Origin of the sequence: Nostoc sp. (assembly GCF_036917315.1) — a bacterium.
Classification (GTDB): Bacteria; Cyanobacteriota; Cyanobacteriia; order Cyanobacteriales; family Nostocaceae; genus Nostoc.
In genome coordinates this window covers 1-461,373 of record NZ_JBALDR010000029.1, presented here as the reverse complement: position 1 = coordinate 461,373, position 461,373 = coordinate 1, and the positions used below count along the sequence as shown (strand labels likewise).

Sequence of the window (461,373 nt, the reverse complement as noted above, 5' to 3'; positions counted from 1 at the left end):
AAATTACTGAATTTGATTAGTGAGTAAGTGTGAGGAAGTCTGTGACCATTCAAAGAAGTTCGGCGGAAGAAAACCAGTCGGGAAAAGCCTCAAAGTCCAATAAAAAAATTCCCCAAAACTCGACATCAGGACGTTGGCTGTGGTTTTGGGTAGGTATGGGTGGTATTGCGATGGTATCTGCAACAGCGGGGGCGCTTTTAGCAGTGTCTTTGACCAGTACGCCTTTGCAACAAGCGCAGCTAACTCCAAAGGATGAGGCGGCTTTTGATAGCGATCGCATTTCTGGAGGTGTGCTGCGATTTTCAGAATTAACTCGTCCAGTGAATCTTTTGGTGATGGGAATGAGTGTGCTTCCCCCAGATATCCAAAACCCTCCTGAAGATACCAAAAATCTCAAATACCTGCCCCAAGTCAACTCCTTTGATGGTCTTTCTGATGTGATGCTCTTGGTCAAATTCGATCCAGAGACGAAAAAAATAAATATGCTCTCCATTCCCAGAGATACCCGCACACAAATAGAGGGTTATGGAGTGAAAAAAATTAACTCCGCCAACGTTGAAGGTGGACCCGCTTTGACTGCCAGAACTGTCAGTAATCTCTTAGGAGGAGCGGGAATCGATCGCTATGTCCGAATTAACGTTTTGGGAGTTGCCAAGCTGATTGATGCTTTGGGTGGCGTGACTGTCTACGTCCCTAAAGATATGAAATATCAAGATGATTCTCAGCATTTGTACATCAATTTGAAGGCTGGTAAGCAGCATCTAAATGGCGAGCAGACATTGCAATTGCTGCGTTTTCGCCATGACGAACTCGGTGATATTGGTCGGATTCAGCGCCAGCAAATGGTCATGCGTGCTTTGATGGAGCAAACACTCAACCCAGCTACTGTTGCTCAATTACCTAAAGTTCTTGATGTCGTGAAAGACCACATTGATACTAACTTGACGGTTGAAGAGTTAGTGGCGCTAATGGGTTTTGGAGTGCGGACAAATCGCTCTAATATGCAAATGTTAATGCTGCCTGGTCGCTTTAGCGAGAAAGGCGAGTATGATGCTAGCTATTGGTTGCCCAACAAAGATGGGATTGCCAAACTGATGGCTCAACACTTTGGTTTGGAGTCAGAACAGGAACAGCTGGCAACTACAACTAACCCCCGCTCTTTGCGTGTAGCAATTCAAGATAGTACAGGTGGCGATCGCTCTAACCTGCAACCGTTAATTAGAGCCTTGGAAAAATCTGGATATCGCAACATCTATGTGGCCAAGGCATGGGGCGAACCTCTAGACGTAACTCATATTGTCGCCCAACAGGGAGACGGTGACAGTGCCGAGTCAATTCGCGGCACTTTGGGATTTGGCGAAGTGCGCGTGGAAAGCACTGGCAACCTTGGCTCAGATATCAGTATCCAAGTAGGTAAAGATTGGTTGGAACAAAAATCTATTTTGGAGAAGTCGTTGACACCCTAAAAGGTATATCTGCTGACACTGAATGTATTACCTGGCTCAGTTCTTGGAGTTTAGCTGCTATTACACCATTGGTTAATAATTCTTCTGCTTTAGCTAAACCCTCTGCCATATCTGAACAAATACCACTCCGCCATAGATAAAATCCGCCATTCCACAAGGCTGTTTGCATCAATTCACCTGGTTTACCTGCCAAAACCTCTTGAATATCCGCCACCAGTTCTTCAGTAGTTCCAAGGGGTACGTTCTTGGTAGTAAAGCCGTAATCGCGCGGTACGAGGTGCAATCGTTCTACCTCTTGGGGTGCTACGGATGAAGATAAGCTGATGATTGCAGTGCGATCGCGCGGTAAGTCGCAACTACCTTCCAATCCTTTGACTAATGTAAATTTTGTCACTCCTCGCAGTCCTAAAGCTATCTGAAACATCCCTTCTGTCGGTGGATGGACAAACCCAGCAATTACGTGAGCATCCCCAGCATAAGGACACCAAATTAGCTCCATTGTCGCCAACGGCGGACGTTTGCCAAGTTGGTCGCGGTACTCCCAAATACTTGTAGTTAAGGGAAAATGCTGAGGTAGATAAATAAAGCCGATTCCCGTTTGCTCAAACACTTGTTGAGTTTGTGCTAGGGGTAAGGTAGTCCAATCGACTCCTAAACCCTGCCAAATATCTATCAGGGGTAAGCCGTACTTCGTGGGTAGGCGACCGCCACCATGCATTACCACTGGTTGTCCCACTCCGGCGAGTAGTAAAGCTGTTACGGGACTAATTGGTGCTGTGCGTGTCCTACCATCGTATGGTATGCCAAGAGCGATCACTGGTCGCCCAGAGGCTATGGGTTGCAATTTTGGCCCCAGTTCCTCATAAGCATCCAGCATTCCAGCTAACTCTTCTCCCGTTGGACGCTTAATTCGGTGAGCAATTAAAAAGGCTCCAATTTGGGCTGGTGTCGCTTCACCCAGCAGCATCATTTTAGTAGCGGTGGCTGCTTGGGCGCGAGTTAAATTCTCGGCTGTATGGTTTCCGCTGCCTACTTTTTGCAGAAATTCTCGAAATACATTGCTCATTTTTCCTTTGTCCTCCGTCCAGCGTCATTTGTCTATTGTCCTTTGTCTTTCGGGATAACCGAAAATGACTCATGACCGAATATTGGATTTTGGATTTAATAAATAAATGTGAGTTCGACTAACTAAAAATAGCAGGATGTTGAGCAGGTAAGTCTTAGGGGTAGATATTAAGAAATGGTTTTTAAGGCAAATAAGTATAAGCAATCAAACCTGCAATTAATTTGACAATTAAATTGAAAACATTACGATGTCTCTTGGATGACGCGATTGTCTACGCCAAGCACTGCAAGAAGAGGACAGTATTAAAATTAAGGTTAGTATTGCGAAACAATAGAAGCCAAGTGCGCGATTGAAAATCGCTGCAAGATGTATAGCACTTTATTGACTTGATTGTTAATAAACTCAGGACTCTTTCAAGTCCGTTAATTCTTCAAACCTATACCTGTCAAATTTTTCAGGCTTTATCAACAGTCGAACTCACATTAAATAAGTGAAATTTTACCTTCTCTACGTTCGCGAACAGCGTGTCGGAGACAGAGGCTATGCCAACATAAGGTAAATATATCACACTCCCTTTAGTAACTACGGTGTACATACAAGTCCTAAAAACCTAGATAAATCATCACAAAGACGCGATAAATCACCGTCTCTACAAAATGACTGATTATTGTAGAGACGGCGATTCATCGCGTCTCTTTCCAAAATAGAGAATGCTGATTATCAAATCAACTTTTTGCTACACTACGTATATAGTGAAATTAACTAGGTTGTCTTGACCAAATCGCAGCGAATCACCGTTAAGTAGCCGATACTGCATACCGGGAGTCAAAGGATTGTTGTTTAAATAAATACCATTTGTACTCATATCAACAATCATGTAAGAATTTTGCGACCAGTCCCAATCGACTCGCGCATGACGACGAGAGACTATTCCCTCACTGGGAATACCGGTCAAGTCAATTTCTGGCGGCGCTATTCCTGGACTCTGACTGCGGCGACCAATATAACCTCCTTCTCCAATGAGGTGAAATTCTCTGCCAGTGCTATGAATCAGCTTTAAGGCTGGCGCTCTTTGCGGAGGAGGGGTATAAACAGGTGGTGTTGGTTGATAGGAAACTCTTGGCTGATAGACTGTTGAATAATCAATGGGGGCTTGTTGGGGAGCTTGGTAGTTAGGTTGGTCTGTAGGCGGCCGCTGATACTGAACAGGTGGTTGACTAGGCTGTTGTTGAATAGGTGGAGGTTGACTAGGTGCTTGTGGCGTAGCAGAAACTACATTACCCACAGGCGTAGAACACCAGGGACAAACCTTAGCATTGTTAGGCAGGGCGCGGTTAAAATATTCGCAACTAGGATTAGGGCACCGATTTGCAGGCATAAGACTTTATATCATCAGGCATAGGTTGTAAAGCTACAAGACCTACTTTACTAAGTAAACATTGACCCTGACGAGTAGTTAGCATCTGGGCAAATGTAGAACCACCAGGTAGGCGGTTGCTGTCTTTAGGGTACACTACAAAAATAGGGTATCCCAAGGGGTAGCTTTGGAAGGTTGTGACATCAACATAATAATCATCATGTTGACACAAATCATCTGAGGGATTAATTGAGCGGCGATCGCGCTTTTGAAACAGAGGTTGAATAGCAGACTTTTTAGCATCTGCGATCGCTAAAGGATAGCCAGTACACTGACTCGAAGTTTTACTGATAATCCCAAAACTGATAATACCAGTAGTTCGCCCATCCAAAGTTTCACTGCGTATTAGATTTTGGGTTTTTGTTGTATCAAGTTTAGTAACTTTCGCTGCAAATAAAGCTTCGTCTTGAGGGGCATTTTGCAAAACTATTTGTTGAAATTTACTGATTGCTTCCGGTTCAGTTGGGGCAAAAGGTTTCACAGGCAGATTTGGAAGTTTGGGATTAATCTGCTGCCAATTAGTAATTTTGCCTGTGTAAATTTGACGCAATTGCTCAAGATTGATTTGCCCCCCAAGAGCATTGGCAAGATTTGAGTCTCTTTTATTAAATGCGACAAAAACAAGTAAACCATCATAGGCTACTGCTTTTTTCGCAAGTTTATCTGTAATGTTGTTTACCAAACTAGTAATGGCAAAATCTTTTTTGTTTGTTTGAACTTCTTCGATACTTTTAATCTGATTATTTATATTTGATGACAAAACAGATTTATAGTCAAATGTTGCTGTTGCATCTGGCTTTGGTCTGGTCAATAAATCTCCTAAACGGCTGTTGTCCACTAATTGCGTTAAAACAAAACTCCATGTACTATCTTTTTCTCCTGTGTAAGTAAATTGTCCAGAAGGAACGTTGGGTACTTCTGAGAAATTCCGCACAAGTCTAGACCATTGGATATATTGATTAGGGTTATCTGTTTTCCTGCCCCAAAGCCAATACCAAATTCCCCCACCAAGTAGTAATAAAAATAGGATTACTAGCAAAATTAAGGGCGTTGGCAAAGGCTTTTTTAGTTCTTGAGAAGCTGTAGAACGTGCCGAATTTTTAGCACGATCTTCTTGAGGAAGTTCTAGTAGTGCTTTACGAGCCGCTTCTGCACTCTCAAAAGGAGTTTCTAGCCCAATTAAACGATAAATAAACTGCTTTAAATGGCTATCGGTATCCGGCCATTGTTGATTATCTCTAGGATTGAGAGGCTGATTAGATGAAAAATTAGTTGTCCGCCCTACCCATAAATAAAAGGCTAATAATCCTAATGATTCTAAATCTTGGTCAGGTCTAGCGGCAGCAGGTTGAGGAATAATCGGGGGAATAAATAAGTTTTCCCAGATAGCTAAATCACAAAAATATATAGAAAACTTTTGATTATTGTCTACTTTAATTAAAGTACTATCTAAATTGATATTGCCGTGAGTGACACCCAGTTGTGTTTGATTGGAGGGAAAACGCAGCTTTTGGGTGTGGAGAAACTGGAGAGTTTGTAAACCTTGATTTAGCACCTCACGCACATCAAGAGATGTCATTGCTCCCTTTTCTATGAGATACTTACCTAAAGTTTGGGATGACTCTATTCCTTGAGTAATTAAATAACAGCGCTCTCCTTTTTCATCTGCGATCGCTTCTTTCGTTTCCACCAAACGGAAGTTTTGAATTCGACTATCGGCTAAACTTACTCCACCCACCCGTTTAAAAGTCTCTTTCCGCTTTTGAGTCTCACTTTCATTAAAAGAACGATTGGGGAGCAGGTATTCTTTGATGATTACAGGTTGTTTGTCTTTAAGTTGAACACCTGAATATAAACGGCCTAAACCCCGCACACCGACAAAACTAGTTATTTGATAAGTTCCCTGACTTCCTTTAATCTCACCCTCCTGTGGTAAAGTTGCTGGAAAACCACATTCCAAGCAAAACTTAGCACCCTTGATTTGCTGCGCCGTTTGGAAGGGGCGATCGCAACTTAAGGGAGAATTGTACGAGCAGGGGTATTCTTGATAAAAAGATTCAAATGAAGCCATATACAAAAAGTTTCGTGAATTGCGCCGACTACTTCTGTCGCGCTCAAGCATGAACTAATCCTAACTTGAGGGCAGTTACAATCGCTTGAGTCCGGCTAGTAACCTTCAATTTTTCAAAAATACTGGTGAGATGCGCCTTAACAGTAGCAACTGTTACATACAAATGTTTCGCGATTTCTTCATTAGAAGCACCTTGAGTTAACCAGTATAAAACCTCTTGCTCTCTTTCAGTTAAATGCACCTCATGACATGCTTTTACACAAGAGTCTGAATAAGCTTGAAAAAACCGGAAAAATCGACTAGCAACTTCTGAAGGTAGATAAATTTCTGACCTAGTTACAGTGTCAATAGCTTCACACAATTGGGTTGCTACACGATTTTTAAACACATAACCTGCGGCTCCTCCCTGCATCGCTCTAAAAATCCAGTCGTCTTCTTGATGAGCCGACAATACTAAAACCTTGCCAGTGTAAGCAGCTTCTTTAAGACGTGCCAGAACTGTAATTCCATCACATCCTTTCAATTGCATATCCAGCAAAATTAAATCTGGACACTTCTGAGTTGTAAACTTTAAAACCTGCTCAACAGAATCTGCATCACCAATAACTTCTACAGGTAATGCAGAATTAATACTATAAAAATTTAGGAGAGTACGTAACCCTTGACGGAAGCGTTCTTCGTCATCTACGAGTAAAACAGAAAGTTTATTATTATCATTAGCCATATCTTTAATTACGAATTACGAATTACGAATTACGAATTATAAATTAATTCACGCTCCTTGAACGAGGCAAAATCATCGAAAATTGTGCCCCACTTTCTGATAAAACTTGTGCCCAGATACTTCCTTGATGATCCAAAATGATTTTTTTAGCAATAGTCAAACCCAGTCCTGTACCTCCTTTGCGTCGGGAATAAAATGGGGTAAATATTTTTTGTAAGTCCTCTTGAGACAATCCTGGACCTCGATCGGAGATTTTAATTAAAACTTCATCTTGGAAAATTTGCCAGCTACAGGTAATAGTTCCTGAGTTAGGGCTGAAATGCGCGGCATTACTGAGGATATTATCAAAAACTTGTTTCATTTGTAATCTATCTATCTTCAGTATTGTCGATGTATCGGGAATCAATATTTTAAGTTTTTTCTGATTAATTAAAGGTTGTAAATTTGTAATACTTTCAACCACTAAACTTCTTAAATCTTGAAGTGTTACTCTTAATTTGGCACTTTGACCGCAATCAATTAGTTCATTTAAATTAGTATCTAAATCTTGGATACTTTCGCCGATGATTGTTGCTTGCTCTTGCCAAGGGCTATCCTTTAACCCTAAACATAGATTATGTGCATACAATCCTATGAGTCCTAGAGAGTTACGTAATTGATGACCGACTCGATGCAAGATATCTTCTAGGAGTTTAATTTCAGTTTTTTGTCTGCCATAGTCCAAGGAAATATCTACATACTTACTCAGCAACATAGCAGAGCGTTTTACATATAGTTGTAAACTCGAAGAGAGAGGTTCATGAGTAATGATTTGAATATATTCAGTTTTTTGATTTCTATAGGATATGGGGCAAATGTAAGAAATGGATGAGAAGTCCTTAAGCTTAAATTCCTGTAAAGTCAAAACAGGCGGAAAATCTATCAGCCATTCTTCTGAACGCAAATAAGCTAAAGTTTTTGGGGAAAAAGGAACTTGGTCTTGACCATAATTTATCACTTCTTGATTAGCTCTCAATAATGAATCATGATAGACAATTCGAGCGAAAAAAATTGGATACTGACTAGTTAACTGCTCAGACTCAAGCTGACAAAAGCTTTGGATCTCTGAGGAACTCAAATAATTAGAGCCATTGTCTAGTTTTTGTACAGAAAAGCCTAGTGTCATAGCTTCACTCGCTTTTTGCAACTAAATGATTTTACCCTTCTGCTGACCAGTATAAAATTATGCAGTCTCGGTAATGTTTATTTTTTTGTTAAGTTATCTTTTGAGATAATTCATACAAATAATTATTAAGGTTTGTATTCACATGTGTATCAAGCTAACTTTGCTGTGTAAACAAGTTTGTAGTCAGGACTTTAATCCTGATGTTAAGCACTGAAATACTTAGTACGTACCCAAGCTTTCGTTAGCTTAATGGACTACTTGGGTCGGCTTTTCAGCCATTAGTGTCAAGTTAAGATGAAATCACTGGGGTCAACTAGTATAGTTAGGGACTGGGGACTGGATGAAAAGTCTTTTTGTGTTTAGGTTTTGTCCTCCTCAAATTAAAATTGAACAAAAATAATAAACGACACCCCGAATTCAATAAACGACACCCCGAATTCAATAAACGACACCCCGAATTCAATAAACGGCTGCCCGAATTCGATAAACAACTGCCCGAATTCAATAAACGGCTGCCCGAATTCGATGAACGACTGCCCGAATTTAATAAACGACACCCCGAATTCGATGAATATACCTTTGAAATTTGGGCTTCTGCCTTAACTTGACACTAATGCTTTTCAGCCCACCCCACAAGAAAAAATGTAGTGTGTCTAATTAAGAACTGCTCCAGATTAATCTACAAACTGAAGTTGCTACTTTACGGATTTTCGACCCAATACCCGATTTAAAAAATATCGACAAAAGTCTAATTAACTTTAGAAGCCCGATACATATACTGTAGAGGCATCTGGATTAGCTACCAGCAGAACATCTTCATGCTTATCTTCGTTCTTCAAACTTTAGCCGAAATTCTCGCTGGAGGAACCTCACTTACCAGTACAGAGCAAATTGACTTTAGCCATCCTGGTAATCGGAGGGAAGAGGGAGCAGGCCCGACTCTCAATTTATACATTTTTGATATACGTGAGAGTAAGCAGGTACAACATTCTGGCAGGCAAGTAGAACGCAAGCTAACACGCGCTCTACAACCTGCCACTGTAAATTGGGCACCAGCTTGGTTTGATGTTTCGCTGCTATTAACAGCCTGGGATAGAACAGCTTTAGGTGAGCATCACTTTATTAGTGAGGCATTGACTGTGCTGTTGCGCCATCGCACCTTGGAAGAGGAGTTTTTGGTTCCTGAATTACGGGGCTATGGTAATTTGAACATGACAGTTGCCCTAGAGCCGCCAATTGAGATTGGCTCTTTATGGAGCGCTCTCAGTGTGCCATTGCGTTCAGCCTTATATTTGACAGTTACAATACCCTTCGAGCCACAACCGACTCCAGTGCCTTTGGTTTGGGAGCGAATTTTCAATTTGCGAAATCAATTGTCTCGCGATAGTGACAGTTTAGTATTAACCAGACGAGTTGCGATCGCGGGTATTGTCAAAAGTGCGGTGACAAATTTGCCGCTGGTAGCGACAGAAGTGGCTGTGAGAGGAACTGACAAGTCCATATCAACTACTAAAGAAGGGCTGTTCTTCTTTGAAGACCTTCATTTAGGTAATTATGTTTTGACTCTGAATCATCCTGGCTATTTACCTCAAAACGTCAATGCATTGGTAGATAACCAAAGTAATACTTTCAAAGAAATATTTCTAACTCCTGAATAATTAGATTTTTACTGACTTGGAGAAACTTTCATGGCTAGACTTGATTACTTTGCTCCTGGTGTTTACATCGAAGAAATTGACCGGGGTAGCCGACCAATTGAAGGTGTTAGCACAGCAGTTGCCGGATTTGTAGGCTTTACAGAAGACGTTCGCGGTGGGGCTGAATTATACAAGCCCATGCTAGTAACCACTTGGACGCAATTTTTAAACTACTTTGCGCGTCCCAACTCTGACGGCTTCACCGACTTCAACGCTTATTTACCCTTTTCAGTCTACGGCTACTTTATGAATGGTGGCGGTCGTTGCTGGGTAACAAGCATCGGGACTCAGTTACCAGGCGCACCCAGACCAGCAACTCCAGAACCGGCTAACTTACGAATTAACGCTCGAGGTAATCGTCCAGCCCTGCGCTTTACTTTGCGCCCCGAGCAAGCATCAGGTGGATTAGTAAATATCGTAATTATTGATGGTTCGCCCCGCGCTCTACCCGAAGGTACTGAAGGAGAAGCGCCTCCAAATACGGGTGAATATTTCACCATCGAAATTCGTCGGGGAGATGAACTTCTAGAAGAATATCAGAACTTGACAATGAACCGCGAGCCTGCTAATCAGGTAGCCACTTATGCGCTGACAGCATTGAGAAATTCGATGTATGTCACTTTAGAAGACATAACTCAAAGCGGACAACCTTTAGCTCGTCGTCCGGTTAATGGTCAATATGAACTAGCACCGCCCATTGTTGCTGCCACACCCGATAGATTTTCACAAAATTTAGAAGGGGTTAGAGACGATCGCACCGGGGTACGCGGTATCTTTGAAGTTGATGAAATCACAATGCTGGCTTGTCCTGATGTGATGCGGGCTTATCAAGAACAGGTGCTGAATTTAGATCAAGTTCACGGCATCATCGAACTGATGATTAGTATGTGTGAAGGTTCTGCCAGTGGCGATATTCCCAACCCGCCCAACCGGATGGTTGTACTTGATTCGCCACCAGAAGCCGTTAAACCGCAACAAGTGGTGGAATGGTTAAATAGATTTAACCGTCGTTCGATGTTTGCGGCCCTTTATTATCCTTGGATTAAAGTACCTAATCCACGCGATCGCGGTAATCCAATTTTAGTACCTCCTTGCGGTCATGTGATGGGCGTTTGGGCCCGCACCGACGAAACCAGAGGAGTTTACAAAGCCCCCGCCAATGAAGTTCCCAGAGGCGTAATTGGTTTGGGTTATGACACAAACTTCCGCGAACAAGAACTATTAAACCCCTTGGGGATAAATTGTATTCGCAGCTTCCCCAATCGAGGTATCCGCATTTGGGGCGCACGCACTCTAGTTGAGCCAGATAAAACAGAGTGGCGTTACATCAGTGTGCGTAGACTAATTAGCTATATCGAAAAATCCTTAGAATTAGGGACTCAGTGGGTAGTTTTTGAACCGAACGACCAAGATTTATGGGCGCGTGTAACCCGTACTGTGAGCAACTTCTTAGAGCGCATCTGGCGTGAAGGTGCTTTGTTTGGGGCATCTCCAGCCCAAGCATTCTACGTGAAGTGTGACGAAGAATTGAACCCACCAGAAACCAGAATTTTAGGACGTTTATATATTGAAGTCGGTGTTTGTCCCGTCAGACCGGCTGAATTTGTTGTTTTCCGCATCAGCCAATGGAATGGCATTGAAGATAGCGAATAGACCAAGAATTCTCCTCTTGTAGAGACGCGATTTATCGCGTCTTTCCTTTCCCCATTCCCCATTCTCCATTCCCCATTTCAAAATTAATTACACACAAAGGAGTCTAAAAGTATGGCAGGCGAATTTTTAACCTCTTGTAAGTTTTACTTCGAGGCTGACGGAATTACTGATAAATTCATCAAAGAAATTAGCGGACTAGGCGTTGAAAATACACCAGCGCAAGAAGTCCACGGTTCATCTAAAGGCGCTAAACTAATGCGTCAAGCTACACCAACTGTTGTTAAATTTACCAATATCACAGTAAAAGTCATCGCCACTGATGATATAGACCTTTATAAATGGTATCAAGACTGTAACGAAGACATGGGAGACCCTCGAAAGTGGGCACAGAATCGTAAGACTGGCTCGGTGGTTGCTTACGACCAACAAGGCTCTGAAAAGGCACGGTGGAACATTGTCAATTGTTATCCGTGTAAATACACCGGGCCTACCTTAACTGCCTCCGGTGGTGATATGGCAAATGAGACTGTTGAATTGGTTCACGAAGGAATTAAACGAATCAAATAATTAGCATTTGCGGTAATTAACAGTGGTACAATCCGCCAGCCGAATTCCAGAAGTTCTGACAGCCCATCGGTTCTATTTAGAACTGACACTAGAAGGTCAAAACGATGCCAATTGTTTCTTTTTGGAGTGTCAAGGCTTCAAAAGAACCCAAGAGGTTATTGAAATTACTGAAGTCACTTCTCAAAGTTGGGGTACAAAAGGGCAATCAAAAGGTCAGGTGGTGAGAACTAAGCTTCCCAGCAATCCCAAGAGTGGTAATCTCATTCTGCGTAGAGGTACCACCAACTCTATGGATTTTTGGAAGTGGTTTGAAAAAGTCGAAAAGGGTAATTGGTCACAGCAACGTAGACTTGTTGCTTTGTCTATTTATAATCAGGCAAATCAAGAAGTAGCTAGATTTGAATTAGCCGGTGCTTGGCCTGCAAGCTACAAGATTGCCGATGTCAGCGCCCGCAGCCATGACATCGAAATTGAGGAGGTGGAGGTTGCTTTTGAGGAATTTAAACGCGTGAAATAATTAGGAGGATTATGTTTCCCACAGAGTTTGAATTTACACTGCCAAAGGGGTATCTAGACTCTGAAGGCAACCTCCATCGCAAAGGTGTAATGCGTTTATCAACGGCGATAGACGAGATTGCACCCTTGCGTGACCCCCGCGTTAAAGCTAATCCCGTTTATGCCACAATTATTATCTTGTCGCGAGTGATTACCCACTTGGGTGCTTTATCAGAAGTGACACCTGCAATCGTGGAAAACTTTTTTTCCCAAGATTTAAATTATCTGCAAGATTTTTACCGTCGAATCAATGGATTGGAAGGCGAAACTTCCATACCAGAAGATACAGTAAATTCTCCCGAAGCACTTCTTCATAATTGAGTTGGGCATTGGGCATTGGAAATGAGAAGTAGGTAGTAGGAGAGCAGAGAGCAGAAAGTAAAAACTCATTAATGGAGTTCAAAGCCTCATTAATGGAGTTCAAAGACTCATTAATGGAGTTCAAAGACTCATTAATGGAGTTCAAAGACTCATTAATGGAGTTCAAAGCCTCATTAATGAAGTTCAAAGACTCATTAATGGAGTTCAAAGACTCATTAATGGAGTTCAAAGCCTCATTAATGAAGTTCAAAGACTCATTAACGGAGTTCAAAGACTCATTAATAGAGCTAAAAGCTTCATTAATGGAGTTTCCCCTATTGTCAATGCCCCATGCCCAATGCCCAATGCCCAATGCCCAATGCCCAATGCCCAATGCCCAATGCCCAAATTCAATAACCTATGCGCCGTAAAAAGGATACTCTCTGCACAGAATTTGCTTTCACTCTTCCTAGAGGATTGAGTGATGGCGAACAACGAGTACATCGTCATGGGGTGATGCGTTTAGCCACCGCTAAAGATGAAATTTTGGTGCAACAAGAGCGCAAAGTTCAGGAAAATCAGGCTTACGGTGTCTTGGTAATGCTTGCAAGGGTTATCACTCGCTTGGGCAGTTTCAACTCTGTTAGTCCTGATTTACTCGAAGGACTGCTCTTACATGACATTGCCTATCTCCGAGAATTTTACAATCGAATCAATCAACAAAGCAATGTACACATTCCGACACAATGTCCCCACTGCAATACTCAATTTTCAGTGGAGCTAAAACTAGCGGGGGAGTCGTAAGCTACCCCTCTGATACTTTATATGAGGAGGTAGCTTTTATTGCTTATCATTTCCACTGGTCACAAGATGATATTTTAAATTTAGAACATACTACCCGTCAGCGCTGGGTGGCAGAAATCAATAAAATTAACCAAAAATTAATATGAAAGTTAAAGTTAGCTACTCACCAAATCTAAGTGAAGTCAATGAAGTTGACCTTACCACAGAAACTCCAACGAGAGGAGAATGGCTAATAGGTCGTTCTCCTGATTCTGATTTAATCCTAGACAGCCCTGATATCAGTCGAGTACATGCTAAGTTTTTTGTTAAAGCTGGAAATTACTACTTCTCTGACCTTGGCAGTAGAAATGGCTCAATATTTAACGGGAAACAGGCTGAAAAAGATCGACCATATTCTTTGAGTGATGGAGATGTTATTCGGATTGCAGATTATGTTTTGATTTTGGAAGCAGTTGCTCCCGTTTATGAGCAACCAGAGACAGTCTTTAGAATTATAGATCCTTCACTGTTTTCTCGATCGCGATCGCCTGAAAATGTCAGCGCTGCCAATGCCGTTAATCCAGCGCCTATTAGCCAAGAAATAGAAACACCTTCCCCAGAAATCAGCGAAATCTCCGAAGTTGTTTCTACTCCAAGTGATGATGTCATCCCGGTTGTTGAGATAATCCCCCCTGAAAACATCATTCAGCCAGCAGAAGCAGTTAGCGAAGTTCCACACGATGTTCGTGATGAAATTGTGGATTTGCGGACATTAGTTGCAGCAGATAGTGAAGAAGTAGAGATTCCAGAAGTCAGCGAAGCCTCAGAAGTTTCTTTGCCTGAACCTGATGACGCCATCGCTGCACCTGAAAACATCATTGAAACTCCCGAAAATGAAAGTGTCCTTCCAGAAGCTAACCACGATGAGGCTGTAGACTTTAAAGCTGCACTGGTGACAGAATCTACTTTCGTACAACAGCGTGATATAAGTGCTATTCCAGAAACTACCTATGACGAGAATGCAGAGTTAGAGGCAGCACTAGAAGCAGAAGTCACCTTCGTACAGCCACGTGATATTTTCAACGAAGTTCCTGCACAAAGTGCTATTCCAGAAGCAACCTCTGATGAGAATGCAGAGTTGGAGGCAGCACTTGCAGCAGAAGTCACTTCCGTACAGCCACGGGATATTTTTCACCAAATATCTGAGGAAGAAAGTGACATTCCCGAAGCTACTCATGATGAAGTCGTAGATTTGGATACGCCAGTCGCAGAAGAAACCAGTGAAGTTGTTGAAGACGCAGAAATTCAGCCGCCAGAAACATTAAGCCAAGTCCCACCGGATATCATTGATGAAGCGATAGATTGGGATGCGTCAGTTACAACAGCAGACAGCGCAGATGTTGACGAATTAGAATCTACTTCTGCTGTTGATGAAACAGTCAATGAAGTTTCTGAAACATTGACTGCGCCTGATGAGAACATTGCAGAAATTTTCAGCAGTCAAGACATTGATTTGAGTAATACAAGTACTGAAGAAGTCGGTGTAGATGTTGATGATGTTTCTGCACAAGTAAGTGAAGTCTCTGACTCAGCTGATATTCAATCTTTGGAAACAACAGAAAGTGGAGTTACTGAGAACGTCAGTCAAACTATTGAACAAGTTTCTGAAGCAGAAGTAACTCAACCTGATGAAACTCCAGAAGAAACAAATGTCAGTGAGCCTCCTCAAGCAATCATTGAAAGAAATATAGTACTCATCGCTCATGAAAGCAAGAAATCAGAACTTGCTGAATTGGTTTCCGAACATCAGGAATTTTTCTCACAGAGTTTTACAATTACCTGGCCATCTGTTAGTGAAGTCTTACATCAACAGGCAGGAATAACGATTAGTCAACAAACTCCCGCACCAACTTCTGGAGGATATCAAACAATTGCTTCATTGGTTGGAGCCGGAGAAATTTTAGCAGTTATTTTCCTGCGAGATTTGCTGCAACCTCAGCCAGGTCAAGCAAATGAAGAAGCACTGTTAAGATTATGCACTATTAATCAAGTTTTATTGGCTACTAATTTGTCAACAGCAGAGGCGATTGTGCATTATCTCAAACACATATAGCAATTCTAAATTAGTCACGAACAACAAGATACCGGACTTATTAAATAAGTCCGGTATCTGACGTGTTGATGTTTGCAGGTAAAATATGATTACTATATTTTTTGAAAAGTTGCAAATTGCGTAGAATAATTTCAATATTAAAAATTAATCTCAAAATATACCTATATTTTAAAGTAAAATCTATTTAAAAAAATGGTTGTAACTTTTAAAAGTTTATTTAGACAGCCAGTTATTCTTTCAAGTGCGATCGCTACAATTTTACTAGTAGGAATTCAAAAACTGGGGGTTTTCGAGCCTCTAGAAATGAAAGTCTACGACCAAATGATGCAATTACGTGCCGACTCAGGTCCAGACACTCGTTTGTTGATTGTTGCTTTAAGTGAAAAAGATATCCAAAAATGGAATTGGCCCTTGTCTAGCGAACTTCTAGACCGACTATTAGGCAAACTTGAAGAATATCAACCGCGAGTCATTGGTTTAGATATTTTTCGTGACTTACCAGTACCGCCTGGACATGACAAGCTACTGCAACGCCTCCAACAAAGCGATATCATCATTCCTATCTGCAAACATTCTGGTTCTAACAATCCGGGAATAGCGCCTCCAAAAGGCGTTGAAGCAGAGCGAGTGGGATTTAATGATGTTGTAGAAGATACTGATGCTACAATTCGCCGCAACCTATTATTAGTAAGTGCAGAGGAATCCGATTCTTGTCAAAGTACTTATTCTTTTAGCTTACAACTAGCGCTCAAATATTTAGAAGTTGGAGGCATCCAACTAGAATTTACCCCCAAAAAGGAACTACAACTACGTAATACTGTATTTAAACCTCTACAAAGTAACGCTGGCGGCTATGAAAAAGCAGATACCAATGGCTACCAAATCCTGCTTAATTACCGTTCTGGTCATCAGGTTGCCCAGCAGGTAACTATTACAGAAGTACTTGCAAATCAAGTTAAACCAGATTTAGTTAAAGACCGCATCGTTTTGATTGGTTCAACAGCTAATAGTTTAAATGATATTTTTAATACGCCCTTTGCTAGTGGTAAATCAGATAATTCCGGCAAAATGGCCGGAATTGAAATTCATGCCCACAGCGTTAGTCAAATTCTCAGTGCTGTTCTGAACAAACAGCCTCTATTTTGGTTTTTGCCTGAGTGGGGTGAAGTCCTTTGGATATGGGGATGGACTGTAGTTGGTGGGTTCCTAGTATGGCGGATTCAACATCCGCTAGGCTTAGGATTAGCAGCCGCAACAGCCCTGGCAGTATTATTTGGAGCCAATTTTGTCATTTTTACCCAAGCTGGATGGTTCCCAGTCATACCTCCGGCGTTGGGGTTAGTATTTACCGCCGGCAGTGTCCTTGCCTATAGTGCTTATCAAACCCAGCAAGAGCAAAAAGAAATTACCCAACGAGTTCAAGAACACCAACAATTAATTCTAGAATTACAAAATCTTTTACGGCAGCGTGGCAACGCCTCAAATGAAGCGCCAACGGTAATTGTTGATTCCATTGGGCAAGAAATTGCACTAGGAACGGTACTAAATAACCGCTACAAAATTACTCAACCCTTGGGTTCTGGCGGATTTAGCAATACTTATTTAGCTGACGATATCCAGCGTCCTGGTAATCCGCAGTGTGTGGTTAAACAGTTGCGACCTCCTCGCCAAGATGCAGAATATTTAAATGTTGTCAGACGCCTATTCGATGCGGAAGCAGAAATTTTAGAAACTTTGGGTAAGCACCCACAAATTCCCCAACTGTTAGCTTTTTTTGAAGAAAATCGGCAATTTTCTTTAGTGCAAGAATTTGTTCGAGGGCACGCTATGGATAAAGAGCTAACTGCTGGAAAGCGACTAAAACAAGCTGAAGTTGTGGAGATACTGAAAGAAGTTTTAAATGTGCTGGTTTTTGTTCACAGCTATGGCGTAATCCATCGAGATATCAAACCTAGTAACTTAATTAGGCGAGAATCAGACCGGCACATTGTTTTAATTGACTTTGGCGCTGTTAAGCAGATTCAACCCCAGCAGCAAGAAGCTCAGACAATTTCAATTGGCACTCCTAATTATGCACCTTCTGAACAAATGAGTGGGTTGCCAAAACTCAACAGCGATATTTATGCGTTGGGAATTATGGCAATACAAGGCTTAACTGGGGTAGAACCTAGAGAGTTTCGTAGAGACACAAATACTGGTGAAATAATTATCCAAAGTGTAGCTGATGCTAATAAACAGATTTGGCAACATTGGCGCGAATTAACTGAGGCTACAGACGAGTTAGTGATGATTTTAAATAGAATGGTACATTTCGATTTCACTCAGCGATATCAGTCATCAGCAGAGGTGCTTAAAAATCTCGAAAGTCTTTAGTACTTTTTTCTCAACGCTAAATTGCTGAGAAAAAAGCTCGGTCACTCGCATGAACAAGCTCTTAACTATTTCAATCAATTATTGCAGGTAAAGTAGTGCGTAGGTGTAGCCCGTCGTAGACATCGCAAGCAAACCATTAGTTAGCAGATTGTTCCAAATTTACCTTGACAACTTTGTTCTTTTCTTGCTCAGTTTTAGGCAGTATTAGATTCAAGATGCCATCTTTATAATCTGCCGTAACGTTAGTATTTTTAATCCGAGCCGATAGAGGAATTACGCGTTTAAATTTACCGTAATGAAACTCACTTCTGGTAACACCTTTTTCCTCTGTTTTGGTTTCGGACTTCCGCTCACCGCTAACGTAAACAGCATTTTCTGTGACTTGCACATCCAGGTCTTTAGCTTCTATTCCTGGCAATTCTATCTTTAGATGAATCGCATCTTCAGTTTCTTGAATTTCAGCAGCCGGAACTTTGCTTAAGCCTTTGTCAAATAATCCAGACGGTACTCTGGTATCTTCAAATAAACTATTGATTTGGTATTGTAGAGTGTCAATCTCTCTCCAAGGATTCCAACGAACTAGTGTCATAACTCTTCCTCGCATTAGTTAGTATTGTTTAATAAGTTTTGCACTTAACCTTGTGCTTACATATTCATATTATGTATAGTTAAAGCTGGTGTAAATTCGGTTTTTGACACCAATTAATTGATGATTACCGTACGAAATTAGATAGAAAATTTTTACGGTTTACTCTAATTTGTCTGTTCGGTAAACCCGAATAGACAAATTAGATTCAATCATACTAAATCAATAAATCTGTTGTTGAAGGGATAGCGCAGAAATACGATGCTTCAGTTGGGCTATATCTACAACCGATTTACAACACTGCATAAATTTTTAGATAACCTCAGTTAAATATATATCTGTTCAAGTTTGTCTTGAACTTAGCTCCTGATTTATTAACCAACACAGCATCAATAATGAAACTCTTTCCTTGGCTTAATTTTGCACACATTGTTGATTCTAGTGTCCTACCTAGAATCGCTAGAACTCAAATAGCTACTCATGGCAAGAGTGACACATCAATCAACACAGGTATCAAATCTAATACTTTACGCAATAATTCCACAGATATCAATTGCCTCAAAACCTTTGATACTGCTGTTCTTGCTTATCAGATGATGGGTCTTAGCAACTTTGAATGAACCGTAGGATGCGCTCAATTAAATCACCCGAATGGGTGAGGAGCAAATCAACCGTTCAGGTGAACTAGGTGCAGGAAGTTAAGACAGATAAAAAATAAGACTCTATTACTCAAGAACACTAATTGCACTTTACTATAACTAAGGATAATCCTATGAAACTTTCTATCTTGATTGATTCTGTATTCATTGTTACTTCTATTGCTTTATTGCCTGGAATCGGTGGCACTCAAATAGCTACTAACAATAGTGGCGAACCTATAGCTATCAATTCTAACAATTCATCTAACGTCAGCTACCTCAAACCCTTTGATACTGTATTTCTAGCTTATCAAAGTAATCTGAAAGCACAGGGTAGTGCTTTGGTATCTCAATACCAAACAGGAAACCTAACTGCATTAAATGTGGTTAAGGCTGCTGTTAACACTAAAAAGTTACCAGCACGAGAAGCTTTGAATGATAAAGGTTATCTCAACGCTGTCGAGTCGCAGCTGACATCAGACAACAGCACTAATGATTTATCTTACTAAGTACAGACTTGCAGAGGTTCGTAATGGATTTATAAAATGCTGTACTATCATCTGGTTGCTTTGGCAAGTAAATGCGTAACCGAGGAGGAAAAGCTGCTCTCTCCACCTAATTACCATCTCATTGGCAAAAATTACTTTGACCCCTCCAACACCTTGGAGGGGTTTTTAGTTGGTGCTACGGTTGCTACTTGCTCCAGCGTCGTCCTATGCACAGTAGCACTGAAATGCTTTCTGCTCCCACAACGGCGTGACTCATCACACTTTTAGAAAAAAGGGACGGCTCATAAATTATTTACTGTTCTATCAAATTAACGTTGTTAAGTTACTCAGCAGGTGTAGTTTTCACCTCTAGGCTGTGTTAGACATTGTGACGCGAAACAGGAGTATAGATACGTTGCTAAAGCTTTCTCCCGAATCTCCTCTATTTATTGTATTAATCATTATTAGTTTTCTAGTAGTAACTTTGTCAACTTGGTTATCATCTAAACCATTCGTTTTAAAACCATTTGGAGTTAATGATATTGTCCAGCTACTCACATTACAATTATTTATTTCTTTGTTGTTAGAGCGTTCTTTAGAAGTTTTTATAACTACTTGGCGCGGCCCATTCGTTGAACAACTAGATATTAGTATTCAGCAAGAAAAAGCTCTAATCTCTGAGAAAATAAAAATTATGGAAGGACAACAGCAACAGTTTCCTTCTTTGGAATCAAATCAAATCAGTGGACTTCCACCAGAAGGAATGAGTTTAGAACAGCAAATCATCCAGAATTTTACACAAAATCAACAAAATTCATTAAAAATTTTCCAGCCACAAATGGATGATATAAATGAAAAAGAGCGCCAAAGAACAGCCTATAAATCTGATACACGAACAATTGCTCTATGGACATCTCTTTTATTCGGTCTTTTAATGAGCGCAATAGGTATTCGCTCAATCGAACCACTTGTAGTTATTGATTTAGATAATCCCATACAAGTAATTATTTTCCGTTGTTTAGATGCATTGTTGACAGGAGGTTTAATTGCAGGAGGTAGTGAGGGAATTCATAAGCTCATAAAAGTTTTTATCGACTTTATGGAAGCTACATCTAAACAAATCAAAAATCAGTCATCATCTTGATAAAACTCTGAATGCAGGCTAATATTACACTAATATCTATTCTAGGTATAGAGTACTATCTTCCCATAGATAATCTTTAATCTCTACAAAATTTTTGTTTAAGTTGCGTAATAAATCTGCTTCAGATAAAATCTGAACTCCTTCCATTTCTAACTTAATTTTTTGTTGGCTCACATAAGTTATCAAATAACCTTTAGAGTCTAATATTCTATGTAACGGATAATCCGCAGCCGAAGTTTTTTTCAGGTATATAGGAATAGCTCTTAGATAACTATTATCTACTCCTATGCCTTTGATTATCTGTTTATATGTAACTACTTTTCCACTTGGAATTTTGATAATAAAATTTAGGAATCGTTTATATGGATTTTCAGATAATGCTGGAAATCGATTAGCTTGAACTTGAAAATTACTACCAACCTTGATTTGACCTGATTTAATAACTACACCTAAAATTCCTCTTTTACTTTGGATGTTTTTTAATGATTTTACCAAGTGAGCTATTCGCTTACATGGTTCGCAGTAAAAAGTTAATCTAATTGCCGCGCCACTTTCAAAGTGTAGCAGAGAGCCAGGGAGAAATTTATCAATTTTTAAACCTTTAACCACGATATTTTCTCGCAATTCTCCTGGTTGAATTGATAAGTTTGCAATATCTTCGTACCTAACAATTAAAACTTGCCTGGGACTTATCGGCTCGGCATTAATATCTCCTTCTATACCATGATTTACCTTTAAATTTAATGTATTAAGCTCTACCATTGCAGAGCCTACTTTTACTTTGCTGAAAAGATGCATGATTGAGAGAGCCATATTCATTCAGCGGCGCAATCAATTTTCATTTGAGGTTGTGAATTCAGGTAAATTCTCAGATTTACTAAGAATAAATAAACTTCCATCTCCCCCACGTCCAATTCTTAAAGTTTCATCTAAGTAAGTAATATCCAATGTGGCAGTTCTGCTAGTAGGATTATTAGCTGAAACAATCTTAAATGGGTTAAATTGGGGAGTATTAATGCCAAGAATTTTTTCAATTGATAGATAGCGTTTATCAAAATAGACGTTGATACGTTTGTTCTGTAGAGGCTCTAAATCTTCTTTGGCTGGCTCAAAGCTAGCTGTAACTTTGACATATCCCGATACTAGTCCCAAAGGATGTTTAACTTTAGCTAGATTGAAAAACAATTTATTTGCAACATCAATCACTTGATAAACTTTACCCAGCTTTAATCCCAATGGAAGAGAAGCTAAAGAACGTATTTCTCTAGCTGTGGAGTATTGCAGTTGCCAAGCTCCTTCTAGCAAAGAAGTAGCGTATAGAAGAGGATTGAGATTGGGATTGACGCTCTCCAGTTCCGTCGTCAATTGTTCAATTTCTGCGACTAAGGTTTTGTCTAGCTGCAAATCGGTAATAGGAGAGCCATCGCTCTTGTTTTGAATATTCTCAAGCTTTGCTTGTAGTTTTTCCTTAATTAAAAGTTGATTAGTCAATGGTTAAATATTTTCCTTTATATATCCTAATTTCTTTAGTTCAACTTCTATGCGGGAAGTGCATAAAAGTTGAATTATCTAGATAAAATTAGTCAATGAGTTGTGGGGTGGGAATTTGCGTATCGATATCCACTTGGGAAAAAGTCGGGAGCAACCAAGTACTCTCACCCGCCTTAAATACTTTGGCAGGTTCAACATTCAATTCAATTGCACCAGTGGCTAGATTGGTTCTAGCAAGAGACTGTGTACCATCGACAAACTTAACGGCGATAGGTTCAGTTAGTTGTTGTGGTTGAGCGTTTGGGCCTAAAACCACTTGAGAACCTGCCGGTAAGTAAATGCCATCGCAATCCCAATCATCATCGGTGATTGTTCCTGCGCCCAGAAAGTAGAGTTGGGTTGGAATTTTTTTGGGTTTATTGGCATAGACAGCCAAAGTCTTTCCAGTTTCATTGCGGCACTGCGCCCGCTTTCTAGCTGTTTCTATGACATTTTTCTGAGACTGCAATTTTGCCAGTTGCTGCTGGAATTGCTCAGGTGTATAGCCAGCTTGCTCAGGTGTATTCTTTACAGTTAGAAGTTGATTGAGTGCCTGAGTTACCTCAGCATAGTCAGCCCCCTTAGTGAAATCCTTACCTGCCCAAGAGGGTTGAGCAATTAGCAGATTCACCATCAATACGAGAGCGACAAGAACAATTTTGAGAAATTGCATATATTTCTCCTTTTTTTGAAATTAGTGTTCAGTACCACTGAAACTTTACCAGATTTCAAATCCTTGAAAATTTTGCTCGCGATCGCACCAACAATACCCATATAGCGTTTCTCTACCCTTGTAAGGTACAGCAACCCCACCCCCAACCCCCTCCCCGCAAGCGATGAGGGGGCTATGATTAGGAAACGCTATAAGATTAATTAATAGCTTTATCAGCTCTCCTCAATGTCCAAATAACTTGTAATAGTCTAAAAGGTGGTAGCAGTTAAGTATTAACTGATGGCTGATATCAAACTCTTAACTGGGTGACGGCGATATTACCGGAAAAACATACATCTACATCGCTGCCAGGAGTGCGATCGCGTTTGCCATATTCGCCTACATAATAGAAGTTATCGCCTTCAATTCGATAGTTCACGGGCAAAGGTTTGGTACAGGCTTGGCAAAATACCACTTCAGGATCTGGCTCTCCTGGTTGCAGATGCGGTAGATTCACATTCCAGAAGCTTCCTGGCTCTAAGGGACGCTTGAGTAAATCCGCTAAAACTTCAGCAGTGAATTTGGCAGCCAGATCCCAATCAAAATCCTGCTTGGCTTTGCGATACTGAGAAATGGCAATTCCGGGAATACCGTGCATCGCGGCTTCTCGCACGGCGGCAACTGTGCCAGAAATATAGGCATCGACTCCCAAATTTCCCCCAGCGTTGATACCTGAAAGTACAAAATTGACATCTGCGTGAATTTGTGTTATGGCAATTCTCACGCAATCAGCGGGAGTACCTGCGATCGCATACTCAGTCTCAGAACGCCGCTGGAGGTTGATAGCACGAGTAGTAGTAACTTGATGTCCACAGCCAGACTGATGATCGGCAGGAGCAGCGATAATAGAATTTTTGCCGTTTACAGCTTTGAGCAGCGCTTGGATACCAGGGGCATCAATGCCATCGTCGTTAGTTAAAAGTATAGTCATGTATATATGATATTGATTTAGCTAAAATATCAGAAAAATGCAGATATGAACCATCACATAGACATCTCTAGAAACTAAATATGCATTGTCTAGAACCCTTGTAGAGAGCTAACAGGATAACGTATTGACATTCTTTTTCACTCAGATATCTAAAGCTACTCGCAGATATGAAAAAATATGGCGTTGCTGAACCAAAATATAAATCATGCGATATGATTTCTAGATGGTTTGCAAATTCCGCCCTCAATATTTGGGTTAATTCCCAAAATGGGCGGTATTTCTTGTGAGTAGTAAGAGGTTTAGCCTCAGGTTAATGCTTGCAACCGCCCTCAGAACAAGTTTGTGTAATCAAAAATCCCGTACAATATACATATTTGCTGGGAATATCAGAAATTTTACACTGAAGAAAATCGGGAACGAGGTGATTTTTGCAGTGGTTCTGTAGTATTTTTGGTGCAAGTCTGTCTTAGGGATCACACGATGAAACAGCTCCTCAAACAAGTTTTTAGCAGTCAAAAATACCTCATCCGGCTAATTCTACCTTTGGTGACGGTTATTTTCGCAGCCTCGCTGTTTGCTACACCTGCTTTAGCCACAGGTGTGTATCAAATACCCAGCCTGACAGCAGGAAATGACACCTGGGTTTTGGATCGAGGTGAAGTGATCAGCCGTCTGAATGAAGGCAAGATTAGCAGCGCTTTTAAGGATTTGGCAAAGCAAACAGATAAGGAAGTCAGAATTGTTACTGTTCGCCGCCTCGACTACGGTGAAACACCAGAAAGTTTTACTAAAGAACTATTTGAAAAATGGTTTCCAACAAAAGCAGCCCAAGCTAATCAAACCTTGTTGCTTCTTGATACAGTTACCAATGGTACGGCCATTATTACTGGGGATCAAGTCAAGCCAATTCTTACTGACTCTATTACCGAGAGTATAGCTACTGAAACAGTAAGTGTGCCGTTACGCAATGGTGACAAATACAATCAGGCATTTCTTGATGCAAGCGATCGCCTTGTCGCCGTTCTCTCTGGCAAAACCGATCCAGGGCCACCCCAGATAACTGACAATGTGCAGGTTGGAGGCACTTTCAAGAAAGCAGAAGAAACCAACCAAGGTAACGCTACTGCTTGGGTAGTAGGATTGTTAATTGCTGCCACCGTTATTCCAATGGCAACTTACTATATCTATCAGATAAATCAGCCCTCTTCTAATGGGTAATGGCAGAGTTAGGAGTTAGGAGTTATGAATTTCTAACTCTTAACTTTTAACTCCTCACTCCTAACTTTAATCTTGAACATACTCTTGCCCTGTAACTAAAGCTACCTCAGCCCGAACAAATTCTCGACCCAGATAAGCTGCATGATCTAATTGAGTTACCAAAGTGGGCTGAGTTTCTTCAAAAATTTTCACGCAAAGTTCTTTCGCCGTTCTGGCGCTAAAAACTGTTGTATGAGTTCGTTCTACCTTTGCTCGCGCTGGAATAACCTTTCCCGTTTCGGGATCGACAGCTAAACCGCGATCGTCAATCACATTTGTAAAATGCTTGGCATAAATTAACCCTGCGTCTCTATCCAAGTAAATAATGAAATATCCACCGGGATCGAGGTCAATATGACGCTGGGAAAGTTTATCATCAATTGCGGCTAAATCTTCAACTATTAAATCCATAAGCATTATAAAAAGAAATTTTCTTTCTTGAGGGTTTTTACACTCTATATCAAGTGTAATTCCTATCTTCCTTAGTCTTCTTGATATCTTTCAGATATTTTTGATTCCTTTTACTTAAAATAAAATCAGAGAATTAGACTCAACTATTCCAAATAGTGCCATCTGGCATGATGGTGTTACGAAAAGTAGTGCGACGCAAATTAGATCCTTCCAAATTGGCTCCAGTCAAGTTAGCTTCGCACAGAATACATCCCCCCAAATCAGTTCCACTCAAATTAGCCCCGGTAAGATTAGCTCTATCGAACCTAGTGTTGGAAAATCTCGCACCTCTAAGGTCAGCGTTGGTCAAGTTAGTAACTCTGAGGTTCGCGTAAGACAATCTAGCACCTCTGAGATCGGCTTCGGTCAAATCGGCACCATCTAAACAGGATTGAGCCAATTGAGTATTGACGAAACTAGCACCCTTCAAGATGGCACGCTCAAAATAGAACTCATCCATTTTATTCCCAGTAAAGTCAGCACCACTCAGGTCAATCCCCGACAAATCCCCGTCCAAGTTGACTCCAGAAAAGTTTCTTTCCCCAGCAGCATATCTTCTAATCAACTCATCACGATTCACACGATCCATAAATATTTTCCTGAACTTATTAGGACTTACGCAGTGATGTTACGAAAGTAGTTCCTTTTCCTCAAGCATTTTTCTCACTAAATGGCAACTCTGCATTAATTGCCTCAATCTGCTGCTGTTCGAGTTGATTCACTTCCTTAATATAGGGACGGATAATTTGTCCTAAACGATTATTGTAAAAGCGGTGCAAACTGTGATTGGGCATAGCGGGGAAACCACGGCGTTTTTTGTGTCGCCCACCCGCACCAGGGTCAAAAAGTTGGATACCGTTAGCGATCGCCCACTCAATCGGCGCATAATAGCAAGCATCAAAATGTAAGCAATCTATTTCTTGAAAACTTCCCCAATAGCGTCCGTAGAGTTTGTCATCTTTAAATAAACAAAAAGACATTCCTAAAGGATGAGAATCATCTTCCTCGCTATATGCAGCAATAAACAAGACTCGATGGCGATAATCGGTGTGTAGCTGCTCAAAAAATCTCCGTGTAAGATACTTGCTACCCCACCAGCCAAACTTATCACAGGTGTCAGCATAGAATTGGTGCATTAAGGGAAACAAAGACTGAGGAATTTGATCCCCACTCAGCGGTTGCAATCGTAAACCTGCTTTCTCCACAGCTTTGCGTTCCCGCTTGATATTGCGGCGCTGATTAGCGTTAAACACCTTCAAGTAATCATCAAAAGTTTGAAAGCCAGCATTTTCCCAGATATAGCTGTGGTGCAGCCAAGTTGTAAAGCCATGCCGTTCCAGCATCGGACGCCATTGGGGATCGACGTAGAGAAAATGACACCCAGAAATCCGATTTTTGGAGCAAAAAGTGTCAATTTCATGCACCATCAGCGCTGTGATTTCATCCTCATCTTCTCCTAGGGCGATTAAGAACCGATAACCTTCTGCTGGGGTAAATGGTGTCATTCCCAGCAATTTTGGGTAATATTGGACTCCGATGCGATCGGCTAACTCTGCCCATTGGTGATCGAATACAAATTCACCAGAACTGTGTCCTTTAAGATAAAGTGGCGCAGCAGCAATCAGCGTTTTATCTCGCCACAGTGTCAAGTGATTTGGCAACCAACCAGTTTTAGCGGTAACACTCTGGGAAGTTTCGAGATTATTCAGCCATTCCCATTCTAAAAATGGCGTTTTGAGTGGCATTGCCAAAGCATTCCAGGCATTTTGGGGTACTTCAGCAATTTTGTTCGTCCAAACGACAGAATAGCGAGGCTTAAGTTGTTCCACCATCTTAGAGGAGTAGGGAGTAGGGAGCAGGGGAGCAGAGGAGCAGGGGAGCAGGGGAGCAGGGGAGCAGAGGAGAAGTAGCAGTAAGTCTTTCCCCTCTGCCCCTCTGCTTCTTGTGCCTCTCTGCTTCTTGTGCCCAATGCCCCATCTCCAATAAATAACTTAACTTAGCGTAATCTAATCTGCTGGTCGTTGCAGGCGATAGTGTAAAAATACCTCTTGCTCAACTGTATGAGCTTCTATGAGTTGTAACTTAGGAGCCAAATCAGGTAAAAATCCTTTCCCTTCGACGGGTGTAGGTGCAGTATTACCACCTAAAATCAGCGGACATACAGTTAGCCATAATTCATCAATTAAATCTAATTCCAGCAAAGAAGCGACTAATTCACCTCCACCCAAGACCGCCAAGCGTGTTATATGTAGAGTGGCTAGTTGCTTCAAGGCTACGAGAATGTCAATTTCTCGTGTTGGTGTTTCAAAAACCAGAATCTTCTCAAATTCTGGAGGATACTCTTGTACTCCGATTCCCAGAGTTGAGTGAAGCGTCTGTAAGCGTTCTTTCCACGAAAATTCCCCTGCTGTTGTGGTGAGTAGCCAGCGTCTAACTGGTTGCTTAAAAAAGTGAATTTCCGGATTAAGGTTTGCAGAGTTTGTAATCACTATATGAACTGGTTGCCGAGGCTTCCCTCCTTGCGCCCGGAGTTGCACTAGAGTTGGATCGGTTACAGTAAGTGTTGTTCCATAAGCATCCAGAGTCCTAGCACCGAACAAAACGGCATCAGAGGCAGCAATTTGTTTTTCTAAGTGCGCTTTATCAACCCTTGAGCCAAACCTAGCAGGCGATCGCTTAAAATCTGCTATCTTGCCATCTGCACTCATTGCTAAAACAACTGTAGTATGAGGACGATGTTGCAACATTAAATTGATTTTATAGTTTTAATATTTACTTTAGTCGTGTGTAGATTCTCAAAAAACCATACCGACAAGCTACTGTTTTATCATTTCACTACTGTATTGATATGCAACAAAAATCGCTTCTACATCTAGCATATACGAGTTTTGGTATACCACGTTTCTTTTTGAATTATAGCAATTTGTTATTTTTAAACATTGAAAATAAAATTCTGATAATTTAATAAAATGTCTCATCTAGCTGATTTAATTGCATATCTTTGGTGTTGTAGATTGCAGGTGCAAAGTGAGACACTTGATGACTAATTCCCGCCAATCTTCCTTCCGTCGAATTTTAGTAACCAGAATATTGCTGCTGTTTGTTCCAGTTTTACTAGTAGGGGAACTTGTTGCCTTGAATAAGGCACGTACTAGTATATTGAGAACTGCACGGCAAAACTTAACAGAAAGCGCCATCAGTAAAGGGGAGAGAATTGGTGATGCGATCGCAATCTTAAAAGCTAATTTGCAGAGTGTAAGCAAAACAACGGTTATTCCGTCGGGTTCGCCTATAAAAGAGCAAGAATTCCTCACGCAGTTAAGGCAACAACTTCCAGGCAGTATTGAGTGCATCCAATTAACAAATCTCCTAAACCACAAGATAATTGCCAGTAGCTGTGGGGATCGAGAAATTGGAGAATTGAGATTACCTTTGCCTAGTGATGGGATTGATGTCAAAGCAATCTTCCCGCCAAAGGCAGGAACGACTGGAAAAAGAAATGCACAAAATCAACTGCAAATAGTTTTATCTGCACCAGTTTCCGATAGCCGAAAAAATTTAATTTACAGCTTAAGTATTCAGTCTGCATTGTACCAACAAACCAGAAATCCGCCGGGATCGCTCACTGGTGCTATGGTAGTGATTGCTGAAGATGGCACAATTTTGGCACACCCATTCACAGATTGGGTGGGAACTAATATCACTCAGCACCCTCATGCTTCCCAAATCAAAAGCATAATTAAAAATGCAATTACGGGAAAAAACGATTCGATAAGTTTATCTTTTAGACAGGGAGAAGAATTAGTTGCTGGCTATACAGTTATTGCAAATCCACTTACTCAACAGCAACAGCAAAAATGGATAGTTTTAGCTGTTAGTAGTGTCGATAATGCGCTGTTTGGTTTAGAAGAAATCAAATTAATTCTGATCGTTCTGACAGTTGGTTTGATTGGCGCAAGTTTGTTAGCATCCCTATATTTAGCTCCTTACTTAGCCCGTCCTGTAGAAGAATTGCGAGACTATGCTCTCAATATTCACTCTCACCATGCCGCACAACCAGTTCCGCACAATTTTCAAATTCGGGAATTCAATCAACTGGCCCAAGCATTAGACCAAATGGTAGAACGGCTGAAAGCTGGATCGGAAGAACTGGAAATAGCTTGGAAAGAAGCAAAAAGTGCTAACCAGATTAAAAGCCAGTTTTTGGCTACGACTTCCCATGAATTGAGAAACCCATTAAATATTATTATTAACTGTATTCGCTTGGTTGAAGAAGGCTTATGTGATGACCGAGAAGAAGAAATGGAGTTTCTCAAACGTGCCGATGAAACAACGATTCACTTGCTAGGTATTATTAATGATTTACTCGATATTTCTAAAATCGAAGCAGGTAAGCTTTCAGTTATTTCCACGCCTCTTGACCTCCGACAACTATTGTTAGAGGTAATTAATTTACAATCAGTTAATGTCCAACAAAAGGGCTTGCAATTGAAATGTGAGTTAACTTCCAAAGCGATCCCAATTAAGGCAGACGCGGGAAAACTGAAGCAAGTGCTGATTAATGTTATCGGCAACGCCACCAAGTTCACCGACACCGGCAGCATCACGATTGCTACAGAAATTCAATCTAGTAGTGTGGTAATAGCTGTCAAAGATACAGGTATAGGCATCGATCCGACTCAACAGCACAAACTATTTCGCCCCTTTGTAATGGTGAATGGCACTACAACACGTCAGTTTGAAGGTACTGGACTGGGACTAGCGATTTCACGAAACTTAATCGAACTCATGGGAGGAAGTATTACTCTTGAGAGTGCGGGACTTCATCAAGGTACGACACTGAAAATTACCTTACCTTTGATTGATATCTCGCTGTTAGCTGTTCCAAATCAAGAACCAAATGTCGGAGATTTGGGATTCTCCTCTGGGAATGAGCCAGTAAAGGCAAGCCGCTACCCCAACCTACAGGAGTCTGGGGGAAGTCCGTCTTTGGGGATCGACAAGTCTATAAAAGTAGAGGTAGACAAAGAAAAGTTCCCGAAGTCCCAGTTGCTCTTTGGAAATGAGACTTGCGAGATTCGTCTTTCGCCCCTGCAAACTATCTTAGTAAGTCTTCCAAAAGCAAAAGTTTGTGCAAATGGGACTTTCAAGACGTAATTTAGTCAAAAGTCCATATTCATCACTACTCCTGAAACTTTTAATCCTTGACGATGCGATCGCTCAAAAAAACAGGTTTACCGCCTTGGCTAAGAGATAATGTTAGAGCAGCAAGAATTTCTACTAACTCAGTGCCTACCCAGCCAGACGAAATCTCTGAGGGAGTATTGTTGAGAATAGAGGCAACAAAGCACGAGCAAACCCGCCCCAATGGTTCTCCTGGCTCTAATTCCAGCACTATCTGCTTTTGATTAACAGGAATAAATTGATTGCCTTGCTGTTCAAACTCTCCATGTAGCAGGGTTAGGGGTGATGATATTGACATTTCATCAAAAATCAAGCTGCCAAGACTACCCACAATCCCCAGGCGTCGCTGTTTATCAGGATTCAGCCAACACAAATGAATATAAGCTTGAAAGCCATCTGGATATGTCAGTGTCAGCCATACTAAATCGGCCAAACCTTGAGGCAGAGCAGAATCTGTATATGGACTCACCTCTACTCCCCTGCTCCCTCGGTTACTGAGCGCAGTCGAAGTATGCCCCCCTGCTCCCTGTAGCCACACCGTACCCGTTGCTTGTACTTGCACAGGAATTTGACCCAGCCAAGCGTTAAATATAGCAATATCGTGAATAGCTAAGTCCCACAGCGCATCAACATCTTGCCGAACAGGCCCTAAATGGGTGCGCGTTGCGTAGCCATAGCGTAAATCACCTAATTTACCCGCTTGTACTACAGTTTTTCCTCGCTCAACCGCTGGATGAAATAAATAAGTGTGGTCAACCGTTAGTATTAAATGACCCTGTTCTGCTAACTGGCAAAGTTCCCGACATTCTGCGGGATCGAGAGTTAGGGGTTTTTCTGCCAAAACATGGTATCCCTGTTGGAGAGCGTCTTTAATTAAAGCATAGTGGGTGGTAGCAGGAGTTGCGATCGCCACTCCTGTCAACCCTGGCACTGTCTTTAAATCCTGCCATTGGGTTGTTAATAGTACATTTTCATCTAAGTTAAATTGCTGCTTTACCGCCGCTAATCGTTCTGGATGGGGATCTACTACAGCAACTACATTTACTTGAGGATGTGCTAAAAAATTCCGCAACAGATGCACTCCCCAACGCCCAACTCCGATGACAGCAATATTAATTTTATTTGTCATTTGTCATTTGTCACTTGTACTGAGTTTCGACTGCGCTCAACTACCGCGTTCGCGTAGCGTCTCCTAGAGAAGCCGTTGGCGCAGCCTCTCGTAGAGAAGTATTTGTCATTAGTTATTTGTATACAAAAGAAGAGGGACAAATGACCACTGACAATCAACTGATTATCGACTAATTCCCCTTCTTTTAAGCTCAGGGTATTTGCGGATTAGGAATTGCTAAAAAAGCTACTTTAGCTGCGGCTTGTTCGGCAGTTTTGATCGATCGCCCCTTACCTTCTCCGAGTTTGTTTCCGTGCAGCCACACTTCAGCCAGGAAACGTTCTTGATTGCGATGTGGTTGAGTTACTTCTATAACCCGATATTCTGGTAAAACTTTAAATTGCGCCTGAGTCCATTCTTGGAGAGCAGCTTTGTAATTAAGTCTGGCAGGATCGAGGCGAATTTCTGTGGCTAGTTGGTGGAAGTGGGGATCTAGCCAAGAGCGAATCAATTCCAGATTTTGAGTACTTAAGTAAAGCGCACCCAAAACTGCTTCAAAGGCATCTGCCAGTCGTGACTCTAGACCAACTTTATCAGCGGTAGCACTACCAGCGACTAGTAAGTATAACTCCAAACCATAAACTCTGGCCAATTGGGCGAGGATGCGATCGCTCACCAATACCGAACGAATTGCCGCAAAATCCCCTACTGGACAATCGGGATAATTTTCCCATAACACAACAGCCGACACTAGCCGCACCACTGCATCGCCAACAAACTCTAGCTGTTCATAATTTGCCGAGTCAGAGACAGTGGGATGAGTGAGCGCTAAATCCAGCAATTCCCACTTTATAGGTGCTTCTAGCGACAAACCTAATTTTTGGACTAAACTTTCGAGCTGCCGTTGGCGGCGTGGATAGGCAAGGGGCATTACATGATAAGGGGAAGGGGGCAGGAGGGGCGGAGGGGCAGGGGAGCAGGGGGGCAGGGGAGCAGGGGAGCAGGGGAAGGTAACTAGCTATTTATACTTATATATCTAAATCTCTTGGACTATTACTCTAACAACTTTTTGCTACTTCTCTCTATCTAGCTTTTCTTGGATAGCTTGACGGCAAAATTCAGGAGGATCGTCTTTAGCTTTCACTTCTTCCTTCATTTCTTTAGTGACACGCAAATGTAGATATTCAGTTAGTGGTCGCTCTCTGTCCGTGGTGAATGGCTTTAAGTTATCTGGATTACCTTTATTTTTAGACATTGTATAGAAATACAAATAAATTTATTCTCCACGTGTATATCAGTGGAAAATGTTAAATCGATGGGCATTTTAGCCTGAGAAACTTGTTGCCCACCGATTCCCACTTTCACAAGAGGTAACTCTATTTTATGTTTACGCGCACAGAATTAGAAGTTAAAAGCTTGAGAGCGTTACGCGATTTATGTCTGATACAGTACGGCATCCAAGCAATAGGAAACCCTGCTGATAAGGCATCATACATTAATGCACTCCTGACCTTCCCTGTTATAGCCTGCAAGCAAGTATCAGAAAATAAAGGATTGAAGTCTCCTGTATTCTCTCAAGTAGAAGCGCTAGAAGCGACACTAGAAGCTATGGGAACACCGACACCAGAGCAGTCAGCATTGCTCAAGGTGACGATGGAGGGAAGGAAACTAGAGTACCCAGCACGGTATAGCCAAGAGAAACTGTTTGGACTCTATCGGGTTAAATGGCATTTGGATACAGCATTAGAGATATTGGGAATGCTTTAGATAATGAATTAGCGATGTCTACGACGAGCTTCTCTACGAGACGCTACGCGTAGCTTGCTTCCCGAAGGGTACGCTTACGCACAAAACCCGTACAAAAAATAATAGAGTACAAACCGTGAAAGGTTCATACTCCATTAAAGGGGAAAGAGCAGTACATAAGCCGGGTTCTGTTCTCTTGCGAGGGCAGTTATCTATCTGGGACGCTTGTTACCAAACGCCTCTAGCGGCTCTCATTGAGCGGAACTGGTAAAAGACCAACCGTAGTTCCTATCGCCTTGCTCCCAACCGGGGTTTACCGAGCCAGCACCTCTCGATACTGCTGGTGCGCTCTTACCGCACCTTTGCACCCTTACCAGATCAATTAAAAATGTAAAATTAAAAATTAAAAATTGTTCATTTTACATTTTTAATTTTTAATTTTTAATTGATCTGGCGGTATCTTTCTGTGGCACTATCCTCACGATCGCTCGCACTGGACGTTATCCAGCAAGTTTGGTCTTTCGGGAGTCCGGACTTTCCTCAAACCAGTAACTATGACTGATCTGCAACCGCCTGCGTCTACTCTCTCCTTAGATCCAGTTTACTGTTGACATAGCATGTTGACATGCTATTGCTTTTTTTTATTCCAAGGTAGAGCGTAAGTCCAAGGTAGCTTCCTGACCGTGAAAGGACAATTGATAATACTAATGGGAGGAAAATCACGACCTGGAGCTAGACCTAAACGCACCTCAGATATCCGTAGCACCAGTTGCAGCGAAAAGTCCAACTCCTTTTTTCTATTAATAAAGTCGTTGTACAACTTTTTTTGCCCTTTTTGTAGCCCGTTGATATCAATTAGTGGTTTTTTTGCTAAATAGGTTCCAGCTACTTGATCGCGCTCGAAAACATCTTCTGCTGTCACTGTTTCAGAAAGTGTTTTCTTGGGAGCAATCAGGCTAGGACTTTGGGGTACAGCTAAATCACGAGTTAAGTCTGGTGATTTCCGAATTACGCGGCGCGATTGCTTACTATGTTCAACAACTAAAGAACTATTATCCCAGTCAACGTATACGGCAACATTATCAGATTTATTTTCAATGCTAATTCCTAAATCTTTCAAATCGTCAATTGGATATGAGGATTTGAGTTTAAAAGAAATTCCAATTTTATCGTCGAGATTGTGTTCTTTGAGTTGCTCGTCAACGGTTCCTTTTTTAAACTCAAATTTCACTTGGTCATCGATGGATTCAATCATGCGGTTGAAAACGTATGAAACACCGATAATATAAATCGTCAAAACTACTAAATTCTGGTCGCTACTCCTCATAACTTAAAAATCTTAACTCCCGGTGCTAATGAATATATATTTGACTCATCGTTAATCTACAATTTTTAATTGCGCTTGATTACTACAGAATTTTGTAGCCAGCCTCTTCGCCAAAAAAAGAATAGCAAACTAAATGCGATCGCTAACATCACTGCCCAGCAAAGTGGATAACCCCAATACGAATTCAACTCAGGCATATTATATGGTGATTTCTCAGTATTGAAATTCATACCATATATTCCGGCCACAAAAGTCAGGGGAATAAAAATTGTTGAAACTATCGTTAGTACCTTCATGATTTCATTCATTTTATTACTGACTGCCGAAAGGTACACATCCATTAATCCAGATGATAGTTCTCGGTAAGTTTCTACCATATCCATCACTTGCACTGTATGGTCATAACAATCTCGCAGGTAGATTCGCACTTCTTCAGAAATTAAATCGGGAGCATCTCGAATTAAGGAATTAATTGCATCCCTCTGGGGCCAGATAGCACGACGTAGTTGTAGTAATTCTCGTCTAATTTGATAAATACTTTGTAGTGTTTGGGGAGTAGGTTTAACTATTACTTCTTCCTCTAACTCTTCGATTCGCTCGCCATAAAGCTCCAGTACGGGGAAAAAGCCATCAATAATTGCATCTAATAGAGCATAAGCTAAATAATCCGCTCCCTGTTTACGGATGATACCTTTGTTTTTTTCAATTCGCGATCGCACCGCCTCAAAGCAATCATGTTCTGGTTCCTCTTGTACTGTCAGCAGATAATTTTTTCCTAAGATCAAACTCACTTGCTCGCTATAAAAACCACATGTTTTTTCCTTTGGCACTACCATCCGGGCAATGAAAAGTAATTGATCTTCATAATCTTCTGTTTTGGGACGTTCCGGTACATTGACTACATCTTCTAAAACTAGAGGATGTAACTTAAAAATTTTACCCAATCGTTGTAATATGTCTTGACTACCTAAACCTTGTACGTCTACCCAAGAAACCGATTCCGATTCCAAATAGGGGAGACACTCCTCTGGAGTTTCTATTTGTTCGCGGATGAAATTGGTTTGGTTATAGTCAATCAAAAAAATTATTGGCGGTGGAGCATCTGCATCAATAAAAATAGTTCCAGGTATAGTCCCTGGTTGGTGATAGAACTCGTCTTCATACAGCTTGGTGAGTATTTTAGGAAGGCGACGTAGTTTTCGTGCCATGCAATATTACCTAATAGTCATTTGTCATTGGTCATTGGTCACTTGTACTGAGCTTAGTCGTTGGCGCAGCCTCTCGTAGAGAAGTATTTGTCATTAGTAAATAACAAAGGACATAAGGATAACTTACACGTTATTTTGCAAAAATTAATATAAAGACGGTAATTTCTAAATTAGGCAATTATTTAGGTTGCTAATTTGGTCATCACCTAGATTTAATCTGACGAATTACGAATTGGTATAACATATTGCCTTTGAATCAGCAATGCTACAAAAAAACAGTTTGCCTTGGCAAGACAAACTGTTTAAAAAATATTTATCTGGGTCAGCAGAAATTAGAACATACCCATGCCGCCCATGCCGCCCATGCCACCCATACCGCCCATACCGCCCATACCGCCCATATCAGGAGCAGGAGCAGCGGATTTCTTCTCTGGCTTTTCAACAACGATCGCTTCGGTGGTTAAGACCAAACCAGCAATGGAACCAGCGTTTTGCAAAGCTGAACGCACGACTTTGGCAGGGTCGATAATACCAGCAGCAATCAAGTCTTCAAATTCGCCAGTAGCAGCGTTGTAGCCAATGTTGAAGTCGCTCTCCCGAACTTTCGAGACAATTACAGAACCTTCAGCACCAGCGTTGTCTGCGATTTGGCGTAAAGGGGCTTCTAGCGCTCGTTCGACAATATCAGCCCCAATTCTTTCTTCGTCATTTTGTAAGGTCTTTTTAATCGCTTCTACCGCCTTAGCTAAGTGAATCAAGGTTGTCCCACCACCAGGAACAATACCTTCTTCCACAGCAGCTTTAGTAGCGTTGAGCGCGTCTTCAATCCGCAGTTTACGGTCTTTGAGTTCGGTTTCGGTTGCCGCACCCACTTTAATCACTGCCACGCCGCCAGCGAGCTTGGCGATGCGTTCTTGGAGCTTTTCTTGATCGTATTCAGAATCGGTTTCTTCTAACTGTCTGCGAATTTGACCAATCCGCTTTTGTACTTCTGGCTTGGTGACACTGCCAGCGACAATTGTGGTGCTTTCTTTGTCAATGGTGATTTTGCGGGCAGTTCCCAGCGCTTCTAAAGCAGCAGTATCCAAGCTTAAGCCGATTTCTTCCGAAATCAACTGTCCATCGGTGAGAATAGCAATATCTTCTAACAAAGCTTTGCGGCGATCGCCAAACCCAGGCGCTTTAATGGCAGCGACAGCCAGTACACCCCGCGCTTTGTTCACCACCAGAGTTGCCAAAGCATCACCTTCGACATCTTCAGCAATAATTAGCAAAGGCTGACCAGAACGGGCGACTTTTTCCAAAATCGGTACTAAATCTTGGATGCTGCTGATTTTTTTATCTGTCACTAAAATCCGAGCATTTTCAAATTCGACGATTTGCCGTTCGTTGTTGGTGACGAAGTAGGGTGAAATGTAACCCCTGTCAATCTGCATCCCCTCAACTACTTCTAGTTCGGTGGTGAGGGATTTAGATTCTTCAACGGTAATTACACCATCTTTGGTGACTTTTTCCATTGCTTGAGCTAACATTTGACCAACTTCTTCATCGTTACCAGCAGAGACAGTGGCAACTTGAGCGATCGCACTTCCTTCTACTGGCTTGGCTATTTTGGCAATTTCTAGTACCAATGCCTCAATAGTTTTGTCGATCCCGCGTCTCAAGCTAACAGGGTTACTACCCGCCGCCACGTTCTTCAAACCTTCTCGAATTAAGGCTTGTGCTAAAACTGTGGCGGTGGTTGTACCATCTCCAGCGACATCTTTAGTTTTTGAGGCCACTTCCTGGATGAGTCTTGCACCAGTATTTTCCAAAGGATCTTCTAATTCAATTTCCTTGGCAACAGTGATACCATCGTTGACAATTTGAGGTGCGCCAAATTTTTTCTCTAAAAGGACATTGCGACCTTTAGGCCCCAAGGTGATTTTTACAGCATCGGCAAGGGCGTTAACACCCCTTTCTAGAGCTCTCCGAGATTCCTCGTCAAATGCAATAATTTTCGCCATGTTTCATTTCTCCAGCGCTTCCATTAGACAATTTAGCACTCACAGCGCCAGAGTGCTAATCTCTCCCACCGCTCAAGTTACAAATGGAAATAAAAAAATTGATTAATATACAGGTGATGCTCATATTAGATACTGGCAGTAATGCTTGAATTGGGAGATGAATCTAGAGAACTCCCTTAAATCCCTTGGTATTGCCGACCCTGGCGGCACCGGCTGGTTGGCAGTAGTATTTACGTTCCTTTTAGCTTGGGTTGTAACTTGGCGTTTAATTCCGACAGTACGCAAATTCGCCTTGCGGGTAGGTTGGGCTGACCAACCCAACGCCCGGCGACTCAACCGAGAACCTTTACCCAATGCCGGGGGGCTGGCTATCTACGCGGGCGTGATTGCCGCGCTGGTATTAGCTAGCCTTTTACGACCGATCGAACTCCAAAACGTATTGGCTCAGGTGCTCACTATTCTGTTGGGGGGTTCGATATTAGTCCTTGTGGGCTTTATTGACGATCAGTTTGGCTTACCGCCCTCTGTGCGATTGTGGGCGCAAATTGTCACGGCACTGTTATTGGTAGCTAATGGTATCAGTGTCAAAGTCCTGTTTGGCACTCCCATCGACTCACTTCTGTCCATGTTGCTAACAGTACTATGGGTAGTAGGGATTACCAACGCCATCAACTTGATGGATGGTATGGATGGCTTGGCAGGAGGAATCAGCTTTATTACCGCCATGAGTTTGTTGGGCGTTGCAGCTCAATTTAACAATCGTGCCGCGGCAATCTTAGTACTTGCAGCTTTGGGAGGTGCTGCACTAGGATTTTTGCGCCATAATTTCCATCCGTCACGAATTATTATGGGTGATGCCGGAGCATACTTTTTCGGCTATGTCCTGGCAGCAACTAGTATTTTAGGCAAACTGCAACAAAACACAGTTTATGCCCTAATTCCTACGGTTTTATTTCTGTTGTTACCGGTGCTAGACACCACTCAAGTATTTGTGCGGCGGCTACTAGCAGGAAATAACCCTCTGAGTACTCCTGGCAAAGACCACCTGCACCACCGCTTACTTGCTTGGGGACTCTCCCAGCGCAATGCTGCGTTTACGCTTTGGTCAATTACCTTAGTTTTCAACTTGTTGGCGATGAGAATACAAGGTATGAGTTTGGCTGTGATGCTGACAACCGCCAGTAGCATTATCCTACTTTTGGGCTTTACAGTCTGGCAAAGGATACGCCAACAGCCTTAGTTACTGGTAGGGTGGGCATTGCAGTGCTAGCCCTACTATGTTTATTCTGTCCACAAAAAATTCAAGCTTGAGTTAAATTGTCTTGCAACCAAGCAACTAAATCTTTTTCTGTGGACAAATCTAACAGTGCTTCGGCTAGATTTTCAAGCTGTTCGATAGATAACTGACTGATGCGCTCTGACAATTGCTGACTCAAATTACCAATGCGTCGTCGCAGCAGACGCATAACCACTTCTAGAGTCTGTTTCTGTCTGACTTCATTACGCACTTCCTCAATGATATCATCACGCACTTCCTCATAAATTCTGGTAGTTTTGATATCAAAATCACCGAGTCCAAACATTTTTATCAACTCCTGACGACTGATACGCGGTAGTTTGTAAACTACAATTGTTTCTATTAAATCTAGCACTTTTTGTTGAAGTGCTTTATCGCTCACTTCCGAACGTGTCTTTGTAATCAAACTTTTGACTAATATGGGAGTTTGTTTTTTATTTACAACTACTAATTTGATGATCCCAACTCCCAAGGAATATTCAGTTACTTCTCCAAGCTCATTTAGATATAGCCTCGTTACCAGTTGGCTTTCGAGTAAGACTCGATACGGTTGTACTTGGGTTGGTTCAAGGCTGCGGCGAGGGAATATAACTACTGCTCGCCAATCTGAAGTAGGTGCGTAAAGTCGTAAATACAGAAATATTTCTGAAAATAAACGAGCGTAAAATTCGTTATCTTTTTGAAATTGAACCTCTACAAAATAAATCGGCTGACTACTAGTATCAGCAACAGGAAGAAAGACTCCATCAATCCGAAATGCCGTTTGCTTTAATTCTACTGAAGCGAAATTATATGCATTTGCTTCTGATGGTTGCAGATTAATTAATTCAAAAAAAGCACTGGGGAAAGTTTGAAATAAACGATAAAAAATGGAGTCTGTTTTCATATTAGTTTGTCGAATTTGATTTAATAAGTTCGTAGTTGGAGCTAAAGCTCCAACTACGAAAAATCGCTACCCCTCAATTATTTAGCTCAACTATTTAGGCCATTACCATGCCGCCATCGACGTTAAAGACTTGTCCGGTGATGTAGGCGGCGGCGGGATCGGCGGCGAGGAAACGCACCATTCCAGCGATTTCTTCGGGTTGACCGAAGCGACCGAGTGGAATGTATTTGAGAATATCTTCAGGGTTGTTGAGATCGCTGGTCATGTCGGTGGTGATGAATCCAGGGGCGACGGCGTTAACGGTGATGCCGCGAGTAGCTAGTTCTTTGGCAACGCTTTTAGTGAAGCCGATTACACCTGCTTTGGCGGCGCTGTAGTTTGACTGACCTGGGTTGCCCATTAGCCCAGCAACGGAGGTAATGTTGATAATCCGCCCCGATCGCTGCTTCAGCATAATTTTACTGATTGCACGTGTACATAAGAAAACACCAGTTAAATTCAGGTCTATCACAGCTTGCCAATCCTCTGTCTTCAAACGCAAAAGCAGATTGTCGCGAGTAATACCTGCATTGTTGACTAAGATATCCACACGGCTGAACTTTTCCATGACGGACTTAACTAGTGCGTCTACTTGCTCAATTTTAGAAACGTCTGCTTGGATAGCGATCGCCTGACCTCCCGCTGCTGTAATTTCTGTAACAACTGCTTCAGCTGCTGCACTAGAATTGGCATAATTGACAACTGCGATCGCTCCTTGTGAGGCTAATTCAATTGCGATCGCTCGGCCAATTCCTCTTGATGCACCTGTGACAATTGCGACTTTATCTTGTAATAGTGTCATTTAATGTTCCTCAATCTTAGAAATACCGCGCTAATTATCTTATGGTGATTTCGGGAACATCTGAATATTGTCTGAATAAAATCTAACTCTTGCAGGATGACAATCTTGCTGTCATGCTGCAAATTAGATAGCTAATAGATAAACTTATATGTCGTATTTAGGTAGATATAGCTATCGTGAATCAAATGCACAGAAACAAGATCCCGACTTGATAAAGTTGTCGGGGACGCGGGTTGCAATTCTCACAAATCAAATAGGATTACTATATAACTCGAATAACAAGAATTAACCTTTTACTATAATTAAATATCTATAGTTATTTCTCTGCTAATGGAGCAATAACTTGAAACAATATATTCACCTGGCTGGATAGACTAGAAAGTTTTGCAGCTACAACCTTCGTAGATATCACTCTCGTGAACGTCTTGATAATTATTTGCTTGGTCAGGATAGGTTTAAATACATATCTAATGCAGATGCACAACCTCACAAAAATACGTATTTTATTATAATTATTTAATATTTTCGGCTGTAAAATCATTCTATATTAACTAATCTAATCTTTTACCAACAAAAACCCATGAACCTATACCGATTTTATTTTCTAAGAACTACTATTGAAACAAACAATTGAAAATCGGTGTGTGTCACATGGCAACTAAAAAGCAATTCAACAGCTTTGAAGAGATGCTGTCTGCTTCTGATGTACCTGTATTAGTAGATTTTTATGCTGACTGGTGTGGTCCCTGTCAAATGATGGTGCCAATTTTAGAGCAAGTCAATGCCCAACTTAAGGATCGCTTAAGGATTGTCAAAATCGACACAGAAAAGTACACAGATTTGGCTACTGAGTATAAAATTGCCTCTCTACCAACCTTAGTACTGTTTAAGCAGGGTAAGCCTGTGGATAGGATCGAGGGAGTGATGCAAGCACCGCAGTTAGTTCAATATCTACAAACAAAGGTTTAAGCTAATACTTAGAATTTTGATTTTAGTTCTTAGAGGCGCGAAATATCGCGTCTCTTTCAATAGATAGATAATAATCTGCGCCCATATTAATCAAATCACTGTTTTATTCAACTTTTAGGAGCTATAGGACTCCTATTTGATTGGGTGAAAAACTCCTTACAACTCGAAAAGCCTGATTCCCTATTACCTGCTTATGGCGCTTGCACTGTACTTTGAGTAGCACGCAAATAAGTTTAAAAATCAAATCGGATTGCGAGCAAACCTTAAGTAAATGTTAAGCATATTTACTTATATGTCTAGAGAAAGTAGTTTAGAAGTTGAGATGTATATATTGTATAGATATAACAAAATATCTTGACAACTAAAGCAATATATGAATTATAAGCAGCAAAAACCTGATAAAGCCTATATTTGGGTGAATATTGACTTTGATAAAGTTAAACATAGAATAGATGCGGTGACTTGCCAGATTGAGCGGGTTATACAAAAGCACCAAATTTCAAACCAAACTGCTAACTCAGGTAGAAGAAACAATTAGGTTATCTGTAGGGTGATGTCTTTTGCTTATAAAGTTGGATGGCTAACAAGTCTTGCCAATAGTGAATGGGTTAAATATGAAGAATATACTTTCAGTTTAGACGCACCTAAAGGACACTTTCCATCTATATCTCGGTTAGTGGGTTTAGATTCTACAAACCTTGGTGGGGTTCAGCATCGAAGAAAGATTTTTTTGTCACGATACTAGTGAAAGAGGACAATATTTTTCTTACTGTGAATTTGTTATCCAATCTCAAAATCCCCCAATTTCTTGGGGGATTTTGACTGCTTACTCCCAATCTTTTAAAACGTAAAAGTAGTCCGAAGTACACCTACAGTCGTAGTCTCATTGTTGCTGTTACCTTCTGGGTTAAAGAGAACAAATGCACCAGGGGTAATGCTGATATTATCGCTAACTTGAAGGCGGTAATAGGCTTCCAAATGGTAAGGAGTTGCCCGATTGTCGCCTGTGGGCGAAAGTTGAGCAGAACCACCAGTATCACTACGGAAAAGCGGCTGACCAAAAAGAATCCCAGCAGTGTTTCCTGACTTGAATAAATCTCTGAAGTGAATTCCCGCCATCCAACTTGTAAAGGTGGTGGAAGCATCCACGCTATTGGAAGCAGCATCAACAAATATTGCTGCACCGTAGCCAGATAAGGCTATCTTGGGAGATAATCGCCATGTTACCGTACCGCCAACAGAGTTGAGTGTGAGCGGTGTTCCAGTTGCAACCCCTGCTAAAGCACCGATATCACTACTAACTAATCCTGTAGCCAAAATATTGATTTCGTGATAACTGTGGGCATAGTTTAAACCAATATCCAGAGCGGGAATTGGCTTGAAGGTTAACTGTGTGGCAATAATACTACTACCACTAAATAAACCTGCTCCCAAAGGTGTAGTAGAAACTCCTGGTACTGCCTCATTAGCAGATTTTTCGGGTAAATTGGCATTTACGCTGCCGTATAAAGCTCTTAAATCCAAATTTGGCGAAATATTAAAAATAAATCCCGCCGCCGATGCTAAACCAGTACCCGAAGTTCCACCAGAAACCCGTAGCACAGGATTCAAGTTGGCGAAACGAGATATTGACTCTTGTCCTTCACCATTAAAAGGCGTAATTGCTGGGAAAGCATCTGATGTTTCCGCCGCAGTTCCCGCAAACAAGGTTAATTTATTAGCGACGGGAAAAATATACAGCAATTTGTAAAGCTGAACGCTGTTTGCACCAACACTCGACAAAGTATTGACATTTAACCCCGGAAATTGCGGCTCAAAACTGGTACGAGCGCTACTTGCACTTAAAAGCGGTGAAGCTAATCCTAAACCTTGTTGTAAGCTACCCTCTCCAGTGGCTCCACCCAAAAAGTTATAGGCTTGCAATCCAGTAATTAATGAATCTTTACCAGTAAAGCTAGTGGTGAGATTTAACCGCACTCTATTGACTAGGATGATATTCGGGTCACTCTGATTAGGAGCGCCACCGCTAGCACCAACACCAGCAATAATTACCTCACCATTGAGTTTGGTCGTAGTAGAAAACTGATTTGCTTCTAGTTCTGCTGTGCGAGCTTCTACAGAATCTACTCGACCTCGCAAGGTTGCCAATTCCGCCGCAAATTGTTCTTGTAGTTTCTGCAACGTGGCTAAATCTTCTTTCTTGACCAAATCACCAGTTGCAGTCGCAATCAGTTCGTTGATTCGCTCTAAACAAGCATTTAAGCCAGCAGCAAACTCATAGCGAGTCATCGCCCGATTACCGCGATAGGTTTGATTGGGATAACCTGCGATACAACCATAGCGCTCGACTAAAGATTGGAGTGCCTGAAAAGCCCAATCCGTCGGCTGTACATCAGACAATTGGGATACGGATGTTACTTGTGCAAGTTTGTATGAGGTTGGAGATGAACTTGCAGGTTCTGGTGTGATTGGCTGCCACAAGTTAACAGCAGAATCTACTTCTAAATCTTGATTTTTTTGCTGTTGATTGATTGAGGGTAAATTTTTTTGACTCTCATTAGCTATCAGCAATTTACTGGAGATATTATTTGCTAAATCGCTTTGATGAGAATCATTTTTTTGATAGCTGCCGTCATCTTGATTAACAACTACGTTTTTATCTGCAATTTCTAAACTAGGAAGGGCTTGCACAGGTGATAACCCAGCAATTAAACATAAAAATCCCATCCCACTAGCAGAAGCTAGTAGATACTTTGCCATCATAACTCCCAACACCTATAAAATAGTGAAAAAATTGATTGCGATTTTGAAATGGATTGATAAGTAAATTTAAAGTAGATTTAGCAAGAGAGTCTTGTTAACTTTAAATTTTGGATTTCAGGATTTTTTCTGAATTAACTTACCAAAACATCAGCTTATATCGCAAGTATTAAATAATAGTAAATACTATTTTTGGAAAGAATTAACAACAAGTTATATTGATAGTTTTTATAGTTACCATAGTAAATCATGAATGGCTTGTGAACAGTACGTTCCGTAGAATGCCTGATTCATAAGTCTTCCAAATTTTCTCTGTTCAAATATAAAATCGGATTGCTATATTGACAAAAAAGTAATTTACATCAGTCTGATTTTATGATAAAGAATACAGGTATTGAGCCGAAATCCTCGGCTCAATACCTAACAAAGAATAATTTACTTAAAAAAATTAAGAGCCTGCGATCGCTGCTCAATTTGGGTGTAAGCTAAGATCGGGAATAAAAAAGCATATTGTAGTCCACAATTTCTCTAATTGAGATACTTCAAGAATTCAATCCCACCAATAACAAACAACGACCGCATCAGAATATCGGCGAACATCTTCACCTGATAGCTCTCCTTCCAATCTAGTTCTCAGTCGGCGTTTCAGGCGCAAACCATAGTCTTCATTCGTGCCATCACTTATCTCTACTGAATCAGCCCGCCATTTTTTGCCCAAGTCTAAAAGCTCTGATACTTTTGTGTCTTGGTTCTCTGTCAGAATGTACATTGTATCGGCAGGATAGGCAATGAAATGAATGATGCTGGTTTTAGGCATGGGACGATAGTTTGCCATTGCAAGTAGGGTATCGACCATACCACCAAAGCTTAAACTGTTTTCATCTGGTGCAAAGATTGGTTTGGTGAACAGAAAGCTTGACCATAAATTTCTGTGGTTGGAAAGGTCAATAATTACTTCTTCGCCATCAAACTCATTGAACCGATGCTGCCAAACCAAGGCAGCGAAGAGTTCTTGAGGAGAATAGGATTCCGCAATCGATTGGATTTTGCCTAAATCAAGGATTATATTGACGGTAAGTAATATTTTTAACAAAACATTTGTAACTACCCTTGCAGTTTATTTACCCAGTGCCTGCTATTCTTATAGTTACTTCGGTCTGTCATAGCAGATAGATTATCCTCGATAATGTTTTATTCGTGAGCGCTCATATACCATCCTGGTAATATGGGTGCTTTTACTTTATCAAGAAAGGCAGAAGGCAGAAGGAAATATTACCCTCTGCCTTCTGCCTTCTTCACGCGATGTCTAGTGTTTGGTACACTAAGCTGATAATGAAGCTTTAACTTGACCAAAACGGCGATCGCGATTTTGATAGCTCAACAAAGCTTGATGAAATGCTTCTCGATTAAAATCTGGCCAAAAAATATCGGTAAAATACATCTCTGTATACGCCATTTGCCACAAAAGAAAATTACTCAATCGCATCTCACCGCTAGTACGAATGAGTAAATCGGGTTCTGGAGTATCTGCTGTGTAGAGATGTTGTTCTACAAGACTTTCATTCACTTCTTGGGCGTTGAGTTTGCCCTGTTCTACGAGTTGAGCTACTTGACGGCAAACTCTGGTAATTTCGTTGCGGCTACCATAGTTGACTGCAACAGTAAAGTGGATTGCTTGATTGTTCAATGTCTCTGCCATTGAACGCTCCATTTCTGTCTGTAGAGATTTGGGTAAAGCTGATAAATCTCCAATAAACGAGATGCGTACTCCTTCTTGATGCATCTGAGCTAACTCGCGGTGTAGTAATCGCTCAAACAAATGCATCAGAAAATTCACTTCTTCAACGGGACGCTGCCAATTTTCTGTTGAGAAAGCGTATGCTGTCAACGCTTTGATTCCCCAATCTTTGCAGCAACGCAATAGTTCTTTGAGTGTCCTTGCTCCTTGGCGATGTCCAGCAATGCGCGGTAATCCTCGACTGGTTGCCCATCGGCCGTTACCATCCATGATGACAGCGATATGTTGGGGGATTTTTTGGGGGTTTAAATCTATGGGTAATTTTGATTTGTCACTTGTCATTTGTCATTTGTCCTTTGTCATTTGTTTTGACTAATTAGTTTCAAATAAATTTTGTAAGTACTCTGCTGTGAGGCTATTGTTCCAACTCCACAAGCGATGCATTGTGTAAGTGAAGGTAAATAGGAGAGTTGTTTTGTTGGTTAATGACCAAGCATTCCAGTTAAGGGTACCCATCATGCGGCGGAGAGTACGCATGAGGTTGTTACGCTGATAGTTTTGCGATCGCGTTTTGATTAGCGTGCGTCCAATTCGCATCAACCCAGTATCAGGGAAAGCCCAGACTCCAAACCCCCAGAATTTGGTCATGTGATTGATTTCATCCTGTGCTAGTTCTTCTAGAACATCCTGGAGTGCGCCAGTGGTATGAGCCATCAACCAAATATAAAGACAGGTAGCACCGTATTCTGTGGCAATGCGATGTAAGCCGTGGCGATATAAGTCTTCGTTAGCATCATCTGTGGGAAGATAGCTTCTAACAGTCCGAAGTTTTGGGGTAATTTTCTCGCCTGTTAATTGAGTGTAGATTTTGATTAATGCGGGTGTGTGCTGACGTTCTTCCTTTTCCCACAAACCAAGTTCCAGCAATTCGCCATCTTTACCGACAGTTCCACCAACAAACCGAGCCATCTGAGGATGCAATTTTTCCAAATATTGCCGACTTGTTTGGGTATAGCCGCGAATGGGGGCTTCTGTGTCCATCGCACCTATCAATATAGATAAAAATACCTCTGCGTCTAAGCCGATAATTTGATTGCGGTTAATTGTTTGCCAGTCAATGGGTTTCCAGGGACGCGGTTGGGGATTGGCAAACTGTATCGGTAAATCTTGCAGACGGTCATGTAGTTTTTCGACTGCAATATATTTATCTATGAGGGAACGAATGCGGCGCTGTGTTTGTAAGTAATGAGGACTGGGATAGCTTTGACTTACTAAGTCTTCTGTGATTGGGTTGAGGATATTAAGCATCTTTTTATACTTAAATTTTTATCTCTATGCCCAATAGCCTAAGCGATCGCACTTCGTTTTGTCAGTCGGCTGAAGTCGGCAGTTTTATGTGATGGAGTTTAAAGAGGCGGAGAAAAAGTCGGTTGTAGGATGTACAAGTTCTTACTCTTAAAAATTAAAATTGTGAGTTATGCTGGCTTTGTTCTTACTTAGTTAGGGTTAATCTGACAGAACTATAGTGTGTGTTAATACACAATAGACATTATAGTTATTTATTTGTAGTATAAAAGTATTATGTATCGTGTTTTTAAGTATGAATGTGTTTGATATATACTCAAAACGCCAAAAAAGATTTATGGGAGAAGTTCCTGATGTTTATCAGTATGAAAATATCCCTAGTTCACTTCGCGTACAGATTGTTTATATTATGAACGATGCTTTAGGCGATCATGAGAATAATAAAACTATAGAAAACTTCAAATTTATTCACGATACCTTATGTCGTGAATATGGTAAATTCTCTCTAATAGAAAAAGAATTTTTCGACTACGAAAATTACATTGGTGATGTAATTAATTTTATTATACAGTGCAACAACACTAATCATATTCTTGATGTTGTAGAATTGAGCTTCAGATTGATAGACACATTTTACAGACAAAATAATATCAAATACTTGTGTAAGCCAAAAATTACACCTGATGCAGCAATTGAAGAATTAAACTTCAGGTTTAGGGAACACGGGGTAGGCTATCAGTATGAGTCAGGCGAAATTATCAGAGTTGATTCTCAGATCATCCACACTGAGGCAGTTAAGCCAGTTTTGCTTTTGCTAAGTGATACACGATTTAAAGGAGCAAATGAGGAATTTTTGAAAGCACACGAACATTATCGGCATGGACGATACAAGGAATGCCTTGTTGAATGCCTCAAAGCTTTCGAGAGTACTATGAAAACTATTTGTGATATTCGAGGCTGGATTTATCAACCTGGAGATTCGGCGAAAAATCTGATTAATCTTTGCCTCCAGAATAATCTGATTCCTACTTACTTACAAACCCAAGTAACCTCACTCAAATCAAGTCTTGAAAGTGGAGTTCCTACTATGAGAAATAAAAATGCAGGTCATGGTCAAGGTTCTCAGCCACTTACTGTTCCACAATACTTTGCTGCTTACCAGCTTCACATGACGGCAAGCACAATTTTATTTTTGCTAGAAGCAGAAAAGGCGCTACCTTAAAGCTAATGCTTGCTTGATTCGGGCAATTCTGCAAATTGTTGACAATATTTTTCGCTAATTCAAGCTGTTCTTTTGACGTTTGATAGCGCTTTCCTTGTCGGTCATACCAATACAAGACCTGACGCTGGATATTACCAGATATCTATTGCCCTCTACCAATTCCCAAACCAATTTCTGGCATCCAAAAGGGTTCGCCAATTTGCAATTGATAGCTACCATCTACTAAGCGATAAACTTCAAAAGGTTGGTGGCGATCGCTGAGGATTAAATTTATCTCAAAGGCTTTATGCATTCGTTGATGAGATATCGCCATTAATGTAACGCTGATATATTTCCTCGCATATTCTTGAAACTGCTGCTCCTTTTCGGGTAATTGAATTTGCGAGATAATCTCTTGCCATATATTTGACATCAAGCAAACAGCTCATTTCTTCATTTATAATATCCCAAGCTTTTTCCTTCTCCACAAAGTAAGCTGCTTCATACCAATCTGCTCCATGCAAAATTAAGTTAGTCAAATTGTCGTAACGCAGTGAATAATCATTACATTCTGAGTCGTATATGCGTATGATGCTATTTCTTTGTGGATTAGGCACAACTGTATACAAAACACCGCCGTTACACCAAAGCTGGAAAATAGGGAAACTATGTTCAAACCAGTATGCTTGTTCACGCTCGTGATAGCGAATTTCACCCATTTGCTCGTGGTAAGCACTTACAGCTGCATTCAAAGACATGAATTCATAATTTTCAAATAGAAAGTCATATCCTGATGAACCATTACGCCATTGATACAGTTCATAAACCTCTTCAGGTAATTTGAATGGCAAAAATCTAGTACTTTGTTCAATATATTCACGCGAAAGTCCTGGAGCTAGACAAGAAATTCGCTCAGGTCTATTTTTTGTAAACCATGTATGAATTCGTTTCAGTCCTTCAGTTAGTTCTGACATTTTATGCTCAAATTTTCCCAAACTAAAGAATCTAGTCTATATACAGAACAATTTTGTAGGTTTTTTAACACCAATTGTGCAACTTCTTTCCCATTTTGGCAGGATGAGGCTTAGAAGGGTTTAGCCCATCTTGCATAGGTTTATATCAGTTTAGCTGGAGGTTTCCAGCCAAGGTCGGAAAAGTCGGGAAAAAAGTCGGGTTTACAGAATCTTATCCGAAAACTCCAGCAACATAACTGTAGAGTAATTTATAGTTGTCCTTAAAATCTGAACTACCCTTGTCGTTACCCAATGGACGCTGAAGCAGCATTAGCATGGTTAGACGCCACAATTCCCCCTCAGACTGGGGAACGGTTGAGCGATTTGCAAAAAGTGATTCTTGTGCAAGTTTGGTTGGGTAGAAAATACTTGGATATCGCTCATTCTTACGGTTGTACCGAAGGACACGCCAAGGATGCTGGTTCTCAGTTATGGAAGTTGCTTTCTAAGGTATTGCGAGAAAAGATTACTAAAAGTAATTGTCGCGCTACTTTAGAACGGGTTTTGAGAAAAACTACTGCGATATCATCCAGTCTGATTGATTACTCGCGATCGCCCCAAAATCCCACCCCAAAATTAGAGGATACCAATTTTATTGGACGAACAGAAGCGATCGCTCACCTGAATACTTTGGTAAATCAAGGTTCAAAAGTCATTGTCATCCAAGGTGAGGGCGGTTTAGGCAAAACTACTCTAGCGCAGCAATATCTTCAAACTCAGGGGTTTGACTTGGTTTTAGAACTGCTAATGGCGAAGGAAACGCAAAATATCACCCCCGCCGAACGTGTAGTAGAGGAATGGCTTAAACAAGATTTCGATCGAGAACCTGGGGTAGAATTTGGCGTAACTTTGGGACGACTCAAGCGCGAACTCCACAATCGGCGGATTGGGGTGTTAATTGACAATCTCGAACCTGCATTAGATCGACAAGGTGGGTTGATTGCTTCTCACCGCAACTATGTAGAACTATTGCGGGTTTTGGCTGATGCCAGGGTGCAATCTGTTACCTTAATTACCAGTCGCGATCGCCTTTGTGAACCTGGGTTAAATGTGAATCACTATCGGCTTCCTGGCTTAGATGAAAGTGCATGGCAACAGTTTTTTAGCAACCGGGGATTAGCCATCAACTCGCCAACTTTGCAAATCATGCATCGCACTTATGGCGGTAATGCTAAAGCAATGGGAATTCTCTGCGGTTCGATTCAAGAAGATTTTGACGGTGATATGGCTCTTTATTGGCAAGAAAATCATGCCGATCCGTTAGCAGCAACCGACTTAAAAAATTTAGCAGTTAGTCAAATCAATCGCCTGCAAGCCCTCGATCCTCAAGCTTATCGCTTGCTTTGCCGTTTGGGATGTTATCGTTACCAAGATATACCCACCATCTCATCACAAGGGTTGTTTTGTTTACTCTGGGATGTCCCAGCCGATCAACATCGCCAAATTATTGTCTCTTTGAGAAATCGGTCTTTGGTGGAGTGTGAAAAAGGTGAATACTGGTTGCATCCCGTGATTCGTGCAGAGGCGATCGCGCGTTTACGCCCTAGCGATGAATGGGAAATTGCCAACCACAAAGCCGCTGAATTTTGGACAACTAGTGTTAAACAAATTGAAACTTTTAAAGATGCTTTGCAAGCTTTAGAAGCATATTATCACTACATAGATATTAATGAATTTGAGTTGGCGGGTAAGGTCATTTTAAAAAGCCGAAATAATCAATGGCAGCAATTTTTGCCTCTTGGTAGTACCTTGTATCGGATGGGTTTAATTCAACCGATACTTGCGGCAATCGATCGAGTTGTTAATAATCTGGAAAATGACCAAAATCTCAGCGAACTTTATAATATACTGGGCGATTTATATTGGATAACAGGTAAAATTAGTCAAGCGATCGCTTGTCAAGAAAAGACTATTACTCTGGCAACCCAAGCACTCAAATCACTTGTACCTCAGCCAGAGAATAAACATACAGTTTACTATCTGAGAATGCTAGAGGTAGATTCTTTATTAAGTATTGGCCTTTACAAGATAGATTTGTGGGAACTAGAGGTAGCCGCAAAGTTATTTCAACAGGTAATTTACTTAGCTCAAAATACCGAGCATCATCGCTGGGCAGAGAAAGCTTCAGTCTGTTTAGCTTTGGTGTATTCTTATTTGGGTTTGCGCGATCTCTCATATCAATTAGCAGATGTAGCGTATCAAAATATTACGAACGAAAAACTGATAGAACAGACTGGAAGATTTGTCTATTTTATGCAAATTTTGGGTCAAACCTACGTCAATTTAGGCAAATTTTATCAGGCAAATCAGATATTTCACCAAGCTTTGACTTTTGCTGAAGAAAGTCATTATACGCAAGTAAAAGCAAAAACACTCAATGGTTTAGCAGAAATCCATCGGCAAAAAATAGATTTTGCATTAGCTATTGCTAATCATACAGAAGCAATCGAACTTTTGGATAAAATAGGCGCTAAATGCGATCTAGCTGAAGCTTATTTTCAATTGGGTTTAACTAATCAAAAGATGTCGAAGCCTGATGAAAGTCAAATAAATTTCGAGCGAGCGATTCAGCTATTTACTGAAATCAAAGCACCAAAACAAGTTGAAAAAGTTTTAAAGTGTGCCACTCAAATCTATATCACCAGTCGGGGATTGGAAACGATATAAAAATCTTTGATTTAGTAGACGGCTCTGCAAACAAATCAAAGTAAATAATTAAAAGTTGACTCAAGGACTCGGTGCAGTCCATTGAGAAGTCGTTTGATCGTACTTCCCTTTTATGGTTGCAGCGCGAGGACGAGCTGCTGCTAAAGCCGCTAGCTCATCGTCTTCTGAGGTATAGTCTCCAAAATCTACACCTAATAAACCACCATTACCTAAAATTCCGATACTCTTCAAATGATCCTCAATATTATCTAAATCAAGAATGTCAGAGTCATCATTACTTAAAGTTCCCATCCACATAATCCAAATATCTTTTTCTATTTGAGCGACTTCAGGTTTAGTAGGGTCATAAGCCAAAATAGAATTGCCAAAGGCACTCATCGCAGTTGATTTCTGTCTCAATTCGCTAAAGACACTTGCCATTCCATTAATGCGCTCATTCATAGCATTAGTTGCTGTTAGTATATCTGCTGGCGAATATGACGATGCACCACCAGCAATTTGTACCCTGATTTCCGCAATTAATCGCTCAAGAATAACGGTATTTTTATGTAAATTGGCTAATACTTTATTGGTTTGCAATGCACCACGATACATTGATGCAACGTGTTGCCAAATATTACTTCGCAGCATATCAGGTGAAAGACCACCAGGTTGTAAATCACTGCCTCGTGTTGTGATGGCATCTGATACAGCAAGAGCTACTGCTGAAGACGCAGCTCCTTGTAAAAATGAAGAACCGGCTGCTGTACCTGCATCCGCTAGCGTGAGAGCAAACCATCCGGCAGCAGTAGAAGGAGCAATATAGGCGGCGGCAAGACCTGCTAAAACACCCGTTCCTATTCCTAAAAATATTCCTCTCCAAAGAGTTTGATTTTGTGCTTCTGCTCTTCCTTGACCAATTACTCTTGAGTAATTGCTGTAAGCCATATCGTAATTTATAGAGAAAATTCTTAATTTTGTACTGATTAAATCAGTATTTGCTACAGATAAATCCACATAAATACTACCTAAGTTATGACAAGCATCAATTAATCTTGCATTGGCTTCTGTCAGTGGCAGTTTTGTCGAAAGTTCTGTAACTATTGGGTTTTTTGGCGCTCTTTGCAACACTTCACCTTTCTGTTGTACTACATGAGTCAACTGATTATTCCCTGGCGATTTCTTTTGCCCAAAGTAAACATCGAGAGGTTTAGTTTGCACTTCTCTCTCTTGAGTCTGTTTTTCCTGCGGTTGCATCGCAGTATTAGGCATTGACATGACTTGATTAGCCACCCTATCGGCTTCCTGCTCATACTGGTCTTCTGGTTCTTCAACAGTCAGTTTTGCTTGTGGACGACGCAATGCTATGCTACTAATGTCGTGAACAGGCTTTTTTTTGATAGCTTGTGATTCCCAAGATTCTTCGCCAGCAGATTGTGCAGCTTGCAGGTCGGTTGATACCTCAGAGGATGCTTGGATTGGAGCTTTATTTGCGATGTCAAAGCCGCGCACTGGATTTGCCAGCGTTGGAGTTGTTGCTGAGAGCAACGACGGATTTGAAGTGGATATACCTACTTTCTTAGACCCAAATATGCGATCGCTCATCTCACATCCTCAAGCATATTTTTGAATCAAATTATACAATTTGTTTCGTGGCGATCGCTATCGACTTAAGTATAAATTATTATTTGCCGACAGTGGCTCTGTGTGAGCGAGACTTGTAATCGTAGAAAGATAGGATAGAAAACTGGGGCGATCGCTTTTGCAGGTGAATGAATTGGGTTAAGTTAGATTTATCTTGTAAAAATAGAAATTATTATGTCTTCTGCTCAAGATTTAGGAATAATTTTAGAAGACACACCAGAAGATGTTATATTTCCTCCTGGTGATTTATACAGTGATGAACCACCTTTGGAAACAGAACTTCACTTGCGGCAAATACTGCTGTTGATTCAGTGTTTGGAATGGTTGTGGCAGGAGCGTCAAGATTTCTACGCTTGCGGTAACATGACGATTTATTACAGTCCGCGTCAGCGTAAGTCTGAGGAATTTAGAGGCCCTGATTTCTTTGTAGTTTTAAATACCCAACGTAAAACACGCAAAAGCTGGGTAGTTTGGGAAGAAGAGGGCAAATATCCAAATGTGATTGTAGAGATTCTTTCTGACAAAACAGCTGCTACTGATAGAGGCTTGAAAAAGGAAATCTATCAAGATATTTGGCGGACTCCTGATTATTTTTGGTTTGATCCGGTAAGTTTAGAATTTAAAGGATTTCATTCATTAGATGGTCGTTATCAAGAACTGCAAGCAAATGAAGCAGGTTGGTTATGGAGTCAGCAATTGCAGTTATATTTGGGAGTTTATCAATCGAAATTGCGCTTTTTCACTCCTGATGGACAACTGACACCCACGCCTGAAGAAGTAGCACACCAAGAACAGCAACAGCGTCAACAAGCCGAGCAGCAACGCGAACAAGCCGAGCAGCAACTTGCTCAAATGGAGTCTATGCTTGCTCGCTATCGCGAAAGATTTGGTGAATTACCAGAGTAATTTTGTTTGCTATGGAGTTGGCGTAGATACAGCCTGCTAGCTACCAGCATTTTCTACTAAGGTCAAAATTATAAAATCACATCCATCCACCAACTTCTGCATCAGTCAAGGGTTTCTCCAACTTACTATATTCTGTTTGAGCCGCTCGCAATACGTGTTTCATTTGCACTGGTTCCCCGGCATCGGCAGCCAAAAAAGCTGCATTTAAGGCAATATTACGGATATTACCCCCAGCCACATTGAGCCGTGCTAGTTGCAAAGCATCTAAGTCTGCGGTTGGGGTTTCATCTGGAAAGACGCGTCGCCAAATCTCGGCTCGTTGTGTTGTATCGGGGAAGGGAAACTGCACCACAAAGCGAATCCGCCGCAGAAAGGCTGTATCAATTGCACTCTTCAAGTTCGTAGTCAAGACTGCTAAACCTGGGTAACTTTCCATACGTTGCAATAGATAGCTAACTTCTATATTGGCATAGCGATCGCGCGCATCTTTAACTTCACTTCGTTTACCAAATAAAGCGTCGGCTTCATCAAATAACAAAATCACTCCACCTTGTTCTGCGGCATCAAATACCCGGCGCAAATTCTTCTCTGTCTCGCCAATATATTTGCTGACTACCGATGATAGGTCAATACGATAGAGGTCGAGGCGCAATTTATGAGCCAGTACTTCTGCTCCCAAAGTTTTACCAGTGCCGCTACTACCTGCAAATAAAGCGCTGATTCCCAATCCCCGCGCACTCTTGCCTCCAAAACCCCAATTGTTATATACAGTACTACGTTGGCGCACGTGAGCCGCAATTTCCCGGAGAACTTGTTTCTGTACCTCTGGCAATACTAAATCATCCCAATCACCAGATGGCTCAATTCGTTGGGCGAGTTCATCTAGGCGCGGACGTGCTTGCACGCGGCAGGCATCCCATAAAACGCTAGCGATCTCGGTTTCTGGTGTTTGTGCTAATTGTCCTGCGGCTTCTGCACAAGCAGCACGAATGGTTGCAGCACTGAGGTTAAACTGATCCACCAAGGTTTTGACTTGCCCATTCATTTGCGATGCACTTGCCCCTAATGCATCTTGCCAAACTACACCTTGTTCTTTGCTAGTTGGTTGATGTACGTCAAAATTAACTACTAGGCGTTGTGATAAGCCGATCCGTTCCCGACTTGTGACTATTAAAAAGCCCTTTATGCGTTCGATGAAACGAGCGATCGCATTCAATCGCGCTGTATCATTAGTATCCAGTTCGTTGCAGTCTATCAGTAAGGCGCTCTTACTTAAAATCGTCTCACGAGTCCACAGGCGGATGAGATTATCCAACTCGCCTGGTGCTAAAGGAATGACTTGTGCAGGCATTACCCACAAGCTTAAACCCTGAAGTTGACAAACTGTGGCGGCAATATCACGTTTACTGGCAGTTTCACCACTAGATAACTGGACGATTGGCAAGCTATTAACCTTGTAAGCTTGTGACCAAACTGCTGCGATTCGCTCTGCTAAATCTTGGTGCGAGGGTACTAAATCGCTAACCTCTTGTAATGGCTCAATAATACCAGCTAGCCGTTCGTCAAGATATTGAATACCCGTGAGATAATGTAGAATCCGCTCGTCAATTCTTAAGGGACTGAGAGTCAGGGCATGACCATCACCAATTTGAATTAACCGCCAATGACGTAAGGGAGCATTTGGAGCGATCGCATCCCAGTGGACGTTAGGTAAAGCTGCCAAAGCTAAACCCAAAGTTGGGTAAGCTCGTTGTGAATCGCCGTGAACTATAGCACACAATTTGGCAAAATCCCCATTTAATTCCATACCTGCACACAACAGCAACAGTTCGCGCTCAAAGGATGAGAGACGAAACATTTTGCATATTCTCTCCAATGCCGATGGTGCAGGCATAGCAGCAGTAGCTTCCTGTAACTCCTGCTGTAAATGCTCTTGGTTGTTCTCTTCAGGTTGATTTTGCTCTTTTGCCGTGTGATTTTCCAAAATACCACGCACCACGGCTAGGGCTGCTGATAGGTAGCGGTAGTTTGCCTCATCCCAATTGTGATTAATTGTCGTAGCATTCATAAAATTGTCACCTGTGGCGAATCATATTCCCCAAACTGATTCTTTTGCAGTGGACTTTCGGCCCCATCTACCCGCGCCCGGACAATATAAGTTCCTGGTTTGACATTTTTGACCGGAATCGCGATCGCATCAGTGTCTTGGGTAAGTGGTGCAGCCAAAAAAGAGTAAGCTACCGGATTATCACCTGATACCTCATTGAGTAGCAAAACTACCCGCTGTTCCTTACCTACTTTCGGCTGGAATTTAACGGTAATTTCTGCTGCGCGTAAATTCTCACCGCTATTTTCTACTTGAGTGACGAATGCTGTAATTGTTGGATGTAAGACAAAAGCCGCCACGTTTGATTCAACTAGATGATTCGTTTGCCCTGCATTGCCCATTGTTAGATGTACAACTTGGACACCCTGTACGCTTGCGTATAAATCTGGCGGAACTAACAAGCTGATTTGCGTTTCTTTTACTTCTTGAGGTACTAGTAATGTCTCCCTATTACCGAAACGAACTCGTGCGATCTCACCGCGTAACCGTTTACCACGAATTACTAATGTTGTACCTGCAACAATCATAGGTTCAGTTTTTGTCTGAGCTATAACTTGCTCTATATTCGGTTGAGACAAGGGCATCATGTAAAAACTTTCAGACTTGTCATTGGTACTTTCAATCAATACCATTGACGCCAGATAGGTAGCTGAAGGTCGATAGTGTGTTTGTAAAGCAGACCATAACTTAGAAGTTTCTTCCATATTAAAAAACTCTGGAGTCAATTTGATCTGCCCAATTTGTTCGGCTAAAGCGGATACAGACACACTTGCTACAGCTTGCGAAAAAGCACTTGAGGTATTAGTTGTAGATGCATTTATCAAAGCATTTTCAATAATATCAGATGCGATCGCTGGTGTTTTGTGTAATAAATGCATTGCATAGCCGAGTAAAAGCTCCGCCTGAAAATCCTTGGCTCCGTAGGCTGTTAGTAAGTAATGGAGATCGAGAGCTAGTGGTGGAGTTGGAGAGCGTGGGTTTCCATTAATCCGTGAGTGCCTGCTGCGAAATTCTTGAGATACCCAATCGACATTGCGATTCTGCGTCACTTGATAGAGAAAGAGGTTGATTTGAGCGCGCTCGTCAGCTTCAACTGAAATTCGATCGGGCGGTAGGGCAGTTACAATCACATCACCAACACTAGCAGCGATCGGATCGCTGACTAAACCATTTTCCAGCAAGACTTTTAGTACTGCTGTCACTGCGGCTATAGAGAGCACATTACTCATCCTGATTCCTCATGGCAATAGCACATATTAATCATGTACGCCAGAGTACATTAATGGAATATATTTTGCAAAACTTTAAGTCTTGTTGTCGCCAAGACTATCAGCACGAACGCTTAAACTTAAACCTTTATGGGACAGTAGTTTTACTTTTTTCACTTCATCGATAATCTGTGATGTGGAAAAAGTATTTGCCAAAAAGCTAGGATTTTGCCGGATAAAGAAAACCGAGTTCTTAATTTTGGATCGAGTCGAGCTTAATTAAGATTTTAAATAATTAAAACTAAAGTGCCGATGACTACTAACCCAGTTCCTAAAAGGATCTTCCAGCTTAATGTTTCTCCCAAAAAAATGACTGAAAACAATAAAACTAGTACCAAGCTTGATTTATCAATTGGTGCAACAAGGGAAGCTTTTCCTGTTTGTAAGGCTTGGAAGTAAAAAATCCATGATAACCCTGTAGATAGTCCAGATAATAATAAGAAAATCAGGGTTTTTTGGGATATAGCTGAGATATTAACTACGTTACCCTGAAAAAATACAATCCCCCAAGCAACTACTAAGATGACAACAGTTCGGATTGCTGTTGCTAAATTAGCATTCACATTTTCTATGCCAATTTTGGCAAAGATAGTTGTCAATGCTGCAAAGCCAGCTGACAATAATGCATATATCCACCATGTTGTGGTGTTGCTTTCCATCTTAGCCTCCTGATTCGCTAGTCAAAATTAGCAGTGTAATTTAAGAAGAGTGTTAAATTCAATTACTTGTCTGTAAAGTTTGACTTGCTAGGTTCGTAGTTTGCGCTCTCCGGTTTCACTCTTTTAGTCACTCAGTACTACTGAAGCAGACCATTGTCGTCGGACTTGCGCTAACTTAAATATCAGGAACAAATTTCAACTGCTATTAGGTCTAAACTTTAAACATTTTATCAAAATTATCATATTACTTTAAGTTACTAATATGTTAAGCTGAGTATAATTAGACAAGTACTAGTAGTATATATTACTAATATTCATCTAGGTCATGAAGCAATCATATTTTGTAATACTAGTAATATCTCTGACTAAAATTAACACTTAAAGTAACTAGGATGGGTTGCCCCAGATGAAATCCCCACCTTCTTCAAATTCTTGGAATGGTCGCTTCGTCGGTGATAACCAGCGATACCGTTTAGACAGACGGTTGGGCGGGGGTGGCATGGGAGAAGTTTTCCTGGCAACGGATACCCGTGTTGGTCAGCAGGTAGCGTTGAAGTTGCTCAAAGATACGCTGGTGGCATCACTCGAAATGAGAAAGCGTTTTGAGCGGGAGGTGGCGGTTTGTGCTGCTTTGCAAAGCGACCACATTGTTAAGATTAGTGATTGTGGTGTAACCCCGGAAGGTTTTCCATTTTACGTCATGGAATATTTGCGGGGGCAAACGCTCAGGCAATTACTGCTGCGCGAAAAGCGCCTGTCTGTTGAGCGGACGGTGAAAATTATGGCGCAAGTTTGTAAAGGTCTACAGCTTGCCCATCAAGGAGTTACTCTCCAACGAGATGGCGGCAAAACCACTGAACATATTCAGGTAGTTCATCGCGATCTGAAGCCAGATAATATATTTCTAATATCAACAGATTTGGGAGAATGGGTGAAGGTTTTGGATTTTGGTGTTGCCAAAATTCGTAGTGAATCTTCAGAAAATTCCAATATTACAAATATAACTAGTACATTTATCGGTACATTTCGTTACGCACCTCCCGAACAAATCCAAAGCGATCGAAACCTGGATGCTAGAGGTGATATTTACAGCTTAGGGATTATCCTTTATGAAATGCTGAGTGCAGCCGACCCCTTTGGAATCAGCATTAAGGGTAGTCATATCAGTGAGGCTTCTTGGGTATTAGCTCATGCTTATGAGCCACCAAAACCACTGCGCGAACAACCAGGGTGTGAGCATTTACCCGTACAATTAGAAGCCGTGGTGATGAAATGTCTCCACAAGAACCCAGCCAACCGATTTGCAACGGTAGAAGAACTAAATCAGGCTTTGCAAGCTGCTGCCAAATTTGCCACAGAATCTAGCGTACCCGAACAAATGACTGGGCGATCGCAACCTTCTTCTAATCAAGGCTCAAATCACGAAACTCTTCCCAGACAATCGAACGACGACACAATTCTGCGTCCTCCATCTGGTTTCAATCAAGGTTCAAATCACGAAACTGTTCCCAGACAATCGAACGACGACACGATTCTGCGTCCTCCATCTGGTTTCAATCAAGGCTCAAATCACGAAACTGTTCCCAGACAATCAAACGACGACACGATTCTGCGTCCTCCATCTGGTTTCAATCAAGGCTCAAATCACGAAACCGTTCCCAGACCATTTAACCCAGTTGAGCAAAATCAACAGAGTCCTGTGAATAATCCGAACGCCAGCAAACCTGATGTGACGTTATATCAACCACGACCAGGAGCTGATCGAGGCGGGCAACAAGTACCACCAGATAAGACGTTGTTTCAACCGAGACCAGGAGCTAATCAAGGCGGGCAACAAGTGCCACCAGATAAGACGTTGTTTCAACCGCGACCAGGAGCTAATCAAGGTGGGCAACAAGTGTCACCAGATAAGACGTTGTTTCAGCCGCGACCAGCATCTAATCAAGGCGGGCAACAAGTGCCACCAGATGTGACTTTATATCAACCACGACCTGCATCTAATCAACGCAGACCACAAGCGCGAACGGATGACACTATTTACCAACCAAGGCTAAGTGAGCAGCTAACTACGAGAATTACTCCCAATTTCTTGCGAATCGTAGGGGTGGTGTTGGCTATTGGGCTGACTTTAGCAGTAGTGACCTATATATATACTCAATTGCAATCTGGTAAACAGCCAAACAACCAGCAAAATTTACCTAACAGCGATCGGCGCATTTAGAACTAATCAGTTTTCAATCAATACGGTTCGGTTAAGGTTTTTTGATGAAAATTATAGATCGCAAAGACGCGATAAATTATCATAAAGACGCGATAAATCGCCGTCTCTACAAAAGACTGATATTGTAGAAACGTCGATTTATCGCGTCTCCCGACTTGGGCGAATTTGCTGTGCCCCTATATTTCATCCCAAACCACAGGAAAAGAATAATCTGAAAACGGCGAGAAATCACGATTTTCGCTGCGGGTTTCTTCATCCAGAACTTTGACAACTTTGTTATAAATGTCTTGTGCTTGTTGCGGTGAATCACCGATGCTGGTTAATCCCACCTTGCCAAACTGCGAAAGGCAACCCATAAGATGAAACACTGTACCCGTTTCTGTACCGCTGTCAAACTGCAATCTGTGGTGAGCAATGATATCCATTAAATCATTAGGTAATAATCCCTGATAGCGCTCTTTTTGGAGATTATCAGTGGCAACGTAGTATTTTGGACGACCTTGTTGACTATAAAATAAACCCGTGGAAAGGTCATAGCGACCGTTTGTTAATAATTTCAGGGTCATGAATGGATGAGTTGTACCGCCTTTACGTAGGTTAATTTCGATCGCCTGAATATCCCAATCTCCATTACCCTTGTCAACGGCGATAAAATCTACACCAAACCGCTCTAAAGTGCCTTTATCTGCTAGCTTTCTGCCAACTTGAAGTCCCAATTGCTGTAATTGCAATCGATATCTTTCATCAGCAGGAAAGCTGCAACCAAGATAAATCTGACCGTCTGGGCCTCCGAGAATTTGGTCGTGAGTTGAAAGGATTTCCACTTCGCCTTGGGGCGTGATCCGTCCTTGAACGCTGGGCGATCGCTTAATTTCCCCTTCCACAAATGCTTCGGAAATTGCCCCTAATTCTGGAATTCTTCCCGAAAAATTATCCCACGTCTCAAGTTTTGCTTGAAAGCGCATTGTTGAAAGGCGATCGCTAATTGCGGCTATCCTTTCGGCATGAGTACCAGTGTTTGGTGCTAAATTCTCAATCGGTCTGAGATCCAACAATGCATTCCCCTCGCCAGAAATGCCCTCGTTGAGTTTTACTACTACCCGTTTTAATGTTGGTTGGCGTTCCCACAAATCAACGGTAGCTTCTGCCAAATCTGTGGGGTTCCAAACTTTTTCGCTGCCATCTGGATGCGGTACTTCGCTTTCCTTGAAAATTTGCCGACTGCCACTTTTTGTTCCCCAAATCTGTAAATCTGGTGCAGCAGCATACAGTGGTACACCTAATTTTAAAGACAATTCGCCTTCCCAGTGCGAAGAGTTATAGCAGATCATAAATGATTTGTCTAGCCTCAAAGATTGCTGAATCCGCTCTAGCAGACGGGGGCGTTCTAAAATCTTTTGGCTCAAAGGCTTAAGGGAGGAATCGTAAGTAGAAAGTAACAACAAGCGATTGCGAGCATGAGAAAAGGGAATTCCTGGCAACAGTTGCAAATAATAATCAATGATACTCGGATGCAGCGGTACTGATGTTACATAAATCAGCCGAGTTTGGGGATTCCGCAACCGAATTAAGGAAAATAGTAATCTTTCTTCATAATGTTCGCAGCCCTCGATCTTTTGGAGTTCGCGCTGGTCAAGACTCAAGGAGGGAATAATTAAAATATCCGCTTCGCTATTGTCAAATAGTTCGCTCGTTTTCCAGCGATCGCGCAGGGTTAATTGTAAGTGGCGAAACTTTTCAACCTGTTCTAACTCGGAAATATTTAATGTTGCCATAACCCATGCCCTCTAATGATCTCAATGTAGCGCACCACGCACCCTTTTGGACGATGTATAGTCGTCGTGTCAGGATTCAGATAGTTTTGCAAAAAATTTCTGGAAGTCCGCAAGGATCGATCGAGCTATAGCAACCCGCAGATCGCCGACTTTTTAATTTTTTTTCCCTCTTAAGGTTGAGCTAATTGCTGCTTACTTTACCTCTAGGGGGCGATAAAGTACAGCAATATAATAGTTAACTTGAAAACAGATGAAAAAGATAAATTCTTCATCACATTAGAGTTGTGTACTTGTTTTCATGGTCAGGCGTGAGCATAAATAATGTAAGTTGCGTAGAGTTGCTAGGAATAAGTAAGTTTGGCAAACATCCAGGATATAAATGTCTAAAATTGCAAATGGCTAGTGAGAGTCAAAGTAAAAAATAAACCTTGGGTTGAATTTTCGATCCAAGGTTTAGTTATGAAATAGGGAATAGGAGAAAGATGGAGTGTAACTAATTCCCAGTGCCCCTTTCTCAATGCCCCATTCAATATTCAATTACCAAGGTAAAACAGATGGCTAAAGCAAAAGAACCAAAAGAGAAAAAAGAGCAAAAATTGCAACCGCCGCAGCAACAAGAAGCACCAGGTGTTGAATCAGAAATGACACCAAAACCCAAAGCAGATGATGCTCAGTATCGGGGTAGTGGCAAGTTACAAGATAAAGTAGCATTGATTACGGGTGCAGATAGTGGGATTGGTCGTGCTGTTGCGATCGCATTTGCAAAAGAAGGTGCAGATGTGGCTATTCTTTACCTTAACGAACACGATGATGCCAAAGAAACAAAACATTTGGTAGAAAAGCAAGGGCGTCGTGCAGTAACCATTGCAGGTGATATTGGCAATGAAACTTTTTGTCAGCAAGCCATACAACAAACAGTTGGTGAGTTTGGCAAACTCGATATTCTGATCAATAATGCTGCTGAACAACATCCAAAAGAAAGTATTGAAGAAATCACCGAAGAACAACTAGAGCGAACTTTCCGCACTAATATCTTCTCAATGTTTTTCATGACTAAAGCTGCACTCAAGCATTTGCAAGCAGGCAGTTCTATCGTCAATACCACATCGGTAACAGCTTATAAAGGTAGCCCACAACTACTAGATTACTCCTCTACAAAAGGTGCGATCGTTGCTTTCACTCGCTCCTTATCAAAAAATTTGGTATCAAAAGGAATTCGGGTTAATGCTGTCGCGCCAGGGCCAATTTGGACACCTTTAATCCCCTCAACTTTTCCTGAAGAGAAAGTTGAAACTTTTGGCAAACAAGTACCAATGGAACGAGCCGGACAACCAGAAGAAGTTGCTCCTAGTTACGTATATTTAGCTTCTGATGATGCTTCTTATGTCTCTGGACAAGTATTACACGTCAATGGTGGAGATGTTGTCAATGGTTAAGTGAAAAATCAGTCATTAGTCATTAGTCATTGGTTCTTCACTTTGAATAAAGGACTAATGACTAATGATAAAAAAATAATTACTTCTAATTATACCCTGATGGTCTTCCATTGGAGGGATGAGTAAATGTGGGAATATTGATAGTCTATCTAGCAGCAAACATTTAATAAATAATAACTACGTCTATGGCATCTCCTACACCATTGAATGGCAGAGAACTAGTAGATTGTGCTAGAGCAAATGCCCAGCAAGGAATTGAAACTGCTGCTTATCAATGTGGCTATGGTCAAGACCTCAACAAATTTGCCAGAGAACTTAGACAAGCTTGTGAAGACATGAATTTACAAGTGAAGGAACTTACCGGATTGATTACTGACCAGGACATGATACTGCAATTGGGTACTGGCGAAATTGTTGCTCCAGCTACGGAATCAGAATTGTAAAAGTTAAGTTAGTCATTTGTCCTTTGTCTTTTGTCATTTGTAGTATGTTATTCACTAATGACCAATGACTAATGACCAATGACTCTTTTTATAACTTTAAAATTATCCGCGCCAAATTGAAGTAAATCAAAACACCTACGACATCAACTGCTGTGGTGATGAACGGCGCTGACATTAATGCTGGATCTAAACGAAGATAGCGAAATAGAAATGGCAGTGATGAACCGGAGATCGAAGCCAAAATAGAGATAGCTACCAAACTAGTGCCTACAGCGATCGCTACTTCTAATCGTCCTTGCAGAAAATAAGCCCAGACAGTAGCGATCGTACCTAACATTCCTCCCAATAATGCCCCAGCGATCGCTTCCCGGCCGATTACCTGCAATGCACCAAGCGATCGGATTTCATCGGTGTTCATCCCGCGAATCACTACTGTGGAAGATTGAGCGCCTACATTACCCCCAGTACCAGTCAACAAGGGGATAAAAGCCGTTAGTGTCACCACTTTTGCTAAAAGATCCTCTTGCGACTTAATAATTGTCCCTGTGACGGTATTGGTTATAAGTAAGACCAATAACCAGACAACTCGCTTCCGAGCAATTTCTAACAAATTCATTTGAAAATAATTGTCGCCCCCCGACTGCACACCACCACCCAAGGCATAGATATCCTCGGTGGTTTCTTGTTGCAGAATATCAATTACATCATCCACCGTCACAATACCTACTAGAAGCTGTTCTCGATCTACCACAGGCACAGCCAAAAAATCATATCTTTGGATTAATCTTGCAACTTCTTCCTGGTCTGTATCAGTGTAAACAAACACTACATCACGGGTCATAATTTCGCCAATAATTTGCTCAGGCTGAGACGTTACTAATTCCCGCAACGATACAATGCCCGTCAAGCGCCTTGCCGCATCCATGACATAAAGATAATAAATCATCTCACTGGCATTAGCTAAGTTGCGAATTCGCTCCAGAGCTTGAGATACTGTAAAATTTTCTTTCAACGAGATCAACTCTAGCGTCATAATTCGCCCAGCTGTATCAGCTTCATAACCCAATAATTGGGCTGTAGCTTGACGTTCTGCTGGACTCAGTTGTTCTAGCAAGCGATTGACGACTTTTGCCGGTAATTCATCAAATAACCTAGCTCGATCGTCCGGCGACATTTGATCGACAATATCGCAGACTTCCTGGCTTTTAAGTTCTTCAATTAACCGTTCTTGAACACTGTAGTCGAGATATTCATAAACCTCTATAGCTTCATCCTTAGAAAGCAAGCGAAAAGCCAAAGCGTGCATCGCTTCTGGCAAACCCTCAATCGCCTCGGCGATATCCGCAGGCTGCACGGGCACAAGAATAGATTTTGCTCCCTGCAAGTCTCCTGCTTCCAGGAGCATTTGCAGCTGAGTCCGCACTAAATCTCGCAATTCCCTGCGTGAGAGATTCTGGATGGTAGAGTTTAAATTGTTTGTCTCAGTCAAAGTCCACTTTCCTCAGCCAGTTTGAACAAGGTTGCTGCCCCTAGTCTAGGGGAAAGTGGGATGTACAAGGTCAAACTTGTAATTTTTCTGACTTGGAGTCGGGAAGAAGGGTGTGAGGTGTTGGGGACACAGCATTGGTCGTAGCTCTGAAACCCCGACCAATGCAATCGTCTTAAAAGACGTAGCTCTGTGACGATGCGGGTTGTTGGGGCTATTTCTAACCTACACCCAACACCCCGCCCCAACGGGGCATGGTCACGTAGCGATTGGCAGGATATATCCACTCACAACAAGGTTACTCAAAAAGTACGATTATTTTTTAATCCCAGTAAATTGTGTTCTCTAGCTTAAATGCATGACTGGTGAGGCTTTTGCAAAGTTTTTGTTCCACTGATTTTAGGTTATTACTATATTTATGCTAGTTCTGGTGACAAAGAGATGAAGTATAGATAAATATTAGTTTTTTAAATCTTTAAATATTAAAATTTCTCTTTATCTAATTTTTATATAGTTAATAAATCTGTAGATAAAATACATTAAATTATCCGGTAATTTGGCAATTTTTACTTAAACATCATCAAAACTTTTATATTCCTTTAAAAAAGAATAGATTAATGTGAATATTTAAACAAAGTTCTATAAACAAGATAGACATAACACCGCTATCTATTGTCAAATATGTAGAAGTAAAAGAATACTTAAGTAATCTATGTAAAGTTATTGCATTTGACTAATTACGCATGTATTTGCTTTCTTGAGCATTGCTTGCCTTACTGAATATGCATTTGCACATCAGTGAAATTTAGAAGGTCTCAAAAACTCAGCAATTTTTTGAAAGCAAACAAAGACTAATATGTTCTTCAAGTAATTATTCATAATTAGTAATTAATAAAGATATATTTATAAGCCAATCAATGATTAGCCGATCGATATATTTATATCAAGCTTTATGATGCATTCTTTGTTGAAATATTCATCAATGCAAAACTAATACTGAAACATTCATTAATTATGGCATCAAATCAAAACTTATCAACATCTGTAAGTCCAGTAATTACTACTAAATCATCTCTAGAAAGTATTGACCAAAAACAAAGCAGTATTTCTGCTCGCTCTAGCCTAATCTCTCAAGGAGATGGACTCAAGGCAGAGTATTACGACAACATGGACTTCACCAACCTGAAGGTAACTCGTACAGATCCGACGGTGAACTTTAACTGGCGCGCTGGTTCTCCCGATTCGTCGATTGGTGTAGATACCTTCTCAGCGCGGTGGACAGGTCAGGTAGAAGCCAAGTACAGCGAAGCTTACAAGTTCTACACCACTGCTGATGATGGTGTGCGACTGTGGGTGAATGGTCAACAAATCATCAATCAGTTTATCGATCAACCTGCCACCGAATCCAGTGGCTCGATCGCATTGGTTGCAGGTCAAAAGTACGATATTAAACTTGAGTACTATGAAAATAAATCCAATGCCGTTTCTCAACTGCGTTGGTCAAGCACCTCTCAGGCGAAAGAAATCATTCCCCAGTCGCAACTGTATAGTAATGTCAGCACACCTAGTACTGGCAACGGACTCAAAGCAGAATACTACGACAACATCGACTTCACTAACCTAAAGGTAACTACTACAAATCCGACGGTGAACTTTAATTGGGGCGCTGATTCTCCCGCTCCGTCGATTGATGCGGATACCTTCTCAGCGCGGTGGACAGGTCAGGTAGAAGCCAAGTACAGCGAAACTTACAAGTTCTACACCACTGCTGATGATGGTGTGCGACTGTGGGTGAATGGTCAACAAATCATCAATCAGTTTATCGATCAATCTGCCACCGAATCGAGTGGCTCGATCGCATTGGTTGCAGGTCAGAAGTACGATATTAAACTTGAGTACTACGAAAATAAAAACAATGCCGTTTCTCAACTGCGTTGGTCAAGCACCTCTCAGGCGAAGGAAATCATTCCTCAGTCTCAACTTTATTCACCATTTCTTGAGACCACTATCACCTTAGGATCGTCTTCGATGACTGTGAACGAAGGCAGTGATAGTGTTACCGTTAAATTACTTAGAACTGGAGATTTAAGTAGTACATCTTCAATCAAGTATGCGACTATAGCTAATACTGCTACAAAAGGAATTGACTATGGGAGTGAAGGCGTTGAAAGTGCTGGAATACTTACTTTTGCGCCGGGACAAAGCAGCGCGCAGATATCCATTCCGATCAATGATGATTCCTCGATAGAAGGAGATGAAACATTTAATTTTGCGATCGATCAGGCACAGGGGGCAACACTCGGAGTTCAAAGAACTCTCGCAATTACGATTCAAGACAACGATCGCTCTGGCCTCGATTTCAGTCAGCCAGTAGTTAATGAGGGTGACGGTACTGCTAAGGTGACAGTTACACGGGGCAATGCTTCGGCGGCTGCTAGCGTCAACTATATAACCCAAGATGGGACTGCTAAAGCTGGATCTGACTACCAGGCTGTATCTGGAAGCTTGAGTTTTGCAGCCGGACAAACCAGCAACACCATTGTTATCCCCATTCTTAATGACAACGTTGGGGAATCAAATGAAACATTTGCTTTGAAGTTCAGTAACGCAGTTGGAGTGCAGTTAACTAATCAACAGACAAGTATCACTATTATTGATAATGACTCTGGTAACTTTGCTTTAGATACGGTAGCTTCTGGTTTAAATCAACCCACAGCTTTTGAATGGGCACCTGATGGTAAGAGTATGTTCGTTGCCCAGAAAAATGGGGTAGTGCGAGTCATGAAAAACGGTACCTTATTATCAACACCATTTACTGATATTCGCGGAGAGGTAAATGATACGCGCGATCGCGGTTTGTTAGGCATTGCCGTACATCCAGATTTTGGCAAAAGTCCAAACGGCAACAACTATGTTTACTTGTTGTATACCTACGATCCACCAGAAACTAATACAAGCAATTCTAAGAACAATCCCAATAGCACATTAGACGATCCCGACCAGAATGGGAATCGGACTGCGCGGCTAAGTCGCTTTACAGCCGACCCCAACACTAATTACACTACTGCGATCGCTGGCAGCGAAGTTGTATTACTCGGCACAAATGGCACTTGGGCAAATATCAGCCACCCAGATGGAAATAGTACAAATGTCTCACTTGGCTATGCACCATCAGGAATTCTCAACAAAGATACTGGTAAGCCGTTTACCAGCTTGCAAGATTATCTTAATAATCTCGATAAAGTCCAAAATATCCAGAATTTTATAGCCAATGATAGTGAATCTCACTCAGTTGGTTCTGTGCGTTTTGGTACTGATGGTTCTCTGTTTGTTAGCTTAGGAGATGGTACTTCCTACAATGGAGTAGACCCCCGAGCAATTCGCGTCCAGGATAAGAATAATCTATCCGGTAAAATTCTGCGGATTGACCCGATTACTGGTAAAGGCTTATCAAGCAATCCTTTCTACAACGGTGACGGCAATAGCAATATTTCCAAAGTTTATGACTTAGGTCTGCGTAACCCCTTCCGTTTCACAATTGATAAAAAGACCAATACCCCCGTAATTGGTGATGTTGGCTTCGGTACTTACGAAGAGGTCAATATCGGAAAACCAGGAGCTAACTTTGGCTGGCCATTCTATGAAGGTGGCCTTGATGCAAATGGTAATGTCGTCAGTCTGAAACAACCAGCCTACGCTAATTTAGATGCAGCAAAAGCCTTCTATAATAGTGGCTCATCTGTTACAGAACCACTGTACACTTACAAGCATTCTGGTTCTAATTCGATCCTCGTGGGTGATTTTTACACAGGTAATACTTTCCCTTCAATCTATCAAGGTGCCTTATTCATTGGTGATTTCAGTCAAGGAACTATCGATGCTTTGATATTAAATAGTCAAGGTAAAGTTACCTCAGTTAAGCGGTTTGCTTCCCAAACAGACAGGCCTAATCTAGGACTGCCTACACAAATCACCACTGGCCCTGATGGTAATTTGTATTACGCAAACTTGACCGGAGGCGAGATCGATCGCTTCCGACCTGTTTAGAGATGACTTGAAGGAGGCACTGTTTCGACTACGCGGCAGTTGAGCGTAGTCGAAACTCAACAACCAGGCAGGAGGCAGAAGTAAATCTGATTTTGACTCCTGTACTTTATACTTCATCTAGTTGAAAACTGCTGTATCAGTTATCAGTGAACAGTTATGCGACTGTTCACTGATTTTGATTAAGATAACTTTGTCAGGAATCCCAACAGTTTTTTGGTATTTGATGTTAGGAGCGTTCGACGATAAGCATCAGCTGCTTTTTTAATCGCTTCGGCTTGAGTGGGATAAGGATGAATTACACTGCTTAACTTGCTCAAACCAATCTTATTCACCATTGCCGTAGTCACTTCTGAAATCATCTCACCCGCGTGACTGGCGACAATAGTTGCACCGATAATTTCATCAGACCCCTTTTTATGGTGGATTTTGAGAAATCCTAACTCTTCACCATCTGCGATCGCTCGGTCTACACTATTAAAAGGTATGTTGATGGTCGTCACCTCAATACCCAATTTCTGCGCCTCGTGTTCGTACAAACCTACGTGAGCAATTTCTGGGTCAGTATAAGTTACCCAAGGCATTACCAAACTACTGAGTTTCGAGCGTCCCAAGCCAAAGGGAGAAAACAGGGTATTTTTAATTACAATCCGCGCCGCGGCATCAGCAGCATGGGTAAACTTCCAGTTCATGCAGATATCGCCAGCTGCGTAAATTTTGGGATTGGTCGTTTGCAGGTAATCATTTACCTTCACGCCTTGGTGCTTGTCATATTCTACACCCACAGCTTCTAAATTTAGATTTTCGACATTTGGCGATCGCCCCGCACCAACTAAAATTTCATCGACTGTCACCGAATCTCGATGACCGTTGGAGGAAAAGTAAAGGCGTTTCCCTTCGGTGACAGTTACCACTTCCTCCAACTTGGAATCGAGTACTACGCGAATTCCTTCGTTAATCAAAACCTTTTGAAGAATTTTAGCGGCTTCAGCATCTTCTTTATTCAGAAGATGAAAACCGCTATGGAAAAGCACCACCTCACAACCCAAGCGCCGGAAAGCTTGCGCTAATTCGCAACCAATGGGCCCGCCACCAATCACCGCCAAACGTTCCGGTCGTTGAATTAAGGAAAAAACCGTCTCATTGGTTAGATAACCCGCCTGTTCAATTCCCGGAATCGACAGTTGTGCGGCTCTTGCGCCAGTCGCAATTACAGCTTTTTTAAACTTGAGGGTTTTGTCGCCAACTTCCACGGTATTTTTACTTGCAAAGCGACCGCTACCCAAAAAGACATCAACACCCAAGTTTTGAAACCGCTCCGCCGAATCATTAGGGCTGATACCAGCTCTTATCCGCCGCATCCTGGCCATAACTTTGGGAAAATCAACATCAATATTATGTTGGGGAATATTAACTCCCAAGTCTTTAGCATTCCAGATTTCGCCAACGACGCGGGCAGAACGAATAATAGTTTTAGATGGTACGCAACCAACATTTAAGCAATCTCCACCCATGAGATGCTTTTCAATTAACGCCACCTTTAAACCCAAATCCAGACCCGCAGCACCCGCAGCCACGACTAATCCCGCCGTACCAGCCCCAATTACTACCAAGTCGTAAACATCGGCGGGTTGAGGATTAACCCAATTTGGCGGATGGACGTAAGACACCAACTTTTGGTTATACTCGTCTATTGGGCGAACTGTGACTCTCTCTAAATCTGAATTGGTCATTGGCAAAACCTCTTTTAAAATTAAGAATCCCGATTAATTTAGGCGGCTCAGTCTTTTATTTTTATGCTTGTTTATAGCGTCGATTGAGTGAGCTACAAGAACCCCTCTTCCCTTGTGAGGCTACGGTGTACACACATCTTTGTATAAAACCCAAAATCGTTGAAGATCCCCCTAAATCCCCCTTAAAAAGGGGGACTTTGACTCTGCTTCCCCCTTTTTTAAGGGGGGTTAGGGGGGATCTAAACGCTGTGAGGCAACTGTGTGTACACCGTAGCCTTGCGGGGAGGGGTGCAATGGCTATGGGAATCATAACTAATTACGCGGACATGATATTACAGCAATTTGCAGTTGACATAGACTTGTACAGTAGTGCTACCCTACAATTCCTTTTCTAAAGCTTTCCGGGCAATCCGGGTTACATAAACTGTCACGGCGACTGTCGCAAATAAACCCAAGATGCGAATTGCCCATTGTAAAGTCGGGTTGGTAGGTTGAGTCTCAGTCCCAATCATCGCCAGATTACCTGCAAGGGAACCAATATAAACGTACATGATGGTTCCGGGAATCATACCCAAGGAGCCGATAAAGTAATCTTGAAGTGAAACTCCTGTGATGCCAAAGGCATAGTTGAGCAAATTGAAAGGAAATATCGGGGATAGTCGCGTTAACAGGACAATTTTTAATCCTTCTTTACCTACCGCTTCGTCTATGGCGGCAAATTTTTTGTTATTTGCGATTTTACCAGCAACCCAACCCCTTGCTAAATAACGTCCGACGAGAAAAGCAGCTGTAGCGCCAAGGGTTGCACCGATAAACACGTAAAGAGAACCCCAAACTGCACCAAAAATCACCCCAGCTCCCAAGGTGAGAATAGAACCTGGGAAAAAAGCAACGGTAGCGATAATATAAAGGGCAATAAAAGCTATGGCTCCCACGGTACCCAGGCCATCAATCCACTGCAAGGCTTCGCGTAAAATTGCTTGGGGATTAAAAGAATTTGAATTTACCGATTCTTGTGCTAAAGCTGGGTCTGCGTTTAATGAGAAACTACTTGCCAATATTAGTAATATTAATACACTGAGGCTAAAAAACTTTTGGAAATTTCTGGCATCAATACTTTTAACATTTCGGCTTCGCTCAGTGTTAAAGCCGAGCGGAGTCGTTCGCGTAGCGTCTCGCAGAGAGGCTTTAAATATCTGAATGATTGTTAGTTTTTTCATGGGTTGTGATTTCTTCTACTGCCACACTTTGAGCTAATGCTTTCTGAGCAATTTTTGTGATATACACAGTTACAGCAACGGTAGCAATCAACCCAACTACTCGCATTATCCATTGCCAGATTTGAGTTTCTGGAGTAATTGATTGATGAGAAGTGTTAATCATGGCAAGATTACCAGCTAAAGAACCAATATAAACGTACATCACAGTACCGGGAATAATGCCGAAGGAACCTAATATATAGTCTTTGAGAGAAACCTGTGTTATCCCAAAAGCATAATTTAATAAATTGAAGGGAAAAATAGGTGAAAGACGAGTTAGCAAAACAATTTTCCATCCTTCTTTCGCAACTGCTAAATCAATCGCTTTAAATTTAGGATGTTTTTCCATTTGTCGATAAACCCAATCCCGCGACAGGTAGCGTCCAATAATAAAAGCCAAGGTTGCTCCAATTGTTGCAGCAATTAGCACATATATCGATCCCCAAAATACACCAAACAGACAACCACTTTTGAGGGTTAGAAGAGAACCCGGTATAAATAGTAATGTTGCTAAGTTGAAAATAACTATGTAGGCAATAGGCCCTAAAGTACCAAGACTGTGAACCCAAATGACTAAGGTCTGTAAAAGTCCCTGAAAGTTTAACTGTTTAGCAGCAATTATTAGAGTGATAATCAGGCAACTTAGCAGTAGTAGTTTGAGTTTGGAATTTAATAAACGCTTGTTCATTTTTATAAGTTTCACCCTCAGAGGCTCGATGTTGACCTTTTGAAGCTCGGTGTTGACCTTCTGAGGCTCGATGTTGACCTTCTGAGGCTCAATGTTGACCTTTTGAGGCTCGACGTTGACCTTCTGAAGCTCGATGTTGACCTTCTGAGGCTCAATGTTGACCTTCTGAGGCTCGACGTTGACCTTCTGAGGCTCGACGTTGACCTTCTGAGGCTCGACGTTGACCTTCTGAAGCTCGATGTTGACCTTCTGAGGCTCAACTTTAAAATTTACACCTCAAATCCAATGCCCCTAAGATATACCACCTAAATGAGAAACAGCTTAAAGCCTCTTAAATTTTTCTCGGCAATACCAGCTACAAATTCGCTCAGGTGAAACGCCGAGCAAATAAGCAATAATTACTATTTGATTAAGCAGCGTAGTTTTCAATACTCCCTTTTGCAACCATCTACGCGCTGAGGTGACAACTGGTGTGGGAATAATTACAACACGTCCGATGCGTTTTAGACGACGCATGAGTTCAAAGTCTTCCATGATAGGCAATTCGGGAAAGCCGCCTATTTGCTGAAATATTTCCTTTGTTAAAAAAATTGCTTGGTCGCCATAAGGCATTTGGTAAAAATGCGATCGCACATTTACCCCCCACTCCACCCATCGTAAACTTAAAAGTGACGCATCAATCCGCAACTTAAAAGCACCAGCCACAATCCCAGGCTGTTGTAGTGCCGTGCGAATCATCTCATCAAACCCAGTTGGTAAACGGGTATCTGCATGGAGAAATAACAGAATCTCGCCACTAGCCGCTACAGCACCCGCGTTCATTTGCACAGCACGACCGGGAGATGATGAGATAACTTTGACATTTAAAGACTGAGCGATCGCTACAGTATCATCACTAGAGCCACCATCGATTACAATGACTTCTATATTTATATTGCCTTGAGTAGTAGCAATGGCTTTTTTAATATTCCTCGCTTCATTAATAGCCGGAATAATAATCGAAATTTTGGCTGCGTCAATACTCTCACTCATGATTGCTGAGTTTTCTTTTCCGGTTGGTCAGGAAACGAACACTCTACCGTTATCTTAAGATTGCTTTCAGCAGTGCCTTTAGTTACGTAAGGTATACCTGCTTCACCGCCAACTTTGATGCCAAATTCTAGAGTGACTTTATCAATATTAGCAACAGGGATTTTCTTAAAAGCATTGAGTGAATAAACAGTGTAAGCCCGAATTGTACCTTCAATTGCTTGGAAATTTTGTACTATCTGTTTTTGTGCAGCATCAGCATCCCATCCCTTATCAATTAGCGCTTCTTCTTCTCCCTCTGGAGAAACTTCGGTAATGACTGGTGGTGCATCTACGTTATTTGTGGCTTCAATGTAAATAATCGTGCCATCTTCTAACTGAATAGGTGTGAGTTGAGTCATAGGATTAAATCTCGCCTAAAAGAATTGCGTCTAGGGTAGCCCAGTGCTGCTTATCTACAAAATTTTACGGAAAATGCGGTAAATTTCTTGTAGAAGCTGGAAATAATTCGGCACAACTATCATAGGGCTTTGCAGGATGAGTCGAGACGCTTTGGTGGTGGGAATTAATACGTATGACCGCTTAAAGAGTCTCAACGCACCAGCTGCCGATGGTGAAGCGATCGCTCAAATTTTACAACAATATGGTGAATTTCGGGTAACGCGGCTACCAGCAGTCAAAGACAAGGAAAATGAGACGATTCGCATTGGTAAGCAAACTAAAGTTAGTTTAACTCAGTTGGAAAGAGCGATCGTCCAATTATTTAAGCCAGATGGGAAGCCGCCAGACACAGCACTGCTGTATTTTTCTGGTCATGGATTGCGGAAAAATCTAGGAATTCAGGAAGGCTTTTTAGCGACGAGTGAAGTCAACCCCGATGCGGGTAATTGGGGATTATCTTTGCAATGGCTGCGGCGACTGCTGCAAGAAAGTGAAGTAAGACAACAAATTGTGATTTTGGATTGCTGCTATAGCGGGGAAGTGCTAAATTTTGCAGAGGCAGATCCAGGCGATCGCGGTAAAGGCAGAGACAGGTGTTTTATTGCGGCTTCTCGTGACTTTGAAGTAGCTTTTGAAGAGATTAACAGCCAACACAGCGTTCTCACTGCTGCACTGCTGAAAGGTTTGGAACCAAAACAAGACCGTTGGGTGAGTAACTACACTTTAGTAGACTTGCTCAATCAAGAACATCATCCCTTTCCCCAGCGTCCCATATTTGCTAACTCTGGTGAAGCAATTAATCTCACCCGCAAATGGAGTTTCTCTCCTGTTAACTCCACTGTACAGGTATCAGCTATTTGTCCTTACAAAGGGTTGTCTTATTTTGATTGCACAGAAGCAGATGCCAACTTATTTTATGGCAGAACAGCATTAATCGACGAATTATTAGAAAAAGTGCGATCGGGTAATTTACTCGCAGTGTTAGGAGCATCAGGAAGTGGTAAGTCTAGTGTTGTCAGAGCGGGTTTACTTTATCAATTACAGTTAGGACGCAGGTTATCAGGTAGCGATACTTGGCAGTTGAAAATATTTCGACCAGGGATTAATCCCTTACAAAATTTAGCACTGGCATTTGTAGAATCAGAATTATCAGATATTGAACGCGCCTCACAATTAGCGAAAGCTGAAGAATTAATAGCTAAAGGCGCAGTTGGTTTAGGACAGTTGATTACTGCTAGTCAAACTCAGCGCGTAGTGCTAGTGGTAGACCAGTTTGAGGAAGCTTTTACTCAATGTCAAGACATTACAAAACGACAGCAGTTTTTTAAATGTGTGTTAGGTGCTTTGCAACGGGATGATAATAAACTCTGCCTAATAATCACAATGCGGGCTGATTTTTTTGGCAAATGTCTTGAACAAGAGTATGGCGGACTAGCTAAGAAGATTCAAGAGCATTTAGTAACAGTAACACCGATGAATCGGGAGGAATTAGAAACAGCAATTCTCAAACCTGCCCAACAGGTGAACTTAGCAGTAGAACCGGAATTAGTTTCTCAAATGATTGCAGATGTAGAAGATTCACCGGGGAGTTTACCGTTGTTGCAGTATACGCTAACAGAATTATGGCAGCAAAGAACTGAAGAACGGTTAACCCTGACTACGTATAGCAAACTAGGTGGAGTTAGGGGAACCCTGCAAACACGCGCTACAGAAGTTTATGAGTCATTATCACTTGAGGAACAGCAAGCAACAAAGCGGATTTTTTTAGAATTGACGCAGTTGGGAGAAGGAACAGAAGATACGCGTAGACAGGTTGTGCAACGAGATTTAGTTAGTTCGCAGTATTCAGAAGCTACGATCAATAGAATAATTCAACGGTTAGCTGATGAGAAGCTAGTTGTCACCAGTACCTTATCTAATAAAATTGCTGTGATAGATGTCGCACATGAAGCACTGATTCGCCATTGGTTGCTATTACGCAAATGGATTGAGGAAAGTCGGGACATACTGCGACAAAAGCGGAAAATTGAAGCGGCAGCTATTGAATGGCGAGATAGAGGGAAGGTGAAAGATTATCTGTTTCAGGGGAAACGTTTGATAGAGGCAAAGGTTTTTCAGAAAGAACAAGCTGAAAGTTTGAAATTATCCAACCAGGCTGAAGAGTTTATTCAAGCAAGTAGCAGACAAAAAATAAATACTCGCATTGAGTCCTTTGTTGTTTCCTTAATTATTCCGTTAGGTTTAGCAATAAATGTGACTCCAGGAGTTATAAAACAGACTCAGATAAATCTACTTTGGCAGACTCTCGATACTGTTAAGGGTAAAGAGTATAGTCAGGTAAGAATTCAAGCACTTGAAAAGCTAGTAAAAGCTGGTGAAAGTCTAGCTAGTATCAACCTCAGCAGTGCCGACCTCAGCAGTGCCAAACTCAGCAGTGCCAAACTCAGCGATGCCAAACTCGGCGGTGTCAACCTCTATAGTGCTAACCTCAGCAATGCCGACCTCAGAGGTATCAACCTCAACAGTGCTAACCTCAGCAGCACCGACTTCAGAGGTGCTAACTTCATCGGTGCTGATCTCAGAGGTGCTAACTTTACCGGTGCTGACCTCACAAATGCCAATCTTACCAGTGCCGACCTCTGGCGTGTCAACCTCAGCAATGCCAATCTCAGCAGTGCCAATCTCAGCAGTGCCAACCTCAAAGATGCTATTTACACCAAAGAAACTAAGTTTCCTCGTAATTTTGATTTTATTGGCAAACAAATATACTTAATTGCTCCTAATTCCAAACTCAATGGTGCTGACCTCAGCGGTGCTGACCTCAGCGGTGCCGACCTCAGGGGTGCTGATCTCAAAGGTGCTAACCTCAGAAGTGTTAACCTCTTCAGCGCTAACCTCAGCAGTGCTGACCTCAGAGGTGCATTGCTTTCGCGTACTGACCTCTTCAATAGTGATCTCAGCAATACCAACCTCAAGAATGCTGTTTTCATCGGTATCAAAAACCTGACCCCTGAGCAAGTTAAAGCTGCTAAAAATTGGGATAAAGCAAAATACGACAAGGATTTTCGTATCAAGCTCGGTTTACCAGCACAACCAGCTAAGTGAATACTTTGGGGTGCGTTTTTACTTTTGTCCAATCCTGTAATGCAATTTGACGCAAACTTTTTCTACATCATTATTCGACTAAAAGTACTTGTTTGCGTCTATGGGCAAAACAAAAAGATTTATTTGTCAGAGTAAGCAAGGATCAAAGATTGCTTTGCTCGCTATGAGTTTTTATAATTAAGCGATCGCACCAAACAAAAACATTTCTCGGCAGTCATCACCACAACCACGCCGAGGTTTGAGAAGGTGAATTATGTGCAACCTGAGTTACCCTTAAATCAATGGGAACAAATGAGTTGTGAAACTAATCAAACACAGGCGGTTAAAGTATATTGAAAAGCATTGCTTTCATCAAAATGGTTAACCGTTTACTAATGACTGTTAACTGATAACTGTCAACCACCAAGTATTATGTATAATTACAATCCCTTAGACTGCCTACCTTCATCGGCGGAATTACCAGATTCTGATGATACCCCTGTGGAGAACGAACTACAAATATTAATTCCTAATTTATTGTTAGCCATCTTAGCCTCGATTTGGCAAACCCGTGATGACTGGTTTTTCGGTATCAACATGGGAATTTACTATACACCATTACAACCAGCTATAGTCCCCGATGGGTTTTTGAGTTTAGGTGTTGAACGTTTTGTTGGAGAAAATGGACGTTCTAGTTACGTTTTCTGGGAAGAAGAAGGGATTACGCCCATTTTAGCTTTAGAAGTGGTTTCTCAAACCTACAATGGCGAATATGAACAAAAGAAAATAGATTATGCCCAATTAGGCATTTTATATTACGTCATTTATGCACCAACGCGGCTACGTCGTAAGCGTCAATGTTTAGAAGTTTATCGCTTAGTTGAAGGTAAGTATATTTTACAACTTGGCGATCAAATTTGGATGCCAGAAATTGGTTTAGGGATTGGACGAGAACAGGGTACTTATCAAGGAAGAACACGAGAATGGCTGTTTTGGTATGACCAAGATGGTAACAGATACCAAACTCCAGAAGAGGTAAACGCACAACAGCAACAACAGCTTCAAGAACTTTTAGCCAGATTACAACAACAAGGAATTGACCCAAATTTACTATGAACTACCCCAGGCTCAAACTTTTGCACAGCCAGAGGTAGTTCATTATCTGAGTTTTATACCTGCACAAGTCAGATAAAACCTATTACCTTCTAAGAGGATGTTTGAAAAGTTTTCTTCTCGGTAATAAAACGTTCTAGATCCCCCTAAATCCACGCCAGTTGCTCATGGGGGAAACCCCCAAGACCGCACTGGCTCCCCTTAAAAAGGGGGACTTTGATTCCGGTTCCCCCCTTTTTAAGGGGGGCTAGGGGGGATCAGTTAGTGCCTAAAATCACAGCCAACCACTTTTCAAACAACCTCTAAGTTTTGTTGACTTTTCATCCTCCAGAAGCAAGGAAATACACTGAGTTTGCAACCATTTAAAGCAGCAAAGCGGATTCAAATTTAAGGAGGGTTAGGGAGAATCAAGCCTTAACCCAAGTGTATTTGCAGATAATTAACTGCGATTATCTATCTGAGCGCGTTGCAAACTTCCAGAAAAGTCAACATAAACACTTTTCCATTCTGTGAAAACATCCAAAGCAGTAGTTCCAGCTTCGCGGTGTCCGTTACCGGTTTGTTTCACACCACCAAAGGGCAAGTGTACCTCTGCGCCAATAGTGGGGCCGTTGATATAGGTGATACCTGCTTCGATGTCGCGCATAGCAGTAAAAGCCCGATTGATATCGCGGGTGTAAACTGAAGAAGAAAGACCATAATTGCTATCATTGAGAATTGCGATCGCATCCTCAAAGGAGCTAACCTCAATCAATACCACCACTGGCCCAAATATCTCTTCACGGGCAACGCGCATATCGGGAGTTACATCATCCAAAATAGTTGGTTGAAAGAAGTAACCGTTTTTCAGTGAGCCTTCACTAGCAATTTCCCCACCAATTAAAACCTTTGCTCCTTCTTCACGAGCGATATCCAAATACTTGCTCACCTGTTGGAGTTGCTTTTCATTGACTATTGGGCCAATATCTGTATCAGAGTCATTGCCAGCACCCAAGCGTAACTTACTGGTACGCTCATAGAGCATGGTGGTAAATTTTTCTTTGATATCACGATGCAAAATCAGGCGACTCGTAGCCGTACACCGTTGACCGGTTGTTCCAAATGCTCCCCATACTGCACCATCTAAGGCAAGTTCCAAATCGGCATCTTCCATTACCACTTGGGCATTTTTACCACCCATTTCCAAACAGACACGCTTGTGGGTGCGTCCGCAAGTAGCGCCAACAAAAGCACCCGTTTCTGAAGAACCGGTAAACGACACCAAATCTACATTGGGATGCTCAACTAAAGCTTTCCCCGCCTCCTCTCCCACACCATGCACCAAGTTAATTACTCCTGGTGGTAAACCTGCTTGTTGAAAAATTTCAATCAATTTAGTTGCACAGGCGGAAGTATCTTCGGCAGGTTTGAGGATGACTGTATTTCCACACACCAAAGCTGGCATAGCTTTCCAGCAAGGAATTGCCACAGGGAAATTCCAGGGAGTAATTAAAGCACAAACTCCGATGGGCATCCGCACAGTCATGGCGAATTTATTGGACATTTCCGAGGGTGTGGTTTGCCCAAAAAGTCGCCGTCCTTCGCCAGCGCTGTAAAAGGCGCAGTCAATACCTTCTTGGACATCTCCCCTGGCTTCCGTCAAAGGTTTACCCATTTCCCGACTGATTAGTTGGGCAAGTTCTTCTTTATGCTGGAGTAATATTTCCCCAACGCGAAAGATGTATTCTGCCCTCGCTGGGGCGGGGACTGTGCGCCAACTGCGGTAAGCTTTACGGGCGGCGGCTACCGCTGTATCTACATCTTTAAGTTGAGAACGGGGAAATGTGGCCACCACTTCGGTTTTGTCGGCAGGGTTGCGACTTTCTAGGGTTGCTCCCTCTCCAGCACTCAACCATTGGCCATCTATATAATTACGGCAAGATAGCGGAGTTGTCATTTTGAAATCTCCGATGATCCACTGAAACTTGTGTATTAAGTTTGCTTGCTTTCTAGGTTATCCTCAAGTTTGGGAAATTGGCGCGATCAGCAAATATCGATATAAAAATTAAGGCACGAAGGCCAACACGCCCACAGGAGAACCAGAACCACCACGTAATCTTAGAGGTGCGATCGCTAGAGTAATACCTTTAGGTGGCAGTTGATCCAAATTTGTCAGATTCTCTAACACAATGCGCGGTTGTTCTAAAACTAGGCGGTTAATCGTAAAACTGTTATCCTGTCCGGGGTCTACACCATGAGTATCAATTCCTACCCCAAATATTTGCCGTTCATCAAGTAAAAATTGAGTTGCATCGCTGCCAAATCCGGGAAAGTGGGGAATCCCTTGAGCATCATGATTGAGGAATGCGCTTTTATCCAACCACTTTTTTTGCCAACCAGTATTCAGTATAACTACGCAGCCAGCAGAAATTTCACCATATTCTGCTTCCCAAGTCAAAACATCAGCAATAGTCAGTGCATAATCAGGATTAACTGCTGTAGCTTGACAAACATTTATGACCACCGCAGGTACAATTAAAGACTGGGCTGGGTATTGGTCAATTCCCATCGCAGAACTATGAAAACTATTAGGAGCGTTGATATGGGTAGCACTATGTTCCCCCAAGGAGAAACGCCGCAGGTAATAGCCATCATTATTTAGTTCAGCCACAGTTTCAAATTCGACTGTGGGATCTCCAGACCATTGGGGAATATCTATGTCAATTACATGACTTAGGTGGATAACGCGTGTGTAGGTGATACTATTTTGACTTTGGGGTTGTATCATCCCAGCCTTCTATTTTATTTGTACTCAGAGATTTTTTTGTTCGGTGCGTAGGTGCAGTTCATTATGTACATTGTCTGGGTTGGCTACGCCTACGCAAAGATAGTACTATTACAATGTTTTTCAAACCTAATTCCTTATATTAGAAGAAATAATCCCCTCAATTCCTGTAAATTTTAGGTTATTGAGGGGGTTAAAATGTTGCAGCAAAAAGTGAGTTGATCTTAGTTAACAACTATTAGGTTAAGCTTTAATTAAGCTTAGATTAAGATTAGACATCTCTAGAATTAAATATGCGTTATCTAGAACCCTTCTAGAGACGTAATAGTGCTACGTCTCTACATTTATTTCACTTTTATCTCTATTGCGTGATATCTAGGTTGAGGGTTCTTGCTTTAGTGGAATCATTACAACAAACTCGGCACCTTCTCCTGGTGCTGAAATACAATGGATCTTTCCACCGTGTTTTTGGACTACAATTTGGTAGCTAATTGATAATCCCATCCCTGTACCTTTACCCACAGGTTTTGTCGTGAAGAAGGGGTCAAATAGGCGTTTGCGTACTTCCTCACTCATCCCTGGACCATTGTCAGCAACTCTAATGATTACATAGTCTTCTTGAATGAGGCTGCGAATGTGAATTTGTGGAGAAGTCATTTGTCCTTGGGAGGCAGTGCGTTGGACGGGTTTCCCGGCTTGTACCCCTTCGGGCAAGCAAGCTACGCGCAGCGTCTCCGACAGGAGAAGCAACTGCCGTTCATTTGTCCTTTGTTCAGTGTTGTTTACTAATGACATAAACGCTTCTCTACGAGACGCTACGCGAACGCCTTTTTGCAGGGTATGACTATTGACATAGGTGCTTTGCTTTCCCGTAGAGTATGACTCTTCTAAAGCATCGATCGCATTTGTCAACAGATTCATAAACACCTGATTCATCTGTCCAGCGTGACACACTACTGGTGGTAGGTTGCCGTAGTCTCGGATTACTTGGATTTCGGGATGTCCTGGTTTGGCTTTGAGGCGATTTTGCAACAACAGCAAGGTGCTATCCATACCTTGATGAATATCTACTGCTTTTGTACCGTCTTCATCAAGACGAGAAAAATTGCGTAAAGATAGGACAATCTGCCGAATGCGTTCAGATCCCATCTTCATCGACTCCAGAATTTTGGGTAAATCTTGCCGGAGAAAGTCTAAATCAATGTTATTTATTTGTCGATCGATCTCTGGTATTGGTGGGCAGTAACTCTGTTGATAAAGTTCTACTAAGTGCAGCAAATCCTTAGTATATTCACTGGCGTGGCTAATATTGCCGTAGATGAAATTGACGGGATTATTGATTTCGTGGGCAATACCTGCAACCAATTGTCCTAAACTGGACATTTTTTCAGTTTGAATCAGTTGCGTTTGAGTTTGTTGAAGTTCTAGCAGCGCTGCTTCTAGTTGCTGGGCTTTGTCTTGGGCAGTTTGGGCGGTAATGCGACTTTGGGTGTAAAGTTTAGCTTGGTCAATGGCGATCGCTAGTTGAACTGTAACTGCTTGTAGTAATTCTACTTCGTTGTTCAGCCAAGGGCGAAAGCCACTAGAATAACCACAGCTAAATGCACCAATTTCGCCAGATTGGGTGTGTACGGGTAGCGACATAAAGGCAGTGAAACCAAAATCCTGCAAAAACTGCTGTGCTATGGAATCGCCCATAGTCTCAGTATCATCAATGCAGATGATTTCTCCGTTCAAGGTTTTGGCTGCGATTAGTTCGATTTCTCCATTAGTTGCTTCTTGGTCGTTAAGCAGACAGGGTAAAAAGGAATTTTTCACCTCATAGACTTTTTCCCAGTATGGTACATCAGCATCTCGCCGATACCAAAAGAAGACGCAGCGATCGATCTCGAATAAGTTATGAATCTCCTGTACTGCGGTTTCCACAATGTGATTGAGATCCAAAGAAGCTCGAATCTGATTAGAAAGACGATTGAGGAGTGCTTCTCGTTGGGCGCTTTCTCTAAGTGCTATTTCTGCTTCTTTACGGTCAGTGGTGTCATGACAAATACCAACGAAGTACAAAATATTACCATTAGCGTCTTTAATAGCAGATGAGTTGCTTGTATGCCATCGCCAACTACCATTTTTGTGTTGGACTCGATATTCAATTGCTTTTTGTTTTTCGCCTGTTGTCAAAATTCTTTGAAAATAATCGACACAGATATGCACATCGTCAGGATGTATAAAGGGAATAAAAGATTTGCCTTCAACCTCTGCAACCTCATGCCCAAAAATCTCAGTCCAGTTAGGAGAAACGTAGGAAAATATTCCTTCAAGTGTCAACGCAAAAATAACGTTGTTGGCATTTTCTACAATGCTGCGGAACTTGGCATTACTTTCTATTAAGGCTGCTTGGATGTTGTCGCTGGTGTCGCGGATCAGAACTATAATTTGTCGGTCTGGTAATGGTAATAATCTAGCTTCAAAATTATTATTTTCTTCCGGTAACGGTAATGTATATTCAAAACTGACTTCATATTGAGTTTCAAGTACTTGATTTATTGCTTGATGGAAGCGATCGCCCACAGCAGTCGGTAAGCATTCTCGCAAACTCTTGCCCTGACAATCTTCTGGTAGAATATACAGACTCTCTATCAACCCTTGCTTGTAATCCAGAATACTTCCATCAGCATCAAGACGAAAGTATGAATCAGGAAGTACTTGCAAAATCGCGGCAAATTCTGATGTTTTTTGGCGTAATTGTGCCTCAACTGCTTGGCGTTTGCTAATTTCAGCTTGCAGTTGCTCTAATGCTTTTGCTAATTCTGTTGCCCGTTCTCTATCTGTAATTTTACGTAGGCGACCAGAGGAATGTGTCGATGGCGAGCAGCTTTCTGTTAAGGAAGGTTGACCGATCCCTATCGGCACTCCTGTTAGATCGATACAATAACCGATGTAACCAACAAAGCTACCATCTGCCGCAAATCGTGGCGCGGCTGTATCTAAAATCCAGCGATATTCGCCATCAGTTCGACGCAGGCGATATTGCCTCTGGAAGGAATCATACGTCGCAAATGCTCTCAGGTATATATCTTCGCATCGCTGTCTATCTTCTGGATGGACGCTGCCAGTCCAAATATTGCCTATTTCCTCTTCTAGCGCAGATGCAGACGCGGCTTTTGTGAGATGTGTTCCAGTAAATTTCAGCCAATTAGAATTGAAGTAACAATAAAGTGCATTGCATCCAGACATCCAAATCATCAGAGGAGCAATATCCGCCTGCTGGCAGAATACTTTTTCATCCTGTTGTATTTCTTCCTCTTCAACTATGATTTGTTTAACGTAGCTCTGCACCTTTTTAGAAAACACTTTTGCCTGCCTGCTCTGCCTAAATTATTAAGGTAATATGCTGAAAATGCGACTTCTTAATACATGGATATAATCTTGTTTATGCCAACCTTATAACAATCTTAATACTTTATTTATTTTTATATGTCCAGAAAATCCTGTTTTACTGTAAATAAATTGAAAAAATGCTGAAGTTATCATTAAGATTAACTTGAGCATTTTTGGTGAAATTTAAACTATCTATATATCAAGGAGATTATTTGACTTTGTTTATTTTTAAAATAACTGATAAATTCATCTTAGCTATGTAATTGCATTCCTCAAAAACCTGATTTAGCTTTACGGAAACTATATGATTCTCTGTAAGGCATTTACATCTTTATAAGAAATTCACAATAATCAAGAATTCTATCCAAAATAAATATTGATTTTTTATCAAGAAGAATTCAGCATGAATTAAAATCTGGCTGATGGATCTATCTTGCTTAAAATCAGGGGGGTATAAAAGAGTTTGGGAGCCACATCTGTATTAAGCAGTCATTATCTGATTAATGGTATAAAAATCAACTTTATTTATTTGTAATTTTAGATAATGATGAATGTATTCTTTTTTATTATTCCCAACAAAACCCAATTTTTCAAAATAGTCTTGACTAGTCAAAATGCCTTATATAGCAATCTTATCTGAGTGACGATAAATCTAAGTGATGACGAACCATCTATCTACGAGATACTACATGTAGCTTGCTTACTCGTAGAGTTACGCACACTATCTTGTAGAGAAGTACGCTAAGAAAAAGAGAACAAATCTCACGAATGATTTAGGATTGCTATAGCAAAATCGCAAATTAAATGAGAGAAATGCTAAATGCGATCTCAACACCTTGCAACAATGGCTGGTAATTGCATTTTATATGTTATAAAGCTCACAGAAATTAATGTTAGGCGGAAACTACTTTATGGAACCAGATAAACTGGGCCGTTTTAAGGAGTACGGCGAATTCATCCTCCGAAAGATAGATTCTGTGCCCCAGTACCCTTCTAAACAAGAAGATTGGGTTCCAGCTAGTCTTGATGACTGTCTTCTTCGTTTGCGATCGGCTGCCCAGAAAACTGTAGACCTGGCAACTTCGCCTGTCAAAATTGGTGTAATGGGGGAATTTAGTAGTGGAAAAACCTTACTTTTAGGCAGTCTAATTGGATATGCAGATGCTTTGCCAGTCAGTGAAAACCCCACTACAGGTAATGTTACCGCCATACATATTATTCCGCAAGACGATTTTGCAACGACGCAATTAAGTAACTTTACGGTAGAATATCTTTCTCATGAGGGCGTACACGAGTGTCTACGCTTCATGCTAGGGGAAGCCAATAGACGAACAACAGCAGCAGGGCTTCCTCCGATACCAGTATCAAAACTCAACTCTGGCACAGATATTATTGGCTGGTGTGAAGAAGCATGGAATAGTAGTAACAATTTAGAGCTGCGTTATTTACTCCGGGAGTTGGTACTATTCCTGCGGGCTTATCAAGCTTATGGGGAGGTTATGTGTGGTGGGCACTACCAAATTGATGCGGTGACTGCCCGCGAGGGGCTACAGCTAGTCGAGCAGCCAATGGCAATCCAAACTCTGAAATTTGAGGATCTACCCCCAGCGCATATCCGATTACCGAGTCCACCCCAGAGGCTACCAACAAAGTTATTGCAAAACAGTTTCCCACTCATCCGCCGCGTCGATATCGATGTGAAAATCTCACGGGAAATTTGGGATTTTGCAGATGCAGCTAAATTTATTCTCATTGACTTTCCAGGATTGGGGGCTGCTAATTCGGGGGCTAGGGATACCTTTTTGTCATTGCGGGAATTGGCAGAAGTACAGACAATTTTGGTATTGCTAAATGGTAAATCTCCTGGAAGCGATCGCGCCAATAAAATCTTCACGATGATGCAGCAGCAGCGACCGGGACAAGACCTGAAAGATTTGATTCTCGTCGGTGTGGGTCGTTTCGATCAACTACCTCTAGACAGCGAGGGTGGCGAAAGAGAACTTGACCATCTGATTGAAGATAGCCATTTAGAAGAGGAAACGGTTCTCCAAAAACTCAAAGTTCTGCAAACTACCATTGACGGTGCAGCAGCATTTACAACCCAAAAAGACCGCATCGTTTTACTGTCGCCACTATTGGGATTAGCTGAATTAGCAAAACGTTCTAGTACAGTCAAAGCAGGCTCAACAGAGTTTTTAGCTAACCTAGACTATCCTGATTACCTAGACAGGTCTAAACGGCTACAACAGAAATGGGAGCTATTAAGTGAACGCCTGATAGAATCTAACACCCGTAGCTATTTGGGCAAACAGTTGGGTTATTTTAGTCAAGATGGCGGACTTAGTAAGCTGCGGGAATTAATTCAAACTCACGTAGCTACTCATGGTCTGAAGCAACTGCATGAAGATACCCGAAGAGCTGCTGATGTGGTTAGTCAGCAACAAGATCACTTGAAAGACATCATAGATGAAATTCACGAGCAAGGCATCCCCACAGGCGATAGTCCCGCTTTTATCGAGTTGCGCTTTGTAGTCGAAAGCTTAGATAAAATCTACAGAAATTTTCAAAAAGATATCGGCAAAGAACCACTCAAAGATCGGCGCGGTGTTGTTGTCAGCGATGTAGTAAAAGACGAACTTACCTTTAGAATTCTCAATTGGAACCAGTGGACTTTACTCTTCAACAAAGCCAATAATGGAGCGATCGCTCTGGCAGAATCTAAAGGTGCAGCAGGGAAATTATTCGATCGGGGAAACCGCGTAAATACTTCCCTTCCAACTAAGAGTGATGATTTTTATCCAGTATTTGAGAAAACCGTTAAAGAAGTAGAAGATTTTGCCCGCGATCGCATCCAGCAAGCCGTAGTAGATTTGTTGAGCCAATTATCAAATTATATAGCCCCAGAACGCGAACAATTGCAGGCATTTTTCCACCCAGAAATGGAACAAGAAATCGAAGAAAAATTTGGTTTTGAAGATGCCGATCTCTTTTACAAATTATTACTAGGATGCGACCCTAACGAATGGAAAGAAGCAATTATCGCTGAAATCAGTAGTAAAGACAAAACCGTTGCACCCGAAATTATCTTTCCCTTAGCACGTCAAGACGATAAACACAACGTCGGTCAAATATTTGATTGGGCACCAGAGAAAAGCCAAGGCTTACCCAGATCGAGCAATCACCAACTTTTAGTACTGCGACTGCGAGATGAAATTACTGCTAGTGCCAGTCTTCATCTTGTGCAGTATGTTAGTGAAGTTAATCAGCAAATTAATTCCGAACTAGAAGGTATTTTGGATCAAATTATTCCTAGTCTGCAAAACCTTTCAAAAAAAGAAACTTTGCTAAGATATTTGGCGGCTGGAGAATTGCCATCTGAGATCCAAATTCCTACTTGGTTGCAGATTATTTCTGAAATGGCGGCTGTTTCTCCCTCAGACGATTTGGATTTGAGATGACGCGATCGCGTCAAGATATGAGGATATATTTGTGAGACGTGATGCAATTTTTTATACAATTTTTAAGCGTGTCCCAGGATTGTTTTTTGAGTTAGTAGAACAGCCACCAGCCAAAGCTGCTAGCTATCGCTTTGAATCAGTTGAAGTTAAAGAACCAACATTTCGGATTGATGGGGTATTTTTACCTCCACCGGATGCAACCTCTCAGACGATCTTTTTTGCTGAGGTACAATTCCAAAAGGATGAGTTACTGTACCATCGCTTTTTCTCAGAATCCATGCTGTATATGTATCGTAACCCGTCGCTTTACGATGACTGGTACGGGGTAATTATTTTACAGTCTCGCAGCTTGGAACCGGAAAACATCACTATACACAGATCGTTACTGAACAGTTCTCAAGTACAACGAATTTATTTAGATGAGTTAGGTAGTCCTGATGAGTACAAAGTAGGTATCAGTTTGATGCTGTTGACTATTGCCTCAGATACTCAAATGGTTCGGGAAGCGAAACGTTTAATTGAGCGGGTGCAACAAGAGCAGATAACTGTCTTAGCTAAGAAGGAGATAATAGATGTAATCACAACAATTGCAGTTTATAAATTCGCAAACTTAAGTCGTGAAGAGGTAGAAGCAATGTTAGGAGTTAAGTTAGAAGAAACTAGGGTTTATCAAGATGCTAAACAAGAGGGACGAGAAGAGGGACGAGAAGAAGGACGAGAAGAACTAAAACTTGAACTTGTACCTCGGTTCTTAGCTCGTGGTATGTCGATGGAAGAGGTTTCCCAGTTACTTGATTTAACTATCGAACAAGTAAGACTTGCAACTGAGCAAGAGTCTTCAACATCAACTTAGTAACTACCGTAATTTTCATAGCAATGCCTAATTTGAGCTACGCCTACGTCCTTCATATAAAAGCGTAGGCGTAGATATCGTGCTAAATAAAAAGCCAGTGCTAAATAAAATCTGTGGTACAAGACCAAAAATTAAAAGTTTTTACCACAAGGATTCTCTAAATTTGTAATTTTATGATAAAAGATTACAGTTTTTAGCCAGCTATAAAATAAACAACAGAAAGCGATAATATAATGAACCCTTTTCAACTCAACAAATATAGCGATCGCGAACCAAGCGAGAAACAACAAAAAAGATTTCCGGGATGGTTTGCTTTAGATTTTGGTACATCAAATTCGACAGTTACACTTTTCGATCCAATTGAAGTGCCGATCGCAGAAATTCTCCCCAAAGAACAAGAAATTCGGTTGCGCGATCGCTTATCGCAATGGCTAAGTTCTCCCGCCTCCGTAGCTTTACCGGATGTCAGCGCTGATGATTGGGCAAAGTTTATCACAGAGATTAGCAAAAATTTGGAGATAGAACCCAGCAGATTGAGTGAAGTATTTGAAAGTGATAATAAAGAGCGATTTTTGGAAGCAATTCGCCAAATTGAACTTTCTTTAGGAAACAGCGAGAGATTCCGCCGTGCTGTCAGCAAAAAACTTTACCAAATCTATCATGAGGTGTTCCGCGTTCCTACCCTAGAGTCGCAAAATTTGATCCCAGTTGTGCTAGATATCGATCGCCGCGATACGGAAATTCCCAGCGAGTCGGAAATTTCGCACTTAGGGGATTTAAAACTGCGGATGGGAAGGGAAGCTAGAGATAACCGAAAAAAAGCGATCGCTCAAGGTACAAGCGGTTCTTTAAAGGAAATTATCAGCAGGTTTCACCATTCACCCAAACGCTATTTTGGACAGGAGCGATCGTTTTCAGTTATTTTAGATGGTGAAGAAGAAACAATTAGCGCCAACCAACTGATTCAATCTGCTTGGGCGCATTTAATCGAGTTAACTGAAGACTACCGCCAACACGCACGACGCAGATTTTCTGAAGGAGATTTTTTAACAGCAGTTGTCACCTATCCCACGGTCGCCCCACCAGTTGTTCGTAAAGAAGTTAGAGAACTAGTTGAGCAATTGGGGATCGATGATGTACAAACTGCTTATGATGAAGCCGTTTCTGTGGCGATATTCTTTTTATGGCGAGAATTTGGCGGTAATCTCAACATTGGGATCGAGTCATTCAAAACCCGTTGCCGTCAAGCAGGAAACAAATGGTCACAAAATGTCCTCGTCTTGGATATCGGCGGCGGAACTACAGATTTAGCTTTAATTGAACTGACTTTAGAAGATAAAACTCCTAATTTTGCCGATTATGAAGACCGGGGTTTAGGAGGACGTTACTATAAACTGACTCCCAAACTATTAGGTTCATCTGGTCATTTACAGCTAGGTGGTGAGTTAATTACACTGCGAATTTTTAGATTATTAAAAGTTGCGATCGCAGACTTTTTATTGACAGCAGTCACAACAGGCGATCTAGAAAATGAAAAGCTAGAAGATTTAATTAACTCCGAGTTAAACGAGCGCTTCTTAGAACAAGGCAAATTCAAAACTGGCAGTCTTTTAAAATGTCTGGATAGAGAAAATCCAGAAGGCGATATTGCTTACAAAGATGCCCTAGATACATCTGAAAAAGTATTACCCACTCGTTGGCAACAAGCACCTCAACGTCTGCAATCTTTTTATATTCTCTGGGATTATGCAGAAGCCGCCAAACTTAAACTTGGGGAAAAGCCACCAACAGAGAATTCTCTATTAACTTTCACACTTTCTGAGCAGCAAATTTCCGAATTGCTCACTCAAAGCGCCATTAAATTGCAAGTCACAGATCCAAATAACATCTGCGTTACCTTAGATAATCAGCAATTTGAACGAGCCGCCGCTTCGGGAATTAAAGAAGCGATCGGAATTGCCAAAGGATTAATGGAAAGTCGTTTGCGTCCTGACGATCTCACCAAAGATTCTTGGAATTCCCAAAAAGTTGATTGGTTAATTTTGTCTGGAAAAACTTGTAATTTAGACATAGTACAGCGCCAAATTTATCAAGAATTTAGTAAATCTCCATATTTTGTCTGGAATCCAGAACGGATCACTTTTGTGTTGGAATTTACCAAGCTAGCCACCTCCGCCGGTGCTTGCTATGCCGAAAAGTTACGAAGATTGAGATTCGATCCAGAAGAGTCTAAAAGCTTGCTGCGTAAGGGAGCCAACCAGCTAGAAATTGATGTTAAAAACCTATTTTATTATTTACCCTGCAACTTCAAACGCAAAACCCAAAGCAACGATTTACTAACTATATTCAAAGCTGGACAAGAACTCTATCAACTCGCACCTTGGGAAACTGTCGCGAAAGTTCGTACTCATTGGCAAGGCATACAATTAACTAATATTATCTACCGTCAAGATTACGAAGAGGGAGATTTACGACTATGGGGAAGCTTTGACGGCAAAAACCTCATGAATCAACTGGAGATGCAAGAAACAGAGTTTCTGAAAAAAATCAAAGTCCAGTTTGAAATTGACCAAACCCTCGAATTTAACGTATTGCTTTGTCAAGGAAATCCCCATTATTTAATTGATATTTCTGGCATTGATTTAGAATCGGTAGTTTCAGAAACATCAGGGCTATTTGCTGATGGCAAATTAAACTGGAATATTGCTGTAGAAGGCTTCAATAAAGACTTAAATGATGGTGATATTGCCGTCAATGTTATTGAGTCAGCAACTGTCGATCAACCAGATGCCTATCATCTTGTATTTGAAGTTGGAAATGATGGTAGTAAAACGTTTCACAAATTTCATTATTTGCGCGATGGAGTGACGCAACCAGGAATTGGGTTAATTAGTAATCCCTTACCTCCATTCCCACAAACTGGACAGCACACCTTCTATGTTTATCAAACAGATGCCGAAACCAACAGTAAAAAATGGATACGAATTGGCGCACTCAGTAAACCAGATATAACCACAGATTACCCTTGCCAATATCGTGTAACTCTCGACGATCGAGGTATTCTAAGAATGCACGCCGGTGAAGTACCTTACTGGACATCACAAAATCAAGAATGCCTGAAAGAAGAAGGATGTGTTTATCGTGCTGAATTAGAATTGCAACCTAATGAAGTTGATAAAGAACGCGATCCATTTTGCGGCATACATTAAACCTCTGCGTTCCTCTGCGCGAAACTTTGCGTTCCTCTGCGTTGAAAAAAATTAATATTTTTAAACGCATAGGCGCTTCGCCTTCCCGCAGGGTAGGGGCGCGGAGTAAACACAAAGGGGAGCAGAGGTTTGCCAAGTTTTATTCGCTTTGGAGGTGAGATTCATGCAGCACTTGCGTCAATTATTAGAGATAGAAAACTCAGAGTTAGCCCAGTTACTGCGGTTTAGTTTGTATGGACTAGAGGCTACTTTAAATCAGGCTCGCACAGAATTACCACTAGATCCAGGATCTAAAATATGCGATGAGGTGCTGCAAGAACTTCATAGTCTGTTGCAACCTGAACTCCCACAGCAAAATATTGGTTGGGAAGATGCGCCAGAAGAGTTAAAGCTAATTCACCTGCGGGAAGCTTTTAATTCTGACTCAGAACTTAATTATTATCTGGGTAATTCCCAACTGCAAAGCACAACGGACTCTGATTTGTGGAATGAGATTCAACGCAAACTGCTGCGAGTCCCAGAGGATTTAGCTGCATCTTGGCGATCGCGCACCTTAGATTTGGCTGAACAAGTTGGGGCGATCGCAGATAATTCTAACCTTTATCAACTTCCCTTTATCCGCGACGAAATTATCTACCCTGGACTTAGTGGTACTGTTCAAACTCAAGGATTGTGCTTATATCAACAAGCACTTTCAAATCCACTAGCTACCCAAGGGAATGCATCCGATTTACCAGCGGCATTCCTATTTTTATATATGAATTTTATCGAAATAGACCCAGATTTACATCATGCTTTAAAGAGCGTTTTTAGCTTCGATGTCGTTTCCTTACACTCTAAACCAGAACAGCGCGATCAATATATTGATGCTTTAAGCGATCGCTTCCAACGCACCCAAAAAGCAGAGAAAAACACCGATCCCCTATCAATTCTCCGTGCCTGGATTGACATGGACGAAGCGATACATTCCCTAGTATTCGTACCACCAGCTGAACGCTATTCTTGGTGGGGAAAGCTGCAACACGAATCACGGCGCTTCCTGAAGAAAGTCGCTGATGAAGCTATTAATGCAGGTAATGAAGTGCGAATTCGCCAATTATCGGGACTTTATGCAGATATCTGTGCTTTATCCAAGGATGATTTACAACTAGACTGTGGTGGTATTCCTGGCGAAGTCTTAACTTCTCTTCGGGTATATGCGCGAATTAATCAAGAAGAATCTCCAGGGCGTGTAATATTTCGCTCATCACGCTAGTTGCTAGCAACTTTTCTAATTCTTGAGATTACGAGGCAAGGCAGACAATTTTACTAATCCCCGCCTTGCCTCATAATCTAATGAAGGTAAAAACGTTTAAATCTAAAGGATGCCCCAGAAGTGTAAAATCCCTTGACCAGAAAACACTTCAAGTGCAACAGCAGATAAAAAGCCAATCATTGCAAAACGACCGTTCCAGTTTTCGCTCTGAGGAGTGAAGCCCCAGCGCAAAGCATTAGGATCTTCTGAAACCGAAGGCGTAGTCTTCTTAACGTCTGCCATAAATAATACTCCGAGCTTTTATGTTGTAACAGTTATAACTGCCTGTAAAGTAATGTAACAGACTTTTACGAAATTGCAACATAAACTCGATATAAAATTCAGTGAAGGTATTACGGGTACGTAGTTTTATGATAGTAGGTTTGCGATCGCCTACGAGGGAAAGCTACACTCCAACAGCCAATTACTTCAGAAAATTGTAGCCATTTCAGAAGAAAATTAACTCTTGCTTGGTCATTTCTATGCTTTAATAGCCAATGCTGAACTAAACTATGGCAAAGAGAAATATTAATAAAATTTGAATATATGGCAGAAGTTCTCCATTTTACAGGATTTATCAAAGGAGTAACCTATAAAACTTACTTGGATGATAATTTAAGTAGGATTAATTTAGATGTATTTGATGTCAATAAAGAAAGGGGTTATGGATTAATCCAGTCACCTACAACTGAAATTGCTTATTCAAAATGGGTATCACCTAAGAGAACCAGAAGTTATCCATTTGCCAGAATTTATAATACATATAATTCCTCGAAAGTTATAACTATAATCCCGGTGATTAAAGATGAGGGCAAAGATGGCGATATAGATAAAATCCAATACTCTACAATTTCTTGGATGAATTTGCTTAATATCTATATAGTACTTGCTTATTACGAAACGGCAAAAAAAGTACTAAAAAAGGTCAAGTTAATAAGAATAAGTTGAGTAATCAAAAATTTGCTAATGATTTTGTTAAATTTCAAATCAGTGAGATATTAGCATATCGCCAAAGCGCACTTCATTGGAATAAGAATCTATTTGAAGAAAGATTTACGCAAACTTTTGAAAAAGCTCTAGATTCTTATGATTCTATTTTTCATCAAACTGGAGTAATAATTCACTTACGAGAAGGAGCAGATAAATATTTACATAAAATCAGAGAAGAGTTTGAGGAATTTAAGAATATTTCTCTTAAAGGTTCTCAGAGTGCTAGTAAGAGAGAAGCGCTGACTTCTCATAAACTAGAATATTTAGTAGATGGATTAAAAGCAACTTTTAGTATTGAAAACTATCTTGGCGGAATTTACTATTTGACTCCTGATGAGATAATCTTCGAGAACAACATGTATATTATACAAGAGTCAAAAAATACTTCAACAGCATCTTTGCCAAAGCTCCCTGATATTCAAGATGGTTTATTTAAGCTAATTTTATTTTCTAATTTAGATTCTTTAATATTGAACGGTGAACCAGTACTATTTGTTACGAAGCTAAAGCTTACAGGTAACAACGTTGTTGGTTCTATTGTTTTTCCTGATGCATCACTAGAAGAACTAGAACTTTTTTTAGAAGTTAATATTAAAAATTTTAATAAAAATCAAAAATCAGTTATTAAAAAATTGGCTTTAGAAGCTCAAAATAATCAGAAACTTAAAATAGAAGTATCCAGTAATTTTTAAACCTTATAATTTTGAATTATGATCAAAAGTCCTCTCCGATATCCTGGTGGTAAGTCAAAAGCAATAAATCAAATAGTTGAATACTTGCCAGAGAGCTTTTCCGAATATCGAGAACCTTTTGTGGGTGGTGGTTCTGTATTTATTTATTTAAGACAAAAATTTCCTTATATCAAAATTTGGATTAACGATTTAAACCGCGAACTCTTCTTATTCTGGAAGTTTGCCCAATCTGATATAACTCAGTTAGTTAAAGAAATTCGACATATTAAAGTCAAATATACAAATGGCAAATTACTCTTTACAGAATTAACTAGTGTAGATGTCAATAATTTATCTGATTTAGAAAGAGCAGTTCGGTTTTTCGTACTCAATAGAATTACTTTTTCAGGAACTGTAGAATCAGGCGGTTTTTCTGAACAAGCCTTCCATAAAAGATTTACTGATTCTTCAATAGAACGGCTAGAAAAATTAGAAAATATCCTATCAGAAAATGTCCAAATCACTAATTTGGATTACAGCCACCTATTAAAATCAGAAGGAGAAGATGTATTTTTATTTTTAGATCCACCATACTTTAGCGCTACAAAATCAAAACTATACGGTAAAGATGGTGACTTGCATACTTCTTTTGAACATCAGAGATTTGCTAACCTTTTACAACAATGTCATCATCGCTGGCTAATTACCTACGACAACTCAACGCAAATTCGAGACAACTTTCAATGGGCTAATATCTCAGAGTGGGAATTACAGTATGGGATGAATAACTATAAGCAGAGTGGTGCGGCTAAAGGAAAAGAGTTATTCATTACAAACTACAAAGTTAAACTTGATTTGGAGAAAAAATCACAAGTTCAGGATCTTGCTAATCCAGCTTTGCAATTAAGTCTTGAGATTTAAACCTAACTTTGATCGCTTCCAATTTTCCGGTAGGATAACCCCATAGCTCTCAATATAGCTACAACATACAAACCTTAGCTATGGTAACTTCCCCAATCCCTGCTCAAGAATCCTCTGCTAGCTGGTATGTCCTGCTGCAACAATTAATAGATGGCCAATCTTTGTCCCGTACTCAATCTGCTGAATTGATGCAAGGATGGCTCAGTGAAGCGGTTCCCCCAGAGTTATCAGGGGCTATTTTAACAGCGCTCAACTTTAGAGGCATTTCTGCCGACGAGTTGACCGGCATGGCTGAAGTATTACAATCTCAATGTTCCCCACTCAGCACTCACCACTCATCACTCAGCACTGTAATAGATACCTGTGGCACTGGTGGAGATGGTTCATCAACCTTTAATATTTCTACAGCCGTTGCATTTGTCGCCGCAGCATCTGGTATACCTGTCGCCAAACACGGCAATCGTTCAGCCTCAAGTCTCACAGGAAGTGCAGATGTATTGGAAGCCTTGGGTGTAAACTTGAGTGCCTCTAGTGAAAAAGTACAAGCAGCACTACAAGAAGTCGGGATCACTTTCTTGTTTGCCCCTGGTTGGCATCCAGCACTCAAGGCGGTTGCGTCATTAAGGCGGACTTTGAAAGTGCGAACAATTTTTAATTTGCTGGGGCCGTTAGTAAACCCCTTGCGTCCAACTGGGCAGGTAGTAGGCTTATTTACTCCCAAGCTTTTGGCAACTGTTGCTGAAGCTTTACAGAATTTGGGCAAGGAAAAGGCGATTGTGCTGCACGGGCGAGAAAAACTTGATGAGGCTGGGTTGGGAGATGAAACTGACTTGGCGGTTTTATCAGACGGAGAAGTACAGTTAACTACTATTAATCCCCTAGATTTAGATTTAACGCCTGCTTCCATAGGTATGCTTCGGGGTGGAGATGTCCAAGAAAATGCACTGATTCTCAAGGCTGTACTCCAAGGTAAGGGAACTCAGGCACAACAAGATGCAGTTGCCTTAAATGCTTCGTTGGCGTTGCAAGTCGCGGGTACGATCGCACTCCTAAATCACGCCCAAGGTATTAAAATCGCTAAGGATATCCTACAAAGCGGGGCAGCTTGGACGAAGTTGGAGGAGTTGGTTGAGTTTCTGGGGAATTGATTTGCGATCGCAATTGCGGGCGAAACTCTACGACATTACGTTTAATAGTGACATCGTAGTTGCCAAAAAAGTCATGTCCTAGAAGTCCGGTTTCTAGTTCTGCACCTGCGATCGCTACTGGTATTTTATTCACTATTACGCCGCCAACGGCCATCGAATTAACATAGCCCACAGGAAATTCTACCGCTCTGGAACTCGCGGTATTTGCCTTAGCTTTTCCCACTGTCACGATTCCCAAAGCATTAGCCATATCTTGGGTAATTACAGTGCCACTTGCTCCCGTATCCACAATCATCTCAAATTGTTGCTGGCCATTAAACGTGACTTCCACAATCGGCGTACCACCAATTCGCCTTTTTATCGGCGCTGTGAATACTGCTTCATCGGGAATCACCACTGCTGATGAAGGCAAACCTGGCTCTGGTGATAACGGTTTTGCTTGTATAGGAGGTAAAGTGAACTTTGGTGTGGTTTCTCTTTGGGGAACAACAACGACTATTTTTTGAGGTTCTCTAACTGCAACTGGGCGAGGATTTGCTTGCTGTTGGGCATATTTAACCTGGCGGCGATATTCCTTAATTTTGGTTTGAGCGATCGCAAATTCTGGGCTTTGTCGCCGTATTTTTCGCATCAGCGCGATCGCCTCCTGATACTGACTCGCCACCAATTTCCAATCATCTGGAGATTGAGCCGATTGGCTGATACTCCAAGCGCCAACAGCTTTGTCTCGTCCGATCTCAAAAAGACTTGGTTCACTTTCAAACGGATCTAGCGGCTGCGCTTCTGGGCTAGCTGCTGGTCTTACTGGTTCAACGGTAGGCTTTCTTGATGCAAGATCCCCAACTGGTGTTGGTTGCTCATTGCCAACAATCGCAGTGTTTTGTTTGTCTTCACTACAGGCAACGCACAAAACCGCTAGAGCGCTTGATACAAAAATTAGGGTTGCACGGGATAAAAAAGACTGAAGCATAATTAATTTTAACTGCCCAAGCTTTGCCAAATCCACTCCCGCTACTTTAATTCCCTTTTAATTTTAATTAACTATCTTAAAAACTCCCAATTGCTCAACTCATGGGATAATTAACAATCGCAGTATTAAGGAATAGGGAGTGGGGAATAGGGAGCAGGGAGCAGGGAGCAGGGAGAAGAGTTTTCCCCTCTGCCCCTCGCACCCCGCCCCTCTGCCTCTTTTCAATGCCCCATGCCCAATCCCCAATCCTATCACCTATGCCCCTGACTGACTCAATACCAGCTTTACTTGTCCTAGCAGATGGAACCACTTATCGCGGTTGGTCTTTTGGTGCGACGGGAACCGCGATCGGAGAAGTAGTGTTCAACACTGGCATGACCGGCTATCAAGAAGTCCTGACCGATCCTAGTTACCGCGGTCAGATTGTGATTTTTACCTATCCTGAATTGGGGAATACTGGCGTAAATCTGGAAGATGAAGAATCAGATGGCCCCCAAGTGCGGGGTGCGATCGCCCGCAATATTTGTCACCGTCCAAGTAACTGGCGATCGACACAAACTTTACCTGATTACCTCAAACAAAACCAAATACCAGGGATTTACGGCATTGATACCCGCGCTCTCACCCGCAAAATTCGGATGTTCGGAGCGATGAACGGTGGCATTTCTACAACCATTCTTGATGAAGCGGAATTGCTAGAGCAGGTACAGGCAGCACCCAACATGGCAGGATTGAATCTGGTTCGGGAAGTCACCACCTCAACGGCTTATGAATGGTCCGATCCCACAATTCCAGCTTGGGAATTTAACTCTGAGGCTGGGGAAAATCTTGGAGAAGCCTTTACCGTTGTTGCCCTTGACTTTGGCGTTAAACGCAATATCTTACGTCGCTTAGTAAGTTATGGTTGCCGGGTAATTGTTGTACCTGCTGATACACCACCAGAGGATATTCTCAAATACAATCCAGATGGTGTGTTTCTTTCTAATGGCCCTGGCGACCCTGCTGCCGTCACTGAAGGGATTGCAACTGCCAAAGCACTCCTGTTAAGTGAAAAACCCATCTTTGGTATTTGTATGGGACACCAAATTTTAGGTCATGCACTAGGGGCAGAAACTTATAAACTTAAATTTGGTCATCGTGGTTTGAATCAGCCTGCCGGTTTACAACAACGGGTAGAAATTACTAGCCAAAACCATAGTTTTGCTATTGACCCAGATTCCTTACCTACGGCAGTTGTGGAAATTAGCCACCTAAACTTAAACGATCGCACCATTGCCGGGGTACGGCACAAATCTCTACCTGTGTTCTCCGTACAGTATCACCCAGAAGCTAGTCCTGGCCCACACGATGCTGATTACTTGTTTGAGCAATTTGTTCAATCCATGCGAACAGCACGTCAAGCCGTGGCAGAGGTGAGGTAAAAATAGGGAATGGGGAAGAAGCAGGGAGCAGGGAGCAGGAAGCAGGGAGAAAATTCCTCCCCTCTGCACCCTTCCCTCTGCCTCTTGTGCCCAATCCCCTATTTCAACAGATTGTAGACAACTTGCTCAAAAACCATCTATACTTGAGCGTTCACTTTAACTCATGAGGAGGGAATTATTGCTGAGCCACTGAATCTAACCGTTAGCCTGAGGGGCACTCGTGAAGTCCGGGATAACTGTCAGCTATTCCGCCTCACAGGTTTGTTAGATGCTTTTTCCGAGCCGACATTTCGCAAGACACTTGGCAGCAAGATAGACGAGGGTCCTAAGCACATTATTTTGGATCTCTCACAAATTGATTTTGTTGACAGCTCTGGCTTGGGCGCTCTGGTGCAGCTAGCCAAGCAAGCTCAAACTGCTGATGGCACTTTGCAAATTGTTACAAATGCCCGCGTAACTCAAACGGTCAAGCTTGTTCGCCTAGAGAAGTTTCTCTCCCTGCAAAAATCAGTTGAAGACGCTCTAGAAAACGTCAAGTAGTCTTGATTGCTCGATCTGAGAGTTAAATTTAGCTATCCAGATTTAATATCGGATAGCTTAATTTTTAAAACTTCTGGCATAAAACCTCTCTCCTTGTGGGAGAGGCATAAAGCCAGTTGAGCTATTATGTTTAAAGTTGAGTAATAACTAAAGATATAAACACCCAACTCTTGGGTATGTAATCGTTGGCTACAATATTGGATAAATAATCAAGTCTGAGATATTTGTTGTAAGAAATACAAAGCCAGCAGATTTGTTTATAGATAGACTTGACTTGATGCTGTATAGTTAAAAGTTGTCGTTTACTCAGTAAGTATGGCAATGCTACCAAGTAGAAGGGTGAATTTGATGTCAAAATTTTACCCTATCTTAGGCGCAGACCACAATAAGTAGGCGAAATTTGGTTTATAGATGTTGACATCAGGGTGATTTAAAATGCCAACTCTCCATCAAAAAGATGAAATTAGGAAGTAATTTTGATAGTATTGATTATGCTAAGTATACTATCACGGCATACTTCAGAAAAATCAGTCTTTGCGAAGAATGCCTGCCAAATGTAGCCCGTCAAGGAATGATTTATTTGTGAAGTCACAGGAGGAAGAGCTATTAGATGGACAAGATGAAACTCCCAAACGGAGCTTGTCTTGGACTGAAGCACTCTTGGCAACCACAGGGCCATTCCAACAGATTTCCCTCTCACAAGTGCAACAAATTTCTCCTAGTGCTTTAGCATATTTGGGGGATGCAATTTATGAGTTGTATGTTAGAATGTTCTATCTGCTGCCATTGCAGCGGTCAGGAATTTACCATCGTCTGGTAGTGGAGCAGGTAAGAGCAGAAACACAAGCGCTACATTTGCGATCGCTAATTCCTCATCTCAGGGATACCGAATTAGAAATTGTCCGACGGGGTAGAAACGCCGCAACAGGACGCCCTAAGCGACTTAATCCCGAAATTTATCAACAGGCAACTAGTCTAGAAACCTTAATAGGCTACTTATATATCACCGATTACCAACGTCTAACCGAACTGTTGCAAATACTTCATCTAGAAAAAGAGTGAAAACTCAATTTCGCAGTAGCCACAACACTAGATTAGGTTCAAAAAATTGAGGTAATCGGAACATTCAACCATACGCTATATCGATAACTCAAATGCAGGATAAACCCAGAAAAGTCAAAACTTCTAGCGAACCCAATCGGAGACAACCCGTAAAAATTAAAGGTAAGCGTGTTGTAACTAATCCGACTCGCAATCCCAGAAAAGTAGATAGCAACCCCATCTCTGTTGCAAATCCGACTCGCAACCCCAGGAAAATAGATAGCAATCCCATCTCTGTCGAGAATCCAACTCGCAACCCCAGAAAAGTAGATGGCAACACCATCTCTGTTGTTAATCCGAATCGCAACCCCAGGAAAATAGATAGCAACGCCATCTCTGTTGAGAATCCAACTCGCAACCCCAGAAAAGTAGATGGCAACACCATCTCTGTTGTTAATCCGAATCGCAACCCCAGGAAAATAGATAGCAACGCCAGTTATGGCAACTCCCGGCAAAGAAATAATAATTTCTCCCAGCCATCTGTATCTACACAATCTACAGAAGAAGATAACGATCTCATCTACGGTCGTCATCCAGTATTGAGTGCATTGCAAAATCAGCGCAATCTTAACCGTCTATGGATTACTACCCGTCTGCGGTACGATCCCAGCTTTCACCATTTTCTCTTGCAAGCAAAGGAAAATGGCACAGTTATTGATGAAGTTGAACCCAAGCGTTTAGACTATCTCACCAACGGCGCTAATCACCAAGGTGTGGCAGCACAAATTGCTCCCTACGCTTACATCGAATTGCCCGATCTAATTGAGCAATGCAAATCTGTAACTGATGCTGTAATTGTTGTAGCTGACGGAATTACCGATCCCCACAACTTGGGAGCAATTATTCGCACTGCCGAAGCAATAGGCGCTCAAGGATTAGTAATTCCCCAAAGAAGGGCATCTGGGATCACTTCCACTGTCATGAAAGTGGCAGCAGGCGCTTTAGAAAATTTTGCTGTAGCTAGAGTTGTCAACCTCAGCCGTTCCTTAGAAGAATTAAAAGAAGCTGGCTTTTGGATTTACGGTACTGCTGCAAGTGGCAGCGAACCTGTGCATACAGTCAATTTCACTGGCCCAATCGTTTTGGTAATTGGCTCAGAAGGTGAAGGTCTGGGTATGTTAACTCAACGCTCTTGTGATTTTTTAGTATCGATTCCTCTACAGGGTAAGACCCCCAGCCTGAATGCTTCTGTAGCAGCGGGTATGGCGCTTTATGAGATTTATCGTCAGCGATCGCTAAATACGCTGCACTTAGATAAATTGCAAAAATTCTCTTTGAAAAAATAACAGTAACAGAGTATAAAGAAATGTAAAAGATAATAAAGCAACATATCGTTTAACACCCTGTAGACGTTTAGAAATCGGCTAAAACCATGAAAACCATTTGGCATAACCTCAAGGAAGTGTTAATTAACACATTCGACTACATCGGCTTGGCTTGGTGGGTAGAAATTGTGACGCAGAATCCCCGTTGCACGTATTACTTCGGGCCATTTCTAAGTTCTTCTGATGCAACATTAGCAAGCAAAGGATACATAGAAGATTTGGAACTTGAAGGAGCGCAGGGAATTATTGTGAATGTCAAGCGTTGCAAACCTAGTAACTTAACAATTGCTGACGACTTGGGGGAAAGATTTGACCGCAAAGTACAGCCTGCCTTTGGCGGTCAAATTTAAGTTAGGCCTGAGAATGAAAAGGATGGTCTGATGCAAAGACGTAAAGACATAAAGACATAGAAAATCCTTTTACCGGGGGTTATTGCGTCTTTTTCATTCATTGCGTCACCACATCTTTCCTTTTCTTCTTCGTCAATAGTCAAAATTTTTTTAAATATTGTTTTTAATATTAAATATTTAGACTATTGACTACCAATTACCTGGGGATGAACTTCAAGCCAATGGTCAATATCATTTAGCACCTGCTGGGGAACTTCCCACGGAAAAAGATGGGCGGTGTTGGGATAGCACTGCCACTGAGAATTGTTGAGATGTTGAGCAGTTTGTAAGCTGGAATCAGATGTAATGTGGCGGTCTTGTTCGCCAGCAAGTACTAAACTGGGACATTGTATTTGTTGCAAATCTAGCACCCGATTGTATCCTGATTGAATTGCACTATAGAGGGCGCGAGTAGCAGCAGGAGAAGTTTGCAAATAAGCTGGTACTGCTTCTTTGGCAATGTAATTGTAAGTAATAGATGTATGTTGTTGGATTAAGTAGCGAAAAAGCGATCGCTTACCAAAAGTTTCAATATTCCATTGCCAACTCGGTTTTATATAGTTCAATAGCGCAGCAATGCCAGTATATAAATTATCCTGCCAAGTGATAGGAGGATGACTGCCACGGGGTTTTGCAGCTGTCGCCACTAAAATCAGCCCAGTAACGCGTTCTGGCAAACGTAATGCCATCTCCATTGCCAGGATGCCGCCCAGTGACCATCCTAATACTAAGCACTTTTCAATCTGCAAACGGTCTAGAAGCGCTTCTAAATCAGTCAAATGGTCATTCATCTCAAAATTGCCGTTGTAGCGGCTTTTGCCGTATCCACGTAAATCAGGGGCAAAAGTTTTGTAGCGTTTTGATAAATGATTGGTAAAGACAGAAAGACTACGACCAGTACCAGGATGACCGTGTAAGCCCAAAATTGGGAATCCTTGACCTTGGGTGTAGACATTGAGACGTGCAGCAGTTGTGGTGTGGCGATCGCTCATTACTCTCCCTTTTTCTGTCTATCGATAGTGCCAACTGCATCGATCGCAGCTTCGAGGGCGATCGCTACATGAGTCCAATGAGTCCCACCCTGGCAATAAACCACATACGGTTCACGCAAAGGCCCATCTGCTGATAATTCCAAAGTACTCCCTTCAATAAATGTCCCCCCAGCCATGACCACCTGGCTCTCATACCCCGGCATATCATCTGGAATAGGATCTAAGTAGGAACCGATGGGAGAATGCTGTTGTATCGCTTTACAGAAAGCAATTAGCTTTTCGGCAGAACCGAGTTTAATTGCCTGAATTACATCCCCACGGGGAGCAAGAGGTGCGGGATTTACTGGATAACCCAGTTTATCAAATACATAACCAGTAAGATAAGTCCCTTTCATCGCCTCTCCTACCATCTGCGGCGCGAGAAATAAGCCTTGGAACAGCAGGCGATTTTGGTCAAAAGTAGCACCGCCATAACTACCAATACCGGGAGCAGTGAGGCGACAGGCGGATGCTTCCACTAAGTCGGCACGACCGGCGACATAACCACCAGCGCTGACAATGGTGCCACCAGGATTTTTAATCAATGACCCCGCCATTAAATCGGCACCTACGGCTGTGGGTTCCCTGGTTTCAATAAATTCGCCATAGCAGTTATCCACAAAGCAAACGGTGTTCGGATTTTGCTGTTTGACTAAGTGGACGATTTTTTCAATATCAGTAATTGATAAACTAGGACGCCAAGAATAGCCACAAGAGCGCTGAATTAAGACTAAACGAGTGTTTTCAGCCACACTAGTAGTTAAAGCTTGCCAATCTATAGTTCCTCCTGGGGTTAGCTCCAATTGACGGTAATTTATGCCAAACTCGATAAGAGAGCCTTGACCTTGACCCCGTAAACCAATGACTTCTTCAAGCGTATCGTAGGGAGAACCGACCACTGCTAACATTTCATCTCCAGGACGGAGAACACCAAACAAAGCACAGGCGATCGCATGAGTTCCCGAAACGAACTGCACTCGTACAGCCGCAGCTTCAGCACCCATAACTTCGGCAAAAACTTTATCTAAAGTTTCTCGTCCTAAATCATCATGACCATAGCCACTTACACCAGCAAAGTGGTGTGCCCCTACACGGTGATTACGAAAAGCATCCAGCACTCGTTTTAGATTATGCTTGACCTGAGTGTCAATTCCAGAAAAAATTTCTAATAGTGCCTGTTCTGCTTGCCGCAGCTGTTCTAAGCTGTTCATCAGTTCCTCGTTCAAAAAAATTAAATTTATAGATATGCGGATTTTTAGATCGCGCAGACTAGGCTGGAAAATTCAAATTCAGGTTACTGCATGACAATTGCTACTTCAACCAAACCTCAAGTTAACTGGGTTAATACCCTGTTTTTCATTGGACTGCATATCGGCGCTTTATTTGCCTTTGTTCCTGGTAACTTTAGCTGGACGGCAGTTGGTGTGGGTTTCTTGCTGTACTGGGTAACAGGTGGTTTAGGAGTTACTCTCGGATTTCACCGTCTTGTTACTCACCGCAGTTTTCAAACTCCCAAGTGGCTGGAGTATCTCCTGGTTTTCTTCGGGACACTCTCCTGTCAAGGAGGCCCAATTGAGTGGATTGGGACACACCGCATTCATCATTTAAACTCAGATACTGATGCCGATCCGCATGATTCTAATAAAGGCTTCTGGTGGAGCCACATGGATTGGCTGATTCACTACTGTCCCGCTCACGCTGATGTTCCTCGTTTCACCAAAGACATTGCCGAAGACCCAGTGTATCAGTTTTTAGAAAAATATTTCATTTTAATCCAGGTTGCTCTGGGTGTATTGCTTTTGCTTCTAGGTGGCTGGTCATTCGTCATCTGGGGAATTTTTGTTCGCATTGTCTGGGTTTACCACTGCACTTGGTTGGTGAACAGCGCGACTCATAAATTTGGCTATCGGAGCTATGATTCTGGCGATCGCTCGACTAATTGCTGGTGGGTAGCTGTACTAGTTTTCGGTGAAGGCTGGCACAATAACCATCATGCCTTTCAATACTCAGCTCGTCATGGGCTGGAATGGTGGGAAATCGATTTAACCTGGATGACAGTTCAATTGCTACAAGCAGTTGGTCTGGCTACTAATGTGAAGTTGGCCCCAACGAAAGTTAGTTAGGAGAGACGCGACGCCAGTCGCTACAACGGGGGAAACCCCCCTTCGGGTGACGCTCCTAACGTCGCTACCGCTACGCTAACACCAGTCACCTACGGCGGGAAACCCGCCTACAGCGCTGGATTCACCGCAACGCGCTGGCTCATTAATCGCGTCTGTACAGGAGTTAGGATGTGTAACGTTTTTAATTGATCGCTCCTAACTCCTAACTTTTCAAAAAGCTATTTACTTACGGGTGCGCTTGTGTCGGTTAGGTTGCTATAATCCGAAGCGCTAATGTGAAGAATTTTTACGGCAAGTTACTTTTTGGTGACTTGGTGGAGGAGTTTGTTGTTTTTTAGGTGTCCATGACTACATCAATAATTAATAGCCAGAAACTAAGTGACGAGCCTAGTAATTCCGACTTTCGGCTCAAAGATATTGTTAAAACCCTGCCACGCGAATGTTTTCAGCAGAACCGTCGCAAAGCTTGGACACAAGCCCTACTGAGTGTCTTGGCAGTCGGCTTGGGCTATTACAGCCTGATTATCACTTTTTGGTTTCTCTTGCCCCTTGCTTGGATTTTTACGGGCACTGCTTTAACAGGTTTTTTTGTAATTGGCCATGATTGCGGTCACAGGTCTTTTGCCAAACGTCGTTGGGTAAATGATTTGGTAGGGCATTTCTTTATGATGCCGTTAATTTACCCCTTTCATAGTTGGCGCATTAAGCATAATTATCACCATACTCATACCAACAAGTTGGATGAGGATAACGCTTGGCATCCAATTAGACCAGAAGTGTTTGAAAATTGGGATAAAACCCGACAGTCTGCTTTTAAACTGTTCATGCGTAAACGCTTCTGGTGGGTAGGTTCCATTGGACATTGGGCTGTGGTGCATTTTGATTGGCGGAACTTCAAAACGAAAGACCAATCGAGTATCAAGCTGTCTGTAGCTGTAGTAGTTGTGTTTGCAGCGATCGCTTTCCCGGCTCTGATCGCTACAACTGGTATCTGGGGCTTTGTCAAGTTTTGGCTAGTACCCTGGATGATTTACCATTTTTGGATGAGTACTTTTACTATTGTTCACCACACTGCCGCAGATGTTCCTTTTGCGACAGCGAACAAGTGGAACGAAGCTCTAGCACAGCTATCTGGAACTATTCATTGTGATTATCCACGTTGGGTAGAAATCCTGTGCCATGATATCAATGTTCATGTCCCTCATCATATTTCCACTGCGATTCCTTCTTATAATTTGCGGCTAGCTTACAGCAGCATCAAAGAAAATTGGGAGCCTTATCTACATGATGAGTGTCAGTTTTCTTGGCCTTTAATGAAGCAAATTACAGACCAATGTCAACTATACACAACTGATGTTGGCTATAAGACTTTCGACGAACATTATACAGAGCAATAAATAGCACTGTGACTACACTCACGCTCTTGAACTCAACGAGAGCGTTTATCATGCTGTGTTTAAATAGAATTTGGCGACTTTTTACTAACTAAAAATTGTTAGCTAAATTGCCAAAAATTATCTTCTTTGGTGTTAGCGATCGCTAGTTTCGTGGGCATCCTAGAGGTGAGATTATCTTGTCTCAAATAAAGTTCCGATTTATATCCAACAAAAGAATCCAGTGCAATTAGATACCATCACGTTCAACAATCCTCCTGGCTGCGAAACGTCTGAGGATTCCACTAAATTACCTTTCACTCTTCAAGATTTAAAAGCTGCAATCCCCGCTGAATGCTTTCAGCCCAATGTAACAAAATCACTTTTTTACTTTTTTCGTGACATCCTAATTATCGGTCTGCTTTATGCAGTAGCTAATTACCTGGATTCTTGGCTTTTCTTCCCGATTTTCTGGCTCATGCAAGGAACGATGTTTTGGGCTTTGTTTGTAGTCGGGCATGACTGCGGACATCAATCTTTTTCTAAGCATAAATGGCTCAATGATTTGATTGGACATCTTTCTCACACACCAATACTTGTTCCTTATCATGGTTGGCGGATCAGCCATAGAACCCATCACAAAAATACTGGCAATATCGATAACGATGAAAGCTGGTATCCTGTGACGGAATCACAATATAAGGAGATGCCTTTAGCCCAAAAGATAGGCAGGTATTATGTTTTTCTCTTGGCTTATCCTGTGTATCTGTTTAAGCGTTCTCCTAATAAAGAAGGCTCCCACTTTATGCCCAGCAGTTCGCTTTTCAAACCATCGGAAAAATGGGATGTCCTCACTAGTACTATACTTTTGATTGGCATGGTAGGCTTGCTCGGTTTCCTCACCTACCAATGGGGTTGGATGTGGTTGCTGAAATATTATGCTGTGCCCTATCTTGTGTTCATAGTTTGGCTAGATTTGGTGACATTCTTGCACCACACTGAGCCAGAACTTCCCTGGTATCGTGGAGAAGATTGGACTTTTTTGAAAGGCGCAATTTCTAGTATTGACCGTGATTATGGTTTGGTTAATCATATCCATCACGATATTGGTACTCATGTTGCTCACCATATATTCCTTAACATCCCTCACTACAATTTACTGAAGGCAACTGAGGCAATAAAACCAGTGATGGGTGAGTATTTCCACAAATCGGAAGAACCTATTTGGAAGTCATTATGGCGTTCATGTGTCAGCTGCCATTTTGTACCTGATACTGGTAGTAAGGTTTACTACACATCCAACAACAAGTTAGCTAAAGACTAGAGCCTATTTCAAAAGCCCTCTCCCAAGCTTGGGGGAGGGCTTTTGATTTATAGAAGAAGTCTAATAACTTAAGCTGGCTTGCTTTTGATGTTGTTCACCATGATGGTTACAACCAGCCTAATGATTATGGTGATGATGACCATGACCGTGGGAACAGTTTTGCAAATCTTGCTTCAAAAGCTTGTCGCTGATTTCTTGCAAAGATTCATCCACAGCTTGTAAGCCAATCCAAGTATCAATCTTTTGGACATCAAATCCTACCTCACGCTGTTCGCCTACTTCTAACAAAGGACGGCGAATTAACAGTGGCTCTTTCAGCATCAGCGCCAAAGCGGTTTGTTCATCCACTTTTTCAGGAACCACCTCACCAGATTTTACTTTTGGGGCGGAAGGATTAAACCATTCGGCTACGGGGCGATCGCCAAAAAATGAGCGCAACCGCTCAACTGTCCAAGATTCTGTTAGCAGATTGCATGGTATCACTTCATGACCGGCAGCTGTGAGCAAAACTTTTTGCTTAGTACCACCTTTACAGCCTGGTTTGCTATAGAAAATTACTCTTGCCATTTAACTACCTCTTAGTAGAATACGATTGGTTTGTAAGGGCGCACGGCTGTGCATTGGTGTCAACTTAAGCCGAAAACTATATCGGACAGGCGTTTTGCAAATCCCTCACGCCCTCATCCCCTAACCCCTTCTCCCAAGGGAGAAGGGGAATTGAATGTCTAGCCTGGATTTCTCACTTGTGAGAAATCCAAGGGGTGTGGAAGGTGTGGGAGGATGGGGAAGAAGTCTTACCCCCCACACTCCCCACACTCCCCACACTCCTTTTCCTCCTCTGCCTACAATATGCGTGAGAAATCCGGGCTAGCTCCCCTCTCACGGATGGGAGAGGGGCTGGGCGTGAGGGCAAAACGTTGTCACCAAGCGGGTTTAGCGTTAAGTTGACACCAATGCACGCCTGTGAACCCCTACTGCGTGATGCTAAAAGTTTTTAGCACTATACTTAATCGGGTCAAACTCAAATCTCTCATTCGGATCGGTTTCACCGTAGATATTAAAAGTCACAGTTGGTTCATCACCCACTGCTTCTACACAGTGAATTGCATCGGGAGTAAAGCTAATAATGTCTCCTGGGGATAGAGTTACCTCTCCCGTTGCTTCAATTTTGTCCTGAAATTCGGGGCTATTAGTGCGTCGCCAAAAAGTATTTTTTTCCTGACCTTTTAACACCGCGACTATTCCCCATGTCCCATGATTATGAATGTTTGATCGGGTTCCCGGTGCAAATGTTACTGTTTGCACAGTCAAGGGAAAACCCAATTCATCGTATAGGAGTAAAACAGAGGTTCCCGTTTTGGGCGAAGGCTCTAAACGTTGACTTCGTACCCAGTAGGAATTTACTATCAAGCGCCTTACGAGCATCCGAATTTCTGGCAGACAACTGACTTCATCATCCCTGCTATTGAGAACATCTTCCACCTCAGTTAAAAACCGATAAAGGCGATAATTTTCTCTCAATAAATCCCAGGCTCTTACAGATTTACAAGCTTGATACTGACCATCCCCCGTTAGCAGCCAATCCCTACCTTTCATAACTTTTAAATTGATAACGGCGAAGATTGGACGATCAGAATCGGAGAGACATTAGGAATATTACCTACAGGAAGTTTAGTAGGTATAATGATAGGAGGAAAGATAGAGTTACTATCAGTAGCTGCTCCTAATAGGGAGTAAGAGGAATACGATCTGGTAGATAACCAATTGTTCATGATTTTTCACAAAAAGGGCTTTGGGCACTTGTACTGAGTTTCAACACTTCTCTTCGAGACGCTCCGCGAACGACAAGCTCAGTGCATCGCTGCGCGGAAATCGAGCGAAGTCGAGATTCAACTACCGCGTTCGCGTAGCGTCTCCAAGAGTTGTATTGGGCATTGGTTGTTTTACAGGCGCGATTAATCGCGTCTCTACCCACCCCCACTGTTTCTTGTCGAGAAGTACATTGACTAATTAATCATTTTCTTCTGCTGGACGTGTCAAAATATCCAGGAGAATTCCGGCACCAAAATCATGCTTTTCGTCTATTTCTTTGACTTTGGTGCTGATTTCTTTTGCTTCCTCAATTTCTCCTAAATTTGCTAGTACTAATCCAGAAGCAGCATAAGCATTTAAGTACAATCGAATTTGTGGTTCTTCTTTGCGATTGACTAGTATCGGCTTAAGTTGCTCCCAGTCATCAGGAAAATTTTCTAGTTCTTTAATTTTATCTAATAATTTGGCTGTTGTTTGTAGTGCAAGAGAATAATTATTTTTATAAAAGAAAAATCTATATGCTGCTACTAAGACATCTGTATTTTCACCAGTTTGTGCTAAAGCTTGTTGAATATATTTTTCTGATTCTGATGTATTTTCCCAGTTTTGTGCAGCTAAAACTAATAAGTTTTTAATGTCTTCTGGAACCTGGAACCATGAGAATTGGTTTGTATTAGCTTGCATAATGAAGTCCTGGCGAGTTAGGAGTTTGGAGTTATGAGTTATGAGTTAGGAGTTATGAGTTAGAAGTTGTGAATTACGAGTTAGAAGTTATAAATTCTTAACTCTTCACTTCTGGCTCCTCACTCCTAACTTTTGTTAAAACAAAGTCAGAATGTACACCAAGGTGAATAATACAATCCAAATAATGTCTACGAAGTGCCAGTAAATTTCTGTCATTTCGATGAAAGTATGATTGGTTGCAGAATATTCACCGGGAAGACGCGATCGCCACAATGCACGTAATATCAATAACAGCCCTACAAAAACGTGCAAACCGTGAAACCCGGTCATGATATAAAAGCAGTTGGCGAAGACGTTGGTAGTCAGTCCGTATCCTAATGTTGAATACTCATAAACTTGACCACCCAAGAAAATTGCCCCCATGATTGCAGTAATTGCATACCACAGTTGCATTCCCTTGAGGTTATTCTTTTTAATCGCCGTATCACCGAAGTGAATCACAAAACTACTAGACACCAGAATAATGGTGTTAATTGTCGGCACAAGCAGTTCTACTTCACTTCCTTCTGGAGGCCAAACCGCTGTAGTACCTCGGAAAAATAAATAGGTGGCAAAAAATCCTCCAAACATCAGGGATTCAGAGGCGAGGAATGTCAAAAGTCCCCAAACTCTTAAATCTGGATGTTCTTCGTGTCCTGCACTGCGATCTTCGCTTGTGGTTGTAGCTATAGTCATAGATTTTTTGACAATATTACCTACGTCTGTTGTGGAAGCTTGAATAAAGAATGAAATCTGAATCAGCAAAATTTCCATTCTTTATCCAAAATCCTTGTTTAGCCAAACTCTTGACTTGTTCAGGAATTCTCAAAATTCCGAGTTCCGTGTTCTGAATTCGGGTGTTCGTTTATTGAATTCGGGTGTTCGTTTATTGAATTCGGGTGTTCGTTTATTGAATTCGGGCATCCGTTTATTGAATTCGGGTGTCCGTTTATTGAATTCGGGCATCCGTTTATTGAACTCGGGTGTCCGTTTTCTGAATTCGGGCGTTCGTTTATTGAATTCGGGCGTTCGTTTTCCAAGCTTGAAGCTTTGGGTTCCAAGCTTGGAGTTTTGAGCTTTCAAATCTAATGACTAGAAGTTGAAGTTTCAGTGACTTTAAGTGCGATCGCATCACTCACTCTACGAACTAAGCACTAGCTTCCGGCGTCGCTGATGACTGTAATTCAGTTCTATGCTCCTGACCGTAGTCATAAGGGCCATGAGTGACAACCGGCAACACTTCCCAGTTTTCAATTGCGGGTGGCGAGCTAGTTGTCCATTCTAAAGTCAAAGCTTGCCAAGGATTATCACCAGCCAAAGGCCCCTTCAGCCAACTGTAGATCGTGTTGATGGCAAAGGGAATTACCGATATCGCCAAAACAAATGAACCAAAGGTACAAATCTGATTGAGGTCGATAAATTGGGGGTCATACATTGCCACTCGTCGGGGCATTCCTTTCAAACCTAACTCGTGCATGGGTAAGAAAGTAAGATTAGTGCCGATGAAGGTAAGGGCGAAATGAACCCGTCCCCAGTTTTCATTGAGCATTCGTCCGGTCATTTTGGGGAACCAGTGATAAATGCCGGCGTAAATGCCAAACACGGAACCGCCAAACAGAACGTAGTGGAAATGTCCGACAACATAATATGTGTCGTGGACGTGAACATCAAAGGGGGCTGTTCCCATCGTCACACCGCTTAAGCCGCCCATGACAAACATGGATAACAAGCCAATGGCGAAAAGCATCGCCGTGGTGAAGCGGATTTTACCACCCCAAAGGGTAGCAACCCAGGCAAAAATCTTCACGCCAGTGGGAACTGCAACTATGAGAGTGGAGATAGTGAAGAACATCCGCATCCAACCGGGTGTACCACTGGTAAACATGTGGTGTACCCAGACGAACAAACCGACAACGCAGATGGCGACACTAGAATAAGCGATCGCTTTATAACCAAAGATTGGCTTGCGGGCGTGTACTGGAATTACCTCCGACATGATGCCGAAGATGGGCAGAATCATTAAATATACTGCCGGGTGAGAATAAAACCAGAATAAGTGTTGATAAATTACAACGTTACCGCCTGCATCTGGTTTAAAGAAGGAGGTGCCAAAGTTGAGGTCAAACAACAACAGAACTAAACCGGCTGCTAATACAGGTGTGGAGAGAAGTGCTAGCAGTGAGGTAGCCAAGATTGCCCAGCAAAATAGGGGAACTTGATCCCATTTCATGCTAGGAACCTTCATCATCAAAATGGTGATCACAAAGTTCAGCGAACCCAAAATTGAAGAAGTTCCCACCAAAACGATCGCTAATATCCACATAGTTTGAGCGATTGGTGCTGTCACCAAGCTCAAAGGTGGGTAAGCTGTCCAACCAGATTGGGAACCGCCAAAGATGAAACTACCTAAAATGAGCGCACCTGCTGGGGGATTTAACCAAAAGGCGATCGCATTTAGCTTTGGAAACGCCATATCCCTGGCACCAACCATCAAGGGCACTAAATAGTTACCAAATCCCCCAATCGCGCTAGGGACAATCCACAGGAAGATCATGATCGTCCCGTGATTGGTCATGAAAGCGTTATACAGATTGGGGTCGAGTAAGTCTGACTCTGGTGTTGCTAATTCGGCACGGAGAGCAACAGCCATCAATCCGCCGATGAGATAGAACACAAACGCTGTTACTAGGTATTGGATACCAATAACCTTGTGGTCAACATTAAATGTGAAATAGTCCTGCCATTTCCACGCCTTCGGATGGGAGGTGTGGCCAGTCACCATTTCCGGTTTATTTTCTTCTGGTGGAGTATTCCGTGGAAATTCTACCTGCGTCATATTTTTATCCTTTGTCATTTGTCATTTGTTTTTTGTCCTTTGTCTTTTGTCCTTTGTCCGTTGTCATTTGTCAGTTACCAATGACTAATGACCAATGACCAATAACCAATGACCAATGACTAATGACCAATGACCATTGACTTTAAAGTTGCTGCACTAATTCCCATATCATGGGTGTGGGGCGCGAGAAACTCTGATGTTGATAAGTCGCTTGGATTAATTGCAACGACTTGATTTAGGTTGTGCTGTTGAGCAATCTGGTTTTCTGTCCGCCAGCTATCATATTCTTCTGGTGTGTGGACAATTACCTGTGTCCGCATTGAACCGTGATAACCACCGCACAACTCAGCACAAACTACGGGATATGTACCTGGTTTGGTGGCAACAAATCGCAGTTCGGTAGGGATACCGGGTATTGCATCTTGTTTCAGCCTAAAGTTTGGCACCCAGAATGAATGAATTACATCTTGTGCTGAAAGGTTGAGTTGGACATCAGCACCGACGGGTATGTGCAATTCCCCAGAGGTAATGCCACTATCGGGGTAGTTAAATATCCAGGCGTACTGTATGCCTTTGACATCAACAACTAAATCGGCTGGTTTGTTAAGGGTTTGAGGGGACGCGCCGATGCCAATTGTTGGGGCAATTGTCGGGGCAGTTGTTGCTTCAGAAGCATCGCTAAGTGTAGCAGCGATAGCAGTTCCCGACTTATGAGCAACATGAGCAGCTGAATGAGGATGACCCGCAGGCTCAAAGCCGCCCATTTGGTTAAAAACATCTACGCTGTAGATGCCCAAACCGAGGACAATCACTGTGGGAATTGCTGTCCAAAAGATTTCTAAGGGAACGTTGCCTTCTATTGGCAAACCATCGGTATCATCACCGCGACGGCGACGAAACTTCACCAAAAAAACTACAATAGTTCCTTCTACCACCAAGAAGAGTGCGATCGCAATGGTAAACATGACGTTAAAAAAACTGTCTACCAAAGGCGCTTGTAACGATGCCTGCACCGGCATGAGAGTGTGGTTGTGACCGATCCAAATGCTGATTGCTGTAACTACTATCCCAGCAACCAGAGTCCATAGTGAAACAGGAACTTGTTGCATACATGCTACCTGCTTTGTAAACCGTCTTTAGAGGTGTTGTTTTCTGAGTTGAGGTTTTAGGGGAGAGGTTACAGGTTACAGGTAATAGGAATTCATCTATTCCCTGTAACCTGTACCCTATTCCCTTGTTCTTTCCCCATTCCCCATTTCCTTTTCACTTATTAACTTTCTAACGTGCAGCCATTAAAAAAGGGGGAAACTTCCAGATTTTTTCCATATCTTTCCCCCACAAAATTACAAATTATATTTCAACTCATATCACAAAGTTAGCCCCCTGCTTTCCAAAAAGCTTGTTGTTCCAAGGGGCACTGTTAGTCCTAATATTGATTAGGCTATATTAGCAGCAAGTTTAAATTTGTTAATAACGAACAATTTACGATTTACGGATTTGTTTACTGCGAACTTTTTATTAGTTCCGGTAAACATTTAGTATTCCCCTCAAGTTACCTTGCCTAGCACATTTGCGCTGATTAGAAACAGTGCCTCCTTGAATTAACAACAATTTTGATTAACTCCAAAAACCTTAATTGTTTAATACAACATGGGTGTAGCAATTCTTGGGGCAAATCCGCGAACAAGCTTCACAACCAATACAATTCTCTGGAGAAGTAACTGCCATTACTTTCCGTTCAATTTCTTCATCATCTTCATCTTCCACAAATTCGCCTTCTTCATTGAGTGCCTTCAATCCAAGCACATTGTACCCGCAGACTTTAACACATCTGCCACAGCCGATACATTTATCTTTGTCAATTTCCTGAGCGAATTTTGGTGTCCAAGCCTTACCGCCAAATGTCAAACCTGTTAGTTGTGCCATGAATAAATCCTCGGCAATTTTGCCTGTCAATCTGTTTGTGCATTAATCATCATACTATCCTAATCTTTTATTCTTTTGTATTCAAAAATTACTTTTACCTCATCAAATTTCGATGACTTTGAACACAATCCTAAATTGTTTTTCTTTCAATTTATAGATGAAAATTATTGCCAGTAATTATTATAAATCTTTCTTATTCCGCATTCTCATGCAGAGCATGGGAATGCCTTCATCGAGTCTCTGACTCAATATCTGACTGGAGGCAGCACCTCACGATCAGCCTTCAGATGCAGAGTATATAGCGGTTCTCAGTTGCATAGAATACAACCTTCTAGCGTTGGGGAGTAAAATTCAAAACCTCTCTCCTTTTAGGAGAGAGGAATGGAAGTGAGGTCAAAGTGTATTGCATCCGAACGAGAAGCGCTATAAATCAGAAATTGAGGATTTGAAACCTAATGTGGTTTAGAACTGCTGATTTAACTATTATTTCCAGCAAATGCAACTATATCTATAAGAGTAATGATATTATTTTGCAAATATTTTTAGATTGAAGCAAATAATTTCACATAAACAGTATACATACATACCAGACTAGATGTTCATCAGTTACATTTTGATATCTGCAATATGTAGTTTAGAAAGCAACAATTTTCAAATTATTTTGATTCAAATATTTAGATAAATGGTGACAAAAGGAATATTATTACTTGACCTGAATAAACAGAATTAATTTATGAAGGAACTGTAAAGTTTATGGCAGAATATTGTCATGCATTAAATATTAAAATTGTTAACAAATCAGATGAAGTCCAATTCTAAGAGGCTTATTTTTTTCTAAAAAGACTTTGGATAAGGTTTTATGGTCAAAGCTAAATTGTTCATTAAATACGTAATTAAATAAATGTTAAGATTTTTTTCTAAGCTCGGCACGAACAAATTAATCATTTTTTTCATGAAATGTATAGTTAATAAGAAGTTTTATTAGGTCTGGTTTTAAAGCCTTAAATAGCTTCCAATTGGATACAAAGCCAAATATGGATGTGGGAAGTGAATGCGGTGAGAAAAAATAATTCTCGCTAGAAAGAGAATGTGGTAGCGAGTCATGAATAAACAGGACTCATCCAGGGGAGACCTGATACAGACATCTCAACGATTAGAGTGGGAAAAGAGCCAAATGCCTTATACAATTCCTAACAACAGTTGCGTTGGATGTGACAACTGCCGCCCCCAATGTCCTACGGGTGCAATCAGAATAGAGGACAATGAATACTGGGTCGATCCTGGTCTTTGTAATAATTGTGAGGGCTATTATTCAGAACCGCAATGTGTAATAGCTTGTCCAACTAATTCTCCCATTCCTTGGCAGTCTAAAAAGGGAAGATGCAAAGTTGAACCAAGAGATGCTAGCAGCTTAGACTTGTTTTCTAATGGTAAGAATAATCCATTTGCTTCAGCGATCGCAATTTGGGAAGCTTGTAATGTATTAGCGCAGCGCACATCCCTACATTGGGAAACCGATGAAGAAGGCTACATCAGTTACAGCCGACAAGTCAATCAAGGCCGAGGTGCGATCGCTTTTCACATCCAAGATCCCTTCAAAGTCAACGACAAGGCCACAGATATAGCAGCAATTGAGGGGCTTGACATCAGAGCCGCTTGCATACATCTAATTTTTGCAGCTTATGCTACAGCTTTAGAGCAACCTTGGGAGCAAGAATTTGCGATCGATGAGCGACAAATTGAGAAATATTTGGGGATGGAGAAACGCAAAGACTTGAGCAAAGCTGCCAAGCTAGCTTTAATGAAAAATATCGTTCAGCAAGCTTGCTCCCTAATTATCTCCATTGACTGGCCCCAACAAGGTCGAATTAATGGATTCTCTCTTGTCGGCAGCCGCTTATGGCACTTAGTAGATATTCAGCACCACTTCCAAGAAGACAATCTCGGATGCAAATATCTGATTGGGCTAACTTTTAAAGTCAAAGCAGGCTTATGGGCGCAATATTTCTTAAATAAACAAGCATGTAAAGAGCGAACCGCATTCTATCAATACGGCAGTCTCCCCAAAACGCTGCTAACCACAGTCATGAGTATTTGGCAGCAACATGAAGGCGCAGTTCGACTAATGCTGTGGTTGCTGTTTAAAACCAAAATGGGCAAAGAACAACGCATCACCATTCCTACCTTGCTGCGTATTGCTTACGGTGAAGAAAAAGTCGCCCTTGCATCCAGACAACGGGAAGAACGCAAACGTCTGCTGCGAACCTTTGAAAGCGATTTAGAAATTCTCAATCACTATGGAATGAAACCGCTTTTCGATCCAGTTACTTACCCACCAGAAATTCAACCTTTGTGGGCAAAATTAATCGATCTTCCCGAAGATCCAGATGAAGCATTAGAATTTTGGACTAATGACGGTGGTGCTGAAACTCGCCTCACAGATACAGGCCCCCGTGGTAAATGGAATCTGCTAATGAATGCGCGGATTTTAGCTTTTGAACTCCCACCAGAATGGGAACAGCAAATCTCAGAATCGGAAAAAAAGAAAACAAGAACTGCCAAAGCCAAAAAAAAGCCCAAAGCTACAAACGATTTACTAGGCGAACAGATTTTGCAAGCGCGAAAAAACTTGAATCTTTCTCAAAGAGAATTGGCAAAACTCACAGGTAAAAGCCAAAGCTGGATTCGAGATATTGAAAATGGTCGTTTAAAAGCCAAATTAGAAGACCAAATACTGTTACGAAAAGTCTTAAATATGGCTTCATCTTGATTTTGAATTTAAAAGCAGAGAGACGCAGATATTTTATTACGAATTTGTGCAGCATTATACTAAATACAGTATTTAATTAATTCGTAGCGAACTAGACTTAGTAAGACTCTGCGTTACTCTGCGCTTCCCTTTGCGTCCCTCTGCGTTTAAAAACTCTCCACTTCTATGTACTATAACTAATTACCTTACTAGAGGTAATCCAAAAACTACCGACAGCATATTTAGTAACTACCAACTCTCTTGTGGCATTACATGAACTCTTCAGTTGTTGAGTCTTGGTTTCATCTTTCACAAGTTTAGCCTGGTAAGTGTAAAGAGAACCACAAGGTTGTTCAAAACTAAGTTCAGCTAAAATAGTACTATTGTCTAAACTTTGCTCTAAAATTTTGCCTGCAACTTTGTAATTAAACCAATCCCACCCTTTATAAAGAATTAACTCTCTTTCTAAAACCTGAAGTGCAGCAGGTAAAATTCCCCAGCCTCGATAGACTTGATGTAAGCATTGAATATCGCCAGTACGAGTCAAAATCGATCTAAATGAATCTCGATCGAGACGACCGTAGTATCTTCCCTCTGGCAAGTCTATAACTGTTGGTGCAAACCGATGTCCACCAAAGTGCGATGATTTCCAAATTCGCACATTCTCTAAGCACAAATCAGCATTACTCGCTGTTATTTGGAAGTAAAAAGGAGCGCCATATCTCGCACAACACTTATCATGGCTGCCGTGGGTACAAACTAAAATATCTCTAGTTGTACTAGTTTCTACTTCCAAATTAGAATCGATACCCCGTATCCATTTTTGGACAACCCCTGCTACTTGCTCAATATTTGCTAGCTGAAACTCCTGCTTATGGTATCCATTACTTAGCCCCTCTTCTTTTTGATAAATCAAAAGCGTAGTGTGATTTACCTTGTGTGATAAATCATTAGCAATTAGAAGAAATCTAATCGGCAGTTTCGCACGCTTTACTTCTTCTACCAAAATCCTCAAATTCTGAGGCACCCACTTGGAGTTAAAGGCTTCTGATGTCCAAGGTAAAGGACACTCAACTAAAATATAAGTTTGATAATTGGTGGCACTACCAATAACATCTTCTCCTACTTGCCGCGAATCATCAGAACAAAAAAAAGTATTCATCTCGCTGTACTCATTAGCATATTTTATGGACAAAAGGTATTACAAAATACAATTGTGTTCTTAACTACAATATCCTTAATTCAAGGAGATAAAAAAGAACAATATTCATTTCCCAGTTAAAACTAGGTAGCCACTTTATAACATCATTATCGATTGAGGTCTTCCCGGTTAATAAATTCTCCACAATAAAGATAAACAGTGTCAAGAGATATTTTTCCGTATGAGTGGCGTTAATTTTGTATCTAGTTTTATTGTTATTTGGTATTTAATAAATTTTCATTAGCGGAAACTCAGTTTTTCTGAATTTGGTCTCTTTAGCAAAATCAAATATATTAAACCTAGTACATAGACACAAAGCGACTTGGAGAGTTACCGACGATTAACTTGCTGACAAGATTGATGTAGCTGATACTACAATCAAAAATGTTTCTAGCAGCAACCTAGTTGTTTAAAATTTTGCTGAAATTATTTACATAGCTAGTTACATATGCTGTTTTTACATATAAAGATATAATTTTGTGCTGCTCATGTGAAAAATATATTCCTAAAGCTAGATGCGGAAACATTTAACAAACAGTGCTAACTTTAGTAAGTCAATACTGTTTTAAGACTTCTTCCACACTATCTGCTTTCAATTTATCTATCCAATTATCCATATTGCAAATAATTCTCAATAGTTGGAGAAAATAAAAAAAGTCAAATTAGGGGTAAATATTTTACTTCCCCATACTCCATTTGCGATAAGTTAATAATTAAAAGTAGTGACTAATTATTAGCAGCGTCACTGACAATTAACATTAACAAATTTGGTATTTAGCGTTTTACTTAATCTAACTTCCCGAAGATAGTGTCAGGGTTTGATGATAGGCATCTGCTTTGACTGTAACTGAAGTCAATAAGAAATGCAAGTTTTTAAGAATCTTTATGACTTCTTTACAGTTTGTTGCCTCTAGGATATTGCTTAAATCAAGGTGAACAGGCATTTCATAGTAAGGATAGCCTACTACAACAAGCATTCAGAGTTTGAATATAATAGATAAAGTTTTGCAATTGTGACAAATTGTTGCTAGTAAAGGCGCACTTACTAGTTCAAATATCTCTAGCTATGGCGATCGCATATTTCTACTTTCATGCAGAATTGAATCATTTTTTACCACGACATCACAAACAGGTGAGAATCTCTCATGTGTTTGAGGAGAAAGCCTCAATTAAGGACATGATTGAGTCGTTGGGTGTCCCTCATCCAGAGGTGGATTCTATAAATGTTAATGGTGAATATGTAAATTTTTCTTACATAGTTTCCGATGGAGACACTATCAATGTTTATCCAATTTCAGCTAGGAATTTTATTATACCAAGCGTTTCTGTTCTGCCAAAACCTCTCAGTATTATCCGCTTTGTTTTAGATATTCATTTGGGGAAGCTGGCGACATCTTTACGACTTTTAGGTTTTGATACTTTATACCGCAATGACTACGAGGACGAGAAATTAGCCCAAATATCCTATACTCAAGCGCGGATTCTCTTGACTCGTGATAAAGGTCTATTGATGCGTAGTTTGGTAACGCATGGGTATTACGTTAGAAACACTAACCCCGAACAACAAATTTTAGAAGTACTGCAACGCTTCGACCTGTTTAAATTAATCTCACCATTTAAACGGTGTTTGCGTTGCAATGGATTATTAGAACCTGTAGATAAGCAATCCATTATTGAACAAGTGCCAGAAAAGGTGCGATCGCAGATTGATGAATTCCAGCGTTGCCAAGACTGTGATCGCATTTATTGGAAAGGTTCACATCATGAACGATTGCAACAGTTTATTGATGGAGTACTCAACTCACAAAAAGGTGAGTAACTATTTACCCAGCTGAAATATTCCCACTGATTATTTGACTACCCCCGATTCTGGGATCTTCATCTTCACGATTCAAATCATCAGGAGTGGGATTTTGCTTACTCTGTCCGCTAACTTCTTCTGGTTCAATGGGATCTGCCTCTTGAGCTTTATCAATATCAAGAGAGCGAAGAGGTTCTTTAGCATGAGAGAAATCGATAAGTGGATCGGGTTGCTCAGTAGTCATGAGTTGCTAAATAATAGTGTAGTTTTTCTAGTGTTAAATGTATCTTGAGTGCAAACATCTTTCTTCAGAAAGAAACTACGTTGTGTGATGGTGTAATAAAAGGTGAGTGAATGACATTAATTTTAGCTCTCGATTTTGGCGGAACTAAGCTGGCGGCAGCAACGGTAAATATCGGTTCGAGAAAGTGGTTGCGTTATGAACGTCGTCTCTCGCCAGCGAATGCAGATGCTAGTACTGACTTGGAAATAATGCGATCGCTCATTTACTCTTTGCTACAAGATACAAAACCTGCTGCGATCGGTGTCAGCTTTGGCGGACCGGTTGATGCTTCCACGGGAACGGTGCGACTATCTCATCATGTGGCTGGATGGGAAAATATTCCTCTCAAAGCGTTGTTGGAGGATGAGTTTGGCGTTGCTGTTGGTGTAGATAATGATGCCAATATTGCTGCTTTGGCTGAACACCGTTTTGGTGCTGGTCAAGGATACGATAGCCTATTTTACATCACTGTCAGCACTGGCGTGGGTGGCGGTTGGATACTCAACGGCCAGCCTTGGCGGGGTGCTGGTGGGATGGCTGGTGAAATTGGACATATCGTTGTAGATCCTGCTGGGCCACTTTGTTTGTGTGGGAAGCGGGGATGTGTGGAACGGTTGGCTTCGGGGCCTTATATGGCGCAAAATGTTAGGGAAATTTTGGAGAACGTAGACGCGCCAGCGGCTTCCCGCAGGGTACCGCCAAGTCGCCAAGTACGCCAAGGAGGAGAGATGTTGAGGGGTTTGGTGGGGAATAATTTAACGTTGCTGACGGGGCAGTTGGTAAGTGAAGCGGCGGCTGCTGGGGATGATTTGGCGAAGGAAGTATTGCACAAGGCTGCTTGGGCGCTGGGTGTGGGTATTGGCAATGTGGCGAACTTGATGAATCCGCAGCGCTTTGTGTTGGGAGGCGGTGTGACGAAGGCGGGGGAAGATTTTTGGCGGGTGGTGCGTCAGGTGGCGCGGGAGACGGCTTTACCGGAGGTTGATTTTGAAATTGTGCCGGCAACGTTGGGGGATGATGCACCATTGTGGGGGGGTGTGGCGATCGCTTCTATGACAATCCCGAATTTGTAAATGAGTGACGTGTGGAATGCATAAGTGCAAACAGAACTGGGTAGAGGATGTAAATTTAGGCGAATAAATCTTAATACTCAGGTGAAAGATGGAATGGTAAGTTTTTTACAGCTTATCTATCGATAGGTACTAGACAAAAATTCCCAAGTAGCTTTTTTCTTGCTTTCAGAGACGAGAAAGATTTCGCCGCCGTAGTATTTCTTACGGTAGAAAACATTCTATTCTCATTTCTCAGCTCCCTCCCCTCTTTTAAGTAATGATAAAGACTCTACGCTCCCTTCTTTCCTACACAGCTTTAGCTACTATTGTTTTAGTAGCTGTAGTCACAACCCAATTAGGAACTACGCAGAAAACTGTGGCTGCCGAATCTACCAGGAGCTTGTACGTCTACATATCTCCCACGGGAAGCGATACCGGAGGCAATGGATCGCTAGGCAAGCCATTGAAGACGTTGGCGTATGCAGCAAAACAAGTTCAACCGAATCAAAACTATACGATTTATTTGAACCCAGGCCTCTACAGGGAAACGGAAGCGACGGTACTTCCAGAGGGAGTAAATATCGAGGGAGCAGGTGAATCAAGTGTGACTATCACTAGCAACGGTGCTATTCCTGCTCCAGGAGTAAATACTGGCAGCAGTGACTGGAGTCTTTGGCATCATGGAAGCATTATTCAGCTTGTCTCGCCTAGCTACTCCGGCTCGAACCCTCGGTATGGCACAAAATGGCTAGTGTCCAACTCCAGTCAACTATTTCTTTAATCCGCTGAAAATGCTGGCGCAGTGATAACATTTAAGAATACTGAAAAAGTTAACTATTAGGCGTAGACTTATTTTGAGGTACTGAGCATTTCAAGAAAATAGGTTTAGGTCTATCTGGGTTACTTTTCAAATTTAAGTCTTGCTTATAAGGCTCACAAGAATTTTTATATATGCGAACTTTAACGTAATCTGTAGTTGGTATTTGAACTCGGAAAGCGCCTAAATTATCAGTTGTATCTGTATCAGATCCACCTTCAGATTCCATTATTACTTTTGCTCCAACTATAGGAACTTGAGTTGCTTCATCGAAAACGCTAACTTTTACACTGCTTGAATCTAGTACTATAGAAGGTTTATTTTCAGCGCTTTCTTTATTTGAGCCATTCAGTCCTGGAACGTGAGTTGCAGCACCATAGCCTATAGTCAACAAGAGAAATCCTGTAAGAGCGTACCAAATAGGTTTCGGTATATTACTCAGATCCATATAGTTGGCAGATGCGGATGTGTATTGATTAGCAAAGTTAAATTCTAAACATACTTATACTACCGCACGGCATGGATAGTTTATAGAGTCTTCACGAAACAAGCCCATCTGTGAAAAACTGGTTAAGAATGTGCTGAAATTGAAAAATCACTAGTCATTTTACCTGACTATTGCTGCTGAATACCCTGGCGAAACTCTCTAATAGCTTCCAAGGGAGACGATAACAAAACACAACGATTGAGCAGGGATAAATCTAATTCTGCTAATAGCTCACTTTTAACAACTTTCTCATATTTTTGTTCTCGTAAGCAGTAGACTTCAATTGTGCCATTTTCCCAAAACCAAACTTCCGGGACTCCCATTAATTTGTACTTCTGTAACTTTATGGGACTACCGCTAGTAATGACTACTTCAATACAGAGGTCTGGTATAGGTTTGTCCGTTCCAAAGCAATAAGATAAATCTGCTTGATATTCTACTATTTCAGGAATAATCTGGCTAAAACTCCCACTATGAAAAAATTCAATACCCTTGACTTCAAAGTAAGTGATTAGCAGTGCAGCAATTAAACACTTAATTACCTCATGAGGCTTACCAATACTCACAATTTCTAAAATTCCCTCACAATAAAACAACCGTACCCCTGGTACGTTTTCAAAGCTAGCTTGAATTGCTTTAAACTTTTCCCAACTTAACCCATGTCGAAAGAAGCGTTGTTCTTCTGGTAAGTTAACAGCATTTTCTAACGTTTGAGTCATAATATTTTTTACTCTCTTAGTTAGTAATCAAAAAAATTATTTCATTTCCATTTTAGGTCAAAACCAAATTATCCCGATGAATCACGGTTTCTGCACCGGCATAACCTAAAATTGTGGAAATTTCTCGTGAATGACAGCCGCGAATCTTTTGCAATTCATTGCTGTTGTAATTTACAAGTCCTCTGGCAATTTCGTTACCGTTGGTGTCACACAATAACACCGCATCCTGTGTATCAAATTCTCCTTCTACTAGCTTAATTCCAGCAGCTAATAACGATTTTCCTGCTAGAGAAATTGCCGCGATCGCACCTTCATCTAAATACAATTTCCCCGCAGGTACAAGTCCGTAAGCTATCCAACGTTTACGCGCCGAAGTTGGTTCGGGTTGCGGTTCAAAATGCGTCCCTATCAATTCACCTTGGATAATTTTTTCGATATTTCGGGGAAATCGCCCTTGAGTAATTACGGTACGTACTCCCGCCGTAATGGCAATCCTGGCAGCCGAAATTTTTGTCGCCATGCCGCCAGTACCCCACTGGGAACCTAGGGAACTTGTTTGTATTTGTAATTCTGTTAATTCTTTAATGCTACTAACTAAAGCGATCGGCCGCGCATCTGGCACGGAACGCGGATCTGCTGAGTACAACCGATCGACATCGGTAAGCAAAAATAGCCAATCTGCTTCTACTAGGCTGGCAACCAATGCTGAAAGGGTATCATTATCACCAAATTTTAGTTCGTCTATTGCTACGGTATCATTTTCATTAACTATGGGGATCACTCCCAATCCCAGTAGTTCCTTAAAAGTGTTGTAGGCGTTAAGATAGCGGCTGCGCTGTACCAAGTCACTGCGTGTTAATAATACTTGAGCGATCGCTTGTTGCAACGTAGTAAATAAATCATCATATATCCGAATTAACCTGCCTTGCCCAACTGCTGCTACAGCCTGTTTCAGTGCGATCGCTTTAGGACGTTCAGTTAAACCCAACCGCGCACAACCTACCCCCACAGCGCCAGAGGAAACCAAAATTACCCGATGTCCTTGGCGTCTTAAATTGCAGAGTGTTTCCGCCAAGGTAGCAATGGTAGAAAGTGCTAATTGTCCCGTTTCTGGTTGAGTTAGGCTGGAAGTACCGATTTTGACAACAATTGTTTTAGTCATTGGTCATTAGTCATTGGTCATTAGTCACTTGTACTGAGCGTTCGCGTAGCGTCTCGTAGAGAAGCCGTTGGCGTAGCCTCTCGTTAGAGAAGTATTGGTCATTAGTCATTGGTCATTGGTCATTAGTAACTGACGAATGACAAAGGACAAATGACAAAAGACAAATGACTAAAGAAATTGTAAAGCGCCAATCCCTCTATAGTGAAGGTTGACGCTTTACGGAAGTATATTTACTTAGTATGAGTTAGGGTCTTTTTTGGCTGACCCCATGTTATTAATACTTATGATCCCCGATTTTTTTGTTCCAGTAAGATTCCTTAATCATTTCTTTAGATTTACTTTCCTGACGATTTTTCAACTTTTGTGAATCTTGGTTTTCTTGGGGGTAATAGAGGCTCCCAGAATTTCAGATATCCAAACTTCAAAGTTGCGGACGGGATGAGAACGCAGAGCCTCGTCGGTATGAACAATCGGTTCGACTAGAATGGTAAACATTCCCAGACGATTACCAGCTAAAACATCGGTAAACAAGCGATCGCCTACCATCCCCACTTGATGCACTGGTAGATCCATTCCCCTCAGTGCGGCTCTAATTTTGCGTCGGGAAGGCTTGGCTGCACCTAAGTAGTAAGGTAAGTTGAGCGATCGCGCAATTCCACCAATTCGTGCTTCACTGAGGTTGTTACTTACTAAGCACAGTGCAGTACAGGTGCGGATTTGCTCTACCCACTCTCGTAGTTCTGGGGAAGCTATCCCGACTGTAAAGGGTACTAAAGTTTCATCTACATCCAATACCAGCCCTTTAAGGCCGTATTTTTGGATAATATCTGGTGTTAGGTTCAACACTGAACCCTCTAAAATCAAGTCAGGCTGTAAAAGATTGTTCCAGACCATAGTCAACAGTCAAATGTAGATAGGAAAGACAAATGAGCATAACCCAATATAGTTTAGTTAGTCGAACTCCATCCTGGAATGTCTCCCTGAACATTTTGAGATAAAATCCCTAAAATCTTATCTATTTCTTTGATGTAATAATTACTCAAATCAATAAATATATCGTTTTCTTCTAACTTCAAAAACTTCCAAATATCCCCTGTCGTTACCGCACCATAAATTTTTCTAATTTCATTTCCTTCTTGTTGATTAAATAATTGGGCTGCTAACATTGCGGCTGCACATTGACCTAATCCACCTTTAATATTTTAATTTTTGGCTTCAATAATCACCACCACTGGCACATTAATTGTTAGCTGCTCTTTAGAACGACTGATGATAAAGTCACAGTATCCATTCAGACCTTTTTACGCATCTACATTAAAGTCTGTTCCTGAAAATAAGCTAATTGGATAATTAGCTCTACGTCTTACCTCCAACAATATTGGAGTGATAATCATTTCTGAACGAGCTTTTTCAGTATTAATTGCTAAAGCCAGTTCTGTAGTTTCTTCTAAAGAATTTTTGAGTTTTTCACTTGCCTGTAAAGGTGCTATGTCAGCACATAAATCAGTTTCTTCATCAATGCGGATGCTGAACTTTTAAATTTACTTAATGTAAAATCGCTATAAGCCATTTTCAGCACCTCCTACCAATTTTAGATTTAGATAATGGAATTGAAAATCACAACCAAACTACTTGTTCCAGAATCTTAACAATACTAATTGTCCCAATTTCTTATCAATGTTTCATAGCTTCCACATTTAATGGGACATGGTAAAAGGTTTAAGTAGATTTTGATTACAATGAAAATTCCCAATTAAAAATTCAAAATGTAATATTTTCATTTTGAATTTTTAATTTTATTCCACTTCATTAAAAAGATGTTCTTCTAACAGAGGTTGCACTTTGCGGAACTCCTCTGGAGAAAGCAATTCAGGTTCACCTGTTTTTGTTATCCGTGCAAAAAACAACAGGGGATCTAGGGGTGTATAAATTGCATACTCCTGATCTTCCTCATAAAAGCTAGCAAGTAGCTGTAATTGCTCAGGCTCTAAATCTGCCTCTTCGTCTTCGATTTCTAAGGTGAAGAGTTCTGATTCTTCCACTGGCGGTAAATCGCCTGCAACTGTCAGAGCATAGGCTGTGTTCTTCAGTATCAAGTTCTGCTCAGATAGTACAGCTTGGGCATTAGCAAAAATTTGCTCAATGATGGTGTCATCTTCTACCAGAACTGCTTCTTCTTCCTCACCGTCACCTTCCCAAGAAAAAATTTCTACAGGTGAGTCTACAGGAAGAAGCAAAACGTATTCTTGTCCATCTACCTCTAGGGAATGCTCTATATAACAGTCGAGCGATCGCCCTTTGTCATCGGTTAAAGTGATGGAACCCGCATGAGCGTTATCATTTTCTTCAGGAAATGGAGAGGAAAACATAGCCGAAATGTAGAAATTTAATAAATACCAGCAAGTTTGAAAATCGCTTAACTATAAGTTAATGACATATTATTATGTCAAGCAAATAGCTTTATACGTAGATACAACTGCTGGCTAATCGTTTTCAGAATATCATGTTAAAAGGTATCAATATTCAATAGCCGCAATTGAACTGCGGGAGTTGGCACGCTTAACATCCAGCCATTGTTGCAAAATTAAAGCTGCTGCCTTGCGGTCAATCAAACCTTTATGGCGTGATGGGGAGCGGTTTTCAGCTATCAGCAGTTGCTCTGCTTGATATGAAGTTAATCGCTCATCCATATATTCCACAGGCAGTTTCAGCGCTTTAGCCAGTCTTTTAGTAAATTTCTGAACTTGACGAGCCTGAAATCCCAGTGAGCCATCCATTGAATAAGGTAAGCCCATAACTAGAACTTGCACTTCACGTTCATTAACTATTTGTTGGATTTGCTCGACATCCTGCTCAAAAGATGCACGCTCAATTGTGGTGATACCCGTAGCAATTAAACCCGTGCGATCGCACCCAGCCACACCAATCCGCTTGCGACCATAATCTAATCCCAAGGCTGAAATAAACGGTTTTGGTTGCTCCTGGGATATCACACTAATTCTCCTGCTGACCATCTGCTGATTCAGAAATCGGCGATGTTTCTATACTAGGGTTTTTTACCGAAAAGTTAATCGGTTCTGGCTTGCTTGGCAGAGGTTTATCTGAGGATGGCAACTTTCCTGGTTGTATCCATGACATCCCACCTGGTATAGGTTTACGAGTAGGTTGTAAACCTTGCAACATATCAGTCCACTGGATTCCTTCTAAGGAGACGAATTTAGACTCCCGTAGCTTGTGCCACACAGAGCGAGACATCACTAACGTATGTTCTATACGTTTTGCCCCAATACGCTCCAAATATTCTTCTCGCTCTGCCTGATAGTCTGAAGAGGCTAGTTGTAACCCTTGCTGGGGAAAATCTTGGGCAATACGAGCCAGTTGAGAGAGTAATTCTGGATAAAGCCAGGTGTAAGCAGGATGAACTGTCAGCGTTGCAGCATGGGGAACTTCACCCTTGCGATCGAGTTGTACCTGAAAATAGCCGATCGCAGCTTTGCGTTGCGGTTCAAATACGTAACCACTGACTACTTCTGTTTTAGTCAGCCATTGCTTCACTGCATCAGTTAAAGCGCCGAACAAGCTGGTTTTAAAGTCGCGGGTATTACGGTCAAAAACCTGACGTACCAAAGGTGGCATCGATGCCGTATCTAGTTGATATAGCAACTGGGCATCAGCATTACTTACTGGCAAGAGGTTGGGCAAGTCTGGCTCTGCTTGTGCCAATTCAGCCAGTAATTCTGGCCCAATTTCCCAGTATGTCATTTCTGCCAGACGCTGGAATCCATTTTGCCGATATAGTGCTAGCGCCTCTATGTCATTGATATTAACTTCTAGTAGCCAAGTACGAGCTTCCAAAATCGATTCAAAGCAATGACGCAAAAGTTGCGAACCAATTCCTTGTTTATCGACACCACGCTCTAGTAACACTTGATCGATCCGCCAAGTACTACGTGTGCGGTTAAAGGGTGACACTTGAATCATTCCTAAAAGTATCCGCCCTTGCTCTGCGACAAAAGCACAAAGACGATACTGTAGCGGGTTAGGAAACCAGCTTAAAAATTTGAGTAATCCATACCAGCGACGCAGCCTTTGCATCTGGCTGATGGCAAAACCCGCTCCCTGAGGAGTGAGGGCTGCGAATGACTCTTGAGTTATGCGCTCAATGCCGTCCAGATCCCGGTATTGGACTGGTCGGATAATAACGCTGAGGTTTCTGGGAAGTAATGAAGTCATTTTTATTCGAGCCGCCATTTAGCCTTAACTAACTGCTCTTGAAAGGAATAAACTGCTTGCAATAATCTTAACTAGTTTCTGCTCTCTACTATTGTGCCAAAAGTGTGATTTTAGTAACTTAATACTTAAAAAGCAGAAAAAGCAGACCTTGTGAGAACACCATTGGCATTGACCCAACAACATCTGCCCTTATTTTATTTGAATTTTGATTAAAATTTGTATATATTTTATAACCCTTGCCGAGAAACTAACTTTTCAAAGTGGGCTTGGGTTTGATGGAGTAATTGGTGGCGACTATCTACCAATGTTTGCTTCAGCGTTGGAACAAGATTACGAGCTTGCAGAGTCATGTGAAGTTGCAGATTAGCGACATATTCACTGAAATCTTGATTCACTTCATCTGCGCCTGCATCTGTTAATAAATTTGATTCCATTGCCACTGTGTTCTCCTGTGTTAATCCTGTGCTGTCTCTCTTCATGACCAAAAACTATCACGTTGTTTGGACTAACTTCTTAATTTGCAATGAAGTTTAACGCTTCTTAGGGATAGTGTACCCCTTAAAATCTTAAACCAACGCCACCTTGTACGGAGATAGCTGTACCACTGCTATCTCGGTAAGCATCAAAAGCAATAATGGCATTGCCAAAAAGGACAGTATTGCTATTTGGGATCATATAATCAATGCCCGGTTGTAAAGCAAAACTAATTTTGTCGCCCACAGGAGAAGAACCACCACCACCAGCCAACACTAACCCAGCGCCCAAGTAGGCATCAGCTTGCCAGTTGAGGGGGAAATCGTAAGAAACCGTTGGTACAACAGCCGTATTATTACCAATTAACACTTGAGTGCGGAGTGAAATTGGTGCTTCCAGAAGCTTGTAGCGCCCCGCGATTACTCCCCCAAATTGGATACCATCGGTAAAACCAACAGTGGGGCCGATACCAATATAACTGCCATAAGCTACTTGAGCTTGTGCTGGTTTCGTACTAACCAGACTCAAGACCAAACCAGCCCCCAAAACTGAAACCAAAGATGGAATATATTTCATAACCAACTCCTCACACCAATTTGTCATTTGTCATTGGTAATTGGGCATGGGGCATCGGTTATTCTCTCCATGCCCCTCTGCCCCTCTGCTCCTCTGCTCCCTCCATTCTACGGGCAACGGGGATGAATGCCTCCTTGAGTACAAATGTATGCTAATTGCTTGGCATCTAAATTTTTGGTTTGAGAAAAATCAACCCCTTGGACTACGGCAGATACTGAGCCTAAATCTGGGGTTTGGACAAATTGATCTGCTGGATCTTGTTTGCTAGGAGCGAGAATTGCTCCTTTAAAATCTGCTCCAGCGACATTTGCCCCTCGTAAATCTGCAAGGCTCAGGTCAGCATTTTGCAAGTTAACGTTTTCCATTTGGGCAGAACGTAAAACAGCACCAGTTAAACGAGTAGCACTGAGGTTTGCATTGCTGAGATTAGCACGATCCAAATAGGCTCCTGATAAATCTGCCCCTTGCCAATCAGTGTTAGTTAAGTTGGCAAAAGATAATTGCGTGCCGATCGCAGTGGCGCGACCTAAACGCGCAGCGTATAGATTGGCTTCGTTTAATTTGGCATCGCCTAAATCTGCCCCAGTCAAGCTGGCTTTTTCCAAAACTGCGTTTCGCAGATCGGCTCCTACTAGTTGGGTGCTGTTGAGTTTAGCATCATATAGACGCGCGTTGGATAAGTTGGCTCTGTTAAGAGTGGCACGGCTCAAATCGATCCGGTTCATCAAGACGCGACTGAGGTTAGCATCAGTAAGATTGGCTTGCTGCAACTGAGCTTGGCTTAAATCAGCCATTACATCGTCGTAGGTATCCCAGCGTCCATCTTCACCCACGCCCCGGAAGCGGCTACCCTTAAAGCTGGCTTGGTTAAGATTTGCAGATTTAAACTTAACTCCTGATAAATCAAGATTGTCCAGTACCAAGTTGAAGTAGGAACTTCCTGAAGTACCGCTTTGACCTAATTGGGTTCTACTAAGGTCAACACCCTCGATTTTACCGCTGTAAACAGAAAGAATCTTGTTGATTGTCCGCTGGTTTCTTTGTAGCCGCCCTTGCCGTAATTCTCGCTCTTTGGTTGCCGTGCTACCCACAGATTCCAGTTCGCTGACCAAAAACTGATTCTTATTTTTGAGTTCCGGGATGGCTTGGGGCCCGACAGTTGTCAAAGCTTGTTGAATTGTATCCAGAAGGCTGGGGTCAGTTTCGCTAACTAATAAATCCGCCAAAAATTTAATTGATTGTGGGTCATTAAGACCACCCATAGCCAGAATAGCAGTTTGGCGTTGCTCATTAGTCGCCCCAGAGTTGGGACTCAATGGTTTGACGAGTTCGAGGAATTGTTGGCTGTTGATTTGCTTGGTTGCTCGCTGGGATTGTTGAATTTGGATATAAACTTGAGTGCCGATTAAAGTTGCCAGCACAGCAGTCATACTCGTCAGTCCTACCCCAAACAAAGTCAGATTGGGATTTTGCTGTATTCGCCGCCACAAATTAGCTGACTGGCTGGTTTCGACTGCCGCAAATTCTTCATCTTCCCGTTCTTCTTCTGCTCGATCGTTACCGTCAGCAGACTGAGCTTGTCTGTTGCTAGCTAAGATTGCATCGATTGTATAAGTACCTGCGAGTCGATCGTGGAGTGCGCGACGCCCCCGACGTGACGGTAAGCCAATCCCTTCACCCACAATCATTAATAAAGACAAAAATGTGAATAATCCTAAATTCGGAAAAGCAAAGCTGTAGCGCCACAGCAAATAGGCGATGGAAATGGGTACAGTCCAACGCCCAACACCTTCTCTAATTACAACTGCCCCCAGTCCGGGCGGCTTTCCTTGCTCGTTGACAACCCGCACATTTAACCAACGTTTCCCAATTGTGCTACCAGTCTTAGCTAATAAATACAATTGCCACCACGAGAGAGTTACAGGCGCTAACAAAGCGATTGTCCACAAAATATTAGTCGGCCATGCAACGTTACGGATGCCATAGCTCACAGGTAGAGCTAAAGGTCTGGCGATCGCTCTTTCTGTGACTACCAGCACGGGGTTAAGCGGCACTCGGTTCAGATCGCTTCTAGAATTGGCATAGACACCAATGCCGAAGGGAATCAACCCACTAGTCACCACTAGTGTGATTTCAGCTGCCCAAGCAGCAAAACGCCTACTTCCTAGCAGCAGCGAATTGGCTCTTTCCGATTTTTTTGACTGACCAGATTGATTACTAGTTCTTCTGACAATTGGTGACGTCATCGTATAATTTCCTTTGATATTATTTCTACGCCGCGATCGGCACAATTAAAATAGACTAAGCTCGTCAGCAAAAAGAAAAGCATATTGAAATAGGATTTAGGAGTTATGCAGCAGAATTCAGGAGTCTGAATGGGCTGCGCTAACAGAAATAAAATAGGCTTTATACCTAGTTTTGACACTTGGTTTGTGTACTTCAACTTCCTTGAAATCCTCTGTAAGTCAGAAGCCGTTTTTATTTCGGCTCCTAACTTTCATAACGCCGGGCAGAGTGCATAGTAAATGCATATCAACTTATTGCTTACGTTGAAAGCTACCAGACACAAAAAATTTGTATCCAACATACACTAACACTGCCAAAAGTGCCAGACTGATTACAGATGCAACTAGTTTAAACACTGCTTGCAGTATCGCCAAGCCTACTAGCACCGTCACACCCGAAACTACCAGCTTTTTCACACCAGATAAGCTGTTGAACCAAATCTGAAATCGCTCTAGTTGCAAGTTGAAGCTGGCAAAAACAGACTGAGGTGTTTGTTTTTGTTCTTGTGAAACCACTCCAGGCGGGGAATTAATCTCTGCCTCTAGCTTATTGAGGCGACGCTGTAAGTCTTCTTCTGGTTGAGAATTCATCAATCTTTCTTACCTCATTAGCATACTTATTCAACAATAGACCAACCAAATTCTATTTTTGGTGGTTGTCTTAGTGATTTTAGCTAATGTTTGTGGGTGCAAGACCTTTCAGACATCAATTCTAGAGGCGTTGCAATGCAACGTCTCTACATACACCTATCAAATCTTCACAAATAATCTTTAATTAACTAGTAGTACTTTATACAGTAGTTTTTGGAACCAAGAGGAATTGCTGTCGTCTATATAAATAAATCAGACTGTATAACAATATTGCTCTAAAAAAATCTAGAGCATTAATTAAAATGAAGACTCTTAGGCTGCTTGCAATTATTCCCACAACTTTGGCGATGAATTTGGCTTTCACTGAGGCTAATTTGGCACAGACACCAACAATCCAAATTAATCGAAATTCCCAACCCGATCCATTGATTTTAAATGGAAAATCTGGGGGAACTGTCAAAAGTAATTGTGGCAATATTACTACTGAACCTAGCCAAGTTATCCAAGTAACAGAGTCACTACCTTATTTACGATTAACAGTAGAGAGTCAAGGAAAGCCAACACTGTTAATCGACGGGCCTGGGGGGCGCTTTTGTGTACTAGCAGATAGTTACTCTGGAGGTAAGTCAGAACTTTCTGGTTATTGGCAGCCAGGAAAATACTCGCTGTATGTGGGCGAACTATCCCCGCAACAGTATACTTACAACCTCTCAATCTCGCAAAAAAATAAATAGTCATTAGTCATTTATGTTTTGCTAATGACTAACGCTCCTTGACTATTCTTCCAGTGATTTGGCTGGAACTTCGACAGCAGTGACATCAATTGTGCCTTCTGGTGTGAAGCGCTGAAAATGACTATTTTGTACTAACAGTAATTCCTGACAGTTAGGACATTGCAACTGACTGTTATTTAAACCTGTAAATTCATATCCACAGACGGGACATTGATCGGCAACCAAGTTGCGTTGCAGCCACCAACGAAAGCCAAAAAAAGCCACAATAGGTGCCAACAACAGCAACCCGAAAATAATTAGCAATGAATTAACTAACCAACCCAAGCCTACTGATGCCAGCAGCCAAACAACTGCCAGCAAGGTGAGCCAAGGGCGGAGATTTAAAAGATTCAATTGAAATGACTTAAAGCTCATTTTTAATAAATTTTGTCCTGCTCTCCTTCTAGGATAGCGATTTTAGTCATTGGTCATTGGTCATTTGTCATTTGGACTCAAATGGACTTTATTACTGAGGATAGCAGCATTTTTTGTAAGTGCTGTTGAAAGGCATTGATGCCAAACAGAGCGATCGCCTGTTCTCGCAGCCACTCTCCATCACATCGCTGGTCATCTCCTTGAAGCATTTCTATACAAGCTGCTGCTACAGCATCAGGACTGCGGTGTGGGACTCGCCATCCCAGTTTACCATCCTGCAAGGGGTCAGCAGAACCATCGTCGTCACCGGATAACACCGGCACTCCACAAGCCATTGCTTCTAGATAAACTATGCCAAAGCCTTCTTGCGAAGGCATAATATAGGCGTCAGCAAGGCGATAATGTTCCATTAATTCTTCTGTGGCAACGAAACCAGCAAACACAACGCGATCGCTTACACCTAAATCTTTTGCAAGTTTAGCTAATCGCGGTTGGTCATCGCCGCGACCAATTACCAAATATTTCACTTCTGGGAAAACTTCAGCGATTTGTGGTAACGCTCGAATGGTGACATCTACACCTTTGTAAATATCTCCTGACCATAACCGCGCTACTGTCATTAACACTTTTGCGCCAGTTAAGCCATACTTCTGGACTAATTCTGGTTGTTTGGAACCAGGAGTAAATTTATCCGTATCAATAGCACAAGGCATCATCTGTACCATTTTTGAGTTTAGACTATTGGCAACACAAGCGCGATCGCGGCTGTAGCGACTAATTGTCCAAATTCTCTCTGCTGATGTCAGGGCGCGACGTTCCTGATTTTTCAACGGTTCCCAGACTTCTTTGCCGTAAGTTAGCACGGTGTAAGGAATCCCCAAGGGCTGGCAAAGTGTTTGGATTAATACTGCTAAGTTAATGTGACCGCAGAAAACCTGCTGCGGACGGCTCTGCAACAGACACTTCAGTAAAGCTGCTGCCATTTGCAATCTCCCCAAATAGGGAGACTGATTTTTAAAGTAATGAAATTTTAAGTTCTCGTCTTCAAACGGATTAAAGCTATCAGCACTATCTCGGAGCAAAAATACTTCTGCTTTGTAGTCTTGGCCCAACCCCAGATAGGCGCGAAAAATATCTTTTATATAAGATTGAATACCACCTTCATGAGCAAAAATTTCTAAAAACACGAAGACATGGTTAGTTTTTTTGTTAACTTTATCACCTAAATTCAGGTTTTTTGTCACTGTAGTGATTTGCATTTTAGATTATTTACACTTGCGGTAAGGGCGCGATTACACCGCTTTGTAACCGCTCCAAATCTGTTTTTACCATTTTTTCTAAAAGTTCTTCAAAGCTTACTTGGGGTTCCCAGCCGAGGTTTCTTTTAGCTTTGCTGGGGTTAGCTACTAGTTGAAAATGCTCATCTTGTCGCAAAAAGTCAGTATTTAAAACTACATACTGCTTCCAATCCAGGCCGACAGACTCAAAGGCTGTGGCAACTAAATCTCTCACACTGTGTAGTTTACCAGTGCCAATCACATATTCTTCTGGCTCATCAATTTGCAACATTAGCCACATGGCCTCTACATAATCACCTGCAAAGCCCCAATCACGTTTGGCATCCAGATTACCCATTTCTAAGGTGTCAGTTAAACCCAATTTAATTGATGCAGCCGCCAAAGAAACTTTGCGTGTGACAAACTGAGGTGGGCGTAGAGGAGACTCGTGATTATATAAAATTCCGCTACAGGCAAATAGTCCATAGCGCTGTCTATGATGCACCATCGTCCAGTGAGCGTGCATTTTAGCCGCAGCATAAGGATTTTTGGGACGAAAAGCGGTTTCCTCATCTTGAGGCGAGAGGAATACATCGCCAAACATTTCTGAACTGCTGGCTTGATAAAATCTGGTAGACAAACCAACTTTTCGTACTGCTTCCAAGAGCCTAGTAGCTGTACCAGTTATTAAATCCAGAGTTCCCAATGGGTCGTTCCAGGAGTCAGGTACAAAACTGGGAGCCGCCAAATTGTAAATCTCTTGAGGACGCAGTTGTTCAACTGCGGTCAACAGTGCCGCATTATCCCTCAAGTCAACCGTAAAAATTTCTACCTGATTTGCCAGTATTCCCAGTTTTGTCAAATTAGGTTGTCGATGTGGGGGTACTAATCCGACAACTCGATAACCACGGTTGAGGAGCAAATGGCTGAGATAGTAGCCATCTTGACCAGTAATTCCTGTAATTAGGGCTGTCTTAGTCATATTTTGTCCCCTATTCTGTCTATCTCTTTAAGCACGAAATGGCACTTGTTGGAGAACAAAGATTAAGACTCTCAACACTGCTGACAAATCTTAACAAGGGAGCTAGTGTAGCTCGAATGCTATTTTTACTATATTCACTAGTTATTTTTATACAAAAATCTTACTTAACATTTTACCAGAAAATCATAATGAATCAGCAATTTCACGTAAAAAATATATTTCTCCAAGTTCAATAATATTGAAAAACGAGTATAATTTTATCAATCAAATAACTATGTATTTCAGCAAAAACTGCTTCTGTTTGAAGGTGTGTAGCTCAACTTTGGGCAAAGTTTTCGTTAGCTTGGTGACGGCTATATGAGAAGTTTTATTTGTTTGACTCCTAAGTACAAGAGAGTATTGTAGAGAAGAAAAGCCCTCGTTTTTTGTCGATACTCCTTCCCTACACTCCACTCCGCTCACAAGCCAAAATTGACATCAGAATTATTCTTTCCTTCCTTTAGCCTTGACTATTTCACTGTTACTTTTGTGCTTCTACAGAGTACTTGACAATGAGCAGGCAATTTCTACCATCCGCACCACGTTCGTATACAACCTTGTCAGCCAACCGCCGGAGGAGAAACCATCCATACCCACCTACTTGCAGAGTACCTGGGACTGGCTCTGCGATCGCATCAGGATTGAAAGGTTTTCCATAATCCCAAATTCTAATCTCTAGTCGGTCAATCCACAGATAAACGTTAATCTCAATGGTTGTTTCTGGCGGTAAAGCATGATGAGCATGACGAACAGCGTTGGTAAAGCCTTCTGCTAATGCTAAATTGAGGCGATCGAGTTGGGTTTTTGACCAGCCAAGTTGAGACAAGTGTTGCAGACAAAATTGCTCAAACCATTCTTGCACCTGGTTTAAGAGCCTGAGTTCGCTCTTAACCGTCAGATGGTCTTGCTGCACTATACTAAGCATTAACTGTGAGTTGAATATAAGTAAACCCAAGTTGCTAGTTATTAAATTCTGCGCTGTTCGCAAAATTTCTCTGACATAAAAAAATCTAAATTGACATATTCTATGTACCAAAATACAAAACATGAATGATTTTGGCATTCTGAGGGTTGTAACTAGCAACTTACGTTAAGTAAGTAAGAAATGTTTGTATTTGTTGACTTTTGATGATTTGAGATTTTGGAATAGCTTTTCCATCCAAAACTGCAAATCCCAGATGCAATCTGAACTATTGAAGAAGAATTCAGAATAGAGAATTCAGAATGGGCTAAACCCTAGCTATCCGCTAACAGAAGGAAATCAGTGAGGGATACACTGCGGGATTTGGCTACAGATCCAACACTATCATTGTTGACCACTAAAAAAAAGCATATTTAGTGGGGAACTTAAACCCATTTATGCAGACACTATTTATAAGACGCTATGCATAACTTGCTTTCCCGTAAGATACACAAACTCGCTTTGGGTGGCGTTATCCGCTTTTTCGTTTAGAATTTAATTCTGTTAGCGGATAGCTAAGGTTTAGCCCATTCTGACTTCTGAATTCATTTCCTGTTAAAATTGACGCCTGTTGATTGTTTTCAAAAGCACATCTGCATCTGCTCTTGAAACTCACAGGCGTCAAAGCACTTTGTGGTGACTAATTTAGAATAGTCCCAAGGTCAAAGATTTATCCAATGGCAAAGCAGCACCAATACCCAGCCACACGGTGACAAGGGTACCAACGAGGAATACTGTGGTTGCGACTGGACGGCGGAAGGGGTTTTGGAACTTATTCACGTTCTCAATAAAGGGAACGAGGATTAGACCTACTGGTACAGAACCCATTGCTAACACTCCTAAAAGTTTGTTAGGAAGCGATCGCAAAATTTGGAAGACTGGATACAAGTACCACTCTGGCAAAATTTCCAATGGTGTAGCGAAAGGATTTGCTGGTTCGCCGGTCATTGCGGGATCTAGCACGGCTAGAGCCACAATCGCAGCGAAGGAACCCATGATCACGATTGGAAAGACGTAAAGTAGGTCATTAGGCCAAGCGGGTTCACCATAGTAGTTGTGACCCATGCCTTTAGCGAGTTTGGCTCTTAACTGAGGATCGCTCAGGTCAGGTTTTTTTTGTGTTGACATTTTGAAATGTGCTCTCCTGCTTAAGTTAAATTAAAGCATTTGTGAAAGCTATCAGCTACTAGGCAACCAAAAGGCGGGAAACAGCGTTTCTATATCTACAGTCATCCGCCTGAAGTTTTCTATAGCTTGAGGCTTCAGATACAAGTATTTGTTTTTTGGAACTTATGTGCAATTCATTTCTTGTGTTTCATAAGTTTAAAACAAACAACTCGATCTGAAAACTAACAAATGTTGCCTTTCGCTAATAGCTGAGATTACAAAGGCCCGGAAATGCCTTGCTTGCGGATCATCAAGAAGTGAAACAGCATGAATACTGCAATCAACCAAGGCAGTACAAATGTGTGTGCGCTGTAATAACGAGTTAGTGTTGCTTGACCAACGCTAGAACCGCCGCGCAATAGGTCGGAAATCAGAACTCCAACCACGGGAATTGCTTCTGGTACGCCGCTAACGATTTTCACAGCCCAGTAACCAACTTGATCCCAAGGTAGAGAATAGCCAGTGACTCCAAAGGAAACTGTAATCACAGCGAGGATCACACCACTTATCCAGGTCAGTTCACGGGGCTTTTTGAAACCACCAGTCAGATAAACTCGGAAGGTGTGCAAAATCATCATCAATACCATCATGCTGGCAGACCAGCGATGGATGGAGCGAATTAGCCAACCGAAGTTGACTTCATTCATGATGTATTCCACTGAGGAGAAAGCTTCAGTGACTGTTGGCCTGTAGTAGAACGTCATGGCAAATCCAGTAGCAAACTGGATCAAAAAGCAAACCAGGGTAATTCCACCCAGGCAGTAAAAGATATTGACGTGGGGAGGGACGTACTTACTAGTAACGTCTTCGGCGAGTGCCTGAATCTCCAGGCGTTCCTCAAACCAGTCGTAAACGTTGGCCATACAATCTCAAGTTCCTAAAAGTCGGTTGCGGTTGATAAATCCCGAAGTTCTGAATCGGCAGAAGCCTTCGCTCAGACTTCTCTCCCAAATAGTAATTTTGGGATTTTAGTAAAGGGGAGTTTTTTTCTTTGCTTTTCAGCTTTCAGTGTGCTAAGAGACTTCAGAAACTTTACACTCTGTAAAGATGGAATATATTGCGATCTCTTTACGCCCCTACACACAAAATGGTGGACACAAAGTAGATTTTATCCTTTGGTGAGTGGATACGATGCATCAGTTGACTGAACAACTTGATGAGAAAAATGCACCACTTCTATAAAAAAAGTAACATAATCGAGAGATAGATTTCATCAACAACAGAGGAAGTGGGCATTATCTAGGCAATTTGGGTTGAGGTGGAATTGATAATGGGGTTCATGAATAAACAAGTCTTTCGGGTTGGATTTTCATTGTTAATGGCGGTTTGCTTGGCGTTGGGTACGCTCACTCAGCCATCGCTGGCTTTGACTGGAGAACAAAAGCTGGTTTCGGAAGTTTGGCGAATTGTTAATCGTACTTATCTCGATGAGACATTTAATCATCAAAACTGGGCGGCTGTGCGGCAAAAGGTTCTGGAAAAACCACTGCCAGACTCAAATGCCAGTTATGAGGCAATTGAAAAGATGCTCAAGAGCCTCGACGATCCTTTTACTCGCTTTTTAGATCCAGAACAGTACCGCAGCTTGCAGGTCAATACTTCTGGGGAACTGACTGGGGTAGGATTGCAAATTGCCTTGAATTCTGAGAATGGGAAGTTAGAAGTAGTGGCTCCCATCGCCGGCTCACCGGCAGATAAAGCGGGGATTCGGCCACGCGATCGCATTCTCAAAATTGAAGGCGTTTCCACAGAAAATCTCACCCTTGATGAAGCTGCTACCAGAATGCGCGGGCCTAGTGGCAGCCTTGTGACTCTCCTTATCGAACGGGACGGAGAGGCAGAAACGGAAATTAGATTGACACGCGATCGCATTGCTCTTAACCCTGTGGTTTCAGATTTGCGTGTTTCTGCTGAGGGTACACCCATTGGCTACCTACGTCTTACACAATTTAATGCCAACGCTTCAACAGAATTGGCACACGCTATTTCTAGTCTAGAAAAAAAAGGCGCTGCTGCCTACATTCTAGATTTGCGAAATAATCCTGGGGGGCTATTGCAATCAGGAATTGAAATTGCCCGTCTGTGGTTAGACTCCGGCACTATTGTCTACACTGTTAACCGACAAGGAATTCAGGGTAGTTTTGAAGCCTCTGGGGCATCCCTAACAAACGATCCTCTGATTATTTTGGTGAATCAAGGAACTGCCAGTGCGAGTGAAATTCTCGCTGGCGCACTCCAAGATAATGGTCGCGCTCAACTGGTAGGCGAAACCACCTTTGGCAAGGGCTTAATTCAATCTTTATTTGAGCTATCAGATGGTTCGGGTTTGGCAGTCACAATTGCTAAGTATGAAACTCCTCAACACCGGGATATTAACAAACTAGGCATTAAGCCGGATAAAGTTATTTCACAACCAGCCATTAACCGCGAACAGATTGGTACTGAAGCGGATCTGCAATATCAAGCAGCACTGGAACTTTTGCTGCAAAAACGAGTGGTGGCGGGGAAGGCATGATGAGTGCTGAGTAATGAGTAATGAGTGATGAGTGATGAGTGATGAGTGATGAGTAATGAGTAATGAGTAATGAGTGATGAGTGATGAGTGATGAGTGATGAGTGATGAGTGATGAGTGATGAGTAATGAGTAATGAGTAATGAGTAATGAGTGATGAGTGATGAGTGATGAGTGATGAGTGATGAGTGATGAGTGATGAGTGGGGAGTCCTGAGTGCTGAGTTGAAAGACAACCCAGAAGGGGTAGGGCATTTACCAAGTGCGAAATTACTGAGTACTCTTCTGACTCAGGATTGAGTACGTTTTTTGTTTCCCCTTTTCCCTTCCCCTTAAGACCAAAGGTTATAATACAAACTTTTACTTGCTAAAAGTGCTTCTGCTGTGTTGTGGCTCATGGGTTTCGAGAATAGATACCCTTGACCGAATTTGTAACCAAGGTGTTGTAGGTGTTCGAGTTGTTCTTCAGTTTCTATTCCTTCAGCGATCGCATCGAGTTCTAAATGGTTGCTCAGTGCCACTATAGTTTCGACAATCTGATGATTTTTTTTGCCTGATTGAATTTGATTTACAAAGGAGCGATCGACCTTCAGACTATCCACAGGTAAACGGTGAAGATAGTTTAACGATGAATATCCTGTGCCAAAATCGTCAATGCTTATTTGAATTCCTCGCTCTTTTAACTGGCTCAGTACACTAATCGTAGACTCAATGTCTTCAATCAACATACTTTCGGTAATTTCTAACGTCAGGTAACGACCATTCAAGTGGGTTTGAGTCAGAATCCGATCGACTTCTTCTAGCAGATCGGACTGCTTTATATCTTGCGCCGAGAGATTGACACTCACTTTCATTGCAGAAAGTTCCGGGAAAGCAGTTTGCCAAGCTGCCATCTGATAACAGGCTGTACGAATTGCCCAATAGTCCAAAAGCGTAATCAGTCCTATTTCCTCAGCTATAGGGATGAATTCTCCGGGAAATTTCAACCCTTGGGTAGGGTGTTGCCAGCGAATCAGTGCTTCAAAGCCAACAAGATGTCTAGTGTCTAGAGCAACAATCGGTTGATAGTGAAGGACAAATTCTTCACACTTAATTGCTCGGCGCAGATCGTTTTCTAAATGCAGTCGATTCAAAGCTTGAGTGTGCATCTCAGTATCAAAAATTTCATATCGGGCTTTGCCCTTGTTTTTTGCCCGATACATCGCAATATCAGCATCTCGCAACAGGTGGGAGGCTTGAACGTAGTCTTTTGTACCCAAGACAATACCAACGCTAGAGGTCGTATATACTTCACGTCCTTCAATCATTATGGGTATTTGCAACTCTGCAAAAATCCGTTCTGCGATCCGAACTGCTTCCTGAATATCCTTGATTTCTTCAAGTAGGATCGCAAACTCATCGCCACCCAAACGAGCGGCCAGATCCATTGGCCGGATCGTAGCTTGCAGTTTTTCAGCAATGGCAATGAGTAATTGATCTCCTACCAAATGTCCCAGGCTATCATTGACGACTTTGAATCGATCGAGATCGAGAAATAAAACAGCAAAATGATAATTTTGGAGACGGTAGGCTCGTTGAATAGCTAATTCCAACCGTTTCATGAAGAAATGGCGATTGGGCAACCCCGTTAGCCCATCGTGTAGGGCATCATATTTCAACTGATTTTGCACCTGGATGCGTTCTGTTACATCGCGGGAGGTGGTTTGCAGTTGAACAATTTCACCCATCGCATCCAGAATGGGCTTAGTGAGGGTCTCAAACCAGACATAGTTGCCACGCTTCTGAAGCATTCGGTAGGTGATGGGTGTGGTTTTTTTGCGGAATACCGCTGTCCGAATTTCCTGGTAAACGCGATCGCGATCGTCGGGATGGATCAAGGTATAGATATCTTCTCTGAGTATTTCGTCGTGCCTATAGCCCAAGAGGAACTCACAAGATGGGCTAACGTAGAGATATCGACCATTCAACTCGTGAAGGCACACGAGATCGTTGGTATTTTCGGCTAACAAGCGATAGCGGGCTTCACTTTCTCGCATGCTTTCTTCGGCTTGTTTGCGTTCGCGTAGCGCCGCTTGCCGTTCGCTGACATCCAGAATCAGCCCATCCCAAATAATATCGCCATTGACTTGTCGCTGGGGTCGTGCCGAGGCTTGCAACCATTTTTGCCGACCCGATGGCGTTGTCACGCGCCATTCCCAATTCCACGGGTGTAAGGTCTTGGCAGAAACCATGACTGAATCTCGCATAGCGGGCAAATCGTCGGGATGCACCATCCGCCAGGTTACTTCGACATCCCGCTCAATATCTTGGGCTTCTAGTTCCCAGAGATATCGACAACCAGGACTGACATAAAGCATTGCATTCGATCCATCGGGATATAGCACATACTGATAAATCACCCCTGGGGTATTGGCTGCTAGGGTTTGAAAACGGTATTCGGCTTGTCTGCGTTCGGTTACATCCAGAATCAGTGTATCCCAAATAATATCACCATTGGCTTGGCGGGTGGGTCTGCCAGCAACTTCCAGCCATTTTTCTCGCCCTGATGGTGTGGTAATTCGCCACGCGCAGTACCACGGTTGTAATGTTTGTGCTGACTCCATCAGCGAGGCTTGCATTCCAGCCACGTCTTCTGAATGGATCGTTTGCCAGAGGATGGTGGCATCTGTAACAACATCTTGGGCTTCTACTTCCCAGAGAAGGTAACAACCCTGACTCATGTATACTACACCGTCAGAACCATCAGGGCGGATCAGGTAACGAAAAATCGCCCCCGGTACATTCGCCGCCATATTTTGAAACCGGGCTTCGCTTTCTCTCAGAGCCATCTCCACCCGACGGCGTTCCGTTAGTTCCAGTTGTATTTTTTGGTAAAGATTGGCCTGGTGAATCGCGATCTCCAATTGGTCTGCGACGGACTGGGCCAGTTTGATCTGGTTATCGCTCCAGGTAAACGGTTGTTCGGGCGCTATAATTGTAAAACTCCCCCACAGAGTGTCTTCAATCACTAGGGGAATGAGTAACCAAGCGCCGGCTATGATTTGGGCGACTTCGTAGTTAATCTGATTATCTAGGTTGGTTGTATTTTCCACCCTTACAATTTGCAACTGCTTGAGTTGAGCCGCAAAGGGATTACCCACATCGGGAATCTCCAAGCCAATAACTGTTGGTGCGTCTGGATTGTGGCGAAATTCCGCAATATGTTTCCAAATGCCCTGTTCTGGCAGATATTGCACCACAAAGCAGTCTAGGGTTTTCAAAAGTTTCGCCGTTTCTGCTGTTGCGGTGGCAAAAATCGTGTCTAAATCAAGGGAGTTGCGGATAGACTGGAAAACTCGATTTAGAGCTTGTTCGCGTTGAATTTGCTCCTGTAATGCGGTGATGTCTCGCCCGACGGATTGAATTTCGGTCAACTGTCCATGCTCATCAAAAATCCCCAAGTTAATCCACTGTGTCCAGCCAATCTGGTTGTTGGAGCGGTAGTCCTGATTGATGTTTTCAAAGATTGGGTTTTCTGGGGTGAGGGCTGCAATTTTGCGAGACAACTCGTCTAAATCCTCTGGCGGTACAAAGGTACTCCATCGCCATCCAATCACATTCTCTAAGGATTGACCGAGAGCAAGGCAAAGAGAATCGTTCGCAAAAGTAATGGTGGTGTCCGGTAGCGATCGCAGAATCAAGTCTGTTTGTACCTGGATTACCTGGCGGTAGCGGCGTTCACTTTTCACCAGGGTATTTTCGACCATCTGCTGTTTCAAATTCTGGCGTTTGCGATCGCTAATATCTTGAAACGCCACAATCGCATACGTCACCTCACCCCGATCGCCAAAAATCGGAGTCGCCCAAACCTCCAGAGGAATGACTTGATCGCCACGATGAATTTCTAGATCGTCAACCCAAATCGTTTCCCCAGCCAGAGACCGAGTACTTGGTAACGCTTCCAAGGGATAGAGAACCTGAGTACCCTCACGGTAAACTTGAAAGACTTCTGAGAGTCGATCGAGACTCAGTTCTAATGGGCGATCGATGCCTAGTAATGCCCGTGCGAGATGATTTATGTAAACAAGTTGCCCTGTTGAGTCGTGGACAGCGATCGCAATGGGGGTGGCATCTAGAAATTGAATGAGACGGCTTTGGCTTTCTGATAAAGCCGCACTTGCTAGCAGTGATTCTACTAGAGACTTCACTTTCTGCGGCGTATTTTCCCAATCCTCTGAAGAAATCTGCTTGAGGGAGAAGGGTTGCTGTTTTTCCATAAATGCAGCATTGGCAACCTAGTAAAACGTGAGTTCAACGACTGGAAAAAGGCACGGATATGATAAATTATAAGTTTATAAGTTATCGAAGCAGAATTTAGGTGGTCAGTTCGACTGCGGTTCCATCGAGCGGACTTGTACTGAGCGACTAGTGCCGAGCGGAGCCGAGGTAAGTCGAAGTAGTCGAGATGCTCACCGTAAACTCAGTGACCAAATGAATTTTGACTTCTTCAAGCCGAAAAAGGTAGCTGAATCACAAATTCAGTTCCGTCGCCAGGTTGAGAATTCACTGCGATCGCTCCGCCATGTTTTTCGACGATAATTTGCCGAGCGATCGCCAGTCCTAATCCTCTACCTTTACCCGATGCTATATAAACAGAGAAAATATTTACACCGGAATTTCAATGATAAACTCTGTCCCCTTACCGAGAATAGAGTTACAACTCAACTTACCATTATGGGTTTCTTCAACGATTTGACGAGCGATCGCTAATCCTAAACCTGTGCCTTTACCGACAGATTTTGTCGTAAATAAATGGTCAAAAATTTTATTTTTAACTTCTTCTTTGATACCCTTACCGTTATCACTTATTGCAATTTTTATAGTATTATTTTCTATTGAAGTCTTAATTAGAATCCTATTAAGATTGGCTTGAATTTCCTCAAATTTATGTCCTAGATTAAACTCATCTAAGGCATCAATTGCATTAGCAATTATATTCATAAATACCTGATTTAATTGTCCAGGAAAACATTCTACTTGAGGTAAATTACCGTAGTTGGTGACAACTTCAATAGCAGGACGTTGTTCATTGGCCTTTAGACGATGTTTCAAAATTAAAATTGTACTATCAATTCCTTGGTGGATATTGAAAGGCACTTTGTAGTCTTGATCGGCACGAGAGAAAGTTCTCAAACTAGTGCTGATGTTTTTTAGCCTGTCGCACGCCATAGACATGGAATCAATCATCTTAGGCAAGTCTTGTAAGCTATAATCCAAGTCAATTTCTTCAGCATGGTTTTTAATTTCATCATTTTTGTGGGGTAAGCTTTCTTGATAAAGCTTTAAGTGTTCAACAATATCAGCAACAGTGGGTTTAGCTTGCTTGAGACTGGCAGCAATAAAACCAAGGGGATTATTCATTTCGTGAGCCACACCAGCAACTAAGTTGCCCAGTGCTGACATTTTTTCGCTTTGAACAATTTGTAATTGGGCGTTTTGTAAATCGTTCAATGCTTGTTGCAAATCAAGTGATTTTTGCTGCAAGGCAACTTCAGCTTGTTTGCGTTCGGCTTCAAGCCGCGCCCTTTCGCTAATATCTCGCATTACAACGACTGCACCGAGTTTGTTACCCGAAGAATCGAAGATCGCTTGTCCGCTAGCTAACAAAATTCTCTTAGAACCATGCTTCGGTGCAATTACCATTTCAGCGTTTTCGACTATTTCCCCTTGCAAGGCGCGAAACAAAGGAATTTCTGTGGTTAATAGAGGTGTTTGCCCATCTGGTTGATAGAGATCGAAATGTTCTGTCCACTGTTCTGCTGGTAATGATTCTACTGGTAAGCCATGAAAGTCACGAGTTGCTTTGTTAAATAAAGTCAATTTGCCACTAGCATCACAAACAACAATTCCATCAGTAATATTATGAATGATGGCATTCAAAAACTCTCGTTCTTTAGCTAGAGATGCTTCGGCTTGTTTGCGTTCGCTAATATCAATCACCACTCCATCCCAGAGGATTGAGCCATCGGCTTGTCGCTCTGGCCGAGCACTAGAGCGAACCCATTTCACAGTTTCTGAAGGCAAGATAATGCGACATTCTAGCTCAAATGGCGTCAGAGTTTGGGCTGAGTAGGCGATCGCTTGGGCAATAGCTGGTTGATCCTCAGGATGATTCAGATCGTAAAGGCTATGCGTCCCTGCCATCACCAATTCTGGCGCTAATCCATACAAGTCGAAACAGCCAGAACTAACGTAGGGTGTTGAAGTTGAACCATCTACCTCCAAACGGAATTGGTACACCATCCCAGGAATATTATTTGCTAAATTTTGGAAGCGGATTTCACTAACCTGCAATTTGCCTAGAGATTGTGCCAATTGTTGGGCGTAGTTCTGAGAATTTTGGTAAATTCGGGCATTTTTCAGAGAAATTGCGGCTTGGGCACAAAGTAAGTTCAGCAGTTCGATGCGATCGCTTGTAAAGGCTCCGGTTGCCAAATTATTTTCCAGGTATAATACGCCGAGCAATTTACCCTGATGCAAAACTGGGCTGCACAAGATACTCTTGGGTTGCTGTTGCTGAATATACGGGTCATTGATTAATTGCGGATGCACCGTGGCATCAGTAATTACTGCTGGTTGTAAGTTGCGTTTGACATTATTAATTAAGCCAACTGGTACATCAACTGAGTCTTCAATAGGCTGTGGGTTAAGCAACATCGAGTAAAAATCGACGGCAGCCTGATTCTGTTCGCCGCTCAGGGAAAGCTGTGCTAACGCCTGAACTAGCAGCCGATCTGACTCCAAAAGCATGAATACACATTTATCGGCTCCAGCATTTTCAATGACAATATGCAGCAAAGCTGAAAGCAGCTTTTCGAGTTCGATTTCTCCAGAAAGGGTTTGGGAAGCTTTGAGAATGGTAGCTAAATCTAAAGCAACAGAGACGCTGGTATTATCGGAAGTGGCGGAACTGGTGGAGGTAAAACTCCCCAATGTGAAGATAGTTTCGTTAGTTGAGAGGGGAGAACGGGTTTGCTCTAAGATGGGGGCGAGGAGTTGGGGATAGCAGCGTTCCAAGTCGGCGACTTTGGCTTTAGCGCCCCAACGAGCATAGCCATAGTAGGCGTTCGTCATATATTCCTGGGCAATGCGCTGTTTACCCCAGTCGAGGTAGAACTTAGCGGCCAGTTCATTGGCAAGTGCTTCTTCTTGGGTGTAACCGTGTTCTTTAGCTAGAGTTATGGCGCGATCGTACAAATCTATTGCCTCTGATTTCTGCTCTAAGACTCGGTATCGGTCAGCTTCAACTAAATAAAATTTGTGCAGGTAATTTTCTGGAGCGCGATCGGCCCACTTTTTCATTTTTTCCTGGTTTTTAGCCACCCGTTGCAGAATGTGTTGCTGTTGTGCCTCACAAACCTGAGAATAGATTGCCAGATTGGCTAGAGAATCATAGGTGTAGCAGAGTGGAACTATGAATAAGCCTGTAGCACCACCTATATAGTTTTCAGCAGCGATCGCTGCTTCTATTGCCAACTCAAACTTGCCAAACATGTAACACAGACCAAGTTGGTTGGCATAGAAATAATACAGCGCAGTCTGATCGCCCGATCGCTGGAGGGCTGGCACAATTTCCTCTCGATTAAAGGCATTTCCAGTCAGCTGCCAAGGTTCAGCAGAATCGCCAAGCATATTCAAAATTGGTTGCTGAAAAACGGTCAGATGGCTGGTAAGACCTTCTTGGTTGAGCTGCTTAAGCTGATCTCGGAAGGCAGCACTCTCTCGGCTGAGATCGCTTAATTCTTTGCCCATAAACCAACAGTATGAGATGTAAATGAATCCGCAAATAGCAGCCGATTCTAAATCTCCCGTTTCCAATCCAACTTCGTAGCCTTCCCGGAGAAACGGTAAGGAGTTCTTGAGCGGCTCTTTCCAATGCCACACGCAACAGTAAATTCCGACATAGACTCTGGACTTCAGTTCTTTGGCATTGAAATGTTCCAGCAACAAGTGTGCTAGTTGTGCAAACTCATACCCAGAGTCAATCTCTCCTGTCATCCCACAAAGTATCATTCCATAGTAGGCATAACCTATTGCCGAAAATGAGCTATTGCCATATTGAACGGATAAATTGACCTGTTCGAGGACAATAAACGGTAGCAGCGCTGGAGTTACAACAAAGGCAGCAGAAGTGACCGCGGCGAGAATCCGTACAACAGCTAACTTATTAGGGTCTGACATCTGGGACAGAGTTATTAAGTCCAACGGTTGCCTTCCAGCCAGGATCGATTTAGTCGCCTCGAATGCCCGTGCAATATCTAATTGACTGGGTTGCTTGGGAAAACTCGTTCCTAGATGCTCTACAATCTTTAGGGCAATCTGCACTGCTTCTATAAATTGATGTTGGGCTTGAGCAGCTTGAATTTGAACTTCATAGACCTTGACCGTATCCAACAAATTTCTAGAGCGTTCTATTATGACTGCCGCCAATTGTGTCATCTGTTCAAAGTTACCGCTCAGGTAAGCGGCTTCAGTGGCAGTTTCGTAGAGGGCTAAGGTTAACTCATACTGCGTTTGCCACATATCTTCAGCTAACAAAGCGATGCCTATAATGCAATACTCAAATGCAGCTGTATAGGCAGTTGCGGCTCTGGCTTTTTGTCCAGCTTTCAGATTGAGTTGGGCGAGTTCTATTTGCTCAGATAGATCGACAATTAGGGATTTGCCGATATTAAGTTGGTTAACAATTTCAAATAATTTTTCGTCTTGTTTGGCAACAGGCGTATGAGTCAGTAATAGTTGCCCAATTTTTAGGTGAGCGATCTGTTTTTGTGCGTCTGGAATCAAGAAATAAGCAGCTTGCTGGACGCGATCGTGCAAGAATTTGTAAATCGTCATTGGTGATTGGTCACTTGTCATTTGCAAATGACCGATCGCCAATGAGGAATCCTGATAAAACTTGTAGATTTCATTGGTAGGAATGATAAATTCTTCTTGCAATGCTTTCCACAAGTCTGAAGCGGTTTCTGTCTGCGACTTTTCATAAACGATCGCTAACGTCGCCAAATCGAACTGATTGCCGATACAGGCTGCCAGTTTTAAAACATTTTGAGTGTTTGCTGGCAATTTCTGAAGTTGTTGTGCCATAAATTCCACCACATCATCAGTCAGAGCAAGCGATGTCTGACGACAAGCCGCTACGCGTATACGCACTTGTGCTACATCACACTGCCAAAAACCAACCTCCCAATTAAAGTTAATCAGTCCATCCTCATGTAGCGCTTTCAAAAACTGAGTTGTAAAAAAGGGATTGCCTTTGGCTTTTTGATAAACTAACTCTGTTAACGGTAATGCTTTTTCAGTTGCACAACTGAGCGAATCGGCGATTAAATGGTTCACATCTGCTTGACTCAAGGGAGCTAGACTCAAGGTGTTGACGCAGGAGGATGCCTTTTCAATTTCATCTACCGTTAACATGAGTGGATGAGCCGCAAACACCTCGTTATCCCGGTATGCACCAATAATGAATAGATAGCCGCAATCGCTCTGAGACATTAACAGCTTCAGCAAATTCAGCGATGCCGAATCTGCCCACTGCAAGTCATCGAGAAACATTACCAACGGATGCTCTCTTGTCGCGAACACCTGAATGAACTTTTGGAACAGCAGATTGAAACGGTTCTGTGCCGCACCGCCCGATAGTTCAGCGATCGCAGGCTGTTTGCCGATCAGCTGCTCCAGTTCAGGAATCACCTCGATCAGAAGTTGTCCGTTCTCTCCAACTGCCGCTAAAATCTTGCTCTGCCATTGCTTTAGCTGAGTATCGCTTTGACTAAGCAACTGTGCCATCAAATCGCGAAAGGCTTGTACAAAAGCAGACAGAGGAATGTTGCGGTTGAACTGGTCGTATTTGCCCTTGATGAAGTAGGCGTTCCAGCGCACAATCGGTTTATGCACTTCATTGACGACTGCGGTTTTGCCAATACCAGAAAAACCTGCCACTAGCATCAATTGAGAGCCACCATTGGCCACATCACCAAATGCTTCTAATAAAGTCTTTACTTCCAATTCGCGCCCGTAGAGTTTTTCGGGTATGAGAAAGCGATCGCTGATATCGCGCTGTCCTAAATCAAACCAAGTGTGTTTGCCTGTTTCTCGCCACTGTTCTAAGCAGGTAACAAGGTCATGTTTAAGTCCTAGCGCACTCTGATAGCGGTCTTCGGCGTTCTTCGCCATCAGTTTGCGGACAATTTCGCCCAGCATCAAGGGCAATTTGGGGTTGAAATCGCAGAGGCAGGGTGGAAGTTTCGCAATGTGGCAATGCACCAACTCCATTGGTTCATGGGATTCAAAGGGCAGTTTTCCACTCAGTAGCTCAAAGAAAGTCACACCTAAAGAATAAAAGTCGCTGCGGTAGTCAATGCCCCTATTCATCCGTCCGGTTTGCTCTGGCGACAGATAGGCTAGCGTTCCCTCCAATCCATTGAGGCTCTGGATTTCCTGGGTTTCTCGTGGTAAGAGCGAGGCAATACTAAAGTCAATCAGCTTGATTTGGTTTGTGTCAGGGTGAATCAAGATGTTGGCTGGCTTGATGTCTTTGTGAATGACGCGCTGTTGATGTAACTGGTGTAAAATTTCTAGTAGTTGCAGAGCTATGGGTAAAAATTGCTCTAATGTCAGTGTTTTTCCTTGAGTAAATTGCCGCAGGGAAACACCACCAAAGTCTTCCATGACTAGGGCATAGCCATTATGATGGGCTTCCAGGCTGTAGGGTTTGATAATGCCGGGAATATCTAGGTTTTTAGCGATCGCATACTGGTTGCGAAACTGTAGTAATTCAGTAAAAGTTGGGTATTCTCGTTTTAAGAGCTTGATGACAACTGGTAGGCGTTGGCGAAGCCCACCGAAGGTATCGCATACTCGAATTGCCCGATACACTTGAGTACGAGAACCTGAATAAAGTTGCTCGATGATTTGGTAGCCAGCAATCCTTAAAGTTCCATCAACTTTTGCGCTCATAAATTTTGACGAAAATTTCTTTATACTAGTGTTATATTTCCCAATACCATATCTTGGTTAACAACCACTAGCGCGATCGCATTTTTCAGTAACTATGTGCTACTCCAATAAATCAATTAATTTTAGTCTGGTTTAAGCTCAAAGATTTAGTTGATAAAACTGGTCAAACAATTTATCGAATCAAGCATAGATTGCTGTCAAATTATTTAGCTTTGCAATTAAAAGTCAAGACGTTACCATGTTTATCGCCTAGTTGTTTGGCGCGCAGCACGGTATAGCCGCGCCATTGCTTGTGATAGTTGCGTAAGTTCTGTTAAAAATCAAATAGATTTCTTAATTTTTATTATTTGAATTTAGATTTAATTGGGTGGCAATTCTAAACTCATTTCACCCAACAACCCTTTGCGAAAATCTGTTAAAAGTTGCCTTGCCGCTCGCTCTACATCACCTTTGTAACGATGTTCTGCTAAGGCGTGTAAATAGGTATCTCCGGTGTCTGATGTTGAATCGAGTTGGTAGCGAGACTGTAATGGTTTTTTTGGTAATAAATCTCCGGCTACAGCTTCTAAATAGTTGAGTAAATCCACTAAGGCTGCTGCTACTAGCTGGTTATCGTAAGATGCTTCACCGATATCATCACAAATAGCTAATTTCAAGGCTGCATCTTGGTCTTCTAATCTTAGAGGGATGACACCAGGAGCATCTAGCAATTCTAAATGTTCGGAAATTCGCACCCAGCGGAGTTGGCGAGTTACCCCAGGACGGGCTGCACTTTCCACGACTCGCTTTCCCAACAGGCGGTTAATTAAAGCTGATTTACCGACATTGGGAAAACCAATCACCACAGCCCGCACTGGACGGGGTAACATCCCGCGATCGCTTCTTCTTTGATTAACTTCTACCCCAGCGGCTTGCGCTGCCCGCGCTACTTCTGCTATACCTTTACCATGTTGAGCGTTGGTAAAATAGGGGACTTCTCCTTGACGTTTAAACCAATCGATCCATAGCGATCGCATTTGTGGTGTAATCATATCTACTCGGTTAAGTATCAACACCCGTGCCTTACCTTCTACCCACTCACCTATTTGGGGATGGTGAGTCGCTAAGGGAATCCGAGCATCTCGTACCTCAAACACCACGTCTACGCGCTTCAGTTGTTCTTTGAGCTTCCTTTCAGCTTTCGCAATGTGACCTGGATACCATTGAATCAGGTTTAATCTATAGTTTTGAGTTATAGCCATTTGTCCTTTGTCCTTTGTTATTTGTCCTTTGTCTTTTGTTATTTGTCCTTTGAAATGACCAATGACAAATGACTAATGACTCCCTCTAGCAGCTTGATGTAAAATCAGACGATTGCCATCAGGGTCATAAGCATATATTTCTCTGCCGTGGGAAGCAATGGAAATGTCTCCTGGTGGAGGATAGCCCAAAGCAGTTAGGTGAGCGATCGCATCTTCTAAGTTACTCACTTCTAAACACAAACTTATCTTACTTTTGGCGTCTACACAAAGTGGCTTGTCGTTAGACATCGCTTCAAATTCCGATTCGTTTGTGTTCTTTGGTTTAAAAATACCTAATTGCATACTAACTAAATTAAACTCAGCATAGACGTTCGGAACCAAAGAAACTGGCTTTTGCTCCAGCAATTTGGTATAGAAATTCACTAACATCTCAAAATTAACCGATGCTATGGTGACAAATGCGTTAGTGTATTGAAAAACCATATTATAAGCTTTAAGTTCTTTGATTTTTTTGAGACTCTCACTTTTCTAAAGTTCTTACACTCAGGACTTACGGCAGTGTCGAATCTCGTGGATAGAATCACATCTATGCAAAAATCTGCTGTAAATTTAAAACCAAACCAGGGAGAACATCTTCACCCGATAAACTTGTGGGAGATTGTAAAACTTCCGGTGCAAGATTTAGGCGATAAATTATTACTTGTTTATCTTTAGGATTAATTAACCAACCCAGTTGTAAACCATTTGCTAAGTATTCCTGCATTTTGGCTTTAGTATCTTCCACATCATCAGTTTCAGAAACTAATTCCACTGCAAAATCAGGACACAAAGGAAGAAAATTCTTTCTTTGTTCTAGGGTAAGAGCATCCCATCTTTCTATCTTTACCCAAGAAGCATCAGGTGAACGAGTTGCCCCATTTGGCAATTTAAACCCAGTAGAAGAATCAAAAGCTTTTCCCAAATTATTTTGATTGCTCCAAAACCATATCTGACCTAATAAATCAAAATTACGGTTTCCCGTTTCTCCGCCAGTCGGTGACATGATAATTAATTCCCCTTCAGCAGTTAACTCTAGTCGTAATTCTTTATTCACGGCTACAATTTGTGCAAATTCCTCATCAGTAAATTGCAGATTAGAAGGTAATTGTAAGGTTAAAGCAGTCATAATTAATTGCGCTCCACAAAAATCCTAGTTGCATCAAACCCATCTGCTGCTAATAGGGAAGATTTAGCCTCTACCTATACTTTAGGAATTCCCTCCAACAAATGCCCCATTGTTTGATTTTTTAAAACAAGTTTGGGGTAGGTAATAAAGGTGAGAGACTGAATGAGAAAACAAAATCTTTAGTATAGTGTTATATCAATCACCAGATACGTACACTAATTTTTGTATTCCAGACTAGCCGTTGCCATTCTGTCTCATAGGGTAAACTAGGTTTATCCCATGAGAGAAAATAACCTCTCAATTTTGTGGTTAGTCTTGTAAAGGTAACGAGCGCGGAGGGATTTGAACCCCCGACCCACAGAACCGGAATCTGTTGCTCTATCCACTGAGCTACGCGCCCTTAATCTTCAACATTATAGCACGTCTGTGATAAAATTCGCAGCTTTAAAGATAATTAGCTGGGTCTACAGGTGTACCATTGCGACGGACTTCAAAGTGGAGATGAGGGCCAGTTGAGAAACCTGTGGAACCGACAGCAGCGATCGCTTGTCCGCGTTCAACTGCTTGTCCTTCAGAAACATACAACTCGCTGGTATGACCGTAGAGTGTAGTCATGCCATTACCGTGATCGATAATTACCGCTCTACCATAGCCACCATACCACCCAGCAAAAATTACTCTTCCCGAATCGGCTGCCCGAATTTTACTGCCATAGCTAGCGGCAAAATCTAACCCGGCATGAAAGCGACGATAGCCAAGAATTGGATGTACCCGCCAGCCGAAGGGACTGCTAGTAGAAGCATCGCTAGGATATGCCATTACACCAGTTCCCCGAATAATAATACCTGTTCGGCTGTTGGTTTTTCCTTGGGCTTCTTCAGCTTCTGCTACCTTTTGTTGAATCAAGACTTCCAGATTTTTAGATTCTCTTTCTAGCTGATTTTGCGCGGCTTCTAAGGCGAGGCGATCGCTATTCAGGCGTTGAATCAATTCTGATTGTGATTGCGCCTGGGTTTGATAATCGGTTTTTTGTGCTAATAGTTGCTCGCGAATTAAGCCAATTTCGTTTTTTTGTTGTTCTACTTCCGTTTTTTGTTTATCAATTGAGTTTGCTTGGGTGTTGAGTTTTACCAAAATTTTCTGATCTGCTTGAAATACTAACTTCAACTGATGACGACGGCTGAAAAAGTCGCTGATATTTTCGCTTTCGAGCAAAACTGCCCATCCCGCAAAAGCAGGCGATCGCTGGAGATAACGCAATCGTGCTACTGTTGCGATTTGCCGCTCCTGATATGAACGTTCTGCCACATCTAAATCAGTTTCTAACTGCTGGAGGCGTTGGGTAGCAAGTTGTAATCGCGATTCGCTCTCTAGAAGATAGCTATCTGTAGTTTGCAGATTTTGCTTTAAACCAGTCAGGTGTTTTTGCGCCTCTTGTTGGAGATTATTTAAGCGATCGCGCTCTCCAACTACACCCTGACGCTGCTGGTTCATTTGTTGCTGCTGTTGTCGCAGAGTGTCAATAGTCCCTGTAGATGTTGCGTCGGCTGGAATTAATTCCAAACAAATCCACAAAATACAGCAAAATACAATAGATAAACAGCAATAAATCTGCTTTTTTTCTAGAAATCGCCCTCTCATAGTGCGAACCTAATCAAAACGATACTTTCAAACACTATGAGGATTATTCCCAAAATCTAATTCATCCACGCCAACACATTATTAAATTGGTATGCCAAGTTGTAACACAAGGATTCCAGCTATGTCAGCATTGAGCAGTTATGTAAGTGGGTGAGGTGTATGAACGCACGTATAGCAATTCTCTTAATTACCTTGGTTTTTCCAGGCTTGGCAGTGGTGGGAGTATCGTTGTATTGGTTTAATCTCGATTATGCAGCACTGATTAAAGCTGAAAAGTATGTGGAAAACCTGGTAGAGGTTGGAAAAATAAATGATAGACAGTTAGAGTATGCCTATCATCGTACCTACATTCATCGCATCAACGTATTTGCCGATGGTACCTGGGGATTACTGGGAGGTGTAATTACAGCACTAGGCATACATGGATTAGTCACTATTAAGACAAGTCAATTAAACGATCATAAATAATACAAAGTTACTTTTATTCCCTTTTCTTTGAAAAGGGAATAATCTAAATAAATGCTTGACTATACTGCTTTTCGTTAAAAATACAAAAATAGTATTTATCCCTATCTAGTGTAATTGCTGACATCATTACCAAAATGAGTTACAAATGAGCAGTCATTGACTTGGAAAGTGAACATCTAGTCAAGACACATTAGAACTATTCGTTGGGCAAAATTATTCTTTTCCAAAGGTAATACTTGCAGCCAGGGTTATTCATGCCCTGGCTATTCCCTCATTTTCATATCCGCATCAAAAAAACCGTAATTTCTGTAGGAGACACTAACTCATGGACTATCAAAACCCTTTCAGCAAAAAATCCTCCCGCCGTGGGGTAATAGTGAGTGGAGCAGTTGGTGGTATAGCGACTGCGTTAGGTTTGCCCCTGATTGCCCAGAAGGCTGATGCTCGGACAACAACTGCTGGGCGAAACGATGTAAAAATTCTGAACAATGCTCTTTATTACGAACATCAGGCAATTTGGGCTTATGGTGCTGCTGCTGGTAAACTGACTAATACTGAAGTTGGTAAAGCTGTTTTGGCTTTGGCGCTCCGCAACCAAGCGGATCATAAAAAGCATCGAGATGCTTTAGCAGCTACGATCGCCACTTTGGGGGGAACTCCAGTAAAAACAGAGTCTAATTACGATCTTTCATCTTACATCAAAAGGGGTGAGGGCAACTTGGATAGCGATGTGAATATTGCCAAGCTGGCTTTAGCTTTGGAGACTGATGCTGCGATCGCCTATAGCCACGAAATTGCTAAGTTGAAAACTCCAAAATTGATTACTGTCGGGGCAAGTATCGGTTCTACTGAGGCTGCCCATGCTGCGGCTATTCGTGCCACTTTCAAAGCACTTGGAGTAAATCTTGAAATCGTACCAGCGTCTTTTGTTAGCTCTGAGAATCGTGAAGCCTGGGTACTGAAGGTATAGATAGGGAGTGGAGAAGGTGGGGCCCCCTCTGGGGATAAGGGGTAATGGGGAAATCTCAATCCCCCATTCCCATTAATTATGATTAGCTTTCCAGTTTGCCAAATCAGTTAAAGAGCGATCGCGGTAACGTCCATAACGCTCTGGTTTACTTTTGATTTTCATTCCTAAATCGGGAAAAATCCCAAAGTTAGGCGGCATTGGTTGGAAATGCTTCGGCGAAGCGGAACTAATAAATTCTAATAATGCACCCATCATTGTTGTTGATGGTAAAACCAAAGCTTCTTTACCCAAAGCTAATCGCGCGGCATTAATTCCTGCCAAGCAACCACCCGCAGCCGCAGCAGTGTAACCTTCAGTACCAATCAATTGTCCAGCCGCTAATAATGTCGGACGCTCTTTAAATTGCAAGGTAGGATGCATTAATTGGGGAGCATTAATAAAAGTGTTGCGGTGCATCACTCCCAGCCTGACAAACTCTGCTTTTTCCAAACTGGGAATTAACTGAAAGATTCGCTTTTGCTCGCCCCAACGCAGATTAGTTTGAAATCCTACCATGTTCCACAGCTGACCAGCTTTATCTTCTTGTCGCAACTGCACCACAGCATAAGGACGTTCCCCTGTGCGAGTATCTGACAATCCCACTGGCTTTAGGGGGCCGTAACGCATGGTATCTTCCCCGCGCTGGGCTAGTTCTTCTATGGGTAAACAAGCTTCAAAAAATTTCGCCGTTTCTCGTTCAAAACCCTTGAGTTCTGTTTGTTCGGCTTTACAGAGTTCTTCTTGAAAGTGCAAGTACTGCTCTTTATTCATTGGGCAGTTGAGATAAGCGGCTTCACCTTTGTCATAACGTGATGCCATAAAAGCAATGTCACGATTAATCGATTCTCCCACGATAATCGGACTGGCTGCATCAAAAAAGCTGAGGTATTCCATCCCTGTAAAGCGTTGCAAATCTTCTGCTAAATCGGGACTAGTTAAAGGCCCGGTTGCTAAAACCACAATCCCTTCAGGAATTGCAGACACTTCACCCCGGCGGAATTCAACTAAAGGATGACTTGCTAAAGTCTCAGTTAAATCTTGGCCAAATTGTCCCCTGTCTACCGCTAGCGCCCCACCAGCAGGAACGGCGTGTTCATCAGCTTTTGAGATGACGATAGAACCCAGTTGGCGTAACTCTTCGTGCAATAATCCCGCCGCGCGATCGCTTGCCATTGCCCCAAAGGAATTACTACACACTAATTCTGCTAAATGTTCTGTATGATGAGCCGGACTAAATCGCTTTGGACGCATTTCATGCAGAATTACTGGCACTCCAGCTTGGGCTATTTGCCAAGCTGCTTCTGTCCCAGCTAGTCCACCTCCAATTACTTGTATCGGTTGTGTTTCCATAGTTAAATTTTAATTCCCATATTATAAGTATCCATCAGTATTACAAAAGTCAAATTAAATAAAAAGTGATGTTAAACCACAACAAGTGCAAATAAAGTATTGGGTCAATTGTAACGTTGAGAGTTTAGTCTCAAGGTTTTTTACAATCAGCCATCGTCAGCAGTGGGCTGAACATTTTCCAACTGGCACACTGGCAGCAAGTGCGATCGCGTCCTCAGCCCTTGTCTAATTGGATTAATCAAAAAAGTAGGAAAATTAGTCATAAAACTAGGATATTTTGTATAAAACCTTGATTTCTCCTTTTTCCAGATGATACATTAAGTATGCATCCAATAATTAGCTAACAATGCGTAATTGGGACGTGATTTATGACTAAAAACAAAATTAAAGATAACGTCGCTTTAAATCTAGCTCCAGTTATGTTTATTGAAGAAGTAACAGATGATGAAGAATTGAAAAGTGTATGCGGTGGCGCAACGCCTCCTGTTTCACGACTAACCCCTGAAATTATTGCTGCTCTTGCAAAGCGTGGTATTATATTGCCTCAAGATCCTAACAACCCAGATATATTAACAGAAGAGGCGTTATCTGCTTTAAAAGAAATTTTGCCTAATGAGACGTAGTAGATACAAACAATTTCCATCAACAATAGCGATGTGCAATACGAGGGCGTGTTTAAAAACACGCTCTCTTCTTAAAAATAGGCTAATGTAAGTAATCCTGGAATTATACAAATGGCTCATCAAAGTCATTTGATATTGTAATCAAATTTTTGGCACTACCAAATAACAGCAGTTTTCACTCCTTCCATGCTTGGGCGCACGTTCAACTTTGGCAGCAGACAATCAACCCAACAAATAAACAAGCACAAGCTTGTCTGAAAGAAAAGCGATCGCTATCCCCAAAAAAAAATTAACATTAACCTTAGAAGTGTTAATTTTTGATCGCATAAACTCATGGGTTACTACATCGCTCCCCGCTTTTTGGACAAACTTGCTGTCCACATCACCAAAAATTTCCTGAAGCTTCCCGGCGTGCGAGTTCCCGTGATCCTGGGTATTCATGGACGCAAAGGAGAAGGTAAAACATTTCAATGTCAATTAGTCTTCGAGAAAATGGGTATCGAAGTAACTCACGTATCTGGCGGCGAATTAGAAAGTCCAGATGCGGGAGATCCAGCGCGGTTGATTCGGTTGCGCTATCGGGAAACAGCTGAACTGATCAAAGTACGCGGCAAAATGTGTGTACTGATGATTAACGATTTAGATGCCGGTGCTGGACGCTTTGATGAAGGGACTCAATATACTGTAAACACCCAGTTGGTGAATGCCACACTGATGAATATTGCTGATAATCCCACAGATGTGCAGTTGCCGGGAAGCTATGATTCCACACCCTTACATCGCGTGCCGATTATTGTCACAGGTAATGATTTTTCTACCCTCTATGCACCGTTAATTCGGGATGGACGGATGGAGAAATTCTACTGGGAACCAGATAGAGACGATAAGGTAGGAATTGTCAAAGGGATTTTTGAACCGGATGGACTGTCACAGAAAGAAGTTGAACAGCTAGTTGATACTTTTGTCAATCAGTCTATCGACTTTTTTAGCGCTTTGCGATCGCGCATTTATGACGAACAAATCCGCAACTATATTCATAAAGTAGGTTTTGAGCAGATATCCTTGAATGTGGTTAACAGCACTCAAGGGCCACCAGAATTTAAAAAGCCAGATTTCAGGCTGTCTCACTTAATCGAGTCTGGTAATTTCCTCGTTGGCGAACAAAAACGGGTGGAAAGTTCCCATTTGGTTGATGATTACAATCGACTCAATCGAGGTAGAAATTCTCAATCAGCACCACCTGCTGTTGTAACACCAACTAGTCAGCCGTCAAATGGCGCAACCAAAGAAGTAAAAACTAATCAATTCCAGAAACAGGAAGCATCAAGTGCCCATTTGACCCTAGACACACAAGCTCAAATTAGACAATTATTAGCTCAAGGTTACAAAATTAGTATTGAACACGTAGATGAGCGCCGCTTCCGCACAGGTTCTTGGCAAACTTGTGTTCATAGCCACATCGATGCCGAGTCTGATGCCATCTCAAATTTGGAATCAACTCTGGCAGAATATAGCGGTGAGTATGTGCGCTTAGTAGGTATCGATCCTAAAGCCAAGCGGCGGGTGGTGGAGACAATTATTCAGCGTCCAAATGGAAACAATTAGGGACAGATACAGCAGAATCCGGGAGTTAACAATCGGAAGTTAAATCGACGGTTAGAAACTGCCTCTACACAGACAAAACCCGCGCAGGCGGGTTTAAAAAAGCTTTATTTTCTATGAACGCGCGACAAAAGAGCAATTTGACGAAATGCTCAAAATCGCACCTAGCGAGAACATCGTCGGGCATTTCTACACAGCCGCACGCTGCGCGTACAAAAAGTATCTAGCAATCATTTCTAGTAAGGACTCAGGGTAGGTTCTCCCGCGCCGTTAGTCCAGATGTCGTCTGGTAGCGATCGGTCGCGGTGACAAACCCGATCGAGGTCAGGATACGTGATTGTGTCTACTTCCGCTCTAGTGCCGACTATCAGGCATTTCGTTGCCTTGGAGCTACGATTCTCGAGAAAGTGGCCTATCGGCACTCCTGCTTGAAAAGTTGCGGCGTCGCCAGGACGTAGTACAGTCTCCGCGTCTCCTTCGATGAGCGCGATCTCGCCTTCGAGGACATAGACCATTTCATCCTCAGCACTATGCCAATGTTTGATCGACGAACGAGAGCCAGGCTGCAAGACTTCGATGAACGCGCCGAACTGGGTAAGTCCTCCTGCTTCGCTGATCCAAAGCGTACGATTTGGTTCGTGCGCGGCGTGAGAAGGGCTTTCCTCCACGATGAGACTATTAGGAGTGATAACAGTCATGTTGGCACCTTTGGGAATTCTGGAGCAATAGCTATTCCATTGTGTCTAAGGCACGAATCGACGCAAAACTTCGTTTGTGTACCCAAATGAAGCGTTACTTTCAATTCGGTTAAAGCAAGAGACGCGATGAATCGCCGTTTCTACAAAGCCAATTTTAAATCATTTGCGAACAACAAGAAAACCATAAATCTCTAATAAGTTGGGGATTTAAGGTTGCAAATTCGATTCGCCAGGGTTGTTGTTAATTCTTAAACAACTGGAAACAATATGTTTGCTCAATTTGAAAGCTGAATTTTTCCCTTTTACCTACAAGTATTGGCTGAAGCTGAGGTCATCGTTCTTAAATCGCTTGTAAATGCGGCTGTGTATTGATAAGGTGATGAACCAGAGCAATTCATGGAATTTGTATTAGTGCCACGAGGAGTCCACCATGACTGAGCTTTCACAGTTAAATTTGTGCCATTCCATGATAGATAATTGACAAGTAAAGAGTTAGTTTCTCCATTATCTGGCTTTTTAGAAGATAAAAATGTGGCATAATCAACCTGGCCATTAGATGGATTAATCCGGGCTATAATTGCAGCTTTTGCCCCACCTCCATTACCATAACTAGGCAACCACCGACCACTGGCAAAACGGCTAAAATTATTACCTGTTTGAGTGCCTGTAGAAGAGTAAATGCCATATAAAACATCACTTCCATTCCAATACAATCCGTAACCTGTACCATCGTCACCTGTTGTCTCGTAATCATTACGACACCATGCTTTTATCCCATTATTAAAGCGGACAGTTACAGGGTTTTTGTTATTTGATAATTGCTGATAACCAATGTAAATTCTTGCTGTTCCATTAACTACTTTGGGGCCATTTTTAGATGCAACTGTCGCTTCACTATCATCACAACTGAATGTCACAGCATTGCCAACCGATGTATTTATGGTTTCAGCTAAAACTGGAGCAGTTTTTTGTGTGAGAACTAAGTCACCTACTACAATTACAGACAAAGAAATGCCCGCAAAATACTTTTGTAATTTGCCAGAATAAATCATGTTATGAATCTGCCGAGACAAGGAACGGAAAACACCGTATCACTATAAACTCTAATCAGTATTTAGACAAGCAAAATAGTTGAAAACACTATGCAGCAAGAGTCTCAGTATTACAAAATATTAGTTATGACTACAAAATGCCCGATCTAATATGCATGATGATGCATGATAGTAGCTGTATATAATTATTGTTTATCAATGAGCGTTAGTAAATATAAAAAATTGCAATAGGTTATGCTTTACCATAAACAATTGCAGTAATTGATAAAATATTTTTAATCAGCCAAGTGCCTTTGTTGGTTCCCTATATCCCTTGTAAGAACATTGTTTTCTCTCTGTTTTATGCTTTTATCTGGGCTGTATTAGGTAGTTTTAGGATTTTTATCTGATGCTTCTCCAGCAGCAGCTTTCAGGCGACTCAATCTGCTTTTGCGAATCCGTTCACTATCGCGAACCCCACCCGCCATTTCATATTCGCTGCTATCTTTGCCATATTTAAAAGCAACCCCTCTTACCATCTTGTCTGTAAGATTACTGAGGGTTTTCTCCATCGCATCAATTTTAGTTTTAGAAGAATCAATTACAGTTAACGCAGTGTTATAAGCATCAAGCATGGTTCTTAGCTGTTCGATTGCTTGACTCAAGTTTTGCAAATCGCAATCATCACCAAAACTCATATTTGAATCAATTGCTTTTAGTCCAGCGGATCTTAACTCAGCTTTTTCGAGAACACGGGATGTACGTTTTTTACGAGACATCAATATATTCCTTAGAGAGGTTTCTAAAACTACTTTGGCTTACTAAAGCTATTTTTTGGTTCAGTAAAATTAGCGATCATTATATTTGTTACAAAAATCCCAACCAATTTGAGTAATTTCTCTGAAGTTTCAGTTTTTACCTGTTTTTCTTTGCAATTGCTTTAATGTTGATGATGAATATTGCAATATTGATGAGGAACATTTCAATATTGATGAGGAATATTGCAATGTTAATGGGGAACGTTGCAATATTTATGAAGAACGTTGCAATGTTGATGAGGAATATTGCAATGTTGATGAGAAATATTGCAATCTTGATGAAGAACGTTGCAATGTTGATGCGAATACAACCGAGATAATCTATCGGTATACATTCATCACCCAATGTTGAAAATTCTTGCCTCGATAGCCGCCATCAACCCAAATTGTGATTAGTTGATGGCAGAGATGCCTACAGCAACGCATACATCAGACAGAAAAAGCAAGCTAAAAGTATCGGTAATTACAACAGTCAATCCATGTACTACTGTTAGCTGATATAACTTAATATAAGATTTATGTAGGTTGGGTTGAGGCACGAAACCCAACATCCGCATGGGTTACTACGTTTGATTCCACCCACCTACTTACCAAGAGAAAACATAACCTGGCAAATAAAACCTCTTTTTATCAATTATGACCGAGAAATACTCAGATTTTAACTCTGGTTTGGCTTTTTTATAGATAATTATATTGGGGAATTATTAGCTAAATCCACTTACAAATAAAAAGCCATGAAAGAAAAAACTAAACAACAAATGCGTATATGGGCAATGTTGTGTCATCTCTCGGCTTTGTTAGGGTGGATATTATTGTGTTTTTTGGTATTTCTTGGCATTCCTTTATATTTACCTTTAAATGTTTTGCCTCCACTGATAATTTGGCGCTTTAAAAAATCTCAATATCCCTGGATTGATTTTCAAGGGAAGGAATCATTAAATTTTCAAATTTCTTTAACTTTTTACACTTTTATTGCGATAACTACATCCTTGATTTTAATATTAATTAGCTTTAGTTTAGCAATGACTAATAATGGTTCAATCAATGACCTGAAAAATACTTTAGACAGCTTATTGATTATACTTAGTTCATTAATTTTCTTCAAACTACTACTACAATCTTTTTTAGTGACTTTTGCTGCTGTTAAAGCTTACAATGGCGAGCATTATCGTTACCCCTTTACAATTAGAGTTTTACGATAATCCTATCTGATAGTATACTAGATTCAAAAGAGCGATCGCTAGATGTTATCAACTCAATATAGCAATCCTAAATCATTTGTGAAATCCTCTGTTTCTTTTCTTGGCGCTCTTGGCGACTTGGCGGTTCGATAGTTTTCACAACTCAAATAGGATTGCTATAGCAACCGCCAAGCAGGAGGAAAAAGATTGTCTACAAAGTTTGTTATAACTACACATTAGATATGAATTATCAAAGGATATTCAGTAAATAATAAGTTACATAAATAGGGGAATAAAAATTATATGATTGGAGTTGCGATCGCAGGCACTGGATTTGGTCAAAAAGTCCACATACCCGGATTACAAGCACATCCTCGCACTGAGGTAGTTGCTGTTTATCATCGAGATATAAATAAAGCCAAAGCTATAGCACAATCCCATAATATCCCTCACGCTTCCGACTCTCTGACAGATATTGTGGCATTACCAGAAGTGCAAGCAGTCAGCATTTCGACACCGCCATTTTTGCACTATGAAATGGCAAAAACCGTATTGCAAGCTGGAAAACATTTATTACTAGAAAAACCGACAACTTTAAATGCACTTGAAGCGAAAGAACTTTATCAATTAGCTAAAGCAAAAAGCGTTATTGCAACTGTAGACTTTGAATTTCGCTTTGTACCAGCATGGCAATTGTTTGCAGAGTTATTGTCAGAAAACTATGTGGGTGAGTTACGCTTAATTAAAATTGATTGGTTAGGTTCTTCTCGTGCTGATGTTTCACGCCCTTGGAATTGGTATTCTGATAAAGAGAAAGGAGGCGGTGCATTGGGATCTTTGGGTTCTCACGCCTTCGATTATATTCACTGGTTATTTGGGCCAGTGCGTAGATTAAACGCTCATTTAACTACTGCTATTCCTACACGAATTGACCCGATTAGCGGGGAATCTAAGGCAGTGAATACAGATGACAATTGTATATTAACGCTGGAATTAGCTAATGGTACACCTTGCCAACTTTGTATCAGTGCGGTTGTTCATGCAGCAAGAACGCATTGGGTAGAAGTATATGGCGATCGCGGTACATTAATAGTGGGCAGTGAAAATCAAAAAGATTATATACATGGTTTTCGTGTTTGGGGTTCCCAGCCAGGTAAACCTCTAACAGAAATAGAAATACCGAATCGGTTAATTTTTCCCAAAAATTATGCTGATGGCCGCATTTCGGCATTTATCCGCGTAGTAGACCAATGGGTGCAAGGAATTGACCGCAATCAAGAAATTACACCATCACTACGCGAAGGAATTTATTCTCAGTTGTTGATGGATTTATCTCATGAATCGCATCAAAAATCAAGTTGGTTAGATGTACCCAGTTTGGAAGAATTTCTGAGTAACTAGAAAACAAATGAGCAAAACTCCCCGCATTCGTATCCCACCGGAAGTCAAAAAATATGTTTTTCAACGCGACCAATATCAATGCCGAAGTTGCGGTAAAACTAATGTAGAAACTAACCTCAGTATCGATCATATCATTCCCCTCGCTCGTGGGGGTCAAAATGATATCAGTAATCTCCAAACTCTCTGTTTTACCTGTAATCAGCAGAAAACAGATAATATCGATCCGCGTTTTCGGCGATATTTTCAGCTTTAGGTTACGATGGGATGAGCTATTAGTTTCTCCTCATTTCTATGTCTCAAAATCACAATAGCAATTCCCGAAGATTTCTCAACATTAAAACTACAATTATCTACCTCTTCGCTATCACAGCTATGTTAGTAGTAGCCTTTCCCTGGTTATATGAGATTAAAACTAAAGCTGGGATCGATATATCACCTGGACGCCATGCAGGAACATTTTTTGAAAAACATACCCGTGGACTCTTTAAGTGTGAGTGGCTTTATCCCTACCATTGCGATCGCTCCCACGTTAGGTAAAAGAAAGTTACAGCATAATTCAGAATTCAGTAATAAAACAGGGTGCATTACCTGGACTTGAGACGAATCGTTGTGTACTTCACAAACTTGAAATTGACTGCCAAAAGCAAAGGGGATAATTATCCCCTTTTCTTTGTGTGATATCATGTCCGCATAAATTAGTTATGCTAACCACAGTCATTACACCCCACCCCCAACCCCTCCCCGCTTGCGAGGAGGGGAGAGTAAACCTGGATTTCTCACAAGAGAGAAATCCAAAGGGTGTGGGAGGTGTGGGAGGTGTGGGAGGTGTGGGAGGTGTGGGAGGATGGAGAAGAAGTCTTACCCCCCACACTCCCCACACTCCTCTTCCCCTGAAGCCTACACTATGCGTGAGAAATCCGGGCAATGGTACTGCTGTGCGCTACTACATCTATCCCAACTGATTGGAGATTGAGCTAACATCAACAGCTAACTTTTTACCTAACTTGAGCAACTGAAGACACTGATTATCTCCTTCATTCCCAACGCTAGTAATACACACCGGTGCTATCTGACTTTGCAGACAACTAAAATATAGTTCCTGCGATCGCTGTAGGGAAATGTCAATATTTAGTTGATCCCCGACATCAATCAATCGCTCCAATAGTTGGATATCTGCATTAAAACTACCATTGGCATCGTGCAACAATTGCCAGAGCGATCGCGCAATTAATTGTTCTAACATCTGCTTACCGTCGGGAATATTCAGCCGACAACGCAGATGTTTTGCTTCAGTCGCGATCGCCTCTAATTCTAAGATGTGATTCCAACTCTTTTGGGGATCGGCAATCTCTTGTTCAAGCGATCGCAATGTCATCAGACAGCGATGCCCTAAAGCAATATCTGCTGCCACCTGCAATTCTTGGGGTACTGCGATTTCATCACGATGAAACGCCATCAGCACACCATAATTATCGCGGTAGGCTTGGGTATACAACTGTCCTAAACGTGTCAGTGTTTCTTGACTCAGCAGCCCCATAATCCGGTGGCGTTCTTCAGCAAATAGATTTTGCAAGCTGAAAGCTTCTTCTCCAAATAGCTGTGTCATCGCCAAGATCGTATGAGCCGCACTAGCTTGTTTTAGCGCCCCAAACAACTTTTCTTTTAATTGGCTGTAGTTACGCCGCCCGGTAAATTGTTGAATGCCGCAGTGGAAATCCCAGCCTCCCAAATGCAAAACTGCAAAGACCAAATGCTCACTTTCCCAAGTAATTTCTGATACCAGCTTTAAATTTCCTATAGCCAGAGTTAGCGATCCCATCCGTTGCATTTGGTAATCTAGCTCATTGGCAGCATAGCAATAAACCTTTTTGTGGTAACGCCCAGACTGTTTGTCAGCAGCATCTTTTCTCGGTAGGGAATTGTGTGTCTCTGCTGGTTTCTGATTGGTAAACAGGGAAGTAATGGCGTAATGGGCTGCCACTTGCTTAAAGCCAAGTTGGGCAGTTAACACGAGTTGCCGATAAATTTCCGCACCGTGTTTGAACTGATCCACATTACTGGGGGCCATACCAAGACGTTTGACAAAGCCTTTTTCCAACTGCACGCCAGCCACATCCCCTGCCAATTCTAAAGCACGGGCAGCGTAGCGCAGAATTTGCGTCCCCTCTGGACGGGAAATTTCTTCAAAAAACCAACCGCAACTAGTGAACATTAACAACGCGTGACGCTGCATTTCTAATAGACGCAGAGCGTCTACTTGTTCTGCTGCTGTTAGTTTGTGGGTTTGATGACGGGAGAGGAAACGGTTGACATTGCTAGCAGAGCGATCGCGCATTACTTGGATATATTCATCTCGCGCTAGCCAAGGATCGCGAAATAACTGTCTACCATGTTCTTCATACACCTCAGTTAGCTGATCCCGCAGCCAATTTAGGGCATCCCGTAGGGGACGACGCCATTTCTGATGCCAAACACCACCTTCTCCACCACAACCACAGTCATCCTCCCATCTGCCGACACCGTGGGCGCAACTCCAGGCTGTGACTGACTTTAATTCCACTTCCCAACTGGGAGAATTTAAGCTCAGGTAATGGGCGAAGTTCGTCACCGTCCAACCTTGTTGAGGAAATTCTTTGGTAAAGGCGTAGGCTAAAGTTTTCTCTGTTCCCTTTTTGTGGTGTCCAAAGGTTTCCCCATCCGTCGCCACCGAGATTAACTGTGCCAGACGATGATCCCCACGCACCGCCGAACCAATACGTCCGGCAAAGTGACTGGAATTATAAACGACATCACTAAAACCCATGTCCCGCGATATCGGGCCATCGTAGAAGAAGATATCAATGTAGGGTAATTCTTCTCTAGTACTCTCGTTGAAGCTAGTGGCGATTGTACTCAGAGGTGAAGATGAAGTGTCTAGTGTGGGCTTCAAATAACAACGATAAGGACGGGTGGAATCAATCTGACTACCACCGACTTCGATCCATTCAGGATGGGGATGATCTGGAGTGGGGAGGGGACGGCAACGCAGTGCTTGAGACGGTGCCAGGACAATGAAGCGAATACCCTCAGCAACAAGAGCTTCTAAGGTTGCGTAGTCTACAGCAGTTTCTGCTAGCCACATCCCTTCGGGATCGCGGCCAAAGCGGGAGCGGAAGTCTTCTTTACCCCAGCGAATTTGAGTATATTTGTCGCGTTGATTCGCCAGAGGCATGATGATGTGATTGTATACTTGCGCGATCGCATTGCCGTGACCATGTAAGCGATCGCTACTCTTGGCATCCGCCTCTAAAATCCGCTGATAAACTTCCACATCGTAGCGTTCTAGCCACGACATCAGCGTTGGGCCAATATTAAAACTGAAATACTCGTAATTATTAACGATCCCCACCACTTCACCTTGGTCATTTAAGACTCTGGCAAAGGCGTTTGGACGATAGCATTCCCAATGAATCCGCTCATTCCAATCATGGAAAGGTGCAGCGCTCGGTTGGCGTTCAATTGCGTCCAGATAAGGGTTTTCCCTTGGTGGCTGGTAAAAATGACCATGCACCGTCACATAAACACCATTAGCCTTGTTCAGGGGATCGGTTTCTTTGGTGTTATTGGGATCTGAATGTAATGTTAACGTTGAGCCAGAGCTAGCTGGCATTTCAGCAGCAGAAGTCATGTATATTTATCCAAAACAAAAAACTTACAGTTGCACCGAAAACATTGTGCGTAAACCTTTCTACAATAGTTTGAACACAAAATCCGGTATAAATAACAACTATGATATCCAACTAAATTTTGACAAAGCTGTTTTATTGTAGTGGGAAATCTGCGTTATCGCACAGCCCTTTCCCTGAAGGCTTAAAGTAATTAGCCATTAAACAAAGCCTTAGTTAGGGGTTTTCTCTTCTTAAGCGCCAATCAAAAATTTAATTGTCTTTTAATATATTAAACCCCATTTTTGATGTAATATTTTGGCTCAAATTCATACTTTTGCAACAAAAGATTACAAGAACTGATTATATCGCAATTTTGCGTTACACAACATCCGCAGCGTTGAATGGAAAACAGTACAATCTCTGAATGGTTCTACAGGCGGTTGAGAGTACCATATCGGAGTGCTGAATGAAAATAATTGTTAATTCAACACTCCAAATTTGAAACTTAGGATTGCTCGCTGTGAATGATACCCTCAACTTAAGACAACAAATGTCAACCAAAAACATTATTCTTTTCGCTTTACTACTATTTATCCCGATTTCTGTAGCAGCCCACTTTCTGGAATGGGGAGAATTGACAGTTTTCATTACAGCTGGATTAGCAATTTTGCCTTTAGCAGCTTGGATGGGTACAGCGACAGAAGAAATTGCTGTCGTAGTGGGACCATCATTGGGGGGCTTGTTAAATGCCACCTTTGGCAATGCTACAGAATTAATCATTGCCTTAGTAGCCCTGAACGCTGGGTTAATAGATGTAGTCAAAGCTAGTATCACGGGATCGATTATTAGCAACTTACTACTGGTGATGGGTTTTTCCATGCTTTTGGGAGGACTGCGCTACAAAGAACAGACATTTCAGCCAATTGTGGCGCGGGTGAATGCTGCTTCGATGAATTTGGCAGTGATTGCCATTTTGATGCCAACGGCAATGAATTATACTTCTCAAGGAATTAACGAAGAAACACTGCAAAATCTTTCTATTGCGGTTGCCGTAGTCTTAATCTTGGTTTATGCCCTAACGCTGCTATTTTCGATGAAAACCCACTCCTATTTGTATGATGTAGGTGTAGCAGAGACAGAAGAACAAGAAGAAACCCCTCACGCAAAACCAAATATGATGTTGTGGGTTGGTGTGCTGCTAGTATGTACCTTACTAGTGGCAATTGAGTCAGAAATGCTAGTAGATTCTCTAGAAGTGGCCACATCTCAGCTAGGTTTGACGGCGCTGTTTACAGGGGTGATATTGGTTCCCATCGTCGGTAATGCGGCTGAACACGCTACAGCAGTCACCGTGGCAATGAAAAATAAGATGGATCTTTCCCTTTCGGTAGCTGTGGGATCGAGTATGCAGATTGCCCTATTTGTTGCACCCGTGTTGGTGATAGCAGGGCGGATATTAGGTAAACCAATGGATTTGGATTTCAAACCCTTTGAATTAGTCGCTGTGGTTGTGTCAGTGTTGATTGCCAACAGTATTAGTTCCGATGGTAAGTCCAATTGGCTGGAAGGCACTTTGTTATTAGCCGCCTATACAGTATTGGGGTTCGCCTTCTACTTCCACCCAGTGATGGAAGGTATGGGGTAGTACCGCAAGGCGGAAGTCAAAAGTTAAAAGTCAAAAGTTTTGTATATCAAGGCTTTTGCTTGTTTAAAATGGTGGCTTGATTTCCGCCGCGCTGTAGTAGTTAGTAGTGCATAGGCGTAGCCCATCGTAGAGATTGCTCATATTTTAACGGATTCGCAAAAGTCTCCACCCTTAACGCCAGTAAAATAAAGAGATATAAGAGCGATCGCCTGTATGAGCTACTGCCTTAACCCTCATTGTCCTAAGCCTGAAAATCCCAATCATGTCAATTTTTGCGTGACTTGCGGTTCCAAGTTACTCCTCAAAGAACGTTATCGTGCTATCAAACCAATCGGACAAGGGGGTTTTGGCAAAACTTTCTTAGCTGTGGATGAGGATAAACCCTCAAAACCACGCTGCGTAATTAAGCAATTTTATCCCCAATCCCAAGGCACTAACACTCTGGCAAAAGCCGTAGAGTTATTTAACCAAGAAGCGGTGCAGTTAGATGAATTGGGTAAACATCCCCAAATTCCCGAACTACTGGCATATTTTACCCAAGAAGCTCGGCAGTATCTTGTACAAGAATTTATCGACGGGCAAAACTTAGCCCAGGAGTTAGCACATAGAGGTGCTTTTAGTGAAATAGAAATCTGGCAACTATTAAACGATTTATTATCAGTATTGCAATTTTGTCACGCTAAACACGTAATTCACCGCGATATTAAGCCAGAAAATATTATTTTACGCGAGAGCGATCGCAAACTAGTCTTAGTAGATTTTGGTGCTGCTAAATCTGCCACTGGCGCTGCCTTAAATCAAACTGGTACTAGTATTGGTAGTCCAGAATATGTTGCTCCTGAACAAATGAGAGGTAGGGCTGTATTTGCCAGCGATATTTACAGTTTGGGTGCGACTTGTATTAATTTATTAACTAAGCGATCGCCCTTCGATTCTTATGATACTAACAACGATACTTGGGTTTGGGAGCAATACTTGAAAACTCCTGTTAGTAATCAGTTGAGCCGCATTCTCAACAAAATGCTAGAAAGTATTCCAATTCGGCGTTATCAAACAGTAGATGAAGTTCTCCAAGATTTAAATCAACAGTCACAAGTAGCAGCCACGCCAGCGATTTCACCAAAACCTATTCCTCAATCGCAACCCAATTCTCCACCTGCTTTTGTATCGCCATCTCCTAGTCAAATCGATCTAGAATTAGAACAAATGAAAACCCAGTTTTTGGGTAGTAATAAACCTCAACCAAATAAAATACAACCACCAACCCCTACATCTCAGCCTTCTAGTAAAAATGAAATAGATAAAGAATTAGAAGAATTAAAAGCCAAATATCTTGGTAATAATAATCCTTGAAATTCATCTACTCAAATAAACGCTATATTTTGCATTTACAATAATTTTAACTATTAGGAAGTTGGCAGTGTTTATCGAGTTCCGAAATTACACTACTTGTATTGAGTCAAATAATTTAGATTCTATCGAACTGGCCATAACTCGCATTTTTGAGCTTGAAGGTTGCCGTCGCATTTCCCAACCACCTCAAACCTTATCAAATGATGAATTGCGCCAAACTCCCTGGCTGCTATTACCCAACCTATGGATTGTCGGACTGTTCGTTAGCACTCCGGGATGGACTATAGTGAAAACCGAACCGAATGAACTACTATGCCGTCGAGCTAGGGATGCTGCTCGCCCTCGGCTATCAGAACTAGCTATGCAAATTGGTTGCAATGCTTTTCACTTCGGCGCATACGGTCACGATGGTATCCTTCTGGAAGCAGATGCTATGGGTCAGACGTTCATTTCTGGTAGCGTTGACCGTATAGAAGAAGAAGAAAACCAGTTTTATGACGAACAGATTAATGCAAATGGGTACTCACAATTCTTCTTACTAGATGTGCCAGAGGAAATACAGGCAGTTGTCAAAGCACCTTCCCCTGAACAACAACAGGAGAAAGAAAGAAGGTTGTCAGAATTAGATATGTTGATAGGAACCGAGGAGGAGACATTTGATACCCAGTCAGAAATAGGAGAATTACTCAAGGGTCATTCTTGGCGAATAGATGAAGCTTTAGAGCCTCTGCTGGGGGGTTCCCCCTCTTATTGGCATATCTGGAAGAATAATTTGTTTTATCTAGCTTACACCCAGCAACAGCAACTTGCTAAAAATGGGGCACGGTTGCTGTATTTCCAACCTGCCGAACATTATCGGCAGCTTGACCCTCTGTACGAAATTGAAGCATGTTATTAAGATTTCTGTGCTTGTTAGTTTGCAAATAGCCAGAAATACTTAGGCACGGCTATAACCTCCATTTAAGGCAAGTACACGCCTCCAAATTTTTTATTTAATGCTCATCTTTAAGAACTTTCTCAACGTGTCTGTTATTAATTAATTGTCCATCAGGTAAACTCAAGCAGCAAAAGCTTTATTGTCTTTCAGGTAAGTAATTAATAGCGCCATAGAAGCTTGGGAGCAAAACTGTTGTGAACAAGTCAGGGACAAAATCTGATGACTAAAGTTGCATTTGCGCGTATCTCTTAAGTAGCGATTCTTACCTTAAAAAAAGTGACTCTGAAACTCAGAGCCACCCTTAAAACTGTATTCTGAAACTTTTTAAGTTTTCACAATATCCTGGTGTAGATGTGTGAAAATTTACTTCTTAGCTTCAGCAATAGGAACCCATTCAGTGTGGAAGCTTCCAGGCTTGTCGAGACGCAGGTAGGTATGTGCGCCGAAGTAATCGCGTTGTGCTTGAGTCAGGTTTTGAGGCAAGCGATCGCGGCGATAGCTGTCAAAATAATCCAAGGATGCGCTAAATGCGGGTACTGGAATTCCCACTGTTGCAGCTGTCGCAATCACTTCCCGCCAAGCTGTCTGTCTATCAAGAATTGTCTGCTTAAATTCGGGAGCTAACAGCAAGTTAGGCAAAGCTGGATTTTCGCTAAAAGCCTTCTTAATCTTATTCAAAAAGCGAGCGCGAATAATACAACCACCTTTCCAAATCCGCGCCATTTCGCCCAGATCCAAATTCCAGTTATATGTTTTTGAAGCTGTGGATAGCAACGCCATCCCTTGAGCATAAGAACAGATTTTTGAACAATAGAGAGCATCACGGACTTTGTTGATAAAGTCCTTGGTTTGCCCGTCATACTTGCCACTGGGGCCTGTGAGGACTTTAGATGCTGCAACCCGCTCCTCTTTAATCGAAGATATAATCCGGGCATTAACTGCTGCTGTAATTGTAGGAATAGCAACTCCCAATTCCAATGCAGTTTGCACAGTCCAGCGTCCAGTTCCCTTTTGACCTGCTGCATCAACAATCAAATCCACCAGGGGTTTATTTGTTTCTGGGTCAAGATATGGGAAGATATTCTTCGTAATCTCAATCAAAAATGAATCGAGTTCATCGGTGGTGTTCCATTCAGCAAACACCTCATGTAGCTGATTATGGTCTAATCCAGCGACATTTTTCAGCAAGTCGTAGGCTTCAGCAATTAGCTGCATATCGCCATACTCAATGCCGTTGTGTACCATTTTGACATAGTGGCCAGAACCACCAGGGCCAATGTAGGTTACACAAGGGCCATCATCGACTTGGGCAGCAATTTTGTTGAAAATTGGTGATAAAAACTCGTAAGAGCTTGTTGTACCTCCAGGCATCAGTGAAGGCCCATTTAGCGCTCCTTCTTCACCGCCACTGACACCCATACCAAGATACCGAAGCCCAGCGGGTTCTAATTCCTGAGTGCGTCGTTCCGTATCTTCAAACCAAGAGTTGCCACCGTCGATAATGATATCGCCTTCCTCTAACAAGGGTTTGAGTTGAGCAATTACCGCATCCACTGGCTTACCAGCTTGCACCATTACTAGAATTTTGCGGGGACGTTCCAATAAGGCAACGAATTCTTCTAGAGTAAAGGCGGCTTTGACGTTCCGTCCTGGCGCACGCTGCGCCATAAACGCATCCGTTTTTTCTCGGGAGCGGTTGTAAACTGCAATTGGGAAGCCATTGCGCTCTACGTTTAGAGCGATGTTCTCACCCATAACGGCTAATCCAATCACACCAAAGCTTTGTAGTGTCATAAAAAATTTCTGGCTAACTCTTGCAGATCCTTTTACTTTAAGGGTAGTCCGATATTTTCCCTTCTCCCCTAAAGAAGACCTTAAGACTTGAATAAATGACAAAAATCCACAACTAACACGGCTAATTAATTTTAAATTGTATCTAAATCAACAATTGACTGGCAAAATTTGCAAAATTGAAATAATTAAAGGACGCAGTAAGGAGTAACCAAATAATGCTGGCATTTGTCCTAGCTTTGGTAGTGGGTCTTGGTAGTTTAGCCATTTACATAGCAGCTTTCTTTTTCCCAGAAATCCACCGCAAGAATGACTTTATCTGGAGTGGCGTAGGATTATTCTACGCTTTAGTCTTATGGGTGTTTGCACCACGCATTACTGGAGGTTTGTTGCTCGGTCATGTGGCTAGTGTGGCTCTTTTGGTCTGGTTTGGCTGGCAAACTCTATCATTACGTCGGCAATTGACTCCACAGGCACAACAAACCCAAGTACCCAGTGCTGAGACGGTAAAAACTGGCATTCAAGAACAGGTGAATAAGTTGTCCCTTCAGGAACGGCTGGGCCAGTTGCAAAAAGGTCTGGGTAGCACCTTCAGTGGCGCAAAAGACAAGGTGCAGCAGACTGTGAGCAAAAAGACACCCACAACCCCCAAACCTGAAGATATTACCTCTGTACTGTCAGAGAAACCTGCTGTTGAGATTATTGACAAAACTATTGTCATACCAGAACCACCAGCAGAGGAGACAGTTACAACCGACACCGAAGCAAAAACCGAAAGTGTACCGGAAGCGATTCCCCCACATCCCCCATCTCCTGAATTGGTGGAAGCAGCGCAACCAGATTTTGAAATTGAAGATAAGCAACCGATTTCTGTAGAAGAAATTGCGCCGGATGCAGTACTCGCTCCCCCAGCAGAAACGCCACCGGAAGCAATACCACCTAATCAAGGTAGTTGAATACTGTGAAACCCAACGTTAACCTAATATAATGTTGGGTTTCACTATTCTAACTTTATCAACCATGTGTTGCCGCTTTTTATTATGTTAATGCCTTCGCTAAAACAGCAGCAGCTTCAAAAGAATCATGTAAGCCAAGACGAGCTACTTTGTTCTCAGCATCCAATGGAACTAAACTTGATTCTTTCAACAATTCGGCTGCCAGGAAATGTATTAGTAAGAGTTTATCAGTGTGGGATAATTCTTTAACTATCGGTATGAGTTCGGTAAGAAGCATAAGTTAAGGCTTTAATGAATTTAGATAAATTTTAGAGCATAGTTTGGGGAATGCTCTTAGCTAACTAGGAATAACAATTATGAAGATCCAACTTAAGGCGGAATACGAGCAATTTATACAAACCCGAATTGCTACAGGTAGATATGAAAATGCTGAAGATGTGATTGCTAAAGCATTGAAACTGCTGGAAGAATGGGAGAAGGGTTATCAGGAATGGGAAGAAGAAACCTATAAAAAAATAGCTGTTGGGCTTGCTTCTATTGAACGTGGAGACGTAATAGATGGTGAAGTGGTGATGGCGCGACTGTCAGAAAAATTACGCAAAGCGCGTGAATTTGATATTTCTCAGACATCCTTTAAAGCATGAATTAAGTACTGTCCTGTTTCTTCGCTGCTCATCAACATCACCTTCATCAATCCAAGACTTAAGCACATTTATCAATTTAGACTGTTTCTCTTTTGGCAGAATATATTCTTGCAAAATCTGCAAAGTATATGTTTCAACAAAAAGCCCTTGCTGTTTAGCTTCTTGTGCAAGATACTGTTCTAATTCTGGTGGCAAGTGCAGGGTTAAGGTCATAAGTCTCTTTTGTGTGACACCATACATTTTAAACCTGCCAAACCAGAAACATTCAGATTACCTACGGATATAGAGACATTCTCTAAAATACTATCGTCTTATATTCTCTCTACGGGTTTTCTCTACATGGGCTTTACGTGTCAGCAATTGCAAATTATCGATGGTAGTTAAACCACTCTGAGACATAGGTTTAATGTGATCAATTTGGAAATCTCTCCGCATCTGAGTTTTAACTCCACTGAGCGCACAAGTTATAAATCCTTTTGCATCTGTTTGCTTGGCGAATACAGCATTTTTAATTTTTCTGTATTCAACAATATCTCGCTCTTTGATTTCATATAGAGTTAATTTCTCTATTGGTACAGTATCAGGAATTACAGTTGGTATTGATATGGATACATTACCGTATATATCTGGATTAGTAATCTTCCTAATTTCATCGTCCAATTGCTTCATGAAATATAACTGGTTGTAGCTGAATATAACTTGCCAAAAAGAGTTTTCATCATTCCAAATTGAGTTGATATAGTCCGACTCTGCTCTACGACCTAACGAATTATCGTAGATATGTCTTGCTACGATAGATAAATCACACTTTCTTCTCTCGCTAAAAGCTAGAAATGCTGGTGGAATTTGCTTTTGAGCATAGAAACGTAAGATATTTTTTACATCTTCATCTCTGTAACCAAGCAAAGTTTCATAGTCAGGAAAATAAATTTGCTTTGCAGTTTGCCAAAGCTTTTCAAGTTCTGCTTCGGTCAATATTTCCCTATTTTCTAAATCAATACTTTGGAATAGAAGCTTCAAATCGTTAACAAAATTATCGTATGCTTCTTCTGTATCGTCATATAACAATACATCATAAGGTCTAGGATTAGGCTCATATCCTTCGGATGGTTCGAGAATGGAAAAATGATAAATTCCAATAGGAATCCTCTTCAAAAAGTCTAGTTTTTCTAAACCACTAGTATCAATGGAGTTATCCATGATACGAGCGAATTCTTCGATCATCTCAATAGATATCAGCCGAGCAGTTCTATTATTTGATGGAATTCCTTTTATAATAAATTCTGCATCTTCTTCAAAATGAAGTTTTTCTGGGTTCACCCAGTTAATTTTGTTTTCCCAGTTATCAATAAAACTGACCACATAAGCGTTTTCTGTACCGCCTGCTTTTTGCCCACGTAAAGCCCGACCAATCATTTGTGTCATTAGTATTGTAGAAGTGGTTGGTCGTGTGAGAAAAACAGTTTTTAGCTTAGGTAAATCTGTTCCCTCAGTCAACATTTCTACATTTATCAATACTTCAAGCTCTCCATCTCTGAATTTTTTGATTTTTTCTGAGTTTTCCTTGGCAGAAAATGTAGCACCTGTATTTAAATCTTTAACTGAAGATACAATAAAATCAGAATTAACTTTTTCTTTTTTAGCCTTAAACAGTGCGTTCAAAGTTATTGCGTGTTCTACATCAATTGCAAATAATAGAAGTGGCTTGTATTTTTCCCTATTGTTAATATAATGCTCAACAATTTGATTGTTACGCGTACTAGATTGAGCAATCTTCTCAGCAATGTCCTTTGGCAGCCTGTCAAAATCTTCGATTTTTTTGATTTGCCTTGCATTCAATTCATTCAATTTTTGCTTGATTTCTATGTTCGTTTTTAAGTTTTCAAAAATCGGTTCAGCAAGGATTCCCTTGGCGATTAAATTTCTCAGATGTTCGGAAAAGATAATATCATTTGGAAAAACTAACTTTAGCAAACTCTTCTCACTCTCATCTGTTCTGAAGGGAGTAGCCGTTAATCCTAGCATTTTAAAACCGTTAGCATGGCCTCGCTCCTTTAGATTATCCTTGACAGCATTAATGAGCTTACGATAAGTCTTAGCTGTTGCATGATGCGCTTCATCCACAACTAAAAGAACTTCTTGCAAATCATAAACCCAGTTGTTTAATAAATGATCAAGCCCACTGTTTAGACTGTCTTTACTGGCAATGATGATGTCGTCGGTCTTTTCAATGTTTACAGGTCGATCGTGTTTAGGATGACCTGAGATAATGCGGTATCTAAATCCTGATACATTGCTCAATAATGATGAATAAGCGCTAAGTTGAAGTGTCTCAAGTGCTTGGTCAAGTAATTCATGGCGATGAGCAATCCACAGAACCTTTTTGTTTTTGTTAATAAAATTACGTAGTAGCCAGTGAACTGCTGTTAAAGTTTTTCCGCCACCTGTGGGTAGGACTAGCAAGCCTTCAAAGGCATCTTCATTAGTTTTATTCAGCGCCTTGATTGCTTCGTTCTGGTGGGAGTATAGCTCTTTGGGAGCCTCACCCCTTGTTACTTTGATTAGACCTGCGTATGTAACTTGAACAGTTGTCATAATATCTAAAATCCTAAAAAGACTGTGCTTTAGGGGAAAGGCTGGAACTAGGTCTAACTCAACGGATTGCAGCAATTCATTAGCCTGTTTTTCAGTATTCCCAAACCTATGTGCTGTCTAACTAGTTACAAAGATATTTATGTAAAATTAAATGTATGAATAAATACTTTTATTTAAGCGATCGCACCTTTGAAAGTAAGATTAGTATCCAAATAAATTGTTAATTTGAGCCGTTTATGACTCAATGTCTGATTAGACGTTCCTAACTTTCACGAAGAAACAGCTTTCAAATGTGAGCCATGATGAGATAAGTAGTTCGAGTTAATCACCCGATTACGCCCAGAATTTTTAGCCTGTAACAGACATTGATCGGCACGATATAGCAGACTCTCTCCTTTCTCATCATCCTCAGCTTGCAGAGAGGCTGTACCCAGGCTAATGGTGATATTAATTGTCAGTTTATTGTTAAGGGCAAATGGTTCGTCGCTGACTACACGATTGAGACGACGGGCTACTAGGAGTGCTTCCTCATCGGTAGTGTTAGCCAGAAGTATTACAAATTCTTCACCACCATAGCGGAATGCTGTATCTTGACAGCGCAGATTGTGGCGCAAACGCTGACATAATACTTGCAAAATGCGATCGCCTACTAAATGCCCATGAGTATCGTTAACTTTCTTAAAATGATCTACATCCAGAATAATCAAACTCAAGGAAGTTTTTTGAGTCCTGGCTCTTTGAATTTGTCTGGGTAAGTCCCATTCTAAAGCCCGACGATTATTTAATTCTGTCAACGAATCTGCTAAGGCGATCGCAGATAACATATCATTTGTCCGAATCAAATCTCGGTATTTTTGTGCTTTCCGCAAACCAACTGTCAATTGAGCAAGTATTAGTCCATGATTGGCAGTCAACTCTGCCAAGCTATAGTCTGTTTTTTCTTCAATAAGATGCCAAATATATGCATCGGCTCCTTGCTTTAGGGCCGCAGCACTCATCTCCAATTCCCTGTGCCAACCCTTATTTCGATCGGTAAGCTGCTGGGAACGATCCTCAAAGAGAATACAGTATATCCACGATAGTTTTGTCTGATCTTTCAACCAACCGCAGAGTTCCATACTACTATCCAGGCTAGCCTGCACCAGGATTATATCGGGGGGTGTTGTTTTAACCCACGACACTGCTCGATCTAAATTGTCCATAACTTCTATACTAAAAGCAGTTGCATAACGGATCTGATCTGGAAGTGTGGCGATAAAATTATTTTTTCCAAAGATCAGAATAGAGATATTCATTGCTTTCTTTTTTATCCTATTTAAATTTTAAAGAATTAGATTGAGTAACTTAATGCTTTTGCCTAATACTAAATATGATGCTCTAGGCTAAGTTAATTTTTTGATATATATTTTTTAAAACACCAAATTTTCACGATTTTTCCAAGTTTAATCTCCTTTTACGGCTTTAAATTTACTACTACATTTTCTGAAATATCTGCTTCTGACAACTAATGTCTTCTTTACACTTTGTTTTTCAAACAGTAAAAACACTGAATATTATATAGATGTATAAAAATGATTGTTGTAGTTTCTTAAGTGCTATTTTTCTGATGAAATTACCCAAATAAATAGCTCGTAATAACCGTCGGATTAGGCAGCTAAATTTCTTTTTAAGTAGAAAAATAAAGAAAATATAAAGTTTTTTCATCAAATTACAAAAACTCAAATTATATGGTTGAATTAAAAATATTATTTCCCATAGAAAACCTCAGCCTTTTTATTTGGAAATCAGGCTTTGATCGAGTATCAAGGTAGGAGTGGAATTTCAAAAAATAATGCAAATCAAATAGACAGCAAAACTCCTTCCTACTATGGTTAGTAGCTTTTTTTCATCAATATTCCCTACATTTGCAGAGCAAAGTTATAGGGTGAAAGATTCATAATTTAAGTGAGTTATGAAACTTTGGTTAACAACGTTTTGGCAGGAGAAAGAAAATATTTCTGCCTACGCTTTATAACTGTTTGTTTATTTAGTTAATTCATATCTTTTTTGTTTGCTGCAACATAATAAATTCAGAAAAAAAAGCTAAATAAAAAACTTGATGTTAAAATCTGCCCCTAATGTGGGGAAGTTAGTTACGTTCCGCCCGTAGATGGACACAAAAAATAAAAAAAATTTTGTTAGCGTCGCCTGAGATATTAAAATCTAAACTTCTGTGACAAGTTAGAACTGATTCAGTAACCTTCAACAGTGTAACCAGCAGCAACAATCACCTGTTTAATTGACTCCTCTGAAGCTGCGGATTCCACTATGACAGTTTTAGCGTTAACATCAATATCCACTTTGGCATCAGGTTCCATAACGTGGATAGACTCAGTAATTGTATTTGCACATCCCTCACAAGCAATATTTGATACTTTCAGTTTTAGTGCCATTTGTTACCTCACTATGGAAAATTTAAATTATTTCTTAAGGATTAATCTTAACCATTGAAACCCAATTATGCATCCAACCAGAGTTAGATAACGGTATAAAAGCGTCCTAATCTCTGCATTTTGCTTACCGACTGGCACAATTCGCTGGCAGTAATATGAAACAAAATGCAAGAATATATAAAGCTATTGATGAAAATACACTTACCCAGTGCCGCTGCGCCCAAGCCTAAAGTTAAAAACACCTATGTCTTCAAATCCCCAGTACCTAAGCGGTAACGAAATTCGCAACATATTTCTCGACTTCTTTGCTCAACGGGAACACCAAATTCTCCCAAGTGCCTCCCTCGTGCCAGAAGACCCAACCGTGCTGCTGACGATCGCGGGGATGCTACCATTTAAGCCAATATTCTTAGGGCAGCGCACGCCAGAATTTAAGCGGGCTACGACTTCGCAAAAGTGTATCCGTACCAACGACATCGAAAATGTCGGACGCACCAAACGGCATCACACCTTTTTTGAGATGCTGGGTAATTTCAGCTTTGGTGATTATTTTAAAGAACAAGCGATCGCTTGGGGTTGGGAAATCTCTACACAAGTCTTTGGCTTCTCCCCCCAAAATCTCGTCGTCAGCGTTTTTGAAGATGATGATGAAGCCTTTGGCATTTGGCGCGATCAAATCGGTGTGCCGGTAGCGAGAATTAAACGTTTGGGGGAAGATGATAACTTTTGGGTATCTGGCCCGACTGGGCCTTGTGGCCCTTGTTCGGAAATTTATTACGACTTCCACCCAGAACGCGGTGACGAAAATATAGATTTAGAAGACGATTCCCGGTTTATCGAGTTTTATAATCTCGTGTTCATGCAATATAACCGGGATGCTTCCGGGAATTTAACGCCACTGCAAAACAAGAACATCGACACCGGCATGGGTTTGGATAGAATGGCGCAAATTCTCCAAAAAGTACCCAATAACTACGAAACTGACTTGATTTTTCCAATTATCCAAACAGCAGGGCAAATTGCTGGTGTTGATTACCACAGCAGTGATGAAAAAACCAAAACTTCCCTAAAAGTCATTGGCGATCATATTCGGGCTGTTATCCACATGATTGCTGATGAAATTCGCGCTTCCAATGTGGGGCGGGGTTATGTGCTGCGGCGGTTAATTCGGCGGGTGGTGCGTCATGGGCGATTAATTGGGATTTCTGGCGAATTTACTACCCAAGTTGCTGAAACTGCGATCGCTCTTTCGGAATCAGCTTACCCCAATGTGCGTCAACGGGAAGCAGCAATTAAAGCTGAGTTGCAACGAGAAGAATCGAATTTCCTCAGAACTCTGGATAGAGGCGAAAAACTCTTAGAAGAAATTATAAATCGTCCATCTTCAATACAAGATGAGCAGTATCGTCCATCTTCTTCTCCAGAACCAAAAGTTTCCGGTTTGCCAGAACAAAAAATTTCCGGTTTACCAGAACCAAAAGTTTCTGGTTCACCAAAACAAAAAATTTCTGGTTTGCCAGAACAAAAAATTTCTGGTTCACCAAAACAAAAAATTTCTGGAATTGATGCTTTTACCCTGTACGATACTTACGGCTTCCCCTTGGAACTAACGCAGGAGATTGCGGAAGAACAGGGACTAGAAGTTGATGTTGAGGGATTCAATATCGAAATGCAAAAGCAGGTGGAACGTGCCAAAGCAGCACATGAAACCATCGATTTAACTGTACAAGGTTCCCTCGACAAACTAGCAGAACACATTAAAGTCACCGAATTTATCGGCTATACCCAACCTGCTGCAACTGCAAAAGTCGAAGCGATATTAGTAGAAGGTGTTTGCCAAGAGGAAGCAGAAGCGGGGACAGAAGTGCAAATTGTCCTTGACAAAACGCCATTTTATGCTGAATCTGGGGGACAAATCGGCGATCGCGGTTATATCTCCGGTGATGGTATCGTAATTCGGGTAGAAGACGTTAAAAAAGAATCTGATTTCTTTGTTCACTTCGGACGCATCGAACGCGGTACACTGCGCGTAGGCGATCGCGTCACCGCCCAAATCGATCCGGCTTGTCGCCGCCGCGCCCAAGCTAACCATACCGCAACGCACCTATTGCAAGCAGCATTGAAAAAAATTGTCGATGAGGGCATATCTCAAGCTGGTTCTCTAGTTTCCTTTGACAGGTTGCGCTTCGACTTCAACTGTCCCCGCGCGTTGACAGCAGAGGAAGTTCAGCAAGTTGAAGAACAGGTGAACAGTTGGATAGCTGAGGCTCATGCTGCCAAGGTGGAAGTATTACCTTTAGCAGAGGCGAAAGCTAGGGGTGCTGTTGCCATGTTCGGGGAAAAATACGGTGAGGAAGTGCGGGTAATTGACTTTCCCAGCGTATCAATGGAACTCTGCGGTGGAACCCATGTCAGCAATACTGCTGAAATTGGCGTGTTCAAGATTATCTCGGAAGCTGGCGTAGCTTCTGGGGTGCGGCGGATTGAAGCCGTTTCGGGGCCAGCAATCCTAGATTATCTGAATCTGCGGGATAAAGTAGTTAAAGATTTGAGCGATCGCTTTAAAGTGAAACCTGAAGAATTACCAGACAGAATCACAAGTCTGCAAAGCGAACTGAGAAATAGCCAGAAAGAATTAGAAACCTTGAAGGTACAATTAGCGATCGCTAAATCTGACAGCTTGCTACAAACAGCAGAAAGCGTAGGCGACCATAAAATTATTGTCGCCCAATTAGAAGATGTCGATCCTGAATCATTGAAAACCGCAGCCGAACGCTTGTTGCAAAAAATCGGCAACGGTGCGGTGGTACTGGGTTCTGTTCCAGAAGAAGGGAAAGTGAGTATAGTTGCAGCTTTTAGTTCAGAAGTGAACAAAAAAGGTTTGCAAGCTGGTAAATTTGTAGGTGCGATCGCTAAAATCTGCGGCGGCGGCGGCGGTGGAAGACCGAACTTAGCTCAAGCCGGCGGACGCGATGCAAGTAAATTACCAGATGCGTTGGCACAAGCGGAAAGTGAATTAAAGTCCGCTTTGGGTTAATCTCTTCCTGAGCAAGAAGGGTGTGGGGTATGGGGTGTGGGGTGTAGATAAAGAACGCTCTCCCACACCCAATGGGTACAAGCCCCTGTTTTTAAATATGGAAAAAAGAAAAAGATGTATTTCGAGACATGTATGTGCAAGAAATACAGCGTCCGTTTTGAAACCCCTGCTTTTAAGTCATATCATGTCCGTTTAATTGCTTATTAAACCCGAAGAACCCCACCCCCGCCAAAGCTACGCTTTCTCTCCCCTCCACGCTTGCGGGGCTACGGTGTATACACAAGTCTTCTAGAGTTGCGCCACAGCCTTTTGATCCCCCCAACCCCCCTTAAAAAGCAGGGCTGTTTCATTCGATCTCTTAAAGATTTTGTCAAGAGTATGAGTCAGAAATTTGCTTGATTGGGGAAAAGAAAAGCTACCACCTCAACGAGTAAATTTAAGTGCGATCGCGATTTTATTGCCCAATCAGATTTTTTAGTCACCTGACTTTTTTGCTTGAAACGCTTGTAAATCAGAGTCTTTTAGGGAATGAAACAGCCCTGCCCTTAAAAAGGGGGGCAAAAAGCTCTCAAAGTCCCCCTTTTTAAGGGGGATTTAGGGGGATCTAGGACGATTTTGGTTTTCTAGAAAGATGTGTGTACACCGTAGGCTTGCGGGGAGGGGATTAAGGGGTGGGGTGCAATGACTGTGGTTACATAACTAATTATGCGGACATGATAAGCTGTTCCACATTTAACTTGCATATATTGGGCGGGCGAGACGCCATTGGTGTCAACTCAAGCGGAATAACTATATCGGACAGGCATTTTGCAAATCCCTCACGCCCTCATCCCCTAACCCTTTCTCCCTTGGGAGAAGGGGAATTGAATGTCTAGCTCCCCTCTCACGGATGGGAGAGGGGCTGGGGGTGGGGTGTTAGGGACTTTTGCAAGAGGTCTATTGTTTCGGCTGACAATGCCATTAATCTCGTTCCCATCTTCTGCATGAGAATAAGAAAAGCTTCACCAAGCTAAGTTTTTAGGACTATTATTCTCCCATTCCCAATTCCCCATTCCCCAGATATGCTTCAGACTTTTCTATAATAATTAAGTGATTCCCGTCATCAAAAATAGCCTGTGACTACCACTCCCCTATCTCCAAGTTCAACTGCTCAGGTTCCAGATACGCTAGGCCGCTTCGGACGCTTTGGCGGTAAGTATGTACCTGAAACGCTCATGCCTGCCTTAGCTGAATTAGAAACAGCTTATCAGCAATACCGCAATGACCCTGGTTTTCAAGCAGAACTACAGCAGTTGTTACGAGACTATGTAGGACGTGCGACACCATTGTATTTTGCTGAACGCCTGACTGCTCATTATGCCCGACCCGATCGCACCGGGCCACAAATTTACTTGAAACGTGAAGATTTAAATCACACTGGCGCTCACAAAATCAATAATGCCGTTGGTCAGGTATTGTTGGCGAAACGCATGGGTAAGCAGCGGATTATTGCCGAAACGGGTGCCGGACAACATGGAGTCGCTACAGCCACAGTTTGCGCTCGTTTTGGGCTGGAATGCATAATTTACATGGGCGTTCAGGACATGGAACGCCAATCTTTGAATGTGTTTAGAATGCGGCTGATGGGGGCAGAAGTGCGGCCGGTAGAGGCGGGAACCGGAACTTTGAAGGATGCTACTTCTGAAGCCATCCGAGATTGGGTGACAAATGTGGAAACTACTCACTACATCCTGGGTTCGGTAGCAGGTCCCCATCCTTACCCAATGATGGTACGTGATTTCCATGCAGTAATTGGCGAAGAAACCCGCGCCCAATCAATGGAAAAGTGGGGTGGATTACCTGATATTCTCTTGGCTTGTGTCGGTGGTGGTTCCAATGCAATGGGACTATTCTATGAGTTTATGAATGAGTCTTCTATACGCTTCATTGGAATTGAGGCAGCCGGGGAAGGTGTCAATACCGAAAAACACGCAGCTACATTGACAAAAGGACGAATTGGTGTATTGCACGGAGCCATGAGCTACCTACTGCAAGATGAAGATGGGCAAATCATTGAGGCACACTCAATTAGTGCGGGGTTAGATTATCCCGGCGTGGGCCCAGAACATAGCTATTTAAAGGATACTGGTCGCGCTGAATACTATAGTGTGACGGATGCAGAGGCTTTGGAGGCATTCCAGCGATTATCGAAATTGGAAGGGATTATCCCGGCATTGGAAACAGCCCATGCGATCGCTTATCTCGAAACCCTCTGTCCTCAACTAACCGGCAGTCCTCGGATTGTAATTAACTGCTCTGGACGTGGTGACAAAGATGTACAAACGGTAGCCAAGTTATTGTATCCAGGGTAAATCTACATAAAATATTTGGGAGAAAACAATAATGGGTCAACAATTCCAACACCCAATGTTACCGCAACCCACTCACGACGAGTTGGCACGCCAAAACTTTGTGCAAACTATGAAAATGCACATTTTCAAGAATGTCACTCCTGGTAATAAAGAAATTTATGAAAAACTAGCCAAGCCGAAGTTTGAACAAGAACATCAGCGCCCTCCCCAGAATCGTCATGAAATTCGGGAAGTAATGCAGCACGAACCCTACTATCGCTGGACTGGTGCCCTAAAGCGCATTAACCAGGAAATGTTATGGGATGCAGTAAATGCCAGCGTTGACAGACAACTACCAGAGTTGATAGAGCGTGCCAAAGATAAGAGTGGTGAACTGGGTACTTTAACCCTAGATCCAAATTTTCAAATACCTGCTTATCAAAAGGCTGTAGACATTCACTGTATGCCCGGAGGATATCACAGTGAATTCACTGCCGATGATGTCGCAGCCGGTGCAACCTACGATCGCGGCGCTTACGTTTATGGACTCGGTTGGTTGGGGCCGCTCAACGATGATATGGGGCTATCTATAGTCCAAAATTACCTTTTAACAGAGTTTCCCAACTTTCGACCGAAAAAAATCCTCGATATGGGATGTTCTATTGGCAATAGCACATTACCTTATGTAGATGGTTTCCCAGATGCGGAAGTCCATGCTATAGATATAGGCGCATCTATACTGCGTTATGCTCATGCAAGAGCCGAAGCCTTGGGAAAACGGGTACACTTCTCTCAGCAAAATGCTGAACATACTAACTTCCCCGATGAATCATTTGACTTAGTGGTTTCTCACATTTTGCTGCATGAAATCCCCCCGTCATCTGTGCGTAAAGTTATGCAAGAGTCTTATCGTCTACTGGCTCCCGGTGGCATGATGATTCATCTAGAAGCACCGCTTTATCATCACATGGATCTTTATACACAGTTTATTTATGATTGGGAAACCGCTAACAATAACGAACCTTTCTGGAGTGCTGTACGCGATTTAGATTTGGTGCCGCTAGTTACTGAGGCTGGTTTTGCAGCAGATAAGACATTCGAGAAATTTGTCCCGAATGGGGCATGGAAAGCAAAAGAAACTAATGGCCTGTTTAAAAATGGTAACTCAGCCACCCAAGGTACTTGGTTTGTGGCTGCTGCAACTAAGTAAGCAGAGAGAGAAAGTTTTGTAATACTTCTCTACGAGAGGCTGCACTTCTCTACGAGACGCTGCGCGAACGACTACGCTCAGTGACCACGCCAACGGCTACGCGGTAGTTGAGCGTAGTCGAAACTCAGTACAAGTTCGTAATGGGCTATGGCCTGCTACGCTAACGTAATTCGTAATTGAGAAAGTCAGATTTTATCTGGCTTTCCTCGTTTTGTATGTCTAGTCTTATTTTTGGAGAATTGGTATTAGGATGACAAAAATAGCCAAGGGTAAACGACCTGTTTACTTAGAAAATCCGCAAACTGATAAATTGTTAGCGATCGTCATGGCTTTGACTGGTGAGGTGTCCGTGTTGCATGAGCGGCTAGACACCATTGAACGGTTGCTAGAGGTGAAAGGTATTTTATCGGCTAGTGAGATTGAAGCTTACGAGCCGGATGTAGAAGTAACCAAGGAACGCGAACAGTGGCGTACAGAATATATTGCCCGGGTGTTGCGCGTGGTACAGGAAGAGTTAGAACCCCTTAAATAAAGCTAGTTTAAATCACGTAGGAATTTGGCTGAAGAAATCCAGCCATTTTTTATCTGACATTCCGTATTTTTAACTGTTATATCGGTTTTTACTGTTTTTTTGACAGAGAAAAGCTATTTAAAATACTTAAGTACAGTAAAATAGCTGAATTTATGAAGATAATTAAGCATAATCTGAAACTAATAAATTCAAAAAAATCTAGTAATTACACTATGTGACAGTCTAAACGCGGAATCGCAGATAAGAAGAACCACACTAATGGTAGAAGACAAGTATTGACTAAATAGTACTAATTTCGCGCCAAATCGTGAATTTAAACGTCTGCTAGTAGTTTTTGAGCAAAAAAGCCTACAAATAGAGCTATTTAGACCTATAAGCAGTTTGTCACATTGATATTAGTTGGTTACATTGTCTAAAACTTTACTGCCAACAAATGATTAGACAAATAGTTTACAGCGTTGTTTTAGGCACTCTTGCTCTCAGTAGTGGAGCGATCGCTACTTCTGTAACAAATCCAGCTTGTACGCCAGCACCTTCAAATGTATCGAATAATACTAATCAAATTGCAGCAAATAGCATGGACACTGCTGCTCTAGAACAGTCGATTTTTAACCAAATCAATAAGTACAGAGCTTCTCAAGGGCTACCAGCGCTGACTCGTAATTCTGCCATCGATAATCAAGTTAGGCTTCACAGTAAGAACATGGCTAATGGTACTGTTCCCTTTGGACATAATGGATTTTCACAACGTCTTAATGCAACCGGTATTTCTTACAGAGGAGGTGCTGAAAATGTCGCTTACAACCAGGGACATAGCGATCCTGCTACAGTCGCTGTGCAAGGTTGGCTCAAAAGTCCAGGGCATCTTGCCAATATCAGAGGTAATTATAATTTGACGGGGATTGGTGTCGCCAAAAACAGTCAAGGCACAATCTACTTCACACAAATATTCATTCGCTCATAGGTTTGAGGCGATGTGCAACTTAATATTCTGACCTCACTTCCATTCCTCTCTCCTGCAAAGAGAGAAAGGCTTTGAATTCTACCCATTCCTTATTATTAGGCCAGGAGATTAGGTTTGAGTAAAAATTGCACGCAGCGTTAGATTTGGTAAAGTTTAGGTTTTTTATCAAATTTCCTAGACTTTAACCTGTTACTAAAGCTTTTGCTTGATAATTCATGAAAATCTGAAATTATTAGCAAAATCAACCGTGATTTTCATGAAGCTGACTTATTGAAGTACTGACAATTGAAAATGATTGTTTGTGTTACTTGTCAAGGATATAGCCAAATTGCCGAAATTCATCATTACTTAATAGTATTGTGGTATATATCCTCGGAACAATAAGGTAGAGTAGAAGTCTTATATCTCTACACATTACGCAATTCTCCATGTTCCGACAAACTGCTTTTGGCATCGCTTTAAGTGCGCTTGTCCTTGCTAGTGGATTAACGACTGCTCCGATACCAAATCATACTTCTACAAATACATCCACCCGTAATAAGCTGTTGTCGCTTTTTTCTAGTCAGGTTGCAATATCGACTCCTACTTTTAAAACTACTGAGTTAGAAAAATCAGTATTTGACCAAATTAATCGATATCGGGTTTCTAAAGGGCTGCCAAAGTTGAGTTTAAATACAAATTTAACTCGACAAGCCAGAATTCATAGTCAAAATATGGCTAAAGGCAAAACCCCATTTAGTCATCAGGGATTTGAAGGGCGAGTCAAAGCTATCCCGATTCGCTACAACAGTGCAGCGGAAAATGTTGCTTTCAACCGAGGATATAGCAACCCCGTGGAGGAAGCTGTTACTGGCTGGATCAAAAGTCCTGGACACCTAAAGAACCTTAAAGGAAATTACAACCTGACTGGAATTGGTGTTGCGACTAATAATCAAGGCGAAGTCTACCTGACACAAATGTTTTTTCGCACTAGGTAGATTTAATTTCTGATTTTTTTGCACAATAATAATGTAGTGTCTGACAAGACTTTTTTCTGCTGGACACTGCTATTATTTTTGAACAATTGATGACATTACCAGATTTTCAGGTGAGCGATCGCGACCTCAGTGACGCAACCCTTAGCCAGTATTTAGAATCTACAGCGATCGCAGTTGATACAGAAACGATGGGGTTGTTACCACTGCGCGATCGCTTGTGTCTCGTCCAGCTGTGCAATCCTGAAGGGAAAGTGACTGCAATCCGCATAGCCAAAGGGCAAGCTGACGCCCCCAACTTAAAAAAACTCTTGGAAGCAGTCAATGTTGTGAAAGTGTTTCACTTTGCTCGATTTGACTTGGCCACTTTACGAGCCAATCTGGGGATTCAGGTAGGGCCGATTTTTTGCACCAAAATTGCCAGTAAATTAGCCCGTACTTACACAAATCGCCACGGACTCAAAGACGTGGTACAAGAATTAGAACAAGTGGAACTAGATAAAAGCTCTCAAAGTTCTGATTGGGGTAACGCCGTTAGCTTATCTGAAGCTCAACTAAGTTATGCTGCCAATGATGTGCGCTACTTACTTAGTGTGCAGCAGAAGTTAATACAAATGCTCAAACGAGAAGAACGCTGGCAAATTGCTCAAGAATGTTTTGAGTTTCTACCAACTATAGTTTCTTTAGATTTATTGCAATTCAAGGATCTATTTGAACACTAATCGAATAGAGAATAACGACAATAAATTTTTATTGTTCGTCAATTCCGACTAGTTATATGTCAAGTTGAAATTGATAGATAAGCAGGCTCGTAGTAAGTACTAAAGTCGTTATTTCCCAAGCACTAAAGTACTTACTACAAACCCTGATGGTAAATTACAGCAGATTTCATGTTAGTGAAATACACAAAGGTTCGTCTCAAAGCCAGGTATGTATAAAGCCTCTTTTACTTCTGGATTCTGACGCCTTGGCGGAGCCTCTCCAGCTCCGCTCCCGAATTCTGCTGTATTTTTTGCCTAAGAGCCAACATTGGAATCATTGGTGTCTCTAGGAGTTTTAGATTCACTAGCGCCTTCTTTGAGATTATTTGCTTGCTCTTGAGCGCCTTCCTTGAGGTTACTTGCTTGCTCTTGAATGCCTTCCTTAACGTTACTTGCTTGCTCTTGAATCCCTTCCTTAAGGTTACTTGCTCCTTCTTTAATACCTTCCTTAAGGTTACTTGCTCCCTGTTTAATGGATTCCGTGGCGCTAGTACCACCCTTTTGCAGATTCTCTTTGTGGTTTTTTAGCCGATCTACAACATTGTAGTCATCTGCACCTGCGGGAGTTTTTGATTCAACAATACCTTCTGTTGGGCCGCCGATCGCCTTCCATGCGCCAAGACCACCTTTGAGTTGGGAGACATGCTCAAATCCATTAGAACGCAGTTGTTGTGCGGCTTGGGCAGTGTCTTGTTCATTATCACCGTAAAGGTAAATGTCACGGCTCTTATCTAAAGAAGCTCCTGCACGTTCTACCAATTCATCTGCTGGCATTGGCATTGCTCCCATAATGTGACCTTCATTGAAGGTGGCGCGATCGCGTACATCCAGGATTGTAAAAGCTGGTTCACCCCATTCCAAACGACTCTTTAGGACATGAGCATCAGTTTGTGCTTCTATTGGTGGTTGTGGGGGAATGATGCCGCCTACTAAATTATTAACCATAATTTTTCCTTCTTGACGATACTAATAGTAATTTAGCGAACTGAAGATATTTAATTGATCTTTCTCTGGTATGAATATCTTCAAACTCTCTCCTCAGATAGATGGAGTATTTTCCCGAAAATCAACCAATTAATCAATTGTAAATAATGCCATTTGAGAGTATAAAGAGACAATATTTTCTTTAAATCTAATCCAATCTATTTAAAGTTTGTATTTTTTTGACATTTTAGTTATTTAGATATTTTAGATTTTCCTGAATTCTTCAGGAGCGAGAAAACATTAGTTTAAAATAAAAAATATTTAGTAATAAATATAGAATTGATACCTTTTTAATATCAGCGATCGCTAATAATAATCTCTCATCATTTCCTGCCAAACTTGTAGAGTTATATACAGCAGATTAGAAGTTTGTGAGGTACATAAGTTAAATCTGTTACCCAAATACAAAGAGTGTTTTACTTCTAAATTCTGCTGTCAGCAGTACTATTGAAACAACCTCCTAGCAAGTTATTGACATCATAATATTGCTAGAGCAATTCTTGTTGCTATTGCTTTTGTCTGTTAAAGCTGGTTTTGACGCCCTATATACCTTCTGGCGATGCTTTCAGTCCTTGGCTTGTCATAGCTCAGGCTCAAACTTGTAGTATAGTATATGCTTAAGAGGGCAGCTACATGTAAATGCACCAGGGTAGATTTTCGTAGACCTTCTTCAAGAGAACATACCTGTTGGTTATAGTACAGTCGAGTAAGTAGGAGTTGAGAATCTAAATTGGCTGATAAGTTAGTTTGTGAGCCTTTGTAGAGACCTAATTAATCAGGGAGTGCGTTACTCTTTTAAAGTTGTATCAATTGCCGTCGCTTCTGGATGTGTCTTTTGACTATTTGCGATTACGGAGATGGTTTTTAATTACACTTATCCCCAATATAATTTGATATTATACAATACAAATTCAAAATTATGCAAAAATAATGCGATAATCATAAATTTTATCGGCATGATGATTGCTGAGGTTGCGATCGGCTTCATAGAAAATTAAATGTATACAAGTACTACAGTAGCGGTGGTACTCAACAGAAACATGTAAAGTAAAGCTGGCACAACAGCAAATCACCCAATATACAACAGATAGCATTATGGTTATGGTTACTGCTATTACTCCCAAAATTCTGATTGTTGATGACGACTTCGGCGTCCGAAATCTCGTCTATCGTTTTTTAAGTCGGAAATATCAAATAGAGTCGGCAGCAGATGGTAGGACTGCCTTATCGTTGTTTGAGCAATTCAACCCAGCTTTAGTAATTCTGGATTGGAATTTGCCGGATGTTACTGGTTATAGCCTTTGCCAAGAAATGCAGAGTCGTACTAATGTTTTAGTGCTGATACTCACTAGTAGGACTGATGAGGCTGATAAAATTAAAATCTTAAGCGCAGGTGCTGATGATTTCATGACTAAACCATTTAGTCTTGCAGAAGTTGAAGTTAGAGTAGAAGCTCTTTTGAGGCGGATACGCTACATCAATCCCTCCCCAACACAACGTATCGTTTTCAAGCAGCTAGTAATTAATCCAGAAGGTCGGGAGGTAACACTTAACGATAAAACTCTTGCCTTAACAGCGCTAGAATTTAATATCTTACATTTTTTGGCAAGTCATCCTAATCAGGCTTGGAGTCGTCCACAGCTAATCCAAAAAATCTGGGGTTGCGATTACGTAGGAGATGGCCGGGTGGTTGATGTGCATATTGGTCAACTTCGCAAAAAGATGGAAGTCGACCCCAGCATACCGGAGTTTATAAAAACTGTGCGGGGCTATGGTTATAAGTTTGAAGCGCCCGACGAGAATACTAGTTTTTAAGGCTACTACATAGGTGCAAACAACACTGAAATAAGAAAGAAATGCTTAACTGAACCAGATTCAGAAATGATTTGGTCGTGTCTTGACGATTTTAAGCAAAGCTGTACTTAAAGATTATTCATTATTTTTCTTAGCCAATCTTTGACTAACCAACTCAGCGGCTAAATGTATTGCTGCTTTCATACTCGTCGCATCAGCAATTCCTTTACCCGCAATATCAAACGCTGTTCCGTGATCGGGTGAAGTCCGAACGAAAGGAAGACCTATAGAAGTATTAACTGCCCGATCGAACGCCATCAGCTTCACAGGAATTAAGCCTTGGTCGTGGTAAAGTGCCAAGTAGCCATCCGCTGGATTTTGTACTAAAGAATTTCCATACCAAGCTTGACCAGGTTTAACCCACATTGTATCTGGCGGTATGGGCCCATCTAACTGCAATTGTGGTCTGTTTTGCCGCTCTTGCTCCAACCAGGGAATTAACCAATCTTGTTCTTCATATCCAAGTTGTCCCTGTTCGCCACTGTGGGGATTCAACCCAGCGATCGTAATTCTCCCTTTATATATACCAAAATCTTTCTCTAAACACTCCACCAGCAAATCTAGTTTTTGTGTCAACAACTGCGGTGTCAACACATCAGCTACTTGACGTAGGGGAATATGTGTGGTCGCAAGTAAGGCGCGGAGTGTCCAACCAGTATGAGGCGATCGCGCTACGAATAACATCCCAAAACGGTCAACACCTGATTTTTGTGCTAAAAGTTCTGTTTGCCCTGGATAATTATATCCTGCGGCCTTCCAAGCAGATTTAGCGATCGGCCCTGTGACAATAGCATCAAATTTACCAGCCAATGTTTGAGCGATCGCATATTCCATATACGCAAAACTAGCCGCACCACTGGCTGCATTACCTATTCCTGAAATAATTTGATCTTTAATTTTTCCATCCAAATGCACATCACTGACTGACAACTCCTCTGGATTTGCCAAAGCTACTAAATTCTCAGTTAAATTCAGTTTGTGATAAATCTGTGCCAGCAAATCTCCGTTACCCACTACTGTAACGTCATATTTTTTACGAATTTCTGGATCGGCTAAAGCTTTCAAAATCACCTCCGGCCCAATTCCCGCCGGATCTCCGAGCGTCAGCGCCAAACGCGGACGATGCTCCTTCACAAAATTTATTAAACTACCTTGATTATTTTGATACATAAAATTTATTCATAATTATTATCATCAAAATTTTCCAATTTACCCATCTCTCCTTCTGTCAACAGTAGGGATTGCCCCCCAAGCCAGTAGGGATTACCTGCTAAACTAGTTTAAAATTGTTTACACAGGTCTAATCCTAGCAACTGTTGAAAAGCTTCTAGTAGACCTAGTTTACACACCAATTTGCATAAGGAGAATCACACTAATGGGCGGCGAAATTTTGAATGCAGCTCTATTGTCTTTCGGTTTAATCTTCGTAGGCTGGGGCTTAGGCGCGTTGTTACTGAAAATTCAAGGCACAGAAGAATAATTGAGTGCTGAGTTAGGAGTTAAGAGTTATTATTCTCCCATTCCCTACTTCCTACTCCCTTTTTGATTGAAATGAGAAAAAAGCTTGTCCGTTAATCGGACAGCTATTTTCCCATGAGTACATCCAAATAAATTGATTTTCTGAGAAAAGATGTAAACTTTTGTTTGCATAGGTTATTCTGATAACATTCTTTTCATAAAACATTAAAATTTATTACAACCCTCATGACATTATTAATCGTCGGTGCCACTGGCACCTTAGGAAGACAAGTGGCTCGTCGTGCTATCGATGAGGGATATAAAGTACGCTGTCTTGTCCGCAGCAGTAAAAAAGCAGCTTTTCTTAAAGAATGGGGAGCAGAACTCGTCCCTGGAAATTTACGTTACCCCGATACCCTAGCGGAAGCTTTAGTTGGTGTAACTCAAGTTATTGATGCCTCAACCTCTCGCCCTACAGATTCACTAAGTATCAAACAAGTGGACTGGGAAGGCAAAGTAGCATTGATTCAAGCAGCAAAAGCCGCGGGTGTCGAGCGTTTTATTTTCTTTTCGATTTTAGATGCTGATAAATACCCAGAAGTGCCGCTCATGGAAATTAAGCGGTGTACAGAACTATTCTTGGCTGAGTCAGGCTTGAATTATACCATCTTGCGGCTAGCTGGGTTTATGCAAGGTTTAATCGGTCAGTATGGGATTCCCATTTTGGAAGGACAGCCAGTTTGGGTAACAGGTAATTCTTCTCCCATTGCCTATATGGACACTCAGGATATTGCTAAGTTTGCAATCCGAGCATTGAGTGTACCAGAAACGGAAAACCAAGCTTTTCCTGTAGTCGGTACTCGTGCATGGAGTGCAGAAGAAATTATCAACCTGTGCGAACGCTTATCTGGAAAAGATGCCAGAGTAACGCGGATGCCAATAAACTTACTGCGTGCTGTACGGGGCATAATGCGATTCTTTCAGTGGGGATGGAACGTAGCAGATAGGCTGGCGTTTACAGAAGTATTGGCTAGTGGTAAACAGTTAAATGCTTCAATGGATGATGTATATACAGTGTTTGGTTTAGATCCGCAACAAACCACAACCCTAGAAAGTTATCTCCAAGAGTACTTCAGCCGAATCATGAAGAAACTCAAAGAAGTAGACTACCAAAAAAATAAAAATAAAAAGCAGAAACCTAAAAAAACTCCTTTTAAACAATCTTCAAAAGCCAACAGTCAATAGTCATTATGAAACAGACATTAGTCGTAAAACCCTAGACTCTGGATATTTGACTCTAGATTAATGACTACATGACCAAAAATGTGTAACGATTACATAATAGAGAGCATCGCCTAAAATTGGATATTTGAGTGTGCCGAAAGCAGGCATTATCTACAATGACGTTAAACCGATAGCGGGCCGTGTCGCTATCGAGTTGAAAGACAAGCTAACCGCAGCCGGTTGGAATGTATGTATCACATCGAGTATTGGTGGGATACTGGGCTACCCTAACCCGGAAAGTCCTGTATGCCACACCCCCATTGACGGTCTAACGCCCCCTGGCTTTGACTCAGATATGAAGTTTGCAGTGGTATTAGGGGGAGACGGGACTGTTCTCGCAGCGTCTCGTCAGGTAGCTCCCTGTGGTATTCCACTACTAACAGTGAATACCGGCCACATGGGGTTTTTGACGGAAAGTTTCCTGAATCAATTGCCCCAAGCATTAGAACAGGTGATGGCGGGTGAGTATGAAATTGAAGAACGAGCCATGCTCACCGTCAAAGTGTTTCGGGGAGATTCAGTCCTATGGGAAGCCCTCTGCTTAAATGAAATGGTGCTGCATCGGGAACCTTTGACCTCTATGTGCCATTTTGAAATTGCCATAGGGCGTCATGCGCCAGTAGATATTGCGGCGGATGGTGTGATTGTTTCTACGCCTACTGGTTCTACAGCTTACTCATTGAGTGCTGGTGGCCCAGTGGTGACTCCTGGCGTACCTGCTTTACAGCTAGTACCCATTTGTCCCCATTCCCTAGCTTCTAGAGCATTGGTATTTCCAGATACTGAGTCGGTCAATATCTACCCAGTCAATATTCCTCGGCTGGTAATGGTAGTAGATGGTAATGGAGGGTGCTATATCTTACCAGAAGATCGAGTATATATGGAGCGATCGCAATATAGCGCCCGATTTATTCGCCTGCAACCGCCTGAGTTTTTCCGAATTTTGCGAGAAAAATTAGGTTGGGGTTTGCCACATATCGCTAAACCAACTTCGGTAGAATTGCCGTAGGGACTGGGGATTGGGGATTGGGGACTGGGGACTGGGGACTGGAGACTGAGGGATTGGGGCTGGGAAACAGGCTACAGGGTAAAGATTATTCTTTGTCACCTATCGTCTCTCCCTTACTTCCAATAGCCAATCCCCAGTACCTAGTACCGAATATCCAATCCCCTAGTTATTAAGATTGCATCCGAGAATTCGATAGCTGATACCTGAACGTGCTAAAAGATTCTTAGCTGCGCGTCAAATCAGATTGTTCCATCACGAAAAACTCGTATTTGCACTTTATAACTGATGTAAAGATTTTCACGGGAATATCTTTACAATCCCAAATCCAATATCCCAAATTGTTATGACAGTTGCTCAAAGTCCCTCTGTTTTGGTGATTGAAACCGATGAGAGCCTTGCAAATCAGCTTTCTTGCGATTTGCAAGAAGCCGGCTATGAATCAATTGTGGCTCACGATGCAGCTAGTGGTTTACAACACTGTCGCGATCGCCAACCTGCTTTAATTGTTTTAGACCGAATGTTAGCAGGAGAATCAGGACTCTCATTGTGCAAAAATCTGAGAGGAACTGGTATGCGATCGCCTGTATTGATTTTAATGGCAAGGGATACAGTTGACGATCGTGTAGCTTGTCTAGAAGCTGGAGCGGATGATTACATCCTCAAACCTTACCGCTCAGAAGACTTTTTGAAGTTGATTCGCCTCTACTTGAAACCCGATGTGGATACCACAGAGCAATTACGCTTTGGGGATTTAATTTTAGACATAGCAACTCGTCGTGCCATACACAACGGACGACCAATTGACTTAACAATGAAGGAATTTGAACTATTAAAATTCTTAATGGAACATCCGCGTGAGGTATTAACCCGCGAACAAATTCTAGAAAATGTTTGGGGTTACGACTTTCTAGGTGAGTCAAATGTAATTGAAGTGTACATCCGTTACTTGCGGTTAAAAATCGAAGATGAAGGTCAAAAGCGCCTGATTCAAACAGTGCGAGGCGTAGGGTACGTATTAAGAGAATCCTAGTATACTGTAGCGGGAGTTTGCTTATCTCCTTACCTCGTTCCCAGTTTCAGATTGGGAATGCTTTCTTTAGGTGTTGCTGCCTCTTACCCAAAGGGTTTTTCTGCCTACAACACTGTAAAATTGAAGTCTAAATTACAAAATCGAAAAGCTATATGACTCGTCGGCTAAGTTTGCTCTCGATAGTGCTGAGTATTTTTCTGATGGGTTGTTCTGTGCCAACAACTGCTAAATCTCCTAGCCCCACCTCTGGTTCTAAAACTCCAGCACCAGAAAGTTTAGGTCAAAAACTACCAATTTCTGCAAAAGCCATTGTTCCTAATGGTACAACGATTCAATTAGAGGTAGCGCAGACACCACAACAGCAAGCGATGGGATTGATGTATCGACCAGCTTTGCCAGATGACCGGGGGATGCTGTTTGGATTCCCTTCAGCACAACCAGTCAGTTTCTGGATGAAGAATGTACCCGTACCTCTGGATATGGTATTTCTACATAAAGGCGTAGTTAAATATATTCAGGTTGCTGCACCTCCTTGTGCAAGTGAGCCTTGTCCTACCTATGGTCCCAATACACCAATTGATAAGGTGATTGAACTTCGTTCTGGAAGAGCTACCGAATTGAAGTTAAAAGTGGGCGATAAAATCAAAATTGAGCGTTGAAACTCCGGTGCTTTGCGGGGATAAAAACTTGGGTAATTACTCGGTTGAAAACCTATACGGTCGAAATATATGTTTTTTCTGTAAAAAATGTCACTGTGTGTGGTCAAACAGCACTTGTAACGCTACTATTTAAAAACTGTAGTAATAATGTAAAATTCTACTGTCTCAAACCTGAAATCGCAGTCTTTAGGTTTAGTCTCAAAAATATTCCCTTGGGCGTAAGTGTAAATAGTCGCCAATAAGAGAGTATAGGCTATGGAATCTTTATTACTACCTGTGTAATTAAATAAAATACAAAGGTAAATAAGATGAAGCCAATTTAATTAAGTAAAAATACTGCTTAATAAGCTAGCAAATGATTTGTATGAGAATTTTTATTTCTCAGACCATCTATAAGAAGCCTCTGTTGAAGGCAGATTAACAAAAACTGTGCTGGGGTGTATGGCCGAAAACGGCACAGTGACAGATAAAATACTGGCTACTGTCTACCGAGTAATGGTGAACTGAATATATGACAATACATTCTGCACAAGGAGGTGAGATACAAATGTCACCATCAAAATATTCCCGACTGATTCATTTTTTGCAAGAAGATTTGGCAATTTCTACAGCATCACTAGCAGTGGCGCTTCGGCATCGGGAGCAAGACCCAGGTCCTTTGGCAATGATTCTTTGGCAATATGGGTTAGTTACTCTAGAGCAATTAGAACAAATTTATGATTGGCTGGAGACGGCGTAGGTTATACCAATTTTGGATTGTAGATTTTAGACTTTAGCTTAAAAGTTTCTAGCAAATGCATATTAGCAGAATCTCAAACAATACTATTGATACCAATTTGGGATGATACTAAGTTGCCAAAGTTAGTCTTGTTTGGTGTCAAAGATACAGTACGACTTTCTTCAAAGCAAATAATACTATCTAGGGCAACTTGGTGTCATTTAGGAGGATTGAGGTATGTCACATCAACTCTACCTGATGCAAAGGTTGATATATAGCTCTCTTGACTCTGATAGTTTCTACCTATATACAAATTAAAAGAGCGAGTTGATAATTTAACTCGCTCTTTTGATTTATTACTCAGGACTGACTAAACACTTTAACTGCTGCTGCTATACCAGAACCAGGGGTGAAATCTTCGTAGCCAAGTTCTGTGAGGGTAACTTCTAAGGATGCTATGCAGCTAAGGATATCGCGATCGCTCACAAAACCCAAGTGACCAATACGGAAAATTTTGTTACTCAAATGGTCTTGACCGCCAGCTAGGGCAATATCAAAGCGTTTTTTCATCAATGACCGAATTTTATCCGGTTCAATTCCCTGCGGTGCTACAGCCGTAATTGCCGGACTAGCGGAACTATCTGCTGCAAGCAGGGGTAAATTTAACCCTTTAATGGCGGCGCGGGTAGCATTTTTGAGCCGTTCATGTCGAGCAAATATTGATTCTAAGCCTTCTTCTTTCATGATTCGTAACGTCGTGTGTAACGCTACGATCAGGTTCACAGGCGGAGTAAATGGAGTGGTATTTTTGGCTGTGGCTTTGCGATATTTGCCTAAGTCCAAATAATATTTCGGTAGCTTCGCAGTTTTGTAAGCTTCCCAAGCTTTGGGGCTGACAGAGACAAAACCCAATCCTGGCGGAATCATATAACCTTTTTGAGAACCGGAGGCGACTATATCCAAACCCCAAGCATCCACCGGTAGATTGAACGCACCCAAGCTAGTGACAGCATCAACGATAATTAAAGCTTCACCGTGTTCTTTTACGTGGCGGTTGATGCTTTCTAGGTCATTCAACACACCCGTTGAGGTTTCGCTGTGGGTAATAATTACGGCTTTAATTTGCTTTTGGGTATCTGCTTGGAGTTTTTCGGCAAATACTGCGGGGTCTAAGGGTTTTCCCCATTCCACCTTAACTTCTTCTACATTCAAACCGTAGGCTTGACCGACTTCTACCCAGCGTTCGCCAAATTTACCATTAGAGCCAACTAAAATGCGATCGCCTGGAGAGAGAAAATTAATTATTCCCGCTTCTACAGCACCTGTACCACTCACATTCAGCGTCAGTACATCACTTTGAGTTTGGTGCAGCCACTTGAGGTTTTCCGTCACCTCTGCCAATATATTGCTAAACTCACTAGTACGGTGTCCAATTGGATGCTTGGCTAATGCCAGTAAGGCAGCTTCTGGCACCGGTGTAGGGCCTGGAATCATCAGCATCAGCTTATCGTTCATGTGTCTATCCTAAAAGTCAAATAAAAGTCAAAATTGTGGGAAGTTGGATAAGTCCGATCGCAAATCCTAGATATTCATCTACAAATTACACTCAGATCGTCACCAGCCTTGTTGTATATTTTCCAAATTCATAGGAAAAGTATCATGGGAGTTAATCGGTAAGCTTGACCTTTGCAATTTATACCAGACTCTAACTCAGATCAAACCTCTGTTTCAGGCAATCTTACCACACACCTAGACGCCAGGTTAAGGTGTCTGCTGGTAGGCGAACAGCTATTTTAGCCAAGGATGAAACATCTATCTAAAATTAGCCATAGGTACGATAAATATTAAATCTACCCATAATCCGCCTCACTTGTTTTCATAGAAAAATACGAAATCGTTTTGAACATCGCGGTAATTATCGGTGAAAAAGCTGTGTTTTGCTTCCAGGAAAGAAGTAACCTCCTACACTATACGGAAGAATTGAATGTCACCGTTTGCTAAGAGATAGAAGATACCCAACCCAAACTTTTCAATCTATTTGGGTCAAATATTTGTTCTTGGGTTTCCATTGTCTAAAAAATACCTTCATCTATGATTTATTTGAGTCAAAATCGCTTCGATACCAATATCCAAGCCTTTTCTGGTTTATTTGATAGCGACTAATTTGACGCAGAAGTTAAGATATCTATGCTACTAATTGCTGCATTTTTTGATACTGCACTTAGTGGTAAGCGATGCCGACGGCAGACTACGCCTATGCTAATAAACTATAAGTTTTTATACTATACTTACAAAATTGTTACAATCGTGCTTAGTCTCCTTAGTTACTATTCACGGTGAGTCGTTTTTAACTAGTGTTCAGTTCATAAACTGTCACTCACTAGATCCCCGGTATTCTTGTAAAAGAGATATTCTTAGTTAGTGCAAGGAGTGATACCATTTCACCACATGTTTGTCACAAGTTATCCTCGTAATACTCTCTCCTCAGGGAGTGTTGCAGATTTCAAATGTTGCATCAAACGAGTGAGTTGGTATAAGCTTTTACGGAAAAGCGCTTGAGTGAGCAAAACTCTCAAGCGCTTTTTTGTGTATAAATAAAACAGTCCTACTCTCTGGATAGCTATACATCTGTGTTTAAATACACATCTACCAGATGAATAAACTACTGCTGTAAAAATTGTGACAACATATACTTAACGACTTTAAAATTTGTGTGTTTCGTCAAAACCTTTTTAAGTTACTGGACGTACCACACGAATTAGTTTTCCTTGCAAAGGTTCTTCTGTTGCCACAGCCTCATCTATCCGTGCTGCAAATTGTTCCCAATTACGATTATTCGTGCAAACAAAAATACCGAAGTGGTTAGAATCACCACGATGCAAACGGATAAAATCAACTCTGTTGATAGTTAATATTGAGCGTTATTGACTGATGGCAAATGCTAGCACTTCCTCATCAGGTATACCTTGGTCTGCATTTTCTGCTTTTTGAACTGTCAAAACATCATGCCCCAAAGCGCGTAATAATTCCACAACTGGAAAGGGAAACTGCTCATCTGCGTAAAACCGTGCCATCGATTAGGCTACCTTATTACGCTCAATTGCCAATTCGATTTCATCGGGATGAGCTTCTGCATATACCCAAGCATTAGCTAAATCTGTAGCTGTGATAGTTGGATAGCTCGTCAAAAGGTCAGCATCACTATATCCAAGACCGCGAGCTTCCACAAGTACCCAAACAGGAATACGAGTTTTAGCGATGCGAGCCTCTCCACCACAGACTCTAGGAGTTTTTTCAATTCCTTGCCAATTGTTGCCGAGACTTTGAGCAAGTAACTGTATAGCCTGCAATTTTTCACGCTTGTCTGAGGGCAAGAAGTTGTTGTTCTAACTCTTTGAGTGTCACGGATGTAAATCCTCTGATGTTTTGTCAGGCTAAATTTACAATTTTATCAATTGCTAAGTACAACATTTCATTAATTCGTAGCGAATTCCCTGCGGGAAGACGTTCGCGTAGCGTCTCGTAGAGAAGCGTATCTGCATTTAAATTTCAACCCTCAATTCGCCACGATTTTACGCAAAGCCGTACTTAGCTAACTACAAAGTTCACCAACTTCCCAGGCACCACAATTACCTTTTTAATCTCTTTACCTTCGATATAACGTTGAGCAATTTCTGATTCACGAGCATATTTTTCCAACGCTGCTTTATCTGCTTGTGCTGGTACTTGAATCGAGCCGCGAGTTTTACCCATAACTTGAATCACTAAAGTGATTTCATCAGCTACTAAAGCCGCCGGGTCAAATGATGGCCAAGTTTGAGTATGAACTGAATCATTTTCGCCCAATAAATGCCACAATTCATCAGCAATATGTGGTGCAAATGGTGCTAATAAAACCACCAAAGTCCGAATACCTTCTGCGTAAATTGGTGAATTTTTGCCGTCAGCATCAGTTAAGGCATTACTCAACTTCATCAATTCTGAAATAGCGGTGTTGAATTGATATTCGTCTTCCACATCTTCTGTCACCGCTTGAATCGCCATGTGAATCGCTCGCCGCAATTCCTTTTCTACCTTAGTTAAATCAGAGAGTTGAGCTTTTTTACGGGATACCCCAGCAGCAATATAATCTGTCACCAAACGCCAAACCCGATTTAAGAAGCGGAATTGTCCTTCCACATCGGCTTCATCCCATTCCAAGTCTTTTTCTGGCGGCGCTTTGAACAAGATGAACATCCGCGCTGTATCTACACCATATTTGGAAATTACATCTTCTGGCGCTACACCGTTGCCCTTTGATTTAGACATGGTGGCATAGAGACGTTGCAACGGTTCACCTGTCTGGGGGTCGCGCGGGTCGGCTGAATTTACCAGATTAGAAGCAATCCATTTATCTTTACCACCCTTATTAGGATTTAGATAAGTTAAACCCTGCACCATACCTTGCGTTAACAGGCGTTGGAAAGGTTCGTCAAAATTTAACAAGCCTCTGTCCCGCAGAACCTTAGTAAAGAACCGGGAATACAACAAATGTAAAATCGCGTGTTCAATCCCACCCACATACTGGTCAACTGGCATCCAGTCGTTTATTTTACTAGAATCGAAAACTTGTTGTTCATTCTTAGCGTCAGGGAAGCGCAAGTAATACCACGAGGAATCAATAAAAGTATCCATCGTGTCGGTTTCCCGCTTTGCTGGAGTGCCACAAGTTGGACAAGGTACATTTACCCAACTCTCTAACTGAGTCAAAGGTGAACCGCCACGTCCAGTAAATTCCACCTCTTCTGGCAACTGCACTGGCAAATCTTTATCAGGAACTGGTACTATCCCACAGTTAGGACAGTGAATTACAGGTATCGGTGCGCCCCAGTAACGCTGCCGCGAAATCAACCAATCCCGCAAACGATATTGCACCCGCACTTTACCAAAACCTTGTTGTTCGGCGTATTCAATTATTGCTTGTTTAGCATCTGTGGAAGTCATACCAGTAAAAGCCCCAGAATTAATTAAAATTCCTGGTTCAGTGTATGCCTGGTTATATTCAATTTGGATGAGTTGTGTGACTTCATCAATCTCTGATGTTGGGGTTAAGTCAAAACCTGCAACATCATCTGGGGAAACGATGACAAAATCGGCCGGCAAATCGTAATTTTTGGCAAACTTAAAATCCCGGACATCGTGTGCTGGTACACCCATCACTGCTCCAGTACCATACTCATACAGTACATAGTCAGCAATCCAAATCGGCACTTCTTCCCCTGTAAATGGGTTAATTGCTTTACCACCTGTGGGGATACCCCGCTTCGGTTTATCTTCAGAGGTACGTTCCAACTCACTTTGATGGGAAACCTCTTTAATAAAAACTTCTACCGCTGCTTGTTGTTCTTTTGTGGTGACACGCTTCGTTAAGGGATGTTCTGGTGCTAACACCAGGTAGCTGACACCATAAACTGTATCTGGGCGTGTGGTGTACACCCCAATTTTTTCATCTATCCCAATGATGGGAAATTCCAAGTAAGCACCTGTAGATTTGCCAATCCAGTTTGCCTGCATCGATTTGACGCGTTCCGGCCAACCTGTCAATTTATGCAAGTCATTGAGCAATTCTTCGGCGTAGTCGGTAATCTTGAAAAACCACTGTCGTAATAATTTGCGCTCAACTATTGCCCCACTGCGCCAAGAACGTCCTTCGTTATCGACTTGCTCATTTGCCAGTACAGTTTGATCGATTGGGTCCCAGTTTACAGCTGCTTCTTTTTGATAAGCTAACCCCGCTTGCAAAAACTGCAAGAAAATCCATTGCGTCCACTTGTAATAATCTGGCGAACAGGTAGCAAGTTCGCATTCCCAATCAATAGATAAACCAAGACGCTGCAATTGTTGCCGCATCTGAGCCATATTCTGATAAGTCCACTTTGCTGGCGCTACACCACGGTCAATAGCGGCGTTTTCTGCTGGCAAACCAAAGGCATCCCAACCCATTGGGTGTATTACCCGATACCCTTGCATTCGCTTGAGGCGGGCAATCACATCGGTAATCGTATAATTACGGACGTGACCCATGTGCAGGCTGCCCGATGGATAAGGAAACATGGAAAGAGCATAGAATTTTGGCTTGTTGCTAACTGTAGGTGTTTTATCTAAGCCAAGTTCTACCCATGTTTTTTGCCATTTTTCCTCAATCGCTGCTGGGTTATATCGGGAATAATCCACCAAAAATTCTCCTACTTGGTCTACGTCTACTTACTATGTCAACCTACCTATGTCAACATAGCAGGTTAATCTAATATTGTAGGTCAACTACTCACAGATTTATATATAAGTGCAGTTCAGGAGCAGCGTGATTATGCCCAAACTGAGACCCTTTCAGATATCGCAAGAATTATTTTATGAAGGTTTAAATGGTTGAATCAAATATAAAACTTTCTGATTTGGTGCGGGTTTTTGTCTACGGTACGCTTAAACCAGGTGAAGCTAACTATAAAAGATACTGTGCTGGCAAAGTAGTTGATGTCAAAACAGCTTTTGTACAAGGCAAATTATTTGCTCTCCCAATGGGCTACCCAGCTATGACGCTAGGAGATAGCCAAGTTTATGGATATTTACTCTCTTTTTCCAACCCAAAGATTTTAAATGAGTTAGATGTGCTAGAAGATTACCAACCAAATAGACAAACGCCAGAAAACCTCTATAATCGACAAATTATCGAGGTTTATGAGCCACAGTCGCTCTCTCTGGGTTGGGCTTGGGTTTATTTAATGACTTTAGAGAAAGTTGATCGCTTAGGAGGCTTCCTCCAACCTAGGGGCTGGTGGAGCGGCTGTGGTATAACCCCAAAGTACAATTATCTGTAAACTGTTAACTTTGCGATTAGTTTATGTCCTGTTTGGGGTCGTGCTGTTGCGGCTGTACCTGATAAATTGAATTTTCTGGAGAGGCTACTGCTGCTTTCGGAATTTCAATTACCGGGTTATTTAGTCCCACCATCAGCGGCGAAGGGGGAACTATAGACGCTGAGGACGTTTGTATCGGTTCTCTTTGTGGTCGTTGTGCCAGTTGCGGCACCATCGAACCACCACCTACTAAGCCAGATATTGCACCGATTACACAAGCAGCAACGGCTGCACTCCCCACCATCCAGTTTAAACGGGAGCGGCGGCGCAAACGTGACAATACTTGCTGAACTGTCTCTTCTGGCGACTGTTGGGCTGCTGGCACTGGGAGAGTCCGCAAGCCTTGCCGCAGTTTTAACAGTCGGGCATACAAACATTGAACGGAGGCATCATTTGCCAGCCATTCTTCTACTTGCCTGCGTTCGGTGGCTGTGACTTCACCATCGAGGTAAGCACTCAATAACTCGAAGCGATCGCGCTTCACCATATCCATAAGACCCGTTGATTCATTGGTATGCTTGGCCATTCCATCTGACAAATCTTGAGGAAGTTGCAAAGGAGAACGGTCGTAAAACTGAGAATCAGTAGTCATCTTAACATTATTACCAATTCATACACGGGTAAACTGGGCGGGAATTTCGGGAAAATTAGCCAATTTTCCTCCTAAAGGCAGAAACAATCTACGTCTTTCTAGTAATTTTTAATCTATGCTTAAATTCTGCCATTGGGCAGAGGCAAGATACTGTAAATTAACAAAATTAGGAGTCAAGATAATTCTGCAAGTGGGCTTGCAGCCTCGATCTAGCTCTGGCTATTCTGGACTTCACAGTTCCTAGAGAAACTCCAGTGATTTCGGCAATTTCTTCATACGCCATGCCTTCGATTTCTCTGAGGACAATGGTAGTACGGAAGACTTCTGGTAAATCCGCGATCGCTTCCCGTAATTGCTCGTAAAATTCTCTCGTTGTCAGTTCTTCCTCAGGTCCTGGGGTATCGCCAGCGATTTCCCAATCCATCTCGCCGTCCTCTAAGGAACGGGGAGCATCGAGTGACAAAGGACTCATAACCCGCTTGCGTTTGCGTAACTCGTCGTAAAACAAGTTGGTGGCAATGCGGCTTAACCAGCCCCGAAATTTAGCAGGCTCTTGTAATCGGTTAATATTCCGATACACTCGAATCCAAACTTCTTGAGCCAAATCGGCTCTGTCAGCCCAATCTGGAGCTAGGTGGTATAGAACTCGATCGACTTGACTTTGATAGCGGCGTAATAGTTCTGCAAACGCAGCACGATCTGGTCGCAGTCCGGCTTGACAGCGCAAAATTAAATCGTGGTTAGGGAGTTTGTCAACTTGCACTGATGCTTCTGGATACTTTGCATCAACCGTTGACCAGGATACAGTAATCGATTGACTCATAGATCGTACTGGCTCTAAATCATCCCTTTCTATTAGACCTGCTAATGGGGTAGAAGTTCCATACTCAGGTGACGGATTTATGACTGGAACACTGAAGCAGACAATTTTGGATACATTTATAGCAATAAGCAGAGCCAATTTTCCTTATACTGCTCCCATAGTTGCCTAAGACCCATCAACGAACAAAGGCGCGATACAATGCACATTTGAGTACTTTTAACAACTGGATATATACGCTTGATCGAGATAATTAAATTTAGCTATAAAAATGAAGATAAAATTTTGTAATTCTAACTTCTTCATACCTTTAAAATTCGGGTAATAATTTCTGGAAGTTAGGTTGCTGTGGTTGCTAAGATGATGATTTAATTTTTTGATTTCGTTACCAGAATAGTTGCTGATTGTTCTGGTTGTGGCCCGAAGGCAGCATTAGAGTTATGTTGCTCTGGTACGCGAACTTGAAAAAATAAATTGAGGGAAAATGTAATTGTTACCGCTAGCAATAGTTTTTCAAACATGGTTTTTCATCCACCTACACCATTAATGATTGATTGCTACATTTCAAGAGTTCCACCAAAAAGTCCGAGGAGAGGCTTACGACGCTCAGAACTTTTGAAGAATGAGGTTGCTGACTTGGAATTTTGCCGCTGGGACAATTTGCATAGTCTTAGTTTGCCCAAAGGTGTTGGCAGATTTACAGCAGAAATGATAAGTATTGATAAATTTTTGATAATCGGATGATGAACTCATCCATTTACTCGGCTGGATATGTCAGGGATAAACAATAGGCGATGGCAATGGTAAGAAACGAATCTGTAGGGCGTATGGTAATGCTGCTTTGTTTTGGCACAGCATTTTTATCCTTAGCTGTCCATTGGCGCATTAGTACGGCGGAACGGCAGTATGAGAAGTCTGCATCTACTTCGATGCGGCGAGATTCTAACCGAACCAATCTTAAGGGAAGCCGGCCAGAGGGAGTCTACAAGAATCTTTCCCAAGTGAGTTTGGGGGAAATTGCGCTGGGTGGATCTGTGCCACTTGATGAAGTTACCCAAGGCTCGACTGCCCAGAGGAGGTTTACACCAAAGTCCTCTGCTATTAAACCTAAAACTAAATCAAAAATAATTAAGAAGAATCTAGCTAAAACAACTACTCGTAGGGCTTCTACACTCAAGTCTTCTACCCTTAAATCGCAAATAATTAAGAAGAATCTAGCTAAAGCAACTATTCGTAGGGCTTCTAAACTCAAGCCTGCTACCATTAAGCCTCAAACTAAGCCCCAAATTATTAAGAATAATGTAGCTAAAGCCAGCGACCTACCAACTCAGAGGCAGTTGGTAGCGAAAGTAGAAAAACAAAATCCAGTTGCAGATAGTTGGCCAAAAGGTCTGTGGTCTCAGGCTTCAGCACAACAAGTACCATCTAGTAGGCTGGCAAATGTCAAGACGCAAGTAGTGGTTGATTTAAGCGATCGCCGCACTTATGTATATGCAGGAGATGAGGTGATCGCCAGCTACCCGATTGCTGTCGGCAAGAAAGGTTGGGAAACACCCACAGGTTCTTTCCAGGTGATCCATATGCGACATTATCCAATCTGGCGTCACCCGATTACTGGCAAAGTATTTGAGGCTGGTACGGATAGTCCCTTGGGAGATAGATGGATTGGTTTTTGGTCAGATGGACGGAATGAAATTGGCTTTCATGGCACGCCGGATGTTGATCTGGTAGGAACGGCTGTATCCCACGGCTGCTTAAGAATGCGTAATTCTGATGTCCGATTGTTATATGAGCAAGTGAGTTTAGGGACAACAGTGGTGGTACGTGATTAATTTATTAAGAGTCATTTGTCATTTATCTAAAACAAATGACTGAATGGCACTAAGAAAAACCGAAAGGCTTGTGTAATCTTGTTCAAGAAAGAGCAGGCGGAGCCTCACAGAATGGTTTCCCAGCCTGGAGGCTGGGAACTAGGAAACACAAAACTTTGTACTTATCTTAGTGGCAATGACCAATGACCAATGACCAATGACCAATGACCAATGACGCTGAAAATTATAATTTTTGCTCAAAGTTAGGCGCGTATGTTTGGAGTAAAGCACTGACTTGGCGTACAACCTCGTTACCAGTATTTTTACCCAAGGCTTGCCGTTCTGGGAAGAAATCGGGTCGATCGAGGTAACGGTTAATCGCCTCACTTATTTGTTGAGAAATTAAGTCTTGCAGTTGTGCCTGAGCCGTTTGGCGCTGGAAGTTAGCACCCTCTTCTGTAGTAGCATACAAAGGTGGTAGCCGGTTGAGAGCGTAAGCGGCAATATCCCCAACATCTAAAGAACTTTCGCTGGTGGCTTCAATTTCTGCGACTCGTGCGATCGCTTCCGTCAGCACCAATTCTTCCATAACGTTAATGAATTGTTTGCGAGGTACCGCCACTACCTCACCAGTCAATAGCGCACCCATCAGCCGATCCAACGCCATATACTCTTCTATTGAGAGTTCCGAGGCGTTATCACAGATTCTACCGACTTCTGCTTCCATTGCTGGTGTCAAATAACCATCCTGGAGAGCTTGTTCTACAATTTTTTCGATACTCATAACGCTTATCATCATTTATGTTGGCCAAGCAAGGTAGGGACGGTATCAATCCAATTTATTTTGCCTAATTCTCAGCAAAAAATACACAAATTATGCCAAGGACGCGATCAATTCTGCCTCTACTAGTTAACGACCTTAGTTCGCCAAGGTGTTGGATCGACAGATTGTCCGTTGACATACAGACCCCAATGCAAATGTGGCCCCGTGGCTGCACCTGTTGAACCTACTGCACCAATTAGTTGACCAGCTTTTACAAAATCACCTTCTTTAACGTTAATACGACTCAGGTGCATGAAAATACTGGTTACTCCTTGACCGTGGTCAATGCCAACTACGTTACCGTGTATCCGAAACCCTTGGGATACCCTACCTACCAAAGCAACTCGCCCAGAGGCTGGGGCAATTACTGGTGAACCGGCAGCACCAGCGTAGTCAAGACCACGATGATAGTAGTCCTTTGCAAATGTACCATTATAGTAGCGACGTACACCATAGTTTGTACTCATCCGCCCTGCATTTGGCTTCAGGAATACTCCATTCCAATACTTTTCTGGTGTTTGTAGCGCCTTAAAAGCCGCCACACGCTTAAGTTCATACTCTGTGGCATCCACTCCGGCTTTGCCAGGTGGCAAAGTAATGCGTTGTACGGGGAATTTGCGATTCAGCACATTCACTGCCAAGTTTTGCATTTGACCATCCCCTGCAACCCGAAGTGTTCTAGTTCCAGCTTTTTCTAATGGAGTTGTGGGAACAAAAGCCCGATATTGATTGGGCGCAATTTCAAAGGCTGGGTATGTATTCTTACCACTGGCTACTGTTGGATTTGTACCATTCTCTGGATTATCTAAATTAATCTCCACCGAGAGTGTATCCCCTAATTTCGGATTCGTTGGAGTCACCTTTACTTGCAAAGCATCTACAGGCAATGCCAAGGCGATCGGGAGAACAGCAAATATTCCCTTTAACACATTTATTCCACGGCAATTGGCTGTCAAAGTTTTGACATCAAAACCGAGCAACTTTTTGTTTGAACTACTAGTGCTATTCTCAATAGTCATAGAATTACAAAAAACCCTTGCTTGTATTGGAAAATAGATTAGCTTATTATCGCTAGTGTTTCCTGTTTGAAGCCGATGTTGTTGACAACCATAAATTCTCGGAAATTCTCCAGGTACTTATGGATTGCAAGGGCAAATCATTTTATCTGTAATTTTAGGAAATTGGTCTTAACTCTAATAACCAAGGTGTATGACATTGGCAATGAGCATAAAATTTAACTGTGATTACATAAATAATACTTGAAGGAAATCTTGGAATCAACTGGACACTTTTTCAACTGGACACTAATATCACATTGTTAGGTTGAAATCGGTATGGGGAAATTACTTAAACTAGGTAAGTAAGTCAGTGAAGATAAATTAAACTATATACATACCATTCAAAAATATTTTAAAATTTACTGAATAATCGCGGTTTAGTCGCCAAAAAACTATGATATTAAGGGAAAAATGTGAGTCTGCCACGCCACACTTCAGATTTACCTTATAAATCAACTCTGAATCAGGGAATACGCTAATTAACTTTAGGCTGATAGTATTACTTTTGACTTGAGTTTGCCATCTTCCATTTGAACTATGCGATCGGCAATGTCTAGGATGCGGTTGTCATGAGTAACCATCAAGATTGTACAGCCTTGTTCTTTTGCTAGTTTTTGCATGAGATTGACTACATCTCGTCCCGATTGACTGTCAAGGGCAGCGGTAGGTTCATCCGCGAGAATTATTTGAGGATGACTGACTAAAGCACGAGCGATCGCTACTCGTTGTTTTTGTCCTCCAGACAGTTGATCGGGGTAGTAATGCAAATGATTTCCTAATCCTACTTGCTCTAACATTTGGGCTGACCTAGCTCGCATTTTTTTTAACCCAAGATGTTTGTGTAATTCTAAAGCCATTTTGACGTTTTGGAGTGCCGTTAAACTACCATGCAAGTTATGTCCTTGGAAAATATAACCGTTATGGCGTCGTGCTTGCACTAGTTCTTCAGCACTAGCACCACAAAGTTCTCGTCCCAACACCTGCAAACTACCAGATTGGGCAGAACGCAACCCACCCACTAAGGTCAGTAAGGTAGTCTTTCCAGAACCAGAAGGCCCAGTCATGATAATAATTTCACCAGCATTAATCTCTAAGCTGATACTAGATAAAACTTGCTTGCGGAGTGAGCCGTAACCAAAGTGGTGGTCGAGATTCTGGATGGAGATGATGGATTGACTAGTCATAAATAGATCGATTACTCGTGACGATCGTCATTGGTCATTTGTCCTTTGCAAATGACAAATGACCAATGACCAATGACAAATTTAAAACATATCAGCAGGGTCGGTGGCTTGAAGTTTGCGGGTGGCGATCGCACCAGAAATGGTACACATAATGATAGTCAGCACTAATACCTGCAATGCTCGAATCGCAGTCATGTACATAGGCAAATTTGTGGCACTGCGAGTCAGTTGGTAAAGTGCTAAAGACACTCCCAATCCGGGGAAGAAGCCCAGTGCTGCTAATATCAACGATTCTTCAAGCACCACACCTAGCAGGTAGTAATTGCGATATCCCATTGCTTTGAAGGTGGCGTATTCTCGAACGTGGGCATTAACATCGGTGGAGAGGACTTGATAAACGATTATCACGCCCACCACAAACCCCATCGATACACCCAGGCTGAAGATAAACCCAATTGGGGAATTTGTTCTCCAGAAATTGTTCTCAAATTCAATAAATTCAGCGTGGGTGAATACTCTGACATCATCTTTGAGGTAGGCTTTGAGCATTGCGGCTACTTTTTTCGGTTCATAACCTGGTTTGAGAACAATCAAACCTAGACTGACACTGTTGGACTGTCGCCCAGAAAATAGCCGCAAAAAATTTTGATCGCTGGTAATCAGGTTGCCATCAAAGCCAAAGGAAGCCCCGACTTGGAATAAGCCACTAATGGTAATTGTGCGCCGTTCTATTTCAGTAGTTAGGGTTTTACCTTGGTCAATTTGAGCGATCGCTTTTTGATAATCTCCTCTTGCACCACGGTCAAATAACACGGTATCCGGCATTTTGATCGCTTGCAATTGCTGGTTAACATCGGGTAAGTCAAAGGCTGGCTTGTCTGGGTTCAAGCCGATAACTAACACCCCTGTCTCACGGTGTGTTTGGGGATTCTTCCAGATTGTATTGTTGAAATACATTGGTTCCGCCGACTTCACCCCTGGTATATCCATTGCTTGGTAAAGTCGCCGACGAGAAAATGTAGACAAGCTTGGTAAATTACGGGCTTGGGGACTGGTTAAAACAATGTCTGCTTGCAAACTGCGATGTAGTCTGGTGTTACTGTCATATAGCGCAGTCTGAAAACCTAGCTGCATGAACATCAGAAGATCCGCAAAGGCAATGCCTGATAATGCCACTAAAAGACGGCTTTTTTCATGATTCAGTTGCAGCCATCCTAGAGGGGTTCGCCGTCGCAGTTGTTTGAGCAATCCCATGATCGAAAGTGGGGAGTGGGGGTATGAGGGGACAAGGGAGATGAGGGAGTAAGGGAGTAACGAAGAAGAATTAATAACCAATGACTAATACTTCTCTACGAGAGGCTGCGCCAACGACTACGCGGTAGTTGAATCTCGACTTCGCTCGATTACCGCGCAGTCGAAACTCAGTACAAGTGACTAATGACAAATGACAAATTTCACAATTCAATTACTGCCTTAACTTGCATATTGGTTAAGGTGGCGGCTTTTTGGCTGGAAGCTTCATCTAGCCGGATGTGGACTTCTACTACTCTGTTGTCGATATTGCTGACGGGATCTGTGTTAATGACATTCTGTCGTCGCACTTGTAAACCTTTGCGATCTACGATTCCCTGCAATTCAATTGGGAGGTTATCACCAAAGATTCGCACTTGCTGCCCTGAATGTACTTTGCCGATATCGCTTTCGTAGACTTCGGCGATGACATACATCTGGCTGGTTTGTCCAATATCTGCAATGCCATCATTTGATACTAATTCTCCAGGATGGGTATGGATCTCAAATACCTGTCCATTTTGGGGCGATCGCACCTCAGCCTGTTCGAGATTGACTTTTGCCAGATTCATGGCTGCTACGGCACGATTAATTTCTGCTTGGGCAGCTTCTACATCCACTCCCCGCACTTCAGCGATTTCATCGAGTGTTGCTGTGGCTTGTTTAACTTGTTGCTGACTAGTTGATTGGGTACGATTTAACTGTGCTTGGGCTTCTTGCAAGCTTTTTTGGGCGGTTTCCAAGTTTAAATGCTTACTATCCCGTTGAGAAGCGGAAATTGCGCCTTGTTGATATAGTTGCTGATAACGTTCGTCTTCTGCTTGGGCGTTACGCACTTCGGCTTGAAATCGCTCAATTGTCGCCGCTTGGGCATTAATATCACCTTGGCGTTCGGCTTCTAGACGAGCGATCGCAGCTTTTTGAGCAGCAATTTCACCGCGTTTAGCACCTGCTTGGGTGCGGTTTAGGTTTGCTTGGGCTACTTTTACTTGTTCCTGCGCCTCTTTTAATGCTGCTTGGAGGCGATCGCGACTGTTTAAAATTGCGATCGCTTGTCCTGCTTTTACCCTATCCCCCTCTTTCACCAACAACTTTTCTACTCGACTTCCTTCCGCAGACACCGCAGCGGAAAGTTTAATTACCTTTCCCTGTGGTTCGAGTCGCCCTAAAGCTGTTACCGTTTTTAACTGTGGTAATTGTGTTGCTGGTACTTGTGCCTCTGGATTGGCATAATTTTGCCCGCGTTTTACTATATAAAAACTTATTCCGCCAACCAATAAAGATATAGTTATACCTATAGCAACGGATGGACGCAGAATCGACTTAGGGAACGTTCTGTACCCTAGCTTTGAGTTTCGCACCATAGATTACCTCTTAACTAGTGGCGCAGAAAAAAGAACAGATTAGGCTTTTCTCCGTACTTGTTTGCTAATTCCTACTTCTTGAGTCAGTGATTGTTGATTTATCACTTCCAAGTCCATAAAATAATTTGGAAATTGTTGAGCTTTTACTTAGATAAAGTGATTTAGCTGGCTAGGATAACAACGAATATCTCTACCGAATTAGAGGTTTATGTTTTTAGCAAACTACTTTTGTTTTATGAAAGTACTCAGGTATAGTAAACGCTTTTAAAATTCCGGGTTGTAACAGCGCCAACAATCATAATCAAATTAAGTAAATAACAAAAAATATTTGGTGTGATTGCGATCGGTGGAAATTTATATCAAATTTTGATGATTATTGCTTTTCCTAATCATATTAGGTAGATCGTATTCCCCTCTTCGCTTGCGGGGTGGGGTTCTTATACCTCACAAGAGCCGAGAACCGCTATAATCCCATTCAAAGATAAAACCTTAACCAAACTGGATTGAGACACCTGTGGCTTGCAATTCTCACAAATCAAATAGGATTACTGTATTAAGTCTGTTTGCTATTGGGAATTATAAAGATAGGGATACAAAACTTTCACAATAGTTTTGACGTATCCCTTTTATAGTATAAATGTACTGTTAGCTCTAGTTGTACAGCCATGCAACCTCTTCAGCCAGTTAGCGGATCGGATTTGCAAAGATTTTTGTCAGCACCAGAGGAGTTATTGCAACAGTCAGTAGGATTGCAATTAGCCGTTGCTAGTTTCCACCAGACACCGCGAAGTCTTTTAGAGATTCTAGTTAATAGTCCTGATGAGCAGGTAGCAGAAGCAGCAAGTTTGCACGTAAATTTGGCAGGAGAAATAACAGACGGGTGGCAGCAAGCAGTTGATGAAATCCTGCAACAGCGTCAGCTAGGGCAAAACGACCGATTGGCGGTAGAACTACTCAAAATTGGGACTGTACCTCCTTGCTTCCTCAGCGAATGGGTTCCAGCAGAGCGACTAATTCAAGGATTGCGAAACCCCCAAATGCCGTTGCGTTATCGGTTGCAATTATTACAACGACTATCACAGGAAGCAACTTTAGAACCAAGGTTACAGGTAGCAGAGTCGCCAGAAACGCCGTCAGCAGTGTTGGAACAGTTGGCGGGTGATTTAGAATTACCAGTGCGGTTGGCGGTGAAGTTTAATCCCAGTTGTCCACCACCATTAATTGAATTAGTGGAAGGACAGTATGCCGTTGCATCTGACTGGAACACCGATAGCGAACAATTAGCGATGCTGGGGCAGAGTCGTTGGGCGCGGGTGCGGTTGGCTGTGGCGCAAAATCCCTCAGCGACAGCAGAGACGCTGATGCAATTGGCTGGGGATGCTGTGTACAAAATTCAGTTAGCGGTAGTGAAGAATCCAGAAACACCCGCAGATGTGTTGGCTGTGTTGGCAGAAAATCAAGATAAAGTCATACAAGCAACTGTAGCAGAACATAGAAATGCAACGGAAGAAATATTGCATCAATTATTTCCAACTCAACAGCAGCTTTTGAAAAGAAGGGAAAATTTACCAACTAGTATTTTAGAAAGATTTTTTAATGAAGAGGCGGCAGATAAACCAGTTTGGAAAAATTCTGAACATCTGTATTTATTTATAGAACAGCCAAATACACCAACTAGGATTTTAGCTGAGTTAGCGAATGTTGATTTAGAAGCGTTGAGAGCAGAGATACTTACTAAAAGTAATTCTTCACCGATTATCAAAACTTTAGAAACATGGGTTCAAGATGAGACAAGATTTTTAGCTAATATTGCCAAACATCCCCAAGCTTCAGTAGAAATTTTACAACATTTGACACAATATCCTAATCCATATATACAGCTAGCTGTTGCTCAAAATTCCCAAACACCTGAAGCCTTGCGAGATATGCTATTACAACAATTAGCAGTAGGCTCAAAGGAAAATATTCGGATTGAACTTGCAAGCAATCCACAAACTCCTGTCGCAATTTTGGACAAGCTGGCGGGTGCATCATCTTCGCTCAATACGATGATGGAGATGTTGCACCAAATTGCCCCTGATGCGACACCATCGCTGCTTAACCGGATCAAAATATTTATCGATAATCATCAGTCACCAGAATTAATTATTTTTTGGCTGCAACAGGGTGAAGAATTTCGCAATTCTATCTTAAAAGAATGGGATGATTTAATCGACGCTCTTAATGAATCAGAACAACAAACACTCGCATACTTAGCTAGCCAAAAATCATCAATCAAATGGGAAGGTAAATTTACAGCAGAAAGACGCGATCGCCCAGGAAAAAAATCAGTGCCTAGTGATGCTAGATTAGCAGCAAATTATCAAATGCTAGACGGGCTGTTGCATTTATTAAATAGCTCTTATAACAGCGATCGCAGCAATCAACAAGTTGTTGCAGCATTATTAGGGAATCCATCTACACCAGCAACTTTACGAGAGCAATTGTGGCAACAATGTAAAAAAAGTCCTGACGAATTTGGCCGCTATTTAGGGGATACCGAACTTCGGATGACACTAGCTTTTAACCCAAGTGTACCTGAAGCAGAGCGTAATGAATATTTACAACAACTGATTGCGACAAGCAACGATTTGCGTGATAAATTAGCCAAAAATCCGGCTACGCCTGAATATCTTCTCAGACGAATTGCAGATGAACGCAAAGAGTATTTGTGGAGAAGATTGGCAGAAAATCCAAATACTCCTACTGATTTATTAATGCGGTTTATGAATGAAGAAGTTGAGAAAAAAGTTTATAGTAATGAAACTATGTTTGACATAGTTATTGCTAATCCCAACTTACCTATTTTAGAACGTTGTCGATTATTATTAGGTAAAGAAGAAGCTCAAGAAATTGCCAACACTCATCAATTAATGGCGCGTCGCACTGATAGTCCTTATGCTTTAGCGCAGGTTCTAGTAAAAGGCGACCAAAAAGCCCGCATAATAGTCGCTCACAGCAACAAAACTCCAATTCATGTGCTGGAACAACTAGCAAAAGATGCAGATGAAACTGTGCGTAAAGCTGTAATGGGCAATTCCAATCTACCCTTAAGTACCTTAATTGAACTTACACAAGATACAAGCGATAAAATACGTTTGAATTTAGCTTATATATTACGTAATCGTAGTACAAATCGCTCTCGTAAAGAAGAAGTTCCTGTAGTACTTCTCGAACGGCTTGCTAGAGATGAAAATAAAGATGTACGAGTAGCAGTTGCAGAAAATCTCCAGTCTTCTCTTACTCTCCTTGAGCAACTTGCTAGGGATGCAAGTGCAGATGTCAGAATTAGTGTAGCTAAAAATCCAAACACCCCTTCTTTTGTTTTAGAACAACTTGCACAAGATACAAATGCAGATGTCAGGTTTTCTGTAGCTAAAAATCCAAACACACTTCCTGCTGTATTAGAGACATTTGATATATCACCTCCTCCAGATGCACCACGTCATGCCCTAGAAGGTCTTAATCAAGTTATTGCTAACCGATATAGAGAGCTATTCTACGTTGCTTTTGCAGACAATCCTAATACTCCTCCTAGTTTGTTAGCTCGAATTGCTCGGCAAATACCCCGCGAAATAGACAAATATGTAAATAAAGTGGCTAAACATCGAAATACTCCCGCCAGCGCTTTAGAACAACTAGCCAAAGCTGGTGATGCAACTACTCGCTGTAATGTTGCTGAAAACCCCAATACACCTGTCACGGTTTTGGAAGAACTAATAACTGATGAGTATAGCCCCGTTCTCTGGGCGATCGCTCGACGTGCTGATACTCCAACCCAACTCCTAGAACGACTGCTATTGAGATTTACAGATCCCAATAACCAAGACTACCAACAAATCAGTTACGCAATTAGCAATCGCCGTGAACTTCCCCCCAACCTGTTAGAACTGCTGATGCAAAGTAACCTGCAACAGGTTTATCAGGGAATAGCTACTCAAGCAAATCTTCCGCCAGCAATTGTAGAACGGCTAATGGCTGTATCAAATGAGTCAGTTTTAAGTACTTTAGCGCGTAATCAAAGCCTTGCTATCGAATTTTTGACACAACTTGCTCAAAATCCCAATCCCAATGTTTGCAGCGCGATCGTTAATCATCCCAACATCACTCCTGAGCTTTGGATACAGCTTGCCAACCATATAGAAGTTAGCGTGCGTCAGGTAATTGCTGCTAACTCGAATACTCCTATAAATATTCTCGAAATGTTAACAAGGGATTCAAATAAAGATGTTCGTGTAAAGGTTGCTGCTAATAGCAACTCACCTGTTAGTGTTTTAGAACAATTGGCAGGAGATGAGGACGCATTTGTGCGTATAGCTACCGCCTCTAATTCCCATCTTCCTGAAACAATACTGACACAATTGGCAAACGATGAAAAAGTCGAAGTCCGCCGCGCAGTTGCTCAAAATCCCAACACCCCTGCACTCATCCGCGAAACCCTCCGCGATTTAGTTGTACAACCCACCACCCGCCAAACTAGTCCCACGTTGCGCGGACTCAACCGCCTCTACAACCCCAGCACTGATGATTTAGTAAGCATACTTGCAGAATACGCGAGTTCAGAAAATGCCTTTGTGCGGTTTGTGACGCTCCTCCACCCGCTAACTCCCCATGAAGTGCTGACTCAAGCAGCGCAGTCTGCATCCTGGCTGGAACGCTACGCCGTTGCTGATAATTCTGGAACTCCAAGCGTTTTACGCCAGCAACTTGCCCAAGATAGCAACCGGATTGTCCGCGCAGCCGCTAGAGTTTAGTTGGAAATAATTGAGGATGTTGCAGATGGCATACAGCGATTTCACACTTGCCAAAGTTCGAGACATCATGACACTTAAAATAGTTTGCTCAAGTATCAACCGTAAAACTAATTAGAGCTAAATTTATGAATTTTGAAACAGTGAATATCTTAGGCACTCTTGAGGTTTTAACCGAACCACATCTTGAGTTTCGCCTACCAAATAATCATTATAGCTATTTAGTTCCTTTCCTTTGGGATGTAACTCAAAAAGGCGACTTTAATCTACTCAGTCTTGGTCGTGATGAAGGATGGATAAATGCAACAGATATTGATATTGCTTTAAAAAGTTGGCAATCATTAGAACTTCGCGGCTATCTAAATTTAGATGACGATCCAGATGACTACGAAGATGAAGATATTATGAGTCATCAGTTAGCTGATGAAAGAGCAAAAATATATCATATATTTGCTGAAATTATACAAAATAATCTCTCCAATATAGAAATTTTAAAATTCAGTAAAAGTCCTGACTATTCTTTTTTCGTTATCTTAGGTAAAACTCCAGAAAATAATTGGTTCTGTTTTTCTCAATCTGTTGCTAGAGAAACCAAAATTGAAGATGAAATTAAATACTCTATTTTACCAGATTTAACAATTGAACAATCTTTTGATGACAATGTTTTAAAATTAAGAGATAATTTTCAAAAAATCTTAAATCAATTACAGCCTATTAGTATTTATGGATACTATGGTGGTGGCTACGATTATAGTTTTAATCATTGTTTAGTTCAAAGTATAGCGCACACTAAAGAAAAAGCATTATTATTAGCTCTACATCAAGCAGGAATGCTGGACATTGCTAGATTTCATGAGTTTAACCTAGAAGGTTTTTCCTGGATATTTGAAAAAGATGAAATTGCAGAATTATATCCAAGGTATCAAAAAATAAATAAGTTTTTAACACAAAATCTTACCGATTTAAGAACGATCAGATGTAGTTTTTGGAATCGTGAATCTATATATGTCATTGGTCAAACCAATGCTGGAGATATAACTGGAATTTATATAGAAAGTGATTTTGATTACAATCCCTAAAAAGATATTTTAAAAGCCTCTACAAAAGTCCCATAGCAATCCTATTTGATTTGTGATGTCATTTACACCTAATTACCAATAATAATACAACCCCACCCCGCTCTTCGGGAGGTTAGCTCAAGCGCAGCTTTAGTGGGGTGGGCTTGGGGGTATTATGCTTAATTGCCCGGACATGATGAATTGCTCAAAAAGAATCTGCTTAAGATGCTGCAACAACAGCACGGTCATTTACTAGCTTGCCATCTTCCATATAGACGATGCGATCGGCAATATCTAAAATGCGGTTGTCATGAGTAACCAAAAGAATGGTACAGTCTTGTTCTTTAGCTAATTTTTGCATAAGGTTAACCACATCTCGTCCCGATTTACTGTCAAGGGCGGCGGTGGGTTCATCTGCTAAGACTATTTTAGGACGACCTACCAACGCACGAGCGATCGCAACTCTTTGTTTTTGTCCCCCAGATAAATCATCAGGATAATAATTCAAGCGTTCTCCTAATCCTACCTCCTCTAATATTTGGGCTGACCGAGTTTTCATTTCTGCTGGCGAAATATTATTATGCACTTCCAAGCCCATTCTGACGTTTTGGAGTGCCGTTAAACTACCATGCAAGTTATGTGCTTGGAAAATATAACCGTTACTGCGTCGCACCTGGGTAAGTTGTCGTTTGCTAGCGCCACACAGTTCTTGTTCCAATATCTGCAAACTGCCGGATTGGGCAGAACGTAAGCCGCCTGCTAAGGTGAGAAGTGTAGTCTTACCAGAACCAGAAGGCCCTGTCATAATAATAATTTCGCCGGCGTTAATATCCAGGTTGATATCAAAGAGAACTTGTTTGCGGAGTTGACCATGACCAAAATAGTGGTCGAGATTTTTAACAGAGATTACAGGTTGACTACTCATAAATAGCTCGATTACTCGTGATGATTGTCATTTGCAAAGGACAAATGACAAATGACAAATGACAAATTTAAAACATATCTGCGGGGTCAGCAGACTGTAATTTACGGGTGGCGATCGCACCAGAAATTACACACATAATCATAGTCAGTGTTAATACCGTCAAAGCTCGTGCTACGGTCATATAAAGTGGTAAATTGGTAGCATTACGAGTTAAAGCATAAAGTCCTAAAGGTGCGATCGCTCCTGGGATAAAGCCCAAGATAGCTAAAATAATCGCCTCTTCAAACACCACACCTAATAAATAAAGATTGTTATACCCCATTGCTTTGAAAGTGGCGTATTCTTTGATATGAGAATTCACATCTGTAGAAAGAACTTGATAGACGATAATCACGCCCACCATAAATCCCATTGCTACACCCAGGCTGAAAATAAACCCGATGGCTGTATTTGTTTTCCAGTAATTTATTTCAAATTCGATAAATTCTGCTCTGGTTAAAACTTTGACATCATCATCTAAATGATCTTCTAAAGCTGCTTTCATCTGCTTTGGGTCGTAGCCTGGTTGTAGTTGCACCAAACCGAGACTGACACCGCTGGCTTCTCGTCTGGGAAATAGTCGCAGAAAGTTCTGGTCATTGGTGATTAAAGTACCATCGGCAATGAAGGAAGCCCCGACTGAAAATAAGCCGCTAATGGTAATTGTCCGGCGTTCTATTTCGGTTGTGACAGTTTTACCTTGGTCAATTTTAGCGATCGCTTCATTGTAATCTCCCCTAGAGGCGCGATCGAACAAAACGGTATCTGGTAGCTTAACAGCATCTATCTGGCGATTTACATCTGCTAAGTTAAACACTTGCCGATCGGGATTGAACCCCATAACTAATATTGTCGTCTTCTGTTGTGTTTGGGGATTTTTCCAATCAACAATGTTGATATACATTCCTTCTGCCGACTTTACACCTGGTACATCCATTGCTTGATACAGGCGTCGCCGCGTAAAGCTAGACATATTTGCTAGGTTACGTGCTTGGGGACTGATGACAAACATATCAGCCTGCATACTACGATGCAGGATTGTGTTACTTTCAAACAGGGCAGTCTGAAATCCTAGCTGCATGAACATCAGAACATCGGCAAAAGCAATGCCTGACAATGCCACCAAAAGACGACCTTTTTCATGACTCAGTTGCAGCCATCCTAAAGGTGTTCGCCGCCGCAGTTGCTGGATAAATCCAATCACAATACAATTACCGCCTTGACTTGCAAATTAGTGAAGCTAGAAGCATTTTGACTAGATAGTTTATTCAGTTGCACATGGACTTCCACTACTCTGGCATCAATATTGCTAGAGGGATCGGCGTTAATTAGATTTTGCCGCTTTACCTGCATACCAATCCAATCCACTCTTCCCTCTAATTCATTGCGTAGGGAATCACTACTTACCCGCACATCCTGTCCCGGACGCACTTTCTTGATATCACTTTGGTAGACTTCTACTACTGCATACATCTGGTCGGTTTGACCTAGAGCCACAATTCCTTCATTGCCAACAGTTTCTCCGGCTCGTGTATTAATCTCCAAAATTCGGCCAGCTTTTGGAGCTACAACGTATGCCTGTGCCAGTTCTGCTCTAATTTTCTCTACGGTTGCTTGAGCGCTGTCTACCTCTGCTTGTGCATTTGCTATATCTGTGGGACGGACTTCAGCAGTTTGATTCAGGTTAGCTTTTGCTTCGTTAATCTGCTGTTGCAAGCTGGCGAGGGTTTGATCCTGGTTGGCTTTTGCTTCGTTAAGCTGCTGTTGTAGGGTAGCTACAGTTCTTGTCTGAGTGGCTTGGCTTTCAATTAATGCTTGAGTGGAAGTTTCTGCACTTAAACGTCTGCTATCAACTTCCTGACTAGAAATTGCTCCTGCTTTATATAAAGTCTCGTAGCGCTGTACCTCAGCTTGAGCATTACGTCTCTCGGCTGCCACGCGAGCCACTGTTGCTTGCAAGCTGCGTTGTTGCCCAAGGAATTCTGCTTCTAGACGATTAATTGTGGCTTGCTGAATTTTAATGTTTCCTTGTAGTTCTACTTGCACGCGATTCACGGTTGCTTGACGCGCTCCAATTTCTCCCTGTTTGGCTCCAGCTTTTACCTGGTTAAGGCGAGATTTGGCAACTTGAACTTGTTTTTGGGCTTCACTCAAAGTAGCTTGTAGGCGATCGCGGTTGTCCATAATCGCAACTACCTGCCCAGCTTTGACGCGATCGCCTTCTTTCACCAATAGTTGCTCTACCCGATTCCCTTCATTAGAAGAAGGCGCTGACAGTTTTATTATTTCTCCCTTTGGTTCCAACCGCCCTAATGCTGTTACTGTTTTTACCACTGGCTGAACTGCTACTGGTGCTGTTTGCTTTTCATTAGCTGTAGCCTGAAGCTTCATCAACGTATAAACACTGATTCCACCTATTGCTAGAGATGTAAGTATTGCAAGTAGAAGTGGCGATCGCAAAAGATTCTGAGAAGACCCTAAACCCTCTGAATTCCTGTTTTCCCTCATCCTATTCCCCCTTACCACCAGTAGCAACCTGTACTAAACTGTCCAGTTCAATTTATGCTAAACTAAACGGACTAGTTTAGTCAATGGTACATAACTAAACTTGTCAATCAATTTGCTTGGCATTAGAGAGACTTGCAAAAAATAAATTATCCCCAATCATTTCTAGATTTGTATGGGCACAGGTATTGTGTCCCTAGACGGGATATTTTTTTAACTGGAAATCCCTTATGCTGCGGAATGCTATTCCCTATTGGGATTGATTGTCTACTACAAAAAAGTAGAGGAGAGGAAAGCTGATAATAGAGGCTTTGGGGCTTTATCAAAGGGTATATTTATTTTCGCAATTTTGTACTAAAGCATTTTGCAGCATCTATTAATATTGTTGAGAAGAAAGGATAATTAATAAATGGTACGCATCAAAACTGACGAAGTCGATCGAGATAATTCCGTTGATAAAGTAGAGCAAATTCTGCAAGGTGCAATGCAAGAGTTTCTCCAAAATGGCTATGCTGGTACGAGCATGGATCGGGTAGCAGTAGCAGCAGGTGTTTCTAAAGCCACAGTCTACAGCCACTTTCAAGATAAAGAAGGACTATTTAAAGTACTGTTAGAGCAACTGACAAGTAAAAAGAATAGCTCCATTTTTGGCACAGAACCGATTGAGGGAGAACCAGCCACTATAGTGCGCCAGGTAGTAACTAAAGCATTAGATCAGATGCTTAACGACAAAGAACATAGTGCATTTATGCGAGTCTTAATCGGGGAATCTGGGCGTTTTCCTGAGTTAGCTCAAATTTGTATTCGGGTGATGATTAAGCCAGTAGCGGAAACTCTCACTCACTACTTGGCGGCTCCAGAATTAAAGATACCTGACCCAGAGGCGACAGCGAGAATTATCTTAGGAGCATTAGTGCATTTTCATATTACTCAAAATGTGATGCATGGACAGGATATTATTCCAATGGAAAGCGATCGCTTGATTGATGCCTTGACACACCTAATCGCAAAATGCGCCGATTGATTGGTTATATCCCGGCGCGTGGCGCTTGTTTGGTCGGAAAGTCAAATTTACCTTGAATAACAGTTGACTGTTTTTTCCATAGAAGCTACAGTACTGTATCCGGCTTTTTTCGTTCCTTACAAGCTGCCACCAATACATCCTCTAGCGATCGCCAGATAACTAAGCAGGAATAACTTGAACAACTAGAGCGCGTTTATCCAGCGACTGGATTTTACCTACTTGACTGAGATCGTTTGCAATTCGGTCTAGCAGTTCTCCCGCTTTGTCACGATATTGATGTTCTCGGCCTCGTAAACGAATGGCAAACTTGACAGAATCGCCTTTACTCAACCACTGACCTGCTTGTTCGATGCGTAAATTGTAATCAGCCATACCCACGTTTAGACCGAATCGCACTTCTTTTACCGTGGGTCTAGCACTCTGGCTCTGACGTTTTTTCTTTTGATACTGAAGCTTCCCATAGTTGAGAATCTTCGCGATTGGAGCGTCTTTACCTTGGGAGACTACAACTAAGTCAAGCTCTAAGCTTTCAGCCAGCTGTAACGCCTCATTGGTGTCGATCAGACCACGATTGTTATTTTCATGGTCAATCAAGAAGACGCTAGGTGATTTGATTTGTGAATTAATCAGTTGCTTTTGGATTGCGATAATGAATTTCTCCCATTTGTTCAATACTTTGCTTTACAAGCAGGTAATGCCAATTTAACACAACACTGAATCAGAGCAACTTTAACAACACAATAGACGGCAATCTGATAGAATGAGAGACTGCGGCACTCGCTCTCAGTCTTTGCGCTACTGCCCATCCAGCTTTTCAATGATTTTTATCCGTCCGCCTAAGACTGACGCCATCATTGGCGACAGGCCGATGTTATTTTTGGAGTCTTATGTCTTTTTCCGATCTCGGCTTGTCCAATGAAATTATCCGTGCTGTTACCGAACGAGGGTACACGGAACCCACGCCAATCCAGATGCAGTCCATTCCTGCTGTCTTGTCGGGTAAAGATTTATTAGCTGGGGCACAAACTGGCACTGGCAAGACCGCTAGTTTTACACTGCCACTCTTGCATCGATTGTCGTCTAATAAGAGCAAAGGTACGCCTAATGGATACCCACCAATCCGGGCACTGATTCTCACCCCGACTCGCGAACTCGCTGCCCAAGTGGAAGAAAGCGTGCGTGAGTACGGGAAGTACTTAAATCTTAACTCAATGGTGATGTTTGGCGGAGTCAGTATTAATCTGCAAAAACAGCGTTTGAGGAGTCGAGTGGATATTTTGGTCGCGACTCCAGGGCGACTGCTAGACCACGTACAGCAGGGTACGCTGAATTTATCGCAGATTGAGGTTTTGGTGCTGGATGAAGCCGATCGGATGCTGGACATGGGTTTTATTAATGATATCCGCCGCATCCTCTCACTTTTGCCCAAACAGCGACAGAATTTATTATTTTTCGCTACTTTCTCAGACAAAATTAAGGCACTGGCCGCCGGACTACTCAATAACCCAACAATGATTGAGGTAGCACGTCGCAACGTTACCGCCGACACGATCGCCCAGAAAGTTTACCAAGTAGACCGTGACAAGAAACGCCAATTACTTGCTCATCTGATTCGGCGAGATAATTGGTATCAAGTGCTAGTGTTCACTCGCACTAAGTATGGCGCTGACCGTTTGGTGAAGCAGTTGGGCGAAGACCGGATTCAAGCCTTGGCAATCCACGGTAATAAAAGTCAGCCCGTGCGTACTAACGCTCTGGCCAAGTTCAAAAATGGCACCTTACAAGTATTGGTGGCGACAGACATAGCTGCTAGGGGTCTTGACATCAGCGAACTGCCCCATGTTGTTAACTTTGATTTGCCCAATGTACCAGAAGATTATGTTCATCGTATTGGTCGCACCGGTCGCGCTGGCGCATCAGGTGAAGCTGTATCGCTAGTGTGCATCGATGAACAGCATCTATTGAAAGATATCGAAAAACTGATTGAGCAACGCTTGCCAAAGGAAGTGGTTGCTGGTTTTGCGCCCAACCCCGATATCAACCCCGAACCAATTACAAATGTACGGCAACAAAGAGCCAAGCCCGGAAGTGAGAAGCGTCAGGCTCGTACTCCTAAACCGTTACCACAGACATCGGCTAAACGTAAAGCAGCGCCACCTGCCACTAATGGCGAGAAACCTGGCGCTCGTTCGTCAGCATCGCGCCGTTCTGATAAACGCGATCGCTAATATTCGTTAGCTGTTCAATAGACCTCTTTCATAAATCAAAAATAAGAAAGAACCCCACCCCCAACCCCTCCTGAAGAGCGGGGAGGGGTTGGGGGTGGGATGTTAGGGACTTTTGCAAGAGGTCTAATAGATTGATTTTGCACGGGTTCTGGAAAACATTCAATGTAATATCTGTCACATACAGTTGTCGGAATGCAGTTAACAGTGTCATAAAGAAAAGGTGAAGGTTAACCTGTAGGGTATAACTTACCTTAGACTTGCTTGACCCCTAGCTTCGATGGATCTATCACACTCATGACTGAACTGACGCTACGCCTAAAAGAGGGAGATACCGAGACAACGATCGCAGTTGACCAAGATGTATTTACAATTGGTCGTTTGCCGGAATGTAATTTGTACTTACCTTTTGGTGGAGTATCCCGCAACCATGCTCGCCTAGTAAAAACGGCTGATGGTGTGTGGACTATTGAGGATCTGGGCAGCAAAAACGGGACGCAAGTCAATAAATATCTGGTTAACTATCCTCAAGAGTTACATCACGGCGATATCGTTTGGCTGGGCAATGTCAGCCTGGTAGTGCTGCTCACAACCCCTGTTTTTCAACCGACACCTGAGTATTCTGGAATTTCGGACATTAATGAGCAAAGAACAATCCTTCATAATGTCGAACAATTACAACAGCAATGGATTGCAGCTGATAGTAAAGATGGCAACATCAGCAATAAGGACAAAACTATTGCCCGTCTCAAAGATTTAGTGGACATAGCGAAAAATCTTTGTGCAGCCGCATCTATACAAGAGATTTTTTCTCAGGTGCAGCAAGTAGTTTTTCGTTATCTTGATAGTATCGATCGCTTGGCATTATTAATTGATGTCAATGGTTGCGGCCAGTTAGAATTAATGAATGCTGCCACTAGAAATATTTCCCAACAGAAACATCTCCCCTCTGATGGTAGTTGGATTAGTCGTAGTATCTGTCAAAAAGTATTTGATGAAAAAGTAGTCATTCAAACCGGTGATACTCATCAGGATGAACGGTTTGCTAGCGAACAGAGTATTTTAGTCAAAGGCATTCGTAGCGCGATGGCAGTGCCTTTATGGGATGAAAATAAAGTTGTGGGCGTATTGTATGCCGATGCCAATTTTTCTTCTTATCATTGGGCAAATGAAGGTGAAGAAGAATTGAGCTTTTTTTCAGCTTTAGCAAATCTTGTAGCTTCTAGCGTGCAGCGTTGGTTATTAGTAGAAAAACTCAAAACTGAAGAGATGATTCGTCACCGACTAGAACGCTATCATTCTCCAGCAGTTGTACAACAGTTGATATCTGTAGGCGGATTACCGGGTGGTCGTTTAGCTCCCGCCGAGAGCGAAATCAGTATTTTGTTTGCGGATTTAGTTGGCTTTACGGCAATTTCTGAAAGGTTAACACCAACTGCGATCGCTCAACTATTAAATAATTTATTTGAAGAAATGCTAAAAGAAGTGTTTGGCTGCGGCGGCACTTTAGATAAATATATTGGCGATTGCATTATGGCATTTTTTGGCGCTCCAGAACCGCAAGCAGATCATGCCGAGCGCGCTGTTACTGCTGCCAAGGGAATGCTCACTCGTCTCGAACATCTTAATGCCAATGGTTTTTGGCACGAACCCCTGCAATTACGTATTGCGATTAATAGCGGTAAAGCTGTGGTGGGAGATGTTGGTAGTTCCCAAAGGGTAGATTATACGGCATTAGGCGCGACAATTAATCTTGCTGCTCGTATGGAAGCAGTTTGTCCCCCTAGTGAATGCGTGATTAGTGAAGCCACCCATAAAATGCTTTCAGAACCCTCAGACTTCCAAGAAATGGGAGATTATCGTTTCAAAGGTATTGAGCGATTAGTTAAGGTTTATCAGACAAAATTGCAACCAGTGCCAACAATCATTGCTCCAATTATTAATCTTTAGGGATTGCGCATTGGGCTTTGAGGTCTAGATTCTGTAATCCATCTAGTGACATACTCCTATTAAAGATGAATGGGGAATGCTAGCAATTACGAATTACGAATTACGAACTTGTACTGAGTTTCGACTGCGCTCAACTACCGCGTAGCCGTTGGCGCAGCCTCTCCAAGAGTTGTATTACGAATTACGAATTACCGACTGTGCCAGCACTAAAAATTTGCTCTGCTGTCAAATCTAACTCTGGAAATGTTGGCGACTGGATGCGGTCATCTCCTCGAAATTTACTAACGCGATACTCACCTTCTTCTAAACAGCAAACCAAAATAGTAGGTTGTTTGGGTTTGCCAATAAATTCCCTACCGCCCAATGCACCATAATCGACAATCCAGTATTCAGGAATTCCCATTTCTTCTCTTCGAGACGCTACGCGAACATAGTCAGCGTATTTTTTCAGATAATCATCACGCCAGTTTGTACTTACCACCTCAATTACTAAAGGAATTGATGCTGCTTTAGTAACAGTTGATGCTTTTTTCCACAGAGGTTCATTAACTAAATTAGTAAGATTTAGGAGCAGCAAATCTGGCGAGTAAGCTGATTCGTTTTCAAGTGGTTTAACTAATACTGTTTTTGGTATACCATAGGTTAGAGTGAGACGACTATATTCTAAAGTGATTTTTGTTGATAAAAATACAACAATCTCTTCATGGTCGCCTGTCGGTTGAGGCATTTCTACTACTACTCCATCATATAGTTCGTAACGTTGTCCCCTGTTATCTGGATATTTAGCAACGAACTCATCGAATGTAACTACTTTGCCTAAGACTTGAGTCATAGCTTGATTCCTCAATTGTGCAAATTATAGCAACTTTATTTGTATTTAATTCATCAATATTAATACTTATTGATTGGTATACTTTGATTCAATTAAAATTGCGAAATTGTAATATTGAGCAGCTAATTTTTGGCTAAAAGACTAGAATTTGGGTGGTAGCTTCCTCAGTTTATATGTATAACATTAGGAAGCCAACTTCAAGCTATTTTTTAACGGGAGGTCAGGTAATGGCGATCGCCACCATTAATCCCGCCACTGGGGAGACGCTCAAAACCTTTGAGGCGCTCAATGATACAGAAATTGTCGCTAAACTCGATTTAGCTAATCGGACTTTTGAACAGTATCGTCAGACTAGTTTCTCTCAACGATCGCAGTGGCTGCAAAAAGCTGCTGATATTTTAGAGCAAGACAAAGCAGAATTTGCTAAGTTAATGACTCTAGAAATGGGTAAACCATTTAAAGCTGCGATCGCAGAAGTCGAAAAATGCGCCGCCGTCTGTCGCTACTATGCCGAACACGCCCCTGATTTCTTGGCTGATGTCAGTGTAAAAACTGATGCCAGCCAGAGTTTTGTACGTTATCAACCAATGGGTGCGATTCTCGCGGTGATGCCGTGGAATTTTCCTTTCTGGCAAGTCTTTCGTTTTGCCGCACCGGCACTGATGGCGGGAAATGTCGGCTTACTCAAACATGCTTCCAACGTGCCGCAGTGCGCCTTGGCAATTGAAGATATTATCCGACGGGCAGGTTTTCCTGAAGGTGCGTTTCAAACTCTATTAATAGGCGCTGCCAAAGTAGCCGATTTAATGGCTGATGACCGCGTAAAAGCTGCCACCTTGACTGGAAGCGAACCAGCCGGCGCATCCCTCGCCGTCGCCGCCGGCAAACAAATTAAAAAAACAGTTTTGGAATTAGGAGGAAGTGACCCGTTTATTGTGTTAGAAAGTGCTGACATAGAGACAGCAGTTGTCACAGCTACTACAGCGCGGATGTTAAATAACGGGCAATCATGTATTGCAGCGAAACGTTTTATTGTCGCAGATGCGATCGCAGACAAATTTGAAAAATTGCTTTTAGAAAAATTTGAGGCGCTGAAAGTTGGCGATCCCATGCAACCAGATACCGATTTAGGCCCACTGGCGACACCTGGTATTCTCCAGGATTTAGATCAACAAGTGCAAGGTGCGATTAGCAGCGGTGGTAAAGTCATCACCGGTGGACATCCTTTATCAGATCGTCCGGGAAACTTTTATCCGCCAACGATTATCATAGATATCCCCACCAACACACCAATTGCAAAAGAAGAATTCTTTGGCCCGGTAGCCTTGTTATTCCGGGTTCCAGATATCGATGCTGCCATCAAACTCGCTAATGACTCACCCTTTGGCTTAGGTGCAAGTGCTTGGACAACCAACAACCAAGAGAGCGATCGCTTGGTTGAGGAAATCGAAGCAGGTGCCGTGTTTATCAACAGTATGGTCAAATCCGATCCTCGGTTGCCCTTTGGTGGCATCAAGCGTTCTGGATATGGCAGAGAATTGAGTATCCAAGGTATACATGAGTTCGTCAATGTTAAAACCGTGTGGGTTAAATGATTAGTCATTAGTCATTAGTCATTGGTCAAAAGACAAAGGACAAATGACTAATGACAAAGAACAAAAGTCTTATTCGTTAATAGAGTTGTCGGAAAATAAAATGAATACAGCAGAATTATTGGTGCAGTGCCTAGAAAATGAAGGAGTGCAATATATTTTTGGACTACCTGGTGAAGAAAATCTTCACGTTTTGGAAGCGTTAAAACATTCTTCGATTAAATTTATTACGACTCGTCATGAACAGGGTGCAGCATTCATGGCCGATGTCTATGGACGCTTAACCGGAAAAGCTGGAGTGTGTCTTTCTACTCTTGGCCCTGGGGCAACTAATTTGATGACTGGGGTAGCAGATGCTAACCTCGATGGTGCGCCCTTAGTAGCGATTACCGGTCAAGTGGGAACAGATAGAATGCACATTGAATCTCATCAATATTTAGATCTAGTGGCAATGTTTGCACCTGTTACCAAGTGGAATAAGCAGATTGTGCGACCGAGTATTACACCCGAAGTAGTGCGGAAAGCATTTAAGCGATCGCAATCCGAAAAACCTGGCGCAGTTCACATCGATTTGCCAGAAAATATTGCTGCTATGCCCGTCGAAGGCAAACCTTTGCGTAAGGATAATAGCGAAAAAACCTATGCATCTTTTGCTAGCATTCGGGCAGCCGCCGCCGCAATTTGCCAAGCAGTTAACCCATTAATCTTAGTCGGAAATGGAGCAATTCGCGCTCATGCAAGTGATGCCGTAACGCAATTTGCTACCTTGCTGAATATACCTGTTGCCAATACCTTCATGGGTAAAGGCGTGATTCCCTACACACATCAATTAGCTTTGTGGTCAGTAGGGTTACAGCAAAGAGACTTCATTACCTGTGCTTTTGATAACACAGATTTAGTAATTGCGATCGGCTACGATTTGATTGAGTTTTCCCCCAAGAAATGGAATCGGAATGGTGAAATTCCGATTGTGCATATTGGGGTAAGTCCGGCGGAGATTGATAGTAGTTATATTCCTAACGCCGAAGTCGTGGGAGATATTTCAGATTCCCTTTATGAAATTTTAAAATTAGCAGACCGGCAAGGTAAACCCGATCCTTTTGCTATTAGTTTAAGGTCAGAGATTCGGGCTGATTACGAACAGTACGCCCATGATGATGGATTTCCGATTAAGCCACAAAAGTTAATTTATGACTTACGCCAAGTGATGGGCCCGGATGATATCGTTATCTCAGATGTTGGCGCACATAAGATGTGGATGGCCCGTCATTATCATTGCCATAGTCCCAATACTTGCATAATTTCCAACGGCTTCGCAGCTATGGGTATTGCCATTCCTGGCGCTTTAGCAGCAAAACTCGTTCATCCTAAGCGCAAAGTCGTTGCTGTAACAGGCGATGGCGGCTTTATGATGAATTCTCAGGAATTAGAAACAGCCTTGCGTGTCGGTACACCCTTTGTCACGATAATTTTTAATGATGGTGGCTATGGCTTAATTGAGTGGAAGCAAGAAAATCACTTTGGCAAAGGAAACTCATCTTTTGTACATTTCAGTAATCCTGATTTTGTCAAATATGCCGAAAGTATGGGTTTAAAAGGCTACCGAGTTGAATCGGCTTTAGATTTGATTCCCACACTCAAAGAAGCCCTCGCTCAAGATGTACCTGCGGTGATAGATTGTCCCGTAGATTATCGGGAGAATCACCGCTTCAGTCAAAAAGCCGGGGAGTTGAGTTGCCCGGTGTAAAAATTAGAGCCGCGATTAATCGCGTCTGTACAAGAGTTAGGAGTTATTTATTCCTAACTCCTTTAGTGTTTTGGTAGGGTACGTTAGCCTTTGGCTAACGTACCGCTTTACTTCACTTTATTTATAAATATATTTCTCCTCTTTCTTTGCGTCCTCTGCGTCCTTTGCGGTTCGTTAAAAAAACCACGAGTATCAAAGACTTATCCACGAGTATCAAAGACTCATCCACGAGTATCAAAAACTCATCCACGAGTATCAAAGACTCGTTTACAATAAATTAGAAGTTATTGATTCTAACTCATCACTGATTTTTACTCTTACTTAATCGTTGTCTGGTTGGAATTTGTGCTTTCCTGCTTTTGGGCAATATCTTCTACTGCTTTGCATTGTCTTTTGTCAATATCTGACTTAATAATGAGTCCCTTAGTATTGAGCGATATTTCCACTTGGTATTGACCATTCACCATATTAATCGCAGCGTAAGTTACTGTACCAAACATCATCACTCCGCAAAGTGATAAGATAATTTGCAGAATTCCCAGTTCTCGTTTCATTTTTAAAGCCCTAATCTCTTATATTCATCATTAAAGTTCGGTGCGGTGTGAGAACTGAGTTGAGAAGTAGCCACTGATTAGACGAGTTTTAGTTGATTACTCAGTTAACTTCAGGATGACTATAATTTCTAGAGTGCAAGACGTTATGGCTAAACAGCTTTGCTATTTAGCGAGTATAAAAAGCTGATATACTCACAGCAGTTTCTCAATGAGGAATGATGGCGCGATCGCTCCGAGTAGCCCCAGAGTATATTGAAAAAGTAAAGTCAGCACCTCAGCTTAACGGCTATCCCAGCCAGAATTCCTTAGCTACTGATATAGGACTTTCTCTATCCACAGTCAAAAACTTTCTCACCGGTAAACCTGTTGACTATCTGAATTTTGTAGAAATTACCGAAAAACTGGGGTTAGATTGGCAAGACATTGCATACAAAGAACCAGAAACTCAACCGCCTAAACCTGAGTCAACTAACGGGGAAGCATCACCCTTCATCACAGGCGCATCCATCACCCAGCCACGTTACTTTTTTGGGCGTGAAAAAGAATTAAAACGCCTCTTCAACTTACTCAAACGGCATCCCCTGCAAAACTCCGCCATTATCGGCAAAAAGCGTAGCGGTAAAACATCCCTGCTGCACTATCTCAAAAATATCACCACCACCCCAATAGAACAATTGCGTCCTGCTCAAAAATCTGACTGGCTACCGCATCCAGAAAATTACTGTTGGATTTTTGTAGACTTGCAAGATGCACGAATGCAAAGTCGAGAAGGACTGCTAAAGTACATCCTAGAATCACTGAAGATGCAAGTGCCAACACCTTGCGATTTAGATCATTTCATGGATGTAGTCAGCGATAATTTGCATTCTCCCACAATCATCTTATTGGATGAGATTAGTGTTGGATTGGAACGCTGTCCAGAATTAGATGATGGCTTTTGGGAATGTTTGCGGTCTTTGGCAACTAACCATACAGGAGGGAATCTAGCATTTGTCTTGGCTACCCCCGAATCACCGATTGAAATGGCGCACAACACGGGACACAGTTCACCCTTTTTCAATATTTTCGGCTACACCGCATATCTGGGAGTATTGGCTGAGACAGAAGCGCGAGAATTGATAGCAAGTTCGCCCATTCCCTTCACTAACGAAGATGTAGAGTGGATTTTGACACAAAGTTGCTGCTGGCCACTGTTGTTACAAATTCTGTGTAGAGAAAGATTATTTAACTTAGAAGAAGGGGAGAATAATGATAATTGGCGTGAGGAGGGATTAAGGCAAATAAAACCATTTGCTGATTTATTAGATTCAGAACTAGCGGAGTAACTATGAAAGCACACCGAATTGAAACAAAGTTAACTAAAAACGGAACCTTGATTCTTGAAGATTTACCCTTGCAGTCAGGCGAAGCTGTAGAAATTCTAATCTTAGAACGTTCTTCCCAACCTTCAGACTCTAACCCTTATCCTTTACAAGGAAAGGTTATTCATTACAATGAACCAATCGAGCCTGTTCCATAGAGGATTGGGAAGTGCTGTAATAACTGCGTTTGCAATAACAACAATATCTTCAATATCTCTACTATTAACTTAAGCAGGCAAATTATGCCTTCTCAAGACTCACCCACTAATTATGCTGAAATCTACACCCATGCACCTCAACCACACTCTAATTTGATTGTAGGTGGTTTGCAACTGTTGTTTTGGCTATTTTTTCGTCCTGTAGCTTGGTATCAGCACACAGAACATATTAGAGATGAGATTAACTCTTTAGCAGACTTAAATAAACCATCTGTATGGCAGCCAGTGCTACAAGGGTATTTAATTGTACCTTTCTGGGCTAATTTTATCCTTGGTTTAGTACTTTGGGGATTAGGTCAGCCATTACCAAACATTTCCTCTATTGTGGCCTCAAGCTTAGGATGTTGTGTAGCATTAAGCGTGGCGTATGGTGTGGCGGAAGGTGTGGCGAAAGCTGTGGCCTTTGGCGTGACGAAAGGCGTGGGCTTTGGCGTGGCGAAAGGCGTTGCCTTTGGCATAGCGTTAGGTGTGGCGTTAGGTGTGGCGTTTGGCGTTGCGTTTGGTGTGGCGAAAGGCGTTGCTTTTGCTGTGGCCTTTGGCGTGGCGTTAGGCGTGGCGTTAGGCGTGGCGAAAGGCGTGGCGAAAGGCGTGGCGTTGGGTGTGGCGGAAGGCGTGGCGTATGGCGTGGTGTATGGCGTGGCTTTAGGCGTGGCATTTGGTGTGGTGTTTGGCGTGGCGTATGGCGTGGCGTTGGGCGTTGCGTATGGCGTGGCCTTTGGTGTGGCATTTGGTGTGGTGTATGGCGTGGCCTTTGGCGTGGCCTTTGGCGTGGCAGAAGGTGTAGCGTTGGGCGTGGCAGAAGGTGTGGCCTTTGGCGTGGCCTTTGGCGTGGCCTTTGGCGTGGCCTTTGACGTGGTGTATGGCGTGGTGTATGGCGTGGCGTATGGTATGGCCTTTGGTGTGGCCTTTGGCGTGGCTTTGGGCGTGGCCTTTGGTGTGGCCTTTGGTGTGGCAGAAAAAATTGATAATGAATACTTCAGTACACTGATAATAGTAGGCTTGTTCTTTGGTATACCAGGAGGTCTAGGCTTTGGTGTAGCTGGTGGTTTGGTAAATGGTGTAGCGTCAGGTGTTGTGTATGGCGTGACTTTTGCTGTGCTGTTCTTTCTAGGTATCACTATCAACTTATGGCGACCAATAGTTTTATACCCATTAATCCAATTATGGAATTTAGCACTTTATCAGTTGCAAAAAAACCACATAAACCAGCTTTATATTTTATTAAGATTGTCTAATATATTATCTTATCGAATTAACCAAAGTCGCACCAATGAGACATTTCTAGAGTCAATATTACGTTTTCCGTATGAATTTATTGATAAAAGTAAAGATGAGTATTCAAGTTCATTGCGTTATCATTCAGTCTTTTGGGATCAATGTCAGCGGCTACCTTTATATGGCTTAGATAAGTACTTACTTTTAGTCATAGAACATAACCCAAACGAGGGTGAAGCAGCAATTGATTATCTCAAGGGAAGTCCCCAAGATTGGGCTGTTCAAATTTGTAAAGATGCACTGAGTCTAAGAAACTGTGGTGAGGTAGAAGCTATACGTCAGGTTTATCGCACCATAGAGATTGATGAATTAGGCAACTCAATTAATTCTGTGTTACATATCTTTACTCGCATTAGTCAGGATGTAAATGCAGCATTAGAACAAAGAAGTAATTATAACCAACGTATAGCTCTTAAAGCTGTAGCAGAAAAGCTAAATGGACAGTTAGAAAACTTCAACAGAAGTCATAATAAATACGCTTCTCTATTCCTACCTTTTGCTAAAAAATGGCTAGATATAATCAACAAATATATAGAAGAGCTGGCTATTAAAGTTGAACAAAACAAAGAAATTGACAACCCTTATATTATTGGTGTACCACTCACACTAGAACAAGAAATTTTCACGGGGCGTGATGACATTGGCTTACGCATTGAACAGTTACTTTTAGACCACCGTCGTCCACCTTTGTTACTCTATGGTCAACGACGTATGGGTAAAACTTCTCTGCTCAACAATATAAGAAAGTTACTACCTAACACCATCATCCCCATGTTTGTGGACTTGCAAGGCGCACCTTCATCGGCTAGTGACCATACAGGTTTTCTCTACAACCTGGCTAGAGATATGGAGAAATCAGCGAAAAAGCAAGGTGTAATTCTACCGTCCCTAACCCGCGAAGTATTAAAATCTGACCCCTTCAGCTATTTCTATGAATGGCTAGATAAAGTAGAACAGGCTCTAGAACAAAATACCGCCTTACTAGCGCTAGATGAATTTGAGGTGCTAGACAACGCCATAGCCAAAGGTCGCTTTGATGAACAGGATGTTTTGGGAATGCTGCGTCATCTCATCCAACACCGTCCGCGCTTCAAGCTTTTACTAGCTGGCTCTCATACTATCGAAGAATATCAGCGCTGGGCTAGTTATCTCATAAATGTCCAAGTAGTGCATATCTCCTACCTCAAAGAAGCGGAAGCACGACAATTAATTGAACATCCCGTCAAAGATTTTACCCTCCGCTATGAACTCAACGCCGTTGAGCGAGTGCTACAACTCACCCGTTGTCATCCATTCTTAGTACAACTACTCTGTGCAGAAATTATTGTCCTTAAGAACGAACAAGACCCCTCTATGCGGCGATTGGCAACTTTCGCGGATGTGGAAGCAGCGATACCAGAAGCTTTGCAAAGTGGGGGCTTTTTCTTCGCTGACATTCAAAACAATCAAGTAGACGCTACTGGACAAGCTATTTTACGTTTTATCGCCGCTCAAGGGGAAGGGGCTAAAGTTAGCCGCCAAACTCTATTGCAACAGTTTCCTCATGCTGATATTACTTTCAACTTACTGTTGCAACGTGAATTAATTGAGGAAGTTGACGACGGCTATAGCTTCCAAGTGGAGTTGATTCGCCGCTGGTTTGTTTGAATCATGTCCGGTAAGTTAAATTATGACAAATACTATTTGTGCTGACGTAATTGCTCTACTATATAATCTTCTAGTTCTTGTTTTTCTCTATTACTAGCATTTCGTTGATAAGTTCTTCCGGTTTCTTGAATAAACCTACGTTTCTCGCTGGGAGAAGATTTGAGTTTAGCTCCAGTTGCTTGCAGCTTTTGCTGTAATTCTTCCCAAGTCTTTTCACCCACACTTTCACCTAGTTTGACCAGTGCCTTTGGGAGTAACATTTTTGCTTCTCTTTGAAAATCTTCTTCTGTCTCAAGGGAAGCTAAATCTATATTGCTAAAGTCGATATCGATTTGAAACTTACTCATACAATTGTATTTATTTTGTTCAAAATTATTACCCAAATCCGGGAAAGATGGGTTTCAATTTTCAGTTACGATCGCAAGATAGTATGATTGTACTGTTTGATGTTGGTAACTGAAGGTGAAAATATCAATTCCGAAAGTTGATTTAATACTTCCGGTAGTATAGCCTTACTTAATCATTCATCACAAGATTCTCGACTTATTGAAACAAGTGGGAAATCTCAGCCTTTTGGTTTTCATTTATAACAGAAGATTGCTATATATTCAAAAAGAATACACATAATTAATGACCGTACAACTAAGTTAGCAATATTAGAAATGCTATCTTAAAGGCAAGGTCATTTGCTCAAACTTTGAGGATAATACTATGACTACAACGCTCAAAGAGCCTAATTCTATTGAGTCATTGCTAGGTAAAGAGGCAGAAGACCTGCTTACCCACAAAGCAAAAGTTTCTCGTGATTTAATACATTTGCCGGGGCCAGACTTTGTAGATCGTATCTGGCTCAACAGCGATCGCAACCCTCAAGTATTGCGTAATCTCCATCTACTTTATTCTACAGGTCGTCTGGCAAACACAGGTTATCTCTCGATTTTACCAGTAGACCAAGGGATTGAACACTCAGCCGGTGCGTCTTTTGCGCCCAACCCGATTTACTTCGATCCAGAAAATATTATCAAGCTAGCGATCGCCGCAGATTGCAATGCGGTTGCTACCACTTTGGGAACATTAGGCATCGTATCACGGAAATATGCCCACAAAATTCCCTTTATTGCCAAAATCAATCACAACGAATTGCTGACTTTCCCCAACCAATTTGACCAAGTATTGTTTGCGGATGTAGAACAAGCTTGGAATTTAGGGGCGGCTGCCGTAGGTGCGACAATTTACTTTGGTTCCGAGAATTCTACCAGACAAATTCAGGAAATCAGCAAAGCTTTTAAACGCGCCCATGAACTCGGTTTGGCAACAATTCTTTGGTGTTATCTGCGGAATAACGCTTTTAAACAAGATAAAGATTACCACCTTGCGGCTGACCTCACCGGACAAGCAAATCATTTGGGTGTAACGATTGAAGCTGACATCATCAAACAAAAGTTACCCGAAAATAACAATGGTTACGGTGCAGTTGCCAAAGCCAGTGGTAAGAGTTACGGCAAAACCGATGAGCGGATTTACACAGAATTGACAACCGATCACCCAATTGATTTAACTCGCTATCAAGTACTGAATTGCTACTCTGGGCGTGTGGGGTTGATTAATTCTGGTGGCGCGACTGGTAAAAATGATTTCGCCGAAGCAATACGCACCGCAGTAATCAACAAACGTGCTGGTGGTTCAGGATTAATTTCTGGGCGAAAGACCTTCCAACGTCCCTTTGAGGAAGGTGTGAAGCTATTTCATACCATTCAGGATGTTTACTTGTCGCCAGATGTGACGATCGCTTAAGGAATGGGGAGCAGGGGGGCAGGGAGAGAAGAATTAATAACCAATACCCCATGCCCCATTCCCCATTAATTTTTTTTAAGAACAGCTACCCCTCTCTAAAAAAGAGTTTTGTTTCCCTAATTATGTATTTTTTGAGTCTTCTTCTTTGTCTTTAGATCCAGGGCTGCATCAAGCTGGATACCTTGTTGAGCAAGGCTTCCAAAAAATATTAAGCTAGCAAAATAAGGGAAAAGACCTATAGACAGCAAGTTTCCTAAAAATGAGGTGCGTTTGCCCTGTCTTTGTAGTTCTTGAGCTATTAACTCTTGAGCGCGTGCTTCAATTTTCTTTTGACGTTCTATCGGTAGCTCTTTAATTTTGTCTCTCAAACTTTTCCCCATTGCCCCTTGAATCCTCCCCTAAGTTTAAAAGATGACTTTTATATCGCGCATCAGCTTTTTTGATTAATTCTTTATAAAAACGCTTTTGGCCAACACCCGATTTATTACCTGCTACGAGTAAGATTGCTTGTCTTGTTGGGTCAAAAGCGAATGCTACACGCCAAACACCACCATTAGCATTAAACCTTAACTCTTTCATATTCGTGTATTGGGAACCATTGAGTGTGTCAGCATGAGGACGTTTTAGCTGTGAGCCAAATGTTTCTAATAGCTTTGCTGTAGCTAGTAGTTCATCTTGTACTTCTTCAGATAAATCCTCAAATTCTGATGCAAAATCATCATGAAATTCAACGTTCCACACTAATCTATTATTAATAATAAGACATATATTTTCAACAGTATAGCAGGTCAATAAAAGAACTATCTACTTCATAGCCTTTCCCGACATCGCCCAAAAAGCTCCTAACACAGAGCATTTAGCCCCTTAGTCACTTTATTTAGTTTTTCCCTGCTTAAAGCCTTCCCCACTAAGGAACTCTTCATTTATCAGCAACAGGATTTTATCTGTGGAATTTTTGCCAATTCCCCAGTTACCAATCCCCAACGAATTCAAAAAAAGCAAATCTTGGTAGGGATTCTGGGATATCCTTAGATAAGTGAAAGATTTGCCAAAAATAGTAAGAATGAAGCTGGCAGCAAGAGTAAGTCAGGTAACACCTTCATTAACCTTAGCGATCGCAGCCAAGGCTAAGGCACTGAAGGCGGAAGGAATAGATGTTTGTAGTTTTAGCGCTGGAGAACCAGATTTTGATACCCCGGCGCATATTAAAGCCGCAGCAGTCAAAGCTTTGGAAGAAGGCAAAACCAAATATGGTGCAGCAGCCGGAGAACCAAAGTTAAGGGAAGCGATCGCCCACAAGCTTAAAACCGACAACGGTCTTGATTACAAGTCAGAGAATGTCATCGTCACTAATGGCGGTAAACATTCTCTGTACAACTTAATCGTGGCGCTAATCGATCCAGGTGATGAGGTAATTATCCCTGCACCTTACTGGCTAAGTTATCCCGAAATGGTGACTTTGGTCGGTGGAGTCCCGGTAATTGTGCCTACAGATGCCACGACGGGTTATAAAATTACTCCCGAACAACTCCGTAAAAAAATCACGCCAAAGACAAAGTTATTTATCCTCAACTCCCCATCTAATCCTACAGGGATGGTTTACACGCCAGATGAAATCAAAGCACTGGCGCAGGTAGTAGTTGATGCAGATATCTTTGTTGTCTCTGATGAGATTTACGAAAAGATTCTCTACGACGGTGCAGAACATATCAGCATCGGTTCTCTGGGGAAGGAAATTTTTGACCGGACTTTGATTAGTAATGGGTTTGCGAAGGCTTATTCTATGACTGGGTGGAGACTTGGTTATTTAGCGGGGCCTGTGGAAATCATTAAAGCAGCGAGTTCCATCCAAGGGCATAGTACATCTAACGTGTGTACCTTTGCCCAATATGGTGCGATCGCAGCTTTAGAAAGTTCTCAAGATTGTGTCGAAGAAATGCGCCAAGCCTTCGCTAAACGCCGACAGGTAATGCTAGACAGACTCAACGCTATTCCCGGATTGAGTACCGCAAAACCAGATGGCGCTTTTTATCTGTTCCCTGATATCAGCAAAACCGGTCTAAAATCCCTAGAATTTTGTGACGCGTTGCTGGAAGAACATCAAGTTGCAGTCATTCCCGGAATTGCTTTTGGCGCTGATGACAACATTCGCCTTTCTTACGCCACAGATATGGCGACGATTGAAAAGGGAATGGATAGATTAGAGAAATTTGTCAAGTCGCGTATTTAGTTGGTTGTCATTTGTCAGTTGTCACTTGTCATTTGTGAGGAGAATTTATCAACTCTTCAACTTTTTAACTCCACCTTTTCGACTCAGAACTGGTGGAGTTCATTTTTAAACCTCAAGTTCCGAGTTCCGAAGCTGAAGTTCCGAGTTCTGAAGCTGAAGTTTCGAGTTCTGAAGCTGAAGTTTCGAGTTCCGAAGCTGAAGTTTCGAGTTCCGAAGCTCAAGTTTCGTGTTCTGAAGCTGAAGTTTCGAGTTCCGAAGCTCAAGTTTCGTGTTCTGAAGCTGAAGTTCCGAGTTCCGAAGCTGAAGTTTCGTGTTCCGAAGCTGAAGTTCCGAGTTCTGAAGCTGAAGTTCCGAGTTCCGAGGCTGAAGTTCCGAGTTCTGAAGCTGAAGTTCCGAGTTCTGAAACTCAAGTTCCGAGTTCCGAAGCTGAAGTTCCGAGTTCTGAAGCTGAAGTTCCGAGTTCCGAAGCTGAAGTTCAAGAGGTTTTTAATAAAACATCGCTTGTTTCATTGGCTCTATGTCATCTAAAGAGAACTCACGGGATTCAAGATAATATAAGATTGCTTCAATAGGATCTTGTGCTTCGGTTGGGTAATGCCTTTGCTCGTATGCTTTCACAAGCGTAGTTAAAACTTCCAAGCGGTCAAACTCTGGTGTATTGAGTTCTGCATCAAACAATCTTTCAATTTCATCAAGTGCAGCACGATAATCAGCTTCGGTGTGGATAAGATGGGTTTTAAGCATAGATATTACTTCCTCAAATACTTATTGCATCTACGTTGTCGTATTCTTTAAATAGTTATGCCCGTTGAAGGCAATTATGCTGCCAACATCACCGAATATGAACAAAATATACGAAATAACTTTATTTCTTCATTCATAAAATAATCAAAACTTTGATACCGCCAAAAGTTTTGATTTCAATTTTTGGGTTGATATTTTTAGATTAGGCAACAATCGGGGAGAACTAGGGGTGTGGGAGGTGTGGGAGGTGTGGGAGGTGTGGGAGGTGTGGGAGGTGTGGGAGGATGGGGAAGAAGTCTTACCCCCCACACTCCCCACACTCCCCACACTCCCCACACTCCCCACACTCCCCACACTCCTCTGCCTCTTCCCATGCGCCCTCACCTCTACATCAACTGCATCTCCTGCAACCCCTGACGTAGCCTCTTCGCCTCTTCGGGATTATACCTTTCGTGAAGGGCGATCGCTTTTTTAAAAGCTGCTAAACTATCTTGATGATTGCCAATTTTGAGCAGCACTACCCCCAAATTTTGATATGCTTCGGCATAGTTGGGATTTAACGCGATCGCATGTTGATAATATACGATCGCATCTGCAAACAAACCCAAAGCCTTAAATGTCATCGCCAAATTATAATGTCCAAAAACAAAAGTAGGATCGATTTTCAAAGCTGTGGTATAAGCAGTTTTCGCACCGTTGAAATCTCCTGCTGCTTTGAGTAAATTACCCAAGTTGTTGTATGCTCCTAGTTTGAGCATAGGATAAATTGGCAATTTGATGGCAGCTTGATAGTGAGAAATCGCCTGTGGGGATTTTTGCAACCGACTGTAGGCAATGCCTAAATGATAGTGGAGTTCATATAAAATATCGTAGTTGTCTTCAGCAACGGTGATTCCATGTCTGAGCAAATCCATACCTTGAGAAATTTTCCCAGTTTGCACATACAACGCCCCTAATTTACTGCAAACATAAGGGTCATTAGGATGAGTTGCGAGAAACCCTTCCATTGCTGTAGCGGCTTTGGCATATTTGTTATTTTGAGCGATCGCACTTTTTTGATATCCTGTGTGTACAAGTGCAACCCCAGGTAAATAACCTATTTGCCAGTGGGGTTCTCTGGTTAAAATTTCCGACACACTATCATCTACCAAGGCATGGTAAGGACGGTCAAAATGAATATCTGGATGATTGCGGAATAGCCTGGAAACCAGAGAATAGGGAGATTGTTCTGCACCAACTTCCTGACGGACGAGGTTGATGAGCAAATATTCATCTCTTGCGATCGCCTCTCGCAACTGCGGTACAATTGCTGAAGTCAGAGTTTCATCAGCATCTAATACCAAAATCCAATCACTAGTTACATATTTGAGAGCTGCATTGCGGGCAGCACTGAAATCATTACACCATTTAAAATGATGGACTTTTGCACCGAGTTGTTGGGCAATATTGGGAGTGCGATCGATTGAGCCTGTATCCAAGACTATCATTTCATCCACTACTTTTCTCACACTGCTCAGGCATTTAGGCAGTGTTGCTGCTTCGTTTTTCACAATCATGCATAGACTCAAACTCATAATTTAAAACTTGGGAGTGGGGAGTAGTGAATAGAGGGAAGGGAGATGAGAAAGTAACATCTTTACTTCCTATTCCCTTTAACAGTGATAGACTCTGCATAGTGGAAAATTTGCCTCAATTGTGAAATGTTACAATCAAGGCTTTTCTATCGAGGATAAACACTGACAGATGGTGTCAATAATCACAGTGTAATGGATAAACTGTCAATATAAATCACCAGTGTCAATTTATGCCAATCCATCTGATTTTACAGGTAATATAAAATTGCTAGCGTAGACATAGCCCGTCCTAGACATCGCATCAGGGAGTATTACCTGAATCTGGATTGGACTAATTATTTAGCTGTTATTACCCATTTTTTATGATTATATAACTATAATACACATTATCTAAAAGTCATATATGTAATGAAAAACTCACTTACCAGAACATTCCAAAAATATTTGCGATCGCTGAACCGTTGGTTTTCAAATACACCAGAAAGGGCACTTTTAGAAGCTTACGAAGCAGCTCAGAGAATTAAAAACATTGAGAACGAACATTTTGATAACAAAAAAATATCGTTACAATCAGTAAAGTATACTGAAAATGTCATGTCTTATTGGCAAGTATATCTTAATAAGAACCTAACTATTATTAAGATCAGGCTTGCAGAATTCCAGCTTAGTCGCGGAATTGTCAATATCTCTAATTCTGTTTTATTAGAAAAATTGAAGGTTATTGATGAAGTAGTAGAGAAATATGCTATCAAAGATGAGGTAATTAATAATAATTCCTTATTGTCAAATTATCAGCCTTTAAGCATTAATGAGAACGAAATAAAAAAACAGCTAGATTCATCTAACATAAATGATACTCAAGTTAAAGCTCCAATTCCAAAAAGTAGACTGAATAAGAGTTTTATTGGCAGAAGAATTAATAAAATTCAAGCAGATTTTGCACCGCAGACAGAAGAAGAGTTTCTCAGAAATTATCGCCTTTCTAAAGGTAGAACAATAATTGCCTTGCGATTTTTGATAGTTCTCATTCTTGTACCGCTTTTAACTCAATATTTATCTAAAGAATTTATAGTAACTCCAATATTAGAAAGGGTTAGAGGTGATAATACAACTCAAATCTTTATCAATTCTGACATGGAAAAAGAAGCTCTCCATCAATTACATAATTTTCAAGAAGAACTGAGATTTGAATATTTTCTTAATCAAGCACCACCACTTTCTTCAGAGTTAACACAAGAAAAAATCAAAAGTAAAGCAATTGAAATTTCTGAAGAATTTAGCAAAAAAAGTAATAGCAGTATTAGTAATGGTTTTGCTGATTTAATCTCACTCTTTTCTTTTGGTATAGTTATCGCCATGAGCAAAAGAGAAATTGTGATTCTTAAGTCTTTTATGGATACCATTGTCTCTGGTCTCAGCGATAGTGCCAAGGCTTTTTTAATTATTCTGTTTACAGATATATTTGTAGGATTTCACTCACCAGATGGGTGGGAAGTCCTGCTTGCGGGATTGGCAGAACATTTAGGTCTACCAGCCAGTAGAAATGTAATCTTTTTCTTTATTGCTACATTTCCTGTGATTTTAAACACTATCTTTAAATACTGGATATTCCGCTATCTCAGTCGTTTATCTCCATCGTCATTAGCTACATTAAAAGAGATGGACGAGTAATTTGTAATTATAGAATGCCCAAATTCACTTACTTTGAGTACAGAATATATTTCTTACCAGAAATCAATTAATTACAAATTACCTTAGCAACGCAGGAGCATCATTACGAATTACGAATTACGAATTACGAATTACGAATTACGAATTATTTTCACGCATTTGTATTTTGATTCGCTAGGCTATGTATATCCTGGTTTTTCCGAAATATACTATGGATTTTGAAAGCAAAGCTAATGCCTCAACTCCTACAGACAACATAGAGTTTGCTCAACCAACTACTACCCGTAAGCCACTAGAATTGCTGCGAGATACCGAGGCTTTGCTTCGTCGCCCAACTGTAGCGAAACTGTCGCCGATTTTGCCACCAAAACTGAGCAATAGATTCCAAGCAACCTCATCTTTGGCGGATGACTCCTTTAAAGAACTGGCAGAAATTGACCTAAATACTATTAGTGATTTTGAACTGCGTCCGGCACGAATTCTTGTTGGCTTGAGCCTTGTTGGTTTTGGGGCACTGATGATATTGGTGCTGCTGCTATACTTAAACACATTGCATCCAAAAACCAGTACAGTTGTGCAGATTCGGCAATATTGGTATCAATATATTTGGTTTGTCTGTTTAGGTATCACGGGGATGTTTATCTTGGGACGTGAAGCAATGCGTCCTATGCCAAAGCGACGGAAGTAAGTAGATGAGAATAAATCGAAGTAGATTAAGTAATGTAAGAAATCTTGAGATTAGTTCGTAGTGTTCGCGCAGCGTCTCAAAGAGACGCTACGCGAACACTACAAACTTTTAATTATTTACGCCGCTTTACTTAACTTTCAGGAATTAATCGCTTCAAAATGTGCTTGTGTATTAAATAGCTGTTAGGAGATTTTATATATGAATCATGATGCTTTCATTGTTCCGCCAGGTTCAAAAATTTCTCTGAAAAAAAACTATGACCCAGCTTATAAAACTGATTTTCATCAAAAAACTGATGCTGCAACCAAATTACAGGTAGATATTGAACGACTAGCTAATTACCAAAATATTCTCTATGCTCAAAACACCTATGCTCTGTTGATTATTTTTCAGGCAATGGATGCTGCTGGCAAAGACAGCACTATTAAACACGTAACTTCTGGTGTTAATCCGCAGGGATTTCAGGTGTTTAGTTTTAAGGGCCCCAGTGCGGAAGAATTAGACCATGACTACTTGTGGCGCTCAATGAAAGCTCTGCCAGAAAGAGGAAGAATTGGCATATTCAACCGTTCATACTATGAAGAAGCGCTAGTGGTTCGCGTCCATCCAGAAATGCTTCAAAAACAACAGCTTCCTCGCTTCCCGAATGGAAATAAGATATGGAAGCAGCGTTTTGAAGAAATCAATAACTTTGAAAAATATTTGGTTAATAATGGTGTAATCATTCTGAAGTTTTTTCTAAATGTCTCTAAATCAGAGCAGAAAAAACGCTTTTTAGAGCGAATTGACTCTCCTGATAAAAATTGGAAGTTTTCAGATAATGATGTCCGAGAACGAGCTTTTTGGGATGATTATATGAATGCTTATGAAGAGGTTTTTAATAATACGAGTACTAAATGGGCGCCGTGGTATATTATTCCTGCCGATCGCAAATGGTTTACCCGCCTGACTGTTGCCAATATTATCTGCACAAAATTAGAAGAACTAAATCTGCAATACCCAACAGTTAGTGAGGAACATAAACAGCAGCTTTTGGAGGCGAAACGTATTCTAGAGCAGGAAGATTAACCTGTGAATTTGATAGGTAAAGGCAAAAAATGCAGAAGTAGTCTTAGATATACGGTATAATACACATAATTAAAAATAAAAAATTGTAACTTAATTAATGCTATTTGTAACTAAAGAAGTTACGCAGATAGTCATAGGCGCAAAATCATGATTGAGATGGCAGAAAATGCCAAAAATCATCCCCCTCACTTTACTAATGCTGCCTTTGATATAGTAGCGATCGCAGCCTCAGCAGGCGGACTGACTGCTATAGTTAAAGTGCTATCGACTCTACCCGCAGAATTTCCAGCCGCGATCGCTATTGTGCAACACCTGGCTCCCGAACATCCGTCGTTTATGGCAGAAATTCTCAGTCGGCGCACAAATATTACTGTCAAACAGGCAGAGGAGGGAGATTGTCTTACTCCAGGAACGGCTTACGTTGCTCCACCCGATCGTCACTTATTGGTTAACGGTGACGGTACACTTTCCTTATCACAGTCAAAATTAGTACATTTTTTACGTCCTTCGGCTGACTTATTATTTGAATCGGTTGCAGCCACTTACAAAGACAAAGCGATCGCCCTTGTATTAAGTGGAACGGGTAGCGACGGCGCGATGGGAGTAGAAGCAATCAAAAAAATGGGCGGTACTGTCATTGTCCAAGACGTAAAAACCGCCGAATTTTCCGGGATGCCCTCCGCCGCAATTCAAACTGGCAATGTAGATTTTATTCTCCCCCTTGATGAAATTTCCAGCACCCTGGTGGGTTTGGTCATGGGAGAATCTAACTAAGCTCAGAGGCAGAGAAGATTTATTTTAAAGTAGAATTTGGTGTCACCATAGTTTAATGAGCCTTTGATACTCATTAATGAGGCTTTGAACTCCTTTAATGAGCCTTTGATATTCATTAATGAGGCTTTGAACTCCTTTAATGAGGCTTTGATACTCATTAATGAGGCTTTGAACTCCTTTAATGAGGCTTTGATACTCATTAATGAGGCTTTGAACTCCTTTAATGAGCCTTTGATACTCATTAATGAGGTTTAGAACTCCTTTAATGAGCCTTTAATACTCATTAATGAGGCTTTGAACTCCGTTAATGAGTGTTTGATACTTATGGACGCAAATCAGAACTCTACTCCTTTGCCCCTGCCCTCTGCCCCTCCCTAACCTATGACTTCCGCAGAAAAAGATCCTAAATTTGAAAATCTACTGGTTTATCTCAGACAGAGCCGGGGATTTGATTTTACAGGCTATAAGCGCTCGACTTTGATACGTCGGGTACTCAAGCGGATGCAGTCATTAACCATAGAAAACTTTGAAGAATATCAAGACTATCTAGAAGTTTATCCAGAAGAATTCAATTATCTTTTCAACACTATCCTAATTAACGTCACTGCTTTTTTTCGAGATTCATCAGCTTGGGAATATATAGCAGAGCAAATATTGCCTAATCTGATTAAGAATAAAAAAACTTCCGATCCAATCCGCATCTGGAGCGCTGGCTGTGCTTCTGGGGAAGAAGCTTATACCTTGGCAATGTTGATGGCCCAAATATTGGGAGCAGAGGAATTTCGCCAACGAGTGAAAATCTACGCCACAGATGTAGATGAAGATGCTCTCAACCAGGCTAGGCAAGCTGTGTATTCAGCAAAAGATATCCAAGCTGTGCCAGATGAACTGCGCCATAAATACTTTGAGATTATCGGAAACCGCTATGTCTTCCGCCAAGACTTGCGCCGTTCAGTGATTTTTGGTCGCCACGATTTGCTTCAGGATGCGCCCATTTCGCGCTTAGATTTATTAGTCAGCCGCAATACATTAATGTATTTTAATTCTGAAACTCAAGGGCGAATTCTGGCGCGGTTTCATTTTGCACTCAATAATAATGGCTATCTGTTTTTGGGAAAAGCAGAAATGCTATTGATGCATTCTAATCTGTTTACGCCACTGGACTTGAAAAACCGAATATTTACTAAAGTATCGACGGTGAATTTACGCGATCGCCTCCTTGTTATGGCAAATTCAGTAGATGACGAATCTAGCAGCCGTTTGTCTCGAAACCTCCGGCTGCGAGAGATGGGTTTTGATGCAGCCCAAATCGCCCAAATAATCATTGATATCAATGGCACTCTGGTAATGGTGAACGAGCAGGCACGGATTTTGTTCGCCCTTTCTCCCAAAGATTTAGCTCGTCCCTTCCAGGATCTAGAACTTTCCTATCGCCCTGTTGAATTGCGATCGCTAATCGAACGGGCTTATACCGAACGCCGCCCTGTCAGCCTAACAAATGTAGAGCGTTATTTATCTAACACAGAAATCCAATATCTGGATGTGCAAATTACGCCTTTACAAGAAACAGATACCAGTTTTTTAGGGGTCAGTATCTCCTTTCATGATGTCACCCGTTATATTAAACTCCAAGATGCCCTGCAACGATCGCAACAGGAATTAGAAACTACTAATGAAGAACTGCAATCTACCAATGAAGAATTAGAAACTACTAATGAAGAACTGCAATCTACTAATGAAGAATTAGAAACTACTAACGAAGAATTACAATCTACTAATGAAGAATTGGAGACGATGAATGAAGAGCTTCAATCTACTAATGAAGAATTACAGACAATTAATTACGAACTGAGCGATCGCACCACAGAACTGAATCGCATAAATATTTTCCTCGCCTCTATTCTCAAGAGTTTCCAAACGGGAATAGTAGTAATTGACAGTAGCTTTAATATCTCTATTTGGAATTATATGGTCGAAGATTTATGGGGCTTGCGGACTGATGAAGTGATTGGAAAATCTATCTTCAGCCTAGACATTGGCCTACCAGTCGAGCAGTTGCGATCGCCCATCCGCGACTCTCTATCCGGTAAAAAACAGTTTCAAGAAATTATCCTTGATGCTACCAATCGTCGGGGTAGGCAAATAAAATGTTACCTAGCAATCACTCCGCTGCTTGGCATTGAAATGCAAGGAGCAGTTTTAATGATGGTAGATATTGAGAGAGTCAATAGTATGATTTCTACTCAAGAGATGGAAGAACGGCGGCAGCAGGAATGAAGGAGGCAGGGGAGCAGGGGAGCAGGGGAGGCAGGGGAGGCAGGGGGAGAAAAGAACTTGATTTTCTGACGATAAATCCCGCAAAGTTTCTTTGGTGGACTAATAGTTTAAACTATTGAAAAATCCAAAATCCAAAATCCAAAATCCAAAATTGATTGACTCTGTGCTTACTCAGTTACCGACTATCAACGTCCTAAAACAGCCCACTAGTTCTGCTTGGGTTGAACAAGCGATCGCTAATTTAGATATCATCTTACTCGACCACTCCCACTGCGAACGCAAAGCAGCAGGCGTAGCCTTGAACATGATGTTTCGCTACCCTTCCAATACTAAAATGGTTCGGGAGTTAACTGCGATCGCCCGCGAAGAATTAGAACACTTTGAGCTAGTTAACCAATGGTTAGAACGCCGGAATATTCCCCTAGCTCCCCTACCACCACCTCCCTATGGCGCGGGTTTAAAAGCTCAAGTACGCCCCAAAGAACCTGAGCGATTTCTGGATTCCTTACTAGTCACTGGTTTAATTGAAGCTCGCTCTCACGAGCGCTTGGGACTATTAGCTGCTCACTGTCCAGAGCCAGAGTTAGCAAAATTTTATCGTGGGCTAATGGCATCCGAAGCGCGTCACTACGGTATATATTGGGTTTTAGCTGCTACTTATTTCGACAAAGAAATTGTCATGCAGCGGCTTGATGAATTAGCAATTGTCGAAAGCGAGTTGCTAGCGACTTTGCATCCAGAACCTAGAATTCACAGTTAGTAGACTAACCCAACAGATATGAAGCTTCAGCTAACACACCTGAGACTGCTTGTCTCCAATTACAAAGATTCTTTTCTGTTTTACCGGGATCTGCTGAAATTTGATGTCGATTGGGGCGATGAAGATAGCGGATATGCTGAGTTTAATACCGGATATCTCAAGCTGGGTTTGCTCAAACAAGAATTAATGGCTGAAGTAGTCCCAAGAATTGAACAGCCTTCATACGTTGTCAATCGAGATAAAGTTGTCTTGATTTTGGCAGTGGATAATGTGGATGAGGTCTATGAGCAAGTAAAGGCTCAAAATGCGCTCGTTGTGACTCAACCACAAGATCGTCCAAGCTGGGGAATCCGCACAGCTCATTTGCGCGATCCTGATGGCAATCTGATCGAAATCTACAACAATCTCGGAATTATCAGTTAAAAGTCTGCCAACAACGTTATGAAGTAATTAATCATGAATTAGCATGATACAGAAATGGCTTTCTATTGTTGGCATTGGGGAAGATGGATTACAAGGGTTAAGCGCGATCGCTCGTTCTCTAGTCGATCGAGCGAAAGTAATTGTGGGAGGCGATCGCCATTTAGCAATGCTCCCTACAGACGATCGACGTGAGAAACTAGTCTGGTCATCTCCCATTAGCACTTCTGTAGACGAAATCATCCAGCGTCGGGGGCAGTCAATCTGCGTACTCGCAAGCGGCGATCCGATGTGTTACGGCATTGGTGTCACCTTGATGCGGCGAATTCCTGTCTCTGAAATGACGATTATCCCCGCACCTTCAGCCTTCAGCCTCGCCTGTGCCAGGGTGGGATGGTCTTTGACTGAGGTAGAAACCTTGAGTTTGAATGGTCGTCCATCCTCTCTACTCCAGTCTTATATCTATCCAAAAGCGCGGCTGTTGATTTTGAGTGAAGGTAAAGACACACCCGCCATTGTTGCTCAAATTTTGACAAATCGCGGCTATGGTGGCAGTAAAATCACCGTATTGGAGCGTATGGGCGGCGCTCATGAAAGAATTGTAGAAGGTACGGCCGCATCTTGGAGTGAAACTGAAGTTGCAGTGTTGAATGCGATCGCAGTTGATTGTATTGCTGATACTGGGGTTATCCCATTACCAAGATTGCCAGGATTGCCAGATAACGCCTACCACCACGATGGACAATTAACGAAGCGTGAAGTTAGGGCAATTACCCTAGCAGCTTTGGCTCCCACACCAGGAGAATTATTGTGGGATGTGGGTGCGGGTTGCGGCTCAATTTCAATTGAATGGATGCGGAGTAATGCGCGATGTCGAGCGATCGCGATCGAACAAAATTCTTCTAGACTACTGTATATTGCTGATAATGCCGCCACTCTCGGTACTCCAAATCTGCAAATCATTGAAGGTAAAGCGCCCCATACCCTGAAAGATTTGCCAGCACCAGATGCTATTTTTATTGGTGGTGGGGTGACAGCAACGGGACTTTTTGATGTTTGCTGGGAAGCACTGCGGCCGGGTGGACGTTTAGTGGCCAATGTTGTCACAGTAGAGGGTGAGCAAACTTTATTTCAATGGTATGAACGAGTCGGTGGCGATTTAACTCGTATTGCCATTCAGCGAGCGGAACCTATTGGTAAATTTTTAGGTTGGCGAGCAATGGCGCCTGTGACGCAATGGGTAGTAGTGAAGTCTTAAAAATTGAATAAAGTTGTGAGTGCGTAGACGCTTCTCCTGTCGGAGACGCTACGCGAACGTCTTGTCGCAGACATCGCTTTTGTAATTTGGTGATAGCTTACGTAAATTCCCGTTTTGTTATACACACTATAGTTTGTAAAATGTGTCTTGCTGTCAAAACTATGAACAATTTTGAGTATATTCTCTACCTCTAGATACAGCAAAATGAATATCTGTCTGCGGTTAAGATATCTAAGACTTATTTCCAATCACAGCATTTTTCGATTTTTGAATAAACTAAACATAAATAGCCGCTCATTACCCGTTAATACACTGATATTCTTATACCTCATTTACGTACAATCTGCTACCAATCGGTTATTAATAACCCTACTTTTTAACACCTGACAAAATTCCATTACTCACTGATAGTAGCTACTATGCTCTGGGTATACTAAACCAGAGAAAGAAAATTATCATAACTAAATGCAATGCTAGTAGAATCAGATAAAGTATTTCCTATACTTGGCTATCGCATTATTAAGCAATTATATTCAGGTAAAAAAACCTTAGTTTATCGAGCCATCAGAGAAAAAGATCGGCAATCAGTCATTTTAAAATTGATGCGTAATGAAGATCCTAACTTTGCTGAAATTAATCAGTTTCACAATCAATACACTATTACCCAAAATCTTGATATTCCAGGCATAGTCAAACCAATAAACCTAGAAAAATATCACAATAGATATGTGATAGTAATGGAAGATTTTGGTGGTGTTGCCCTTAATCTCTGGCAGCAAGAAGAGCAGAAAAAAGGAAATTATTCTGTTTCATTGAGTGAGTTTCTCGGTATTGCCATTGAAATTAGTGCAACTTTAGAACAGCTACATCGCCATCGCATCATTCACAAAGATATCAAACCTGCTAACATTTTGATTCATCCGATAACAGGTAAGACTAGAATCATCGATTTTAGTATTGCTACTCTATTACCAAAAGAAATTCAATTTCTCACAAATCCCAACGTCCTAGAAGGTACTCTAGCTTATATTTCCCCTGAACAAACAGGACGCATGAATCGAGGTATAGACTACCGTACCGACTTTTATTCTTTGGGTATCACCTTCTTTGAACTCCTAACAGGGCAGTTACCCTTCAGTACAACTGACCCGATGGAGTTAGTCTACTCTCACATTGCCAAAGAACCGCCACAAGCCAGCCATATTAACTCCAATATTCCCACAATTTTATCTGATATTATCAGCAAGCTGATGGCAAAAAATGCCGAAGACCGATATCAGAGCGCTCATGGACTCAGGTATGACTTGGAGAGATGTCAAAACCAATGGCAAGAGAAAGGAAATATTACAGCCTTTGAATTAGGAATTGGGGATATCTCAAATCATTTTGCCATTCCTGAAAAACTTTATGGTCGTCAAAGAGAGATTGAAATTCTCCTCACTACTTTTGACCGGGTGACAAAGGGAAGCACGGAAATGATTTTAGTCTCTGGTTACTCAGGGATTGGTAAAACTGCTGTGGTTAATGAAGTCCACAAACCCATTGCCAGACAGCGTAGTTACTTCATCAAAGGAAAATTTGACCAATTCCAACGTGACATCCCATTGTCAGGATTGGTGCAAGCTTTGCGAGATTTAATTAGCCAAATACTTTCCGAAACAGACGCCCAAATTCAACAGTGGAAAACCAAAATTTTATCGGCATTGAGTACGCAATCTCAGGTAATCATTAATGTAATTCCTGAACTTGAAATAATTATTGGCAAACAACCCCCATCTGCTGAACTTGCTGGTAGCGCGGCTCAAAATCGCTTCAATTTATTGTTCCAGAGATTTATCCAAGTGTTCTCTACTAAAGCTCATCCTCTGGTCATCTTTCTAGATGATTTGCAATGGGCTGATACGGCTTCCTTGAAGTTTATTCAATTATTAATGGATGGAACTTCTTCTCGGTTTGCTAAGGATACAGAGAATCTCTCTGAAAATAAAAGTAGTTTACTACTAATTGGTGCCTATAGAGATAATGAAGTCTCAAATCTACATCCGCTACATTTAACACTACAAGAAATTGTCAACACAGGAGGAGTAATTAATACAATTAAACTCTTACCTTTAAGTCAGATTGATTTAAATCATCTAATTGCTGATACGCTGCGTTGTCCAGAAGTCATTGCTGTGCCTCTGACTCAAATGGTGTTTTTCAAAACTAAAGGAAACCCCTTCTTTACATCTCAATTTCTCAAACTATTATATGATGACGGACTAATTGAATTAGATTTTGATGCAGGACATTGGAAGTACGATATTACCAAAATTAAAACATTATCTCTTACAGATGATGTCGTAGAGTTTATGGGCATACAAATAGGGAAATTGCCCCAAAATGTACAAAATGTATTAAAAATATCTGCTTGTATTGGTAATGAGTTTGACTTAAAAACATTGTCACTTGTTAATGAAAAATCTTTAATAGATACTGCCTCTGACTTATGGCAAGCATTACTTGAAGGACTGATTATACCTCAGAAAGATGGTTATAATTTTACACCAGAAACTGATAGACAACTATTAAGCTTTTCAACTAGAGAATCGGAAAATTTATCACTTACTAATACCCAACTACCAAAATATAAATTCGTACATGATAGAGTTCAGCAAGCAGCTTATTCTCTAATTCCCAAAGACCAAATCAAGCAGATGCACTTAAAAATTGGGCTGCTTCTCTTGAAAAATACCCCAGTTGCAGAACGGGAAGAAAATATTTTTGAGCTTGTAAATCATTTCAATATTGCAGCTGAATTTATCACTCATCAAGCTAAACGTAATGAGTTAGCTGAAATGAGTCTAATTGCTGGGCGTAAAGCTTTAGTATCAACAGCTTATTCATCGGCACTTAAGTATTTAACTGCTGGCATTGAGCTACTAGCAAATGATAGTTGGGAGATGAAATATGAGCTAACTCTAGCTTTGTATGAAATAACAACAGAAGCAGCATACTTAGCTGGTGACTTTGAGCAGATGGAGAAATTGGCAAAGGTGGTATTAGTAAAAGCTAAAACACTCTTAGAAAAAGTGAAAGTCTATGAAGTAAAAATTCAGGCTTATGGCGCACAGGGTCAAGCACTAGAAGCTGTTAACCTTGCACTAGCATTTTTAAAATTATTAGGAGTAGACTTTCCCTGTAATCCTCAGCACTCTGATATTGAAATAGCATTAGCAGAAACAGCATCGCATCTAAGCGGCAGGAGTATTGAAGACTTAATTAACTTACCCCAAATGACGGACTCTCGGTCATTAGTAGTGATACGTATATTATCTAATATAACTGCTTTTACCTACACAGCTGTTCCCACATTGTTTCCATTAATAGTTCTGAATCAGACCAACTTATCGATTAAATATGGCAATGCATCTTTATCTGCATTCGTGTATGTTGCTTATGGGGTTATATTGTGCAGTGTAGTGGGAGATATTGAGTCTGGCTATAGATTTGGCAAGCTGGCTGAAAGTATGTTGACCAAATTCCAAACTCAAGAAGTTATGCTGAAGGTAATTCAAACATTTAACCAACTCATCAAACCCTGGAAAGAACATGTTAGAAATACATTAAAACCTCTAATAGAAGTTTACTCTAATAATTTGGAAACAGGAGATTTAGAATTCGGGGCTTATTGTCTTTATACGTGCTCACTTCATGCATATTTTATTGGTAAGGAATTAGCTCCTCTTGAGCGGGAAATGGTAACACATAGCAATGCTATAAAACAAATCAAACAAGAGCGAGTTTTTCATTGGAATGAAATATATCGCCAGATGGTATTGAATTTGTTAGGTTCTTCAAAAAATTCTTGCTGTTTAATTGGTGACGCATATAATGAGAAAACAATGTTACCAATTCATATTGCGGCTAATGATGGAGTTGCAATTATTTCCTTGTTTATTTGTAAGATGCAACTATGTTACCTGTTTACAGATTATTCCCAAGCACTTGAAAATTCTCTGAAGGCAGAACAGTATTTATCTGCTGGTCTAGGAATGATAATCAGTGCTCAATTCTATTTTTATGATTCATTAGTACAGCTTGCTTTTTACCCTGATGTTGATGAAAATAAACAACAAAAAATTATTAAAAAAGTTATAAAAAATCAGGAAAAAATAGCACATTGGGCACATCATGCACCAATGAATTATTTACATAAATTTCATTTAGTAGAAGCGGAACGGCATCGAGTTATTGGTCAATATCTTGAAGCAATAGATAATTATGAATGTGCTATTTCCCTTAGTAAAGAAAATGAGTACATTAACGAAGAAGCTCTTGCTTGTGAATTAGCGGCTACGTTTTATCTCAAATGGGGTAAACAAAAAATCGCCCAATTATACCTCACTGATGCTTACTATTGCTATGTTCGCTGGGGAGCTTTAGCTAAAGTTTATGACTTGCAAAAACGCTATCCTCAATTACTTCTTCCCACTATTCAGCAAGAAGAACTTAGCTATTCTTACAGTGAAAAGAATCTACCTGAACTGGGTTTACACCTATCTACACTTAGCAATAAATCTACTTTGGTGACAAATGAAACTGTCATTGGTTCCAACACTAGTATTTCAGATATGTTAGATTTGGGAACTGTCATTAAAGCTTCTCAAGCAGTGTCTGGAGAGATTGAATTGGAGGCACTCCTTTCTACTTTAATGGAAGTTGTGATGGAGAATGCAGGAGCTTCTAAATGTGTGCTGATATTGAGTGAAGCTAATAACTTAGACTTAACTATTGCTGCAATTAGTTCTGCTTCCACTTTAAGAGATACTCACACAGAGTTTTTATCTATTCCTTTTGAGTCTACCGATCTTGTTCCTATTTCTTTGATTAATTATGTCAAACGAACCCAAGAAATATTAGTAATTGATGACATTAAAGATAAAGCTTATTTTGCGGTAGATAATTATATTAACCGTGAGGAACCAAAAAGCATATTATGTATTCCAATGCTTAATCAAGGTAAATTGCTGGGGCTGATTTATCTAGAAAATAATTTAACTACAGGAGCATTTACACGCGATCGCCTAGAAGTTCTCAAGCTTTTAACTATCCAAGCTGCAATCTCTTTAGAAAATGCCATTCTCTACAAGAATTTGGCTGAAGCGAATGAGCAATTGGAGGACTACAGCCATATACTAGAGGAAAAGGTGGTAGTAAGAACAGCAGAACTTAACGAAAAAAATCAGCATCTGCAAGAAGCTCTAGAAGAATTACAAAGTACCCAAAGTAAATTAATTCAAAGTGAAAAAATGTCTTCGTTAGGGCAAATGGTGGCGGGAATTGCCCATGAAATTAATAACCCGATCAATTTTATTCATGGTAACATCACTCACGCAAGTGACTATGTTGAACAATTGCTAGATTTAATTAATATTTATCAGCAACAATATCCTCATCCCTCAGCAATAGTGGAGCAAAAACTTGAGGAAATGGATGTAGAATTCTTGAGAGAAGACCTTCCAAGAGTTCTCGATTCGATGAAGGTGGGAAGTTCCCGTATCCGAAATATTATTCTGAGCTTACGTAACTTCTCTCGTCTAGATGAATCGGAAATGAAGCCTGTAAATATTCATGAAGGCATCGATAGTACTCTAATGATTTTGCAGCACCGACTCAAAGAAAAGAGCGATTGCCCAGAAATTAAAGTTTTTAAAGAATACGCACAACTACCGGATGTTATTTGCTATGCTGGCCAACTAAACCAAGTGTTTATGAATATTTTAAGTAATGCGATCGATGCTTTAGAGGACTACAAGAATAAAGAAGATTCTCCAGGCAAAAATCCTCAAATTCGTATTCGGACTGAACTAGGAGAAGTAAACACGTTGAAGATTCGGATCGCTGATAACGGCTATGGTATGACTGCACAGGTGATGCAGAAAATATTCGATCCATTTTTTACCACTAAGGCAGTAGGAAGTGGTACGGGGTTGGGGTTGTCAATTAGTTATCAAGTGGTAGTGGACAAACATAAAGGTCAGTTAAGCTGTGAATCAACTCCGGGAAAGGGGACTGAGTTTGTGATTGAGATTCCAATGCAACAGTAAGACAAGCTGTTAATACTGAAAATTTACAATACTCAGCATTCTTCATAATACGGTTCGGTTTAGAACTTCATCGAACCGTATTATGGAGATATCAAGGAACGCTTTTTACTTCTACACTTGGCGCGATCGCAAAATCATTAAGAGATGGCTGTTGTTTTGCCTGTAATTCCTGTCGGAGATTGTTGTAGGCAGATGGATCTATTGGCATCATCAATCCAAACAAGTTTCCTGGTTTGCGGTGGCTACTCAGACCCATATCCTGAAGCAATTCATCCATGTAATGGAATGTAAAAGGAGTTACACATGCTCCACTAACTAAAGCATAGGGTCTATCTTTCTTTCTCCATTCCAACTCTGCTGTTACATCCTCTAACATCTTTTGCGGGGATGGTAAAAGTAAATTTCCTTTGACATACTCTGATAACCACCTAGCACCAATTTCTGCTGATAACTGGGCAGATAAAGTATAGCCATAACCAACAAAACCCATCTGTGGAATATGAGGGTGAATGAGATGGCGGTAAAGATGGAAAGTGCCTTCCTCATCAAATACGTGCCTGTGGTACTTCTCTTCTAAAAAGGGGATATCCTGAAGAAATCCTGTGCCAAAGACAACAACATCTGCCTGTATTTGTTCGCCGTTATCCAATTCGACACCACTAGCAAAAAACTTGTCGATCTTTGTCTTGACAGCACGAATTTTACCTGCGCGTACATGCTCAAAAAAGCCTTTAGGTATCAAGCCGAGACTACAGCCGATCAATTTGTTCATCGGTTGTTTGGGCACCATCCCACAAGCATCAAGGGGAAACTGTAAGCGCAGGATAGTCTCATTTAGCCGCCAGAATGCCCACACCAGCGGCTTTCCAAAACTATGCAGCCACTTTTCCCATCCTTGAAGTTTATGATAGGGTGTCCAAATTTCTGCAAACCGAGTTAGGAAAATATACTTGATGTTGAACAAACCAAGAAAAAAGTTAGGAATTTTCCACACTGCTTCACGGAACACAAGGGTACATTCCTTGGCCTTGCTAGCTGCGAGATTTGCTAAATCGGTGGCTGATTTGCCAAAACCGACAACAACAACTCGCTTGCCCTCAATTACAGAGCCGTCATTAAAGTTGTTAGTATGTATTACCTTACCTCCGGCGGCAATGAACTCTTCCATTCCCGGTAAGTTAGGAATGTAGGGAATATCACAAAGACCATTGCACACAATCACAAAGTCGAACTCGTAATTTTGTTTTTTGATCTCCTTACCATCTTCTTGAAAGCTAACACTAACCATCCATCCAGGAGTATTTCCTGATTTACGCTCCACTTTAGTTACTTTTGCACCGAATTGAATTTTTTCTGTGACACCAAAGTGTTGGGCATAGGATTCCAGGTAAGCGCATATTTGCTCTCCTGAAGGCCATTCTGGATAAGAAGCAGGCATAGGATAGTCTGAGAAAGCATAGGTATCTCTGGGGCTTTGGATGGACAGTCCTGGGTAAGTCCTCGACCTTTCCCACACACCACCAAGTCCCTGCTGCTTCTCGAACAATGTAACCTCGTAACCTTCTTCAAGAAACGTCTTGGCTGAGACTAATCCGCTCACTCCTGCCCCAATCACGCATATTTGTTTCGTTGTCATCTTGGATTCTCCTCAATTATTATCGGACTTACGGAAAAATACACGGAGTAGGGGCAATACCCTGCGGGAAGCCGCTCCGCGTCTACATGAATTGCCCTTACCTACCTGAAAATCAAAGTTTTGACTATTGTTTGCGTAAGTTTTATATTAAATTGGCACAGGAATTTGATATGCGCTATCGTTAACTGATGAAGTCGGAAAATGATTGTCGCTGAGGTATTCTGACTGTTCTTGAGACTTGATTACATAAGTTAAGTATTCATATTGAGAGGGTAGATTTTTGCTTAGGTAATTGGCTTTTTCCTTAATTGCCTGAAATTTAGCTAGCGCCTTCTCGTCGTCAAGATGCTCCAGCAGAGGTAAACTGCCTTCAGGCTTATGATTGAGTCCAAGTAACATTACCGAATAAGAGTATGTCTCGAAGCCGTGAAAATATGGATTGATATTCTTTTTATTTGGTAATCTGCTTCTCCACAACTTTAACTTTTCTTGCAATTCCGCAGGAACTTTAATTTCTTGCTTAGTTGCTTGCCAAAACTTTGTATCTGCTCGATCGCTGGCACGATAATGGAGTACTAAAAAGTCCCGAACACCATCTAGACAGTTAGCGATCGCTCTATTATAGTTGCGGATCAACTCTTCATTGAACGACTTGCCTGGAAAGTGATTGACTAGCTCTTCAATCCCATGCTGAATAAAAAATATGCCAGTAGATTCCAATGGTTCAACAAAGCCACTGGAAAGCCCTATTGCTACACAGTTTTTCACCCATGAGTTTCTGTTACGTCCAATCCTCATCTGGATATGAGAGGCTTTGCAATTATCAGAGATATTTCCTAAATGCTGGCGAAATTCTTGTTCTGCTTCATCCGCAGAGATGAAGGCGCTGGAATAAACGTACCCTGTACCATTTCTGCCATACAAAGGTATATTCCAGACCCAACCTGATGAGAGAGCAGTTGCAGTTGTGTAAGGGTTGATGCCATTTTTCTGAATATCGCTTGGTATCTGCATAGCGATCGCGCGATCGCACAGTAGCGACTCTGAATAAGAAATGAATGGCTCACCAAGAGCTTGGTTAATCAAAAGACCACGGAAACCAGTACAGTCAATGAAAAGGTCTCCACTGACAATGCCATGCTCTTTGGTGCTGAGACTATCTATGCTTCCATCCTCAGTTAAATTTACATTTACCACATCATCAACAATTTGTTTCACGCCCCTCTGTATTGAATAGTCTTTTAAGAACCTAGCAATTAGATTTGCATCAAAATGGTAGGCGTAAGGATACTGCCCTTCAGCATCAGCGAGTGTTATGAGATTTTTTTCAGAAAAATGTTTCTCTGAGAATAAATGTTCAACTCTGTCATCAAAGATTTTGCCGTTAAGATATTTAGGAGACCTTTGACGATCGCACAGCGTCGGTGCCATGAAGCAGGAGTAATCAAATGGCTCATTGGCACTCTTAAGTTTCAACCACCATTCAGAGATACTGAATCCATCAATAAAATCAAATCTTTCAAAAGGGTGGTAAAAGTGTCTTCTATCTGAATTCCAATCAACAAATTTAATCCCCATTTTATAAGTAGCATTACATTTTGGCATCCATTCATACTCTTGTAATCCCAGAAAATCAAAAAATGACTTGATGCTACTAAAAGTTGCTTCGCCAACTCCAATTTTTGTAATATTAGAAGACTCTATCAGCGTAATTTGAACATTTTTTTTCAAGGCTTTGCTCAAATAAGCTGCTGTCATCCATCCTGCCGATCCACCACCAACAATTACAACATTTTGTACATGCTGTGACATAATAAAAATTCTCCTTCCGGCTTTAATTAGCTATTAATTGTCATTTTTAGGAAGCTGGGTAGTTAATTTATCCAGCTTTCAATAGTTGCTCAATTTTATGGGTTTTGGCATATACCAAAAGACTATTTGCAAATTGGGTGAAAACTGTAAATAAGTTCTCAACTAGTTCAAAAGCTTCTTGTTGGGCTGCTTCTGATAGTTGAATATCTTGTAACAATTGATCTATTCCAGATGAACCTGTCATGTGACCAGTTTCAATATCCAAATGGAAATCTGCAAAATATCGGCATTGTTTTTGGGTAATTGTTTTAATTTCTTTGCCAATCTCTGCTGCTATGGACAACATTATATGGCCCGTTGCTTCGGTAACTTGAATGACTATTATTTTTTGGATAGGAGTAGCTTGTGAAGTATGTCGATAGAGTTGATAGTTCAACCAGCGAGCATTCTGAGTTTCTTCACTCCAAAGAAATTTCAATGCATCACTAAATTGCAAGGTTTTGTCAAATTCTAGGTTTTTCAAATCTTCCAGAAACCACAGCCAATGATCGTCATCTTCATAAGTATACTTGTTAATTAATGTCTGAATTGGATCGTTTGTTGGTTCTACTCGCAAAAAATACTTATTCAGTTCTCCAAAATTCATAATGAAATGAGCAGCGCACGGTGCCCAAGCTAACCTTTGTCTGGGATTTATACTTTTATCTTGCATAAAATCAAACAAAGGCAATTGAGCAAATTCTTGTTTTTTTTGTTCAATCAATGCTAGTACTTGTTGCATTTTTAATTGTGCCGATTTTCAATTTTTAATATTCAAGCAGAAGTAACTTTCCGACTTTATTGTGAGAAGGCAATCTGCCCAAGTTTTGGTTGTTCAATTCCCAATTTTTTTTGATTGATAGTCATTAGCTCAAAGCCCACTATTTGAATAGCAAATAATGTCTAATTTGTTATATTGCAATACAGTTTAGTTAAGAGTGTGTAGATAATTGGTCTTTGAAGAGATGATAAATCTCGCTCGCATCTACACAGGGTTTTAGGTGTATTCTGTTATATCGTATTGAGGCTAACGCTAAATTGTAACCAGTGGAAACAGATAATTTACTGTTATTGTTTTTACTTTAACTTCAACATACTTATGTAATAAACGTAGCTTTTACTTAAGTATGCTTGTTAAGAAATGGTCTTATGTGAGTGTTTCCTGCGCTCAGAAAAACAAAATCGGTCAGTTAAGCGTTCTACTCTAGCTAAAATTTGAAAGCAGACTCGTATATACTTGGAAAGATTTTGAGATTTTTTATAGCTAAATATAGTATCAAGAATTACTCATCATACTCCAGTGCCACTGTAGACTCAGCAGTACGGCCAAATTCTTCTGGTGCATATTGCAAATGTATTTGAGTACCAGACCAAGAAAATGTACCAGGCTTAACAGAGCGGACTAAGTAATGGAGGCTATAAAGTTCTGATTCTAGGTGGTCGGCATAGGCGATAATGCGATCGCCTTCTCTCAGTAGCGATAGTGCTTAGGCGTAGCCCGCACTTCTCTACGAGTTGAATTGAGATCGCAACGTCTGTCTGGGAATTTTGCTATTATTTGCTACTTTAAAATATATGCAAATAATTGAAATTTCTCCATTCCAAGCATTTCGCCGGAGTGTCGCAACAGTGATACAGGTAGTTCCAAAGGAGCTACGCTATGTAATAATACTGGCATTACTGGGTGGTGCAGGCCCAGCGATCGCTATTTGGCTCAACAAAACGATCGTTGATGAAATTACTCGCTTATTGAGTACGGGGACAACGCAGAATGCCATCGCCCTGATACTTTCGCAACCGCTGCTACTGTCCAGTATTGCAGGTTCGCTGCTGGTAAATTTGGTCAGTGATGCGATCGCTAACATCAATGCCTTTGTATATAGTTCTCTGCGCGATCGTATTCTCGGCTTTGTCCAAGGACAAGTAATTGAAAAGGTTGCCACTTTTGAAGATATTGCTCTGTTTGAAACACCCGATTTGCTCAATTTGGTGCAGTTGACCGAAAAGGGAGTGCAACGACTTCCAGAGCTTTGTCTCAGGCTGGTGACGATGTTAGAAGGAATTTTTATCTTCATTCCAGCCATACTGCTTTCGGTGTCTCTTGCTTGGTGGATACCGCTAATTTTGTTTAGCTGCGTTACTCCCGTGATGTATGTGCAGATGAAATACCGTAAGCAAGCTTGGGGAGTAGAAAGAACTCAAGCGAGTGTTCTTCGGGAAATGAACTTATATAAAACGGTTTTAACCGGGGAAACATACGCCAAAGAAATACGCTTGTTTAGCTTGCAACCCTTACTACTAGAACGCTGGCACAGACTTTACCGTACCATTTTTAGAGCAATGGAACAAATCCGCCGTCGGGGGACAACAGCGGTTATTGGTTGGTCTTTATTGAGTGGGTTAGGTTTGGCGTTGCCATACATATACGTCATTCAGGGAGTGCTAGGCGGAACTCATACATTAGGAGATTTGGCACTTTACACTGGGGTAATTTTGGAAGTGCGGCGGAGTTTGGATAATCTGATCTCTGGCGGGTCAGAGTTATATAATATTGCACTGGCAACAACGCCGATTTTTCAGCTTTTGGAGTTAGAGCCGCAGTTGTCCCATTCTCATGCAGAGTTGCAATCAAAGTCAGTAACAAAGGTATGGGAAAAAGTCAGAGAATCGACTGCTAACAATCGTAACTTTCAAAGAAATGGGAACGATCGTCGATCGCAAACAGGTATTGACATCAAAAATCTATCCTTTACCTATCCCAATAGCAATCAACCAATTCTGAAAAACATCAACCTGACGATTCACCCCAACGAGATGATTGTACTGGTGGGTGAAAATGGTGCTGGCAAGACCACATTAGCAAAGCTATTATGTCGCCTCTACGATCCTAGCCAAGGTGAGATTATTTGGAATGGGCAAGATTTACGATCGCTTCCATTAGAAGATTTGCGATCGCGTATTGATGTAGTCATGCAAGATTACGCTCGTTTTCCAACTACTGTGCGGGAGAATGTTGCTTTTGGGGATTTACTTAAAATAAAAGATGACGACGCAATTATGGAAGCGATAGCTGAGGCTGGTTTGGCGAGAGTAATTTCAAATCTCGATCGAGGTTTGGAAACTCTTTTAGGCAAACAACTAGAAGGAGGTATCGATCTATCAGGAGGACAATGGCAAAGATTAGCGATTGCTCGGGCTTTGCTGCGACTGTCTCCAGCCGAACTAGTCATCCTTGATGAACCGACAGCAAACCTCGATCCGAAAACAGAACATGAGATTTACAATATTTTGCGTAACCTGGCGAAGGGTAGAATAGCCGTTGTAGTCAGCCATCGCCTCGCTTTGGCAAAACTAGCAGATCGAGTAGTAGTACTAGAACACGGTCAAATTATCGAAGTAGGCACTCATGACGAACTCATGGCACTAGGCGGACAGTATCACTTGATGTTTTGTCGTCAAGCTAGTAGTTATAACTGATACTATTTCTTTGTGATGCTGCGCTAAACCTTTGAAAATAATTGCTTACTCTTACACCGATCCGCTATTAGAATCTTCTCCCGATCGAGCCGATTGGGGATGGGAGGTGGATCGGGTTTATGAAGATTTGGGCAAGCCAGACTCTTCTGAACGATCGCAATTACAACAATTATTCATAGATTGCCAAACTGAACCAGCAGATTATCTCCTGATTCGTCGGTTAGAAGAATTGGGAGATACTGTAGAGGAAATTAGCGATCGCCTCAATCAACTTGAAGTCATGGGTATATCAGTAATCGCCACTGAACAGCCCTACACTTCCGAAAATTACCCTCTGGGCGCTGACTTGCTGAATTTGCTACACGCAATCCAACGTCAGCAACGTAGCCGTCGCATCCGCCAAGGACACGCCCGTAATCGTCTTGAGGTTGCACCGCCACCCGGTAAAGTTCCCTACGGCTATCGCAGAGGTAAGGGAAAATATACCATTGACCGCAGTACTTCACCAGTAGTCAAAGATTTTTTTGAACACTTTTTACTTTATGGTTCCCTGCGGGGTTCAGTGCGTTACTTGGCGAAAAAATACGGCAAGAAAATCTCTGTCACCACAGGAAGACGCTGGCTGACTAATCCAGTTTATCGCGGCAATACAGCTTACCAAAATGGTGAAATTATCTCTAATACCCATATTCCGATCATTTCTAAGGAAGAAGCAGCCCAAGTTGATCGACTTTTACGCCGTAACAGCCGTTTACCATCCCGAACTGCTAGCGCACCGCGTTCTCTGGCTGGGTTGGTTGTCTGTGCTGAGTGTCAGTCGCATCTGACAGTTACCCGTGTTACCCAACGCAACCAAGATAAAGAGTATCTTTATTTACGTTCTACTAGCTGTCCCCAAAGCCCTAAGTGTAAGGCTATTCCCTACCAAGAGGTGTTGGAACATACCATTGAAACCGTTTGCCGTGATTTGCCTCTGGCGGTAGCAGGAATGAATTTTCCCCAGTTGGATGCATTCAAGAATAGTTTAGGGCAAGCGATCGCTCGTCAGCAAGAAATACTTGCTCAGTTACCCGCTTTAATTGAAACTGGAATTTTAGATGACGAAACAGCAAAATTAAGGGCTTACAAACTCCGCACAGAAATTTCTGCACTTGAAGCAAAGTTGGCGATTCTCCCTCCAGTTAACTTGCGTTCTGTTGCTCAAGCTGTTTCTATACCACAATTTTGGTTAGATTTGTCGGAAACAGAACGGCGATTTTACTTTCGAGAATTTATTAGACAAATTGAGATTGTTTGTCAGAATAAAGAATTAAAACTCCAAGTTATTTTTATTTTTTGATTGATAGCATGTCCGCTTGATTACTTATCAAACCCGAAGAACCCCACCCCGCCAAAGCTACGCTTTGTCTCCCTGCCCCTAATCCCCAGAGGGGGCCCCGAGTTCCCCGCTTGCGGGGAGGGGATTAAGGGGGTGGGGTGCAATGAGTGTGGGAATCATAACTAATTATGCTGACATAATATTAATTAAAACGCTATTTTTGAGACGGTTGATCCTTAGTATACGCAACAGGTTTTGGTCCTGCATTCCGCACATTGATAACTTTATTCAGGATATCAAACCAAAAAGGCGCACCCATAGCAATAGCAAAACCACTCACTATCCAACCACAAATTAATTTAAAAACCTGTGAAATTCTGATGTAAATTATATTCGATTTCGTCGTATCTAATAACTCAAACTGTTGATTAATATTTTGCCAGCCAATCGGTATAGAAGAATTTCCTAATAGTTTTTCAATATCTTTTCTGGCTGCTTCATCATTGATATAATCGATTCGTTGGCTTGCACTTTGAATAATAGTAGAGCGGATAACCGAATCCTCCGATAGTCTTTTAACCAAGTGAAATGTATCAGTATTAGTTAAAAAGGCAACTAATATTCCAATTAAAATAGCAACTCCTTTGGCATTTCGCTTATAAACACCGCTGGCTCGATCCATCGAGCGATCGAACCATGTTTCTACTTCATTCTTAAATTGATTTACTTCCTCGGTGAGATCGCCAATCTTTATCCTGCTACGTTGAGCAATTACACTAAGGCTCCTGATTAAACTATCAGGGACTTCATCAGGTAACTCTTTATTAACAAAATCTATAAATTTCTGGTCAATTTCTCCATAAATTTCTTGAATTTTTGTGTAACTTGCACTATTTGGACTATTAATACCTTTTTTAAGTTCTTTATAAGAGGCTAATATCATCTGTAAATTGGTTTTTGCTTCTTCACTAGGATGTTTAACATAATTAATTAGCTCAGGAATTTTTAAGGTATCTAATAAAGTAATTGAAAATGTTTCAGAAGGAAGATAGGAAGGGCCGCTTTGTTTTTCTAGTACTAGTTTATCAGGTTTTTTAGTAATTGCCTGGAAATGCTTTTCTATTTTACCCTTGGCTTGGTGATTCAATGTATTAATCAAAGGATCGTTATAAAGTTTCTGTACTAGATGAATTGCATTAATAATATCTGATTTTTCACTTTCACTACCACCTGATAAAAGTAATTCAATTGAAGTTCTTAAATGTTTTGCTCTCCATTGTAATAATGTGGCAAGTAATTCCTGAATTTCCGAAGCTAGCAAGCTCAAAATCAAGTAAATAAAAACCAAGCCAAGAGTAATATCTACAACTACAGGTAAATTCATTGATAGTCTCCAATAATTTTTAGCTATTTATTGTTATCAAAAGTGCTTAAAAAATTGTATATCATATATATCTAAATTCAAGACTTGCTTAATTAAAATTAAAAAATCAAAATCAGTTTATTTAGACAGTTTTATTAAAGAGTATTTTGAATTAAAAATTATTGAATTTGCTTTAATGAAAAATAAATAATTATATTTTTCATAAAACTATTGTTCAAAAATTTGTCTATCAAATTTTTGAACTATTCAGTATATCATTTAATTAATGTAGCAATCAGTTTCAAAATTTATGAAATTAGCTAGATAAAAAGTAAATCAATAAAATTTAAACTAAGCGTCACCTTAAAAAGAAAATATAAGTTTATTTACGGACTATCTAACAGGTAATAAATAATTGCTTGTATTATTTTTATCATTTATTAGCTGAAATGTGATTTAAATAACCAATATAATTTTTTCAAAAAATAGCGCTAATTATAAAAAATTGAGTTAATCTTGGAAACTAGCAATTGTTAAGAACATACGTTGTTACTGGGTGGCAACATGGGAGATTCGCTAGATGTCTCTATGTAATCAAACCAGCAAGTAAAATGATTACCAGAGAATATGCAAGAAGGAAGCTTTATTTGGAGTCATCTGGAAAAACAGCATCGCACGGTTGGCAAATGGATTGATTGGGTATGGCTAATAGTATTGCTGTTGGCAGCAGTATTACTCTTTAGCATCAATCTGGGAGGGTTGCCGCTGCGAGATTGGGATGAAGGTACTGTGGCACAGGTTGCTCGTGAAATTTGGCACGCCCCAGCAGGTTCAATGCCTTGGCTTTATCCAACGTTAGGAGGCGAACCATATCATGACAAGCCGCCTTTGATGCATTTGTTGATAGCTTGGGCTTATTCTCTAGGAGGCGAAAATGAGTTGACAACGCGCCTACCTGGAGCAATTTTAACAGCGACATCTGTACCTTTGCTGTATTGCATTGCTCGAGAGATATTTCGCCAACGCTGGGCTGCTATTTATAGCGCCTTGATTTACCTAACAATGCTACCCGTGGTACGTCATGGGCGGTTGGCAATGTTGGATGGGGCAATGGTAAGTTTTTTGATGGTGATGATGTTGTGCGTGTTGCGATCGCGCCGAGATTTACGTTATTGTCTTGGTGTTGGCATTAGCTTTGGGTTTATTTGCTTAACTCAAGGACTGCTAGGTGTATTACTCGGTGCGATCGCAATTGTATTTCTGTTTTGGGATACGCCACGATTGCTCACTTGTTACTATCTCTGGATCGCAATCTTAATTGGCATTCTACCTGTAGCTGGTTGGTATGGTGCCCAACTAATTCACTATGGTTATACTTTCGCCCAAATTGGTATTGCCAACCCATCACTAGGCCGAATTGGCTCTGTTGTAGAAGGGAATTCTGAACCACCTTGGTACTATGTAATTGAACTTCTCAAATACACATGGCCGTGGTTATTATTCTTACCACAAACTGTCCGCTTAACCTGGGAAAATCGCAACCTTAGCTGGGCAAAACTAGTAATGGCGTGGAGTGGGGTTTATCTGCTGGTAATTTCTTTCATGATTACCAAAGTTCCCTGGTATCTATTCCCGATTTATCCTAGTTTAGCCTTAGCTTTTGGTATGCAGTTATCAGATACAGAAAATTCGCCTTTACTCTCATCTTATCCCCGTGCTTGGGTTGCTGGTTTGGCAATACTTGCTGTGGCTGCTTCTGCTGGTAGCATTTATTTCAGTGCGGGTACAACACCAAAAACAGACTTACAACTGATTTTTGCCGCCGTAGCTTTAACTATGACCTTAGCAGCTATATTGGCAGAACGAGGCGACGGACAATTTCTGAAGATTTTGTTTTGGGGAAGTTATATTTCGCTGCTGCTGTTAATGAAATCTAACTACTGGGTTTGGGAATTATCTGAAGCCTATCCAGTGAAACCAGTCGCCGCTATGATTGTGCGGGCAAATCCAGCTACGAGGAAGATTTACACATCTTTTCCTTACCATCGTCCCTCGTTGGATTATTATAGCGATCGCACCATCATTCCCGCTTCTGTTGGTGAGCTGGAATATTATTGGCACTACAACGGCCAACCCTACTTCCTACTTAATGTATCTGATTTCAACAATCTTGAACTAGAGTCGATGAAGCTAATTGACCAAGCTGAAGGTTGGAAATTAGTCACAAAAGATACTAATCGGCTGTAAATATGGGGCATGGAGCATTGAAAAGAGGCAGAGGGGAAAGACTTACTGCAACTTATTCTCCCCTGCTCCCCTACTTGTCCCCTTGTGAGGAAAACTCAAATCATTGCCCAAAAAGTAATGATAATCTTGTAGCGATCGCGTTCTTCCAAAAAATGTAAAAACCCTGCGAATTAGTTTGAAGAAATGATAAACTGCGTAATCTTGCGGTTTTGCTGGCGAGATTGATTTCTCTATGCTTGAAATATTTATTACGAAATATTTCATTCATTGAATTTAGCAATTAGGTGTTTCTAGTGCCGCAAAATCTTTCATCGTTACCAGAACCAGTCAGAAGGATTGAGACAGAAGCAAATCAACCATTTTCAGAAGCGTGGGCGAAGAAGTATTTGCGAAATTTAGCTGAACAGGACAATCGCATCGAAGTTCTCAAGGTCAGTGAAATCGCAAATGAGGTTGCAAAAACATTAACACAGGCACTCCGAACTACGAGTCTGCAAGCGTGGGGAAGCACAGAAGCGCTTTTGTCTCAAGAGGTGATTCGGCATCAAATTGACCCTGAATTAATCGATCCGTGGGAAGTTGCAAAGGATACCCACCAGATTTATCAAACTGCCCTCTCAGCCTATGCTGAACAGATTTCCCCAGCAAAGTTTTCTACATGGATTGCTAGGGATTTGGGAAAAATTCGGCAGAAGTACACAGCAGACGATCCTAGAGTAATTGGGTTCATTAGTATGCAGTTTCACTACAGCGGACAAATACTACTGAACTTGACACCACCAGTGCAGCAAGCATCGCTGAGAGATTACTTCAAAGTGATTGACGATCATCTCTATATGCCGCTCCAGCGTGCTTACCAGGCAGCAGCAGAATATGCTTACGATGCACCACCATTACAAGCTGTCCAGCAACTTTTGCCCTTGTGCAGCGAGATTGCGATCGAGATTGCAGAACGGGTGATGCAAATGTATCCCAACTATCAATGCCATACAGGTCGTTTAAGTGATACTAACATTAACATTTCCAGTGTCCGTGATATAGAGATGTTCCAGGTATATCTATGGGTCTGTATTTTGGAGAACAACATTAGTGCCATACAACAAGAGCTATTTCCGCTGTGTGTCATGTTGTATCCTCGATTAAAGGTGCGTTGGGAATTGGTACGGCAGTTGATTCACTTGCTTGGTACTGAAATCCGCTCTCGTTTGGAACCAGAACAAGCTGCTTATTTTCTCGCTTACTATGAGTCGTTGCAGGCAATGTTTTCACCCCAAGTTTTGCCGGACAGTGAATTATAAATGCTTTAGTGTCCCGATTTTCTAATAAGTATAAATGTTTAAAGTAAATGCCTGAGAGTTGTATAAGTTGTTAAAATAGCGAGTCAATCATAACTTTAGCGATCGGTAACTGATGATTTATATTTTGAGCCATCAGGCATAATCGCACCTTCGGTGAAGGCACAGCTCAATTCATAATCGCTCACTTTAGCATTTTTGAGATTAGCACCAGTTAGATAAGCTCCTTCCAGGTTAGCACCACTCAAACTAGCATCTCTCAAATCTGCACCACTCAGGTTTGCATGACTCAAATCTGCACAAATTAAATTAGCACTTCTGAGATTGGCACTATTAAGATTAGCCTGGCTTAAGCGAGCAAAACCCAGTTTTGTATAACTTAAATTTGCACCACTAAGTTTAGTCTGGCTGAGATTAGCATTATCTAAATTGGCATAGCTCAAATTAGCATTGCTCAAGTCACTTTCTATCAAATTGGCTTTACTAAGATTGGCATGGGAGAGATTAATGTCTACTAACTCCGCACCAGGAGCATCCAAACCTTTCAGAGAAACACCATCCTCATTCAAATCTTGCAGTGCCAAAATTCTGGCATAACTAACTTTAACATTGTGTGCTGCATCAACCGTACTCCAAGCTTGATAATGAAATTGTTTTCTACGATCTGGAGCTTCCTTAATGAATAGAACTAGTGCCACCAGCAAACTGATAGTGTCAGCAGCACCCAAAACCTCTGCTAGTAAAGAGTTGTCATCGACAATTAAAAGAATTACCGTAAAGATAACTACCGAAACTATGGCGACTAACCATGTTGGTGCTATCCAGAAAGCGTCAATAAGTTTCCTCGCTAAAGTTACAAGTTTTTTCTCAGCTTGGACAGCTTTAGGTGAAGATTCTTCCCCTGCACCTTTTAACATCAACGCAGTAATTGCTCTATAAGCATCTCGCCAAGCTTTTTTGACTTCAGGAGTCCAATCTTCTTGGAGATATTGCTCAAGCGTCACCAGCAGTGTTTCCCCAACTGGGCCATAATATTTGGGAATGGCTCCATAGGCGACGTGTCTACCTCCTAGAGCGTTGAGAACTGGCCCTAAAGTTTCTGGGTTGCGGAGATTTTCTACTACCAAAACCAGAGAATTTAACAGCTTTTTCTGTTGATTCACCATATCAGTCTTGGTAAACAGTGGTTTCACCTCTGGGTGAGCTTTAAACAAATTATCATAGAAGCTGGCTGCAAATTCATTAGCGTAAGGTTTTACTTTTTCAAAACTTTGCTCTAATATTTCAACATTTAAAGACATATTTTTCTATGATATGTAAAGAATAAATAGTTTATTTTTTTGGACTACGAGCGATACGATTAATAAAATTGATAAAATTAAAATATTAAAATTTCTGTACTATGATTTCATAAAAAGCAATTAAAAAGTTAAGTTTTCTAATTCTTGCTATAAAAGTTTACAAGTATTTTAATAATTATAAAAATGGATTACCGAGCGTAATTTGGGCTATAAATTTTCTTTTCTATAGCCAAAATTTCATTAGATGTCTGGTGGGCGATCGCTCTGGCAGCGGACATAATATAAAACCGCGTCCTATTTGGGGTAATAAGACACGGTTTTATCAGAGTATTTAGTTATAATATTACAAAAATCAAAGTAGAATTTGATTTATACCAAAGTAATCGATTTACTGAGATTTGTTGCCTGAGTCATTAACTTTCTCTGTTGTGGGAAGTATTTGGCGGTCGTAACTTGTCTTTTCTTGGGTCAAAGCGATCGCACCAAAGAAAATGGCACTACCTACAGCCAAGGCTACCATCGGACGCTTGAGTAGGACAAAATCTCTGAGAATCCTCGCTAAAGGTCGGCTTTGACGACGTAGCGACGAAGACATCATCAATTGTCTCCAAGTAAACGGATCGCGGACATAATGACCACTTTGGCAAACTACTAGCCTTTCCTGGCAATAGGGACAGCAAAACAAGCCCATGCGTGTTTTAACTGGTTTAGGCGTAGCATTTCTTTGGCAAATTGGGCAAGTAACATAATGATTATCAAAAGTGTGTATATTCATTTACCTCGTCCGCCTAGTCCACTTACTCGCTCTATAACAATAGCTATATTGAATTGGGGTCAATCAATGTACGATCTGATATCAGGCATCAATCATACATACATTCTATTACTACCAAGGATGCCTCAATAGTCGCAACACGAGTATAGCTAGATTTAAACAAGGATGACTCATGCTTAATGTTTACGGGTACTTCCACCCAGCCAAAAAACTTTGTTGTCTCTAGAAAAAATAGTGTTGGTGCCCACTCGCACCCCACTAGCCGCAGCTACGCTCAACTTAGGCATCGCTGACCCTTAAATAATAATTGTCTCTCATTTAACCATTCTCCCCACACAAATTTTGCACAATGACATTTTTAGCTAAAGCTTTGTAAGTTAAGCAAATAAAGTCTACTTGTCCGGTTGCTAAATAATGGCTCACAATGATAAGTAACAGATAAAAATTTAAATTTTTTCTTACATTTACCCCGCCTCTCAATGACTCTCTTGCCTCCCACTCAACTGAGGAAGGTAACGGAACAACCTGCCTTTCCTACACCTTCCGCTCGTTTAGCTCACCTAATTAATCGTTTTCAACCATCCCCAGAAACAGTGGTGCTGTTTTTAGCCATGCTCATTGGCGGTGGTACTGGTATGGGTGTAGTCACCTTTCACTATTTAATCCAGTTGGTTCACCAGCTGATGCTGGAAAATTTAATGGGTCAAATTGGCGCCTGGGGTGCTTGGACTTTAGCCTGCGTTCCCACCCTTGGCGGATTAATTGTTGGTTTGATGCGCTGGCGCACTCAAGACTTTGGCCCTGGACTTTCATCTCTCATCGCCGCCTCTCAGGGAACAGAGATTAGGCGACCACTAAGACCAGTTAGCAAAATGCTGGCCGCATCTGTTTCTTTAGGGAGCGGTGCTTCTTTGGGGCCAGAGGGGCCGAGTGTCGAAATTGGCGCAAATTTTGGGATGTTGTTCTCTGTGATCCTCAATGTATCTCAAGAACGACAACGTTTGCTATTGGGTGCTGGCGCAGCGGCGGGACTTGCGGCGGGATTTAATGCCCCCATCGCTGGAGTATTTTTTGCTCTAGAAGTGGTGATGGGAGCGACATCTTTCGCTACTTCTGCTGTCAGTGTGGTGCTGTTAGCTGCGGTGGTAGCAGCATTAATTGCCCAAATTGGTTTGGGGGCCCAACCTGCTTTTGATTTACCTGTTTACCAAGTTCGCAGTCCTTTGGAATTACCCCTTTACCTTGGCTTGGGTTTAGGGGCCAGCCTCGTTTCTCTGGCTTATACTCAATCAATTCGGGGAGCAAAAGCTTGCTTTGCTGGGAAGGTTCCAGGTTTTGCCTTTTTGGGACGAATTCCTGAGCCGATTCATCCAATTATTGGCGGTGCGATCATTGGCGCAGTTGCTTTGCAGTTCCCGCAAATTCTAGGTGTCGGTTACGAAACTGTAGAAGCAATGCTTCAAGATGTGGAGTTTCCACTCTACTTATTAGTGGTGTTGTTGGTGGTGAAATTATTGATGACTGCAATTAGTGCAGGTAGTGGTTTCATTGGTGGTTTGTTCGCGCCAGCAATGTTTTTAGGTGCTTCTTTTGGATCGGCTTACGCCAAAATGTTAGCCGTAGCATTCCCGACAATTTGCGATCAAATGGCGGCTCCCCCAGCTTACGCAATGGTGGGAATGGCAGCAGTACTAGCTGCTAGCGTGAGAGCGCCGTTAACGGCTATTTTAATGCTGTTTGAATTAACCCGCGACTATCGAATTGTTTTACCGTTGATGGCAGCTGTGGGTTTGAGTGTTTGGCTAGTAGAAAGAATTAAACCAACTTTTAACTCTAACTCTAATTTACAACAAATTGGTCTTTCGGAATTGAAAGATGAACAATCGGAAATTGTGCAGCAAATTTTGGTAGAAGATGCCATGTATCCTTGTCCCAAAAAGTTACTTGCAACTTTGGGAGTGTTAGATGCCGCTGTGGAAATGACCCGCGATCGCGTTCGTAGTGCTTTAGTAATTGATGAAGCAGAGCAATTAGTTGGTATACTTTCTTTGGAAGATATTAACCGTGCCCTTGCTATTTGGCAAACATACCCAAATTCTCTAACTGAAATTCCCGATAATTTATCCAATCAAACCCTCATAGACATTTGTACTACTGAAATTCTCTATGCATGGCAAGATGAACTTTTATCTGAGGCTTTAGACCGGATGAGTCTTCGAGGTTTACATCAATTACCAGTGGTAGCACGAGACAAACCCGATCGCATTTTGGGTTTATTAGAAAAAGAGCAAATTGCATTAACCTGTAATTTAGCAGTTACGCGCAAGGCACTTCGCCACTATTTACCAGTCTTACCTACTACAGATATAGTCATTAGTCATTAGGTCATTGGTCATTGGTCATTAGTCATTTAGTCATTATTTTTCACAAAGGACACTTGACTAATGACTGTTTATAGTCATTGTTTTTCACAAAGGACAAATGACAAAGGACAAATGACAAAGGACAAATGACAACGGAGAATTGACTAATGACCATTTATTAAGCCGTGGCTTCTATGGCTTCATCACCTTCGCGATCTTCTGGATCTACCTGTCTCAGACGAATGTGCTTTTTGCCTAAAGTGATCAGAAACTCATCTCCTGGTTTAAGATTCATCTGTTTTGTATAAGCTGAACCTATCAGTAAGTTACCATTCGATTGCACACTAATTCTATAGCTAGCACTACGTCCACCACGCCCATTAGCACTGGGTGTACTGTCTAACTGAATGCCTTCAGCATCAATTAGGGCATTTAAGAACTTCATCATATTGACGCGCTCTATACCATTTTTGGTAACGGTATAGTAGCCGCACTTTTTGGCTTTGTCTTCTTTGCTCTCGTTCTCTAGCTCTTTGACTTTTTTGAGCAGTTCTTCGCCGAGTAAGGGTTCAATTTTTTTCTGTTTAGGCATCAACTTAGGTCGAAAATGAATGTTTGAAGTGTTTGAATCGATTTTATTTTAGCTGAGGTTGAGCTAACAGGAACATAATCCTTTAGTTTTTATCTCAACCTAGCCAAGTATATTACACTCAGATGCACAATTGTTATGCCATTACCAATATTGGCAAGACAATCTATTTTAGAAAATGCTGGCAATGCTGATAACTATATATATAGTTTGTGAATTCCTGCTAGACTATATAAGTTTTAAGTTTTCTAAACTAACGCTTAAGAGGTTGTCTATTTCTTAAGGATGAGAACTGAGTCACAGAATGATAAGCAAAACTGATCCTTAGTCATTGGTCATTGGTAATTAGTCATTGGTTATTTAGAAACGACAAACTAAAGAAGTCTCAGAGTCGGAAGCCGACATCAGAATTTCTTTTCAGGGAGATGCAGTGCCAACAAAGACAAAGGACAAACAATAAAACTTGCCAAAATGAAATTAACTACCAGAGGACACTATAGTGTAAAGGCGTTGCTAGATTTAAGTTTACAGCCAAGATATGGGCCTGCATCTGTGAGAGCGATCGCAAAACGCCAAGATATTCCAGCTCCTTACCTCGAAAAACTACTAATAGAAATGCGTCGTGCATCTTTAGTAAAATCAATTCGTGGTAGCATCGGCGGATATCAATTGGCAAGAGAGCCTGCACAAATATCTATAGGAGAAATTTTAGAAGCTGTTGGCGAGACTAGCCATTTACCTCATCACACCCCAGCACCGACACAAGCTGAAGATTGGGTAACGTTTAGCCTCTGGCAGAGACTCAACCAAAAGCTCAAAGAAGCTTTATACAGTATTACTCTGGCAGACCTTTATTACGATGCTCGCAGTCGGCAAGCTTCTCTTGGAGAAGAAGCTAGTTTTGTGGTTTAGTCAAGAGTCAATAGTCAAAATATTGACCCTGGATTTTTAACCCAAGACTTGCGACTTATGACTAATAATATCTATATCTTAATAATTGCAGCATTTTTAGATTATTTAATTGGCGATCCTTGGGATTGGCCTCATCCAGTACAAATTATGGGGTGGGTAATTTCTCGCCTGACCAAGTTTTTTCTCCACTTGTGTCAAAATTCTCTAACACAACGCCTAGCTGGAATTGTACTAGGTATTATCTTAATAATTGGTAGCGGTCTTGTTGGCTTTTTGATGATTCAAATTGCCAGATGGGTTCATCCACTCTTAGGAATTGCCATAAATAGCATTCTTTTGGCTAGTTGTTTCGCTGGCAAAAGTTTGCGAGTAGCAGCGGAGGCTGTTTTACAACCTTTAACAGTCGGAGATTTGGAGAAGGCTCGAAAGATTTTAAGTAATTACGTTGGTCGAGATACCCAAAACCTCTCACAAGCAGAAATTTACCGAGCTGTTTTAGAAACAGTTGCAGAAAATGCCACCGATGGGGTAATGGCTCCGCTTTTTTATGCAATTGTTGGTGTCTTTATACCAGTTGTGGGGCCAACTCCTTTGGCTTTAGCATATAAAGCCAGCAGTACCCTTGATTCAATGGTGGGCTATCGGGAAGCACCCTATACTTATTTAGGATGGTTTTGTGCGCGGTTAGAAGATTGTTTGACTTGGCTACCTTGTCGGTTAACAGTCGTGACTCTGGCGCTGCTATCGGGTAAGCCAATGCATATTTGGCAAATTTGTCGTCGGGATGCAATTAACGATCCTAGTCCCAATTCTGGCTGGAGTGAGTGCGCCTATGCTGCATTTTTAGGTGTGCAGATGGGGGGTACAAATTGGTATCGGGGGGTGGCTAAGTACAAACCACTGCTAGGAGATGCTATTTATGCTATTACTGCAACTTCTATTCAGAATGCTTTACAGCTGACTCGATATTGTTTTTTGCTATGGTTAGGGATAGCGATCGCAATATTCTTAATGCTCCCAAATAGGTAATGATAAATATAAAGTTAGGAGTTAGGAGTTCGGAGTTAAGAATAAAAATTCCTAACTCTTAACTTATCACTCCTAACTGATGACTCGCTATGTCTGCCAAAGTAGTTGAAATTCTCTCATCCGAAGAAATCCGTCGTACCTTGACTCGTCTTGCTTCTCAAATTGTCGAAAGGACGCGTGATTTGTCTCAACTGGTGCTTCTTGGTATCTATACCAGGGGTGCGTTATTAGCCGAATTATTGGCGCGTCAGATTGAGACGCTAGAAGGTGTAGCAGTGTCAGTCGGTGCTTTGGACATTACATTTTATCGAGATGACCTTGACAAAATTGGATTGCGGACTCCAACGAAAAGCGAAATTCCTTTTGACCTTACGGGGAAAACGGTTGTACTCGTGGATGATGTGATTTTTAAAGGACGGACGATTCGCGCTGCTTTGAACGCAGTCAACGATTATGGTAGGCCAGAGGTGATTCGTTTAGCTGTGTTAGTAGACAGGGGTCATCGAGAATTACCAATTCACCCAGATTTTATTGGCAAGAAGTTACCTACGGCTAAAGAAGAAATTGTCAAAGTTTACTTACAAAATTGTGATGGAAGAGATGCAGTAGAGTTGATTGCAGATTAGGCTATGGAAGCAGGGGGCGGGAGGCAGGGAAGCAGAGGAGCAGAGGGGCAGAGGGGCAGAGGGGCAGAGGGGCAGAGGGGCAGAGGGCCGGGAGGCAGGAAGTGCAAATTGATGCATGAATCCGGCATTTGTCCCTCATGTACTTGAAAACTAATGTCAGTAATCAAGCAAAAATGATACTACGGGTAAAGGCAACTGCGAGAAGTCTGTAAAACCTTGTTAAAAAATAAAGATTGTTTGGCTGTATTGTCAGCAAACCACAACTTGTAATGAGAAAATAAGACATTCCAACCAAGCGATCGCCATTTGATTGTTAACAAGCCTGTTAATCAGACCCAATTTTTTTGAGTTGAAAGGCAATTAAAGCGCTATGGGAGATAACCTAGAACATTAGTGCCTCAAAATACTCCTGAAAGCCAGTCCTTGTTTTATAAGTTTTATGTAAAATTTGGTGGTGAGGTTATTTACTTGATTCTCAATTGCAACAATCCAGGTTTCATTTATGAGTCAGTCTTTTTCTCAAAACCAAGCAAGACGAAATCGTCAACAGAGACTCTGGCAACAAAAATGGAGTTTAAAGACTAAAGCAATAGTTTGGGCACTAAGTATCAGTGTCCTTCCTGTAGTTGCAATTGGAACAGCTACTTACAACTATGGCATTAATTTAATTAACACACAAACTCCGCAAATCAGACAAGATAGTACAGAAAGTTCAACAGAAACTGAACTTGCTCTACAAAGACAATTGTCACTCTTGTTAACTGGTATGGGAGTGACAGCAATTGTAGCAGGTGCGATCGCTGTTTTTGTGACGAATCGAGTTATGAGTCGAGTCAGCAACGTTGCTGCAATCTCTAATAATATTAAAAAGAGGCTACGTCCAGACAGTGAGTTTACTCAAGTCTTCATCGCTAGCCAAGATGAATTAGTGATGTTAGAGAAAAACATCACCTCATTCACAGACCTGCTTTCGGTTTTGGTAGAGGAGAAAGAAGCCGAAGCTGATTACTCCCAAATATTAATCAAAATTACCCGTTGGGTTCGAGAATCATTCAATGAAGAAGATGTTCTCAAAACTACCTCAGAAGAAATTCGTAAAGCTTTAAGCATCGATCGCGTCACCATCTTTTGCTTTGATTCCAACTATAATGGAACCTTTATCGCCGAATCAGTAGCACCCGGTTTACCGAAAATATTAGGGTTTACAGTCTCTGAGCCTGGATTTGAGGCAGGGTATATAGAAAAATATCAAAATGGTAGCATCCATGCTATTGATAATATCCATCAAGCCAATCTCAGTGATGGTGATATTGAGTTGTTGGAGCAATTTGCTGTCAAATCTAGTTTAGTAGTACCTATTCTCAAAGGCAAACGGCTATTCGGTTTATTGATTGCACATCAATGTTCTAGACTTCGCTTTTGGCAACAATCTGAGATTGATTTGTTCTCTCAGATAGCCATGCAAGTAGGATTTGCCCTTGACTACGCCAACCTTCTACAACAAGTAGATACCAAAGCAGATAAAGCTCAGGTATTTATCGAAATTACCCGCAGCATTCGCCAATCGCTCAACGAAGAAGATGTCCTCAAAACGACGGTGGAAGAGGTTCGTAAAGCATTGAGTACTGACCGAGTGCTGGTTTATAGCTTTTACCCTAATTGGTCTGGAATTATCATTGCCGAATCAGTGGTTCCAGGTTATCCCAAAGTTTTGCGGTCTGAAATTCAAGACATCTGTTTCGGTCAGGGTTATGTAGAAAAGTATCAGTCTGGTCGCGTTGTAGCCACAAACAACATTTATGAAGCAGGTTTGGCTGATTGTCACATTAGCCTGCTCGAATCCTTTGCTGTCAAAGCAAATCTGGTCGCCCCCATTCTCAAAGATGAACAATTATTTGGCTTATTAATTGCCCATCAATGCTCCAGACCCCGTGATTGGCAACAATCTGAGATTGATTTATTTGCTCAGATAGCGATCCAAGTCGGGTTTGCTCTCGACCATGCAAGACTGCTGCAACGAATCGAGGCTGAGGGTGTGCAAAGTCAGTTGTTAGCAGATACTATCGGCATCATTCGCCAATCACTCAACGAAGAGGATGTCCTCAAAACCACTGTGGAAGAGGTTCGCAAAGCTCTGAGTACCGACCGAGTGATGGTTTATAGCTTTGATGCTAATTGGTCTGGAACAGTGATTGCTGAATCAGTTGTTCTCACTTACCCAAAAGTTTTGCGAGCTGAAATCCAAGACCCATGTTTCGGTCAAGGCTATGTAGAAGAGTATCAGTCTGGTCGCGTTCTTGCAATCAACAACATTTATGAAGCAGGTTTGGCTGACTGCCATATTAACTTGCTCGAATCCTTTGCTGTCAAAGCAAATTTAGTAGCTCCCATTATTAAAGATGAACAGCTATTTGGCTTGTTAATTGCACATCAATGCTCCAGACCCCGTGATTGGCAACAAGCTGAGATTGATTTATTTGGCCAGATAGCGATGCAAGTAGGATTTGCTCTCGACCATGCAAGACTCCTGCAAAGAATTGAAGCTGAAAGGATGCGAAGTCAGTTACTAGTGGATCTTATCCGCAGCATTCGCCAATCCCTCAAGGAAGAGGATGTCATGAAAACTACTGTGGAAGAGGTTCGCAAAGCACTGAATACTGACCGAGTGTTAGTTTATAGCTTTTACGCTAATTGGTTCGGAATTATAATTGCTGAATCAGTGCTTCCAGGTTATCCCAAAGTTTTGCGGTCTAAAATTCACGACCCTTGTTTCACTCAAGGCTATGTAGAAAAGTACCAATCTGGTCGCGTTGTCGCAATCAACAACATTTATGAGTCTAGTTTGGCTGACTGTCATATTAAACTGCTCGAATCTTTTGGTGTGAAAGCAAATTTAGTAGCACCAATTATCAAAGATGAACAGCTATTTGGCTTGTTAATTGCACACCAATGTTCCGAACCCCGTGATTGGCAACAATCTGAGATTGATTTATTTACCCAGATAGCGATGCAAGTAGGATTTACTCTCGATCATGCTAGGCTCCTACAAGCGTATCAAACTGCTGAAGCTAACTCTGATGAATAGAGTATAGGCGCACAACTAGATGTGCGCCCTGAATTGATATATATATTTTTACGACAAGCTTAGTGTAACTTTTGACGAAGAAGCTGCCAGAGCGATCGCTAATGGTAAAATTCGATGTTCCTGAATTTGAATCCTGGCGTGGAGTGTTTCTGCTGTATCATCCGGCTGTACTGGTACTGCGGCTTGCATTAATATTGGGCCGCTATCCATTTCTAAGCAAGCTATATGCACTGTACAACCAGTGATTTTTACCCCAGATGCCAAGGCTTGTTCTACAGCATGGATTCCCTTGAAACTAGGTAACAAACTAGGATGGATATTGATAATCTTTTCTGGAAAAGCATCAATGAAAACTGACGTTAATAGTCGCATCCACCCTGCCAAAATCACCCATTCTACATCGTAGTGCTGTAATGTCTGCACAATTTTACGATCGAACTCTTCTCGGCTTTGATAGTTGCGGTGATTTAATAAGACAGTTTCTACACCTCTATTAGCTGCTCTGACGGCTGCTTTCGCCGAGGGATTATTGTAAATTAAAACTTGAATTTGGGCATTTAGCCGCCCATCTTCGATAGCTTGCGCAACTACATCAAAATTGCTGCCATTCCCAGAAGCCATAATTCCCAGTTTTAAAGGGGCGAATTGTTGGTAATCATCGCTAATGTTGGGAGAAATTAAGCTCAGGGTAGAATCAAGGCGGAGAGTCATAACAGCTAGGAGGGTTAATTTATAGATGCCAAAAATATATACTAAGTCGTGGTTGGATAATGATACAGTAGCCGCGTGGATTTTTCTCGCACCAGCATTAATTTTGCTGGGTGTTTTTATCATTTGGCCGATAGCTTATTTGTTCTACCTCAGTTTCACTGCTGGTAGTTTCACTTTAAAAGGTATTTATTGGATAGGCTTAAAAAACTATTGGCGCTTGCTACTCAACCCCGACTTCTTGCAAGTGCTGGGTAACACCTTTTATTTTACTGTTGCCACCATCATTCCCAGTTTAGTTATCTCCTTGGGATTAGCAGTACTATTAAACCGTTCCATTCCCTTGCGGGGCATCCTGCGAAGTGCCTATTTTCTGCCTTCAATTATTTCACTTGTGGCAGCCGGTTTGGGATTTCGCTGGCTGTTTCAAACATCAGGGCCAGTTAACGGACTTTTAAATTTTTTTGGCATTTCAGAAATATCTTGGCTAGGAGATACATTTTGGGCAATGCCAGTAATTATTTTAATGAGTATTTGGAAACAACTCGGTTTCAATATGGTAGTTTTTTTAGCAGGGTTGCAAGCAATTCCTTCCAGTCGTTATGAAGCAGCAGACTTAGATGGAGCAAATGCTTGGCAACAATTTTGGTATATTACTTTGCCCGGATTGCGCCCGACTGTCATATTTGCAGTCATTACTACCGCAATTTTTACATTGCGGAGTTTTGAGCAAGTTTTTGTGATGACTGGTGGTGGCCCACTGAATTCTACTAATCTGCTGGTTTACTACATTTATCAAGAGGCTTTTGCACAGTTTGATTTTGGTTATGCAGCAGCAGGAGCGACTGTATTATTAGCAGTGACGCTGGTACTAGTTTATTTGCAACTGCAAACTTGGGGAGAGGAGTAGGGGAGGCAGGGGGGCAGGGGAGCAGGGGGGCAGGGGAGGCAGGGGGGCAGAGGAGCAGGGGAGCAGGGGAGCAGGGGGGAATTTTGGCAATTGCTGAGTTATCGCGCAAATATGCAATGCCGAATTTTTACTTCTTATATAGGCTGCGATATTCCCAAGGATTTATAAATTTAGTATCGCTCCAAACGCCAAGCCGTTGTTCCTTGGCCTTAACTTCGGCTTGCTGAACTAAATCTTTACTAGGACACTTGTTTAAATAAGGGCGATACACTTTTGCTAGACCTTCTTGCAACAATACCTGCTGCACAAAAGTGCCATTTTTTAACCGGACTTCGGCAATTTTACGCCCATAGCGATCGCTATCGGTAATATTCAAAGTCACGCGATCGCCTCCTTGTTGCACCAGTTGTTGCACCCGTTCTTGGGCTTTCACACCCCAAGTAAATTGATTGCGATCGCTTGTGCGTCTACTCTGTTTTTCTTTGTTAGTATGAGCTATTTCTGGCGCATCTACACAAGCAAAGCGCACGGTAAGATTTTTGCCATCGGCATCTTTCACTACTAAAGTATCGCCATCACTGACTCGCTCAACTGGTTCTCCAGAATTCCCGATAAAGCGATCGCAGCCGAACAAACCCAAAATTAGGATAGTTGCACAAAGCCAAAATCGCACTGGTTTAATTAATTTCTCCATCCAAACTTACCTGCATTACCTCTGTGGGATGATATTAGCAAAATACAAAGATATATTTGTTAACTGTTGACATATAGTTCCACAGGCAATTCAAAATTCCAAATGGTAAGACCCTCTGCCAGCAACCGATAGAAAATGCGGATTAGTATAAGAATTATAACCTTCCAATTGTCAGCGGGAATTTCTGATGAACTTCTTGACTAACCTTCTGCATCTAGCTGGTTCAAGCGCTTTTGCCTATTACTCTGCTGCTCAAATTCGTGATTCTAAAACCCGTCCCAACATCCTTGCCGGGTTTCAGTTGGCCGAATCTGGCTCTGTGCCATTTTTATCCGCACTTAGCGATCGCGCCGCAGCAGAAGGCGATACATGGCTAGCCGAAAAATTAGCAAAACATGCATCAGATGAAACTAAGCATGGTCAAATTTTTGCTCACGCCTTACAACAGCTGAATAAACAAGTTATAGATTTTAAGCGTCAACCCCCAACTACATCCACAAAAAAATCACAACAGCGTAGTCCCTTTTTTGCAGCATTCTATGAAGGCTACACCCAAGAACAGCTAAAACCAGCTGTAATTGACTGGGATGTGTTTATGGCTAGCACATACATTCTGGAGTTAGATGCTAGTAAAGACTTTGCACGAATGGCGAAAGTATTACCTGATAACGAGTCAACTGCTCGTAACTTGAAGTTAGGAATGCTAAGTATTGCCCAAGACGAAACTGGACATGCTGCTTATCTCTACGAAGCGATGCTGCGCCGGATGTCTGCAACTAAAGTGCAAAATCTCGTAGATATGTGGCGAACCCGCAAAGTGAATGCCTTGTTGGCAATGGTTGGCGGTATCCTCCAGCGTAATGGAGAAACGCGATCGCTAGTCCAAGATAGTGCGTCGTCGGAAATTGATTCTGAGTTGGTAGCTACATAACTATAGATATCTTGAGTATCTAACGATCAACTATCCCTGGCTTAAACTTTCGTTAGCCAGGGGTTTCTTAACCTGAGATTTTTGTTGCTGTATACTACTAGTTTCTCGGCGTATTTTGGTAGAGATTGGGACTCATTATTTAAAGCTTCTCAGACATCCTCTAAGCTCGACTTGATCCAAAATTAAGAACTCGCTTTCTTTATCCGGCAAAAACCCTAGCTTTTTGGCAAACATTTTTTCCACGTCACAGATTATAGATGAAGTTAAAAAAGTAAAACTATTGCCCTACAAAGGTTTCAGCTTAAGCGTTCGTGCAACGACTCCGCAGGAGTATCGGTTGCGAAAAAATGGATAAAGTCGAGCTAAGAGCGATCGCAAGTAATGTAATGATGTTAAATAAGATTTGTCACGTAATTTTTTAATATAGCAGGCAGTTCTTCCCTGCTTATTTCATGCGTAACTATCTGTACCGTTAATTTCTCAGCTTCTTCTTCTGTTATTTCAATATCGTAATCATTGGCATTTAAAAAAGTCACCATAGCAGCAAAAGCAGTGCGTTTGTTACCTTGTTCAAAAGCGTGATTGCAGGCTATGTGGAATAGGTATGCAGATGCCTGTTCATAAATTGTGGGATGCAAATACTCTCCCCCAAAAGTTGCTTGAGGCGCGTAAAGAGCAGAGTCCAGCAAGCCTTCATTAATTATGTTTGATGACTCGCCAGTTTCACTGACGAGTGCTTCATGTATAAGGATTACGTCTTCTTTCCCAATAAATTTAGGATGCTGCAAGTCTTTTGTAAACTGGTTCCCATTTTTTCATTGTTGATAGGAAGATTAACATAGTTTCTGATTCTTGAGGAGTTATATCTCCTAAATCAAATGCGTTAACCTCCTCTTGAGAGAATGCGTTGACTTGTAACCCTGCTTCAATGAGTGAGTTTAGACTATGTTTTAGGGTTTCTACGACAACATAATTTATGTCTTTTTTGGGAGTTTCAGTACTAACTGCGCTTTTGAGGTCTTTGTATAGAGCAACAGAACCTGATGTTAGCTCTTCAAAGGTTTTTTTTACGTCTTCTCCCCAGTAGAAAACCCAGTATCCGTCGTCTAAAATTTCCTTTAAAAGGAAATTGGATTTGACAAAGTACAGTACTGTTAGCTCCCCAACGCTAGCTTTGTCGCGAATTTTTTCAAGCAGTTTGACAAGTCTATGAAGTTTTTGTTGAAGTTGAGCTATCTCTTGTGTAAGCTCATCCTGCGAGATTCCTCTAGTACTGACAATTTCAGCGAGTTGGGCGCTGGCTTCATGTTGTGCATTAGGAAAATCCAGGTATTGCTGAAACCGCTCTACTTGTGCTTGAAATGTTGAGATTGTTTCCTGTGTGAGCATGAAGTGTGAAGCGATTGCCTTGCTGGAAGGCTCTACTTGATTGGATAACTAGTTATCCAATTATAAAACAAGCGATCGCACTTTGATTGCTTCTGTAACATTAACAATCAAACATCCGCGTTCAATGGACTACGGAAGACAGCAGGTATCTACTGTATTATCATATTACCGCAGATGCTACACTAATTATGAACAAGTAACAGATAAACTAGCGGTATATCCAGCAAATCTGAGTCAGGTTATTCCTACAAAAAAACTATGAAAGCGGAAGCAGAAAACCATTTCAGGCTGACTTGTGAAGTAGAAACTACCCTAAAAGTGATTGGCGGACGCTGGAAAGTTTTAATTATTAGAGAATTAATGACTGGCGTCAAACGCTTTGGTGAGTTGCAACGAGCTTTACCTGGAGTTACGCAAAAGATGCTAACCCAGCAACTTAGAGAAATGGAAGAAGACGGCATTATTCATCGAGAAGTTTATCCCCAAATTCCACCCAAGGTAGAATATTCACTGACGCCTTTAGGAGAAACTTTGCAACCAATTCTTTATGCTATGCATGAATGGGCTGTTCAACATTTAGCTCGAACAAATCACCATTAATATTGATTATAGCGAATAAATAATAATTGCTAATTTAACTTCGATATGTAGGGTAGTTTATGGCTTTTGTAACTCACCATCTGAGGTTTTCGGTGCGTTACGCTAATGCGGTAATACACCCTACACATCTTCTAATACCAATTCAATTCATGATTGCAACCTATTGTTGGTTAAAGACGCGATGAATCGCGTCTCTACAAATGGTCTATTTCTCGCATTCGTTTTTCAAATTGGTAGAATTATTTGCGCTTGCTTGAATTAAATAATAATTGCTAATTTTCAATTCTAGTGAGCAGATTTATCTATGGGGTCTTAAATTTTGACTTTTAAGTTTATTCATTGCTTTTTAAATATTCAATAGCTGCTTCTAATTTTGAAGGATAACTTTCAGCAAACCTTTCAAACCAAAGTCCTTCGGATGAAAGTGGATCTACTTTGGCTAACCATTCTTTTGCCTGTACTTTCAAAGCCTCTAGTTGTTTGGCTTTGAGTTGTTCTTGTCGAATCCTTTCTTGTTCTAGTTCTTGCTGTCTTTTTAATTCAATAGCAGCATCCTCTTCGGCAAAATCAGCCTGAACTTCTGCCAGAAGCTTATCCATGAAAGATGCCGACTTGGGCGATGGTGGAATAAACGATTTGGCTGTGGCTGATTTTGACTGTTGCGGTTGTGGTTGTACTTCTTTGTATTCAGTTTCGAGTTGGGCTAACAGCTTATCAAGGGAATCCATTTTTGCAATTCCTAAAAAATAGTATAGCTAGTCATTAATAGCATTGAGTAGCACTTCCGATAGACTCAAATCTTCCATATCTTCCATAGTAATGGTGTCACAGATATCAAACTTAGCACCAGCACTTTGGAGTTCATCATCTAAGACTTTGAGAAAGCGAGTAGCTTGTTGATCTGTGCCAACTTGAATAAAAGAAATAGCTAATTCTTCATCTCGATCGATGCGACGAGAAGCTTCAATAATTACCCTCATGACTGCTTTGCGATCGTCCGGCTCACCATCAGTAACTACTAAAATTGTTTCACCATTTGGCTTGGTTTGACCGGCTGCTTTGCGTTGAAGGTAATCATCAGTTGCATGTTTTAACACACTTGCCAAGTCAGTTGTACCAGAGGGATCGTTCTCTCGAAAAATTTGTGATACCTTGCTGGATGTGACATTTTCGTATCGCTTAAATTTACCAGAAAATAGATAGATAGTGATACCATCTGGGTCAAATTGCTCACACTTACTAGCTAAAGCTAAAGTAGATTCCTGGGCTGCAACCCATCTACTTCTACCACCCTTTTGATCTTGGGTTGCCATGCTACCACTTTTGTCAATAATCAAGGTATAGTCACGATTTTCTAGCATTATTCAATTCTCCAATCTAGAATTAACAGTTACTGAACTATGGGCGATCGACACATTAGTCAGTTATTGCATTGCTCAATACATCTGCAAGGCTCATATCTTCTAAGTCGTCTAAAGTGACGGTATCGCAAATATCAAATTTAGCGCCAACACTTTGCAACTGATCATCCAAAGCTTTGAGGAACTTAGTTGCTTGGGCATCTGAACCTACTTGAATAATCGAAATTGCTAATTCTTCATCACGCTCCATTTGGCGAGTAGCATGAATGATGACTTCAAATACTGCCTTGCGATCGTCTGGTTCACCATCGGTGATAACTAAAATTGTCTCTCCGTTTGGCTTGGTTTTACCGGCTGCTTTGCGTTGAAAGTAGTTATTCAGGGCATCCTGAAGTACACCTGCTAAGTTTGTTGTGCCAGAAGGGTCATTTTCGAGAAATATCTGGGCGACTTTGGCTGAGGTGACATCATCGTAGCGTTTAAATCTCCCAGAAAACACGTAAACGGTGATGCCATCGGGGTCAAACTGTTCGGCCTTTCTGGCCAAAGCGAGAGTAGACTCTTGAGCTATTTCCCATCTACTTCTACCACCCATTTGGTCGGGTGTAGACATACTACCGCTTTTATCAATGATTAAGGTATAGTCGCGATCGCTCATCATAATCTTCCTTTGATTGTTACCCTGTGGTTCTAGTCTAATCTACGAATTTGACGATACCGCAAGCATTTTAAGGTTTTGTATCAATTGTGCTACTCAAAAAAGCCACGCCATAGTTGATAAATGCGTAGGCGTAGCCCGCACTTTGGCTGCGCTCAGTGACCACCGCAGGTATCGCTGCCTAACCTAATCTCTTTATTCCCCTATAGAACAAAATTTTACCAATTCCCAGCGATGCACTGAGTGGTTGGCGAGCGGAGTCGAACCATGTCGAAGTGTTCCTAATCCCTTGTTGCGATCTATATTTTCTCTGGGAATAATAAATTATACTCACGCTCACACACACGGAGCTAAACAAAAGCTGTTTAGCTCAATTTTAGAGATAAATTCGGGTATGAACCATCCTAGTTTCTTAAATAACCCCGCGCCAAAACAAAACACGCAGCCGCAAAACTTTTCTTTGGCATTTCTGCATCAGACAATCAACGCCATATCTGACCCAATTTTTGTCAAAGACCGTCAACATCGCTGGGTATTACTTAACGATCGCTACTGTGATTTTGTTGGTCATAGCCGAGAAGAATTAATTGGTAAGTCAGACTATGATTTTTTTCCGCAACCAGAAGCTGATGTATTCCGGGAAAAAGATGAATTAGTTTTTACCGCAAATATTACTAATGAGAACCAGGATATTTTTACTGATGCTCAGGGTATAACCCATCTTATCTCTACAAAAAAGTCTTGCTTTGAGGATGAGACTGGTAATAAATTTTTGGTGGGTAGTATTAGAGACATTATTTTACCAACTGATATCAGTATAGCTCCGGTTGTGACTGGCAGAGTTACCGATACTACCGATCTTATGGAAACCTGCGAGGCACTTCGGGAAACCTTAGAAGAACTCCAAATAATTGAAGAAGAACTGCGCCAACAAAACGAAGAATTAGCGATCGCTCGTGAAACGGCTGAATTAGAGCATCAGCGTTACCAAGATTTGTTCGATCTCGCCCCAGATGCTTACCTGGTGACTGATGTAGCCGGCATCATCAAAGAGGCTAACTATGTAGCCGCAGCCTTATTATCTGTGAGACAAAAATTTCTCGTAGGTAAACCATTCATCCTGTTTATCGCTGAATCAGGCCGCCAAACCTTCATGAAGCAACTGGCAAGTTTACAGCAAGTGCAGGATTGGGAAGTCGATCTACAGCCACGGAGAAGTACAGCCTTTCCGGCTCGGATCAAAATGGTTGCGATGTATGATTCACAGGGTCAGCAGGTCGGCTGGCGTTGGTTGCTTTGCGACATCAGCGAACAGCAAGCCATATTGTGCGATGTCTACGACAAGCTTCGCTTACGCCAGCAAGCAGAGAAAGACCTACACCGCATGAATGCTGTACTCCAAGCTCAACAAGAAGCTTCCATCGACGGAATTCTGATTATTGATGAAAATTTTACGGTTACATCATTTAATCAGAAATTCTCCCAGTTATGGCAAATTCCTACTGCAATCCTCGAAACACGCGACGATCGCCAACTTCTGCGATGCATACTACAGCAACTAGCAAATCCAGATGAATTTCTGGCTAAAGTGAAATATCTTTACCAGCATCCAGAGGAAACTAGCCGTGATGAAATTTTGCTCAAGTCTGGAAAGATTTTTGAGCGCTATTCTGCACCCGTGCGTGGACAGCAAGTAGAAGACTGTTACGGTAGGATTTGGTATTATCGCGACATTACCGAATACAAGCAAGCAGAGGCACAACTCAGGGCTTCAAAGCAAAGACTGGCGTTGCTGATTGAACAAACACCTTTAGCCATTATTGAATTGAATACCAATTTTGAAGTTCAAACATGGAATCGGGCAGCAGAAAGAATCTTTGGGTACACCACAGAGGAAATGCTGGGGAATTGTTTTGAGACTATAGTACCTGAAAACGCCAAAAAGCACGTAAATGAGATTATTGCCGCCCTGTTAACCCAACGTGGAGGAAGTTTTAGTGTCAACGAGAATATCACTAAAGATGGCAGAACGATGGTCTGTGAGTGGTATAACAACCTGTTAGTGGCTTCTGATGGCCAAGTGATTGGCGTTGCTTCAATGGTGCTGGACATCACAGAACGCAAACGATCTGAAGAAGAACAGCAAAAATTTGTAGCGTTGGTTGAAAACAGCAGCGATTTTATTGGGATTTCTTCAATGGAAGGGCAAGTTGTCTATATAAACCCTGCCGGACTCAAGATGGTGGGACTTAGTAGCCTGGAAGCAGCCAAAACTAAGGCAGTGGCTGATTTTCATTCACTTGAAGCTTTTGCAGAGTTTCAGCAACAAATTATTCCTTTAATGTCTCAACATGGTTTCTGGCAAGGCGAGTTTCGCCATAAGCATTTTCAAACGGGCATAGAAATTCCCACTGATTGTAGCCTGTTCATGGTTAAACATCCTGAAACAGGAGAGCCTTTCTGTCAGGTAGCTGTTGCTAGAGATATTACAGAACGCAAACAAGCCAAAGAAGCCCTGCTAAAGTCGGAAGCGCAACTACGAGAACAAGCCGAAGAACTTAAAGTTGCCCTTCACGAACTTAAACACACTCAGACTCACTTAATTCAAACTGAAAAGATGTCCAGTTTGGGTCAACTAGTTGCAGGAGTGGCACACGAAATCAACAACCCAGTGAATTTTATCTATGGCAACCTCACTCCTGCCGAGGAATACACCCAAGATTTACTTTCACTTTTGCAACTTTATCAAAATAATTATCCCGAACCTGTTCTAGAAATTAAGAATTTTGCAGAACTAATCGAACTGGATTTTTTAAAATCAGATTTCCCCCAAATAATCAACTCAATGAAAGTTGGGGCAGAGCGCATTCGAGAGATTGTGCTTTCCTTGCGAACTTTTTCGCGCTTAGATGAAGCCGAAATGAAAGCTATTGATATTCATGAGGGAATCGACAGTACTCTGATGATTTTGCAAAGTCGCTTCAAGGGTAATAACCAACGCCCGATAATTGAAATAATCAAAGAATACGATAACCTGCCGCTGGTTGAATGTTACGCAGGGCAGCTAAATCAAGTATTCATGAATATTTTGTCAAATGCGATCGATGCTTTGGAAGAGTCATTCATCATTTGTCCTATCCTTGGGGAAAATGCCCGAAGGATAGAGCAAAGAACTCCGCCGCACATTTGCATTCGCACCCAACTACAGCAGCCAAATCAGGTAACAATTAGGATTACCGACAATGGATTGGGAATACCAGAAGATGTTAAAAAACAACTATTTGACCCCTTCTTTACCACCAAACCCATCGGTCAAGGTACGGGGATGGGTCTTGCCATTAGCTACCAAATCATTACAGAAAAACATGGCGGTTCCTTAGAATGTTTTTCGCAGCCAGGACAAGGCGCTGAGTTTGTGATTAAGATTCCCCTGATCCAGCATCTGTCAACATAATTTGTAATTATTTTGTCAGCTAAATACCTCGACTTCTTCAGGAACCTTCATTTGGTCGAGAATTCCCCAAATTTCCTGTAACATCGGCTCTAACCCGGTGCGAGTAACCGCTGAAATCACAAAAACCGGGGCGTAGGAGAGATGATTAAGTTGGGTGGCTAACGCCTCCAAATCGACGGTTTCCCGATCGACTGCATCAATTTTATTCAGCGCCAAAATTTGCGGACGTTCTGCTAAACCCCGTCCATAAGCTTGTAATTCTTCCTTAATTGTGTTGTAGTCTCTAACCACATCATCACTAGTGGCATCAATCAAGTGAAGTAGCACCCGCGTGCGTTCGATATGGCGCAAGAAATCATGTCCCAGCCCTGCCCCATGAGCTGCTCCTTCAATGAGTCCGGGAATGTCGGCGAAAACAGTACCATCGCCAGTAGGTTTCCGCACTACACCCAAATTTGGAATCAGGGTAGTGAAGGGGTAGTCTGCGATTTTCGGACGTGCTGCTGATAAAGATGAAATTAAAGTGGATTTACCAGCATTTGGTAAGCCAATAATCCCCACTTCTGCCAAAAGTTTTAACTCTAGGCGCAGCTGCTTTATTTCCCCTGGTAATCCTGGGAGAGCATATTCTGGGGCGCGGTTACGGTTACTCAAGAAATGCTGATTTCCCAGTCCGCCTTTCCCACCTTGGGCAATCAGTAAAGTCTGCTTAGGCTCAGTTAAATCTCCCAGGAGTTCGCCAGTTTCAGCATCATAAATGGTTGTACCGCAGGGAACTTCGATAATTAAATCCTTTCCTCCTGCTCCGGTGCAGTTACTTGGCCCGCCACGAGTCCCTTTTTCTGCCTGAAAGCGATGGTTGTATCTGAAGTCCAATAAAGTTTGTAAGTTTTCATCGGCAACGAAAAATACCGAACCACCTCGTCCCCCATTACCACCAGAGGGGCCACCAGTCGGCACGTACTTCTCTCGCCGGAAAGCGACAATACCATCGCCGCCTTTACCAGCTTCAACTTCAATTTTTGCTTGATCGATAAATTGCATCTTTCTAAAGTCCTGTTAGCGGATAGCTGGCGTTGAGCCATTGCTGAGTTATAGGCGAGTTATAAATTATAAGTTTAAAAATCTTATTCCTCACTACTTTACTTGTAACTCACACTCCCTACCCGCATTTCTCACAAGCTGCTTTGCGTATAAGTAATAAGTAATGAGTAATAAGTAATAAGTTAAGAATTTTACTCATTACTCCTTACTTACTACTCATTACTCCTCCATTCGAGGTGTGGTGAGAAATCCGGGCCTACTCCCCTGCTCCTTTTGCTCAAGATATGGGAATATATAAAGTTGTAGCTAACCGCCTACGTAGAGGTTTAAAGTGGATACCATTGCAATTCCTGCTCTAGATCGGCCAGTGGATGCCACGGTAGAAATTCCTGGTTCTAAAAGTCTTACCAATCGGGCGTTGCTTGTCGCAGCTTTGGCGCAAGGTGACTCCATTTTAGAAAATGCCTTATTTAGTGAAGACAGCGAGTATTTTGCTAAATGTTTAGAGCAATTGAGTATTCCCATAACTCTGAATCCTAATCTGGCTCAGATTCAGGTTACAGGAAGGGCAGGCGAGATTCCAGCTAAACAGGCAGATTTATTTGTGGGTTTATCAGGTACTACAGCACGGTTTATTTCGGCACTGGTGGCATTAGGTAACGGTGAATATCGCCTAGATGGAGTTCCCAGGATGCGAGAACGGCCGATGGGCGACATGCTGACGGTGCTGGAAACGGGGGGAGCAACCGTTAACTTTGAAGGGAACTCCGGGTTTATGCCTTACACCCTCTATAGCCAGGGATTCGCTGGCGGAAATTTTCGGGTGAAAGCCAACCAAACAAGTCAGCAACTTTCGGCATTGCTGATGATTGCGCCTTACGCCCAACAGGATACGATTTTTGAGGTTGAGGGGACATTCGTTTCTCAGTCTTACATCAAAATGACCTGTCGTCTGATGGCAGATTTTGGCGTGGAGGTGATTCAAATCGGCGATAATAAGTTTCAGATTAAAGCTGGTCAACGTTACCAAGCTCGACATTACACAGTAGAACCCGATGCGTCAAATGCTTCTTACTTTTTTGCCGCCGCCGCTGTCACAGGTGGACGGGTGCGGGTAAAACATTTGACCAAACAATCTTGTCAGGGTGATATTCTCTGGCTGGATGTTTTAGAACAGATGGGTTGCCAAATTAAGGATGCGGATGATTACACCGAAGTGACGGGGCCGAAGCAATTGCAAGGCATCGATATTGATATGAATGATATATCGGATTTGGTGCAAACATTAGGAGCGATCGCACCCTTTGCCAGTTCCCCAATTACCATTCGGAACGTGGAACATATTCGATATAAGGAAACTGACCGAATTAAAGCTGTTGTCACAGAGTTACGTCGCCTAGGAGTTGAAGTTGAAGAATTTGCAGATAGACTGAAAATTCAACCTGGCCCCATTACCCCAGCAGCAATTGAAACCTATCACGATCATCGAATGGCGATGGCTTTTGCTGTCACTGGCTTGAAGGTTCCAGGGATTGTAATTAAAGATCCTGGTTGCACAGCGAAGACTTTTCCAGATTACTTTACCCGATTCTTCCAAATGCTCGAACAATAAAAAGCTATTTTCGCTCAACTTACTTTTTCAGTGCCAGAGTTAAGCCATCTGCGATCGCTACTACACTAAGACTAACTCGCTGGTCTTGATGCAGTTTTTGATTAAAAGCGCGAATCCTTTTAGTTCTATTATCTTGCACTTGCGGGTCGGCAACCCTGCCTGACCAGAGAACATTATCGATCGCAATCAATCCCCCCGGACGCACTAATTGCAGCGATCGCTCATAATAGCCATCATAGTTGCTCTTATCTGCATCGATGAAGGCAAAATCAAAAGTTTCTCCTTCTCCTGTTGCCAGTAACCGATCCAAAGTCTGCAAAGCTGGGGCAATATGCAATTGAATTTTATCCGCCACTCCAGCTTGTTGCCAATAACGTCTAGCGATCGTTGTAAATTCCTCACTGATATCACAGGCTACTACCTTACCGTCTCTCGGTAACGCCAATGCCACCACCAGGGAACTATAACCTGTAAATACCCCAATTTCCAAAGTTTTCTTAGCTCCTAACAATTGCACTAGTAATGCCAAAAATTGCCCTTGTTCGGGAGCAATCTGCATTCTACCGATGGGATACTGGGCTGTTTCTTGCCTCAGTTGGGTTAAAATTTCTGGTTCTCGGAGAGAGACTGACAGTAAATAGTCGTAGAGGTTTTGTTCGAGTCCTAGTGTTTTAGTTGTCATGGGCATTGGGCATGGAGAATAGTCCTGTTTTGTCACTCTCGGAAAACAATAATCGAGGCAAGATTTTGAAACTTTGATTGAGTCAAGCTTTGAGCCTTTATTTTCTAACAGTAACTGACATTTACAGCTAAAATAGGGAAATTAAAGCTCCGAAAGGCTTTTAGCGATTGGGTTCTCCCAAAGTGACAAAAGCGGTTGATGGACGAGTCTTTGATACTTGTGAATGAGTCTTTAATACTCGTGGATGAGTACTAAAGACTCATTCGTGAGAGGTTAAAATTATATTTCATTTGTCAATAAGCAATAGTACTTAAAATATGGCTGAAAACTGGGGTTGGAAACACAATTTTTAGGCAAGTGATCGCTTAATTTTGATACGCATCATTCATTTTTGCGTCAGAAGTTCAGTACAAGAGTTAACTTCATATCTCTACTACTCCTAAGAATTAAACATAATTACTAATTGACAAAAGTAAGATTATTTTGAATAACTTCTGGAACTCTCTAATCTTTTAACTTCTGCTTGAGCTTGCTTGATCCTTATTTGAACACCTTTAAGTACTCTTTGTTTTGCAACCATTAGTTGCTGTCTTTCCTCCACATCTATCTGTGCTATGGCACCTGTGTTATGTAACTGCTCCATCCTCTCGAAATCCCTTTGCGCAAAAGCTAGCTCTGCTTGAGCTTGGCTCAGTTCAGTATTTAACGTTTCCAGCTTATCTCTAGCAGCTTGCAGAGTATTTGAATTACTGTCTGAAGATATTTTGGGAGTGGTTGTTCTAGGACTGAGAGTGGTTCTAGGACTGGGAGTGGTTCTAGGACTGGGAGTGGTTCTAGGACTGGGAGTGGTTCTAGGACTGGGAGTGATTGTAGGACTGGGAGTGATTGTAGGGCTGGGAGCGGTTGTTCTAGGACTGGGAGTAACAGATACTGATGGTTCTCCAGTCGAAAGAGAATTGGATGAAGGTGCGGTTGGAAATGGGGAGTTGGTTGGACTTGGTGAACTTACTTTTGGTAGTTCAGAGCGAGGGGTACGAATAGACTCAGTGCCCCTAGAAATATCTATTTCTGGTGTAATAACAGTAACAGGTATTAAGGGGCTGGAGGATTTGCTTGAGGTAAAAAGAGTAGACAATACTAATGGAATTCCAAGCACGTGGAGTCCCCCAGAAACAGCCAGGTATTTGCCGTAGTAGAGTAACCCTTGAATCAATTCAGAAAGTGGAGGAGTTGGTGTCGTTAGGACAGGAATAGTTGGAGAAACTACAGGCGAAACAAACTGCAAATTCTGGTAAGTGACGGTAGTTCCCATCTTATCTCCCAATGATTTCCGTAAAGTGAGAGCCTTTATTAGCAACTCACGAGCTAATTTCATGTCTTCCTGACAAAGAGCGTAAGTACCAAGTTGGTGCAATGCCCAAGCCTCCGCAGCCTTATCACCCTTAGCTCGTGCTGCTTGTAATGCATACTCTAATACCTGAACCCACATTCCCCATCGGTGACTAAAGGCAAATACACCCTCTACGATTCGGCACAAGTGTAGAGCATCTGTCCAGCGACCAGCTGCAACTGTATAACTCAAAATCTGCAATATAATGTTAGCTTCATCCAATATGTGATTAGGAACCAACCTATGCTGTTCAATCCAAGATGTGAAGTAGAATAAAGCACGCTCCCGTAAAGGAGTTAAGTTTTGCACTTGCTGTAACGTTTCACCTACAGTTTTGGTCACTTTATAACGGGAGCCGTCAGTCTGAACTAAATTGCGCCTAAACAAAATATCTAAGATAGTCGGTGTGTAGGTCAGACCTGTTAAAGCTGCGACTTGTTCAGGAAGAAGCCACATTCCCAAAGCAGTCAGCGTTTCTAAAATCAAAAATTGGGGTTGTGATAACGATTTTAAAATTTCCCAATCTAATGCTTTGGTGGGAGAAGCAGACTGTATTTGGAGGGATATTTCTGCTAATGAAATATCTTTTTCGCACACTTGCGCTACTGCTTTGAGAATTTCCTGGGGATGACCATTCAAAATTTTGCAAATGCTTTCAGCAGCAGAATGTTCCTCTGAGGTCAACGCTCGTCCCAGTTCCCTTTCAATTAACGTAAGTGCATGATTCAAAGGAAGCCCACGCAATATAATTGAGCAACCTTCGCCCCAGAAATAACGTTCTGACGAAGCCATTATAAAGATGAAGTTGGGTAATTCGTTTGTCAACTTTGTTACTTGTTGACGTGGTAAATTCACATTGTCTAGCAAGACAACAGCCTGTGCATCTTTTAATGTCTCTCGAATCTTATTAGAACTGAAAATACGCTTAATTTCTTCTGGTTCACTATCACTCTCACAGAAAAAGTCACAAAAATCCTGAAGTATGTCTTCTACAGACTTGTTTCGGACACAAAGGTATAAAATTTTTTCTGGTACCCAAGAGTGAATTTGGAGGTGATGAGCCAAATAACGTAAGAGAGTTGTCTTTCCCACTTCCTCCTCACCGTAAAATTCTATCAACCGCTCGGTTGCTTGTAACGCATCAAGCACATGCTTTATTTCGTCCTGTCGGTCTAGTAGTGAGCGAGTAAGGGCTGGTGGAAGTACTTTGACAGGTGTCGAAGTAAGACGCAGCAAAGTAGAATTATTGAGTGAATTATTTTTCAGAACAAACCCTTTAGAACTATCACTGTTATCAAGTACTAATTTCCTATGTGTATTAATTATTATTATTCGCTGGGGATTAATCGCCTGAAACTGGATATTATCATTCCCTTGAATGCCCTGAATACCTCCTCCCAGCGTAGAGCTTTCGGTACTCTGCTGAAGGTTTTGATTGAGAGGAGAATTGTTCTCAGAAGGCTGTTGCTGATTCATCGGCTCGTTTTACTAAAACCCAAAGAAACTTTTAGCAACACCCAGCCAACACGGTAGTTCTTTCAAAACTGGTTTGACATTTTCCCACAGACTCTTAGTTGATGCCACAGTTTCGCTTGTGGTTTTCAGCGTTGCAGCTACACGTTTTAGATTATCGGCTGCAAACTGTTTATCAGGTTCTGTTGCTTGAGCTTCTTCCTTAGCAGCTCCCAGATACCTGAGTGACTTTTCTTTGTCTGCTTGAGGTAGTTCTGGGGTTGACTCAACCAATTGTTCAATCTGCGCTAGCATCCGAACAACATCTTCTTTGGTTAGCTGTTTTTCATCGGATACAGTTACACTAGTCTCCATACTTTGCTGGTTTTGGTCGCCTTGTGCAGCTTGCATCCCGCCATGCATTGTACCACCACTCATATTTTGAGAAATTCCACTTGGATTGTTAGTCATAAAACCTACCTGTTCAACATTTGAATAAAAGCTGGGGCGCTCTAGCGCCGTATTTCCCATAGTTTCTAAACTACGAATTTTGTTATCTTTTTCTGCTAATAGTAACTTTTTTTACAACATATTTTCCGGTTATTCTATAAAATTAGTATAATTTCAGTAGACCAAAAACTTCTGCGATCGCTAAAAAATATAAGGCATTCTGCGGTTAGAGTACCCAATTGGCAGATTAAAATTTTATCTCTTGTTCACCTACGGCATTGGCTAGACTAGCGCCTCACCCAATTACAAATGCTTCATAGAGCACTCGTGAGAGGTTAGAGCGATAACACATTTGTCAAATCGCTGTTGTGGGTCACTCTGAGTAAACGCGATGCCTACGGCAAGGGCTTCGCCCAACGCACCAGTTATCAAATCGCCCAATTCTTGCGACAAAAAGGCTATACAGTCTATGCCGTCAACCCGCAAATTAAAGACATTGAAGGTCAACTCAGTTATCCTGCACTCCAGGAATTACCCGAAGCCGTGGATATTGTAAACGTATTTCGCCGTTCTGAGTACTTGCCAGAAATTGTAGATGAAGCAATTTCTATCAATGCGAAAACTGTATGGACACAACTGGGTATCTGGCATCAACCATCAGCACAAAAAGCTATAGATGCAGGACTCAATGTGGTTATGGATGCTTGTATCAAAATTGAATATCTGCGGCTGAGAGTAGGTTTAACAGGAAATGTCTAGTATTTTATGTGTACAGATAACTCTAACAATCATGTAGATTGTAATTATTATGCAAAAAGCAATCGCACAAACATTTTATGTGTAGAGATATTGCATACCAAGTCTTTGTTTGAGTTACTTGCTTAAACCCTTCTAGAATAAAAACTATTGTGGGTATTTTATTACTAAAGTTGTTTTTATTGTGGGAGGTTATGATGAGCCGTCCAATAATTCTTGGTATTGTCGGCGACAGCGCGGCTGGTAAAACAACACTAACGCGAGGAATCGCTCAGGTACTCGGCCCAGAAAATGTCACGCTCATTTGTACAGATGATTATCACCGTTACGATCGCCAACAACGTGCAGATATTGGCATCACCGCTCTCCACCCGGACTGCAACCACTTAGATATTATGCAGCAACACCTGTCGCTGCTACGCACAGGACAGCCAATTCTCAAACCAGTTTACAGCCATAAAACCGGCACATTCGAGCCACCGCAATATATCAAGCCGAATAAATTCGTCATTATTGAAGGATTACTCGGTTATTCTACCCGTGCCGCTCGTGATTCCTACGATGTTAAAGTTTACCTAGCACCCCCAGAAACACTACGCGCTAAGTGGAAAGTTAAACGAGACACCCAAAAGCGCGGCTACACAGATGAACAGGTATTAGCAGAATTAGAAAAGCGCGAACCAGATTCAGCAGAGTTTATCCGTCCGCAGCGGCAATGGTCTGATATAGTCATTAGTTTTTATCCACCCACCGGGGACGATGATGAAAGTAATGGACATCTGAATGTCCGTTTGGTACTTCGTCCAACAATTCCGCACCCAGATTTTACCGAGATTATCAGCTCTGGCTATGGTAATTTGGACTCAGCGATCCGCTTGGGGCTAGACAGGGATATGAGTAAGCCTGTAGATGTCTTAGAAGTTGATGGTCATGCCACCTTAGACCAAGTAAATAAGCTAGAGCATATTATTTGTTCTGATATGCCCCATTTACGAAGTATTTGCGATCGCGAAAGTAATCCAGAACTGGGTAAAATTGCTGGTACAACTGGAGAAACACTGCAAAGTTATCCTCTGGCTTTGACTCAGCTGATCATTACCTACCACATGTTGAAAGCAACGCAAATTTATCAGTAATTAGCAAAAATGAAGGGGTTTAAATGGTTTGCGATCGCGTGTAGTCTTGGACTGTTGAATTATGCGATGCCTACGGCGGTAAACTACGCACTATTAGTCTGTCAAGTTTAAATTGATGAGTAAACAAGTTCGTAGTAAGGACTAAAGTCCTTATTTTCTAAGCATTAAAATCCTTACTACAAACCCTCAAAACTATCTTGACAAAGTAATATAATTATGATTTTAAACTCAGATGCTCATAATTGTGACTTGACGGGGGCTTGCAGTAATTCAATATCTTTAATTTGAAGAATACCACTACTCTCAAATTGCACAATGATTTGGATTTTGGCAGCATCTGCTTCTTTTTTAAAATAGGCACGCACTTTGTAAGGCTGAAAATTTTCCTCTGGTGAAACTCCTCTACCCCATGAAGTTGTTCTCAGTCCGCCCGATTCTCGTGGTCTACCTACACCCAAACTCACTGCAATTGATTCTTCTGTGTTTAGCGCTTTCGCATTAAAGTGACAAGCAAGAACACACTCTTGAACATGGGGTTCTGCAATTTCAAACAAGATGACTTTTCGCAAAGGATCTGTACTATTAGTTAGAAAGCGCTGAGTATTATCATAAGCTTCAATTTGCCAACTTTCTCCGACAATTGCAATGCCTCCCTTTGTGACTATGGAATCGGCAGGTGTGAATCGACGAATCAATATAAATGGCTCTGCGGGTTCGGGAATAGCGAGGGGTTTTTCTAGCTCGTTAAGGGTTTCCTTAGCTTTAGAGAGAATAAAATTTGTCAGATTGTTGAATAGCTCGTCAAACATAGCGTACTTTACTAATTACTCAAATTTCAGGTATTGCTCATGATTGTTACTTTACAGGCGCTTGCAGCAATTCAATATCTCGAATTAGAAGAATGCCACTACTCTCAAATTGCACACTGATTTGAATTGTGGCAGCATCTGCTTCTTTTTTTAAATAGGCACGCGCTTCATAAGCCTGAAAATCTTCCGTTACTAAAACTTCTGTTGGCCAGAATTCCCTCATTGTGCCCCACTGTCCGGTTCTCCGCCAACCTAAACTAACTTTAATTGGTTTTTCTGTGTTTAGTGCTTTCGCGTTAAATTGACAAGCAAGAACACACTCTTGGACATCAGGTTCTGCAACTTCAAATAAGATGACATTTCGCAAAGGATCTGCACTATTGGTAAAAAAGCTCTGATTATTATCGTCATAAGCTTCAATTTGCCAACTTTCTCCGACAATTGCAATACATCCCTTTGTCACCGTGGAATCGGCAGGTGTGAATTGACGAATCAATACAAATGGCTCTGCGGGTTCGGGAACGCCGAAGCGTTTTTGCAGATCGTTCCCGACTTCTTGAATTTTAGAGTCAATAAAACCTTTGAGATTGTTGAATAAATCATCGAACATAGCGATCACCTATGGCAGTAAGTACACCATTACACTTCTTAAACTTGGTAACAAGTATATTTTCACTGAAAGTCTACTGTCGTTAGGGGGAAGGGACTTCCAAATAAAAAAACATCCCAAATTTTCTTGTGGGATGGGTGTCCCCACCCGTCCCAGATTTAGGGCGGGCAAGATGCCCACCCCACAAAATGGATAATTTATTTCTTGGAAGTCCCTAAAGCGAAAAACCTAATCATTAAACTCTTGACATAAACTTAGCAATTTGCTAAGTTTAAATAATTACGTTTTAACACTTGCAGGAACATTACTATGAGCTTTACTTTGAAAAATTTTATTTATTATGCATATTATTTCCAATACAGCACTAAAACTTTTTTATCAAAAGTATCCCGATGCTGAATCTAGTTTACGTGGTTGGAATAAAGTTGCAAAATTAGCCAAGTGGCAAAATTTACTTGAAGTTCGCCAAGCTTTTAACTCTGCCGATCCAGTAGGTGAGCTTACAGTTTTTAATATTCAAGGAAACAAGTATCGCCTTATTACCTATATTGACTATCAAAGTCAAAAAGTATTTATACGCAACGTATTAACTCATACAGAGTACGATACAGACAAATGGAAAAATGACCCTTGGTTTAAATAAACGTCCTACCTACATTGAACTGCTGCAAGCATTTCCTCCTCGTCCTATCAAGACTGATGATGAGTTATTTGCTACCCAAAAAGTTATTAATTCTTTGATAGATAGCGCTCCGTTAACATTGGATGAAAAAGATTATCTTAATATTTTAGGCACTCTAGTTTACGAGTTTGAACAAACACAAGAGCCTGTGCCTGATATTTATGGAATAGATTTACTTCAGGTTTTGATAGAAGAAAATGGGCTACTTCAAAAAGATTTAGTACCCATTTTCAAAACAGAATCTATTATATCGGCCATATTGAAAAAGCAGCGTAAATTAACAACTAGACACATTGAAGAACTGGCGAAATTTTTTCATATTTCACCTGCTGCTTTCTTCCCAAATAGTCTTGAGTAACTTGTTATTGGTTGATTGTGGAAGTGCGATCGCCTACGGCGGGCGGGTAAAATTAAAGATTTTCTCAAATAAAGATGATTTTGAGAGCAAACAAGGGATAACTAAGGATAGTTCTATGTGTGTGTGGTGCTATTTTCTTAGTTTAATATGACCTATTGCCTCAGAATTGCCGACCTACCTACAAATGAGCGTCCGCGTGAGCGATTAATGACGCATGGTGCAAAAATTTTAGCCACAGCGGAGTTAATCGCAATTCTTCTAGGCACTGGTCAAGGGCCAGGAAAACTGTCTGCTGTGGGTTTGGGACAATATATCTTGAGCGAATTAGGCAAACATCAACGCGATCCTTTGGTAGTTCTGCGAGAAGTTAGCCCTGCTGAGTTGATGCAAATTTCTGGTGTTGGCCCGGCGAAAGCGACAAGCATTTTAGCAGCAATTGAATTGGGTAAACGCGCCTTTCAATCACGTCCCAATGATGGCACATTAATTGATAGCCCACTTGCTGCTGCTGCTACCCTCAGTCAAGATTTGATGTGGCAGATACAAGAACGTTTTGCAGTGGTGCTGTTAGATGTCAAGAATCGTTTGCTGGGTACGCAAGTAATTACCATTGGCACGGCAACCGAAACCCTAGCCTCTCCCCGTGATATTTTTCGAGAGGTTATTCGTCAAGGCGCAACGCGGGTAATAGTTGCCCACAACCATCCTTCTGGGAACCTTGAACCCAGCCAGGAAGATATAGAATTGACGCGTCAGTTATTAGCAGGGGCGCAGCTTTTGGGCATTCCGGTACTAGATCATCTGATTTTGGGCAATGGCAATCATCAAAGTTTACGGGAACTGACAACCTTGTGGGATGAGCATCCGCAGGGGGATTAGTGAAAAAGCAGGGGGGCAGGGGAGCAGAGGGGCAGGGGGGCAGAGGGGCAGCACTTCGGCTACGCTCAGTGACCGAGGGGCAGGGGGGACAAGAGGTGAGAACTTGCAACAAGTTTTCCCATTGTCCCCAATTCTTCTTGTCCCTGCCTTAATTATTTACGCCGACCTACTTATTACTTACTTTCCTGCATATTTCTGACTAGTTTTGTTACTAGCTTTCTGGGAGTAAATCTTACAGATTCAGCGAGTAGCTTATTTTTAATTCCAGGAACAACAACAGTTTTGTTTTCAAATAGACCGCGATAGCCGATTTGGGCTACTGTTTCCGCAGTCATAATTTTTTGACCGCTTACCAACTTTGAGTCTTCCATTGCGGCTCTTTGTTGAAAACCAGATTCGGTAGGCCCTGGACAAAGCGCCGTTACAGAAACGCCTGTACCTTCTAATTCATTTGCGATCGCTTCTGAAAATGATAAGACATAAGCTTTACTAGCGTAGTATACTGCCATCAGTGGCCCTGGTTGAAAAGCAGCAGTAGAGGCCAGGTTTAATATTTTTCCAGACCCCCGTTTAACCATACCTTTGAGAAATAACTTGGTTAAATGTGTCAGACATAAAACATTAACCTGTAGCAATTGCATTTCAGCATTCAGGTCAATTTCGTTAAATAATCCGTAGGTAGCAAATCCAGCATTGTTCACCAGCACATCAATATTAATCGATGCTTGTTCTAGCTCCGTGAAAATTTCTTCTGGGGCTGATGGGTTAGATAAATCCTTGGAAATAACTTTGACATCAATGCCAAATTCCTTTTTAAATTCATCGGCAATTTTATTCAATTTTTCCAGGCTTCTAGCTACCAACACAAGATTGTAACCATCTTGAGCAAATAATTTCACGAATTCATAACCAATGCCGCCAGATGCACCAGTAATAAGAGCCGTTTGTTTGCGATTAGTCTGCATAATTTTCCTCTCTTAACAGCTTGAAATAAATAGACATCTGGTGAAAATAACTATGTGTTAATCCAGAAACCTTATAGATACGTAGGCTGTATCTCTCCATTCTTTTTCACACATGTCTTTTATAAATCATTAGTTATTAGTCATTATTAACCTAACGTTCTTTAAGCTTGATTATTCTCTCTCAAGAATAATTAATAAATGCTAAGTAAACACAACTAATCACTGATTACACAACAAGCACTTATTTATTTCCATTGGGAAATTTCCAAGCGAACCGCCGCATTTCTTCCTAATACTTTTTGCGCACGTTCAGGTAAGGAAACATACGCAACATATATACCCGGACTGGATTCGGAAGTCGGATTTAACTTTGTTACTGGCTCTTTTTCTTCAGAATTCCAACTGTATTTAGCCTCATAAGTGCTATTTGATTCGGCAACATCAGTAATTAGATAGTCAGACCACAAAGGTACTTGGTCGAGATGATGGTCACGTAACCAATTCGTCTCTTGTTTTGTAAAGGAATGCAGTGCTAAACGCAGGGCATATCTACAGGTATTATCATCATTGACTGAGTTTCTGGGGATTAAGAAAGCTGTAAATAGCGGAATAGGTTTATCTGTTCGGGTTAACTCTTGTGTAATTGGGCAATAATGAGCGATCGCCTGCTCATATATAGGAATAGGAAGACCACGCAAAGCTACCCTAGTTTCCAGTTGATAAAAATTCTTGTCCAGGTCTTGTAACTCAACATTGCTCAGAGACAGTTTCACCTGAATATCACCGAACAAAAATCGTTGCAGGTTTTGATAACCTTCTTCGGAGTTCAATATGCCATAACGTCCACCATGAGAGCGATGAACATAAGCACGATGAGATCCAAGGATATAAGCTTTATCAATCTGAACTAGACCATCACTTTTCACACCAACAAGATTGCGTGAAAGACCAAAAGCTTCTTCATAATCATGTGCATTCGTGCCGATTAGAGAAAAAACGCGGCTTGGCGAAAATGCAGTATCTATGCTTTGTAATTGTTGTAGCTGAAAGTTATCGGGTAACTCAGTTGTTGGCTTTATACCAGGTGTTAAATACTGATACATCCGCTGGGGGCCAAAGTCATCAGAATTATTCAATTGGAACCTGTCTCTAAGGTTTTCAATTAAGCCACCCCCGACCTCAAAATAAATACCGCCATGAGGTGTAGCGTAAGTAAAGAATTTGTCAATGCTATCGGCAGCTTGCTCGCCTTGTTCTGGATAAATCTTTTCAATCAAACTGCGACAAACAAGACCTCCCATCGAGTGGGCAACCAGATAAATTTTATCAGCACCCGTCGTTTTTTTGACATTCTGGATCAAGTCTCTTAAACCCTTAGCTATCTCCTCCATCTCTTGTCGAACTACACTTGAGGAGCCAAAGCTAGGTGTAGATATATCATAAAATCGATAGATCCAAATAGTTTGATGAAGTTGACCGGACAATCTTTTAATCTGATTGCTCACATTCTGATTGTCAACAATCGGTTGATAACCATGATCGGTCATTAGCCGCAGCAATGGACTCTCGAAAAAAAACTTCTGGGGATTTTCCTTCTCATCCACTCGAATATGGGTTGAACCACTATTAAATCCATAAAAGGGATCGTTGACTGTTTGCTCAACGTCTTTTTCTGTACCTGCATATCCACGAACGAAGACGATTGGTAAATACGGCATATATATCCTTGCTATTTAATCAATATTTTTTCTCGTTCCCAGGTTAAATCTGGGAACGAGTGCAGAATATCAAGACAAGTTGTCTTAGTACAACATTTTATTAATTCGTAGCGAATTCTCTGCGTTTAAAACACTACGATTTTACACGGGAGCTGTACTTAGAAAGTTTTCACGAACTCAATTAGGGCTTTCTTATCTTCATCTGGTAGATTTGAGCCAAAATAATGACCCTCATCTTCTACAAAGTCAGGAGATTTGTTGGCTCTTAAAAGCACACGTGCTAACTTACCCTTAATTCCACCGCCCGGTTTCAAATCTTGGAAAAGGCTGCCGAGATTGAGAGATGTAATCGCCTCTCTCATATTGATGCTTGCCAGCAAATTCACAGGTGTACCTTTAGGAACAGGAAGTTTAAATCTCGGATTCGGATCTCCTGGGGGAAGCTCTAATTTGGTATCTTTAGATGTCCTGCTGATAATTCCCTCACGCTTTTCAGGCCACAGCAGCTTTTCCATTGCATCCGTATAGGCTTCTACACGTCCTTTTACTGAAGGATCTTCGTTGTAAAGTCCTAGTGTATTGTTGTGAAGAAGTGGTGCTGTTGCCCAAATGCTCACTAGTGAAGGTGTACGGTAATAACCCAAACCGCCGTCAGGTATCTTGAATTCGATGGGTTTTTTCTCATCTAAAGGGTTGTACAGCGTCAAAGTACCTGGTGAAGGCAGTTCTTTGAACGTCTTCGACGAGAACTGATCCCAAATATGCCCCTTAGCGGCATTTGTCCCTAGCGATCGCGCCGCATTGGTTCCAATTAAAGTAACTGGATAACGCTGGTCATCAGACAAGAAGTTGTGGTCGAGAAAATTACTACTGAGTACAGACTCTTCGTACCATTTTTGAGCCTGTTCGGGGTCAGCAGCGATCGCAGCAGGAGGCTTTTTGCTGGAATGGCAACTAGCACAAGTGCTGGCAAAAACCAGCTTGCCACGTTTGAGAACTTCTTCATCTTTAGTCAAGAACTGTTCGCCATCTGGTGCATCTTTCAGGTGCATCGGCTTGATGGTTTTTAAGAATGCTTCAGCATCAGCCATACGTGCTTCTGTCTGTCTCCAGCCTTCGCACTCCTTCCGCGCCTTTTCGATATCAAAAGGTTTTTGGGGAGTTCTGCCTAATAAAGGCTCATGAAGACTGGTCCAGTAATCGCCGCACATCCCAATGTTGACGTAGACGCGTAGTGAGGCATTTGCCACTCCAGTAGAGTCCGCACCATCCTTGAGAATATGATTAACATCCTTGGTTGAACCATCGTTCATCACCTCTGGATATGTGGGGCGATCGCCTAAATTAAAAATGGAATTGATCGCATTCGGATTATTGATGTGATCGGTCGCAATCCGAGAAGTATCAGAAGTCCCCGGTCTTTGAGAATCGAGTACTTGCTTAACAAAACTATTTTCTCCAACGCTGGATGCAAATAATTTATTTTCCTTAATGTACTGATTACCCAATGCTGCTACAAGGTTTTCCCATTTTGGATGTTCTTTGTCTTTGGGTGGATTGAGGGGATCTAACGCTACGTGACAGATGGCGCAAGATTGGCCAATTACGTATGGAGGCTCAATTTGTGAGTTTTTGGCATATTCAACAGGGTTCCATTTAGCCGAGTCGAAGTTGGGGTTGGGGAACTTACGCAACCCAATTACGCCAGTTGAGAGCGGATCTTTACATTTATCTAGCAGCAATCCGTATTCATCTGGTGCTGTCGCCTTTTCACATCCAGGATCGTTAATTGCGCCATAACGTTGCAATCGCTCGTCATGCATACGCGAGTCAATCAGCTTTAGCAAGTCAACACCGCCATGTGTTCGCTTCGCTAAATCGCGATAGTACTTAGAATTACCGCCAGTCCATAAGTACCAAGTGCAACGACCCCGTTTCTCGGCATCTGTCAAATTCTCCTTTGTGTATTCTGGGAGATAACCGATACCCTCGCAGTTATCAGGGTATTCAGATACACCCGTATCTAAATACTCAGTACTTATGGACGTAGGTGTTTCACTATACTCATCAGCTAGAGCTGTAGGCGTTCCATAAAAGCCGCAGACTATAAACACAGTCACGAATAGGAGGAGCAGACAGCCCTTAAAAATTAGACTTGTCTTTTTCATAAAACTCTCTGGTTGTAACACCTAAACCTTTTCCATTGCACCTCACATTTGCAGAGGTACACTAATGCTCCATCACTAATTTCCCATTTTCCAGATTTAGTCTTGGGATATTTTGATGATTAATGTACCTTACTGAGGTTCGTTATATATGAAGTTACTACACAAATTTGTAAAACGTCATCAATAAACTTTTATACATTTCTAAATCAAAAAATTAAAAAATTATAAATTTACAATGGCGTTCAATAACCAATTTGCTATGGTTATATCCGTTACCTACGTGCCTAGTGATGTTTGTAACAAATTGTTAGAGGCTACTTTTAAGGTCGCCTTAACCTTTTAAGAGAAATACAAAGACGAAAATTGTCACTTTTTTTAAGAATTGCTGTGTAAATCCCATAGCTTTACAAACGGCAAAAGTCTTTATATAACTGTAAAAACCCATAAGGATAAATATCCATGCTGAAACTTGGTAGGTAAATTTAAGTAACAAAAACTTAATACTTAGCGATCGCATCCGAAAACCTCCATTGTAGATTTGTAGACATAAAAAACTACCCTCCCAGAGACACTAGAAATAATAGTTCTTTGGCGAGACTGTTAGTGCTACGAATAATTTTGACGCCTAATTTTATTGCCGAAATAATAGATAAAGACAGAAGAACACATGGAAAACGATATTATCTTTGAACCATTGAGATTCCGTAATCTCACAGTAAAAAATCGGATATTTCGCTCTAGTATTTCTGGCAGATGGGATAACTATGATGGTTCAGGTACTCAAGCCCGAATCAACTGGGAAGAAAAGTTTGCTCGTGGTGGTGTAGGAGCAATTATTAGTTCCTTTGTCCCAGTCGCCATTCGGGGACGAATTATGCCCAATTACGCCACCATTAACTGTGATGAGCGCATTCCTTTTTGGCGAAAAGTAGGAGAAAGAGTCCACGAATATGACTGTAAATTTATTTTGCAATTAAGTCATTCGGGGCGACAGCAAGATATTGGTGGTGTAGAAAACTTAGGAAAAAAAGCCTTAAGTTCCACTAGCCAAACAGAGCCATTCCACGGCTTTTTGTGTCAAGCGATGACATTAACAGAGATTAAAGAAACAATCCAATACTTCGCCGATGGTGCTAGACGTGCCCGTGAAGCAGGTTTGGACGGAGTAGAATTGCACAGTGCTAATGGATATCTTTTTAATCAATTTCTCAGTTCTGGAATTAACGACCGTCAAGATGAATATGGTGGTTCATTAGAGAATCGAGCGCGGTTTTTGCTAGATGTAATTAGAGCAATCCGCAAAGAAGTAGGCAACGACTTTCATTTGCAATTCAAAATTAGTGCCGTTGACTATAACAACGCCGTCACCTTTTGGGAAAAACCAGGTAATACCATAGAAGATTCTATTCAAGTTTGTCAATGGGCAGAAGAAGCTGGGGCTGATGCCGTCCATGTGTCAACTGGTAGCTTATTTCCTCACCCACTCAATCCCATTGGTGATTTTAATTTTGATGTCATTACCAGAACTTATGATGCCATGTTGTCAAGTGGTGTCGAAACCACACGCAACTACATTTTATTTCGCAAAGCATTTTTGCATCCAGTTTTCAACTTTTTATGGAATCGTGTGAAAAAGCAATTGCCTCCTCAAGCTTTTAGTGGTGATGATGTAAAAGACCCGAAAATCAAGCAGTTACTAATAGAAAACCAAGGCAGAAACTTACTAGATTCCAGAGAAATTAAAAAGCACGTTAATATTCCCGTATTATGTACAGGTGGTTTACAGCAAGCTTCTTATATTCGTCAGGCAATTAGCGATCGCTATTGTGATGGAGTGACAATGGCTCGTACCCTAATTGCTAATAATGACCTAGTTAAATCTTTTCAAGCAGGTAAAGACTTGGCAGATAAACCCTGTACTTATTGCAATAAATGTCTGCTAAATGTAATTGAAAATCCCTTGGCTTGTTACGAGCAGGATCGCTTCAATAGCTATGAAGAGATGATGGAAGAAGTAATGTCAGTCTTTCATGAAACTCAGTTTGCAAATTTATCTAGATAAAAAAGCGATGCGTATCACATCGACAATTTCGCTTAGAAATAATCTCGACAATATGGGGAGTGTTTCATGAGTGAACAAACAAACCCTACCCTACTTCCAACCTCAATCAAGGGAATCTTCCAGCGGATTTGGGTTGTAATTGTAGGTATTGTAGCAGTAGCAGTATTTTTCCTTTGGCCTGTTTTGTCCAACTCCCCAGTGGATTATGCTGATATTGAAAACCACTTTAAATATGGTTCAATCGGCAGCGAACCGGTCAATGGCATCCCTTACTGGATTTGGAAAGTTTTACCAGAATTGTTCCCAGATAAATTACCTGGAAAAGGTTATACTTCTCTGGGATTTATCAAAGAACCTGACAAAGATTTGCCTATAGGTTTTTCGCAACGCCGAGTCTTTATCGATAGAGTTGGGTTGAATTGTGCTGTATGTCATACAGGAACGCTGCGAAATACCCCTAATAGCGAACATCAAGTCATCACGACAATGCCTGCTAATGTGGTTAATTTGCAGGGATATATCAAATTTTTATCAGCAGTTGGTGTAGATGAGCGCTTTACTGCTAACCGGATGTTGCCAGAAATTGAAAAAATCAGTGGGGGTCTTAATCCCATTGAAAAATTACTTTATCGCTTCATTGCAATTCCTCAAACTAGAGATGCACTAATTAATCAGGCATCTCGACTTGATTTCGTTGAAAAACAACCAGATTGGGGCCCAGGAAGAGTAGATACTTTTAATCCTTATAAAGCAATTCAATTCCATTTCCCAATGGATAAATTGCGTGAGGATGAACTGATTGGTACTTCTGATTTTCCCTCCGTTTGGAATCAAAAACCCCGTGAGGGATTGCAGTTACATTGGGATGGTAATAATACTTCTGTTGATGAACGAAATAAGAGTGCGGCTTTAGGCGCTGGAGTCACACCCACAACAATCGATTTGCCTCGAATTCAGAGAGTTGCTGATTGGCTTTGGGAACTACCACCACCAAAATATCCCTACGAAGTTAACGAAGCGATCGCAGCGAAGGGAGAACAGCTTTTTGAAAGCAATTGTGCTAGTTGTCACGCTTTTGGTGGTGCATATACAGGCAAAGTTGTCGCAATTCAAGAAATTGGTACAGACCCTCATCGTCTTGACTCATATACCTACAAAACGATGTCTAACCAAAATACTCTGTATACAGGGTATCCGTGGCGCTTTAAGAATTTCCGTAAGACTGATGGCTATGCAAATATGCCCCTTGATGGTGTTTGGTTACGCGGCCCTTATTTGCACAATGGCTCAGTTCCCACCTTACGGGATTTACTAGAAACACCAGAAAATAGACCTAAAGAATTCTATCGTGGCTACGATGTGATTGACAGAACAAAAGTTGGTTTTGTATCTGATGTCGGCGTAGAAAACGGTAAGCAATACTTTAAGTTCGATACCACAAAACCTGGAAATAGTAACAGTGGTCATTTATATGGTACCGATCTTCCTACAGAAGATAAAGATGCACTAGTTGAGTACATGAAAAAGCTTTAAAAGGAGAGAAAAATGAATAATTACGCTAAATGGTTTAGTCGCGTTACTTGGGTTGGCATTATTGTTAATATGCTTTTTGTCATTCCCTCTTGCTTCTTTCCAGAATTAATGCTGACGTTCCTTCAAATGCATATACCAGTGCCAATTATCTGGGTTCGTGCTACGGGAATGCTGTTGTTTATTATTAGTGCATTTTATATTCCTGGGGCACTTGACCCGTACCGATATCAGGCAACCGCCTGGATATCAATATTTCCTTCAAGAGCTTTTGGCTCGACATTTTTCATTTGTGCAGTACTTTTCTTTGGGCAAGATAAAGGATTTTTATCCATTGCCTTTGTAGACCTGTTTTTTGGATTAGCGGAAGTAATTCTTCTGACACTAGCAATGCGTAGCAAAATGCAATCGCTACAATTCCAGTGAAGCAATTCTCCTAATTTTATCCCTAGTCTAGTGTAGATATATTTCTGCACTACAAACAGATTCTTCTGCAAAGGAGCAAAAGAGTGCCATGACAATACTCAAAGACAAAATAAGTAGGGTAATCACAAGCATTGTTTTAATTGCGATCCTTTTAGCTGGTGTAGTTGGGTATGTGGGATGGTACAACCTTTTTCGAGAGGTTCCCACATATTATGAATCGCCTGAAGAACACTTTAAATATGGTTCTATTGGCACAGAAGAAGCGCAAGGTGTTCCCTATTGGATTTGGCTGGTACTACCACGAATATTCCCTGATAAATTACCAGGATCAGGTGGTTATACTTCCTTGGGAATCACATGGGAAGAGGGTAAAGAAATGCCAGTTGGGTTTACGAAAAAAACCATTGGCTTCCCTCGCGTCGGTATAACTTGCGCTGTTTGCCATACTGCTACCTATAGAAAAACAGAGAAAGATAAACCCACAATTGTGGCCGCTGCTCCTGCTAATAAGTTTGATTCGCAAGGCTATTTACGATTTTTGAGCGCAACTGCTGGTGATGCCAGATTTACAGCAGATTATATCCTTGACGAAATCAAATATAATTACAACCTTTCCTGGTTAGAAAATTTACTTTATCGCTATGTGCTAATTCCTCAAACTAAGAAAGCACTGCTGCAACAAAAAGAAGACTATAGTTGGACAGATTCTCGTCCTAACTGGGGCCCTGGTCGAATTGATCCTTTTAATCCTGTAAAATTCAATACTTTAAAGTTGCCCAAAGATAACACTATTGGCAACTCTGATATGATGCCTCTTTGGAATCAAAAGATGCACAAAGGGTTTGCACTCCATTGGGATGGGTTAGAAACTTCACTAACAGAAACTGTTCAAACTGGAGCAATTGGTGACGGTGCAACCAAAAAATCACTTCCTGTAGCCGATTTACAACGAGTAGAAGATTTTATTCAAGAACTACCACCTCCTAAATATCCATTTGCGATTGATGAGCAAGTGGCTGCAAAAGGAAGTCAAATTTTTGCTAATACTTGTGCATCTTGTCACGCTTTTGGTGGTGAAAGAACGGGTACTGTTATCCCCGTGGATGAAGTGGGAACTGACCGCCATCGGTTAGATATGTGGACGCAAGAAGGAGCGGATACTTACAATCATTTTGGTGATGGCTACCCTTGGGACTTTAAGAACTTACGTAAAACTAATGGGTATGTATCTGTTTCTCTAGATGGATTATGGTTAAGAGCGCCATATTTACATAATGGTTCAGTCCCATCTCTACAAGATTTGTTAGAAAAACCAGAGAATCGTCCTCAAGTTTTCTATCGAGGATATGATGTCTACGACCCGAAAAAAGTTGGCTTTATTACTGAGGGAGATGAAGCCAAAGCTATAGGTTTTAAATACGATACGACGGTAACTGCTAATTCAAGTCAGGGACATATTTATGGCACTGATTTATCTGATGAGAATAAAAAAGCCTTGATTGAGTATCTAAAAACTCTGTAATGAAACTTGTTTGCTAAATCACATTAGCATTTAGCAACTTTCTGATGTCGATCGTTTACTACCAAACGCTAAAAAACTGAATTGGAGATAATTGTGAAACCATATTTACCACAAAAAGATCCTGATGTTAATGTCCGAATCAATTGGCTAGATAAAAATCGAGAAGAGTACAGATTTAATTACGATTATCTAGCTCCTTTACCAGTAATTGATAAAGTTCCTCATAAGGAAATATTCTCGGCGGAATATACTGCTAAACGTTTGGCAAGTATGGCAAGTCTTGCACCAAATATGCTAGCTGCTAAAGCCAGAAACTTCTTAGACCCATTGGATGAATTGGAAGAATATGAAGAACTTTTGTCACTCCTACCAAAACCCGATGTCATAAAAAATTACAAAACAGACTCTTGTTTTGCGGAACAGCGACTCTCTGGAGCGAACCCATTAGCTATCCAAAAAATTGATGTATTACCTGATAATTTTGCTGTTACAGATGCACATTTTCAGAAGGTTGCAGGTACAGAATTGACTTTGGAAAAGGCACTCAAGGAAGGCAAGCTGTATTTCTTAGATTATCCTTTGTTATCTGATATTAAAGGTGGTGTCTATGAGAATGTTAAAAAGTACCTTCCCAAGCCACAAGCTCTATTTTATTGGCAAAGTAATGATAGTTTTAATGGTGGTTCTCTAGTACCTGTTGCCATTCAGATTAATCATGACTCTGGTGCAAAAAGCGTGATTTATACACCAGATGATCCCCATTTAGATTGGTTTTTGGCAAAAACCTGCGTTCAAATTGCTGATGGCAACCATCAAGAATTGGGTAGTCATTTCGCCTATACTCATGCAGTTATGGCTCCGTTTGCGATTGTAACTGCGCGGCAACTAGCAGAAAATCATCCCATCGCTTTACTGTTAAAACCCCACTTCCGTTTTATGCTATTTGATAACGATTTGGGGCGCACTCAGTTTTTACAACCTGGAGGCCCAGTTGATGAGTTTATGGCAGGTTCATTGGCGGAGTCTCTTGGATTTGTAGCGAAGGTTTATGAAGAATGGAGTGTGGAAAAGTTTACCTTCCCTCGATTAATAAAAAGTCGTCGAACGGATGACCCAGAACTTTTACCGCACTTTCCTTTCCGGGACGATGGCATATTAATTTGGAATGCTGTCGAAAAGTTTGTGTATGAATATTTGCAACTCTATTACAAAACCTCACAGGATATCAGTGATGACTATGAGTTGCAAAATTGGGCTAGAGAATTAGTGGCTCAAGATGGTGGTAGAGTCAAGGGAATGCCAGCCAAGATTGAGACTCTAGAACAACTGATTGAAATCATTAGTGTGGTAGTATTCACTTGCGCTCCTCTACATTCTGCTTTGAATTTTTCTCAGTACGAATATATGGCTTTTGTACCCAATATGCCCTATGCAGCCTATCACCCAATTCCAGAAACTAAAGGTGTGGACTTGGAAACTATCATGAAGATACTTCCTCCCTTTAAACAAGCTGCCGACCAGGTGATGTGGACTGAGATTTTAACATCGTACCACTATGACAAATTGGGTTTTTATGATGAGGAGTTTGCCGATCCATTGGCGCAAGAAATTGTGGTGCAATTCCAACAGAATTTGCATGAAATAGAACGGCAAATAGACATTAGAAATCAAACTCGTCCCATACCTTACAACTACTTCAAGCCTTCGCAAATTATTAACAGCATTAATACTTGAATTAGTTTTAGTAAAAAAGAGGAATCAAAATGTCAAATCAGCAAGTAACTGTCACCGCTCGACTAAAAGTGAAACAAGGTTTGGAAGACAATTTTAAGCAGGAATTTCAACCTGTAATAGCTCTCACTCTTGCAGAAGAAGGTTGTATTAATTACGATTTGCACCAATCTGTTGACGACCCATCTTTGTTTCTGTTACATGAAAACTGGGTCAGCCAGGAAATTTTAGCTCAACACCTAGAGCAGCCGTATATTAAAGCTTTAGGGGAAAAATCAGGACAATTTTTAGTTGAACCACCTGAAGTCAGGTTATGGCAGCAGATTGCGAACAACTCCTAGCTGGTGATAATAATGACATCAAGGGTGTTATTGTATGGTGCAACTGGCTATGCTGGAAAACTCATTGCTGAATCTGCTAAAAATAACGGACTGGAATTAATTTTAGCTGGACGCAATCAAAGTTCACTAGCAATTGTAGCCAATGAATTAAGTTTGGACTTTCGGGTTTTTGGCTTAGACGATCCGCAAGCGATCGCTCGCTCTCTTGAAGATATAATTGCTGTCATCAATTGCTCCGGGCCTTTCTCCAAAACCTCAAAGCCACTTGTCGATGCCTGCCTCCAAACTAAAACTCATTATTTAGACATAGCTGGCGAAGTACCTGAATTTCAGGCGCTACAAGCACGAGATGCTGAGGCTAAAAGTGCAGGGATAATGCTTCTCCCTGGTGTGGGATTTGGAGTTGTTCCTACTGATTGTGTCGCTGCTTACCTCAAACAGAAGCTAGCAGTTGCAACGCGACTGATTTTAATCTACGAAACAGTGGGCGGTGTATCTCAGGGAACTGCAAATACGGTACTGCCAACTTTACATCATATCGGGGTAGTCCGAGAAGCAGGTAAGCTCATTCCATCTCGCCCAGCATCGAAAAGACGTAAAGTTGATTTTGGTTATGGGCCCGAGACAGCGGTAACAAACCCTTGGCGTGCTGATATTATCACTGCTTTCCAAAGTACGGGTATTCCCAATATTGAGGTTTATACCGTATTTCCTAATCCTGTGCGCTTCCTGATGGAGTCGAGCCAGTATTTGGGATGGTTATTTAACTCGTCTCTATTCCAAAGTGCTTTAGCAAGTCTAATTAAAACTCTACCCACTGGGCCAACGGCGGCAGAACGAGCCAAGGGGCAAGTTAGAGTAATTGGTATTGCTGAGGATGAAACTGGTCAACAAGTAACTGCAAAGCTCTTAGGGCCGGAAGCATACGATTTTACGGCATTAGCGGCCGTAGCAGTGAGCAAACGCGTGATTCAAGACGAAGTTAAGGTAGGATTCCAGACTCCTGCATCTGTATATGGGGCAGATTTTGTCCTTGAAATTCCGGGGGTTATCGGGTTCGACTAAAATTAGGACTGACGCAAAACTAATACCAATTCAATTGATGATTGCAACACATCCTTGGGTAAAGACGCGATGAATCGCGTCTCTACAAATGGTCTATGTGTTGCATTCTTTTTTCAAATTGGAACTATACGCGCTCTGGGGCAATTCATGGATTGCCCCTACCTGGAAATAATTCTTTTTGCCTATTGTTTGCGTTAGTCCTGTAAAGATATACCAGGAAACTGGGTTTTTAGGTTTGATATCTTCTTCAGTGAGATTGATTCTGCAAAACATCCTCAAGCATAGATGCTAATTCTTTATTTAAGCGACCAGATTTGACAAATTCTGCATAAGTATCTGCCTCAATTGCCAACAGTTCTCCTCGAAATTGTTCAGTCGTAAAGCTTTGAAGATTCGGATATTCACCCTGCATTTTGTCAATTTCCATCCGTAAATCTACAAGTTCGCCTTTGATTAGTGTCTCCTGGTAACGGCGAAATTCTGGGTCAAGACCGGGGCGTTGGTCTGCCTGGAGGTGTTCTAGAACGCGTTCTAAAGCTACATGACGGGCAACGAATTCTAAATATTGCTCGCGCAAGGGTGCATCACCAAGCAAATTGAGTTTTTCCAGTAAAGGTTTGATGGTCAATCCCTGAACAAGCAGAGTAAATAAAACTACTCCAAATACTGTTGCAATGATTTTTTCTCGCTCTGGCAGTGTCGTCGATACACTCAATGCCAGCGCAATGGAGACGGAACCGCGTAACCCACCCCACCAGAGGATAGCTTGGTCTGGTAAAGAAATGTCCAATTTGGTGATGCTAGTACTCAATTTGCTGAGAATGTAAATACCAACTGCCCGCATTACAATCATTGCTGCGACTGTCACCATTATGATTTGCAGATTTTCGCCTAAACTAGCAAAGCGTATTTGGTCGCCAATTAGCAAGAAGACAATCGAGTTAACAAAGAATGCCAGAAATTCCCAAAATTCGGAAACAATAATTCGGGTGCGGGGATTCATGCCGATACGAGAGCCAAAGTTGCCTAAAATCAAACCTGTGGTGACAACTCCAATTACTCCAGAACCGCCCAAGTCTTCAATAATCAGGTAAGTCCCATAAGCGGAAACTAAAGTTAAAGATTGTTCCACTAAGGGCAAATCGAAGCGCTGGGTAAGGTAAGAAATACCAAATCCGATAAAAGCTCCCACCGCTACACCGATGCCAACAACTGTAAATAACTGCAATAAAATTGGCTGGAATTCCAATTCTACAGTTCCCAAAGATAAGGCTACCAAAAAACCAAAGGCAACTACAGCCATGCCATCATTGAACAAGCTTTCGCCTTCCATTAAGGTGACGAGACGACTATCTACACCCAGTTCCCGAAACAAAGCGGTGACAGAAACAGGGTCAGTTGCAGATAGACTGGCTGCAATGAGTAAAGCTGTAGTTAGAGAAATACCAACAACTTGATTGAGAGCGATCGCTACCCCTGCGATCGCAATTACTACACCGAACACTGCATACAGGCAAATTGGCACTAAATCTCGCTTCAGTTCCACCCATTTCAAATTCCATGCAGCTTCAAATAGCAGCGGTGGTAAGAAAATGAACAAAATTAATTGGGGAGAAAGGGTTACTAAACGCACATCCACCAACGCCAAACCTAACCCGACAATCACCAGTAATAAGGTGTAAGGTATATGGCGAAACCAGGTAAATATCTGCGGTAGTGTCGCCACACCTAAAGACACTGAAAGTACCAACAGAAACTGCTTGAGATTATTTGTAATGACTTCCTCAGCGATCGCGGATTCAAGTACCATAGAGAAATTCCTGGTATTTGGTATAATTTTGCATTTATCATCATCTGATTATTTTCAGATGACACCAGCTTAATGTAAGACTTTAATCAGCAGAGATTGAATATTTTACAGTTAACCGAGTATTTAGGAGGAAGGTCTTGGGTAATAACATTCGAGACCGGTTTAAAAATTTCCGCCGTCGGGGTTCACAGCCGGAACAACTCCAACAGCTACAAACAGACTTGCTGGCAGAATCTACCTTAGACTCAGCTTACATAATTTTAATTATTAGCTCCTGTGCGATCGCTACTTTAGGTTTATTGTCCAACAGTACGGCCGTGATTATTGGCGCGATGATTATTGCCCCCCTAATGTTGCCGATTCGCGGTTTAGCTTTTGGTGCTTTGCAAGCAGATATTACTTTGTTTCGCAGGGGTGTAATTGCTGTAGTAGTGGGCACGATCCTAGCGGTAGCGATCGCCTTTACTCTAGGTTTGCTGGTGGGATTGCCCAGCTATGGTAGTGAAGTGTTAGCTCGATCGAGACCAACGCTGTTAGATTTGGGAATTGCGGTAGCGGCTGGTGGTATTAGTGGCTACGCGAAAGTTGAGACGAAAATCTCTGGTAGTTTAGCGGGAACTGCGATCGCTGTTGCCCTCATGCCTCCCATTTGTGTAATTGGGTTAGGCTTGGCACAAGGAAATTGGTCACTCAGTTTCGGGGCAACTCTACTTTATCTCACTAACCTGTTAGGTATTGCCCTCTCCTGTATGGTGACATTCTTGGTAGCGGGTTACACTTCAATGGCGCGGGCGCGTCAACCCCTAATTTGGACTATGGCTTTGACAGCTGTTCTCTTAATTCCCTTGGGAGTCAGCTTTGCCCGACTTGTACGACAAGCACAACTAGAAACCAGCTTACGACGGGCATTATTAAATAGAACTGTCACCTTTGGGCGATTGCAGTTGCTTAACAGTAATACTAATTGGTTAACAAATCCCCCAGAAGTCCGTTTGAGCGTCCGGGCAAGAGAACCTGTCACACCTCGGCAAGTAGAGTTATTAGAAGAATTTATTAAACGAGAGATGGGGCAACCATTCACTCTAATTTTTGAAGTTGGTCAAGTCGAGGAAATTAGAAGTTCTGAAACCACACGTTAAAGTTGCTAATTTGGCATGAATGAGGAGAGAATCTATCAGTCAAGTCAAACTAACTCTTTAAAACGCAATAGTGGATGTTACCGAATTAGTCAAAGTTTCAATTATTCTCTTGGTTGTGGCTACAGGTGTAGCTTTGCTGTCCCGGCGGTTGGGAATCCCTTATGTTACGGGTTTAGTATTAGCAGGTTTGCCCATCACTGAGTTATTGTCTCGTCGGATTGGTTTAAATCCAACCCTTGTTTTAAATCTTTTCTTGCCAATTCTCATCTTTGAAGCTGGTATTAATACAGATGTCAGCCGCCTACGCAGCACCTTTAAACCAATTGCCCTACTAGCTGGGCCAGGGGCTGTGATTTCCAGTGCGATTATTGCCGTCCTGTTGAAATTTGTCCTGGGACTGGATTGGATACCTGCATTATTTGTCGGAGTAATTCTGGCCAACACTGATACTGTTTCCATGATTGCTGTATTTAAGGATATACCAGTACCCTCCCGGCTTTCCACCATCGTTGAAGGAGAAACCCTATTCAATGACGCTGCTGCCCTAGTTTCCTTCAACTTGATCGTGCAAGTATATTCAACAGGCTCACTCACATTTGTAGAGGGAATCCAACAACTGCTATTTATCTCTGTAGGAGGCTGCGTTGTGGGGTTAGTCTTGGGCTACTTGAGTATACCTGTATTCGCCCGTTTAGATGATGCTCTTAGCAGTCTTTTGCTGACAGTCGCAGTTGCATTAGGAACTTTTCAGGTTGGGCAATTTTTGGGTGTATCAGGCCCTGTGGCCGTAGTTGTTGCTGGATTGATTTTTGGAAATTTAGGTCTTTCTCGCAATACTTCTGCTTCTAGCCGCATCACCTTGTTAAGTTTCTGGGAATATGCCAGTTTCACTGTCAACACCTTTATTTTTCTGTTAATTGGTGTAGAAATAAATCTGGTAACACTCTGGAAAACTTTACCTGCAATTCTACTTGCAGTTTTGGCTTATCAAATCGGGCGAGTTCTTACAGTCTATCCATTGCTAGCAGTAGTTCGTTTGATTGACCGTCCAATTCCGCTGCGCTGGCAACATTTACTGTTTTTAGGCAACATCAAAGGTTCACTCTCAATGGCTCTGGCATTAAGTTTACCTACAACACTGCCAGGGCGAGAAGTTTTGATAGCTATAGTCTTCGGCTGTGTGCTGGTGTCGTTAGTGGGACAGGGTTTAAGTTTGCCTTGGGTGGTTAAACGCTTAAAGTTATCTAAATTTTCCGAAGTTCAACAACAGGTTGAAGAATTGCAAGCTCAGTTGATGACGGGTAAGGCGGCACAAGATGAATTAGATAGCCTATTGAAATCAGGGGTATTACCAAAAGCCGTTTATGAAGAGATGCGTTCAGCTTATCAGGTACGAATTGCCGGTGCAGAAAAAACACTGCGGGAACTATATAATCGTCGCCCTGATGAGGTGGAAGGTGGAAGTGGCAAGAGCAGTAAGCTTGAAGCTATTCGTCGACGTTTACTCTTGGCAGAAAAAGGAGCGCTCAATGAGGCAATGCGGAAGCGAATTCTCTCAGAAGAAATTGTGCGCGGGCGGATACAAACTCTCGATGAACAATTACTGAAATTAGAAGATGATTAAGGATATCGGGATTGGGCATGGGGCATAGTCTGGGCTTTATCAATGAACCTTTGAACTTCGTTATTCTGAAGAGGTGACAAAGAAGGTGAAGCAGAGATAATAGAGGATTGTGACCGTTTTCAGGTAAAAAAAGATCGGTCAGAGTAAGAACTTTAGTCGTTACTTTCTAAGCACTAAAATTCTTACTACAAACCTCAAAACTAGCTTATACCAATTAAATTAATGATTGCAACACATCCTTGGGCAAAGACGCGATTCATCGCGTCTCTACAAAGGGTTTATTTGTCGCATTTTTTTTCAAGTTGGTATTAACAAAGTGCTAGGTGATTACAGTTGGCTGTTCCCGTCCTGTCAGTTCGCGAATCTGGACTATCTCCTGAGCAATAGCGATCAAAGAAGCAAGTGCTTGCTGTGGCTCAAGGTCATGTTTGGCGGGATCTGGCTCGTAGCTTTCTAGATAAACTCTTAGGGTTGCACCTTGAGTACCTGTGCCAGAAAGTCGCACGACAATGCGGGAGCCATCGGTAAAGCCAATGCGAACCCCCTGTTGATGGCTAATGCTACCATCAACAGGGTCGGTATAACTAAAGTCATCACTGTATTCAACTTGATAGTTACCGAATTGCTTGCCTTTAAGATTTGGCAATAAGGAACGCAGTCTTTCTATTAAAGTGTTGGCTGGACCTGTCTCTATCTCTTCATAGTCATGGCGAGAGTAATAATTGCGTCCATAGGTTTGCCAGTGTTCCCGGACAATCTGCTCAACAGATTGTTGCCGGACTGCTAGGATATTCAGCCAAAACAGGACAGCCCATAGCCCATCTTTTTCACGGATATGGTTAGAGCCGGTACCAAAACTTTCTTCACCGCACAGAGTTGCTTTCCCCGCGTCTAAGAGATTGCCGAAAAACTTCCACCCAGTAGGTGTTTCATAAGATTCAATCCCAATCTGAGCAGCAACTCGATCTACTGCTTGGCTAGTAGGCATCGATCGCGCTACCCCGGCTAAACCTGCACTATAACCAGGGACTAGCTTGGCGTTTGCGGCTAACACTGCGAGGCTATCGCTAGGGGTGACAAAGAACTTACGCCCTAAGATCATATTGCGATCGCCATCTCCATCAAAAGCTGCCCCAAAGTCGGGCGCATTCTCTCCGTACAAAATATCCACCAAATCATGGGCATAAACCAGATTTGGGTCAGGGTGGCCGCCGCCAAAGTCTTCTAGGGGTGTACCATTTTGCACAGTTCCCACTGGTGCGCCTAAACGTTGCTCGAAAATAGCATGGGCATAAGGGCCAGCCACCGCATGTAAGGCATCGATGCTGAACCGAAAATTTCCTTTTGTCAACAGTTGGTGAATCCGTTCAAAATCAAACAGGGACTCCATTAACTCTTGATAATCATGTACGGAGTCAATCACCTCAACTACCGTCTCTCCTAAATGTGACTCACCCAAAGTTTCTAAATCTACATCTGATGCTTCCAGAATTTGGTAGCTATCAATCACTTTACTGCGATCGTACATAGCCTCTGTCACCTTTTCCGGCGCTGGGCCGCCGTTGTTAATGTTATATTTCACGCCAAAGTCACCATTTGGCCCGCCCGGATTATGGCTAGCAGACAAGATGATGCCACCAATAGCCTCGTACTTGCGAATAATCGCGGAAGTGGCAGGAGTAGACAAAATCCCCCGTTGGCCAACTTTAATCCGCCCAATTCCATTGGCCGCAGCCATTTTCAAAATGATTTGAATGGCTTGGCGATTGTAATAACGACCATCACCACCCAGGACTATGGTTTGTCCCTGCAAGTCCCCTACAGAATCGAAGATGGATTGGACAAAATTTTCCAGGTAGTGGGGCTGCTGAAAAACCTTAACTGCTTTCCGCAGCCCAGAAGTACCAGGCTTTTGGTCGCTGAAGGGAGTAGTAGAGACTTTATGGATGTTCATAGATTTAACAAGGCATTTTTCTTTTACAGCTTTACATAAGTTCGTTACAAAAAAAAAATTGCTAAGTATTATCTATCTATTGGCTACTAACTCCCTTGTTCTCCAATTCCCGATAGCGCCGCATCACACAGCCCCTTTTACCATACTCAGTGCTGAATGCTGACTCCTGACTCCTGAATTCTGTTCGATAAATTAGCTTTTGAAAATTTCTATTTTAAAGGCGATCGCTTATCGTTATTTTGACTTTTAATTACTCTACCAGGACTGATAAAAGAAATTCCTTGTTGAAAATCAGTGCCAATCATGACTGCCTCTACTATCGGTTCGGATATTTCTGTTTGGGCTACCCACTCGACAATAAAGTTTGCGCCTAAACCTCCACTGGTGTCATTTCTATTGATAAAAAAATCTGTCGAAGCTAGCGCATCAAGTTGAATAGGGCGCTCTAAATACTGTTTAACTAGTTTCCCTTCTGAGTTATAGTAGCGCACAGAAGTAACAATAATCGGATTGGTCAAATCTGTATTCCGAATACTAAGCGTAGCTGCTAACTCAAAAACCTCTTGGCGATTGTGATGATAGATATGAGAGTAGACCGGAACATAAATAGTTTGACCGCTGGCTATCTTAAAATTCTGATCCAGTGTCACTGTTTTTTGCAATGGGGTTGCTGGAATGGCATTGGGTTGTGACTTGGGTGTTGATTCACAAGATGCAAGAATAATAACAGCGATCGCTAAATAAATATATCTATACAGCTTCATCAAAACTCACCAATTTTTTATATGTGTAGCTAACCCTACCTAATAAACAGTTTAGGTAGGAACTGCGCTCAACATCTTTGTTCAATAAAATCAATGACTTGATGTAAGCATCTTGGTTTAGTCACAATCAGCACAGTTGAATGAGGTTCCAGTATTGTACTGCCGTTAGGAATCATCAAATCTTCGTGGGGATGAGATTGATAGCCAATAATTAGCGAACCAGTGGGGAATTGGGGATCTTGAGCAATTTCGGCAACGCTACGACCGGCAACATAGCAATTGTTGGGGATGGAAAGTTTCAGAACTTCAATCTGTCCCTGCTCAAAATGCATCATTGATTCCACTTGGGGATACTCAATGGCGTTCACCATTGTTGAAACTGATAGTTCAACAGTACTGATAATATGGTTTGCTCCAGCTATCCGCAGTGGTTCGGCAAAATCGGGGTGGCGCATCCGGCTCAAAATATGGGTGACGCCGTAGTGTTTAGCAAGAGTTACCATTGCCAAGTTTAAGGCATCACTTCTGAGGACTGCTGCCAAGGAACCGGCTTTGCGAATCCCCGCTTCTAACAATACTTCTGTACTCACAGCGCTGCCTTCAAAAGCCATTGCTCCTACTTGTTCGCGGGCGTAGCGGCAAGCGATAGGGTCAATGTCAATTACAGCAACAGTATGTCCTAGTTCTACCAGTTTTTGCGCTAAACTTAGCCCCACTAAGCCTGCTCCACCAATGAGTACGTACATGATTCCTGATATTCTTTGAATTTTTACTTCAGTTTACAGGTTAACAAATAGTCATTGGTCATTTGTCATTGGTCATTTGTCATTTGTCACTTGTACTGAGTTTCGGCTGCGCTCAACTACCGCGTTCGCGTAGCGTCTCGTAGAGAAGCCGTTGGCGCAGCCTCTCCAAGAGTTGTATTTGTCATTAGTTATTGGGCATTAATTCTACTTTTACAGCGATTGGAGGTTTTTTCAATTGTAATTTTTGAATTGGTATTTTTCGAGTAACTCTTTAACTTGAGCGGAGACTAAAGGATGTGGATCTTTTTGTAACTGGGGGAGGATTTGCAGGAGAACGCGATATGAAACCATATTTAAATATGCGATCGCAGCTTCTCTAACAAAGCCGGTGGGATGACGTAAGCTCACTAAAATCTCAGAGCTGGTTAGTCGGATGCGTGTAACTTGAGCATAATGGAAACAGCAAGCTAGACACCAGTCAGAAAGGAAATTACCTAACATCAGCAATCTGTGGAGGCGATCGCTAACTATCATGTTCTCATATTCTACAATCTTGGCTTCGACAAGATATTGTAATTTTTCTGTCTGTGGTCGGTTGTCTAAAATATTCAGCAATAAAGACTTTGAAGACAAAGTGACGGTATGCTCTAAGATTTCTAACCCCCGCGCTAAGTTTACCACTGAGAGCGATCGCAGATTGAATGCTGCTGCCTGCATCTTTTCTGGCGAGTAAAGCAATTTCAGTAATAGTAGCAGCCGCTCTTTCACATCCAATTCCAATTCTAGAAGGGCGCGTTGCAATAATTCAGAGACAATCACAATCCTCTCATTGGGTTGATGATTTTCTTTTTGGTCTAGTGTTTGGAAGTCGATATATGCAGCGTAAATTTCACCTAAAAATTTTAATTCCTGCTTAATTAAATTTTCTACCCGACTTTCATAAAATCGATCTACTAAACCTTTAATTCCTGGTTGTTTGTGGATTTTTAGTAAGCTGCGGAGAATATGATCCCTAGTAGTACCCCAGGATATTTCCAAGTTTTCCCATAAAGTCTCCAATGCTTGCTGGGTACCGACTTGAGCAATGGTACGCCAAGCATACATCCGCACTACTTCTGGTTTGTAAATATTGGTAGCCAACCGCAACAGCATTTCTAAAGCTTCATTTTCTAGTCGTACTAGGGCTGACATGGCTGTACTGCGGGTTGATTTGTAATAAAGTGCTGCAATCAGTGCCGAATAGTACTCTTCTAAATGGGTGGCTGAAATCATTTCTAATACGGCACAGCGCACCCGTAACGACTCATCTTGTAATAAATTCGGGATATGAATCCGCAATGCCTGCAAATAAACTGCTTCTCTCAGCGCTCTAACTCCATTCACCCGTTCCCGTTCTTGCTTATGAGTCAGCATCCGGCGCATGGTTTGAGTAGCTACTACCTTTTGCATGGGCGTTCCCTGGCGTAAGACTAAAGCGGCAGCGGTAGCGCGGATGAGTGAGTTTTGCCGGGGGTTCAGGTATTCTTCTAAAAGGCTTAAATTGGGGTTTGGTTCAGCCAGCCAAACGTAGCGCAGCGCTAAAGCAAAAACTTCGGGGTTCGTTTCTTGGGATTCTTCTAACAAAGGACGGATGGCGGCTAAATAAACCGGATTTACACCTCCCGTCAGCATCACTTCTAAACTTTGGCGCTGCAAATCTGGGGTTAACTTCACTAGTAGCGGAGCTAAAACTTCCGCCGCTCCTTGGGAATCAATTTGGGCTAAAAGTTCAATGCAAGAGCGTTTATCAGCCTCACTGCCTTTTTCTGCTAAAGCTTTGACTACACCCTGTTTGAAAAATCGCAAGCCGACATTGCTTGCACTCAAGTGACCCCGCGCCACACTCAAGACTAACAGTTCCACATAGCGCGATCGCAATTCCCAAACTACTGTTAAACAGGTGCCAGTTATTAGCATGGTTTCTGCTACCAACACCCATTTTTGTAGTGGTTCGGGTACAAACCGCCCACAAAACAAGATAGTCACAAAAATTAGCGCTCCTGTCAAACCTGTAGCGATCGCTTCGGCAGTTCCACCAGATAAAGTCTGCATCCGGCTGCGAATTGCCTCTGGAATCGGTTGGTACAGGATGGGGCCGCTACTCATCACAAAGGTGTAGCGCAGAAGTTCATCAAAGAATTTGACAATTATCAAACCCCAAAAAAAGCTTTGCGATTGCATGGCTGGAATTAAATGCAGTAATACCAGCACTCCTGGGAGTGAAAAGCCGACGGTAATTGGTAAAAGCGTCGCAGTGAAAAATACCCCCATGCGTTCGATAAGTCTGCTGGAAAAAAACCACTGCAACAACAACTCACACAGTCCCAACATCCCACCAAAAAGACCCAAAAAGCTCGCAAGTTCTCGGTCGCTCAAATTGGATTGAAGTTCGCGCAGATACTGAAAATCTATTAACAACCCAATAACTTGCAACAGCCCCACAAAAGCAAACAACTGCCAGACATACCGCTTCAGCGGACTTTTAATGAAACGCTCCCGTGAAGCTTGTTGTTCGGGAACTAGTCTTTGTGGGGTTTCAGGGAAAGCTGCTCGATAGTGATGAGTTAAATAGAATAGAATCCCCGATCCTAATAAAATCACGATACAGGCGATCAGGATGATCTTATTCAGCGTGGTGTATTGCACTAGCCAAGGCAAACTAAAGCCACTGATCACATCTGCTACCAAAAGCCCACTACTCACCAGTGGGTAAGTCCGTTTAATCTCCCGAATATTAAATATTTGGTTGGCGACAATAGAAGTGTTGAGGTCATTGACCACATAAAGTGCATCTACCCACAGCCGCAGCAGAAATGCCGAAATCACTGCCAGGTAGGAAAAATGATATCCCCAACGTAATACAACTAATAAAACTAATGGCATCAACATGCAAGGTGCGATCGCCACAATTACCCGACGTAAGGGAAAAATCTTTTGCAGCCAAGAGTATAAAAAAACCAGTCCGGCACTCATTGCCGCACTAGCAATATACATCCACGGCAGTAGATGAGTTCCATATTCATCCAAAAACAGCGCCACCGTACTGTCTTCTGCCCACCGCAATCCTACACATACGATTGTGTAAAAAAGAAACATTATCTGGGTTCGTTCGCTCTCCTCTGGTCGGAGATTCACCCACTGTAGTAGTCGTGGTAAAGCAACTTTATTTGCAGCCAACCAGTGATTTTTCAATTCCATGCAGTTTTATTTTCTGGTAGTATCACCGCGCAATGGGGAGGCAGGGGAGCAGGGGGGCAGAGGGGCAGGGGGAAAGAAATATACCTTCCTTGCTTGCTCTCCTTGTCCCCTTGTCCTCCTAACTCCCTTGTCTCTCCATTCCTTGGGAATAGCAAAAGTCCTGAGCAACTGAGTATTATGTTTCCCATTCAGCGTTCAGGACTATCGATTTTAGATAAATTTAAACGCTTTCGTAGGAGTGCATAGCTAACTGTGCGCTTAGAGGTTGTTTGAAAAGTGGTTGGCTGTGATTTTAGGCACTAACCGATCCCCCCTAGCCCCCCTTAAAAAGCTATGCGTTACCCACATCTTTCTTTACAATCTTGAAACCCATGTTCTATAACCTTCTTAGACATTGAGAATTTAGGTATACTTGACAAATTCGCTTTTAATCTTCTCGCTAAAACTGCGTTTTTATTGAGAATGAACAACGAACGAATCAGGGTTATAAAAAACTGAGTCAATACTCTCGCAAATGTTAAGAAAGATCCGGGTAATGGATAGCTTAAAAAGGGGGGAACCGGAATCAAAGTCCCCCTTTTTAAGGGGAGCCAGTGCGGTCTTCTCCCAAGGGGAGACGCCAAGGGCGATGGGAGTTTCCCCCATGAGCAACTGGCGTGGATTTAGGGGGATCTAGAAAGTTTTGCTACCAAGAAGAGGACTTTTCAAACAACCTCTTAAAGCGTATATTGCATTCAAATGAAAGATGAAAAAATCCCCCGACTTCTAGCCAGGGGATTTTCAAACTTGGTCTATTAAACAGTTAGAGAATTATTTTTTAGGCGAGATGAGCATCATCATGTTTCGTCCTTCTTTTTTAGGCGCTTGTTGAAGCTCACCAAAAGGCTCCAAATCCGTTGCCATTCGCTTGAGCAAATCTTCTGCTAGGTCGCTGTGTTGAATTTCTCGACCCCGGAACATCACAGTCGCTTTGACTTTATCGCCATCTTTCAAAAAGCGCTCTGCTTGCTTAACACGCACGTTGTAGTCGTGTTCTTCTATTTTGTAGCGCATCTTAACTTCTTTGACATCAGCCGTGTGCTGTTTTTTCCGGGCTTCCCGCGCCTTTTTTTCCTGCTCAAACTTGTATTTCCCGTAGTCCATAATCCGACAAACCGGCGGGTCAGCTTTATCGCTGATTAGCACCAAATCTAGCTCTTTTTCTTCTGCTAGTTGTAGTGCTTCCTGTGGGGGCATAATTCCCAGTTGGGCACCGTCAGTGTCAATGACCCGAATTTTCGGGAAGCGAATTCGTTCGTTAATTTGGGGCAGATCGCGAGTTCTTTTCTTCTCAATCACAGCCATTATGATTAGTGGGAGCTCTTAAATGAAGGATTTGGTGTAGTCTAAATTGGTATGCCTCAGAGGCAAAATACAGAAGTAACTCAGGACTGAAAACATAGTCTCCAGTTCTAGGGTAACTAATCCATAAAATAGTTGCCTCGTTGTATTTGTCATTTTACTCAGTCTGAGAGAATTTCTCTGCAATAGTTAATCTAAATTAGACAACCTAGACTCATATTAAATATTATTACAATTATTTAGCAAGACTTTTTGCGATCGCGTAACCGCCCACCGTAGGCGATCGCATTGAGCAATATTATCAGGACTAGCCCTTGAGCGTTTTCTGAAAGAGAGTCCAGTATTGGTGATGGTTCGTGGGCTTTTAGAGAAAGCATTATGTCCCCAAACCCAAATCTTTGATAAAACACCTACAGCTGATAAGAAGCCGTTAAAGCCACTGCCAAAGCATCCGCAGCATCATCCGGCTTAGGAATTTCATCTAAATCCAACTCCCGCGCCACTGCTTCTTGCACTTCTGACTTATCAGCATTGCCATAGCCTGTTAAAGCTTGTTTAATTTGAGCCGGAGTAAACTCTACATAAGGAAGACGACGCTGCCCCAACACTAAAATGACTATACCCCGCGCCTGTGCAACCAGGATAGTACTTGACATACGATAGAAGAATAGTTTCTCGATCGCCACTAAATCTGGTTGAAATTCCTCCATCACGGTGTGTAAATCATCAAACAAGGTACATAAGCGCTGTCCCATTTCTACATCTGCTGACGTTTTAATTACTCCAAAATCCAGCATATTTACTGTAGTCTCTGGTACTTTGTTGAGATTTTGCGTACAGCTAATTGCCCCAAATCCTAAAATTGCCAGTCCTGGATCTAATCCTAAAATTCGTTTTTCCATTAAATTCACTTTTACCAAGCCAGGGTTATTGTTTAACTAGAAATACTGGCAATGTTCACGACTTGCTCTTAGTCTAATAGGATTGATAAATATAATAGTTTCACGCCTGGTCTTTTAAACCAAGCGGTGTAAATTTTCTGTTAATTATTGTTTGTAGCACTGCTCCAAATCAGGTATGTCAATTGGTTTTCTCAGACAAGCCCTCAACGCCCTGCAAAAGCAGTCGCGCTCTCGTACTTATCGGGTTAACCAGTGGTTCAAATGGTTATCCCCTGGACTATCGGTAAAACGTTGGTTGTTAATTAGTGTTGGGGGTGTACTGCTGGCGAGTTTGGGGTTAGCCATTTGGATTAAGCTAACCCCAATTTTTTGGATGATTGAGTTGGTTAGAGGTTTCTTGGGAGTCATAACCAATCTCTTACCGAACTATATCAGTGGGCCTTTGGTGCTGCTTGGCGGCTTGCTGTTGGTGCTTTGGGGACAAACTCGCACAGTAGGCTCAATTACTAAGGTACTAAGAGCAGAAGGCGGGGAGGAACTCATTGATGTCTTACTGGCCCATCGTCGATTGTACCGAGGCCCAAAAATAGTGGTAATTGGTGGTGGTACGGGACTTTCTACGTTGTTGAGGGGACTGAAAACCTACAGCGCTAATATTACTGCAATTGTTACTGTCGCTGATGATGGTGGATCTTCTGGGCGTTTGCGTCAAGAGTTTGGAGTGCTACCACCAGGGGATATTCGCAATTGTTTGGCTGCACTAGCTGATGAAGAAAAGTTATTAACAGAATTGTTTCAATACCGTTTTCGGGCTGGAGATGGGTTAACTGGTCACAGTTTTGGCAATTTGTTTTTAACGGCAATGAGTGATATTACTGGAGATTTAGAACAAGCAGTTGCAGCCAGTTCTAAAGTTCTAGCGGTGCGAGGACAAGTACTACCAGCAACTCTCAGTGATGTTCGCCTCTGGGCAGAATTAGCCGATGGTCGTCGTATTGAGGGGGAGTCTAGTATTCCTAAAGCTGGCGGTAAAATTGTCAAAATTGGCTGCATTCCGGCTAATCCTCCGGCGGTGCCAGCAGCTATTAAGGCAATTAAAGAAGCTGATTACATTATTATTGGCCCAGGTAGCCTTTATACAAGCCTAATTCCTAATTTATTAGTACCAGAAATTGCCGATGCGATCGCTCAATCAGATGCCCCCCGTATTTATATCTGCAATATCATGACTCAACCAGGAGAAACTGAAGGCTACACTGTTGCCGATCACATCAGAGCAATTGATGCTGCTTGCGGACAAAGACGACTATTCGATGCTGTATTAATACACAAAAAATCCCCTTCGGAGCAATCACTTCTCCGCTACGCCCAACAAAACTCCCATCCCGTTTTTCTCGATAGAGAAGCCGTAACTCAACTAGGGCGACGGATTGTTCCAGCTAATGTTTTGTATGAAGATGAAACAGGTTTTGTACGTCACAATCCCGAGAAACTAGCACAAGTATTATTACGGTGGTACGGTAGAAGTCAGTCCCGTCGGGGAATTCAAAATTCAAAATTTAAAATTCAAAATTAAGGAAGATGAAAATTTGTCATTTGTCATTTGTTTAGACTAATCAGTAATGCCCAATACCTCAATCATGAAAATTTTTCTTGCAGATACAGAAGCGACGCTGCGCTTAGGTATTACTCTTGGCGAATCCCTGACACCGGGGAGTGTAATTTTACTAGAAGGTGATTTAGGCGCTGGTAAAACTACTTTAGTTCAAGGCATTGGTAAAGGTTTAGGAATTGCTGAACCCATTGTCAGTCCAACTTTCACGCTGATTAATGAGTACACCGAAGGGCGCTTTCCTCTTTACCATCTGGATTTATATCGCTTGGAACCGCAAGAAGTCACAACCTTAAATTTAGAAAGTTACTGGGAAGGTGTTGAAGTGATACCAGGAATTGTGGCAGTTGAATGGGCGGAACGATTGCCCTACAAACCAGATAGTTATCTGAGCGTGAGTTTGACTTATGGACATGAAGGCACTCGTCAAGTCGAACTCACACCATTCAATTGTGCCATTAGCAAAGTCATTGCTGCAATTTAAGCTCATCTTCCGCCTAAAGTACGAGGAATTTCGGTTTTTTGACCGCAACACTCAAAAATTCCTGCAAATAATCGAGAGAGAACTTTACACTCGTCCTATCTGCCACTACCACGTTCGCCACCGTCAGTTCCTAACATTGTTATCTCAACCAAAACAAAAATATTTAATTAGCTTTTCTTCAATAGAAAACTGGTAGTCAGCTTGGCTGACACCTGCTCCTATAAATTTAGGAAAGTTCGCAACACATTGGCTTTCTTTAAAAGGGAGACTATTTTTTCCTTCACTCCCTTAAATCCAGGCGGGGTTATCTTATCCGAATAATATTGAACCTAAAGTGATTCTTAACTAAACGGGATATATGAATCAAGCAAGTGTAAATAAACTGTTGTTGGGGTCAATGAAAGTTTTGAAAGAACTTAGTCAGCTTCGATTGAATCCGATTAGTTCCCTACTGTGGTTCAAAAAAAGAATCTAGATTATTTAGCAGCGAATGCTAGTAAAAAAGTTAAGCAATTATAAACTTATGTATAATTTTAACTTTTCTTACACTTAGTATTCCCAAGTTAAGTTCACAATCTATACAAAAAAATAAACTATTTTATAAATTTACAAAATTAGTTTTAATAATTTTAACTAGCAATAAATTCTTATATTCACATCTGTAATTAGCACCGATATCAATAAATTATTTAACTAAAATATCTCGTATTTATACATATTTTATCTAGAAAGACAAGACACGAAAAAAACAAACCATCTAAACCCGGATTTCTCACGCATAGTGTAGGCTTCAGGGGAAGAGGAGTGTGGGGAGTGTGGGGAGTGTGGGGGTAAGACTTCTTCCCCATCCTCCCACACCTCCCTACCCCTTGGATTTCTCACTTGTGAGAAATCCAGGTAAAGATACAGGGTTTTATCTGTGGACTGAACTCTTTGTTATACATATCGCTTTAGAATCAAGTAAAAATGCTTACTTAATCCACGAGTAAACGCCGTAGATTAAGTAAGCATTTTTGCAATGGGTAGAGTCGAATGGCAACTAAGAAAAGCCCAAAGGCTTGCTTGCGTCGTCTTGTTCCCAGCCTGGAGTTGGGGAATGTATTTGAAAGAGGCTCTGCCTCTTGTCAAGCTACTGGAGGCGGAGCCTCCCAGAATGGGTTCCCAGCCTGGAGGCTGAGAACCAGTCAGAGCAAAGGCTGTATCTTTCTTCGTGCCATTCGGGTAGAGTCTTTTGTCGAACAAGTGCAGACTCTTGGCTAGTAGAAGTTGCTTTCGTTATAAATCTTCATCAAAATTCTATTCCGATATATCGGAATAGAACGCGATATATCGTATATTAGAGAAAGTTGATTTGAGATTTGATTTACTTATGTTTAGACATTTTCGGTCACGTTTTGGCGCACCTGCATGGGCAGGAGTTAGCGAAGAGGATTCATTGCTTGTCAGGTCTTGGTTTGGACATGGCAACCATCATGACAAGCATCATGGTAGACATCATGACAAACGCTTTGATAATGAAATGTTTGGTCGTGGTTGGGGAGATGAACACCGGACTCGTCGGGGTGACATCAAGTTCATTCTGCTGGAATTGTTATCCGAGCATCCTAGTCATGGTTACGACCTGATTAAAGAGATGGAAACTCGCTACGGCGGTTTCCGTCGCCTCAGTCCTGGCTCAGTTTATCCAACACTTCAATTGTTGGAAGAAGGAGGTTATCTCAAGAGCGCACAGGAAGGAGGCAAACGGATTTATACGATTACGGATGAGGGTAAACAGTTATTGGCAGAACGTGCCCAACAAGAACCTTCAGACACTCCTTGGGATACCTTCAAAAGTTTTGTTACAGGTAAGCCCCAAGAGTTTATTGAGTTGCGGAATGCCGCCACAGAGTTAGCTGCTGCGGTGGTGCAGGTTGCTCGTAGTGGCAATATGGAGCGGATAAATCGGGTGCGAGAGCTTTTAGAGCAAGTTAAACGAGAAATTTACACGATTCTGGCTGAAAAATAAGTAGAGGCTCGTAGTAAGACTTTAGTCCTTATTGTCTAAGCAGCAAATTGCTTACTACAAACCCTCTCATACTTTGCTTTGTCGATCGCATTAGCGTTCGCTGTCCAACATCTGCATTTGATGTTCATCATAACGAGTGCCTGCGATCGCAGATGCGGGAATTGCTGCTTCAATGCGGGTTAAGTCTTCCGGGGATAGATTCACATCCAGAGCCGCCAACGATTCGGAAAGTTGGGTGCGCTTACGTGCGCCGATGACTGGCACAATATTTTTGCCTTTTGCAAGTACCCAGGCAATAGCCAGCTGCGAAGGAAGAACTCCTTTTTCGGCGGCAATTTGCTTTAGTTCTTCGATCGAGCGTTGATTCTGAGCAAGGTTTTCTTTACTGAAGCGTGGTAAGTAGGCACGGAAGTCTCCCTGTGTGGCTGGAGTGGAGCCACTCAACAGTCCTCGTGATAGCACGCCATAGGCAGTCACGCCAATACCAAGTTCTTCCAGTACAGGAAAAATCTCGCTCTCAGGACTACGGCTAATCAGAGAGTACTCGATTTGTAGGTCACTGATGGGGTGAATGGCGTGGGCGCGGCGGATAGTGTCTGCTCCCACTTCCGATAGCCCGATATGTCGGACGTAGCCAGCCGTGACTAACTCGGCGATCGCGCCGATGGTGTCTTCAATAGGAACTTGCGGATCTAATCGAGCCGGACGGTAGATGTCAATGTGGTCTACTCCCAATCGGGTAAGACTATAAGCGACAAAGTTTTTCACCGAAGCAGGGCGGGCATCTATACCAAGCCATCCGCCATCGGGAGTACGTAAAGCGCCGAATTTCACCGAAACCAGTGCTTTGTCTCGACGCTCCTTGATTGCTCGACCAATTAGCATCTCATTGTGCCCGCTGGCATAGAAATCGCCAGTATCCAGTAATGTCATCCCGCGATCGAGAGCTGCTTGGATAGTTGCAATGCTTTCGTTTTCGTCTGCTGCACCGTACACGCCGGACATACCCATGCATCCGAGAGCTAGGGGGAAAACAGTTAAACCATTAGAACCAAGTTGGCGAGGTTGAATTTTATTTTGGGTAGTCATATAGCGGTTCTCAGTTGTTTGACTGCTAGGTTAGGTTGAAAATTATCCGCATCTTTGCGTAACTATACGCTGCCTGTAGGACGCACGATTATCTCATTTACATCAACATCATCCGGTTGCTCGATTGCAAAGGCGATCGCTCTGGCGATCGCTTCAGCCGGAAGCGCAATCTTGCGGAATTCCTGCATACCTTTGCCAGCTTCGGGATCAGTAATGCTATCGGCCAGTTCTGACTCCGTTACGCCCGGCGAAATAACAGTAACGCGAATGTCAGTATTTTCCTGACGCAGCCCCTCCGAAATTGCCAACACCGCGAACTTAGTTGCTGAGTAAACGGCGCAGGTTGGCCAAACCGCATGTCCGCCGATGGAGGATAGGTTGACGAACTGGCCAAATCCCTGGCGTTTCATCAGCGGTAGCCCAGCGGCAATGCCATTGAGTACACCACGGATGTTCACGTCAATCATCCTGTCCCATTCATTAACCTTCAGCGCTTCTAGCTTCGAGAGCGGCATAACGCCTGCATTGTTAACGATGACATCAATGCGGCCAAATTTGCTCTGAGCAAATTCTACAAAGGCTTGGAAGTCGGCGCGATCGGTAACATCAAGGGTCTGATACTCCGCCGAGCCTCCCTCAGAGCGGATTGTAGCCACCAGGGTTTCCAGCCGTTCCGTACGTCGTGCGCCCAGGATGACGTGGATGCCCTTACGAGCGAGTAGACGTGCTGTCGCCTCACCGATACCGCTACTTGCGCCTGTAATTAGTACTACTTTCTGTTGGTCGGTAGTCATAAAATCGTATCTCCAAGTTGTTGTATTCTCTAGCACACTCTTAATCTAAGAGAATCAAAGCTTGATGCGGTAATCTGAACCTGCGAAATTCTTGCCTAATCCTGCATTTTTCTTTATTGTTGATCGTAAAAAGATAAGCTGACCGAAGCGGCTGAAGAGATTGCGGCTGCCCTGAATGTTAGTTTCATAAAGGATTTCAAACGACATTATGGAACAGGCTGTTAGAAAGCAGCAGTCCGAGCTAGCCGCTCTGATTGCACAGAACAGTAATGGAGATGGTGTGCATCCCACAGCGATCGAGCGGTTATTCCTGATCCGTTCCTTACAACCTACTGCGCCTCTCCATGCCTTGCATGAGCCTGCCCTGTGCATCGTCGCTCAGGGCAAGAAACAGGTAATGTTGGCAGACAATCTGTATGTTTATGGTCAAGACCAATATTTGGTGGTATCCATCGATCTGCCTGTTGTCGGTCAAGTGATTGAAGCAACGCCAAGCGTTCCATATCTGTGTCTTCGGCTCGATTTAGATATGGGAGAACTCAGCACGCTGATGATGGAGGCAAAACTAGACGCTCCAGCGAAGGAACCATCGGAACCGGGGTTGTCTATTAATCCTGTTAGCCCGCAACTGCTTGATGCCGCAATCCGACTTGTACGATTGTTGGAAACGCCTCAAGATATTGCCATCCTCGCACCTTTGATTGTTCGAGAAATTCTCTACCGTTTGCTATCAGGCGAACACAGTGCTAGATTGCGACAAATTGCTTTAGTCGATAAACAACTCCAAGCAATTAGCAGAGCGATCAACTGGCTGAAATGGAACTACGAAAAACCATTTCGGATCGATACGATCGCTCGTGAAGCGCGCATGAGTCCCTCGTCGCTTCATCATCACTTCAAGTCAATTACCACCATGAGTCCTTTGCAATATCAAAAACAACTTAGGCTTCAACAAGCCCGTCGCCTGATGCTGGGACAAGGTATGGATGCGGCGACAGCTAGTCATTATGTGGGTTATGAAAGCCCTTCACAGTTCAGCCGTGAATACAGTCGCTTGTTCGGCGCACCACCGTTGCGTGATATGGCTCGGTTAAAAAGTGGAGTTTTTGGGGATGGGGGATGAGGGGCAGGGGGGCAGGGGGGCAGGGGAGCAGGGGAGTAGGGGAGTAGGGGAGCAGGGGAGCAGAGGAGAAGTAATAGTAAGTCTTTCCCCTCTGCCCAATGTCCTCAAAAATTAGAAGCGATCGCACTTAAATCTGGCTCGATGAGTGAGTTTAGAAATGTCCACAATTGCAAATCAGTAAAGTCTGGAATTGCCATAAATGCACCGATTGACTGCAAAATTTGCGGATCGTGGGTAGAGGCGATGCCAATGGTGCGGATATCTGCGCCCACTGCTGAACGAATACCGGAGGGAGAGTCTTCTAAAGCGATCGCTTCTTCTGCTGTAATCCCCAATTTATTCAGGGCAACTTGGTAGGGCACAGGATCGGGTTTACCTGCAATACAATCATCCGCTAAAACAACTGTATGAAAAGCTTCTTTTATACCCAAAACCTCTAGCATAAATTCTGCATTTAATCTAGGGGCATTAGTTACTAATGCACGTTTTAATTGATGTGTTTCTGTCCATGCTAGTAGTTCAGAAAACCCATTTAGCGGTTTGAGATGTGGGGCGAGTTTGCGAAACAACGCCTCTTTTTCGTCTGCAAATTGTTGCCCTTCTGCTGCTGATAATTGTGGCAGAATGTCTTTAACAATTTCTGGATTTAGCCTTCCACTAATTCGGGATTTATAAAATGTTTCATCTATTTCTATGCTGTAATTTAACAGCATTTCCCGCCAAGCTCGGTAGTGTATGGGGTCAGTGTTGACAATAGTGCCGTCTAGGTCAAAGAGAATTGCAGCCAGCATGATTTTTCGGTAAAATGTAAATAATTGTTAACTTAATTTAAATAGTTTACATTGTTTTTTGTCTTTAGTGATTGTTCCTGCGTTAATACGGGGATTGGGGACTGGAGAAAAAAATTTCAAGAGTCAGAAATTAATCTGCTAAATCCTAAAATCTATACTGGATAGGGCATATAAGGGCAGACAGGTAAAACCTCTGGGCAAACTGCCGTATAATTGATAACCTTCTTCGTAAGCAAATGGTAGCCGCCACAAACTTTTTTCGCGTTGACGATTTACTAGTACAGATTTACAACTCTGAAGTCGAAATGGCTGAGGATGTTGCCGAAATCGTGCAAAAGTATCTACAGCAAGTACTTAATCTTCAAGATACAGCTGCTGTATTGTTAGCTACAGGTAACTCCCAACTCAAATTTCTTGATGCTTTGATTGCATTGGGTGGTGTAGATTGGTCGCGGATTATTCTGTTCCATCTAGATGAATATTTGGGAATTAATGCTGACCATTCTGCTAGTTTTCGGCGTTATATGCGCGAACGTGTAGAGAAACGGGTTAATCCTAAGAAATTTCACTATATAGAAGGTGATACATTACAACCAGTAGCAGAGTGCGATCGCTACACCAACTTATTGGAAGCACAACCGATTGACTTATGCTGTCTTGGTGTTGGCGAAAATGGACATTTAGCTTTTAACGATCCAGCTGTAGCAAATTTTCAAGATCCTTACAGCGTGAAACTGGTAAAACTGGATACTGTGAACCGTCAGCAACAAGTAAGCACAGGTCACTTTCCGAACTTAGAAACTGTCCCCCAGTATGCTTTTACTATCACCATCCCAACAATTTGTTCGGCTAAAAAAATTATCTGTCTTGCTCCAGAAAAACGTAAAGCGAATGTGGTAAAAGATATGTTGCAAAGCTATATCGGTACAGACTGTCCAGCTTCTATTCTTCGTCAACAACCGCAAGCAACGTTGTTTTTAGATGTTAATTCTGCTAGTAGACTAGAATAAACTTAAACTTATTAACACCTCAATCTTCCAAGCTAATTATTGCAGCGATCGCTGGAATTTCATGAGGTAGTTTCAGTATACAGTAACGCTATAACTAACAAGCGAGATTTTATATCCAAATTCGCAAATACTGATAGACTTGGTTCTAAAGATTTGATGTTTATAGAAGTCATAAACATCTCAAAGTTATGAAATAAAAATTTCTAAATACGCCAGTCATCAAAATTTGGCTTTATATTAAGCGACTGGCGAATCTAGCAAGCTTTAAAACAAGGGTATAAATAACTTAATAGATACCCTTAACCATCTTCAAAAGTGCTAAATTTCAGCACCTGATTTTGCTTCAGCACCCATTGGCGAAACATAATCGCGGAAAAGAGTAATCTGCTGTTCAAACTCTAATCCTTGAATTTTGCCAAACAACGCTTTAGCTTCGGAAGGAAGTTGATAATCATCAGGTACAGGAATGATAGTACCATTATCCATCCCTTGAGATAATCGATACCAAAATAGGAGTTTTGTGGTATCACCCAAAGAGCCATACTCACGAGAAATTTGGGTATCCACTTTATTAATCAAATCACGCTGAACTTGTAATTGTTGTTCGTGAGATAATTCCTTAACTTGATTAAATAAACCTTCAGCTATTTCTGGAGAAACAGTACTGGCTCCAGGAGCGGCTGGAGTAATTGAACCCCCCATTTCTTTATAGATAAACCAAAACAAAGCAAGTTGTTGATCTACATTTAAATTTTGCCAAGCTTGAACGTGTTCGCGAATAGTTGGATCGTTAGTTTGTGTGTATGTCATGATTAAGTCCGATTGCAATTACTTATTTATTCTTAAGCAATGTTATCAAATGTACATTTGAAGTTTTACCCTACTGAAGACAGATGTCTTAAAATCATAAAGAAGATCGTTACAAGCCAAAATAATGCCTGACAAGTGCCAAATGAAAGAGTTAGCAATTAGAAGTCTGTTGCCAAATTGAATGATTGTTAAAAGGTATTTCCTTGGATAGATGTTAGCTTGATTGTAATAGTGGATAAAAAAGCATTACTTGTTAATCTTTGATAGGGCTAAATTTAGAACTTATGTATTGACAGAAGCAACCAAATATGAATTAAATTTTGTTAGAAGGCTCTGCATTGTAATCCTCTTGTGGGTGGGTTACTTTACTGCCTCCAGTCCAACCAGGAGACCGCAGCCTCTAATAAGCCATTTCCATGTTCTGCATGAGAACGAGATAAACAAGAGAACAATGGGAAATTAAGCTTTTTTCGACTTGTGTATATGCAAAAGTCTCTAAGACCCCACCCCCAGCCCCTGCCCACCTGCGGGGAGGGGAGAATTTGACGTAAGTCAAAGGCGGGGTGGGGTTCTTTTTTTGATTTATGCAAGAAGTCTACTGTAGCTTGTTAAGGGGAGAGAGACAAAGCATAGCTTTGGCTCTTTGAAGTTCTTTTTTGTGATTTATGCAAGAGGTTTACTGTCTTCTCTACACTACGTTGCGCGAACGCAGTGATAGCGAGTTTGCGAAAATTATTAGTATACAAATGACGAAGCGTTAATCTCTATTTTTAGAGGTTGCGATCGCTCTTCAGAATTCAGTTTTTAATTATCTTCTTAACTGTCTTCTTAACTGTCTTAACTGGCTTAACTGTCATTGCATTTTTTTGGAGATAGCGAGAAAATACAAACGTGACATTGAAAAGCATAGGAAAGAACCCACCTTTAAAAATATTTATTTGCCAATAATGCAATTATATCAATCACTTCTATTCTTTTGGAGGAGAAAAAATCATGAATTCATTTAACCAAAGGCAAATTGATATATTAACACAAGGTCAAGATATTTATCTGTCTGGTAATACCATTAAAACCGAAAATTTTTATATTAAAAAGACCCTACGCAATGGTGGAAGAATCCGTTTCAAAATCCGTTATTCTGCTGAACTACAGGGTTTCTGCCTGCTAGAAATTTTTCTAATGAGAACACAAAATGGAACACTAACTGCTGGCATGACTATCCCTAATAGTGGTTCGACAGCTAGTTTTCAAGAACAAGAGCAAGAATTTGGTATTTGGGAGCCAGAAGATTATTACTTCTTTTTCAAAATGTCTTCCAATAATGGAAAATTTTATATCGAGGATTATCAGCTTTATTGGTCAAACAATTAATTATTTTTCGTTGGGAACCTTGTTTCTAATCCCTAGAGGGTCAGAGAGCAATTACGTAAATGTCAGAGAAAGAGCCTGTAATAGTTTTTTTTCTCAAGCACGTTTTTGCAATGATTTATATTCCAATTCAGCAACACTTAGTTGTTTTTTAAAGTAAGCACGGTAGAGTTCACAACGCGGTAGGATGCGATCGCTTTCATAAGCGATCAAACCCAAGCTTTCAAGCTTATGAGCGTCAATGGGATTGAGAGAAATACTTTGCTTTGCCGCTACAACGTCAACATACGCCTTTACTAAACTAGGATTTTCTTGTAAGATTGCCCAGTGTCGCCATAGATGATAGCGATAGATGCCACCGTTAGCGATCGCATCTTGGATCAGTTCTTCTAAGGTCATTCCTTGACAGCATAGATAATATAGAGCAATCCGAATCAGTGCTGGATGTCCCCCTACAAGAGACATCAGTTGCTTAACTTCGTTATCAGAAGTCCAATCTAAACCATGTCGTAGGGCTAAGTATTTTACTTGGTATTCAGTAAATTCTGGCAGACGGATCGGTAGTCCAATATTAAATGGAGAACGGTTGATATCCAAAGATACATATACTTCTGTGGAGTAAACTACCACTAACCTTAGTTTCTGTAAGTTTTGATCTTGTCGTGCTTCTTCATACCAAGAGCGCAACAAACCAAAGAACTCTGAAGCAATTTCTGGATATTCAAAAAAGCGGTCAACCTCATTTAACACTAAAACTACTGGACTTTTGCACTGCTTGAGCAAATAAGATTGCAAATATAAACTGCAACTCAACTTACAACCTATTTCCTCATCCCAGTTGTCATCTAGCTTAGGGTCAATATTTAATTCTGTTGCAATTTGCCAACAAAGAGAACGCAATAGTTTATTTAAGTCTGTCAGACAGCTTGAATCGATTTGATTGCAATTCACGTTCACTGAGCGATAACTTTGCATTTTAGCAAAGGTTAACAGCCGCAGCACAAGAGAACTTTTTCCCATTTCTCTTGGTGCTCGAATCCGAATCACACAGCCTGGTTGAATTACTTCTCGATAAACTAGTTCCTCGATTGGGGGACGATCGACATAGAAGGGGGAATCGACAGGTACGGGGCCATCTGGGTATGACCAAAGATTTTCGAGTTGGTTATGGTGTTGAGTTGCAAGATAATCTAAGGATAAAGACGGAAATAATTTTCTTTCTCCTGTGTCTAAACTTATTGAGGTACTTTGATAGTCTTCAGTATAATTAGGCTCACTCAGGATTCCATAGTCTTCCCTGCATAATTCTAGGTTAAAGGCGCTAAAGCACAATTTCAAGGTTTTTTGATCCACGCCTGTATTCAACGACCATAATCGGTTCAGAGTTTTGGTAGATAGCTTCATGCGATCGCCTAAATCTTCTAGAGTGAAGCGATGTCCATTGTTTTCTACCTTTTCTATAGCCAGAATCGCCCCTTGTAAACGCTTTAGCCCAGCGATCGTTAGAACAAGTCCCCGCCTTCGCGTGCTCTTAGATTGCTTCATATCACTAATTATCAATCTGCTTTCTTTATTTACTGTCTTAGCTATTTCCTCATTGTTTCACGTTTTAAAACAGTTATTCAACAGTTACTTACCCGTTCTCAAAATACTAAGAACATGGTAAATAAATATACATATATTTTTTAGGATAGTTATATAAATGGGTATAAACAAACATAACTATATTGATTGTCATTTTTTCTCCCCTCCAGAAAGACGCTGATGCTTCTGCATCAAGTATCTTTGACTACTTGTAAATAACAAATGACAAGCCTTAATAGTTGACTTTATTTCTACCAATTTACTCAGTATTACTGAAAAATATTTTTTATCTGGTATTAATATGAATTTTGCAGTGCAGACCCATCCAACAAGGAGTAGGAAATGTATAGGAAGGGCTGTGATGCTGGCGCCTGTCGTAGGATGCCCGTAGGGCTGTAGGGAAAATACCGCACTGGCTTCACTTAATTTCTTCCCAAAGTTTAGTCTTTGGGCTTCTTCGAGTTTAATAGCGATCGAACGGACAAAAAATTATAGCACGCAGTAGGGGCGGTACAGCTAGCTGTACCGCCCCTACTAAAAACCTATATTTAATGCGATTGACGAAACGCTACAATCTATTATCAAGGGTGAGGGTGTTACCCAAATATTAGAAGAGTTCGTTGGTTAGACACCACCCTTTCTAATATTACTCATTTATTGGCGAAAAGTTATTAGTACTTATTGCCAGGTAAAGATTGTAACGCATTTAGCATCGAACTAGTTAAGGATCTTTTCGCCAGTACGTGCTGCACTGTCCCCTACATCACTAGCAGTTTTTTGAGCACCTTCTACGTATCCAGAACCAAATTGTTTAAAGGCTTCTGCTGACTCTCCTCCAATCTTTTTAAGTCGTTCACCAGGAGAACCTTCCGTTTCACGAGCTTCTTTATTCCATTCCCCGATTGTTCTCGGTCTTTGAGAATCATCTTGCTGTATCTGTTCGCGAACTCTTTCCTTTAAGCCTGTGTTATTTTGCCCAGGAGCAACATTCGTTGTCAGCACTAGAAAACCAACTATGACAACAGCCAAAAAACCTTTTATTTGAAGTCCTTTAAGCAGGGAACTGATGTGACTAATAGTCCTAGAAATCAAATTTATCATGCTAATTGTTTGTTTTTTGGAGTACAAATTAAAGATTAACTATAAAAAAATAATTATCCTTCTAACAAAAGGCATATCTCAGTTATGAAAAATCTGGGATGAGACTATACCAATCATCCGCAAGCAAATCAACTAAATCAAACCATTTATAGAAGTGAAAAAGAATATAAAGATGTAGCAATGCTAGGTCTCTACAAGGGTTTTGGATAACGCATATTTAATTTCACTAGATATGTATTAACTGCAATATTTAGTAAACTACGATTTTTTTCATATATTGCTTGATTTTGACATCGCCTAAGCGGTATAAATTGGTGTACTCGCTTTTGCTTCTACACAAAATAAGAGCAAAGCACTCAAAATTGGTTTGTGGTTGGCTAGAGCAAAAGGTCGATAATTAGGCAAAAAAGCTGATTTTGTGTGGGAATAACACTTTGAAGACCATTGAGAACAATTGAAGATGTAAAAAAACGGTCGAGATTAGGATAAATTTCCAAAATTCATCCTAAAAAAGCATTTAAATGCCCAATAAGAGCTTTCTTATAAGTCTTACTCTTTATTTATAAATCATGCTTGAGATTCCTTTGGCTGCCAAATGTAGCACTAAATACATTTTTAATGCTACATTTGGCTTTTAATACAGATAGAAGTAAAAAAAACATGTATCTTTGGTTGTATAAATTATCAACTTTAAAAGATAGATGCTTAATGGATAATTCCTAAATAGTTACTAATAAAAATCAACAGTCACACGACTTTTACGGCTAGTACACTGTGGCGGAAGTTTGCCTACCTTTAGTAAGTTACTTGAACAATTTGTCTAGTTAATTGAGATGGTAGCTGGATTTTTGCTGTGCGGTACTAGAGGCATTGTTTATCTGACTGAGTAGATTTATATCGTAATCCCTAGATATTTGAAGGGTTTACAGACGAAAAACTACTCGACATTTTTCCTCAACACGAAAACTGCTTCAGGTGGAAAGCCAAAGGATGAAATACTGGATAAGGAAATTAGCAGTCTGTATAGTAGTACTGTATAGCTTGTTGCTATCAAATGATTATGCAGGAGCAGACCAACTTTCAAATACTTCTAATATTGATGTGCAGCAATTAAATACACTCCCATTAGTTGAAAACGTAGCAAGTGCTGACAAGAATCTTGCTGAGATTAAAAAGGAAGATTTTTGCCGATTTAATGGGATTGTTAATCGGGTAGATAAGCTAGAGGGACTCTTCACACTTTATTGCAGCGAGGATTCTGGAAAAGTTTTTTTAGAACTTAAGCCAGAGCAGCTAAATAAAGACTATCTAGCTATAGTGACATTGGAATCAGGCGTTGGTGAAAGTGGGATTTATAGTGGATTACCTCTCTCTGATTTTATTTTTTACTTTCGACGAGTAAATAATAGATTGCATTTTGTTGTGCGGAATGTAAAATTCCGTGCAGATAGTATACCAGAACAGCGATCGCTTGCTCGCTCATTTAGCGATTCAGTTCTTTATTCACTCGAAATAGCTACAATCGATCCAAAAAGTAAAAATATTCTGCTCGACCTGAATGCACTGTTAATGCAGGATTTACCTGGATTAACTCCTCTATTAAAATATTCTTTACAAGCTGATTACCGCTTAGATGTACGCAAGTCATATTTTGGTGATGTTAACAGCTTCCCAGAAAACGTAGAGATTGATTCGATTTACGGTTTTTCATCACTAGAAGGCTCAAATTTGATCGCTGTACCCGATAGTAGGGCACTCACTCTGAAGGTACACTACAGCTTTTCTCAGTTGAGAGAAAACAATGGTTATATTCCCAGACTTGCCGATGATAGAGTTGGATATTTCACTACTACTTTCCAAGATTTATCTAACAGTAATGCTCGCGAATCATTTGTACGTTACATTAATCGCTGGCATCTAGAACCATCCGATCCTAATGCCTCCTTATCTCCACCCAAAAAACCAATTGTGTATTGGATTGAAAATGCTGTGCCACTAGAATATCGCGATGCGATTCGTGAAGGCGTTTTGATGTGGAACAAAGCATTTGAAAAAGCCGGATTTCAAAATGCCATTGAAGTGCAGCAAATGCCAGATGATGCTAATTGGAAACCAGCAGATGTACATTACAACACCATTCGCTGGTTCAATTCTTTAGATGCAGGTTTTGCCAAAGGGCCGATGCGCGTCAACCCATTCACCGGAGAAATATTGGATGCAGATATCATTGTGGATGCCAATATGGTGCGCTTAGTTCAGCAAGAATATCACGCACTGATGGAGGCAAATTCATGTCAAGAAAATCCGAAAGGACATGAAGACGCGGGGAAATTCCTGGATAGATTTGCGTCCTCTTCCTCTGCTCACTTTTTCTCCTCAGAGTCCTGCTATGGTATGGAATCTTCAAATCAAGCAGCTATGGGGGCGCTGGCGTTGTCAATGTTGCCAGAGACTACACCTAGTAGTGAAACGATTAAGGAGTATGTGCATCAATATTTGCGTTCTCTCATCGCTCACGAAGTTGGGCACACTCTGGGTTTGCGCCACAATTTTCATGGCAGCACCATGTTAGCGCCTCAAGAATTAAATAATACTGAAATCACTCACACCAAAGGTTTAGTAGGTTCGGTGATGGACTATGTACCTGTGAACATAGCACCACAGGGAGTACAGCAAGGTGACTATTTCCCAGGAGTTGTTGGGCCTTATGACGAATGGGCAATTGAGTATGGTTATAAAAGATTTCCATCAACAGCGCTTGATGTAACTATTCCAGAATCAGAAAAAAGTTTTTTAGACCAGATTGCACTAGCGTCGCCTCAACCAGAATTATCTTACGCAACCGATGAAGATATCTGGGACATCAATCCTTTGGCAAATGTCTGGGATATGAGTAGTGATGTGCTACTTTATTCGCAGTGGCAAATGGATAATGCTCGTTTTATGTGGCAGCGTCTTGATAACGGTTATCTATCGAAAGGAGAAAGCTATAGTAACCTGCGCCTTAAGTTTAATAGAGTACTTAAATATTATTTTCGGAACGCTACCTTGCTTTCTAAATATATTGGTGGACAATCGTTTCGGCGTCTCCATACCAGTAATGATGCTGCTTGGGGATTTGTACCAGTTTCACTTTTAAAACAACGTCAAGCATTGACAAAGCTGCAAGAGTATGTATTTGCCAAGGATGCTTTCAGCTTTTCACCACAATTGCTCAATCAACTGGCACCATCGCGTTGGGAACACTGGGGCAATTCTGCACCTAATAACCGCCTTGATTATCCAATTCACGATCGCATTTTGAGTTTTCAAAGTGCGATATTGCGATCGCTATTAGCCAGCGATCGCCTGAATCGGTTACAAGATATAGAATTAAAAACTCTGCCTGGAGAAGCGCTTTCCATACCAGAACTGTTCGACACCCTGCAAACAGGCATCTGGACAGAAGTTTTCGCCCCAGGAGAACCAAAGCCAATTTCTAGCATCCGCCGTTCATTGCAACGGGAACATCTGAATATTTTGTTACAGATGATGTTGGGTACTACTAATACACCTGAAGATGGTCGGACATTGGCTTGGTATGAATTGCGCCAACTCCAAAAAGCCATTGATGTTAGACTTAAACAACTAAGTGAAAGCCTTGATATTTACACCTTAGCTCACTTAGAAGCTTCTGGCGATCGCATCACTAAAGCATTAAACGCACAGTTACTTTCTAAATAGTCATTTGTCATTTGTCATTTGTCATTTGTCATTTGTCATTAATTATTCTCCCCTGCTCCCCTGCTCCCCTGCTCCCCTGCTCCCCTGCTCCCCTGCCCCTCTGCCCCTCTGCCCCTCTGCCCCTGCTCCCCACTTCCCCAAGATACCGCTGCAATAGACCAATGAAAACTTCTGGTATTTCCAAATGAGGTAATATTCCAGCATCTGCGATCGCATAAAAATCTCGAATTGCTCTTGGATTTAAATTTGCCAAGCGTTGTCCTAATTTGATGTTGGTAAATTGTGCCTTTTCTCCCCAAAAAATGACGGTGGGAATTGCCAGTTGTTGAATATATAAACTCAAGTCAAAGTAAAGATCGCCTCGCAAAAATGCTAAAGCAGCAAACTTGGCATTAGCTTGTTGTGCCGAAGTTAAATAAGCCTCCACCATCTCTTGAGATACTCGTTGGGACTTAGCAAAGAGAAAACTTTGTAAAAAATTTCGGACTGCAATTTCATTTTCAGCACCAAGCATGTAAATAAAATTGTCCAACAGAGGCGCATTGATTACCGAAAGCGGAAGTCTGCGTCCAGCACCCTGCCCAAAATCATCAAATCCAGAAGGGGAAACCAAAAACAGTGTTTTGAATAAATTGGGTTGAACAATAGCTAGACGAATAGCAAAAGCGGCTGTAAGAGACGAGGCTACCACTGTCACCGGCTGGCGACAAGTTTGGATGATAAACTCTGCGATCGTGCTGAGATAATCCCTAATTTTATAATCCCGCACTGGATGGGCTGATTCTCCCCAGCCGATTAAATCGGGGGCTAAAATGCGGTAATTAGAGGCGAAAGCCGGATAAACTTTAGACCATTCATAAGCAGACGCTCCCCCACCAAAGTTATGGAGAAATAGTAGTGGGGGTAAATCTTCAGTGTCAGCAATCGTCCAAGGTGCATTCGTTTGGGTATAGTAAACCATTGCTCCCAAGGATGTATGGATAACTTTATGTCCAAAGCCAGGAGGTTGAAACTGAAGCATAAAATTAAAAAGTTTAGTTTATTTGAATTTACATACAGTCAAACTAACTAATGATTCAAAATACATCTATCTGAATAGTTCAAGAATCAGGAGAAGATTTGATGAATCACTATACAGCATAATTTATAATTCAGTAGTCAGAATTCAGAAGTAAAACAGGCTTTATACCTAGTTTTTAGACTTAGCTTATGTACCTCACTAACTTGAAATTCGCTGTATCAATTACACTTGATTCTTTCTAAATTCTAACTTCTGACTTCTGGGTACTGAATTATTACAATCCATAATTCATGATTTACCCTTGCTTTTTCTCAGCATCTCCTGTGATTTGAACAAGTTGATGGAGGTTATCACCGCTAATATGATATGCTCCCCCAAACCCAACTACAAAACGACCTTCACTTGGAGTTAGCCGAAAAATCCGAAAGTCAGACAAGCCGCGCAAAACCTCGACAATTTCACCAAACCGCCCTTGAAATTGCTCAACAATTTGATTCCACTTATCAGTTTCACGCTCTATCAAAATTCCCGTACAATCAAAACTCAAACGACGACGGGCAAAAATTAGATTACTTTTAGCTTCATCCTCGATAAACAAGATACTAACATGAGGATTGGCATAGAGATTTTTGGTATGAGTCGAAAGACCACTGACGTAAATGTAGATATTCTTGGAATCATCCATTACGAAAGGAGCATAACTAGCATTGGGTATTGACTGCGCGCTCACGGTGCTAATAATTACACTCTCAAATGCTTCAGGGAATTTTTCGTACTCAGCTTGAATGTTTTCAAGTTGACTCATAACTAGATTACCGCTTGATTAGGAACACCTAATTAAGTATCTTAACGTGATTGAGCGATGTCTACGAGGAGCTACAGCGACACATGGAATGCCCAAAAAATAAAAGCGATCGCTCCCTTTAACTCAAGAGCGATCGCTAATTTTTGGATTACAGAATCCAGCTTAAGCAGCAACAGGTTCCAACAATTTAATGTCAGAGAAAATAAATTCCTGAGTAGAAAATTGTCCTGCTGTTTCGGTGCGAATCTCCCGACGATTTAGGATGAAATAGTCACCAACTTTTTCATACTCATCAATAAATTCGCTTCTACCGCCCTTTTGTTCTCCAGTTTTGGGATCGTGGTACACAGAGTCATAGCTGTGAGATAGGTAGCCTTCGCCAGTGTCATGACTGCTGAAGGTGTCAATGGTCACGTAAGTACCGTGGATTAGACGGTGAACATGACATACTTCATTATTGCGGACTTTGTATTTATCGCCCTCAGCCTTACCACCCATTAAAAGCTCAACCGCACCAGTTTCGTCAGTTTTACCATAGCTAAACGTATTGGCGCTGTGGGTTTCTTCAAAGCTGCGGCGGACGCGGTGAATTGCTATCTCCCAGGCTTGACCATGAATTGCTTTCTGGGCTAACTCGTCATCTACATCCAAAACTTCGGCTTTGAGATTGCCACTGATGATAACTTTGCCTGTAAACACTTTATCATCATGCTTATAGGTAATATTTGCAGTATAACCAGGGAAATTCTTGTCCCAAGTATAGCGGTTTTCATAAGCAGCCCGGAAAAGTTCCTGAGCAGAGAGTTGTGTAACTGTCATGTGCTTCTCCTAGTCGCTACTGTAATTAGCGTTTTAGTTTCCTTGGTATTAGCATAGAAGTAATTGTTGAGGCTTGGATAGTCCCCAACTGGGTACACTTATGGCTAATTCTCTACACGCTGTATTTCATGCGATCGCTAATGTCCAGAATGAGCAAGAGTTAAGACTCGCTCTCACGGATAAAATTAGCGAGCATTTTGGCGTGCAAAATTGGGGTATTTATCTCCTTGATGAGCAGCCAACCACTGAGATTAATGTTCCAGGCATTCCAGCAGTATGCTTAGAGAGCAATCCAGTGGGACGCTATGTGGTTGAGCGTCATGCTCCCGCCCACGAACAGTTATTATTATCGCCAGGAGACTGGAAGCATTTTTGTTCGCGTTCCGATCACGAACACGTAATGACTGGGCCAATTGTTTGCGATGGTCGTTTGGTAGGAACCCTTAACTTGGCACGTGACAAGGGAAACCCTGCCTTTAATGGTAACGATTTAGCTGACTTGAGCGCTTTATGCATTCATTTGTCATCAAAAATGGCAACCCTACGGACAAAACCCAAAATATCCAATTCTCTTTTAGTGAGTCCTCTAACAGCGCGTGAGTTAGAAATTGCCGATTTGGTGGCGCAGGGGTTAACGAATGCGGAAATCGGAGAAAAACTTTGGATTACGCAAAATTCCGTCAAACAAGCTTTAAAGAGGATGTTTCGGAAGTTGAAGGTTTCGGCGCGTGCAGAAATGGTGGCAAAGCTACAAGATATATAAGTTTCTTGAAGGAGGCAGGGGGCAGGAGGCAGGAGGCAGGGGGCAGTGTTTCGACTATGCTCAACAACCAGGGAGGGATTTTTGGGCTTTCTGCGTAGATTTGGGAATTATAACTATTAGCCGGACACGATCTGAAAACTTTAGTTCTGGGTATAAAACCTAGTTTTCAAAGAAGAATTGTATTGAGTAGAGTGTAGCGAGATACAATTCTTCTTACTTTAATCTCACGCTTTTAAACGTGGGTTACTCCTGGCTTCTGCCTCCTGCCCCCTGCCTCCTGCCTCCTGCCTTCTGTTATAAAGACTCTAACTGATGGTAATCTAAGATTGTAGAACGAAATCCAATAAAAACTTTTGTTTTTGACAGTTTTCTTTTTTGGACAATAGTAATATAAATCGTGAATAAAGTCTTTGACAATTAAGACTTGGTTATGATGTAAGTAAGTTCTAGAGAACTTAGTTAGTTTTTTAACAGGAGAAGTAGGGTGCTTAACAACCTTCATCAGTTATTATCTCCCCGAAAGTGGGGAATTCCCCTTGCGGGCTTAGGCTTACTTCTCGGTTTGGGCTTTCTAGCCAAGCAAACTCAAGTAACATCATTTACAGATTCTCGATTATCATCGGCTCGGATTCACAAAACCTCGGAAAACTCTCTTTTGTCGCAACTTAGAAAAGTTCGAGAGCAAAGAAGTCAACTGAATGCGGCTTCTTCTGGAGGCGGAAAAACAGTACCTACAATCACAGCGCTGGTTCCAGGCGATGGGGGAACTACAAAAAGTGCAGGAGTTTTACCAAAAGCAAGTTTTCCTGAAAAAGATGGGATTTACCTCTATGGTCAATCCCCAAAAGCAAACCAGCTTGGTCAAGGTTATATCATATTTCAAAAGCAGCAGGACAAGGTAAAGGGTGCATTGTATATGCCCCAATCAGAGTTGAATTGTTTTCAGGGTACAATCAACCCTTCAGGAGAGTTGGCAATGACGGTTAATAGTTCGTCAAATGAAGCCAGTTCTGAACAATCGAATCAGGTAGCTACAAGCAATAGACTGCCCAAGGTTGGTGAGGATGAGTCAAATTCTTATGCTTACTCCCTGGCTCTGCAAGACTTTTATCGGTTAAATTCGATCGCAGCTAGCGATCGCCGCACGTTACAAATGTGCAAGTAATCTCCAATATCTTGATTATGTCCTTTTGGACTAGACACACTCAAGCAGCCCTGAGTGTGTTACAAACTAATCCTCAGTAATTTTCTAGAACTTTTCCGCCACCCGTTAAAATCGCTGACCTGTTGTAACTTCAAATCTAAGTTCTCCTCGATCGCTAATTCCTAAATCACCTCGAATCAGCCCAAAGGATGACTTGACGCGCAATCCTAAACCGTAACCAAAACCACTTCCGGGTTTATCTCGTAGCACTCCTGGTTCTCCTAGCACGGTTTCGCTAGACCCGAAATCTGAGGCGAAGTCAGTAAAAAGAACTCCTCCGATTGAGTAAGAAATTGGGAAACGATATTCCACAGAAGCTAAACCATAACTCCGACCACTGGCAACTTTTCCATAACCGTAACCCCTGACAGAATCTAGTCCACCAATATTAAAAGCATCAGCTGGTGGAAAGTCGCCAATAGTCGTACCAATTTGTAAATTAATCGCCAACATTTCTGGATTGTCAGTTGGTCTACCCTTACCGATCCAACTGACTGGTAAATACTGAATATAATCTCCCTGTAGGCGGTTGCTAGAAATATTACCCAATCCAATCGGAATTGCTTGTTCTGTGCTGAGAGTGAGAATCGATCCTTGAGTCGGATTTTCTCGGCGATCGCGTTGATCTCTGGATACAGAAAATAATACTGTATATAAGTCATCAATACCAGTACCACTGACAGATAAAGGATTCCCTAAACTATCGACCTGTACAACTTTATAGTCGCGATCGCGTAGGCTAATTCTGGTATAGTTCAAACTTATAGCTGCATCCCACTCATCAAAAGATTTTAAAACTCCTACAGAACCGCCAAACCTTCCCTCGCGTACTTTGTCACCGTTAGACAATCTGATATCTTCGTTGAAGGTTCCCGATATATTACGATTACGAAAAGCTCTGATGGTGTAGCCTAAGCGGTTTGGTTCTTCAGGACGATAACGACTAGTAAACTGACCATTAAATTGGACATCTTTACCGCTGATTTGTACAGTTGTATCTAATTTATCGTTAAGACCGCTGATATTTTCATCTTTATAACCCACCCGACCGAATAATCCAACATCTTCGTTACTACCGCCTCCTAAGATTAGAGAAGGGAAGTTACGCTCTTTAATTTCATAGATGAGATTAACGCTGTTGGCATCTTCTTGGCGATAAACATTGACTTCATTAAATGACTCTAATCTCCGCAATCGTTGCAAGTCTGCTTCCAGTAAATCTTCACGAAATACCTCACCAGGTTTGAGTTTCAGCAAACCAATGATAAACTCTTTTTGAGTACGTCCTTTAATCGGCTGACCTTTGTCATCGAGCAATCGATCTTTGTTATTAACAAAACGAATCTGGATGTCTTTGACAATTCTTTGGGAAAACTCGGTAGACTGGTTATCTACTGGAGTTAATCCGATATAGCCACCATATTTTGCATACCCTCCTTCTATCTCTAATGTTGGTTTGGTTGCCACAATATTACTAGTGCCATCTTCAGTAGAAGATTGCGAGTCTGCAACGGCCTCTAGATTTTCTCCAGCTATTAAGATGACTGCGATCGCAACTACAGCTATTTGAATATACATAAATAAAGCTTTGTCATTACCCACATTTTGGCAACAGTTAAATATTTGATAAGTAATCAAGCAAAGATGATATCAAAGCTTTCTTTCTTCAGTAACTAAAGTCAAACTAACCCATTCGCCTTTCTCGTTGTAGCTGCGAATCATCCGTTGGCGCAGGTTTGGCTGGATTAACCAACCCACTTCTATAAAAAATGGTTGGCGTAACTGCACTTTGACAGGTGATGTTGCAGAAGCGCCATCTGGTAGAAATAATACTTGCACCTGCCTTTCTGGGTTTTGGTCAAAGAGAACAATCGGGCCTTTGATAGTAGCAGTTGAGGTAATTGTGCGTTCTGCAAAAGAGGTACTTTGAATTAATCGCCCAGCATCATCAAGTTGTAATTTCAAGGTTGTAGAGTAAGTATCAGGCGATCGCAAATCTGGATATATTGTCACTGCTTGGCCTTGCCATTCTCCCAACAAATCATTTATCTGCAAAGTTGGACGTTCATCTGCTGGGGTTCCAGCTAGATGTTCTCGAATTAAGATTAATTCCTTTAGCTGACCAGTATTATCAAACAGTTGTACCAGACGCAAGCGGCGATTTTCATGAACAAAAGCGAGTTCTCCACCAAATTCTGAAAATGGCCCTAGCTGAATTACACCTTCAGAAAAAGAACCATTTTCAAAAAATAGTAGACTCCGCCCCAGAGAACTATATTCTTTAACTAAATCATCTCGTCCAGAACGGCATAGAGTTAAACGCACTGTCTGGTTATTGTTCAAACCTTCTAGGGAAAGACGACTAGGAGTATCATTCAAAAGTGTTCCTTGGGGGGAAAAATTCGTAAATGAACCTTCCCAAACACCGAGATTTTGCAAAAAACATTTCCATTGTGATTTCATAGTGATTTTTTATTTGTCATTGGTCATTAGTCATTAGTCATTTGTTATTTGTCATTGGTCATTTGATTAGCCCTAAGAAGTTGATATGTAGGTTTAATTTCATATTCGTTCAAGCAAAACTTCAGTTATTCTTTTAAAATTTTGAAAATTTCGAGTTTAGAGGTCAAAGTTTTGGGTTTAGAGGTCGAAGTTCTGAGTTCAGAGGTCGGAGTTCCGAGTTCAGAGGTCGAAGTTCCAAGTTCAGAGGTTGAAGTTCCGAGTTCAGAAGTCGAAGTTCCGAGTTCAGAGGTTGAAGTTCTGAATTCAGAGGTCAAAATTCCGAGTTCAGAGGTTGAAGTTCTGAATTCAGAGGTCAAAATTCCGAGTTCAGAGGTCGAAGTTCCAATGACAAAGGACAAATGACCAATGACAAAGGACTAATGACTATCCTTTAGCAAAACGTCGGACAGCAAATAAGCTCCCCATTAATCCTACACCTGCACCGAAACTCAAAAGAATCAGAGGCAATAATAAAATTTCTGCTGGAGTGAGTTGCACTCTGTTGGTGATGACTTGGATAAACTCAGGTTGATTGACTAGCAACTTACCGAGAAACTGTTGAATCACAGAAATGAAACTCCAAGCGATCGCACCACCAACCAAACCAAAGGCAATTCCTTGTAAAATAAACGGCAGGTAAATCCAAACAGAAGTTGCTCCCACTAGTTGCATAATTTCAATTTCCTGGCGACGCGCCATGACAATCAGCCTAATTGTGGTAGTAGTCACTGCGATCGCTGTTAAAGTCAGAATCATCGTAATTGTTAAAGTAATCCAGTTCAGACCCCGGTGCAACTGGGCAATGCGTTTGACTGCTTCATCGACATACTGCACCGTCTCAACTCCTCGTAATTTAGCCAACTGTGTTGCTAAGGTTGGTACAACTTGAGAATTACGTGCTTTCACCTTCATCTCATCAACCAGAGGATTCTCACCTAGCTGCTGGGTAGCACCCTCAATATCAGAAATTCTCATTTCCTTAACTAACTTAGTCCAAGCTTGTTCTTTAGTAATGGTTTTTATCGCCGCCACTTCTGGCATTTTGGCGATTAGTGGCTCAATACTTTCGATTTGCGTATCTGGTTCGAGATAAACTGAGACTTCTAGTTGGCTACCAAACTGATAAAGAAGTTTTTCGACTTGCCAAGAAGTTTGCAGACTCAAGCCGAATAAAAACAGTAACACCGTCACAGTACTGACAGCGGCCCAATTCATCCAACCTCCCCGCAATAAACCGAGGAAAGTTTCTTTCAGCAGATAATCAAGTTTCGTGAAAGATTTAAACACACATCACCTCAAAATTTGAACTTAACGCCAAAGCACTAAGTTCAGCTTTTGCGTTTTTGCGTTAATAACACCACTATTTATAGTCAATGGTGCAAAGTTTGCCAATATATCAGCTTTTATCTATTGCTACTTCCTTCTTCTGTCCTCCTGCTGCCTTGACCATTCACTCGATATTCATACCACTTGCCACAGATATACTCACTATTGCTTCTAACAGTTATTGATAATAATTGGCTAGCTGTTCTAGTTTCTCAGCAATTCTACGGTTCTTTAAACTGACCTCAGAAAAGTGGGGAAATAGTTTGGTATTTATACGATGTTTTTCTCTGGATATCGTAGTAATTTGATAGGGAGAAACAGATTGATGGAAGGAAATTTGAATCATGAACTTCTTAAATAAAGCCAATTTGGACAATAGCTTCTTAAACCAAATCCGCTATCAGCTTGAGTCCGTAGAAATACATAATTCTAATCTAGCCAGACTATTGTGCAAAATAATTCCTTCCAATTGCCCTTTTGCAAGAACTGTTAAAGTTTTTGGTCGGACTCTGTTTCAGATTCCACCTTTATGTAAATTGAACCCTCTTTACGAACAGATAGTTACTCTTCGTTTTAAGTGTTTATTATATTTAGTCAATGAATGTGGTGAAGATGCCAGAAAATATTGCTAAATATAGGTTTACATCAATAAGAAATTGATTGGAGAAATATTTTTACTAAGAAAAATTGTATAGGAATCCTAGTTGCAATCAGATGTGAATCAGAAATAGGCTGAAACGACTTACAATCGATTTCACATTTAAAAGTACTGTTTAATGATGTCAGCCTCGATAAAAGGATCGCTCCAAGTCTGGTACAACATGACTTCACAAGAATTATTTTGGAGATTGGTACTACGTCTAAGATGATGTTTAAAAAGTATTATTGCTAACAATACAACCTCGGAGACCTAACCCCCTAGCAAACCTTACTGACGATAAAATAAGGGTTTCACAGCTTCTGACTCTTGGCATCAGCCTGCCGTTAGGCAAGCAAAAAGAGGAATGGCAACTGGGTTTTTGGTATACTCCAGGACTTTTTAAACATCCTCTAACTGAGATTGATAGAATGAAAATAGTAGGAATTTTCACCATCTAGCCATCGAGACTCATGCCCTCTGAAATTGCTGTCGAGAAAAAAAAGTTAAAAAATCCACCTTTGGAACTTCATTATTTAGGCGATCGCGTGCTGCGTCAAGCTGCAAAGCGGATTTCTAAAGTTGATGACGAACTTCGCCAAATAGTGCGCGAAATGCTGCAAACTATGTACAGCAAAGATGGCATTGGTTTGGCTGCACCCCAAGTAGGAATTCACAAACAACTAATTGTCATCGACCTGGAACCAGAGAACGCAGCTAATCAGCCTTTGGTGTTGATTAACCCCACTATCAAACAAGTCAGCCGCGACCTCTCTGTTGCCCAAGAAGGATGCTTAAGTATTCCCAACGTATATTTAGACGTGAAACGCCCCGAAGTCGTGGAAATCGCTTATAAAGACGAGTACGGTCGTCCCCGGACATTGAAGGCTAATGACCTCCTGGGACGCTGCATTCAGCACGAGATGGATCACCTTAACGGCGTGGTATTTGTAGACCGTGTAGAAAACTCCTTGACTTTAGCCCAGGAGCTATCTAAGAATGGCTTCTCGTATCAAGCGGTGAAACCAATAGCATAGGGGGGGCAATAGTGTATTTAACTCCAAAAAGCAGTTTATTTCTGGGTGGTTCTTGTGTAAGTGCGATCGCAGCCGTTGGTTCGATTTTTGAACTCGGTTACGGACAGCCAGATTTTGGTTTTACAGCCACGGCAATTATCCTGGTATTAAGCATTCCACTTACAGGATTATTTTTCTTTGCCGCAGTTAAGGATGCAAGGGCTAACATGAAATAAGCATCAGGTACATAAAAAAGGTAAAAGGATGAAGGAAAAAGGCAAAATTCATTCTTTTACCTTTTATTTTTGCTCTCCACCTTCCACAGCCCCTAAAGCTTTTAGCGTCACTAACTGCGCTGCGGTTAATCCTGTAACCCCGGTGATATTCATTTTTTCATAGGGTCGTGGCGATCGCAGTGTTCTTACACACTCACCCGTCGATACATCCCAAAGCTTGATTGTCTCATCTTGGCTACCACTAATCAGAGTTTGCCCATCAGGACTAAAGGCAACTGACTTTACCCAATTAGCCCCTTGTAAGGTTTTCAAGCACTTGCCATTATAGACATCCCATAATTTTATCGTTTGGTCTTCACTGGCACTAGCTAAAGTCTGACCATCGGGGCTGAAGGCAACTGACCAGATTCGATTAGTATGTTCTTGCAAGGTTGTGAAGCACTTGCCCATGAAAACATCCCATAACTTCACGGTTTGGTCATCACTGCCACTAGCTAAAGTCTGACCATCTGGGCTGAAAGTAACTGACCTGATCCGATTGCTATGTCTCTCCAAAATATGGAGACATTCTCCTGTATAAATATCCCATAACCTGACTCTTTGGTTTTCACTGCCACTAGCTAAAGTTTGACCATCGGGACTAAAGGCAACCGATCTTACCCAACTGGTATGCCCTTTCAAGGTTTGGAGACATTTTCCGGTGTAGATATCCCATAATTTCACCGTTTGGTCGTCACTGCCGCTAGCTAAAATTTCACCATTCGGACTAAAAGCAACCGATCTAATTCTATTGGTATGTTCCTGCAATTTTTTGAGGCATTGTCCCGTCTGCACATCCCATAATTTAATTGTTTGCTTTTCGCTGCCGCTAGCTAAAATTTGACCATCAGGACTGAAGGCAATTGACCGTACCCAACTGTTATGCCCTTCCAAAATTTTGAGGAATTTATCGTTACGGACATCCCATAATTTCACTGTTTGCTTTTCACTGCCGCTAGCTAAAATTTGACCATCGGGACTGAAGGCAACTGACCTTACCCGATTGCTATGTCCCTGCAAGGTTGTCAAGGATTTACCATCCTGGACATTCCATAGCTTCACTGTTTGGTTTTCGCTACCACTAGCTAAAGTTTGACCATCGGGACTGAAAGCAACCGATCTGACCCGATTGGTATGCCCCTGGAAGGTTTTCAGACATCTACCATCACGAAGATCCCATAATTTCACGGTTTGGTCGTCACCACCGCTAGCTAAAGTTCGACCATCGGGACTAAAGGCAACCGACCAAACCCGATTGGTATGTCCCTGTAAGGTTTTCAGACATTTACCATCACGAAGATCCCATAATTTCACGGTTTGGTCGTCACTGCCAGTAGCTAAAATTTCACCATCGGAACTAAAAGCAACCGATCTTACCCAACTGCTATGTCCCTGGAAAATTTTCAGACATTTACCATCACGAACATCCCATAACTTCACTGTTTGCTTTTCACTGCAACTAGCTAAAGTTTGACCATCGGGACTGAAGGCAACTGACATAATTCGATTGGTATTTCCCTGCAAAGTTATCAGACATTTGCCGATGTGGACATTCCATAACTTTATTGTTTGGTCTTCACTGCCACTAGCTAAAGTTTGACCATCGGGACTAAAGGCAACCGATCTTACCCAATTACCATGTCCGTGCAAGGTTTTCAGACATTTACCATCACGAACATCCCATAATTTCACTGTTTGGTCATCACTGCCACTAGCCAAAGTTTGACCATCGGGACTGAAAGCAACTGATTTTACCCAACTGCTATGTCCAATACAGGTAAAAAGTAGCTTTCCATCGTCAACTTGCCACAAGTAAGTCTTGCCATCAGCATCACCCGTAGCCAAAAGTTTTCCATTCGGGCTAAATGCTACTGACGAAATACTAACTAATGTTTCTGAAAAAACGCATTTAGCTAGATCGGTATTGGCAAAATTTACCCGATGCAAATTCACACTTTGTAAATATGCTTGCCAAATAGTCAGATTTGAAAAGTCATAGCCGCTAAAATCAGTTTGTAGTTGACAAAGAATATTTAACAGATTTCCACCTGCATATCCTGCTGTTTGGGGAGCTTGTCGCAGGGACAATAAAATTTGATATAGATGATGTTCAATATTTTTAGCATATCTAAAAATAGTTGATAACCTATCTATAATTGGTTTAATAATCAGGGTAATCTGAGTGTTTCTAATATAATCTTTGGCCGTAGCTTCCATTAAAGCATGGCTGATAAATAGTCTAATATTACGAGTGGTAATTTCGTCACAAACCTGTTCAATCAGTTGGTCGGTGATGTATTCCATCACCACAGACTGGAGCGTGAAAAGTGCTGTTCTTTGTTCAATTAGCGATCGCCTCCGTAGAGATTCTAGCGCTTCCATCACTTCCCTTTTGGTCAAAGGACGCACAATATCATTTAGCAATTCGTCTAGAGAAACTAACTCGCGCTTGATTGCTAGCCAATAAATTATTTCTTTTTCGATCTCTGACAACCGCTCAAATTGCTGGTGTAGTAAATTTCGGGTGTCACCAAAAATTATCTCTCCTTCAGCTAGAAAGGCAGCGATATCACCACCAAATAACTCCCGAATTGGCTCAGAAACTAGCTTTAACGCCAAAGGATTGCCTGAATACTTCTCAACTAGCTTGGCCCATTCCTGTGGTAAGCCAAATAACCCTTTATCCTGGAGAATTTCTTGCCCTTCTGTTTCTCCTAAGCCAATTAACGATAATGTTCTGACTGGTGATGCTTCTCCTTCTAAAGAAGCAAATTCTTTTGGTTTTTCACGAGATGTTAGCAGCAAACAGCTTTGATGTGGTTCTTCCCCTACCCGCCTAATTAGTTGACCATAATCTTTGTATTCTTGTCTATATTGTCCGGCGCGATCGCCTTCTTGTAAAATTGTCTCTGTATTATCAAATACCACAAGACAACGATGCTCTCGTAAATAATTAATCAGCAGCGTTACTTTACCATCTACGCTTTCCGGCAAATCTGTTTCTCTCTCATCAGATAAAAACCCGATCAGGTTTGCTAACATCTCTGCAACGGGTGGCGCATTGCGGAGACTCCGCCAAATCAAATACTCAAAATTCTCCTGAACTTCCTTTGCCAGTTTCACCGATAAAGCAGTTTTGCCGATTCCGCCCATTCCCAATATTGCCACTAGCTGGCAGTTATCCTTAATGAGCCACTGCGTTAACTGAGACAATTCTGCTATGCGTCCTCGAAAAAAGCAGACACCAGGCGCTTCACCCCAATCTTGACGGTTTTGGGTAATGGATTTCTGAGTCTGTGAAGATGCTTGATACTCAGATTCTATAACTTGTTGTAACTTAGTGAGCTTACCTGGGCCGCTACCAGTAACATTAAATTTCTTGTAAACTTCGCTTAATCTTTTGCGTACTGCCTCGGCACTGATTGCCAATGTTTTCGCGATCGCATTTGGCGATTGTCCCTCAACAGCATATAAAAACACTTCTATCTCGCTGCTAGACAAGCACCGTTTTTCGGCAAAAGCCAAAAGAACGTTTTCGGGAATGACACTCATACTCACACAAAGACATATTACAAACCAATGTTATCTCACATAGTGAGATAACATTACTGCCAATCCGTTATCCCCTCAATATTTCGAGGTAGACATTTGTTGCTTTGAGAATGCTTTCTTGGGCTTTGTCGTTCTTGTTCTGACGGGGTGCGCGATCGCACGGATGAGTTTAGTCTACCTCACCTAAACAGTGCTGAGTAACGAGTGCTGAGTTTAGGAGTTAGAGTTAGGAGTAGGAGTTAGGAGTTAAAAATTTATTATTCTCCCCCTGCTCCCCTGCTCCCCTGCTCCCCTGCTCCCCTGCCCCTCTGCCCCCCTGCTCCCAACGATAATTCTTTACGCCGATCTACTTAGTTTGTGCAACTGGCTGCACGCGCAAACCCTCTGTCTCATCAACCGTAGGAGTGGCAATCAGCGATTCATTTCCTGTCAGACCTGAAGTAATTTCTACTTCAGTACCATAATCTCGCCCAACGGCAACTTTTTGATAATGCACTGTGTTGTCTTTGGTTACAGTTGCTACCTGCGTACCTCCGCCATTAACGACTAAAACACTATCTGGCACAACAAAAGGAGGATTGGTGCGGTTAATGGCAAATTTGACATTGGCATACATCCCAGGTCGCAGCGTCGCGTCTGAATTGTGTACTTCTAATTGTGTCAGTAAAGTGCGAGTAGTTGGATCTATAGCGTTGCTAGTACGCACTACTTTACCCGTAAACACTCGTTGGGGTAACTCTCTAACTGTAATTTGTGCTGTTTGTCCAGTTTGAAGTGACTGTGATAAACTCTGTGGAACACTCACATTTACCTTTAGATTGTCATAAGCAGCAATAGTATAAAGGCTGCTATTGCTAGTGTTAGTGTTGCTGGTATTGGTGTTGCCATTACCTGCTGAAATTAAAACACCTGTATTGACGTTACGTGCAGTAATCACTCCTGCAAAAGGAGCAGTGACTTTCTTATAAGATTGCAATACGGTATTACGCTGGAAGTTTGCTTGACTTGCGTAGGCGTTAGCTTGTGCTGCTTTGATATTGGCAGAGTCAGAATTAATAGTGTTTTGTGCTGCCTCAACGCTGGCAAGATTAGCTTGATATGTAGCATATTTTGTATCTGCATCTTGTTGAGGTACTGCACCTTCTTTGACAAGAACTTGCCAGCGCTCCCAACTCTGACGTGCTATCAATAAATTAGCGCGGGCTTGCTTCAAATCAGAAATACTTTTAGCTAAATTAGCACGAGTTTGAGACACATTGGCTTGTGCTTGCACTACCTCTGCCTTTGCTTGCAGAACTTGCTGATCGGTGTCTGGTGAATCAATTTCTGCCAACAACTGACCGGCTCGGACGCGATCGCCAATATCTGCGTACCACCGCCGTAAATACCCAGTACTGCGAGCGTAGATGGTCGTTTGATTCTGGGCTACAACACTGCCAGGTAGTTCCACTTTGGTAGCACCAGTAGCGCGACGGGGAGTGATTACATTGACTGAGGGTACAGTGCTTGCTTCCTTGACTGCTGCTTGTAATTCTGACTTTTGGCTTAACCGGGGTAGAATACCTCTTGCCAGTAAGCTACCAAAAAAAACAACACCAATTACAGCCCAACCAATTGCACCAATGCCGCGTTTTTGTTTTCTAGAAGTCGTTTGTTGTTCAGAATCAGGAGATGGACGATGCTGAGAATCCATAGGTAAACTGTCCTGTATTATCTTAATTTGCAGAAATTTAGCAGCTAGAGTCATTACCATTATTAGACTTCTTGCAGAAGTGCCATTCGGGTAAGGGGTAAAGGGGAAAGCAGCTTAGAGGATGTTTTAAAAGTGGTTGGCTGTAATTTTAGGCACTTGTTGATCCCCCCAACCCCCCTTAAAAAGGGGGGCAAACTTTCTCAAAGTCCCCCTTTTTAAGGGCAGGGCTGTTTCATTCCCTAAAAGACTCTGATTTACAAGCGTTTCAACCAAAAAAGTCAGGTGACTAAAAAATCTGATTGGGCAATAAAATCGCGATCGCACTTAAATTTACTCGTTGAGGTGGTAGCTTTTCTTTTCCCCAATCAAGCAAATTTCTGACTCATACTCTTGACAAAATCTTTAAGAGATCGAATGAAACAGCCCTGCTTTTTAAGGGGAGCCACTGCGGTCTTGGGGGTCTCCCCCATGAGCAAGTGGCGTGGATTTAGGGGGATCTAAAACGTTTTTATACCGACCAGAGGACGTTTAAAACATCTTCTTAGAAAAAACTCTTTTCCTTTAACCTTTTCCCCTTTCCCCTACGGTGTACACACAAGTTTCTGACCTGCACCTTTGTTGCATCGACTGGCACTTTAATTGCATTGACCTGCACCTTTGTTGCATTGACCTGCACCTTTGTTGCATTGACCTGCACCTTTGTTGCATTGACCTGCAAAAATTAATCTACCCTACGTAACGTAGTTCTCTATGACTTGCCTTGAGATGATGACAACGAGTAGGCTGTCTTTGGATCTGAGAAATTTAAATCGTCATCATCCTCATCGATAGGACGAGGTGGTTGACGGCGCATAATGCTGTATACAACAGGTACAAAGATCAGAGTAGCGACTGTTGCAGCTGACAAACCGCCAATTACAGCGCGACCCAAAGGTGCATTTTGTTCGCCACCTTCACCAAGACCGAGAGACATTGGCACCATACCAATGAGCATGGCTAAGGCAGTCATCAACACCGGACGCAACCGCGTGTGACCTGCCGCTAGAGCTGCTTTATAGGCATTTTCCCCTTCTGCACGTTGCTCATTTGCAAAAGTAATCATTAGAATACTGTTTGATGTCGCCACACCTATACTCATAATTGCACCCATTAATGAAGGGACGCTTAGAGTAGTCTGGGTAACAAACAACATCCAAACGATCCCTGCTAAGGCGCTTGGCAATGCCATCATAATAATCAGGGGGTCGAGCCAAGATTGGAAGTTCACCACCATTAAGCAGTAAACCAACACAATTGCAAACACAAGTCCTAAACCAAGTCCCAGAAAGGAAGAGTTCATCGTTTGCACTTGCCCACGGATATTAATCTGACTTCCCTTAGGCAATTTTTTCTGATAATCAGCGATGATTCGATTTACATCGCTGGCAACTCCCCCAAGGTCGCGACCAGAGGCGTTAGCGTAGATATCGAAAACTGGCTGAATGTTGTAGTGATTCACAACTTGCATCACTGTGTCGCGTTTGACACTAGCCAAATTACCCAAAAGTTGGGGTGCAGTTTGTCCGTTGCCAACTGGCGTATTTTTCAGGCTGTCAATAGAGTCAAGTTTATATTGAGGAACTTGTACAGCCAGGGTGTAACTCACGCCTTTTTTGGGATCGAGCCATTGGTTAATTGCAGCTTGACCGCTTGAACTTAAGGAAGTGAGGACGCTATTGGCAACATCACGCTGGGTCATACCCAATTGTTGAGCTTCAGTGCGATCGACATCAAGACGTAATTTGGGAGCATCGACAACTTGCTGGAGATGTACATCTACAGCCCCAGGAATGCGCGTCATCCGTGCGGCGATTTGTTGGGCAATTTCAAAGTTGGCTTTTGAGTTTTTCAGAGGGCCAGATATTTGCACGTCAACAGCAGCAGGCAAACCGAAATTGAGAATTTGAGTCACAATATCAGCCGGCTCAAAAAAGAAAGTGTAGTTGGGAAATGTCGCTTTCAATTTCTGGCGGAGTTCCTTGACGTAAGAAAAAGTTTCACCAGATTCTTTTAGGGAGACAAGAATATCAGCATCAGCCTGTCCAATTGTCGCGCCGTTGTAGCCATAAGTAAGGTTAATGCCACTGGTGGGTAAGCCGATGTTATCCAAAATCAGAGCGAGATTCTCTTTCGGTACAGTTTGGCGGATAACGCCTTCAACTTGGCTGACAATTCTTTCTGTCTCTTCCAAACGAGTACCAGGTAAGGCTCGAACATGGAGGCTAAACTGTCCACCATCGACTTCAGGGAAAAAGTCTTGACCGACGAACGGCAACAAAACTCCTGCACTGACGATAAAAGCACCAAATAACACAAAGACTATGCGGCGGTGACTTAATGCTGAGGCCAAGACGTTGTAGTACCAACTGCGAAGCTTCTCAAATTGTCGGTTAAACTTTTCGTGTAACCGCCATATCCAATCTTTCTTCACAGGTTCGGCAGTTGTCGTTGCTGCCTCTTCTGTTTGCTGGTGGTTATCGCTATGACCATTATTGTTTTGGACTGGCGAATGGGTGTGGCGATCGCGATTATCATGGATTTCGACTAGCGAATGGGTGTGGCGATCGCTATGACCATTATTGTTTTGGACTGGCGAATCAGTATGGTGGTTGTCGCTATGACCATTATTGTTTTGAACTGGCGAATCTATATCTATATTATGGTTGTCGCTATGACCATTACCATCCTCGCTTTCTCTATGCCAGTCTACTTCATGTGGTAGGAGATAGCTTGCCATTGTCGGGACTACAGTCCGAGATAGCACATAGGAAGCAAGCATTCCAAATACTACTGCCATCGCTAGCGGGACAAATAGGTACTTTGCCACTCCACTGAGAAACACGACTGGCACAAAGACAATACAAATACATAATGTTGCTACAAGTGCTGGAGTGGCGATTTGCTGCGCCCCATCTAAGATTGCTCGCTTGATGGGTTTACCTTGTCCGAGATTTCGATGGATATTTTCAATTTCTACGGTGGCATCATCTACCAAAATACCAACAGCTAAGGACAATCCACCTAAGGTCATGATGTTGAAAGTTTGTCCCAAACGACTCATCACAATAATTGAAACCAGCATTGAGAGAGGAATCGATACGGCTACAATTACGGTGCTGCGCCAACTTCCCAGGAAAATCAAAATCATCAGCGCGGTGAGACAGGCTGCAATCAATCCTTCTTTGAGAACGCCTTCAATAGAAGCTTTCACAAATATAGATTGATCGAACAAAAACGCTAAATTCAGTTCTGGGGGCAAGGTGGATTGGATGCGAGGCAAAGTTTTTTTGACTCGCTCGATCACATCAATGGTTGAGGCATTGCCACTCTTCAGGATACTAAGTAAGCTCGATCGCCTGCCATTCTGACGTACAATATTTGACTGCACGCCAAAGCCATCTCTTACCTGTGCGACATCACGAATGGAAATGACAGTACCATTAACTTGCTTAATCGGTAAGTCATTGAGGGCTTCCACCACACTTGGACTATTGTTGATTTGGACGGCGAAATCGCGATCGCCTATTTTCATATCCCCTGCCGGCAAAACCAGGTTTTGGGCACTGACAGCATTAGTCACATCTTGAGCAGAAATGCCATTAGCCAACATCGCTTGGGGATCGATATCAACCATAATTTGCCGAGGTTTACCACCATAAGGCAGAGGTACACTCGCTCCTTGCACTGTTGCTAATTGGGTGCGGACGAAGTTGGTAGCATAGTCGAAGAGTGCTTCTTCCGGCAAGGTTTTGCTACTGACACTCATCTGGATAATCGGCACCGAAGAAGCGTTGTATTGAATGATGAATGGCGGTGTAATCCCAGGTGGCAAAGGGCGGAGAATTGTTTGGCTGACGGAGGTAATTTGAGCGACTGCTGAGGCGATATTAGCGTTGGGTTGGAAAAAAACCTTGACAACACTAACACCGCTCAAAGATTGAGACTCAATGTGTTCGATGTCACCAACAGTTGTTGTCATAGCGCGTTCGCTAATGGTGACGATTCGCTGTGCCATTTCCTCAGATGTGGTACCAGTGTAAGTCCAAACTACGCTGACAACCGGAATGTTAATTGCCGGAAAAATGTCAACTGGTGTACCAAATATCGTGACTGCACCCAGAATCGCAATCATCAAAGCGGCGATCGCGAATGTATACGGAAGACGTAAAGCAATTTTGACGATCCACATAGTTAGTTAGGATACTTCAAAAGTTTTTGGTGTTAAAGCTGTTCTACTCATCACTCATCACTCATTACTCATCACTCATCACTCATTACTCATTACTCATTATTGAGGTTGGCGTTTGAGCTAATTGCAGTTGTTCTGTTTGGAGTTGCTCAACTAACCACTCAATCTCCGATTTGATGACTTCAAATGCCCGCCTTTGCACTTTCGCTTGATATAAATCATCACTAATTTCAACTGCTTTCTTCTCTGCAAGGCGTAATTGACATGACATTAATCGATGTTCAATTAACTGCACTCGTTCTTCCGGTAATAAATGGCTAAAGAAAAAAAATTTGATTAGGAATCGCGATCGCATATTCACCCAGCTTTCATGAGGATATGCCAGCATCTCTTGATACCAAGTGTTTTTGCCGAGGGATGTAATCTCATATACTTTTCCACAATGTCCGCCTTCTTCTCCTTGTTCTGGACATAAGCTCACTTCACCTTGTTCTTCCATGCGCTTCAATAGAGGATAAATCGCGCCATAGTTGACACAAATACTGCAACTCATAAACATCTCTAGTTGCTGTTTGAGCCGATAACCATTTAAAGGCTCTCGCTGTAATAAACCTAATACTGCCAACTTCAGCATTTTGATATATCAATCTGATATGTCGATCAACAATATCAAATTGAGCCTTTTTAGCCAAGTACTTAAGGTTCAATTGTCAGCATTCTCTGTCATGCCGCAGGATGCTAGCCGGATAAATTATCTGTGGGGTAGGAGCAAGTGAGACGCCTACCTCACAATAGGTGGTTGAGTATTTTTATTTATTTGAAAGTCCTTTAGTGCCAAAACTGAGGATTCATTGGGGAATTTCAGCAGGATTTGTAGTATCTTATGCTATTTAAATAATTTTCTCTACAGTTTACCTTGACCTAAGTAACTAAGTTACTTGACCTAGAAACTAAGTTACTTTATAGTTAGTTTAACAGTAGAAACCACGGTGACTTAGTAAGGTTACGGGTGAATTAAAGAAACTTAGTGAGTAAGGCATAAAGGCAAAGACTGGAACTGCAAATTCTGAAAAAGGCAAGTATACAAATTGCCTGTAGGAATTTCGAGAGTTCAATGCGCTTAGAAGCACAGAACGCGCACTACGCGCATTGAACGCCTAATTTTTGATATCCAGATTGCCCTGGTAATTCATCAAAGAGCTTAATTTTTCATGAGCCGCAAATATCAAAACCACCTTTGTTGGTATTCCCACACCACTCAGGAGTAGGACTTTTGTCTATCTTGACTTGGTAGGAGCAAAACTGTGGAGATTCGCTGTTTCCTTAGTGTGGTCGGGGGAGCGCAAACTGCTACCTAGATTCAACTTTCAAAACAGGAAAAAAACTATGAAACCCAGTCTCAAAGATAACGATAATCTGTTGTTCAAGTGGTTTTGTATAGGACTCAAATATTTTCTGCTGGGGCTGCTGGGGCTGGGAATAGCCTTTGTTGTGTCTCACACTTTAGGGGCAAATGCGATCGTTGGGATACTTTTATCTGCAAGTCTACGGTCATGGGTTGCGAGGATAGCGATTTTCCTAGTCTGCCTATTTGCGATCGCCATGATGTTCGAGTCTTGGGGTTGAGACTCATACTGACCATAAATAGCCTTTAGCTGAGTGAAGTTCAGCTAAAGGCTTCGTAATCTTTTCACTTGGAGATCGTATCATGCCTAACAACAACAACGGCTCTGGGGTAGAAACATTTTCGCCACTTTTAATCATCTTAGTGGCAGGGTCAATTTCTTTAGCGATCGTTAACAAAGCTAATCACCCAGCATATTTTGACATAGTTAAAATAGCTATAGCCTACAGCTTTGGCTCAATCAAGTCCCAAGGAAAAAGCAAACATTCCGACGATCGCCAGGATGAGGTAGATCGAGACGAGTTGAAATAGCAGACGTGAAGGCAGTAAAAAACAGGTATTTTTTACTGATAGTCTGCCAAAGGTGAGTTGCAGATTATAATTTACTTCTAAAATAGAAGAATGCTGTCAACTCCCACTCAACTATTGCGACTGTCTCAAGGACAACTTAACTTACTAGAAACTTGTCCGCGTAAATTTCAACATACCTATCTCGAAAAACTTAATTCTCCCTCAAATCCAGAACAAGAAGAACGGCTCACTTTGGGTAGTCGTTTTCACTTGCTAATGCAACAGCGAGAAATGGGTTTGCCAATTGATAGTTTCCTGGAAGCAGATGCTCAACTGCAAAGCTGGATGCTAGGTTTTGCCGATGCAGCGCCAGAAATTTTAACGGCTGCATCTGATAATCAAACTTTCCGTGAAAGCGAACACTACCGAACCTTGCAAGTTCAGGATTATTTGCTCACAGTTATCTATGATTTATTGATTGCAGATAACCAACAAGCGCAAATTCTCGACTGGAAAACTTATCCTAAACCACCCAACAAACGCAAGTTAGAATCCAACTGGCAAACACGGCTTTATCTGTATGTATTGGCAGAAACTAGCGACTATTTGCCAGAAAAGATTTCCATGACTTATTGGTTTGTCCAATCTGAAGGCAAACCGCAAAATATTAAATTTAATTACAGTACTGCTCAACACGCACAAACAGGAAAGAAACTTAATCAACTATTAAGTCAGTTAACTAATTGGTTGGAAAATTACCAAAATAACCAGCAGTTTCCCCAAGTAGTGGAAGGTAGCAAAACCTGTGATTCTTGTCAGTTTGCCAAACGTTGCGATGCCTACGGCGGTAAACTACGCATCCAATCTACTGAAGAAGCAGTGAAAGACTCATTGCCAAGTTTTGACAGTATTGAAGAAGTCTCACTTTGAGTTGATCCGCAGAATTGTGTTGCTAAAACAGATTTCTTATACCTGTAGACTGTTGCATAAAATCAAAAAGTAATGTAAATTCCTTTGTCTAAATCTAAAGCATTTGCAAGCATTTTTATTAAAAGAGCTAGATTCGGTAAATACTCTTTTTTTTCATTCAATAACAAATTAAGCAATTCAAAGTTATTCTTCACTTGCTCAAGAGATTGAAAATACGACCCCATTTTGCCAGGGTTAAAATAGTTTCCTGTAATGCCGAAATTTTTACCTAGCAAGGGAGATATATCTTTATCCAGTTCATTGAGTAACATATCATAGAGAGGCAACCAATCATAACCAAGTCCAATATCACATTGAGGATTATAATACTTGGTAATTGCAAAATCACCATACTGGCTTATGTCATTTGTCTCGATCGTTTTTTTCCAGAAAGAATCTAAAGGTTCACCTTCATCAGGATATTTCAGGTATGAAAAATTATTTTCGATAAAGGTAATCAATTCGTTGCTTTGGTTAAGAACAAGTGCATTTACTAAGATATCAGCCAATTCTTGAAGAAACGTATCGTAATCAAAGACAAATGCTTTATGCTCCATTGACATTTTTTAAAATTCCTTGTCGCCAAAATTCAACATAGTGGTGTTAGCTCACAAAATAAATCTTCTTAAATAGTTGAGAACCCTAAAAGCCCGTAATCATCTATTAAAATAAATCACAACTTCTAAATTTATGTCAACTTTTGATGAAACTGAAGCAATTTATGTGCGCGAATTAGGAATTGACGACATTGCTCCCGTTTACCACTTGGGAGAAGGCTTATTTACCAGTGATTTATATCCTTATTTATACCGCACCTGGGACGAATGGGAGGTGATTGGACTTTACAACACCGATCCAGAATACTGTCTTGTGGCTGAGACAGACGGGGAATTAGCAGGATTCATTTTAGGAACCATCATCACCAAAGCATCCTGGACTTACGGGTATATTTTATGGCTGGGAGTTAGTCCAAAGTATCAGCGTCGGGGAGTAGCAGACAAGTTGGTTGATAAAGTCGTTGCCCGGATGATTGAAGATGGGGCGCGGTTTATGCTGGTAGATACTGACCCCACCAATACTTCAGCATTAAAGTTTTTTAGTCGCAAAGGTTTTGGTAATACTCGCCAGCATATTTTCTTGTCGATGAATTTAAGCAAGCATGAATATTATGGCAGATTGATTGATTACGAACACCAAAAAGCTGAAAGAGCCGGTTACAAGCGATCGCGTCCAGCAATTCGTGCCCGTAAAGCTGATAGTGTAGCTAATGAAGTCGTTCTCAATCCTCTAGCGAATGAATCTCCAATAACTGAGGAGCAATCTCCAACCTAACAAAAGTTAGGAGTAGCCCTTTCAAGGTGGGTAAAATTTTGGGACGAGCATTTCTCCGTGTTCTCTGTGCCTCTGTAGTTCAATAAATTACTTTCCAACCGCAGAGGCAGAGAGAACGCAGAGAGAAAAGCATGATAGCGATTGTTAATTTTGAATTTAGAGCAAAGTGGCGTGACTTATGTGTATAGAATTTGGGCGGGAAATCTGCGGCAATCTTGACATTGCAGAATCGCGGGAGTGGTTAGTTACTAACGGTATTGGTGGTTACGCCTCTGGAACTGTGGCTGGTTTATTGACTCGCCGCTATCACGGACTATTGGTAGCAGCATTGAAACCACCTCTAGGTCGTACCTTAATGGTGGCAAAACTAGATGAAACTGTCCTGTACGATACTCGCTCTTATTCTCTAGACACCAATCGTTGGGCTGATGGTATTGTCAGTCCCCAAGGTTATCAAAATATTGAACGTTTTTCTCTGGAAGGTACAATTCCTGTATGGCATTTTGCTGTTGCTGATGCCTTATTAGAAAAACGGGTGTGGATGCAACAAGGCGCGAACACAACTTATGTTCAATATACTTTGCGTCGTGCCACTCAACCGCTAAAGTTGACGCTCAAAGCAATAGTCAACTACCGCGATTATCACAGCGACACTCAATGCAATGGTTGGCAGATGTCTGTAGAGGAGGTGGAACAGGGGATTTGTGTAACTGCTTATCCGGGTGCTGTACCACTATATCTACTGAGTGATTCACCTAAAGGCGATGCCTACGGCGGCAAGCTACGCAACGCTTCACGCCCTAGTGTCTCTGTTGTCCACAATTGGTATCATGGTTTTGACTTAGCAGTTGAACGCTATCGGGGATTGAGAGATAAAGAAGACCACCTCCACGTCGCCACCTTTGAAGTTACACTAAATCCTGGGGAAGCGATCGCCTTTGTAGCCAGCACAGAAAAACAACCAAATCTCAACGGTGAAGCGGCACTCAAGTTACGTCGCGCTCAAGAGCAGAAATTAACAGGATTTTGGAAAACTAATCGACCTCTCAAGACGAAGGAATCACCTAGCTGGATCGACCATCTAGTACTAGCTGCTGACCAGTTTCTTGTCGATCGCTCATTACCAGAAGACCCCTACGGCAAAAGCATCATCGCTGGTTATCACTGGTTTAGCGACTGGGGACGCGACACCATGATTAGTCTACCTGGTTTGACAATTTCCACTGGTCGCCCAGAAGTAGCACGCTCAATTCTTCGCACCTTTGCCAGATACGTAGACCAGGGAATGTTACCTAATCGCTTTCCTGATGCGGGTGAGCAACCAGAATATAATACAGTCGATGCCACTCTCTGGTACTTTGAAGCAGTCCGCGCCTACTACAGCGCTACAGACGATGATACTTTGCTTGGTGAACTTTTTCCCATACTTGCAGACATCATTGATTGGCACTGTCGCGGTACACGCTACAACATTCACCTCGATGCCGCCGATGGCTTACTTTATGCAGGCGTTGCAGGCGTACAACTCACCTGGATGGATGCCAAGGTTGACGATTGGGTAGTTACGCCGCGAATTGGCAAACCGATTGAAGTTAATGCCCTCTGGTACAATGCTCTACGGACAATGGCCAAGTTTGCCCGTCACCTTGGTAAACCACACCAAGAATATGAGGCAATGGCAGAGCGGGCAAAGTATAGATTTTCTCGCTTCTGGAATGAAGAGACTGGTTATTGCTATGACCTTTTAGACAGTCCTGATGGTGATGATGCGGCGTTACGTCCTAACCAAATATTTGCTGTGTCATTACCAGAAAGTCCGCTGACACCTGCCCAGCAAAGGGGCGTGGTGGAAGCTTGCGGGCGATCGCTGCTGACTTCTTATGGATTGCGATCGCTTTCCCCCGATCGTACTCAATACCAGGGTAAATACGGTGGCAATCAGTATCAACGGGATGGAGCCTACCACCAGGGAACGGTTTGGGGTTGGTTGTTGGGGCCGTTCGTCTTAGCACACCTGCGCGTCTACAAAAATCCCGAACAGGCTCGTCAATTTTTGGAACCAATGGCTAATCACCTCAACGCCCACGGTGTTGGCAGTCTCAGTGAGATTTTTGATGGTGATGCTCCGATGACTCCACGGGGATGTATTGCCCAAGCGTGGACAGTGGCAGAGGTTTTGCGTGCTTGGTTGGCGACAACGAGTTGATATGCCGAACCGTGGTTTGTCTGCAAAGTCGATTTTGTCAAGAATTTTTAAGAAATTAACATCCTTCAGAAAAGGAAAGACGTAATGCTGAAGTAATCCTCAAAAGTTTATAGACACGCCCTAGTGTTAGGAGGAAATTATGCCGTCAGGAATGATGATCGAAGGCAAATGGACAACCGATGGGAATAAATCAGATCCCAGCGGCAAGTTCAAGGAAACGCCGACAACGTTTCGCGATCGCATAACCGCCGATGCTTCCAATGGGTTTAAGGCAGAAGTAGGACGCTATCACCTCTACGTTTCCTTGGCGTGTCCGTGGGCGCATCGCACTTTAATTATGCGAGAAATCAAAGGTTTGAACGATGCAATATCAGTCTCTATCGTCGATCCGATTATGAGCGACAAGGGATGGATGTTTTCTGAAGCACCGGAAGCTATTCCTGACTGGGTGAATCACACTCAATATTTGCAAGAGATTTATCTGAAAGCCGATCCCAAATACACAGGACGAGTTACTGTTCCGGTGTTGTGGGATAAGCAAACTCAAACGATCGTCAATAACGAATCTCGCGAAATCATGCGAATGTTTGATGTAGAGTTTGGGGAATTGGCAACACAAAAAATAGACTTATACCCACGCGACTTACAGCATCAGATTGATGAAACAATCGATGCAATCTATCTGCCAATCAATGTTGGTGTATATCGCGCTGGTTTTGCGACTTCACAAGCAGCCTATGAAGATGCAGTAACTGAACTCTTCGAGAGTTTAGATCGATGGGAAGGCATTCTGAGCCAGCAGCGGTATTTATGCGGCAATCAACTCACCGAAGCTGATATTTGTATGTTTGTAACTCTGTATCGCTTCGACTCAGTGTATTACAGTCACTTTAAGTGCAATTTGCGGCGAATTATCGACTATCCAAATCTCTGGAATTATTTACTAGACCTATATCAGCGTCCTGAGTTCAAAGCGACTTGCAATCTAGACTATACCAAGCGCGGCTATTACATGAGCATGATTGATATTAATCCAAATCGAATTGTGCCGAAGGGGCCGATCGTTGATTTTGACCAACGGCACGATCGCGAACGCTTCACTAAGGCGTCTCGTAGAGAAGTTATCGCTCCCTATTCATAGAAAATAAATTGCACAATCTAACTGGAGTAACACCATGAGCCTTATATCAGGTATCCACCATGTTGCAGTGGTGACAGCAGATATTGACCGTTTTATCGACTTCTATACTGATGTATTCGAGATGCCAGTAATCTTTCAAGAGACGACCCCAGCTTTTCGTCACGCACTTCTGCTAGCTGGATCGCAGAGCGTACTTCACGCAGCAGAGATGCCTAATAATATTCATAGTTCTGGATTGCCGGATATGTTTGGACGAGGACACATCGACCACTTAGCTTTGAATGCCCCAACAGAATCAGCATTCCAGATTATCCGCCGTAAACTGATAGATCGAGGTGTGAGTGATGGCGCGATCGCCGACCTTGGCCCAGTACTTAACTTATCATTTTCCGATCCTGATGGTATGCATATTGAAGTTTGCCTCATCGTTGATGCTTCACTTCAGGGTTTTCACCAACCGCGGCCATATCTAGAGACTATCAACTAATAGGTTGAAGTTAGCGTTAGTCTCCTTCGCTGTTTGTGGTTAATTAATAGTTTTGCTTATTTTCAACTTGCGATCGCATTCAGAGAAAATAATCATGATTTATCATAAATTGGCGCTAGTCATCAAACTGGCTGGACAGGTTTAGTTGCCAAATTAATCCAGCAATTGGGTGAATATGAAGCACAGCATCAAGAAGCAGAAATAGAGAATGATAAAGACGCGATCGCTTTAACATAACAATATCTAAATCCAATTCTCTCTTGCCTTAATGAAAAAAGTTTGTTGTCACTACTCTGCCTCGGAATCAATTTCGATGATTAAAAATTTTCAGGTAATTCTCAGCAGAAATTAATTTAATTACTAGTAAATGCATTTAGACTATTATTAGACAAGAATTTGCGGATTTGAGATGACAATTAAATAAAAATTTTTAGCAATCTTTTGGGAATGGCTGCGCTTTTCACTGTCGGTATGTAACAGAGGTAAGTTCAAATCAGCTATAACTAAAGATGTAGCTGTTAAGAGTAACTTTATATTTAGCAGTCTTATGTTATTTTTCCAACCTTATTAAACACCTAAAACGCCACCGAAATCGTGAAGCAAATCATAAAATTTGGGATAAATATAGATCCATTTTCCTTACAATCACGCCTCACGGTTGGTATTGCATCATTTTCAGCTTTGGTATTAGGTAGCCTCGCTACATGGACTAGTTGGAAAATGCAGCAAATTTTAGTTGATAGTCATAAATATAATATAGAACAAATTGCCAAGCGCTTGCCGCAAGATGTGCAAATTTATAGTGAAATGATGCAACCTGAAACTGGATTACAAAAGGCTATTAATAATTTAGCAAATACTAACACTTTATTATGGCTAAAAAGCCCCAATCGTAAAATTATAGCAAAATCTACCACTTTAGATTTATTATCTGACACTACAGTAGCTGAGTTAATGACCCTGACTAAGATGCCAATTAAACCACAAGTTTACAAAGTGAACCAAAGCTATTTTGTTTTATGTAGTAGTACTGTGCAAGTGCAGGGTAAGTTACTGGGTGAGTTATTTGTAGTCAAGGATATTACCCACGAACAGAAAATGTTTGTCGTAATGGTGCAGAGTTTAGGTATTACTTGTATTTTGGCAATTATTGTTTTAACTGCTGCGATCGCATTTTATATTAAGCGTTCTCTGCAACCTCTGCGTCAGCTAAATCAAATGGCTTCTGTGATTTCCGCTGAAGATTTAGGACAAGCGCAGCTATATCTTGATAATGCACCCAGTGAAGTTAAAGAATTAGCTCAAACTTTAACTATGCTGTTATCACGCCTTTCCCAATCATGGGAGCAAGAACGAGAATTTGTGAGTAATGTTTCTCATGAATTACGCACACCTTTAACGATTGTACATGGATATTTACAAAGCGTCTTGCGAAGGCAGAATAACTTAACCCAAACTCAACAAGAAGCTTTAGAAACTGCGGCATCGGAAGCTGAACGCACTATTCGTCTGCTACAAGATTTACTTGATTTAGCACGTGCAGATAGCGGATACCTATACTTTCAAATGAAATCTTATGTGCTGAATGACTTGGTTGAAGAAGTTGTCATGATGGCAAAAAAATATAGCGATCGCACAATTACAATCGAGTCAGAAATTTATCCAATTGAGATAAAAGTAGACTATAGTCGCTTTAAACAAGTGTTGTTAAATTTAATAGATAATGCCATTAAGTATTCTAACGCTGATACACCTATAATTTTTAAGTTAGATCGGCTTCCAGATCGGGCTATTATTCAAGTTTGTGACAAAGGTCATGGCATTCCTTTGCAACAGCAAGCACGGATATTTGAGAGATTTTACCGTGTAGATGAATCCCGTTCTCATACTACTGGTGGTTGTGGTTTGGGTTTATCGATTGTTAAGACACTTGTAGAAGGTATGGGTGGTAGTGTAAGCGTGCAATCAAAGTTGGGAAAAGGGAGTATGTTTACAATCAGTTTACCTACATATAGCAATCCTATTTGATTCGTGAAAAATTATAAATAAGAAAACGAACCGCAAAGTATTGGCTTTGGGCGCAAAGGGAATAAAGAACAAAGAGATACATAATTTTCACAAATGATTTAGGACTGCTATATAGCTCTATCTGATTTGTAAAAATTGCAAGACTTAGATTCCCAGTTTTTTGATTTGATTGCAGACATAGTAAAGATGACAGAGAAATTTGGTGTTGCACAATTCCAGGATGAAAAGGATTTTGCGTGATTTCAAAACCTTTGTAGATAACTTGCAATGCAACATTTCTACACCAAGATTCCTACATCTAATCAGCAATGCCAGAAATTTAAGCATCGGGTAATCTATTTAGAAGTCACCCCGTTTCCTGTGAGAATAAAGGCAGCCCTCGTTTAACTGGCAAAGCAGGTTTCGGTTTATCGATTGTGAAACACCTAACCGAAGGTCTGGGAGGCAAAATTGCCATCCTTTTAAAGCCAAGCTATGGTAGCACTTTTATTCTCACATTACCTGCTTTAGGAGCAAAAATATGACAGCACATATCCTTTTAGTGGAAGATGAAGTCAAACTGGCGCGATTTGTCGAATTAGAACTTAATAGCGAAGGATACCGGGTAAGTGTCGCCCATGATGGCATCGCAGGCTTGACTCTGGCGCGAGACTCCTCACCAGATTTAGCGATTCTGGATTGGATGCTTCCAGGGTTGACAGGTTTGGAAATTTGTCGGCGTTTGCGAACAACAGGTAGTACAGTACCAGTGATTTTGTTGACAGCAAAAGATGAAGTGAGCGATCGCGTCGCCGGATTAGATGCAGGAGCTGATGATTATGTAGTTAAGCCCTTTAGCATTGAAGAACTATTAGCTAGAATTCGCGCTCATCTCCGGCGCACGCAAGAAACAGACGAGGATTTGTTGCAATTTGAAGATTTAAGCTTAAATAGGCGCACTCGTGAAGTATTTCGGGAAAAACGAAGCATTCAGTTAACAGCAAAAGAATTTGACTTATTAGAATATCTCCTTTCACATCCCCGTCAAGTATTTACTAGAGATCAAATTTTAGAGAAAGTTTGGGGTTACGATTTTATGGGTGATTCTAATATTATTGAAGTATATATTCGTTATTTGCGACTTAAGTTGGAAGAAAATAATGAAAGACGTTTGATTCATACAGTCCGTGGTGTAGGCTATGCATTACGGGAGTAATCGTAATGACTTGGTGATTTCGAGAAAAGCAACATATTCAAGATAAAAGAGAATTATGAAGAAAAAATGGGCTGTTAAACGACTGACAGTAAATCTCACAACCGAGGAAATGAAGAAACTTGAACAATACTGTACTCTCACAGGTAGACCAGCAACAGACGTAATTCGAGAATTGCTCCGAAGTCTTGAGGTTGACAATACTGAAAACTCTGAGATGGGAACAGCAGACTCAAAAATTACTGTTGGCAGTTTGTCAAAATCACACTAACTATCGACTCGAATATAGCGTTTCCTAATCAGAATCAGCTACAGCTTAACCTCACCCCCAACCCCTCTTTTCACCAAGGAGAGGGGTTGGGGGTGAGGTTTTGATATGTACTTCATGCACCTGGGAACTTCTATATCCCGCCAAATTAACGCTTTTACGCCTTTTGCCTTTCCTATGTCTTAACAAGCATCGATTATGGGCATCATAATCCCAGTCCGAATACATCAGCTAGCAGCCAGAAAACTATTTGGCAGCAAGTTTTTCATTTCAAATATAGTCTCAACCGATGGTATATAGTTTTAGACCCTATCTCTTTGTTTCTCCATATAGTTTGTACGCTGTATTTCTTTTGGGATGCCTACAGATTCAATTGGGAGTAATCTGTAGCGTAGGTATTTGGATATTATCAGAAGCTAAATTACAAGCAGCCCAAGCACATCAGACCTGGCAATCACCTTTAGGATTGACCAAGCAAGTCACCACAATAAATCCTGAGTCAGCAGAGCAATACTCAAAACCACTCCCCTATCGATTAAAATCAACACCTATTTTGCTGGCGGCACCCGAAAACTTCAATCCTGATTTGCGATTACCGCGATCGCTACCCGAAGCACCACAGCAGAATTCTAGCCCACCATCGCTACCCGAACCACCGCAGAATTCTAGCCCACCATCGTTACCCAAACCACCGCAGAATTCTAGTCCACCAACAACTGCTACCGAAGCAAAAACGCCAAATGCAGTTTTGGAAAGTATTCATACAGACTATCACTATGAGACAGACAACTTTGGTCAAACTAATTTTTTCTTAGAACCAACAGTTCAGTTTCGATTGAGAAATGGCAATAAAATATTTTTCAAGACAGGTTTTAACTTCTTTGAGAAACGCGGTGTTGAATCAATTACCAATTTTCCCTTGCAAGTTGGATGGCAAGGAAAAATTGGACAAGTGACTCTACAAACAGCAGCCGGAGTCGATGTGTTCAATCGTTTACCTACAGCTATCAATCTCAACGTTAAGGTAGATGCTCCCATTTCGCCGCCGCGAGTTTCGTCATCAGGTCGATTGCTATCGGCAGTAATAATATCAGGTAATTTACAACAAGGGCCTTATAAATCTAATGCTCGAACTTTAGACAATCAAATTACTGCTTGGCGATTTGGGCCTGATTTATACTGGCAGATTGACCGTAATACCAGCTTGTTTTCGTCATTGCGTTTGGGTAGTTACAACGATGGTAATTCTGAGGTGCAGTCTTTTAGTAGGTTAGAGCGCAAGTTCGGACAATTTTCTTTGGCAGCTAACTTATTCACTTGGAGTTACGATCGCGATTTAGAACGCACAAGCGGTTATTTTTCTCCACCAGATTTTCTAGTTTACAACGGTGAGGTAGCTTGGGAGGGAGATATTACTCAATTCTTACGCTGTCGCCTTGCTGCCAACTTAGGACGGCAGCGACTTAAAGGAGAATTTGACAACGCCAATACCTATCAAACGCGCTGTACGGTAAAACTGTCGCCCAGTATAGAAGCAGACTTGAGCTATAGCTTTAGTAATGTCCGCAATCAAGAAACCGGCGGAAGCGCCTACGGTGGTAATTCCTTCACAGGACAGTTGCGGGTCAAGTTTTAACAAAAAAGAATTCAGGAGTCAGAATTCAGAATGAATATAGAATCAAGCGCTATATATTTTTGATTTTTTGAAAATTATAAACTTTGACTATCAAAGTATTCTTAATTTTAACTTCTAACTTCTAACTCCTGGATTCATAATTCATAATTCAGAATTCTGTTTTTAAAATCCAAAATGGTATAAGGCTGGAGAATGAAAGCACCATTACCTGATAACGAAACACAGCGAATCGAATCTCTTTTGCAGTATAAAGTACTCGACACTCCTTCGGAAACAGCCTTTGACGACCTCACCCGTTTAGCCTCGTATATTTGTGGAACTCCCATTGCCTTAATCAGTTTAATTGATACTAATCGTCAGTGGTTCAAGTCAAAAGTTGGTTTGGATGCCCAACAAACACCCCGCGATTTGGCATTCTGCGCCCATGCTATTCTGCAACCTGAAATTTTTGTTGTACCTAATGCCACAGAAGACGAAAGGTTTGCGACAAACCCACTAGTCACTTCTGACCCAAATATTCGGTTTTATGTTGGTGTACCGCTGACTAACCCTGAAGGATATGCACTAGGAACACTTTGTGTAATCGATCGCGTACCAAGAAACCTCTCTCCAGAACAACTTGAAGCATTACGAATTATTGGTCGTCAGGTAATTAAGCAACTAGAAATGCGCCGCACTTTAGCAAGTTTGGTATTGGCAAGCGATACACGCAAACAGACCCAGAAGACACGCAAACAATTTTTTCAAAGGATAGCCGGAGGGTTTGGGTTAGCATCGGCAGTTTTAGTTTTGATTGGCGTGATTTCTTTTCAAAACACACACAGGTTGATTGATACGAATAATCAGGTACAACAAACCCAAGAGAAAATCAATAAACTAGAAGAATTACTGTCTGAGATGAAAGATGCTGAGACTGGACAACGCGGTTACATCCTCACTGGACAAGAAAGTTATCTAGAACCCTATCAAGCAGTAGTTGGAAACATCGATCGCAAAATTATAGAACTGAAAGATTTAATCGCAGATCGACCTAGCCAACAAAAGCAGTTCGCAACTCTTGAATCTCTGATAGTTGCAAAACTTGCCATACTCAAGCAGACTATATACCTCCGTCAAAATCAGGGATTTGAGGCGGCATTGCAGGTAATCCAGACAAATCAAGGAAAACATCTCATGGATGATATCCGCAAAATCATTAATGAGGTAGAGAATGAGGATAGAGCGTTACTTCAACAGCAGTCACAAGCTGCAAAAGCCACTGCTAACAACACAGTTTTGACACTGGCGATCGCTATTTGTTTAAGTTTTTTGATTCTGGCCATAGTCTACTACTTTATTTACCGTGAAGCAAAAGAGCGGAAATTAACAGAAGAAATACTGAATCAAGAACGCAATTTTATTTCAGCAGTCCTTAATACAACCAGCGCTTTGGTAATAGTTCTTGACCCGAAAGGGCAAATCGTTCGCTTCAATCAAGCTTGCGAACAAATTACTGGTTACTCATTTGATGAGGTGAAAGGAAGGCATTTCTGGAACCTGTTTCTACTTCCCGAACAGGTAGAGCCGGTTAAAGCAGTTTTTGAGCAGTTGCTATCTGGTGAAGCGCCCAAAGAATACGAAAACTATTGGGTAACTAAGGATGGCAGCCGACGGCTCATTTCGTGGACTAACACTACCTTGAAAGACTATGAGGGGCACGTTGAATACATTGTTGCTACAGGTATTGACATCAGCGATGTGTTTGAGGAACTCCGCTTACGCAAACGAACTGAACAGCATTTGAAAGCAGAGTATGTTACAACCCGTGTCTTGGCAGAGTCAAGCACAATCAATGAAGCCATGCCCCAAATCTTGCAAGGAATCTGCGAAAGTTTGGGATGGGATTTAAGTGAATTTTGGATGGTAGATCGGCGATCAAATCTACTGTATTTGCTAAATTCATGGTATAAAATCTCCTTCGAGATGCAAGAATTTGACATTCTCAGTCACCAGACCATGTTTGCACCAGGAATTGGGCTGCCTGGTCGTGTCTGGGCTAGTCTTGAACCTGTTTGGATCGCTGATGTTGTTAAAGATCGGAGTTTCATTCGCTCTCAAATCGCTGCTGAAGCAAAACTGCACGGAGCTTTTGGTTTTCCGATCTGTAGTGGTAAAACAATCATCGGTGTGATTACCTGCTTGAGCCATGAAATCCAGCAAGCTGACCCGAATTTGGCAAAAGTTATGAATTCTATTGGTGAGCAAGTAGGGCAGTTTATTGAGCGCAAGCAGGCAGAAGAAGAACTCCAACGCCAAAACTTGCGATCGCAACTATTTACTGAAATCACCCTCAAAATTCGTCAGTCTTTGCAAATCAAAGAAATTCTTCAAATCACTGTCACCGAGGTTCAAAAAATTCTCCATAGCGACCGAGTTTTGATTTATCAGCCAAAGGCTGATGGCTCTGGAGCTACCGTGGTTGAGGCAGTAATTTCTGGCTGGCTGGCAATTAAAGAGAAAGAGCTAGTCAATGCTTACTTTCAAGCCGAATACATCCAGCAGTACTATCTACAACAGTACCGTCAAAAACCGAATCTGGGGCTTGCTGACTTGGATATAGCTGAAGTCCAAAACAACCATCTCGAATTACTGCAACAATTTGGAGTCCAGTGTAATTTAGTCATACCCATTCTTGTCAAAGAAGAACTCTGCGGTTTGCTGATTGTCCATCAGTGCGGCAGTTCCCGCCAATGGTCTAGCTTTGAAACTCATCTTTTACGACAAATAGCTGACCAAGTAGGTATTGCCTTAGCCCAAGCCCAAATGTTAGATGCAGAAACTCAACAACGACGAGAACTCGAAATTGCTCGTCACCAAGCTGAATTAGCCTCCCAAACCAAAAGTGCCTTTTTGGCCAACATGAGCCATGAAATTCGGACTCCGATGAATGCTGTGCTGGGGATGACAAGCTTAATGTTAGAAACTCCCCTAAATTCCGAGCAGCGGGATTTTATGGAAACGATTCGCATTAGTGGCGATGCTCTCTTAAGCCTGATCAACGAAATTTTGGATTTGTCCAAACTAGAGGCTGGGGAAATGGCACTAGAAACTCTAGATTTTGACTTATCTACCTGTGTAGAAGAGGTGTTGGAATTATTGGCTCCCTCAGCCCATCATAAGGGATTAGAAATTGCAGGATTAATTTACAGCAACGTCCCCACCCATCTCCAAGGCGATGCTGGCCGCTTGCGACAAATTCTTATGAACCTGATTAGCAATGCAATCAAGTTCACCAGCAAGGGTGAGGTAGTATTACGAGCAGAATTGCGATCGCTTTCCCTAACTACAGCCACCATCTATTTTGCGATCGTAGATACTGGTCTTGGCATTACCCCTGAAGATCAATCCAAACTCTTTAAGCCATTTACCCAAGTAGATGCGTCCACCACCCGTAAATATGGCGGCACAGGTTTGGGATTAGCCATCTGCAAGCAACTGGTAAGCTTGATGGGAGGAGAAATGGGCGTAGAAAGTCGCTTGGGGAAAGGATCTAAGTTTTGGTTTGAACTAACTCTTGCCAAACAAATTGACTCTATTTCTTTAGAAGGCGAACGCGAACTTTTGCTTAATCGGCGCTTGTTAGTGGTAGATGATAATGCTACAAATCGCAAAATTATCTACCATCAAGCTACCCGTTGGGGGATGCTGGTGGATCAGGCTGCTTCGGCTACTACTGCCCTCAAAGCTATTCAGGAAGCCGCCAAGCAAAAAAATTTCTATGACGTTGCTGTGATTGATATGCAGATGCCAGAAATAGATGGCATGACTTTAGGAGAAAAAATTAAGGCAAATTCTGCGATCGCCGGGCTACCTTTGATTATCCTTACCTCTACTAATCAACGCGATGAAATCCAGCGATCGCTAAAAATAGGATTTGCGGCTTATTTAGTCAAACCTATTAAGCCATCCCGACTCCTCGATACCATGATGACTATTTTAGGAACGCAGCCAGAAGATGAGACAGAAGTCACAATTCAGGAGTTAGAAGTCAGAAGTCAGGATTTACAACTGAAAAATTCTGAAAACAACCGCAACTATTATTCTCCTAACTCCCACAAATTAAGAATTCTCTTAGCCGAAGATAATTTGGTGAATCAAAAAGTTGCCTTGAAGCAACTCCAAAGCCTGGGTTATAGCGCTGATGTCGCTGGTAATGGGAAAGAAGTATTACAGATATTAGAAAAAATTCCCTACGATTTAATTCTGATGGATTGCCAAATGCCAGTTCTCGATGGTTTAGAAACCACAAAAGAAATTCATCGTTGGCAAGAAAGCAGCTTTGCTAGTGGTTATCGTCCTGTGATAATTGCAATGACAGCTAATGCCATGAGACAAGACCAACAAATGTGTCTAGATGCCGGCATGGATGACTATTTGAGCAAGCCAGTAATAAAAGAAAAATTGGCGGGAGCGCTAGAGCGTTGGGGAAATGCGATCTTCGAGGCAAAAGAAACAACTGCCACAGAACAAACTACGACAGATGTCGGTGCAGTTAACCTTCCAATTGATTGGGAACGTTTGCACCAACTCTCAGAAAACAACCCAGAATTTGAATTGGAACTACTGCAAATATTTGTTGAGGATATTCAACCTCGTCTAGAGTTAATTAAAATAGCGATCGCAACTCATGACTTTGAGCAAATAATACTCCAAGGTCATCAAATTAAAGGTTCTAGTGCCAATATGGGAGTTACAACCATGCATCTGGCAGCAGAAAAACTAGAACAACTAGCTTATAAGCAAGAGCGTCGAGGTTCTAGTAACTTAATCGTAGAGTTAGAAGACTTTATTAAACACATCCAAGAGTTTTTGAACTGTAAAGATAGTAACGCCACAACCTTAGATAATAATATTTATTAATAAATTAACTGGAGCATTTTTCCTGAGTAAGTTATGAAAAACACTTATTTTAGATTTCTCATTACTCATTTCCTATTTTACAGATATAAATTGTAACCGATTGGGAATAATAACAAAGTATGTTCGGTGAGTTAGCTGCATCATCAGCTAAGAATTTTTAGCCTAAATGTCAGTTAAATACATCATCTATTATTCCCAATTGATTCCCAAAAAGCGAGGTTTTCCTAATGAGTCAGATGAGTAGAGACGATGTACGAGAAAGACTTGGTAATATCGATCAGATCCGCGATATTATTCTTGGAACACAGCTAAGAGAGTACGAAAATCGATTTAGCAAGCTGGAGTCAGATATATCTCTCCTGCAACAACAGACACGATTGCATGTCGAGCAACTCAAGTCCAACTTTTCGGCCGAACTAAAAGCGGGGTTTGAGTCGCTGGATAAAAAGCTGAAATCACTGAACCTCGCAACTCAAGAAGAAACTCTTGACTTACGGCAACAGGTTGATAGACTTAATAAAAAGTTCTCTAGCAGCGTTCAGTCGCTTGATGAAACCTTAGATAGCCAAACTACCTCGATTCGAGATGAAATTTTTCAAACTAAAGTCCAATTACAAGATGATGTTACGGCCTTACGGGATCTGATTTTAGAAGAAATAGATCGACGCTTCTCACAACTGACAGACACGAAAGTTTCTAAAGACGATATGGCTGAAACTTTGTTTGCCTTGGGAATGCGTCTGAAAGAAACTGAATTTATTCCTAAATTGCGAGAAGCAGCTAATGAAAGCAGCGAGGAATATACTGCTGTACCGCTTCTAGAAACTACAAAGTTATCAAAATTAAATGTTAACTCACTCTAAGAGTACAGCATAATTGCATTCGTAATTGAGTAAGAAAGCAATGAAAAATGAGAAATATAATGACTCAAAACTCTAAACTCTAAATTCTTAACCCCTAACCTCTAACCCCTAACTCAGCACTCTTAATCAGCATTATCAAAAGGATGACTCAGGTGGAAAATTCGATTTCTCAATCTGTTGAGTTGAAGTCAGAAACATCTGTGCAGCTTGACAATTTGCTGCATTTGCTTATCGATCTCAAAATTATCGAATCCCCTGAGCCATCTCCTTTATTACCATCAGAAACTGATAATAGTAATGAGTATATTCCAGAAGAAATTGGATTACTGCAACTTCCTCCAGTGACATTAGAAGTATGTAAAGCTTATTTAGAGTCGGATTTTAATTTTCCTCAAGATATATCTAATTACTCACAAACTACTCAAGAAGAATTAGAAGAATCTATTGAAGTATTTACAGAATTTGAGGAAAAATTAGACAAATCAGAAGATGCATTGCAAAAATTACGGGAGATATTAGTCGGATATGAGCTAGCAGAAATAAACAATCTTACAGATAAGTTGGAAGGAAAATTAACAAAAATAGAGCATCAAATTTACGATCCTAAAGAGTTAATAAATCTACTACTACCGTCGATTTCTGAACTTTTAAGGCTGAAGATTACAGAGTCGAAAGATGAAATTGTCCAAATAATCGCTCCGATAATTGATGAGACTATCCGCAGTCGCACTGAACAAGATAAAATTAGCATGAGTACAGCGATCGCACCTGTAATTCCTCTAGCTATTTCCCAGCAAATTATTATAGCTCCAGAAGAAGTTTCAGATGCGATCGCTCCGGCAATGGGACGAGCCATAAAAAAGCAAATTGAAATTGAGCAGAATATTGTGGTAGATGCACTCTACCCAATTATTGGTAGTACCATAGCCAAATATATGGCAGAGACAATCCGTGCCATTAACCGACAAGTTGAAGAAACCCTTAGTGTTGAAGGCGTTAAACGTAAAATTCGTGCCAAGCTACAGGGAGTTTCGGAAGCAGAATTAATTCTTAAAGAAGCTCTGCCATTTACAATTCAAGCCATTTTTTTGATTCATAAAACATCTGGTTTAGTTATCTCAGATATTCAGCACTCTCATGTAGAGCAGCTAGAGGCTGAAATGGTAGCAGGAATGCTGACAGCAATTCGTAGCTTTGCCAATGATTGCATCAATCAATCTGGAAGCATAACAGAATTAGATGCAATTGAATATGGAACATCCAAAATAATTTTAGAAGTTGCAGGATACTGTTATTTAGCGATTGTTATACGAGGAGAGCCAAGCAAAAACTTTATTTGGAAAATGCGGCAAGTCTTCAGCAAAATTGTAAAAAAATATGGTTATTTAATTGAAAAATTTGACGGCGATCCAGATTTAGTTCCTATTGAAATTCATACACTTCTTGAAGAGCTAAAAAATTCAGGTATTCAGGATAAAAAGAAAGCGAAAATATCGCCAATACAGCTATTAGTCTTAACAGTTGTCGCTGCCATTTTCATTCCTTGGGGTATTTGGCAATACCGTAGTGGAGTTATACATTCCATTGAAAATCAAACTTCGTTGGCTCTAACTTCTGTTCCAGAACTAGCCGTATATCGGCTCGCCGTACAAGTAGAACACAACAAAATAAAACTAACAGGACGATTACCTAATCAACTTCTTCGCCAGAAAGCCGAGCAAACTGTCAAAATCACCTCTCCTAATTGGTTGATTGACAATCAAATTTTATTAGTAGAAGTCCCAGCAGATCCCGTATTAGCTGCTGCTGAAGTCAAACGAGTCACAGCAGTTTTAAATCAGACTAACGATATAGCAATTTCCGCTCAATATATCGCTGGTAAAGTAGCTGTTGAAGGAACTGTCAATCGAATTGCAGATGCTCAGATTATTGCGAATGCATTTGCGCAAATTCCCGGCGTAAAATCTGTGTCTAGTGCGGTGCGAGTAGAACCCCCACAGATTGAAGTTCGATTTTACTTTCAACCCGACTCAGCGAGTTTAATGAAAGCAGATTTAGCGTACAAGGTTCAACAGGTTAAATTTTTCCTTAATCAGCACCCAAATAAGCATTTAAAAATCATTGGTTATAGTGACCGTACTGGCGCGAACAAATCTCAAAAATTGGCACTGGCGCGAGCAAAGGCTGTACAACTAGCACTGATTAAATTAGGCATCGAGCCATATCGCCTAGAGGTCATTGGTAGGACAAATTTACCACCAGGAATTGATGTAACTCAACCGTTGTGGTTAAGCCGCTGTGTCGCTCTAGAAGCGATAAACAAGCAATTTTAAGTTTATAGTAGTTATGATTTTGATAAAACATTCTCTACTTTCCTTCAACTATGTCTACAATTTCTAAAAAAATCTGCTTATTTGGTGATTTTGGTGTTGGTAAAACTAGTCTGATTCGCCAATTTGTAGAGTGTCAATTTAGTGATGAATATCTTTCAACTGTAGGAGTAAAAATTTCTCGTAAATTGGTTTGTGTTTCCGAAAAAGACCCAGGTTTGGAACAAAATTTACAGTTAATAATTTGGGATATTGAAGGTAGTAATAAGTTCAAAGCAGTTGCTAAAAATTATTTTCAAGGTTCTAAAGGTGCTGTGATAGTCGGTGATGTGACCCAAGCAGAAACGCTCAATCATATCCATGAGCATATTCAAACTTTTTTAGCTGTTAATCCTAACAGCTATATTGTTGTTGCACTGAATAAATCAGATATGATTGCAGCCGAATATTTAGAAAAAATTCGGCAAATGCATCAATTTACTAATCAAACTAATATATTAGATACTTATGTAACCTCAGCTAAAACTGGTAATAATGTTGATAAAATATTTCAAGCTTTAGCCACTCGTTTAATTTAATTAAGATGAATTCATTTTTTACAAACCTCTTAGCTGTGTGTGGTATTGAATATTTGATAATTGATGAAAACTTCAAGATTCTAGAGATGTCTTTGGGATTAAATCATTTTGCCGATCTTCCTAATGAAGTAAAGCTAGGTCAGGATGTTCGGATTACGTTTCCAGAATTAGAGGGACTGGAAGATATTTTTGATGCAATTCTCCAGGGAAAACAAGATAATTTTGAATTAAAAGGAATTAGGCGATCGCAAGATACGGCTTCTCCTTTATATATTGATATTCGTATTACTAATAATCTCCAAGAAGACGATTATAGGAATCGACTAACCATTGTTGTCGAAGATGCGACAGAACGGATGGTGCTTGAGCAATCTTTGTTTCAAGGTGCAAATGAAGCAAATCTTTTACTACGCAATTTAAAGGCTTCTAAACAATATATTGACCAAATTGTGACATCAATGGCGGATGCCTTGTTAGTGACAACGCTATCAGGCGAGATCAAAAAAATGAATTATGCCGCACAAATCTTATTGCAATACAACGAAATAGAACTTATCGGTCAACCGATCGCAAAAGTTATTGGAGAAGCCAATAAATATCCATTGATAATTGATGATATTGATATATCCCACAATCAAGACATAAATTTTTTAGTAAAAGAAGTAGAAACCGTTTGTTATACCAAAAGTGGTAAAACAATTCCCGTAGCTTTTTCATCTTCAATTGTAAAGACAGAAATTGAACATTTTCAAGGTTATGTTTACATTTTGCGAGACATGACTGAACGAAAGCAGGCAGAACTTGCTAAACAGGAATTCTTAGCGATGATTAGCCATGAAGTTCGGACTCCGATCGCATCGGTAATTGGTATGGCCGGTTTGTTGCAATATACTGAATTGACTGCTGAACAGCAAGATTTTGTTGAAACCATTTACACCAGTGGAAATTCCTTACTCAAAATTATTAACGATTTCCTTGACTTCTCCAAAATCCAATCGGGTAACTTGGAACTAGAAGAGGAACCTTTTGGTTTGCGAAATTGCATTCATGAGGCTTTTTATCTGCTTGCACCTACAGCTAGAGAAAAAGGTTTAAAACTCACATTTTTAGATACTCCTGAACTTCCTACTACGATTGTGGGGGATATCACCAGACTGCGCCAAGTCTTGATTAATTTAATCAGTAACGCGATTAAATTTACCGAAACTGGAAGTATAGAAGTTTCAGTTAGAATCCGCAAGAATAGCGATATTAATCATTCTTCTGCTGCAAATCCTGACGAAATTCAGTTTAGTATTAAAGATACAGGCATTGGAATTCCACGCGATCGCCTAGAGCGTTTATTTAAAGCTTTTAGTCAAGTTAACTCCTCCATTACTCGACAGTATGGCGGTACTGGCTTAGGTCTTGCTATCTGCAAGCAACTGTGCGAGTTAATGGGTGGCAGAATTTGGGTTGAAACTGAGCTGAATGCAGGTAGTACATTTTACTTTACGATTGCCGCTTTTGTTATTCCAGAGGAGTCAGCAGGAGCCAGTGTGGTCTTCTCCCAACAGGAGATACCAAAAGCGATGGAGTCCCCCCAAGTGGAGCAACTGGCGTTCAGAAGTCAGGAATTATTCAGCCTCCCCGCATCTTCTTCCCCGTTTCCTGACCTACATAAATTAAGAATTCTTTTAACTGAAGATAATCTGGTGAATCAGAAAATAGCCTTGAAGCAACTCAAAAATCTAGGCTACAGTGCTGATATTGCTAATAATGGAAAAGAAGCGTTGCAACTATTAGAAAAAATTCCTTATGATTTAATTCTGATGGATTGTCAAATGCCGATTCTCGACGGTTTAGAAACCACAAAACAAATTCATCGTTGCCAAGAAAGTAACTTTGCTAGCGGTCGTCGTCCTGTAGTAATTGCAATGACAGCTAATGCAATGAAACAAGACAAGCAAATGTGTTTAGATGCCGGAATGGACGACTATTTGAGCAAGCCAGTGATGAAAGAAAATTTGGCTGCGACGCTAGAGTATTGGGGAAGTGTAATATTCAAGGCAAAAGAAATAGCTGCCACAGAGCAGAAAGTTTCGACAACAGATGTCGGTTCAGTTGAACTCCCAATTGATTGGGAACGCTTGCATCAACTTTCAGAAAATAACCCAGAATTTGAATTAGAACTACTACAAATATTTGTTGAAGATATTCAACCTCGTCTAGAGGTCATTAAAATAGCGATCGCAGCTCGTGACTTTGAGCAACTAGCGCTCCAAGGGCATCAAATTAAAGGTGCTAGTGCCAATATGGGAGTTACAACCATGCATCTGGCAGCAGAAAAACTAGAACAATTAGCGATAGACCAAGAGCGTCGAGGTACTATTAACTTAATCATAGAGTTAGAAGATTTTATTAAACGCATCCAAGAGTTTTTAATCAGGAGTCAATAGTCAGTATCTCCCCACTTTCTACTCCGATCCTTTTTTGTAATATTTACTAATAAATAAACAGTAACGATTATCTCCTGTCGGCTCATAACTCAACTTGTCGGCAATGGCAAACATTATTTTTAAACCCCGCCCGCGCTCCCGATTGTTATCCTCAAATTCAGATGTTTGGCGCAATTGCTGTTCTAAGTTAAATGGTTTGCCTTGAGACCAGATGCGAATTTCTATATATTCATCTAACCGCACAGCTTCCATCTCAATTGGAGTTTCAACAGGTAAATTTTTGTGGGCATGTTCAACAATGTTAGTAAAGCCTTCCATCATCAGCGTTTGACATTGCCACCAAATTTCTTTATCGGGAATAGGTGGTTGATTCATTTGCTCGAACCAAGACAAAACTTGAGGTGAAGCTGTCAGGTCTGTATTGACTTTGAGATAAATTTTATGATTCACTTCTTAACTAAGAAATTTTTTTAAAATCATCATATTCGTTAATTAGTTTATTTAATTTGAGTATTTTTACTATACATTAAAAACTAAATTGCATATAACTTAAATTAAAGCAACTATTTATCAATCATTTTACTTAGAAAACTGTAATTTATGTTTAAAATTCTGGTTATTGATGATGACCCGACGGTGCGAGCAGTACTGAAAAGCACACTCCAAAGGCAGGGTTATGAGACTACTGTAGCCAGCAATGGCGAAGAAGGAATTAAACAAGCACAACTGCTACATCCGGCTCTGATTATCTGTGACTGGATGATGTCCCAGGTAGATGGGTTAGAAGTGTGTCGTCGAATTAGAACAGATCCAGAATTGGCAACTACTTTTTTTATTCTATTGACGGCTAGGGGAGCAGCTCGAGGAGAGGAGGAAGATAGAGTTAGGGGACTTGACGCTGGAGCAGATGAGTTTATCTCTAAACCGATAGAGATGAATGAATTGAAAGCACGCGTAAGAGCAGGACTAAGGTTACACCAGCTAAATCAGCATTTACAAAGTCAAAAGCAAGCTTTGGAGACACTAAATCAGGATTTGCAAACTCAAAAGCAAATTTTGGAAGCAGAATTGTCTGAGGCTGCTGATTATGTGCGATCGCTTTTACCCTCACCGCTTGTAGGAACAGTAACTACAGAAAATCTGTTTATTCCCTCAGCACAATTAGGGGGTGATTGCTTCGACCATTATTGGATTGACGAGGATCATTTGGCAATTTATTTGTTAGATGTATCTGGTCATGGGGTGGGTTCAGCCCTCCTATCGGTATCCGTACAGAATGTTTTGCGATCGCAATCTCTACCTAACACTAACTTTTGTCAACCAAGTGAAGTCCTAAAAGCTCTCAATCATGCCTTCCAAATGAGTAAGCACGGTGATAAATACTTTACAATCTGGTATGGAGTTTATCACCGCCTTAAACGTCAACTCATTTATGCCAATGCCGGACATCCACCAGCTTTACTCTTATCTAATACCTCCACTAACAACATCGAAGTTAAACAGCTAACTTCTTTAGATTTACCAATTGGCTTTTTGCCTGAAATTCAATTTGAAGATGCAGTTTTGGAAGTCGAAGAAAACAGCACTTTATATATTTTTAGTGATGGTGCTTATGAAATTAATCAACCAGATGGTAAAATCTGGGGGATCGATGCTTTCATTGAATTACTAACCAAATATAGTCAAAAACATACTTGCAACCTCAATCAAGTATTAGCAAAGATTCTCACCTTAAATGCTCAAGACAATCTTGATGATGACTTATCTTTAGTAAAAGTTAAGTTTGGTTAGAATAGTCAAATATGCATAGTTAAGTTTGGATTTGATAATAGCTTATTGTGTTGCCAATATTTGGCGATGAAATTCATCTTTGTCAGCAAAAGTTTGAAAAATTCTATCCATTTTAGTCAGTTCAAACAACATCCTGACTTGATCGCTTATCGAACAAACAAACAGTTTAGCATTCGCAGTTCGTACCATTTGCATCGCTGATACTAAAGCACCTAAACCAGAGCTATCAATAAACTTGACTTCTTTCATGTCGATCAACAAAATATCGGCTCCGTTTGCTAGCATCCCTCTAACTTCCCGACGTAGTTCGTTACCTCTAATACCATCTAAAATTCCCGATATTTCTAGTACTTTTACACTCAAATTCATGGTTTTTTTCCCTATTCTGTAGTTATATTTTGGCATTTACTTCATGCAAAGTGCAAGAGGTATCTACAATTATTTTTGTTTTAATACTTGCTGATTACTATTATTTGCTATGGCAGTAAAAAAGCTAGCGTCAACCCATTGCCGAGAAATTTCAAAAGCTTCAAAATAGCCATCTTTTTGACCTAACTCTCGTGCCCAAAAGCGAGACAAAATAAGTATGGCATCAAGCTGCATAAATGCTTTATTTAACTCTGATTCATAACAACCGATGGCTGCGACTTTTTCCTCAATTACAGAGGTAATATCTACAAAAAAGTTGGGTTCAAAACCGCGCAAAAAAACAGGTGGTGCTGAATACCATAAAGGTATATTTTTGCGGGTAGCAACATTAGAAACTGCGATTGCACACACTTCACGATCTCTATGCCCATATTTTTCCGGTTGTGGTGCGTGAGTAATAATCAGATCCGGTTGCCAACGTCCAAGAGCTTCTTCAGTAACTTTAATCACTGCTTGTGTGGAGAAATTACACTCCTCAAGTGCATGAAACTCATAAGTTGCACCGATGATTTTACCAGCTGCATCTGCTTCTTGATGACGTTTACCCTTAACAGGCGAACTAGAAAGACCACCATCAGTCAAAATTAAGCAACGAACATTCCATCCTGCTTGAGACATCAGACTGAGAGTACCAGCAGCAGGTAGAACTTCATCATCAGCATGAGCATAAATTGTTAAAACAGTTCGCTGACCAAAGTTTTTTGAGTCTGAATGAGTGTTCATAGCTGTTTTTTTCTAGGCTGGATTTATAACGTCAGTAGTCATTCTTCCTTCTGCTCACTCCTCTTACTTACCTTTTAAACCTCTTTTGGAGGCTGCCAAACAGATGCGCGGATGATCGCCCACAAAAGTAATAAATTATAGATAGCCCATGCACCATTGAGCAGGTGAACATCAAGATTATTTAAATGGCCAATAGCGAATTGGTAAAGGCTCCATAACATCCCCAAAATGGTAAGGATAAAAACAACCAACTGCGGCCAAACAAGCCGGAGATAAATCCCGGATTGGCGCTGCTTAGGTGTGACTTGGAAATTGAGTTTTTGTCCTGTGAATACACTCCATACAGCTTGGATTAATAAGGGGAATAAAGCGATCGCATATTGTTCGGAACGCCATACTTCTCTAGCTGGAATACCCCAGGTGGCTGTCAGGAAAGTCAGACGGTTAATAATAAAAGCTGGGAAAAAGTGTATGGCAAAGTCAGATCCGTAGGTTTTAACTGGAACAATATCCGTAAAAAAATAGATAATTGGACAAGAAATAAAAACCAGAGTTGCAAAACCAGAGAAATAACTATACATCGTCTTAAAATATTGCAACCTTTGCCAAAAGGTTAACCCTGATTTGGTTAGGGGATTTTCCCTCACTAGCACTTGGATAGTTCCTTGTGCCCAGCGTAGCCGCTGTTTAAGAGTAGAACTCAGATCGTCTGGGGCTAAACCTTCTGCCAAAAGTTCATTGTGGTAAATAGATTTCCAGCCAGCACTATGCAGACGCATGGCTGTATTCATATCTTCCGTAATGCTATTACTGGATACACCACCAACTAAATCAAATTCATCTAAACGTTTTTCATCTTTGGCAAATTCATCAGCAAAATTTTGCAGTCCGACACTAACTAATGCCTCACGTCTGAGGATCGCATTTGTACCCGTATAGAACGCGGCATTCATGCCATCTTTACCTTGTTGAAGTGGCCCATAAAATAAATTTGCTCGATGTCCAAAAGGATCGCCTGGAGGAATATTGTAAAAATCCTGGCGGGTCTGTACAAAAGCAATTTGATTCTGGTCGTATTTTCCGGTTGAAAGATTATAGGCGTAGAAATAAGGCAGAACTCGCTTGAGAAAATTTCGCTTGGGAATGTGGTCGGCATCTAGAGTAACAATAAAATTTCCTGAAGTTTCTCCAGAAAAAATTGCGTAATTGATGTTGCCTGCTTTCGCATGATGTGCTACACCAGGCGTCTTAGGACGAGCAATGTAGCGAAAACGAGTGAGTTCAACTAGTTCTAGTTCTTTTTTGTAAATAGCTTCTTCTAAAGTTTTCCGTTCGGTAATTAGGCGATCGCGTAGCGTTTTGACAGGAGAATCGTTAATACTTTGATGAGTCGCAGATAGCCAAAGAATCAGCGATCGCAAACTTTGCACAAATCCACCCGCAGGCTGGTTCACTACTGATTCTGATGTTTGCAGCCATTGTTCGGCAGCTTGAGTATTAGGCGTCAGATTTTCCAGTTGCTTCAAGCGCTCCAACAAACCAAAATGTTCTGCATCAATCCGTTCCGCTTCTAGCTGTAATTGTGCTGACTGCAAATCTTCAATACACAATCTTTCTGTCATCGCTCGCATCTCAGCCGAGTTACCATCATCCAGCACATAAACGCGTAACTTGATTGGTGGATAATCCATTGCCAGAGCCGCTTTGGCAGTTTTTTCGACAATTTCCGGCGGCTCATTGTAGCAGGTTACAAACACATCTACTGTTGGCCAATCGGCTCTGGGTATGGGTGGGGTCATCTGGTCGAGAGACTTAATTTGTCTAACCAAAGGTCGCCACAACCCAATTACAAACATTACGCCACCGAAATAGCTGTAAATCTCAGCCATCAGCAAAGGAATAGATATCCAGAGGGCATCAAAATTGATCGAATGGGTGATGCGCCATTGCAAATACCAGATACCAAAAATTAAATTGATTTCTGCGAGATAACGAAATAACAGCGTTCTTTTTTTGAGTAATGAGCGGCTGTTCCCAGAAAAGTTTGTCAGAGAAACTGAAGTCATCTTAGTACCGATAGTTAATGTATCTGCATCCCCATCAAAATAAGTATTCCCTAGTTAAATTTGTGACTAACAACTTTTTGTCGACAAACCTAAAATTGGCGTTGCTGAATTGAGTTATGAATCTGGATGTAGAGATGTAGCACTGCTACGTCTCTACAAGGATTTTGGTATTACTAGGACTTATGCAAAACTACACACTGTAGGGGCAATTTTATGAACATTGGTGTCAACTTCAGCCGAAAACTATATCGGACAGGCGTTTTGCAAATCCCTCACGCCCTCATCCCCTAACCCCTTCTCCCTTGCGAGAAGGGGAATTGAATGTCTAGCTCCCCTCTCACGGATGAGAGAGAGAGGCTGGGGGTGAGGGCAAAACGTTGTCAGCAAGCGGGTTTAGCGTTAAGTTGACACCAATGTTTTATGAATTGCCCCTACCTGAAAATCAGGATTTTGGTTATGTTATTTTGTGCCAGTTACTAGGTGAGTCTTTTCACTATCTGAAACCCAGTAACTTCCAGAACTATCAGAAGTTAACTTGGTTTGTTGTGTGGCAGTATTTGGTAGACCTCGCCCAGAATTTCCCTTGCTAACTGTCTGCCACCAAAGGGAGTTCATAGTGGCCGGACGAATTAAGGGTTGTCGATTTGTCAGATTGTATAGCAAGGATTGCAAAATCATACTGTTGGTACTGCTGGTGAAACCAACTGCTGTTTTGCCGGTGGTTTCATAGAAGCCCTCATAAAATCCAACTAATGGATTATATAAGTCAGTCGTTCCTTCCTGTAACTGTTGACTATACTTATTGTCTGGAAGCAGGGCATGATAGGCAAAAGCGACTGCTGTACTTACCAATCGCCCTTTTGGTACTGGTTGACCGTCATCTCCTAAAGCTACCCAAGACTCCCCTTGTCCAGTAATTGTACTGTGGACAGTGTAAGGTTTACGATCGATTAAGGTGGTGGCTGAGGCTGTGAGGGTGCCGGTGCGACGGTAACGTTCAGCTTGTGCTTGGAAAATTGGCTCAAAGAGCGATCGCATTTTTGGATCTAGTCCAAACTCCAATGCATAGAGTACAAAAGGATTGCTAACTGTGTATTGGTTAACTTTGGAATTAGTATCTGTGCGATGGCGTTGAATTGGGACTTTCAATCCTTCCACTGAGGTAGTTTGATATTCACCCCCAACAGCAGAACGATCGAGATTAAACCCCCATAATTGAAAAGCACGAGCGGCATATTCCTCATAACCCAAGCGGATTTCTGGGTTAACGCGGGTGAGATATCGCCCATCTTCCTCTTTGGTAACGGTGGCACTAGAAAGAATGCCTTCGCGCACCACACGCAAGTATGACCAATCCAGGACAATTTTATCTACGGCTGTGGTGTATTCTGGATGACAGCTTTTTAAGTTGTAAAGCGCTGCCAGCATTCTACCTAAATCTAAAGCTGACCAGCCGTTGCCTTCGGGAACTGGATTGCCACCATAATCGACCGATTGGAGCGATCGCGTATCATAACTCCGACTTGGCAATTCACCTGCAAATAACGGTAATTTTGTCAAGGCTCCTAAGAGATGGCGGGTACGCTGGTCAAATTCTTTGGGGGTAATTGTATCGAGCGATCGCGCTGCGTGGAGTGCTGCAAGATAATCTCCCAATCCCCAGAGGGTTGCACCTTTAAAATCACTGCGATCGTCTATCAGCCCGCTCTTGGGGTGATAATTCGCTTGAAAGTATCGCCAAGCCGCCTCTGCATAGCGCCGTTCAACAGGCGTTAGCGATCGATCTAGTTTCAGTTTAGATGATGGCTGGGGACTATCCACTGGTGGAATTGGTGCAACAGCTACTTCTGTAGGTTTAGAAGTTGCGATCGGAGTTGTAACAGTAGAATTCGGTTGATTTACAGGGATTGCGATCGGAGTCGTAACAGTAGAATTCGATTGATTTGCAGGGGTTGCTGAAGAAGCATTTTCACTAGGCTTGCTAGTAGGCACACTCGCAGAAGTGGAAGCAATTAACGGGTGATTTCCCCTAGCTTTGTAGTATAAAATCTCTAAAATTAACCCATTCGTATTACCTGTCAAAGCTTTGTTGGGTTGTTTTGATTCTTCATAGATCCCAGCATAGTAACCGCTATCATCAGGACTGCGAAGATCCTTGACTGCATCAAAAACTTTTTGGGCATAAGCATTATCTGGAAACAGATAGCGCCAGCCAAAAGCAGCTTTTGTACTGAGGCTGCGAAACTGTGGATAAGGTTGATTGGTATCGGTAATAGTTGCCCAATTTGTACCGTTGGCGTAAACGGTGTTGTAGAGAAAATAAGGTGCTTGATCGATATTATCTTCTGTCACCGCAGTTAACTGACCTGTAGTATCAAAACGCCGTTTTTGTACGTCTAGAACCCTAGCAGCAAAATCAGCTAACTCACCCTGCAAGCCAAATTCAATCCCATCAAGGATATAAGACTCACTCACAACATAATTATTAGCGTTGGTGGTTTGAAAGTCACGCGTATCAACAGGGATTTGCACACCATTAACTTCGACCAATTTTAACGGTTCTAAAGCAATGGCCTTGGATGCAGAAAAACCCCAAAGTTGATAACCCCTAGCGGCGTATTCTTCGTAGCCGAGTCGTCCTTCTTGCACCAGTAACGTTTTGTTGTCTGGGAGAACAGTAGCACCATAAAGTTGTTCATCTTTGAGCGATCGCGCCACCTGCCACTTCGCTATAATTCCTTTGAGCCAGTCATTATATTGAGGATGGCAGGTACGGATGACATCAAACGCAGCCAATATTCGCCCAACATCCAAAGCAGACCAGCCAAGACCACGCTCCAGCGGATTGTTACCATAATCAACCATCTGTGCAGTAGCTGCGTTATAGACTTTATTTGGTAAGGCATCTTCAAATAACTTCAGACTGCTAAGAGTCGTCAAAAACTTATTGAGGCGGGAATCAAAGTCTGCTTGATCGGTAAGATTCAACCATCGTGCAGCATTCAATGCCATCAGGTAGTTACCCATATCCCAGAGTGTACCTGAAGGATAACCCCCAGTAGAATTGGTAAATCCCGTTGCTGGCTGATAATTTTTGACAAAATACTGCCAAGACGCACGAGCATAAGTTTGTTCTTCAGATGTAAGCGGGGTTGTAATATTGCTACAGCTATTAGAATTTTGGGATAAGACTGGTGTCGGGATGTAAAACAAAAATTGCAGAAATGTTCCAATTAGGAACAATGCAATCCATCTCAACAGCTTTGGTTGAGGGGGTTTGTATATCATAATTTAAAGAAGAAGTTAGGAGCGTCATAGCCCGTCTGTACAGTTATAATTCATAAATCAAGTTTTATCCGGTATAAAAAATAGACTTGGGGATCGCTTTAGTCAATAGCGGTCAACCATTTTCACCGCAGAGATGCCACCTCTGCTAATCTGTCGGCTAGTCCTGTAGAAAATTAAGATAGCGAAAATGGAAGTTGGAGCGATCGCAGCTAAGATACTCAAAATTATTTTTAAGACTAAACCGTTTAGTTTAAAATAGTGATTAGTAAATTTTTGACTTACTTATAACTAATAATTTCTTGAGAAGTTACGATGAAATCACAATCGAACTTTAGTTAAGATATTTCCTTCCCAGGCAATAAAAGCATCAAACAGCAATGCCTCTTCCGTCGAATTCTACCAATTTATAGTAAATCTCATTTAGCAAATCCCATGCCACATCGTCATTATCCTCCCGCCTACTTACGCTATCTCAAAGCCAGGTTATGGAATCTAGGGCGGCCTGGTTTTTGGGGAACTGCGATTTTTTTATCTGTAGTTGGGCTAGCAACCTGGGAATACTGGTCAAACCCAGATATTTTCGTTTATAAGCAAAAAAAACCAGTCGTTTTACAAAAGTCTGCTGATTCCTCCCTGTCAGAAGAAAACAAAGCTATTGCAGCAGATATTGATAACCTGCCAGTTTTATTTAATGACTTTGACCAAGCAACTCTCTCATTAAACGCAAATGCGCCTGAAGAAAAGACTGAGGTAAAAAAGACCAAAGGCTCATTAGATGATGTAATTAACAAACAAAAGTCTGCTAATAATACCAAATTAAATCCTGGTTTAGGTGTTAACGGCGACACCTCCCCAGCCTTGAAAAATCCCTTTGTCCAACAAACAGACAATTTATTGCGTACTGGAACAGTTGATAGTAGTAACCCGTTTCTAGGTCTTAAAACCTTAAATACGGCCTCTGAACCAACAGGGGAAGACCAAACATCTTCTAGCCTGGGTGTTGGATTTACTAATCAAACCAATAAGAATCAAAATTCTCTCTCTATCAACCCTCTGCAAGCAGCGCTTAATCAATCGACAAACCAAAAATTGTCTAGCTTCAATGGTACCACTGCAACTCAGACAAATGCTTTAGGGCAAGTTTCCGCTCCAGGAACAACCCTAATGCCACCCATCAATAGCTTAACCAGTCAGAATTCTCTACCAAACACTGGGTTAACTACTGAGACAGGTAACACATCAACGGGTACGAACTTACCACAAAATCCCTACAGTAATTTAAATAACGGTCAAGTAGTGCCTAATAATGGGTTAACTACGGGTACGAACTTACCGCAAAATCCCTACAATACCTACAATAATTTAAACAACGGTCAAGTAGTGCCTAATGTAGCACCAACTAATACTGTACCTTACTCTAGCCAAAGTCCGAGTCAAAGTGTTGTCACACCCACAAACCCTGTAGGGTATGGGAATTATGGCTTGCAGCAGCCGATGCAATCACCACAATCTACCTATGGGAATTATGGCTTGCAGCAACCGACGCAACCACCACAATCTAATTATGGGAATTATGGCTTGCAACAACCGACACAACCACCACAATCTAATTATGGGAATAATGTGGTGCAGCAACCAACACAGTCTAATTCCGTATATCTTCTTCGCCAACTTCGAGACAAGTATAAAAATCCGGGTCAAAACTGATTTTAAGTATGTCGGCTAGAAAAAGTCTAGCTAAGGTGATTGTGGGCTATTTGGAATCACCGGAACTTCTGGTGTTTCGGGTTGTTGCTGTTGTCGTTGCAAATATTTACTCAATACATAAGCCATATCCCCACGAGTTACGGGTTTTAATGGGGAAATATTGCCTTGAGCATCTGTATTCAAAAATCCCTCAGTAGCTACTGTAGCGATCGCTTTTCTAGCCCAAGTTGGGATAGACTTTTCATCTGGATGTGAAGCCAGAATCTCATTTACAGCGGCATCGGGAAACTGAAATACACCATAAGCCTGGGCGAAAATAGCCAGAGCTTCTGCCCTTGTCACCTTTTGATTGGGGAAGAATTCATTGCCTCGATAGCCTTTCATGATGTCAGTTTTTAGGACTGTCTGTATATCATTAAATGCCCAATAAGAACGAGGAACATCTGGAATAGTTAAATTTTCTTTGGTAACAGCTTCTCTTTTATCTAGGCGAAATGCTTTTACCATAATCGAGGCTAATTCTGCCCGACTCAGTAACCTTTCTGGATAAAATTTGCCATCGGGAAAGTTTGTCATCCATTTGACAGCAGTTACCTGTTGAATGGAATCAGCGGGTATTTCAGAAGTAGATTCTGGTACTTGAGCAATTGCTGGCAAGCTTTGTAAGAGTGCCATTAAAGAGAGAGTAATTGAAAGCTGACGTATCATGATAACCACTTGTAGCTGCTAACGTGAATAAAAAAAAACTACGTTACTGAGGTTAACGTAAAACTTAATCTCAGTTAATTAATGACGAATTTGGGCTAGGCGATGTTGCATAGCTATGTAATACGCGAGCTAGTTTTCATCATCAAGGGAGCGGAAATCAGCAAAAACTTGTTTTTTACCTTTGATGTTTTGGCGTTATCCGCCCACTACTATGGACTATAGTCAGTTTTTCAGGAGTTTTGGGAATGACAACAACAGATCCCGTCAAGTTAATGAAGCAAGAAGTTGGCAAAGCCGCCGCCGCCCTAGTCAAATCAGGTTCCATTGTCGGGTTGGGTACGGGGTCAACTACAGCATATACGATTCAGTTTTTGGGCGATCGCCTCAAGTCGGGCGAACTCAAAGATATCATCGGTATACCTACCTCGTTTCAGTCAGAAGTACTGGCGAAGCAGTACGGTGTCCCTCTCGCCACCTTGGATGCAATTGACCGCATCGATATTGCCATTGATGGCGCAGATGAAGTCGATCCGCAGAAGAATTTGATTAAAGGCGGTGGTGCAGCACATACCCGCGAAAAAGTCGTAGACTACCTAGCAGAACAGTTCATCGTCGTGGTAGACAGTGGCAAGTTAGTAGACCGCTTGGGTTCTAGTTTCGCTGTACCCGTGGAAGTGATTCCAATGGCAATTACTCCTGTAACCAATGCCATCAAGAAACTCGGTGGCAAACCAGAACTCCGCATGGGTGTAAAAAAAGCTGGGCCAGTAATCACTGACCAAGGGAACTTTGTCTTAGATGTCAGATTTGACTCCATTGAAGATCCAGCCGGACTAGAAAAGACATTGAATAACATTCCCGGCGTTCTGGAAAATGGTATCTTCGTGAACTGTGTCGATTTAGTTTTGATTGGTGAAGTCAAAGATGGTCAGCCATTAGTGCGGCAACTGTAAAGAGTTCTAGATTTTGGATTTTGGATTTTAGATGTCTCTAAAATCCAAAATTAAGCAATAGACATCTAGTGAAATTAATTCAATACGCTTGAGTTAAGCCTAAAACTTTTTGTTAAAGTGAATTTTTTAACAAACCGCGATCGCGCAACGTCTCGTAGAGAAGGACGCGGAGAGAACAAAGAAATGGTTAACCCAAACGTATTGGAAATTAATTATGCGTTATCCAGAACTCTTGTAGAAACATAGCAGTGCTACATCTCTTTTTCACTACAGCCTATAACTGAGTGCTAGACAATGACATTAGTACCGACTACCAGATTTGTAGCCGTGAAATTACTCAAATTTGCTAAGGTGTAAGGCAAATCATTATCAGACACTTGAACTAGTGTAGAAGTATCCGATTGCACAAATTTTAGGTAGCCATCTAAGATGGGATTGCTGCCACTGTAGCCTAGACTCTTAAATAGGTCAGTGAGGACTAACTTATCCTCGCTCTGATTAAAGTCAGTGATAGCTTCACCATAATAAGTCAAGGTTTTGTAGACGAACTGGTCATGACCGCTACCGCCAGTCAAGATATCGTTATCTTCAAAAGGATTTTTTCTTTCAACAAAGAAGATGTCATCACCAGCACCACCGATGATGCTATCCTTACCTGCATCAGCAATAAGGGTATCATTACCAGCACCACCAAGCAGGGTATCGTTACCTGTACCACCGCGTAATAGGTCGTTACCACTCTTGCCATCGATGCTGTCATCACCCCCCTGACCATTAATGACATCTGCTGAGTTGTCAAAACCATTGACATTGTTGTTTAGGTCATTGAGAAAGGTGACTGTGTTTTTGTTGAAGATGCTGCTTTGGGTGGAGTTGGCATCGAAGACATCAAAGCTGTCACGAATGCTGCTTTGCCCATCAAACAGGATATTGCCCAGCGTTGATAGGTTGTCTAGCTTTTCTAGCGGAAAATTTTGCAGGATAACTTTATCATCAGCCACCCCTTCAAAAGTGATTTCCAGATTGCTACCATTCTGGGTGAGTAACAAATTTCGGGCTGTCAATCCAGCACCTTGGAATTTGAGGGTATCCAATTCGCTAGCGATCGCCACCGAGGGATTTGAGCCTTTACCTACGCCACCAAAATCGGTGATGATATCAACACCGTCACCTAAATTGTAAACAAATTTATCTTTGCCACCGCCACCAGTTAGAATGTCGTTGCCTTGATTACCTGTGATGGTGTCATTCCCGGCTTTAGCGTCAATTATTTCATTAAAATTGTTGCCTACTAGATTATCAACGCCATTGGTTCCATTTAGCCCGTTGAACTCTAAGGCGCCAATATCAACTGTACCCTGAGATATTCTGTCAAATCCAGCGCCACGTTGATCGGTGGTAATATCTGCTGGAATTAGAGCATTATTGCCTGCATTAATGGCAGGACTATCTCCAATTAAGGCATTAGTAAAGGTTGCACCACCGTTATTTTGCAGCGGACTGAGTTTGGGATCGATCGGGTTGGTGCTAGTGCCGAGGAGTGTACTGATAGTAAAGCCAGTACTACCAGTGGGATCGCCAATCAGGTTATTGCCAAGGTCGGTGAAGCTGCCGAAAACGTCGCCTTGTAAGCCAGTATTGCCTGCAATGATAGTGTTGCCAACAATCACAGTGCCATCAGAGTCATTGAAAACACTTCTACCTTCCCCAGCAAAAACATCATAAAAACCATCACCACCAAAATTCTTATATGATTGGATGTAATTCTTGGTAATAGTGCTGTTTGTGAGGGTGAGAGTGCCTTCGTTAGAGATGCCGTTGCCATCTTTGTACGCACTATTGCTAGAGACAGTACTGTTGTTAAGGGTGAAGGTGCCTTTATTAAAGATGCCGCCGCCGTAGGTCGCTCTACTGTTAGAGACTGTACTGTTAGTTATACTGAGGTTGCCTGTGTTAAAAACACCGCCGCCGTAGCTATCTACTAAAAAGTTGCCAGGCCCTCCCCGAGCATAATCGAATACGCTGGGCAGATAATTCCCAGAGATTGTGCTGTTAGTTATGCTGAGGTTGCCTGTGTTGAAGATGCCGCCACCGTAGGTATCTGCCGTATTGTCTGAGACAGTACTGTTAGTTAGGCTCAGGTTGCCTGTGTTAAATATACCACCGCCAAAGGATAATCCCTGATTATCAGCGACAGTGGTGTTAGTCAGGTTAAGGCTGCCTTTGTTAAAAATGCCGCCTACCGACCCGCTATTGTCAGAGACAGTGCTGTTAGTCAAACTAAGGGTGGCATTGCTATTAAGCACAATACTGCCAATGGTATTGCTAGCTTGAGCAATCTTTAAGCCATTAATACTTGTATCTGTTCCTGTACCTGATATCTCGAACACGCCAGAGGCATTATTCCCGCTGATGGTGAGGTTTAATGCCCCAGTCCCTAAGATGGTTACATCATCAGTAATCGTCAAATTCCCAGATGTGAGAGTGATGATATCTGGGGTGGCATCGGTGAACGCGCCCGCAAAAGTAATTGTATCCGCTCCAGCAGTAGCATTGGCATTGAGAATAGCTTGTCGCAACGATCCTGCCCCAGAATCGTTGGTATTAGTCACTACTGTGTCAGTATTCACAGGTGGTAGACTAGTGGACTGGACTTCATAAGCACCAATATCCACTCTATCGCCAGATATTCGGTTAAATCCACCGTCCCGTTGGTCTGTGATGACACCAGCAGGAAGTAGGGAATTATTGCCTGCGTTAATGGCGGGGCTACCTGCAAGCAAAGTATGAGTAAAGGTTGCACCGCCGTTATTTTGTAGAGGGCCGAGTTTGGGGTCAATGGGGCTGGCACTGGTGCCAACGAGGGTGCTGGTGGTCAATCCGGTGCTACCAGTGTTATTACCAATCAGGTTATTGCCAGAGTCGTTGAAACTTCTAGCCACGTCGGGGTTGATGTTGCCAGAAGTAGAGTTGTCGAAGTTGCCTGCAATGATAGTGTTCCCAACAGTAATAGTCCCACCATCGTTGAAAACGCCGCCACCATCGCCAGTCCCATCGCCGTTTGAGTCAGCTGTGTTATTGGTAATCGTGGTGTTGATAAGGCTAAGGGTGTCGTTGTTAAAAATACCGCCACCGTCAGAAGTCGCCCTGTTACCAGATACAGTACTGTTAATTAAGATCGCTGAACTTGAAGCATAAGAATATATCTCAGATATCTTCACGTTAGAGATGCCGCTTCCCGTATTACCAGAGATACTGCTATTGGTAAGTCTAAGAAAGCTGCCTGCGTTAGAGATGCCGTTTTCTGTATTGCCAGAGACACTGCTATTGGTAAGGCTGAGGAAACCAGACTTTAAAGAAAAATAGGAGTATTTGATAGTACCAGCGCCATTGAAGATGCCGCTTCGCGTATTGCTAGAGACAGTGCTATTAGTTAGACTAACTCTACCGCCTGCGTTAGAGATGCCGTTTCCTGTGTTGCCAGAGACACTGCTATTGGTAAGGTTGAGGAAGCCAAAGCTGCTATCGCTAATACTGATGCCGTTTCCTGTGTTGCCAGAGACACTGCTATTGGTAAGGCTGAGGATGCCAGAGTTATTGATGCCGCCTCCCGTATTGCCTGATACAGTGCTGTTAGTGAGGTTGAGAATGGTATTTGTAGTGACCAAAATCCCGCCACCATTAGTAGTATTATTACCATTAGCAACAGTCAAAGCATCAATATTGACATCTGTTCCTATCCCTGATATCTCGAATACCCTAGAGGCATTATTTCCACTCACGATGAGCTTAGATGCCCCAGTTCCTAAAATGGTGAGATCGTCGTTAATCGCTAGCGGCCCAGAGGTGAGGGTGATAGTATCTGGAGTAGCATCGGCGAACACGCCTTCAAAAGCGATCGCATCATCCTCAGTAGAAGCATTCGCTAACTTAATTGCCTCCCGCAGCGTGGTAATGCCGTTATTCGCATCGCCATCATCTACGTCTTGGGTATTATTCACCGTAAACGTTGCTAGTACTCCTGCGTAAGCTTCTCGCGTCGTTTCTGCAAACGCCAGATTTACTTCCATATCAGCAGTGCGAACTTCTAACTCCCAGTTACCGCCTAATGCTGCATTGCCAATTCGCTGACGCGAAGCAGCAATATTTGCCCCTGTGAGTTGGTGCAGTTTTTCGACAAATTCTTCCCCCGCATCACCCAAAGCTACATTGCAACCATAGATGAGTAAGTTACTAGGGTTATTGGCTTTGCCAGAGGTGAAAAATATCTTCTGCCATTGTTGGAGTTGCTGACTGTATTCGTCGAGGGTATCAATTCTTAAATAAGTATTGCCCAATTGTAAGCAACCTGGGACACCGTGGCACACAATATGAATGTTAGTTAAATTTGAGCGATGTCTAACGACAAGCGGCTGCGTGTCTGCCCAACTCGTCAGAATTTTCGTAATTTGTTCAACACCGTTCTGTGTCGAGTCAAGCACGAACACTTGGCTATTGGGAAGTACGCCATTGACTAAACCGCTATAGTCTTCAACCGCCATATCGATGAAGACTAGACTATGGATATCGGAGATGGAAACTGCGGAATTTTCTGAGAAGTGTGAGGTATGTAGCGTTACCATTTTGTTACTTGCAGCTAAGGTAATGAGGAAAACTCAAACCGACTTTAGCCTTGTAATTACAGGGGTTTCACACAACTACTGAAAGTAAAAAACTAGATTTTTACTAATTATTTTCCCTTTCGTTGCTATCATCTAGCAATTTGTCGCTTTTGTAAAGCAATAAAAGTATGTAATTTTTCTGGGTTCCCCAACTCGCCTCTAGCAGATGCATCAAAAATCAATTTTTATGGTCGTTCATCCTAAAAACCTAGATTTTTTGCCTCTAAACGTGGTTTCTCAAGTTTTGTTGAGATTATGCCAGATATTCAATTGATGAATTTCGATTTTAATAACTTTTCTGAAAATGACTTTTATAAAATCCCAAAAATCGCTTTCGCCGATCTTCCGCTTTAGGCTTGCCGCACTCCCGCGTTATCATCTGAGAAAGATAAAACTGTTGTGCTCATGGGGAGGTCTTTCTCACTTCAGGAATTCCAACAACTAAATCATCCCGTAAAATAGACAGGCAAGAATCCTGCCCGATAAATATATGGGAAAATTTTTGGGAAATCCCTCAAAACTCAGGACTCGCTACTTATCTGCTCACTCAGGACTCAGGACTCTTTATGTTAGCAGGCACAATTTTGCAGGATGGAAAATATACCCTAATTCAAGAAATAGGGCGGGGTGGCTTTGGCATTACCTTTAAAGCTAGGCATCACTACTTAGGTCAGGAGGTGGTGATGAAAACCATCAATGAACGGCTGCGACAACATCCTGATTTTGCCAAATTCGAGCGCCAATTCCAAGATGAAGCCAGACGATTAGCTACGTGTATTCACCCAAACATTGTCCGAGTTAGTGACTTTTTTGTGGAAGCTGGACTGCCTTACATGGTGATGGAATACATTCCTGGTGAAACCTTGGGAGACGCATTTGTATTACCAGGGATAACTTTGCCTGAAGCCACAGCAATTCATTACATCCGGCAAATTGGGGCAGCGTTGCAGGTAGTACACAACAACGGCTTGTTACACCGCGATGTCAAACCAGATAATATTATTCTTCGTCAAGGAACACAGGAAGTAATACTAATTGATTTTGGCATTGCTAGGGAATTTAATGGTGGTGTCAGACAGACTCACACAGGTTTGGTTTCTGAGGGTTATTCTCCGATTGAGCAGTATATGACGCAAGCGGCGCGCACACCCGCCACGGATGTTTATGGTTTAGCGGCAACCTTGTATGCACTGTTGACAGCCCAAGTTCCCATGCCAGCATTATTGCGCGATCGCGAACAAATGCCTTCCCCCCGCGAACTGCAACCACATTTGAGTGCTGCTGTCAACCAAGCGGTAATGCGCGGTATGGCGGTAGAGTCTCGTTTTCGGCCAGCGACAGTTGCTGACTGGCTGCAATTACTACCTGGAAATGGGGTGAATGGAGCACCGCAAGTTTTACCTACTTACGCAGTGCCAACTGTCAATTTATCTGCGCAGCAAGCAGCAACTGTAATTGGGAAAACAGCCCAAAATTCTATTCATAGACCATCTGTGCTGGCGCAACCCAACCTAGGCATGGCTAAGGAAACTGTACTGGCTAAAAAGCTGGGATCATCTCAGGTACTTATTGGTATAGGTGTAGCCTTAGTTGCTGCTACAGCAGGTTTTGGGATCACAAGCATATTACCCAAATCTCAGCAGCAGCCGACCGCCAAGCCACTTGTTGAAAAGCCAACTCAAGAATCAGGCGCGAAAGCACCTAATTTTGATAGTACATCTTCACCCAGAGGTGAACAGACTAACACTACCTCAAGAACCGAAACAGCACCTGGCTCTAATTCCAAGCAGCGTCGCCGCAATCGTCGTTCTTCCCAAGAAGAATCTACCAGCAGCCCTACAAGAGAATCGCAACGCAGTGATTCCGAACAATCCACACCTTCACCTAGCGTTTCTCCCACACCCTCGTTAGTGGAGAAATTAAGGGCAATCCGCTCATCTCGAAATGCTTCCCCCGCCCCTGCACCATTGCCATTTCCACAAAAGAACTTACCCGCTTCTAGTCAAAATCCTGCCTCCCCTCAACCCGTAAGTCCATCAAAACCTCTACTCATACCACCAGCACCACCAACAGAATCCAAACAATCAGATCCTTCTGCTGTGGTAGTACCAACACTAGAAAAGCCAAATTCACCGACTAATAGCCAACCCCAGAATATTCAGAAGTTCGAGGAAAAGCCACAAGATGACAATAATTAGTCAATTTTGGATTTTGGTAAAGCAGCGTGGTGAGTCCAGCACCACGCTGATTCCTATTAACTAATTACGAATTACGAATTACGAATTACGAATTATTTTAGGAAGGATTAAGCCTGTTCTGTACAACAACTTCCCCCTTCTTATTAATCTTCACCGGATTCTTGGGAAAAGCTTGATTATTCAAATAACGCATAAGTTTTACAGTTTGAAAACTCCGATCGATATGAGGAATTCCCTGCCGATCCATCCGAACGGGAATAATTTTACTTGATACCAAATCTCCTGCTGAGTTGAGTTTTACTTCTAAAATCATTGAGTCACCTGTTTGGGCATTTGTAGATAAAGTCCGATATCCCAAAAAGTTTCCTAAAGAATAGGCAATGATTTTTCCCCGATAAATTTCCATCGCTCTGGGAACGTGAGGACCGTGTCCTAGTACTAAGTCTGCTCCGGCATCAATCATGTTTCGAGCAAATGCGATCGCATTACCTCGATTTTCTCCATAAAAAAACTCTGTTTGATTCTTAACGTGTAGTGCCCCCGTTCCTTCCGCTCCAGCGTGCATCGATACTACTACAATATTGGCTTTATTTTTGGCTTCTGCTACGAGTGCTTTAGCTGCTCCTAAATTATGGATGGAATTATACATTTCATAAGGAGAAAATCCGATCATTGCCACAGGGATATTGTTAGCTTCCAAATAAAGAATTTGATTTTTATGACCTAATGTTGCAATCCCCACAGCCTGAAGATTTTTCATTGTATCTTTGAACCCTACTGGGCCAAAGTCCATAGCATGGTTATTTGCCATATTGAACACATTAAAACCAGCTTCAGCAAAAAGCTGGGCGTATGCAGGTGGAGAGCGAAAAGCAAAGACTTGTCCTCGACTAATATCTTTAGCAGTATAGGGATAATTAGTTAGACTACTTTCAAAATTACCAAACAAGATATCAGATCCTTGCAAGTGAGTTCTCACTAACTTTGGTAATAATCGATCTCGAAAACGCGGTAATCTATAGTTAGGAAAATTAGTGCCGGGAATAATATCTCCAACGGCTTTGATAGTAATAGTATCTGGAAAGGTTTGTTGTTGTGTTTTTGATGGGGTAAGTTCAGGAATAGCTAATGGAAACTGCATAGTCTTAGTCGGCATAGTAGCAGCGTTTAATCGCTGTGATTGACCAAGCCGGAGAATGACTCCTATACTAATACTCAGATATAAAGAAATGCCGATTAGACTAAATGAGAATACTCGCCCCAAGCTGCGATCTACCATCGTTCACTCCTCACACGATGGCATTAGTTTATCCCGAAAATCTGTAAAATCTGTGTTAGCGGTGTATATTTTAGTGTTTTTGGCAAAGATTTGACTACGTAAAGATTAAGCGATAATCCTATCTAACTTGCAAATAAACAGACAAGTTGCTCAAGAGCCTTACTAAAGGTAGGCAAATTTCAGCCACATGATAATAAATTTTCACTAATCTTTTGAACGGAGAGGGGGGGATTCGAACCCCCGTTGGGTTTCCCCAAAACGCATTTCGAGTGCGTCACCATGAACCGCTCGGACACCTCTCCAACTATTTATTCAGACATTTGAGTATCTATTGTACATTCAAATGCTGTAAATTTAGGGAAATTTTGCTGAATTCCCTATACTACTATAGCATTATCGCTTTTTTTGCGTAATGCAATTCTCTAGGAATGCCAATACTACTAAAGCCCACGACATTTTTCATCATGACGGTTGGTGAAATTACCTGACGAGTCAATGAGACGCAGAGATTTATATAAAGTTGTGAAAAAACGTTTCTTATGCCAGAACGAGGGGTGCAAGAAAGCGTCAGGAGTACGAGCTTATTTCAATCAGGATCGTTTGGGTGCCTAATTTCGATTAAGTAATGCAGAAATACCCAATTTACTTTACTTGGTAGGCATAGAGACTTCCCAAATTCCTTGATTTCCGCCATATTCTAGAACATAAATCTTATTGCTAATAATCTCAGCATCAATGGGATTACTAAAACCTTTGACAAGGCGTGTAGCGTTAAGTTTATAGTTGGTATTTCCTACTTTAGTTAACTTTAAATGCAGTAGGTCTTGGCTGGCATCTTTAAAAGGGCCTATTAGTGTTTCGCCAGTGGGATCGCCTGGTGTCCAACTCAACATAAATCCATCTCTGTTGAATTCTGGACTCATTACTCCTTTCATATCAAAAACTAATCCTAAAGGAGAACGGTGTGTTGTAAAAGTGCTAAAAATTTGCCCAATAACACTGGCATCTTTGATTTTTCCATCTACAGGATCGCGGTAATTATCTGCGTCCGGCCCAAGATTAGGAATTGGTTCAATCAAATTTCCAGTAGGCCGAATAGGAAAGGTTGGATCGTTACGATAGTAGCCCTTTTGGATAGCGTTAAATTGAGGGCTTAACAATCGGTCAGTGGCAGGATTATAATTGGGAAATTGTTGTGGATTGTCTGTCCCACCAATACGCCAAGGAAAGCCGTAATTACCACCTAAACGTAGCCAATTTAATTCTTCTGACATATCGCGATCTGGCCCATTTTCTGTGCCAAATAAATCCCCATTGGGTGCAAAAGCCATATCGAAAGTATTACGTGTTCCTTCTGCAAAAATATAGCCAGCTGTCTTTAAAGTTGCTCGATTGTTTGCCAGAAAGAGATTGTTACCATTACTAGGAAGACGGAGTATACAGGCGGTTAATCCGACTTCGCGAGTATTGGGATATAGACCATCAACAGACTGAACCTCACCATGATCGGTACGAGAACCGCTATTCACATAGATAAAGTTACCGTCCAGGCTAACAATTACGCCGTTGAACCGATGGTCATAAGCTGTTTTGCTTTTGGGATAGGCTGCACTCTTAGCTAAGATAGACCAGATACGCTGTCTTGTACTCGAATTAATTACACCTTTAACAATAATTGCTTGAGTTTGATTATTCACAAGGTCTGCATTGCCAACTAAATAAATTGTGCCGTTAGGGCCAATGGCCATACCTTGAGTTTCACTTAAACTATGATTACTAGAGTTGTAAACAAGTGTTTTAGTAGAGGAGGCTAAATTGACTTGATAAATCTCACCATTTCGTTTGAGGTAATAGAGAGTATTGTTTCGTGGATCTTTTACAATCCGCACAGAAGGAGAGACAGAGAGTGTATTAATAATATTGCGAACCTTGATATCAGGACGCAGGGCTTGAGGTACAACACTTACTCCAGTAGTGCTATGATTTAATAAAACTATTGTAAATAATAGTGTTATTGTAAATAACAGCGCTTTAACAGCAAATTTCCCGAAAAATCTGCGTTTAAATTGGTTAGATGATTTAGTGTTATTCATGATTTTCTTGATAAAATAGTCAGTTAATCTTGTTGTTAAATCCCTCTTTATGAGGGAAAAATTTTGGAATTTTAGCTTGGGTCTTAGGAGACCATAGTGCTGAAACCTTTAAAGCTTTATGGGACATTATTTGCTCTTGGCAGTGCTATTTTTATGTGACGGATGGAAAGTTGACCCCAGTTTTATTAACCCAGAAGATCATATCGTCAGTAAAACATATATGACCAGAGTAGAAGGTGAAAATACACATTTACGTGATTATCTTGCACGCCTACAGACGCTCCTAACGTCGCTACCGCTTCGCTATCGAAAAACTTTGTGCTATTCCAAACCAGTAGATATGCTTAAATATTAAATTCGATTCTTACTTACCTAGCTACAGTATTAAAATATACTGTTAGTTAGCTAGTTCATCCTGCATTTATGCAACGCCTATTAGTGTAATCGTGCTACCCTCCCATCTTTGAAAAGCGAAAAGCAATCCGTACCCGAAAAAACTAACAAAATATTTCGGATTTTCTGATAACTTACTGTATTCTGGGATATCTTACCTTGTGGAAAGCCAAATAATGACTATGAATATGCAAAGACTCATCAAAAAAACTTCTAACCCAATTCGCAAGATAACAGAAGTAACTCCACCATCGACTGAACCGATTGAGATGCCTGAGAGTCAAGATATTCCTGAATCGGTGGTTGAACCAAATCTACCTGTGTACATCGAAGCATCGGAATCAGACTACATCTGTGAACACTATCGCCCTTTGCGTTCCATTGGCAACTCTGGCTGGCAACCGTCTGATGTGTGGCGCGAGTTGAGGGTTGATAATTTCTGTGGGTGAGTAATATCAACGCAGAGAGCCATTCGATTTATGGCTGAATAAAATTATACATTTGTGTAAGTCTTGCTGAAATGTAATTCCTCAGCTACAGCATTAACAATTCAAAATTCAAAATGACGCTCTCTACGAGACGCTAAAAGCGTAGCTTGCTTCTCTGAAAGAGTACGCGGACTCGCTAACAAAATTCAAACATTTTAGACATTAGACCTCTTGCAAAAATCCTTGAATCACCCCTCCCCAACCCTCCCCGTATGTATTGGGGAGGGGGCAAGATTTCAAGTTTCTCCCGATATTTGGGGGATAAAGGGGGGTCTATTGGACTTATGCAAGAGGTCTATTTCAGACGGGGATTTAAACCCCGACTGAAATGGGTGCTACATGTAGATTGCAGGTTCTTAAACCCTTTAATTTACGATAAAGTAGCTCAGGTTTCGTAGTCCTATTTTTTTTGATACTTTATAAGTCTCAATTTTAAATAAATATATATTGGACATCTCAAAAAAGCCTACATATCATACTCGTACAGAGATTTGATTGAGGCCAGAGCAATGAGTGAAAAAACAACGTCAGAAAATTTCAGAAGTAAAGTTGTTACACAAGGGGTACAGCGATCGCCAAATCGCGCTATGCTGCGTGCAGTAGGTTTTCAAGACGAAGACTTTAAGAAAGCAATTGTCGGTGTGGCTAATGCCTACAGCACCATCACTCCCTGTAACATGGGAATTAATCAACTAGCACTCATAGCTGAAGCTGGAATTAAACTAGCCGGGGCAATGCCGCAAATGTTCGGCACCATTACTATTAGTGATGGGATTTCTATGGGAACTGAGGGAATGAAATATTCCCTAGTGTCACGAGAAGTGATTGCTGACTCCATTGAAACCGTCTGTAATGGTCAAACTATGGATGGTGTAATTGCCATCGGTGGTTGTGATAAAAATATGCCAGGGGCAATGATTGCAATGGCACGGATGAATATCCCAGCTATCTTTGTTTACGGTGGGACAATTAAACCCGGACACTACAACGGCCGCGACTTGACTGTTGTGAGTTCTTTTGAGGCTGTGGGTGAATACAGTGCTGGTAAAATTGACGACACCGAACTGATGGAAGTAGAACGCCACGCTTGTCCTGGGGCTGGTTCTTGCGGTGGGATGTTCACAGCCAATACTATGTCCTCGGCTTTTGAAGCGATGGGTATGAGTTTACCTTATTCTTCTACAATGGCAGCGGAAGATGACGAAAAAGCCGATAGCACCAAAGAATCAGCCAAGGCATTAGTAGAAGCAATTCGTAATCAACTGTTACCCCGGCACATTATCACGCGCAAATCTATAGAAAATGCTATTTCTGTAATTATGGCTGTGGGTGGTTCAACTAACGCCGTGTTACATTTTCTGGCGATCGCTCATGCGGCAGGTGTAGAACTTAATCTAGATGATTTTGAAATTATCCGCGATCGTGTCCCTGTTTTATGTGATTTAAAACCCAGTGGTAGATATGTCGCCACAGACTTACATCAAGCTGGTGGTATTCCCCAAGTGATGAAAATGCTATTGATACATGGATTACTTCACGGTGACTGTATCACCATCGCAGGTAAAACCATCGCCGAAATTTTAGCAGATGTTCCCAATGAACCACCCACGAATCAAGATGTGATTCGTCCTTGGAATAACCCGATGTATGCTCAAGGTCACTTAGCCATCTTGAAAGGGAATCTCGCTACAGAGGGAGCAGTAGCAAAAATTACTGGGGTAAAAAATCCCGGCATTACTGGCCCTGCACGGGTATTTGATTCCGAGGAAGAATGCTTAGATGCCATCCTTGCACGTAAGATTAAAGCCGGTGATGTAATTATCGTCCGCTACGAAGGGCCAAAAGGCGGCCCAGGGATGCGGGAAATGTTAGCACCCACCTCAGCACTTATTGGTGCGGGTTTAGGTGATGTAGTCGGGTTAATTACTGATGGACGCTTTTCAGGTGGTACTTACGGGATGGTAGTCGGACACGTTGCTCCCGAAGCCGCCGTTGGTGGTGCGATCGCTCTAGTCGAAGAAGGTGATAGCATCACTATCGATGCTAATTCTCGCTTGTTACAAATCAATATTTCCGATGCAGAATTAGCCAGTCGCCGCGCCAAATGGCAACCCCGTCCACCTCGTTATACAAAAGGCATTTTAGCAAAATATGCTAAGTTAGTTTCCTCTAGTAGTGTTGGTGCTGTCACAGACTTGGATTTATTTCATGAGTAGGGAGTAAGGGTAGAGACGCGAGATTATACCGCGTCTCTCTACAAGAGTATGGAAAGACGACTTTCTGGCATTGGCTGTGAAACTTATTTAATCTTTTAGCGATCGCTGTATGTCAAAATTGGAAATGTATGCATCTTGTTTTTTCTGGCGATCGCAATCTGTATTTACTTATCTTCACATATAGCAATTTTATTTAAGTTGTGAAAATTAACGAACCGCCAAGACGCCAAGAGCGCCAAGAAAAGAAAAAGAAGTTTTCACAATTGATTTAGGCCTGCTATAGTCTACTTCTTTGAAGTCGCTCTACTTATGTTTTAAAGTAGAAAGTAGTTGATTCAAAGTGTTTGTTACTACCAATGAAAGTTTTAGGGTCAGTCTTGCCAATCCTGTTGCTGCTATGCAGTCCTGCTATGGCAGTTGAGCTGAAAGGACAAAATATTGATGGTCAAAAGCTACCTGCTACAGCTTATTACTATGCAACTGGTGGGGTCTACAAAGTTCAGGTGCGCTTTCACAACAAACGAGCCACAATTTACTTTGACGACGGCAACCAAACAACTATACAGTTGAACCAGCAAGCGATCGCTGACTCAAAGAATATTGAAGGTTTTGGAAAACTAGGACAATATCCTCTAAATAGAACATTCAGTGTTGGGTTGGTATATGACAATAATTGGCTCGGTAGCAATGATAGTCAATTCCAACTGTCTAATCCGCTAGACGGGTTGTGGAAAATTAGTTTGGAGTGAATACTCATCCGACTTTAAAACATTTCTTACTTCTGACAGGGCAACTCAACAATATGTCCTCTGCTAGACTCGAAGTAACTACTTAATTCATAAAGTAACATATATTTAGGATTCTATTGTATTTTTAAATAACTAAGCTGCTTAAAAGCTTGCCAGACAAAGATTTTATTTTCAGTATCCGCTCATGATTCAAGTAGGATTACTATATGTATATGAACATAATAATTACATAAATGAAAGTTGGCATTCAAAATACATTAGAAATTCTAGAGCAAGTTCACCAATTAGAGTCCGCACTAGGTCTTAAAAATGAAGCCTGCCGTTCTAAATTTTTGATTCATCCTGACTTCACGTCAAAAGTTTTTTTGTTTTTGCATGGTTTTACCGCAGGCCCTTACCAGTTCGAGCCGCTTGGTAAAGCTTTCTTTAACAAGGGATATAACGTTCTGATTCCTTTACAACCCGGTCATGGACGCTCAGGTGACTGGAAGTCTCAAAATCCTCCACCCCTACCAACAGATATTGAGATTTATCAACAATTTGTCATCAAATGGTTGCAGATTGCCAAAACGCTAGGGCAACAAGTTGTAATTGGTGGATTATCAACAGGTGGAACTTTAGCTGCTTGGTTAGCTTTGGAGCATCCTGAAGAGATTGACCGCACTTTATTGTTTACGCCTTATTTAGGTAGCCGCTATTTACTATTCGATCAACTGATCAAAATTTTGCCAATTTACTTTGAATGGTTCAACAAAGATGCACCTGGGAATTTTGGTTATAAAGGTTTTCGTCTGAAGGCTTTACGGATATTTCTAGAATTGGGATATCAGGTTTTAGACAAGGCTCAAAGCTGTGTTTCTGCTCCAATCTTAATGGTATGTAGTGAGGCAGATAGTGTTGTTAGTCGCTCGAAACAGCAGGATTTTTTCCGAAGAGTACTTAGACAGCAACCGAAATCCTGGTATTACTGTTTCGATGATTCGCTTCACATTGAACACCGAATGATGACAAAATTAGAAGACAATGATTATGAAGAACTGGTAATTACCCTTGCTAAAGCATTTGTTGAGAGTAATTTAACTTGGGTAGAGTTTCAGGAAATGGCAAAGCGGATAGCGCAGGGACAAGCTTGCGATCAAATCATGCGAGAACTCAACTTTGATGAACAAGTTTTTCCACAGCTATCTGCAATGATGACTCAAGGTTTTGGCTGTGAGCATCTTAAATGTATCAATCCAGATTTCTAACGAGCATCCCAATTTTGCAAAAAGGTCTTTTAAGACGCGAGTTATCGCGTCTCTACATCAGGGTTTTGTTGCTCTATTTGAACTGTATTGGCTCAACTCTAACTTTTATTATTGGCTGGTAGTGGTTGCAAGTTAATTTTAAGTCTGAGCCAGAATCGGTAAGGTAATTACAAATTCTGTTCCTTCACCTTGGGTAGAATTCACAACCAGTGAACCGCCATGTTTTTCTACAACAATAGACTGAGCGATCGCTAATCCTAATCCCGTTCCTTTACCAACACCTTTTGTAGTAAATAAGTGGTCAAATACTTTTTGTTTGACTGATTCACTCATGCCTTGACCATTATCAGCAATGCTCACCTCAACTTGTTTATTTTTTAAATAGGTGGTAATTTTAATCCGGTTGGGATTGGCTTGAATTTCTTCAAAACTCCGACCTGTATTTGATTCATCCAAAGCATCAATAGCATTTGCTAAGATGTTCATAAATACTTGATTTAATTGACCAGGAAAGCATTCAATTTGGGGTAAATTTCCGTACTCATTGATTACTTCAATAGCTGGACGTTCTTCGTTAGCTTTCAGGCGATGTTTGAGAATTAAAATCGTACTATCAATGCCTTCATGAATGTTAAACAGTACTTTGTAATCTCTATCGGCACGGGAGAAAGTGCGAAGACTGGTACTGATATTTTTGAGCCTGTCACACGCGATTGTCATCGAATCAATCATTTTGAGCAAATCTTCTAAGCTATATTCCAAATCGATTTCTTCGGCATGGATAAAAATTTCATCTCCAGGAGTAGGAAACTTTTGTTCATATAGTTTCAAGTGTTCGATAACGTCAATAAATGTTGGTTTAGCTTGTTGGAGACTGGCAGCAATAAAACCAAGAGGATTATTCATTTCATGAGCGACACCAGCAACTAAGTTACCCAATGCAGACATCTTTTCACTTTGGACGATTTGTAATTGAGCTTGTTGCAAATCTTGTAAAGCTTGCCCAGCTTGCTGATAAAGCCGAGCATTTTCTAAGGCAATTGCTGCTTGGGAGGACAGTAGGTTAATCACCTGTAAACGGTTACTAGTAAATACTCCTTGACTCAATTGATTTTCTAGGTAAAGAATCCCCACCAAATGACCTTGGTTAATAATGGGCGTACATAATACACTTTGAGGTTGATGTAGGAGCATATATTCTCCAATTACACCAGGAATACTCGTTTCACAATTGTCTATAATGACAGTTTCTTGAGTATTCTTAACGTAATTTATTAGTTTTCGCGGAATATATTGGCAAGCATCTATTAGTTGTGAATCAAGAATAGTTTTGACATCAGTCTGGGAATTTGACTGTTGATCGATAAAGGTAATTGCCCGCACTTGCCAAATATCTTTTTCAGGAAGAATTAATACAGATGTTTTCGCACCAGAATTTTCTAAGATAATGCGAGTGAGACTGCTGATAAGTGCGTCTAATTCGATACAACTGGAGATAGTTTGAGCTGCTTTGAGAATGCAGGTTAAATCTAGAGCATCAGAAATATTAGTGCTGCTGGTAGTGTAACTAGATGTACGAGCAATGCTGGCTATGGTTTCTAAGGGATTTAAGGTGAATTCTTGCTGTTGCAAAATGGGTTTGAGTAATTTGGGATAGCGTTTTTCCAAGTCATCAGTTTTGGCTTTTGCTCCCCAACGGGCATAACTGTAATATGCTTGTTGCAGATATCCTTCTGCGGCTTTTTCTTTACTCCATTCTAGGTAAAATTTGGCAGCAAGTTCGTTAGCGATCGCGGCTTCCTGAATATAGTCATTGGCGATCGCTTCTTGGATAGCGATTTCATAATAATCTGCGGCTTGTAAGCGATCGCCAGTTACACGAGCTTGTTCAGCTAAAATTAAATTGTACTTATGCTGATAATTGACTGGCGCATGAGCCGCCCATTCTTGCATTTTTGACTGGTTTTCAGCTACTTTCTGGAGATAAAGCTGTTGTTGTGCTTCATTTACCTGAGAACAAAGAGCTAACAAACTCAAAGATTGATAGAAATTCCGCAAAGGAACAATTAATAAGCCTGCTGCTCCCTGCTCATACTGCTCAAATTTTTGGGAATATTCCCAAGCAGATTCGTATTCACCGAAAAGATAAGCTAAGAGCGTTTTTGCTAGATAGACATAACAAATACCATTAATATTGTTTGTTTCAATTAAAGTTGGTAACATCTCGACTTCGTGAAAATGCTTACCAATTAAACAACAGGGGTTAGCCGCTTCTCCTTGTAAATTTAGAACTGTCTGCCGCCAGATATTTCCCCAAACTAGAGATACCTCTTGTTTAATTTGCTGCATGAGTTCGCAATATTTATCTGCTTCCACCACAGCATTTTCTAGGTTTTCTCCGCTCCAAAAGAGAAATTGACAATAGCAATTAGCACAATAGCCTACATATTCTAAATTTCCGGTTTCTAATCCACTCTGCAATCCCTCCAAAAATAGATTCAATGTGGATTTAATTGAATCTTTCCAATGTTTAATAAACAGGCTAAATGTTAAATAAACTCTACTTTTAAGTTCTTTCGTTTGAAATTTTTCTAAAAGTTGTACTGCCAGTTTACCAAACTGATATCCATCTTCAATTGCACCAATACTGCACAAAAATAATCCATAGAGACTGTAAGCGACTGCTGCCTGTGGTGAGTTGCCGTACTTGATACAAATCTCGATCATTGTAAAAATTTTGAGCGGCAATAACATCGGTTTGGCTATATAGACTGGAGCAAACAAACCCGATAATATACGGAGCGCAACTAATTTTTGAGGATCAATCATTTCTGGCATATCTGCCAATGCTGCAATCGATTGATGAACCAACATTTGTTTTAACTGGTCATATTCATCAAAAATCATTTGAGTGTTACCCTCTTCAGGCAACGTCAAATCTAGTAATTGCAGTGCTTCTCTACCTGTGGCTATTGCTTCAATGAATTTATTTTGCGCCGTATAAGATTGGATTTGAATCTCATAGGTACGAACCTTTTCTAATGGAGATTTAGCATTTTTGAGGATAATCTCTACTAATGATTTTGATGAATCAAAGTTTGTATTCAGATATTCTGCCTCAGCCGCAGATTCATAAACAGCAAGGGCCAAATCGTAGCTGCTTTGCCAAGCATTTATCGGTAATAGAAGGATCGCTACTTTTAAATACTCAACTGCTGTCGCATAAGCTGTCGAGTTTTTGGCTTTACAACCAGCTATCAGATTTAACCGAGATAAATGTTCTCGTTCGTCAGCTTCCTTTAATAATTCCAGTCCGTAATTAAATTGGTTAACGATCGCAAAAATTCCTGACTCTTGCTGCTCTTTAGGTGTATTCTGCAATAACAATTGCCCAATTTGCAAGTGTGTTGACTGTTTTTGTGCATCTGGAATGAGTGAATAGGCAGCTTGCTGGACGCGATCGTGTAAAAATTTATATACAACCATCTCAGACTGTTCTTGAGTAGCTGCTTGATTTTCGGAACCAACAAAAAACTTATAAACCTCACTTTGCGGCAAAATCAACCCTTCTTGCAAAGCCTTCCACAAACAATCTGCGGTTTCTATCTCTGATTGTTTAGAAACAATCGCTAATGTTTTTAAATCGAACTGATTACCAATACAAGCGGCTAGCTTCAATTGTTGTTGAGTTGATTCTGGTAATCTTCGTAATTGGAAAACCATAAAATCAACAACATTGTCTGCGAGAGTTTGCTGATTGATTTGAGAAATATCACATTGCCAGCATCCCTCGGCAAAATTGAATTGAATTAGTTGGTCTTGATGTAATGATTTCAGGATTTGAGTTGCAAAAAATGGATTTCCTTGAGCTTTGCGGTAAATCAATTGTGAAAGAGATAATGCCACATTCTCTGCACAATTTAACGTGTCGGCTACAAGTTTATTCAATTGTAATTGGTTGAGTGGTTTTAGGTTAAGACTATTTACCTTTACACCTGTTTTGCGAATTTCATTTAACATCACCATCAATGGATGGGCTGGGAATACTTCATTGTCTCTATAGGCACCAATTAACAATAAATATCCCTGATTAGCTTCATTCATTAATAATTGCATGAGTTTCAATGAAGCCGAATCTACCCACTGCAAGTCATCTAAGAATATAACTAAAGGATGTTCTTTAGTTGTAAATATTTGGAGAAATTTCTGAAATAATAAATTAAATCGGTTTTGGGCTGCGTTACCTGATAATTCTGGTGCAGGTGGTTGTCTGCCAATAATTTTTTCTAATTCGGGAATGACTTCAATAATTACTTGTCCGTCTTCACCTAATGCTTGAATAATTTGATTTTGCCATTTGTTTATTTGGACATCACTTTCTGCTAGTAATTGCTCCATGAAGTTACGGAAAGCCTGGACAAATGCAGAAAAAGGAATATTCCGATTAAATTGGTCAAATTTGCCTTTGATAAAATAACCGTGTTGACGAACAATAGGTTTATGGACTTCGTTAACAACCGCAGTTTTACCAATCCCCGAAAACCCAGCTACCAGAGTTATTTCTGTTGCACCTAGGCTGACATTTTCAAATGCTTCTAGCAGAGTTTCTACTTCTGCTTCTCGTCCATAGAGTTTATCAGGGATAATAAATCTGTCGCATACATCTCTTTGGGCAATAGCGAAACTTTCAATTTTACCAGTTGTTTTCAGTCGATCTAAACAATTTTCTAAATCATACTTCAATCCTAATACACTCTGATAGCGGTCTTCAGCATTTTTTGCCATTAATTTGCTAACGATATCCGAAATTACCGCCGGAATTTGTAAGTTAATTACATCTATTGATAAGGCTACCTTAGCAATATGGGAGTGCACCAACTCCATTGGATCGTTTGATTGAAAAGGTAACTCACCTGTGAGTAATTCGTAGAAAGTTACACCAAGGGAATAAAAATCAGTCCGGTAGTCAATTCCCCGATTCATTCTCCCTGTTTGTTCTGGAGAAATATAAGCTAGTGTTCCTTCTAATATATTGGGGCTGATTAGCGTTTGCGTTTCTCTTGGTAATAGAGAGGCAATACTAAAGTCGATTAATTTAACTTGTTTGGTTTCTGGATTAATTAAAATATTGCTCGGTTTGATATCTTTATGAATGATGCGCTGACTATAGAGTATTTCTAAGGTATTACACAGTGCGATCGCTATTTGAAAAAACTCTTCTAAAAACCTAATATCTCGCGTTTGATCGCGAGCAAAATAATCTTTTAGAGAAATGCCACCAAAATCTTCCATCACTAACGCATAGGCATTTTGATACACCTCCAGGCTATAGGTTTGGACAATTAAAGATGAGTTGAGATTCTTGGCAATGGTGTACTGATTGCGAAACTGCACCAGTTCGTTGAAGGATGGATACGAATTTTTCAGCAGTTTGATCGCTACAGGTAATGAGTCACTTTCTCGATACCCTCGATAAACTATAGTTCTCGAACCATTGTAGATTTCTTCAATGATTTGGTATCCATAAATATCAACATTAGTGCTAAACATACTGTTAAATCCGAGTAAGTTATAACTTGATTATTCCCAAATTAATAACGGCAGTTTAATGTTAATTAGTAAAGATTACTATGGCTTTAATTTCGAGACTATTTATGAAGATCAGCTTTAAATTGTAGAGTACATTACGCGCTGCTTTAGCTTTAAGGCATCCAATGCAGAGATAGAATATCTCACACAAAGCGTCAAAGTTCTCAGTAGGAAATTAGGAACCTGCAAAGCGTAAATTAGGAATTTTTTAACTCAAAAATATGCTTGTAAGGGCTAGGGAAAGATTAAAAGGGAAAAGGTGAAAGTTTTTAACCTTTTCCCTTTAAACTTTAAATAACCAAGTTAACAAGAGCAAACTACTAGTACCTGCTGGGATTTTTAGTTAAGTTTCGTAGTCTGACTAAAGGCAATTACCTACTCAAATAGGAGAGACTATTATTGATGGACAGTAGCGGAAGTTTATTACTCCGCCGACTGTTATTAGATAGGGTTATGTTATAACCATTCCTCAACTACGGTTATCTGGAATTACCGCATAAGCATCAATTTCAAATAACATACCATCAAGTGCAAGTCTAGGAACGGGAATAAGAGTATTTGCTGGTGGTTGATTCCCCCATAAATTTATAATTTCACGTCCTAATGGGATCAATTTATTTTGGTTGTGATCCACTATAAGAACAGTAGTTTTTGCGACATCTTGTGGTTGTGCCCCAACGGCTGCTAAGGCATAACGGAGGTTTTTAAAAGCCTGTATTAACTGCTTTTCAAATTCATTGGAGACAAGATTTCCTTGTAAATCGGAACCAAATTGACCAGAAATATAGACGGTTCTCGCCCTTGATGGTGTCACAGCTATATGGCTATAGCCATTTTGGGGTGCATTATATAATGTTGGTGGGTTCACCAATTTCAACTCTTTGTTGTCTTTAGCGCTCACTTCCTTTTGTGTTGCCACCATCAAGGCGGTAGTTATTCCACTACCTCCAAGCCACAAAAGTGCATTTCGTCGCGAGAAGTTTGCTACTAATGAATTTACAGCACTCCTAATAGGTCTAGTCATAAAAGCTCCTTAAATGTGAGTTCTCTATTTTTCTCATACTTAGTTTTATTATCTATCTAATCAAGCTAAAAAGCACTAGTTAGTAAATTTATTCAGTGCAATCACACAACCAATAAGCCTAGATAGGTTTCAGCTCCTTTAGCTTTTGATATGGATACAGTTAAAAGTTATACCAAATCATGTTATTAACCCTCCAAAAACTGTATTAGGCGATCGCAGTGCCTCATATCTTGCACCTAGCCCTGGCGATTAGAAATCGCGGCTATACAAACAAAGTCCGCCTATCGCGCTTGCGCTGCGCTTTGCGCACCACGCGGACTAATGCAAAATCAAGGTTTTCAACCCGCGCAGGTGGTCACTGAGCGGCTGGTGAGCGGAGTCGAACCATGTCGTACCCCTCCGGGGAAGCAAGCTACGCGCAGCGTCTCCAAGAGTTGTGCGGGTTTTGCCTGTGTAGCCGCGACTTCCAGTGCAAGATATCAGGTGCCTGAATAACTTCAGAGCGCAAACAACAGCTACAGCAGTTTTCATCTATTTGAACCACACCTGTCGTAGGGGCGCAAGGCCAAAAGCCCCTACTTCTTTCTAAGCTTCTGCGCAAGTTTCTTTTGCAGGCCTCAATATTATGTCTGCATGATTACCTATGAAACTAGTGAAATTTTATATAAGGATATCTAAGTTTCCCGGCTTAGATATCCACTAGCAACATAACCTACATTTAATAGATTGTTAACTCTATTCTAATTACTATTTTTTGTTTTTAAATGCTTCTTGGGACAGTTATAAATTCGTCCTTAAGTTGGATGTCAAAATTAGATGGATATTTTAACCTAATGCAGGTTACAAATTTAATTAAGATTTTTATTATACAATAGAATGTTACTTGTTAATCATGCCTTCCTAAAAATTTATTTAATAAATAAATTTTTCTGAGTTTTACCTTAAACTTTTATACTGAGACTAACTTCTCAAGCTGATTAGCGATCGCAAGCATTATAAGCTATGTGCAGGTGCGTTACAGTAGTTAACGCACCCTAATTTCTAAGACAAGTTAGGAATACTAGACTTTTCTAAACTTGCTACTAATTTCACTCCAAATTCTTCCTCAAACACTCCTTTTTTATAATTTAAGCTCCAAAGTTCTAAATCACAATCATCATCCAATTGAGTTGGGAAAATTAGCAGATTGACTTGATGAAGTTGTGAATAATACTCACATTGCACTTGAGCAACTGCACCAATTTGTCGTCTATCTAATGCTACTGCCAACCTTAAAATTGCACTTAATTGACTAACAATTTGTCGCTGTTGTTTAGTCAGCAAACTCTGGTAGTTTTCATGTTTTTTCTTGGGCGGCGATTTGCGATGATAACGCGCTAAATTGGCAATGATTTCAATCTCGGTTTCTGTATAACCGAGTAATTCTCCATTGCGAATTAAATAGTAAGAGTGCTTGTGGTGAGACGAATGGCTAATATAATGACCGCAATTGTGTAATATTGCCGCTGCCCACAGCATTTGTCGCTCGTCAGTTCCCCAATGATGTAGAGTACCTTGAGTTTGGTCAAATAAACTCTCGGCAAATTTTGCCACGCGATCGCTGTATTCTAAGTTGATGTGGTATTTGTCCGCGAGTTTGAGAACATTCCGTTCCCGAACTGAACTTTGGTAGCGCAGCTTATCTTCAATTAAACCGTGGGTTAGCATCCAGTCTACGATTACGCCTTCTCTCAGAGAACGCTCGCAAACTGTTACCGATTCACTACCCAAAAGGGTCATTGCTTCTTGTAATATGACTGCGCCAGCGAGGATAACTTCAGGGCGCTTCTCTGGCATACCAGGAATCTCAGCCCTTTCGGAATTACTCAGTTTCCGTAAGCGATTTACCAACTCTTGCAAGTCTTGAAGACTAAATTGGTAGCCGTTGAGAGTGGAAGGAATAACACCCGACTTTTCTCGTGCATGAATCATTGCCAGGGTTTCAATTGTGCCCGCCGTACCCACCAAACGCGGAGATTCCCCAGACTCTAGGTTTGCTAAGATTTCTTCTACAGAACGTTCCAACATCCCGTGTGCATAAGCTTGCAGATACTGGAACTCAGTGTTGCTGATGGGATCAGTGGTAATTAACTCGCTAGTGAGTCGCACTGCACCAACTTTGGTACTGGTGAGAGTGCGGGCTTGGTGACTATCGGCTAAAATCAATTCCGTGGAACCACCGCCAATATCAATAATCATGTGGGGCTGGTTGTTAAATTCCATCCCCGACAGCACGCCAAGATAGATTCGCCGCGCTTCTTCTTGACCAGAAATTAAGTTAACGCTTAAACCCAACTCCGTTTCTATTGTGTGCAAAAAATCTTTACCATTGGGCGCTTCTCGCACAGCACTAGTTGCCACAGCGATGATTGTTTCAGCGTTGATTGTCTTGGCAACTTCTTGGAAGCGTCCTAAAGCCGCGATCGCCTTTTCAATTATCTCTGGCTTGAGTTCTCCAGTGGTAAGATTGCGATCGCCAAGCCTCACAGTTTCCTTTTCTTTAGCAATAATGCTGAAAGCTGGTAGTGTGGGGTCAATCTTGACTACTACCATGTGTAGAGAATTTGTTCCCAGGTCAATGGCAGCAATAATCCGATGTTGCTTAGATGGTTGAGTAGGAATACTCTCCCAGCTAGAAACTAAATTCAGCATCTAGTTTTCTCTCTTTATTAAGAAATGATGGCAAACGGTGATATGTCGGGGTAGCTAGCACTGATATTTATGACAACACACTTGCTCAGACTGAGTGCTGTTAGCGGTAGCAGGGCCTTGAGCCAGTGCTGAATATTGAGTAAATTAAAAAATACTCAGCATTCGTAACTCAGCTTGATCGAGGGTAACTGAGCTATGTATATTCACCCTACTATTTATAACCTGAGTGACTATTTAAAGATATTTAAAGTTGCCACTTTCGGTTATGTTTTTACAAATAACAAATAACGTTATTCTATAGATGTAAAGAAGTGTGAATTCATCTCTCTAAAGTTATTTGTTGATTTCTATGTTAACGACGCCAGAACGCCCCCAGTCACCAATTTGGCTTGTAATTATCCGGCTTTTACGCTGGCATAAACCAGAAGGGCGGTTAATTTTAATGATTCCTGCCCTTTGGGCTGTATTTTTGGCAGCTTCAGGAAAACCGCCTTTACCTCTGGTTGGTGTGATTATATTGGGTACTCTGGCCACGAGTGCGGCTGGGTGTGTTGTCAACGATTTGTGGGATCGAGATATCGATCCAGAAGTCGAGAGAACACGCGATCGCCCCCTCGCTTCTCGTGCCTTATCTGTGAAAGTTGGGATTGTAGTTGCGATCGTCTCTTTAGCGTGTGCAGCAGTCTTGGCCTTTTATCTTAACCCCCTAAGTTTCTGGTTATGCGTAGCAGCAGTGCCTGTAATTCTGCTTTATCCAGGTGCAAAGCGGGTGTTTCCCGTACCGCAACTGGTGCTTTCCATCGCTTGGGGTTTTGGGGTCTTGATTAGCTGGAGTGCGGTAACGCAAAGTATTTCTCAACCAACTTGGTTGCTTTGGGGCGCGACAGTACTGTGGACATTGGGATTTGATACAGTTTACGCCATGAGCGACAAGGAAGACGATCGCCGCATTGGCGTTAATTCTAGCGCCCTATTTTTTGGTAATTATGCCCCTTTAGCTATTGGAATTTTCTTTGCTGGCACAATTTTGTTATTGTCTTGGTTAGGCGTAGTTATACATCTGCACTTAGCCTTCTGGATTAGCCTTGCAGTTGCCACTATCGGATGGGTTTGGCAGTCTCTGCGATTAAGAGAGCCACACTTACCTAATTCTGCTTATGGTAAGATGTTCCAGCAAAATGTATGGATTGGTTTTATTTTACTTGCTGGGATGATTGCTGGATCTTTATAAGGAGGCAGGGGGCAGGAGGCAGGTGGTAGGAGGTAAGAGGCAGGAGGCTCAGTTGGAACCTGTGTTTAAAAAGGTTAGATTATGCGTTGAAAATTTCCCATGCTATTTGATGCGTTTAAAAATCGTAAATCTCCTAAAATCGAATTCATCAAAACTAACCCAACCTGGCGCGTAGCGTGGGGAACAGTTGATGCAAACTATGAAAATATAGCTTGGCGAGATGAAAAAATTGTTGTAATTTTACCACCCACAACTTCAGAATTTTCGACGGAGAAATTAGCAATCAGTTCTAGAGGACGATTTGTTGTTGTTGGTGATGTTTGGTTAACTAACCGAGTGCAGTTGCTGCAAAAGTTGGGAATTGAACCGGATAGCTTTCAAGGAAGTTCTCTGCAACTGGTGGCCAATCTTTGGGAACGATGGGGTAATGAAAGTCTTAGCCAACTTGTGGGGATGTTTGCGCTAGTGGTTTGGGATAGAGAGAAACAGGTGTTGAGATTGATTCGCGATCGCATCGGTGTTCGTACTCTCTATTACACTACCACTGGTTCAGTTCGTTGGATTGCGCCTCAACTGAGAACTTTAGCACCCCATCGTTCATCCGATTTAGATTTGGTGGCGTTGCGAGATTATCTTTGTTGTGCCTTTGTTCCTGGAGAACGAACTCTTTGGGAACAGGTACGGGAACTGCGGCCTGGAACTGTTTTAGAATTCCCTGACTACAAAGTTACAGCTTATTGGCAGCTTCAAGAACAGATTACAGCAATAGATCGATCATTAGCATGGCATGGCGATCGCTTGCGAGAACTCCTAGAGCAAGTTGTTCAAGAATATTTACCACCAGCAAATGAACCCGTTGGCGTTTTTCTTTCTGGTGGTTTGGACTCTAGCAGTATCACTGCTTTAGTAGCAAAATTCCATAAAGCACCAGTCCATACCTTCTCGATTCATTTTGGTGCGGAATGTCCCAATGAGTTAGAATTTTCCAGTCTCGTTGCATTCCATTGTCAGACGCAGCACCACATTTTAGAAATTACTTTTAAGGATATGTGGTCACGTCTGCCGGAAGCAATGGCTTATTTAGATGACCCCATTGGCGACCCACTAACTGTTCCCAACCTCTTGCTGGGACGACTGGCGAGAGAAAGCGTAGAAGTAGTTTTAAATGGTGAAGGTGGCGACCCCTGTTTTGGCGGGCCAAAAAATCAGCCGATGCTAATTAATAGTTTATATGGCTCTGTCACCAATCAGGATGCATTGCAAGCTTATTTAATCTCCTTTCAAAAGTGCGCTGTTGACTTACCGCAACTTTTAAAACCAGAAGTTTGGACAGCAGTACAAACAGCACCTTGGGTTTTTGCAGAAGATTTATATTCCCAAGCTAACTATCTGAATCGTTTGATGGCAATGAATATCAAATTTAAAGGCGCTGACCAAATTCTAACGAAAGTCAGTAACTTGACTCAAGCTGCTCTTTTGCAAGGTCGTTCTCCTTTATTTGACCAACGAATAGTAGACTTAAGCATGGAGATACCTCCAGAGTATAAGCTTTCTGGAGTGGAAGAAAAAGCAGTTTTAAAGCAAGCGATTACCTACGGTACGTCTTCGGCGATCGCAGATATTTTACCAGACACAATTATTCATCGTCCCAAAAGTGGCATGATGGTACCGGTGCAGTTAGGATTTCGGAAATATTGGCAGCAAGAAGCCAGAGATTTATTGCTAAATCGGAATGCATGTATTACTCCTTACTTAAACCAATTGCCAATTCGTAATTGGTTAAACTATCAAGGCGATACTTGGAGTCGGTATGGAGTAAAGCTGTGGTTGCTTGCTAGTTTAGAAATTTGGTTACAAGTAAATCAAAAAGCACAGTAGTGAAAGCAACAAAAGGATACGCCATTAATATTACTTATGGTAATTTTGAATTTGGAGTAAGCAACATGACTCTTCTTATATGAATATTTCTTGACTTATGTCAGCATTTTTTGTTTTAAAAACCACTGAAAAAACGCATTTTCAAGTGATTGCCGATTTTCTTATAATTTATTTTTGATTATTTACTGAGCTAATCTCCGTTTGCGGTGTACTCTCAATATACGGTAACTACCAATACTTCTCGGTTAAGGGGAAAAAAGAAAGGGAAAAGGGGAAAGAAAAAACCTTTAACCCAAACCCAGTAACCTTTTACCAAAACCCGATTCCGAATTAAAAATGCCTAACCGAGAAGTATTGCGGTAACTAACACACTCAACCTTTGAGATCAATTACACCCAGAGGTGAATACCATGAACAATTATGCTCAACAACAGGAGTTTATTTTAAGTCAAATCACAAATAAATATTTTCAGCGCCGAGATTTCAGTGGATGCGACTTGAGTGGAATCGATCTGAAAGGAATTGATTTAAGTGGTATTAACTTAATTGGAGCGGATTTGCGGGGTGCAAATTTGTCTGGCTGTGTTCTAACTCGTGCTAATTTAAGTGGCGCAAATTTGATGCAAGCTAGCTTACGTGAAGCTAATTTGTATGAAGCATCTTTATGTGAAGCCAATTTGACTAATGCTGATTTAACAAGAGCAAATTTGTGCGGAACTTTCTTATGGCGGGTGAAATTCACAGGTAGTAATCTTTGGGGTGCTTCTTTATGTGATGTTGATTTGAGAGAAGCAGACTTAAGTGAAGCCCAATTAATTGAAGCATCGCTGATTGAAGCTAACTTAAGTTTTGCCAATCTCACACGAGCAAAGCTATGTGGAGCAAAATTACTAGAAGCTAATTTGACTGAGGCTAACTTAACTGGTGCAGATTTGACATGGGCAAATTTAACTAAAGCAAACTTGAGTAAGGCAAACCTTTGGAAGACAAATCTGATTTATGCAAAGTTGCGAGATACTATTATGCCTGATGGCACAATTGAGCAACCTCAGATAGTTATTTATTAGTTAGGAGTAGCCTATTACCCTTGGGGCGATCCCCGCATTTCTCACAAGCTCAAGGCGTTTGATGGAGTAGAAGAGAAGTAATGAGTAATGAGTAATGAGTAATGAGTAATGAGTAAAAACTTCTTACTTCTTACTCCTTACTCATTACTTATTACTTCTCCCCGGAACTTGCACAGGCAAGAGGTGTGGTGAGAAATCCGGGGATCGCACTTTCTATTAACCAATTGCGATCGCACTAAAAATTAAAGTGGGAGTTGTGGCGATCGCTTGGGTGAGTAAATAAAAGTTTAAGATGGCAGTACCCCTTGTTGGGAGCATCCCAATTTTGCTTAAATCTTTTCCCTCACCCCCAGCCCCTCATCCCGTGAGTTAAAGCGATTGCTTGTCTGCGAGACGCACTCGCGAACGCTGCAAACAGGCTGACAGAGCGATCGCCTCCGGCGGGCGGGTACGCCATCGCACAATCCTATTACTAGAGGATGAAACCAAGTGTCAGGTGGAATTTCACGACTTGTGTGTACACCGTAGCTCCGCGTCGGAGAGGGGTTGGGGAGAGGTTCATCAAACTCACGTTAATTCAGTTAAAACTTGATCAAAACTTGGGGTGCGGTACTTTATTTGCGTAATACACCCTATTTTCGCTGTATGTTTCTTAGATAGATCGAACTGCTCTTGTAAACTTATTGAGAATTAACTATGGAACCTATTTCTCTGATTATTGCTGCTTTAGGTGCTGGTGCGATCGCGGCTGCTAAAGATACCGCCGGAACAGCCGTGAAGGATGCCTATCAGGGTTTGAAGGCTTTGATTAAGAAAAAATTGGAAGGTGATGTTCTGGGACAAGCGATGGTAGATGCCAAACCCGAAGAAATTAAGCAAGCTGAAGGTTTATTAAAAGACAAAATTACCAAAGCTGGTGCCGATCGAGATGCAGCAATTATTCAAGCGGCTCAAGAGTTACTTAATCAAGTCAAAGAACAGCCCGGTGGACAGGAGATTATTACCCAAAATATCAGTAATGTCAAATATGCCGCTACTTCTGGTTCTGGTAATGCAAGTATTAGTGGCATCAATGAACAAGGCACATCGAAGGAGGACTGAGACTGTAACTTAATTAATCAGGGTAGATGTTATGTCTAAGCAAGGCGAGATCCAACAACGTGTTACAGAGAGTGAATACGCTGCTACCTCTGCGACTGGTAATGCAACTATCACTATTACCAATTACTACTATCGAGAAGAAACAAAATTAGTCCCGTCTGATTCTACCAACGCTGCTGATGAATCTCTCCCTTGCCCTTATCGCGGTTTGTTTCATTTTAGTCCCGATGATGCGGAGTTTTTCTTTGGACGTGAGGTATTTGTAGAAGAACTGTTCGCTGCTACTCAAACCCGTAATTTTATCCCGGTGTTGGGTGCGTCAGGAAGTGGAAAATCTTCGGTGGTGTTGGCGGGATTAGTCCCTAAGTTACAAAAACAAGGTTATTGGAAGTTTACTCACTTCCGTCCTGGTTCAGAACCATTCCAAGCTCTGGCTGAGTCCCTGGTTCCCCTTTACGAGCCTAATCAAAATGCTACTGAGCAAATGCTTCAAGCTCGTAAGTTAGCTGAATACTTTGCCAATGGTTCTGTTCCTCTGCAAGATGTTTTCTCCAAAATTAAAGGGAATTATCCCAATCATCGGGTATTGTTGATTGTCGACCAATTTGAAGAACTTTATACTTTGTGTGCGGATCAAAAAGTTCGCCGTGGTTTCCTAGATACCTTATTAGCTTGCTTTCAATCTAACCCTGACAATAATACTGTGCTGGTTGGAACCATACGGGCGGATTTCTTGGGGAATCTCCTCTCCTATCGTCCACTTGCAGATGTGTTGCAAAATGCTGACATCAAGCTGGCACCGATGAATCGTGATGAACTTTCACAGGTGATTGAAAAGCCTGCTGAGAAGTTGGGTGTGACATTTCAAGATGGATTGGTGGAACGCATTTTGGATGATGTGGAAGATGAACCGGGGAATTTACCTCTTTTGGAGTTTGCATTAACAGAGTTGTGGAAACGACGAACGGGTAAACAGTTAACTCATGCAGCTTATGAGGAAATTGGTGAGGTAAAAGGTGCATTAGCTCGTCATGCAGATGAGAATTACGGTAAGTTGAGCGCCACTGAAAAAGAACAGGTGCGGCGAATTTTTATTCAATTAGTGCATCCGGGGGAAGGAACGGAGGATACGCGACGACTAGCGACAAAAACCGAATTGGGTGAAGCCAGATGGGAATTGGTGAAACAGTTGGCGGATAATCGATTAGTTGTCACCAGTCAAAATTCTGCTAACCAAGAGACAGTAGAAGTTGTCCATGAAGCGTTAATCCGTAATTGGGGTGAACTTCGGCAATGGATGAATGCAGACCGTAGCTTTCGGGCTTGGCAAGACCGTTTGCGCTCCGCAATGTATCAATGGGAACAGACGCAACGGGATGAAGGGGCATTGTTGCGGGGTGCAGCGTTGGTGGAGGGGGAAGAAAAGCTAAAACAACGGCGAGAGGATATTAGCGCAGCCGAGCAAGAGTTTATTCAAGCTAGTGTAGCATTGAGGGATAGGGAACAAAAGCAACGAGAACGCAGAAAACGGCTGACTTTTTACGGATTGGCAGGGGGTTTGGTGTTAGCTTTGGGTTTATCTGGACTAGCGGGTATAGGCTGGGGGAATGCCGAAATCAGTCAAATTAATGCCTTAGCCCAAAGTTCCGATGGGTTTTTGGGTTTAGATGGGCGAAAAGCTGTCGAATCAAGCGTCAAAGCTGCTGTCAAAATGCGAGGTAAATTCTGGGTTGATGCGGATACCCGCACCCAGGTAGAACTGGCATTATTAAATACAGTTCACAATGTTGCCGCACCCAACACCTTGGGAGGACACGCAAACGCGGTTTTGGGCATCAGCTTCAGTCCCGATGGCAAGATGCTAGCTTCTGCCAGTGCTGACAAGACGGTGAAACTGTGGGATACCACCACTGGCAAAGAAATCAAAACCCTTACTGGGCATACAAACTGGGTTTATGGCATCAGCTTCAGTTCCGATGGCAAGATGCTAGCTTCTGCCAGTGGTGACAAGACGGTGAAACTGTGGGATACCACCACTGGCAAAGAAATCAAAACCCTTACTGGGCATACAAACTCGGTTTATGGCATCAGCTTCAGTCCCGATGGCAAGATGCTAGCTTCTGCCAGTGGTGACAAGACGGTGAAACTGTGGGATACCAGCACAGGCAAAGAAATCAAAACCCTAACTGGGCATACAAACGAGGTTTGGGGCATCAGCTTCAGTCCCGATGGCAAGAAGCTAGCTTCTGCCAGTGCTGACAAGACGGTGAAACTGTGGGATACCAGCACAGGCAAAGAAATCAAAACCCTAACTGGGCATACAAAAGAGGTTTTGGGCATCAGCTTCAGTCCCGATGGCAAGAAGCTAGCTTCTGCCAGTGTTGACAAGACGGTGAAACTGTGGGATACCACCACTGGCAAAGAAATCAAAACCCTAACTGGGCATACAAACGAGGTTTGGGGCATCAGCTTCAGTCCCGATGGCAAGATGCTAGCTTCTGCCAGTGCTGACAACACGGTGAGACTGTGGAGGCTGGATTTTGATTATTTACTCCAGAAAGGGTGCAGTTTTATGCGCGAGTATTATAAAACCAATCCCCCTGATAATGAGAGTGACAAGCACCTGTGCGATGGTGTTGGTAATTCGTAATACCGATATTACCTATGCGGGAACCGTTATAAGTAATGCTTAAGCCATAGTTAATACAACTTAAACAGTACTTATTAATGGTGAAGCTGTAGTTACAGACGCTCATTATATGATAAGTAAACTTGAAGCTATAGTTAACACAATTTCTTCTGTAGTTATGAATGCTCAAGCTGTAGTTAACACAGCTTCTTCTGTGGTTATGAATGCTTAAGCTGTAGTTAGCACAGCTTCTTCTGTAGTTATAAATGCTCAAGCTGTAATTAAGATTATGGCGCTTCTCGTTTGGGTGCAATACACTTTGACCTCACTTCCATTCCTCTCTCCTAAAAGGCTACGGTGTACACACAAGTCTGATAACCTTATTCCGTATCGTTCCGATCCCCCTAACCCCCCTTAAAAAGGGGGGAACTAGAATCAAAGTCCCCCTTTTTTAAGGGGGATTTAGGGGGATCAAACCACATTTTGCACTCAGCATAGAGATGTGTGTACACCGTAGCTCCTAAAAGGAGAGAGGCTTTGAATCTTACCCCCCAACGCTAGTAGAGAAGGGGCTGGGGGTTAGGTCTGTATTTCATGCAATTGAGAACCGCTATAGATAGACGCTTTAGATAAATTAAGAGAATTTACCAGTAGTTCTCTCATAAAAAGTATAAGTATTTTTGTGGATTTTGCTGAACCAGAATGTATTTTCAGTAAGACATAGTAACTATATAAATGTTACGAGTAACTAAATTTATGTCTTTGAGAAAACGTACATCCCGCGTTCTAGAAAATGCTGAGTTAAGATTTGCTGGACTCAAAGCAATTGATGTCAATCTGGATCTTGGAGAGACTTGTAATTTAAAAATGCTGACAGAACTAATTGAGCAATTACGCAGCAAGTTAGAAGCTCATAATACTGCTCTCAGCACAATTGACTCTTCCAAAGTAGAAATTGACATGTTAGAACAAACCTTGGGTACTTTCTCCGAAAAAATGCTCATGGGAATCGGCTTTAAATACGGCAAAGATAGCCGCGAATATGAGATGGCTGGTGGAGTTCGCAAAAGTGAACGTATCCGTAAAAGCAGAGCGACTCGCTTGAAAACTATTGCACAAAAAGCATCTAGCCAAGGCACTCAAACCTTGTAGATGTGTAAACAATACAGTTTGGATAAGCAGGGGAGCAGGGGAGCAGAGGGGCAGGGGGGACAAGGGGACAAGGGTGAATTATTGAACAAGTCTTTCCCCCATCTCCCCCATCTTCCTTGTATACCTTGTCCTCTTCTCCATGCCCAATGCCTAAAATTCGCGTTGTGAAAAGATCAGAATAGCGATCGCTAATAACATGGCACTATAAAGTAAGCCATAACCAGCATTCATAATCAGTGCAGTAGTGTCAGGTAGTGCTTGCAGACCATAAACGGCATCATTTTTTAAATCTAATCGAGATAAATCTGGCAAGAAAAGAAACAAAGCTTGAGTTAGACGTTCCATACCAGGGTTACGGCTAAGACGACCAAGTTGTACTAAATCTTGAGTAATATTTCCGATTAAATATACTGCAAAGGTTAAAATAGTCGCTAACAGAGAAGCAGTAAAAACACCGAAGGTAATAGCCACAGCAGTAATTAATGACAACTGCAAAAATAAGAATATTCCAGCAATTAGAATGCTTGCTGTAGGATGAGGAATATTACCAATTTGCAGAAATACCAGATAAATTACTGTCATCGTGGCGACAAGCACAGCTAGGACAGCGGATAAACCCAAGTATTTGCCGACGATAATTTCGCTGCGACTAACAGGTTTAGCAATTAATACTAAAATAGTGCGTTTTTCAATCTCTTTATTAATTAGTCCCGTACCAATAAATATCGTAATAATTAACCCGATGGCATTCATCGCTGCCATCCCAAAGTCTAAAAACATTTTATCTTCAGCTGTAGCTGCAAATTCAGGAAGAACGCGAAAAGCAGTGGCGAGTACTAGCGCATAAAAACCAATAATATATAGGATGCGATCGCGTACCACTTCCTGAAATACATTCTTTGCCAATACAAAAATTCTGTTAATAGTCATTTGTCATTTGTCATTGGTCATTGGTCATTTGTCATTGGGAAGAGGCAGAGGGTAAAAAGGTAATTTTATTATTCTTCCCCCTGCTCCCCTGCTCCTCTGCTCCCCTGCCCCTCTGCTCCCCTGCCCCAATCCTCACTGCTGCGGAGGCGGTGAACCAGGAATTAATTTACTGGCGCGATCGCATTCGATTTCTGCAACTGTAATCTTATTCTCTGAATTAGTACCTGCTGCCACTGGTTCAATGCGACAAGATTTTTTTAAGTAATAGCCCCGTGGGTTAGAACTCGGCCCTATCCAAATACTTAATAAATCTAATATATATCCAGACTTAGTATTAGTTACACGCGGTTCAACGCGCCATAATTCTTTCTCTTCATATTTACTTAGGTTCTTTTTAATGATTTCCCTACCCAGATTTCCTACCCGCTGTTTCGCATCTAGCAACCATTTCTCTACTTCTGACCAAGGTCTTTCAGCTATTTGCTCTACTACTATTGGTTGAAGTCTCTGGAGAATTACAACGCCGTTTTTGGGAATTTTTACTGTTTCTTCTGTTCTGGCAACAAAGATACTATGTTTAAAAGTATCTGCTTGCAAACTGGGATATTGTCGTAACCAATTATCTGTCACAAAGTGAAACTGAATCCAGCAACTTAGCAGCATACTACTAGCAACTAAAATTATGATTCTTTGGCGGTCTTGCGGTTTAGGAATGCGAGCTTTTGCGTCGGTGTCATTTCCTTCAATAAACTCTGGTATTGCGGTAATTAGTGCTGAAATTGTCGGCCAAAAAACGATTGTTCTGGGTGTAATTACATCTTGTTGATCTCCAAATGCAAAAACACTCACTAAGAATCCAGTGATTACTGCCCCGACTGGCATAAAAGTCCCAGGAACCCTCAAAGGATCTTCTGTTGTATACCAAGCTGTGCCGGCAATTAAAAATAACCAACCAAAAAAGGCAATTATATCTTTGATATAACCTGTGGCACAATATGAAAGTACCCAAGAAAAAACACTTAAATAAATAAATGTCTGCCAAGAATAAGCTTTGGGTGGAACTAATAATTTTCTAATTCCTGCATAAAGCCCTTCAGCAAATTTAAAAACCCCAAAAACATCTTTTAGTAGCGTATTCATATTCCTCCCTACACCCGAACAATCAATATTTTTCCTTTGAATTAAACAAGTAATTGCTTGCTATTTTGAACGAAATAATAAAATAATAGTTATTGCAGTATAGCTTAGAGAATTTGCTATTAGTATAGTTGTAACTAAATTAGTATTTTGGAAATTAAGGGTGGTAAAACGACGCCGTTGCAAGCGTTGTGATGTTTTAGGTTCCTCTTCTGTTTTCGCAAATGATTCATTTAATGAGAATAACAAGACCCTTAAAATGAAAAATTTCATCAAAAACGTAGTAAAAAAAATTATACAAGCAGTTAAAATAATTAAAGGCTGTGTGTTCGGCGATTTAAAGTTATTAAAAAACATATAGTTAATTAATTCTGATTTCAGCTGTATTGGCAACATTGGTTCTGATACAAAAAATATGAACCAACCAATTACGCTAGAAAACAGATTGATAGAAATTGCATAGAAAGTACTGGTTTTTTTGTCAAATTTTAGTCGCGAATGCAAAACATAAGCTTCGATGGGGATAGCAATCAGTACAAATAAAAAGTCAAACAGAAATCCACCAATGGGAAAAATCCTGGGAAGCATCCAAGTGTCAGGCATAAATGGTTACGGGTAAGGGTTAACTGTAGTGAGTATAACTGGGATAGTAAGGGTGATGGGGGAAATTATCCCATTGTTCTTGTCCTTTAGTATGCGGGTGTGCCAGTATTCCTCTATTGATATTGTTAATACATCGAACTGACCTTTGTACAGACGCATTAGAGGGGTAGTTTCTCTATCTGAGAGTACAAGAGGTTAGGTAAGATTAAAGACTGCCATAGTTATAGCTTTTCGAGAGATGACAAGGAACGGTATTGGGATTCGGACGGCGCAAGTGCGTCAAGAACGGCTTATTGGTCAAATTCACGTCTACGATGGTCTGGGTAAAGGTAAATCTCAAGCAGCTTTGGGGGTGGTTTTGCGCTCCATTGGCTTGGGAATAAATACGCCTAGCAATTCTAATCGTGTTTTACTGCTGCGATTTTTAAAAGGGCCAGAACGTGATTATGACGAAGATGGCGCGATCGCAGCTTTGCAACGCGGGTTCCCCCATTTAATTGACCAAGTTCGCACCGGGAGAGCGGAATTTTTTGGCCCGGAGGAAATTACCACTTTTGACCGAGATGAAGCAATGCGGGGTTGGGATGTCGCCAAAGGTGCGATCGCTAGTGGTTTATATTCAGTTGTCGTCTTAGATGAAATTAACCCAGTTCTGGATTTAGGTTTGCTACCAGTGGATGAAGTGGTAAAGACATTAAAATCTAAACCCCAAGAGTTGGAAATCATCGCCACTGGACGCGCCGCACCGCAAAAATTGCTCGATATTGCAGATTTGCACTCAGAAATGAAACCTCATCACCACCCGACAGCCAAAGCTCTCTTTCTGGAAGGGATTGAAATTTATACTGGTGCTGGTAAAGGTAAGTCTACTAGTGCTTTGGGCAAAGCCTTACAGGCCATTGGTAGAGGAATTAATCATCCAGGATCAACCCGTGTATTGATTATGCAGTGGCTTAAAGGTGGTAGCGGCTACACAGAAGATGCAGCGATCGCCGCTTTGCAGCAGTCATATCCAGAAGTGGTGGATCATCAGCGTTGCGGTGGAGATGCGATCGTCTGGCGAAATTCTCGGCAAGAATTAGATTATGTAGAAGCCGAACGAGGTTGGGAAATTGCAAAAGTTGCGATCGCTTCTGGATTGTATAAAACTATCATTCTCGATGAACTAAATCCCACCGTTGACTTAGAACTACTCCCCGTTGAACCCATTGTCCAAGCTTTACTCCGCAAACCCCGCGACACCGAAATTATTATCACTGGCCGCTGCCAAAATCCACCTGCATACTTCGACTTGGCTAGCGTCCACTCAGAGGTTTATTGCCACAAACACTATGCTAATCAAGGTGTAGAACTTAAACGAGGGGTAGATTTTTAAATGGGGAATGGGGAACTTGTACTGAGCGACTTGCCCTGAGCGTAGCGTCCCGTAGGGAAGAGAGTCGAAGTATGGGGCATTGGGCAGATAACTGAATGTTGGCACACTAGCGAAAATTTGTACTTTCAGGTAGTAAAATATTTTGCACAAAACGATCGCGTCCTGCTGCCTTTGCTTGATACAACGCCCGATCTGCTGCCGCAATCATTTCTTCTAAGTCAGAATCTGGCTGAGGAATTTCTGTCGTAAACCCAACACTAATAGTTACATGAGAACTAACTTGGGAATTTTGATGAGGAATTGCTAGTGCTCGGACAGCATGACAAATTTTTTCGGCAACATGAATCGCCCCCTCCGTGTCTGTGTTAGGTAAAATCACAGCAAATTCTTCCCCACCATAACGGGCAACTAAATCTCCGGGACGTTTAATCATATCTTTGATCGCTTGAGCAATTTTTTGAAGACAGCGATCGCCTACCCGATGACCATAGGTATCATTATATAATTTGAAGAAATCAACATCGCAAAGAATCAGAGAAAGCGGACGTTGCTCGCGTTTAAAACGCTGCCACTCTTGGTAAAAATACTCTTCAAACCGTCGGCGATTAGCTACTTGAGTTAATCCATCGATAGTAACTAATCGCTGCAATTCCAGATTCATAGCTTCCAGTTTTTGCTGTAACTGAGATTGCTGAATCAAACGTTTTACCCGTTGTCGCAAAACTGGCCAGTGAATTGGTTTGGTAACAAAATCCATTGCTCCCACTGCAAATGCACGGTCAACTGACTCTTGATCTTCAAGTCCTGTAATCATTAAAACTGGAGTGTGCTTGTTACAATCCAGAAGCTCCAACTGAGTGCAACACTCGAATCCATCCATATCCGGCATTATGGCATCAAGGAGTACTATATCAGGGTGCAGTTGGTTAAAAACACTTATTGCCTCTATGCCATTTTGAGCTTCCGCAATTTGATAGCCTTCCCGCTCCAAGAAATGCCGCAATATCAGGCGAATAAAAGGTTCATCATCAACAATTAAAACTAAACATTGGCTTTCTTGAGCAGTGGCTTTCATGGTACTTCCTTCGCAAGTTCTTTTTCTAAGGCAGTTTTAACTTGTTCATATTCTTGATACAGTAGTGAAAGTAATTCTAGATTGTTTTCTAAGTTACTGCTGCGTGCTTGTGCTTCTAACACCTTGCAAAGCTGCGCCAAGGCGATCGCTCCAATAAAAGCACTGGTGGACTTGAGTTTGTGTGCTATTTGCCATATAGTCTGGATATCCTGAGTTGCGATCGCTGTGCTGATATGTTGCACTAGTCTGGCTGTCTCTGTAAGATAACACTCAATCACTTCAGCAAATGCCACACGATCTCCTCTAAGCATAAGCTGCAAGGATTGGAGGATTTTGGCACTTTTTAATGTCTGGTTTTGCCCTGCATTGAGATAGAAGAAGGTACTACAAATCAAAAGATCCCCAACTGTTTGAAGTAAGTTGGGGATCTAAGCCTCTCGTTGGAGAGCAAATTAAATATAGTGGTTCACGCAAATTTTAAGTAGACTACGCCCGCGATCGCAACAAAAGGGTAATGGAGATTAAAAACCAATACAGTCCAGATAAACCCAAAACCAGATTGTAGAGACGCGATTTATCGCGTCTTGATTTATCGCGTTTTGAAGACCAATTATCTACACCAATAATCTTTAACCCAAGCGTATTGGATGAAAAACAAGGGTTAATGCCATTCGCTTGTACTTTAAATTACAGCTTCTTGGCGTTGACAATCAAAAACAACCATGTAGGAAGCATTTGGTATTTCTTGAGGAAGGTGCCGCATATAGCCATCGGCATCAGAACGGCTGCGGAAGCGAGCAACAATCTCCCGTTGCGTATTCGGAAGTAGACGAGCGATCGCCCAAGAATTGAGGCGTTCTTTATACGCAATAGTCTGATTGTCTGATTGAGAAATTTTGTTATCCGTATTTTCTGGCATAATTATGTTAACCGTATGAAGTTTAATGAAGGGCGTTAATTAGTTTCTAGGTAGGAATGCACTAACGCTTTTTTTAATGCTGCTGCCACCTTGTTATTCGATTATTAATAAATTGTCAACACTGAGCGCTATATTTTAGACCAATTAAGTTGGAATTTTCAGGGACAAATGAATCTCAAAGCCTTAACTTGCAATTGTTTCCAGGACACAACCGTGTTCAAGCAGAAAGTTTGGCAATTATTGGGTTTGCATAATTTGTATGCATACACATAAGTAAAGTCCGCATCAGTGGTAAAACAAACATTAATGTCTGAAAAAATACTATTTATCATCTGAATAAAAAATGAATAATAATGTACTTGAAAATGAGAATAACAGAGTAAATTATTGATTTTGACTGAAGGCGGAGCCGGAATTGCTCCCCTCCTGAACTATTTTTCAAATTTACCTATCTCTTCACCAATCCTTATCTAGTAGGGATTCAAATTCAGCTTGCAAGGCGTTTATATCCGCCAATCTTGTGACTAGTAAATTATCTTTACCAGCATCATTTAAACGTACTTTCCAATAACGAATACTGTCTGAGTTATTTAACCAAAACTTAATCACCGTATCTACTACTTGATCCAGATTCCAATCCCACTTTGCTGGAACTGATTCTACCGATTCTAAAAACGTATCTAGCGTACACGTATGCATTCCCAAGTATTCCACACCTTGGTGGCGTGATTTTTGCCCATTTTGCTGTTGCTGATTAAAAAACTGCAAAAGTGGAGATATTCCTACAATATCAAAAGTGTATTTCATGCCAGTACTCTCAACTTTATATTACTTACAGGAAATATTTAGTTTTTTCTATTTCTAAAATAATATCTGGAAAGGAACTAAAGCATCTGCAAAAAGTGCAGTTTTGATCTATATCATAGGCGTTAAAATCTCAGCTATAAATTAGCACTAACAAGCATTGAGTGCTAATATTTATTTGAGAGTTTGATTGATTACTAAAAAGTTTCAGGCATTAATTCAAAGATGTATATATCTTTAATAATTATTTAATTAGTTACGTTACGGCTTGTAAAGGCTAGATCCAGCCTAACCCATCTTTTTAAGGCTTGTGATGATAAATAAAGTGGCTGTGTAATGAAATCAGTAGCCCAACACATATACTAGATGCTATCAAGTCTGCCAACCAAACTGCCTTTCTGGAGCGATCGCACCCAAAATACAGATGGGGTCAAGTCAAGGGAGTATAAATTTAAACTCACTTGACAGTGCAGTTTTAAAAGTGTCACTTACTAGACTCGCCTTTTGATTGAAGCAGTGATACTATCTATTTGTGTGAGGAGCAAGTTAAAAATAAAAAACGCCTGGGGTGGAAACACGGCAACACTCCCAGGCGTTTTTTAATTGGTACACAGAAAAAAGTCTTTGCAGATTCGCCCAAACCGGATTGCTATGCATCGGATGTAGCAATAGCCCAATCTAAAATCTAAAATTCCTTAGGTTGCACCAAATTCAGTTTGTAAGGCTTCATCGTTATTATCAGCGATCGTTGCCACAACGGTAATTAACCGAGATACTTCGCCAGGAGATAACTCTGCTAAGGTGCGTGTCGATATTACAACCACCCGGTTTTCAATAATGCCGAAACGTGCCTCAAAAGTGCTGGAACAGTTTAACTCCAAAAGATACCGCATCAACTTAGGTTCATCTTTGGCAGGTAAATTTAGCACCGCAGACCAAACCGTTATTGTGTCTTCATCGCTTGTGCCGTTGAGTTGGACAAATACTTGCACACTTCCATACTTAAATTTCCAGAGATAACCACCCTCTGGAGTGTGGCTAACCATCGCACTATCATCTTGTTCCAAAGAGTCGATGACATTTTCAATTACCTCAACATGGTTAATGCTTGTCGTCTCGGCGATTAAATCATTAACGGATTCGTTACTAGTTACGGTTTCTGGGTAGCTTGTCATACAGATTTTTTCTCAACATACTCGTTCTACACATACTTTATAACTTGTAGACGTAGTTGTAGAGGCAATTCATGAATTACCCCTACTAACCCGGATTTCTCACGCATAGTGTAGGCAGAGGGGGAAAAGGAGTGTGGGGAGTGTGGGGAGTGTGGAGGGTAAGACTTCTTCCCCATCCTCCCACACCTCCCACTCCCCTTGGATTTCTCACAAGTGAGAAATCCAGGACTAATTGCTCCCGCCACCATCTGGTATGGTAGCGGGAGGAACAAAGAATTATTCTGGAAAAATCAATCACGATCGCACTTAACCTACATCATCATGAGCAAAGCGGTTAAAGAGGAAGTCTAGGGCATAGTTACGCAGTTGGTAGTATTGGGGATCTTCCATAATGCGGCTGCGATCGCGCGGACGAGAAAAAGGAATTTCCATAACTTCACCAATCTTTGCATGAGGGCCGTTGGTCATCATCACCAATTTGTCTGCTAAAAATAGTGCTTCGTCGATGTCGTGGGTAATCATCAGCACTGTACAACGGTTGTCACCCCAAATTTTCAGCAATTCTTCTTGTAACTCTTCTTTGGTGATAGCATCCAGCGCCCCAAATGGTTCATCTAAAATTAAGACTTTCGGACGAATCGCCAAAGCACGGGCAATAGAAACCCGTTGTCTCATCCCGCCGGACATTTGCATTGGTTTCTTTTCCATTGCATCAGCCAATCCCACCATTGCTAAATGATCGCGCACGATCGCTCTTTTTTCAGCTTGTGGTTTGTTGGGATAAACGGCGTTAACAGCTAAGTAGATGTTTTCAAAAGCAGTTCGCCACGGTAGCAAGGCATAGTTTTGGAAGACAACCATTCTGTCTGGGCCTGGCTTGGTAATGGGTTCTCCTTCGAGTAACACTTGCCCGGAGGTGGGAAAGTTAAAACCGGATACCATATTTAACAGTGTCGATTTGCCACAGCCAGAGTGGCCGATGACGCAAATGAACTCGCCCTGTTCAACGTTGAGGTTAACGCCGTCGAGTACGGTGAAGGGGCCTTGCTTTGTCGGATAAACTTTGGTAACGTCTTTAATTTCTAGGAAAGGTCTGGGGCTGGTGGTTGCAGCGACGAATGGTTTTCCTAGTGTGCTTGTAGCTGTTGAGTTGCGGTTTTGCATGGTATTTGGTATTTGGGTATTGGGTATTGGGTATTGGGGACTGGGGATTACTCGCTGCAACCTAGAGGTTTGTTAATGAAGTTCAAAGACTCGTTAACGGAGTTCAAAGGTGGATTCATCCAGTTCAGATACTCGTTAACGGAGATAAAAGGTGGATTCATCCGGTTCAGATACTCGTTAACGGAGATAAAAGGTGGATTCATCCAGTTCAGATACTCGTTAACGGAGATAAAAGGTGGATTCATCCAGTTCAAATACTCGTTAACGCAGATAAAAGGTGGATTCATCCAGTTCAGATACTCGTTAACGGAGATAAAAGGTGGATTCATCCAGTTCAAATACTCGTTAACGGAGATAAAAGGTGGATTCATCCAGTTCAAATACTCGTTAACGGAGATAAAAGGTTCGCGTATGATGTGCTACTTCTCCCACTCCCTCTTTCTCTCACCATTCTTTTATGACGCGAGTCTCCTTCTCGGTGCATCAAGAACAACTTCCGCAATTGAAAAATCACGTTTAATTTTCAAGTTGTTGAGATAAGCGATCGGATCGTCGGCGTTAAAGGGAGTACCATCGAACAGTTGGATCGGTTGGCGAATATAGCTAATATCCAAACCTAATTCTCGTGCGGCGGTGCTGAAAACACGCACGCGACACACCCGTTCAACAACTTCTACCCAATTTCTGGGGAAGGGAGTGTCGCCCCAACGCGCCAATTGACTCATAATCCAAATTTGTTCGGTGCGACTGGGACGGTTGATCGCGGAATCGGAATAAAACTGGTGATGGGCATAGTCCCGCAACGGATGGTTTAAGTCACAGGTGAGACTATCTGGATCTTCGAGTTGAATGTATTCTAAATCAGTGCTGACGTAATCTCGCCCAGCTAAAATTCGGCGAATTTCTTGGGTATTTTCGGGATTTGCACAATACACGCAAGCTTCTAACAAAGCTTTAGTCAAGGCGATATGCGTATTTGGATAATTTTCTGCCCAATCTTCCCGCACACCAAGAACTTTACCGGGGTGTCCCAGCCAAACTTCTAAGTCAGTAGCGATGGTAAAACCGACATTTTCCACAGCAGCGCGGTAGTTCCAAGGTTCGCCCACGCAGTAACCATCAATGCTTCCGGCTTTTAAGTCGGCTACCATCTGCGCTGGGGGAATGGTTTTCATATCCACATCGCTATCGGGGTCAACTCCTCCAGCCGCTAGCCAGTAACGCAGCAGCAAGTTGTGCATCGATGCGGCATGTACTACTCCCATTGTGTGCCGTTGTTCGCGGGTGCGAAGCAGGTATCTTTTAAAATCTGATAAGGTTTGCACACCTTCGTCGTAAAAGTGTTTTGCCAGGGTGATGGCGTTACCGTTGCGAGTCATGGTAAGGGCGGTGACAACGGGCAGAGGTTGATTATTATGTCCTCCCAAAGTTAACCACATTGGCATCCCTGAAGGCATTTGCGCCGCATCTAAATAACCACCACTTATGCCATCTTCTATACCCCGCCAACTACTTTCCCGCACCAGGTTAACTTCATCTAAACCGTGCTTAAGAAAGAAACCTTTTTCTTTAGCAACTGCTAAGGGGGCGCAAGCTGTCAGAGGTAAAAAGCCAATTTCTAAGTTAACTTTTTCTAATCCATGACGGGCAACGTCGCCAGTTTTCCGCGCCCGAATTTTCTTGATGCGTTTCTGCTGATTGAGGAAGTAAATCATCTCACTCCGCAAGCTGTAATAGCTGGGATGTTCTACTACTTCCATGCGCTTGCGGGGTCTGGGAATATCCACTTCTAAAATGTCGCCGATTTTAGATTCGGGGCCGTTGGTCAGCATCACGATTCTGTCAGATAACAGCACTGCTTCATCTACATCATGTGTCACCATCACGGCGGTAACTTGATTTTCTTCGCAGATTTGCATCAGTTGTTCTTGCAAATTACCGCGTGTGAGTGCATCCAATGCACCAAAGGGTTCATCTAGCAAGAGTAATTTGGGACGAATCGCTAAAGCGCGGGCGATCGCAACTCGCTGCTTTTGTCCACCTGATAACATTCCCGGTTGTTTATCAGCATGGGGACGCAAACCCACCATATTTATATGCTTTTCGATAATGGCATTGCGTTCATCTGCGGGTAAACCTTTCATTACTGAGTCCACAGCTAGAGCAATATTTTCTCTTACCGTCCGCCAAGGCAATAAGGAATAATTTTGGAATACCACCATCCTGTCCGGGCCGGGTTTGGTGATTTTTTGTCCTTCGAGAGTGACAATACCCTCAGTTGGCAAATCTAAACCCGCAATCATATTTAATAGAGTGGATTTCCCGCAACCGGAGTGACCAATAAGAGAGACAAATTCTCCTTTTTTAATTTGAAGGTCGATTCCTTTGAGGGCAATATATTTGCCACCACCAGTTAATTCAAAAACTTTTTCAATTTGATCGACAGCTACGAACATCTTATTTGTCCTTTGTTATTTCTTGTTTGTTATTTGTCCTTGGTAAGTGGTCATTAGGTTGTGTTTTCAAACCTCTCTTTAAGCACCCTAGTCTTTGAAGATCCCCCAACCTTTAAAAGGGGGGCTTTTAGAATTTCTTTCCCCCCTTAAAAAGGGGGATTAGGGGGGATCTCCGAGTTTGAAAATAGTCCCTAGTCCTTAGCTTTCTACAAATGACCAATGACCAATGACTATTTTTGCTCTGTTGGTAAAATCTTGTTTTGAAGCCAACCCATCGCTTTATCTAGCACCAACCCAACAATGCCGATATAAACTAGAGCTAAAATAACTTCGCTGACGTTGTTATTTTGATAAGCATCCCAGATAAAGAAGCCGATGCCGACAATACCGGACATGACGATTTCGGCGGCGATAATTGCTAACCAAGCTAAACCGATCGCAATTCTCAAACCGGTAAAGATGTAGGGTAATGCCGCCGGAATCAAAATATTAGTGAAATATTCTTTGCGGCTAAGTTGCAGAACTTTGGCGACGTTGTTGTAATCTTGGGGAATTTGGGTAACGCCGACAGCAGTGTTAATTAAGATGGGCCAAATGGCGGTGATGAAAATTACAAATAAGGCGGCGGGTTCGTTTTGTCGTAAAGCTGCTAAAGAAATCGGAACCCAAGCTAGAGGTGGCACAGTCCGCAGTAGTTGAAAGATGGGGTCTAAAGCTTTGGACATGGTTTTATTCACCCCAATCAAAATGCCCAAGGCAATACCAACGATCGCAGCTAGGGTATAACTGATGGCAACTCGTTGTAAACTAGCGAGAATCTGCCAAAATAGACCTTTATCAATGCCACCTCGGTCATAAAATGGCCAGAAAATCAGAACCCAAGTGTCTTGGATAACTTGTATTGGCCCTGGTAATGTGGCTCCCGGAATCCAAGCGAAGAGTTGCCAGAGAACGAGGAAGATTGAGATGGCGATCGTTGGTGGTATCAGATCGGGAAATTGCTTTTTCAGGCTGGATATAAAGCTATTACTCAATCTAGGGCTTGCAGGGCGTTTTTGAGCTATTGTCATGATGCTGTATTCTCCGCAAATTTTATTTGTTATTTGTCCTAGACGCGATTCATCGCGTCTCTAAATACTGACTTTTTTGATTTTCAAACTCTTCAAATATTCTTCTGGCTTTTCGGGGTCAAATTTGATGCCATCAAAGAACTGTTCTACACCACGGGATGTATTTGTAGGAATATCAGCAGCAGCAATGCCAGCTTCTTTGGCAGCTTCTTTCCAAATATCTTCGCGGTTGACTTTGTTAATCAATTCTTTAGCCTTGGCGGCATTATTGTCTAGATAATCTTTTGGCAAGAATCCCCAACGAACATTTTCAGTGATGAACCATAAATCATGACTCTTATAGGGATAAGAAACACTACCTTTTTCATCTTTCCAGTAGTAAGCAGCCATTGATTTATCATCAATTTTGCGACCATCACCCATGTCATATTTACCTTGGTATGGATCGGCTAATATTTCCGGTGAAGAAAGATTGAAATAATTTCGTCCAGCCAAAATTTCAGCTGCTTCTTTGCGGTTGTCAAAATTATCTAACCACTGTTGGGCTTCCATAATTCCTTTTAAAATTGCCTTGGTAGCCTTGGGATTTTTATCAACCCAATCGCCTCTCATGGCAAGATATTCTTCAGGATGATTCTTCCAAATTTCTGCGGTTAATGCTGCTACGTAACCAATTTTGTCTTGCACCAGGCGATAAGGCCAGGGGTCGCCTGTACTAAAGGCATCCATTGTTCCTGTTTTCATGTTGGCCACAGTTTGCGCGGCTGGTACTGTGAGCAACTTGACATCTGCATCTGGATCTAACCCACCTGCTGCTAACCAGTAGCGAATCCACAAATCTTGGTTGACGTGGGGAAAGGTAAATGCCGCTGTGAAGGGGGTTGAGGATTTTAATTCCTTAAATAAAGACTTAGCGGCGGCGAGTTGTAGACTAATACCTTTGCCTTGGTGCTTGTTTGCGATCGCAATTCCATTTCCATGTGTAATTAATTGACATAATACATACATGGGAATTTTTTGATTGCCTTTGGTAATTAAACCTTCTGTAATTAAATGTGGCATTGGCATCTGCCATTGACCGCCATCTATACCACCACCGGCAGAACCAATTTCTACGTTGTCTCTGGCTGCACCCCAAGAAGCTTGTTTGGAGAGGTCAACATTAGTCATCCCATACTTTACAAAAAAGCCTTTTTCTTTAGCAATAATTAAAGGAGCCGCTTCTACAATGGGAATATATCCCAACTTGACTGTAGTAGTTTCTGGTGTTTGTTCGGGGCTAATATTAGCAACCGTTTGAGCAGTTGGTTGTGCTTGACTGCTTCCACCAGTAAGGTTTTCAGGAGGATTACCCAAACAACCTTTGAGGAATACAGTACCCGCAGATGCTCCGACTGTGAAGATGAATTTGCGGCGAGAAATTTGATTAAAAAATTCTGTCATAAATATCTCCTGAAAACGTGAATGTTATTTTTTATAGCTATGACAATTTAGGCAAAAAGCCTTGTGTTTCTTGCATTATTAATGATTAATCAAGCTATATTTAGCCAAGCGATCGCAGCCATTTCATCGATGAAATAGCTACCTATATAAGAACTCGGTTAAATTATTGGCTCTGCTTTTTTAATGTGATGCAGAGGTATCATTCACCTTGTTGAAATCAGTTTACAGCCTTTGCAGCTGAAATTGTTAACTTGGAGTCGGGATTATTAAACAAATATTAGATTGGATGTATAAGTAAAAATTTATCTATTATCCTTAACTGCATGAATAACTTTGAATATATAAGCTTTTATTTATGAAGACCATTAGGTTTATATTATGCTTTCCTGTTTTCCTTTATTTCCTAACTTAATTTTAATATTAAATTGCCATATATAAATTTTTATCTATGCTAACTATAGCAATCCTATTTGAGGTGCGAAATTAGTTGTGAAGGCAGGTAATAAGTATTTAAACTCAATAATAAAATGCTCGCTACTCCTGTTTTGAGAGCAACACAACGGCTGAAACCTTTATGATTGATACATTCTTACAAACACTGGTTCCCCTGTTTTTCAAAAATTAGCTTACCAGTGAGAGGATTTGATTAATTGGAAAAATCAGGAATATCTCTTTTTTGCTCAGGTGCATAAATTATAAAACCCTACGTAATAAACAACGTGGAAGGGTTTAAACCTGAAACATAAAAACTTAAATAATGAAAAAACCATGTTAGACTTCGACAAAACAACTTCTAATCTGTCTCGTCTTAGTTTAGAAAACTTGTTCACTGAATTAACTTCCGAACAATCGAGTGCTATTGAGGGAGGAGGTTTTCTTCTTATTGATGGTTTTCAAATCATCAATGCTGGTGCAGATAGTACCAGCGGAGACGATCCCTATATTACAGTCAATGGTCAAACACTTGCAGGAAGGTTTGATGATGTAGGTACAGGACAGTATATCGCAGTTAACCGAGGGCTAGGGTTTGACGGTTTGGCAAACGTTAACTTTTTTGATTATGACGACTTTTTTAACGGTGGTGACGACTATTTGGGTGGTTTTACCGTTACAGGAGCAACAAACGGTCAGAACGTAACGCAAGTATCTGGAGGAGGGTCTACATATGATGTGTACTACAGAGTCTTCTGATGTACACTGCCCTGTCTTCGCCTGAAATGACGCTAAAAATCAAGCTTCAACCATCTCAGTAAGCGCAAAAGCCAAAATAACTAGATGGTTAGAAGGAATATCTAATTAACTGAACACTAGATCCAGTCGGAGTGAAAAACCCTGACTGGATCTTCTTTATACCTCGTTACTTGCTATAACTCTTATTAAGCTGTTGTGCTTTTAATTTGCACAAACAGCATTTCCCTTGTTTTTTATTTTTCTTCCCCATTTAATAATAAGCTCTCCATCATTTAAG

At 41.6% G+C, this 461,373-nt stretch carries 368 protein-coding genes, 2 tRNA genes, 1 other RNA gene and 9 pseudogenes; 185 read left to right on the top strand and 195 right to left on the bottom strand.

Annotated elements, in window-relative coordinates:
- Nucleotides 1-41: 41 nt before the first annotated feature.
- On the top strand, nucleotides 42-1,466 hold the full coding sequence (locus tag V7K84_RS14530; RefSeq protein ID WP_334839011.1) for an LCP family protein: 1,425 nt from the start codon (nucleotides 42-44) through the stop codon (nucleotides 1,464-1,466).
- On the opposite strand, the gene V7K84_RS14525 is transcribed toward V7K84_RS14530, so the two are convergent.
- The 5 genes from V7K84_RS14525 to V7K84_RS14505 form a co-directional block, all read right to left on the bottom strand.
- Nucleotides 1,438-2,532 carry an anthranilate phosphoribosyltransferase family protein gene (locus tag V7K84_RS14525; protein WP_334839009.1) on the bottom strand — a complete coding sequence of 365 codons (1,095 nt, stop codon included), beginning with the start codon at nucleotides 2,530-2,532 and terminating at the stop codon, nucleotides 1,438-1,440. The genes V7K84_RS14530 and V7K84_RS14525 overlap by 29 nt on opposite strands.
- 736 nt (nucleotides 2,533-3,268) lie before the next feature.
- Complete coding sequence (locus V7K84_RS14520) at nucleotides 3,269-3,910, bottom strand: FHA domain-containing protein (protein WP_334839007.1); 642 nt, start codon at nucleotides 3,908-3,910, stop codon at nucleotides 3,269-3,271.
- Nucleotides 3,888-6,020, bottom strand: a complete 2,133-nt coding sequence (locus tag V7K84_RS14515) for a substrate-binding domain-containing protein (protein WP_334839005.1) — start codon at nucleotides 6,018-6,020, stop codon at nucleotides 3,888-3,890. The genes V7K84_RS14520 and V7K84_RS14515 overlap by 23 nt, the downstream gene beginning before the upstream one ends.
- Nucleotides 6,021-6,063: 43 nt before the next feature.
- Complete coding sequence (locus V7K84_RS14510; RefSeq protein WP_334839003.1) at nucleotides 6,064-6,744, bottom strand: response regulator transcription factor; 681 nt, start codon at nucleotides 6,742-6,744, stop codon at nucleotides 6,064-6,066.
- A gap of 43 nt (nucleotides 6,745-6,787) precedes the next feature.
- Nucleotides 6,788-7,909 (bottom strand): sensor histidine kinase, encoded by a 1,122-nt coding sequence (locus V7K84_RS14505; RefSeq protein ID WP_334839001.1) that lies wholly within the window; start codon nucleotides 7,907-7,909, stop codon nucleotides 6,788-6,790.
- An 818-nt stretch (nucleotides 7,910-8,727) separates the two neighbouring features.
- On the opposite strand from V7K84_RS14505, the gene V7K84_RS14500 reads away from it, so the two are divergent.
- The 10 genes from V7K84_RS14500 to V7K84_RS14455 all read left to right on the top strand — a co-directional run bounded on the left by V7K84_RS14500 (nucleotide 8,728) and on the right by V7K84_RS14455 (nucleotide 17,950).
- Complete coding sequence (locus V7K84_RS14500) at nucleotides 8,728-9,567, top strand: Pvc16 family protein (RefSeq protein WP_099100382.1); 840 nt, start codon at nucleotides 8,728-8,730, stop codon at nucleotides 9,565-9,567.
- A 30-nt stretch (nucleotides 9,568-9,597) separates the two neighbouring features.
- Entirely contained in the window at nucleotides 9,598-11,259 is a 1,662-nt protein-coding gene (locus V7K84_RS14495; RefSeq protein WP_334838999.1) for a phage tail sheath family protein, read from the top strand.
- Nucleotides 11,260-11,370: 111 nt separating this feature from the next.
- Entirely contained in the window at nucleotides 11,371-11,826 is a 456-nt protein-coding gene (locus V7K84_RS14490) for a phage tail protein (protein ID WP_094331970.1), read from the top strand.
- Between the two features lie 22 nt (nucleotides 11,827-11,848).
- Nucleotides 11,849-12,343, top strand: a complete 495-nt coding sequence (locus tag V7K84_RS14485; protein WP_334838997.1) for a phage tail protein — start codon at nucleotides 11,849-11,851, stop codon at nucleotides 12,341-12,343.
- Nucleotides 12,344-12,354: 11 nt separating this feature from the next.
- A complete protein-coding gene (locus tag V7K84_RS14480) occupies nucleotides 12,355-12,702 on the top strand; it encodes a hypothetical protein (RefSeq protein ID WP_251959044.1) in 348 nt (115 codons plus the stop codon).
- 71 nt (nucleotides 12,703-12,773) lie between these two features.
- Entirely contained in the window at nucleotides 12,774-13,112 is a 339-nt protein-coding gene (locus V7K84_RS14475; protein WP_334838995.1) for a hypothetical protein, read from the top strand.
- Nucleotides 13,102-13,485 carry a phage tail assembly protein gene (locus V7K84_RS14470; protein ID WP_334838993.1) on the top strand — a complete coding sequence of 128 codons (384 nt, stop codon included), beginning with the start codon at nucleotides 13,102-13,104 and terminating at the stop codon, nucleotides 13,483-13,485. The genes V7K84_RS14475 and V7K84_RS14470 overlap by 11 nt, the downstream gene beginning before the upstream one ends.
- Nucleotides 13,428-13,631 (top strand): DUF6760 family protein, encoded by a 204-nt coding sequence (locus V7K84_RS14465; RefSeq protein ID WP_334838991.1) that lies wholly within the window; start codon nucleotides 13,428-13,430, stop codon nucleotides 13,629-13,631. Before V7K84_RS14470 ends, V7K84_RS14465 begins: the two co-directional genes overlap by 58 nt.
- Nucleotides 13,628-15,577, top strand: coding sequence for an FHA domain-containing protein (locus V7K84_RS14460; protein WP_334838989.1), 1,950 nt, complete (start codon nucleotides 13,628-13,630; stop codon nucleotides 15,575-15,577). The genes V7K84_RS14465 and V7K84_RS14460 overlap by 4 nt, the downstream gene beginning before the upstream one ends.
- A gap of 192 nt (nucleotides 15,578-15,769) precedes the next feature.
- On the top strand, nucleotides 15,770-17,950 hold the full coding sequence (locus V7K84_RS14455; RefSeq protein ID WP_334838987.1) for a CHASE2 domain-containing serine/threonine-protein kinase: 2,181 nt from the start codon (nucleotides 15,770-15,772) through the stop codon (nucleotides 17,948-17,950).
- A gap of 136 nt (nucleotides 17,951-18,086) precedes the next feature.
- On the opposite strand, the gene V7K84_RS14450 is transcribed toward V7K84_RS14455, so the two are convergent.
- The gene (locus V7K84_RS14450) at nucleotides 18,087-18,539 is read right to left on the bottom strand and encodes an Hsp20/alpha crystallin family protein (RefSeq protein WP_334838984.1); all 453 of its coding nucleotides are present in this window, start codon (nucleotides 18,537-18,539) and stop codon (nucleotides 18,087-18,089) included.
- 392 nt (nucleotides 18,540-18,931) lie between these two features.
- Here V7K84_RS14450 and V7K84_RS14445 point away from each other — a divergent pair, with 392 nt between their 5' ends.
- The 3 genes from V7K84_RS14445 to V7K84_RS14435 all read left to right on the top strand — a co-directional run bounded on the left by V7K84_RS14445 (nucleotide 18,932) and on the right by V7K84_RS14435 (nucleotide 20,806).
- The gene (locus V7K84_RS14445; protein ID WP_334838982.1) at nucleotides 18,932-19,156 is read left to right on the top strand and encodes a hypothetical protein; all 225 of its coding nucleotides are present in this window, start codon (nucleotides 18,932-18,934) and stop codon (nucleotides 19,154-19,156) included.
- A 152-nt stretch (nucleotides 19,157-19,308) separates the two neighbouring features.
- Nucleotides 19,309-19,683 carry a hypothetical protein gene (locus V7K84_RS14440; RefSeq protein ID WP_334838980.1) on the top strand — a complete coding sequence of 125 codons (375 nt, stop codon included), beginning with the start codon at nucleotides 19,309-19,311 and terminating at the stop codon, nucleotides 19,681-19,683.
- A 394-nt stretch (nucleotides 19,684-20,077) separates the two neighbouring features.
- Nucleotides 20,078-20,806, top strand: a complete 729-nt coding sequence (locus V7K84_RS14435; protein WP_334838978.1) for a hypothetical protein — start codon at nucleotides 20,078-20,080, stop codon at nucleotides 20,804-20,806.
- A 36-nt stretch (nucleotides 20,807-20,842) separates the two neighbouring features.
- Here V7K84_RS14435 and V7K84_RS14430 read toward each other — a convergent pair whose 3' ends face one another.
- From V7K84_RS14430 to surE, 4 genes are all read right to left on the bottom strand, one after another.
- The gene (locus V7K84_RS14430; RefSeq protein WP_334838976.1) at nucleotides 20,843-21,619 is read right to left on the bottom strand and encodes an MGMT family protein; all 777 of its coding nucleotides are present in this window, start codon (nucleotides 21,617-21,619) and stop codon (nucleotides 20,843-20,845) included.
- Nucleotides 21,620-21,637: 18 nt separating this feature from the next.
- Entirely contained in the window at nucleotides 21,638-22,297 is a 660-nt protein-coding gene (locus V7K84_RS14425) for a PAP/fibrillin family protein (RefSeq protein ID WP_334838974.1), read from the bottom strand.
- Between the two features lie 88 nt (nucleotides 22,298-22,385).
- Nucleotides 22,386-23,009: a hypothetical protein gene (locus V7K84_RS14420; protein ID WP_334838972.1), complete on the bottom strand. Its 624-nt coding sequence runs from the start codon at nucleotides 23,007-23,009 to the stop codon at nucleotides 22,386-22,388.
- A 289-nt stretch (nucleotides 23,010-23,298) separates the two neighbouring features.
- The gene (gene surE / locus V7K84_RS14415) at nucleotides 23,299-23,979 is read right to left on the bottom strand and encodes a 5'/3'-nucleotidase SurE (protein WP_334838970.1); all 681 of its coding nucleotides are present in this window, start codon (nucleotides 23,977-23,979) and stop codon (nucleotides 23,299-23,301) included.
- Between the two features lie 480 nt (nucleotides 23,980-24,459).
- Between surE and psb32 the strand changes: the two genes are divergently transcribed.
- Nucleotides 24,460-25,197, top strand: a complete 738-nt coding sequence (gene psb32 / locus V7K84_RS14410; protein ID WP_334838968.1) for a photosystem II repair protein Psb32 — start codon at nucleotides 24,460-24,462, stop codon at nucleotides 25,195-25,197.
- A gap of 66 nt (nucleotides 25,198-25,263) precedes the next feature.
- Here the strand turns inward: psb32 and V7K84_RS14405 are convergent, their stop codons facing one another.
- The 4 genes from V7K84_RS14405 to V7K84_RS14390 form a co-directional block, all read right to left on the bottom strand.
- Nucleotides 25,264-25,647, bottom strand: a complete 384-nt coding sequence (locus V7K84_RS14405; RefSeq protein ID WP_334838966.1) for a DUF4346 domain-containing protein — start codon at nucleotides 25,645-25,647, stop codon at nucleotides 25,264-25,266.
- A 139-nt stretch (nucleotides 25,648-25,786) separates the two neighbouring features.
- Nucleotides 25,787-26,275 (bottom strand): pentapeptide repeat-containing protein, encoded by a 489-nt coding sequence (locus tag V7K84_RS14400; RefSeq protein WP_334838964.1) that lies wholly within the window; start codon nucleotides 26,273-26,275, stop codon nucleotides 25,787-25,789.
- 61 nt (nucleotides 26,276-26,336) lie between these two features.
- Nucleotides 26,337-27,518, bottom strand: a complete 1,182-nt coding sequence (locus tag V7K84_RS14395; RefSeq protein ID WP_334838962.1) for a GNAT family N-acetyltransferase — start codon at nucleotides 27,516-27,518, stop codon at nucleotides 26,337-26,339.
- 174 nt (nucleotides 27,519-27,692) lie between these two features.
- Nucleotides 27,693-28,433, bottom strand: a complete 741-nt coding sequence (locus V7K84_RS14390) for a RibD family protein (protein ID WP_334838960.1) — start codon at nucleotides 28,431-28,433, stop codon at nucleotides 27,693-27,695.
- 292 nt (nucleotides 28,434-28,725) lie between these two features.
- Here V7K84_RS14390 and V7K84_RS14385 point away from each other — a divergent pair, with 292 nt between their 5' ends.
- On the top strand, nucleotides 28,726-30,843 hold the full coding sequence (locus tag V7K84_RS14385) for an ATP-binding protein (RefSeq protein ID WP_334838958.1): 2,118 nt from the start codon (nucleotides 28,726-28,728) through the stop codon (nucleotides 30,841-30,843).
- Nucleotides 30,844-30,883: 40 nt separating this feature from the next.
- Here the strand turns inward: V7K84_RS14385 and V7K84_RS14380 are convergent, their stop codons facing one another.
- From V7K84_RS14380 to V7K84_RS14370, 3 genes are all read right to left on the bottom strand, one after another.
- Nucleotides 30,884-31,999, bottom strand: coding sequence for a Gfo/Idh/MocA family protein (locus V7K84_RS14380; protein WP_334838956.1), 1,116 nt, complete (start codon nucleotides 31,997-31,999; stop codon nucleotides 30,884-30,886).
- A 190-nt stretch (nucleotides 32,000-32,189) separates the two neighbouring features.
- Nucleotides 32,190-32,909, bottom strand: coding sequence for a ribonuclease III (gene rnc, locus V7K84_RS14375; protein ID WP_334838954.1), 720 nt, complete (start codon nucleotides 32,907-32,909; stop codon nucleotides 32,190-32,192).
- Between the two features lie 141 nt (nucleotides 32,910-33,050).
- Nucleotides 33,051-33,233: a hypothetical protein gene (locus V7K84_RS14370; protein WP_099104126.1), complete on the bottom strand. Its 183-nt coding sequence runs from the start codon at nucleotides 33,231-33,233 to the stop codon at nucleotides 33,051-33,053.
- A 128-nt stretch (nucleotides 33,234-33,361) separates the two neighbouring features.
- On the opposite strand from V7K84_RS14370, the gene V7K84_RS14365 reads away from it, so the two are divergent.
- Nucleotides 33,362-33,745 carry a hypothetical protein gene (locus V7K84_RS14365; protein ID WP_334838951.1) on the top strand — a complete coding sequence of 128 codons (384 nt, stop codon included), beginning with the start codon at nucleotides 33,362-33,364 and terminating at the stop codon, nucleotides 33,743-33,745.
- 141 nt (nucleotides 33,746-33,886) lie between these two features.
- On the opposite strand, the gene rnpB is transcribed toward V7K84_RS14365, so the two are convergent.
- The 4 genes from rnpB to groL form a co-directional block, all read right to left on the bottom strand.
- An RNA gene (rnpB, locus tag V7K84_RS14360) (RNase P RNA component class A) lies at nucleotides 33,887-34,310 on the bottom strand.
- 42 nt (nucleotides 34,311-34,352) lie between these two features.
- Entirely contained in the window at nucleotides 34,353-35,051 is a 699-nt protein-coding gene (locus V7K84_RS14355; protein WP_334838950.1) for a hypothetical protein, read from the bottom strand.
- Between the two features lie 65 nt (nucleotides 35,052-35,116).
- The gene (gene corA / locus V7K84_RS14350) at nucleotides 35,117-36,259 is read right to left on the bottom strand and encodes a magnesium/cobalt transporter CorA (RefSeq protein WP_334838948.1); all 1,143 of its coding nucleotides are present in this window, start codon (nucleotides 36,257-36,259) and stop codon (nucleotides 35,117-35,119) included.
- Nucleotides 36,260-36,591: 332 nt separating this feature from the next.
- A complete protein-coding gene (gene groL, locus V7K84_RS14345; protein WP_334838946.1) occupies nucleotides 36,592-38,265 on the bottom strand; it encodes a chaperonin GroEL in 1,674 nt (557 codons plus the stop codon).
- 157 nt (nucleotides 38,266-38,422) lie between these two features.
- Here groL and V7K84_RS14340 point away from each other — a divergent pair, with 157 nt between their 5' ends.
- Nucleotides 38,423-39,505: an MraY family glycosyltransferase gene (locus V7K84_RS14340; protein ID WP_334721134.1), complete on the top strand. Its 1,083-nt coding sequence runs from the start codon at nucleotides 38,423-38,425 to the stop codon at nucleotides 39,503-39,505.
- A 61-nt stretch (nucleotides 39,506-39,566) separates the two neighbouring features.
- Here V7K84_RS14340 and V7K84_RS14335 read toward each other — a convergent pair whose 3' ends face one another.
- On the bottom strand, nucleotides 39,567-40,448 hold the full coding sequence (locus V7K84_RS14335; RefSeq protein ID WP_334838945.1) for an Rpn family recombination-promoting nuclease/putative transposase: 882 nt from the start codon (nucleotides 40,446-40,448) through the stop codon (nucleotides 39,567-39,569).
- Between the two features lie 94 nt (nucleotides 40,449-40,542).
- Nucleotides 40,543-41,289, bottom strand: a complete 747-nt coding sequence (gene fabG, locus V7K84_RS14330; RefSeq protein WP_334838943.1) for a 3-oxoacyl-[acyl-carrier-protein] reductase — start codon at nucleotides 41,287-41,289, stop codon at nucleotides 40,543-40,545.
- Nucleotides 41,290-41,940: 651 nt separating this feature from the next.
- Between fabG and trxA the strand changes: the two genes are divergently transcribed.
- On the top strand, nucleotides 41,941-42,258 hold the full coding sequence (trxA, locus tag V7K84_RS14325; protein ID WP_094352713.1) for a thioredoxin: 318 nt from the start codon (nucleotides 41,941-41,943) through the stop codon (nucleotides 42,256-42,258).
- A 553-nt stretch (nucleotides 42,259-42,811) separates the two neighbouring features.
- On the top strand, nucleotides 42,812-43,003 hold the full coding sequence (locus tag V7K84_RS34285) for a GUN4 domain-containing protein (protein ID WP_442940950.1): 192 nt from the start codon (nucleotides 42,812-42,814) through the stop codon (nucleotides 43,001-43,003).
- A 95-nt stretch (nucleotides 43,004-43,098) separates the two neighbouring features.
- On the opposite strand, the gene V7K84_RS14320 is transcribed toward V7K84_RS34285, so the two are convergent.
- The 4 genes from V7K84_RS14320 to V7K84_RS14305 form a co-directional block, all read right to left on the bottom strand.
- The gene (locus V7K84_RS14320) at nucleotides 43,099-45,018 is read right to left on the bottom strand and encodes an iron uptake porin (RefSeq protein WP_334839033.1); all 1,920 of its coding nucleotides are present in this window, start codon (nucleotides 45,016-45,018) and stop codon (nucleotides 43,099-43,101) included.
- 550 nt (nucleotides 45,019-45,568) lie between these two features.
- Nucleotides 45,569-46,015, bottom strand: coding sequence for a hypothetical protein (locus V7K84_RS14315; protein ID WP_334838942.1), 447 nt, complete (start codon nucleotides 46,013-46,015; stop codon nucleotides 45,569-45,571).
- Between the two features lie 324 nt (nucleotides 46,016-46,339).
- A complete protein-coding gene (locus tag V7K84_RS14310; protein WP_334838941.1) occupies nucleotides 46,340-47,098 on the bottom strand; it encodes an isoprenyl transferase in 759 nt (252 codons plus the stop codon).
- A 30-nt stretch (nucleotides 47,099-47,128) separates the two neighbouring features.
- Nucleotides 47,129-48,064: a ferritin-like domain-containing protein gene (locus V7K84_RS14305; protein ID WP_334838939.1), complete on the bottom strand. Its 936-nt coding sequence runs from the start codon at nucleotides 48,062-48,064 to the stop codon at nucleotides 47,129-47,131.
- A gap of 292 nt (nucleotides 48,065-48,356) precedes the next feature.
- Here V7K84_RS14305 and V7K84_RS14300 point away from each other — a divergent pair, with 292 nt between their 5' ends.
- Nucleotides 48,357-49,283: an STM4504/CBY_0614 family protein gene (locus V7K84_RS14300; RefSeq protein WP_334838936.1), complete on the top strand. Its 927-nt coding sequence runs from the start codon at nucleotides 48,357-48,359 to the stop codon at nucleotides 49,281-49,283.
- Nucleotides 49,284-49,425: 142 nt separating this feature from the next.
- Here the strand turns inward: V7K84_RS14300 and V7K84_RS14295 are convergent, their stop codons facing one another.
- Together V7K84_RS14295 and V7K84_RS14290 are read right to left on the bottom strand one after the other, a co-directional pair.
- On the bottom strand, nucleotides 49,426-49,596 hold the full coding sequence (locus V7K84_RS14295; RefSeq protein WP_334838935.1) for a hypothetical protein: 171 nt from the start codon (nucleotides 49,594-49,596) through the stop codon (nucleotides 49,426-49,428).
- Nucleotides 49,568-50,236, bottom strand: coding sequence for an SMI1/KNR4 family protein (locus V7K84_RS14290; RefSeq protein WP_334838933.1), 669 nt, complete (start codon nucleotides 50,234-50,236; stop codon nucleotides 49,568-49,570). Before V7K84_RS14290 ends, V7K84_RS14295 begins: the two co-directional genes overlap by 29 nt.
- Before the next feature lie 291 nt (nucleotides 50,237-50,527).
- Between V7K84_RS14290 and V7K84_RS14285 the strand changes: the two genes are divergently transcribed.
- Nucleotides 50,528-52,942 (top strand): tetratricopeptide repeat protein, encoded by a 2,415-nt coding sequence (locus V7K84_RS14285; RefSeq protein ID WP_334838931.1) that lies wholly within the window; start codon nucleotides 50,528-50,530, stop codon nucleotides 52,940-52,942.
- A 60-nt stretch (nucleotides 52,943-53,002) separates the two neighbouring features.
- On the opposite strand, the gene V7K84_RS14280 is transcribed toward V7K84_RS14285, so the two are convergent.
- Nucleotides 53,003-54,526 carry a hypothetical protein gene (locus tag V7K84_RS14280; RefSeq protein WP_334838930.1) on the bottom strand — a complete coding sequence of 508 codons (1,524 nt, stop codon included), beginning with the start codon at nucleotides 54,524-54,526 and terminating at the stop codon, nucleotides 53,003-53,005.
- 213 nt (nucleotides 54,527-54,739) lie between these two features.
- On the opposite strand from V7K84_RS14280, the gene V7K84_RS14275 reads away from it, so the two are divergent.
- On the top strand, nucleotides 54,740-55,471 hold the full coding sequence (locus V7K84_RS14275; protein WP_334838928.1) for a Uma2 family endonuclease: 732 nt from the start codon (nucleotides 54,740-54,742) through the stop codon (nucleotides 55,469-55,471).
- A gap of 76 nt (nucleotides 55,472-55,547) precedes the next feature.
- On the opposite strand, the gene V7K84_RS14270 is transcribed toward V7K84_RS14275, so the two are convergent.
- From V7K84_RS14270 to V7K84_RS14260, 3 genes are all read right to left on the bottom strand, one after another.
- A complete protein-coding gene (locus V7K84_RS14270) occupies nucleotides 55,548-57,539 on the bottom strand; it encodes an ATP-binding protein (RefSeq protein ID WP_334838926.1) in 1,992 nt (663 codons plus the stop codon).
- A complete protein-coding gene (locus V7K84_RS14265; RefSeq protein WP_334838925.1) occupies nucleotides 57,536-58,807 on the bottom strand; it encodes a DUF4255 domain-containing protein in 1,272 nt (423 codons plus the stop codon). Before V7K84_RS14265 ends, V7K84_RS14270 begins: the two co-directional genes overlap by 4 nt.
- Before the next feature lie 266 nt (nucleotides 58,808-59,073).
- Nucleotides 59,074-59,505, bottom strand: a complete 432-nt coding sequence (locus V7K84_RS14260; RefSeq protein WP_334838924.1) for an EamA family transporter — start codon at nucleotides 59,503-59,505, stop codon at nucleotides 59,074-59,076.
- A 406-nt stretch (nucleotides 59,506-59,911) separates the two neighbouring features.
- Between V7K84_RS14260 and V7K84_RS14255 the strand changes: the two genes are divergently transcribed.
- Complete coding sequence (locus tag V7K84_RS14255; protein ID WP_334838923.1) at nucleotides 59,912-61,726, top strand: serine/threonine protein kinase; 1,815 nt, start codon at nucleotides 59,912-59,914, stop codon at nucleotides 61,724-61,726.
- Nucleotides 61,727-61,902: 176 nt separating this feature from the next.
- Here the strand turns inward: V7K84_RS14255 and V7K84_RS14250 are convergent, their stop codons facing one another.
- Nucleotides 61,903-63,501, bottom strand: coding sequence for a peptide ligase PGM1-related protein (locus V7K84_RS14250; RefSeq protein WP_334838922.1), 1,599 nt, complete (start codon nucleotides 63,499-63,501; stop codon nucleotides 61,903-61,905).
- Between the two features lie 554 nt (nucleotides 63,502-64,055).
- On the opposite strand from V7K84_RS14250, the gene V7K84_RS14245 reads away from it, so the two are divergent.
- A complete protein-coding gene (locus V7K84_RS14245; RefSeq protein WP_334838920.1) occupies nucleotides 64,056-64,937 on the top strand; it encodes an SDR family oxidoreductase in 882 nt (293 codons plus the stop codon).
- A gap of 185 nt (nucleotides 64,938-65,122) precedes the next feature.
- Nucleotides 65,123-65,380, top strand: a complete 258-nt coding sequence (locus V7K84_RS14240) for a hypothetical protein (protein ID WP_334838919.1) — start codon at nucleotides 65,123-65,125, stop codon at nucleotides 65,378-65,380.
- A gap of 88 nt (nucleotides 65,381-65,468) precedes the next feature.
- Here V7K84_RS14240 and mgtE read toward each other — a convergent pair whose 3' ends face one another.
- Complete coding sequence (gene mgtE / locus V7K84_RS14235) at nucleotides 65,469-66,869, bottom strand: magnesium transporter (protein ID WP_334838917.1); 1,401 nt, start codon at nucleotides 66,867-66,869, stop codon at nucleotides 65,469-65,471.
- Between the two features lie 1,011 nt (nucleotides 66,870-67,880).
- On the opposite strand from mgtE, the gene V7K84_RS14230 reads away from it, so the two are divergent.
- Nucleotides 67,881-70,913 carry a PA14 domain-containing protein gene (locus tag V7K84_RS14230; protein WP_334838915.1) on the top strand — a complete coding sequence of 1,011 codons (3,033 nt, stop codon included), beginning with the start codon at nucleotides 67,881-67,883 and terminating at the stop codon, nucleotides 70,911-70,913.
- A 179-nt stretch (nucleotides 70,914-71,092) separates the two neighbouring features.
- On the opposite strand, the gene V7K84_RS14225 is transcribed toward V7K84_RS14230, so the two are convergent.
- The 3 genes from V7K84_RS14225 to V7K84_RS14215 form a co-directional block, all read right to left on the bottom strand.
- A complete protein-coding gene (locus V7K84_RS14225) occupies nucleotides 71,093-72,643 on the bottom strand; it encodes a mercuric reductase (protein ID WP_334838914.1) in 1,551 nt (516 codons plus the stop codon).
- A gap of 377 nt (nucleotides 72,644-73,020) precedes the next feature.
- Nucleotides 73,021-73,863 (bottom strand): TVP38/TMEM64 family protein, encoded by an 843-nt coding sequence (locus V7K84_RS14220; RefSeq protein WP_334838912.1) that lies wholly within the window; start codon nucleotides 73,861-73,863, stop codon nucleotides 73,021-73,023.
- On the bottom strand, nucleotides 73,832-74,590 hold the full coding sequence (locus V7K84_RS14215) for a TVP38/TMEM64 family protein (protein WP_334838910.1): 759 nt from the start codon (nucleotides 74,588-74,590) through the stop codon (nucleotides 73,832-73,834). Before V7K84_RS14215 ends, V7K84_RS14220 begins: the two co-directional genes overlap by 32 nt.
- A gap of 39 nt (nucleotides 74,591-74,629) precedes the next feature.
- Here V7K84_RS14215 and V7K84_RS14210 point away from each other — a divergent pair, with 39 nt between their 5' ends.
- Entirely contained in the window at nucleotides 74,630-74,899 is a 270-nt protein-coding gene (locus V7K84_RS14210; protein WP_334838908.1) for a hypothetical protein, read from the top strand.
- Between the two features lie 12 nt (nucleotides 74,900-74,911).
- Here the strand turns inward: V7K84_RS14210 and V7K84_RS14205 are convergent, their stop codons facing one another.
- Both V7K84_RS14205 and V7K84_RS14200 read right to left on the bottom strand, forming a co-directional pair.
- Nucleotides 74,912-75,622 carry a TIGR04283 family arsenosugar biosynthesis glycosyltransferase gene (locus V7K84_RS14205; RefSeq protein WP_334838906.1) on the bottom strand — a complete coding sequence of 237 codons (711 nt, stop codon included), beginning with the start codon at nucleotides 75,620-75,622 and terminating at the stop codon, nucleotides 74,912-74,914.
- Nucleotides 75,619-76,020, bottom strand: a complete 402-nt coding sequence (locus tag V7K84_RS14200) for a CU044_2847 family protein (RefSeq protein ID WP_334838904.1) — start codon at nucleotides 76,018-76,020, stop codon at nucleotides 75,619-75,621. The genes V7K84_RS14205 and V7K84_RS14200 overlap by 4 nt, the downstream gene beginning before the upstream one ends.
- Nucleotides 76,021-76,156: 136 nt before the next feature.
- Between V7K84_RS14200 and V7K84_RS14195 the strand changes: the two genes are divergently transcribed.
- Together V7K84_RS14195 and V7K84_RS14190 are read left to right on the top strand one after the other, a co-directional pair.
- Nucleotides 76,157-79,165 (top strand): nSTAND1 domain-containing NTPase, encoded by a 3,009-nt coding sequence (locus V7K84_RS14195; RefSeq protein ID WP_334838903.1) that lies wholly within the window; start codon nucleotides 76,157-76,159, stop codon nucleotides 79,163-79,165.
- Nucleotides 79,166-79,576: 411 nt separating this feature from the next.
- Nucleotides 79,577-80,260: a Uma2 family endonuclease gene (locus V7K84_RS14190; RefSeq protein ID WP_334838901.1), complete on the top strand. Its 684-nt coding sequence runs from the start codon at nucleotides 79,577-79,579 to the stop codon at nucleotides 80,258-80,260.
- A gap of 436 nt (nucleotides 80,261-80,696) precedes the next feature.
- On the opposite strand, the gene V7K84_RS14185 is transcribed toward V7K84_RS14190, so the two are convergent.
- The 3 genes from V7K84_RS14185 to V7K84_RS14175 all read right to left on the bottom strand — a co-directional run bounded on the left by V7K84_RS14185 (nucleotide 80,697) and on the right by V7K84_RS14175 (nucleotide 86,372).
- On the bottom strand, nucleotides 80,697-82,193 hold the full coding sequence (locus tag V7K84_RS14185) for an aldehyde dehydrogenase family protein (protein ID WP_334838899.1): 1,497 nt from the start codon (nucleotides 82,191-82,193) through the stop codon (nucleotides 80,697-80,699).
- A gap of 108 nt (nucleotides 82,194-82,301) precedes the next feature.
- Nucleotides 82,302-83,024: a cyclase family protein gene (locus tag V7K84_RS14180; RefSeq protein ID WP_334838897.1), complete on the bottom strand. Its 723-nt coding sequence runs from the start codon at nucleotides 83,022-83,024 to the stop codon at nucleotides 82,302-82,304.
- 372 nt (nucleotides 83,025-83,396) lie between these two features.
- The gene (locus V7K84_RS14175) at nucleotides 83,397-86,372 is read right to left on the bottom strand and encodes a PAS domain S-box protein (RefSeq protein ID WP_334838896.1); all 2,976 of its coding nucleotides are present in this window, start codon (nucleotides 86,370-86,372) and stop codon (nucleotides 83,397-83,399) included.
- A gap of 938 nt (nucleotides 86,373-87,310) precedes the next feature.
- Between V7K84_RS14175 and V7K84_RS14170 the strand changes: the two genes are divergently transcribed.
- The 4 genes from V7K84_RS14170 (at nucleotide 87,311) to V7K84_RS14155 (ending at nucleotide 95,174) form a co-directional block, all read left to right on the top strand.
- Nucleotides 87,311-89,857 (top strand): proteasome protein, encoded by a 2,547-nt coding sequence (locus tag V7K84_RS14170; protein ID WP_334838895.1) that lies wholly within the window; start codon nucleotides 87,311-87,313, stop codon nucleotides 89,855-89,857.
- A 31-nt stretch (nucleotides 89,858-89,888) separates the two neighbouring features.
- Nucleotides 89,889-90,710, top strand: coding sequence for an Rpn family recombination-promoting nuclease/putative transposase (locus V7K84_RS14165; protein ID WP_334838893.1), 822 nt, complete (start codon nucleotides 89,889-89,891; stop codon nucleotides 90,708-90,710).
- Between the two features lie 233 nt (nucleotides 90,711-90,943).
- Nucleotides 90,944-93,919: a molecular chaperone gene (locus V7K84_RS14160; RefSeq protein ID WP_334838891.1), complete on the top strand. Its 2,976-nt coding sequence runs from the start codon at nucleotides 90,944-90,946 to the stop codon at nucleotides 93,917-93,919.
- Between the two features lie 163 nt (nucleotides 93,920-94,082).
- Nucleotides 94,083-95,174, top strand: coding sequence for a hypothetical protein (locus V7K84_RS14155; protein WP_334838890.1), 1,092 nt, complete (start codon nucleotides 94,083-94,085; stop codon nucleotides 95,172-95,174).
- A gap of 102 nt (nucleotides 95,175-95,276) precedes the next feature.
- On the opposite strand, the gene V7K84_RS14150 is transcribed toward V7K84_RS14155, so the two are convergent.
- Entirely contained in the window at nucleotides 95,277-95,456 is a 180-nt protein-coding gene (locus tag V7K84_RS14150) for a high light inducible protein (RefSeq protein ID WP_069071239.1), read from the bottom strand.
- 303 nt (nucleotides 95,457-95,759) lie between these two features.
- On the opposite strand from V7K84_RS14150, the gene V7K84_RS14145 reads away from it, so the two are divergent.
- From V7K84_RS14145 to trpD, 4 genes are all read left to right on the top strand, one after another.
- A complete protein-coding gene (locus tag V7K84_RS14145; protein WP_334838888.1) occupies nucleotides 95,760-96,161 on the top strand; it encodes a hypothetical protein in 402 nt (133 codons plus the stop codon).
- On the top strand, nucleotides 96,158-96,895 hold the full coding sequence (locus V7K84_RS14140) for a hypothetical protein (RefSeq protein ID WP_334838886.1): 738 nt from the start codon (nucleotides 96,158-96,160) through the stop codon (nucleotides 96,893-96,895). The genes V7K84_RS14145 and V7K84_RS14140 overlap by 4 nt, the downstream gene beginning before the upstream one ends.
- An 18-nt stretch (nucleotides 96,896-96,913) precedes the next feature.
- On the top strand, nucleotides 96,914-97,795 hold the full coding sequence (locus V7K84_RS14135) for a DNA adenine methylase (protein WP_334838884.1): 882 nt from the start codon (nucleotides 96,914-96,916) through the stop codon (nucleotides 97,793-97,795).
- Nucleotides 97,796-97,875: 80 nt separating this feature from the next.
- Entirely contained in the window at nucleotides 97,876-98,943 is a 1,068-nt protein-coding gene (gene trpD, locus V7K84_RS14130; RefSeq protein WP_334838882.1) for an anthranilate phosphoribosyltransferase, read from the top strand.
- On the opposite strand, the gene V7K84_RS14125 is transcribed toward trpD, so the two are convergent.
- Nucleotides 98,873-99,913, bottom strand: a complete 1,041-nt coding sequence (locus V7K84_RS14125) for a retropepsin-like aspartic protease family protein (RefSeq protein WP_334838880.1) — start codon at nucleotides 99,911-99,913, stop codon at nucleotides 98,873-98,875. The two genes, trpD and V7K84_RS14125, sit on opposite strands and share 71 nt — an antisense overlap.
- Nucleotides 99,914-100,170: 257 nt before the next feature.
- Here V7K84_RS14125 and carA point away from each other — a divergent pair, with 257 nt between their 5' ends.
- The 5 genes from carA (at nucleotide 100,171) to V7K84_RS14100 (ending at nucleotide 104,650) form a co-directional block, all read left to right on the top strand.
- Complete coding sequence (gene carA / locus V7K84_RS14120; RefSeq protein ID WP_334838878.1) at nucleotides 100,171-101,334, top strand: glutamine-hydrolyzing carbamoyl-phosphate synthase small subunit; 1,164 nt, start codon at nucleotides 100,171-100,173, stop codon at nucleotides 101,332-101,334.
- 174 nt (nucleotides 101,335-101,508) lie between these two features.
- Nucleotides 101,509-101,874: an STAS domain-containing protein gene (locus tag V7K84_RS14115; RefSeq protein WP_084227153.1), complete on the top strand. Its 366-nt coding sequence runs from the start codon at nucleotides 101,509-101,511 to the stop codon at nucleotides 101,872-101,874.
- A gap of 582 nt (nucleotides 101,875-102,456) precedes the next feature.
- A complete protein-coding gene (locus V7K84_RS14110; RefSeq protein ID WP_334838876.1) occupies nucleotides 102,457-102,936 on the top strand; it encodes a Mini-ribonuclease 3 in 480 nt (159 codons plus the stop codon).
- 92 nt (nucleotides 102,937-103,028) lie between these two features.
- Nucleotides 103,029-104,261, top strand: coding sequence for a 23S rRNA (guanosine(2251)-2'-O)-methyltransferase RlmB (gene rlmB / locus V7K84_RS14105; protein WP_334838873.1), 1,233 nt, complete (start codon nucleotides 103,029-103,031; stop codon nucleotides 104,259-104,261).
- Nucleotides 104,262-104,347: 86 nt separating this feature from the next.
- Complete coding sequence (locus V7K84_RS14100; protein ID WP_334838871.1) at nucleotides 104,348-104,650, top strand: DUF1816 domain-containing protein; 303 nt, start codon at nucleotides 104,348-104,350, stop codon at nucleotides 104,648-104,650.
- 182 nt (nucleotides 104,651-104,832) lie between these two features.
- Here the strand turns inward: V7K84_RS14100 and V7K84_RS14095 are convergent, their stop codons facing one another.
- Both V7K84_RS14095 and V7K84_RS14090 read right to left on the bottom strand, forming a co-directional pair.
- Nucleotides 104,833-105,681, bottom strand: a complete 849-nt coding sequence (locus V7K84_RS14095; protein WP_334720207.1) for an alpha/beta fold hydrolase — start codon at nucleotides 105,679-105,681, stop codon at nucleotides 104,833-104,835.
- Nucleotides 105,681-106,931 carry a methionine gamma-lyase family protein gene (locus V7K84_RS14090; protein ID WP_334838869.1) on the bottom strand — a complete coding sequence of 417 codons (1,251 nt, stop codon included), beginning with the start codon at nucleotides 106,929-106,931 and terminating at the stop codon, nucleotides 105,681-105,683. The genes V7K84_RS14095 and V7K84_RS14090 overlap by 1 nt, the downstream gene beginning before the upstream one ends.
- Before the next feature lie 90 nt (nucleotides 106,932-107,021).
- On the opposite strand from V7K84_RS14090, the gene V7K84_RS14085 reads away from it, so the two are divergent.
- From V7K84_RS14085 to V7K84_RS14075, 3 genes are all read left to right on the top strand, one after another.
- Nucleotides 107,022-107,843, top strand: coding sequence for an acyl-CoA desaturase (locus V7K84_RS14085; RefSeq protein ID WP_334838867.1), 822 nt, complete (start codon nucleotides 107,022-107,024; stop codon nucleotides 107,841-107,843).
- A 344-nt stretch (nucleotides 107,844-108,187) separates the two neighbouring features.
- Nucleotides 108,188-109,240, top strand: coding sequence for a fatty acid desaturase (locus V7K84_RS14080; RefSeq protein WP_334838866.1), 1,053 nt, complete (start codon nucleotides 108,188-108,190; stop codon nucleotides 109,238-109,240).
- A 220-nt stretch (nucleotides 109,241-109,460) separates the two neighbouring features.
- Nucleotides 109,461-110,540 carry a fatty acid desaturase gene (locus V7K84_RS14075; RefSeq protein ID WP_334838864.1) on the top strand — a complete coding sequence of 360 codons (1,080 nt, stop codon included), beginning with the start codon at nucleotides 109,461-109,463 and terminating at the stop codon, nucleotides 110,538-110,540.
- Between the two features lie 117 nt (nucleotides 110,541-110,657).
- Here the strand turns inward: V7K84_RS14075 and V7K84_RS14070 are convergent, their stop codons facing one another.
- From V7K84_RS14070 to fdxB, 7 genes are all read right to left on the bottom strand, one after another.
- The gene (locus tag V7K84_RS14070) at nucleotides 110,658-111,107 is read right to left on the bottom strand and encodes an ArsC/Spx/MgsR family protein (protein WP_334838862.1); all 450 of its coding nucleotides are present in this window, start codon (nucleotides 111,105-111,107) and stop codon (nucleotides 110,658-110,660) included.
- 417 nt (nucleotides 111,108-111,524) lie between these two features.
- A complete protein-coding gene (locus V7K84_RS14065; protein WP_334838860.1) occupies nucleotides 111,525-112,136 on the bottom strand; it encodes a cupin in 612 nt (203 codons plus the stop codon).
- Between the two features lie 414 nt (nucleotides 112,137-112,550).
- Nucleotides 112,551-113,036, bottom strand: coding sequence for a hypothetical protein (locus tag V7K84_RS14060; protein WP_334838859.1), 486 nt, complete (start codon nucleotides 113,034-113,036; stop codon nucleotides 112,551-112,553).
- A gap of 135 nt (nucleotides 113,037-113,171) precedes the next feature.
- Nucleotides 113,172-113,771: a cytochrome c oxidase subunit 3 gene (locus V7K84_RS14055; RefSeq protein ID WP_334838857.1), complete on the bottom strand. Its 600-nt coding sequence runs from the start codon at nucleotides 113,769-113,771 to the stop codon at nucleotides 113,172-113,174.
- A 451-nt stretch (nucleotides 113,772-114,222) separates the two neighbouring features.
- Nucleotides 114,223-115,911 carry a cytochrome c oxidase subunit I gene (gene ctaD, locus V7K84_RS14050; RefSeq protein WP_334839031.1) on the bottom strand — a complete coding sequence of 563 codons (1,689 nt, stop codon included), beginning with the start codon at nucleotides 115,909-115,911 and terminating at the stop codon, nucleotides 114,223-114,225.
- Nucleotides 115,912-116,030: 119 nt separating this feature from the next.
- Nucleotides 116,031-117,020, bottom strand: a complete 990-nt coding sequence (locus tag V7K84_RS14045; protein WP_334838855.1) for a cytochrome c oxidase subunit II — start codon at nucleotides 117,018-117,020, stop codon at nucleotides 116,031-116,033.
- A 523-nt stretch (nucleotides 117,021-117,543) separates the two neighbouring features.
- Nucleotides 117,544-117,837 carry a ferredoxin III, nif-specific gene (gene fdxB / locus V7K84_RS14040; RefSeq protein ID WP_069068483.1) on the bottom strand — a complete coding sequence of 98 codons (294 nt, stop codon included), beginning with the start codon at nucleotides 117,835-117,837 and terminating at the stop codon, nucleotides 117,544-117,546.
- Nucleotides 117,838-119,011: 1,174 nt separating this feature from the next.
- On the opposite strand from fdxB, the gene V7K84_RS14035 reads away from it, so the two are divergent.
- Nucleotides 119,012-120,607 (top strand): helix-turn-helix domain-containing protein, encoded by a 1,596-nt coding sequence (locus V7K84_RS14035; protein ID WP_334838853.1) that lies wholly within the window; start codon nucleotides 119,012-119,014, stop codon nucleotides 120,605-120,607.
- A gap of 163 nt (nucleotides 120,608-120,770) precedes the next feature.
- Here the strand turns inward: V7K84_RS14035 and V7K84_RS14030 are convergent, their stop codons facing one another.
- On the bottom strand, nucleotides 120,771-121,748 hold the full coding sequence (locus V7K84_RS14030) for a sucrase ferredoxin (RefSeq protein ID WP_334838851.1): 978 nt from the start codon (nucleotides 121,746-121,748) through the stop codon (nucleotides 120,771-120,773).
- Between the two features lie 830 nt (nucleotides 121,749-122,578).
- On the bottom strand, nucleotides 122,579-122,764 hold the full coding sequence (locus tag V7K84_RS14025) for a hypothetical protein (protein ID WP_334838850.1): 186 nt from the start codon (nucleotides 122,762-122,764) through the stop codon (nucleotides 122,579-122,581).
- A gap of 89 nt (nucleotides 122,765-122,853) precedes the next feature.
- Here V7K84_RS14025 and V7K84_RS14020 point away from each other — a divergent pair, with 89 nt between their 5' ends.
- Nucleotides 122,854-123,606, top strand: a complete 753-nt coding sequence (locus tag V7K84_RS14020) for a Mut7-C RNAse domain-containing protein (protein ID WP_334839029.1) — start codon at nucleotides 122,854-122,856, stop codon at nucleotides 123,604-123,606.
- 4 nt (nucleotides 123,607-123,610) lie between these two features.
- On the opposite strand, the gene V7K84_RS14015 is transcribed toward V7K84_RS14020, so the two are convergent.
- On the bottom strand, nucleotides 123,611-123,832 hold the full coding sequence (locus V7K84_RS14015; protein ID WP_334838848.1) for a hypothetical protein: 222 nt from the start codon (nucleotides 123,830-123,832) through the stop codon (nucleotides 123,611-123,613).
- A 110-nt stretch (nucleotides 123,833-123,942) separates the two neighbouring features.
- On the opposite strand from V7K84_RS14015, the gene V7K84_RS14010 reads away from it, so the two are divergent.
- Nucleotides 123,943-124,944, top strand: a complete 1,002-nt coding sequence (locus tag V7K84_RS14010; protein ID WP_334838846.1) for an ROK family protein — start codon at nucleotides 123,943-123,945, stop codon at nucleotides 124,942-124,944.
- A gap of 256 nt (nucleotides 124,945-125,200) precedes the next feature.
- A complete protein-coding gene (locus tag V7K84_RS14005; RefSeq protein ID WP_334838843.1) occupies nucleotides 125,201-125,704 on the top strand; it encodes a hypothetical protein in 504 nt (167 codons plus the stop codon).
- A 49-nt stretch (nucleotides 125,705-125,753) separates the two neighbouring features.
- On the opposite strand, the gene V7K84_RS14000 is transcribed toward V7K84_RS14005, so the two are convergent.
- The 12 genes and pseudogenes from V7K84_RS14000 to V7K84_RS13945 all read right to left on the bottom strand — a co-directional run bounded on the left by V7K84_RS14000 (nucleotide 125,754) and on the right by V7K84_RS13945 (nucleotide 136,267).
- Entirely contained in the window at nucleotides 125,754-126,131 is a 378-nt protein-coding gene (locus V7K84_RS14000) for a hypothetical protein (protein ID WP_334838841.1), read from the bottom strand.
- Nucleotides 126,132-126,355: 224 nt separating this feature from the next.
- Nucleotides 126,356-126,946, bottom strand: a complete 591-nt coding sequence (locus tag V7K84_RS13995; protein WP_334838839.1) for a Uma2 family endonuclease — start codon at nucleotides 126,944-126,946, stop codon at nucleotides 126,356-126,358.
- Between the two features lie 52 nt (nucleotides 126,947-126,998).
- Complete coding sequence (gene proB, locus V7K84_RS13990; RefSeq protein WP_334838838.1) at nucleotides 126,999-128,108, bottom strand: glutamate 5-kinase; 1,110 nt, start codon at nucleotides 128,106-128,108, stop codon at nucleotides 126,999-127,001.
- Between the two features lie 354 nt (nucleotides 128,109-128,462).
- A complete protein-coding gene (locus V7K84_RS13985; RefSeq protein ID WP_334838836.1) occupies nucleotides 128,463-129,002 on the bottom strand; it encodes a YqeG family HAD IIIA-type phosphatase in 540 nt (179 codons plus the stop codon).
- A gap of 53 nt (nucleotides 129,003-129,055) precedes the next feature.
- Nucleotides 129,056-129,678: pseudogene (locus tag V7K84_RS13980) on the bottom strand (hypothetical protein).
- A 226-nt stretch (nucleotides 129,679-129,904) separates the two neighbouring features.
- Complete coding sequence (locus tag V7K84_RS13975; protein ID WP_104907765.1) at nucleotides 129,905-130,477, bottom strand: DUF3727 domain-containing protein; 573 nt, start codon at nucleotides 130,475-130,477, stop codon at nucleotides 129,905-129,907.
- A 147-nt stretch (nucleotides 130,478-130,624) separates the two neighbouring features.
- Nucleotides 130,625-131,122 carry a Holliday junction resolvase RuvX gene (gene ruvX, locus V7K84_RS13970; protein WP_334838832.1) on the bottom strand — a complete coding sequence of 166 codons (498 nt, stop codon included), beginning with the start codon at nucleotides 131,120-131,122 and terminating at the stop codon, nucleotides 130,625-130,627.
- Nucleotides 131,103-132,359, bottom strand: a complete 1,257-nt coding sequence (locus V7K84_RS13965; protein ID WP_334838831.1) for a GNAT family N-acetyltransferase — start codon at nucleotides 132,357-132,359, stop codon at nucleotides 131,103-131,105. Before V7K84_RS13965 ends, ruvX begins: the two co-directional genes overlap by 20 nt.
- A gap of 209 nt (nucleotides 132,360-132,568) precedes the next feature.
- Nucleotides 132,569-132,775 (bottom strand): hypothetical protein, encoded by a 207-nt coding sequence (locus tag V7K84_RS13960; protein ID WP_094352643.1) that lies wholly within the window; start codon nucleotides 132,773-132,775, stop codon nucleotides 132,569-132,571.
- A gap of 124 nt (nucleotides 132,776-132,899) precedes the next feature.
- Complete coding sequence (locus tag V7K84_RS13955; RefSeq protein ID WP_334838830.1) at nucleotides 132,900-133,391, bottom strand: hypothetical protein; 492 nt, start codon at nucleotides 133,389-133,391, stop codon at nucleotides 132,900-132,902.
- A gap of 107 nt (nucleotides 133,392-133,498) precedes the next feature.
- Nucleotides 133,499-135,637 (bottom strand): pentapeptide repeat-containing protein, encoded by a 2,139-nt coding sequence (locus tag V7K84_RS13950; RefSeq protein WP_334838829.1) that lies wholly within the window; start codon nucleotides 135,635-135,637, stop codon nucleotides 133,499-133,501.
- A 291-nt stretch (nucleotides 135,638-135,928) separates the two neighbouring features.
- Nucleotides 135,929-136,267 carry a hypothetical protein gene (locus V7K84_RS13945; RefSeq protein ID WP_334838828.1) on the bottom strand — a complete coding sequence of 113 codons (339 nt, stop codon included), beginning with the start codon at nucleotides 136,265-136,267 and terminating at the stop codon, nucleotides 135,929-135,931.
- Between the two features lie 302 nt (nucleotides 136,268-136,569).
- Between V7K84_RS13945 and V7K84_RS13940 the strand changes: the two genes are divergently transcribed.
- Nucleotides 136,570-137,001 carry a hypothetical protein gene (locus tag V7K84_RS13940; protein ID WP_334838826.1) on the top strand — a complete coding sequence of 144 codons (432 nt, stop codon included), beginning with the start codon at nucleotides 136,570-136,572 and terminating at the stop codon, nucleotides 136,999-137,001.
- Nucleotides 137,002-137,043: 42 nt separating this feature from the next.
- Here the strand turns inward: V7K84_RS13940 and V7K84_RS13935 are convergent, their stop codons facing one another.
- From V7K84_RS13935 to petB, 6 genes are all read right to left on the bottom strand, one after another.
- Nucleotides 137,044-137,415, bottom strand: coding sequence for a hypothetical protein (locus tag V7K84_RS13935; protein WP_334838825.1), 372 nt, complete (start codon nucleotides 137,413-137,415; stop codon nucleotides 137,044-137,046).
- A gap of 77 nt (nucleotides 137,416-137,492) precedes the next feature.
- Nucleotides 137,493-138,674 carry a glycosyltransferase family 4 protein gene (locus tag V7K84_RS13930; protein ID WP_334838824.1) on the bottom strand — a complete coding sequence of 394 codons (1,182 nt, stop codon included), beginning with the start codon at nucleotides 138,672-138,674 and terminating at the stop codon, nucleotides 137,493-137,495.
- A gap of 10 nt (nucleotides 138,675-138,684) precedes the next feature.
- The gene (locus tag V7K84_RS13925; protein ID WP_334838823.1) at nucleotides 138,685-139,674 is read right to left on the bottom strand and encodes a GDP-mannose 4,6-dehydratase; all 990 of its coding nucleotides are present in this window, start codon (nucleotides 139,672-139,674) and stop codon (nucleotides 138,685-138,687) included.
- A 520-nt stretch (nucleotides 139,675-140,194) separates the two neighbouring features.
- Entirely contained in the window at nucleotides 140,195-140,638 is a 444-nt protein-coding gene (locus V7K84_RS13920; RefSeq protein WP_094352726.1) for an ATP-binding protein, read from the bottom strand.
- A gap of 681 nt (nucleotides 140,639-141,319) precedes the next feature.
- Nucleotides 141,320-141,802 carry a cytochrome b6-f complex subunit IV gene (petD, locus tag V7K84_RS13915; protein WP_181930359.1) on the bottom strand — a complete coding sequence of 161 codons (483 nt, stop codon included), beginning with the start codon at nucleotides 141,800-141,802 and terminating at the stop codon, nucleotides 141,320-141,322.
- Nucleotides 141,803-142,056: 254 nt separating this feature from the next.
- On the bottom strand, nucleotides 142,057-142,704 hold the full coding sequence (gene petB / locus V7K84_RS13910) for a cytochrome b6 (RefSeq protein WP_099102529.1): 648 nt from the start codon (nucleotides 142,702-142,704) through the stop codon (nucleotides 142,057-142,059).
- Between the two features lie 407 nt (nucleotides 142,705-143,111).
- On the opposite strand from petB, the gene ctpA reads away from it, so the two are divergent.
- A complete protein-coding gene (gene ctpA, locus V7K84_RS13905) occupies nucleotides 143,112-144,356 on the top strand; it encodes a carboxyl-terminal processing protease CtpA (RefSeq protein ID WP_334838821.1) in 1,245 nt (414 codons plus the stop codon).
- Nucleotides 144,357-144,684: 328 nt separating this feature from the next.
- On the opposite strand, the gene V7K84_RS13900 is transcribed toward ctpA, so the two are convergent.
- From V7K84_RS13900 to V7K84_RS13890, 3 genes are all read right to left on the bottom strand, one after another.
- A complete protein-coding gene (locus tag V7K84_RS13900; protein WP_334838819.1) occupies nucleotides 144,685-148,608 on the bottom strand; it encodes an EAL domain-containing protein in 3,924 nt (1,307 codons plus the stop codon).
- A 230-nt stretch (nucleotides 148,609-148,838) separates the two neighbouring features.
- Complete coding sequence (locus V7K84_RS34280) at nucleotides 148,839-148,928, bottom strand: hypothetical protein (RefSeq protein WP_442940952.1); 90 nt, start codon at nucleotides 148,926-148,928, stop codon at nucleotides 148,839-148,841.
- Nucleotides 148,929-148,996: 68 nt separating this feature from the next.
- Nucleotides 148,997-155,350, bottom strand: a complete 6,354-nt coding sequence (locus V7K84_RS13890) for an ATP-binding sensor histidine kinase (RefSeq protein ID WP_334838815.1) — start codon at nucleotides 155,348-155,350, stop codon at nucleotides 148,997-148,999.
- A 119-nt stretch (nucleotides 155,351-155,469) separates the two neighbouring features.
- Between V7K84_RS13890 and V7K84_RS34275 the strand changes: the two are divergent.
- Nucleotides 155,470-155,628 (top strand): annotated as a pseudogene (locus tag V7K84_RS34275) (IS701 family transposase); the annotation flags it as partial.
- Nucleotides 155,629-155,709: 81 nt separating this feature from the next.
- Here V7K84_RS34275 and ylqF read toward each other — a convergent pair.
- The 5 genes from ylqF to V7K84_RS13865 form a co-directional block, all read right to left on the bottom strand.
- A complete protein-coding gene (gene ylqF / locus V7K84_RS13885) occupies nucleotides 155,710-156,591 on the bottom strand; it encodes a ribosome biogenesis GTPase YlqF (protein WP_334838814.1) in 882 nt (293 codons plus the stop codon).
- Nucleotides 156,592-156,663: 72 nt separating this feature from the next.
- Nucleotides 156,664-157,074, bottom strand: a complete 411-nt coding sequence (locus V7K84_RS13880) for a VOC family protein (protein WP_334838812.1) — start codon at nucleotides 157,072-157,074, stop codon at nucleotides 156,664-156,666.
- 103 nt (nucleotides 157,075-157,177) lie between these two features.
- On the bottom strand, nucleotides 157,178-157,756 hold the full coding sequence (locus V7K84_RS13875) for a Uma2 family endonuclease (protein ID WP_334838810.1): 579 nt from the start codon (nucleotides 157,754-157,756) through the stop codon (nucleotides 157,178-157,180).
- Between the two features lie 327 nt (nucleotides 157,757-158,083).
- Nucleotides 158,084-158,156, bottom strand: a tRNA-Arg gene (locus V7K84_RS13870).
- Between the two features lie 44 nt (nucleotides 158,157-158,200).
- A complete protein-coding gene (locus V7K84_RS13865; protein ID WP_334838808.1) occupies nucleotides 158,201-159,397 on the bottom strand; it encodes a murein hydrolase activator EnvC family protein in 1,197 nt (398 codons plus the stop codon).
- A gap of 159 nt (nucleotides 159,398-159,556) precedes the next feature.
- Here V7K84_RS13865 and V7K84_RS13860 point away from each other — a divergent pair, with 159 nt between their 5' ends.
- Both V7K84_RS13860 and V7K84_RS13855 read left to right on the top strand, forming a co-directional pair.
- The gene (locus tag V7K84_RS13860; protein WP_334838806.1) at nucleotides 159,557-159,865 is read left to right on the top strand and encodes a hypothetical protein; all 309 of its coding nucleotides are present in this window, start codon (nucleotides 159,557-159,559) and stop codon (nucleotides 159,863-159,865) included.
- Nucleotides 159,866-160,190: 325 nt separating this feature from the next.
- Nucleotides 160,191-160,835 carry a DUF4439 domain-containing protein gene (locus V7K84_RS13855; RefSeq protein ID WP_334838804.1) on the top strand — a complete coding sequence of 215 codons (645 nt, stop codon included), beginning with the start codon at nucleotides 160,191-160,193 and terminating at the stop codon, nucleotides 160,833-160,835.
- Nucleotides 160,836-160,907: 72 nt separating this feature from the next.
- Here V7K84_RS13855 and trmFO read toward each other — a convergent pair whose 3' ends face one another.
- Complete coding sequence (gene trmFO, locus V7K84_RS13850) at nucleotides 160,908-162,224, bottom strand: FADH(2)-oxidizing methylenetetrahydrofolate--tRNA-(uracil(54)-C(5))-methyltransferase TrmFO (protein ID WP_334838802.1); 1,317 nt, start codon at nucleotides 162,222-162,224, stop codon at nucleotides 160,908-160,910.
- A 368-nt stretch (nucleotides 162,225-162,592) separates the two neighbouring features.
- Here trmFO and V7K84_RS13845 point away from each other — a divergent pair, with 368 nt between their 5' ends.
- From V7K84_RS13845 to V7K84_RS13835, 3 genes are all read left to right on the top strand, one after another.
- On the top strand, nucleotides 162,593-162,847 hold the full coding sequence (locus V7K84_RS13845; protein ID WP_334838801.1) for a hypothetical protein: 255 nt from the start codon (nucleotides 162,593-162,595) through the stop codon (nucleotides 162,845-162,847).
- Between the two features lie 149 nt (nucleotides 162,848-162,996).
- Complete coding sequence (locus V7K84_RS13840) at nucleotides 162,997-163,140, top strand: hypothetical protein (RefSeq protein WP_334838800.1); 144 nt, start codon at nucleotides 162,997-162,999, stop codon at nucleotides 163,138-163,140.
- Nucleotides 163,141-163,180: 40 nt separating this feature from the next.
- Entirely contained in the window at nucleotides 163,181-164,452 is a 1,272-nt protein-coding gene (locus V7K84_RS13835) for a ribulose bisphosphate carboxylase small subunit (protein ID WP_334838799.1), read from the top strand.
- A 233-nt stretch (nucleotides 164,453-164,685) separates the two neighbouring features.
- On the opposite strand, the gene V7K84_RS13830 is transcribed toward V7K84_RS13835, so the two are convergent.
- From V7K84_RS13830 to V7K84_RS13820, 3 genes are all read right to left on the bottom strand, one after another.
- Complete coding sequence (locus V7K84_RS13830; protein ID WP_334838798.1) at nucleotides 164,686-165,147, bottom strand: cupin domain-containing protein; 462 nt, start codon at nucleotides 165,145-165,147, stop codon at nucleotides 164,686-164,688.
- A 302-nt stretch (nucleotides 165,148-165,449) separates the two neighbouring features.
- The gene (locus tag V7K84_RS13825) at nucleotides 165,450-166,199 is read right to left on the bottom strand and encodes a hypothetical protein (protein ID WP_334838796.1); all 750 of its coding nucleotides are present in this window, start codon (nucleotides 166,197-166,199) and stop codon (nucleotides 165,450-165,452) included.
- A 362-nt stretch (nucleotides 166,200-166,561) separates the two neighbouring features.
- Entirely contained in the window at nucleotides 166,562-166,957 is a 396-nt protein-coding gene (locus V7K84_RS13820; protein ID WP_334838795.1) for a hypothetical protein, read from the bottom strand.
- 773 nt (nucleotides 166,958-167,730) lie between these two features.
- Between V7K84_RS13820 and V7K84_RS13815 the strand changes: the two genes are divergently transcribed.
- The 5 genes from V7K84_RS13815 to V7K84_RS13795 all read left to right on the top strand — a co-directional run bounded on the left by V7K84_RS13815 (nucleotide 167,731) and on the right by V7K84_RS13795 (nucleotide 170,540).
- Nucleotides 167,731-168,198: a DUF4870 domain-containing protein gene (locus V7K84_RS13815; RefSeq protein ID WP_334838793.1), complete on the top strand. Its 468-nt coding sequence runs from the start codon at nucleotides 167,731-167,733 to the stop codon at nucleotides 168,196-168,198.
- Nucleotides 168,199-168,480: 282 nt separating this feature from the next.
- Complete coding sequence (locus tag V7K84_RS13810; protein ID WP_334838791.1) at nucleotides 168,481-169,578, top strand: Gfo/Idh/MocA family protein; 1,098 nt, start codon at nucleotides 168,481-168,483, stop codon at nucleotides 169,576-169,578.
- 7 nt (nucleotides 169,579-169,585) lie between these two features.
- On the top strand, nucleotides 169,586-169,831 hold the full coding sequence (locus tag V7K84_RS13805) for an HNH endonuclease (RefSeq protein WP_094352587.1): 246 nt from the start codon (nucleotides 169,586-169,588) through the stop codon (nucleotides 169,829-169,831).
- Nucleotides 169,832-169,869: 38 nt separating this feature from the next.
- A complete protein-coding gene (locus V7K84_RS13800; RefSeq protein ID WP_334838789.1) occupies nucleotides 169,870-170,115 on the top strand; it encodes a hypothetical protein in 246 nt (81 codons plus the stop codon).
- Between the two features lie 164 nt (nucleotides 170,116-170,279).
- Nucleotides 170,280-170,540, top strand: a complete 261-nt coding sequence (locus V7K84_RS13795) for a hypothetical protein (protein WP_334838788.1) — start codon at nucleotides 170,280-170,282, stop codon at nucleotides 170,538-170,540.
- On the opposite strand, the gene V7K84_RS13790 is transcribed toward V7K84_RS13795, so the two are convergent.
- Nucleotides 170,528-173,245, bottom strand: a complete 2,718-nt coding sequence (locus tag V7K84_RS13790) for a DUF3536 domain-containing protein (RefSeq protein ID WP_334838786.1) — start codon at nucleotides 173,243-173,245, stop codon at nucleotides 170,528-170,530. The genes V7K84_RS13795 and V7K84_RS13790 overlap by 13 nt on opposite strands.
- Nucleotides 173,246-173,775: 530 nt before the next feature.
- Here V7K84_RS13790 and cax point away from each other — a divergent pair.
- From cax to V7K84_RS13775, 3 genes are all read left to right on the top strand, one after another.
- Entirely contained in the window at nucleotides 173,776-174,870 is a 1,095-nt protein-coding gene (gene cax, locus V7K84_RS13785) for a calcium/proton exchanger (RefSeq protein WP_334838785.1), read from the top strand.
- Nucleotides 174,871-175,083: 213 nt separating this feature from the next.
- A complete protein-coding gene (locus V7K84_RS13780; RefSeq protein WP_334838784.1) occupies nucleotides 175,084-176,223 on the top strand; it encodes a protein kinase domain-containing protein in 1,140 nt (379 codons plus the stop codon).
- A 67-nt stretch (nucleotides 176,224-176,290) separates the two neighbouring features.
- On the top strand, nucleotides 176,291-177,121 hold the full coding sequence (locus tag V7K84_RS13775; RefSeq protein WP_334838782.1) for a hypothetical protein: 831 nt from the start codon (nucleotides 176,291-176,293) through the stop codon (nucleotides 177,119-177,121).
- 402 nt (nucleotides 177,122-177,523) lie between these two features.
- Here V7K84_RS13775 and gndA read toward each other — a convergent pair whose 3' ends face one another.
- Nucleotides 177,524-178,954, bottom strand: a complete 1,431-nt coding sequence (gndA, locus tag V7K84_RS13770) for an NADP-dependent phosphogluconate dehydrogenase (protein WP_334703356.1) — start codon at nucleotides 178,952-178,954, stop codon at nucleotides 177,524-177,526.
- A 215-nt stretch (nucleotides 178,955-179,169) separates the two neighbouring features.
- On the opposite strand from gndA, the gene V7K84_RS13765 reads away from it, so the two are divergent.
- Nucleotides 179,170-179,907, top strand: a complete 738-nt coding sequence (locus tag V7K84_RS13765; protein ID WP_334838780.1) for a Ycf66 family protein — start codon at nucleotides 179,170-179,172, stop codon at nucleotides 179,905-179,907.
- Between the two features lie 82 nt (nucleotides 179,908-179,989).
- On the opposite strand, the gene V7K84_RS13760 is transcribed toward V7K84_RS13765, so the two are convergent.
- On the bottom strand, nucleotides 179,990-180,184 hold the full coding sequence (locus tag V7K84_RS13760; RefSeq protein ID WP_334838779.1) for a hypothetical protein: 195 nt from the start codon (nucleotides 180,182-180,184) through the stop codon (nucleotides 179,990-179,992).
- A 79-nt stretch (nucleotides 180,185-180,263) separates the two neighbouring features.
- Here V7K84_RS13760 and V7K84_RS13755 point away from each other — a divergent pair, with 79 nt between their 5' ends.
- The gene (locus tag V7K84_RS13755) at nucleotides 180,264-180,551 is read left to right on the top strand and encodes a ribbon-helix-helix domain-containing protein (RefSeq protein ID WP_334838778.1); all 288 of its coding nucleotides are present in this window, start codon (nucleotides 180,264-180,266) and stop codon (nucleotides 180,549-180,551) included.
- 303 nt (nucleotides 180,552-180,854) lie between these two features.
- On the opposite strand, the gene V7K84_RS13750 is transcribed toward V7K84_RS13755, so the two are convergent.
- From V7K84_RS13750 to V7K84_RS13740, 3 genes are all read right to left on the bottom strand, one after another.
- Complete coding sequence (locus tag V7K84_RS13750; RefSeq protein WP_334838777.1) at nucleotides 180,855-183,146, bottom strand: DEAD/DEAH box helicase family protein; 2,292 nt, start codon at nucleotides 183,144-183,146, stop codon at nucleotides 180,855-180,857.
- A gap of 269 nt (nucleotides 183,147-183,415) precedes the next feature.
- Nucleotides 183,416-184,441, bottom strand: a complete 1,026-nt coding sequence (locus tag V7K84_RS13745) for a GGDEF domain-containing protein (RefSeq protein WP_334838776.1) — start codon at nucleotides 184,439-184,441, stop codon at nucleotides 183,416-183,418.
- A 936-nt stretch (nucleotides 184,442-185,377) separates the two neighbouring features.
- The gene (locus tag V7K84_RS13740; protein WP_181930747.1) at nucleotides 185,378-185,578 is read right to left on the bottom strand and encodes a heavy-metal-associated domain-containing protein; all 201 of its coding nucleotides are present in this window, start codon (nucleotides 185,576-185,578) and stop codon (nucleotides 185,378-185,380) included.
- 244 nt (nucleotides 185,579-185,822) lie between these two features.
- Between V7K84_RS13740 and alaS the strand changes: the two genes are divergently transcribed.
- The 7 genes from alaS (at nucleotide 185,823) to V7K84_RS13705 (ending at nucleotide 195,347) form a co-directional block, all read left to right on the top strand.
- Complete coding sequence (gene alaS / locus V7K84_RS13735) at nucleotides 185,823-188,615, top strand: alanine--tRNA ligase (protein ID WP_334838774.1); 2,793 nt, start codon at nucleotides 185,823-185,825, stop codon at nucleotides 188,613-188,615.
- A 1,115-nt stretch (nucleotides 188,616-189,730) separates the two neighbouring features.
- Nucleotides 189,731-190,966 (top strand): tryptophan synthase subunit beta, encoded by a 1,236-nt coding sequence (trpB, locus tag V7K84_RS13730; protein ID WP_334838773.1) that lies wholly within the window; start codon nucleotides 189,731-189,733, stop codon nucleotides 190,964-190,966.
- A gap of 31 nt (nucleotides 190,967-190,997) precedes the next feature.
- Nucleotides 190,998-192,155 carry a class I SAM-dependent methyltransferase gene (locus V7K84_RS13725; RefSeq protein ID WP_334838771.1) on the top strand — a complete coding sequence of 386 codons (1,158 nt, stop codon included), beginning with the start codon at nucleotides 190,998-191,000 and terminating at the stop codon, nucleotides 192,153-192,155.
- Between the two features lie 250 nt (nucleotides 192,156-192,405).
- The gene (locus tag V7K84_RS13720) at nucleotides 192,406-192,687 is read left to right on the top strand and encodes a hypothetical protein (RefSeq protein ID WP_334838769.1); all 282 of its coding nucleotides are present in this window, start codon (nucleotides 192,406-192,408) and stop codon (nucleotides 192,685-192,687) included.
- Nucleotides 192,688-193,120: 433 nt separating this feature from the next.
- Nucleotides 193,121-193,651 (top strand): CAP domain-containing protein, encoded by a 531-nt coding sequence (locus V7K84_RS13715; RefSeq protein WP_334838767.1) that lies wholly within the window; start codon nucleotides 193,121-193,123, stop codon nucleotides 193,649-193,651.
- A gap of 428 nt (nucleotides 193,652-194,079) precedes the next feature.
- On the top strand, nucleotides 194,080-194,628 hold the full coding sequence (locus V7K84_RS13710) for a CAP domain-containing protein (protein ID WP_334838766.1): 549 nt from the start codon (nucleotides 194,080-194,082) through the stop codon (nucleotides 194,626-194,628).
- Between the two features lie 89 nt (nucleotides 194,629-194,717).
- Nucleotides 194,718-195,347: a ribonuclease D gene (locus V7K84_RS13705; RefSeq protein ID WP_099102107.1), complete on the top strand. Its 630-nt coding sequence runs from the start codon at nucleotides 194,718-194,720 to the stop codon at nucleotides 195,345-195,347.
- A gap of 537 nt (nucleotides 195,348-195,884) precedes the next feature.
- Here the strand turns inward: V7K84_RS13705 and V7K84_RS13700 are convergent.
- Nucleotides 195,885-196,331, bottom strand: a pseudogene (locus V7K84_RS13700) (rhodanese-like domain-containing protein); the annotation flags it as partial.
- Between the two features lie 956 nt (nucleotides 196,332-197,287).
- A complete protein-coding gene (locus V7K84_RS13695) occupies nucleotides 197,288-197,464 on the bottom strand; it encodes a hypothetical protein (RefSeq protein WP_334838765.1) in 177 nt (58 codons plus the stop codon).
- 1 nt (nucleotide 197,465) lies between these two features.
- Here V7K84_RS13695 and V7K84_RS13690 point away from each other — a divergent pair, with 1 nt between their 5' ends.
- On the top strand, nucleotides 197,466-198,185 hold the full coding sequence (locus tag V7K84_RS13690; RefSeq protein WP_334838764.1) for a response regulator transcription factor: 720 nt from the start codon (nucleotides 197,466-197,468) through the stop codon (nucleotides 198,183-198,185).
- Between the two features lie 114 nt (nucleotides 198,186-198,299).
- On the opposite strand, the gene pdxA is transcribed toward V7K84_RS13690, so the two are convergent.
- Nucleotides 198,300-199,394 (bottom strand): 4-hydroxythreonine-4-phosphate dehydrogenase PdxA, encoded by a 1,095-nt coding sequence (pdxA, locus tag V7K84_RS13685; RefSeq protein ID WP_334838763.1) that lies wholly within the window; start codon nucleotides 199,392-199,394, stop codon nucleotides 198,300-198,302.
- Nucleotides 199,395-199,599: 205 nt separating this feature from the next.
- Here pdxA and petM point away from each other — a divergent pair, with 205 nt between their 5' ends.
- The 6 genes from petM to V7K84_RS13655 all read left to right on the top strand — a co-directional run bounded on the left by petM (nucleotide 199,600) and on the right by V7K84_RS13655 (nucleotide 204,403).
- On the top strand, nucleotides 199,600-199,704 hold the full coding sequence (gene petM, locus V7K84_RS13680; RefSeq protein ID WP_094344256.1) for a cytochrome b6-f complex subunit PetM: 105 nt from the start codon (nucleotides 199,600-199,602) through the stop codon (nucleotides 199,702-199,704).
- 224 nt (nucleotides 199,705-199,928) lie between these two features.
- Nucleotides 199,929-200,927, top strand: coding sequence for an SDR family oxidoreductase (locus V7K84_RS13675; RefSeq protein WP_334838761.1), 999 nt, complete (start codon nucleotides 199,929-199,931; stop codon nucleotides 200,925-200,927).
- A 130-nt stretch (nucleotides 200,928-201,057) separates the two neighbouring features.
- Nucleotides 201,058-201,975: an NAD(+) kinase gene (locus V7K84_RS13670; protein ID WP_334838759.1), complete on the top strand. Its 918-nt coding sequence runs from the start codon at nucleotides 201,058-201,060 to the stop codon at nucleotides 201,973-201,975.
- A 343-nt stretch (nucleotides 201,976-202,318) separates the two neighbouring features.
- Nucleotides 202,319-203,005 carry a response regulator transcription factor NblR gene (nblR, locus tag V7K84_RS13665; RefSeq protein ID WP_334838757.1) on the top strand — a complete coding sequence of 229 codons (687 nt, stop codon included), beginning with the start codon at nucleotides 202,319-202,321 and terminating at the stop codon, nucleotides 203,003-203,005.
- A 152-nt stretch (nucleotides 203,006-203,157) separates the two neighbouring features.
- Nucleotides 203,158-203,664, top strand: coding sequence for a DUF192 domain-containing protein (locus tag V7K84_RS13660; RefSeq protein ID WP_334838754.1), 507 nt, complete (start codon nucleotides 203,158-203,160; stop codon nucleotides 203,662-203,664).
- A gap of 511 nt (nucleotides 203,665-204,175) precedes the next feature.
- On the top strand, nucleotides 204,176-204,403 hold the full coding sequence (locus V7K84_RS13655; protein ID WP_292736094.1) for a DUF2949 domain-containing protein: 228 nt from the start codon (nucleotides 204,176-204,178) through the stop codon (nucleotides 204,401-204,403).
- Nucleotides 204,404-204,742: 339 nt separating this feature from the next.
- Here V7K84_RS13655 and V7K84_RS13650 read toward each other — a convergent pair whose 3' ends face one another.
- The 4 genes and pseudogenes from V7K84_RS13650 to leuS form a co-directional block, all read right to left on the bottom strand.
- Nucleotides 204,743-205,897, bottom strand: coding sequence for a pyridoxal-phosphate-dependent aminotransferase family protein (locus V7K84_RS13650; RefSeq protein ID WP_334838752.1), 1,155 nt, complete (start codon nucleotides 205,895-205,897; stop codon nucleotides 204,743-204,745).
- A 1,217-nt stretch (nucleotides 205,898-207,114) separates the two neighbouring features.
- A pseudogene (locus V7K84_RS13645) lies at nucleotides 207,115-207,456 on the bottom strand (DUF5615 family PIN-like protein).
- Nucleotides 207,457-207,459: 3 nt separating this feature from the next.
- Entirely contained in the window at nucleotides 207,460-207,756 is a 297-nt protein-coding gene (locus tag V7K84_RS13640) for a DUF433 domain-containing protein (RefSeq protein ID WP_442940949.1), read from the bottom strand.
- Nucleotides 207,757-207,970: 214 nt separating this feature from the next.
- Entirely contained in the window at nucleotides 207,971-210,595 is a 2,625-nt protein-coding gene (gene leuS / locus V7K84_RS13635) for a leucine--tRNA ligase (RefSeq protein WP_334838750.1), read from the bottom strand.
- Between the two features lie 188 nt (nucleotides 210,596-210,783).
- On the opposite strand from leuS, the gene V7K84_RS13630 reads away from it, so the two are divergent.
- Nucleotides 210,784-211,236 carry a gamma-glutamylcyclotransferase family protein gene (locus V7K84_RS13630; RefSeq protein WP_334838749.1) on the top strand — a complete coding sequence of 151 codons (453 nt, stop codon included), beginning with the start codon at nucleotides 210,784-210,786 and terminating at the stop codon, nucleotides 211,234-211,236.
- Between the two features lie 16 nt (nucleotides 211,237-211,252).
- Here the strand turns inward: V7K84_RS13630 and V7K84_RS13625 are convergent, their stop codons facing one another.
- The 3 genes from V7K84_RS13625 to V7K84_RS13615 form a co-directional block, all read right to left on the bottom strand.
- Entirely contained in the window at nucleotides 211,253-211,867 is a 615-nt protein-coding gene (locus V7K84_RS13625) for an anti-sigma factor family protein (RefSeq protein WP_334838747.1), read from the bottom strand.
- Between the two features lie 166 nt (nucleotides 211,868-212,033).
- Nucleotides 212,034-212,690, bottom strand: a complete 657-nt coding sequence (locus tag V7K84_RS13620; protein WP_099101330.1) for a sigma-70 family RNA polymerase sigma factor — start codon at nucleotides 212,688-212,690, stop codon at nucleotides 212,034-212,036.
- A gap of 365 nt (nucleotides 212,691-213,055) precedes the next feature.
- The gene (locus V7K84_RS13615; RefSeq protein ID WP_334838745.1) at nucleotides 213,056-213,208 is read right to left on the bottom strand and encodes a hypothetical protein; all 153 of its coding nucleotides are present in this window, start codon (nucleotides 213,206-213,208) and stop codon (nucleotides 213,056-213,058) included.
- Between the two features lie 678 nt (nucleotides 213,209-213,886).
- On the opposite strand from V7K84_RS13615, the gene V7K84_RS13610 reads away from it, so the two are divergent.
- On the top strand, nucleotides 213,887-214,519 hold the full coding sequence (locus V7K84_RS13610) for a L,D-transpeptidase (RefSeq protein WP_334839027.1): 633 nt from the start codon (nucleotides 213,887-213,889) through the stop codon (nucleotides 214,517-214,519).
- A 223-nt stretch (nucleotides 214,520-214,742) separates the two neighbouring features.
- Here the strand turns inward: V7K84_RS13610 and V7K84_RS13605 are convergent, their stop codons facing one another.
- The 5 genes from V7K84_RS13605 to V7K84_RS13585 form a co-directional block, all read right to left on the bottom strand.
- Nucleotides 214,743-215,282 (bottom strand): late competence development ComFB family protein, encoded by a 540-nt coding sequence (locus V7K84_RS13605; protein WP_094352554.1) that lies wholly within the window; start codon nucleotides 215,280-215,282, stop codon nucleotides 214,743-214,745.
- Between the two features lie 122 nt (nucleotides 215,283-215,404).
- The gene (locus tag V7K84_RS13600; RefSeq protein WP_334838744.1) at nucleotides 215,405-216,340 is read right to left on the bottom strand and encodes a M23 family metallopeptidase; all 936 of its coding nucleotides are present in this window, start codon (nucleotides 216,338-216,340) and stop codon (nucleotides 215,405-215,407) included.
- A 524-nt stretch (nucleotides 216,341-216,864) separates the two neighbouring features.
- A complete protein-coding gene (locus V7K84_RS13595) occupies nucleotides 216,865-217,563 on the bottom strand; it encodes a DevA family ABC transporter ATP-binding protein (protein WP_334838743.1) in 699 nt (232 codons plus the stop codon).
- 81 nt (nucleotides 217,564-217,644) lie between these two features.
- The gene (gene devC, locus V7K84_RS13590; RefSeq protein ID WP_334838741.1) at nucleotides 217,645-218,817 is read right to left on the bottom strand and encodes an ABC transporter permease DevC; all 1,173 of its coding nucleotides are present in this window, start codon (nucleotides 218,815-218,817) and stop codon (nucleotides 217,645-217,647) included.
- A 200-nt stretch (nucleotides 218,818-219,017) separates the two neighbouring features.
- Nucleotides 219,018-220,214, bottom strand: a complete 1,197-nt coding sequence (locus tag V7K84_RS13585) for an ABC exporter membrane fusion protein (protein ID WP_442940951.1) — start codon at nucleotides 220,212-220,214, stop codon at nucleotides 219,018-219,020.
- A 668-nt stretch (nucleotides 220,215-220,882) separates the two neighbouring features.
- On the opposite strand from V7K84_RS13585, the gene V7K84_RS13580 reads away from it, so the two are divergent.
- Entirely contained in the window at nucleotides 220,883-225,010 is a 4,128-nt protein-coding gene (locus tag V7K84_RS13580; RefSeq protein ID WP_334838736.1) for a HEAT repeat domain-containing protein, read from the top strand.
- A gap of 125 nt (nucleotides 225,011-225,135) precedes the next feature.
- Nucleotides 225,136-226,086 carry a nuclease A inhibitor family protein gene (locus V7K84_RS13575; protein WP_334838734.1) on the top strand — a complete coding sequence of 317 codons (951 nt, stop codon included), beginning with the start codon at nucleotides 225,136-225,138 and terminating at the stop codon, nucleotides 226,084-226,086.
- 199 nt (nucleotides 226,087-226,285) lie between these two features.
- Here the strand turns inward: V7K84_RS13575 and V7K84_RS13570 are convergent, their stop codons facing one another.
- From V7K84_RS13570 to V7K84_RS13560, 3 genes are all read right to left on the bottom strand, one after another.
- Nucleotides 226,286-226,990, bottom strand: a complete 705-nt coding sequence (locus tag V7K84_RS13570; protein ID WP_334838732.1) for a DevA family ABC transporter ATP-binding protein — start codon at nucleotides 226,988-226,990, stop codon at nucleotides 226,286-226,288.
- Between the two features lie 67 nt (nucleotides 226,991-227,057).
- Nucleotides 227,058-228,233: an ABC transporter permease DevC gene (devC, locus tag V7K84_RS13565; RefSeq protein WP_334838731.1), complete on the bottom strand. Its 1,176-nt coding sequence runs from the start codon at nucleotides 228,231-228,233 to the stop codon at nucleotides 227,058-227,060.
- On the bottom strand, nucleotides 228,230-229,537 hold the full coding sequence (locus V7K84_RS13560; RefSeq protein ID WP_334838729.1) for an HlyD family efflux transporter periplasmic adaptor subunit: 1,308 nt from the start codon (nucleotides 229,535-229,537) through the stop codon (nucleotides 228,230-228,232). The genes devC (V7K84_RS13565) and V7K84_RS13560 overlap by 4 nt, the downstream gene beginning before the upstream one ends.
- A gap of 406 nt (nucleotides 229,538-229,943) precedes the next feature.
- Between V7K84_RS13560 and V7K84_RS13555 the strand changes: the two genes are divergently transcribed.
- Complete coding sequence (locus V7K84_RS13555) at nucleotides 229,944-230,558, top strand: TetR/AcrR family transcriptional regulator (protein WP_334838727.1); 615 nt, start codon at nucleotides 229,944-229,946, stop codon at nucleotides 230,556-230,558.
- 159 nt (nucleotides 230,559-230,717) lie between these two features.
- Here the strand turns inward: V7K84_RS13555 and infC (V7K84_RS13550) are convergent, their stop codons facing one another.
- Nucleotides 230,718-231,230 (bottom strand): translation initiation factor IF-3, encoded by a 513-nt coding sequence (infC, locus tag V7K84_RS13550; RefSeq protein ID WP_094352543.1) that lies wholly within the window; start codon nucleotides 231,228-231,230, stop codon nucleotides 230,718-230,720.
- A gap of 215 nt (nucleotides 231,231-231,445) precedes the next feature.
- Between infC (V7K84_RS13550) and V7K84_RS13545 the strand changes: the two genes are divergently transcribed.
- Together V7K84_RS13545 and V7K84_RS13540 are read left to right on the top strand one after the other, a co-directional pair.
- On the top strand, nucleotides 231,446-232,786 hold the full coding sequence (locus V7K84_RS13545) for a DEAD/DEAH box helicase (protein WP_334838725.1): 1,341 nt from the start codon (nucleotides 231,446-231,448) through the stop codon (nucleotides 232,784-232,786).
- A 294-nt stretch (nucleotides 232,787-233,080) separates the two neighbouring features.
- Nucleotides 233,081-234,733, top strand: coding sequence for an adenylate/guanylate cyclase domain-containing protein (locus tag V7K84_RS13540; RefSeq protein WP_334838723.1), 1,653 nt, complete (start codon nucleotides 233,081-233,083; stop codon nucleotides 234,731-234,733).
- 181 nt (nucleotides 234,734-234,914) lie between these two features.
- Here the strand turns inward: V7K84_RS13540 and V7K84_RS13535 are convergent, their stop codons facing one another.
- Complete coding sequence (locus V7K84_RS13535) at nucleotides 234,915-235,565, bottom strand: Uma2 family endonuclease (RefSeq protein WP_334838721.1); 651 nt, start codon at nucleotides 235,563-235,565, stop codon at nucleotides 234,915-234,917.
- Nucleotides 235,566-235,792: 227 nt separating this feature from the next.
- On the opposite strand from V7K84_RS13535, the gene V7K84_RS13530 reads away from it, so the two are divergent.
- A complete protein-coding gene (locus tag V7K84_RS13530) occupies nucleotides 235,793-237,160 on the top strand; it encodes an NAD-dependent succinate-semialdehyde dehydrogenase (RefSeq protein WP_334839025.1) in 1,368 nt (455 codons plus the stop codon).
- A gap of 100 nt (nucleotides 237,161-237,260) precedes the next feature.
- Nucleotides 237,261-238,904, top strand: a complete 1,644-nt coding sequence (locus V7K84_RS13525) for an acetolactate synthase large subunit (protein ID WP_334839023.1) — start codon at nucleotides 237,261-237,263, stop codon at nucleotides 238,902-238,904.
- A 317-nt stretch (nucleotides 238,905-239,221) separates the two neighbouring features.
- Here the strand turns inward: V7K84_RS13525 and V7K84_RS13520 are convergent, their stop codons facing one another.
- Nucleotides 239,222-239,458 (bottom strand): hypothetical protein, encoded by a 237-nt coding sequence (locus V7K84_RS13520; protein ID WP_334838719.1) that lies wholly within the window; start codon nucleotides 239,456-239,458, stop codon nucleotides 239,222-239,224.
- Between the two features lie 215 nt (nucleotides 239,459-239,673).
- On the opposite strand from V7K84_RS13520, the gene V7K84_RS13515 reads away from it, so the two are divergent.
- From V7K84_RS13515 to V7K84_RS13505, 3 genes are all read left to right on the top strand, one after another.
- Nucleotides 239,674-240,783 carry an ATP-binding protein gene (locus tag V7K84_RS13515; RefSeq protein ID WP_334838717.1) on the top strand — a complete coding sequence of 370 codons (1,110 nt, stop codon included), beginning with the start codon at nucleotides 239,674-239,676 and terminating at the stop codon, nucleotides 240,781-240,783.
- A gap of 2 nt (nucleotides 240,784-240,785) precedes the next feature.
- On the top strand, nucleotides 240,786-240,977 hold the full coding sequence (locus V7K84_RS13510) for a hypothetical protein (RefSeq protein ID WP_334838715.1): 192 nt from the start codon (nucleotides 240,786-240,788) through the stop codon (nucleotides 240,975-240,977).
- A gap of 84 nt (nucleotides 240,978-241,061) precedes the next feature.
- Complete coding sequence (locus V7K84_RS13505) at nucleotides 241,062-243,959, top strand: AAA family ATPase (RefSeq protein WP_334838714.1); 2,898 nt, start codon at nucleotides 241,062-241,064, stop codon at nucleotides 243,957-243,959.
- Nucleotides 243,960-243,991: 32 nt separating this feature from the next.
- On the opposite strand, the gene V7K84_RS13500 is transcribed toward V7K84_RS13505, so the two are convergent.
- Nucleotides 243,992-244,306, bottom strand: coding sequence for a hypothetical protein (locus V7K84_RS13500; protein WP_334838713.1), 315 nt, complete (start codon nucleotides 244,304-244,306; stop codon nucleotides 243,992-243,994).
- Nucleotides 244,307-244,670: 364 nt separating this feature from the next.
- Here V7K84_RS13500 and V7K84_RS13495 point away from each other — a divergent pair, with 364 nt between their 5' ends.
- Nucleotides 244,671-245,753, top strand: coding sequence for a class I fructose-bisphosphate aldolase (locus tag V7K84_RS13495; protein WP_334838712.1), 1,083 nt, complete (start codon nucleotides 244,671-244,673; stop codon nucleotides 245,751-245,753).
- A 116-nt stretch (nucleotides 245,754-245,869) separates the two neighbouring features.
- Here the strand turns inward: V7K84_RS13495 and V7K84_RS13490 are convergent, their stop codons facing one another.
- Nucleotides 245,870-246,121 carry a hypothetical protein gene (locus V7K84_RS13490; RefSeq protein ID WP_334838710.1) on the bottom strand — a complete coding sequence of 84 codons (252 nt, stop codon included), beginning with the start codon at nucleotides 246,119-246,121 and terminating at the stop codon, nucleotides 245,870-245,872.
- Nucleotides 246,105-246,494, bottom strand: a complete 390-nt coding sequence (locus V7K84_RS13485) for a type II toxin-antitoxin system RelE/ParE family toxin (protein ID WP_334838708.1) — start codon at nucleotides 246,492-246,494, stop codon at nucleotides 246,105-246,107. The genes V7K84_RS13490 and V7K84_RS13485 overlap by 17 nt, the downstream gene beginning before the upstream one ends.
- Nucleotides 246,495-246,816: 322 nt before the next feature.
- Here V7K84_RS13485 and V7K84_RS13480 point away from each other — a divergent pair, with 322 nt between their 5' ends.
- Both V7K84_RS13480 and V7K84_RS13475 read left to right on the top strand, forming a co-directional pair.
- Complete coding sequence (locus tag V7K84_RS13480; protein ID WP_334838707.1) at nucleotides 246,817-247,983, top strand: pyridoxal phosphate-dependent aminotransferase; 1,167 nt, start codon at nucleotides 246,817-246,819, stop codon at nucleotides 247,981-247,983.
- 92 nt (nucleotides 247,984-248,075) lie between these two features.
- Complete coding sequence (locus V7K84_RS13475; RefSeq protein WP_334838705.1) at nucleotides 248,076-248,555, top strand: hypothetical protein; 480 nt, start codon at nucleotides 248,076-248,078, stop codon at nucleotides 248,553-248,555.
- A 558-nt stretch (nucleotides 248,556-249,113) separates the two neighbouring features.
- Here V7K84_RS13475 and V7K84_RS13465 read toward each other — a convergent pair.
- Nucleotides 249,114-250,283, bottom strand: coding sequence for a tetratricopeptide repeat protein (locus tag V7K84_RS13465; protein ID WP_334838701.1), 1,170 nt, complete (start codon nucleotides 250,281-250,283; stop codon nucleotides 249,114-249,116).
- Between the two features lie 426 nt (nucleotides 250,284-250,709).
- Between V7K84_RS13465 and V7K84_RS13460 the strand changes: the two genes are divergently transcribed.
- From V7K84_RS13460 to V7K84_RS13420, 9 genes are all read left to right on the top strand, one after another.
- Nucleotides 250,710-251,972, top strand: a complete 1,263-nt coding sequence (locus V7K84_RS13460) for a proton extrusion protein PcxA (RefSeq protein WP_334838699.1) — start codon at nucleotides 250,710-250,712, stop codon at nucleotides 251,970-251,972.
- A 211-nt stretch (nucleotides 251,973-252,183) separates the two neighbouring features.
- The gene (locus tag V7K84_RS13455) at nucleotides 252,184-252,660 is read left to right on the top strand and encodes a hypothetical protein (protein ID WP_334838697.1); all 477 of its coding nucleotides are present in this window, start codon (nucleotides 252,184-252,186) and stop codon (nucleotides 252,658-252,660) included.
- A 198-nt stretch (nucleotides 252,661-252,858) separates the two neighbouring features.
- Nucleotides 252,859-253,728 carry a polyphosphate kinase 2 family protein gene (locus tag V7K84_RS13450; protein ID WP_334838696.1) on the top strand — a complete coding sequence of 290 codons (870 nt, stop codon included), beginning with the start codon at nucleotides 252,859-252,861 and terminating at the stop codon, nucleotides 253,726-253,728.
- 147 nt (nucleotides 253,729-253,875) lie between these two features.
- Nucleotides 253,876-254,502 (top strand): chemotaxis protein CheB, encoded by a 627-nt coding sequence (locus V7K84_RS13445; RefSeq protein WP_334838694.1) that lies wholly within the window; start codon nucleotides 253,876-253,878, stop codon nucleotides 254,500-254,502.
- A gap of 381 nt (nucleotides 254,503-254,883) precedes the next feature.
- The gene (locus V7K84_RS13440) at nucleotides 254,884-256,779 is read left to right on the top strand and encodes a CheR family methyltransferase (protein WP_334838692.1); all 1,896 of its coding nucleotides are present in this window, start codon (nucleotides 254,884-254,886) and stop codon (nucleotides 256,777-256,779) included.
- A 163-nt stretch (nucleotides 256,780-256,942) separates the two neighbouring features.
- A complete protein-coding gene (locus V7K84_RS13435; protein ID WP_334839021.1) occupies nucleotides 256,943-257,539 on the top strand; it encodes a tRNA-(ms[2]io[6]A)-hydroxylase in 597 nt (198 codons plus the stop codon).
- A gap of 18 nt (nucleotides 257,540-257,557) precedes the next feature.
- Nucleotides 257,558-257,962: a VOC family protein gene (locus tag V7K84_RS13430; protein WP_334838690.1), complete on the top strand. Its 405-nt coding sequence runs from the start codon at nucleotides 257,558-257,560 to the stop codon at nucleotides 257,960-257,962.
- Between the two features lie 43 nt (nucleotides 257,963-258,005).
- Nucleotides 258,006-259,217: a precorrin-6y C5,15-methyltransferase (decarboxylating) subunit CbiE gene (cbiE, locus tag V7K84_RS13425; RefSeq protein ID WP_334838688.1), complete on the top strand. Its 1,212-nt coding sequence runs from the start codon at nucleotides 258,006-258,008 to the stop codon at nucleotides 259,215-259,217.
- Nucleotides 259,218-259,687: 470 nt separating this feature from the next.
- Nucleotides 259,688-265,306 (top strand): ATP-binding sensor histidine kinase, encoded by a 5,619-nt coding sequence (locus V7K84_RS13420; RefSeq protein WP_334838686.1) that lies wholly within the window; start codon nucleotides 259,688-259,690, stop codon nucleotides 265,304-265,306.
- A gap of 91 nt (nucleotides 265,307-265,397) precedes the next feature.
- Here V7K84_RS13420 and V7K84_RS13415 read toward each other — a convergent pair whose 3' ends face one another.
- The 4 genes and pseudogenes from V7K84_RS13415 to V7K84_RS34270 all read right to left on the bottom strand — a co-directional run.
- Nucleotides 265,398-266,942 carry a flavin-containing monooxygenase gene (locus tag V7K84_RS13415; protein WP_334838684.1) on the bottom strand — a complete coding sequence of 515 codons (1,545 nt, stop codon included), beginning with the start codon at nucleotides 266,940-266,942 and terminating at the stop codon, nucleotides 265,398-265,400.
- Between the two features lie 147 nt (nucleotides 266,943-267,089).
- Nucleotides 267,090-268,754, bottom strand: a complete 1,665-nt coding sequence (locus V7K84_RS13410) for a tryptophan halogenase family protein (protein WP_334838682.1) — start codon at nucleotides 268,752-268,754, stop codon at nucleotides 267,090-267,092.
- A 67-nt stretch (nucleotides 268,755-268,821) separates the two neighbouring features.
- On the bottom strand, nucleotides 268,822-269,535 hold the full coding sequence (locus V7K84_RS13405; protein ID WP_334838681.1) for a hypothetical protein: 714 nt from the start codon (nucleotides 269,533-269,535) through the stop codon (nucleotides 268,822-268,824).
- 541 nt (nucleotides 269,536-270,076) lie between these two features.
- Nucleotides 270,077-270,256: pseudogene (locus V7K84_RS34270) on the bottom strand (hypothetical protein); the annotation flags it as partial.
- Nucleotides 270,257-270,368: 112 nt separating this feature from the next.
- Here V7K84_RS34270 and V7K84_RS13400 point away from each other — a divergent pair.
- Together V7K84_RS13400 and V7K84_RS13395 are read left to right on the top strand one after the other, a co-directional pair.
- Complete coding sequence (locus tag V7K84_RS13400; protein WP_334838679.1) at nucleotides 270,369-272,270, top strand: ABC transporter ATP-binding protein; 1,902 nt, start codon at nucleotides 270,369-270,371, stop codon at nucleotides 272,268-272,270.
- Between the two features lie 31 nt (nucleotides 272,271-272,301).
- On the top strand, nucleotides 272,302-273,609 hold the full coding sequence (locus tag V7K84_RS13395; protein WP_334838677.1) for a recombinase family protein: 1,308 nt from the start codon (nucleotides 272,302-272,304) through the stop codon (nucleotides 273,607-273,609).
- Between the two features lie 193 nt (nucleotides 273,610-273,802).
- Here V7K84_RS13395 and V7K84_RS13390 read toward each other — a convergent pair whose 3' ends face one another.
- A complete protein-coding gene (locus V7K84_RS13390; RefSeq protein WP_334838675.1) occupies nucleotides 273,803-274,972 on the bottom strand; it encodes a hypothetical protein in 1,170 nt (389 codons plus the stop codon).
- A gap of 606 nt (nucleotides 274,973-275,578) precedes the next feature.
- Here V7K84_RS13390 and V7K84_RS13385 point away from each other — a divergent pair.
- Both V7K84_RS13385 and V7K84_RS13380 read left to right on the top strand, forming a co-directional pair.
- Entirely contained in the window at nucleotides 275,579-277,198 is a 1,620-nt protein-coding gene (locus tag V7K84_RS13385) for an ArnT family glycosyltransferase (RefSeq protein WP_334838673.1), read from the top strand.
- A 293-nt stretch (nucleotides 277,199-277,491) separates the two neighbouring features.
- A complete protein-coding gene (locus V7K84_RS13380) occupies nucleotides 277,492-278,496 on the top strand; it encodes a hypothetical protein (RefSeq protein ID WP_334838671.1) in 1,005 nt (334 codons plus the stop codon).
- Between the two features lie 95 nt (nucleotides 278,497-278,591).
- On the opposite strand, the gene V7K84_RS13375 is transcribed toward V7K84_RS13380, so the two are convergent.
- Both V7K84_RS13375 and V7K84_RS13370 read right to left on the bottom strand, forming a co-directional pair.
- Complete coding sequence (locus V7K84_RS13375) at nucleotides 278,592-279,794, bottom strand: pentapeptide repeat-containing protein (RefSeq protein ID WP_334838670.1); 1,203 nt, start codon at nucleotides 279,792-279,794, stop codon at nucleotides 278,592-278,594.
- A gap of 388 nt (nucleotides 279,795-280,182) precedes the next feature.
- A complete protein-coding gene (locus V7K84_RS13370; RefSeq protein WP_334838669.1) occupies nucleotides 280,183-280,569 on the bottom strand; it encodes a hypothetical protein in 387 nt (128 codons plus the stop codon).
- A 479-nt stretch (nucleotides 280,570-281,048) separates the two neighbouring features.
- On the opposite strand from V7K84_RS13370, the gene V7K84_RS13365 reads away from it, so the two are divergent.
- Nucleotides 281,049-282,953, top strand: a complete 1,905-nt coding sequence (locus V7K84_RS13365) for a chloride channel protein (RefSeq protein ID WP_334838667.1) — start codon at nucleotides 281,049-281,051, stop codon at nucleotides 282,951-282,953.
- A gap of 157 nt (nucleotides 282,954-283,110) precedes the next feature.
- Here the strand turns inward: V7K84_RS13365 and V7K84_RS13360 are convergent, their stop codons facing one another.
- Nucleotides 283,111-283,524 (bottom strand): AbrB family transcriptional regulator, encoded by a 414-nt coding sequence (locus tag V7K84_RS13360; protein ID WP_094353004.1) that lies wholly within the window; start codon nucleotides 283,522-283,524, stop codon nucleotides 283,111-283,113.
- Nucleotides 283,525-283,992: 468 nt separating this feature from the next.
- On the opposite strand from V7K84_RS13360, the gene V7K84_RS13355 reads away from it, so the two are divergent.
- The 4 genes from V7K84_RS13355 to V7K84_RS13340 all read left to right on the top strand — a co-directional run bounded on the left by V7K84_RS13355 (nucleotide 283,993) and on the right by V7K84_RS13340 (nucleotide 289,173).
- Nucleotides 283,993-284,433 (top strand): Rrf2 family transcriptional regulator, encoded by a 441-nt coding sequence (locus V7K84_RS13355; RefSeq protein ID WP_094353003.1) that lies wholly within the window; start codon nucleotides 283,993-283,995, stop codon nucleotides 284,431-284,433.
- Nucleotides 284,434-284,490: 57 nt separating this feature from the next.
- Nucleotides 284,491-285,462, top strand: coding sequence for an adenosylcobinamide-phosphate synthase CbiB (gene cbiB / locus V7K84_RS13350; RefSeq protein WP_334838665.1), 972 nt, complete (start codon nucleotides 284,491-284,493; stop codon nucleotides 285,460-285,462).
- Nucleotides 285,463-285,551: 89 nt separating this feature from the next.
- A complete protein-coding gene (pyrR, locus tag V7K84_RS13345; RefSeq protein ID WP_094353001.1) occupies nucleotides 285,552-286,088 on the top strand; it encodes a bifunctional pyr operon transcriptional regulator/uracil phosphoribosyltransferase PyrR in 537 nt (178 codons plus the stop codon).
- 502 nt (nucleotides 286,089-286,590) lie between these two features.
- Entirely contained in the window at nucleotides 286,591-289,173 is a 2,583-nt protein-coding gene (locus V7K84_RS13340; RefSeq protein ID WP_334838663.1) for a GAF domain-containing protein, read from the top strand.
- 48 nt (nucleotides 289,174-289,221) lie between these two features.
- On the opposite strand, the gene purN is transcribed toward V7K84_RS13340, so the two are convergent.
- Nucleotides 289,222-289,884: a phosphoribosylglycinamide formyltransferase gene (gene purN, locus V7K84_RS13335; RefSeq protein ID WP_334838662.1), complete on the bottom strand. Its 663-nt coding sequence runs from the start codon at nucleotides 289,882-289,884 to the stop codon at nucleotides 289,222-289,224.
- Between the two features lie 25 nt (nucleotides 289,885-289,909).
- On the opposite strand from purN, the gene V7K84_RS13330 reads away from it, so the two are divergent.
- Nucleotides 289,910-290,791, top strand: coding sequence for a carbohydrate ABC transporter permease (locus tag V7K84_RS13330; RefSeq protein ID WP_334838660.1), 882 nt, complete (start codon nucleotides 289,910-289,912; stop codon nucleotides 290,789-290,791).
- 127 nt (nucleotides 290,792-290,918) lie between these two features.
- Here the strand turns inward: V7K84_RS13330 and V7K84_RS13325 are convergent, their stop codons facing one another.
- Nucleotides 290,919-291,485 (bottom strand): thermonuclease family protein, encoded by a 567-nt coding sequence (locus V7K84_RS13325; protein WP_334838658.1) that lies wholly within the window; start codon nucleotides 291,483-291,485, stop codon nucleotides 290,919-290,921.
- A 187-nt stretch (nucleotides 291,486-291,672) separates the two neighbouring features.
- Here V7K84_RS13325 and V7K84_RS13320 point away from each other — a divergent pair, with 187 nt between their 5' ends.
- Entirely contained in the window at nucleotides 291,673-292,416 is a 744-nt protein-coding gene (locus V7K84_RS13320) for a ferritin-like domain-containing protein (RefSeq protein WP_334838657.1), read from the top strand.
- Between the two features lie 392 nt (nucleotides 292,417-292,808).
- Here V7K84_RS13320 and V7K84_RS13315 read toward each other — a convergent pair whose 3' ends face one another.
- Nucleotides 292,809-293,204: a type II toxin-antitoxin system death-on-curing family toxin gene (locus V7K84_RS13315; RefSeq protein ID WP_334838656.1), complete on the bottom strand. Its 396-nt coding sequence runs from the start codon at nucleotides 293,202-293,204 to the stop codon at nucleotides 292,809-292,811.
- On the bottom strand, nucleotides 293,191-293,805 hold the full coding sequence (locus V7K84_RS13310; RefSeq protein ID WP_334838654.1) for a hypothetical protein: 615 nt from the start codon (nucleotides 293,803-293,805) through the stop codon (nucleotides 293,191-293,193). Before V7K84_RS13310 ends, V7K84_RS13315 begins: the two co-directional genes overlap by 14 nt.
- 258 nt (nucleotides 293,806-294,063) lie before the next feature.
- Between V7K84_RS13310 and V7K84_RS13305 the strand changes: the two genes are divergently transcribed.
- Nucleotides 294,064-294,405 carry a winged helix-turn-helix transcriptional regulator gene (locus V7K84_RS13305; RefSeq protein ID WP_322673153.1) on the top strand — a complete coding sequence of 114 codons (342 nt, stop codon included), beginning with the start codon at nucleotides 294,064-294,066 and terminating at the stop codon, nucleotides 294,403-294,405.
- Between the two features lie 332 nt (nucleotides 294,406-294,737).
- On the opposite strand, the gene V7K84_RS13300 is transcribed toward V7K84_RS13305, so the two are convergent.
- The 3 genes from V7K84_RS13300 to V7K84_RS13290 are packed head-to-tail and all read right to left on the bottom strand — an operon-like array spanning nucleotide 294,738 to nucleotide 296,427.
- Nucleotides 294,738-295,133, bottom strand: coding sequence for a salt stress protein, Slr1339 family (locus V7K84_RS13300; RefSeq protein ID WP_334838652.1), 396 nt, complete (start codon nucleotides 295,131-295,133; stop codon nucleotides 294,738-294,740).
- A 27-nt stretch (nucleotides 295,134-295,160) separates the two neighbouring features.
- On the bottom strand, nucleotides 295,161-295,766 hold the full coding sequence (locus tag V7K84_RS13295) for a vWA domain-containing protein (RefSeq protein WP_334838651.1): 606 nt from the start codon (nucleotides 295,764-295,766) through the stop codon (nucleotides 295,161-295,163).
- A gap of 55 nt (nucleotides 295,767-295,821) precedes the next feature.
- Complete coding sequence (locus tag V7K84_RS13290) at nucleotides 295,822-296,427, bottom strand: vWA domain-containing protein (RefSeq protein ID WP_334838649.1); 606 nt, start codon at nucleotides 296,425-296,427, stop codon at nucleotides 295,822-295,824.
- A gap of 391 nt (nucleotides 296,428-296,818) precedes the next feature.
- On the opposite strand from V7K84_RS13290, the gene V7K84_RS13285 reads away from it, so the two are divergent.
- Nucleotides 296,819-299,878, top strand: a complete 3,060-nt coding sequence (locus tag V7K84_RS13285) for a PAS domain-containing sensor histidine kinase (protein WP_334838647.1) — start codon at nucleotides 296,819-296,821, stop codon at nucleotides 299,876-299,878.
- A 15-nt stretch (nucleotides 299,879-299,893) separates the two neighbouring features.
- Here V7K84_RS13285 and obgE read toward each other — a convergent pair whose 3' ends face one another.
- Complete coding sequence (obgE, locus tag V7K84_RS13280) at nucleotides 299,894-300,922, bottom strand: GTPase ObgE (RefSeq protein WP_334838645.1); 1,029 nt, start codon at nucleotides 300,920-300,922, stop codon at nucleotides 299,894-299,896.
- A 331-nt stretch (nucleotides 300,923-301,253) separates the two neighbouring features.
- Between obgE and aroA the strand changes: the two genes are divergently transcribed.
- A complete protein-coding gene (aroA, locus tag V7K84_RS13275; protein WP_334838643.1) occupies nucleotides 301,254-302,534 on the top strand; it encodes a 3-phosphoshikimate 1-carboxyvinyltransferase in 1,281 nt (426 codons plus the stop codon).
- Nucleotides 302,535-302,553: 19 nt separating this feature from the next.
- On the opposite strand, the gene V7K84_RS13270 is transcribed toward aroA, so the two are convergent.
- The 3 genes from V7K84_RS13270 to V7K84_RS13260 all read right to left on the bottom strand — a co-directional run bounded on the left by V7K84_RS13270 (nucleotide 302,554) and on the right by V7K84_RS13260 (nucleotide 306,529).
- On the bottom strand, nucleotides 302,554-303,216 hold the full coding sequence (locus V7K84_RS13270) for a class I SAM-dependent methyltransferase (RefSeq protein ID WP_334838641.1): 663 nt from the start codon (nucleotides 303,214-303,216) through the stop codon (nucleotides 302,554-302,556).
- Between the two features lie 478 nt (nucleotides 303,217-303,694).
- Nucleotides 303,695-306,082: an AAA family ATPase gene (locus V7K84_RS13265; RefSeq protein ID WP_334838639.1), complete on the bottom strand. Its 2,388-nt coding sequence runs from the start codon at nucleotides 306,080-306,082 to the stop codon at nucleotides 303,695-303,697.
- Nucleotides 306,083-306,094: 12 nt separating this feature from the next.
- Nucleotides 306,095-306,529: a hypothetical protein gene (locus tag V7K84_RS13260; RefSeq protein WP_334838638.1), complete on the bottom strand. Its 435-nt coding sequence runs from the start codon at nucleotides 306,527-306,529 to the stop codon at nucleotides 306,095-306,097.
- Between the two features lie 345 nt (nucleotides 306,530-306,874).
- Here V7K84_RS13260 and V7K84_RS13255 point away from each other — a divergent pair, with 345 nt between their 5' ends.
- Nucleotides 306,875-307,267, top strand: a complete 393-nt coding sequence (locus V7K84_RS13255; protein ID WP_334838636.1) for a CoA-binding protein — start codon at nucleotides 306,875-306,877, stop codon at nucleotides 307,265-307,267.
- Nucleotides 307,268-307,461: 194 nt separating this feature from the next.
- Nucleotides 307,462-308,400 (top strand): phosphoribulokinase, encoded by a 939-nt coding sequence (locus V7K84_RS13250; protein ID WP_334839019.1) that lies wholly within the window; start codon nucleotides 307,462-307,464, stop codon nucleotides 308,398-308,400.
- A 236-nt stretch (nucleotides 308,401-308,636) separates the two neighbouring features.
- On the opposite strand, the gene V7K84_RS13245 is transcribed toward V7K84_RS13250, so the two are convergent.
- Nucleotides 308,637-309,209 (bottom strand): hypothetical protein, encoded by a 573-nt coding sequence (locus V7K84_RS13245; protein ID WP_334838635.1) that lies wholly within the window; start codon nucleotides 309,207-309,209, stop codon nucleotides 308,637-308,639.
- A 46-nt stretch (nucleotides 309,210-309,255) separates the two neighbouring features.
- Nucleotides 309,256-309,819, bottom strand: coding sequence for a hypothetical protein (locus V7K84_RS13240; RefSeq protein WP_334838634.1), 564 nt, complete (start codon nucleotides 309,817-309,819; stop codon nucleotides 309,256-309,258).
- 340 nt (nucleotides 309,820-310,159) lie between these two features.
- Here V7K84_RS13240 and V7K84_RS13235 point away from each other — a divergent pair, with 340 nt between their 5' ends.
- The 3 genes from V7K84_RS13235 to radC all read left to right on the top strand — a co-directional run bounded on the left by V7K84_RS13235 (nucleotide 310,160) and on the right by radC (nucleotide 311,738).
- Nucleotides 310,160-310,462, top strand: a complete 303-nt coding sequence (locus tag V7K84_RS13235) for a type II toxin-antitoxin system HigB family toxin (RefSeq protein ID WP_334838633.1) — start codon at nucleotides 310,160-310,162, stop codon at nucleotides 310,460-310,462.
- Nucleotides 310,443-310,859, top strand: coding sequence for a helix-turn-helix domain-containing protein (locus tag V7K84_RS13230; RefSeq protein WP_334838632.1), 417 nt, complete (start codon nucleotides 310,443-310,445; stop codon nucleotides 310,857-310,859). The genes V7K84_RS13235 and V7K84_RS13230 overlap by 20 nt, the downstream gene beginning before the upstream one ends.
- A 147-nt stretch (nucleotides 310,860-311,006) precedes the next feature.
- Nucleotides 311,007-311,738: a RadC family protein gene (gene radC, locus V7K84_RS13225; RefSeq protein WP_322686525.1), complete on the top strand. Its 732-nt coding sequence runs from the start codon at nucleotides 311,007-311,009 to the stop codon at nucleotides 311,736-311,738.
- Between the two features lie 173 nt (nucleotides 311,739-311,911).
- Here radC and V7K84_RS13220 read toward each other — a convergent pair whose 3' ends face one another.
- From V7K84_RS13220 to V7K84_RS13210, 3 genes are all read right to left on the bottom strand, one after another.
- Nucleotides 311,912-312,703, bottom strand: a complete 792-nt coding sequence (locus V7K84_RS13220) for an SDR family NAD(P)-dependent oxidoreductase (RefSeq protein ID WP_334838630.1) — start codon at nucleotides 312,701-312,703, stop codon at nucleotides 311,912-311,914.
- 245 nt (nucleotides 312,704-312,948) lie between these two features.
- Entirely contained in the window at nucleotides 312,949-314,421 is a 1,473-nt protein-coding gene (locus tag V7K84_RS13215; protein WP_334838629.1) for an alpha/beta hydrolase, read from the bottom strand.
- 158 nt (nucleotides 314,422-314,579) lie between these two features.
- On the bottom strand, nucleotides 314,580-316,589 hold the full coding sequence (locus V7K84_RS13210; protein ID WP_334838628.1) for a hypothetical protein: 2,010 nt from the start codon (nucleotides 316,587-316,589) through the stop codon (nucleotides 314,580-314,582).
- 667 nt (nucleotides 316,590-317,256) lie between these two features.
- Between V7K84_RS13210 and V7K84_RS13205 the strand changes: the two genes are divergently transcribed.
- The 7 genes from V7K84_RS13205 (at nucleotide 317,257) to V7K84_RS13175 (ending at nucleotide 325,266) form a co-directional block, all read left to right on the top strand.
- A complete protein-coding gene (locus tag V7K84_RS13205) occupies nucleotides 317,257-318,651 on the top strand; it encodes an NADH:flavin oxidoreductase (protein WP_334838627.1) in 1,395 nt (464 codons plus the stop codon).
- A gap of 66 nt (nucleotides 318,652-318,717) precedes the next feature.
- On the top strand, nucleotides 318,718-320,184 hold the full coding sequence (locus V7K84_RS13200) for a c-type cytochrome (protein WP_334838626.1): 1,467 nt from the start codon (nucleotides 318,718-318,720) through the stop codon (nucleotides 320,182-320,184).
- A gap of 12 nt (nucleotides 320,185-320,196) precedes the next feature.
- Complete coding sequence (locus tag V7K84_RS13195) at nucleotides 320,197-320,607, top strand: hypothetical protein (protein ID WP_334838625.1); 411 nt, start codon at nucleotides 320,197-320,199, stop codon at nucleotides 320,605-320,607.
- Between the two features lie 88 nt (nucleotides 320,608-320,695).
- Nucleotides 320,696-322,129: a c-type cytochrome gene (locus V7K84_RS13190; RefSeq protein ID WP_334838624.1), complete on the top strand. Its 1,434-nt coding sequence runs from the start codon at nucleotides 320,696-320,698 to the stop codon at nucleotides 322,127-322,129.
- Between the two features lie 93 nt (nucleotides 322,130-322,222).
- The gene (locus V7K84_RS13185) at nucleotides 322,223-323,863 is read left to right on the top strand and encodes a lipoxygenase family protein (RefSeq protein ID WP_334838623.1); all 1,641 of its coding nucleotides are present in this window, start codon (nucleotides 322,223-322,225) and stop codon (nucleotides 323,861-323,863) included.
- Nucleotides 323,864-323,892: 29 nt separating this feature from the next.
- A complete protein-coding gene (locus V7K84_RS13180) occupies nucleotides 323,893-324,201 on the top strand; it encodes a putative quinol monooxygenase (protein WP_334838621.1) in 309 nt (102 codons plus the stop codon).
- A gap of 12 nt (nucleotides 324,202-324,213) precedes the next feature.
- Nucleotides 324,214-325,266 carry a saccharopine dehydrogenase family protein gene (locus V7K84_RS13175; protein ID WP_334838620.1) on the top strand — a complete coding sequence of 351 codons (1,053 nt, stop codon included), beginning with the start codon at nucleotides 324,214-324,216 and terminating at the stop codon, nucleotides 325,264-325,266.
- Between the two features lie 247 nt (nucleotides 325,267-325,513).
- On the opposite strand, the gene V7K84_RS13170 is transcribed toward V7K84_RS13175, so the two are convergent.
- Nucleotides 325,514-327,076 (bottom strand): cation:proton antiporter, encoded by a 1,563-nt coding sequence (locus V7K84_RS13170; protein ID WP_334838618.1) that lies wholly within the window; start codon nucleotides 327,074-327,076, stop codon nucleotides 325,514-325,516.
- Between the two features lie 137 nt (nucleotides 327,077-327,213).
- Here V7K84_RS13170 and V7K84_RS13165 point away from each other — a divergent pair, with 137 nt between their 5' ends.
- Nucleotides 327,214-328,215: a DUF389 domain-containing protein gene (locus tag V7K84_RS13165; protein WP_334838616.1), complete on the top strand. Its 1,002-nt coding sequence runs from the start codon at nucleotides 327,214-327,216 to the stop codon at nucleotides 328,213-328,215.
- A 70-nt stretch (nucleotides 328,216-328,285) separates the two neighbouring features.
- Complete coding sequence (locus V7K84_RS13160; protein WP_334838614.1) at nucleotides 328,286-329,839, top strand: cation:proton antiporter; 1,554 nt, start codon at nucleotides 328,286-328,288, stop codon at nucleotides 329,837-329,839.
- A 319-nt stretch (nucleotides 329,840-330,158) separates the two neighbouring features.
- Here the strand turns inward: V7K84_RS13160 and V7K84_RS13155 are convergent, their stop codons facing one another.
- The 7 genes from V7K84_RS13155 to ruvC form a co-directional block, all read right to left on the bottom strand.
- Nucleotides 330,159-331,793, bottom strand: a complete 1,635-nt coding sequence (locus tag V7K84_RS13155; protein ID WP_334838613.1) for an alpha-D-glucose phosphate-specific phosphoglucomutase — start codon at nucleotides 331,791-331,793, stop codon at nucleotides 330,159-330,161.
- Between the two features lie 209 nt (nucleotides 331,794-332,002).
- On the bottom strand, nucleotides 332,003-332,557 hold the full coding sequence (locus V7K84_RS13150) for a DUF3124 domain-containing protein (protein ID WP_334838612.1): 555 nt from the start codon (nucleotides 332,555-332,557) through the stop codon (nucleotides 332,003-332,005).
- A gap of 68 nt (nucleotides 332,558-332,625) precedes the next feature.
- On the bottom strand, nucleotides 332,626-333,303 hold the full coding sequence (locus V7K84_RS13145) for a potassium channel family protein (RefSeq protein WP_094352965.1): 678 nt from the start codon (nucleotides 333,301-333,303) through the stop codon (nucleotides 332,626-332,628).
- A 231-nt stretch (nucleotides 333,304-333,534) separates the two neighbouring features.
- Nucleotides 333,535-336,540, bottom strand: coding sequence for an MFS transporter (locus tag V7K84_RS13140; RefSeq protein ID WP_334838610.1), 3,006 nt, complete (start codon nucleotides 336,538-336,540; stop codon nucleotides 333,535-333,537).
- 810 nt (nucleotides 336,541-337,350) lie between these two features.
- Nucleotides 337,351-337,884 (bottom strand): translation initiation factor IF-3, encoded by a 534-nt coding sequence (gene infC / locus V7K84_RS13135; RefSeq protein ID WP_104908867.1) that lies wholly within the window; start codon nucleotides 337,882-337,884, stop codon nucleotides 337,351-337,353.
- A 236-nt stretch (nucleotides 337,885-338,120) separates the two neighbouring features.
- Nucleotides 338,121-338,258: a hypothetical protein gene (locus tag V7K84_RS13130; protein ID WP_334838608.1), complete on the bottom strand. Its 138-nt coding sequence runs from the start codon at nucleotides 338,256-338,258 to the stop codon at nucleotides 338,121-338,123.
- A gap of 33 nt (nucleotides 338,259-338,291) precedes the next feature.
- Nucleotides 338,292-338,783 carry a crossover junction endodeoxyribonuclease RuvC gene (gene ruvC, locus V7K84_RS13125; protein WP_322638139.1) on the bottom strand — a complete coding sequence of 164 codons (492 nt, stop codon included), beginning with the start codon at nucleotides 338,781-338,783 and terminating at the stop codon, nucleotides 338,292-338,294.
- A gap of 175 nt (nucleotides 338,784-338,958) precedes the next feature.
- Between ruvC and V7K84_RS13120 the strand changes: the two genes are divergently transcribed.
- The 4 genes from V7K84_RS13120 to V7K84_RS13105 all read left to right on the top strand — a co-directional run bounded on the left by V7K84_RS13120 (nucleotide 338,959) and on the right by V7K84_RS13105 (nucleotide 342,887).
- Complete coding sequence (locus tag V7K84_RS13120; RefSeq protein ID WP_334838606.1) at nucleotides 338,959-340,359, top strand: gluconeogenesis factor YvcK family protein; 1,401 nt, start codon at nucleotides 338,959-338,961, stop codon at nucleotides 340,357-340,359.
- Between the two features lie 64 nt (nucleotides 340,360-340,423).
- Nucleotides 340,424-340,879, top strand: coding sequence for a tRNA (adenosine(37)-N6)-threonylcarbamoyltransferase complex ATPase subunit type 1 TsaE (tsaE, locus tag V7K84_RS13115; RefSeq protein WP_334701725.1), 456 nt, complete (start codon nucleotides 340,424-340,426; stop codon nucleotides 340,877-340,879).
- Nucleotides 340,880-341,911: 1,032 nt separating this feature from the next.
- A complete protein-coding gene (locus tag V7K84_RS13110; protein ID WP_334838605.1) occupies nucleotides 341,912-342,139 on the top strand; it encodes a hypothetical protein in 228 nt (75 codons plus the stop codon).
- A 109-nt stretch (nucleotides 342,140-342,248) separates the two neighbouring features.
- Entirely contained in the window at nucleotides 342,249-342,887 is a 639-nt protein-coding gene (locus V7K84_RS13105; RefSeq protein WP_334838603.1) for a PadR family transcriptional regulator, read from the top strand.
- 90 nt (nucleotides 342,888-342,977) lie between these two features.
- On the opposite strand, the gene V7K84_RS13100 is transcribed toward V7K84_RS13105, so the two are convergent.
- Both V7K84_RS13100 and V7K84_RS13095 read right to left on the bottom strand, forming a co-directional pair.
- Entirely contained in the window at nucleotides 342,978-343,976 is a 999-nt protein-coding gene (locus tag V7K84_RS13100) for an aldo/keto reductase (RefSeq protein ID WP_334838602.1), read from the bottom strand.
- 62 nt (nucleotides 343,977-344,038) lie between these two features.
- Nucleotides 344,039-344,770, bottom strand: coding sequence for an SDR family oxidoreductase (locus V7K84_RS13095; protein ID WP_334838600.1), 732 nt, complete (start codon nucleotides 344,768-344,770; stop codon nucleotides 344,039-344,041).
- Nucleotides 344,771-344,978: 208 nt separating this feature from the next.
- Here V7K84_RS13095 and V7K84_RS13090 point away from each other — a divergent pair, with 208 nt between their 5' ends.
- Nucleotides 344,979-345,893 (top strand): AraC family transcriptional regulator, encoded by a 915-nt coding sequence (locus tag V7K84_RS13090; RefSeq protein ID WP_334838598.1) that lies wholly within the window; start codon nucleotides 344,979-344,981, stop codon nucleotides 345,891-345,893.
- Between the two features lie 104 nt (nucleotides 345,894-345,997).
- Here the strand turns inward: V7K84_RS13090 and V7K84_RS13085 are convergent, their stop codons facing one another.
- Nucleotides 345,998-346,684 carry an HAD family hydrolase gene (locus tag V7K84_RS13085; protein WP_334838597.1) on the bottom strand — a complete coding sequence of 229 codons (687 nt, stop codon included), beginning with the start codon at nucleotides 346,682-346,684 and terminating at the stop codon, nucleotides 345,998-346,000.
- Nucleotides 346,685-346,920: 236 nt separating this feature from the next.
- Between V7K84_RS13085 and V7K84_RS13080 the strand changes: the two genes are divergently transcribed.
- Nucleotides 346,921-347,694, top strand: coding sequence for a glucosamine-6-phosphate deaminase (locus V7K84_RS13080; RefSeq protein WP_334838596.1), 774 nt, complete (start codon nucleotides 346,921-346,923; stop codon nucleotides 347,692-347,694).
- Between the two features lie 318 nt (nucleotides 347,695-348,012).
- Here V7K84_RS13080 and V7K84_RS13075 read toward each other — a convergent pair whose 3' ends face one another.
- On the bottom strand, nucleotides 348,013-348,504 hold the full coding sequence (locus V7K84_RS13075) for an orange carotenoid protein N-terminal domain-containing protein (RefSeq protein WP_334838594.1): 492 nt from the start codon (nucleotides 348,502-348,504) through the stop codon (nucleotides 348,013-348,015).
- Between the two features lie 993 nt (nucleotides 348,505-349,497).
- On the opposite strand from V7K84_RS13075, the gene V7K84_RS13070 reads away from it, so the two are divergent.
- Nucleotides 349,498-349,875 (top strand): hypothetical protein, encoded by a 378-nt coding sequence (locus V7K84_RS13070; protein ID WP_334838593.1) that lies wholly within the window; start codon nucleotides 349,498-349,500, stop codon nucleotides 349,873-349,875.
- 93 nt (nucleotides 349,876-349,968) lie between these two features.
- Here the strand turns inward: V7K84_RS13070 and V7K84_RS13065 are convergent, their stop codons facing one another.
- A complete protein-coding gene (locus tag V7K84_RS13065; protein WP_334838591.1) occupies nucleotides 349,969-351,417 on the bottom strand; it encodes an AAA-like domain-containing protein in 1,449 nt (482 codons plus the stop codon).
- Between the two features lie 756 nt (nucleotides 351,418-352,173).
- The gene (locus tag V7K84_RS13060; protein WP_334838590.1) at nucleotides 352,174-352,557 is read right to left on the bottom strand and encodes a hypothetical protein; all 384 of its coding nucleotides are present in this window, start codon (nucleotides 352,555-352,557) and stop codon (nucleotides 352,174-352,176) included.
- A 990-nt stretch (nucleotides 352,558-353,547) separates the two neighbouring features.
- Between V7K84_RS13060 and V7K84_RS13055 the strand changes: the two genes are divergently transcribed.
- On the top strand, nucleotides 353,548-356,280 hold the full coding sequence (locus V7K84_RS13055) for a zinc-dependent metalloprotease (RefSeq protein ID WP_334838589.1): 2,733 nt from the start codon (nucleotides 353,548-353,550) through the stop codon (nucleotides 356,278-356,280).
- A 28-nt stretch (nucleotides 356,281-356,308) separates the two neighbouring features.
- Here V7K84_RS13055 and V7K84_RS13050 read toward each other — a convergent pair whose 3' ends face one another.
- From V7K84_RS13050 to V7K84_RS13040, 3 genes are all read right to left on the bottom strand, one after another.
- Nucleotides 356,309-357,301, bottom strand: coding sequence for an alpha/beta fold hydrolase (locus tag V7K84_RS13050; protein ID WP_334838588.1), 993 nt, complete (start codon nucleotides 357,299-357,301; stop codon nucleotides 356,309-356,311).
- Nucleotides 357,302-357,596: 295 nt separating this feature from the next.
- On the bottom strand, nucleotides 357,597-358,106 hold the full coding sequence (locus tag V7K84_RS13045; protein ID WP_334838587.1) for a HugZ family pyridoxamine 5'-phosphate oxidase: 510 nt from the start codon (nucleotides 358,104-358,106) through the stop codon (nucleotides 357,597-357,599).
- 162 nt (nucleotides 358,107-358,268) lie between these two features.
- Entirely contained in the window at nucleotides 358,269-358,925 is a 657-nt protein-coding gene (locus tag V7K84_RS13040; protein WP_334838585.1) for a DUF3386 domain-containing protein, read from the bottom strand.
- A gap of 100 nt (nucleotides 358,926-359,025) precedes the next feature.
- Between V7K84_RS13040 and V7K84_RS13035 the strand changes: the two genes are divergently transcribed.
- Both V7K84_RS13035 and V7K84_RS13030 read left to right on the top strand, forming a co-directional pair.
- Complete coding sequence (locus V7K84_RS13035; RefSeq protein WP_334838584.1) at nucleotides 359,026-359,688, top strand: LuxR C-terminal-related transcriptional regulator; 663 nt, start codon at nucleotides 359,026-359,028, stop codon at nucleotides 359,686-359,688.
- A 484-nt stretch (nucleotides 359,689-360,172) separates the two neighbouring features.
- Complete coding sequence (locus tag V7K84_RS13030) at nucleotides 360,173-360,853, top strand: hypothetical protein (protein WP_334838582.1); 681 nt, start codon at nucleotides 360,173-360,175, stop codon at nucleotides 360,851-360,853.
- A 105-nt stretch (nucleotides 360,854-360,958) separates the two neighbouring features.
- Here V7K84_RS13030 and V7K84_RS13025 read toward each other — a convergent pair whose 3' ends face one another.
- Complete coding sequence (locus tag V7K84_RS13025) at nucleotides 360,959-362,470, bottom strand: BamA/TamA family outer membrane protein (RefSeq protein WP_334838580.1); 1,512 nt, start codon at nucleotides 362,468-362,470, stop codon at nucleotides 360,959-360,961.
- 72 nt (nucleotides 362,471-362,542) lie between these two features.
- Nucleotides 362,543-363,355, bottom strand: coding sequence for a DUF3598 family protein (locus tag V7K84_RS13020; protein ID WP_334838578.1), 813 nt, complete (start codon nucleotides 363,353-363,355; stop codon nucleotides 362,543-362,545).
- Between the two features lie 141 nt (nucleotides 363,356-363,496).
- Between V7K84_RS13020 and V7K84_RS13015 the strand changes: the two genes are divergently transcribed.
- Nucleotides 363,497-363,757, top strand: a complete 261-nt coding sequence (locus V7K84_RS13015; protein WP_334838577.1) for a hypothetical protein — start codon at nucleotides 363,497-363,499, stop codon at nucleotides 363,755-363,757.
- 21 nt (nucleotides 363,758-363,778) lie between these two features.
- Here V7K84_RS13015 and V7K84_RS13010 read toward each other — a convergent pair whose 3' ends face one another.
- Nucleotides 363,779-364,681, bottom strand: a complete 903-nt coding sequence (locus V7K84_RS13010; protein WP_334838576.1) for a cell division protein FtsX — start codon at nucleotides 364,679-364,681, stop codon at nucleotides 363,779-363,781.
- 383 nt (nucleotides 364,682-365,064) lie between these two features.
- Here V7K84_RS13010 and V7K84_RS13005 point away from each other — a divergent pair, with 383 nt between their 5' ends.
- The 3 genes from V7K84_RS13005 (at nucleotide 365,065) to V7K84_RS12995 (ending at nucleotide 366,609) form a co-directional block, all read left to right on the top strand.
- The gene (locus tag V7K84_RS13005; protein WP_334838575.1) at nucleotides 365,065-365,352 is read left to right on the top strand and encodes a Mo-dependent nitrogenase C-terminal domain-containing protein; all 288 of its coding nucleotides are present in this window, start codon (nucleotides 365,065-365,067) and stop codon (nucleotides 365,350-365,352) included.
- Between the two features lie 478 nt (nucleotides 365,353-365,830).
- A complete protein-coding gene (gene def, locus V7K84_RS13000) occupies nucleotides 365,831-366,394 on the top strand; it encodes a peptide deformylase (protein WP_094351395.1) in 564 nt (187 codons plus the stop codon).
- Nucleotides 366,395-366,405: 11 nt separating this feature from the next.
- The gene (locus tag V7K84_RS12995; protein WP_094351396.1) at nucleotides 366,406-366,609 is read left to right on the top strand and encodes a hypothetical protein; all 204 of its coding nucleotides are present in this window, start codon (nucleotides 366,406-366,408) and stop codon (nucleotides 366,607-366,609) included.
- A gap of 63 nt (nucleotides 366,610-366,672) precedes the next feature.
- Here V7K84_RS12995 and V7K84_RS12990 read toward each other — a convergent pair whose 3' ends face one another.
- From V7K84_RS12990 to V7K84_RS12975, 4 genes are all read right to left on the bottom strand, one after another.
- Nucleotides 366,673-370,200: an NB-ARC domain-containing protein gene (locus V7K84_RS12990; protein ID WP_334838574.1), complete on the bottom strand. Its 3,528-nt coding sequence runs from the start codon at nucleotides 370,198-370,200 to the stop codon at nucleotides 366,673-366,675.
- A 346-nt stretch (nucleotides 370,201-370,546) separates the two neighbouring features.
- Nucleotides 370,547-371,893 (bottom strand): efflux RND transporter periplasmic adaptor subunit, encoded by a 1,347-nt coding sequence (locus V7K84_RS12985; RefSeq protein ID WP_334838572.1) that lies wholly within the window; start codon nucleotides 371,891-371,893, stop codon nucleotides 370,547-370,549.
- Nucleotides 371,894-372,641: 748 nt separating this feature from the next.
- Complete coding sequence (locus V7K84_RS12980) at nucleotides 372,642-376,121, bottom strand: efflux RND transporter permease subunit (RefSeq protein WP_334838571.1); 3,480 nt, start codon at nucleotides 376,119-376,121, stop codon at nucleotides 372,642-372,644.
- An 85-nt stretch (nucleotides 376,122-376,206) separates the two neighbouring features.
- Nucleotides 376,207-376,755 carry a PadR family transcriptional regulator gene (locus tag V7K84_RS12975; RefSeq protein ID WP_334838569.1) on the bottom strand — a complete coding sequence of 183 codons (549 nt, stop codon included), beginning with the start codon at nucleotides 376,753-376,755 and terminating at the stop codon, nucleotides 376,207-376,209.
- A gap of 752 nt (nucleotides 376,756-377,507) precedes the next feature.
- Here V7K84_RS12975 and V7K84_RS12970 point away from each other — a divergent pair.
- From V7K84_RS12970 to V7K84_RS12960, 3 genes are all read left to right on the top strand, one after another.
- Complete coding sequence (locus V7K84_RS12970) at nucleotides 377,508-377,747, top strand: hypothetical protein (protein ID WP_334838568.1); 240 nt, start codon at nucleotides 377,508-377,510, stop codon at nucleotides 377,745-377,747.
- 82 nt (nucleotides 377,748-377,829) lie between these two features.
- On the top strand, nucleotides 377,830-378,057 hold the full coding sequence (locus V7K84_RS12965) for a hypothetical protein (RefSeq protein ID WP_334838566.1): 228 nt from the start codon (nucleotides 377,830-377,832) through the stop codon (nucleotides 378,055-378,057).
- Nucleotides 378,058-378,147: 90 nt separating this feature from the next.
- A complete protein-coding gene (locus V7K84_RS12960) occupies nucleotides 378,148-378,966 on the top strand; it encodes a PD-(D/E)XK nuclease family protein (protein WP_334838565.1) in 819 nt (272 codons plus the stop codon).
- A gap of 62 nt (nucleotides 378,967-379,028) precedes the next feature.
- On the opposite strand, the gene V7K84_RS12955 is transcribed toward V7K84_RS12960, so the two are convergent.
- Nucleotides 379,029-379,568 carry a hypothetical protein gene (locus V7K84_RS12955; protein ID WP_334838563.1) on the bottom strand — a complete coding sequence of 180 codons (540 nt, stop codon included), beginning with the start codon at nucleotides 379,566-379,568 and terminating at the stop codon, nucleotides 379,029-379,031.
- A 127-nt stretch (nucleotides 379,569-379,695) separates the two neighbouring features.
- Here V7K84_RS12955 and V7K84_RS12950 point away from each other — a divergent pair, with 127 nt between their 5' ends.
- The 4 genes from V7K84_RS12950 to V7K84_RS12935 all read left to right on the top strand — a co-directional run bounded on the left by V7K84_RS12950 (nucleotide 379,696) and on the right by V7K84_RS12935 (nucleotide 384,171).
- Complete coding sequence (locus V7K84_RS12950; protein ID WP_334838561.1) at nucleotides 379,696-380,337, top strand: GNAT family N-acetyltransferase; 642 nt, start codon at nucleotides 379,696-379,698, stop codon at nucleotides 380,335-380,337.
- A gap of 178 nt (nucleotides 380,338-380,515) precedes the next feature.
- Nucleotides 380,516-382,543 carry an amylo-alpha-1,6-glucosidase gene (locus tag V7K84_RS12945; protein ID WP_334838560.1) on the top strand — a complete coding sequence of 676 codons (2,028 nt, stop codon included), beginning with the start codon at nucleotides 380,516-380,518 and terminating at the stop codon, nucleotides 382,541-382,543.
- 139 nt (nucleotides 382,544-382,682) lie between these two features.
- Nucleotides 382,683-383,684, top strand: coding sequence for a glutathione S-transferase family protein (locus tag V7K84_RS12940; protein ID WP_334838558.1), 1,002 nt, complete (start codon nucleotides 382,683-382,685; stop codon nucleotides 383,682-383,684).
- A gap of 34 nt (nucleotides 383,685-383,718) precedes the next feature.
- A complete protein-coding gene (locus tag V7K84_RS12935) occupies nucleotides 383,719-384,171 on the top strand; it encodes a VOC family protein (RefSeq protein WP_334838557.1) in 453 nt (150 codons plus the stop codon).
- A 115-nt stretch (nucleotides 384,172-384,286) separates the two neighbouring features.
- On the opposite strand, the gene V7K84_RS12930 is transcribed toward V7K84_RS12935, so the two are convergent.
- On the bottom strand, nucleotides 384,287-384,424 hold the full coding sequence (locus tag V7K84_RS12930; protein WP_334838556.1) for a hypothetical protein: 138 nt from the start codon (nucleotides 384,422-384,424) through the stop codon (nucleotides 384,287-384,289).
- 341 nt (nucleotides 384,425-384,765) lie between these two features.
- Here V7K84_RS12930 and V7K84_RS12925 point away from each other — a divergent pair, with 341 nt between their 5' ends.
- The 11 genes and pseudogenes from V7K84_RS12925 to V7K84_RS12880 all read left to right on the top strand — a co-directional run.
- Nucleotides 384,766-386,199, top strand: a complete 1,434-nt coding sequence (locus V7K84_RS12925) for a sensor histidine kinase (protein WP_334838555.1) — start codon at nucleotides 384,766-384,768, stop codon at nucleotides 386,197-386,199.
- A 389-nt stretch (nucleotides 386,200-386,588) separates the two neighbouring features.
- Nucleotides 386,589-386,723, top strand: a pseudogene (locus V7K84_RS12920) (ATP-binding protein); the annotation flags it as partial.
- Complete coding sequence (locus tag V7K84_RS12915; RefSeq protein WP_322686757.1) at nucleotides 386,720-387,394, top strand: response regulator transcription factor; 675 nt, start codon at nucleotides 386,720-386,722, stop codon at nucleotides 387,392-387,394. The pseudogene V7K84_RS12920 and the gene V7K84_RS12915, both read left to right, overlap by 4 nt.
- Before the next feature lie 55 nt (nucleotides 387,395-387,449).
- Entirely contained in the window at nucleotides 387,450-387,662 is a 213-nt protein-coding gene (locus V7K84_RS12910) for a CopG family transcriptional regulator (protein WP_334838554.1), read from the top strand.
- A 286-nt stretch (nucleotides 387,663-387,948) separates the two neighbouring features.
- Complete coding sequence (locus V7K84_RS12905) at nucleotides 387,949-389,295, top strand: hypothetical protein (RefSeq protein WP_334838553.1); 1,347 nt, start codon at nucleotides 387,949-387,951, stop codon at nucleotides 389,293-389,295.
- A 192-nt stretch (nucleotides 389,296-389,487) separates the two neighbouring features.
- The gene (locus V7K84_RS12900; RefSeq protein ID WP_334838551.1) at nucleotides 389,488-394,194 is read left to right on the top strand and encodes a response regulator; all 4,707 of its coding nucleotides are present in this window, start codon (nucleotides 389,488-389,490) and stop codon (nucleotides 394,192-394,194) included.
- A gap of 227 nt (nucleotides 394,195-394,421) precedes the next feature.
- Nucleotides 394,422-395,057 (top strand): hypothetical protein, encoded by a 636-nt coding sequence (locus V7K84_RS12895; protein WP_334838549.1) that lies wholly within the window; start codon nucleotides 394,422-394,424, stop codon nucleotides 395,055-395,057.
- 143 nt (nucleotides 395,058-395,200) lie between these two features.
- Entirely contained in the window at nucleotides 395,201-397,390 is a 2,190-nt protein-coding gene (locus V7K84_RS12890) for an OmpA family protein (protein ID WP_334838547.1), read from the top strand.
- A 50-nt stretch (nucleotides 397,391-397,440) separates the two neighbouring features.
- Nucleotides 397,441-397,965: a Rab family GTPase gene (locus V7K84_RS12885; protein ID WP_334838546.1), complete on the top strand. Its 525-nt coding sequence runs from the start codon at nucleotides 397,441-397,443 to the stop codon at nucleotides 397,963-397,965.
- Between the two features lie 5 nt (nucleotides 397,966-397,970).
- Nucleotides 397,971-398,738: pseudogene (locus V7K84_RS34265) on the top strand (PAS domain-containing protein); the annotation flags it as partial.
- 12 nt (nucleotides 398,739-398,750) lie between these two features.
- Nucleotides 398,751-400,403, top strand: a pseudogene (locus V7K84_RS12880) (ATP-binding protein); the annotation flags it as partial.
- An 18-nt stretch (nucleotides 400,404-400,421) separates the two neighbouring features.
- Here the strand turns inward: V7K84_RS12880 and V7K84_RS12875 are convergent.
- Nucleotides 400,422-400,853 (bottom strand): ATP-binding protein, encoded by a 432-nt coding sequence (locus tag V7K84_RS12875; RefSeq protein ID WP_334838542.1) that lies wholly within the window; start codon nucleotides 400,851-400,853, stop codon nucleotides 400,422-400,424.
- 150 nt (nucleotides 400,854-401,003) lie between these two features.
- On the opposite strand from V7K84_RS12875, the gene V7K84_RS12870 reads away from it, so the two are divergent.
- Entirely contained in the window at nucleotides 401,004-402,194 is a 1,191-nt protein-coding gene (locus V7K84_RS12870) for a SpoIIE family protein phosphatase (RefSeq protein ID WP_334838541.1), read from the top strand.
- A 42-nt stretch (nucleotides 402,195-402,236) separates the two neighbouring features.
- Here the strand turns inward: V7K84_RS12870 and V7K84_RS12865 are convergent, their stop codons facing one another.
- The 4 genes from V7K84_RS12865 to V7K84_RS12850 all read right to left on the bottom strand — a co-directional run bounded on the left by V7K84_RS12865 (nucleotide 402,237) and on the right by V7K84_RS12850 (nucleotide 408,700).
- A complete protein-coding gene (locus V7K84_RS12865; protein ID WP_099099412.1) occupies nucleotides 402,237-402,563 on the bottom strand; it encodes an STAS domain-containing protein in 327 nt (108 codons plus the stop codon).
- Between the two features lie 69 nt (nucleotides 402,564-402,632).
- Entirely contained in the window at nucleotides 402,633-403,346 is a 714-nt protein-coding gene (locus V7K84_RS12860) for a PIG-L deacetylase family protein (protein ID WP_334838538.1), read from the bottom strand.
- Between the two features lie 74 nt (nucleotides 403,347-403,420).
- Entirely contained in the window at nucleotides 403,421-405,412 is a 1,992-nt protein-coding gene (locus tag V7K84_RS12855; protein WP_334838537.1) for a glycosyltransferase, read from the bottom strand.
- Between the two features lie 459 nt (nucleotides 405,413-405,871).
- Nucleotides 405,872-408,700: a DUF3131 domain-containing protein gene (locus V7K84_RS12850; RefSeq protein WP_334838535.1), complete on the bottom strand. Its 2,829-nt coding sequence runs from the start codon at nucleotides 408,698-408,700 to the stop codon at nucleotides 405,872-405,874.
- A gap of 432 nt (nucleotides 408,701-409,132) precedes the next feature.
- Between V7K84_RS12850 and V7K84_RS12845 the strand changes: the two genes are divergently transcribed.
- Nucleotides 409,133-410,407: a hypothetical protein gene (locus V7K84_RS12845; RefSeq protein WP_334838533.1), complete on the top strand. Its 1,275-nt coding sequence runs from the start codon at nucleotides 409,133-409,135 to the stop codon at nucleotides 410,405-410,407.
- A gap of 30 nt (nucleotides 410,408-410,437) precedes the next feature.
- Here V7K84_RS12845 and V7K84_RS12840 read toward each other — a convergent pair whose 3' ends face one another.
- Nucleotides 410,438-411,115, bottom strand: a complete 678-nt coding sequence (locus tag V7K84_RS12840) for an S-layer homology domain-containing protein (RefSeq protein WP_334838532.1) — start codon at nucleotides 411,113-411,115, stop codon at nucleotides 410,438-410,440.
- Nucleotides 411,116-411,360: 245 nt separating this feature from the next.
- Between V7K84_RS12840 and rpiA the strand changes: the two genes are divergently transcribed.
- On the top strand, nucleotides 411,361-412,068 hold the full coding sequence (gene rpiA, locus V7K84_RS12835; RefSeq protein ID WP_322712185.1) for a ribose-5-phosphate isomerase RpiA: 708 nt from the start codon (nucleotides 411,361-411,363) through the stop codon (nucleotides 412,066-412,068).
- A 117-nt stretch (nucleotides 412,069-412,185) separates the two neighbouring features.
- The gene (locus V7K84_RS12830; RefSeq protein ID WP_334838529.1) at nucleotides 412,186-412,314 is read left to right on the top strand and encodes a hypothetical protein; all 129 of its coding nucleotides are present in this window, start codon (nucleotides 412,186-412,188) and stop codon (nucleotides 412,312-412,314) included.
- Nucleotides 412,315-412,355: 41 nt separating this feature from the next.
- Here V7K84_RS12830 and V7K84_RS12825 read toward each other — a convergent pair whose 3' ends face one another.
- Nucleotides 412,356-416,690 (bottom strand): DUF4347 domain-containing protein, encoded by a 4,335-nt coding sequence (locus tag V7K84_RS12825; RefSeq protein WP_334838527.1) that lies wholly within the window; start codon nucleotides 416,688-416,690, stop codon nucleotides 412,356-412,358.
- Between the two features lie 605 nt (nucleotides 416,691-417,295).
- Between V7K84_RS12825 and V7K84_RS12820 the strand changes: the two genes are divergently transcribed.
- Entirely contained in the window at nucleotides 417,296-418,927 is a 1,632-nt protein-coding gene (locus tag V7K84_RS12820; RefSeq protein ID WP_334838525.1) for a serine/threonine protein kinase, read from the top strand.
- Nucleotides 418,928-419,024: 97 nt separating this feature from the next.
- On the opposite strand, the gene V7K84_RS12815 is transcribed toward V7K84_RS12820, so the two are convergent.
- The 3 genes from V7K84_RS12815 to V7K84_RS12805 form a co-directional block, all read right to left on the bottom strand.
- Nucleotides 419,025-420,206 carry a CapA family protein gene (locus V7K84_RS12815; protein WP_334838523.1) on the bottom strand — a complete coding sequence of 394 codons (1,182 nt, stop codon included), beginning with the start codon at nucleotides 420,204-420,206 and terminating at the stop codon, nucleotides 419,025-419,027.
- A 217-nt stretch (nucleotides 420,207-420,423) separates the two neighbouring features.
- A tRNA-Ser gene (locus V7K84_RS12810) sits at nucleotides 420,424-420,508 on the bottom strand.
- A gap of 345 nt (nucleotides 420,509-420,853) precedes the next feature.
- Entirely contained in the window at nucleotides 420,854-422,299 is a 1,446-nt protein-coding gene (locus V7K84_RS12805) for a PQQ-dependent sugar dehydrogenase (protein ID WP_334838521.1), read from the bottom strand.
- Nucleotides 422,300-422,364: 65 nt separating this feature from the next.
- On the opposite strand from V7K84_RS12805, the pseudogene V7K84_RS12800 reads away from it, so the two are divergent.
- The 5 genes and pseudogenes from V7K84_RS12800 to V7K84_RS12780 form a co-directional block, all read left to right on the top strand.
- Nucleotides 422,365-422,654, top strand: a pseudogene (locus V7K84_RS12800) (IS1 family transposase); the annotation flags it as partial.
- 214 nt (nucleotides 422,655-422,868) lie between these two features.
- Nucleotides 422,869-423,141: a hypothetical protein gene (locus V7K84_RS12795; RefSeq protein ID WP_334838519.1), complete on the top strand. Its 273-nt coding sequence runs from the start codon at nucleotides 422,869-422,871 to the stop codon at nucleotides 423,139-423,141.
- A 548-nt stretch (nucleotides 423,142-423,689) separates the two neighbouring features.
- Complete coding sequence (ilvD, locus tag V7K84_RS12790) at nucleotides 423,690-425,396, top strand: dihydroxy-acid dehydratase (protein WP_334838517.1); 1,707 nt, start codon at nucleotides 423,690-423,692, stop codon at nucleotides 425,394-425,396.
- A gap of 410 nt (nucleotides 425,397-425,806) precedes the next feature.
- Nucleotides 425,807-426,145 (top strand): hypothetical protein, encoded by a 339-nt coding sequence (locus tag V7K84_RS12785; protein ID WP_257236594.1) that lies wholly within the window; start codon nucleotides 425,807-425,809, stop codon nucleotides 426,143-426,145.
- Between the two features lie 233 nt (nucleotides 426,146-426,378).
- The gene (locus V7K84_RS12780) at nucleotides 426,379-427,392 is read left to right on the top strand and encodes an alpha/beta hydrolase (protein ID WP_334838515.1); all 1,014 of its coding nucleotides are present in this window, start codon (nucleotides 426,379-426,381) and stop codon (nucleotides 427,390-427,392) included.
- Between the two features lie 138 nt (nucleotides 427,393-427,530).
- Here the strand turns inward: V7K84_RS12780 and V7K84_RS12775 are convergent, their stop codons facing one another.
- The 3 genes from V7K84_RS12775 to V7K84_RS12765 form a co-directional block, all read right to left on the bottom strand.
- Nucleotides 427,531-432,942 (bottom strand): trifunctional serine/threonine-protein kinase/ATP-binding protein/sensor histidine kinase, encoded by a 5,412-nt coding sequence (locus tag V7K84_RS12775; RefSeq protein ID WP_334838514.1) that lies wholly within the window; start codon nucleotides 432,940-432,942, stop codon nucleotides 427,531-427,533.
- A gap of 508 nt (nucleotides 432,943-433,450) precedes the next feature.
- Nucleotides 433,451-434,005, bottom strand: coding sequence for a RidA family protein (locus V7K84_RS12770; protein ID WP_334838513.1), 555 nt, complete (start codon nucleotides 434,003-434,005; stop codon nucleotides 433,451-433,453).
- A 1,041-nt stretch (nucleotides 434,006-435,046) separates the two neighbouring features.
- Entirely contained in the window at nucleotides 435,047-436,696 is a 1,650-nt protein-coding gene (locus V7K84_RS12765; protein WP_334838512.1) for a Ppx/GppA phosphatase family protein, read from the bottom strand.
- A gap of 349 nt (nucleotides 436,697-437,045) precedes the next feature.
- Between V7K84_RS12765 and V7K84_RS12760 the strand changes: the two genes are divergently transcribed.
- From V7K84_RS12760 to V7K84_RS12730, 7 genes are all read left to right on the top strand, one after another.
- Complete coding sequence (locus tag V7K84_RS12760) at nucleotides 437,046-437,927, top strand: 4-hydroxybenzoate solanesyltransferase (RefSeq protein WP_334838511.1); 882 nt, start codon at nucleotides 437,046-437,048, stop codon at nucleotides 437,925-437,927.
- 99 nt (nucleotides 437,928-438,026) lie between these two features.
- Nucleotides 438,027-439,805: an asparagine synthetase B family protein gene (locus tag V7K84_RS12755; RefSeq protein WP_334838509.1), complete on the top strand. Its 1,779-nt coding sequence runs from the start codon at nucleotides 438,027-438,029 to the stop codon at nucleotides 439,803-439,805.
- Nucleotides 439,806-440,215: 410 nt separating this feature from the next.
- Entirely contained in the window at nucleotides 440,216-440,872 is a 657-nt protein-coding gene (locus V7K84_RS12750; protein ID WP_334838508.1) for a pentapeptide repeat-containing protein, read from the top strand.
- A 382-nt stretch (nucleotides 440,873-441,254) separates the two neighbouring features.
- Complete coding sequence (locus tag V7K84_RS12745; RefSeq protein WP_334838506.1) at nucleotides 441,255-441,464, top strand: hypothetical protein; 210 nt, start codon at nucleotides 441,255-441,257, stop codon at nucleotides 441,462-441,464.
- 104 nt (nucleotides 441,465-441,568) lie between these two features.
- Entirely contained in the window at nucleotides 441,569-441,973 is a 405-nt protein-coding gene (locus V7K84_RS12740) for a hypothetical protein (protein WP_334838504.1), read from the top strand.
- A 31-nt stretch (nucleotides 441,974-442,004) separates the two neighbouring features.
- Nucleotides 442,005-444,623, top strand: a complete 2,619-nt coding sequence (locus V7K84_RS12735) for an nSTAND1 domain-containing NTPase (protein WP_334838502.1) — start codon at nucleotides 442,005-442,007, stop codon at nucleotides 444,621-444,623.
- Between the two features lie 735 nt (nucleotides 444,624-445,358).
- On the top strand, nucleotides 445,359-445,754 hold the full coding sequence (locus V7K84_RS12730) for a hypothetical protein (protein ID WP_334838500.1): 396 nt from the start codon (nucleotides 445,359-445,361) through the stop codon (nucleotides 445,752-445,754).
- 150 nt (nucleotides 445,755-445,904) lie between these two features.
- Here the strand turns inward: V7K84_RS12730 and V7K84_RS12725 are convergent, their stop codons facing one another.
- The 3 genes from V7K84_RS12725 to fraC form a co-directional block, all read right to left on the bottom strand.
- Nucleotides 445,905-446,684: an ABC transporter permease gene (locus V7K84_RS12725; protein WP_334838498.1), complete on the bottom strand. Its 780-nt coding sequence runs from the start codon at nucleotides 446,682-446,684 to the stop codon at nucleotides 445,905-445,907.
- Nucleotides 446,685-446,816: 132 nt separating this feature from the next.
- Nucleotides 446,817-447,824, bottom strand: a complete 1,008-nt coding sequence (gene fraD, locus V7K84_RS12720; RefSeq protein WP_334838496.1) for a septal junction protein FraD — start codon at nucleotides 447,822-447,824, stop codon at nucleotides 446,817-446,819.
- A gap of 60 nt (nucleotides 447,825-447,884) precedes the next feature.
- Nucleotides 447,885-448,424 carry a filament integrity protein FraC gene (gene fraC / locus V7K84_RS12715; RefSeq protein ID WP_334838494.1) on the bottom strand — a complete coding sequence of 180 codons (540 nt, stop codon included), beginning with the start codon at nucleotides 448,422-448,424 and terminating at the stop codon, nucleotides 447,885-447,887.
- A gap of 238 nt (nucleotides 448,425-448,662) precedes the next feature.
- On the opposite strand from fraC, the gene V7K84_RS12710 reads away from it, so the two are divergent.
- On the top strand, nucleotides 448,663-449,799 hold the full coding sequence (locus tag V7K84_RS12710) for a cob(I)yrinic acid a,c-diamide adenosyltransferase (protein ID WP_069068662.1): 1,137 nt from the start codon (nucleotides 448,663-448,665) through the stop codon (nucleotides 449,797-449,799).
- A gap of 106 nt (nucleotides 449,800-449,905) precedes the next feature.
- Here V7K84_RS12710 and V7K84_RS12705 read toward each other — a convergent pair whose 3' ends face one another.
- From V7K84_RS12705 to V7K84_RS12655, 11 genes are all read right to left on the bottom strand, one after another.
- Nucleotides 449,906-450,874 (bottom strand): PleD family two-component system response regulator, encoded by a 969-nt coding sequence (locus V7K84_RS12705; RefSeq protein WP_334838492.1) that lies wholly within the window; start codon nucleotides 450,872-450,874, stop codon nucleotides 449,906-449,908.
- On the bottom strand, nucleotides 450,871-451,185 hold the full coding sequence (locus V7K84_RS12700) for an Hpt domain-containing protein (RefSeq protein WP_334838491.1): 315 nt from the start codon (nucleotides 451,183-451,185) through the stop codon (nucleotides 450,871-450,873). Before V7K84_RS12700 ends, V7K84_RS12705 begins: the two co-directional genes overlap by 4 nt.
- A gap of 371 nt (nucleotides 451,186-451,556) precedes the next feature.
- Nucleotides 451,557-451,793, bottom strand: coding sequence for a hypothetical protein (locus tag V7K84_RS12695; RefSeq protein WP_334838490.1), 237 nt, complete (start codon nucleotides 451,791-451,793; stop codon nucleotides 451,557-451,559).
- A gap of 456 nt (nucleotides 451,794-452,249) precedes the next feature.
- Nucleotides 452,250-452,600: a hypothetical protein gene (locus V7K84_RS12690; RefSeq protein ID WP_334838489.1), complete on the bottom strand. Its 351-nt coding sequence runs from the start codon at nucleotides 452,598-452,600 to the stop codon at nucleotides 452,250-452,252.
- Nucleotides 452,601-452,959: 359 nt separating this feature from the next.
- A complete protein-coding gene (locus V7K84_RS12685; RefSeq protein ID WP_334838488.1) occupies nucleotides 452,960-453,085 on the bottom strand; it encodes a hypothetical protein in 126 nt (41 codons plus the stop codon).
- A gap of 207 nt (nucleotides 453,086-453,292) precedes the next feature.
- A complete protein-coding gene (locus V7K84_RS12680; RefSeq protein WP_334838486.1) occupies nucleotides 453,293-453,772 on the bottom strand; it encodes a YbjN domain-containing protein in 480 nt (159 codons plus the stop codon).
- Between the two features lie 306 nt (nucleotides 453,773-454,078).
- The gene (locus V7K84_RS12675; protein ID WP_334838484.1) at nucleotides 454,079-454,936 is read right to left on the bottom strand and encodes a nitrate ABC transporter ATP-binding protein; all 858 of its coding nucleotides are present in this window, start codon (nucleotides 454,934-454,936) and stop codon (nucleotides 454,079-454,081) included.
- 47 nt (nucleotides 454,937-454,983) lie between these two features.
- Nucleotides 454,984-455,307 carry a hypothetical protein gene (locus V7K84_RS12670; RefSeq protein ID WP_334838483.1) on the bottom strand — a complete coding sequence of 108 codons (324 nt, stop codon included), beginning with the start codon at nucleotides 455,305-455,307 and terminating at the stop codon, nucleotides 454,984-454,986.
- Nucleotides 455,308-455,391: 84 nt separating this feature from the next.
- Complete coding sequence (locus tag V7K84_RS12665; RefSeq protein ID WP_334838481.1) at nucleotides 455,392-457,392, bottom strand: ABC transporter ATP-binding/substrate-binding protein; 2,001 nt, start codon at nucleotides 457,390-457,392, stop codon at nucleotides 455,392-455,394.
- Between the two features lie 230 nt (nucleotides 457,393-457,622).
- Nucleotides 457,623-458,462: a nitrate ABC transporter permease gene (gene ntrB / locus V7K84_RS12660; RefSeq protein WP_334838479.1), complete on the bottom strand. Its 840-nt coding sequence runs from the start codon at nucleotides 458,460-458,462 to the stop codon at nucleotides 457,623-457,625.
- A gap of 60 nt (nucleotides 458,463-458,522) precedes the next feature.
- Nucleotides 458,523-459,905 (bottom strand): CmpA/NrtA family ABC transporter substrate-binding protein, encoded by a 1,383-nt coding sequence (locus V7K84_RS12655; protein WP_334838478.1) that lies wholly within the window; start codon nucleotides 459,903-459,905, stop codon nucleotides 458,523-458,525.
- Between the two features lie 768 nt (nucleotides 459,906-460,673).
- Here V7K84_RS12655 and V7K84_RS12650 point away from each other — a divergent pair.
- A complete protein-coding gene (locus V7K84_RS12650) occupies nucleotides 460,674-461,096 on the top strand; it encodes a hypothetical protein (RefSeq protein WP_334838477.1) in 423 nt (140 codons plus the stop codon).
- Nucleotides 461,097-461,373: the final 277 nt, after the last annotated feature.

What these genes read in the sequence shown, in the direction of transcription:
- V7K84_RS12970 (WP_334838568.1), top strand. Translation starts at nt 377,508, where the DNA reads ATGAAACCCAGTCTCAAAGATAACGATAATCTGTTGTTCAAGTGGTTT.
- V7K84_RS13935 (WP_334838825.1), bottom strand. Translation starts at nt 137,415, where the DNA reads ATGAGCTTTAAGTCATTTCAATTGAATCTTTTAAATCTCCGCCCTTGG.
- V7K84_RS12865 (WP_099099412.1), bottom strand. Translation starts at nt 402,563, where the DNA reads ATGAATTTGAGTGTAAAAGTACTAGAAATATCGGGAATTTTAGATGGT.
- V7K84_RS34285 (WP_442940950.1), top strand. Translation starts at nt 42,812, where the DNA reads ATGTCTTTTGCTTATAAAGTTGGATGGCTAACAAGTCTTGCCAATAGT.
- V7K84_RS12775 (WP_334838514.1), bottom strand. Translation starts at nt 432,942, where the DNA reads ATGTTTAGCACTAATGTTGATATTTATGGATACCAAATCATTGAAGAA.
- V7K84_RS14295 (WP_334838935.1), bottom strand. Translation starts at nt 49,596, where the DNA reads ATGGCGATATCTCATCAACGAATGCATAAAGCCTTTGAGATAAATTTA.
- V7K84_RS13150 (WP_334838612.1), bottom strand. Translation starts at nt 332,557, where the DNA reads ATGAAGCTGTATAGATATATTTATTTAGCGATCGCTGTTATTATTCTT.
- V7K84_RS13750 (WP_334838777.1), bottom strand. Translation starts at nt 183,146, where the DNA reads ATGACAACTGTTCAAGTTACATACGCAGGTCTAATCAAAGTAACAAGG.
- V7K84_RS13045 (WP_334838587.1), bottom strand. Translation starts at nt 358,106, where the DNA reads ATGAGTCAACTTGAAAACATTCAAGCTGAGTACGAAAAATTCCCTGAA.
- V7K84_RS12900 (WP_334838551.1), top strand. Translation starts at nt 389,488, where the DNA reads ATGAAAGCACCATTACCTGATAACGAAACACAGCGAATCGAATCTCTT.
- V7K84_RS13580 (WP_334838736.1), top strand. Translation starts at nt 220,883, where the DNA reads ATGCAACCTCTTCAGCCAGTTAGCGGATCGGATTTGCAAAGATTTTTG.
- V7K84_RS13415 (WP_334838684.1), bottom strand. Translation starts at nt 266,942, where the DNA reads ATGACAACGAAACAAATATGCGTGATTGGGGCAGGAGTGAGCGGATTA.
- V7K84_RS13600 (WP_334838744.1), bottom strand. Translation starts at nt 216,340, where the DNA reads ATGACTATTGAGAATAGCACTAGTAGTTCAAACAAAAAGTTGCTCGGT.
- V7K84_RS14520 (WP_334839007.1), bottom strand. Translation starts at nt 3,910, where the DNA reads ATGCCTGCAAATCGGTGCCCTAATCCTAGTTGCGAATATTTTAACCGC.
- pdxA (WP_334838763.1), bottom strand. Translation starts at nt 199,394, where the DNA reads ATGTATCAAAATAATCAAGGTAGTTTAATAAATTTTGTGAAGGAGCAT.
- V7K84_RS13985 (WP_334838836.1), bottom strand. Translation starts at nt 129,002, where the DNA reads ATGGTCTGGAACAATCTTTTACAGCCTGACTTGATTTTAGAGGGTTCA.
- V7K84_RS13500 (WP_334838713.1), bottom strand. Translation starts at nt 244,306, where the DNA reads ATGAGTAAGTTTCAAATCGATATCGACTTTAGCAATATAGATTTAGCT.
- trxA (WP_094352713.1), top strand. Translation starts at nt 41,941, where the DNA reads ATGGCAACTAAAAAGCAATTCAACAGCTTTGAAGAGATGCTGTCTGCT.
- V7K84_RS13055 (WP_334838589.1), top strand. Translation starts at nt 353,548, where the DNA reads ATGAAATACTGGATAAGGAAATTAGCAGTCTGTATAGTAGTACTGTAT.
- trpD (WP_334838882.1), top strand. Translation starts at nt 97,876, where the DNA reads ATGGTAACTTCCCCAATCCCTGCTCAAGAATCCTCTGCTAGCTGGTAT.
- V7K84_RS12665 (WP_334838481.1), bottom strand. Translation starts at nt 457,392, where the DNA reads ATGTTCGTAGCTGTCGATCAAATTGAAAAAGTTTTTGAATTAACTGGT.
- V7K84_RS14125 (WP_334838880.1), bottom strand. Translation starts at nt 99,913, where the DNA reads ATGCTTCAGTCTTTTTTATCCCGTGCAACCCTAATTTTTGTATCAAGC.
- V7K84_RS14035 (WP_334838853.1), top strand. Translation starts at nt 119,012, where the DNA reads ATGCCTTATACAATTCCTAACAACAGTTGCGTTGGATGTGACAACTGC.
- carA (WP_334838878.1), top strand. Translation starts at nt 100,171, where the DNA reads ATGCCCCTGACTGACTCAATACCAGCTTTACTTGTCCTAGCAGATGGA.
- V7K84_RS14290 (WP_334838933.1), bottom strand. Translation starts at nt 50,236, where the DNA reads ATGTCAGAACTAACTGAAGGACTGAAACGAATTCATACATGGTTTACA.
- V7K84_RS12705 (WP_334838492.1), bottom strand. Translation starts at nt 450,874, where the DNA reads ATGAAAGCCACTGCTCAAGAAAGCCAATGTTTAGTTTTAATTGTTGAT.
- V7K84_RS14145 (WP_334838888.1), top strand. Translation starts at nt 95,760, where the DNA reads ATGGCAGAAGTTCTCCATTTTACAGGATTTATCAAAGGAGTAACCTAT.
- def (WP_094351395.1), top strand. Translation starts at nt 365,831, where the DNA reads ATGCCCTCTGAAATTGCTGTCGAGAAAAAAAAGTTAAAAAATCCACCT.
- V7K84_RS13825 (WP_334838796.1), bottom strand. Translation starts at nt 166,199, where the DNA reads ATGATTTATTCTGGCAAATTACAAAAGTATTTTGCGGGCATTTCTTTG.
- V7K84_RS13215 (WP_334838629.1), bottom strand. Translation starts at nt 314,421, where the DNA reads ATGCCGTATTTACCAATCGTCTTCGTTCGTGGATATGCAGGTACAGAA.
- V7K84_RS13510 (WP_334838715.1), top strand. Translation starts at nt 240,786, where the DNA reads ATGAAAGCACACCGAATTGAAACAAAGTTAACTAAAAACGGAACCTTG.
- V7K84_RS14500 (WP_099100382.1), top strand. Translation starts at nt 8,728, where the DNA reads ATGCTTATCTTCGTTCTTCAAACTTTAGCCGAAATTCTCGCTGGAGGA.
- V7K84_RS12695 (WP_334838490.1), bottom strand. Translation starts at nt 451,793, where the DNA reads ATGCCAGAAAATACGGATAACAAAATTTCTCAATCAGACAATCAGACT.
- V7K84_RS13720 (WP_334838769.1), top strand. Translation starts at nt 192,406, where the DNA reads ATGACAAAAATAGCCAAGGGTAAACGACCTGTTTACTTAGAAAATCCG.
- V7K84_RS12735 (WP_334838502.1), top strand. Translation starts at nt 442,005, where the DNA reads ATGTCTAAGCAAGGCGAGATCCAACAACGTGTTACAGAGAGTGAATAC.
- V7K84_RS13260 (WP_334838638.1), bottom strand. Translation starts at nt 306,529, where the DNA reads ATGACTAACAATCCAAGTGGAATTTCTCAAAATATGAGTGGTGGTACA.
- V7K84_RS13205 (WP_334838627.1), top strand. Translation starts at nt 317,257, where the DNA reads ATGGAAAACGATATTATCTTTGAACCATTGAGATTCCGTAATCTCACA.
- V7K84_RS12895 (WP_334838549.1), top strand. Translation starts at nt 394,422, where the DNA reads ATGAGTCAGATGAGTAGAGACGATGTACGAGAAAGACTTGGTAATATC.
- V7K84_RS12670 (WP_334838483.1), bottom strand. Translation starts at nt 455,307, where the DNA reads ATGAATCCACCTTTTATCTCCGTTAACGAGTATTTGAACTGGATGAAT.
- V7K84_RS14445 (WP_334838982.1), top strand. Translation starts at nt 18,932, where the DNA reads ATGAAACTCTTTCCTTGGCTTAATTTTGCACACATTGTTGATTCTAGT.
- V7K84_RS14055 (WP_334838857.1), bottom strand. Translation starts at nt 113,771, where the DNA reads ATGACTATAGCTACAACCACAAGCGAAGATCGCAGTGCAGGACACGAA.
- V7K84_RS13270 (WP_334838641.1), bottom strand. Translation starts at nt 303,216, where the DNA reads ATGACAACTAAAACACTAGGACTCGAACAAAACCTCTACGACTATTTA.
- V7K84_RS13845 (WP_334838801.1), top strand. Translation starts at nt 162,593, where the DNA reads ATGACTAAAAACAAAATTAAAGATAACGTCGCTTTAAATCTAGCTCCA.
- V7K84_RS14385 (WP_334838958.1), top strand. Translation starts at nt 28,726, where the DNA reads ATGACTAATTCCCGCCAATCTTCCTTCCGTCGAATTTTAGTAACCAGA.
- V7K84_RS13495 (WP_334838712.1), top strand. Translation starts at nt 244,671, where the DNA reads ATGACTACAACGCTCAAAGAGCCTAATTCTATTGAGTCATTGCTAGGT.
- V7K84_RS13975 (WP_104907765.1), bottom strand. Translation starts at nt 130,477, where the DNA reads ATGTTTTCCTCTCCATTTCCTGAAGAAAATGATAACGCTCATGCGGGT.
- ilvD (WP_334838517.1), top strand. Translation starts at nt 423,690, where the DNA reads ATGAGTGAAAAAACAACGTCAGAAAATTTCAGAAGTAAAGTTGTTACA.
- V7K84_RS14380 (WP_334838956.1), bottom strand. Translation starts at nt 31,999, where the DNA reads ATGACAAATAAAATTAATATTGCTGTCATCGGAGTTGGGCGTTGGGGA.
- V7K84_RS12765 (WP_334838512.1), bottom strand. Translation starts at nt 436,696, where the DNA reads ATGCTGAATTTAGTTTCTAGCTGGGAGAGTATTCCTACTCAACCATCT.
- V7K84_RS13240 (WP_334838634.1), bottom strand. Translation starts at nt 309,819, where the DNA reads ATGTTCGATGATTTATTCAACAATCTCAAAGGTTTTATTGACTCTAAA.
- V7K84_RS12845 (WP_334838533.1), top strand. Translation starts at nt 409,133, where the DNA reads ATGCCACATCGTCATTATCCTCCCGCCTACTTACGCTATCTCAAAGCC.
- V7K84_RS14020 (WP_334839029.1), top strand. Translation starts at nt 122,854, where the DNA reads ATGGCGATCGCATATTTCTACTTTCATGCAGAATTGAATCATTTTTTA.
- V7K84_RS13480 (WP_334838707.1), top strand. Translation starts at nt 246,817, where the DNA reads ATGAAGCTGGCAGCAAGAGTAAGTCAGGTAACACCTTCATTAACCTTA.
- V7K84_RS13070 (WP_334838593.1), top strand. Translation starts at nt 349,498, where the DNA reads ATGAATTCATTTAACCAAAGGCAAATTGATATATTAACACAAGGTCAA.
- V7K84_RS13445 (WP_334838694.1), top strand. Translation starts at nt 253,876, where the DNA reads ATGATTGAGATGGCAGAAAATGCCAAAAATCATCCCCCTCACTTTACT.
- V7K84_RS14195 (WP_334838903.1), top strand. Translation starts at nt 76,157, where the DNA reads ATGAGTCGAGACGCTTTGGTGGTGGGAATTAATACGTATGACCGCTTA.
- V7K84_RS13060 (WP_334838590.1), bottom strand. Translation starts at nt 352,557, where the DNA reads ATGATAAATTTGATTTCTAGGACTATTAGTCACATCAGTTCCCTGCTT.
- V7K84_RS14480 (WP_251959044.1), top strand. Translation starts at nt 12,355, where the DNA reads ATGTTTCCCACAGAGTTTGAATTTACACTGCCAAAGGGGTATCTAGAC.
- fraC (WP_334838494.1), bottom strand. Translation starts at nt 448,424, where the DNA reads ATGCCTGACACTTGGATGCTTCCCAGGATTTTTCCCATTGGTGGATTT.
- V7K84_RS13705 (WP_099102107.1), top strand. Translation starts at nt 194,718, where the DNA reads ATGACATTACCAGATTTTCAGGTGAGCGATCGCGACCTCAGTGACGCA.
- V7K84_RS13390 (WP_334838675.1), bottom strand. Translation starts at nt 274,972, where the DNA reads ATGAATTTACCTGTAGTTGTAGATATTACTCTTGGCTTGGTTTTTATT.
- V7K84_RS13575 (WP_334838734.1), top strand. Translation starts at nt 225,136, where the DNA reads ATGAATTTTGAAACAGTGAATATCTTAGGCACTCTTGAGGTTTTAACC.
- V7K84_RS13140 (WP_334838610.1), bottom strand. Translation starts at nt 336,540, where the DNA reads ATGGAATTGAAAAATCACTGGTTGGCTGCAAATAAAGTTGCTTTACCA.
- V7K84_RS12940 (WP_334838558.1), top strand. Translation starts at nt 382,683, where the DNA reads ATGCCGTCAGGAATGATGATCGAAGGCAAATGGACAACCGATGGGAAT.
- trmFO (WP_334838802.1), bottom strand. Translation starts at nt 162,224, where the DNA reads ATGGAAACACAACCGATACAAGTAATTGGAGGTGGACTAGCTGGGACA.
- V7K84_RS14515 (WP_334839005.1), bottom strand. Translation starts at nt 6,020, where the DNA reads ATGGCTTCATTTGAATCTTTTTATCAAGAATACCCCTGCTCGTACAAT.
- ntrB (WP_334838479.1), bottom strand. Translation starts at nt 458,462, where the DNA reads ATGACAATAGCTCAAAAACGCCCTGCAAGCCCTAGATTGAGTAATAGC.
- V7K84_RS13130 (WP_334838608.1), bottom strand. Translation starts at nt 338,258, where the DNA reads ATGCTTTCTCTAAAAGCCCACGAACCATCACCAATACTGGACTCTCTT.
- V7K84_RS14265 (WP_334838925.1), bottom strand. Translation starts at nt 58,807, where the DNA reads ATGAGTAATGTGCTCTCTATAGCCGCAGTGACAGCAGTACTAAAAGTC.
- V7K84_RS13745 (WP_334838776.1), bottom strand. Translation starts at nt 184,441, where the DNA reads ATGAATATCTCTATTCTGATCTTTGGAAAAAATAATTTTATCGCCACA.
- V7K84_RS13805 (WP_094352587.1), top strand. Translation starts at nt 169,586, where the DNA reads ATGAGCAAAACTCCCCGCATTCGTATCCCACCGGAAGTCAAAAAATAT.
- V7K84_RS12935 (WP_334838557.1), top strand. Translation starts at nt 383,719, where the DNA reads ATGAGCCTTATATCAGGTATCCACCATGTTGCAGTGGTGACAGCAGAT.
- V7K84_RS13515 (WP_334838717.1), top strand. Translation starts at nt 239,674, where the DNA reads ATGATGGCGCGATCGCTCCGAGTAGCCCCAGAGTATATTGAAAAAGTA.
- V7K84_RS12805 (WP_334838521.1), bottom strand. Translation starts at nt 422,299, where the DNA reads ATGAATAACACTAAATCATCTAACCAATTTAAACGCAGATTTTTCGGG.
- V7K84_RS14395 (WP_334838962.1), bottom strand. Translation starts at nt 27,518, where the DNA reads ATGGTGGAACAACTTAAGCCTCGCTATTCTGTCGTTTGGACGAACAAA.
- V7K84_RS14010 (WP_334838846.1), top strand. Translation starts at nt 123,943, where the DNA reads ATGACATTAATTTTAGCTCTCGATTTTGGCGGAACTAAGCTGGCGGCA.
- V7K84_RS14200 (WP_334838904.1), bottom strand. Translation starts at nt 76,020, where the DNA reads ATGACTCAACTCACACCTATTCAGTTAGAAGATGGCACGATTATTTAC.
- V7K84_RS14045 (WP_334838855.1), bottom strand. Translation starts at nt 117,020, where the DNA reads ATGCAACAAGTTCCTGTTTCACTATGGACTCTGGTTGCTGGGATAGTA.
- V7K84_RS13460 (WP_334838699.1), top strand. Translation starts at nt 250,710, where the DNA reads ATGAAAAACTCACTTACCAGAACATTCCAAAAATATTTGCGATCGCTG.
- V7K84_RS14260 (WP_334838924.1), bottom strand. Translation starts at nt 59,505, where the DNA reads ATGGAAAGCAACACCACAACATGGTGGATATATGCATTATTGTCAGCT.
- V7K84_RS14305 (WP_334838939.1), bottom strand. Translation starts at nt 48,064, where the DNA reads ATGCTTAATATCCTCAACCCAATCACAGAAGACTTAGTAAGTCAAAGC.
- V7K84_RS14510 (WP_334839003.1), bottom strand. Translation starts at nt 6,744, where the DNA reads ATGGCTAATGATAATAATAAACTTTCTGTTTTACTCGTAGATGACGAA.
- V7K84_RS12860 (WP_334838538.1), bottom strand. Translation starts at nt 403,346, where the DNA reads ATGAACACTCATTCAGACTCAAAAAACTTTGGTCAGCGAACTGTTTTA.
- petB (WP_099102529.1), bottom strand. Translation starts at nt 142,704, where the DNA reads ATGGCCAACGTTTACGACTGGTTTGAGGAACGCCTGGAGATTCAGGCA.
- V7K84_RS13155 (WP_334838613.1), bottom strand. Translation starts at nt 331,793, where the DNA reads ATGAACATCCATAAAGTCTCTACTACTCCCTTCAGCGACCAAAAGCCT.
- V7K84_RS12945 (WP_334838560.1), top strand. Translation starts at nt 380,516, where the DNA reads ATGTGTATAGAATTTGGGCGGGAAATCTGCGGCAATCTTGACATTGCA.
- V7K84_RS14185 (WP_334838899.1), bottom strand. Translation starts at nt 82,193, where the DNA reads ATGACAACTCCGCTATCTTGCCGTAATTATATAGATGGCCAATGGTTG.
- V7K84_RS14030 (WP_334838851.1), bottom strand. Translation starts at nt 121,748, where the DNA reads ATGAATACTTTTTTTTGTTCTGATGATTCGCGGCAAGTAGGAGAAGAT.
- V7K84_RS13945 (WP_334838828.1), bottom strand. Translation starts at nt 136,267, where the DNA reads ATGAATTCTCAACCAGAAGAAGACTTACAGCGTCGCCTCAATAAGCTA.
- V7K84_RS12785 (WP_257236594.1), top strand. Translation starts at nt 425,807, where the DNA reads ATGGCAGTTGAGCTGAAAGGACAAAATATTGATGGTCAAAAGCTACCT.
- V7K84_RS13430 (WP_334838690.1), top strand. Translation starts at nt 257,558, where the DNA reads ATGAAGCTTCAGCTAACACACCTGAGACTGCTTGTCTCCAATTACAAA.
- V7K84_RS12870 (WP_334838541.1), top strand. Translation starts at nt 401,004, where the DNA reads ATGTTTAAAATTCTGGTTATTGATGATGACCCGACGGTGCGAGCAGTA.
- V7K84_RS14240 (WP_334838919.1), top strand. Translation starts at nt 65,123, where the DNA reads ATGGCATCTCCTACACCATTGAATGGCAGAGAACTAGTAGATTGTGCT.
- V7K84_RS13820 (WP_334838795.1), bottom strand. Translation starts at nt 166,957, where the DNA reads ATGTCTCGTAAAAAACGTACATCCCGTGTTCTCGAAAAAGCTGAGTTA.
- V7K84_RS12730 (WP_334838500.1), top strand. Translation starts at nt 445,359, where the DNA reads ATGTCTTTGAGAAAACGTACATCCCGCGTTCTAGAAAATGCTGAGTTA.
- V7K84_RS13035 (WP_334838584.1), top strand. Translation starts at nt 359,026, where the DNA reads ATGGCTAATTCTCTACACGCTGTATTTCATGCGATCGCTAATGTCCAG.
- V7K84_RS14150 (WP_069071239.1), bottom strand. Translation starts at nt 95,456, where the DNA reads ATGGCAGACGTTAAGAAGACTACGCCTTCGGTTTCAGAAGATCCTAAT.
- V7K84_RS13110 (WP_334838605.1), top strand. Translation starts at nt 341,912, where the DNA reads ATGGCAACTAAGAAAAGCCCAAAGGCTTGCTTGCGTCGTCTTGTTCCC.
- V7K84_RS13560 (WP_334838729.1), bottom strand. Translation starts at nt 229,537, where the DNA reads ATGAGGGAAAACAGGAATTCAGAGGGTTTAGGGTCTTCTCAGAATCTT.
- V7K84_RS14440 (WP_334838980.1), top strand. Translation starts at nt 19,309, where the DNA reads ATGAAACTTTCTATCTTGATTGATTCTGTATTCATTGTTACTTCTATT.
- radC (WP_322686525.1), top strand. Translation starts at nt 311,007, where the DNA reads ATGACCTATTGCCTCAGAATTGCCGACCTACCTACAAATGAGCGTCCG.
- V7K84_RS13080 (WP_334838596.1), top strand. Translation starts at nt 346,921, where the DNA reads ATGGTAGCCGCCACAAACTTTTTTCGCGTTGACGATTTACTAGTACAG.
- V7K84_RS13385 (WP_334838673.1), top strand. Translation starts at nt 275,579, where the DNA reads ATGCAAGAAGGAAGCTTTATTTGGAGTCATCTGGAAAAACAGCATCGC.
- V7K84_RS13920 (WP_094352726.1), bottom strand. Translation starts at nt 140,638, where the DNA reads ATGCTTAGTATAGTGCAGCAAGACCATCTGACGGTTAAGAGCGAACTC.
- V7K84_RS13540 (WP_334838723.1), top strand. Translation starts at nt 233,081, where the DNA reads ATGACTGAACTGACGCTACGCCTAAAAGAGGGAGATACCGAGACAACG.
- V7K84_RS13040 (WP_334838585.1), bottom strand. Translation starts at nt 358,925, where the DNA reads ATGACAGTTACACAACTCTCTGCTCAGGAACTTTTCCGGGCTGCTTAT.
- V7K84_RS13285 (WP_334838647.1), top strand. Translation starts at nt 296,819, where the DNA reads ATGAACCATCCTAGTTTCTTAAATAACCCCGCGCCAAAACAAAACACG.
- V7K84_RS13860 (WP_334838806.1), top strand. Translation starts at nt 159,557, where the DNA reads ATGAACGCACGTATAGCAATTCTCTTAATTACCTTGGTTTTTCCAGGC.
- V7K84_RS14370 (WP_099104126.1), bottom strand. Translation starts at nt 33,233, where the DNA reads ATGTCTAAAAATAAAGGTAATCCAGATAACTTAAAGCCATTCACCACG.
- V7K84_RS13170 (WP_334838618.1), bottom strand. Translation starts at nt 327,076, where the DNA reads ATGGTACTTGAATCCGCGATCGCTGAGGAAGTCATTACAAATAATCTC.
- V7K84_RS13615 (WP_334838745.1), bottom strand. Translation starts at nt 213,208, where the DNA reads ATGTTTGAAAAACTATTGCTAGCGGTAACAATTACATTTTCCCTCAAT.
- V7K84_RS13815 (WP_334838793.1), top strand. Translation starts at nt 167,731, where the DNA reads ATGAAAGAAAAAACTAAACAACAAATGCGTATATGGGCAATGTTGTGT.
- proB (WP_334838838.1), bottom strand. Translation starts at nt 128,108, where the DNA reads ATGACTAAAACAATTGTTGTCAAAATCGGTACTTCCAGCCTAACTCAA.
- V7K84_RS13740 (WP_181930747.1), bottom strand. Translation starts at nt 185,578, where the DNA reads ATGGCACTAAAACTGAAAGTATCAAATATTGCTTGTGAGGGATGTGCA.
- V7K84_RS13675 (WP_334838761.1), top strand. Translation starts at nt 199,929, where the DNA reads ATGACATTATTAATCGTCGGTGCCACTGGCACCTTAGGAAGACAAGTG.
- V7K84_RS13175 (WP_334838620.1), top strand. Translation starts at nt 324,214, where the DNA reads ATGACATCAAGGGTGTTATTGTATGGTGCAACTGGCTATGCTGGAAAA.
- V7K84_RS14405 (WP_334838966.1), bottom strand. Translation starts at nt 25,647, where the DNA reads ATGGATTTAATAGTTGAAGATTTAGCCGCAATTGATGATAAACTTTCC.
- rpiA (WP_322712185.1), top strand. Translation starts at nt 411,361, where the DNA reads ATGACAACAACAGATCCCGTCAAGTTAATGAAGCAAGAAGTTGGCAAA.
- V7K84_RS13520 (WP_334838719.1), bottom strand. Translation starts at nt 239,458, where the DNA reads ATGAAACGAGAACTGGGAATTCTGCAAATTATCTTATCACTTTGCGGA.
- V7K84_RS13020 (WP_334838578.1), bottom strand. Translation starts at nt 363,355, where the DNA reads ATGAAATCACAATGGAAATGTTTTTTGCAAAATCTCGGTGTTTGGGAA.
- V7K84_RS14335 (WP_334838945.1), bottom strand. Translation starts at nt 40,448, where the DNA reads ATGAAAACAGACTCCATTTTTTATCGTTTATTTCAAACTTTCCCCAGT.
- V7K84_RS13555 (WP_334838727.1), top strand. Translation starts at nt 229,944, where the DNA reads ATGGTACGCATCAAAACTGACGAAGTCGATCGAGATAATTCCGTTGAT.
- rnc (WP_334838954.1), bottom strand. Translation starts at nt 32,909, where the DNA reads ATGCCCCTTGCCTATCCACGCCGCCAACGGCAGCTCGAAAGTTTAGTC.
- V7K84_RS13710 (WP_334838766.1), top strand. Translation starts at nt 194,080, where the DNA reads ATGTTCCGACAAACTGCTTTTGGCATCGCTTTAAGTGCGCTTGTCCTT.
- V7K84_RS13660 (WP_334838754.1), top strand. Translation starts at nt 203,158, where the DNA reads ATGACTCGTCGGCTAAGTTTGCTCTCGATAGTGCTGAGTATTTTTCTG.
- V7K84_RS14155 (WP_334838890.1), top strand. Translation starts at nt 94,083, where the DNA reads ATGCAGCACTTGCGTCAATTATTAGAGATAGAAAACTCAGAGTTAGCC.
- V7K84_RS14310 (WP_334838941.1), bottom strand. Translation starts at nt 47,098, where the DNA reads ATGACAAGTGACAAATCAAAATTACCCATAGATTTAAACCCCCAAAAA.
- V7K84_RS13465 (WP_334838701.1), bottom strand. Translation starts at nt 250,283, where the DNA reads ATGATTGTGAAAAACGAAGCAGCAACACTGCCTAAATGCCTGAGCAGT.
- petM (WP_094344256.1), top strand. Translation starts at nt 199,600, where the DNA reads ATGGGCGGCGAAATTTTGAATGCAGCTCTATTGTCTTTCGGTTTAATC.
- devC (WP_334838741.1), bottom strand. Translation starts at nt 218,817, where the DNA reads ATGGGATTGCTCAAACAACTGCGACGGCGAACCCCTCTAGGATGGCTG.
- V7K84_RS13120 (WP_334838606.1), top strand. Translation starts at nt 338,959, where the DNA reads ATGTCAATTGGTTTTCTCAGACAAGCCCTCAACGCCCTGCAAAAGCAG.
- V7K84_RS13950 (WP_334838829.1), bottom strand. Translation starts at nt 135,637, where the DNA reads ATGACGTCACCAATTGTCAGAAGAACTAGTAATCAATCTGGTCAGTCA.
- ctpA (WP_334838821.1), top strand. Translation starts at nt 143,112, where the DNA reads ATGGGGTTCATGAATAAACAAGTCTTTCGGGTTGGATTTTCATTGTTA.
- V7K84_RS13265 (WP_334838639.1), bottom strand. Translation starts at nt 306,082, where the DNA reads ATGAATCAGCAACAGCCTTCTGAGAACAATTCTCCTCTCAATCAAAAC.
- V7K84_RS14205 (WP_334838906.1), bottom strand. Translation starts at nt 75,622, where the DNA reads ATGAGTGAGAGTATTGACGCAGCCAAAATTTCGATTATTATTCCGGCT.
- V7K84_RS14475 (WP_334838995.1), top strand. Translation starts at nt 12,774, where the DNA reads ATGGAGTTCAAAGCCTCATTAATGGAGTTCAAAGACTCATTAATGGAG.
- V7K84_RS14525 (WP_334839009.1), bottom strand. Translation starts at nt 2,532, where the DNA reads ATGAGCAATGTATTTCGAGAATTTCTGCAAAAAGTAGGCAGCGGAAAC.
- V7K84_RS12825 (WP_334838527.1), bottom strand. Translation starts at nt 416,690, where the DNA reads ATGGTAACGCTACATACCTCACACTTCTCAGAAAATTCCGCAGTTTCC.
- V7K84_RS14495 (WP_334838999.1), top strand. Translation starts at nt 9,598, where the DNA reads ATGGCTAGACTTGATTACTTTGCTCCTGGTGTTTACATCGAAGAAATT.
- V7K84_RS13310 (WP_334838654.1), bottom strand. Translation starts at nt 293,805, where the DNA reads ATGCTCACACAGGAAACAATCTCAACATTTCAAGCACAAGTAGAGCGG.
- V7K84_RS12965 (WP_334838566.1), top strand. Translation starts at nt 377,830, where the DNA reads ATGCCTAACAACAACAACGGCTCTGGGGTAGAAACATTTTCGCCACTT.
- V7K84_RS13420 (WP_334838686.1), top strand. Translation starts at nt 259,688, where the DNA reads ATGCTAGTAGAATCAGATAAAGTATTTCCTATACTTGGCTATCGCATT.
- V7K84_RS14135 (WP_334838884.1), top strand. Translation starts at nt 96,914, where the DNA reads ATGATCAAAAGTCCTCTCCGATATCCTGGTGGTAAGTCAAAAGCAATA.
- V7K84_RS13605 (WP_094352554.1), bottom strand. Translation starts at nt 215,282, where the DNA reads ATGAGTATCGAAAAAATTGTAGAACAAGCTCTCCAGGATGGTTATTTG.
- V7K84_RS13320 (WP_334838657.1), top strand. Translation starts at nt 291,673, where the DNA reads ATGAACTTCTTGACTAACCTTCTGCATCTAGCTGGTTCAAGCGCTTTT.
- V7K84_RS14285 (WP_334838931.1), top strand. Translation starts at nt 50,528, where the DNA reads ATGGACGCTGAAGCAGCATTAGCATGGTTAGACGCCACAATTCCCCCT.
- V7K84_RS14060 (WP_334838859.1), bottom strand. Translation starts at nt 113,036, where the DNA reads ATGCAAGCTAATACAAACCAATTCTCATGGTTCCAGGTTCCAGAAGAC.
- V7K84_RS12760 (WP_334838511.1), top strand. Translation starts at nt 437,046, where the DNA reads ATGTTAACGACGCCAGAACGCCCCCAGTCACCAATTTGGCTTGTAATT.
- V7K84_RS13780 (WP_334838784.1), top strand. Translation starts at nt 175,084, where the DNA reads ATGAGCTACTGCCTTAACCCTCATTGTCCTAAGCCTGAAAATCCCAAT.
- V7K84_RS12980 (WP_334838571.1), bottom strand. Translation starts at nt 376,121, where the DNA reads ATGTGGATCGTCAAAATTGCTTTACGTCTTCCGTATACATTCGCGATC.
- V7K84_RS13570 (WP_334838732.1), bottom strand. Translation starts at nt 226,990, where the DNA reads ATGAGTAGTCAACCTGTAATCTCTGTTAAAAATCTCGACCACTATTTT.
- V7K84_RS12915 (WP_322686757.1), top strand. Translation starts at nt 386,720, where the DNA reads ATGACAGCACATATCCTTTTAGTGGAAGATGAAGTCAAACTGGCGCGA.
- V7K84_RS13450 (WP_334838696.1), top strand. Translation starts at nt 252,859, where the DNA reads ATGAATCATGATGCTTTCATTGTTCCGCCAGGTTCAAAAATTTCTCTG.
- V7K84_RS13375 (WP_334838670.1), bottom strand. Translation starts at nt 279,794, where the DNA reads ATGTCTTTAAATGTTGAAATATTAGAGCAAAGTTTTGAAAAAGTAAAA.
- V7K84_RS13145 (WP_094352965.1), bottom strand. Translation starts at nt 333,303, where the DNA reads ATGTACGTACTCATTGGTGGAGCAGGCTTAGTGGGGCTAAGTTTAGCG.
- V7K84_RS13370 (WP_334838669.1), bottom strand. Translation starts at nt 280,569, where the DNA reads ATGAATATACACACTTTTGATAATCATTATGTTACTTGCCCAATTTGC.
- V7K84_RS14400 (WP_334838964.1), bottom strand. Translation starts at nt 26,275, where the DNA reads ATGGATCGTGTGAATCGTGATGAGTTGATTAGAAGATATGCTGCTGGG.
- V7K84_RS13190 (WP_334838624.1), top strand. Translation starts at nt 320,696, where the DNA reads ATGACAATACTCAAAGACAAAATAAGTAGGGTAATCACAAGCATTGTT.
- V7K84_RS14355 (WP_334838950.1), bottom strand. Translation starts at nt 35,051, where the DNA reads ATGAGGAGTAGCGACCAGAATTTAGTAGTTTTGACGATTTATATTATC.
- V7K84_RS14065 (WP_334838860.1), bottom strand. Translation starts at nt 112,136, where the DNA reads ATGAAAGGTAGGGATTGGCTGCTAACGGGGGATGGTCAGTATCAAGCT.
- ruvX (WP_334838832.1), bottom strand. Translation starts at nt 131,122, where the DNA reads ATGGTCAGCAGGAGAATTAGTGTGATATCCCAGGAGCAACCAAAACCG.
- V7K84_RS14160 (WP_334838891.1), top strand. Translation starts at nt 90,944, where the DNA reads ATGAACCCTTTTCAACTCAACAAATATAGCGATCGCGAACCAAGCGAG.
- cax (WP_334838785.1), top strand. Translation starts at nt 173,776, where the DNA reads ATGTCAACCAAAAACATTATTCTTTTCGCTTTACTACTATTTATCCCG.
- corA (WP_334838948.1), bottom strand. Translation starts at nt 36,259, where the DNA reads ATGGCACGAAAACTACGTCGCCTTCCTAAAATACTCACCAAGCTGTAT.
- groL (WP_334838946.1), bottom strand. Translation starts at nt 38,265, where the DNA reads ATGGCGAAAATTATTGCATTTGACGAGGAATCTCGGAGAGCTCTAGAA.
- V7K84_RS13890 (WP_334838815.1), bottom strand. Translation starts at nt 155,350, where the DNA reads ATGAGCGCAAAAGTTGATGGAACTTTAAGGATTGCTGGCTACCAAATC.
- V7K84_RS12700 (WP_334838491.1), bottom strand. Translation starts at nt 451,185, where the DNA reads ATGCTTAGAGGAGATCGTGTGGCATTTGCTGAAGTGATTGAGTGTTAT.
- V7K84_RS13065 (WP_334838591.1), bottom strand. Translation starts at nt 351,417, where the DNA reads ATGAAGCAATCTAAGAGCACGCGAAGGCGGGGACTTGTTCTAACGATC.
- V7K84_RS14215 (WP_334838910.1), bottom strand. Translation starts at nt 74,590, where the DNA reads ATGAACAAGCGTTTATTAAATTCCAAACTCAAACTACTACTGCTAAGT.
- V7K84_RS13210 (WP_334838628.1), bottom strand. Translation starts at nt 316,589, where the DNA reads ATGAAAAAGACAAGTCTAATTTTTAAGGGCTGTCTGCTCCTCCTATTC.
- V7K84_RS12985 (WP_334838572.1), bottom strand. Translation starts at nt 371,893, where the DNA reads ATGGATTCTCAGCATCGTCCATCTCCTGATTCTGAACAACAAACGACT.
- V7K84_RS14430 (WP_334838976.1), bottom strand. Translation starts at nt 21,619, where the DNA reads ATGGCTCTCTCAATCATGCATCTTTTCAGCAAAGTAAAAGTAGGCTCT.
- V7K84_RS13925 (WP_334838823.1), bottom strand. Translation starts at nt 139,674, where the DNA reads ATGACTAAGACAGCCCTAATTACAGGAATTACTGGTCAAGATGGCTAC.
- fdxB (WP_069068483.1), bottom strand. Translation starts at nt 117,837, where the DNA reads ATGGCACAACTAACAGGTTTGACATTTGGCGGTAAGGCTTGGACACCA.
- V7K84_RS13295 (WP_334838651.1), bottom strand. Translation starts at nt 295,766, where the DNA reads ATGCTAGAAAATCGTGACTATACCTTGATTATTGACAAAAGTGGTAGC.
- V7K84_RS12950 (WP_334838561.1), top strand. Translation starts at nt 379,696, where the DNA reads ATGTCAACTTTTGATGAAACTGAAGCAATTTATGTGCGCGAATTAGGA.
- V7K84_RS13835 (WP_334838799.1), top strand. Translation starts at nt 163,181, where the DNA reads ATGGGTTACTACATCGCTCCCCGCTTTTTGGACAAACTTGCTGTCCAC.
- V7K84_RS13695 (WP_334838765.1), bottom strand. Translation starts at nt 197,464, where the DNA reads ATGCTATCTGTTGTATATTGGGTGATTTGCTGTTGTGCCAGCTTTACT.
- V7K84_RS14300 (WP_334838936.1), top strand. Translation starts at nt 48,357, where the DNA reads ATGAATGTGTTTGATATATACTCAAAACGCCAAAAAAGATTTATGGGA.
- V7K84_RS14220 (WP_334838912.1), bottom strand. Translation starts at nt 73,863, where the DNA reads ATGAAAAAACTAACAATCATTCAGATATTTAAAGCCTCTCTGCGAGAC.
- V7K84_RS13800 (WP_334838789.1), top strand. Translation starts at nt 169,870, where the DNA reads ATGTCTCAAAATCACAATAGCAATTCCCGAAGATTTCTCAACATTAAA.
- petD (WP_181930359.1), bottom strand. Translation starts at nt 141,802, where the DNA reads ATGTCAACACAAAAAAAACCTGACCTGAGCGATCCTCAGTTAAGAGCC.
- V7K84_RS13810 (WP_334838791.1), top strand. Translation starts at nt 168,481, where the DNA reads ATGATTGGAGTTGCGATCGCAGGCACTGGATTTGGTCAAAAAGTCCAC.
- V7K84_RS14465 (WP_334838991.1), top strand. Translation starts at nt 13,428, where the DNA reads ATGTCCCCACTGCAATACTCAATTTTCAGTGGAGCTAAAACTAGCGGG.
- V7K84_RS12820 (WP_334838525.1), top strand. Translation starts at nt 417,296, where the DNA reads ATGTTAGCAGGCACAATTTTGCAGGATGGAAAATATACCCTAATTCAA.
- V7K84_RS13830 (WP_334838798.1), bottom strand. Translation starts at nt 165,147, where the DNA reads ATGACTGTTATCACTCCTAATAGTCTCATCGTGGAGGAAAGCCCTTCT.
- V7K84_RS13245 (WP_334838635.1), bottom strand. Translation starts at nt 309,209, where the DNA reads ATGTTTGACGAGCTATTCAACAATCTGACAAATTTTATTCTCTCTAAA.
- V7K84_RS14095 (WP_334720207.1), bottom strand. Translation starts at nt 105,681, where the DNA reads ATGAGCGATCGCCACACCACAACTGCTGCACGTCTCAATGTCTACACC.
- V7K84_RS14270 (WP_334838926.1), bottom strand. Translation starts at nt 57,539, where the DNA reads ATGAATGCTACGACAATTAATCACAATTGGGATGAGGCAAACTACCGC.
- V7K84_RS14365 (WP_334838951.1), top strand. Translation starts at nt 33,362, where the DNA reads ATGTTTACGCGCACAGAATTAGAAGTTAAAAGCTTGAGAGCGTTACGC.
- V7K84_RS14450 (WP_334838984.1), bottom strand. Translation starts at nt 18,539, where the DNA reads ATGACACTAGTTCGTTGGAATCCTTGGAGAGAGATTGACACTCTACAA.
- V7K84_RS13305 (WP_322673153.1), top strand. Translation starts at nt 294,064, where the DNA reads ATGAAAGCGGAAGCAGAAAACCATTTCAGGCTGACTTGTGAAGTAGAA.
- V7K84_RS13630 (WP_334838749.1), top strand. Translation starts at nt 210,784, where the DNA reads ATGGTTGAATCAAATATAAAACTTTCTGATTTGGTGCGGGTTTTTGTC.
- V7K84_RS12750 (WP_334838508.1), top strand. Translation starts at nt 440,216, where the DNA reads ATGAACAATTATGCTCAACAACAGGAGTTTATTTTAAGTCAAATCACA.
- ruvC (WP_322638139.1), bottom strand. Translation starts at nt 338,783, where the DNA reads ATGGAAAAACGAATTTTAGGATTAGATCCAGGACTGGCAATTTTAGGA.
- V7K84_RS12655 (WP_334838478.1), bottom strand. Translation starts at nt 459,905, where the DNA reads ATGACAGAATTTTTTAATCAAATTTCTCGCCGCAAATTCATCTTCACA.
- V7K84_RS13365 (WP_334838667.1), top strand. Translation starts at nt 281,049, where the DNA reads ATGACTCTCTTGCCTCCCACTCAACTGAGGAAGGTAACGGAACAACCT.
- V7K84_RS13960 (WP_094352643.1), bottom strand. Translation starts at nt 132,775, where the DNA reads ATGGAATCAAATTTATTAACAGATGCAGGCGCAGATGAAGTGAATCAA.
- V7K84_RS12780 (WP_334838515.1), top strand. Translation starts at nt 426,379, where the DNA reads ATGAAAGTTGGCATTCAAAATACATTAGAAATTCTAGAGCAAGTTCAC.
- V7K84_RS13455 (WP_334838697.1), top strand. Translation starts at nt 252,184, where the DNA reads ATGGATTTTGAAAGCAAAGCTAATGCCTCAACTCCTACAGACAACATA.
- V7K84_RS13690 (WP_334838764.1), top strand. Translation starts at nt 197,466, where the DNA reads ATGGTTATGGTTACTGCTATTACTCCCAAAATTCTGATTGTTGATGAC.
- V7K84_RS13405 (WP_334838681.1), bottom strand. Translation starts at nt 269,535, where the DNA reads ATGCAACAAGTACTAGCATTGATTGAACAAAAAAAACAAGAATTTGCT.
- V7K84_RS14025 (WP_334838850.1), bottom strand. Translation starts at nt 122,764, where the DNA reads ATGCTTGTTGTAGTAGGCTATCCTTACTATGAAATGCCTGTTCACCTT.
- V7K84_RS13050 (WP_334838588.1), bottom strand. Translation starts at nt 357,301, where the DNA reads ATGCTTCAGTTTCAACCTCCTGGCTTTGGACATAAAGTTATCCATACA.
- V7K84_RS12740 (WP_334838504.1), top strand. Translation starts at nt 441,569, where the DNA reads ATGGAACCTATTTCTCTGATTATTGCTGCTTTAGGTGCTGGTGCGATC.
- V7K84_RS12795 (WP_334838519.1), top strand. Translation starts at nt 422,869, where the DNA reads ATGACTATGAATATGCAAAGACTCATCAAAAAAACTTCTAACCCAATT.
- V7K84_RS14245 (WP_334838920.1), top strand. Translation starts at nt 64,056, where the DNA reads ATGGCTAAAGCAAAAGAACCAAAAGAGAAAAAAGAGCAAAAATTGCAA.
- V7K84_RS12840 (WP_334838532.1), bottom strand. Translation starts at nt 411,115, where the DNA reads ATGATACGTCAGCTTTCAATTACTCTCTCTTTAATGGCACTCTTACAA.
- V7K84_RS13595 (WP_334838743.1), bottom strand. Translation starts at nt 217,563, where the DNA reads ATGACTAGTCAATCCATCATCTCCATCCAGAATCTCGACCACCACTTT.
- purN (WP_334838662.1), bottom strand. Translation starts at nt 289,884, where the DNA reads ATGACTCTCCGCCTTGATTCTACCCTGAGCTTAATTTCTCCCAACATT.
- V7K84_RS13025 (WP_334838580.1), bottom strand. Translation starts at nt 362,470, where the DNA reads ATGTATATTCAAATAGCTGTAGTTGCGATCGCAGTCATCTTAATAGCT.
- V7K84_RS13410 (WP_334838682.1), bottom strand. Translation starts at nt 268,754, where the DNA reads ATGTCACAGCATGTACAAAATGTTGTAATTGTTGGTGGTGGATCGGCA.
- V7K84_RS13545 (WP_334838725.1), top strand. Translation starts at nt 231,446, where the DNA reads ATGTCTTTTTCCGATCTCGGCTTGTCCAATGAAATTATCCGTGCTGTT.
- V7K84_RS12975 (WP_334838569.1), bottom strand. Translation starts at nt 376,755, where the DNA reads ATGCTGAAGTTGGCAGTATTAGGTTTATTACAGCGAGAGCCTTTAAAT.
- V7K84_RS14085 (WP_334838867.1), top strand. Translation starts at nt 107,022, where the DNA reads ATGACAATTGCTACTTCAACCAAACCTCAAGTTAACTGGGTTAATACC.
- V7K84_RS13290 (WP_334838649.1), bottom strand. Translation starts at nt 296,427, where the DNA reads ATGATGAGCGATCGCGACTATACCTTAATCATTGATAAAAGCGGTAGT.
- V7K84_RS13795 (WP_334838788.1), top strand. Translation starts at nt 170,280, where the DNA reads ATGCTAACCACAGTCATTACACCCCACCCCCAACCCCTCCCCGCTTGC.
- V7K84_RS14320 (WP_334839033.1), bottom strand. Translation starts at nt 45,018, where the DNA reads ATGGCAAAGTATCTACTAGCTTCTGCTAGTGGGATGGGATTTTTATGT.
- V7K84_RS12885 (WP_334838546.1), top strand. Translation starts at nt 397,441, where the DNA reads ATGTCTACAATTTCTAAAAAAATCTGCTTATTTGGTGATTTTGGTGTT.
- V7K84_RS13965 (WP_334838831.1), bottom strand. Translation starts at nt 132,359, where the DNA reads ATGGCGGCTCGAATAAAAATGACTTCATTACTTCCCAGAAACCTCAGC.
- V7K84_RS14230 (WP_334838915.1), top strand. Translation starts at nt 67,881, where the DNA reads ATGGCATCAAATCAAAACTTATCAACATCTGTAAGTCCAGTAATTACT.
- V7K84_RS14225 (WP_334838914.1), bottom strand. Translation starts at nt 72,643, where the DNA reads ATGACCAATTCAGATTTAGAGAGAGTCACAGTTCGCCCAATAGACGAG.
- V7K84_RS13360 (WP_094353004.1), bottom strand. Translation starts at nt 283,524, where the DNA reads ATGCCTAAACAGAAAAAAATTGAACCCTTACTCGGCGAAGAACTGCTC.
- V7K84_RS13200 (WP_334838626.1), top strand. Translation starts at nt 318,718, where the DNA reads ATGAGTGAACAAACAAACCCTACCCTACTTCCAACCTCAATCAAGGGA.
- V7K84_RS14190 (WP_334838901.1), top strand. Translation starts at nt 79,577, where the DNA reads ATGTATAATTACAATCCCTTAGACTGCCTACCTTCATCGGCGGAATTA.
- V7K84_RS14250 (WP_334838922.1), bottom strand. Translation starts at nt 63,501, where the DNA reads ATGGCAACATTAAATATTTCCGAGTTAGAACAGGTTGAAAAGTTTCGC.
- V7K84_RS13355 (WP_094353003.1), top strand. Translation starts at nt 283,993, where the DNA reads ATGAAATTAACTACCAGAGGACACTATAGTGTAAAGGCGTTGCTAGAT.
- V7K84_RS13760 (WP_334838779.1), bottom strand. Translation starts at nt 180,184, where the DNA reads ATGCTTCTTACCGAACTCATACCGATAGTTAAAGAATTATCCCACACT.
- V7K84_RS13075 (WP_334838594.1), bottom strand. Translation starts at nt 348,504, where the DNA reads ATGACATACACACAAACTAACGATCCAACTATTCGCGAACACGTTCAA.
- V7K84_RS13100 (WP_334838602.1), bottom strand. Translation starts at nt 343,976, where the DNA reads ATGACTACCCAAAATAAAATTCAACCTCGCCAACTTGGTTCTAATGGT.
- V7K84_RS13440 (WP_334838692.1), top strand. Translation starts at nt 254,884, where the DNA reads ATGACTTCCGCAGAAAAAGATCCTAAATTTGAAAATCTACTGGTTTAT.
- V7K84_RS14460 (WP_334838989.1), top strand. Translation starts at nt 13,628, where the DNA reads ATGAAAGTTAAAGTTAGCTACTCACCAAATCTAAGTGAAGTCAATGAA.
- V7K84_RS12680 (WP_334838486.1), bottom strand. Translation starts at nt 453,772, where the DNA reads ATGACAAGCTACCCAGAAACCGTAACTAGTAACGAATCCGTTAATGAT.
- V7K84_RS13875 (WP_334838810.1), bottom strand. Translation starts at nt 157,756, where the DNA reads ATGACTGCTTTAACCTTACAATTACCTTCTAATCTGCAATTTACTGAT.
- V7K84_RS14505 (WP_334839001.1), bottom strand. Translation starts at nt 7,909, where the DNA reads ATGACACTAGGCTTTTCTGTACAAAAACTAGACAATGGCTCTAATTAT.
- V7K84_RS12960 (WP_334838565.1), top strand. Translation starts at nt 378,148, where the DNA reads ATGCTGTCAACTCCCACTCAACTATTGCGACTGTCTCAAGGACAACTT.
- V7K84_RS13650 (WP_334838752.1), bottom strand. Translation starts at nt 205,897, where the DNA reads ATGAACGATAAGCTGATGCTGATGATTCCAGGCCCTACACCGGTGCCA.
- V7K84_RS14170 (WP_334838895.1), top strand. Translation starts at nt 87,311, where the DNA reads ATGGAACCAGATAAACTGGGCCGTTTTAAGGAGTACGGCGAATTCATC.
- V7K84_RS12855 (WP_334838537.1), bottom strand. Translation starts at nt 405,412, where the DNA reads ATGACTTCAGTTTCTCTGACAAACTTTTCTGGGAACAGCCGCTCATTA.
- V7K84_RS13525 (WP_334839023.1), top strand. Translation starts at nt 237,261, where the DNA reads ATGAATACAGCAGAATTATTGGTGCAGTGCCTAGAAAATGAAGGAGTG.
- V7K84_RS13300 (WP_334838652.1), bottom strand. Translation starts at nt 295,133, where the DNA reads ATGGATTCCCTTGATAAGCTGTTAGCCCAACTCGAAACTGAATACAAA.
- V7K84_RS14080 (WP_334838866.1), top strand. Translation starts at nt 108,188, where the DNA reads ATGACTACATCAATAATTAATAGCCAGAAACTAAGTGACGAGCCTAGT.
- V7K84_RS12990 (WP_334838574.1), bottom strand. Translation starts at nt 370,200, where the DNA reads ATGAGTGTCATTCCCGAAAACGTTCTTTTGGCTTTTGCCGAAAAACGG.
- V7K84_RS13340 (WP_334838663.1), top strand. Translation starts at nt 286,591, where the DNA reads ATGAGTCAGTCTTTTTCTCAAAACCAAGCAAGACGAAATCGTCAACAG.
- V7K84_RS12755 (WP_334838509.1), top strand. Translation starts at nt 438,027, where the DNA reads ATGCTATTTGATGCGTTTAAAAATCGTAAATCTCCTAAAATCGAATTC.
- V7K84_RS13865 (WP_334838808.1), bottom strand. Translation starts at nt 159,397, where the DNA reads ATGAGAGGGCGATTTCTAGAAAAAAAGCAGATTTATTGCTGTTTATCT.
- V7K84_RS13880 (WP_334838812.1), bottom strand. Translation starts at nt 157,074, where the DNA reads ATGGTTTTTCAATACACTAACGCATTTGTCACCATAGCATCGGTTAAT.
- V7K84_RS13005 (WP_334838575.1), top strand. Translation starts at nt 365,065, where the DNA reads ATGAACTTCTTAAATAAAGCCAATTTGGACAATAGCTTCTTAAACCAA.
- pyrR (WP_094353001.1), top strand. Translation starts at nt 285,552, where the DNA reads ATGTCTGCCAAAGTAGTTGAAATTCTCTCATCCGAAGAAATCCGTCGT.
- V7K84_RS13855 (WP_334838804.1), top strand. Translation starts at nt 160,191, where the DNA reads ATGGACTATCAAAACCCTTTCAGCAAAAAATCCTCCCGCCGTGGGGTA.
- V7K84_RS13755 (WP_334838778.1), top strand. Translation starts at nt 180,264, where the DNA reads ATGAAGATCCAACTTAAGGCGGAATACGAGCAATTTATACAAACCCGA.
- V7K84_RS13620 (WP_099101330.1), bottom strand. Translation starts at nt 212,690, where the DNA reads ATGAGTCAATCGATTACTGTATCCTGGTCAACGGTTGATGCAAAGTAT.
- V7K84_RS13940 (WP_334838826.1), top strand. Translation starts at nt 136,570, where the DNA reads ATGAAGACTCTTAGGCTGCTTGCAATTATTCCCACAACTTTGGCGATG.
- alaS (WP_334838774.1), top strand. Translation starts at nt 185,823, where the DNA reads ATGTCTTCAAATCCCCAGTACCTAAGCGGTAACGAAATTCGCAACATA.
- V7K84_RS14490 (WP_094331970.1), top strand. Translation starts at nt 11,371, where the DNA reads ATGGCAGGCGAATTTTTAACCTCTTGTAAGTTTTACTTCGAGGCTGAC.
- cbiE (WP_334838688.1), top strand. Translation starts at nt 258,006, where the DNA reads ATGATACAGAAATGGCTTTCTATTGTTGGCATTGGGGAAGATGGATTA.
- V7K84_RS12690 (WP_334838489.1), bottom strand. Translation starts at nt 452,600, where the DNA reads ATGAAATACACTTTTGATATTGTAGGAATATCTCCACTTTTGCAGTTT.
- V7K84_RS13530 (WP_334839025.1), top strand. Translation starts at nt 235,793, where the DNA reads ATGGCGATCGCCACCATTAATCCCGCCACTGGGGAGACGCTCAAAACC.
- V7K84_RS14090 (WP_334838869.1), bottom strand. Translation starts at nt 106,931, where the DNA reads ATGAACAGCTTAGAACAGCTGCGGCAAGCAGAACAGGCACTATTAGAA.
- tsaE (WP_334701725.1), top strand. Translation starts at nt 340,424, where the DNA reads ATGAAAATTTTTCTTGCAGATACAGAAGCGACGCTGCGCTTAGGTATT.
- V7K84_RS13330 (WP_334838660.1), top strand. Translation starts at nt 289,910, where the DNA reads ATGCCAAAAATATATACTAAGTCGTGGTTGGATAATGATACAGTAGCC.
- V7K84_RS14455 (WP_334838987.1), top strand. Translation starts at nt 15,770, where the DNA reads ATGGTTGTAACTTTTAAAAGTTTATTTAGACAGCCAGTTATTCTTTCA.
- V7K84_RS13765 (WP_334838780.1), top strand. Translation starts at nt 179,170, where the DNA reads ATGCTGGCATTTGTCCTAGCTTTGGTAGTGGGTCTTGGTAGTTTAGCC.
- V7K84_RS14015 (WP_334838848.1), bottom strand. Translation starts at nt 123,832, where the DNA reads ATGACTACTGAGCAACCCGATCCACTTATCGATTTCTCTCATGCTAAA.
- fraD (WP_334838496.1), bottom strand. Translation starts at nt 447,824, where the DNA reads ATGAATACGCTACTAAAAGATGTTTTTGGGGTTTTTAAATTTGCTGAA.
- cbiB (WP_334838665.1), top strand. Translation starts at nt 284,491, where the DNA reads ATGACTAATAATATCTATATCTTAATAATTGCAGCATTTTTAGATTAT.
- V7K84_RS13230 (WP_334838632.1), top strand. Translation starts at nt 310,443, where the DNA reads ATGACCCTTGGTTTAAATAAACGTCCTACCTACATTGAACTGCTGCAA.
- V7K84_RS13955 (WP_334838830.1), bottom strand. Translation starts at nt 133,391, where the DNA reads ATGAAATATATTCCATCTTTGGTTTCAGTTTTGGGGGCTGGTTTGGTC.
- V7K84_RS12910 (WP_334838554.1), top strand. Translation starts at nt 387,450, where the DNA reads ATGAAGAAAAAATGGGCTGTTAAACGACTGACAGTAAATCTCACAACC.
- V7K84_RS14470 (WP_334838993.1), top strand. Translation starts at nt 13,102, where the DNA reads ATGCGCCGTAAAAAGGATACTCTCTGCACAGAATTTGCTTTCACTCTT.
- V7K84_RS12710 (WP_069068662.1), top strand. Translation starts at nt 448,663, where the DNA reads ATGACAAGGAACGGTATTGGGATTCGGACGGCGCAAGTGCGTCAAGAA.
- V7K84_RS13655 (WP_292736094.1), top strand. Translation starts at nt 204,176, where the DNA reads ATGACAATACATTCTGCACAAGGAGGTGAGATACAAATGTCACCATCA.
- gndA (WP_334703356.1), bottom strand. Translation starts at nt 178,954, where the DNA reads ATGACACTACAAAGCTTTGGTGTGATTGGATTAGCCGTTATGGGTGAG.
- V7K84_RS12770 (WP_334838513.1), bottom strand. Translation starts at nt 434,005, where the DNA reads ATGACTAGACCTATTAGGAGTGCTGTAAATTCATTAGTAGCAAACTTC.
- V7K84_RS13095 (WP_334838600.1), bottom strand. Translation starts at nt 344,770, where the DNA reads ATGACTACCGACCAACAGAAAGTAGTACTAATTACAGGCGCAAGTAGC.
- V7K84_RS14255 (WP_334838923.1), top strand. Translation starts at nt 59,912, where the DNA reads ATGAAATCCCCACCTTCTTCAAATTCTTGGAATGGTCGCTTCGTCGGT.
- V7K84_RS13930 (WP_334838824.1), bottom strand. Translation starts at nt 138,674, where the DNA reads ATGCAAATCACTACAGTGACAAAAAACCTGAATTTAGGTGATAAAGTT.
- V7K84_RS13250 (WP_334839019.1), top strand. Translation starts at nt 307,462, where the DNA reads ATGAGCCGTCCAATAATTCTTGGTATTGTCGGCGACAGCGCGGCTGGT.
- V7K84_RS14180 (WP_334838897.1), bottom strand. Translation starts at nt 83,024, where the DNA reads ATGATACAACCCCAAAGTCAAAATAGTATCACCTACACACGCGTTATC.
- V7K84_RS13625 (WP_334838747.1), bottom strand. Translation starts at nt 211,867, where the DNA reads ATGACTACTGATTCTCAGTTTTACGACCGTTCTCCTTTGCAACTTCCT.
- V7K84_RS13090 (WP_334838598.1), top strand. Translation starts at nt 344,979, where the DNA reads ATGGAACAGGCTGTTAGAAAGCAGCAGTCCGAGCTAGCCGCTCTGATT.
- V7K84_RS12890 (WP_334838547.1), top strand. Translation starts at nt 395,201, where the DNA reads ATGACTCAGGTGGAAAATTCGATTTCTCAATCTGTTGAGTTGAAGTCA.
- V7K84_RS12955 (WP_334838563.1), bottom strand. Translation starts at nt 379,568, where the DNA reads ATGTCAATGGAGCATAAAGCATTTGTCTTTGATTACGATACGTTTCTT.
- fabG (WP_334838943.1), bottom strand. Translation starts at nt 41,289, where the DNA reads ATGACACTATTACAAGATAAAGTCGCAATTGTCACAGGTGCATCAAGA.
- V7K84_RS14275 (WP_334838928.1), top strand. Translation starts at nt 54,740, where the DNA reads ATGTCTTCTGCTCAAGATTTAGGAATAATTTTAGAAGACACACCAGAA.
- V7K84_RS13900 (WP_334838819.1), bottom strand. Translation starts at nt 148,608, where the DNA reads ATGGAAAAACAGCAACCCTTCTCCCTCAAGCAGATTTCTTCAGAGGAT.
- V7K84_RS14100 (WP_334838871.1), top strand. Translation starts at nt 104,348, where the DNA reads ATGAAAACCATTTGGCATAACCTCAAGGAAGTGTTAATTAACACATTC.
- nblR (WP_334838757.1), top strand. Translation starts at nt 202,319, where the DNA reads ATGACAGTTGCTCAAAGTCCCTCTGTTTTGGTGATTGAAACCGATGAG.
- obgE (WP_334838645.1), bottom strand. Translation starts at nt 300,922, where the DNA reads ATGCAATTTATCGATCAAGCAAAAATTGAAGTTGAAGCTGGTAAAGGC.
- V7K84_RS12815 (WP_334838523.1), bottom strand. Translation starts at nt 420,206, where the DNA reads ATGGTAGATCGCAGCTTGGGGCGAGTATTCTCATTTAGTCTAATCGGC.
- psb32 (WP_334838968.1), top strand. Translation starts at nt 24,460, where the DNA reads ATGAAACAGCTCCTCAAACAAGTTTTTAGCAGTCAAAAATACCTCATC.
- V7K84_RS13085 (WP_334838597.1), bottom strand. Translation starts at nt 346,684, where the DNA reads ATGCTGGCTGCAATTCTCTTTGACCTAGACGGCACTATTGTCAACACT.
- V7K84_RS12905 (WP_334838553.1), top strand. Translation starts at nt 387,949, where the DNA reads ATGGTATATAGTTTTAGACCCTATCTCTTTGTTTCTCCATATAGTTTG.
- V7K84_RS13105 (WP_334838603.1), top strand. Translation starts at nt 342,249, where the DNA reads ATGTTTAGACATTTTCGGTCACGTTTTGGCGCACCTGCATGGGCAGGA.
- V7K84_RS14340 (WP_334721134.1), top strand. Translation starts at nt 38,423, where the DNA reads ATGAATCTAGAGAACTCCCTTAAATCCCTTGGTATTGCCGACCCTGGC.
- V7K84_RS14420 (WP_334838972.1), bottom strand. Translation starts at nt 23,009, where the DNA reads ATGCAATTTCTCAAAATTGTTCTTGTCGCTCTCGTATTGATGGTGAAT.
- V7K84_RS13220 (WP_334838630.1), bottom strand. Translation starts at nt 312,703, where the DNA reads ATGCAGACTAATCGCAAACAAACGGCTCTTATTACTGGTGCATCTGGC.
- V7K84_RS13715 (WP_334838767.1), top strand. Translation starts at nt 193,121, where the DNA reads ATGATTAGACAAATAGTTTACAGCGTTGTTTTAGGCACTCTTGCTCTC.
- V7K84_RS12725 (WP_334838498.1), bottom strand. Translation starts at nt 446,684, where the DNA reads ATGACTATTAACAGAATTTTTGTATTGGCAAAGAATGTATTTCAGGAA.
- rlmB (WP_334838873.1), top strand. Translation starts at nt 103,029, where the DNA reads ATGCAGGATAAACCCAGAAAAGTCAAAACTTCTAGCGAACCCAATCGG.
- V7K84_RS13505 (WP_334838714.1), top strand. Translation starts at nt 241,062, where the DNA reads ATGCCTTCTCAAGACTCACCCACTAATTATGCTGAAATCTACACCCAT.
- V7K84_RS14005 (WP_334838843.1), top strand. Translation starts at nt 125,201, where the DNA reads ATGATAAAGACTCTACGCTCCCTTCTTTCCTACACAGCTTTAGCTACT.
- V7K84_RS14280 (WP_334838930.1), bottom strand. Translation starts at nt 54,526, where the DNA reads ATGAGCGATCGCATATTTGGGTCTAAGAAAGTAGGTATATCCACTTCA.
- infC (WP_104908867.1), bottom strand. Translation starts at nt 337,884, where the DNA reads ATGGCTGTGATTGAGAAGAAAAGAACTCGCGATCTGCCCCAAATTAAC.
- V7K84_RS12675 (WP_334838484.1), bottom strand. Translation starts at nt 454,936, where the DNA reads ATGCAAAACCGCAACTCAACAGCTACAAGCACACTAGGAAAACCATTC.
- ctaD (WP_334839031.1), bottom strand. Translation starts at nt 115,911, where the DNA reads ATGACGCAGGTAGAATTTCCACGGAATACTCCACCAGAAGAAAATAAA.
- ylqF (WP_334838814.1), bottom strand. Translation starts at nt 156,591, where the DNA reads ATGGCTATAACTCAAAACTATAGATTAAACCTGATTCAATGGTATCCA.
- V7K84_RS14070 (WP_334838862.1), bottom strand. Translation starts at nt 111,107, where the DNA reads ATGGCAAGAGTAATTTTCTATAGCAAACCAGGCTGTAAAGGTGGTACT.
- V7K84_RS13325 (WP_334838658.1), bottom strand. Translation starts at nt 291,485, where the DNA reads ATGGAGAAATTAATTAAACCAGTGCGATTTTGGCTTTGTGCAACTATC.
- V7K84_RS13725 (WP_334838771.1), top strand. Translation starts at nt 190,998, where the DNA reads ATGGGTCAACAATTCCAACACCCAATGTTACCGCAACCCACTCACGAC.
- V7K84_RS14390 (WP_334838960.1), bottom strand. Translation starts at nt 28,433, where the DNA reads ATGTTGCAACATCGTCCTCATACTACAGTTGTTTTAGCAATGAGTGCA.
- surE (WP_334838970.1), bottom strand. Translation starts at nt 23,979, where the DNA reads ATGACTATACTTTTAACTAACGACGATGGCATTGATGCCCCTGGTATC.
- V7K84_RS12650 (WP_334838477.1), top strand. Translation starts at nt 460,674, where the DNA reads ATGTTAGACTTCGACAAAACAACTTCTAATCTGTCTCGTCTTAGTTTA.
- V7K84_RS13790 (WP_334838786.1), bottom strand. Translation starts at nt 173,245, where the DNA reads ATGACTTCTGCTGCTGAAATGCCAGCTAGCTCTGGCTCAACGTTAACA.
- V7K84_RS13180 (WP_334838621.1), top strand. Translation starts at nt 323,893, where the DNA reads ATGTCAAATCAGCAAGTAACTGTCACCGCTCGACTAAAAGTGAAACAA.
- V7K84_RS13995 (WP_334838839.1), bottom strand. Translation starts at nt 126,946, where the DNA reads ATGACTCAAACGTTAGAAAATGCTGTTAACTTACCAGAAGAACAACGC.
- V7K84_RS12850 (WP_334838535.1), bottom strand. Translation starts at nt 408,700, where the DNA reads ATGATATACAAACCCCCTCAACCAAAGCTGTTGAGATGGATTGCATTG.
- V7K84_RS13195 (WP_334838625.1), top strand. Translation starts at nt 320,197, where the DNA reads ATGAATAATTACGCTAAATGGTTTAGTCGCGTTACTTGGGTTGGCATT.
- V7K84_RS13400 (WP_334838679.1), top strand. Translation starts at nt 270,369, where the DNA reads ATGCAAATAATTGAAATTTCTCCATTCCAAGCATTTCGCCGGAGTGTC.
- V7K84_RS13535 (WP_334838721.1), bottom strand. Translation starts at nt 235,565, where the DNA reads ATGACTCAAGTCTTAGGCAAAGTAGTTACATTCGATGAGTTCGTTGCT.
- V7K84_RS13235 (WP_334838633.1), top strand. Translation starts at nt 310,160, where the DNA reads ATGCATATTATTTCCAATACAGCACTAAAACTTTTTTATCAAAAGTAT.